The sequence below is a fragment of the Flavobacterium sp. genome (assembly GCF_965277525.1).
Taxonomy (GTDB): domain Bacteria; phylum Bacteroidota; class Bacteroidia; order Flavobacteriales; family Flavobacteriaceae; genus Flavobacterium.
This window is the reverse complement of sequence record NZ_CBDIDC010000009.1, coordinates 173,015-634,387: the sequence shown is the minus strand read 5'-3', so window position 1 is coordinate 634,387 and position 461,373 is coordinate 173,015. Positions and strand designations below refer to the sequence as shown.

The window sequence follows — 461,373 nt, the reverse complement described above, 5'->3', positions numbered from 1 at the left end:
AGCGTAGTCGAAGGATTACAGAAGTAGCTCGACAAAGATTTTCTCTTTTGGTTGCGGAATTTCTAGTGTGATCTTTCCTTCGTCAAGATGGCAAGATTGTACTGAAACTGCATTTGTGAACGAATCTTGCGGTTCTTCTCCAGAAGTTATAAAATCTAAAATGCACATTTTCACTCACTAAATTTTACTACTAACCAATTAACCTTAAACCAAAAAAACGTATGAAATTTTTTATAGATACTGCTAATCTGGAAGACATTAAAGAAGCTCAGGCTTTGGGAGTTCTGGATGGCGTTACAACAAACCCGTCTTTGATGGCCAAAGAAGGCATTAGAGGAAAAGACAATATTTTGAAACATTACCTGGATATTTGCAATATTGTAGATGGCGATGTTTCGGCAGAAGTGATTTCGATCGATTTTGACGGAATGATTAGAGAAGGCCACGAACTGGCCGCTTTGCATCCGCAGATCGTGGTAAAATTACCTATGATTGCAGATGGTGTAAAAGCCTGTAAATATTTCTCGTCTAAGGGAATCAGAACCAATATTACTTTGGTATTTTCGGCAGGACAAGCTTTGTTGGCTGCAAAAGCAGGAGCCACTTATGTTTCTCCTTTCTTAGGAAGATTAGATGATATCTCAACAGACGGAATGCATCTCATTGCGGAGATTAGGGAAATTTATGACAATTATGATTATCAGACCCAAATACTTTCAGCTTCTGTCAGGCATACCATGCATATTGTCAACTGTGCAAAAGTAGGATCTGATGTGATGACAGGACCACTTTCTGCGATTAAAGGATTGCTAAAACATCCGTTAACAGATATTGGTTTGAATCAATTTACAGAAGACGCAAAAAAGATGAAATTATAGGTTTTTACTGCAAGATAAAATGGATATTTTAGTTACAATTTATGTAACAAATTACAAAGTCCTTCCAATTCGTTTTGGGAGGATTTTTTTGCTTTATAAACAACCGATTGTCTCTTTTGCTCTTTTTTAAATAGTTGGCTGTTTTATAGCTAAAATTTTGTTTTTGAAGAGACTAAAAGGAATTAATCTTCATTTTATTTGCTATTTTACTTAAATTTTAGGCTTGTTTTTTGTAATTCAATTTTGACTAAAATTGGTCTCAATTGAAAAAATAAGCATTTTTTACTTTTTATGGTTTTTTTAAGATTTTGAATAAAATGATTTATTATCTCTAACGTTTTCGTAAGTCAGAATGGTTATTTTGTTATATATTTAATATTTTACAAATATAAATGATTAATGTGTTTTTTTTGGTTTGTATTTTTTAATAATTCGAAAAAATATTTAACGCAACCGATTGTGTGTTGTTGTTTTTTATATATATTTGTTTCAATAACGGCTTAGAAAGGGGGCTATTTCACAACGAAAAAATCCAGGTAATAAGTCCATAAAACAAAAACTAACTAAACCATACTATTAACTAATTAAACCAATTATTTATGACTAACTTTTTAATTACTAAAAGCAAATCGAAATACTTTAAAAATCTGGGTTTCCTGATCCTGATGTTCGTATTCTCTGCTACGGTAAATGCTCAAACAACGGTATCAGGAACAGTTTCGGATAGTGGCGGACCGATACCCGGAGTAAATATTATTGTGAAGGGGAGTAACATTAATACCGTTTCAAACTTTGACGGAACTTATACAATTAAGGCACCTGCTACAGGAATTTTGGTCTATAGTTTTATAGGATATAAAGCAAGAGAAATTGCTGTCGCCAATAAAACTAAAATTGATGTAACGCTCGAAGAAGACCTCAACAATCTAAAAGAAGTTGTGGTAGTAGGATACGGTACCATGAAAAGAGGTGATTTGACCGGTGCTGTTTCTTCTGTGTCCAGTGCCGCCGTAGCACAATCTGTAGCGACGACTATTGATCAGGTTTTGCAGGGACGTGCAGCAGGGGTCAATATCCAGCAAAATAATGGAGCACCAGGTTCAAGTTCTTCAGTTCGTATTCGTGGGATAAGCTCGATTACAGGATCGAATGAACCTATTTATGTAATTGATGGTGTTGTGATCGATGGTGCGACAGGATCTATGAATGCTAATCCGCTTGCGGGGATAAATCCGTCAGATATTCTTTCGATGGATGTTCTGAAAGATGCTTCGGCTACAGCGATTTACGGATCAAGAGCGGCAAATGGTGTTATTATGATTACGACCAAAACCGGAAAAAAAGGAGAACTAACCCTGAACTTTGACAGTTATGTAGGATGGCAGGAAATTCCAAAACAATTACAGGTTCTTAATCTTAGAGAGTACGGAACATTAAAAAATACCCGTGCCGATTTAGGAATTGTGCAGCGCGATAATTATTTTATTCGCCCGGATTTGTTAGGCGATGGTACAGATTGGCAAAATGAGCTCTTTACCACTGCCATGATGCAGAGTTATAATTTATCTGCTTCAGGAGGATCTGAGAATACTACTTATGCTTTGGGAATTGGATATTTAGATCAGGATGGTATTGCCATTGGATCGTCATTCAATCGTTTCAATCTTCGGGGCGTGATCGATTCTCAGGTAAAAAGCTTTTTGAAACTTGGTGTGAATATGGCTTTAAACAAAACAGAACAAGTCACAACATTTACAGATGGTTCATTGATCCTTACAGCACTTAAGCAAACTCCAAATGTTGCTGCCCGTAATGCGGATGGTACATTCGACGGACCGGATACAACAGAATTTGTGCAAAATAACCCGTTAGGTTTGGCTTTAATGCGGGACAATCATAATGAAAATTACGGAATAAGAGCGAATACCTATGCTGAAATCGGTTTTTCTAAAAGTTTAAAGTTTAAATCACAATACTCCATAGATTATGGTTTTGGTAACAACTACACGTTTAACCCATCGTATACTTTTGGGGCACTTGTAAATGACGTAAGAGAAGGGACGAGAACAAAATCGCTTAGTCAGAACTGGATTTGGAATAATCTTTTAACCTATAATAAAACTTTTGGTGTTCATACTTTAAACGTGATGTTGGGGCAGGAAATGCAGGAGCAAAATTGGGAAAATCTGTACGGATATCGTTCCGGATACATTACAAACGGAGCAACAGATTTAGATGCCGGAGATCCTACAACGGCAAGAAACTCAAACGGAAGCTGGACAAGAGCCCTTAGTTCTTATTTTGGAAGAGTATTTTATTCCTTTAACGATAAATATTTGCTAACGGGTACCATCAGAAGAGACGGTTCTTCTCAGTTTGCCAAAGACAATCGTTGGGATTGGTTTCCGTCAGCCGCTTTGGCCTGGAAAGTTTCTAATGAAAATTTCTTAAAAGAGAATAAAACGATCAATAACCTGAAACTAAGATTGGGTTGGGGTATTGTGGGGAATCAGAGTGTTCCTAATTATGCTTACACCTCGGTCTATGGTACTTCTGCAACCAATTGGGGAAGTGGTCAGATTGCGACCAATACGGCAAATCCGGATTTGGGATGGGAGAAAACAAAATCAAGTAACATAGGATTAGATCTGGGACTTTTCAATAACAGAGTTGAGCTTATTGCCGATGTTTATTATAAAAAAACAGACGGACTGTTACTAAGTTTAGCACTTCCTGCTTATGCGGGAACAACAGGACAGGGTTCTACTGCGCCTCCAACATTCAATATTGGAGCGCTTGAAAACAAGGGATTTGAATTCACTTTAAATACCTTAAACATGCAAAGAAATGATTTTAGCTGGAAATCCAGTTTTGTCTTTTCTATGAACAGAAGTAAAGTTCTGGCTTTGAATACAGAATCCGGAGTTTATAATATGACACTGCAACAAGGTTCTGATGTTACGGTGGTAACACGTACCGCAGTAGGACAGCCTATAGGTCAGTTTTATGGCTATAAAGTAATTGGACGTTTTGAGAAAGCTACTGATTTTTATTATAAGGATAAAGACGGAGTAGTAAAACCAACTGCCTTGCCGGAAGGAATGCAGATTGGCGAAAATGGGGTATGGATAGGAGATTATATGTTTGAAGATGTCAATAAAGACGGTGTGATTAACGAGAAAGATACTGGTTATATAGGGAATCCTGCACCGGATTTTACTTTCGGTATCGGAAATACATTTTCATTTCTTGGGTTTGATCTGAATATATTATTGACAGGATCTTATGGAAATGATGTCTTAAATTATCAAAGACGCTGGCTGGAAAATCCACGCGAAAACACCAATTTATTAAAATCGGCTTTAGGTTATGCACAACTGGATTTGATTGATCCAAACGGACCAAACGATTATCGCAACGTACAAATTGTGGGCGGAGATCCTTACATGCCAAGAATCGGAGCTTCATCTGCATCGTCAGCTTCTAACTTTCGTTTGAGTAATCGATTCGTAGAAGATGGCTCTTATGTAAGGGTAAAAAACATTTCGATAGGCTATAATTTACCAAAGAAATTATACTCAAAATATGGTATCTCTAATATCAAAGTATATTCTAATGCACAAAACGTGTTGACATTTACGAAGTACAAAGGTTATGATCCGGAAGTAGGGTCTATTAATCAAAATGTTCTTTTGACCGGTATTGATAACGGACGTTATCCATCGCCAATAATTACCACACTTGGATTAAATGTTAATTTCTAAAATACTACAAACGATGAAAACAAAAAATATAATTTATAAGATTCTTTTGATCGCATTGCCACTTGTTTGGACTGGTTGTAGTGATCTTTTAGATGTTGAACCCGAAGACCGAATTACCAAAGAGAATTTCTACAAATCCGAATCTGATTTTCAGGCAGCAACAGGTCCGTTATACAACAAAGTATGGTTTGATTTTAATGATAAATTTTACTATGGTTTAGGCGACGGACGCGCGGCAAACTTATATGCCCCTTTTTCTGATTATGTGTATCCGTTTACCGATTTAACGGAAACAGGATTAACAGGACCACTGGTTTCGGCCTGGGGATCTCTGTATAATGTGGTGCAACAATCCAATAATGTTATAATTGGTATTACAGGCAGCAGTGTTAATGAGAATCTTAAAAACAAATACATAGCCGAAGCACGTTTTATGAGAGGAACCGCATATTGGTATCTGGCTTCGTTATGGGGGGATGTAATTATTTCTACAGACCCGAGAGAATTGGTGAAAAATCCAATTGTAAATAAAAATCCCTTAAAAGATGTTTATGAATTTGCCATGCGCGATTTAGAGTATGCTGCAAAATATCTTCCGGAAACAGCAGGTCAGTCAGGACGTCTGACAAGATACAGTGCTTTCGGCATGTTGTCACGTGTTTATTTATCTTATTCAGGAATCAGTGATAACCCAAATAGCGGATCAAGAAACCAGGCCTATCTTGATCTGGCTAAAAAAGCGGCAGAAAAAGTAATCAGTTCCGGTCCGTATAGCTTGATGCCTAATTATGCTGATTTATTTATGATCGAAAATAACAACAACTCAGAGTCCATGTTTGCCTTGCAATGGGTTCCTAACGGAGATTTTGGTGTAAACAATACACAACAGGCTTATTTTGCATTTAGCTCAGATATTACCGGTGATGATGCAGCATGGGGCTATTGGACCAGAGCTTCCTACAATGTTTTGCAGGAATACGAATCTAAAGATTCCCGTCGTAAAGCTACCTGGATGGGAAATAAAGATCATTATGCTGAAATTAGTAAAGCAAATGGTGGTTATACCGTAGATCACACAAGTGATTTCCTTACGGTAAAAAAAGGAGTAGTAGGATCAACAAAAGATAATGCTAAAATTACCCGTATGAACTCCGCTTTAAATACCTATATGCTGCGTTTAGGCGAAGTATATCTGAATTATGCCGAAGCAGCTCTGGGAAATAATGCTTCAACAGCTGATGCCCTTGCCTTGTCAGGAGTAAACAAACTTCGTGTACGTGCCGGACTTGATCCCAAAGCAACACTTACTTATGCTGATATTATTCACGAAAGAAGAGTAGAGTTGTGTATGGAAGGTCAGTATTGGTATGATCTGGTGAGAAGATCCTATTACAAACAACAAGAAGTTGTAAATTATGTAACAGGTCAAAACAGAGGAACCATTACGCCAATTTTGTATGATTCAGCCACAAATGCCGTTTCTGTTGATGCTACAAAAAGTACCAGTTCACGTGCTATAGGTGTAATAGATGCTACCATTTTTGTTTTGCCTTATCCGGAATCTGAGTTGGTTCAAAATCCGTTATTAAGAGAAAATCCTGTGCCGTATCAGTTTACTGAAGAAAGAATAAAAGACCTGTTCTAGTAGAACGAAAAATAATAAATCTAAAGAAGATTAATATGAAATATATTTTAAATAAAAAGTATTGGGCGCCCATCGCATTTCTTGGAATGATGGTTTTTAGTATGCTGTTTACTGCTTGTGATAATACGGATTCTAATGGTAAAGCAATAACGATTAGCAGAGTATTTCTGGAAGATATCAATTCAACGGTACCCGATAGAGAAGTTACTTTTGCCAGATTAGGGCAGGTGATCCGTATCGAAGGTTCCGGTTTTACAGGATTAAAGAGGGTTTATATCAATGGATATTCCACGTATTTTAATGTTGTTTTTGTAAGTGACAATTCAATGGTGATCAATATTTCTGCCGATACGCCTACAATCGAAGCAGATTCTTCTGTTCGAAACACCATTCGATTTGTGAATGATAGTAATGAAACCACGTATTCATTTGAAATTCGCTCCTCAACACCTGTTATTGACCGTATTTCGAACACATTACCCAATCCGGGAGAAACCATAACAGTTTATGGAACAGGTTTAACCGAAGTAAGCAAAGTAACTTTTCCGGGAAATATTGATGTAACAACCGGAATTACTTCAGATCCCGATGGGGAGTTTTTCACCGTTAAAGTTCCTAACGGAATTTCAGACAACGGAGGTTCAATATTTGTTCAGAGTTCAAACGGAGGAGCTTATTCTCCGGCTTATTTTAATTTCAAAAAAGGTATTTTAATAAATTTCGACGGACAAGGGCAGCACGGATATTGGGGAACCAGTACAAGTATGATTCAGCCTGGAGATTTAGAATCGGTAGCATTGGGAACCGGAAATGTTTCTCAGGGAAAATATGTACCACATCGTCCGGCTCGTATTGCTTCTTTTGATGCTGCTAAAAACCGTTGCACAGAAGTTTGGACCGCAGGAACTGGCGTTGATAACTGGAGAACCCAACTAACACCTTACATTCCGGCAAGTACCCCTTTGGATAAAGTGGCACTGCAATTTGAGATTTATGTTCCGGAAGTTTGGAAAGATTCAGGTTTCTTAAAAATATGTTTGATTAACAATTTTAATGGTGGAGAATGGACAGGCGCCTGCTACAATTTTGTACCCTGGATCGTTGACGGAAAATCAGTGGCTTTTCAGAATACAGGCTGGACAACCGTTACCATTCCGTTAAACAAATTATATACATGGTCAAAAGAAGCTTTTACATTCGAAGCCGTTCTGGCCTACCGTGAAGCAGCCACCTATCAAAATTTTGGCATGTATTTCGAAAATTCGGATATCAAACTAAAAGATGTTACAGGAAACGCCAGCGAAGTCGAATTTCCTTCAAAAGCCACGTCCGTAAAAGTATACACAGACAACTGGAGAATTGTTTCACTAAATACACCGGTTTATAATGATTTTCCTTAATTGATTAAAGCATCAGAATGCTGATTAATAAAGAAATCGTGTAATTTTAAAAATAGTAAAAATGAAATATAAATATATAATTCCTATCATCGCTTCGTCTTTAATGATTTTAGCATCATGCGACGACAACAAAATGGATTGGGGAAAAGACCCGGATCATGGCGCAGTAACAGGAGCAGAACTTCCGTTAGAATTAGTTGAAAAAATCAGCAGATATCAGCCCTTAAAAACCTATACTGATTTTGTTTTAGGAAACGGGATTGGTGCTGATTTGTACATGAGCGATGCCGCATACAGAAAAATTGTAAACGAAAACTTTGATGAGGTTACGCCCGGATATGCGATGAAACACGGCGCGATGGTCAATGCCAAAGGCGAAATAAATTTTGCAACTATTGATGCCTTTATTGCAGAAACAAAAAAAGCAGGACTAAAAGTTTTCGGACATACTTTAGTCTGGCATTCCAACCAAAACGCAAGTTACTTAAACGGACTTATTGCCCCAACTGTAATACCGGGTTCCAGCGGAACCAATATCCTTGATGTAGCGGGCTTAAAAAGCGGCACCTTTGCAAATTGGGCAAGGAATAATCCGGGAAAAGGAATATCAATTGTTGCAAATTCCGGTTTAGCAAGCAATTCGCAGGCAATTCAATTAGCTTCAAGTGTAGCTTCAGCGCAACCTTATAGTTTGCAACTAACCTCTCCTAATATTCCAATTGTAACAGGTCATAATTATGAAATTTCTTTTTATATCAAATCAGATGTAACCGGTAAAGGACGTATTTCTTTCAATGCATCTTTAGCCAATCAATACCCTTATAAAGATTGGTATAATACGGGAGGAAGTTATACAGAAGCTTTTGCAACAACATCCGCCTGGCAGCAAGTTAAAATTAAACTGGCACAGGGAGATTTTAAAGCAGGAAGTACAACTTTTCAGTATAATTTAGATTTAGGATATCTTCCAAATGTTACCTATTTAATAGATGTAAATACAATCGCCGTTGTAGATCTTGATGCTGTATCGGGTATTGTGAATTTAATTCCTAATGGAACTTTTAATTCAGGGATTACGGGATGGAGCCAGCAGAATGGCGCTGCAGGATCATTAAGTCTTGCAAGTGCTGCTAATTCATACGAAGGAAGTGGTGCCATGAAAGTAGTAAATGCAACCAGCACACCTACAGAGCAATATAAAACTCAAATTAACGGGCTTTTCAGTTCGGCTTTAGTTGCAGGGAAAAATTATACAATTTCATATATGATTCGTTCTGAAGCACCCGGTTCTGTAAGATGTTCTACTACACCACAAGCAGTAGCCAGTTATCAGGGAGATCAGGCAACATCGACAAGCTGGAAACTAATTGAATGGAAAATTACTGCAAAAGGCGGTGAAACAGGTTTTAATTTTGATTTAGGAGCTGCTTCAGGAACGTATTACATTGATAATGTAGTAGTGACTTCCGGAGAAATTTCCGGTGGTGGCGTAACAGCACCAATAAACATCGAAAAAACCGATGCCGAAAAAACAAAAATCATAGGAGATGCCATGAAAGACTGGATTTCTAAAATGATGACACATTATAAAACAAGCGTTTTTGCATGGGATGTGGTCAATGAACCAATGAAAGAAGACGGAACATTAAGAACCGGTAATGAAGGCGACACCGCGACAGATTATTTTTCGTGGGCAAAATATCTGGGGAAAGATTATGCCGTAACTGCATTTAAATTAGCCCGACAAAACGGAAACGCTACAGATAAGCTATTTATCAATGATTATAATCTGGAATCAAGATTAGACAAATGCGATGGCTTGATTAAATATGTAGAATACATCGAAAGCCAGGGCGTAACAGTTGACGGAATCGGAACTCAGATGCATATTGGGTTGACAACTGACAAAGACAAAATTGTTCAGATGTTTCAAAAATTAGCCGCTTCCGGAAAATTGATCAAAATCTCTGAGTTAGATGTAAGATTAGGAACAAATGCGCCAACTGTAGCACAACAAGCAGCTCAGGCAGAAATGTATCAATTTGTAATTGATATGTATAAAAAACACATTCCGGCACCACAACAATATGGTATAACGATTTGGGGTGTTTCAGATAGTGTAAAAGAACATGAATTCTGGCTTCCTGATGAATCCCCAAATCTTTGGGATGCCAACTATGTTCGTAAACATGCTTACAAAGGAACGGCTGATGGTCTTGCCGGAAAAGATGTAAGCAAAGACTTTTCAGGCGAACTGGTAAAACCGTAGTTTTTTTGATAAAAAAATCCATAGTAGGAATCTCAAGAGGGTTCGTACTATGGATTGTTTATTTTCTTAATTTTTGCCAATCAATCTAAATCTTTAGCTAATGCTGAAATTAAAACAATTGATTTTTAATATGAAACGAGTTAGAATGTTTGATTCAAATAGATTTTTTTTGCTGCTATTACTGGTCGTACAAATTGTCTTTTCGCAGGATAAAATACCCGGTCTTCAGAAAAAAGGCAACAAGACCCAATTGATCGTCAACGGAAAGCCTTTTATTATTCTTGGCGGCGAATTGGGAAATTCTTCGGCCACAAGCATGGAGAGTATGGAACCCATTTGGCAAAAAATGACGGATATGAATCTGAATACGGTTTTAACTCCCGTTTATTGGGAATTAATAGAAAAGGAGGAAGGCAGGTTTGATTTTTCTTTGGTAGATGATTTGATTCTCAGAGCCAGAAAAGAAAATCTTAAATTAGTCTTTTTATGGTTTGGATCCTGGAAAAACAGTATGTCAAGTCATGCTCCTGAATGGGTAAAATTGAATCAGAAGAAATACCCCAGAGTTAAAGATGACAAAGATAAAAGTCATGAAATTTTAACGCCTTTTAGCGATAATAATTTACAGGCAGATTTAAATGCTTTTCAGAAGCTAATGGCGCATATTAAAGAATTCGATCAAAAAGAGCAAACCGTCATTATGGTTCAGGTCGAAAATGAAATTGGTATGCTGCCAACGGCAAGAGATTATCATTCGTTGGCCAATGCAGCTTTCAAGAAAGAAGTTCCACAGGAATTATTAAAATACCTGCAGAATAATAAAGCAAAATTAGTTCCTGAATTCTTAGCAATATGGAATAAAAATGGTTTTAAAACATCCGGAAATTGGGAACAGGTTTTTGGGAAAGGGTTGCAAACCGATGAGATTTTTATGGCGTGGTATTTTGCCAAATTCACCAATAAAGTCGCCAAAGCCGGAAAAGACAGTTATGCCATCCCAATGTTTGTAAATGCAGCATTAAATGCACCGGAGAAAAAACCGGGAGAATATCCTAGTGCAGGGCCATTGCCGCATATAATGGATCTCTGGAAAGCAGCAGGAAACTCGATAGATTTTCTGGCACCGGATTTTTATAATCCATCATTTCAGCATTGGAATGATTTATTTACGCGTCAGAGCAATCCGTTATTTATACCCGAACATCGTTTTGATGCCAGCGCGCCTTTCAAAGGATTGTATGCCATTGGTCATTACGAAGCGCTTGGTTTTTCGCCTTTTTCTATTGAATCGGTTGCCGATGCAAAAAAAGAACCGCTTGGGAAAATATACGATTTGGTCAGACAATTAACGCCAGTTATTGAAGCCAATAAAGGGCAAGGCAAAATAGATGGCGTTTTACTGGATAAAGAAAATCAATCACAAATTGTCAGGTTAGGCAATTACGAATTTACATTCAAACACGATTATACCTTAAACTGGTCAGATGGTGCCAAAGAAGAAACCTGGCCAACATCAAGTGCAATTATTATTCAGACAGGAACTGATGAGTTTGATATTGGCGGCTCCGGAATTGTGGTTACATTTGAATCATTAAAAGACACTAATCTGAATGTCGGAATTTTAAAAACAGATCAGGGTAAATTCGAAAATGGAGTCTGGAGAACCATCCGGCATTTTAACGGAGACCAAACCCATCAGGGAAGACATATTAGAATATCTGTAGGGGATTACGAAATTCAAAAGCTGAAATTATATACCTACGAGTAATTATCCTAACAGGTTTTTAAAACCTGTTAGGTATTATCAATCCAAAAAATAGTTCGCCACGAATTTTCACGAATTATATTTTTAAATATCAAAATAGAAAATCTGCCGAATCTGCCGAATCTGCGAGATAATAAATAGCCACAGATTAAATGATTAAAAAAATCCGTGCAAATCCATTCGATCCGTATCATCAATGGGCAAAAAAAATAAAGAATATCAAATGAAAAAAATTATACTATTAATTGCGTTAATAGCAAGTATTGCCATAAATGCAAAGATAAAATTACCACGTTTAATAAGTGATGGTATGGTTTTGCAGCGTGATACCAAAGTCAAAATTTGGGGTTGGGCTTCTGCCAAAGAAAAAATAGAACTTGAGTTCAATCATAAAATTTATAAAGCTATTACAAGTGATGAAGGGAAATGGACGATTGTTCTTCCGTCTCAAAAAGCCGGAGGTCCCTACGAAATGACTTTGAAAGCCAGTAATACAATTACATTAAAAAACATTCTTTTTGGAGACGTATGGGTTTGTTCGGGACAATCGAATATGGAACTTCCGATGGATCGTTTGAAGGATAAGTACAAAGAGGTGATCGCTAAAGCTGAAAATTCAAATATCAGACAGTTTCTGGTTTCGGATCAATATTATTTTGCCAGTGAAAAAGAAGATTTTACAGCAGGTGAATGGATTTCGGCAAATCCGGTAAGTGTTTTACAGTTTTCAGGCGTAGCTTATTTTTTTGCCTTAGAAATTTATGAAAAATATAAAATTCCGATAGGTTTGATAAATTCCGCTTTGGGAGGATCTCCTGCAGAATCCTGGATCAGCGAAGAAAGCGTAAAGAAATTTCCCGATTATGATCAGGAGTTCTTAAAGTATAAAGATGGAACACTCGAAAAACAAATCGATGAAAACGATCAAAAAGTAAGCAATGACTGGTATCAATTAGCCAATACGACAGATCTTGGATTAAAGAACAACTGGAAAAATCCAGATCTGGATGACTCTAATTGGAAAACAATGAATGTTCCCGGATATTGGGCAGATAATGAACTCGGAAATCTAAACGGAGTAGTCTGGTTCAGAAAAGAGTTTACAATTCCGAAAGTAAAAGAAAACACGGCAAAACTTATTTTAGGGAGAATTATAGATGCCGATTCGGTTTTTGTAAACAATCATTTTGTTGGAACAACTTCATATCAATATCCGCCCAGAATTTATTCTTTTGATGTCAGTATTCTAAAAGAAGGTAAAAACGAAATTATCGTTCGGATTATTAATAATTCGGGCAAGGGAGGATTTGTTACAGACAAACCTTATGAACTGGTTTTAGGAAAGGATACGCTGGACCTAAAAGGATCGTGGAAGTATCAATTAGGAGCTAAAATGTTACCCTTGCCATCACAAACCTTTGTAAGATGGAAACCGGTTGGATTGTACAATGCGATGATTGCCCCTTTAAAAAACTATTCGATAAAAGGAGTATTGTGGTATCAGGGAGAATCCAGTACCAAAAAGCCATTAGAATATTCTGCTTTAATGAAAACTTTAATAGCAAATTGGCGAACACAATGGCAACAGCCTAAATTGCCCTTTTTGTTCGTACAGCTCACCAATTTTATGGAGCCAAAATCAGAACCCGTCGAAAGCAATTGGGCCGAATTAAGACAACAACAACTCAATACGCTAAAAATACCCAACACCGGAATGGTGGTTACAATTGACTTGGGCGAATGGAATGACATTCACCCTCTAAACAAATACGATGTTGGTAAAAGACTGGCATTGCAAGCCAGAAAAATGGTGTATGGCGAGAAGAATTTAGTTGCTTCAGGGCCACTTTTTAGATCGATGGAGAAAAAAGAAAATAAACTGATTTTAAATTTCACAGCTACAGGATCAGGTTTAATAGCCAAAGATTCTAAAACTTTAAAAGGATTTGCCATTGCCGGTAGTGATGGAAAGTTTGTATGGGCAAATGCGGTGATCGAAGGTGATAAAGTGATCGTTTGGAGCGATGCTATTATTGATCCTTCACAAGTGAGATATGCGTGGGCAGACAATCCCGTAGAGGCAAATTTATACAATAAAGAGAATTTACCGGCTTCGCCTTTTGAAGGCAATTTGGATGGGAGGGAATAGTTGAGGTTGATAGTTGTTAAAGTGAAAAAAGAAAATATGTAATGTGATAGGTTAGCATTTTATTTTGGCTTCTATTACTACAATTAGATGATGCGTTTTTTTTAAACACTTATCATGAATGAAGAAGTATAGGTTTTTAAATCAATTTGTTACTGGTTGCGTATGCTATTGCTTCTGCAATATTTGCCACGCCAAGTTTGGTGAATAGTTTTCTTTTATGAAATTTAATTGTATCAGCAGAGACAAACATGCTTTCTGCCATATTGGCGATTGTAAAGCCTCTAATGGAGTATTGTAATACTTCTTTTTCGCGACTTGTGAGTTCAATTTTTTTCAATGTTTTCCAGAAATTTCCTTCCAGGTCATAGCTGAATATTTTGTTTTCACCTTTTTTATAAATTTTAATGTTTCCGGATTGCAGTTCCGAGGAAAGTGAAATAATGCAAATTGACTTCCATATTTTACCGTCATTGGTTAAAAATACGGGAGTCAGTTTTTGGTTCACCAAAAAAGTTTTCCCGCTGGGATTCTTTAAGCGAAAGTCGTATGAAATAGTATGATGTATCCGCTCTTCCAGGGGTATATTTTGGTAGAAATCAAACCCTATGGTGTTAATCTTCAATAAGAGATCCAAATCGTCTTTTACTACATACTTAAAGTAAAAGGCATAGCCCAGCTCCTGTACTTCCTGCGGGGTGTGGTCGCATAGAAATAAGGGGTTTTCCGACACATATTCAAAGCCTTTTTTCTCATAATCTATGATATAGATACTACTGTAAGTAGTTCTTGCAAATGCCTTGACTAATTCTAAGTAATTCCCAAGTCGTAGGGCTTCATCTTCGGAAATTTTTTGTACCGTGTTGTTAGAGGAAAAAAAGTCGTTTTCAATTACCATATTACCATATTTTTAATACGGTGTGAATATAGGAAAAATTGGAGATATGATGTTAAAATATTTTTATTTCTATATGAATTTAACTTCAATTCGGGAAGAATGTTCATTTGTTTTTGATTTGGTGCTTTTTTTAACAATACGGCTCTTTTTTTACTACACTTAAGGGTAGTATTTTCTTAGTTTATTGATAACTAGTATTTTGTGTAATACGAAGCGTAAATTGTGGTGATAGTTTTGGTAAAAATAAACGACCATGATAAGCAAAATAAACCACCAGTCAATTAGTCAAAACGAGATCTTTCACATGTCAAAATTTGTAGTGACAGAAAATTTCAATCATCATTCAAATGAAGTCTTTCCAAAGCATTATCAAAAAGATATTGATGCTGTTTACAAAGAAGAGATGGGTTTTTTGGAGAATTCAAAAATTTTCGCTGTAAAGAACGATTTTGGCGATTTAGTAGGCACGATCAGAGTCCTTAAATGGGATTTTGTGAGCGTATTGCCTATTCAGAAAATGTTCGGGATCAACCCTTTTCTTTGTACAGGGGGCAGTGACATTCATGAAATCTGGCATATTGGTCGTTTTGCTATCAAGAAAGGAGTCCGTGATTTAAACATTCTTAAAAGACTGTTGGTTTCGGCCATTGCGCCAATCTGTACCCATAAGGATAATATTGCTTTTGCAGAGATAGATGCCAAACTGCTTCGCGTTTTGACATTAATGGGAATCAAGGCAAAAATTGTAGGTAAATCTATTGAATACCTGGGTTCAGAAACGATCCCTGTAAGCATGTCTTACCACGGACTTATAGATTTTTATAACGCGAATAAGGATTTGGTTTTACCTGAAGAAACTTTCGGGGTTTCGGCCAAAAGCTATCAACTACCCAATAGGGTAGTATTTAATACTGAGAAGCGTAACTACCCTTTGGTGTAGTTAGATATGAAATTTTGTATTGTAAGTTTACTCCAGTAAAAAAAAGATCAGTTGTTTGTTTATCCTTTTTTACAAAGTTCTCAAAAGCGGAATAGTTACCTTGAAAGTTTAAAAAACATAAAAGTATATTTTCGGAGAATTAAATCAAATTATCATTACCCAGGTTACCAGTTACCCAATTACCTTTTGAGGTAAAGCATATAAATCTATTTAGTTACCAAAACCATTTCTTAAATAAAATAACCATGTGACTGGTTACAGCGCAGCTATGGCGTGTCACGAAAAACTTTTAAAATTATGGATAGAAAACAAGGCTGGCATGTTCTTTACGTAAGATACCGCCATGAGAGTAAGGTTTATAAAGAGTTAACAGAAAAAAAACTGGAGGCTTTTCTACCCATGGCAACAAGCATTCGAAAATGGAGTGACCGCACCAAAAAAATCCAGGTTCCCTTATTTCCGAGTTACGTTTTTGTCAACATCAAATCCAATAAAGATTTTCATGATGTCCTGACAGTGGACAGCGGTTGTTCGTATTTGTCTTTTGGAAACGAATATGGCAAGGTTTCAGAAAAAGAAATCCATCAGATCAAGTTATTGGTTGAAGGAAAGGACATTAGTGATGTTCAGATCAATAAAGAGCTTCCCAGAATTGGAGATAAAGTTACCATCGCACATGGCGAATTATCGGGTCTGGAATGCGAAGTTTTCAGAATCGATAACCAGCACAGGATTAGCGTACGACTGAGTTCATTACGTCAGAATATATCGGCAATCGTTCCTTTGTCTTATTTATCCAACAGAACAGAAAGCACTTTTGCAAAGGCTTAGTTTTAGTTTTCTCAAAATAATTAGTTGTGTATAGTCGTAGAACGTTAAAATACTTTTTCTCTATATTGTATTAAATACGGCTTCACCATAAACGAGTTCTTCTTATGGATTCGACATACTATACCAACAAGGTTACCTTTTCAATATTTATCAAAATTAAAAAAAACAGACTTATGAAAAATAATGTCACAAGCGTACAGAAATACATCTGGCTTGATCAGATACTTGGGAGTGAATCACCAAAATATAACATTGGTGGCTATGCATTTATTAATGGGAGTATTGATGTAGAACGTTTTAAAGCAGCTTTTGATATTCTAATTAAAGAGAATGATATCCTTTCTTTTGTTTTTGAAGAAAAGAGTGGCTTCCCTGTATATACCATTCAGGAAGCAGACAGAGATCAGGCGTTGACTTATATAGAAGAATCTGATGAATTTAAAGCGATTCAAACAATCGAAAAAGATTTTATAATTCCTTTTGATATAGAAAATGATAAGCAGCTTTATAAAATCTGGCTTATTAAAGTAGCTCCTGAATCGTATATATGGTATTCTAAACTGCATCATATCATATCTGATGGTTTCTCGTTTCAGTTATTGTTTAATAAAGTGAAAAGGATTTATGAACATTTAGCAACAGACATTGTATATGATGATTTATGTATAGCAAAAAACACAATGTCTTATGAGGCTTTTATAGCTTTAGAAAATGCCTACAGGGTTTCTGATGATTTCTCTAATGATAAAAAGTTCTGGTTAGAGCGTTATGAAGATTTGCCTTCTTTAATATATACGGGTACTAATAAATCGACCAGTCATTGCAATATAGAAATAACACTTACTAAAGATGAAAATGAAGCATTGTGGAATTTTGCAAACACAGAAAGACTGGGTATTTTTCATTTATTGATAGGATGTTTTTCTATAGTATTATCAAAGTACTATAACAGAAAAGAAGTCAATTTAGGGATGCCTATTTTAAACCGCAAAAGTGCTGCTGAAAAACGAACTTTTGGACCGTTCCTGACGCTGTTGCCATTAAAGATTGTTTTAGAAACAACTTCATCTTTGAATGATTTTATAAAAGAGATTAAAAGCACACTTTTTACATGCTATAGACATCAACGTTTTCAGCAAGCCGATATATTACGAAACCTTCCTCATGCAACTTCAAAGCTTTATGATGTAAGATTGTCGTATGAACGCATGCAATATGAATCTGAATTTTCAGGAAATAAATCTACAATACATCCACTATCTAATGACAGTGAAGAAGATCCTATTTCTATACATGTTTTTGAGGATAATAAAGGACATATTAGTTTTAGATTTGATATCAACGAAAGATATGTTTCAAAATTTGAAGCTAATCAACTTATAACATCCTTTAGAAAAGTATTAACGCAATTAAAAGAGACTAAAGACACTCCAATAGCCGAGATTCAAATTGCAAGTAAAGAGCAATTAAAAGAAATACAGGCGATTTCAGAAGGGCTTATCTTAAATAGACCGAAAGAAACATTTTTAAACCTTTGGAATAATTCGCTGGTTAAACATACTTCAAAAACGGCAGTTTCTTATCAAGCCAAATTTTTGACTTACGAAACTCTGGAAACGCATGCAAACACAGTAGCTTCATACCTACAGAGTAAAGGGGTTAAAAAAGGGGATAAAGTAGGGGTAATGCTTTCGAGATCAGAAAAAAGCATTATTGGTATTCTTGCGGCATTAAAAACCGGAGCTATTTATGTGCCTATTGATGATACCTATCCGGATGAAAGAAAGCAATATATTATAAAAGATGCCGGGTTAGATTTTATTTTAACGGATTCTTTTTCTCATTCTGTTTTAGAAGAGAAAGAATTTAATATTGAGAATATTATAGAAGAAGGGACAACATCAGAAAAATACATTCCTGTTCTTCCGGAACCCGAAGATGAAGCTTATATTATTTATACTTCAGGTTCAACAGGAAATCCAAAAGGCGTTGTTATTAATCATAGCTCATTATATGATTATATCCTGACATTTAGGGAGTATTTTAATCTTACTGAAAAAGATGTTGTATTGCAACAAGCTTCTACTGCTTTTGATACTTCTATAGAAGAAATTTTTCCTATTCTATCGGCAGGCGGGAATTTAGTGATTGCTTCTGATACTAAAGATTTTAATGCGTTATTTCAAGATTGTGAACAATTTGGAGTGACTTTATTAAGTACCAACCCTTTTGTTTTGCAATATCTTAATGATAACCACAAAAGCTATCATTTGAATTTTAAAACACTGATTAGTGGAGGAGATGTTCTAAAGCCGCATCAAATAGATCAGCTTATCGATGCTTATAATGTTTATAATACCTATGGACCTACAGAAAGTACGGTTTGTGCAACGTATTACAAAGTTGGTAAGACCGATACGATACTTCCTATAGGAAAACCTATTACAAACAGAGGCGTATACCTTCTGGATGGAACTAAAATATTACCTAAGGGTGCCATAGGAGAAATTGGACTTTCCGGTAAAGGTTTGGCCGTTTCTTATTTGGATAAAAAAGAATTAACAGATAATGCTTTTATAAACATTAATGGAGAAAGGATTTACAAGACCGGGGATCTCGGAAAATGGGGTATCGATAATAATTTAATTTTTTATGGAAGAAAAGATAATCAGTTAAGTTATAAGGGATACCGTATTGAAGTAGGAGAAATAGAGCAGGCAATACAAAAGGTAAATGTATACATAGTAGATAGTTATGTCTGTATAAATGAAGTTGGCGGTATGCCTATCCTGATTGCTTACTTAGTTGCAAATGAATCATTTATTAATATAGCTTCATTGGTAATTGATTTAAAAGACCATTTACCGGAATTTATGATCCCTACGCATTTCGTAGTTATAGATGCTATTCCTTTGATTTCTAATGGTAAAATAGATATTAAGAGTTTACCGGAACCCAAAACCATCAATATAAAAGAAGTGGTTCAATTACCAACGACAGATGATGAAAAAGAGATTGCTGCTATCTGGCAGGAATTGTTAAGACTGGATCAGGTAGATGTTACGGTTAGTTTTTTTGAATTGGGAGGCCATTCGTTGCTGGCAAATCAATTTATTAGCAGTTTAAGGGATCAAAAAGGAATTGAATTGTCACTAAGAGATTTTTATAAATCTCCCACGATTAAAGAAATAAGTGAGTTAGTTCCGTATTTAAATAAAAAAGAGACTCAAAGTATTACAGCTCCTGAGCAGGAATTATATCCTTTGTCTTTTTCACAAGACAGACTTTGGTTCTTAAATCAGTTAGATAATACAGATACTTCCTATCATGTATCCCGTGCTATGAAACTGGATGGGCCTGTAGAGGTTTCGATGCTTGAGGAAACGTTCTCAAAGCTTATAGAGAAACATGAAATTTTGAGAACTGTTTTTGTTAATCGAAATGGAGAGCCGTACCAAAAAATACTTTCTCCATATTCCTATACTATTCCTGTTATCAATTATACTGACATAAAAGATAAAAACAAAGAAAAAGTAATTGTTGATTGTCTGGAAAAGATAGAAAGTCGTGCTTTTAAAATAGATGAAGGGCCACTTTTTAGAATAGAGTTATTACAGTTTTCAGACCAGGAAAGTATTCTTATCTTTTGCGAGCATCATTTAATTTTAGACGGATGGACTCAGGGAATTTTATTTAGAGATTTTGTTGATATCTACAACGAACTGAAAATAAATCCGGATTTTGAAGTAAAGAAACCGGAAGTTACATTTAAAGACTATGCTTACTGGGAAAAAAATACCTTTACAGATAGTGTCCTGAACGAGAAATTAGAGTATTGGGAAAATAAATTTGAAGGTTTTTCAAACGAATTATTAGTGCCTTTAGATCATGAAAGAACTGAAAATTCAAAGAAAAACGGAGGTACTATAGAGCATGTTTTTTCACTGGATTTTTCTGAAAGATTACGTCATTTTTCTGAAAAACAAGACGTCTCCTTGTTTATTACCATGCTTACAGCTTTTAAAATGGCATTGTATAAATTTAGTAATCAAACAGATATTAGTATAGGAACAGCAGTTGCAAACAGACGTTATAAAGAATTTCAGGAGGTTTTGGGTATGATTGTAAATACCATCGCATTGCGAACAACCTTTAGCAGCGATGATTCTTTAATAAATATTCTTAACTGGGTAAAAGAAACTTGTCTGGAGGCATACGCTTATGATGACACCCCTTTTGGTAAAGTAGTAGAAAGAATAAACCCGGAAAGAGGGTTACATCTGCATCCCTTATTTCAGTATATGTTTAGTTTTGTGAACGTTCCAATACAGAGTATGTCTTTATTGGATGCCGATATCGAAATTCTAAAAGGACATAATAAAGGATCACGATTTGATATCAGTGTCATTGTAAACACGGTATATGAACAGACTGATTTTTTAACAGATAATAAGCCGGACAGAAGAATTTCTGTTGAATGGGATTATAATGCAGATATCTTTAAATATGCGACAATGAAACGCATTTTAAATGTATATGTTAAGATTCTTGACGAAATGATCGAAAATCCTGCCCAGTCTTTAGCTACCTTAGATTGTATTCCTGAATCAGAAAAAGAAATTCTTTTGCATGATTTTAATGCTAAAAAAACAGACTGTCCTTTAGACAAAACAGCAGTTTCAATGTTTGAAGATCAGGTTGCAAAAACACCGGATGCTGTTGCCCTGATTTTTGAAAACAGATCTTTGACTTACAAAGAACTGGATGATATTTCGAACCAGCTGGCGCATTATTTATTAACCCAATTTGCTATTAAATTAGAGGATTTAATAACAGTAAAGTTAGATCGCAGTGAATGGATTTATATAGCATTATTAGCAGTTTTAAAAACCGGAGCAGCATATGTTCCTATAGATCCGGGCTACCCACAACAAAGAATCACTTATATAGAACAAGATACAAATTGTAAAGTCGTGGTCGATGAGCAATTATTATCTGACTTTATAGCGAATCAGGATCATTATGAGACTTCATTACCTGAAATTTCTCTAGCCTCAGATAATCTGATGTATGTAATTTATACTTCTGGTTCAACAGGAAAACCTAAAGGAGTAATGATTGAACATAACAGTCTGGTAAACTATATTGCCAATCAAACAAAAGTGTTTGAATTTGATGCTTCAGAGCGTGTATTGCAATTTTCGAACTCCGCTTTTGATGCCTCAATGGAACAAATCTTTTTGGCCTTGTTAAATGGAGCTTCACTTATAGGAGTATCAAAAGAACGTATTATTAATCCTGTTGATTTTATAGATGTGTTGCAGGAATACGCCATAACCCACCTGCATACTACCCCGGGTTATCTAGCTTATTTAAATGATCTTTCGTCTTGCAAAACATTAAAAAGAGTCATTGCCGGAGGAGAAATCTGCTCAAAAAAATTAGCGGAGCGTATGATTAAGTTTACCGATTTCTATAATAAATACGGACCTACAGAAGCCACTATTAGTGCTGCAATGTGTAAAATAAATAAAAGTCATTTAGAGCGAAATAGTATTCCTGTCGGAAAACCGCTGAAGGATTCGGAGATTTATATTTTATCAGATACTCTTGCACTAAAACCTATTGGGGTTTTTGGAGAATTATGTATTTCAGGAATTAGTTTGTCCAGAGGATATTTAAATAATGAAGATTTAACCTCAGAAAAGTTTGTTCCTCATCCTTTTAAAGAAGGAGCTAAACTATATAAAACAGGGGATTGGGGAAGATGGCTGCCTGACGGGACCATAGAACTTTTAGGGCGTAAAGATTATCAGGTAAAAGTAAGGGGATACCGTATAGAATTGGGAGAAATAGAACATACAATCGTATCTCAGGAAGGTATAATTCAATGTGTTGTTGATGTACAGGATATCGATGGTGAGCAGGTACTTGTTTCCTATTTTGTTGGAGAAAAACAAGTAGACAAACAAGAACTTCGTTCTATATTGAGCAATCATTTGCCGGATTATATGTTACCGGGCTACTATGTCCAGCTACCAGCTATTCCGCTAACCTCTCATGGTAAAATTGATAAGAAAGCATTGCCATCTGTGGGTATAGATGATATTATTCAACAGAAATATGTCGCGCCCGAAACCGTCTTAGAGAAAGAATTAGTAGCAATATGGGAAGAAATACTGGGAATTAAGAATATAGGGATAACAGACAATTTTTTTGAATTAGGAGGGCATAGTTTAAAAGTTACTTTAGTAGTAAATAAGATTAATCGCCAATTAGGATATCAGATAAGTGTAAAAGAGGTGTTTTTGAACCCTACAATTTTACAAATTATATCCAGACTGGAAGCATCAACGTTTGAAGCGATACCAAAAGTAGAAACTCAGGAAAATTATGTTTTAACATCTTCTCAGCATCGTTTATGGATATTAAGCCAGTTTGAAGGTGGTAAGGAAGCTTACAATATTCCTGCTTCATTTGAAATAGAAGGAACATTAGATGTTGAAAACTTAACAGGAGCATTTAAAACGGTAATTTCCAGACATGAAATCTTAAGAACATTTTTCAAAAGAAATGACGAAGGAGAAGTACGTCAGTTTATTGTTGAGGCTTCAGCTATTGATTTTAAAATGGATTATTTTGATTATAGTGAAGTTGAAGATCAGGATGGCGTTTTAGAAAGAAGAGTTGTGGAGAGCTATAAATATCAATTTGATTTAGAAGAAGCGCCTTTAGTACGTTTAAGTCTCATAAAATTGTCAGAAAGCAAACATGTCTTACTCTTTAATATGCATCATATTATTAGCGATGGCTGGTCTATGGGAATATTAAGCAAAGAACTTATCACAATTTACGACAGTCTCGTTCAGACTAAAAAAATCAATTTACCGGAACTGACAATGCAATATAAAGATTATGCCTCCTGGATGAGAAGTCAAAATCAGACTTCTAAATTGAAGGCATCAGAAGCATATTGGTTGAATGTATTTAAGGGGCATATACCTGTATTAGAATTACCTGCAGCTAAGATGCGACCAAAAATTAAGACGTATTCGGGAGATTCGGCTACGTATAATTTTTCGAAAGTGGCAAGTGCCAATTTGAAATTATTTTCAGAAAATCATGATGTCAGTCTTTTTATGGTTTTAATGGCCGGAATCAACGGATTACTTTCGCGATATGCCAATACCACAGATATTGTTTTAGGGACTCCTGTAGCAGGAAGAGAACATAGTGATTTAGAAAATCAAATAGGATTGTATTTAAATACACTGGCGATTCGTACCACTTTTGAACAAGAGGCTACTTTTGAAGAATTATTAGACATACAAAAAGAGACCTTATTGAATGCCTATTCTCATCAGGAATATCCTCTTGATAATCTTGTAGAAGAATTAGGTTTAGGCAGAGATACCAGTAGATCTGCTCTTTTTGATGTTTTGGTTGTATTGCAAAATCAACAAGATTTATTTGGATCAGATCGTTTTCAAATTGAAGGTTTGACTTTAAAACCCCATAAAGGATATCAAAGAAAAGTGAGCCAATTTGATTTAAGCTTTATTTTTTCACAGCACAAAGGGCAATTACAGTTACATATTGAATACAATACAGATATTTATGAGCTGGATTTTATAGAACGTTTGTTCTCCCATTTTGATAGCTTTTTAACCCAGGCGATCCAAAGACCGAATCAAAAAGTTTCCACCCTTAATTATTTAGGGTTTAGTGAAGCATCTCAATTATTGCATGATTTTAATAATACAACCGTTGATTATCCGGTTACTACAATGGTCGATTTGGTGGTTCACCAGGCAGGCAAAACTCCTGAAAGTATCGCTTTAATTTGTGACAATAAAAGTTTTACCTACAAAGAACTGGATGAATTATCCAACAGCCTGTCTCATTATTTGCTAAGCAATTATAATTTAGAAACTGAAGATTTAGTAGGTGTGAAATTAGATCGCAGCGAATGGCTTTTAATCTCCTTACTGGCTGTTTTAAAAGCAGGCTGTGCCTATGTTCCTATCGATCCTAATTATCCTGCACAACGTATTGCTTATATTGAGGAAGACAGTAAATGTAAAGTCACGATAGACGAAGCGTTTTTATCGGCTTTCAAAGCATCGGACCGTATTGCAACATCACTTCCGGAGGTATCCTTTAATGCAGATAATCTGGCGTATATTATTTATACTTCAGGATCTACGGGTAAACCCAAAGGGGTTATGATTACGCACAAAAATGCTTCTTTTATGCTGCACTGGTCGCAGAGAGAATTTAGTGATACTGATTTTGATCTTCTTTATGCAGGAACCTCCCATTGTTTCGATTTATCGGTATACGAACTTTTCTATCCTTTGAGTATAGGAAAACAGATTCGCTTATTACCCAACGGATTATCAATAGGGGATTATCTGGATCAGGATAAAAAAGTATTGATCAATACAGTGCCTTCTGTTATTCATAACCTTATCGATAAAGGCATTTCGTTTGCAAATGCCGTAGGGATAAATCTTGCCGGAGAAGCTTTTCCGGTGAGTATTGCCAATCATTTTAAAGATTCAGGCATTGCCCTTAGAAATTTATACGGACCATCTGAGGATACCACTTACAGCAGTTATTATCGTGTTGAAGGATCTTATGAGAGTTCGGTTCCTATTGGTAAAGCGATAGACAACACTCAGTTTTACATCCTGTCCGATGCTTTGGCCCTGCAGCCCGTTGGAATAATTGGCGAGATCTGTATTTCCGGTGACGGACTGTCCAGAGGATATTTATACCAACCGGAATTAACGGCAGAAAAATTTATAGAAAATCCTTTCTCAGAAAGCGGCAAGCTTTATAAAACGGGGGACTTAGGCAAATGGTTGCCTGATGGCACCATAGCCTGCCTGGGCAGAAAAGACAGTCAGGTCAAAATTCGTGGATATCGCATAGAACTGGGTGAGATAGAACAGGTATTAGAATCCCAGGAAGGAATTGATCAATGCGTAGTGCTGGCAAAAGAGATAAATGGCGAGCAGGTTATTGTGGCTTATCTGGTTAATGCTTCTGAAATAGACAAACACCAGTTAAGATTATCTCTGGGACGCGAACTGCCGGAGTATATGTTACCGGGTTTTTATGTCTTTATGGATGAATTTCCCCTGACACCCAATGGTAAGATCGATAAGAAAGCATTGCCTGCGGTAAGCACAGAAGATGTTATCCAGCTTGAATACATAGCGCCAGGCAATGAAATCGAAGAACAACTGGTTACCATTTGGCAGGACATATTAGGATTAGAAAGAGTAGGTATTACGGATAACTTTTTTGAGTTGGGCGGAAATAGCTTAAAAGCCACCGTTTTAATCAACAGAATAAACAGGGCTTTTGATACGAGATTCACCATTCAGGATTTATATGAAAGCCAGGAAATTATTGGAGTTTCGAAAAAACTAAAATTTATTGTTTTTCAAAATCAATTAGCCATAAAGACAGCTAACGATCTTGATGAAATAATGATATAAAAAATGCCTTTAATAGAACTTATTGTTATCCATAAAATAATAATAGCGGTAGAATTCTTAAAAATATAGATGAGTTTAAAATTTACGTTTAAAAAATAATATTGTGATAGAAAATTTAATACATACACTACAGTCACTAGAAATTGGACTTACGATAGAGAATGGAAACCTGAAAATTAATGCTCCTAAAGGTGCTTTGACTCCTGAAATTATTGATGATATTAAAGCTCATAAAAAGGAACTGATCAGCTTACTTTCTTCTTCTGAATCTATTCCTAAAGCAGAAGTAAAAGACGCTTATGCCCTTACTTCGTCTCAACACCGATTATGGACACTGAGTCAGTTTGAAAAAGGAAATTCGGCTTATAACATTTTTGACGCCTTTGAATTTAAAGGAACGCTGGATTTTGACAAATTAACCGAAGCTTTTAAAATTATAATAGCACGGCATGAGAGTTTACGCACTGTTTTTAAAGAAAATGCACAAGGAGAATTAGGTCAGTATATCGTTCCTGTTGCCCAATATAGGGGAGCTTTACAAATAATAGAGTTAAGTGATGCGACAAATCAGATGTTGAGTGATCATGCTGATACGATCCAAAAACATGCTTTTGATTTAGAAAAAGGGCCCTTGTTTATAGGAGATATTGTAAAAGTGTCTGCTGATCGCAATATCCTGATGCTAAATATGCACCATATTATTGGCGATGGCTGGTCTATGGGAGTTTTGAGCAAAGAATTTATGGCTATTTATAATAGATTGTCTACAGGTGATGAAGTAATATTACCGGATTTACCTATTCAGTATAAAGATTACTCTGAATGGCAAAACAGCGAATCCAGACAGTCTGTACTGGAAAAAGCCAGAACATTTTGGCTGAATACCTTTTCAGGCGATTTGCCTGTTTTAGAATTACCCTCTGATAAAATAAGGCCAAAGCTTAAAACCTATAACGGTTCAGGTTTAGACTATTCATTTTCTAAAACCACTACGGCCCAGCTGAATACTTATGCCCAACAAAACGGTGTGACGCTTTTTATGGTTTTAATGGCCGGAATCAACGGATTACTTTCGCGATATGCCAATACTACAGACATTGTTTTAGGAACTCCTGTAGCAGGAAGAGAGCATAGCGATTTAGAGAATCAGGTAGGATTGTATTTAAATACACTGGCGATTCGTACGACCTTTGAGCAGGAAACGACTTTTGAAGAATTATTGGCCATACAAAAAGAAACCTTATTGAATGCCTATTCTCATCAGGAATATCCTTTTGACAGTTTGGTGGAAGAATTGGAAATAAAAAGAGATTTAAGCAGATCGGTTTTATTTGATGCTTTGGTTGTTCTTCAAAATCAGGAAGAATTATTAGTTTCCGGAGGTTTAAAATTAAATGGTGTTGAAGTGTCTCCCTACAAAAATCTGGAAAAATCATTCAGTAAGTTTGACATAAGCTTTATTTTTTCAGAGAAAAAAGGGGAATTGTCCTTGTACATAGAATACAATACAGATATCTATGAACTGGATTTTATAGAACGTTTGTTCTCCCATTTTGATAGCTTTTTAACCCAGGCCATTCAAAGACCGAATCAAAAAGTTGCCACCCTTAATTATTTAGGGTTTAGTGAAGCATCTCAATTATTACGTGATTTTAATAATACAACCGTTGATTATCCGGTTACTACAATGGTCGATTTGGTGGTTCACCAGGCAGGCAAAACTCCTGAAAGTATCGCTTTAATTTGTGACAATAAAAGTTTTACCTACAAAGAACTGGATGAATTATCCAACAGCCTGTCTCATTATTTGCTAAGCAATTATAATTTAGAAACTGAAGATTTAGTAGGTGTGAAATTAGATCGCAGCGAATGGCTTTTAATCTCCTTACTGGCTGTTTTAAAAGCAGGCTGTGCCTATGTTCCTATCGATCCTAATTATCCTGCACAACGTATTGCTTATATTGAGGAAGACAGTAAATGTAAAGTCACGATAGACGAAGCGTTTTTATCGGCTTTCAAAGCATCGGACCGTATTGCAACATCACTTCCGGAGGTATCCTTTAATGCAGATAATCTGGCGTATATTATTTATACTTCAGGATCTACGGGTAAACCCAAAGGGGTTATGATTACGCACAAAAATGCTTCTTTTATGCTGCACTGGTCGCAGAGAGAATTTAGTGATACTGATTTTGATCTTCTTTATGCAGGAACCTCCCATTGTTTCGATTTATCGGTATACGAACTTTTCTATCCTTTGAGTATAGGAAAACAGATTCGCTTATTACCCAACGGATTATCAATAGGGGATTATCTGGATCAGGATAAAAAAGTATTGATCAATACAGTGCCTTCTGTTATTCATAACCTTATCGATAAAGGCATTTCGTTTGCAAATGCCGTAGGGATAAATCTTGCCGGAGAAGCTTTTCCGGTGAGTATTGCCAATCATTTTAAAGATTCAGGCATTGCCCTTAGAAATTTATACGGACCATCTGAGGATACCACTTACAGCAGTTATTATCGTGTTGAAGGATCTTATGAGAGTTCGGTTCCTATTGGTAAAGCGATAGACAACACTCAGTTTTACATCCTGTCCGATGCTTTGGCCCTGCAGCCCGTTGGAATAATTGGCGAGATCTGTATTTCCGGTGACGGACTGTCCAGAGGATATTTATACCAACCGGAATTAACGGCAGAAAAATTTATAGAAAATCCTTTCTCAGAAAGCGGCAAGCTTTATAAAACGGGGGACTTAGGCAAATGGTTGCCTGATGGCACCATAGCCTGCCTGGGCAGAAAAGACAGTCAGGTCAAAATTCGTGGATATCGCATAGAACTGGGTGAGATAGAACAGGTATTAGAATCCCAGGAAGGAATTGATCAATGCGTAGTGCTGGCAAAAGAGATAAATGGCGAGCAGGTTATTGTGGCTTATCTGGTTAATGCTTCTGAAATAGACAAACACCAGTTAAGATTATCTCTGGGACGCGAACTGCCGGAGTATATGTTACCGGGTTTTTATGTCTTTATGGATGAATTTCCCCTGACACCCAATGGTAAGATCGATAAGAAAGCATTGCCTGCGGTAAGCACAGAAGATGTTATCCAGCTTGAATACATAGCGCCAGGCAATGAAATCGAAGAACAACTGGTTACCATTTGGCAGGACATATTAGGATTAGAAAGAGTAGGTATTACGGATAACTTTTTTGAGTTGGGCGGAAATAGCTTAAAAGCCACCGTTTTAATCAACAGAATAAACAGGGCTTTTGATACGAGATTCACCATTAAAGATTTATACGAAACCCAGGAAATTATTGGAGTTTCGAAAAAACTAAAATTTATTGTTTTTCAAAATCAATTAGCGGTAGATACAGTTGATGGTCTTGATGAGATCATGATATAGTTTTTTTATTTTTTACGCATAAAATTCATTTTTTTAAGCATGGCTATACAATAGTCGTGCTTTTAGCATTTATAAGACCTATTCATTTCAGACCTATTCTTATTGTTATCCAATTGAATAATAATGATGTTGTGATCCTATAAAATCCCCATACGTTTCAAATTCACTTAAAAAATAATATTGTGATAGAAAATTTAATACATACGCTACAGTCCTTAAAAATCAGACTTACGATAGAGAATGGAAACCTGAAAATTAATGCTCCTAAAGGTGCTTTGACTCCTGAAATTATTGATGATATTAAAGCTCATAAAAAGGAACTGATCAGCTTACTTTCTTCTTCTGAATCTATTCCTAAAGCAGAAGTAAAAGACGCTTATGCCCTTACTTCGTCTCAACACCGATTATGGACACTGAGTCAGTTTGAAAAAGGAAATTCGGCTTATAACATTTTTGACGCCTTTGAATTTAAAGGAGTGCTGGATTTTGACAAATTAACCGAAGCTTTTAAAATTATAATAGGACGGCATGAGAGTTTACGTACTGTTTTTAAAGAAAATGCACAAGGAAAATTAGGACAGTATATCGTTCCTGTTGATTGCTATACAGGATCTTTGCAAACGATAGATTTAACGAATGCTCCACGCGAGGCAGTACTACATCACGCTAACACAATTCAAAAACATGCTTTTGATTTAGAAAAAGGCCCCTTGTTTATAGGCGATATTGTAAAAGTGTCTGCTGATCGCAATATCCTGATGCTAAATATGCACCATATTATTGGTGATGGCTGGTCTATGGGAATATTGAGCAAAGAATTTGTAACTATTTATAATAGATTATCAACGGGAAGTAACCTGACATTACCGGATTTACCTATTCAGTATAAAGATTACTCTGAATGGCAAAACAGCGAATCGAGACAGTCTGTACTGGAAAAAGCCAGGACATTCTGGCTGAATATCTTTTCAGGCGATTTGCCTGTTTTAGAATTACCCTCTGATAAAATAAGGCCAAAGCTTAAAACCTATAATGGTTCTGGATTAAGTTATTCATTTTCTAAAACCACTACGGCTCAGCTGAATACTTATGCCCAACAAAATGGTGTGACACTTTTTATGGTGTTAATGGCCGGAATCAATGGATTGCTTTCGCGATATGCCAATACTACAGACATTGTTTTGGGAACTCCTGTAGCAGGAAGAGAGCATAGCGATTTAGAGAATCAGGTAGGATTGTATTTAAATACACTGGCGATTCGTACGACTTTTGAGCAGGAAACGACTTTTGAAGAATTATTGGCCATACAAAAAGAAACCTTATTGAATGCCTATTCTCATCAGGAATATCCTTTTGACAGCTTGGTGGAAGAGCTGGAGATAAAAAGAGATGTAAGCAGATCGGTTTTATTTGATGCTTTAGTGGTATTTCAAAATCAGGAAGAATTATTACTATCCAATGATCTGACATTAAATGAGATTGAAATTTCGCATTATAAGCACTCGCAGGATTCCTCCAGTAAGTTTGATTTAACGTTTGCTTTTTCAGAAAATAAAGGTCAGTTATTCTTGTACATAGAATACAATACAGATATTTATGAGCTGGATTTTATAGAACGTTTGTTCTCCCATTTTGATAGCTTTTTAACCCAGGCGATCCAAAGACCGAATCAAAAAGTTGCCACCCTTAATTATTTAGGGTTTAGTGAAGCATCTCAATTATTACGTGATTTTAATAATACAACCGTTGATTATCCGGTTACTACAATGGTCGATTTGGTGGTTCACCAGGCAGGCAAAACTCCTGAAAGTATCGCTTTAATTTGTGACAATAAAAGTTTTACCTACAAAGAACTGGATGAATTATCCAACAGCCTGTCTCATTATTTGCTAAGCAATTATAATTTAGAAACAGAAGATTTAGTAGGTGTGAAATTAGATCGCAGCGAATGGCTTTTAATCTCCTTACTGGCTGTTTTAAAAGCAGGCTGTGCCTATGTTCCTATCGATCCTAATTATCCTGCACAACGTATTGCCTATATTGAGGAAGACAGTAAATGTAAAGTCACGATAGACGAAGCGTTTTTATCGGCTTTCAAAGCATCAGACCGTATTGCAACATCACTTCCGGAGGTATCCTTTAATGCAGATAATCTGGCGTATATTATTTATACTTCAGGATCTACGGGTAAACCAAAAGGGGTTATGATTACGCACAAAAATGCTTCTTTTATGCTGCACTGGTCGCAGAGAGAATTTAGTGATACTGATTTTGATCTTCTTTATGCAGGAACCTCCCATTGTTTCGATTTATCGGTATACGAACTTTTCTATCCTTTGAGTATAGGAAAACAGATTCGCTTATTACCCAACGGATTATCAATAGGGGATTATCTGGATCAGGATAAAAAAGTATTGATCAATACAGTGCCTTCTGTTATTCATAACCTTATCGATAAAGGCATTTCGTTTGCAAATGCCGTAGGGATAAATCTTGCCGGAGAAGCTTTTCCGGTGAGTATTGCCAATCATTTTAAAGATTCAGGCATTGCCCTTAGAAATTTATACGGACCATCTGAGGATACCACTTACAGCAGTTATTATCGTGTTGAAGGATCTTATGAGAGTTCGGTTCCTATTGGTAAAGCGATAGACAACACTCAGTTTTACATCCTGTCCGATGCTTTGGCCCTGCAGCCCGTTGGAATAATTGGCGAGATCTGTATTTCCGGTGACGGACTGTCCAGAGGATATTTATACCAACCGGAATTAACGGCAGAAAAATTTATAGAAAATCCTTTCTCAGAAAGCGGCAAGCTTTATAAAACGGGGGACTTAGGCAAATGGTTGCCTGATGGCACCATAGCCTGCCTGGGCAGAAAAGACAGTCAGGTCAAAATTAGGGGATATCGCATAGAACTGGGTGAGATAGAACAGGTATTAGAATCCCAGGAAGGAATCGAACAATGTGTAGTGGTAACTGCCATGGTTCAGGGCGAGCAGGTTATTGTTAGTTATCTTGTAAGTACTGGGGCCGTAGACAGAAATCAACTTCGATTATCTCTGGGACGCGAATTACCGGAGTATATGTTACCTGGTTATTATGTGTCTTTAGAAGCACTGCCGCTTACGCCCAATGGTAAGATCGATAAGAAAGCATTGCCTGCGGTAAGCACAGAAGATAGTATCCAACTGGAATACCTAGCTCCTGCTAATGAAATCGAAGAACAACTGGTTACGATCTGGCAGGACATATTAGGATCGAAAAAAACAGGGGTTACAGATAACTTCTTTGCGCTTGGAGGACACAGTTTAAAAGCAATTCAGGTAATTTCTAAGATACAGAAAGAATTCAATATCAAAATTGACCTTAAAGAATTATATTATGAACCAACCATTAAGAATTTGGCACGCTACATAGAATCCGTACAAATTCTAAATAATCAACACATAATTTCTTCTGTTGTTGGCGAAGAATTGGTTTTTTAAAATTATAGAACAGTCTTAGAAAAGTTATAATCACGATATAAGAATTACTAAATTAAACAGCTGCGAGAGTGTTCTTGTAGCTGTTTTTTTGTTTTTATATAGTATTGGTTTCAGACTGACAGATTTTAATTTTATTAATTAGAAGTTTAAAGTTTTGATTATTAATGTTTTAATCTAAATAGGGATTCTTTTGTCTTAAAAGATTGTTAATCGTTTCTAAAAATCAATTTTTTTCATTTAGTTTAGGTCTGCAGGCAATAATTTTTTCAAATGTCATTAAAGTAGTGTTATTGGGGAGAGAACGAGGAAAAACTACCCTTTTGGGTAAAGAAATACAAGTTGTTTATATTTAATTTTGACTTAAAAAACTACTTATGGAAGATCGTTATACAAGAAATAGACTTTATCTCACTGAAGAAGAGCAAGAGATAATAAAAAACTTTCCAATTTTGTTGGCGGGAAGTGGGATCGGCAGTGTGATTGCTGAATGCGCACTACGTTTTGGCTTTGAAAAGATTACAATTGTAGATGGTGATCAGGTAGAGCGGTCTAATTTGAACAGACAGAATTATACTGAAGATGATGTCGATTCGAACAAGGTAGATGCTTTGGCCAGACGATTGAAATCGATTAATAAAAACGCGGAAATCAATTGTCTCGATTTTTTCTTAACTGTTGAAAATGTAGGGGATCATATTAAAGGTCATAAAGCAGCAGTCAATGCACTTGATTTTTCATCTCCGGTACCGCTGATATTTGATACAGCTTGCCAAAAACTAGACATTCCAATTCTGCATCCGTACAATATAGGATGGGGAAGCTTGGTTACTGTAATTGCCAAGGATGGTCTTCTGCTAAACGCAATAGTAAATCCTGACGAACAATTTAATGAAGTAACTATGGTGGAGTACGCATCAAGTTATATGCGATTTTGGGGAAATCCGCAAAAATGGATCGATAGTATTGTTGAAAAATATAAAAATGAGAAGGAATCTTTACCTCCTCCGCAGTTGTCTATAGCGTCATGGTCAGTAGCTGCCGTATGTACGCATTTGCTTTATAACATTGCTACCGGGAAGAAGTTTAAAAAATTCCCTGAATTTTATTTGTCCACCATTATTGACGAAGAAGTATAGGTCTTTAAATTAATTTGTTACTGGTTGCGTATGCTATTGCTTCTGCAATATTTGCCACGCCAAGTTTGGTGAATAGTTTTCTTTTATGAAATTTAATTGTATCAGCAGAGACAAACATGCTTTCTGCCATATTGGCGATTGTAAAGCCTCTAATGGAGTATTGTAATACTTCTTTTTCGCGACTTGTGAGTTCAATTTTTTTCAATGTTTTCCAGAAATTTCCTTCCAGGTCATAGCTGAATATTTTGTTTTCACCTTTTTTATAAATTTTAATGTTTCCGGATTGCAGTTCCGAGGAAAGTGAAATAATGCAAATTGACTTCCATATTTTACCGTCATTGGTTAAAAATACGGGAGTCAGTTTTTGGTTCACCAAAAAAGTTTTCCCGCTGGGATTCTTTAAGCGAAAGTCGTATGAAATAGTATGATGTATCCGCTCTTCCAGGGGTATATTTTGGTAGAAATCAAACCCTATGGTGTTAATCTTCAATAAGAGATCCAAATCGTCTTTTACTACATACTTAAAGTAAAAGGCATAGCCCAGCTCCTGTACTTCCTGCGGGGTGTGGTCGCATAGAAATAAGGGGTTTTCCGACACATATTCAAAGCCTTTTTTCTCATAATCTATGATATAGATACTACTGTAAGTAGTTCTTGCAAATGCCTTGACTAATTCTAAGTAATTCCCAAGTCGTAGGGCTTCATCTTCGGAAATTTTTTGTACCGTGTTGTTAGAGGAAAAAAAGTCGTTTTCAATTACCATATTACCATATTTTTAATACGGTGTGAATATAGGAAAAATTGGAGATATGATGTTAAAATATTTTTATTTCTATATGAATTTAACTTCAATTCGGGAAGAATGTTCATTTGTTTTTGATTTGCTGCTTTTTTTAACAATACGGCTCTTTTTTTACTACACTTAAGGGTAGTATTTGCTTAGTTTATTGATAACTAGTATTTTGTGTAATACGAAGCGTAAATTGTGGTGATAGTTTGGGTAAAAATAAACGACCATGATAAGCAAAATAAACCACCAGTCAATTAGTCAAAACGAGATCTTTCACATGTCAAAATTTGTAGTGACAGAAAATTTCAATCATCATTCAAATGAAGTCTTTCCAAAGCATTATCAAAAAGATATTGATGCTGTTTACAAAGAAGAGATGGGTTTTTTGGAGAATTCAAAAATTTTCGCTGTAAAGAACGATTTTGGCGATTTAGTAGGCACGATCAGAGTCCTTAAATGGGATTTTGTGAGCGTATTGCCTATCCAGAAGATGTTCGGGATCAACCCTTTTCTTTGTACAGGGGGCAGTGACATTCATGAAATCTGGCATATTGGTCGTTTTGCTATCAAGAAAGGAGTCCGTGATTTAAACATTCTTAAAAGACTGTTGGTTTCGGCTATTGCGCCAATCTGTACCCATAAGGATAATATTGCTTTTGCAGAGATAGATGCCAAACTGCTTCGCGTTTTGACATTAATGGGAATCAAGGCAAAAATTGTAGGTAAATCTATTGAATACCTGGGTTCAGAAACGATCCCTGTAAGCATGTCTTACCACGGACTTATAGATTTTTATAACGCAAATAAGGATTTGGTTTTACCTGAAGAAACTTTCGGGGTTTCGGCCAAAAGCTATCAACTACCCAATAGGGTAGTATTTAATACTGAGAAGCGTAACTACCCTTTGGTGTAGTTAGATATGAAATTTTGTATTGTAAGTTTACTCCAGTAAAAAAAAGATCAGTTGTTTGTTTATCCTTTTTTACAAAGTTCTCAAAAGCGGAATAGTTACCTTGAAAGTTTAAAAAACATAAAAGTATATTTTCGGAGAATTAAATCAAATTATCATTACCCAGGTTACCAGTTACCCAATTACCTTTTGAGGTAAAGCATATAAATCTATTTAGTTACCAAAACCATTTCTTAAATAAAATAACCATGTGACTGGTTACAGCGCAGCTATGGCGTGTCACGAAAAACTTTTAAAATTATGGATAGAAAACAAGGCTGGCATGTTCTTTACGTAAGATACCGCCATGAGAGTAAGGTTTATAAAGAGTTAACAGAAAAAAAACTGGAGGCTTTTCTACCCATGGCAACAAGCATTCGAAAATGGAGTGACCGCACCAAAAAAATCCAGGTTCCCTTATTTCCGAGTTACGTTTTTGTCAACATCAAATCCAATAAAGATTTTCATGATGTCCTGACAGTGGACAGCGGTTGTTCGTATTTGTCTTTTGGAAACGAATATGGCAAGGTTTCAGAAAAAGAAATCCATCAGATCAAGTTATTGGTTGAAGGAAAGGACATTAGTGATGTTCAGATCAATAAAGAGCTTCCCAAAATTGGAGATAAAGTTACCATCGCACATGGCGAATTATCGGGTCTGGAATGCGAAGTTTTCAGAATCGATAACCAGCACAGGATTAGCGTACGACTGAGTTCATTACGTCAGAATATATCGGCAATCGTTCCTTTGTCTTATTTATCCAACAGAACAGAAAGCACTTTTGCAAAGGCTTAATTTTAGTTTTTTCTCAAAATAATTAGTTGTGTATAGTCGCAGAACGTTAAAACATCGTTTTTTGGATTTCTGATTTTTGTTGAGTGATTTTAAAGCAATTTAAATCTATAGTTACGGTTTTTTACACTAAAAAATACCTACAGAATATCTCTTACTAAGAGCATTCATTTCAATTCAAAATCTAATAAAAAAATATTACAGCCCCACATAAATACACTGTTTTTAGAACAATGTGCTTAGGTCATACCTGTATTGCACCATTTTAATCATATAGTTATTAATTCAAATTTAAAGCATTTAAGTAAACATTTTAAGATGAAAGATATCAAATCAATAATTACTGGTTTATCCAATAAAGAAGTACAAATTTTCCTGGATGACTCACAAGAGAATTTGAGAGTAACAGGAAATACAGCGGCTCTTACAGCGGAAGATAAAATCGATATTTCAACCAATAAAGAGCGACTTATTGCCTTACTTAAAAACAGCAAAAATAGTATGGAATCGACCTTTGAGGGGATTTCGCCTGTTCCGGTATCTGAAAGTTATGAGTTATCTGCAGGACAACGTCGTCTTTGGACCCTAAGCCAATTTGACGGAGGTTCAGTTGTATACAATATGCCCATGAGTACAACGCTAAAGGGAAGTTATGATATGGAGTACTTTCAAAAAGCAATTGCAGCCACTGTAAACCGTCACGAGATATTACGCACTACATTTAAAATGGACGAAAACGGTGAGGTAAGACAATATGTGCAACCGGCAGCTGATTTAAATTTAAAACTATCCTATATTGATTTCAGAAATGATATTGATAAAGAAGCGAGTGTTGCCCGTTATATCGCCGAAGATTCTTTTGTACCATTTGATTTGGAAACGGGACCTTTATTCCGTGTGAGTTTATTACAAATAGAAGATGCGACTTATGTTTTCTATTATAATATGCATCATATTATAAGCGATGGATGGTCGATGAATGTATTATCAAAAGATGTATTTACATTTTATGAGTCATTTGTAAATGGTAAAGTTCCTTCACTTGCGCCCCTTAATATTCAATATAAAGATTATGCAAATTGGCAGGCCTTACAAATAAATACAACTGCATCTACTAAAGACAAAGCTTATTGGCTGGAGAATCTTGGAGGAGAATTACCTATATTAGATCTTCCGTCAGAGAAACGCCGACCTTCTGTAAAAACACATAGAGGACGCAACTTGAGAACTTATATTTCGGGAGAAATAACGGAGATGCTTCAACGTTTTACAAAAGAAAATAACAGCAGTACTTTTATTAGTTTACTAACCACTATCAACATTCTTTTTCATAAATATACTTCGGACACAGATATTATTATAGGAAGTCCGGTGGCAGGTCGTAATCATGCAGATCTGGAAGATCAGATTGGTTTTTACGTAAATACACTTGCATTACGCAATACAGTAAATGCGGAGGAGAATTTTATATCAATCTATCAGCGAATCAAAGAACAGACACTTGAATCGTTTAATCATCAAATGTATCCTTTTGATAGTTTGGCAGAAAACTTAAATATCAAAAGAGATGCAGGCAGAAGCACTGTATTTGATGTTTTATTAGTACTTCAAAATACAGCTGTTATTAATGAGTCTCCTGAAATATCTTTATCCATAAAGGATGCAATTCTTGATTTAGGAGAAACAGTTTCAAAAGTAGATATAGAACTTAATTTCCAGGAAGTTGGAGGACAACTGATTTTTGATGTTATTTATAATACAGAAGTGTATGAATACCACATGATCGAAGGATTAATGAGGCATTATAAACGAATTTTAGAAGGTGTATTATCTCAGCCGGAAACTCCTATTGGTCAATTAACTTATATCAGTAAAGAAGAAGAAAAAGAATTACTGGAGGACTTTAACGCTACGGCAACCAATTATCCTACAGATATAACAATTGTAGATTTGATTGAAACACAAGTAGCCCATAATCCGGAAGGAATTGCTTTAGCTTATGAGGGAGAAGAGATGACCTTTGCGGCATTAAATGCAAAAGCAAATCAGGTTGCACATTATTTGCGCAGTATCAATATTACAACAGAGTCTATTGTTGGCCTTTGTATGGAACGTTCTTTTGAGATGGTCATTGGAATGTTGGGAATTATGAAATCCGGCGGAGCTTACGTTCCTATTGATCCGCATTATCCAACTGAAAGAATCGATTATATTATTGAGGATACAAAGGCAAAAGTTGTACTTGTAAATGCCAATAGTTTGAATATGATTGATTTACCGGAAACGATTACCGTACTTAATCTTGACAAACATGATTTAGTATTGGGAGACCAGTCAGCAGCTAATCTTGATGTCGCAATACCGGTTTCAAATGCAGCGTATGTAATTTATACCTCCGGATCTACAGGAAATCCTAAAGGAGTTGTTAATGAGCAAAGAGGTTTGGTTAACCGTTTATTATGGGCTAAAGAATATTATAACTTAACCAATAATGATGTATTGATACAAAAAACTACTTTTTGTTTTGATGTATCGGTATGGGAGTTTTTTCTGCCTATGTTATCGGGCTGTAAATTAGTAATTCCAAAACCGGAAGGACATAAGGATAGTGATTATTTAAGATCGTTAATTGCGACACATAAAGTTACAATGATTCACTTTGTACCTTCTATGTTAAGTGCTTTCTTATTGGATATAGATGTTGCTAAATGTACCAGTTTAAAAAATGTAGTATGTAGCGGAGAAGCTTTAAAAATAAATCAGGTAGAAGATTTTCAAAGCGTATTGCCGAATGTTATATTAAGTAATTTATATGGACCTACAGAAGCTTCTATTGATGTTACGAGCTGGATAGTTCCTTTTAAAGCACTAGATTTAAAACGTGTTACGATAGGGGTACCGGTAGCCAATACTCAGATTTACATTTTGGATAACGAAATGAATATTCAGCCTAAAGGTGTTACGGGAGAATTATATATAGGAGGGATTCAGGTTGCGAGAGGATACATCAATCTTCCTGAAATCAATGCGTATCGATTTGTAAATAACCCATTTGGAGAAGGAAAATTATACAGAACCGGTGATAATGCAAAATGGCTTCAGGATGGAAATATAGAATACCTGGGCAGAGAAGACAGTCAGGTAAAAATTAGAGGTTACAGAATTGAATTAGGCGAAATGGACACCGTTATCAATAGTTGTCCATCGATACATCAGGGGGTTGTCATAGCCAGAGAAGATGCTTACGGAGTAAATGAATTAATTGCGTACATCGTTCTTAAAGAAGATAAAACAAAAGACGATGTGATTGCCTACTTAAAAGAACATATTCCTAATTATATGATTCCCGGAATTATGGTAGAGCTGGATGAAATGCCATTAACATCTAATGGTAAAGTAAATAGAAAGGCATTACCGGATCCTGTTTTCAGTAGAGCACATGAATATGTTGCTCCGGGTACAGCATTAGAGGAAACATTGGTTGCGATCTGGCAGGATTTATTGAATGCAGAGCAAGTTGGGGTTACGGATAATTTCTTTGAACTGGGAGGACATTCTCTATTAGCAGTTCGATTAATATCAGCCATCAAGAAAGCACTAAATGTTGGTGTTACTATTACCAATGTATTCAGTAATCCTACGATTTCAGCTTTAGCTTCATTTATAGAAGTGCAGGATGATACTGTAGCACTTCCTTTGATTATTAAACAAGAACTACCTGAAGCTATTCCGTTATCTTATGCTCAGGAACGTTTGTGGTTTATAGACAAGTTAAAAGGAAGTGAGCATTACCATATGCCTACCGTATTAAACCTGAAAGGAGATCTTAATACAGCATATCTTTCACGCGCTTTAAAAACCATTGTCGAGCGTCATGAGGCTTTGCGAACAGTATATATTGAAAAAGACGGTATTGCGTATCAGGAATTGCAATCTTCTGATCGTTGGGAGCTTAGTATTTTGAATTCTGTTGAGGATCGTAAAACATTCATATCCGAAGAAGTGAGCAGGGCTTTTGATCTTTCTAAAGATTATATGCTTCGTGCAACGGTGATCAGGATATCAGATCAGGAACATATTTTAGTATTGGTGCGTCATCATATCGCCACAGATGGATGGTCTGAATCACTTATTGTCAATGAATTTAAAACATTATATGCTTCGTATCAATCAGGAACAGAAGCCGTATTACCAGTTCTTAGTTTTCAATATACAGACTACTCGGTTTGGCAGCGTTCTCAGGTCACAGGAGATTACTTGTCAGAGAAGTTAGATTACTGGCAAAATAAATTAGCAGGTGTTGCACCTTCTGCACTTCCTACGGATTATGTAAGACCTGCAGTTCAGAGCAGCCGCGGAGATTATGTTAATTTTAGATTAGACAGCGATCGTAGTAATGCTTTACGAGCTTATGCCAAAGAAGAAGGCGTGACCTTGTTTATGTTATTGTTGAGTGTTTACAAAGTATTGTTATACCGCTACAGTGGTCAATCCGATATTTGTGTTGGAACTACCGTTTCCAATCGTCCGCAGCAGGAATTAGAATCCATGATTGGTTTCTTTGTCAATACACTGGCACTGCGAAGCGACTTGTCCGGTAATCCATCTTTTAATGAAGTTTTAAAATCAGTTAAGCAAACCACTCTGGAAGCTTATGATCACATCGCTGTTCCGTTTGAAAAAGTAGTGGACCGCGTAGAGAATACACGAGACAAAAGCAGAAGTTCGTTGTTTCAGGTATTGTTTGTTTTAAACAACAATCCGGATGCTAAAATTGCGGAGTTCAGCGATATTACCATTGAATCAGTGTCAATGGATTATGATATTTCGAAGTTTGACCTTACTATTTTTGCAGAAGACAGCCCTGAAGGCATTCAGTTTTCATTCAACTATTGCAGTGATTTGTTCCGTTCATCAACAATATCATCCCTGAGATCACATTATGAGAATCTGCTAAATACTATTTTAGCTGACAGTACTTTATCAATAGGCAATCTGGCAATGTTAAGCCAGGAAGAAGAGCATGCCTTAATCACAGATTATAATACACTTGGCTATACACTATCTGGCGAAGGAACGGTCTTGTCTCTTTTTGAGGAACAGGTAACAAAAAATCCGGATGCCGTTGCATTTGTTTATAATGACAGCCGTATGACCTACAAAGAGCTGGATGAAGCTTCAACGCGATTGGCCTATTATTACCAACAGACTTACGACCTGAAGCAAAACGATCTGATGGGTATCATGATGGATACCTCAAACTGGTCATTCCTTGGTATTCTTTCGATTTTAAAATCAGGAGCAGGTTATGTTCCAATAGATGCTTCTTTGCCAAAAGAACGTCAGCAATATATGCTGGAAGAAGCAAAAGTAAAATGCCTTCTTATAGCCTCGGAGAGTTTATTTGATGTTATTGAGTTTTCGGTTCCGGTGTTTTCTATTGATATTCAGTTTGCAGATATTGCGGCATTGCCAGAAGATGTTACTTTTTCATCATTGGCCACAGAAGATACCACAGCTTATGTAATATATACTTCGGGAACAACAGGACATCCAAAAGGAGTTCAGGTGAGCCACAAGAATCTGGTAGATTATTATCAGGGATTAGAGGCTAAGATTTCAATTAGTGCAAACAAAAGTTTCGGATTAATGTCTTCACTTTCTGCTGATTTAGGCAATACGGTATTGTACGGTTCTTTATTGAGTGGTGGATGTTTGCATTTATTCAACAAAGAAACTTTAATGGATGGGGTTAAATTACAATCTTATTTCAACACACACCAGATTGATTGTATCAAAATTGTACCAAGCCACTGGCAGGCATTACGCATCGATACAGAATTGTTATTGCCAACACGTACCTTAATATTTGGAGGAGATGTGTTGCAGGTATCGTATATAAAAGAAATAGCGTCACAAAATCCAAACGTAGCTATCGTGAACCATTATGGTCCTACTGAGAGTACAATCGGAAAGTTATTGCATAAAGTAGATCCTGATTTTGATTATGTTACCATTCCGGTTGGGAAATTATTCTCAGAGAGTGAAGCCTATATTGTAAGCAGCGATATGTCGTTATGCCCAATTGGAGTTTCAGGAGAATTATTATTGGGAGGATCAGGAATTTCAAAAGGCTATTTGAATCGTGAAGATTTAACGAAAGAGAAGTTTATCGCCAATCCATTTTCAGAAGGAAAGAGTTTGGTTTTATACAAAACCGGAGATTTAGTACGCAGGAATTCACTGGGAGAAATAGAATTTTTAGGACGCGTTGACGATCAGGTTAAAATACGCGGTTATCGTGTAGAATTAAAAGAAATCAGTCGCGTGATACAAGGGTACTCCGGTATTGTACAAAGCGAAGTTTTGTTTAAGGAAGACAGTACGGGCGTGAAACGTTTAGTGAGTTATCTGGTTGCAGAAGAGGGTTATTCAGAGTCTGAGTTAAAATCTTACCTTTCAGGACTTGTTCCGGATTATATGGTTCCACAGGCGTATGTTGTACTGGATCAGATGCCGTTAACCTCAAACGGAAAAATAGACAGAAAAGCATTGCCGGATCCTGAAGTTAATAATGAGCGTGAATATGTAGCCGCTACTACAAAAACAGAAGAAACATTGGTTGCGATCTGGCAGGATTTATTAAATATAGAACAAATTGGAGTTACGGATGATTTCTTTGAACTGGGAGGACATTCTCTATTAGCAGTTCGTTTATTGTCGGCTATTAAGAGTACAATGAATGTAGCTGTTACGATTACAGACATATTCGATCATACTAATATTTCAGCATTAGCTTCTTTTATAGAAATACAAGATGCTGGTTCAGTACTTCCTTTGGTAAGCAAACAAGATTTACCAAATGACATTCCGTTATCTTATGCCCAGGAGCGTCTGTGGTTTATAGACAAGTTAAAAGGGAGTGAGCATTATCATGTACCTACATTGTTAAACCTGAAAGGAGATCTTAATACAGCATATCTTTCACGCGCTTTAAAAACAATTATAGAGCGTCATGAAGCGCTTCGTACTATATATGTAGAAAAAGACGGTATTGCGTATCAGGAATTGCAATGTTCTGATCGTTGGGAGCTTAGTATTTTGAATTCTGTTGAGGATCATGAAGCATTGATAGCCAAAGAAGTCAACAAAGCCTTTGACCTTTCAAAAGATTATATGCTTCGTGCTACAGTAATCAAAGTATCAGACAATGAGCATATTCTATTATTGGTGCGTCATCATATCGCCACAGATGGATGGTCTTCATCAATTATTGTCAATGAATTTAAAACATTATATGCTTCGTATCAATCAGGAACAGAAGCCGTATTACCAGTTCTTAGTTTTCAATATACAGACTACTCGGTTTGGCAGCGTTCTCAGGTCACAGGAGATTATTTGTCAGAGAAGTTAGATTACTGGCAAAATAAATTAGCAGGTGTTGCACCTTCTGCACTTCCTACGGATTATGTAAGACCTTCAGTTCAGAGCAGCCGCGGAGATCATGTTAATTTTAGATTAGACAGCGATCGTAGTAATGCTTTACGAGCTTATGCCAAAGAAGAAGGCGTGACCTTGTTTATGTTATTGTTGAGTGTTTACAAAGTATTGTTATACCGCTACAGTGGTCAATCCGATATTTGTGTTGGAACTACCGTTTCCAATCGTCCGCAGCAGGAATTAGAATCCATGATTGGTTTCTTTGTCAATACACTGGCACTGCGAAGCGACTTGTCCGGTAATCCATCTTTTAGTGAAGTTTTAAAATCAGTTAAGCAAACCACTCTGGAAGCTTATGATCACATCGCTGTTCCGTTTGAAAAAGTAGTGGACCGCGTAGAGAATACACGAGACAAAAGCAGAAGTTCGTTGTTTCAGGTATTGTTTGTTTTAAACAACAATCCGGATGCTAAAATTGCGGAGTTCAGCGATATTACCATTGAATCAGTGTCAATGGATTATGATATTTCGAAGTTTGACCTTACTATTTTTGCAGAAGACAGCCCTGAAGGCATTCAGTTTTCATTCAACTATTGCAGTGATTTGTTCCGTTCATCAACAATATCATCCCTGAGATCACATTATGAGAATCTTCTGGATACTATTTTAGCCGACAGTACTTTATCAATAGGCAATCTGGCAATGTTAAGCCAGGAAGAAGAGCATGCCTTAATCACAGATTATAATACACTTGGCTATACACTATCTGGCGAAGGAACGGTCTTGTCTCTTTTTGAGGAACAGGTAACAAAAAATCCGGATGCCGTTGCATTTGTTTATAATGACAGCCGTATGACCTACAAAGAGCTGGATGAAGCTTCAACGCGATTGGCCTATTATTACCAACAGACTTACGACCTGAAGCAAAATGATCTGATGGGTATCATGATGGATACCTCAAACTGGTCATTCCTTGGTATTCTTTCGATTTTAAAATCAGGAGCAGGTTATGTTCCAATAGATGCTTCTTTGCCAAAAGAACGTCAGCAATATATGCTGGAAGAAGCAAAAGTAAAATGCCTTCTTATAGCTTCGGAGAGTTTATTTGATGTTATTGAGTTTTCGGTTCCGGTGTTTTCTATTGATATTCAGTTTGCAGATATTGCGGCATTGCCAGAGGATGTTACTTTTTCATCATTGGCCACAGAAGATACCACAGCTTATGTAATATATACTTCGGGAACAACAGGACATCCAAAAGGAGTTCAGGTGAGCCACAAGAATCTGGTAGATTATTATCAGGGATTAGAGGCTAAGATTTCAATTAGTGCAAACAAAAGTTTCGGATTAATGTCTTCACTTTCTGCTGATTTAGGCAATACGGTATTGTACGGTTCTTTATTGAGTGGTGGATGTTTGCATTTATTCAACAAAGAAACTTTAATGGATGGGGTTAAATTACAATCTTATTTCAACACACACCAGATTGATTGTATCAAAATTGTACCAAGCCACTGGCAGGCATTACGCATCGATACAGAATTGTTATTGCCAACACGTACCTTAATATTTGGAGGAGATGTGTTGCCGGTATCGTATATAAAAGAAATAGCGTCACAAAATCCAAACGTAGCTATCGTGAACCATTATGGTCCTACTGAGAGTACAATCGGAAAGTTATTGCATAAAGTAGATCCTGATTTTGATTATGTTACCATTCCGGTTGGGAAATTATTCTCAGAGAGTGAAGCCTATATTGTAAGCAGCGATATGTCGTTATGCCCAATTGGAGTTTCAGGAGAATTATTATTGGGAGGATCAGGAATTTCAAAAGGCTATTTGAATCGTGAAGATTTAACGAAAGAGAAGTTTATCGCCAATCCATTTTCAGAAGGAAAGAGTTTGGTTTTATACAAAACCGGAGATTTAGTACGCAGGAATTCACTGGGAGAAATAGAATTTTTAGGACGCGTTGACGATCAGGTTAAAATACGCGGTTATCGTGTAGAATTAAAAGAAATCAGTCGCGTGATACAAGGGTACTCCGGTATTGTACAAAGCGAAGTTTTGTTTAAGGAAGACAGTACGGGCGTGAAACGTTTAGTGAGTTATCTGGTTGCAGAAGAGGGTTATTCAGAGTCTGAGTTAAAATCTTACCTTTCAGGACTTGTTCCGGATTATATGGTTCCACAGGCGTATGTTGTACTGGATCAGATGCCGTTAACCTCAAATGGAAAAATAGACAGAAAAGCATTGCCGGATCCTGAAGTTAATAATGAGCGTGAATATGTAGCCGCTACTACAAAAGTAGAAGAAGCTTTGGTTACAATTTGGGAAAATTTACTAAATGTAGGGCATATTGGGGTTACTGATAATTTCTTTGAGCTTGGTGGTGATTCTATTATAGTAATTCAGGTAGTAAGCAGAGCAAAGAAAAAAGGCTATCAAATCCAGGTGCAAGACTTATTTGATTATCAAACGATAGCTGAATTGGCTGTGGCCGTTGAAAAAAACAGCGAAAAATTAAATACTGCAGAACAAGGACTTTTAGAAGGTGAAGTGTCATTGTCTCCAATTCAACATTGGTTTTTTGAGCGAGAAGATGAATCACTATCACATTTTAATCAGGCAGTACTTTTAAGTATAGATAAAAAGGTCGCCAAAGAACAATTGGAAAAAACAGTAAACTTAATTGCAAAACGTCACGATTCGCTTAGGTTTAGATACACAAAAGAGATCGTACAGCAACAGGTAGAATGGAAACAATTTTATGGAGAATCTGCCAATTTGTACAGAACAGAAACGATAACAGAAGAAAAAAATACCGCAGCAGCTATTACGGCCATTTGTGTAAAATACCAAGAATCTTTTGATATAGAAAAAGGGGATTTAGCACGATTTATTCTTATCGAAACGCCGGATTCTGAAGAATATAACAGACTCTTTATGGTCTCACATCACCTGGCAGTAGATGGTGTTTCATGGAGGTTTATCATCGATGATTTAGAAACTTTATTAACAGATGAAAACGTAGATGAAACGTTGTACTTAGGAAATAAAAACAATTCGTTCAGAGATTGGATCAATAAGTTGAAAAACTTTGCAGAGACAGAAGAAATAGAATCTCAATTAGACTATTGGCAACAAATTAATTTTGAATATGTGCCACTTCCAACAGATTTTTCGGCAAACCAACCAACAAGGGAAACTAAAAGAACTCAGGAAGGAATTCTAAACCAGGAGTATACCAAATATTTATTAAAAGAAGCAAATACGGCGTATAGTACAGAGATTAATGATTTGATGTTGAGTGCGTTACAAATGACCTTTGAAGATGTTTTCGATACACAACAATTAGCATTAGGTTTTGAAGGTCACGGAAGAGAAAATATAGTTACAGACATAGATCTTGCCGGTACTACAGGATGGTTTACCAATAAATATCCTGTGATTTTATCAAGAGATGGCGCAAAGACTGAAGGCGACATCATTAAATTTGTAAAAGAAGCATTACGTAAAATTCCGACTAAAGGAATGGGATATGGTTGTTTACGTTATCTACATTCCTCTAAAGAAATACGCAATTCATTAAAAGATTGCGGATGGGATGTGGTTTTTAACTATTTAGGGCAAATTGATAATGTATTGAACAAAAATACATTCTTTTCATCGGCACCGGAAAATTCTGGAGCTCATATAAGTGCTGCTTCATTATTAGAAGAAAAATTTATTGTAAAAGCAATTATTATCAACAATGAACTTAGAATTTCCTGGGATTATTCAGAAGAACGCTATCGTCCTGAAACAGTCAAAAAGCTGGCTAATAAATTCATAGAAAATTTAACTCAGCTTATAGAACATTGTATCAATAAAGAAGTAAGGGAAGTAACCCCTTCGGATTTTGGATTGAGTGATGCATTAGATTTCAAGGAATTTGATGCCTTATTTGAATCAGCAGTTCAGGAAGATGCTCAGGACGAGAGCATGTTCAGGTTCTAAGAACTGCAAATTTTACCTCAGCAATATATTATTTACTTAATACAAAACATATGAAATTACCTGTATCCTATCACCAGCAAAGGATGTGGTTTATAGATCATTTTGAAAGAGACTATCTCTATGAAGGAGGACCTGTTTATCACAATATACCATTGAGTTTAACCATAGAAAAAGAAATAAGTACCCAAGAGATCTACCGTGCTTTTACACAATTAATAAACCGTCATGATATCCTGAGAACTAAAATAATAAGAGAAGGTGATCAAATATTTCAATTGCTCACAACTCCCGAAGACACTATAATTAGCACACTTCTTAAAGAGATACCTGAGCTTAAGGAAAATCAGGAAGAATTGCGGAAAGTATCTTTTGATTTTGAAAATGAATTATTGGTAAAAGCCTTTTTTGAGCGTCTGGAAAATCATACAAGAATACTCTTTATATTCCATCATGCCATTGTAGATCGCTACAGTCTTACGATTCTTAAGGACGATTTTTTAAGTTTTATAGACAGTCCGGAAGATCAATTAGGATTTACCATGCAGTACAAAGAATTTTCAGAGTGGGAACAGAATGTTGATCCTTACGAAACAGAAACTTTGGTTGCTTATTGGAGAAAAAAATTGACCAACATACAAGTATTGTATCTTCCTACTGATTCAGAAAGAATACCGATTCATGTTTATAACGCAGGAACAAGTGCTTTTTCTTTTAGCAAAGACAGTATTCAATCTTTGGCCGCTATTAATGGTACGACATCACAAATAGTCACATTGGCTACTTATAAAATGGTTTTGGCAAAATTTTCAGGACTCTCTGATATCGTGATAGGAACACTTATGAATATGCGAAATCATCTTACGGAATCAACTGTTGGAGCGATAGAAAACTTAGTTGTATTACAGAGTCTTCTTAAAGAAAACACTACACTTTCTGATGCTTGCACGGTTGTCGCTAAAACATGGGAAACAGCACATGACAATAAGGAAATTCCTTTTGATAAACTGGTTGTAGAAATCAATCCTAAAAAGGATATGAGCAGAACCGCATTATTTGATGTGTTATATCTATATGATACTTATAATGCTGTTGCAGAAGAACAAGAGGAACCTTTAGAATATAAAAATCAAGGATTAGGAAAATACGATCTTAATCTTTTGGTCCAGGAGAAAGAGACCACATTTGATTTTATACTCACCTATAATACCCTCTATTTTAAACCTGAGACTATCACATCTTTTTTAGAAAGTATAGAAGATATTCTAAAAACACCTACAGAACATGAAGATACATTAATAGGTATTGCCGTATTCTGATTACAATTATAGAACGCAAAGTATTATTACATAACATTAAGGAGTGATTACGCTACTACTAGAAAAGATATTTTAAAATCATGGAAAAATTCATAAAAAATTTAAAAGGCCTTGGATTTCAACTTAAAATTAATGGACAGGATTTAATCTTATTAGGAAAAGAAGGAAAACTTACACCTGCTGATATTAAGACCATTACAGATCGTCCTGATATTACTTCTTTTATCAAAGAAAATAAGGCAGATATTATTACCTATTTAAAGAAAGAAGATTTTAAACTTGACAGAAAAAATATTTCTTCCATGTACGGGTTAAGCCCCGTGCAGGAAGGTATCCTTTTTCATAGCACTTATTTATATAACACTGAATCAAAGGAAAACACAACCTATCATACACAGTTTGACGTTAGTTTTTCATCAAACCTAGATATAACCCTGTTTAAAAAAGCGTGGGAATATGTAATTAATAACCATACAATACTTAGAACCGGATTTATATATGATAAAATAAATATTCCTATTCAATTTGTAAATAAAGAAGTAGCAGTTCCGTTGCGATTCCTTGATTTGACAAACCATACAGATCAGGAAAAAGAAGCAACCTTTAAAACACTTAAAGACCAGGATCGATTTGAAGATTTTAGTTTTACAAACCCGCCATTAATGCGTATCACGATTGCTAAGTTTGGTGAGGAAGCATTTAAAATGATCTGGACAAAACACCACGTATTATGGGATGGCTGGTCCGGACAAGTAATTATTCAGGAAGTTATAAAAGCCTATACCAATTTAATGCATGGAGCTCCTCTTGAGGCACAGCGAGAAGATAAGTACGAAGATTTTATCAATTATATCAAATCAATAGATGCCTTTGAAGAAAAAGCATTTTGGCAATCTTATATGCAGGATTTTACGGAGCCTTCATTATTGCCTTTTTGTAAAGCAGCGCATGAGCGTAATAAAGGAAAAGGAAAATACGAACGTATTACCATTGATTTTGACGAGCCATTGACTCAAAAAATAAATGATTTTTCGAAATCACAACATGTTACACCCAATACATTAACACAAGCAGTATGGGCTGTTTTATTATCAAAGTATACTGGTCTTAAAGATATTGTATATGGTGTTACGGTTTCCGGACGTCCGGCTGATTTAAATTATGACAGTAAAGTGGGGTTATATATCAACACCATTCCTTTAAGAGCTAAAATTGACAAGAATCAAACCATAACAGATTTTTTAGCAATGCTGCAAAAAACAGCTGTAGCAGCAAGAAATTTCCAACATACATCCCTGAGTAAAATCCAACAGTGGAATGAAATTAAAGGAGATTGTTTTGATTCTTTACTATCTTTTACAAACTATCCGTCTAAAAGTGGCGACAGTAAGCAAAAGCCTGTTTTAGAAATAGAAAGCGTGAATGTAAAAGAGAATAACAACTATTTGCTTTCAATTCAGCCAATGCTAAAGGATAAACTTATTATCGATTTTACCTTTAACAGTTCTATCATGGATGCGGCATTTGTGCAAATGATTACAGAACATTTCAGAACAGCAATATGTCAAATAGTAGACGAGAAATTTACAAAAATAGGAGATTTCAATATGCTTGGAGCAGAAGAAATACTTATGCTTACAAAGACATACAACGCTTCAGAAGTGGGTTATCCATCAGATAAAAATATGGTTGAAATTTTTGAAGAAAAAGTAATAGCAAACCCAAATGCTATTGCATTATCTATTGATGGAGAAGAGATGACCTATCAAGTATTGAATGAAAATGCAAATCAGTTATCAAGATATCTAAAAGAACAGGGCGTTGGACCGGAAAAAATGGTAGCAATGTGCATCAACCGTTCTTTTGAAATGATTATCGGAATACTTGGAATCTTAAAAGCAGGAGGAGCTTACGTTCCTATTGATCCTGAATATCCGGCGGACCGTATTAATTTTATTCTTAATGATATCGATTCAAATATTATACTCACAAGTACAAAAAGCAGTAAAGCTATACAACTGGAAGATCATACTCAGCAAGTAAATTTAGATCAGGCAGATACCTTCTTTTCTGGCTATGCTACAACAAACCTGGCCTTAGATTTACCATTATCAAATCTTGCTTATGTAATTTATACTTCGGGAACAACAGGAGTTCCTAAAGGCGTAATGATCGAGCATGGCAATGTAGTAAGGCTTTTCTTTACGGACCAGCCATTGTTTGATTTTAGTGAAAAAGATGTATGGTGTTTATTCCATTCTTATTCCTTTGATTTTTCGGTCTGGGAAATATTTGGAGCATTATTATATGGAGGCAAACTGGTGATTGTTCCGGAACTCGTAGCTAAAGACACTAAAGCCTTTGCCGATTTATTATCAGAACAAAAAGTAACAGTTTTGAATCAGACACCCTCTGCATTTAATGCTTTACAAGAACAGGTTACCGATAAAAGTCAGCAACTGGATGTGCGCTATGTGATATTTGGAGGAGAAGCACTTACTCCGGGAGTCCTTAAACCGTGGGCAGCTCAATATCCGGATTGTGCCCTTATTAATATGTACGGCATAACAGAAACAACGGTACACGTAACGTTTAAAAAAATTGGTGCCCGCGAAATCAGTCTTAATGTAAGTGATATAGGAAGACCTATACCAACGATGAGTTGTTACATACTCGATGAAAACTTTGATTTAGTCCCTATGGGAGTTACCGGCGAGTTATACGTTTCTGGTGCAGGAGTTTCAAGAGGTTATTTAAATCGTCCGGAACTTTCAAAAGAACGTTTTATGACCAATCCGTTTAATCCTGAAGAACGTTTATATAAAACCGGAGATGTCGCAAAACGACTTTCTAGCGGAGATATTGAGTATTTAGGAAGAAATGATAAACAAATCAAAATTAGAGGATTTAGAATAGAACTTGGAGAAGTAGAAGCAGCATTAAACATTTGTCCATATGCAAATCAAGCCGCTGTTATTGTTCACGAGGATCAATTTTACTCTAAAGAATTAGTTGCATATGTAGTTCTTAAAGAGGAGTATACATTAGACAATTTCAAAGAATATCTTTCAGAAAGCCTGCCTAATTATATGGTACCTACGATATGTATTGCTCTTGATGAAATGCCACTGACATCTAACGGAAAAGTAAACAAAAAAGCCTTGCCAAAAGTAGCAACACAGGGAACAGATGCAAACGGATATGTAGCTCCACGCAATAGTAATGAAGAAAAACTGGTAACGATCTGGAAAGAAATTTTAGATAGGGAACGCATAGGAGTTCGGGACAATTTCTTTGAGTTTGGCGGACACAGTCTTAAGCTTACAAGACTCATTACCCGATATCATAAAGAGTACGGAATCAAATTAGAATTGAGAGATTTATTTATTAATAAAACAATTGAAGAGCATTGTACTTTATTATTTGACGAAGCTACTGAGATTACCATTGAAAAAATAGAACCGGTAGCACAACAGGCTAATTATCCACTTTCAAGCGGTCAGTATCGCATGTGGATTTTGAGCCAGTCCGAAGAAAGTAATATTTCATACAATATGCCTGCGAATCTTGTTTTAGAAGGATATGATATTTTACTTTTAAAGAAAGCCATTAATGCCGTTATAGAACGTCATGAAACTTTGCGAACCGTATTTAAAGAAGATCAAAATGCTGAAGTAAGACAATGGATACGTACCGCTCCGGAAATTGATTTTAAAATTCAGGAATTAGATTTTAGAGCAGAGAAAAACATTGAAAGTACAGTAGCAGCTTATATGGCAAAAGATGCATTACAGCCATTTCGCCTTGATGAAGGACCGTTGTTAAGAATTGCATTATTGCAAATTTCAGATAGTGATTATGTCTTTTATTATAATATGCATCACATTATTGGTGATGGAGTTTCAAAAAACATTTTAAAACGAGATGTTTTAACTTTCTACAATGCATATAAAAACAATAGAACAGCTTCACTTCCGGCTTTAGATATTCAATATAAAGATTTTGCAGCATGGCAAAAACAACAATTGGAAAATAATGCTTTTGATCATCATAAACAATATTGGTTAAAAACACTATCTGGGGACAGAGCCTTACTAGACTTACCAAGTCAAAAACCGAGACCAAAAGTAAAAACAAGTAATGGAGAGACATTAAGAACCTTAATTTCAGATACTGATACAAAAAAATTGGAAGCATACTGTAAAGCAAATAACGCAACCTTATTTACAGGGGTGTTGACTGTCTGGAATATTTTATTTCATAGATATACAAATCAAAAAGATATTTTAATAGGAACGCCAATTGCCGGAAGAGATCATGTAGATCTGGAAAACCAAATTGGACTTTACTTTAATAATATGGTGGTGCGTAATCAAATGAATTCTGAAGAGAATCTTGATCAGGCATTTAAAAAAGTAAGAGATGTAATGTTTGAAAACACAAAACATCAAATGTATCCTTTTGATAATCTACTGGATGATCTAAAGATAAAAGGCGATACCAGCCGTAATCCTCTTTATGATGTGATGCTTTCCTACCATAATACCGGAGAAAACAACATGAAATTACAGTTTACGCCAGAAGAAATTGAAGAAATTGTGGTTCAGGACGAAAGAGGAGCAAAACTGGATATGCTTATTAATTTTAAAGAAATAGGTAACTATTTATACTTTGATATTAATTACAATAAAGATGTATATAATCAAAGCTGCATTAAAGGTTTGATGAATAATTTTAAAAATTTACTGGCACAGTTACTAGATAATACTCACGAGAAAATAGGTGATGTTGATTTCCAAAAAGAAACCAAACAAAACTTACGAAATCTGAATGTCAATAAATTTAAACTGGTCAAAAAATAAAACCTTGTATATCGTACACTTTTCAAATCGTACACTGCTCAAAGCACATCTTGCAATTAAAATATTTCTAACAGTAACAGTATAAAAACTGTATTTAAAAAATAAGATCATGATTAATAGCATACAAAAATTAAAGAATATCAAAGCTCAAAAAGTAACCGATGCCGCAAGTGTAGAATACGCTGTACTGCCTGGTGAAGCCGAATTTCCTCTGGTAATTAAACCTGCAACAGTAGGAATGCAATTGAATGACTGGGTGGCTCAAAACAGACAGGTTTTTGAAGAGAAAGTGAATAAATATGGCGCCATACTTTTTAGAGGATTTCATATCAATACTGTTGAAAAATTCGAAAACTTTAGCAGATTATACGCAGATACACCTCTTGAATATAACTTGAGATCATCACCTCGATATGCCGTTGGAAAAAATGTTTACCACACTACTACATATCCTAAAGAATACCATATTGAGATGCATAGCGAAAGTTCCTATGCTCCGGTTCACCCAAGTAATATTGTTTTTTGCTGCATAGATCCGGCAGACCAACAAGGAGAAACTCCAATAGCCGATAATAAAATTGTATTGCAATCTTTAAGCGAAAAAACAAGAAATAAGTTTTTTGAAAAAGGAGTACGATATGTTAGAAACCTCAACGAAGCATACGGTTTGTCCTGGAAAGAAGTTTTTCAGACAGAAAACAAAAAAGAGGTAGAAGCAACTTGCGACGAACAGGGAATTTCGTATGAGTGGAAAAGCGATACCAACTTAGTCCTAACATGGAATAAAAAAGCGATATGGGAACATCCGGTTACAGGAGAGCAAATATGGTTCAATCATGCCTATTTCTTTAATAAATATGCACTTGAAGCATCCTTTTTTGACCTTGTAAAAACAGAAGATGAACTTCCTAATAATACCTTTTTTGGAGATGGAACTGAGATTTCTAAAGAAGAAATAGAAGAAATAAGAGCAGCCTATCAAAAAGCAACAGTTGTATTTCCCTGGGAAAAAGGAGATGTATTATTCCTGGACAATATGCTGATGTCCCACGGAAGAAATCCTTATGAAGGCACGAGACAGATCATAGCATCATTGTTTTAATAAACAACACGATACAACCAAAAACAGAAAACTGTTCCTGCTATTTTAGAACAGTTAAAACTTAATTAATCAGATACTAATGTAATGGAAAAAGAAGCAATAAATAACCTTGAAGGATATCAACTTTCTATAAATCAAATGAACTTATGGAGTGTAGCCAAAAATAACATGCAGGATTATTATAATCAGGTGGTTATTGATTTAGGAAGTAGAGTGACTATAGAAAAGTTACAACGTGGATTAGCACATGTTGTAAGTAAAAATGAAACCTTATTATTTAAAATAAGTTTGACTCCAAATGCTGTCTTCCCCGTGCAAATAGTATCTGAAGCAAAAAAAATAGAAATAGTAGAACGTACTGTTCAAACGCTGGATGAAGTTACTGTTGCAGAAAGTGCTCAGGAATGTTTAGGATATAGCTATGAAGCGTTAAAAGATCAACCTGTACGTTTTTGCCTGCTTAAAGATTTAAACGGAAATCAAGTCTTGGTAGCACGTTTGTTTTCATTTTGGGCAGATAGTTACAGTGCTGTTTTTTTATCTAATGAACTTTCAAAAGCGATTCAGGACGAAACTATATATCAACAAGAAGAAAGAGAAGTTGTAGAGTATCAGGATTTTTCGGCCTGGCAACAGCAGTTGTTCAGCGATCCGGAAGAAGAAGGCGTTAATTTCTGGAAAAATTATACAATAGATTTAACTAAAGATATTGTACCCTTTAAAAATAAAACAAACGCTGTATTTGCACCTCAAAGAAAGTCCGTTTGTGTTATTGAAAACGATGAATACAACAATTTAAAAGCGAAATCTGTTCAGCAGGATTGTTCAGTTGAGCATTTACTTTTATCTCAGTATGCAAGTTATTTGTCCAGATTTGATGAGGATTCATTTACGCTTGGATATCTACCCTATAAAAGATATTATAATGAATTAGAAAATACCTTTGGTTTAGTAGCAAAAACGCTTCCTGTTGATCTTAAAGATCTATCACTATTGTCTGAAAAAGAGATTGGGGCATTTTTTAAGAAATCACTAGAAGAAATCGGAATGTGGTCAGATTATTTTTATGTGAACAGAATTCACGATAATGAAGCAACCGATGCAACAATTTTTAAATACGTTTATGAGTTTTTAGAGGTAAATAAAAAAGCTTTATCAAGTGATTTAAAAATACGGGATTTATACAGTGTTACAGATGTTTTTGAACTCAAACTAAGTGCATTTGATTATGGAGACAAACTGGTATTAGATTTATATTATGATACCGCTTGCTACTCTGATGAAGTTATCACTTTAATAACAGCACAACTTAATGCTGCATTTACAAATCAAAATGATGTTGTAGCTGGACAGGCGATTATAGATGCTTCAAATAACACAGAACAAAAGTATGAACCTTTTAATTCCGTTATTACAATTTTTGAGCAACAAGTATTATTACAGGCAAATAATACAGCTTTATTTTATAATGATTTATCAATCTCATATAAAGAATTAGACGAAAAATCAAATCAGTTTGCTCAATATTTAATTCAGCAATATGGTATTCAAAAAGGAGATGCTGTTGCTGTTTTACTAGACCGCACACCAGATTTTATAATTAGTGTTTTGGGGATTCTTAAAGCAGGAGCATACTACATCCCTATGGATACAGCTTATCCTAAAGATCGTATAAAATTCATTCTGGAAGATGCTGCCTGTACTATTTTGATAAGTACGGCAACTATTACATCAGCTGAAGCTTTTTCTAATGTAACAGTTCTTAATCCCGCTAAGGAGAACATTTTTGAATTGGATATAACTACACCATTATTCAATGAAGTATATCCGGAAGATATTGCGTATTGTATCTACACTTCAGGATCTACAGGAAACCCAAAAGGATGCCTGATCAGCCATGCGAATCTTTTAAACTACATACAATGGTCAAATGCATACTATTTTACGGATGCTGAAACAGGAAATTGGGGATTGATTACTTCTGTTTCGTTTGATTTGACTATCACATCGCTATTTACAAGTTTAACAAGAGGTAAAAAATTATGGATAGGATCTGATGCAAAAGCAATCAATGATTTACTTACAGAAAGTTTTACAAATCCGGAGATTGATACCTTAAAATTGACACCCTCGCACCTTTCGTTATTGAAGGAATTAAATATCCAAAAAACAAACGTAAAAATAATTATAGTTGGAGGCGAGCAGCTGACTCAAAGTCAATTGCAAAATGTGTGGAATATCGATAGCAGTATCCGTATATTTAATGAATATGGACCAACGGAAACAACTGTTGGATGTATCGTAAAAGAAATGACTGCCAGACAATCTCAGGTATGTATCGGCAAACCTATTGCAAATACCGTTATATCTATTGTAGATGCTGAAGGAAATCCTTGCGATGTTGGAAGATACGGAGAAATTATTATTGCCGGTGCCGGAGTTGCCAAAGGATATTTGAATCGTCCCGAACTTAATAACGAACGATTTATTACTACAAAAAATGGCCCATCTTACAGAACCGGAGATATTGCCAGATGGATGGACAATGGAGAAATAATCTACAAACAGAGAAAAGACGATCAGGTAAAAATAAGAGGTTATAGAATAGAGCTAAGTGAAATAGAACAACAACTCATACTTCATAATAACATTAACCAGGCTGTTGCTTTGGTTGATAATAGAAATGACGATAAAAAAGAGCTTGTTGCTTATGTTGTTTATTCTCAAAAAGAAGATATAAAAGAGATTAAGAGATATCTGGGGCAAAAATTGCCGGAATACATGATACCTTCTGTTATTATTGAGGTAGATACTATTCCACTGACAGTAAATGGTAAAGTCGATAAAAAATATTTACTGAGATTAAATACAGGAGCATTGGCACGTGCTGCATATATCGCTCCTGTAGATGAGTTTGAAAAGCAAATTACAACAATTTGGGAAGAAATACTTCAGGTAGATAACGTAGGAACACAAGATGATTTTTTAGAATTAGGAGGTCATAGTCTTAAAGCAATACAACTCATTAATCAATATCATAAAGTTTTTAATGTAAAACCGGGATTAAAAGAAATCTTTGCGAATACTACCATAAAGGCACATGCAGATTTGATTAAAAATGCAGAAGTTACAACACATACTTCAATACAAAAAATTCCGGATGCAGAAGATTATTCAGTTTCAGCCGGACAACGCAGATTATGGGTTTTAAGCGAAATTACTGGAAATACTGCCCTATACAATATGCCTTCCCGACTAACCTTAAAAGGCACGTATGATGTAGCGTATTTTTCAAAAGCAATAGAAGCTGTTATAGACAGACATGAAGCTTTAAGAACCACTTTTAAAGTAAATAAGGAGGGGGAAGTAAGACAGGTTGTAAAAACAACAGAAGAACTGGACTTCACTGTAAACTATATCGATTACAGATTTGATCTGCATCAGGACAAAAATGTAGAGGCATACCTAAAAGAAGATGCATATGCACCATTTGATCTGAAAAATGGACCATTAGTAAGAGCCAGCATATTACAGCTTTCAGATGATGAATATGTATTTTATTACAATATACACCATATTATTTGTGATGGTTGGTCAATAGATGTTCTTGCAAAAGATGTATTTGCTTTATATGAGTATTATTTAGAAGGTAAACTAAGTGAATTATCAACATTAAAGATTCAATATAGAGATTACGCTGCATGGCAACAAAATGAACTACAGCAAGAACAAAATAACGGACATAAAAAGTATTGGCTAAAAAGCTTAGCAGGAGAACTTCCTACTTTAGATTTACCGTATCAAAAAGCAAGACCACCCATTAAAACTTATGCTGGTAATAGTCTTAAAACCTATATCTCATCTGATCTTACTAACCGTCTTAGAAAATATGGACAAAATCAAGGAGGAAGTTTATTTATAGGATTATTAGCTGTCTGGAATGTTTTATTTCATAAATACACGGCGGAGAAGGATCTAATAATAGGAACACCTGTTGCTGGTAGAGATCATGCTGATTTAAACGATCAGATTGGATTTTATCTCAACATGCTCCCGTTAAGAAATACGATAGACGCAGAAGAAAGTTTTAAATCTTTTTATAATACCGTAAAAGAGAAGACAATCCAGTCCTACGAACATCAAATGTATCCTTTTGATTCTTTGGTAGACGATCTTGATATACGAAACGATACTAGCAAAAGCGTCATATTTGATGTTATGCTGGTGCTGCAAAACATAAGAGATGTTGTCGAAAATACGAATCTTGATCCTGGCGCTTTTACTGCCATAGAAGATAACGGGTATAAAGTTGCAAAGTTCGATATGGATATTGCTTTTCAGGAACAGGGAGATTATCTGTCGTTTAATATTACTTACAATACGGATATATATGCCAAAGAATCTGTAAGTCGTATCATAAAACACTACAAGCAATTGTTGGAAATAATTTTAGAAAATCCAGATAAAAAAATAAAAGATATAGAGTATGTCCCTAAGGAAGAAATAGACGAAATTATTTTCGATTTTAATGACAGTGCAAGGTCATATCCTACCGATAAAACAGTAATTGATTTATTTATTTCTCAAGTATTGAAAACTCCTGAAAATAAAGCGTTATCCTTTAAAGATCAAAACTATACCTATCAGGAACTGGATACTCTTTCGAGTCAATTTGCTAATTGCCTGAAAGAAGATTTCAAGGTGTCTAAAGGAGATTTTGTAGGCGTACAATTAGAAAGAGATGCTGCAGTAATTATAGCTGTTTTAGGAATTATGAAAGCTGGCGCTGTATATATTCCAATAGATACCGCTTTTCCGGAATCTCGTAAATCCTATATTTATGAAGACACCAAAATTAAATTACTCATTACAGATCAATCTACTGTAACTGTTCAGGACAATTACAATGGAGTTGTATTTGATATTGTGAATGATTTTAAAGCGGCAAATTATAGAGAAGCATTAGAAGATGTAAAGCTAACGCCAAATGATTTAGCTTATATCATCTATACTTCTGGTTCGACAGGAAATCCAAAAGGGGTTAAAATTGGACATCAATCGTTGATGAATTTTCTGTACAGCATACAACAAAAACCAGGAGTTAGCGCAAATGATGTATTATTTTCGGTTACAACTTATTCTTTTGATATTTCGATTTTAGAGTTTTTTGTACCGCTATTATCAGGAGCTACTTTATATATGGCAAGTAAAGATGTTTTATCAGATCCTAATTTAATTATTAAAAAAATAGAAGAGATACAACCTACGATCATTCAGGCTACTCCCAGTTTTTATCAAATGTTGTTCAACGCCGATTGGAAGGGCAATAAAGGATTAAAAGTACTGTGTGGAGGTGATTTATTAACTGAATCATTAGCAGAAAAATTAATCAATAATAATTTAGAGGTTTGGAATATGTATGGACCAACAGAAACTACTATTTGGTCCAGTGTAAAAAAAATAGAACATCCGGGAGAATCATCCAACATAGGAAAGCCAATAAATAATACACAATTTTATATTCTGGATGATTTGTTAAGACCTAAACCAATAGGTATACCTGGAGCTCTTTATATTTCGGGGGATGGATTGTCAAAAGGATATTTGAACAGATCAGAACTTACAGCACAAAAATTTATAGAACATCCTTATAAAAAAGGAGAACTTCTTTATGAAACGGGTGACTTCGGAAAATGGCTCCCTGATGGGAATATTGAATTTCTGGGCAGGCAAGATGACCAGGTAAAAATTTCCGGATATCGAATAGAACTTGGGGAAGTAGGGCATGCTTTGATGTCACATCATCAAATTAAGGAAGCAATTGTAGTTGCAGATACAGATGAGTTTAATAGTAAAAGCTTAAAAGCTTATATCGTAACTACAGAAACATTATCGCTGGAGCAGCTAAGAACATTCCTTAAGAATAGAATACCGTATTACAGTATTCCTTCAGAGTTTATTGCTTTAAAACAATTACCGCTTACCATAAACGGAAAAATTGACAAAAAAAGGTTAAAAAATGTATCAGGAATTAAGATCACCAGTGAAAAGGAATACGTAGCACCAGAAACTCAAAAAGAAAAAGTAATCATACAGATTATAGCAACCGAGTTAAGGATAGAAGCAAGTACAATAAGTATACTCGATAATTTCTTTGATATGGGAGCAAACTCAATAAAGATTTTTAAAATATTGAATGAAATCAATAAAGAATTAGGCATAGATGTCAGGATAGTTTCCCTATTCGAAAACCCGAACGTTGAGGAGTTTGTTCAATATCTAAACACAGTTGAATCTCCAGAGGAAAATAATATAGAAGAACCGGAAGATATCTCTGAGGCATTAGATGAATTTATAAATTTAATTTAATAAATATAAATATTACGATGGAAAATAATAATAGAAAAAAAGATATTGCTATTGTTGGAATTTCAGGTAGGTATCCTAAATCAGCTACTATTAATGAATTCTGGGAACATTTAAAAAATGGTGAGGAATTAGTCCATTTTTATAACGATGATGAATTAAGGGCAGTAGGTGTAAGCGAAGAAAATCTTGCAAATCCAAATATAATAAAAGCACAAGCCTTTCTGGAAGATCCTAATAGTTTTGATTATTCTTTTTTTGGATATACAAAACAAGAAGCCATGTCTATGGATCCTCAAATTCGCATGATGCACGAACAGGTTTGGCTTGGTCTGGAAGATGCCGGATATAACCCAAAAAAATATAAAGACAAAATTGGGCTTTACTTATCAGCGTCAGATAATATGAATTGGAGAGCCTATACCATGATTTCAAATAATGAAAATATAAATTCATTTTTTCTAAATCAAATTTCTAATGAAAATTTTATAAGTACACTCATCTCTTATAACCTAAACCTGAGAGGTCCCAGTTATTATGTAGATACCGCTTGTTCAAGTTCATTAGTAGCTGTTCATCAGGCTTGTCGTTCCTTATTGATGAGAGAATGTTCGATAGCAGTTGCAGGCGGTGTACGAATATATTCGAAACCATACAAAGGACATTTATATCAGGAAGGAATGACCAATTCGAAAGATGGTCATTGCAGAGCTTTTGACAAAGATTCATCAGGAATTGTATCCGGAGAAGGAGCGGGAGTAGTGGTTTTAAAAAGATTTGAAGATGCTATAAAAGATAATGATCAAATTTATGCAGTAATTCGATCTTCGGTTGTCAATAATGACGGAAACAGAAAAGTAGGTTATACAGCACCAAGCATAAACGGGCAATACGAGTGTATCAAACAAGCACATCAAATTGCAGATGTAACACCGGAGTCTATCACGTATATAGAAGCGCATGGTACAGGAACAAAATTAGGAGATCCTATAGAAGTAGAAGCACTTAATAAATCTTTTGGGTACAATACAAATCATCATTGTGCTATTGGTTCTGTAAAAACAAATATAGGACATCTTGATGTAGCTGCCGGGATTACAGGATTTATCAAGACTACATTAGCATTAAAAAATAAAATGCTTCCACCATCCCTGCATTTTAAAAACCCAAATCCGGAAATCAATTTTAAATCCGGTCCCTTTAAAGTGCAAACAGAATTGTCAAATTGGATTTCGGTTAATAACCAACCTTTAAGAGCAGGTGTAAGCAGTTTTGGAATTGGTGGAAATAATGCTCACGTGATCTTAGAAGAAGCTCCGATAAAAAACAAAGCGACAGAAGATAATACCTATAAACTATTGCGTTTTTCTGCACAATCTACAGGATCATTAAATGCTTATCAGGAAAAACTAGTTTCATTTCTTGAAAAAAACGAAAATGATAGTTTCCAGGACATGGCATATTCACTTCAAGTTGGAAGAAATCAATTTAAATACAATAGATTTTTAGTAAGCAATTCTAAACAAAAAGCGCTGGAAATTTTAAAGAATCCTTTAAGCACCGTTCTTTACTCAGGAAAATTGGATCAGAAACGAAAAATCGTCTTTATGTGCACTGGTTCGGGAGCGCAATATTTTAACATGGGAAGAGACCTTTATGAAAATCAGCCATATTTTAAACAACTTATGGATAAAGGATTCTCGATCATTAAAGAATTGACTGGGGTTGATGTTTCAAAAATCTTGTATAAAGAAAATACAGATAAGGAAAAAGGTTTTGACATCAATAAAAATGAGTTTACACAACCAATTGTATTTGTTTTTGAATATGCTTTAGCGAAATTAATGATGCATTGGGGTATTCATCCCGATAAATTGATCGGGCATAGTACAGGAGAATATGTTGCCGCATGTTTAAGTGACGTTTTTTCGTTTGAAACAGGAGTAAAGTTAGTTGCCAAACGTGCTTTATTAATGAATAAGTCCCGCAAAGGAAGCATGTTGAGCGTATCACTTTCTGAAGAAAAGATAAAAGCATATTTAAATGATAACGTCGCTTTAGCTGTAGTTAATTCTCCGGAGTCTTGCGTGTTATCAGGAACAGAAGAGGCGATAGATTCGCTTATGGAAATATTTGAAACAGAAGAGATTTTACACTCAAAATTAAAAATTTCATTAGGTGGACATTCTTTTTTAATGGATTCAGTTTTGGAAGAATTCAGACAAGAATTAGAAAATGTTGAATTCTCAGCACTAAAAATTCCTTTTGTATCTAACCTGACCGGACAATTAATAACTGCTGACGAAGCAAAATCATCACAATACTGGATAGATCATTTACGCCATACAGTACGATTTTCTGATGGTTTAACGACCCTATTAAAAGAACCCAACAGCATTTTTATAGAGGTAGGTCCCGGAAATACATTAACGACTTTGTTTCAGCAACAAAATCACGATCCGGCAGCTAATAATACAGCTATAAACCTGATCAGACATCCAAAACAGGAAATTAATGATCAGGAATATCTTCTGATAAAAATGGGAGAATTATGGATTAATGGTCTGGATATCGATTGGGAATCGTATTATGGAACGCAAAAAATGCATCGTGTTTCTATGCCGGGCTATGTATTTAATAAAACAAAACTTCCTGTAAAAGTAAATCCTTTTGACCTCCTGAATTTTTCAGGAGCAGAAAAGCACAGCAAAATCCCCCTTTTTGCTTTAGAGCACTTTGATGATAATGAAGCATTTCATGAAGATCTGGATAAAAACCTAGTATCCTTTGCTAATTATGTGGCGCCAACAAATGAAACGGAAGAAAAACTGGTTGAAATGTGGAAAACCTTTTTTAGTAAAGATGAGGTCGGAATTTTAGATGATTTTTTTGCTTTGGGAGGCAATTCCTTAAAAGGAGTTACAATGCTTAAGCTGATTGAGAAAATATTTGATACAGACATAAAAATTAAAGATTTCTATCAAAAGTCTACGATAAAGGAACTGGCTTCTGAGATTGATATGAGATTAAAATTTGTTGTAAATCTGGAAGAAGAAAGTAGTTATAAATCAGTAATGACGATCTAGAATGATCGTCTTCTTTTTCTTTATCTGCTGAAAACGACTAAAAATGACAACACAATTTATTAATTATAGACAAACTATTACATAAACAAAAAACGAAATACAATGATCAATTTATTAAATGAAATATACGAGAATAATATTACGATAACACTAGATGGTACAGATCTTAAACTTGGTTTTAAAGATGAGGTAATAGATGAGGCACTTATTACAAGAATAAAAGAAAATAAGCAGGAAATTGTTTCCTACCTTACTAAGTATACTTCTTCAAACAGGTATAATAATATACCTAAAGTTGAGACGCAAAAGAGTTATCAAGTGTCCTCAAGTCAACTTAGAATGTTATCCTCAATATTTATAGAATCAGATGAGAAAGGATTCAATTACGCAGTGCCTAATTCTATTCGTATAAAACAAGATATTAATGTTGCAAATTTTAAACGTGCTGTATATAGCACCATAGAGAGACATGAGTCACTGCGTACTGTATTTAAAATCAATGATGAAGGGCAAATAAGACAATATATTGTAGAAAAAGAAGATTTAGATTTTACAATAGATTTTTTTGACCTTAGGACTTTAGATAAAAGAGAAGAAGAGGTAAAGGCTATTACCAGAGATGATGTAGAAAAACCGTTTGATATGGGCAAAGGGCCATTAATTAGGGTAAGTTTATTTCAGTTAAAAGATAGTGAATTTATTTTTTACAGTAATATACATCACGTAATAAGCGATTCCTGGTCTCTCGATATATTATTCAAAGACATTTTTGCATTTTACTCTTCTTTTGAATCGGGTATTCCGGTCGAACTTCCAGAACTAAATATTCAATATAAAGATTATGCAGCCTGGCAAAATGAACAACTTTCTAAGGGACTTTTTAAAAGCGAGGAAACTTATTTTAAAGATACATTTTCAGGAGAATTACCGGTACTTAATTTCACAAATAATAAGAAGAGACCCGCTATCAGAACGTTTAATGGATTTGCACTTAAATCCTATCTTTCTAAAGAGACTACTGCGCTCTTTAAGAAGTTTTGTTCTGATAAAAAAGGAAGTGTTTTTATGGGATTATTAGCGGTTTGGAATGTACTTCTTTATAAGTATACCAACAGTACTGATATTATTATTGGTACCCCAATTGGTGGGCGTGATCACGCAGATTTAAAAGAGCAAATAGGATGTTATATCAACTCATTGCCATTACGAAATCAACTCAATCCTGAAGAAACATTCAATACATTTTTTGATACTGTTAAAGAAAATACATTATCTGCCTTAGATTGTCAGTTTTACCCTTTTGATCATTTATTAAAATTGATCAATTATAATAAGGACATGTCAAGATCTCCTTTGTTTGATGTTATGCTCTTATTGCAAAATGCATTATACGAATATAATGTAGATGAAACTCAAATACAAGATATAAAACTATTGGGAGAAACCTCAGCATTAGCAGATTTAGATATCAACTTTATGGAAGAAGGAGATCATTTATGCTGTCATTTAGTATACAATACAGACGTTTTTGAGTCCGAGTATGTCATATCCTTATTAACACATTTCAAACAATTACTGGAGAAAGTAATTTTGCAGCCTAATACTCCTATTCAGGAAATTGATTATTTGTCTGTAAAGGAGAAAGAAGAGTTAGTACTGGATTTTAATAATATAACATTCCCATATTCTCCAGAAGAAACATTGTTATCCTTGTTTGAAAAACAAGTAAAGCAAAATCCGGATAAAATTGGTCTTTTTGCTGGTAATAAAGAATTTACCTATGTAGCGTTAGATGAGGCTTCAAGTAATTTGGCTCGTTATATAAATAAACAATATCAAATTAAAAAAGGCAAACTTATAGGGATACAATTAGAACGTAATGAGTGGAATATTATATCCATACTTGCGATTTTAAAATTGGGATGCGCTTATGTTCCTATTGCTGCGGAAATGCCTAATCAGGTAAAGGAACATATTATTGCTGATACTCAGTTAGAGTTGCTGATTACCACAACATCATATATGTTTGATCTTGATTTTTATACCGGAGCACTAATGGCAGTAGATATTGTTTTTGATGCCATTGACTGTGATCCAATAACAATTGCTGTAACACCTGCTGATTTAGCTTATGTTATTTATACCTCAGGATCAACAGGGCTTCCTAAAGGAGTTATGATAGAACATAGTCAGATTGTAAATACAATCCTTACTCAAATTGATTACTTTAAATTAGATAAAAACAGCAGAGGCTTACAATTTGCTCCTTTTTCTTTTGATGTCTCTGTATGGGAGACCTTTTTGATTCTTTTGTCAGGAGGAACTCTCTACATGGCAAGTGAAGAACAACGAAAGGATGCAAATACACTGACCACTTTTATAAAAAACAACAAAATCAACATTGCTGCATTGACTCCTTCCTATATAGCTTTGGTAGATATGGAAGATTTAAAAACAGTAGAAATATTAATTACTGGCGGAGAAGTACCGGACTATGAAATTATAAAACCATACTTTAAATATGGTACTTATTATAATACATACGGACCAACTGAGGCTAGTGTCTGCTGTACTATTTTTAAGATGCCGGAAGACAATACGCTTGCGTATAGTAATATACCTATTGGAAAACCAATATCAAATGCCAAAATTTATATTCTGGATAAACATCACAATCTGGTTCCAAGAGGTGTCGTAGGAGAAATATGTATAGGTGGCACAGGAGTTGCCAGAGGATATCTGAACAGAGAAGAATTAACAAATCAAAAGTTTATTAAAAACCCATTTAAAGCAGATGGGAGATTATACAAAACAGGAGATTTAGGAAAATGGACTACGGAGGGTAATATTATTTATGAAGGACGTAATGATGAACAAGTAAAGATAAGAGGGCATCGTATAGAATTAAGCGCCATTGAACATCAATTATTGTCTAATGAAAAAATAGACGAAGCCGTAGTGACCGCACAAAATGATGAGCGGGGAAATAAAGAACTTGTTGCCTACATTGTAACAACAACTCCGGTCAGTATAGAAGAACTAAGATCTTTTTTATCAAAAATTATTCCAGATTATATGATCCCGACAAGCTTTGTCTTTTTAGATAAAATACCTTTAAACATTAATGGTAAAGTAGATAAAAAAGCACTCGTAAAAACAGTTGGTATAGAATTGTATAGTGAAGTAGAATATGTAGCACCAATTACAACCGAAGAAAAAATTCTTGTTGAGTTTTGCGAGCGGGTTCTGGATAAAAAGAACATCGGTATAAAAGACAATTTCTTTAGTTTGGGAGGAGAATCTATAAAAGCAATAATGTTAATTTCGAGATTAAAACAAAAAGGATTGGCACTAAAAGTAGATCATATTCTTAGAAATCCAATATTAGAAGATCTTGCTAAATTGATTACCGTAAATACGAGAAATATTGATCAGTCAGAAGTTACGGGTGAAATTCTACTGACACCCATTCAACATTATTTCTTTACTAATTCGGCTATAAAAGAAAAACAGCACTACAATCAGTCCGTCCTTCTAAAAGCAAAGGAAGGGATTAATTCTGTAAATCTAATTAAGGCACTGACACAGGTTATCAATCATCATGATGCCCTGCGTACTCAGTTTGAAAAAGAAGATGGAATCTGGAAACAGCGTAATCTTAGCAATGCTGCTTTTAATTTTGATATTGAATTATATGATTTAAGAGAAGAGGATGATGCGCTTTCTGCTATGAAAACGATAGGTGAAGAGATTCAGTCCAGTTTTAATTTGGAAAAAGGAAGACTTATAAAAGCTGTTGTTTTTAAATTAAAGGACGGTGACAGACTGGGTTTATTTGTGCATCATCTTATCGTTGACGGAGTATCATGGCGCATATTTTTACAGGATTTGTCTGAAACATACACGCACAATCAAAGAGGAGAACAATATCAGTTACCACTAAAAACAGATTCTTATCAATATTGGGCTAAAGGGCTGCATCAATATGCCTCCAGTTTAGAATTAGGAAAGGAGAAATTGTTTTGGGAACAAGTTTGTTCATCAGTTGTCGAGCCACTTCCAATAGATTTTAATAATAATGATAAGGTACATTATCACGATCAGAAAGTGACCCTTTTGCTGGATAAAGAATATACTAACAAATTGCAAACTCAGATTTCGAAACAGTATAACATTGAGATTAATGAGGCTTTGCTTACTGGTTTAGGTCTTGCATTAGAGGAAGTTCTCGAGGTAAAAAGATCTGTTCTTACAATGGAAGGTCATGGCAGAGAGGAAATCTTACCTGCGATGGATGTAAGTAGGACTATTGGCTGGTTTACTTCTACTTTTCCTTTTGTTTTAGAAGTATCATCATCAGATAATGTAGAGAACATTCTTAGAATTAAAAAAGATTTGAATAAAATCCCTCAAAAAGGAATTGGATATGGAATTCTTAATTTTTTAGATGAAAAATCAAACCTGGAAAAAGAGACCTGTATTGAGTTTAACTATTTAGGAGATTTCGGTAGTAAAGTAGGGTCAAATGAAACCTCTCCTTTTGATTTTTCAACAGAATCTATCGGTTCTTCTTTTAGTAAGGAAAATGGCAGTGAAGCCAAAATAAGTATAAATGGAATGATTTCATCAGAACAATTAATGATGACCATTTCATATTCTTCTAAGGTTTTTAAGGAAGAAACAATTAGAGATCTTGTAAAAGCCTACCAAAGAAAACTGGAGCAAACGATTGATGACCTCATCAAATCAGAAAAAGAACTGAAAAAAACAACGATAGCTGAGGCACAAAATAGTACTCAAAAACAATTGCAGGTACAAAATGATTGGCTAGACATATCAGAGAATCAGAAAAGGATTCTGCAATTTCCACAATCACATGGAAGGTTTGGACCAATTGTTATTTCAGATTTTTCCAAAGACACATTTGAGGGTAAGTTCAGAGAATTTTTAGGACTTTTTCCTTTTCTAAATGTGAAATTCAAAAAAGATACTGATACTGTTATTTTCCAGAAATATCTATCCAATCAAGAGGTGAATTTAGAGATAAGGATTGTTGAGAACTACAATGAAACCAAAAGAGAGAAAATAGCGGAAGAACTAAATGACTTTTTTACAAGTCCGTATGACCTATTTGAAAATAATAATATGATCAGGTTATTTTTAATAGCCGATACTACAGATAAAGCTTATCTTTTTGTAGGCATCCACCATTCTGTCACAGATATGTACACAAATTTGATTGTACAGCAAAACCTGCTAAATTTTTATAACAATAAACCGATAGAAAATAATTACAAATCGAACTATGAATTTATAGCATGGCAGAAACAATTTCTAAAATCAGAAATTGCTACGGAACAACGTGAATACTGGAAGGAGTATTTGAAGGGTTTTAGTATTACAAAGCAAAATCCGGTTGAGTACAATTTTATTGAATGTGTGACACAAAAGATTGCTATTAAAGGAGAAGATTTCAAAAAACTGAAACAAAAAGCAGATAAATTAAACCTGCCAATGACAGGGATATTTATTGCCGCGCATCAGAAGTTGTTAAAGGAAGTAAAGAAAAATAATAAGTATTTACAATTAACAATTGTCAATGGGCGGGAAGAAATTTCTAAAGAAATTGAAATTAATAAGATTCTGGGAGTACTTAATAATTTTTTGCCCTTGGGAGTTTTAGATACTTCAGCGTATCAATCTCATAAAGATTTTGTTCTCGCTGCATATACTGATTATATTCAGTCCCGTCTTTATCAGACCATTCCTTACGAGATAATTAGAAAAGATTATAAAGAAATGACAGCAATTGATATAGAAGGAGCAATAGGAGGGACATTTAATTATCAGGTTCCGACCCATAATAAGACAATAGAAGATTCCATTTCTGGAAAAGTAATCGTCACGTCTTATAGTAAGAATAGTTTCAATACAGGTTTAGACCTTACATGTTTAGTTTATGAAAATGGAATTCTATTAGATTTGACTTATCCTGTAAGCTATCAGGAAACTCCACAGAAACCGTTTGATTTGGATTTTTTCATTAAATTTTGTTTGTACCCTCTCTTAGATTAAGTCATTTGACAACAGCTCAATTTAATTAATAAGATTATCCTTTATACTAAGAGAGATTTAGAGGACCTATGTTTTTCAATAAAATATTTGCGCTCTTCAAGTCTAGGGGATATTTTATCCAAATTCACAATAAAATCATCAAAACTTAAATAAACAATTAATTAGTAAAATAACAATATCATGGAAATACAAAATAATGATTTAGTATACATTAAAAGAAATTTAGCTATAGAACCTTTAGTAGACAACTGGTATGCATGGCCTCACTTGATATCTCCTGCTACAGCTGCAATGAATATTAAAGATCGACATTTGAAAATTATGTCGTCTTATGTTCAAAATCCTATGATTCATGCTGCAGCTGTAAAAACACCTAAAATGTTAGGAGGACCTTTTATCGATTATGATGGTAAAAGAGTAGATGAAATTCAAGGACTTATTGATAATACTAAAGAGCAATGTGCTGATCTTTTAAAGTTACGAGAAGATGTATTTGCCCTTAACGATATGCTTAAAAAAGAAGCCAAAGGATATGCACTTATAGAATTATACAACAAAATACCGGAGAGCTTACAAGGTCTTGTAGAATTAGTATATGATATTAACAACAATCCTTCGTTTCGCTTTTTTGAGTCGTTATTATATGAGACAGAGTTTTACAAAGAGTCGCTTCAAAGTTTCAATTTATTTTTAGTACACGATGATGATTCAAGGTCATTTGTGCTAAGTACACCAAAATTGCCGGGAGAGGATATTCTACGAGTAAACTTACCCTTGAAAAGTGAAAAGATTGATCAGTTATTTGAAATGGAAGATCATCCCAAAACATTTAAAGAAATCGCAGAAATATTTGAAATTGAGCCCGAAGATATTCCACTATTTAAATCTTTTTTTACAACAGAAAAATCTAAAAAATATAAGCGATATACCGGAGATGGAGTGCTAACAAGATATTTTGGACATGCCTGTATCCTTACTGAAACCAAAAACACAACAATACTTGCAGATCCTTTAGTAAGTTATGGTTATGAGTCTGATATATCTCGATATTCATACGATGACTTACCGGAATCTATTGATTATGTATTAGTAACACATAATCATCAGGATCACATTCTTTTTGAGACCTTGTTAAGATTAAGACGTAAGATCAAAAACATTATTGTTCCTAAAAGCAATGGAGGTTTCCTTCAGGATCCCAACCTGAAACTAATGTTTGAGAGAATAGGATTTAAAAATATTATCGAACTGGGAGAGATGGAGACTCTTCATTTTGATGATTGTTCAATTACCGGACTACCATTTGTTGGCGAGCATTGTGATCTGGATGTAAGAAGTAAATTATGTCATCACGTAGCATATCAGGATGGATTAAAAGTGCTGTTTGCCGCAGATTCTTGTAATGTGTCACCAAAATTATACGAGCGTATTCATAAGGTAATGGGAGACATCAATATCATTTTCTTAGGAATGGAATGTGAAGGAGCACCGTTATCCTGGTTATATGGGCCATTAATGCCAGAAACTTTAGCCAGAGATAAAGATGAATCCAGAAGATTAGCAGGATGTAATTTTGAACAGGCTAAAGCACTTGTAGATGTTTTTAAGCCTAGCGAAGTATTTGTATACGCTATGGGTATGGAGCCTTGGCTTAAATATATAAGTTCTATAAAATATACAGACGAGTCTATTCCTATTGTCGAGTCAAATAAATTATTAGACTATTGTTTAGCAAATGATATATCGCCGGAAAGACTTTTTGGAGAAAAAATTATCGAATATAAAAATGAACTTGTCATTGGATAAGGGGAAATAATTCAGGCATTATTATAAAAGTTTAATGTCAAAAAAAAGTTAATAATTAATCAAGATATCATGTTAAAATATATATCCCTATATGCATTAGTATTACTATGTATGTCATCCCTATCCGCCCAGTCCCTGACTCAAATATCCGGAACACTTTCTGCTGAGGATCCAAACGAAAAATTAGGATATGCTTCTGTAGTCCTAAAGCAGGAGTCATTGGTTGTAGAAACTGTCATCACCAATGATAAGGGAGACTTTAACATTGAAGGTATTAAAGCAGGCAAGTATACAGTTGAATTTCAATTTATAGGATTTCAATCCTCTATTATCCCATTAATAGTAGAGGGTACCAAACCTAAAATTAATCTTGGAATCGTTCACTTAAAATCCGATGTAACCTCTCTTAACGAAGTTGTTGTGACTTCAGAAACATCTCAGGTATCCTTAAAACTAGATAAAAAAGTTTTTGATGTAGGAAAGGATTTAATTGCAAAAGGAGGATCTGCAACGCAAGTACTGGATAATGTTCCGTCTGTGAGAGTTGATCCTAGTGGTGCAGTAAGTCTAAGAGGCAATGGTAATGTTCTTATTCTTATTAATGGAAGAAAATCAGGACTAACATCCATCCAGGGATTAGAACAAATTCCTGCTGAATCGATAAAATCAGTAGAAGTGATTACAAACCCTTCTTCACGTTATGATGCTGCAGGATCCGCCGGAATTATAAATATCATTCTTAAAAAGAACACAAAAGAAGATCTGAACGGTAGTATGACACTCGTGGGTGGAGTTCCTTTTGATAGTAGGGTACTAGGAAGCATTAACTATAAAAAAGGAAAATTTAATTTGTTTTCTAATTTTGGGATTCGTTATACTGATTATGTAGGACTTAATACAAGAGATCAGGTAACTACATCAAATGGAAATGATCTTTTTTTAGATCAGAGAGAAGATCAGAAAAGACATGACGATGGACGACTAGTATATGTAGGATTGGATTATTTTATAAACGATAATAACTCAATTACAACAGCATTTTACAGAAACGGTACAAAAGATCTAGATAAGAATACTTTAAATTATAAATTTTCCGGAGAAGGTATTCAGAATTCACATATTCAAACCATAGGCGACTCAGAAGAGAACAGAAGTTATAATCAATTAGAGTTTAATTATACCAAAACGTTTAAAAAACCGGAAAGAAAATTTACAGTGGATTTTCAATATGATTTTTGGGATAGTACAAAAGATTTTAATATCCAGAGAAGAACAATTGTTCCTGATACACCAGATTTGTCTATAATAAATACAAGATCACACAGATCAAGTGATGATATTGCATTACAATCGGATTATGTTACTCCATTAAGTAAAACAGCCAATTTTGAAGCAGGAGTTAAAGCAGAACATAGGGTAGTTTCTACAGACATTGCTGCAAATGAAGAAAATCAAGGAGTAGTACAACCAATAGAGGGTTTCAACAATGGGCTGGATTATAAAGAAGAAATTCTGGCAGCCTACGCTCAATACGGAAATAAGATAAAGAAATTCAGTTATTTGCTGGGGTTAAGAACAGAATACACCAATATTGAGATTAAAAATCAAAATACAGGAAATGTTTTAAGAGACAGCACTTATACAAGATTATTTCCAACGGTTAATTTAAGTTATCTTTTAACAGAAAAAACTACTGCTCAGTTAAATTATAGTCAGCGAATCAACAGGCCTAACTTAGACCAGCTAAATCCTTTTCCGGAACTTCAGGATTTTAACTCCCGTATTTTTGGAAATATTAACCTGTTACCTTCTCTTACAGATGGTGTCGAATTTAGTGTTTTAAGTAAATTGAAAGGAATCGTAATTAATCCCTCGATATATTACTCAAAAACGAGAAATAATTTCCAATATTTTACGACTCAAAATGATGCTGGTATTTTTGAAACCATTTTAGTAAATCTTGATAACGAAAAACGATTTGGTGTAGAAGTCTCGGCTCAGTATGCTCCGGTAAAGTGGTTATCGCTTAGTGCAGAGCTTAATGCTTATAGCTTTAGTCAGGAAGGAAGCGTAGGAACAACTAATCTGGATTACTCGAATGAGACCTGGACCGGAACATTATTAACTCAGATTAAGTTTCCTCAAAGTTTTACGTTTCAGAGTAAATTCGAATATCAGGCACCATTGAGTGATGCTCAGACAAAAACCAAATCATATTATTATTTGAGTATGGCTTTAGGAAAATCATTATTTAAAAATAACGGAGCAATAACGTTGAGTGTAAATAATGTATTTAATACCCGAAAAATAAGGGAGACAACTGTTGGTAATGATTTTGTAGTAAACCAGATGACCAACTTTAATGCAGCGCGATGGAACCTTAATTTTAACTATAAATTCAATAAAGGAAAAAATAGAAAGGAACATCAAAGTAATAGACAATAACACATTTATATGCTATATCAAAAAACAACAAGCTATGTATTCAAATCAAAAAACACAGATATTTTTATTGCATTTTGCAGGAGGAAGTTGTTACTCTTTTGATTTTCTAAAAAATTATATTCAGAATAGTTTTGAATATCATGCCTTAGAACTTCCAGGAAGAGGAAAAAGAAATCTCGAAAGACATCTTTTTAAAAAGACAGATGCTGTTCTTGACTATGTTTCTCAAATTAAAAAATTAAGAATTAATAACCGACCCTATATTATCTTTGGTCATAGTATGGGAGCCACGTTGGGATTATCGGTGGCAAAAAAAATGGAAGAACATTCAGATCCGCCAAGCCTCTTAATTGTTTCCGGTAATCCAGGGCCGGGTGCCTCCTATAATGACAAAGTAAGACATACCTTAAGTGATTTTGAGTTTAAAAAAGAATTGAGGTCTTTAGGCGGCGTTCCCGAAGAAGTTCTTGAAGATGAAGACCTTTATAATTATTTCAGTCCCATTATGAGAGCTGATTTTGAAATCTTAGAAAAAAACAAACTTTCAGAAGTAGGCCTTGTAATAAATACTCCAATTTTTGCCTTAATGGGAGATCAGGAAGAAACTGTTAGAGAGATTGAAAACTGGCAACTTTATACCAACGGAAAATTTGATCATCAGATACTGCCCGGAAATCATTTTTTTATTTATAGTCAGGTAAAAACATTGGCGAAAATTATTAATGAATACGCTGTTTGTTCATTAGTCAACATCTAACATAAGATACGTACGATAAAACAGGTTTGTAATTCTATTCTTTTTTAGAACACGAATTTGTCTTGTTATGCTTTCGCAAAAGTGCGATGATCCCACCGAAAATTAAATCAAATAAATAGAAACCTGCGTTGTGGGGCGGGGATCTATTTCTAATTTTTTAAACAATAGACATGGAAAATAATATCTCAGAAGCTAGCGATTCTAAACTGATACCTTTAAGACCCTTAATAGGATATTCCCTGCTGGCTATAATTTCAGGATTGTCAGGGTTTGCATTTATAACAATTATTAATAAGATTATAAGCAATTCTATTACTGCTACCGAAACAGTATCAATGCAAAAATATCTGTACCTGTTCATAGGTACTATTATTGTCTTTTTTGTTTCACGCAGATGGCTGGCAGAAGGGATCATTCGATTGTCTCAAAAAATATACTGGGACATTAGAAAAGACGTAATAAAACTTATTCTTAAGGCACCTTACAGAAAGCTTCAGGAATATAAAGAGGAAGTATATGCAACATTAACTTCAGATGTAAATCATATTGCAAATGCTTCCTTAATGATCATTACCTTTTTCTCATCCATTATTTTAATAGTGGCTTGTTTGGTCTATATGGCTTTTTTATCCTTAAAGTTATTTGGGATAAGTCTTTCTGTCATAACATTAGGAGTGCTCATATATGCAGTCAGGTCAAAGACCAGTAATAGACAAATAAAAGAAGTAAGAGAGTTAGAAAAAACATTTATAGGAATTTTCAATAGTATTCTCAGCGGAGCAAAAGAAATTAATATCAACGCCGATAAAGGAACTCAGATATATGATCAGAAAGTAATGAAAATTGCTGAGACCGGAGAATCGAAATATGTAACGTCACTTTTAAAATATCTCAACAGTGAAATTATAAGCCAGTTATTATTCTATGGTCTGATTACATTTATTTTAGTGTTTTCGGGATCAGTGTTTCAAACTCCAACATCCATTAAAGTAAGTTTTATTTTTGTTTTACTCTATGTAATGGGGCCTATTGTAAGTGTAATGACGATCATTCCGGTGATGACCAGAGCTTTAGTATCACTTAAAAAAATGGAAAAACTTAAAAAGGAGCTTACTGAACTTGAAAAACTTAAAGAGGTTGATAATAAAGAGCAATACAGAAATTTTTCAGATTTAAAAATACGCAACTATGCATTTTCTTTTGGCGAAAATCAATTCTCAGTCGGACCAATTAATTTTGACATTAAGAGAAATGAGATTGTTTTTGTATATGGAGGTAATGGAGAAGGTAAAACAACATTTATTAACACCGTTTTAAATCTCTATGATCTTGATAACGGAGAAGCCTACATAGATGGAGAATTAGTTCCTCTAAAAGAATTAGAGAATATAAAAAACCTTTTTGCTCCTGTTTTTAGTGATTTTTATTTGTTTGATGAGTTCTACGGAATAACAAACGTTGATTATGACAAAATAAATAAATACTTGAAATTGTTTGAGTTAGATGGTAAAGTGCATATAAAAGACGGTTATTTTTCGACAACTCACTTGTCTACAGGACAGCGCAAACGAATCGCCTTAATCAATACGCTATTAGAAGATAGACCTATTATTGTACTTGATGAATGGGCGGCAGATCAGGACCCGCATTTTAGACATAAATTTTATACAGAAATTATTGCCACACTGGTGCGGGATGAAGATAAAACAATCATTGCAATCACCCATGATGACAGATATTACCACACAGCAGATACTTTACTCAAAATGGAGTACGGCAAATTAGAAAAAGCTAACATCTCAGAACTTACCACAATCTTTTAGAAAGCAGTTTATAACAACATAATGGTTTCTTTTATTGGCATTACACAATTTTCTTTTTACTCCCGGGTAAAAGGAGAGGACTTTATGTGCTTTGTAGAAGAGTGACTACTTAAGGTACTCAATCCCTTATCACTGCAAATTTTAATTATTTAAAAATACAACCTCAATAAAATGAAAAGAAATAAAACAATTAAAATAGTACTTTTTGTTCTATTATCCATAGCCTGGATATTTATTACTACTTTTAAAATAGGACCATTTGGCTCTCTGGGTAAATTAACAACTTACAAAACAGGCTTGCTATCTGTACCATTACAAAGTGATGGAACAAAAGAGATCCATAATAATCGAAGATTAGAAATATATGTAGATGATATTGGAATTCCTCATATTTATAGTGCTACAAAAAATGCTGCAGCCTACGGATTAGGATATATGCACGCGAAAGACAGATATTTTCAAATGGAGATGATATCAAGAATTGTACAGGGAAAATTATCAGAGTTTTTGTGGGCTGGAACCCTAAAGTCTGATAAGTTCTGGAAACCTTATGAGTTTGAGCAAAAATCAGTAGAGCTTTTGAAAACATGTAAGAAGGAAAATCCGGATTTTTATGCCTATTTACAAGCCTATTCAGACGGAGTAAATGCCTACTTAGAAAATAATGAAAACACAGATCCTTTATATAAAGCTTTGGGAACCAAACCAAGAAAATGGAAAACAGAGTATTCTTTTCTATTTACCTGGTATATGAGTTATACACTGACCTATTTTGATCATCATGTAGAGCAGCAGGAAATTTTTCAAAAACTAACACAACAGACCAGGGATTATTTTTATCCCTTACATCCAGCCGGGATAAATACGATCTTACCCTTCAATTTAGTACCCGCAACTTTAAATGTACCCAATTTAGAAGTACATAAAACGGCCATAACCTCTTTAGAAACTCCGGACAAAGAGCAATCGTTATTTGATTTAGGAGCTAAATTAATGAAAAGTAATAAATTCTATCAGGGTATAGGAAGTAACAACTGGGTTGTAAATAATACAAAAACACAAAGCCGAAAAAATATTTTAGCAAATGATCCTCATTTGTATTTGACACTTCCGGAAGCTTTTTATGAAGCCCATATTGTAACAGATGCGTTTAAAGTATATGGCTTTACAATACCAGGTGTTCCTGTAATTGTAAGTGGTCATAATGATAAAATTTCCTGGGGAATTACAAATGGAGAATGGGATCTGGTCGATAGATATAAACTTCAGGTTAAAAATGATAGTTTATACCTATATGAAGGAAAATGGATCCCTTTTACAGTTAAAAATTATACCATCAAAATAAAAGGAAAATCCGATTATATAGAAAAATACAAGAGCACCGTACAAGGTAAAGTCATAAAGGAAGAAAATGGCGAATATTATGCACAACATTGGTATGCAGCAGCTAAAAGTAACTCAGTAAAAGCAATGTATGAGGTGATGCAAAGTAAAAATTGGGATGGATTTTCAACAGCCCTGAAAGGTTATAGTTATCCTCCGCAAAACTTTGCATACAGTGATGTAGATGATAATATTGGAATTGTATGTGCAGGCGAATTGCCTAAAAGAAGTGCTGACTATGTTGGTCAGTTGCTAGACGGTACAAAAAAGTATGTTCCAACGAAGCCTTTAGCTGCTTTTTGGTCTGCTTTTAATCCGGATAGAGGATTCTTGTTTTCGGCAAACCAACAGCCTATTCAAAATAAAGTTTACTTCGGGGCGCACGGTTTAAAAGATGATTACAGAGCAAGACGCATTTATTCTTTACTAGACGAAAAGAAAAACTGGACAGTTGAAGATATTAAAAAAATGCAAAGTGATGTTGTTGATATTTCACTAAAAGATTTTAAAACACTAATGAATAATTATACAGTAAAAGAGAAGTATAATGACATTGTTAACGAATTAAAGAATTGGGATGGAAATATGAGTAGTCAGGGAAATCAAGGATTGGTTTATGAAGCATTAAGGAATGTTTCAATAAAAGAAGCAAAGCAATTTGCAAAAAACAAACTGCAGGTGAAACAAGAACCGTCGCTACAGTACTTTATAAAGTATTTAAATGATAAGAAATTTAACATTTCAGACACTGACAACAAACAAAAAATAGTAGATGCCATTTTTGACAAAACACTGGATACATTAACAAAAAGTTATGGAAATCAATGGAAAAATGAGCAATATAAAACCATCTCTAAATTTGATATAAATAATATACTGTTTATACCCGGATTAGGAGAAAAGGTCAATAATGTGGGCGGAAACATAAATACAATTAATATCAATACGCAAACATTTCATCCGGTTTTTCGTGCTGTATATGAAGTAAAGGATGGCAATATACAAGCGCATACAATTCTGGCAGGAGGTCAAAGTGGTATAATAAACTCAAAACATTACAAAGATCAGATTGAACCCTGGAGAAAAGGCAAATACAAAAAAGTGCAATTTGTAACAGATCCGAATAAACTAGAAAAAATTAAAAACGTTATAAAATTTAAATAATGAAAAATATACTTAATTACCTGCCATATATAGTTGTATTAATTGCTCAGTTTTTAATAAATAACTATACTATTATATTGATATTTACAATTTTAGCAGGCTTCATTGCTGCTTTTAAAATTGAACACAAAAATGTTTTTTGGAAATGTTTTATAATGGGAATAATAGTATTTACCACTGTATTCCTTATATACGAATCACGTGTGGATTATCTAAAAGGGCTTTTCGTTAACATGGGCTTGTCCAGTGGTTTTATATACGTATTTTTCCCGCTGTTTAATGCTTTAAATACAGCCATTCTCTTCTTTTTTGGTTATAAAATCGGGGCACTTATGTATGGTAGAAAGAGTCTTGTTAGAAATTAACTGATATTTAGTTTTTGGAAAAATTGGTATTCCCTGAAAAAAGAATAGTCATCTAAAAAGTTCAGGTATAAAATAAAAATAGACTGCAAAATGATAGTGTGGTTCTCGTTACTTAAAACGAGAATCACAACATCAGACAGCTGTTTTATTTATTCTAACAATTAATCCTATAAGGGCACGAGTTTTCAGGTCCGACAGCTTTACTTAGGGAGGTGAAGTGACCTCTTACTTTTTTTTAAATATCGATAACATAAATATTAAAAATATGAAAGATAATAAGCCAAAATGTAACTGTGCTAAAAGTGGAGTAATGTGTGCACTTAAATTAAGTTTAATGAAAAAAGGCGAAACTTTATCTGATGCTACCACAAAAAATAAGGCAATTTGCCCTTTGAAAGCGGCATTATTTAATAGCGTTTCTTAAAAATAGAGACCCTCTAAAAGTGTAAATAAATCATTCCTGACCTCTTTAAGAGGTTTATAAAAAACGAAATTTATTTATATAAGATCCGTAGATATTCCATAAGAATATAAAACAGTAAAAAATTGTTGTTATTGTTATCAATGATTAATAGTGGCATCATAAATAATACTGAGAGCACTATTCAGCACTAATTAATGTAGTGTTGAAATCAAAAAAATAAATATAGGTAAAGTTTAATGAAAAATATATAGTGAAAAACGTCATTGTAATTTTTTTATACACATTAATAGGATTATGCAAAATTCGATACAGTACTTAGCCTTTAATGATTTTAAATCTATTCCGATAATCGATTTAAAAGAAGATGAATATTACTTATTTCAATATTCCGGTGATGGTAATCCAGATCAGGATATATTGAAATATTATCTGGAATTTCTGCCTCCAAAAATGAAGCAGGAAGTGCTTAAATACAGGAAGTTGGATGACAAATATAATTGTTTGTTTGGGAAATTAATGATATGTATGGGATCCTACATGTTGGGATACAATTCATTTGACTTTGAGAAAATTATTAAGGATAATTATGGGAAGCCATATATGTCAGAAAGTAACTTTAATTTTAATATTTCCCACAGTGGTAATACTGTTGTATGTGTTTTTAGCAAACAAGAAATAGGTATAGACATCGAAGAGATTAATGAAATAGATTATTCTCTGTTTGATAATGTTTTTTCTTCCCGAGAACTTGCCGAGATTAATAATGAAGGGCTGGATAAGTTTTATGAATTGTGGACTAAGAAAGAATCCGTTATCAAAGCGATAGGAAAAGGAATGTCAATACCACTTACAGAAATCGAAATAGATAGAGGTTATACAACTTATGAAGATGATATCTGGTACATAAAAAGTTTTAAAATTGATAATAAATATTGTTCCATTACCACAAAGTGTGATGTTATAAAAGCCCGGGAAAAGCATATTCTATTTTAGAAGTTGCAAAAAAGATTTATTCCAACCTCCTTTTACAGCAGATAATTTAAAAGAAAATATAAGAGGATCTTCAAAAAGAGGAGATCCTTAATTAAAAGAATGAAAAACAAGTAAAAATAAAAAGCTAACAAATTTAATTATGGAAAAATTAATACTTGAACTTACAAATGAAATAGTTTTAAAAGATCTCTACGAAATAAACGAATGTCCACCATTAGGTCATACCCCCGCTTTAATGCATGCATATGTCATACGACCAGAAAATCATGGGACACCTGATCAGGCATTTCAGCAAGAAATTATTGCTACTCCTAAGTTGGGATTTAATGAAGTGTTAGTCAAAGTCATGGCTGCAGGAGTAAATTACAATGGTCTTTGGGCTGGATTAGGGGAGCCGGCTTCTCCTACCGCATTTCATGGTAAAGATTTTCACATAGCAGGAAGTGATGCATCTGGTATAATCTGGGAAATAGGAGAGGGATTAAAAAATAATCCGGAATTTAAATTTAAAATTGGGGATGAAGTTATTATTCACTGTGGTCAAACATGCGGAATATGTCAAGAGTGCAATGGTGGTAATCCTATGCTTTGTGAATCACAAAAAATATGGGGATATGAAACTCCGTATGGTTCTTTTGCCCAGTACACAAAAGTTCGCGCGCAACAATTACTTCAAAAACCTAAACACTTAACCTGGGGTGAGGCTGGAGGATATATGTTGACCTATGCTACTGTCTGGAGAATGCTTTATGGATTTGCTCCAAATGATTTGAAGCCTGGTACCAATGTATTGGTCTGGGGGGGAAGTGGTGGTTTGGGAGCCACTGCGATTCAATTAATTAAATTAGCAGGTGGAAATGCCGTTGCTGTTACTTCAAGTGATGAGAGGGGAGAAAAGTGTTTAGAACTTGGTGCAATCGGTTATATTAATAGACAAAAGTTTAATTGTTGGGGCGTTTTGCCAGATATTAATAAAAAAGAAGAATACAAAGAATATTTAAGAGAGGTTAGGAAATTTGGAAGTGCAATTTGGGATATATTAGGTAAAAAAGTTAATCCTGATATTGTTATCGACCATATTGGATCCCAAACTTTTCCCGTTAGTACATACGTCGTAAAGTCGGGTGGTATGGTTGTTTTCTGCGGTGCTACATCAGGATTCAATATGTCATTCGATGCCTCCTTTGTCTGGATGCGACAAAAAAGAATTCAGGGATCTCATTTTTCATCACTATTTGAATTACATCAGGCAAATAAACTTATTCTGGAAAAAAAGTTTCATCCCGTTATATCCCGCGAATTTACCTGGAATGAATTGCCATTAGCACATGAAAAAATGCTTGATAATACTATTGAATATGGAAATGTAGTTATTAATCTAACGTAACAACAAAAATTATACTGGAGATGCAATTGATTCGTAAACACAATTGTAACTGTTTTTCAAGCAGGGTTCGATACCATTCCAAATGAAAAAGCCTTTAAACATCAGTGTTTAAAGGCTTTTAATTTTTAAAAGTCACTTTTTGGACTTTATGTGGCGGAGGAAGAGGGATTCGAACCCCCGGACCTGTTACAGTCAACAGTTTTCAAGACTGCCGCATTCGACCGCTCTGCCATTCCTCCAATAAGACGCAATAATTTTCTCATTGCGGGTGCAAAGATAAAATGTTTTTTCAATTCAAGAAATTTTTTTGATAGTTTTATAAAGGAAATAATTTTTATCCGTGTCTATAATTTTAATTTAGGAGTTAACTTCATATGAAACAGATGTTTTTGATTTTATAAATTGCTCGTGCAAAAAATGGGATTAGAAATTATGCCATTTATATTTGGCAAAATCTATGGAATAATCATATGGATCTTTATTATTTTTTTGTACATCTTTTAAATTACTAATACAATTGTGTCCGCACTGCGGACACAATTGTAAGTGTTTGTAAATATGATGATTAAACTAGTGATTTTTATGTGATCATTATGGTTAAAGAATAAATGCCTGCCACAGATGGGATTATTGAGAATTTGAATTAGATGGTTAAATCAACAAAATTGTTACTACAATAAGATCTGAATTAAAATTGGAAGTAACGATTTGACAAATTAATGATAAAATGACTGCGTCCGATCTGCCATTCGAACCTCAATAGAAGAGTTTGATTTAAAGAATAAATGCAATGTGAGAGTTATATGCCGTGATTCTGCTGCAATAATTTAGATTGCTGAAATTTCCATAAAATGCCCCTCAACTTTAAGTGTCACTTTTGGTGGCAGCACCAGTTTAAATCATTCTGTAAATTGGTGGGATACCTTTTAAATTACTTAAATTCTTATTATTTGATTCTGACAGTATGACAGAATCGAATTTCAAACACATTATTTATTAATTTGTATAAAATTAACTCAAAGAATAAAACAAGAATGATTTTATGTTTTTTTTTGCTTGTAAAAATGATATGATTCATTTTTACAGGTTGCTTGCAATTGAAATTCAATAAATGAATTGCTAAAGCAAAATATTTACAACTCTATAAACAGCAAAAAGCCACTTCGTAATGAAGTGGCTTTTTGTTTGCTTTGGATTGTGGGTACGAAGTCAGAGACATTCGCACAGCCTTTCCATTAGAACTCTTCGGAGAGCGGGTAATCTAAAATCTTATATCACTAACTTTGAAACACTACCCAAAAAAAGAGACAACCAACAGGTCGTCTCTCTATTATTCAAAATTTACAAATTTATATTCTTTTTCATTTAGTTACATTGATATTTTGCAAAAATATCTAATCTGAAACACTGCCTACATTAACTATCTGATACATTAACAACTATAATTCATATGAAGTTAAGAGAAACAGTTTTTTCTTTTTGACATCCCAAATAAATAATTTTGCTCTACCTATATTGTCATACAAAAATGCATAATAATTTCCTTCTTGCTTTAAAATGGTGATTAAATTATTTTCATCAAAACAAATGTTTTTCTCATCAATCATTTCAGAATGAATAAAAGAATAAACACTATCCATTTTATTAACGACAGGGGTTTTCTCCCATTCAGGGATATTATATTTAGGGTATTTATCACTTTTAAGAAAATTAGATTTATTAACAATATTTTTTTTTACCATATTAGGATTAACATCTATCATTGAATAAACTTCAAAACTTCTCCCTTCATCAAAAAATGACGGAGTTTTAGAACATTCTCTACTTATATGAATATCTTTCGTGTTAAATAAAAACTCGAAAAAATCATCTGTAAAATAATTACATGAAGATAGTAGAGAAAGGCAAATTATTATATATACAAAATTTCTTTTCATTTTAATTTATCTTACTGGATTAAGTTATCTTACTGGGACAGACACAGGAATGGTTGGATTAGTTCCATATGGTATAAAACCAAATCCTGTACCTTCTCCAACAACTTGTCTTGCTACTTTTGTTGTTAAATCTCTCCAAAATCTACCATCATCATTAAAATCATAAGTGTCAAAAAAACCATTATTATCTCTAAAAAAACCTACTTCTCCTGTGTTTTGATTTCTAAGTCTCATTGTTAAAGTCCCATGTACTCGACCTGTTCTTGTATCTGTTCTTGTACTTGTGAAAAAATTATATTGTAGTCGACGATTGTCTTCAGTAAAAGATGCGGTAGTCAAAGGAGTCAAATCTAATTGAGCTACGTCAATATATAAGGGTTCTCCAGTTCCATTGTTCCACCATTGTCTAGCTTCCCAATCTTGGACTACACCATCATAATCAGGTCGATTTGGTAAATCAGTATAATGGTTATAAAATTTAATATAATCTGCATAATCGCTAATAGCCTTTAAATATTCGTTACCTCCTTTTGGAGTCAAATCTTTTTTCATTGCATCTCTATGATTCATATTTTGAGTAAAGTATTTATTTTCCATAACAATTGCTTTGCCCTGCAATCCTTGGTCATCTGTTCCAAGAAAGTCGCCATTAGTATTGTAAATTGGAGACATAGCTTCCATACCATCTGGGTCAATAAAACAAACAGGATTATTAAGAGCATAAGTATATGGAGAAAACCGCCTTGATTTTTCAGCCAATGGGTCAATATTCATCCAACGCCCAAGTGCAGGATCATAATTTCTAGCATGATAGTCATACATGTTGAGTCCTAACTCGTCTTGCAGTTCCTTTCCATTGTACTTATACTTATAATCAACACCACTTATAGCTGTATTATATCCTTTTTGCATTAATCCAAACGCATAATAATTATTTTCCTGAACAATTTCACTGTTATTTACAATTCCATTATTATCCTTATCCTGATAACTTAATCGAACATTTCCTAAATGATCTTTATATTGATAAATATAATTAAAAGAACTTCCGTTTGGTTCAATATATCCTTCAGGCTGGCCAATGAATTTTAAAGTTAAAAGACCATCTCCTTCAAATTGTTGTAGATACTGATAATTCCCTGCATAAGTTGTCTCCGTTTGGTCACTTGATTTTATTACGATCTTTTTTTGTTTGGTTCCAGTTGCATCATAAATATATCTAATTAAATCATTATTTGGAAATTTAATTTCAAAAGGCAAATTTAAATGGTTATACGTGATACTGTTGATTCCTTTATTTTTATCTGAAATCATATTACCATTATCGTCATAACTATATTCTACAGGATCATTGCTTCCGTTATTGAATCCTTCTGTACTGCCAGAGGTATCTTCAACTTTAGTAAGTTTATTTCCTGTATCGTATGTGTAAGCAAGGATATCCATCGTTCCGAATGCACTAGCTGTTGCGTTTGTATTTCCCAGCCTAGTAATACTCATAATATTACCATTTTTATCATAACTTAAACTTTCGTTATATCTTCCTTGATTTATTGTAGAATTATCTATTGCCTGAGTCAAACGGCTTAAATTGTCATAAGTATAAGTGTAATTTTTTAGGCTATTATCAGTATTCGCTGTTTTCCAAAAAGTCTGACTAATGTTACCATTAAACAACTTGTTTTGCCCTGTACTTGTAGCGTTGTAATTAATTTGAAAAGCAAACAATTTATTACCCAGATTATTTACGTCGTTTATGTTTTTTAACCAGCCACGAATATTATACTTGTAATCAATATTTTGTAAACGTGATTGTGCTGTTTTTGCGCCAATACCTTTAGTAGTCAATTGCCCCATATTGTCGTAAGTATTGCTGGCAATAGTTTCTTGGGCCTGATTGTTAATAGTTTGTTTCTGGTTTAGTAAACGACCTGTATGATCGTACAAATAAAGATCAACTATTGTTATGACATCATTATTTCCCTTTTTGTGGGTTGATGTAGTTTCTAATACTTTTCCTCCAAAATCAACTTTGGTTTTTGCGGAGTCAGTTGTATTTAAGTAGTTGTTTTTACTGTAGGTGTAAATACTTCTTCCTTTTGTGTCATAATAATTGACAGTAGTTGTCCAATTTGTAGTACCTAATATACGTATTTTAGAACAAGTACTTAAGCCTTTTGCATTTGTAATTGGAGTTATCCCATATGAAGCAACAGCTGTCCCTCCATCTAGATCAATATTATTGTAATCGTCGTAATAGTTTAAAGTAAACAAATCAATATCAACATTTGGGAATGCAGTATTAGGATAGTTAATGCTTGTACCTTTAATACTTAAACTTGAAGCTTGTTTATTTTCGAATAAAGTTGTGCTTTTATTCGCCTCTGTCTGAACTAACGCTCTTGTCGTTTGTAAAGTATTTACATATTCCCCTGTATAAATAGGCCTGCTAAACGCATCATATTTGGTAAATAACCATTTATTTAATCCTCTCAAGTTAGCGTCTTGGGTTAAAATAGGCCTGTCTAATTTATCATAAACAATGTATTCCCATTCTTTACCTGGAAGTTTTTTCTCGACTAATCTGTTTTTAGTATCATATCGGTATTGATATCCTAATTCTTTTAAGGTTAAATCATTGGTTGAGCCCTCTGCTTTGGGAGGTAAAACATAAGTTAAATTTCCGTATGTGTCATAAACATAATAGGTGTCGTGTTTAACTTCGGTTTGAGCACCATAATCAGCATACGTACGCTTTAAGATAACCTGTCCTTCTTTGTTTTTAAATTCTTCGGTTGTATTGTTTTTACCACGAACCCAATTTTCATCTTTAGTTATGGCCTTATACAATTGATTTTCTGAGTAATTCGTTGTTGAGGTAACAGTAGGAATATAAACTCCGTCAGAATTCAATTGTGTTGTAACAACGTATAATTTTACTTCATCAGCAGCCGTTACAGTATTGGTTAGATAATCTAGTTTTATTTCATGACCAGAACCTATTGCCCAATCTTTTCCTGGCGCAGCCTGCAATAAAACCCTGCCAAGTGGTGAATTGTCGAATTTTTTCTGCGAGTAAGGGTTTGGGGCTGTAGTATTAATATCATCAGGATAATTTGTTTTGTAATAATCAATTATTCCATTGAGAGCCGTAGATTCATTTCTATATGATCCAATTGCAATGTTGCTATCCGGATAAGGGAGATATTCTTTCTCTTGTCGGCCAATATTGTCATAGACCGTATGAGAAATAACGTCGGTTTTATCAGGAGAAGCTTTTATAGCTATACTTTGAATAGGTCTGCCTAAACCGTCATGATAGATTACACTTTCTAAAACATCAGCGTTATTAGCAATTTCATCAATAGATTTTAAAGCTGTTTGATATTTACGGGTAAAAACAAAATTCCCGTTACTAAGAAAAACCGGTGAATATTCATCAGGGTTTATTTTTGCCAAAAACTTACTGCCGGATTTTATAATAGTATTTGGTCGAAGAGTAATACTTTTAGTCGCAGTAAGGGTTTCAGGTTCAGGCCCAGTTACCGTATATGGAGCATTTATAGCCCCTTTAACGATAGTTGCCGGGGTTTGAGCCTGAATAAATATGGTGAATAATAACAAAATAACTTGTATACTATATTGTTTAGTTTTTATGATCATAATTTTATGATTAAGTTTTTAAATCGTATAAATTACAGGCCTACCATATCAAGAAATTCTGCTTGATAATCTAGATTGTCATCATTTGATAATCCTTGCTGTAAAGTGATGTTTTCACTTTCAAAATACAAAGCAGGAGCGGCAGGATCAAATCTTTTTGTGGCTGTACAAATTAGTTTAGCTCTTTTTCCGTTTAATGCTGGAGGTACAAAAAAGAGCTCTTTAGATTCTAAAGTCCTAATTAACGGAACATGCTGTCCGGTATCTGCCAGTTTTAAAAACCATTGAAAATCATACTCTGAACTATTTTCTACTCGTTGTTTTATAGCGTTTAGATCAAATCTATACCCACCTCTTGTTGTGTAAAAATTGGTGTAAGAATTCATTACGTAAGGAAACCTAATAAATGCTTCAAATGCATGTGGGTTTGGGAAAGGTTCTTCCCCGTGCATACCAGAAGTTGGTCTTGGAAAATTAAATAAAGGATGTAAACTTGGTGTTGAGATCTCTGGCCATGTAAAAGTTATTCCTAAAAATGCAGGAACCGGAATATCATAAAGTTTAAACTTCTCAACACTAATTTTGAAATCAGGATCAACAATTACTCCATTATCAATAGTCCATGGTGTGTCTTGCCAGAATTTAGGATCTGAGTCTGTTGAAGCGGTGCTGTCGTCAATACCATAACCTGAAGATTTGTCGCATACATTACCAGAGTAATGATTAACGGAGCTTAATTTATACTGAGCAATGACATTGTCATAGTCATCTAATCCGCTTTGAAATTTTATTAAATTACTTTTTATAATATAAGTAGCAGGAGGAATAGGTGGTTCTTCATGGTCACGATATCCAAAAGTCAATTTTGCCAAACAAACTATTCTACCAGATGTTCCGTCAAGACATTTTGGTATAAAAAACACATTAGAGTATTCCTGAACTTTTGGAATTTCTATTTTTTTTCCATCAATCTCCATCCACCAGGTAAGTTCAATATTTCTGCTTATACCAGCAAAGAATTTAGGATTATCCAGTCCTAAAAGGTCAAAAGTATTTCCAGATCTTTGTGCATAGTAATTACAAGTGTATTCTTCTAATGGATATGTAAGATTTAATAGTGTATATTCCATAGGTAATGGAGTATAACCTGGATTATAATGTACTCCTATTTGAGAAGGATTAGGGAAATATAATTGATTATGAAGGCTTAAAATATTTCGGCCTTTATATGGAGCTCCATCTGGCAGCTTATCTTCCCAGTTTACGCCTCTGCCGCAAGCTATAGGTATTTTGTAAGATTTAAAATCCCCAATTTTTACTTGTAGGTCTAAATCGGTTACCGTATTTTGATCTTCTGGTGATGGAATTATCATTTGATTTTGACAGTCACTAAGCATACCATTATAACCATAACAATATTCTTCAATAATGTTTAGATCCTGATCTTTGATTTTTTTAAGGCGATTTAAGTCATCATATTCATATGAAATTGAAGTACCTCTTGGATCTACTACTGATGAAATTCCAACCAAGGGTTTGTATACATAAGAAGTAACCATAGCATTGCTAAGATTCGATCGTATTTTTTGAATCTCAATTTTCAATAAATCATCACTATAGTTTTGTAAATACTCAAGCGTTTCTGAGTTGCTTTTACCTAAGGCAGCCATAACCTCAGCATAAGAAGCATTTTCTATTTTTGCAATGGGTTTTGTATAATTATATCCCCAAAGATAAACGGTATGGGTGTCATCTTTCTTTGATGATTCTATCGAATTACCAAATTTATCGTAGTCATGAAATTGAATTTTTTCATCAAATTGATTTGAACCTTTACTAGTTTGTACAGCCCTTGGAAGAATCAAAGTTTTACCGCTTTTAACAAAAGAATCGTATAATACTTCCTGTGTACTTAGAATTTCTTGACTATTACCTATTTTGCGTGATGTTGTTATCATTGTAGGTTCAGCAATTCGATTTTCACTTTTTAAACTTTGCATTAATGCAGTTAAAGTATAAAAATGAGGATAAGCTATTTCCTTTACTATTGAAGTTGTGCTTCCAGACTCATTGACAGTATTTTCTACTGATATAGGTAATGAATATTTTGGATCATAAGTTGTTGAAGTACTATTTACAACTTTGTTTAGTTCGTATTTTGTTGTTGTTTTTGTTTCGCTGGGTAAATTTCTGCTAGAATATACAGAAGGATAAAATGCAAACTCAGGTTCTATTGGCTCAACGTCTGAAACTTCACCAGGAAAAATATCACGCCTTGAAATTCCAACTTTCTCATTAATTTCGCCAAAGTTATACTTATATTCATAACTGTTTTGGGTTTCTTCTACCAAGTTGTTTGCCTTGTCATATTTTCTAAGATATTTTAATTTTCCAATCAATATCTCTGTATTATTACTAGTAGGAAGCCTCCAGCCATTATTAAAACCAAATTCAATTTTATTTCTATCATAATCTGCAAAGGTAAATTTTGGGAGTTCTATAGGATAATCTTCTCTTGTTGAAAATATTTTTTCAACATAACCATTGTCAGCATTTTCTTTGACCAAAACTCTTGCATATCCTACATTTGATCCTTCTATAACATCAAAATCTGATCTGGAATTTGTAAAAGTATGAAGTGTAAGACCTGATTCTAACCAATAAGTTGTTAAACCTAAATAAGTAGCAGCCAGCGACTCGCTGCCAGCATGAGCGATACCAAGTGTTGGTAAATTATTCAAAATTCCAGATGAATTATTATCAATATTTAGATAATTATATTTATGTACTTGTACGGTACCTTTGTTATCGATTAGTTTATGAATTGAAACTCTTAATCCGCCAGACTTAACATTTTGGTTATTTGTAGAATAAAAATCATTCAAATCATATTCGAACTCTTCTGTACCGCCAGTTGGATATTTTACTTTATTTAAAACCCCGGCTTTTGTGTAAGCTAAAGACGGCTGTAATGATCTGCCTGCCGTAATGAAGCTTCCATCATAAATAGGAAATGGAGAAACGGAGAACTCTTTTTTGTTAGGTTTATAGTATAATTTAGGAGGAGGGATAAGACACATACCACAAGTTACAGCACTAACATTATTGTATTCACTTGGAACCGGGCCATTAGCATAACCAAGATAATCTCTAAAATCAGATCCTCGTTCAGGTAATTTAATGTCATCATTATAATAAAATCGGTGAGGAGGGATTATCGCATCATTTTTTCCTATTTCTTGTACTGCTAAAAGACGTAATCTTTTACAAGTAGGATCACTGCAATTATTATTAGAAGTCATATAATCGTACTCTAATTTTATTGTCTTTATTATATTGTTATTAATATCCTTAACAACAACTTTAGACAAAGCGAAGTCACCTGGAAGATCGCTTCTAGGTTCTTCATACTTAAATTCTACCGTTCCCTCAGCATATAGTATTTTACTGATTCTATTTAAATTAGGATATCTAATTTCTGTAGAGGTTTGGTTTTGCATCGTTTGATTTCCCTGACGATCATTTAGTTCAAAACTAGCTGTTTTACGATATTCTGGATAACTTATAGCATAATTTTGGTATTCAAAAGAAACTTCATTTCCTTTAAAATCCTTTATTTTGCTTAGTTTATAAGCCATTATTTCTTGTGAGGTAAGATCTCTGCTTGACTCGGTGGTTATGTATGGAGAACGAATTTCTCTGTTAACATATTGGTTTACATCTAACTGGTCAAAAATATATTGAGTTCCGGTTATGTTTGTAATTTCCACTTTAGTAACACCAAATAGTCGTCTAGGAACTCCTCCGTCAAAAAAACGTAAGTCTCCTTCAAATTTAGCATTATCTCTAAATTCCGAAAAGAAGGAATTACAGAGGTTTTCCCTATTGATGTTGCAATTTTATTTCCTTGATAAGCAATTTCCATTACTGATCCGTCTCTTCTATGAGTAAAAGACGTATTTAGACCTGGAGCATTTACATAAAACTGATCAGGGGCAAGGTCTTTTCTTGAATAAGCAAAAGACATTTCTGCTACTTCATAAACTTTATCTATGCTGGTATTCTTATCGTAGTAGTTGTTTAAAGAAAGACGTCCATTTTGCAATAGCCATCCCACTTCTTTTAATTTCATACCCAATATATCACTGGTTCCTATTTGGGAGAATTTTAGTCTATGACTATTTGGGTTGTATGGTAAAGCACCTTCGATAGTAATTTTAAAGTCTTCCATCCCTTTTATCACTTTCGTTACCATTCCTCCTGCATTTAAAGACCAGTTCTGACCAACATTAGATGCCGTTTCATCTATCTTAATACCAGTTGCTGAATAATTTAACTCTATAGGAATACTAATTTGTCCTATTTGAATTTGATAAATAGGAACATTAATACTTGCAGTACCGGTGTATTCTGAAACGTTTGAAAAGTTAACCTTTCTAAAAGCAGCTGCGTTTGGTGTACCAATTTTTGGAGTAAATATTTCATTGTAAAGCAGGTCGCTCATTTTATTAGACTGAGCGCCTGGACCTCCATCAATAGGTCCCGATTCAATAGGTCCCGATCCGGGGCCTCCTTCAATGGGTCCCTGTTCTACAGGATTACTTCCTGGAGATCCTGTTTGGGCTTTGGTAATAAATGAAAAAAGTAAAAGAATAAATAAGCAATAGTAATTTTTTTTCATAAAAATTAGGTTATAGTTTATTTGGTTAATAGAAGTTTTAAATATATAATAATTTTCTTTTATTTTTATTATAAAGCAAAAGATTACATAATGATAATATTTTTAATTTTTAACGGTTTTTAGTAAAAATAATGATTATCCAATCGCGCTGCTCAACTGGAACATTGGCAAATACATTGCTACTAATAAAACGGCAACTAATACTCCAACAAAAAGAATAATAAACGGTTCCAATACCGTTGTCATCACTTTAGATTGCTGCACAACTTCCTGATTATATTGTTCGCTTAATTGTTTAAAAACATACTCTGTTTGATTGGTTTCTTCGGCAACTTTTACAAGGGAAATAATTCGGTTATCAAAGAGAGGAGTATTTTTTAAACTTGCGCTTAAGCTGTTTCCTTTTAAAATACTGTTTTCGACCTGTTCGAGGGCTTCCTGAAGAGGTACAAAATGAATCATCTTTTTTACCATTTGAATACTGTTTAACAACGGAACTTTGGCAGTAGTCAGCAACGTTACAGCCTGAGTAAATTGTGCCAGATAAACTTTTGTCATGAATGCGCCTAATACAGGAACTTTTACTAAAAAATAATGCAGTGCTTTTTTGTATTTATGGTTGTTCTTAAAAAACTGAGTCGAAAAAATGAAGATGATTATTCCCAGTAAAAAATAAAGCCCGTAAGTTTTAGTCCACACAGAAAGTTTTACAATTAACTGGGTCAAAAACGGAAGCTCCATATTGTTTTGTTTGAAGATATCCTGAAACATAGGCACTACATAACTCAACATAAAAACTACGACTAAAACAGCTGTACTTAATACAATAGAAGGGTAGGTTAGTGCAGCAATTATAATTCTTTTTTGTTCGTTTTTGCGTTCAAAAAAATGACCAAGTTCCTGACATACTTGTGCTGTTGTTCCTGTTTCTTCACCAATTTGAATAGAATAATACTCATATTCAGTAAACGATTTTGATTTTCGCAATGCTTCAGAAAAAGGCATTCCGTTTACAACATTATTTAGTATCGTCTGAATTAGATCTTTATCGGCACTTTTCTTTAATGATTCAATAATCAATGATAATCCTTCCTTAAAGCTAACACCTGCTTTTAATAATACGGCAAGTTCCAGATAAAAAGCCTGTTTCTTTTTATTATTAAAGCTGTCGCCAAAAAGCGTGATTTCTTTTTTTAACAAACTTTCAATACTGCTTGGGTTTGCAGATTGAATCGTTTTTTTATTTGGGGTGTTTTCTATTTTAAAGGCCATTTTCCTGATTCATAAAAAAGGTTAAATCATTTTTTTTTGAAACAAAAATTTGATAATCCGGTAATTCTGTTTCTGCAAATATTGACAGCGCATCTATTTGTCCGCTGCTAATTTCTTTTCCTCTAAAAAAAGCTTTTTTAGGAATAATTTTTAATTTAATAGTATCGCGATTTCGCATGCTGAACTTTTCCTGAAAAGAATAAGTTACAGTGTCGATTTCTGAAGTCATTATTAATAACTGTTTAGAACTATCATATATGGTAATATGCGGTTCATTAAAGTCCTGCCACAGCTTTTGTTCGAAAAGGGCTAAAGTGCTTGTTTTTTCAAAATTATTCTGAATGGTATGAATTTGTTTTTGAACAATTCGTAAAACACTAAATGCCATACCAACCACAATGGCTGTTATAATCATAACCACTATTAATTCTGAAAGTGTAAATGATTTTAATTTTCCTGCAGCCATATCATTTGTTGTTTTTTAATTTCTTTTTTAGAAATGTTATTTACTGCCGAAATTGAAATTGTTTTTTTTGTAGAAATGGTTTCTAATTCAATACTAATATCCCAATTCTTAAAATTTTCCTGATAAGGTAATTTTATGGCATTGTTTTGAATTTCATATTCCAGTTCGTTTATTCTGGTTTCTACATTGTGTGTGTTTTTCGAAAAAGTATTTAAGACTAAATTGTTTAATATTAAACTAGCAATTACGAAAATAATGACCACCAAAACTGTAGCCACAATGGCTTCGACTAATGTCGCCGATTTTACTTTTTTTAGTATAACCATTTCAAAACAGTTTTAGGTTCTTGTTCTAAAATTATGCCTCCATAAATTGCAGGTACAGTCTCATTTTCGATAGTGGCATTATAGACGTGATTCATGAAAATCGAACCCGCCTGATTCGCAACAAATTGTTTCGTATAAACGGATCCGGAAACGGTGCCTTTTATTTCAAAATTTCCATTGCAATATACCTGACCTTTTATTTTTGAATCTTTTTCTAATATGATTTGGGTTTTAAAATCGGGTTTTTCTTTTGTCTGGAAATACGTTACACAGCCTTTTAAAGAACTTCCTTCGCCTATAAAAATTTGATTTTCTAATAAGCTGTTATAATTGGAGTTATTATCAGAATCGTTTTTATTGTCCTGAAATAAAAGCAATGCCGATGGATAGCTTAAATTGCATTTTTTTCCTAAGGTGATTTTTTTTGAAGCAATTGCCTGGAAGTTTCCCATAGTTTCGTCTTCAATTTCTATACTTGGGGCAATTAAAATTATATCATTCAATAAAGCAGTTTTCCTTACCCTAATAGCTGTTTCTGATTTAATTATAATGTTTCCTGAAATTATTCTATTTTCTAATGTTATGGCATTTTCAGAATAAAAACCTTTTGTTTTTTCTTTAAAGAATTTAGAATCCTAATTCCAGAGTTTAAGTTGATGTAGTCTTCCTGACGGTTAATTTTATATTCTTTTATATAAAAATTTATCGCATCCAGAAAAGTTTTTCCCAATTTTGGAAGCTCTTCAGTGCTTTTTTCAATACGGCCATAAATTAATTGCGAACCATAATAACTGTTTCCTGCAATATAACCTGAATTGACACCTTGTTTTGGTAAATAAGCCATACCCGTAATTTTAGTATTGCCAACAACGGTAAGGGCATTATGCGTTTCCTGTAGAAATAGAGTAGGGGTTTTATCTGCAAGGAGAAGAGATCCAATTATAGCAGTTTTGGTAAATTTCTTTTTACGAAATTGTGTCACTGTAATTCCTTTTTGAAATACTCCCCATTGCGATAAATGAGTTTTTATAATTTGATTTTCTTTTTTAACAAAATCAATTTGAGCAGTATCAGTATTTAATTCCTTTTGTTCTAAAAGTGACTGAATACCAATATCGGCGATTTGTATGTTTTCGATAGCACCTTTCGATTGCTCTTTCATGTAAATAAAAGTATACGCATACAAAACCAAGCCAGCTAAAAGCAAAGCAATTAATACAGCTATAAAAACTGTAAATTGTAAAGCGCCAGATTTTATTTTAAGTTTTAATCTCAATCCTGAAGCATTATAAGATTAAGATTTCCTTTGTATTTTACGTAAATAGATTCCTTATCACCGCTTTTAAGAAAAATTTCATTTTCAGTTTCCCCAATTTTCATGTAATAATTTTTATTATCTATGATAAGCATGAAAAGGGTGTTTTTACCTTTTGAATCTGCAATTAAACCTTTATAGACAATATTAGGCCAAACTAATTCTGGTTTTTTGACAACTTTTTTAATGCTCTTATTTGTTTTAACATGAGAAACAGTTTCTGGATTATACATTTTTCCTAAAAAAGGATCTCTATAATTTACATTAATAGCAAATGATTCTCTTTTATTAATCTTAAGAGGTTTAATAGTAAATTCAGGATTATCGGCAGGAGTTATTTCATCAGATTTTGTAAATGAAAATACTTGGAACAAGACAGCGCCCCAGACAAATAAAACGAGGGGCAAAAGGATATATATGTTTTTTTTGTTTTTCATTAATTTATTTTTGATTCAATTCTTTCTCGATTTTTGCTACTCGCAAAGCTAAAGCTTTTAATGTTTCAATTTCTTTTGACTGCTCTTCAATTTTTTTATTTTGTTGAATAGAGTATAATGTCAATTCTTCAATTTTTTGAAGCAGTTTAGCATTCATTTCTCCAAGATTAATTCCGTTTTTTAAAACCTCATCTTCACTTGGAATATTTTGTAAATGACCTTTTTCAGCAATATGTTTTTCAACTTCTTCAAGAGTGGGTAAATTATATTCTTTTTTGAAAACAAAATCAGACCAATTAGTCATGTCAACTTTTACTTCTTGAGAATGTATGGTTCCTTTGACATCGAGTTTGTTTAATGGATTTGTAACGCCAATTCCAACATTGCCACCAAATGGATTTATATTTAGAGAATTGGCGGATAAAGTAGTGCTATTAAAAGATTGTATAAATGGCATATCAGAATTCAAATATCCAAAGCCCATGCTAATTGCGGGATTAGCTGTATTAATACATTGTGTTAGGGTACTATTTATATTGGTCAATGATGTTGTTATTCCGCCACCAGTAACTTCAAATTTGGAATTTGAAACGATAGAATTTCCTATTAGTAAATTTCCATTGATACTTTGATTTCCATTAAAAGTATTACTTCCTCTAGTCGCCAGTTCTATCCACTCAGGATTTTTTGGATCAAGACTTCCTGCAATTTTTCTAAAAAATAAACGATCATTCATCGCATACGATGAAGAGAGTTGCAGCTGATGATTATTTGCATCATTAGAGTGTCTAATTACAAATAAATGCTGCCATGAGTAGACTTGAGTGTCAGGATTCAGACCGTTTGGTAATGATCCTTGATAAGCTCCTGATTTTAAAGGTGCCGAAAAATCGGTTATTTCCAAAGCGTATCCATTACCAATTTGTTGAGCAGAAGAAATGAATCCAAATAGGAGTAGAGATATTGTTACTGCTTTTATTCTCATATTTATTTCGTTTTGGATGATATTAGAGCTTTAAGATTTTTTATTTCTTCGTTTTGTTTCTCATTCTCTTTTTTCATTTCAATCATATAAAGCGTCATTTCCTCAATTTTCTGCAAAAGTTTAATATTCATTTCAGATAAATTGATTCCGTCTTTTTGCATTTTTTTAGCCGATGCAATTTCGGGTAAATGTTTATTTTCCTTAATAAATTTATCTACAGATTCTAAAGATGGTAGATTATAATCATTTTCAAAAACGAAATCAGCACCAGCATCTACAGTAACTTTTACTTCGCGTGAAGCAATATTTCCTGCAACTGTTAGCATTGAAGATGGATTTGCTGTACCAATACCAACTCTGGCAGCATCTAAAACGAGAGGTTGATCTCCTGAACCTGTTTTTAAGAAAACGGGATATTGATTATTAACAAATGTTGCAAAATTAGCTGTATTGCTAATCTCTAATGATCTTGCATCTCCACTTCCAATTCTGGCCGGAAAAAAATTAGAAACACCATAAACAGTTAAGGGAACGTTTGGCTGATAAGTTCCAATACCAACATTTCCATTATTAGATATATGAAAATAAGGTGTAGATTGATTCTCTGACCAATTGTAAATTGAAAAACTAGATTCAGTTATCATATTTGCCCCGGAACTTATGGCCCAGGTTTTTCCTGCTGGATTTTTCAGAAATATTTTTGTAGTGTTTGCATTTACACTTTCACTACCAATAGTTAATGCACCATTGGCATGTAATCTGGTTTCTGGATTGCTTAAGCCAATACCAAAATTTCCGGAGTATACAAATGAATTTCCTCCGTCTTTAAAATAAACATCATTTCCAATTCTTGTTCCTCCTTTAAAGTCACTTTCAAAGTTTAGGGATAAAACATTCTGATCTGCATGTACAAAAGCCCTTCCTCCTGAACCTCTTTCTGGATACTTAAAAATAACATCGGCTGCACCGTTGTAATAAAAAATATTATTTCCGCTTGGTGAGAGAATTTGTGAAAATGCATTCAATGTTATGATGAATAAAATGCAGACTAATTTTTTCATTGTTTATTTTTGGTTTTTCTTTAGTAATTCGATTTCTTTTTTCATTTCGATCATATAAAGCGTCATCTCTTCAATTTTCTGCAAGAGTTTGATATTCATTTCAGATAAATTAATCCCGTCTTTTTGCATTTCTTTTGCCGAAGCTATTTCAGGTAAATGTTTGTTTTCTTTAATGAATTTATCTACAGATTCTAAAGAAGGTAAATTATAATTGTTTTCAAAAACAAAATCAGCACCAGTATCAACTGATACTTTTACCTCACGTGAAGCAATGTTTCCTGCAACGGTGAGCATTGAAGTTGGATTTGTTGTACCAATGCCTACATTACCATTTTTTATGTAATGATTTCCTGTTCCGCTTATTTTTAAATCATAATTTAAATCACTTGGTTCTCCAAAGTCAGCAATATTAACCCCAGTAGGATTTTGATCTATTTTGATCTGATTTACATCTGTAATAATATCTACTTTTTGTTGTAAATAGCTAATTTTAACCCTATATCTTGCATAATATCTTACGTCTAGATAAATAGGTAGTCGCTTGTTAATATAATCGCCGGTGCTTGAAGATAAGTTTGTAGGTGTACCTAATTTAATTACTCCGGAATGAACCAAACCATGTGAATCAGTTAATTTTAATAAAGTTGAAGATACATCACTATTTTGTGCGTATCCATTTTCAATAATATACTTCTCATATCCGGTCCCGTAGTATTCTTGAAAAAGTTCTATAATAATAATACCTCCCGTTTGCCAGTGAAAATAGTTATAACCAACTGATGCTATTTCATATCTTTTTGCCTGAGTTGCATCAGCAGAGAATACACCTGTTACAGTTGATTTTAAACCATTTTGTTCTGAATTTATTTGTGAAAAAATATTAAAAGTCACAAAAAAAATAACCAATATAATTAGATTTTTAGCCATGATTTGTTAGTAAGTTGTTTTTATTCTTTTACTTTTTTTAATAATTGTATTTCTTTATTTTGTAACTGAATCTGATCGTTTTGTGTTTTGAGTTGTTTGTTTTGATCGATCAAATACAAAGTCAATTCTTCTATTTTCTGAAGTAATTTAGCATTCATTTCCCCTAAATTAATTCCATTTTTTAAGACTTCTTCTTCACTAGGAATATATTCTAGATGTCCTTTTTCATTAATATGTTTCTCTACTTGTTCAAGTGTAGGTAAATCATATTCTTTCTTAAATACAAAATCTGACCAGCCATTTAGATCTACTTTAACCTCTTTTGAATGAATTGTTCCGTTGACTGCAAGTCTAGCGTCAGGAGATTTTGTTCCTATACCTACATTGCCACCTGCAGGTGCTATTAGTATATTTTGTTGATCAGTTCCGGGTCTAACGCTTTGTATATATCCTGCAGAATATTGATCATCATAACCAAAATACATAAATTGATTGACAGTAGCACTTTTTAATTTTAGAGTTCCTACTTCGTAGCCTAACTGAGAAGATCCAATTATTTCAAGTTTACTATTTGGATTATCTGTACCAATTCCTAAATTCCCTGCGATACTTTGATTTCCTGTAAAATAATTAGATCCTCGGGTGGCTAATTCATTCCATGAATTCCAAGTATTTTTATCTCCATTTTTAGTTCTATAGGATATATGATTACCTCCATTTGGGCCATAATCTGAACTTATCTGACAATCGTAATTATTGTATTGAAAACCACCAAAACTTATTAAAGCCCCATTCCAGGGAGTTCCAGATGTTGCATACGAAAAAGTATATCCGCCTTTAAATGCATCTGCAGAACCTGCTGTAGATATTTCAGAAGTAGGGGTTAAGCTTTGCGCTAATAAACTGGTTCCGTTAACTAATAACAATAAACCGATAGATAATACTGTCTTTTTTCTCATTTTCTATTCTTATTTTTTCTCTGATTTTTCTAATCGTTGTTCCAAATCATTAATTTTTTTATTCTGATTAATCATGTAGAGTGTCAATTCTTCAATTTTCTGTAATAATTTAGCATTCATTTCTCCTAAATTAATTCCGTTTTTCAGGACTTCTTCTTCACTTGGAATATTCTCTAAATGACCTTTTTTATTGATATGTTTTTCAACTTCCTCTAGTGTTGGTAAATTGTATTCTTTTTTTAAGACAAAATCTGACCAGCCAATCATATCAACCTTTACTTCTTTGGAGTGTATTGTTCCGTTTACGTCTAGTTTAAAATTCGGAACCATCTTTCCAATACCTACATTTCCATTATCGGAAATGGTAAATCGATTATCGCACATTCCGCCTGGCTGACAGCCTAATTTATCATAAATCCAAAATTGTAAGCTATTTCCATAAACACCAGTCATATTATAAATTGCCCATCTTTGTCCTAAAGCATTCTCGTCTTTAGAATAATTGTATAAATTTAATTCTGAACCATTAATTTGCTGGGAAAATGAGGTTATTGTGGTAAAAAGTAAAATAATTATTGATATCGATTTTGCTTTCATTTTTATGAATTATTTAGAAGATAGCTTTTGTTCAAAAGATAGTATTCTTTCGTTTTGTTGTTCTATTTTTTTATTTTGTTGAATTAAATAAAGGGTCAATTCTTCAATTTTCTGAAGCAGCTTAGCATTCATCTCGCCTAAATTAATTCCGTTTTTCAGGACTTCTTCTTCGTTAGGGATATTTTCTAAATGCCCTTTTTCAGTGATATGCTTTGCAACTTCTTCAAGTGTTGGTAAATTGTATTCTTTTTTTAAGACAAAATCAGCCCAGCCTGTCATATCTACTTTTACTTCCTGAGAATGAATTGTACCTTTTACATCTAACTTATTTTTTGGATTTGTTATTCCTATGCCTACGTTTCCAGTTATACCTGCAATAGAAAAATAAGGTTTTAAAGTAACACCTGAAGTGTTTTTTGCAGAAATAGTAAATAATCCCGGAACAGTAATTTCTTCAGGAAAAACTAAATTTAAATTATTAGAAGTAAAATTATCCATATAAAATCCACATTTAGTTCCTGATAATTCAGATGTTGAATCATCATTATAAATAAGAAATTTAGCACCACTTGTTCCATATCCAGAACCTAAATCTAATCTTGAGTTTGGATTTGTTGTTCCGATTCCAAAATTTCCTGAATAAATATATGAGTTTCCATTGTCTTTAAAGAATACATCATTGCCAATCCTGGTACCACCCTTAAAATCGCTTTCAAAGTTTAACGATAAAATATTGTTATCTGCATGTACAAAGGCTCTTCCGCCAGATCCTCTTTCTGGAAATCGAAAAATAATATCTGCCAAGCCGTTATAAGTAAATATATTAACTCCATTTGGAGAGTTAATTTGTGAGAAAGCACTAAACGATATAATTAGAAATATTAAAGAGGTAAGTTTTTTCATTTTCTTGTTTTTTTTAATGATTCGATTTCCTTTTTCATTTCAATCATATACAAGGTCATTTCCTCTATTTTCTGCAAAAGTTTGATATTCATTTCAGATAAATTGATTCCGTCTTGTTTCATTTCTTTGGCAGAAGCAATTTCGGGTAGATGTTTATTTTCTTTGATGAATTGATCTACATATTCTAATGAAGGTAGGTTGTAATCGTTTTCGAAAACAAAATCAGCTCCGGCATCAACTGTTACTTTTACTTCTCTGGAAGTTATGTTTCCTGCGACAGTAAGTTTGGAAGTTGGTGTTAAAGTACCAATACCTAAATTGCCAGTATCAGATAATATCATATTTGCTTTCCAATTGTCTTCAGAAGTGTTTCTAGTCGCAAATACAATAGATGAAGATGGATTTGTTGCGGTTGAATTTGCTCCAGTAACAACACCTAGATACGCTAGGCCCTTATTTGCAGATGTAACATTTGGCATCGCCCAAGTAATACTTCCAACAGATGAGTTTGAAAGTGTGGAACCTGTTGATATAACGAAATGGGATTGAGAATTTATAATAGTATTCGAATTACTAATTTCAACTACTTTATTATTTCCTCCATGTTGATAAAATGAAGGAGTGGTAGTGCCAAGGCCTAAATTGCCACTTATATTTTGATCACCAACAAAATTATTCTTTCCGCGTGTTGCAATTTCATTCCAAGTAGGATCAATTGAAGTTAATGTGTAGTTTGCTGCTTTCCTGAAAAATAACCTATCATTAGAACTAAAACTTGAGGCAATTTGTAATTCATGATTATTTACTTCATTAGAATGTCTCATAACAAGTAAATGTTGCCAACCGTTATAGGTCAAATCAGGAATTGTACCTACGGGATTAATGGCTTCATATACCCCTGATTTTAATGGAGTTGTTAAATCTGTAATGCCAATTGCTTTTCCATCACCTATTTGTTGAGAAAACGCATTTATGGAAATAAAAAAAATAGTTAATAATCTAGTTATTCTTATTCTCATGTTCAAGTTCGTTTGTATAAAATTTATTTTTTAAAGCTTTTATTTCTTCATTTTGTTTTTCATTCTCCTTTTTCACTTCAATCATATACAGTGTCATTTCTTCCATTTTTTTTAATAGCGCCATGTTCATTTCGGCCAGCATTAAGCCATTTTTTTCTATTTCTTTTGCCGATGGAATTTCTGGAAGATGTTTGTTTTCTTTAATATAACTTTCAACTTCTTGCAAAGTTTTAAGTTTATAATCATTTTCGAAAACATAATCAGGAACTAACGGCCCAGCCATATCAACACGAACTTCCTGAGTATGAATTTTGCCTTTTACAGTAAGTTTTTCATCTGGAGATAATGTTCCAATGCCAACATTCGAAGCGAAATAAGCATTTCGACCTTGATAAACACCTGTTGTTGTAGCATATTCATCGATTGTAGTTTTAAAATTATGAACAGGACCATTTACTTCATTAAATGGTAATGAATTTTGTACACCGTCATAAACAGTTGGAAAAACGGAATAATTAGATTGGTAATTATAACTTGTACCACCACCACGCAGCCATATTATTACACATACGCAAGTTCCATTTGCTGTGGCATCTCGCCACCCACTAATAAAACTACTCATTAAACCGTTTGATGGTTTTATATCAGCATCTACAAAGGATGAACCATGTCCGTAGTTCGAAACGTGGTACTGAAAAGAGGCGATTAAACTTCCTCTCCAATCTGAATCAGTATGAACACTGCTTCTTCCTAATTTTAAAGTTGTTGCTACATTCGATCCCCACCCACCATCATAAAATGTAACAGGATAAAATTTATCAAGATCTCCGCCAACACTAAAACTTCCTGATGTTTGCCCAAAACTTTGCTTTGAAAAAATGATTAATAAGCTGATAAGTAATATTTTCTTCATGGTCTATTATTTTTTGAAATTTTTAAATTCTTGTTCAAGTAGTTTTTGATTGTTTTTAAGAATCTCATTTTCCTTTTTCATTTCAATCATATATAGTGTCATTTCTTCCATTTTTTTTAATAGCGCCATGTTCATTTCGGCCAGCATTAAGCCGTTTTTCTCTATTTCTTTTGCCGATGGAATTTCTGGAAGATGTTTGTTTTCTTTAATATAACTTTCAACTTCTTGCAAAGTTTTAAGTTTATAATCATTTTCAAAAACGTAATCAGGTACTAACGGTCCAGTCATATCAACCCGTACTTCCTGAGTATGGATTTTTCCTTTTACGGTAAGTTTTTCATCTGGAACTGTTGTGCCAATACCTAAGTTTCCATTTTGGATGTAGTGATTTCCGTTTCCACTAATATTTAAGTTAAGACCTAAAGCAGTTGAAGCCGAAAAATCAGGGATATTTGTTGAATTTGGAGTTTGACTTATTTTAATCTGATTTGAATCAGTTACATTCTCAACCTTTTCTTGTAAATAGGTAAACTTGATTTTGTAGTTAGCATAATATCTTACGTCTAAAAATATTGGTAATTGTTTATTAATTGCTCCTCCAAGCGTTGTTGTTAAATCAGTAGGTGTGCCAATTTCAATTTTTCCCGAATGATATATACCATGTGATTCAACCAGTTTAAGTATTGGAGATCCAGAATTAACACCTTGAAGAAATCCATTTTCAATAATGTATTTTTCATATCCTGTTCCATAAGATATTTGAAAAAGTTCTATAATAACTAGTCCTCCAACTTGCCAATGAACTGAATTGTATCCAATAGATGCTATTTCGTATCTCTTAGCTTGTGTCTCATTTGCTATTAAACCCGTAATAACTGTAGTTTTTAACCCGTTTTGATTTATATCATTTTGAGATACCATAAATGAGGTGGTAAACAAAGAGATTAATATCAGTAAGAACTTTTTCTTCATCGTGGTATTATGTTTTATTAAAATTAAATGGAGTTATTTGGATTGATTTTTAAGAAGCTGAATTTCGTTATCCTGATTCTTAATTTGTTCTTTTAATGTTTTTAACTCTTTATTTTGTTCAATCATATATAGTGTCATTTCTTCCATCTTTTTTAATAGCGCCATGTTCATTTCGGCCAGCATTAAGCCGTTTTTCTCTATTTCTTTTGCCGATGGAATTTCTGGAAGATGTTTGTTTTCTTTAATATAACTTTCAACTTCTGGTAAAGTTTTAAGTTTATAATCATTTTCAAAAACGTAATCAGGAACTAACGGTCCAGCCATATCAACTCTTACTTCTTGTGTATGAATTTTTCCTTTTACAGTAAGTTTTTCGTCTGGAGATAATGTTCCAATACCTACATTAGAAGCGAAATAAGCATTTCGACCTTGATAAGTTCCTGTTGTTGTAGCATATTCATCTATCGTAGTTTTATAGTTGTGTGCAGGGCCATTTACTTCATTGTAGGGAAGTGCATTTTGAATACCATCATATACTACTGGGTTTACGGCATAGTTGGATTGACAATAATATGTAGTTGATCCACCACGAAGCCAAATGATAATTCTGCGTTCACTATTAGAGATAGATGCATCTTTCCAAGCAGCAATAAAGTTAGTATGTGAACCGTAAACTGAATTTGAAGGGGTTATTTTGGCAGTAATAAATTCGGAGTTATTTCCCCATTCAGTAACATGATATTCGAAAGTTGCCATAAGTGAGCCTCTCCAAGAAGAATCAGTATGGACATAACTTCTGCCTAAAATTAAATTTGTAGGGACATTATATGCCCATCCTCCATCATAAAAAGTAACGGGATAAAATTTATTAATGTCTCCTCCAACACTAAAACTGCTTGTTACCTGAGCATGATTTATTGTTGAAATAAAAATCAAAGAGAATAAAAAATATAGTTTTTTCATGAAGTTATTTTTTTAGTTTTAATTCTGAGATATCTTTTTTCATTTCTTCATTCTCCTTTTTTATCTCAATCATATAGAGTGTCATTTCCTCCATCTTTTTTAATAGCGCCATGTTCATTTCTGCCAGCATTAAGCCATTTTTCTCTATTTCTTTAGCCGATGGAATTTCTGGCAGATGTTTGTTTTCTTTTATAAATTCTTCAACTTCTGGTAAAGTTTTAAGTTTATAATCATTTTCAAAAACATAATCAGGAACTAACGCTCCAGTCATATCAACTCGTACTTCTTGTGTATGGATTTTTCCTTTTACTGTTAGTTTTTCGTCTGGAATCGCGGTACCAATTCCCACGTTTCCATTTTGTATGGCTTTTATGGCAAGAGTTGCACCATCTGCTACAAAAACATTTCCAACATATAAATCCCAATCAGAAGTCATTGGTACGAATTTAGAAACGGTTGTGTCGTTTCCAGTAGTATTTAAAGCAGTAAAAGTACCATTTGTATTTAAAGAAGTTACCTTGATATAAACAGTAATAGGAGTATTTATTCCTAAAGTATTTATTGCTCTTATTCTAAATCGGGGATTTGCATATTGTGTGTTACAATCAATAGTAAAATTAACCCCAGATCCTACATAAGGATTATTGTTTACTCTTCCGGCTTCTCTCCATAAAGCGGGGTTAGAATGAGATATTGAGGCAACATGAGTTGCTGCCGAAGCAACATTTCCTCTTGTATAATTTATCGAGATTTGATAATAACCACTGGCTCCTGCCGAAGCCGGATTTACACTTAAAAATTCGATATAATCGCCAACAATATATCCTGCAGGGAAAGTAACACTGCTTTCATATTCTGTTGCATATACTAAACTATTTGATTTAGCAGAAAGTTGAATAAAAAATAAAACGGTAAACAGTAAAAGTAATTTTCTTTTCATTTTAAGGATTATTTAGTTAGGATTGTTTCGATTTTCTTTTCTAGATTTTCAATTTTTTTATTTTGTTCAATCATGTACAACGTCATTTCTTCCATCTTTTTTAATAGCGCCATGTTCATTTCGGCCAGCATTAATCCATTTTTCTCTATTTCTTTAGCCGATGGAATTTCTGGCAGATGTTTGTTTTCTTTTATAAATTCTTCAACTTCTGGTAAAGTTTTAAGTTTATAATCATTTTCAAAAACATAATCAGGAACTAACGCTCCAGTCATATCAACACGCACTTCCTGCGTATGGATTTTTCCTTTTACGGTAAGTTTTTCGTCTGGATTCATTGTTCCGATACCAACATTATTTCCCATTACCAAAAAGTTATTTACCAAATGGGTTTCGTTCATATCGGGAACATAATTTTGAATTTCCGAAAGAATGTTTGTATTTACAGGTTGTCCACTAACTTCATATCGAACAGATTTCATGTTTTCGCCTGTAGATGTTGTCCATCCTGCAAATTTGAATCCCCGGTCGTGATAGGCTGCAGCATAAGGGACATCAACAGCAAGATATCTCTTGCCATTATAAATACAAGTTTTTAGTGCCCAATTACCATTATTATCTGCAGATCTTAGTGTGGCCGAAGTTGAACTATATGCTGATAGAGAATTTATTTCTACAATATTTATTCTGTTATAAGAAGCCGAAGTACCTCGATAAGCAGTTAGTGTTCCAACAGCGTTGTTCATGCCTATTAAACTTCCATTGTACATTTCGTGAAGTAAAATTAAGTTTCGAGTATAATCATTGTTTTCATTATAGGCGATATCTATAATTTTATAGTCACCGGCAACTGTACTGACTTGTGCATTTATAAAAAAAGGAAAAAGTAATAACAGAAAATGAAATAGTTTGTTCTTTTTATACATTGGTTTAGTTTTTTAGTTTCTTTTCAAGAGCCAATATTTTATCGTTTTGTTTTTCATTTTCCTTTTTCATATCGATAATATATAGCGTTAGCTCTTCCACTTTTTGTAAAAGTTTGATATTCATTTCAGATAAATTAATACCGTTTTTTTGCATTTCTTTTGCAGAAGCAATTTCCGGTAAATGTTTATTTTCTTTAATGAATTTATCTACAGATTCTAAGGACGGAAGATCATAGTTGTTTTCAAAAACAAAATCGGCTCCGGCATCAACTGTTACTTTTACTTCACGCGATTCAATATTTCCAGCAACGGTAAGTTTTGAGCTTGCATTTGGTGTACCAATGCCTACATTTCCATTTACACCTATTGATAATTTTGTTGTATAGACTAATTTTTGTTCTGAGTCAACAGGGTCAGCGGTTTGAATAAGTAAGCCATTCGTACCAGTATCAGTACCGGCATACAATCTTACTCCAAATGAGTTAGTTAGGTTTGTATGAGTTATCATTTCTAATCCTGTTCTTCCGTTTCCGTACTGACCTAATCTTATTTCTTCAAAATTGTAGGCACCAGGAATACTTAATTTATAATTATAGTTATTATTATAATTACCTATCTGAAAAACATATTGAGGATTCTCTGTTCCAATGCCTATATTACCATTAGGTAAAAATGTCATGTATCTTGTAGTTAGATCTTTACCTATAAAATTACTTGAAATATTTGCAATTCCATTCGTAACAAAACCAGTTGAGCCAAATGTAAAAAAAGACTGACTGCCAGATTCGTTAGTAATAAAATAGGCACGCCCCCAACCTCCAGTATACCCAGGGAAATTTGCTTTTAGCTGAACACCATATGCAGGATAACTAGTGCCAAGACTAACATTATCAAAAGTTGTGTTTTGTGCTGTTGCAGCAAAATTCATGCAAAGAAAAACGGTTACTAATGAAATTATTTTTTTCATAAAAATTTTAATTTTTGGGTTGGGTAAATAGATAAAAGAGACTTCTCAAAGGATTCTAATTTATAGTAAAATTAAAAACAGTACTTCTCGCACTTTGGTTTCCGGCATCATCAAATGACTTTACAAACCAGTAATAAGTTCCTGCAGTCATAGTTTTATTATACGGACTTGTGCCTCGATCTTTAAAGTTTAAATTTGTCAAGGCACTTTCTGTATAGACATATATACTGTCTCTTTCGGCACTTCCGGGAACAGCAGTTCTGCTCCATTGAAAATTTATGCTTTTGTTAGTGGTAGTACTTGCGTTTAATGGACTAGATAGAGTAGGGGTATTTGGAACTTTAGTATCTACTGTAATTGATCTCGAAGTATAAAGCGTTTGTTCAGTACCATTACTTGCTCGTACTTTCCAAGTGTATTTTCCTTCATCAAAAGTAAAATTAAGAAACTGTTGTTTCAGAAGTCTGATCTTTTACTAAAGTGTTGTTTTCATCTAAAACCTGAATCTGATAATTTGTTGCTCCAATTATAGCATCCCAGGATAATTTTTGTGACGCCGTTTTAGTAATTAAATTATTACTTGGAGTTAATAATACAACAGTATTGTTTTGGAAATCATCATTATTTAAAATTTCAAAACTTCTTTTAGTATATACGGTTTCATAGGCACTATTAATTGCTCTTATTCTCCATTCGTATTTTCCAATATTTAGTTGCTGCGTATAAGAGTTTTTTGAAACTACGGTGTCAAGGACTATCTGCTGTGCCGCTTCAAAACTTGGAATTGCAATTTGAAGCTGATATTTATCTGCATCTTCAACAGTTTCCCAAGAAAATGTTACTCCCGATGTTGATAGAATAGCATTGTTTGCCGGAGCAGTTAATGATACTTCCTTTTTGGTTATATCGTCGACCATTAGTATTTCTTCACAAGAAAAAAAAAGAAAGAAGAAAGAAAAGGGAAAAAATACTTAAGTGAAATTTTATTCATGATTTTTTAGAATAGTCTTAATTTATAATTTTAAAAACAAAATGCCGAGGCCATTACATATCAAACAAATCTTTATTGCTTTTTTTCTCGTTTGCTTTACTTTTTGTTATTCCGGTACAGCTGTTTTGTTCGTTTATTATATCGGCAATATTCCAAGTGCCTTTAATTGATTTTACCCAGCAAAAAGAGCTTACCTGATACGCCACAATTGTTTCTGGGTTTATATCAATATTGTCTGTTTTTTTTCCACTTTTAAACAAAGCAATTGTATATTTTTTGTATTGATTATTGGTTAAATAATAAGCATCGGCTTGTCGTATTTTAGCGATTTCTTCATTAGATAAACTTACAGCAAGACTTGAGATTATTTTTAACCCCTGAGTGTCTGTTAATAGTTTTAAAAGAGACGCATTATAATCGGCGTTTATTTCCTGAACAAGACCTGCGACATCCAAAATTTTAATCGTTACCAATTCTGGTTTAATTGGAAGACTGTCTATAAAAGCAACCTTAGTTTGGTTTTGATTGTATTTGGCTTTCGATTTATAAATCTTATTTAGTTTTTTATTATAAGGCACAACCCCAATTTCTACTCTAATATTATTTTCAAGTTTAGGAAGTCCCTTTGTTTCAAATGTATTTAAGTTGTATGATAGTTTCGATGTCCCGATACTCCCCAATTCTACTACTGAAGAAGAGAATTTGTAGTTGTCATTTTTTATTTTGGTTGTCTGGCATGCACTGCAGATTAAGACTATCAAGACAACAATTTTTTTTAACATAATGCGCTGTTTTATAAATGAAAGATGTGAATTTTAATAACAATTAAAAATGAATTTTGACAGATTATTTCTATTATCATTAATTTAACAAATCTAATAAAATGGATGTAATATATTGTTAAAAAAAATCTTTTATTTCAACAGAAAAACAATCTATTGTCAAGTAATATCTTACATTTGATTTCTATTTTTAAAACCTAATTATGAAAAAAACAATACTCTGTTTTGCATTTTTATTATGTCAGATTATAAATGGTCAAACGTTTTCAACTAATTTAACTCCAGTGGGCTGGGAGCATAATACTCTATTTAATGCTACTACACGTTATACAGTAACACAACAAGGACCAGCAGTTCATCTTCCAGCGTTATTTGACGGCGGGATGAGTCCTTTCTACATTTCAGGTATTACTCCTAGCAATCCATCTGTTATTTTAATTGAAGGTTTATCAGCACTGCATACTCAAGCAGGAGCGTGGGTTGGATGGACAACGCGATATCTTCCGGCGACTCGGTTTAAGATAGAAGGTTATGATGAATACAATTCTGCCAACACATGGAGAATTATAGCAGATTATTCAACTGTTGATTATGGAGGTTTTAATTTTTCGGTTAGAATTCCGGTTGTCGGAGGGTATACTAAACTGAAATTTACATTTTACAGCGGTCAAGATTATAATGGTGGAAATGGAACCGTTGGGATTTCTGAATTGTTTTTTATACATCCAGAAGCAACTTATCCTTATGCAGGCTTACTAGCGACTGCTCAAGGTAACTGGCAGAATAATGGATCTGATTTAGTATTTAATACCGGAAATGTAGGTATGGGAATAGCAAAACCAAATAACAAATTAGATGTAAACGGAACAATCCATGCGAGAGAAGTAAAAGTTGATGTGGAAAAATGGTCTGATTTTGTTTTCAAAAAAGAATATAGTTTACCCACACTTCAAGAAGTCGAAAAGCACATTACTGAAAAAGGACATTTAGAAAATATCCCAAGTGAAGAAGAAGTTCTAAAAAATGGAATTTCTTTAGGAGAAATGAACTCAAAACTATTACAGAAAATTGAGGAACTTACACTTTATATTATTCATCAGAATAAAGAAATCGAGGTTTTAAAAAATCAAGAAAAAAGTAATGCTGCGATTTGTATTAAAGTTGAGGAATTGCAAAATGAGATTCAAAAATTAAAAACAAAATAAAAATGCATAAGACTAGAAAAAATATTTTAGGTACAATTCTTATTACATTGTTTTTAAATTTTTCATTGTATTCACAAACAGGTAATAATTTTGATTTTACGCTCACAACTCCAATGTTTCCAAACGGGACTGCAAATCAGGCAGTAAATATTCAATTTCCGAATATTCCTATCTGGGGATGGATAGAAGTGACAGTTACCTCTTTTTATAATTCGCAATTCAGCCCAGGAAAACTTACAAAGAGATATCAAATTGGCCATAATCCCAACGGTGGATATTTTAATCAGAAAACAGAAGTTGCTGATCAGTAATAAATGTTCAGGCAACGTATCAATATACTCCTGTAGTTAAGCCAATTTTTCAATTAAAATAAGTATGAAAAAAAAAATAAACCCTTTTAGAATTTTGCCATTATTTATCGTCATTTGCGGAGTTGCTGTTTTTCTTGTATATAATAATCAATTGAATAAAAAATTTATATCGTTAGAAGTAAACAGTATAATTATAAAGCGAAATAATTGGCAATTAAGAACGACCGAGTTTTATTTACAAAATGGGTTGAGGATTGATTCTACATTTAAGGATAATTTTGATCTGAAAGTAGGAGATTCTATTTCAAAAAAATCAAATGCTCGATCTTTTATTGTTTACAGGAAGGAAAATGGAAAGTATAAATTTTACAAAAAGAATGACATAGAATAAATATATTTAAATATTGTTTAAATTTAAACAAAGCCCTTAAAATAATAGTTTTTGAGGGCTTTGCTGTTTTTACTTTTTTAGCTGATCAATAAAACCGTAATGTTCTACTAATTTCTGGCCATTGGGCATTTCATTGAAGACCCAATAAAAAACATATTTTTTATCATTTTCAATTTTTAAAGCTGTTTTATTATCTAAATTTATAGTGGATAGATAGTATACCATTGGGAAATAACCTTCGGGTGTCATTTGAGGAAAAATTCTAAAAATTTTTGGTTTAGTATCTATATCTTCAATAGTAACAGGAAAGGTGAACTTTGAGTTGGCTTCATTTATAGTTTTATTGTAAAAGTCATTTATTTCCTTTTCTTTTTTGTATTTGAAAACTTCATTAGCAGGTTTTAAGCATTGCTTAGACAAACTTATGTAATTTACTGCATCTATTAAATATGATTTATTGTAGCTTTCTTTCGCTAAATTATAATGATCAGGTGCTGTTTTATTTAGTAAACTATATTGTCCAAAATTTAACATATTTATTTTCCATTGATCATCATAATTGCCATATTATGACAGTAATCAACAGTTTGTTCTCAAGCCCATTTGGAAGCAATAAAGAAATATACGTTTCTTTATTTAAAGCTAGATAACTAATTGAATAATCCTTATTTTTAGAATCAGATGTTAAAATATTATTTGCACCAGTAGTTGAATTTTGGACATTATACTGATCAAGAATTTTGTAGCTATTACTTTTAAAAGAACTACTAACGTTATAAATCAATTTGTCTATATCACTACCAGCTGTTTCAAGCAATTTATCAGACATTAATGCTTTGACTCCAGCAATATCATTATTCATTATTGCATTAAATAATTTATCATTTAAAAGTTTGATTTCTTCTCTTTTTTCTTTTTCAATATTTTCATTTTCCCAAGTTTCAGATGTTCCCATGTTACAGCTTTGTAAAATCAAAACGAATAATATAATTAAGAAGTTTTTAGGTGTCATATAATTTTTTATTTAATAATTTCAGTAAAACATTGTTTCAAATTTACCATAGTATATCTTAAATAAAAAGCGGTATTTATTTTGTAGTGAATTTAGAGTCTCTATAATTATCAAATAGTTTTTGCATAATGCGTAAAAATACTTGAAATGTGATAAAGAAATAGTGAAACTTTTTAGTGTACATAATAAAAAACTTTTCTAAAAATAAAACTTTTGGTAATTTGTTAATTATCCGTTTGTTTTTTAAGAATAATTATTTAAAACTTTTGATTGCAATATTTGAGTGATTTTCTTAATATTTTTAAACTTTTCTTAACAAATTAATTCTCATGTTTACCCTCTTTGTTTTCTCGATAAAAAAGATATATTTGTAAAAATTAATTTATATTTTGTTTTGAAGAAAAATCTATTTAAAAAACTGCCGTCTTTCAATCTTCAGGAAATGTTGATTGTTCTTGCAATCATCGGAATATTGCTTTTAATTGCTTTGCCAAACCTAATGCCGTTAATTACAAAAGCCAAAAGTGTAGAGGCTCAGGTACAGCTAAAGGCGATTTATAATGCTGAAAAACAGTACTATTTTATGTACTCTAAATACAGCCCTAATTTTACCGAAATAGATTTTGAAGCACCGAAAACGACAAAAGAAAACGGAAGCGCCAACTATGTGTATGAAATTGTACATTCAAGCAATAATGAGTTTAAAGTAAAGGCAACAGCCATTACTGATTTTAATGGAAATGGTGTTTTTAATGTTTGGGAAATAGATCAGAATGGCGTTCCAAAACAAATTACAAATGATTAATGTGGTATTTAAAATTAATATTAGTAATTGTATTTGCTTTTGTATTGTACCAAGACTTTAAAAGTCGTTTGGTTTACTGGTTTTTATACCCAATTATAGGCGTTTTAGCATTTGCAATTCAATTACAAAATCTTCCGGTTTCAATTGCCCTGACTAACTTAGGATTTAATTTATTATTTGTAGTTTTAATTTTATTGGTTAGCAAACTTTATATTAAATTCAGAAATTTAGATTTTAAAAACACAATTGGAATAGGAGATATTCTATTTTTTCTTTTTATAGCCGGCACTTTTTCTATCGTTTCCTTTCTTGTTTTATTTGTTTTTTCTCTTGTATTTTCTTTGATTTTGCATATAGTTTTAAATAATAAAAAAGAGCAGGCAACAGTTCCTTTAGCGGGTTATATGTCACTTTTTTTTGGTGTTGTTTATGCAGTTTCGTTTTGCTTTAACAACGCTTTTTTATATGCTTATTAGATGGAGAATTTTGATATTCCAATAGAATTTCAGCAGCTTGTAAAATCAGAACAAGCTTATTATTACAGGATAATTCCGGTTGGAAAAGATCAGAACACTGTAATCTTAAAAACGGACGCGTCTGATGTTGTAAGTCTGCAGAATGAATTAAGTATTTTACTTAGTTTTCAGGTTCAGTTAGAAACCGATTCTACAGAAAATATAAACCGTTTTTTAAGTACCAATTATAGAAAAACTTCTAATAATGTTTCGGAGATCCATTACACTTCTGATTTTTTGGAAAAGATTGTTTTGAATGCCAAAGAAATAGGAAGCAGTGATATTCATTTTGAACCGTATGAGAAAAATGCAAGAGTTCGTTTTCGTTTAGACGGTAAGTTAAAAGAACAGTTTCATATTTCGGTAGAAGAATATCCTATTATCGTAAATAAAATTAAGATTCGTGCACAGCTTGATATTTCTGAAAAAAGATTACCTCAAGATGGACGTATTACGATGGTGACAGATTATCAGGATTTTGATGTTCGTGTTTCTGTTTTGCCCACTTTACATGGCGAAAAAGTCGTGCTGCGTATTTTAAGTAAAGATACCAGCCATATCGATATAAACTCTCTTGGTTTTACTGATAAAGAACTAGCAGCATATCTAGAAAACATAAAGCGTCCAAATGGAATTGTACTTATTTCTGGGCCAACCGGTTCTGGAAAAACGACCACTTTGTATGCCACTTTAAAAAGGCTAAACGTTCCTAACACCAATATTTTAACTGTAGAAGATCCAATAGAATATACGCTTGAGGGAATCAATCAGGTGCAGTTAAAAGAAAATATCGGACTTGATTTTGCAGCTACTCTAAGGACTTTTTTACGACAAGATCCCGATATTATAATGGTAGGGGAGATACGTGATGTTAATACCGCCAATATGGCAATTCGTGCTGCCTTAACGGGGCATCTTGTTTTGTCTACAATACATACAAATTCGGCTTGGGCAACAGTTTCAAGATTAATTGATATGGGCATACCATCATTCTTAATTGCAAGTACGCTGAACATTAGTGTTGCACAAAGACTGGTTCGTAAGCTTTGTAATTCTTGCAAAACAGAAGAAACAATTAATCCGGAAATTTTTCCAAGTGGTTTTGAGATTCCAAATGACTTAACTTCGCATCATACGGCTGTAGGATGTGAGCACTGTTATCATACTGGTTATTCTGGAAGAAAAGCCATTTATGAGATCCTGCCTATAGGTTCAGAATTATCTAATTTAATAAAAAAACAATCAATTAGATATTAATGATTACTTAGAAGAGAAAGACATTTTTACATTAAAACGTAACGCATTGTTATTAATAAAAGAAGGAATTACTTCGGTTGACGAAGTTTTTTTCATTACTATTGTAAAATAAATAAAATCCTACAACTGATATAATTTCATGAGAAAAATAATTACGCTGTTTTTTATACTAATTTTTCAATTTTCATTTTCGCAAGAAAATCGGATTCAACAGCTAAAAAATAATATTGAGTCCATTTCTGCCGATGCTCCTGGATTAAATGAAAAAGTAAATGTTAATATAAAAGAAGCTTCTCTTTCAAGCTTTTTATTGGCTGTTTCGCAAATTCATAAATTAAATTTTAGCGTTGCCGGAAACTTAAGCCAAATAAATATTGTAAATAATTTTTCGGATGTAAACGGTAGGCGATCTGCTTATATTTTTATGTAAAGAATATAATCTTACCATTGATTTTACAGGAAATATTCTGGCTATTAAATCGTATGTAAAACCAACAGAAATTCCTGCTTTAAAAGCTATTGATGTATCATACGATCTGGCAAATAATTTACTTTCACTGAATTTGAAAGATGATAAATTGTATGATGTTTTCAGAAAAATTATGGACGAAAGCGGTAAGAATCTTGTTTTTGCACCTGGTCTGGAAAATCAATTACTTACTGCTTACATCAAAAGCATGCCATTTGATGCTGCATTGAATAAATTAGCATTCGCTAATAATTTAAGTGTAACCAAATCACGAGATAACTTCTACATTTTTGATAAAGTAGAAGGGAATTTTGTCAGCGAAGGAACATCAGATCCAAATGCCATACGTCAGAATAAACCTCAACGAGCACGCAAATCTAATTTTTTCTTTACGGTTGTTGATGCCGATAAAAAACTGCTAAACGTTGATTTTGAGAATACTCCAATTTCAAGCATTGTTTATGATATAGGCAATGAACTTGATATAGATATGTTTATATCCAGTCCGTTAGAAAGTGCCGGAAACGGAACAGTTAAAGCAAAAAACATCACTTTTGATGAACTTTTAGCAAAACTATTTGAAACTAAATCTGATGGTGGTGCTTCACAAGGAAATAATTCGCAGCAGTTTAGTAATAACAATTCGGGAGCACCAATGGCAGCTTCTGGCGGAGGCGGCTATACATTTAAAAGAAGCGGCTCTGTTTATTATTTTGGAACAAAAGATCAATTAGTGGTACGAAATATTAAATCGATTCCGTTAATGCATCGTTCTATCGAACTTTTAAGTGATCCTTCAAAAGAGGGCAGAAGCGCAGGTAGATTAAATAATACAAATAGCTATTCTAATTATAGTTCATTTGATAACAATAGTAATAGATCCAACTCTAATTCTAATTCAAACTACTCTAATCAAAACAGTAATTTTAATAGTGGAGGAGGCAGCAATAATTATTCGTCTTCGAGCGGAAGCAGCAGTAGTAATCCATCAGAATCTATTCTGACTATTATTCCTGATGAAATAAAGAAAGATCTAGATATAAAAATTGATAAAGAACTCAATAGCTTTTTAGTAAATGGACCAGCGGCAAATATTGAAAGATTTGAGTCTTTTATACACTATATAGACAAAGCTGTTCCGGTAATTTTAATTGAAGTGATGCTGTTAGAGGTTAACCGCAGTGCTACTGTAGAAACGGGTATTCAAGCCGGAATTGGTGATAAACCTGTAACTACAAAAGGAACTGTTTTTCCTAATGCCGACATTAATTTGGGAGCTTCGACAATCAATAAAATTATAGATGGTTTCAGCGGATTTGGTTCTTTAAATATTGGGCAGGTTGTTCCTAATTTTTATTTGAGTTTAAAAGCTATGGAAACAAACGGAAATTTAAAAGTACGTTCTTCCCCTAGGTTATCAACTTTAAACGGACATAAAGCGTATTTGTCTATTGGAGAAACGACGTATTATGTTGTAACCAATCAAAATTATTATGGATCGCAAATTCCGCAAGCTTCAGAAGTAAAAAATTACCAGCCTATCGATGCTGAATTATCGGTAACTATTATGCCTTTGGTTTCTGGTAACGGACAAATTACTATGGATATTAAAGTGATTCAGTCTAGTTTTAATGGACAAAAAGTAGATAAAGATGCGCCTCCGGGAATTAATTCAAGGGAGTTTACTTCAATTATTAGAGTTAAAGATCAGGACTTAATCGTTCTGGGCGGATTGGAAGAATCTGTAAAAAATGATTCAGGAACGGGTGTACCATTGTTATCCAGAATTCCAATTATTAAATGGATTTTTAGTTCGAGAAAAAGAGAAGATTCAAAGAAAAAGTTGAGTGTGTTAATTAAACCTACAGTTATTTACTAATGGCCATATTATCCTTAAATACCTTTTTGCTTGGAAAACAATACATTGGTGTTGAGCACTTCACTATAAATAACGAAGATAAAGTTGCCTTACTTTTAGTTGAAAAGAAAAAAGAAGGATTAGTAATTACCAAAAAAGACAGGGTTAGTTATAACGGAAAAATAGCTGAAAAGTGGGATACTAAACTGCCTTTCTTTTTAGTAATAAATTCCAATCAGGTAATACAAAAAGAAGTTTTAGGTGTTGAACCATCTGATGAAAAATTGCTTCATAAATCTTTCCCTAATACTAATTGGGATGATTTTTATTATGAAATTTGGAGGTTAAAAACAAAATCTGTAATTGCAATAGCGAGAAAATCGTATATAAGCACTTTGCTTGAAGATTACGAAAATCAAAAAATATCGATTGCCGGAATCAGCCTTGGTGTGTGCTCCATAGCTGATATTATTGCTTATACAGATGAAAGTGAACTTTATACAAACCATCAGAGCATTTCAAAAGAAGAAACACAAATAATTTCAGCAAGTGTTTTAGAATCGGCAATAACCTATACCATAAACGATCTTCAGATTGAGAACAGACAATTGCTGTCTTTTTCCGGAATTTTAAGATTAATATTAAATAATACACTCAATACAGGTTCTATAATTTCTTATAGTGACCAATTGTACAATGATTACAATCAGAAAACATTCTTTAATAAAGGAATTAAAATAATGGTTGGGATTGTTTTAGGAATCTTACTTCTTAATTTCGTTTTCTTTACACACTATTATAAACTAGCTCAGGAATCATCTGAAATTTTGTTGGTTAATAAATCTTCAATTGAAGATGTTAGTAAAATAAAACAAAGAATTATTGTAAAAGAAGAAAAAGTTAAAGGTATAGATGGAAGAATGACTTCGAGAAGTTCCTTAATTATTAATGAAATTACAAATAAAGTTCCCTCTTCTATTTTGCTGACTGAACTTACTTTTAATCCTCTGGAAAAGAAAATCAAAGCCGAAGAACAAATACTTACAAAGGATAAAGTAATCGCAATTTCAGGAACTACAATTGCTAATGCTTCTTTTACTAAATGGGTAGAAGATATTGAAAAGCTAAATTGGGTTGATAAAGTTTTAATTACACATTTTGGAAAAGATGAAAATAATGAAACAACGTTTTCTATAAACTTAACTCTGAAGTAAAATGAACTTGAATAAAAAAAACAAACTCCTTGTAATTGGTTTTTTTGTAGTGCTCTACGTTTGTTATTCTTTTGCGATATCAAATACCATAAATTATTATAAGGAATACCAGAATAAACAACAGGAGATAGCCGAGGATAGTGATATGCCAAAACTTGTGGCGCAGCTGGTTCAAAAAGAAAAACAACTGGACCAGATTTTATCTACTTATGATGTAATTATATCAGACTCATTTCAGAATGATTTATTAAAGCAATTAACTTCTTACAGCGATAGTTATCATTTAAAAATTGTTGATTTTAAAGAACCTCATATCATCTCTCAAAAAGGATTTACCACAACCAGTTATACCTTTTCTTTAGAAGGATCATTTAACGGATGCCTGGCCCTGCTTAATAAAGTAGAAAACAATCCGATGCTGGGGAATATTAAGCACTTAAATTTTGTAAAAAAGAGAAATTATAAAACCAATACAGACCAATTGTTTGTAGAGGTTATCATGCAAAAAAATAAAGGAGTTTAGGCAAAACTCATTATTAAAAACAAAACATAAACAAATTATGAAAAAGACTTTTTTATTATTTGTGGCATTTGCCACACAGGTTATTTATGCCCAAGAAGCTTCTAAGATAGGATCATTAGATATTATTAATGACGGTGTTCATAATACTTTATTTAACAGCGGTGGTGTTGCGAGGATGGATATGGGATTTGATGGAAAAGGATATATAAAATTTGGTGCTCACACAGGTGGAGGACGAAGAGGGGATATTCTTTATATGCGAGGCAGCGATGGCAATGTTGGTATTGGAACAGATAATCCTGCTAGCAAATTGACCGTTACGGGTTCTATAGCTATAGATGGAGGATTAGGTAATACCTATTCTCGACCATTAATTTCACATGGTACATTATTGAATGGAGAAATTAGAGGGTACAGTAATGCAACAGATTTAGCAGATGATGGATTTCTAAGAATTTCTGCTGGAGCAGGTACAAATTCATCTACAAAATCTTTTATTGATTTATCGGGGTATTCAACAGTTCCAGATATGGATCGAAATATTTTGTTTGGAACTTCTGGTGGTGAACGAATGAGAATTAATAATGTGGGCAATGTTGGAATTGGAACATCAAATCCGCAGCAAAAATTTGTAGTTTCTAATAATGGCGGCGAAGGATTTGAAGTTTATTTGGATCCCGCCCTTACTGTTGTGGGACTACAGTCTTATAATAGAGCTTTAAATTCTCATTCAAAAATGCAATTAGATGCGAGTCAATTTTCGTTTATGTATGGTAATGTTGGAATTGGAACATTAAATCCGCAGCAAAAATTTGCAGTTTCCAATAATGGTGCCGAAGGATTTGAAGTTTATTTGGACCCCGCTACTAGTATTGTAGGATTGCAGTCTTACAATAGAATTTCAAATACTTATTCAAAGTTGCAATTAGATGCGAGTCAATTTTCGTTTATGTACGGTAATGTTGGTATTGGTACATTAAGTCCAAATAATAAATTAGACGTAAACGGAACTATCCATTCTAGAGAAGTAAAAGTCGATATAAATTTTCCGGCACCGGATTATGTTTTTGCAAATGACTATAAGTTAAGAACACTTCAAGAAGTGGAAAATTATGTAAAAGAAAACAGTCATTTACCAGAAATCCCTTCAGCAAAAGAATTAGAACAAAACGGAATTCATTTAGCCGAAATGAATATGGCTCTTTTAAAGAAAATTGAAGAATTGACTTTGTACATGATTGAAATGAAAAAGGAGAATGAAGCTGTAAAAAAAGAAAACCAAAAATTTCAAGAAATATTCGAACGACTAAATAAAATTGAAAATCAATTAAAATAAAATCTCTAATACTATGAAGAATAAACTGATTTTTATTGGTGCTGTTATTTTTTCACTATCAATTAAAGCGCAAATATATACACCAAATAGCGGAAATGTAGGTATAGGAATAGAAAATCCACAAACTAAATTAGATGTAGCAGGTACAGGGCGTTTTAAAGTTCCGGATGATGAATCGGGTGTAGGAGGGCTTACTATCGAAACAAATAATGGAACTAATTTAAAAATGGGAGGAAATACAACTTACAGCTGGATACAATCTCACATGTCACTGCCTTTATATATTAATGAACTTGGTAATAATACAATTATTAATAAAAGATATGGTAATGTAGGTATTGGAACTATAAATCCATTAGCAAAATTAGAAGTTAGTAACGGAAATATTCTCGTTCGTAATTCGGCTAATGTTGACAATGAATCTTCTATAATGATTGCACAGTCAATTAATGTTGGCAGTATAGATACTTTTGGCACTTCAATACGTACGATTACTCAAAGTGCAGGCAATAACACTTATGGAATGCAGTTTTTTACGAATGAATCTTATATGACAAACCAGACAGAAAAGATGAGAATTTTGGGAAATGGAAATGTTGGCATAGGAGAAATAAACCCACAAAACAAACTAGATGTAAAAGGAACTATTCATTCTCAGGAAGTAAAAGTAGATATGACAGGTTGGTCAGATTTTGTATTTAAAAAAGAATATAATTTACCAACACTTCAAGAAGTTGAAAAACACATTAATGAAAAAGGGCATTTAGAAAATATCCCAAATGAAGATGAAGTTTTAAAAAACGGAATTAATTTGGGAGAAATGAATGCCAAGCTTTTGCAGAAAATTGAAGAATTAACTTTGTATGTAATTGAGCAAAATAAACGTTTAGATAAAGTTGAAAAAGAAAATGCAGATTTGAAAAGTCAGATAAATTCATCTAAAAAATAATACAATATGAAGTTGAAAATTTTGCTATTAGTTTTATGTGTCCAAACTAGTTTTTCTCAAAATCTGTTACAGCCAACAGGAAATGTGGGAATAGGGACAAATGCACCATCATATAAATTAAATGTATTTGGTTCTCATAGTGATGCTAGAATTCTATTGCATTCTATTGGAGGAGGCGATGATGCACGCCAAGCCGATTTAATGCTTTGGGCTAGTGAACCCCAAGTAAGTTATTCAGGGGTTGGAATAGGAAATAATGTAACAGTATCAAGTGACAGAGGATTACATTTATTAAATACTATAAGAGGAGGGTCTTACATGAGATTATTAGACAATTCGATTTCGATAGGAATAGTTTCATCTACTGGAGCAATAAAAGAAACAATAAATGTAAATACAGAGGGAAATATTGGTTTTGGAACAAATTCCCCAGTAAGTAAATTATCTATTGCAGGCTCTTTAACACTAGATGGCGGACTTAGTAATACTTTGCCAAGACCATTAATTACAGCAGGTACTTTAGCAAATGGAGAAATAAGAGGTTATGGCGGCGGAGGAAATTTTTATGATGACGGATTTTTAAGATTATCTGCCGGTGGAGGAACAAATGTAGATGTAAAGTCATACATTGATTTATCTGGATACTCGACAATTCCAGATATGAATAGAAATATTGTTTTTGGGACGTCAGGAACAGAACGTATGAGAATTGATGTTAACGGAAATATAGCAATAGGTTCAAAATCGCCAGATGCAAAGCTTACTGTAAATGGAACAATCCATTCAAGCGAGGTAAAAGTCAATTTAAATTTTCCTGCACCAGATTATGTTTTTGGAGATGATTATAAATTGAGAAGCTTGCAGGAAGTTGAAAATTATATAAAAGAAAATAGCCATTTACCTGAAATTCCATCAGCAAAAGAATTTGAGAGAAATGGAATCAATGTTTCTGAAATGAATATGGCACTTTTAAAGAAAGTTGAAGAATTAACTCTTTATTCTATTGAGCAGCAAAAAAATACCGAAAAGCTCAATTTATATATTGACAAGCAGCAAAAAAAATATGATGAACTGACATTGCAATTAAAAAAGCAGAATGAACGTTTAGAAAAGCTCGAAAAAATGAATAATAATTAAGAAAATAAAATGAAAAAAGTATTTAGATTAAGTTCCCTGTTCTTGTTTTTATGTTTTCAAAAAAGTATTTCGCAAGGATTTATTACAGCACCAGATAATAGTGTAAACGCAATTAACGCCTCTTCTACTGTAATTCCTAAAACAGAACCTAGTACAGCAATGTGGACAGCAACAAATGCATACTGGGCTACGCCTCTTATTTATAGAACAAGAAGATTTCCTGATGATGGAACAGGAGTTTTTCCTTTTAATAATTATGGAGAGTTAATGATTCAAGGAACATCTCACGGAAGCATGTATAACAAAGGAATTAGTTTTTTAACATGGGATGGATCTGGTCAGGAACCACAAATTAGAATGAGAGTTTCGCCAGAAGGTAATATTGGTATTGGAACTTTGTCGCCAGATGCAAAATTAACGGTTAATGGTAAAATCCGTTCGCGTGAAGTAAAAGTCGATTTAAACTTTCCAGCACCAGATTATGTTTTTGCAAATGATTATAAATTGAGAAGCCTGCAGGAAGTTGAAAATTATATAAAAGAAAACAGCCATTTACCTGAAATTCCGTCAGCAAAAGAATTTGAGAAAAACGGAATTAATGTTTCTGAAATGAATATGGCGCTTCTAAAAAAAGTTGAGGAATTAACTTTATATATGATCGAAATGCAAAAAGATATATTTGTTTTGAAACAAGAAAATAAAGAATTGAAATCACAGATTAAAAGTAAGTAACCTCTAAATAATACTTAAAAACCTATGAAAAAAAAATATTTTATTTTGATATTGTTTTTTACAATCATCAGCAGCGCACAGAATTATAATAATATAGTAAACTATTCAATTAATGGTACTCCGGTTAATGGTGTTAAAATTAAAACCAATCTGCCTTTTGCAGCAGCAAGTCAAATGCCTACTATAACAATAACAGGGTTTAATTATCAGACCGCAGAGACGATAAACCTAACGATTGTTTATTATATATATTATAACGGACCAGATTCAGGAAATGCATCAAGTTATTATTTTCATACACCAAAAATGTCTTCATCAGGAAGTTATACCCCACCGGTTTACTTATCTAATGAAAATGGTAAAGTAGTTATTTTTATTAATGATAAAGTTTATTTTCAAAGATTTACAGTAAGTGCTTATGCGCAGGGTATGGCAGAAACGAGCAGTTGGTTTCAAGGATGGACAGCTGTTGATGAGCCTATGACAGGAACTAAAACAGTAGAGATTCCGTATCAAAATAGATTTAAAGGCAATGTTTATCTTTCCGGAGGAAGTATTTGGAATTCAGAAGGAAATGTAGGGATAGGAACTGAAAACCCTGATGCAAAATTAGCAGTAAATGGTACAATACATTCAAAAGAAGTAAAGGTAGATTTAACCGTTCCTGCTCCTGATTATGTTTTTGCAAGTGATTATAAATTAAAAGATCTAAAAGAAGTTGAAAAGTATATAAAAGAAAACAAACATCTTCCAGAAATTCCATCAGCAAAAGAATTTGAGAAAAACGGAATCAATGTTTCTGAAATTAATATGGCGCTTCTAAAAAAAGTTGAGGAGTTAACTCTTTATTCTATTGAACAGCAAAAAAATACTGAGGTGTTAATGAAGATTATCGAGCAGCAGAATAGGAGGTTAGAGGTTCTGGAAAGTTGTAAATTAAAATAGAAAATTTTGCAAATGTTTATTAGAATCTGAAAAAAAGAAAATGGGCTATTTAAATTAATATTTATAAACAACAAAAGAGACTAACGGACTCTTTTGTTGTTTATAAATGCCATAAACAGCTTAAAATAACCGAAGTAATAGAAAATCCATCATTGTTGTCTTAAATAAAAAACTCAAAAGATTAGAATTTTTCAAAATGGACAAATATTAATTTTAGGTTATTTTTTTAGTTTTTTCAACAATTAAACTTTTAAATTGTCTTGTAATAAAAATTTTCTAATATTTCGAAGTTAGTACTATAAAAGGAATTATAATAAAGTTCATTTTCTAAATCTTCTCCTTCTTTAATATAAATTATTTTACCTTTTTCAATTTCTATTATACTTTTCAACGGTATACTTTGATTATCAAAATATATAAATTCATCATCAAAAAACACATTTTTGAATTTTAAAAATGGGCGATAAAATTTTATGTAAAAAGATATTTCTATACCTATGCAAATTATAATAGCAGGAATTGCTAAAATTATAATACTATAAGTGAGAAAAAATAGAATTCCAACACCAAATATAATGGTTACATAAATAAAAATATTGCCTAGCTCAGAGGTTAAATTAAGTTTTGTTTTCATATTTTTTTTGGGATAGTGCCATGATGCATTTTGCTATGACAGTAAAATTCAACTTCAATTATTCCGCCTCCACCTGCAGATACTCCATGTTGTGTATAAAAGCCATCATTTGCAGGATCATCGGAATTAAAATCATATCCAGCTTGGAGTAATGAAGTATATCCTCCTTGAACATGTCCTGAAAAATCTTGTGCACCAAGCCCTTGGTTTTTTGGACCAGCGACTGTGAGTCCAAATTCACCACTTAACCCCATTCCTGCAACCTTAAAATTTAAAAAATCCATACTACTTTCATTGGAATTTGCAATGTTATACCAGCCTTTATATGCGTCCCATTCTATAACTTTAACAGAAAAAAGTTTTACATCAAGAGCAAAAGTTTCACTTAAGTTAAATCCAGCTTGCGCGCCAACAGTAACTTTAAATCCAACAGCATCTTCGAATCTTAAATCATCCACATTCCTAAAACTTCTAAAAACAACTTCTCCATCTTTAGCATATGATACTGTATGAAATCCCTTAGAATCTGTAGGCGTTTCTGAAAATTTAGATGTAAAATCAGTAATGCCTTCAGATCTTAATTTTTCTGCTCCTGCACTACTAATCCAACCTGGACCGAAAACCCAGTTTTTTAATTCTTGCCAAAATCCTCCATTAGAATCAATACCAGATATTGGATTGTTACCCATTCCTAAATAAGGAGAAGCATATTGCCCATAAGGATCAGTAGACAGCCATCTCCCAATTCTTCCATCCCAAAGACGTAATTGAAAAGCTTCCATCTGCGTGTCCTGATCAAGCTCTTGCCCTTGGAAAGCATATCGATAGTTGTCAAATGAATTACGCCCATATAATGTCTCCCCAAACGGATAATAATCTGCGTAAGATTTTGTAATTGTATTTTCACCTTGCCTTTGAACTACAGCCCTAACATTCCCTAAATGATCTGTAATTTCATAGTTTGTAGTATTTGTTCTATTAGTAACGCCCAATCTTTTTAAACCATAGACAGGTAATTCGATCTGACTTATGCTTCCACCAGATGGTAAGAAATATACAGCCATTGCATTTCCAGAAAAATCTAAAGCATAATAAGTAGTACCAGGTGTGGTAGTGTAACTTTCTTTTCTTACACGATGCCCTCTTTCGTTATAAAAGAACTTTACTAGAGAGACATTGTTTTTCCTTACTTCAGTTACAAGGCCTTGTGTATTGTAAATGTAGTTTAATTTTTCGGAAATATTATCAGTCAATTGTCCTATGTCATCATATCTGTAATTTTGCGAATCTGTCTGATTTTGAATGTCATTTAAGTTAGGCACTACAATACCACTGTCAGAGATACTGTTTAATTGATTTTTTCCATTATAATTATAAACTAAATTGTCTATAATCTGTCCTGTTTCATTGGTTCTTATAAGAGATTTTATATTTCCGTTTGCGTCATAGGTTAACCCTCCTTCTGCTAAATTTGTAGTAGGTGCTATAATAGCTGTACTTGAATTTGCATTTCCAAACGTAGCTCCTGTTAACCAATTGTTACGATTGTAATTGTATAAATATCCTTTTTGATTAGCTGTGCTTCCAGAATAATCACCACTTATTGCTTTATTCGCCCAACGAGCGGCTTTTATATTTCCGTTATAATCTGCTCCTGCAGTTGGTGAAGATGTTATGTTTTTACCGGAACGTAAATAGTCTCCATTATAGTAATCTAATGTTACTCCAAATATATCAGGTGTTACTGATGCATTCGGAGAACCGGCAAGTCCGTCAGTTCCTGGATCTTTAGCATTTTCTAAACTAGGATGATTAATACTTTTTAATTGTCCTCCAAGAGTATACACATAGTCTAATCCCTGAATTCCTTGGCCAATATTAACTCTTTTTAATTCTCCTGTTTTGTAATAACTATAATCTGCATTAGTGACAAAATTATAAGGATTGTTTGTAGTTGAGGTTTCAACTTTTGTTAATACATTATTAATGTTATAAGAGTATTTGTGCGTAAATGACTCATTTCTATTATCTTTTTGAAATAATACCTTTTCCACATTTCCTTTATAATCATATTCATAATGAAGAGTTTTTACACCGATACCTTCATTGTATTGGATAACCCATTCTACTCTTCCATATAAATCGTAGCTATACCAAGTAATTGCATTCAAAATATTACCGCTATCTGATTTGTAGGTAACCGCTACATTACCAGATAAGTTTTTCTGCAAATTGGAATACGTTGGTGCTAAAGTAGCAAGATTTAAAGCTGTAGAAATTGTTAAGGAGTAAGCTGTTGGTAAAAGAGCAGCATCAGTAACTGTATTTTCTGTAAAATCATATATAGAAAAAATTCTTTCCTTAACATTAAGACCTGTAATAATTGTAGTATTATCAACATTATTGACTGCAGTTGCCCATATTGTTGGATTTCCTATAATAACACCACTTTCGATAGGCCTGCCTAAACCGTCATAATTTGTATATGAAACTTCATTATTTTTGCTTTGAAGCGCACTTTGTGAAAAGCGTATTTGTCCATCTTTGCGGTAAGCAAATTTACTTTTTCCCTGATCTGGATTTGATGTTTCAATTAATTGGCCTAATGTATTATATGAATAGTTAGTTGCAAAATTTGGAGAAGTCATGTGTGTAGGACTTGCTACTATTGTTGTATTATTCGTATATCCATTTGGTTGTACAAATTTTATTAATTGCCCTGTTTTGTTATATATATTTACCGCATATTCATAGTAGTTTACATTATAAGTTATTCCTAGGGAACCAGCATCATACGTTGGCGTTCCAGAAGAAATATAGATTTTTGGGTCTGACACAGGAGGTATTTTTGCTTCTATTCTGTATGTATTTCCACCAGTTATATTTGAAGTGATTAACCCTGTTTTTAAATTATATACATTATATAAATTTGGATTTCCTATTAAACTGCCTAATGCAATGCCTTTTGGAATGTGCACATCTACAAATCCCTGAGTCCCTATAAGTGAAACAACTGGATATGATACCCCTCCTTCTGAACCTGATCTTGCAGAAGCCAGTAATTTGCCTTCGCTATCAGTAAAAGTTACATTTTCGTTACCATTAGCATCAACACTTATAGATTTGTAAAACTTAGTAATTACTTCTTCTCTCCCGCTAGAAATTTCTCCATCATAATAATCAGAGCCATACACATAGTACATTTCCTGTGCAGCAGGAATGGTGTAAGAATACCCAGTTTTCCATTCTCCATTTATTTTATTACCACCCACTACATTAATAACATTACCGGGGTTTAATACGTCGTAATTTGTTTGAGCAAAGGGATGGGTTGCTGTAGCCTGATAAGGTTCGTCAGTATTATTGTCACTATAATAATTTGCTAAGCTTGCATTTGCTGAAATATCTGGTAGATTAGCAGGTGTAATTATAAAACTGCTTCCTGCTGTCGCAGTTACTTTAAAAGTATTTCCTAAATTTATACTTGGAGCAGTTAAAGTTACATTCAATCCTGAACCTACAGTACCAGTAGCTGTTATAGATTGCGTTGCTTTATACGAACCACTTGCCGCAATATTACTTAAAGGAAGATCTGCAGGATATGAGCCTGCAGCAATTTCTGTACTACTTTTAAAGAAGCTAGTTTTCTCAAAAGTGTTGAGAGGTGAGGGTGCAGCAAATGATATTTTATCTTGTCTTCCAAAATTATCATAAGTAGTTTCTGTTCCCCATATTTTATTGGTTACATAATCTTTAGTTAGAGTGACATCTCCTTTTCCTAAATCGTCAAAATAAGACCTTCCTTCACTTATTACATTTCCTTTGCTATCATAAGAAACTCCATGAATCCAATTATTGGAATTGTCATTTGGAATTAAAAATTCAGAACCTTCATTTAAATCTTTTACAAAATTTAATGAAGCACTTGTTGTACCTGGAGTAGCAAGTCCTGTATTATAAAAAACTAAATAATTGGATTCTATTTTAGCTCTATAGTTTGTGTCGTTGGATCCTTGTTTAATTATTCCTAACTCTAAATTCTGTATCGGTACACCCGTATTTAAGTAGATAATTTGACCTGTCTTAAAGCTGCATTTGCTAGGCCAGGCTCCACTCATATTAAGAGTTACAATTCCACCTTTTATTGTTATAGTTCCGTTACTGTAACCTTCGTTTCCTGCACAAGTAAAGGTACTTGGTAATACTGCAGTATAATTAACTCCTGCAGCATAATTGGAACGACTTATAGCTATATTTGTATTTACTCCTGTTAAAACATTTGCAGTTGAATAGATTATAAGACTGTTATTTTCAATTTTTGCATTGTAGGCATTTGGAAAACCATTTGCATTTGTTGTAACTGGACCTAACTCTAAATCAGGTAAAGCGGGAGAAATAGTGAGTACTTTTATTACTCCAGTTTTTAGTGGCTGCTGTACCCAGCCACCACTAAAATTAACCGTTAAAACATTATTGTTTACAGAAATTGCACCTCCTCCTCCGCCACTGCCTGTAAATAAATCTGCTGGAGATATAGCGATACTATAGTTTGGATAATTGCCATATGCAGCTAAATCGTAATTAGTATATTTAGACGTTTCGTTAATACCTGAATTAGCAAAAACAAGTATTGGAAATAAAATTATATAGTATATATATTTTTTCATTGTTTTTTCTTTTAGTTAAACTCTAATACTTCGATTTCTAATAAATAATTAAAATATTATTAAAAGTACTTGTTATTATAAGTGTTTGATTTTACTAGTTTGAAACCTCCAGTAACTCCATTTGGGATATCATCAATAACTTCTGAATATGTTCTGATTAATCTTCCTCCTTTATCATATTCAAATCGTGTAGCCAGACCATTGTTTCCAATAATATGTGTTAATTCATCCCATTCATTGTAAACATAGCCTGTTATAGTAGAAGATATTGGGCGAATCATCAAATCATCAACATAAATAGTCGAGCTGTCAGAAGAAACTATATATATAGAATTCTGTCCATCAATAACATCAACATATCCTGATTTTGAGACCCAGTTTCCAGCTGTGTACGATTCTTTAAAATCAATTAAAGTTCCATTACTATTTATTTTAGCTTTAGAGGCATTTGTTTTTTCTACCCATACAGATACTCTATATTTTCCAGCTTTATGTTGTCCGCCTTTCATTATTACACCAAATTGAGAGTTTGATGTAGCTGCCACAGAAAATTTTCCTGTATGAGAGTAAGTAGAACTTCTAATAGCATTTACAAAACTTACTTCTGGTTCAAGATAAGTTGAGAAATTGGTTAGAGGTGTATTTTCTGCACTAGTATAAAACATTTCATTATATCCTGCATTACCGGTGGCTATAGTTTTAGTATCGTTATCACCCATTTTAATTGAAGAATAATTGTTATTTATGTCTTTCATTTCTAAAGCAGAAGAATAACGATTATAAGATGTAATTTCTGAAATTTGTTTCCATTGCGAAGGCTGTGACACATTAACCCCTACTGCTGGTGGTAGATTCCAGTTAAAACTATCGTCATTTGTACTTGAATAGTTTAAAAAGATTCCATTGTTATCTTTTGTTCCATTCCAAGTGTATGCCTTGTGCTTTCTCCATACTTTTTCATTTGCTGTATTTGGCGTTATAACTGCCCCGCTAACATCTCTATAGGACCATAAATTACTCCAGGTTGTAATTCCTACTCCAGTTTCTTTCCAAACCCCATTTTCTTGTATAGAAGAAGAATTCACTGCAATTTGCGAAAGCATATGTTTATTGCTTATGTTGTCTACTTTTGATCCCATTTCCGGATATTTTACGTACGCAGGTATAACTCTCTTCCTAAAAGATTGTCCGTCACTAGATTTATAGACTTGTTCTTTTGAAATTCCTGATATCAAATCATAATCATTATACAAAGTAGTATATGTATGACCATTTTTTTGTTCAGTAGATGACTTTACGATGCTTGGATATTTTATTCTTGTTGAAGAGTTTATAATCCATTTATCTTTGATAGTAGCATTAGTATAATCTATAGTTTTATAATTTTGATATGATTCTTTAGTAACTCCAATATTGTTGATATTATCCGTAATATTATAAAAAGTATTTGTTTTTTTACTAAGTTGATGATTGTTCTTATTTAAAGTCTGTACTTCTATAAGTTGTCCTATAGAAGCAAGGTTATCTCTTACCACTAAACTACTAACGCTTACATCTTTATTGCTTGAGTTGATAAAATTGGGTGTTTTAGTTTCAATTATTTCATAAAAATCATCAAATTTTACTTTGTTTGGATCTTTGCTCTTCATTATATTAAACCTATAGCGAATTTTACCTTCCAAAGGTATCCCTTCCTTGTGATTACTTATCGTAACAAATTCATGCATTACTCTTGGTGCTGGTAGCTCATTACTATATGGTATTTCTTTTGCTATGTTTTGTGAGTATGGTATGTAACTTACATAACCAATGCCATCTTCATCTAGACCATATTTATAATCGGTTATGAAATTATTAATACCGTCTGAGATTTTTAAACTTGCTACACGTGGACTAGAACCAGTATATATAGAATTACTATTTAGAGCAACTTTAACTGTACAAAATTCACCACTTTGATAAGGACCATCTGACGCTTGATAATTTCTATGAACCTGTGAAATACTCCCATTAAGAGTTACTTCATACGTTCCAATTCCTAGATTTTCGGGTAAATTTGTTATTGTGCCTGTACCCACATAATTCTTGGTATGATATATTTTTAAAGGCATGGGCTCAATGAGTTTGTATGAATAGTTTATGTTTACACTTTGCCCAAGCTGAATAGGATAGTTTTCATTACCACCTATAGTTAAGGTGATTTTATTATTTGATAAATTTCCAAATGGAGAACCGAAAGGAATAGTACATTTGTACTTTAAAGGATTTTTATTATTGAACTCTAAATTAGAAGACATTATGCTCTTAAATTTTGAATTTTCATAATTAATCTCTACAGTACCGCCTTGTGGAGTAACTATTTTGTTTAATGAAAACGCCTCTGACTTGTCTGCTAAATATCCCCAGCCATCTCTGTTATTGATATCGAATGGACCGATACCAGTATTATACTCAAATTTGTAAGGTGGAAGTGTAGAAGCTCCCGATTTTCCTTTAAAGTTAACACTTTTAAGTGTTAAACGACTATCACCAGGTACTAGGCTATAATCGTAATTTAAATCAATTATTTTTATAGCCTTGTCAATTAAACCTTGCCAATTATCACCAATATCAATTACGTTGTCATACATATTATACCTAGCAACTCTGAAACTGTAAGCATCTTTTTTTACATATTTCATTTCAACACTTAAATTAGAGTCAGCCCCATACTTTTTGTCAACGGTGTCATCTTGGTTTTTAACAAGAATAATTTTGTCTAGACGTAGTTGTTTTTGTGCAGGTACACTAAATTTGAATTCATAAGGATTGTTAGGATAATCAAAACTATTTAAGTAATCAATTTTAGTAACACCAGAATAGCTAAATTCTTCAGATGATGCATCTGTGCGTTCACTTTTTATAAAGAGTGCGGTATGGGTTCTTGTTTTAATTTTATCTAAGTAATAAAGTTGTTTCCTTCCTTTTATCCAAGTCTTTATATTAGGATTATTGTCATCAATAATATAATCATTTTTATAAGGTGCTTTCCACATAAATGCTTCCGTCCAGTTTCCATATTCAAAACTTGTCCAGTATCCTAAATCTCCCTCACCAGCTATTCCATCACCATTATCAACGTAGTCAGGTCCTGTTACTGCAGTAAGTAGCCAATGCGTAGCAAAAGGAGTAGATTGAGTTTTTTCCATATATGCTTTGGTTTCTATTTTACCATCCGCACCAAATGTTCGTGTTACAATTTCATAATTGTAAACTGGTAAGGAATAATGATAAGTTTTGCCATCTACGGTTGTTATTTTGAAAGCCCCGATACCGTCCTTAGGCAGTAAATCCTCTCGATCGTAACCAGTGAATTGTCCAGTCTCTAAAAAACCAGCTTTGATTAAATTTGCTTTATTTGTGGCAATTTCGTTATTAGTGTAATATTCAACGTAAGTAGAAGTATGTCGTCTGTTTTTTGGTAATCCATCACCACCATTATAATGTTGAAACATGTTAGAGTTTGTACTATTATTATTTAGTAAAACAGGATCGACATTTGCTTCTGAATAGGAACTAATTTCATTATCTAAATAAAATACAGGTTTGCTGCGAAATTTAGAGTAGTATGGTAGATTAGCATAATTATCTATATCGCACGTATATTTTACATTAAAGCCATTTGTATTTTCTCTTTGAGAAACTCCAAAAAGAGCTCCATTTTCAAAAATTGGTGCTGACATATTTCCAGATATTCCTTGTGCTTGTACATTAAAATTATCGTAAGAGGGAAATACAGCATTATTATTTTCGATATTACTTTCATTAGTGAAATTTGTGGTGTTAAAATTTACTTCATAATAATCCATTGCATTTAAAACGGGATATTTTTTATAGTAAATACTAGGATATTCATTAAAGCTAGGCTCACGAACAAAATATAAAGGTCCACTTATATCATTTTGAACTACTTTTCCTAGTTTGTACGTGAGTTTTTGTTTTCCAAATGAAAGACTAAATATCCCTATTGGTGTAGGTATAAAAAAACCATGGTTAGAGTTTTTTGAATTAAAAACAAAATCTCCAGCATTTGCAGAATAACTAAATTTACTAGATGATGCACCAATTCCTCCAATACTTATTGAAGAGTGTGTTCCTTGATTATTAGTTGTTGACAGAGAGAAATTTGTTGAATTATTTCCATAGAGACTCATTGAATAACTACCGCTAGTGCTATACCCTACATTGAATCCTTCACCATTATTATTAAATCCCGCACTTACCCCCACGGTTCCATCAGTATCTGCGTTTACCCCAACTGAAAGACCTCCTGAATATTGAACACCAACACCTATTGAAGAATTTGATGTCCCAATTTTAGCATTAACACCAATAGAGTTTCCCCCACCTAAGTCAAAACCAATACCTCCACTTACATATCCGCCAAGGGCTTGGTTACTTCCCCAGTTAAACCCAACTCCAACTGAAGCTCCTCCATTTGAGTACCCAACTGATAAATATGAGGTTGTGATAACTCCTCCATCATCATAGAAGTATTCTGTTACGGTATTTCCTTTATAATCATCAGGATATCCATTTACATTTCGGTCTATCGCTCCAGGATTTACATTCCAGCCTAAACCTGTCCAAGAAGCTTCTTGGTCTAAGGCAATACCAGCGTGGTATGCCATGGCTAAGGGATATCCTCCTTCCGGACTAGGTACATTTAATAAAGGCAATACATAGCTATATTGTCCTGTAATTAAGTTTACCATATCAGTTGCGTCAACAGGTTCAAAACTTGAAGCTTCAGGAGATTTTGGTCCATTATTTGAAGCAAACAAATTATTAGGTAATAATGTTGGAAAAAATATCAACAAGAAAAAAGTGGCAATAATACGATGGCTCTTATGGTATTTGGTCATTGGTTTATAATTTTAAAAAACTAGTTGAGGTTCGTTTATTAAGGCTTTTGTATTTATTTTGAATTTAACATCTCCAGTTTCAAGACCTAAATCTTCAATTACAAAATTTAGATAGTCTTGTTTTAGATATTTTTCATCACGAGGATAAACTATCATAATAGAAGTTGAGTTACTCATGCCGTACATTCTGGGATAAATAAAGTCGGCAAGGGCAAGGGTATCTTTTGCGGGAGTATAAACATGTAGTTTTTCCTCCATTCCAAAAGCTAAATCATTGACCATCTGGCCAAATTTTGCTTTGTCTTGCGCAACCCCATTTAATAACTCCTGATTGTTTTTTGACATTGAAAGGTTGAAATACAGATACTTATTATATTGTTTTCTTAATTTCTCTATCTCAGATGGACTATTTTTTTCTGTTAATTCCTGTTTTACTAATAAATCAGTTGGTCTATATTGTAAAATATAATCAACACCAGATACCGTTTTTTTGTAATGGTAGCCGTTATCTTCGTCCTGTATATAAGCATTCATTTCCTCTTGTGTATCAAATGATTTGTTACAAGAGGAAATAAATAATAGTAAAATAAATGGTAAAAGTTTATTTCTTATCATATTCAGCATTAAGGCCTTTTAAAACTTTTTCGGTTAGGTCAGTAGATTCATCTGCGTACATGATGTTTCCGCCGCCACTTGCGCCAAATATGATTTTGTAGTTATGATCTTTTCCGTATTCTTTGATATAATCGTTAATATCGTTAATTACCGTTTGTGTTACTTTTTTGTCTTCTTCCTGAATTTTTTTCTGAATAGCTTCTTGGTAACCGTTAATTTGCTGCTGTTTATTAGATAACAGTTCCTGCTTTAATTTTAGTTCTTTAGGAGATAAAGAAGCTCTTTCTTTTTCGTAGTTTTTTAATTCATTTTGCCAGTTACTGATTAAAGAATCTACATTGGCTTTCATTAAAGAGGCTTTTTTGTCAAATTCTGCTTTTGCAACTTTTGTTTTACTATATCCAGTGATTAATTTGTTAACATCAACATATACTAACTCTGAACTTGATTTTGCAAAATAGATTGCAGCAATACTTAAAACAACTGCTAAACAAGCAGCATACAAGGGGATTTTCTTCATTTTGTTTATTAGGATAATTTTAGCAATATTAATCAATTTATTGCTAATTTTATCAGATATATATTATTATTTTAACATTTTTAACTATTTGATTTTTAGTCATTTTTGTGCTTTATTGATTAGTTTAATAATATATTGCTAAATTAAAACTGTTTAAATCGTGTCTAAAAATCATACAAATATGTTTTTTTTATTTTAAATTTCTTTACGGGAAACCACATTATGACATTTTTTTCTTAAAAAAATAAATAATATGATTTAAGTACCTTTTCTTTAATAAAAAAAGAGCAAAACTTTAAGGTTTTACTCTTTTCAAAATAGAGTTAAATTTTGTTGATTTTTACGTCGAAAAAGTCAGTCCTTTTGCTTTAAAATTGCTAAACAAAACTTGTTTCGCCGTACTTATAGTTGGAAAAAACGGTCAAATTGACCATAAATTTTCAGCCTAAAGTGAGCATCAGTTTCGGAGCAAACTGACCACCCTTTTTCAATTCAAACTGACCACCTGTTTTCGGTGTAAATTGACCACCAAAAAACTATTTTTTTTCATGTTGTTTAACCATGGATCTGTATAAAACTACAGACTATGGCAAATAATACAATAGACATGAATAAAATTAGAAAAGTAATTAAATTACATTGTGGCGGTAAAAGCAAGTTGTTTATAAGCAAGTATTTGTCTCTTTCCAGAAATACGGTAAAGAAATATATCTCTTTATTTGAAGTACTTGGATTAAGTCTTGAATCGATTAATCAAAAAACAGATGTAGAATTAGACGCACTTTTTTCCCAACGCACAGAAGAGATTACCACTCCAAGGATACAAAGGTCTATGAGTTTTTTCCGCAAATCGAACGGGAATTAAAGAAAACAGGCGTAACCATGTATGGCATGTGGGAGCGCTATATCTTTTTAAATGTTGATGGATTTATAATCTCTCAATTTAGATTCCACTACTTCAAATGGAGTAATAAGGTCAATCCTGTGATGCATATGATTCATAAGGCTGGAGATAAAATGTATGTGGATTATGCCGGAAAAACACTCTCAATTGTTGACAAATCAACATCTGAAATCAAGGAAGTACAGTTTTTTGTAGCCATTCTTGGAGCAAGCCAATATGCTTATGCAAAGGATTTTATGAGTCAGTAAAAAGAAGGTTTTGTTGCTTGCATTTAAAGTTAGCAGCGGAGTAGCTCTTTTAAAAAGAAGTTCAACAAATCCGATAATATCCGATAAGTGTATAATACCAGCTGCCTATTTGTCATTATCAGTAGACATAGATTTTATTGATAGTATTAAAAGTGTAACAAATTCTCTATTCAGATGAAAAGATTAATTTTATTTTTAATAGCGCTTATCATTTCTTCGTGTACTAAGGATACCGACATTAATGAAGTTTTTTCAGACTTTTCAGTGAGTATAGATCAAGTTTCTGCCGATGGACAGTCAACAGTAAATGTGATAGCAATACTATCTTCAAATGCTGATTATGATAGAAGAAATGTGATATTTAAAACTACTTCGGGGAGTTTTCTGCCTTCTTTAACGGAAACAGCAACTGTGAAAGCCGAATATGATAATGGTAAATTAACAGCAAAAGCCACTTTAAAAGTTTCAACTAAACCTGGAAATGTCATAGTTTCTGTGAAACCTGAATTCGACAGCTCTGTGGGGGAATTTATATTAGAAAAAACTATTATTGCTGTACAATCAAATGTTGCTTCAATTCATTTGGAACCTTCTTCTTATGGTATTGGATCAAATTATTTAACAGATGTTAAGGTTGTAGGTACCCTTAAAAATAGTTCTGGAAAATCTGTATCAAGCGGACAAAAAGTTGTTTTTGAAGATTTTCTTTCAGATGGAACTCCTGCTAATGGAAAATTTAGAGAAATGCGGTCTATAACAGCTTCATATTCAAAAGTTTCCTGCTATTGTTCTATAGGTACATTTCAGATCGGAATTCCTATTACAATAAAATGTATGAATCCAATAATCCAATTAACATATTTGATTCAGTAATACTAACAATTAATCAATAAAGAATATTATGGCAAGATTAAAAAAAAGTCAGGTAAAAAAGATTGATGAAGTTCTTGTAAAAAAGGATTTAATCAAAATGATTGCAGATCATCTTACAGCTAATAATATTGATGACATAGAAATAGATTTCATAAAGTTTAGACCAAAGAATACGTCTCAAGAAGAGATTTCGGGAATAAATTTATGTGGACCTGGAAAAGTTCCAATACTTTCATGTTCATTAAGCGGGAAATGCGAATACGTTTGCATGGATGTTTAATTAAAAATCCTTTGTTAAAAGGCTCTATGACTGATCGCCTGATAATTTCATTGTGGATGAAATAGAAATTCCTTCACGCGATGGAGTTTTGCTGCCAGTATCCATAATATACAAAAAAGGGCTTAAGAAAAATAAAATGAATAATGTTCTAATTGAAGCATACGGGCTTATGGAGAATCAATGAATCCAATTTTTAGTCTATTTTTTTAGGGTTAAACTAGACTTCAGGTATGCCTATACCAATGGGAATTTCAAGATGACTAAATTATTCATAAAGACTTTGGTTAGTCTGGAAGCTTCGCTGGAGAAACATTCTATATATGGAGCTTCAGACTCCGCAACATAAAGATAACTCGTTGAATTCCGTAAAAAAAAGGAAATATACAATCGATAATGTTTGTGATAAACGCAGAGCGCAGGATTCGAACCTAAGACTTGAAACCTGCATATTCAAAAAGTAATATAAAAGTTGAATATGCAATGCGCGGATTAGATAAACCTTTAGGGGTGCGACATATCAATTAGAACAACTTGTGAAAGAAAATATAGACAAATTAATTGAAAGCACTGAAAAAATAATAGGCAATTATACAATTAGGTCCAAACTGCGGATACAATAGTGAAAACCAATTGTGCCGTCACTGTCGGCACAATTAGAAAGTTAATACCGAATCAACTTTGAGAAAATAAAGTTCAAGCATTATACCGCTAGTTAACAGGAAAATTGTCGTGACACTGTAACGACAATTGAGATCCATATTTTCAAACTCAGATAAAATCGTTAAAGATTGCTGAAGCTAATACAGTTTAGAACCTAAGCTTAGAAGAACTTAATTTTACTGATTTTATCGTTCCCTAAGATTGTGGTAATTTCAAATGTTTTTTATAGCAGTGAAGCTATGAATGAAGCAAATGGAATGATATCGTCTCCGGCACTTGCACTTTCTAGAGATGCCATATATTCGGCTCTTCTTTCGAGCGGGATAACGGTCCATGGATAGCCACCCGATGCCATCATGGAGTTCATTAGGAATCTGCCAATCCTTCCATTTCCGTCACTGTAAGGGTGTATAAAGACAAAAAAGAAATGTCCCAGCACAACTCGTACTCCTGCATTTTCTTCAGTTGCTAACAGATCAAAAAATGCTGGCATAAGATCTCTTACGGCTTCCATTGCAGGAGGAACATGTTTTGAGCCGCGTATGTAAATCGGCTGATTTCTGTAGCCGGCCAGATCAGATGGTTTTATAATACCAGCTGTTGCGCTTGGTGCGAACATTTCTCTGTACCAAGTGGCATGATCATTATCTGCGGCAGTTCCCGGATTTGTACCACCCAGTATTGCTTCAATTGTTTTTTGAACCATTTGAAAAGCCTGCCAGTAGCCTCTGGCCGCCATTGCATCACGGGTCTGTCTGTCTTGTTCATTGATATCGGGCTGCCATGTGCCGCTGCGTACCCTTTCAATCAGTTCTGTATTAACTCGGTATCCTTCTATGGATAATGAGTTGTAGGCGTCATTGATGTAATTATCTTCAACTTGTTTTAGATACGCGGCTTGATTGGTTGGAAGACCTGGTGCGGGAGGGAAGATTTTTATGATTTCTTCTCGCATTTCGTTCCACATCAGTTCCATTCGGTTTACATGGGGTGAAATCTGGCGCTGTGAAAATATAATCTGGCTTTTGTGCGTAAAAGGGTCTAGTTCACGTACGTTATAATCTGCCGCTTTCATTCCATTTAGAATATCATTGGCAATTTTCGGACGATCAATGTTTCTGAATGCTCCGGCAATTCGTCCCGCAACTACACTCTTCCCGCCGTCGAGAAGCAATGCCAGTATTTCTGTGCCGTCTCGGAATGTCGAAAGAAGTGTTCTGGCATCAGTTGGATTCTGCTGGTAAATCAGCGATTTCCTTGAGATAAGCATTCATTTTCTGATTGGAAATTTTCGGGATGAGACCTTTTTGCTGATTTTTGTATTTTGAAATAATTTTCTCAACAGTAGGTAGCATCGGAACATTGGCTCTAATGGCAGTTTTGGCTCTGCTGGTCATAATCCATAAATTTCCAGTAGAATCTTCTGATAAGTTTCTTTCAGTGAGTTCCAAGGCATCGACAGGCGCATATCCTGTGTAGCAGCTGAAAAGAAATATGTCCTTAACTTTTTCCAGACGAGGTGTTGAAAATATTTTATTCTCGATTGTGTTCAGCTCCTGCTGGGTTAGAAAAACAGCATCTTTTACGCTTAGTCTGCCGTCATAAATATTGAATGGGTCTTTTATGATCAAATCCATTTTAATGGCATAATTGCAGGCAGTTTTATACATTTTTATATACTTTACCACCGAATTGTTTTTGATGCCTGTCTGTTCTTTAAAACTGCTTTCGTATTTAAGGAACTGCTCCAGTTTAAAAACAAATGAGCTTGATAGTTCAGATGCCGGCATATCTTCCTTTTTATAGTTGCTACTGATGAAATTTAAAAGCAGCTCTTTTGCTCTTTTATACTTCTGTAGAGAAGCCGGTGCGCGCTCTCCTGAGTTAACTCTTTTGGTGAAAAATAAGTTGTAAGTGTCCATAATCTCAATTATGGTTGGGCCTTCAGGCTGGTCGATTTTTACTTTTCCTGTGAGTTCAGCTTTTAATAATTGAAGATTAACCTCAGGATCAATTCTGAAGAGTTCAGTAAATTTTTTGGCTGCATTAAGTTGGAAAAGATCAAGTAGATTTTTGATTACTATTTCCTTTTCAATTTTAAGCGGATTTCTAAGGTTATTTGTGCTGGCCCATCTTTCTTTTGAAATGGCTTGTCCGGTTGACATTGAAATTTGTTTGTCATTGTAGTTCAAACGGGCATAAATTGGAGATTCGCCGTTCTTGTTTACTCTGTCGGATTTCTGGTAAAAAATTACTTTTAACATGTTATCTAGTTTTAAAATTAATAATCAAATTGAATTAATAATTTTAAGAGAGCCCATTGACAGCAGGGAATTCCCGGGGAATTCTTTTGTTTTAGTTACCCTTTTTTGAGAAAAAAAAATCAAAAAAAGACAGGGTAACTAATAGGGTAACCATTCTTTGATAAAACATGTGCTTTTTGAAAAGTGTGTAAAAACGAAAAAGCCTTTAAACACTAGTGTTTAAAGGCTTTTGACTTTTAAAGTTTCTTCTGAAACTTCATCTGGCGGAGAAAGAGGGATTCGAACCTAAGCTCCGCATACCCCTTTTATACTGCATTTCTAATATTTTTTTTCTGTCGCGCCACGATTATGCCACGAACTTTAAAACGTGCTTATTTTAGTTGTAACAACTTGTTTTTGAATGAGTTATAATTGATTGTTTGTTAAAACGTAAAAATACATTTTTTTTATTTGTAATGTTGTACAAACCCACATAAATATTTCAAATTATATCAAAACAATTTATTTTTTATGTAGATATTTTATAAATCTCTTTAGGTCGAATTAAGTCTGATCTATGTAGCCTTTATTTGTAAGATGTATTGATCACCTTCTTTAAAAGCGTTACTCTGTTCCAGAACGGTGTTGATTTCCTCTGTACCGATACCGGAAATAGAAGCGCTGAAAAGTTGAGCACGCTGTAGCATTCTAATATAAGTGTCAGGCTCGGATCTTCTGGTAAGTTGGCGTAGACCTCCAAGGTAGTCCTCCCTGAAAACAGTCGGTATTATAATTTTTGACTGTCCTGCATTAACAAGTTCTGCATTCATCATTATTCTGGCAATTCTTCCATTGCCATCTAAAAAAGGATGTATTTCACTAATCATAAACATCATGTATGCAGCCTTGGCAAATGGATGCGAGATTGCACGATAAAAATTGAAACCCTCATGCAGTGTACCTAGAACCTGGCTAAAATCTACAAAGGCTGTGTCTCCAGCAAAATTGTTTTTTTCTTTAAAGTTTCCAGGATTTTTATCTGGTCTGGCACTCATAAGTATTTTGTGACGATACTTAAGCATATCAATAAGTTGTTCAGCATCTGTAGGAACAATCGACATTTCTGTTTTACTGCTCACAATTTGAAACGTGCCTAGGACATCATGCGAATCCTCATTCCTTGTGGGAAGTGGAGTTTGTGTTGTAATTATCTTGCGGGCATCTTCTACATCAAATCTAGTTCCTTCTATGAAATTAGAAAAATACGCTTCGTAAAAAGCAAAATTTCTAAACTGGTCAGAATTTATATTTTTGTCTGTGATATCAGCAAAGGTTCTTTGTTGCAATTCGATAAATAGTTTTTCAAAAAGTTGAATTCTTGAAGGGTCATATGGATTTCCAAATGCCCTGGCTTGTGCAACAGGAGAAGTAAGAACACTGGATGTATGAGTAGTAAGGAGTGCGCTTATTATAATGTTTAATCTAGAATATTCTTTCTGAAGGCTCAATTTTTCACTTATCGTTCTGGCTTTATCTCTCAGTTCGTTGAGCCCTATTTCACCTTGTATCCTGATAATTTTTTCAAGTTTTTCTTCTAATTCTTTTTTTTCCAATGTTTTCAATTGTCCTGCTGATTTTCGAGAATCTTGAAAGTTCTCTAAAAAAGCTCTTTCTCTTTGAGATACAAATAAGCCGTTACTCATTTCGTTATCCCCTGGAATTGGTGCATATCCTTTTGTAATATTTAAAGTTACACCTGGAAGTGAAACCTTACGGTCGTAGCTATAAGTTAAAAAAACTTCTCCATTTTGTGTCGGAGCAAATTCTAAAGCGGAGCGGTGGCTTAATAAAATGCCTGGATAAAGGTGACCCAAAATTTTATATAGATTTCTTCTGATTATCTCTGAAGCATCAGAATCAAAATTAGGCGTATAAATTTTTGCAGCAATTTTGCGAAGTTTTCCATCTCTTTTTAATTTTGAAATGGATCTGCTTATTTCAGGATCACTTGATGAAAAAATTATTTCCTGTAGATGGAGTGGTGTTGTTTTATCCATATCACAAATATTTCCAGCTAAAGTACAATTATTTTTGTCTTAACACAAATTTTTAAATATAAGAGGGTGTTAAATTACAAATTTTTAAGATTAGTGGGTTGTGTTTACAAATTTTTAAAGCTAACGACTAAAAAAATAGTGATTAACACAAATTTTTGCATTTATAAAATCACAGTTTTACAAATATTTACAATTATCACATGAACATACATATCAAATTTGGTCTATGCTATTCTTCTAAATTATAGCAACTCTAAGTCTTGTAACTTTCGTCCAAAATTATCATCCGCTGCAAGTTTAAGAAAATCTTCTTGAAGGCCTAAGACGCGAAGCACATTAAAATAACCACCCATAGCTACACCTGAATTTCCCCGTTCTATAAGGTACAAAGTAGATCTTGCAATATCTGCACGTTCAGCTAATTGAGTAGTAGTAAGTTTACGTCTTTTTCTCGCTAGTTTAATATTTTCTCCCATTTGTTCCATCACTTCCTTATATTTAGGATAAATGATTTGTTTCTTCCTGTTCATCATTCAATATAGTACTAATGTTATTAACATTGATTGTTATTTCATACAAAATCGGTTTATTTGTTTGAAATAACAATCATTTATAATTTTTTTATATTGTTTCTATTCTCTTATCCATTATCATCATTATCTCTTCTTTTTCTTGATCCTTATCTGTTTCATTTGTTTCTGCTATCGTGCTGTTTTACGTTAAATGTACTGTAAAAACTTAAACTTTAAGAAAATAAAGGAGTAGAGTGTGACAAATGATACAGATAAAATTCCACAAAATGCGACCAAGACAATTGTCGTGACAATGGCACGACAATTTGCAAATCGGTAAATTGCTCCGCAAACTGCATCATACGTCGTAAATTTCTTAATTCGAAATTATTACCATATCGTTCTTTCAATTGTGTCGACACTGTCGGCACAATTTGTTTTGCGTAATCTGCACGTTTGTTCTGTAGGATATTCTGATTGCATCCGCAGTGTGCGTTATTAAAAACTATTATTGAAATTAACCTTATTCTTAATGTTTTGTGTCAGTTCGCTGATCCTGTCACTAGGTTCTTTATAAGCTTTAAGTATTTGGATATGATGTTGACGCAAAAAACAAGATATATCACTTTAATGGCTTTAGTTTGGCGAGAATATAGCTGTTTTGGCGCGAATTTGGCGTGAATATAATTATTTTGGCGTGAGTTTTTGTAATCTCAAGTTTTCAAACCATTTCAAGATTTCTAAAATTTATGTGAAAAATAAACCAATTTTGTGTCGCTCTCACTCCGATTCGAACAATAATTCTGGGAGGTGCTGGCTTTAATAGCTTTTAATTTACATTTTCGGCTGTGCCACGATTCTGCCACAAAACTTAGAGTGGTGAATATCTTTAAAACGGCCTTAGCTGTTTATGTTTTGACTTTAAAAAAAAACAGGTGTTTTTACTTAGTTTAAATTCTCAAAAAATCCATACGTTTGATTTGTACTAAAATTTCTATTAATGCATTGGTTTTTAGGAGATAAAAAAAACATGCCAATACACTAAATTTGAGATTTTTATGAATACATAACGCTGAAATCTGGCGGTTTTATTTCTGTCGCATATTAGATTTGACAGTGTGGTTTGATAGATTTTGACCTATTTTTTAATTTACTCAGTAAGGAATTATTTTAACTTCTATAAATGAAAAAATACATTACAACCCAATTATTACTATTAATTTGTTTGATTATGAATAGCGGTTTTATCTATTCTCAGACTAAAGACCCTGTTGTCGTAACAGTTGATCTTGAAGCAGGTACAATAGGCAAAGTGCCATTTGATCAGCCGTACAAATTAAGCAGTTTTCAAGACTGCCGCATTCGACCGCTCTGCCATTCCTCCAGTAAGACGTAATCATTTTCTCATTGCGGGTGCAAAGATAAAATGTTTTTTCAATGTTTTATAAAGGAAATAATTTTTATCCGCGTCTATAACTTTAATTTAGGGTGTTAACTCCTTATGAAACAGAGGTTGTGAGTTTTTAATTTGCTCGTGAAAAAAATGCCATAATAAATTATGTCATTTATATTTGACAAAATCTATGGAATAATAATATCGATCTTTATTTTTTTGTGTGTGCATATTTTTATTTGACTAGTTCAATTGTGTCCGCAGTGCGGACGCAATTGAAAATATTTGTAAATATGACGATTAACTCTGAAAAGTGTTATCCACGCATTAATGTTAAAAATCATGGAACTGCTGTACACAGGATTATTTAGGATGGGGATTTAGACGTTTAAATCATCAAAATCGCCGCTATCATACGATCTGGCTTAAAATTAGTGAGACCATACGTAAGGGTAATTATTTTTACTATCATATCTTAACATAATTAATTGCATGAAATGCCAATTAGTAGTATTAATATTAAGAACTTTAAATCTATCAAAGATTCAGGGTATAATTCATATAAGACCTATCAATATTCTTATAGGTCTTAATGGAGTTGGAAAATCGAATTTTATTAGCTTTTTTAAATTACTTATTAATATATGTAAACAAAGACTGCGAAACTTTGTGGATTATTAAAAATTCAATAGTAAGTGAGAATGGCTTATAAATGACAGATGAATTTTCATCTTTAGTGAATTTTTATAATTATATATGTGACTTAATTAGTTACAAATTCGTCGGCGTCATTGAAAAAAGGTGAATACTATTTATTTGTACTAGGAAATCACCTATCTTATTGTGCTGGAGCAACCTTAAAGTTTGCTTTGAAAATAACTTAACCTTTACTTCCCATCTTTCCATAATAAATATTTTCATATTCTATGAAATATTGTGCAATTGATTAATTACTATAGTGTTAGTTTCAAAAGTAATACTTCATAATTTTTTTAATTACAAAGTAAATACGTACATTTATTGTTTAATCGAAAAATCTTAAAAAAAAGCCTAAAATTTCAAAACTGCAATATGAAAGATTTCGTTTATATCTATTTACGGAATAATTATAATTACTATTAATAACACTTTAAAGAATTAAATTATGAAAAACGAAGTTAAAATTCATGAAGTTGACCGCTCATTGAATAACAGAAGGAGCTTCTTAAAGCTCAGTGGCTTGGCATTGGCAAGCGCGGGTCTGGTAATCGCTGGTTGCAGCAACAATGACGATGATAACGAGCCAGAAGACACATCGCTTCCAGGAGTTCGAAATGGTGTGTTTGATTTAGGCTCCGGAGATTTTGGTGTATTAACATATGCTTACGCCTTAGAGCAACTAGAAGCTGACTTTTATACTAAAGTTGTAAATTCATCAGCATTCAACAGCACTTTTAACGATATTGAGCGTCAGGTACTAACTGATTTATATCATCACGAAGTAATTCACAGGGACTTTTTTAAAGCTGCTTTAACAGGAGCACTTCCTAATCCGAGCACACAATTGCTTCCTACATTAGCTTTTAACTATGGAGCTTTGAATTTCAATAGCCGTACCGATGTTCTTGCAACAGCAAAAGCACTTGAAGACACGGGAGTTGCTGCTTATAACGGAGCTGGAAAATTAATCAAAAGTGCTGATTATTTACTATTAGCCGGAAAAATTGTTTCGGTAGAAGCGAGACATGCGTCAGCTATTAGAAGTTTAATCAATCCTAACTCTAAGGATTTTGCAGGTGATGACGTTGTAAACGCAACAACAGGATTGGATGTTGCTAAAGATCCTTCTAAAATCCTGCCAATTGCAGGTGGATTTATCACTACAAAATTTACTGCCAAATATTTACCTTAATCTTAACTAGCTAAAACTTAGAAATTATGAATATTTTAAAATTTATAGAAACATTTACTGATGATAGCTTAATGAGAAGCACCAGCTCTCGAAGAGATAGTTTTAATCAGTTTGGAAACATAGGAAAAACACTGGCATATGCATCAATCCCATTCGGATTATCTGCAATGGCAAATAAAGCATTCGCAAAAGATATTACTGCCACACCGGCAACTCCAATTGGAGCTTTGCAATTTGCTCTTACATTAGAATACCTTGAAAACGAATTTTATGCCATGGCATTGGATTCAGGTGTAATTCCTGCATCAGAAAATGGCGGGCGTGATTTAAAAGTTTTTCAACAGATAGCATTACATGAGTCAGATCATGTTAAATTTTTAATTGCAGGACTCGGCGGACCAGCAAGTGCTAATTTTGTTGCAAAACCTACTTTTGATTTTACTGTTGGAGGTGCATTTGATCCGTTTCATGATTATCCAACCTTTTTAGCCCTGGCTCAAGCCTTTGAAGATACGGGGGTAAGAGCTTACAAAGGTCAGGCAGCAAATTTAATTACGACACCGGATTTATTAACTGCTGCATTACAAATACATTCTGTAGAAGCACGCCATGCCTCTGAAGTGAGAAGACTACGAGGATTAAAAGGATGGATTTCGAACAGCGAAAGAGGCGCAGGAATGCCTCAAGCAACACAAGCCAGTTACGATGGTGAAGGAGTTACTGTACAGGCAGGATTTAATACTTCCACTGCATTTGGAGCCGCTGCAGGATCAGAAGCTTACGATGAGCCACTTACGACACAACAAGTCGTTGACATTGCAAATTTATTTATTGTTTAACAAAACAATTCTAAATATTGAACCACCTTCGCGTTATTGTGAAGGTGGTTTTTTTATTATATAAAAGTAAACACACAATTTCTGATTATAACGGAATTGGATTTTAATATAAAATACAGTCATTAGATATTCAATATTTTTCACAGACTTCACAAGTAAAAGTGATTATCGACAAAAAGTATTTCTTGTACTTTGCAAAAAAGCAAAAGAATAATGATGAAATCTTGGTTAAAAAAGAAACTTGTAAAGGAAGCATTATTCACAATATTCTTTAGAAAAATGGTTTACATTCCATCAGATCAAATTGGATTTCATTGCTAGAGAAAACTAATTTATAATATTTATAAAAAAAGCCCTGAAATTTCAGGGCTTTTTTATCAGTTGATTGAATTTTTGCGGAATTACATTTTTGGAAGAAGCACTGTATCCACAACATGAATAACGCCATTTGATTGATTTACATCTGCAATTGTAACTTTAGCTTTATTGCCGCTTTCATCGCTGATATATAAATCTTTTCCATCCATCCAAGCAGTTAAAGTTCCGCCGCTAACTGTTTTTAAAGTTGCTTTTCCTTTACCTGCTTTTATTGCTTTTGAAATATCTGAAGCATTCATTTTCCCAGCCACTACATGATAGGTCAAGATAGTTTGTAATGTTTTAATATTCTCAGGTTTCAATAATGTTTCAACAGTTCCAGCTGGTAGTTTACTAAATGCTTCATTTGTCGGTGCAAAGACAGTAAAAGGTCCTTTACCTTGTAAAGTCTCAACCAGTCCTGCTGCTTTCACAGCTGCTACAAGGGTTGTATGATCCTTTGAGTTTACTGCATTTTCAATGATATTTTTATTAGGATACATAGCTGCTCCGCCAACCATTACGGTTTTTTGTGCAAATGATGTAAATCCAAATCCTAATGCCAAGATTGCTACTGCTAAAAATTTTCTAGTTTTAATGATTAAATATTTTTAAGTTATAAGCTCATTTACGCTTTAATATTCCTTTTGGTTTTGACAAATTCAATAAATAAACTGAAGTATGGATGAAAAAAAATAAAAAATACTGTCTATGTGTAATTTAAAGGAATATTTTTTGAAAAATATTTTTATAATTTGACACGGTAAAGATTTAGATATACTTTTTTCTCAATGCTTTAATCAAAAACAGAATTAGTTCTAACAAATAAGATTTAATACTTTTTGTTTTCAATAAATGCTTTCAATCGTGCCTGAAAATACACATATTCGATTTCTAAATGAAGACTTAAGCAATATTGTATTTGAAGTAATATGATATTCAGAATTCATTTCAAAATTAGATGTTTATTTGTGTTAGAAGCAAGTCGAAAAATAAAAATGGCGAATATAATCGTTAAGGTTTTTTTTTATTTTTAGATTAATAAATCTTTTTAAATGTTTAAAGAATCGCCTGTTTTAGTTGTTCCAAATGAAATGGGAAAATTGTAAATTTACTTTAAAAAAAACTGGACTAAAATAATGCTACAGGACTTTACACTTAGAGTAATTCAAAATATAGAAAATATGTTGTATAAAAATATTCTTTTAATTGATGATGACATAGATGATGCGGAACTTTTTCTGGAAGTTATCAATTCACTCAAAAAAGAAATCGTTTTTAGTTACGCTACTAATCCTCTCAAAGCACTTGCCGAATTAAAGATTTCAGAAAATTTACCGGATTTACTGTTTCTTGATATTAATATGCCTTGTTTAAATGGACTTGACTTCCTTAATGAATTACGAAATGATACAAGACTTAGATATATAGAGGTTATTCTGATTTCTTCCGCTCCTGAAGACATCATTAGGAAAAATCTATCAGCAAAAAAGTATGAAATAGAAAGATACATGAGTAAATCCAATAATTATAATGATTTCGTTGCTCAAATCATAACCATTTTATAGTCCGTTTACGCCTGAACGTAATATTTATAATTACCAGGCGATCAAATTAAAATGCAGCACGAATCATTTATGAACTAGAAAAAATGATATTTCTGATAATACTCTTATTCTTGATATTTGGGGAGATAATGGTTCAAGTTCACAAGGATAAAATGTAAGTTAATTACTGCTAAAAAAAATAAAATTCAGATAAAAAAAACAATATTTCTTATATGATTAATTTCTTGGTTTGAATGCTTTGGCTCCCCAAGATCAATTAAGACAAAACATTAGTATTTAATATGATTTTTCATGTCATATCATGCATAGATTGTATGGAATTTTAAAGGGCAATAAATAATATTACTATATCAGCAAGAGCTGCTTTTTTTGGAGGTCCAACTAATTTCACATTAATTAACCAAATTTTGAAAAATCGCTGTTTTGGTAATTTAATAAAGCATATATGAACAAATTTAAGTAATGCTTTGCAATAGATCAGGTAAGGGTCGATTCCTTGTCAGCCAAGCGCAGGGCAAAGGATTAGTATCCAATCTCTCTCAATTAAGGCAAGTGGCAATAATTGTAAATCAGATACAGGCAAATTATCAAATAAAGTTGATTTTAAAGAGAGTTGATTTTCTAAAAGAAATATACAATGTAAATACCTAAATAACATATCAAACAAGATTGTTTTATCACGTACAGAATTCTAAACGGATTAAGATTTAAAAAACTTTTAGTCAGCCCAAAGAACGTTAGTGATATTGATGTTATGCATCTTTAGGTAAGAAAAGTAGTTTTAAATGTTATACTTTTAATCTAACTTTATTAATTGTAAATTATGGATCAAGATATTATATTAGATAAGTTAAGAAAAGCGAAGCAAGAACTTATTTTTAATCACGAAGAATTGGAAAGATGTGCTAAAGATTTAAAAATTGCTAATGTAAATTTGAACATTAGAGAAACAGAAAAAGAGTTCAATATGGAAGAGTTTAACATTGGTTTAGAGCAGATGATGTTTACAATTTCTCACAAGGTTAGAAAATCGGTTGCCAATATTCTAGGTCTTTCAAAATTGTTGTGTGAAGATGTAAATCTTGGAAATAATGAGCTGAGAGAAATTTTACTTTTGATTATTCAATCTGCCGAATCACTAAATGCTTCGACAGAAGAATTATCGAAGTTTATTTGCTTAAAGAGGCGAACTGATCTATGAATGAGAGTAGTTGAATCACAAAAAAAGTCTTTTAAAAAAACGCTCAAATTAAAAACTCTTTTATTAAGAGCTTATAGGGCTTGAACCTGCGATTTAATTGTATCATAGAATATTTTCCAGGTGTAATTCTAAGTAATTTACACCTGGAAGCAAATTATTTTCAAATTGTTTACATTTACAAAATAATGACATCTCTTATGTACGAAGAATTAAAATATTGGTATTTGCGTGATCATAAATTGTTTAGAACTTTGACTTTTTCTCAAATCAAACAACTTTGTATAATCACAGGTTTTAGAAAAGCCTCAAAAGGTGAAATTATTTATTTTTCTTCTTCAGATGTTCCCCGGATTTTTTTACTTAAAAAAGGAAATATCAAGATTGTTGCCCTTGATGATAATGGCAATGAAATTATAAAAGACATTATTCAAAAAGGAGATTTATTTGGAGAACTAACTTTAGAAACAGATAATAAAAACGAAGAATATGCAAAAGTTCTTTCAGACGATGTTGTAATTTGCAGTTTTTTGCTGTCTGATTTTGAAGATTTATTGCTTCGTAATCCAACTTTAGCACTTTCATATACCAAGTTTGTGGGGTTAAAAATGAAGCGTATTAAAAATAATTATGCCAATTTAATTTCTAAAGACGCTAAGACAAGACTCTATCAGTTCCTCAAAAACTGGGCAGAACAAGAAGGAGTTACAAGCGGAAATGCAGTTGTAATGGAAAATTATTTAACCCAAAATGATATTGCCCAAATTATTTGTACCTCGAGACAGACGGCAACGCAATTGCTGAATGAAATGGAAACCAATAATCTTTTAAACTACAACAGAAAAGAAATTGTCATTACCGATATTACCAAATTATAATTATTTTGGGCTAAGTGTAACTTAGCTGACATTTCGCTTTCTCATAGTTCAATAATTTTACATCGTCAAAAAGATGTAAAATATTAAACTATGAAAAAATTACTTTTTATTTTTTTAGCAGCCCTCACCTGGGGTGCTAATGCGCAGAACATGATTGCTAAATCTGCGACTGATATTGCTCCTCTATTGATAGGAGAAAAGATTCCAAACCTTACTTTAAAATCATCTGAAAATACAGATGTAAATATTTCAGACTTACTTAAAAAGAAAAAATCTGTCCTTATTTTTTATCGCGGAGGCTGGTGTCCATATTGTAATCTGCACTTGCAGGCATTGGCTGAAGCTGAAAAGCAAATTCTGGATTTAGGATATCAAATTATTGCTGTCAGTCCTGATTCCGCTGAAAATTTGAAAATTACAGCAGAAAAAGATAAAGTAAAATACACCTTACTTTCTGACTCAAAAGCAGACTTAATAAAAGCCATGGGGATTGCTTTTGAGGCTCCTGAAAACTACAAAAGTGTAATTAGCGTATATTCTAATGGAATCAATACTAGTTTTTTACCAGTTCCTTCTGTTTTTGTTGTGAACTCTAAGAACGATATACTTTTTGAATATATCTCGCCAGATTTCAAGCAGCGCATAACGAGCGAATTACTTGTTTCAGTATTAAAAAACTTAAAATAAAATAAGATGAAAAAGCTAGTATTACTTGTATTGATTTTGGTTTCAGCAACTTCATTTGCACAAAATGATGCCAAGCGAGTTAGTCAGTATAATTTAGAAAATAAACTTGCTATTCAGGGTTATGATCCAGTGGGATATTTTAATCAGGGAAAAGCAATAAAAGGGAAAAAAGAGATCTCAACTTCTTACCAGGGTGTGACGTATAATTTTTGGTCAAGTGAAAATAAAAATGCATTTATAAAAAATCCTGCAAAATATGAACCTCAATATGGAGGATGGTGCGCTTATGCGATGGGAAGCGCTGGTGAAAAAGTCGAAATAAACCCCGAAACGTTTAAAATTACTGATGGCAAACTTTTTCTGTTTTACAATGCCTTTTTCAACAACACCTTAAAAAGCTGGAATAAAGACGAGGTAAATTTAAAAACACAGGCAGATGACAACTGGAAAAAAATCTATAAATAACACGGTCATGAAAAGGGAAATTTTAATATGGATTCTCAGAATTGCCGCCTCGGTAATTTTATTGCAAACCTTATATTTCAAGTTCAGCGGAGCAGAAGAAAGCATCTATATTTTCACTGCCCTAGGAGTAGAACCTTACGGAAGAATTGGTTCAGCAATAGCCGAATTGATAGTGGTAATTTTAATCCTGATTCCAAAAACCACCTGGATTGGTGCTTTGGGTGGAATTGGGGTAATGACCGGAGCTATTTTATCACATGTATTTGTTTTGGGACTCGTGGTAAAAGATGACGGCGGATTACTTTTTAGTCTGGCTATTATTACCTTATTATGCTGCCTGGGTTTGCTTTATTTCAACAAAAACAAATTGTCTAATCTTCTAAATTAAAAGATCATGTTACTAGAATCAATACGCCAGAGTTTAGATGAGTTAATTTATCTATTAGATCAATTGTCAGATCAGGATTATTCAAAATCTTGCCGGGCTTTAAGTAATGCCACAATTGGCGAACATACAAGACATATTCTGGAGATGTTTCAATGTCTGGAACAAAGTTATGATTCGGGAATTTTAAATTATGACAACCGCCAGAGAAATAAGCAAATTCAAACCGAAACAGAATTTGCTAAAAAATGCATTATTCAAATTAAAAAAGAATTGAAAAGCGAGAACAAAACAATCTATCTCGAACAGTTTATTGATGGTCTTAGCATGAGGATTCAAAGCAATTATTATAGAGAATTGCTCTATAATTTAGAGCATTGTGTGCATCATCAGGCGCTCATAAAAGTGGCCGTTTTGCAATTCGAAAATATTATCATTGATGAAAATTTTGGTGTAGCGCGCTCGACCATAGCATACAGAAAACAATGTGTACAGTAAGTTTTGTAAATAATAACGGAGTTGTAATGATCACTTCAAACAGGGATGAAAAAGTAATTCGTCCCAGTGCTATTGTGCCCAGGAATTATAAGCATAAGGGAAAAAATATGATGTACCCAAAAGATTCAAAAGCGGGAGGAACCTGGTTTGTCATGGATGAAAACGGAACAGTTCTGGTTTTGCTAAATGGCGGAATCGCAAAACACAATCCGATACTGCCTTATCGAAAAAGCCGCGGATTAATTGCATTGGATATTATCGCTAATGAATCTCCAAAGGATTTTTGGAAACAAATTGATCTGGATAACATCGAGGCTTTTACTTTGGTTTTGTATCAGGAAAAAACATTGTATGAACTAATTTGGGATGGTTTTAAAAAAAGAACAACAAGATTGGATGAATCACAAAACCATATTTGGTCGTCGGTTACTTTATACCCAGACGAAATAAGAAAAAAGAGATCAGATTGGTTCTTTGATTTTTTGAAAGATAAAAATGAAATAACATCTTTAGATATTCTTGATTTTCATAGAAATACACACAGCGATGATACTCAAAATGGTTTAATTATTAATAGAGAAAACACGATGAAAACCTTGAGTGTAACGCAAAGCGTGATTGAGCAAAATAAAGGTCAAATGAAATATTATGATTTAATCAAAACAGAAGATTTTTCAACCTCTTTTATTCGAATTTAAAAACATGCAGATATGAAACTATTTTTTCATAAAATAACCAATTGGGAGTATTGGCCATTTCAGGTTTTGTATTTTCCTATCTATTTTCTTTGGGTGTATTATGCCATCAAAGCAAGATCGATCTTTTTCTTTAATGCCTGTAATCCAAAAATTAAAAACGGAGGGTTTATTATGGAAAGTAAAAAGCAGATTTATGATTTACTCCCTGAAAAATATTATCCGAAAACCATTTTAATTAAGGAGAATATGGATTTAAAGAAGATAGTAGATAAGGCAGTTGAAAAGCAAATCTATTTCCCGTTAATTGCAAAACCCGATATTGGATTGCGTGGTTCGGGCGTGAAAAAAATTAAAACAATATCGGAACTGAAGGACTATGCTCAAAAAGCGAATTTTGACTTTTTACTGCAGGACTTAATTCCGTTCAAAAATGAAGTAGGTATTTTTTATGTCCGACATCCACATCATAAAAACGGAAAAATTACCGGAATTGTTTCTAAAGAATTTCTAATTGTCATAGGAGACGGAAAATCAACAATTGAAGATTTGATCAAGAAAACGCCAAGATTTCAATTGCAATTTGATGTTTTAAAAGAAGAATATCAGGATCAACTGCACCGAATTCTGCAGAAAGGTGAATCTTTAAATTTAGTTCCTTTTGGAAATCATGCCCGAGGCGCCAAATTTCTGGATGGAAGCTCTTGGATTACTCCAAAATTAACTAATATGATTAACGACATAGCTATTCAAATTCCTGAATTCTATTTCGGGCGTTTTGATATAATGTACAACACCTTCGAAGAATTAGAACAAGGAGAAAACTTCCAAATTGTAGAACTAAATGGAGCGGCGAGTGAGCCCACACATATTTATGATCCCAAACATTCGGTTTGGTTTGCCTGGAAAGAACTGGCAAGGCATATTTCTTACATGTATGAAATTAGTGTTGAAAACCACAAAATGGGCGTTCCATACTTAGATTATAAAGTTGGCATGCGCGAATACAGATTACATCTGGCACAAAACAATAAAATCATGAATTTCTAGAAATGAAAAAAGTAAAAAATATCTCAGTTGGATTTCTGGTAAGTTTTCTCGGATCAGTTCCGATAGGATATTTAAACTTAGTTGGACTGGAAATCTATGCAAAATCAGGACTTCATAATTTGGTTTTCTTTTTGTTTGGAGTCATATTTGTAGAAACCTTTGTGATTTATTTTACGTTGCTTTTCGCCAAAGAACTTATAAAAAATAGAAAGCTCATGAAGATCATAGATCTGTTTTCAGTTGGGTTTATGCTTACTCTCGCTTTTGTTTTTTATTTGAATTTCAATGAGCCAACAAAGTCTAATTACTATTTAGGCAAATATTTGATCTATTCTCCTTTTATAATTGGCGTAATTTTAAATGGATTTAATTTTTTACAATTGCCTTTTTGGACCAGCTGGAATCTACATTTGCTTAATGGAAAATATATTACCATTGAAAGGAAGTTAAAATATTATTATATCGCAGGAACTTTAATAGGTGTTTTTTTAGGAATGTTGAGTGTAATAATAATACTGCAGTCTGTTTTACAACAACCAAATCAATTTTCAAAGGGTATATTACCTGTTTTTATTCCCCTTTTTTTTATTGCTTTAGCAGGTATTCAATTGTTTAAAATATATAAGAAATATTTCAGGGTAAATTATTATATAAATTAAACAGTAATGAACCTTATATTATAGCTACTGAAATAAGTGAATTACTATCTAGATAAAAATTGTTTAAATTACACAAGAAATATTTTAATGCAACCCTTCTACAAGATGTAGTCGATTGGTTTTTCTGTTTTTTTATTTTTATTAATTGGAGAGATAATTATATTAAGTTAAATTTGTATTTATGGCAAAATTAATAAATCTTAAAATATTCTCTAATTTCTTCCATTCATCTTCTGCGGGAGGTATTATATTACTAATTTGTGTGATGATATCGCTTTTTATCGCGAATTCTGGTTGGTCAGAAGGTTTTAAAGAAATGCTTAATTTTGAATTAGGGTTTAATATTTCTTCTTTACATTTAAAATATCCCATTTTACTATGGATCAATGATGGGCTTATGGCTGTCTTCTTTCTTCTTGTAGGATTGGAAATAAAAAGGGAAATAATTGAAGGAGAACTTTCTTCATTTGCTCAGGCATCTCTGCCTGTTCTTGCCGCAGTAGGAGGTGTAGTGGTTCCGGCCTTAATTTATTTCTTTTTTAATAATGGTGATCTGCATACTGCCAAAGGCTGGGGAATCCCAATGGCTACAGATATTGCTTTTGCACTTGGAATTTTATCCCTTTTAGGAAGTAAAGTGCCATCAGGGCTTAAAATATTTCTGGCAGCGCTGGCTATTGTCGACGATCTAATAGCGATTTTAGTAATAGCGATATTTTATTCCTCAGAACTAAATTTTCTTTATTTGGGATATGCAGGAGCATTGTTTGTCTTCTTGATAATCCTTAATCAAATGGGTGTCAAAAACCTACTTTTTTACCTGATTCCGGGAGTAGTTATCTGGTATTTTATTCATCACTCAGGCATTCATGCCACTATAGCCGGAGTACTTGTGGCGATGACAATACCTACCAATGAAGAAGATACAGATTCTCCTCTTGAAAAATTAGAACATGCCCTGACAAGTCCTGTTAATTTTATTATCATGCCCATTTTTGCCCTTGTCAATACTAATATCACTTTCGAATCAGGAATGATAGATGGGCTTACAAGTAATCTCGGACTTGGTATTATTCTTGGATTGTTTTTAGGCAAACCCATTGGAATTTTCATAATGTCATGGCTATCGGTAAGACTAAAAATTGCAGCACTTCCGGAATCTACAACATGGATGCATGTGTTAGGTCTTGGCCTATTGGGTGGAATCGGATTTACGATGTCTATCTTTATTGCATTATTGTCCTTTGGTGATTTACTGCATCAAAATGAGGCTAAGTTCGCCATATTAATTGCCTCCACAATTGCGGGTATTTCCGGATTTTGTATTTTGAGTTTGTACAACAAAAAGCAAAAAAAGTTTCTTCAGGACAATTAATGTTTCTTGAAAAGTTCTACATCCTTTACTGATAGACGTTCGTTAAGCCACATCTTTAGTTTTTCACTCTCAGCTGTGTTAAGGGTTTTAGTGCCATCATATATAACTGCAGTTATGGTTGTAGTGCTGTCTTTTTGATTAACAAGTGTGCTTTTATTGATAGAAAGTGAACTAATAACAGGAAATAAAATTGTGGTTTCTTTTAAAATCTGGCGGTTATCAAATTTGTTTTTGGTCAGTTCCTTTTCCAGCTGCATAATCTTAACGTCCTTGACATTCATTTCATTTTCACTGCTTTTAATCTGGTTCAGGATATCTCCTTTTAGCGCATTGAAACGGTCGGTACTGTCCTGACGAATCTGTAATTGGGTGCCAGCAAGGTATTTATTATGATTTAATTTACGGGTCAATTCTTTTATTTCTAATGCAGAAAAACGTCTGGAGAGAAAAGCCAGTTCGAGTTTTTTGTTTTTAGAAGTAAAATCGGTTTTTTTGTATACTATAGTATATCCTTTATCAGTGAATTCACTTTCAATGAAAAGGTTTACATTCTTTTTAAACTGCTGTTCCCTGTAGAGTGAGTAAGCAAGATAACTGCTGGGCAGCAGCATAACTGTTATTAAAAAAGCAATAGTATATTTTACCCGTTTTTGATGTTTTTCATCTACTTGTTTAACTGCTGGATAATTAAGATACTTAATAATTAAAAATGTAGCGATTCCTATAAATACACAGTTGATGCAATACAGATAAAATGCACCTAAGAAAAAAGTCCACTGCGCAGTAGCCAGCCCGTAACCGGCGGTACATAATGGCGGCATAAGCGCCGTTGCGATGGCAACCCCGGGAATGGGATTTCCTTTTTCTGATCTTGTAACGGCAATAACCCCTACAACACCTCCAAAAAAGGCGATAAGAATATCATATATATTTGGGGAAGTTCTGGCAAGTAATTCAGACTGCACATCTTTAAAGGGACTAAGATAAAAATACAAGGTAGACACCACGAGGCTTACTAACGTTGCAATTAGTAAATTTTTGAGTGATCTTTTAAGCAGTGAAAAATCATAAATACCCAATGCGAATCCGGCTCCCACTATTGGTCCCATAAGAGGAGATATAAGCATTGCTCCAATAATCACAGCTGTGGAGTTTACATTTAATCCAACCGAGGCGACAATAATGGCGCAGGCTAAAATCCAAAGGTTTGCTCCTTTGAAAGTTATGTTTTTCTTTACGGCCTCTAAAGTTTTCGCCCTGTCATCTTCACCTTCTCGAAGGTTGAGTAAATCTGTAATTTTTCTCATAATCTAAAAATTAGTAGCTATATAATACCTTGTTTTCGGCATGTATGGCTAAGATAAGACTAATTTTAGTAATTACTTAAGTGAAATCAGGTAAATGAAAATTTAAAGTTGATTTGAAATTATACTTAATAGCAGAGAACGATTTTATTCAAAAATCATGGATTTAAGCCTGTTTCGGTAAGATTCCAACATATCTGACTTGGTGATAAAACCGTAATACTTACCGTTTTTAAGTACCGGCAGGAAAACCTTATTGCTTTTTTCAAATTTATTCATAACGGTTTCCATGCTGTCAAAAAGATGTACTGTCTTGATGGGCTGGACCATTATATCTTTTACAAGGATATTTTCTGTTTTGAGATTATCGAAGATGACTTCGTGGATATCGTTAAAATAAACCAGGCCCTAAAGGTCATTTTCATCACTTACAACACCAAAAATAACCTGAGCCGAGTGTGCTAAAAGTTCAGCAACATTTTCAAGATTTTGATCCGTTTGTACAGTAAGGTAATCTTTTTTAACAAGATCCTCGATTTCCAGTGTGCATAAAATATTAGTATCCTTATTGCTGGTAAAAACATTTCCCTTTTTTGCCAGATTCTTTACATCAAGGGAATGTTTTTCAAAACGCTTTTAAACTGAAATAGACCAATTTTTGACCTTTTGAGAACAACATCTAATTTTTTTTTTTCTCGGAGAAATTAGAAACTTTTACTTTTAGCGGGAACAGGATTCGAACCTTCTAGTCTAGGTCTGCTATTCGAATCTTATTCGATAAGGGTTTGATTTTTAGTAATTAAGAAACATGTGAAGAGTTATGCGCCACGATTCTGTCATAAAATTTTGCTTGTTTTATTATAAATATTGAAAATGCGCATAAAAGACAAAACCCTGCTAATCCTTAGATTTGCAGGGTTTTCCGTGAATTTTGGCCTTTTTTGTAAACTTTGAAAAGTCTCTTTTTAAGCTCTCAGCGGAGGAAGAGGGATTCGAACAAAACCGTCACATCCCGCTTTTATACTGCATTTCTAATATTTTTTCTGTATTGCGCCACGAATTTGCGATGGAAATTTTCGTTATTTTTATAAATAATGAAAGTTTCTAGCAGGTTTAAATCCGTTTAAATTGACTTTATAATTCTTACTTAATTGAAAGATAAAAGTACGCTTTTCTTGACATACATTTGCAAATATTTTTTGAACCCTTTTAAGTGATTTTACAAACAATAGAAGAAAAATTAGTCTTAACTTTCTACAACAGAAAAGTTATCCATTCCATTTGTGGTACGACTTTAAAAACCGTACATACCACCCGAAACAGAAATTTGCTCTCCTGTAATCCAGGCAGCATCATCTGAAGCCAAAAATACTGCAGCTTTCGCAATATCTGCTGGCTGTCCTCTACGGCCAAGCGGTGTTTTTTCGATAAACATCTTTTCATATTCGCTGCCGGCGGTAACGCCCGCGCTGGCTGCACCTTCGGTTTCCGTAGCACCCGGCAAAATAGAATTGATACGAACGTTTTTAACACCCAATTCCTTAGATAAAGCAATTGTGAAGGCATCGAGTGCGGCCTTAGTTGAAGAGTACAACGAGGCATTTTGCAGTGGATATTTACTTGCACCAGAACTGATATTGATGATGTTCCCGCCCTTATCTCCAAAAAGTTTCAGAGCTGCCTGTATAGTCAGAATTGGACCCAGCACATTAACGTTAAAACTTTGGTGGAAGTCTTCTGCCGAAATGAGTTCAATCGGGGCATATCCCTGATATACAGCATTATTTACTAAAATATCGAGCGTGCCGAAAGCTTTCTCGATTTCTTTAAACAACCTGTTCACATCGGCTTCTTTCGATACATCTGCCTGTACTGCAATGGCTATCCCGCCGTTATTGATGATTTCTTTTACTACTTTGTCGGCTCCTTCTTTGCTTGAAGCGTAATTTATAACAACCTTTGCACCTGCTGCTGCAAAGTGTTTAGCGATAGCTGCACCTATTCCTTTGGAAGCACCGGTAACTACTGCCACCTTGTTTTCTAATTTACTCATGATTTATCTATTAATTATATTTTAAGTCCTTCAACTTTTTTCCGTTCTAAAGACTGTACAAAGATGTAGTATCATTGCGACCTATAGATTGACATAAATCATTAAATGGACATGATAAATGTCACCTCGAAGTGATGACTTAAATCAAAAAATATAGGAACTAATATAAAAAATAGCTTTTTACGATAGAAGAGAAGATCAAAGATTCAGATTGTAAGAAAGAACACAATGACATAAATTCAATTTTTGAATACTTTTCTTTATCAGGAAAATATAAGTTGGTTTATGTCCAAAACTAGTCTAAACAATAGAAGTAATCGATAAATTATGATTAAAAGTCAGAAATTGGTCAGCCGGTTGTTTTTATATCAAGGGAAAAGAAAATCCCACACGGTTCATTTACCAATCCCATTTGTAATGATAGCGAAGCCTGGAATAGGTAAAGGATCATTTTGATGCATTTTTTTTTATACGGCTCAAAGTTTCAGAAGATAAACCTAGATAAGAAGCAATCATGTTTTGCGGGAACCGCTGTAAAAAATGTGGATAATTCTTGACCAATTCCTCATAGCGCTCTTCAGCTGAGTAATTAATAGACTGCATTCTTTTTTGGGCTGAAATTGTGTTGTTTTGACTGATCACATTTGACATCGCTGAAAAGGCTGTGATATGCTTAAGAAAATCCTCAATTTCGATATTGGTTGATTGCAAAATCTCCAGTTCCTCCAGCGCTTCAATATTAAAGCGACTAGGAGTTAGCAGATAAAAGCTTTCAAAATCTGTTAGCCACCAATTTTCCACAGACAATTTCAATATTTGTTCATTTCCTTTTTTATCCACTGTGAAGGTCTTAGCAGATCCTTTTACTATAAACCCTATATATTTGCATACATCTCCTTCCTGTAAAAAGTATTGACGTTTTCGAAGTTTTCTAGGTTTGAAATGTTCTGTCAACAAATGCTTATCATCTTCTGATAACAGTTTGCCTGATATTTCTTGAATGTAATCGAAAAAAACTTCAAAATTGGACATTATAAAAGTATATTAATGGATTTGCAATTTACTGAATTTAAAAACAAATCTCAATTATACAAATATAATATATTAAAGGATTGAACTATGGATAAATTTGCTATTACAAAACCACTTATCGTTTTGAAAAGACATGTAGTTTGTTAATAAAATAGCCTGCTAAAACCATTGTTTTAGCAGGCTATTTGCTTTGTTGCAGTGTTCTTCTGTCTTTTACAGTTTGATGAACATTTACTTCAAAAGCTATGGTGATTTTGATTAAAAAAGATTGGTAAAACGTCCTGATTTATTTACGTATATTCTCTTATCCTCACAAATTAAAAGCCTTTGTTTATATTACTATAGATTATAATTTTGTAAAATTACTCAACTATTTACTTAGCTAAATAAGTCATTCCGCCATCAACAAGTAGTTCAGCACCAAGCATAAACGAAGAATCATCAGAAGCCAAGAATACCGCTGTTTTACCAATATCAGATGGTTGCCCAATTCTGCCTATCGGCATTTCACTTGCAAAGTGTGTTTTTATGGCTTCAATTTGTTCTAAGGGAACAAATTTTTCAAATGCCGGAGTATCTGTTGTACCTGGTGTTATCACATTTGTTCTGATTTTTCTGCTTAAAAGGTCGTTTGAGAATGCTTTTGCAAAAAAGATTACAGCAGCTTTTGCAGCACCATAAAGTGTGAAATTTGGATACGCTCGGTGTGCTGCATTGGAACCTATAAGAATAATAGAACCTCCATCATTCATATAGGGCAGTGCTTTATGAACTGTAAAGTACACACTTTTCAGGTTTAAATCCATTGTCTTGTCATATTCCGCTTCTCCAAGATCTGCTACAGTTCCTACAGCTCCACCGCCTGCATTGGCTACAATTACGTCTATTTTACCAAATTTTTCAGATGCTTCCTTAAAGACTCTTTCCAAATCGGCAAGGTTTGTTACATCAGCATTTATAGCTATGAAATTCTCTCCAAGTTGCGCCACTGAACTATCTAAAGTTTGTTGATTTCTTCCAACAATCACTCCTTTAGCACCTTCATTTTTAAATTCTTGTGCAATACCAAATCCAATACCACTATTACCACCAGTAATTACTGCTACTTTGTTTATTAATTTACTCATTATTTTATTATTTTTAAATTTGTTTCACAAAGATACTATCAATAGTTTATGTTTGTAACTGTTATAGTGTATTCTGGTTACTATTAGGTAACTACTAATTTAAAAATATGAGAGACGAAAATTTTTGTAATTCAAATTGCCCATTTACAAGAGCCATTGGCACTATTGGTAATAAATGGAAACCGATAATTATTAATGTAATTGGAACCCGTACTATTCGTTTTGGTCAATTAGACGCCATAGTACCGCACATTTCAAGGAAAGTATTAACTGAACAGTTAAAAGAGTTGGAAGAAGATGGTTTAGTAGAAAGGTTCGCCTATAAGGAATTACCGCCACGAGTAGAATATAGGTTATCTGAAAAAGGTTTAGCATTTCTACCTATATTAGAAGAGATTAAAAAATGGCAAGGTAAGTTTGAGACCCTTTCAACTTAATTTGTAATAAGTTTTAGAAAAACCGCCTTAGTTTGTTGTGGCAGAAAAGGTATCCAATCCAAATCTACTGCGCCACGATTCTGCCACAAATTTCAAATCATCTATTTTTAAAGGTTTATAACCTATTTTTTGCGTTTTAACTTGTTTAAAATTAATGCTATAATTTTTAATTGTTTAAAAATCAAAAATACAGTTTTATATTAAATATCATAAAAAAAATAACTCTTTTAAATCGTATTAAACTGATTTAAAGAAAAATACAAATTAAATTTTTGTAGCAAAAAAGTTGTCCCCTATACTGCTTTTTAATTCTTAATAAAGAAATTTGTCTGATATGCTGTTAATTAAGTTTTTTTTCTTTTTACACATCCTAAGTGAAAACAATCACTTAAGCTTTTTTGGCAAAATAGAGGGCAACTCCAGTAGCAATTCTATTAATAAAATGGAAGAGAATATATTAAACACCTTGATCCGAATAGAATCTTTATTTTAAATCCTTCCTCCACAAATTAAATTTGAAATATTACTATTAGTAAACTTTTCCATATTTGATTTTATATTCTCTATTAATATTTCTACGAAAATATTAATGGATTAGTTTGTGCGTACTCTCTCTTAACAATTTACTTACCTAAGATTAATAGCGTGTTAAGAATTTCTTAAAACGCAAAAGTTTACTAATGGTAAAAATTTAGTCATTTTTGTACCGATTAATTTACTAATACTAATAATTTATTGCAGGGTTGAAAATAAGTATTTAGAAAGCGGCGAGGGTAGAATTCATAAATGCGCTTTTAAAATCTATTTTGATAAAATAACTTTCATCTTGATCAGGTAAGTGTTTTATCCCTTGTTTCGCATTTTTTGTAAAAATTAAATTAAGGATGATACCCCACTTAAAAAAAGAAAATGAATTTAAAAACAGAAAAAAATGAGTTTAAAAAAGTTTGGAAAAGGGCTATTGTTGTTTTTCGTATTTGGATGTAATACACTGTTTGCTCAAACCCTATACAAGGGACGCGTAACAGATGAGTTAAAACAACCAGTACTACAAGCAAATGTACAGATTGTTGGTTCTAATACCCGCGTTACTACTGACATAGATGGAAAATTTTCCATAAATGCAAAAAGTGGTCAATCACTTTTAATTACATTTTTGGGATATAAGCCTCAAAAAGTTTTACTGGATAATCAGTCTGAATTAAATATAAGTATATCTCCTGAAGAGGAGGTATTATCTGAAGTAGTAGTAACTGCTCTTGGGGTTAAAAAAGAAGTAAAAAAGCTAGGGTATTCTCAATCACAAATTAAAGGAGAGGATCTTACTTTAGGTCGTGATGCCAACCCTATAAACTCGCTTGCCGGAAAAGTTGCGGGTTTGCAAATTGGTGCAAGCTCTGAGTTTTATGGCGCGCCAACAGTGGTGTTGCGTGGTAGTAAAGATGTTTTGTATGTAGTGGATGGTCAACCAGTCAACTCAGATTCGTATAATTTTAATGCAGATGATGTTGACACCTATACGGTACTTAAAGGTCCAAATGCAGCCGCATTGTATGGTTCAAGAGGAATTAACGGTGCGATTATAATTACCACAAAAAAAGGTACAAAAACCAGTGGTGGCTGGCAGATAGATTATAACAGTACAACCGAATTGGATAAAGGATTTATTGTATTACCGGAAAGTCAAACGGAATATGGGCGAGGTAGTAATTATCAATATACCTATGGGAATGTGTTGTATGACAATAAACAACGCTTGCCAGAATGGGGACCACGTTTTAATAGTGGTTTTGAAACACAACAATATGATAGTCCTTATGATCCGGCAACAGGTATTAGACAAAAAACACCTTGGCTGAATCGTGGAGCCGATAATTTTGACAAGTTTGTACAGAACGGTTACGTAAGTACCAACAGCATTGGGCTTTCGGCAAGTGGCGATAAGTTTAATCTTCGTGCTTCGTACGGGCATACCTACCAGAGAGGTATTTTTCCTAACACAAAATTAGATATAGATAACTTTAAAATAAATTGGGGGTACAATGTCAACGAAAAATTACGAGTTGAGGCAGATTTGAATTTAAATTTACAATATTCTCCAAATGTACCAGATGTACAATATAGTCCTAACAGTTATGTCTATATGTTTAAGGTTTATGGTTCTGCTGATTATGATATTAATGATTTAAAGGATTACTATAAAGGACCGCAAGGTGTTCCTGGACTAACTCAATACGCGCCAGAATACGGAAGGCTGAACAACGCCTGGTTTATGGCAAATGAATGGTTGAAAGGAAGAGAGAAAACAGATGTTTATGGTTCTTTGAAAGCTATTTATAAATTCAATAACGATTTTGATTTGTCACTAAGACAATCGATAAACACCTACAATCAGCTTAATACAGAAGATGTTCCGGCTTCGGCCAACTTAAATTTGTATTTGCCATGGTATAGTTTTGGCTGGTACGGAGATTACAGACGAGATCAAAGAAATTTAATGGAAAATAACACCGATTTAATTCTGAATTACAAACATAAATTTGGGAATTGGGATATTAGTACTTTAGTTGGAGCAAACCAGCGTTCTTTTACTTATGATTCTAGTTGGGAAACAACTCAGGGTTTATCTCTTCCGGGAGTTTATAATATGAATAATTCGGCAGCTAAACCGTATAGTTATAATTTTGGTTCTAAGATGCAGGTTTATAGTGGTTTTTATTCGTTCGATATTGGGTATAAAAATTATTTTAATATTAATACCACTGGCCGTGTAGATAATCTATCAACTTTACCAAAAGGTAAAAACACCTATTTTTATCCTTCCGTAGCAATAAGTTCTGCGATTTCAGATTATGTTAAATTGCCAGAAGCTATTTCATTCCTAAAAATACGCGCTTCGTATGCCGATGTAAAAGGAGGTTTAACAGCGACGACAATTGGTACTTCTTACAATGCTCTAAATTCTACCGCATTAGGTACAGGTTGGAACAGCAAGCCTGTATTTGGATTACTAGGTTACGGAACAGAAAATTATACGCCCTATAACGGACCAACTTATGTAAACGAATCGCCAGTTGCTTCGGGCACTTTTTATAATGGAACACCGTCAATCACGTTATCAAATACTATTGCTAACGAAAATATAAAACCTTTTAACGTAGAGTCAATTGAGACAGGATTTGATGTGAAATTTTTCTCTAACAGATTAGGTTTAAATGCAACTTTTTTTACAACAACTAACGGTCCTAACATTTTTCAATTGCCAGTTTCAACAGCAACCACATCAAACAATCAATTGATTAATGGAGTTACTACTCTTAAAAGAGGTGTAGAGCTGGAATTAATGGGATCAGTGCTGAGAAATCCAGCAGGTTTAAATTGGGATGTAAATTTAAATTATTCTTCTTATAGAGAAACGCTTAAAGAAATTTATGGAGATCAGCAGTATTTACAGCAAAACGGCCACAACTTTGTAGTTGGAGACAGGCTTGACGCTATTTATGGAACCAAATTCGTAAGAGACGGTAGCGGAAATATTGTAAACGGAACTGGTGGATTGCCTTTACAATCTCCAGGAGGTATTGCAAATAATGGTTTCTTGGGACATGCAAATCCAGACTTTTCTTTTGGTATAACCAATACTTTTAAATATAAAGGTTATAGTTTAAGCTTTCAGTTTGATGGACGTATAGGAGGAAAAATGTATGACTTCGTTTATTATCACGCAATGAATGGTGGTACAGACTTAGAAACTGCCAGAGGAGCTTTTGGTGATGCTCGTTTAGCGGAATGGAACAGTACTGCTAATGGAACAAAAGCGGCAACACCTTCTTATATTGGTCCCGGAGTTAAAATTACATCTGGTACACCTCGCTTTAGTAATGGACAAATTGACAATTTAAGTGATTTAACTTTTGCTCAGAATGATTTACCGGTATCGGTACAAAGTTATATCTCAAGTGGTATTGGTGCTAATGCAGATGAATATTATATGATAAGCCGCTCTTATGCAAAACTTAGAGAAGTTTCTCTTGGATACAGTTTGCCTTCAAAATTATTGGCTAATTCGTTTATCAAAAAAGCAACGTTTTCTTTAGTAGGCCGAAACCTATTGTATTTTGCAGCACGCAAAGATATTGATTTAGATCAATATGCATCAGGTTACAATGCTTCTGACAGAGCTTTGGTTGGAGGTAGCGCCGGAAGTGATCTTTCCAGCCCAACTGTTCGCCGTTATGGTTTCAATATTAATTTAACTTTTTAATCTTTATTTCCATGAAATTAAGAAATGTAATTTATAGCTTAGTAAGCATCAGTTGTTTAGGTTTTTTCTCTTGCCAGGAAGGTGATTTGATTGATAATCCTAACGTAGCAAATGCAGATGCAATTATTCCAAGAACCTTGCTGTTGAATCATTTAACAGCTACAATGATCCGTACTGATGAGCAGCCTTGGGCTTTGTCTGCTGGTGGCGCACAGTACAACATATCAAATTATCAATATTATAGATTCAACAATAACTACAATTATGGGAATACCAGCGATAGTTATGATATTTTAAAATATGCCTTAAGTTTAGAAACGCAAGAAGTGAAACAGTCCGGTAATAATACCAATGTTTACTTTGCATTATCTCAATTTTATAAAGCGTATTCAGGTATTTGGTTATCGCAAAGAGTAGGAGATATTCCATTTTCGAAAGCAGGAGATCCAAAAAACTTAACACCGGCTTATGATAGTCAGCATGATGTTTATAAGAGTGCATTAGTGATGCTTGATAACGCTAATACGCTGATGAAAAACCTAATTGCCGCTACACCAGCATTGGCAACTCAAAAAGTAGATACTGCTGGCGATATTTTCAATTTTACCTATTTACAGTGGCAAAAACTGATTAATACTTATACGTTGCGTATTTTAATCAGCTTAAGCAAAAGAGCGCAAGATAATGCCGATTTACAAATAGCTCAAAAATTTGCCAATATCATTAATAACCCAACGCAATATCCTATAATGGAAGGAAATAGCGATAATATGGTATATGTGTATAATGCCGTAAACCGTTATCCTATATATTCATTGCAATTAAATGCTTATAATAATTTCTCAAATCCGGGTGCTCCGTATTTAAATATAGGATCACAAACACAAGATCCCAGAATTCTTGTAACGTCTACACCGGCTCCTGCCCAGGTAGCGGGAGGAAAAGCTGTAAGTGATTTTTCTGCTTTCGTAGGTTCTGATCCTAATTTATCACAGGCAAGTTTGCTTACTAATTCAGACGGAGGAATGTATTCGTTTGCAAATTATAATCGTTATTATGTTTCTCAAACAGGAGCAAGCGCAGAGCCTTTTATCTTTATAGGGTATCCGGAAATGTGTTTTAATATTGCTGAAGCTGTTAACAGAGGATGGGTAACAGGTCAAAATGCTAAAGATTGGTATCTGAAAGGAATTAATGCATCGCTGGCAACTTATGGTTTAAGCGAAGGACAGACCGTTACTATCAATTTTCCTATTAGTTCTTCTAGTGTAAAAGTTAATCCTAAAGGTCTTAAACAAGGAGATGTTTGGGGAACTGCTATAGTTAATATCGCTCAATTCTTAACCAATGTTACTTATGCAGGCGACAATGCAACAGGTTTAAATCAAATCTTAACGGAAAAATACATGGCAATGTTTAACAATTCAGGATGGGAAGCTTTCTATAATTACCGTCGTACGGGAGTTCCGGCATTGCTAAGCGGAGGTGCAGGAATTGGTACTGCAAATGGGGTTTTACCACGCAGATGGATGTATATGGCAACCGAATCTGCCTATAATACACAAAACTATCAGCAAGCTGTACAAAGCCAATTTGGAGGAACAGATGATCCTTTAAAAGATGCCTGGTTGACGAAATAAAAAATTTTAAATTCCAAATTTCCAATAAAAAAAGCCAGAATTTTAGATTCTGGCTTTTTCTTGTATTATTAATATCGTAAGATATTTGAATTTTATATTTACTGTTTAATTCCAACTCTATAATGTTCTCCTGATTTGGCAGATTCAAAAGCTTCAGGAAGTTCTTCTAATAAGAACTCTTTTCCAACGAGTTCTTCAAAAGGATATTTAGAATGATTTTTGGCGATAAAATCAACAGCATAACCAAGATCGTTTGGAGTGTAATTGTGAAGGCCTTTTATAGTGATCAGATTTCGAACAATCATCTCGGCATTTATTTTTGTAACAGGTTGATTAAAGACAGCTCCTATCCAGACTGCTGTTCCGCCAATAGTAAGAATTTCAACTCCTAATTCCATTACAGCAGGTATTCCGGTTGTATCGATAATGACATCAATTTTTTCTTTTGGATAAAGTTTTCTAATTTCATCGAGAGACAAATTAGCATCAACTAACTTATTAGCGCCAAATTTTTTAGCATACACCAGGCGTTCCGGATTAATATCCATGGCAAATACATTTTTGGCACCACTTTCTCTGGCCATTGCACAGGCCGAAAGTCCTAACATACCACTTCCGGTAATCATGACATTTTTGTTTTCAAGATAACCAGCTACACGCACAGCTCCTGCAATTGTAGCATGTGTACAATTTATTGGTGCTGCCTGTTTATAAGTTAAAAAATCAGGTAATTTGAAAATTGCTGTTCCTTTTTTTAGTACACAATGTGTGGCAAATCCGCCATTTAATCCGTCATTAGGTTTAAATTGATGATGTCCATATTTATAGAGACCTTCAGATTTTTGAGGAATTCCTTTTTTAGCCATTTCACTCTCTTTGTCAAAAGCATATACACACCAGGTTACCAGGTCGCCAATGTTTAACAGGAGACCATTAAAATCGCTGTTTATTTTTTTTCCTTTGTCTATAATTTCACCTATAATTTCATGTCCTAAAATACAAGGACAAGGAGTCGATCTCTTTCCTGTAAAAGTATGAATATCGCTGGTGCAAATAGTAGTATAAAGGATGCGAACCAATACTTCGTTACTATCTATTTCGTTTAAAATTACTTCCTGATTTTCGAATGGTTGCCCTACTTCAGAAAAAACCATTGCCGTTGCTTGAATTGTCATTATTATTTAATTTGTTTACTATTTGTAATTATTTGTTTAAAATAAATACTTAGGATAAAAATGTACCAACTATTTATTTACTTTTTCTTTTAAACCACGCTGTTTTCTTGCTTTAGTTAAATCGATAACTCGTAAAGTGCTGTTTTGTATGGGTTTTATGATGATTTTCAAATGTACTGTCTTTTTTGTTTTTACAAAAAAATATTTACTATTAGTAAACTTTAATAACTATTATTTTACATTTAGATAATAATTATGTTTGATTAGAGGATTACTTTTGCTGAAACTTAATATTATTAGCATGTTTCAAGAAAGTAAAAAATTTACAAATAGTAAAAAAATATCTACCTTTGCAATTGTGATTTCAGTATTTATATGTTATACTGGAATGTATGCGGTACGCAAATCATTTTTGGCAGGTCAATATCTTACGCTTGCTTTCGGCTATGGGTTAGATGCTAAAACAGTATTGGTTATAAGTCAGGTTTTGGGCTATATGGTTTCAAAATTTATAGGCATAAAAATTATTTCCGAAATGCCGAAGTCTAAAAGAGCAAAATGGCTAATTTCCTTTATTTCTTTTGGTTTGTTAATGCTGGGGTTGTTTGCTATTGTTCCGGGAAAATGGAAAATACTGGCATTGTTTTTAAATGGCCTGCCCTTAGGAATGGTGTTTGGAATTGTCTTTTCTTATATCGAAGGAAGAAAAAACACAGAAATGTTAGCCGCAGCATTAAGTGCCACATTTATATTTTCAACCGGACTGGTAAAAACGGTGGGATTGCTGCTTATGAGAGATTTTAATGCAGATGAATATACGATGCCATTTTATACAGGATTATTGTTTTTTCCATTATTCCTTTTGTCCGTATGGATTCTTAATAAAAATCAGGATCCGGATGAAAACGACGTCAAAGCAAGGTCTGAACGAGTACCTATGTACAGCAAGGAACGCAGAGATTTTATAAGGGATAATGGAGTTGGGTATTTTGCTTTGGTTGGTATTTATGTTCTTCTGACTGTGGTTAGGGATTTTAGGGATAATTTTATGGTTGAATTTTGGGCGGAGAAAGGATATTCAGGTTCTCCACAAATTGTAACCCTTACAGAAATTCCGGTAGCTGTAATTGTTTTGGCAATAGCGGCAGCTGGTGTTCTCATAAAAAATAATAAAAAGGCATTTAGTGTAGGGATGTATCTTACAGCTGGCGGAGCAGTTGTAATTATGCTTTTTACCTTTTTATTTAAAGATGGACTTATATCTCCTGTAATCTGGATGATTACCACAGGAATAGGGGTTTATTTACCTTATATACTATTTCATTGTCTTGTTTTTGAAAGATTAGTTGCAGTTATGAAATTTAAGGGCAATGTTGGTTTCTTGTTTTATATCGCCGATGCCATGGGGTATTTGGGCAGTGTAGTTGTGCTTTTACTTAAAGAAGTAATAGGTTTTAAACAGACGTGGAGTCATTTTTTTATATGGCTTAATCTGGAATCGGCGGCATTATTATTATTACTTGCAATAGGTTCTTTATGGTATTTTAACAAGCGGGTTCATGAAAAAAACAAGAAACAAATAGTTGCATTTCCCTAAATATAAAAATAAATTGAATGGATAAAAAATATGATTTGATAGTTATTGGCGGAGGTGTCTTAGGGACATTTCATGCCTACCATGCCTTATTAAAAGGAATGTCGGTTGCCATTTTGGAAAAAAACAGCAAACCGGAAGGAGCGACTGTTAGAAATTTTGGTCAGGTTGTGCCATCCGGAATGGACAGAAAATGGCAGGATTTCGGAAAAGAAAGTTTAAAAATCTATAAAAATATTCAGTCTCAGTTTGATATAAGTATTCGCCAAAACGGAACGGTTTATCTGGCTTCAAACGAAGAAGAAATGCAATTGATAGAAGAATTGCATCAGATTAATATTTCAAATGATTACGAATCTAATTTGATGACGAAAGAACAATGTCTGTCAAAATATGCTGGTTTACGTGCTGATTATTGTACAGGCGGATTGTTTTTTCCGCAGGAAGTAACCGTTGAACCTTCTATGATGATTCATAAGCTGCATCAGTATATGACTGCAAATATGGGACTTGATTTATTTATGAATACAACCGTTGTTGATACAGAAGACACATTTAGTGAAGTGATTACAACAACTTCGTTAGGAAAAGAATTCAAAGCTTCAAAAATAATTATCTGCAACGGAAGTGATTTTAAAATTTTATATCCTGAGATTTATAATAACAGTGATTTGATTGTTTCAAAACTTCAGATGCTGCAAACCAAATCTCAGAATAATTACAAATTAGACGGTTCGATTTTGACAGGATTGACCATTAGAAGATACGAATCATTTGAAGAATGCAAATCATATCAATCAATTAAAGCCAAAGAGAATCCGGATAGTTTTGAGAAGAAGTATGGTATTCATATCTTATTTAAACAAGCCATCGACGGATCAGTAATTTTGGGTGATTCGCATGAATATGCCAACGCAAAAGATGTTGATTCGCTAGGATTTGATTTGAATATGGATATTGACAATTTTATGATTGAGGAGGCGAAAAAAATTATTGATCTGCCCACTTACGAAATCCAAAGCAGATGGTTTGGAATGTATTCGCAATGCAAAACCAAAGATATTTTTGAGCATACAGTTGATGAAAACATTCATATTATAACAGGAATAGGAGGTAAGGGAATGACAGGTAGTGCAGGATTTGCAAAACATAATATTGATAAAATTTTTAATGTTTAAAGATTTTGTATTTCATGTTTTGCTACTTCCGATAGCTATCGGGATAAAGGATTAAAAAGATTTTAAAAATCTAGGTTAAAAAAAAATATCATTCTAAATATAAATACTCTCAAATATGCGAATTGCATGTTTATAAAATAAATACACACAAAATGAAAATTAATGAAATTGAAATGGTCGTTTTTGATATGGCCGGAACAACAATAAATGAACAAAATATAGTTTACAAATCTTTACACAAATCCATTAATAAATTCGGAATAAATGTTTCTCTTGAATTAGTGCTTTCTCTGGGAGCAGGAAAAGAAAAATATCAGGCTATAAAAGATATTTTGAAACACATCAATATTACAGATTCCAATAAATCCCAGGAGATATTCGAATATTTCAAAGAAACATTAGATAACGAATATCTTACGGCAAAAGTTTCACCAATTGAAGGTGTTGAAAATGTACTTCAGAACCTTAAAAAAGACGGTATAAAAGTAGTTTTAAATACAGGTTACAGCAGTCATGTTGCCAATACTTTATTAGAAAAATTGGATTGGAAAAAAGACAATCAATTTGACGCTTTAATCACAGCAGACGATGTAGAACTGGGACGCCCATTTCCGGATATGATACACAAAGCCATGCAATTATTTTCAATAGAAGATGCTTCAAAAGTATTGAAAGCAGGAGATTCAGCAATTGATATCGAAGAAGGAAAAAATGCCAAATGCGGGATTACAGTTGGAGTTCTTTCCGGAGCTCAAACCAGAGCACAACTTGAAGAAGCAAAACCGGATTATATACTAGATTCACTTGCGTCGTTATATAGCATCGAAAAATAGTGCCACAGATTAAAGGATTAAAAAGATTAAAAACATTTAATTGAACCATTAAGAGATTAAGAAAAATTAAGTCTTGCTTCTTAATATAAACTTAATTTTTTAATGGTAAAAAAAACTAATTAGTTAAAATAAAATCCCTGCAGGAAATAGTTTTAAAACAAGTAAATAAATAGTAATCAACAAAACAATTCAATTCAATGAAAAAGATTTTTAGATTAAGTTATGTTACAATTCTTGCGAGTGTACTTTTAATCACTTCATGTACCAATGAACCAACGCTTGCGAGCGATGAGAATTCAGCGAATGCAAAAACTATTTCAAAAACCGGTAAATCGGTCCTAAGCAGCGGAACTAAAAAACTGCTTATTATAGGTATCGACGGCTGCCGCGGCGATGCTTTGATGGGAGCTAATACACCAAATGTTCACGGATTACTTCCTAATTCGGTTTACAGTTTTGATGCGCTAACCGAAGCTCCAACCTGGAGTGGAAACGGTTGGTCGACAATGCTGAGCGGAGTTACCCATTTAAAACATGGCGTAACAGACAATTCATTTTCAAGTCCAAATTTTGGAACTTACCCAAGCTTCCTAAAACGTCTTGAATCCTACAATGCAGCTTTAACAACAATGGCTATCGTACATTGGGCACCAATCAATACCTATATTGTAGACGGTATTGATGTGGAGAAAACTTTAACAACAGATTTAGCGGTTAAAAATGAAGTGGTTGCTGCCTTAACAAACGATAATCCTGATGCTTTATTCCTGCATTTTGATGATGTAGATCATGCAGGTCACAGCTACGGATTTTCGCTAAACGTACCGCAATATAAATCTTCAATAGAAACTACAGACGGTTATATTGGCGAGATTTTGACAGCACTAAAAAGCAGGCCTAATTATGTCAATGAAGACTGGCTGGTTATCGTTGCACCCGATCACGGCGGAATCGTTACAGGTTCTACAGGATCGCACGGAGGATCATCTTATGATGAGCGAAATATTTTTACGATCTTCAATAATAAAAATTTCACTGCGACTAAAATCGAAAAACCGGTTGATCCTACAACTTCGATTACAGGTAAATTTGCCAATTTTAATTCGAATAGTATTTATGCTTCGACAACTAATGCACTTTACAATTTTGGAAGTTCAAGTTTTACGGTTGAATGCAGGGTAAAAACTTCAGGTTATTCAAGCGATCCGTCTTTAGTTTCTAATAAAAACTGGGCAAGTGGTAAAAATCGCGGATTTGTGATTTGTGCTAATACAGGAGGAACATGGAAAGTTAATATTGGTGATACTCAAAATCGGGTAGATATTTCAGGAGGTGCCATCAATGATGGGAAATGGCATCATTTAGCATTGGTAGTTGATCGTACTGCTAAATTGGTAAAAACATATCAGGACGGTGCTTTTGTGGGACAAGCTGCGATTGTCAGCACATTTGGAAGTTTAACTTCCGGATTACCTTTTGCAGTAGGACAGGACGGAACTTTGACTTATGGCGCAAACGTAAACGGAAATATTGCTGAAGTCCGTGTTTGGAATAAAGCTTTGTCAGAAGCTTCGATTCTTAATTATACCTGTTCATCTGTTACTGCTTCTCATCCTGATTATGCTAATCTTATAGGATATTGGAAGGGCGATAACGGTTCAGGAAATTCTTTTACGGATTCGAGTACAAAACAAGTTGCTCTGACCTTTACGAATACACCAGCCTGGACAACAAGTACAGCGACGTTAAAATGCGGGACTGCTAGCGGAGTGGTGCCAAAAATGGTAGATATTGCCTATTCATCACTGCAATGGTTTGGTGTGCCAATCAATTCAGGATGGTTATTGGATGGACGTTCCTGGCTTCCTGCAGGAAATTAAACCATTTTAGAATTTGTGTTTATTGTTTTTTTTTGAAGGTTATCTCCATTTTGGAGGTAACCTTTTTTATTATGGATATCGGTTAATTTTTTTAGTTATTACTTTCAGAATAAAAATAAAGTACCAGCATGATACAGTTTTCCTGAGTTCTGTTTTCAGGTACATGAGGAAGTCTTCCGTTGAAACATAGTGAATCACCTTCGTTTACAACTACTTCAACATCATCAATAATATACGTTACGCTTCCTTTTATAATATATTTGAATTCCCAGGCATCAGTAATAACCTTTTCACGCTTACTATCCGGTTCAACTTCAAGAATTACAGCTTCAAAACCAATAGAATTAATACTTTTACTGAAGATATGATAGTAATTAAAACCCTTTGTTTCTGACCGGTCTTCTTTTTCTATCTTTTGATAATCTTCCTTTTTTATGTGAATAAATTTGGCATTTTTGATGTTTTTCACTCCCTCAAAAAAAAAAGTAACATCAGTATCCAAAGAGTGAATAAGTTCTATTAAAACAGGAAGAGATGGGATCGTTCTGCCATTTTCAATTCTTGAAATCAGTCCATTGCTTACTCCGGCTCTATTGGCTACTTCATGTATCGTTAAGGCACTTTTCTTTCTGATTTCTTTTAACCTTTTTCCAATACCAATTAAATAATCTTCCATAATATTACATTCACTTTAAAAGGTAAATATAATACAATTAGACTTAATGCTTTTTAATATAATGTGCGCAATCTTTAGAGAATAGCTTTTTATGCTATTATTTGATGTTGCAATAGTATTGAGCAGATTATAATATGTTACCATTAAATTAAATTATAGTTAACTGCCTGTCTGTATTTATATTTTAAAATAATTAATCCTGAAATTTACAATTGTATTGATACAAAGTATAAACAAATTTCTCTTATAATACTACCTCATTAAACGTGCAAAACTATCTTATCCCTTCAGAATTATCATGGCTTTCTTTTAATAACTGTATTTTAGATGAAGCAGAAGCCGCCAATAATTCACTTTATGAACGAATTAAATTTTTAGCCATTCACTCTTCTAACCTGGATGAATTTTTTAGGGTTAAAATCAGAAAACTACTGATTAAAAATTCAAAAAAAAATAAAGATTTACTGGATAAAATTTTAGCTGAAGTAAATCTTCAGCAAAACAGATTTGGTACAATTTGGAAGAATTCAATAGTACCTGAATTAGCGGCTAATAATATTGTTTATTATGAAAATCAAGAGCTTTTAGAAGAGCATCTGCAGCAGATCGAATATTATTTTAAAAGTATTATTCTCTCTTATATACAGGTCATTCATATTTCAATAAACCATCCTAAAACTTATTTCTTAAATAATCGCAGTTTATACTTTTTAGTAAAAATAAAAGATACTATGGGGAATTATAACTATGCTTATCTGAATATTCCTTCGGATAAACTGGATCGATATAAACAATTGCAAAGTCAGGGAGATACACATTACATTATTTCGATTGATACTATAATAAAGAATTGTTTATCGCTTATATTTCCATCCGGAAAAGTTATTTCTTGTAATGCTATAAAATTAAACCGGGATGAAAATTATCTGATAGAAGATGAAAACTCAGGAGATTTGATAGCAAAAATTGAAGCAAAAATAGAAGAACGCAAACGAGGTTCATCAACAAGGTTTTTGTATGATTCTAATATGGATTCTGAAACAATTTCGGTATGTAAAAAAACTTTCCGACTTAAAAAAGAGGAAATGATAAAAGGAGGAAGCCATCATAATTTTTATGATTTATTCAGGTTTCCAAATCCTGTTAAACCAACTCTTCAGGGAGCAGATTATCCTGGTCTCAAACATTTGCCTTTTGAAAGCAGCAAGTCGGTTTTTGAAATTATTGACAAACAAAATCAATTGTTGCACTTTCCGTATCAATCCTATTATTATGTACTTCAGTTTTTTAATCAGGCGGCAATTAGCAGAAACGTCCTGGAGATAAAAATTACTTTATACAGGATTTCATCGCAGTCCTTAATTGCAAATGCTTTGATAAGTGCGGCTAAAAATGGCAAAAAAGTAACTGTTTTTGTAGAAGTCAAAGCACGTTTTGATGAATACAATAATTTATTCTGGTCGCGCGAAATGAAAAATGCCGGAATAAAGATTATTCAAAGCATGCCCAATTTAAAAGTTCATGCTAAAGTTGCTACGGTGACCATGAAAGACAAATACGGAAATAAAAAATATTATAATTATTTGTCAACTGGAAATTTTAATGAAAGCACGGCAAATATTTATTCAGATTTTGGTTTTTTCACTTCAGAAAAAAAATATACAGACGATCTGAAAAAAGTCTTTACATTTTTAAAAACCAAGAAAAAGACAAGCGCACCAAAACATATTCTGGCGGCAGGCTTTAACATGAAAGAAAAGTTACTGGGATTAATAGATACTGAAATAGAAAATAAAAAAGCAGGCAGGGAAGCGGCTGTATTTTTAAAAGTAAACGGAGTTGATGAAAAAGATATTATCGACAAGCTTATTAAAGCAAGCAGGGCAGGTGTTGAAGTGACATTGATAGTGCGCGGAATCTGTACTTTATTGCCGGGAATTAAAGGTGTGAGCGAGAATATAAAAATCTACAGGATTGTAGATATGTTCCTGGAACATTCCAGAATTTACAAATTTGCAAATAATGGGCAGGAAAAAATCTATTTATCATCAGCCGATATGTTAAGCCGAAATTTAAACAGAAGAATAGAAGTTGCTTTTCCGCTGTATGATGAAAAACACATTGCCGATATCAATACCATTATCCAGTTACAACTGGAAGACAATACAAAAAGAAGAACCATAAACAGTGAAGGAAGGAATGAATTGGAAATTGTAAATATTGATTTACCAAGACGTGCACAAACCGAAATTTATGATTGGCTTGCAGTGTAATAAGGAATAATTTTAAGTGAAGCTATTATCTTTATGGAAAAAGCCTGACTACAAAGTCAGGCTTTATTATAAAAATGTATTTTAATGCTGGAAGTAATGCGTATTTTATTTAGTGTATTTTTTTCTTAGAATATTTATTTCCTTCGGTCCAATTCCCATTTCCTGCTGTAAAAAGTTTTCTACACTTCCGTATTGTGTTTTGATACCTGCAAAAAACAAGCGGATAAGTTCTGGTTTTAATGCCATTTCATTTTCTATCTGCGCTTCAGTTAAACCGCTCATTTTTGCAAGCGGTGCCATCATTCCTTTATTCATTTTTTTAAGATATACATTTGATGCCACATAATCTTCTTCGATCGTTTTCTCTGGAACATTTAAAGTATATAAGAATAATGCTGTTGCCATACCGGTACGATCACGTCCGCCGGTGCAATGATACATTATCGCTTCTTTTTTATCTGTAGTCAATAATTTTACAAATAAGGGACGAAATCTGTCACCAGTATATTTTACAGCATCTGAACCATAAAATTTTTCAAGAAAACCTCCTTCTTTCAAAAGCTTAACCATTTGTGCCGGATTAGGAATACTATCACTTCCTGCAGGACTTAAAGTATAATCAGTATTTTGCGGCAAACGGTCCGGAGCAGCTTTCGATTCAGCCACACCTCTAAAATCAACAACAGTATGAATTTTCTTTTTATCTAAAAGTGCTATATCTTCATTGGTCAATTTATCAATTCCGGCGCTTCTGTATACTTTTCCCCATACAACCTCTTTTCCATCTGTAGTCTTATATCCGCCTACATCTCTAAAGTTTAATGCGCCTTTTACAGGAACTAATCTTTTAATACTGTCTGTTAGCTGAGCGTTTGCCAATGTTTGTACCAAAATGGCAGCTATAATTATTGTTTTTTTCATTTTTATATTTGATTAATTTATTTGTTTTAAAATATGTCATAACGTATTCCTGCCTGACCTCGGCTTCCGTACCATTCCTGTGAAGTAATACGGCGTTTATCATTCCCCATAAACATTTTTACAGGAGAATCGCTCAGGTTATTTAACTCTACAAATACTTTAAGTTTTTTGTTAATATTTACCGTTGCAGAAGCATCAATGGTAAAGTTAGAATCTGTCCAGATGTAATAATCAGGACCTAATTGCTGATTAATCGTTTCTACTGATTTTCCGCGGTAATTACCTGCAAGGCGAACCATTACACCGTTTCGTTCATAAAAAAGGATAGCGTTAAATAAGTTTTTAGATTGGTTTGGCAAACTTGTTTTATCATTATAAACACTAGTTCCGTTAACGCGCGGTACTTCTGTATTGGAGTCGATAAACGTGTAGTTGAATTCTACTCCAAATCCGCTCCAGAAACCGTTAAGGAAATCAAATCTTTTATTGATTCCGGCTTCAAACCCAAATAAAGAGGCTTTATTTAAATTTTTTGCCTGCGTAACCAAGTAATCACTGCCATCAATATTCTGCATGCTTACATCTGTAAAAACGACATCGGTAATGTTTTTGTAAAAAGCACCGCCGGATATAATTCCAACATTGTCAAAATAATATTCTCCCATAAGATCATAATTATTACTGAAAGTAGGCTTTAAATCAGGATTTCCCTGTGTAATTGTCTGAGGTGATGAGGTTGTATTTGTTGAACTTCCAGGGGTCATGTCTCCAAAATTCGGACGAACAAATGTGCGTGTATAAGCAGCACGAAGATTTGATTTGTCGCTTAATTTGTATTTTAAATGCAGCATAGGAAGAAACGAATTATAATTGTTTTCTACCACAGATGGACTCAGCGTTATTACGGCAGGAGTTCCTTGTGTAGTTGCTTTAGTACCGTTTAAAGTCATAGAAGTATACTCGTTGCGCAAACCTCCAACTATTTTTAAGTTATCTGTAGCATCAATTTCGGCCATTGCATAACCTGCAATTACATTTTCATCACCTGTATAAAAAGAAGTCGCATTTGTTTTGGATGTAAAATCCATAAATCCGTTAGCAGTTTGAAAAGACTGTCCGTACATATTAAACAACTGATCTTTAGTCAATGGGTTTACAATAAACGAGCTGAAATCTCCATTCATGTTTTCGAAAAACTTACTTCCACTTGGAAAACTAGTAGTCTGCAATCCTGAAAGCGGAACTAAAGCCGGTGAATTTGGAATTCCGACAGCGGCTCCCGGCAGATAAACAAAATTAGACCCGTAAGTATTTGTTCTGTCTTTATGACGGTATTTGGCACCAAACTTCAGGTTTACTTTAGAACTCGCTTCTACCTTTAAATTAATTTGTCCAATCTGATCTCTCTCACTATTATCAAGTTGCGCAATTACCAATTGATTTAATAATAGTTTTGAAGGATCCATTACTTCGTTTGGATTTGCAAGGCCTGTTTCAAAATGATCAACAGTACCACCAACTCCGTTAGGAGAATCAAATCCCCAGTAACGTTTTCCATCACTGGAAAGATCATTAAAACCGCCTGTTATTTTTTGACGGAAAGTAGCAATAGGAAGTCCTTTGTTGCCGGAAGTTGGAGGAGTATCCAAGTAATATTCTGATTTATGATTGCTGTAACTCCAGTCCAGTTTAAATTTTTCATTCATTTGATGTTCACCACCCACTTCAAAACCATTTAGTGCCGTTTGATAATGAGAATATCTGTAATTGTATTGAAAACGGGAATTGGTATAATCAATATAAGATTCATAAACAGGACGGATATCATCAAATTTATTAGCCATTCCTCTAAAGAATATCTTATCAGAAGAAGTAAGTTTGTATTCAGCACCTACATTTAAACCTTTAGTTTCGCGCTCTCCCATATAACGTTTAAAAAGCACAGTATTAAGCGATTTTTTTTGCTCCGCAACAGTTGCACCGGTATTATAAGTGGCAGCAAATTCATCAGATCCCCATTGTCTGCTCCAGATCGCTCCGGAAACAATTACGCCAAGCTTGTTATTGAAGAATCGGTCGCCATAAGTTACAGACGCATTATAAGTACCGTTTTCGCTAAAGGTGTTGTAGCCTCCTGCAGCACTTATATTCAGCACACGTTTAGTTGGCGCTGTGCGGGTAATAAAATTAATTGATCCGCCAATTGCATCTCCCTCCATATCTGGTGTGATAGCTTTTGCTACCTGAACATACTGAATCATTTCAGAAGGAACAGCATCCAGAACAGAAGAACGATTCCCCATAACATTTGAACTAGGCAGGCGATTTCCGTTAAATAGGGTAGAAGTCCATGCAAAAGGAGTTCCTCTGACAGTTGCCTGATCGGCCTCGCCATGATAGCGGGCAACTGCTACACCCTGCATACGCTGTACAGCTTCTGCGGCATTACGGTCCGGTAATTTTCCAATTGCATCGGCGGCCATAACATCCATAATAGCAAGAGAATTTTTCTTGATGCTGTACGCTTTTGCCTGAGAAGGAGCCATAGTACCTTTGACTACAATTTCCTTAAGTGCTGCCGAACCATCCGGTGACATCTGGATTAAACCAAGGTCATTTATCCCTTTTACAAGAGTTACGGTTATAGATTTTGTTTCAAAGCCTATATAGCTAATCTCGATAACAGCTTCTCCTTCTGTTGGTGCAGTTAATGTAAAGGCACCTTGTAAATCTGAAATGGCTGAATTATTAAATGTTTTTCCGGCAATATTGGCTGTAGGCAATGTACCTGCATCGCTGGTAACAACTCCTTTTATAGTCTGCCCATAATTAGATATGATAGAGCAAAGTGTAAAGATGGCAGTGAAAAGTGTTTTTTTAAATATCTTTTCCTGCTTAAACAAAGATTTTAAAATAATTTTTGGTGTCATGTTTTGTAGTTTTTGTGCAAAGATTGCTTCGATTTAAACTACAAAACGACTTTGTCGAACTAGAACTACTTTTAGAAAGTGTCAAACTTTTGATTTATTATTAAGTTGTTGGTTTTTAAATAATTAAGTTTTGTTATTAAATTGTTATCAATCAATTTTTTTGCATTTACCAAACATTAAATTAACAGCCTGATACTACTTTAGCACAAAGATTTTACGATGAAATACATTATTGCCATTGGAATATTTCAGGCGCTCCTGGCAGCAGTTTTACTACTGAGAAGCAGGTACCGAAAAAATGCAGATGATTTGCTGATTTCCTTAGTTGTGTGTATAGGACTGCATCTCTCTATTAAGTTTTTCATTTTTACTTTTGTCCAGGATCAGCAGGTACTCAATATGCTCAATACTTTTATCGGCTTTTGTTATATACCTTTATTGTATTTGTATACTTTAAAGACCATTCGCCCTGAATTTGTAAGTGCTTCAAAATGGTACGTTTTTATTCCCTTTGTAATTGGGGCCATAGGTTATTTCTCCACCGTTTGTGTTTTATCGGTTACATCGCCAAATGCCTATTTAGTTCTGTATTGGTATAATACTATTAGTCTTTATACACTGCTTCCACTGGATATCATATTTTCATTGGGCATTATTTATTTAGCAATTCATAAGCTGCCAAGAAACAGTCAGGAGAAAAAACTCATTGTGCAGCTTGCGTCTCTTTTTTTAAGTATCGGAATATTGAGTGTTTTATTTATAATTTTTAGTCCTTCCATTTTTTCTCTAAGTTATGTAAGCCGATCTGTTATTTATACACTTCTTGTTGTAATTACCATTAGAATAATTACCTATAAGCACGGAGTGATTGCGGAGCCAGTTGCAACTAATTTAAATGATGAAATCTTATTATCGACATCAAGTTATAATGAGGCTGCCGAAATAATATCAGATGTTAATCGTTCCTTGCCCCATAATGTTGTTGAAAATATTTTAATGATCGAAAAAGAAACATTGAAGCCTCAAAGGCGAAAAGAAATTTTAAGCCAGAGTGAAATGTTTAAGATATTACTAAAGCTTGAAAAAGCGATGGACGAAGAGAAGTATTATAGGAACAGTGAATTAACACTAGATGAGCTTGCAAAACTTACTAGTATTAATAAATATCATATAAGTGAAACATTAAATCATTTCGTAAATAAACCATTCTACACTTTTATAAATGAGTACAGGGTCGGATATGTAAAAGAGCAATTGAAGAGTTTGTCTGAAAAAAGCAGCAATATTAATATTCTTGACCTTGCTTATGAATCTGGTTTTAATTCAAAATCCTCATTTAACAGGTATTTTAAAGAGATTACAAGTTATACACCAAGGGATTATATAAATTTAATTGCTGCAGAATTAGTGGTGTAACAGTATTCCAAAGCTTTTTATTTTTTTTATTATTTAGAAGTCTGATTCTATTTGAAACAGACTCATTGACAAGATTTTTTATTTCAATATAGGGAATATTTTGCATTGAGGTGACTGAAATTTTACTCTATTTATTTTTTAAAAAAGAAATAAACTCCAGTGTAGCTTCTTAAACTAATGATAATCTATTATAGTAAATGGATTGTTAATATTAATAAAAGGTAATGTTGAAATTGCCATAACTTATGCTTGCATATTAAATTGTTTTTTTGATATAAAAATTTTTTTATGGAAAAGAACAATAATTTAGGCAGAAGAAGGTTTCTTAGAAATTCTTTATTGGCTGCCGGAGGAGTTTTCATCGCTCCGCTTATTGAAAGCTGCAGTGATGATGATAAAACCGATAACAGCGGTGCGCCCGATGGAATGAAAAATGAAGGGTTTGAGACAGGAGTAGCCAGTTTTGACCCGACTGAAACAGGAGTGATTATCTGGACAAGATATTCGGCAGGTTCAGATGCTGAAATTACCTGGGAGTTAAGTAAGGATGCCGCATTTTCTGAAGTAACAAGAAAAGGGCAGGCCGCAGCATCTTCTACAAATGATTTTACAATAGCGGTAGATGTTCAGAACATCACTTCAAATACAAAATATTATTATAGATTTTATAATGCCAAAACCAAACAGGTAACTGTTACCGGAGAAACACGCACGCTGCCGTCTAAAACAGATAGTGTAAATGATGTAAAAATGGCTGTTGTTTCCTGTTCTAATTTTCCGGCAGGACTTTTTAATGTGTATGGAGCAATTGCTTCTTCGGATGCCGATGTAGTTGTTCATCTTGGAGATTATATTTACGAATATGCGCCGGGACAATACGGAACAAATCCTTTTACCAACGCACTGGGCAGAGAACATAAACCAGCCAGAGAGATTCTAAACCTCAGCGATTACAGAGAAAGATACAGACAATACAGAGGAGATAAAAATCTTCAGCTTCTTCATCAGAAAAAACCTTTTATATGCGTTTGGGATGACCATGAGTTTGCTAACGACACCTATAAATCCGGTGCAGAAAATCATCAGCCGTCCGAAGGAGATTTTCAGATGCGAAAAATGGCTGCTTTTCAGGCTTACAGCGAATATATTCCGCTTAAAACAGGAAAAGATCTTAGAATTTACAGAAGTTTTAATTTTGGTAATATTCTTTCGCTTTATATGATGGATACCAGAGTTATAGCCAGAGATAAGCAGATGAGCTATGCTGATTATATTGATAATGTCGGAAATTTTGACCAGACAAAATTTAGAACAGATTTGTTAAGCACCAGCAGAAAATTAATTGGAAACGAACAAATGACATGGTTGGGATCACAAATAAGTGCAGATACCGCTAAATGGAAAGTATTGGGCCAGCAGATCCTGATGACAAAAATGCTGATTCCTGCAGAGCTGTTGTTGCTTTTGAACCAGGTTTTGGCAGAAGTAGATCATTTTGGAAGTGCACAGCAGGCAACCATGCAGGCTCTTATTGGTGCAATCTCTCAACTTGTTGTTATTAAAATGAGACATCAACAAAATGATCCTTCTTTAACGGCTCAGGAAATTGCGAGAGTTACGACAACTTTGCCTTATAATCTGGATGCCTGGGATGGTTATTTTGCAGAAAGGGAACAATTGTATGCGATACTTTCCGGAAAAAATGTTGTGGTACTGGCCGGAGATACTCATAATGCCTGGATGGGTAAACTTACCGATATGCAGGGTAAGTTTATAGGTACTGAAATAGCCTGCAGTTCTGTTTCATCGCCAGGACTGGAAGGGTATCTTGGCATTACCTCAGACCCTGCAAAAGCGATAGAATTAGCACAGGCATTTACAGTGCTAATAGATGATTTAGAATATGCAAATTTGTATAAACGAGGATATACCTATCTTAAATTTACATCATCCGGTTCTGAAGCGGAATGGCGATTTGTAGAAAGTGTAACGGCTGAAACTATCAATACGGTTACAGAAAAAAAATACACTATAGCCTAGTTGATCAGGCAGGGACTGAAATTTTTTCGGTAATGCCCAACCACTAAATAAATGGAAACTATACATTAAATCGGGACAGGAGTAATCCTGTTCCGATTTTTTATATCAGATGATCTGTCCTGAACACCTTTAATAGCAGTGAAATTATTGAAAGAATATTACATAAAAAAAGGAAACAGAAAATAAATGCTGTTTCCTTTTTTTATTAGTTTTTTTGTGAAACCGGGATCTATTTACCGCTTGAAGCCGTAATTTTACCTAACTGCAGTCTGTAATCCGGTCTTTTTGCATTGTAGATGTCAACAAAAGTTTCTTTGTTATCCGTGTGGGAATACACATTAAAAAAGATACTGTTACCGTACCAGTTTTCTAAATCTGTATTGTCAGTCTTGTTTTCTGTAAAGATATTGCCGCTGCATTGATTAAAGAACATCTCTTCAAATTTGATTTTTTTCAGGTTAACCTCATTGATCTCAGTTTTACTGTCAATAAGAACTGCGGGATTAAAACCGGAAACTACGCTCCTTTTTAATTCCAAAGAGGCATTTTCAGCAACATACACAGCTTCTTTAACCAAACCTGCCTGAATGTCTGCTGTAATATTTTCACTGTCGTTTAGCATTGTCATATTTGAAGCACTAACCAATGTGGGTTTTTTGGTGAAGTCTGTTTCGTTTTTCTTTTCGTATGTTCTTACTTCCAGACATCTGGATCCGTCTTTGTTGCTTGATAAATAAGAGGATCTCACAGCTAATGAATTATACAATCGGCATTGGATTCCCTGCGTAAATTTAAAATCATCATTAATAGATTTGTAGGATACTAATTGAGATGTGTTTACATCACCTCCGTAGAAAGCAAATGAATCACCGCCGGAGTAACTTACCATGATATTCTCCAAAGTGGTTTTGTTTCCCACTCCTGCAATGGTCAATCCATTAAAAGCATCCATTCCTTTCACCTTTTTACCGGCAAATTCAATTCGTACATATTTTAATACTCCTGAATTTGAAGCGGGGTTGTTCCCGCCATATACAGTAAGTGCCGGATCAAGATCCATGCTGTAAGAACCGGCATTGCCAAATTTATTGATTGGGGCATCGCCAAGAATCACTACGCCTCCCCAGTCACCTGATTTTTTCATGCTTTGGTTTGAGGTAAATACAATAGGGTCTGTTTCCATTCCTACTGCCATAATTTGGGCGCCTTTTGTGATAACAAGGGTGCCTTTTGAAGCAAAATCTCCAATAATTATTGTACCAGGCTCAATTGTGAGCACTGCATTATTGGTTACATATACATTTCCCTGAAGTATGTATACATTTCTTTTGAGCAGTTTTGTATTTTCAGAAATATTTCCGGCTAAAATTTGATTTGCATCTTTGGAGTCGGCCTTTTGAGGCTTGAATTCTGTCCAGTTATCCAGCCAGTTGCTGTATCCTATAATTCCTTTTTCCTGCTGAGCGCTTGCGCCGGCTGCTGTGAGCAGCACGCAGATCATTAGCGTAATTTTTTTCATAGTTTGGGGCTATTAGGTATTATTCTTTAGACATCTGCAAAACAAATTATAGTTAATAACAACAGTTTTTTGTAATCTCCGATAATCAATCTCCAACTTATAGCAGTTTAAAATGATAGGGCAAATTGCTGCGGTGCCTGTTACAAATATAGATAAACAAGTTGCAGCCTGCACAGGGATTTACCCATATTTAACATGTGAAAGAGAAAATTTAACAGTGCAGCTAATATTACTTTCAACTTATAATGAGTGTGAGTCTTGAAGGCTGTGAAACATTTAGGAGCACATTCTTATGATTATCAGAGAATTTAAATGTAGAATCAGTCCGTAAAAAAGATATTGTGGTAAAATTCTTTTTATAAATTGTAAGTTTTTATTTGCTTTTTCGTGTAAAATAAATTTTATTCATGAGAAAAGCTGTTTATGGCCGCTTCAACGCGGTGTTTTAAAAGCTTAACATTGGAAAATATATTTTAATATTACATTTGTTTACAATTTGGTAACAATAAGATAATCTTTTAGTTAAATGTTTGTCGAATTTGTGCAAGCAGGATAATTTTTGAATTAAAATATAAATACAAATGAGCAAAAAAAGTCCCGAGGAAGGATTTAATGATCTGAAAGACAATAACAATAGTAATCAGGCAGTGAATACCCCTGAAACTACTGCTACTGAACTCTCTTCAGCAGAAATTAAAGAAACAGAAGTTCAAGATATTGTCACTGAAGATTTAAAAATCAATACCGAAGAACCATTAAAAGAAATTTCTGAAGAAAAAGGAAAATCAGAAAAGAATAAACTTAAAATAAAGAAGATGAAGGAAAAAGAAAAAGAGAAGAAATCAGGAAAGAAAAAAGAAAAAGCCAAAAAGAACAAGAAAGATAAAAAGGCAAAATTAAAAGCAAAGGCAAAAAAGAAAGACAGGGCCCAAAAAGCTAAAAATAAAGCCAAGGCAAAGAAAGTTGCCAAAAAGAAAGCGAAAAAATCTAAGTCAAAAAAAGGTAAGAAATAAGACTTAGCCCTTGCGGGAGCAGGGGCTTTTTATTGATATGCCAAATCTGTTTTAGATGAAACTGATTATCTATTAATTCTTTGTTATTAAAATCAAGTAAAAACTCCTGGGTTTTTATCTAATCGTAAATAAAAAGACACTATCGGCTTCATGGTTCCTGCACGAGCCATGAACTCAAGTGGTATGTTAAGTTTGTAACAGCGGTGATTATCGGATTCGATATTTACCTATTTTTGTTTTGAAATGTATAATTGTAAACTACAACAACCAAATTAAAATGGAAATCTTAAGTTTTTTAAAGCCTAAAAAAAAGAAACGCTTTGTTTCTGAAAATGATTTTACAGCCAATAAGGAGAAACAATTCCGTCTTTCAATTGAATCACTTGTGAAACTTCGCGATGCCAGTGTTGAAGAGGAAGATGAATTAAAAATTGATTATTTCTTTTACACGGATACTTTGGAGAAATCCCAAAAAATGGAAGAAGAAATCCAAAAACTGGGTTACATCGTCAATCACGGTACTGCTTCCCATGATAAAAGCCTTTTCGTAATATCAGGCAGAACCACAGAAATGAAAATGATGCATGAAACCTTAAAGGAGTGGATCGCAGATATGTGTGAGATGGGATACAAGTACGACTGCAGCTTTGACAGTTGGAAAATTGTGAAAGGATCGGAATAAAGCACGAAGCTTTTTAAAGACATTCCACTGTAAAAGGCTGTCGCTTTATTTTTTTACCATTGCACAGATCTTTATACAATGTAATTTATAGAAATAGGTAATGAAAACAATCCAATTCAGAACAGATGATCTTACCCAGTATACAGTTAACATTTCTCAAATTACCTGTATCTTTCCCTACGACGAATCACAGGGAACCTGGGTGTGCCTAAGCTGCGGCACCAGGCTTAAAACAATGCTTACCCTTGATGTTATACTGGAGATGATAAGGCAGGCGAATGAAAAATAAGCCTTTTCTTTTCACACCAGGCAGTATGGATACAACTAATACTAATATTTTTAGAAGAGGATATTAATTCTTTTTCGAATCTTGATTATTCACGATATTACATCAATCCTCGTAACAAAAGCTTTGATCAGGTAGGATTTCACCCAACATCGGTAGCGCGGTTCAGTTGATAGGATGTTATAATTCCGGCACTTTTTTAAATATTTACTAAATAAATTATTAATTATGAAATATGTTAAATTACTGCTGTGCATTGTTTTGTCTCTTTGTTTACAAGGCTGCCCTGGCGAGCCAGATGAAGCTACTGATGGCAGTTTTACTATTAAAAACACTTCAAATGAAATTATGTACGTCTATTATGTTACTTCAACTTCTGAAATATTGCCTAATTATTTTGCAGTTCAGCCAAGTTTAATTATCAATATTGCAGGTTCATGGAATGAAACCTTTGGAGATAGTTATTTCGAGAAAAATAAGAAGTTATGGGTTTTAATATTCAAAAAATCTACAGTGGAAAATCATACATGGCAGGAAATAAAAGATCAGGGAATTTATGACAAACGATATGAATTAACATTTGATAAATTAAAATCCATGAATTATGAAATCATATATGATGGTAATTAAATTTTCTTTTAATTAAGGGCAAAAGCAATTATTTGAAGTATTTTTTCATGAATTGTAAATGCTTCTACTTATATTTCAATTGTTTTTCAAGTGCATTCTAACTTATCTAGATATCTAATATTAAAAATTTATTTCTGGGGCTGAAATTCACTTTTGGTTGAATAATGTATCTTTTAGCCTCAAATAATATTATCCCGAATCCTTTTTTAAGCGCAATGAAAATAGGACTTCACAAACGCCTCGAAAAACAACAGCCATTGTTATACTTTTATATTTAGCATTCAGCTGCAGTTTCGAACCTAAATTCGGTAGGCCTTGATTTTGATCGATTTATTGTTATCAAAAACACCATGCGACACGATTATGCCACAAAATTTGTTCAGGTGAAATATTTTTAAAAACTGCCTTAATTTTTTGTGGCAAAAAAGGTATCCACTCCAAGATTTGCTTCCTATATATAGGAGCTGTCTTTGATTGGCTTTATGAATTTGGCTTGGATGTCCTGTTGGGATTAAACTGTTATAGATCAATAGTTATTTACAGCAAGGTTCAGAATCAATTTGCTAACTTATGTGGGTATTTCTGATACAGATCGAAAATTGTTTGCAGAAGCCAATAACCTCTATGAAAGATTGATCTTATATGTTTTTTCAATTTGAGAAGAAGCGTGTGTTGGTGAAAGCTGTCCAATTTGAAATACTTTTTCAATAAAGTCAATACTTTCATCCACGCAAGTATTTTCATTTTTCAAGTGGCTTGCAAAGTGGTTTGTTATTTTTTGAATAATCCTGGCGCTGATTAAATCAACCTGAGCGACATCAAAATTGCTTGTTTTCTTTCTCTGAATAGCCAATTCGCTTGCCACAATATCATTAAGTTTAGCTTTTAACGCATGGATAGTTGGCGCATATTTTCGAGTATTCATCCATGTATTGAATTCTAATTTCATATCCTCAATAATAGCTTCTGCGGCTGGAATATGTTGCTTTCTTCTCTCAAGCGTATCATCTGTAACCTGAGACAAATAATCTAGATGTATTAAAGTTATTCCTGGAATTTGCGCTACATCTGGATTTACATTTCGTGGAATGGATAAGTCCAAAATCAGTAATGGTTTCTTTCTGTTAAGTAGTGCTTTGTCTATAGTTGGATTTTGTGCACCTGTTGCGACTATGAGCACATCTGTCTGTTTTATTTCTTCTTGTAAGTTTAGAAAATCCTTTACAATAACGTTTAGTTTACCAGCTAATTCGATGGCCTTGTTCTTTGTTCTGTTTATAAGGGTGATATGGGTATTCTTTGTATGTTTTACTAAATTTTCACACGTATTTCTGCCAATTTTCCCTGTTCCGAATAGTAAGATATTTTTATTTCTAATATCTTCTACATTTCTGATAATATATTGAACAGCTGCAAATGAAACAGATGTGGCACCGGATGAAATTTCAGTATCTGTTTTGACTTTTTTGCTAGCCTGTATAACCGCGTTTATTAAACGATCCAGGAATGTATTGATTAAGTCCTTGCGTTTGCTATTATTAAAAGCGATTTTAATTTGACTAATGATTTCAAAATCACCTAAAATCTGACTATCTAAACCCGTTCCCACACGAAACATATGGTTAACAGCTTCCTGATTCTTGTATATATAAGCGACTTGTTGAAATTCTTCTACCGAGCCCTTGCTGTTTTGGCAAAGTAATTTGATTAATTCATATGGATGATTGGCAAAACCATATATTTCGGTTCTATTACAAGTAGAAGTGACAATTAATGATTCGATCCCTTCTGCCTTTGCCTGCAGCAAAAGATCAGATTGTGCTTTAGTATCCAAACTAAACTTCCCTCTAATTGCTGCATCTGCTTTTTTATAACTTAAGCCTAAAGCATAAAAGGTGGTATTTTTGGACATGTTATATTTTTCCATATTATGCTCTTCTTAAAGTTCAAAAAAATATTAGTAGGTTATTGTAAAACACGATGAAACTTCCTTTAATCCTAAAGAATAATGGATTCAGACATAATTGCATTATAAGTTGCCGGCAGGATTTAAATATAAAACGCTACCTGAAAAACAGGTAGCGTTTAAGAGAAATTATTTTTGAACTATTGGAGTTCTAAGTGATTCTAAGACCGCAACAATATCTGTATAAAGCTCTGTATTTGAAGCCACACCATTTGCATTTGCAGCTGCTCCTACATATCCTTCAAATTTTGTATAATCCGCAGTACTTGATTTTGTCCCCATGCGAGGATTTTTCGCAGGATCGTGCGCAGCTACCATATTCAAACCAGAATAGGTATTTACGGCATTTGTACCACCAGTGTTAAACGAAAAGAAATCAGTCAGATTGTCTGATAGTTTAGCAATATTTGTAGACTGGGTAGTTCCTGTTTCGGCTAATACCGGGGCAAAATGCGCTTGTAGATTCCCCGCTGCATTCGACTGAACGTCGGCAACAATTAATCCTATAGTTGAATTTACCACCTTGCGGAAACTCAAACGCCCCTGCTCGATCATTTGGCCAGCGTTATCTGGATCTGAAACCATTTTAGTTCCGCCTAATCTTTCGTAAATAGATGCCTTTACAGGAGGAGTTACCGGGGCGTCATCATCATTACTACTGCACGAAGCCAGGGTTGCAGAAGCTGCGAGTAATACACTAAGTGTAATTTTGGAATAAATTTTCATAATAAAAATATTAAAGGTTAATTAAAAAAACGGTTTAGTTTTTGAGACAATCTGTAGCTCAAACTATTTTGATTCACGGGGCAAACTTCTTTGCCAGCCAAATTTTCTGGTAAAATATAACGCTGAGCATCATAATGTCCTATGGCTATCAACTGGTCAAATACTTTTTTAGAATTAGTGATCTTGTTGTTATGGAAGTAAACAACCACATTTCTTTTTACGATTATAGAATCAGAGGTTAATCCCTTGATAGATCTCAAATCTGAACATATTTGTTTGGCTTGCACCGAATCTATATTTGTTTTAAAATCAATTCGGCTTACCTGCAGATTTGGGCTTTCATAAACAGCAGGCTTAGCGGTAATAATGTGGAATAGAAAAATGGCAACAAATAGTACCAAAATGATCAATCCCGTCCAAAGGCCTTTTTTAATAAATTTGTTAATTTTCATAAAGCTGATTTTTAAAATGATTTTAGGTTTTCTAGATCATATACGAACCCTTTTTTGGCTTGGTTTTATTTAAATCGACAAAATAGTAGTTTAGATTTATTGTAAATAACAACACGCTGAATTACAGGGTTTTTTAGAAAACTCTTGCCAAATTAAACCCAAAGAAAATATCTCCCTTAGTCCAGTCTCCCGTAGTTCTTCCAAGATATCCGGCTTCATCAATGGCTTGAGAACTGGTAAAATGCATTTGAAAAACGTGTCCGCCGGTTTCCAGGTCAAAACCAATGGATAATGGATTTTTATAAATAGAATTTGACGCCCTGTTTAAGTGTGCCGCATAATCCATATTCAATGACCAGCGTTTTGCAAACTTATATCTACCGCCAAAGCCAATGGCATATTGTGAATTGCTCTGTTCGGGGTCGAGCACAAAATTTTCATGGAAAAATGATGGAACTATTTCTAAAGATAATTTTTCAGAGAATTTTCTGGAAATTAAAAGCTGGGCTACATAGGTGAGCCTATTTTTAAATTCAAGTTTAGGATATAGACTTTCCTTTAGCGTGTTGTTGATAGACAAACTATTAAACCCTGCAATAGTCACCGGAAATCCATCTTTTATTTGCGGCAATAACATATATTTTGTTGCAAAGTCATAAGCAAATTCACTTCTGGCGGCACTTATATTAATCCCCGGGGTCAATCCGTATATGAATTTTATTTGTGTGTTGGCGTTATCCAGTCCATAGAATCCCTCAAAGCCGTCTTTTATAGAACCAAACCGGTGTGCTACAACAAAATACAAATCTCCTTTTGCCGCCAGTTTGGTCGATTCGAGATTGACAATCTTCAGGGCTTTAAATGCAGATGTCACCTTTTCTTTTGTGATTGGCGCATCAACTCCGGATAATAGGTCGTCTTGCGAATAGGTTAGTAATGGAAATAAAAACAATAATAGAATGAGCTTTTTCATGTGGTTAATTTTAATTGTTATTTGTTTTGGTGTACAAGGGAGGATTGATCTATTTTAAATTCTTGTAAGAGCTCATCATATCCTAAAAATCGTCCTTTAATTTTTAGTATTCTGCCAATTGCAATGTCTTTGGGCAAACTGTCTTTGAAGGTTGCAAATATCTTTTCGCCAATAACGATTCCCTTACTGGCGGGTTCAACAGCTGTTACAATTGCAGTTACTTCAATTGTTTTGTCCTGGTATTTGGCATTAGCAAGGCTGTCATTGAAAGTAAATTCTTTTTCGAGTCCTTTAACCGTTACAGTATAATCTGCAGTTTCTGATTCGATATTCCTATGAGCTTTGTAACTGTAGAGGTAAATTGAGATCCCGGTTATCAGGAAGAGGGGAATAATAATAAGTATTTTTTTTCTCATGGCTGGTTTTTAGTATTTGGATTATCTACGTTAAAAAATACCTATTGGATTTAAATGATCAAATATGACTGTTATTAAATCTGTATGATCCATTTCACCGTATATGATTTCAAAATGCTTTAAATATTAAAATCATTTAGCCTTTCTAAAACTAAAAACCAATCCCATGAATTTAAAAACTCGTTTGCTTATTCCATCATTTGCTTTACTACTAGTAAGTTGTACAGATGATAATCCCAGTACTTTAATTGACACTCCACCAATTACCGGCGTTGCCACATACAATCAGAATGTGAAATCCATCATTGATAATAATTGTGTTGTCTGTCATGCAGCTGTTCCCAAAAATGGGGCACCTATGTCCCTGGTTACTTATGACCAGGTTAAAAATGCGGTCTTAAATCGCGGGCTGCTCAACCGGATTTCTTTAGAAAATGGAAATAGTTCATTAATGCCACAGGGAGGGCCAAGATTGCCTCAAACCACAATTGATGTTATTAAAAAATGGGAACAAGATGGATTATTAGAGCAATAATCCATAGTAAAAAACATGAAAAAAATCATAATAATGCCAATGATATTGGCCTCGTTCCTTGTTTTTTCGCAGGAAAAAATCTTAACTAAATCATCAACAATCACTTTTGAAGCCTCTGTCCCGTCTTTTCAGCCGGTTTTAGGAACCAATACCAATGTAACTTTTGTTTTAAATCCGGCAACAGGTGAAATTGCATCCTTAGCCCTTATAAAAGGATTTCAGTTTGAAATGCCTTTGATGGAAGAACATTTCAATGAAAATTACATGGAGACCGATAAATATCCGAAAGCTATTTTTAGGGGAAAAATAGAAAAATTTGATGCCAATAATTTAACTGAAGATTATAAAGATTACCTAATAAAAGGAAACTTAGAACTTCATGGGAAATCAAGAGATATAAATGCGAGCGCAAAGATCACCAGGACAGGTTCCAGAATTACCATCATTTCAGATTTTGCTGTTAATGCCAGTGATTTTGGCATTCCAATTCCATCGCTTATCAAGTATAAACTTGATGATAGAGTAAAGGTTCAAATTATTGCTGTTTTAAAATAAGCAAAAAATTGATTTTTAAACTAACATAATATAAAAGAAAACCATGAAAAAAATTATACTCTTTGCAATGCTTTATGTTTGCGCTATTGGTCTCGCGCAAGAAAAAATGATCAGTAAAGCAAGTAAAATAACTTTTGAAGCATCTGTTGCTTCTTTTGAAGAGGTTAAAGCTACAAATAACAATGTAACCTTTGTATTGAATACTACAACAGGAGAAATTGCAAGTTTAGCATTGATGAAAGGATTTCAATTTAAAGTTGCGTTAATGGAAGAGCATTTCAATGAAAATTATATGGAGAGCGATCAATACCCTAAAGCTATATTTAAAGGGAAAATAGAAGATTTTGATTTAAACAGTCTTACCAATTCTGCTAAGGATTTTACTATAAAAGGGAAGTTAGAGCTTCATGGAAAATCAAAGGATATAATAGCCAAAGCAAGGATAATGATGTCCGGATCTGGAATTAGTATTGTATCTAATTTTGCCGTAAATGCCAGTGATTTTAACATCGTCATACCAACTCTCGTGAAAAGCAAAGTTTCTAATAAAATTAATATTCTAGTTGTTGCGGTTTTGAAATGACAGATCAAAAAAGTAAGATTTATAACTTTAAGAGAAGTATACTAAACCATTAAAAAGATTTAATTTTGAAAAACCAATTATTCGCTATTTCAAAAATGGAGGAAGAAATAAAAGTTGAAAACGACTTTGCACTTATCCGTTTTCAGAATGACGGTCCAGAACCTTTTTTTACACACCGTCAACTAACCACTGATTTCATACAGTTTCATTTCGTACTTAAAGGTAACGCCAAATTTTCATTTAATAATGGTAATTATGATTTAGCACTACAAGAAGAAAAATCCTTTCTTTTATACAATCCACAAAAGGAGCTACCATTTCATTTAGAGCTTTCACCAAATTCGTGGATGATTTCTGTTATTATTTCAATTAGGAAATTTCATGCATTGTTTTCTGTTGAAGCAGATTATATTACTTTTTTAAGTCCTGATAACAAGTATAAAAATTATTATAATGAAGGTTGTATAAGTCCTTCAATGGCAGTTGTTTTAAGCCAGTTGTTCCATTATAACCTTCATCCATCCATAAAAAATCTTTATTGTAAAGGTAAAGGATACGAATTACTTAGTTTATCTTTTAACAGGAGCGAAGATCCAAATGCGCATCATTGTCCGTTTTTAATTGATGAAGGTAATGTATTGAAAATAAAAAAAGCCAAAGAAATTATCATCGCCAATATGGCTGAACCGCCTGGTTTACAAGAATTAGCCGATGAAATTGGTCTGAATCTGAAAAAACTAAAAATGGGTTTCAAACAAATTTATGGCGATACGGTTTACGGTTTTCTTTTTGACTATAAAATGGATTTCGCCAGAAAATTGCTTGACAGCGGTTCTTACAATGTAAACGAAGTGGGGTTGAAAATAGGTTACAGTACAGGAAGCCATTTCATTGCAGGATTCAAGAAAAAGTTTGCAACAACTCCAAAAAAATATCTGATGTCGATTAATACGAATGTTTAAGTTTTGTTGGCTATGAGCCTGGTGATAATGAACGGGCGAAGCAATCCACGAATTTTAATCTACTCAATCTGCAAAATCTGCGCGACAATTTTAACATCTATTCTATAGAACAAAGCAAAAAGTAAATGAAAGGCGTATTATTAGTAAACTTAGGATCTCCGGAAAGTCCAACTACAAAAGATGTAAAACCATATTTAGACGAGTTTTTAATGGACAAACACGTGATCGATGTTCCGTATTTGTTGCGAGCTTTTTTAGTTCGTGGCATTATCCTGAGAAAAAGACCGGAAGAATCTGCACATGCTTATACTAAAATTTGGTGGGAAGAAGGTTCTCCGTTAGTGGTGCTATCTGAAAGAATGCAGAAAAAAGTACAGTCTTTAGTAAATGTTCCGGTTTCGCTAGCAATGCGCTACGGAAGTATGACAATTGAAAAAGGGCTACAGGAATTGCATGATAAAGGAGTCACAGAAGTATTACTTTTCCCTTTGTATCCGCAATATGCAATGGCTTCAACATTGACAATTTTGGTTAAAGCAGAAGAAATTCGTAAAAAGAAATTTCCACAAATGACTTTTACCGATGTTCCTGCGTTTTATAACAAACCGGATTACATCAAGAATCTGGCTGATTCTATCCAGAAACATCTAGTTGGATCCGACTACGATCATCTGTTATTCTCTTATCACGGAATTCCGGAGCGTCACATTCGCAAAACCGATGTAACCAAATCACATTGTAAAATTGACGGCTCTTGCTGTAACACACCTTCACCGGCACACGATTTCTGCTATCGTCATCAATGTTATGAAACCACAAAACAAGTGGTGAAATTATTAGGACTTCCAGCTGATAAATACAGTTTAACTTTTCAATCGCGTTTAGCGGGAGACAAATGGTTAGAACCTTATACCGATGTTGAAGTTGATAAAATGCCAGCAAAAGGGATCAAGAAATTGGCAGTTGTAACTCCAGCTTTCGTTTCAGATTGTTTAGAAACGCTGGAAGAAATCGCAATGCGAGCCAAAGAAGATTTTGAAGCAAAAGGAGGAGAGAATTTCTTAGCGATTCCGTGTTTGAATGATGATGATGAATGGTGTCAGACCGTGAGTAATTGGATTAATGACTGGGCTAGATAAATCTAAATTAAGAGAATAGAACATTACATTTACTATTTCTAGCTAGATTATCTAATCTTTTGGTTAAATCCCCTAACTTTTGCACCTGATCTGCATAATGTCTGAAAAAGGAAATAAAATAAGCTAATACACTATTTAATAAGTTTTTAAATAAAAAACAGGCGCCAATTGACTGCAATTGGCGCCGTTTGGCTGTGGTGACCAGGAACAGGACAAATTTCTATAAAATTTATGGACGATTTGAAGAGATTGGCTTACTACTGGTAGTGGCTTTCTTTCATTGGCTTTATGAATTTGGTTTGGGTGTCCTGTTGGGGTTATTATAGCAGATTCCCCCTTAATTGATTTCATGATTTGATATTGATAAAGCATAATGGCGACTTGTAACCTTCTAATGTTAAATCGATATACAATTACTTTTTAGGCAAGCCCCATTTCTCAACCAATTCAGCATTAAGTCCACCAGCTTTAGCGTTTGGCTTGCCTTTCCCCGTTGTAATTAAACTCTTCAAACTTCCTTGTATATAGCTCGTCCACGCATCCTGACAAACACTATAACATTCGTGCTCAGGAACGAGTCCTTCGTGTGTAAACTGCATTTTGGTCTTTCCATTTTCATTGGAAATATCAAAAATCAATTTAGTGCCAATCCATTCTCTTTTGTCCTTTACAAAATTGAACTCATTATCCAAAACCTCATATACCAGTTTTTTATTTGGAACAATTTCTATCAGTTTTATTTTACTCAAATGCACATCTTGGTAATGATAGAAAAATGTTTCGTTAAGTTTGTCAGTATTACCTTCAATTTCTTCCGACCACCATGCCCGGAAATTTTTTATGGCATTAAACACTGTTACTGGATTTTGTTCCACCAAAATAGTTGACGTATAGTCTTTACTTTCTTTCATGTTGTTTTTTGTTTTAGTATTTATTGAATTCTCATGCTCTGGTTTAATGCTTGTGGTGTTATTGAAACTTACAATCACAGGAGCGACAATTACGGCTAATAGTATTCTTTTCATATGAGATCTTTTTAAATGACTTTATCTGTACTTAGTAATGGTAATAGCTTATTCTGCAAATACTCTGTCCATGCCGGGGTACAAGAATTGTAACATTCAACTTCAGGAGTCAGACCTTCGTGTGTAAATGTGAGTTTCGTCTTGTCTGCTTGTGTTGAAATTTCAAAAATTACTTTTGTTCCTGTCCACTCGTCTGTTTTTTCTAAAAAACTTAATTTGCTATCGGTAATTAGCCAAACCACTTTTTGGTTAGGTATGATCTCCACTATTTTTTGTTTGCTGTAATGGGCACCATTACCGGCATGAAAAGTGAATTCATCGTTAAGTTTTTCTGTCATGCCTGTAAAGGTTTCGTCATGATACCCTGTCCACCATTTACGTACCTTAAGAATAACTTCGAATACTTTCTGTGGTGTCTGACTCATAGTTAATGTTTGGGTGAAATTGGAAATTGCTTTCATACTTTTTGCTATTAAAGATTTTACATAGCAAAGATGATATCTAAAATTTACTTTTTAGGGGTGTAAAATAGACTTCCTTAGAGGTTGATTTGGACAATGTGTTTGTTTATCTTTGTCAAAAATTCCCAATGAAACATATTTCTATCTTGGTACCTGACGGTGAAAACAATTTGAGCAGCATTGTCGGTGCTTACAAAATTTTGTCAAGAGCCAATGCGTATTGGAAAGAAAAAAACAAAAAGGAACTTTACAAAATTGAGCTTGTAGGGCTTTCTGAAAAGGTTGACTTCCATGATGGTTTGTTTAGCGTAAAACCACATACTCATATTATAGGGGTAACAAAAACGGATCTTATTATTATTCCGTCATTGAACCACAACTATCAAAAGGCCATAACAGGAAATGAACCATTGATAAAGTGGATTGTAAGCCAATATAAAAACGGCTCAGAAGTAGCAGGTATCTGCACAGGTGTTTTTTTACTGGCCTCATCAGGTTTACTAGAAGGAAAGACCTGCTCTACGCACTGGGCGTTTGCAGAGCAATTTAAAACGATGTTTCCAAAAGTGAATTTGCAGACTGACAGATTGATTACTGACCAGAGCGGAATCTATACCAATGGGGGAGCCTATTCCTTTTTAAACCTTATTATCTATCTGATAGAAAAACACTTTGACAGACAAACGGCTATTTTTTGTTCCAAAATATTTCAAATTGAATTAGACCGTCAAAGCCAGTCGGCTTTTATCATTTTTTCAGGACAAAAAGCACATAGTGATGATGTAATGAAAAAGGCACAGAACTATATAGAAAATAATCTTAAAGAAAAAATATCCATTGAAGCTCTAGCTTCCAAATTTGCTATTGGAAGAAGAAACTTTGACAGGCGTTTTATAAAGGCTACTGGAAATACACCTGTTGAATACGCACAAAGGGTAAAAATTGAAGCGGCAAAGAAATCCTTCGAAACTAGCCGAAAAAACATTAACGAAGTAATGTATGAGGTTGGTTACTCGGATCTTAAAGCATTTCGCGAAGTATTTAGGAAAGTATCAGGAATGTCACCATTGGAATACCGAAACAAATACAACAAAGAAGCTTTGAGCTAGCACAATAATAAAAGCCTTCCAGAAAATATGAAGAGCTTAATGAGTAAAGCAGCAATGAATTATTTTTTTGGTTACGCAATAAAAAACTACACAGTCCGATGAGATAGTGCTTTAGGTCATGGTTTTATATCAAAAAGACATCAGCTCCCTATATTTAAAGTTTTGAGTAGGCAAAAAAATCTTAAGCAGTATCTCATATATAATATGCTATTACTATTGTTCAGGATAGTAATTATAGAAAAAGCCCTGAAATTTCAGGGCTTTTTCTATAATTGTATTTTATTCTCGGAAAATTACATTTTCGGAAGCAGTACTGTATCCACTACATGTATAACACCATTGGATTGATTTACATCTGAAATAGTAACTTTGGCCTTATTGCCGCTCTCGTCACTGATGTACAAATCTTTTCCATCCATCCAGGCAGTTAAAGTTCCGCCGCTCACTGTTTTTAAAGTTGCTTTTCCTTTACCGGCTTTTATTGCTTTTGCAATATCAGAACTATTCATTTTACCGGACACTACATGATAGGTCAATATAGTTTGCAATGTTTTAATATTCTCAGGTTTCAATAATGTTTCAACAGTTCCGGCCGGTAATTTACTAAAAGCTTCATTTGTCGGTGCAAAAACAGTAAATGGACCTTTACCTTGCAGGGTTTCAACTAATCCTGCTGCTTTTACTGCTGCTACCAATGTGGTATGATCCTTTGAGTTTACCGCATTTTCTATAATATTTTTATTAGGATACATAGCCGCTCCACCAACCATTACTGTTTTTTGTGCAAATGATGTAAATCCAAATCCTAATGCCAGGATTGCTGCTGCTAAAAATTTTCCAGTTTTCATAATTACTTTTTTTAAGTTATAAAGTCATTTACGCTTTAATATTCTTTTTGGTTTTAAAATAAGCCAAGAAATAAACTAAAATAAAATCGAATTAACTAAAAGGTATTATGGATTAGGATTTTAAGGGAATATTTTTTTGATAACTTACCTTTGTTAAAATAATTTGCGATGTTATCTTCACAATCAAAGCAGCCTGAAAAGATGAAACGGAGAGGCGAAAATTTCTTATTCTAGTTTTGATATGTTTAGGTAAGAAAAGTAGTTTTAAATGTTATACTTTTAATCTAACTTTAATAATCGTAAATTCTGTATCAGGCTACTATATACTTATAGGGTTTGAATATGCGATTTAAACATGGAAGCGAATTATTTTTCAAATTGTTTACATTTACCAAATAATGTATCTCTTATGTACGAAGAATTAAAATATTGGTAAAGATTTTAAATAACTGTTTTATAGTGTTTTAAATTTTGTCTTAAAACAAGGTGCACCGATTCTGCACCTAAATGCAATTATGTCTATTTCAATATTTTATTCATAAAATGTTTTACTAATACAGTTTCGAACCTAAACTCGCTAGACCTATTTTTTGCTAAATTTGTGGTTTTAAAAAGCACGATGTACTTCGATTATGTCACAAAATTCAAAGTAGTAATTTTTTTATGATTTAAACTTGCTTTTACATTTATCTAAATCTAGGATCTTTACAATTTTGACTGTCTTTAAAAACTGAAGGAACTATTTCTTTCCCCCATATTTTTTTTCCTGCTTTCTGAGGATGTAAAATGAAATATTCATTCCTGCTGGTAAAATATTGAGAGATGGCCTCCTTACATTCCTCAAGGCTTTCATAGTTACTATTATGAATTACGGATTTTGCCAATCCACTGAACACCGACTCAATTACATTTAAGAACTGAGCTGAGGCTGGTAATGGCGCTAATGTAATAATTGGAGTTTGATGCTCTTTTCTGTAAGCTTCATGATTGATAGAATCTAAAAAATTATTGAGTTCTTTTGAGGAGTGCCATGATGCAGCATCCCAGGAAAGATATAGTTTCTCTTCTGTGTTATATTGCGACAACAGCAGTTTAATCAATTTTATAATTTCTATTGTATTCTTTTTTGTGGAATAAAAATGAGTAATTTGATTTGAAGATAATTCTAATGCAGCTGTACAAATTGTGAAACCCTTACTTTTTTGTATTTGAGGAAATGTTTTTATTACTCCTTTTTGAACTAGTGATCTGCCTCCTTTTATTTTAACTGCAAAGGGACCAAACTCATCTATAGAAAAAAACTTTTCTCTTGTTCCGAGATTTTTTAGAATATTGGTAATTTCATTCATTTTTTTTCTGAATTGTGGATCTGGACTGGTAAGCACTTCTTTTGCTTTTCGGTAAGTATAACCCTCAGATTTAAGATATTGTGATATAGTGGAAGTAGAAATATATGTGCTATATATTTTTCTATACGTTTCTGCAAGATCGGTCAAGAACCAAGAAGTACGATTTATACCATGCAGTTTAGGAGGCTCATGAATTAGCTTAATAATATTTGTTTTTTTCTCTTCTCTAAGCTGTAATATATTAGGGTTGGTTTTATGATTTTTCTTTTCAAACCCTGAAATGCCGTATTTTTTATAGCTATTTATCCAGTCCCTGACTGTATTTCCGGACCTTTCAATTTTTTCAGCAATTTCTGCAGTCGGTCTGCTTTTATAAGATTCTGTAATTACTACAGATAGTTCCCATCGATGGCGGTCAAGTGAATTTCGCCAGCTTCTAAAGGTTTTTAAGTCTTCTTCCGGTATAAAATTCACGTCCCATGCTTTATGAATAATGTGCTTATGTGTTTTGAGCCAATTGTTAAAAATAGTAATAAATTGGGAACGCTTATAACCAACTGTATATACAGTAAGATATCTATGCCATGCTATTATTGCGCTTGAAAGACACTCAGGTTCTTGCTGTGCCAACTCAAAAAGAAAATTTTGCAAATCAATTGTCTTTTCAATGATATGTTTCCTTGATTTAAGAGTTGGAAGACTCTTTTTGGTATAAAGTAGATCGTTACTGTTAGAATGAAAAAGTGAGGTGTAAAATCTTGCATAACGTTTAACAGTGTTCCTTGAAATATTAAGATTAGAGGCACACTGGCTAATATTTAATTTTTCGGACTCTACCAAAAGAGCAATCTTGAGCTGTTTGGCTTTTGAGATAGTATGGCGGGACATGATTAAAAGTATAAAATTTGACGTCAAGTATGATTGAAATTACAGAGTAAAGATGTAATTATAGATAATATATGGTGTCGTCAGGGGCACCTATATAAGTACTGTTAAATTAATGCTGGAATTATTATTAAAGATAAGGGAGATTTAATAATGTTAGTGATTGTAATGCTAAAAATTATTTAAATTGTTTTAACCACTCTAAAAGATTCGAACCTAAACTCGTAAGGCCTTTATTTTACTGGGTTTCTATTTTTATGAATAGAATTGCGCCATGATTCCGCCACAAAACTTAGGCTGGTGAAGTATTTCGAAAAAACCGCCATACTTTTTTGTGGCAAAAAGTTATCCACTCCAAAATTCATGTGCTACGATTCTTCCACTAAACACAATGTATATCGTTTAGAAACTGCCTTAGCTTTTTGTGGCAAATTTGAAGGCAACTCTATTCCATTTTTTGTGTCTTCTAAGATTGATGTAAAAACAGGTACTTATACTTGGTTTTCTTATTTTTTTTAAAGCTAATTTGCTGATTAAAAACACTAATTTACGGAAAACCGTAAAAATAGTTCAAGATGGTTTGATATGTTTGACAAACAAACTTTCTTATTCTTAAAATGGATATCTGCCGCTCCCATTAGGTATTGAATGGATTGATTATTTGCTTTTCCATGATAAAAATAAAGTATTATTGGCAGTAATGGATAGGATTCATTTAAAACCCAGGGTCAGACAATCAGGCCGCTCCGTGATAATCCAAGAATCAGAAAAGCGAGCCAGATTCGTGAGGCATTTAATGTAGAAATTGTGAAAGTTTCGATCAAGAATAAACCTGACCGTGAAAAAAGAACATACGAACGAGACAAAATTATTTACGCTGTTTTCATGAATTTAAAAATTGGCTGGCCGATAAAAACAGGACTTAAACAAAAAACAGCCAATCGTTAACGGTCGTTCTGGCCGTCATTAAAGGATTGGTAGCTTTATAGTTCTGAGGTTTTAAAGATTGTGACTTTTTTTTATGTCCGCCTTAAAAGCAATAGGTCGTGGATTTAAAGATGAAACGCTAAATTAAAATTTGTTATAACAGCTAATTTATTGCTATTGAAAAATACAGAGAAAACTAACTTTGATTTTATTAAAATTCTTAATGAAGAAAAAACGTATAAATTGCTATTTCCTGATAGGGAGATCGGGCTTGCCATTGTTTTAATTTATGAAAAAATTGTTGAAGGGGATTTTGTGGATGAAAAATTTACAGAAAAAGATCTGCACGAAGCTTTTGAAAGGATATATAAGACAAAAGAACGTTATCCAAAAGAGGTCTATTCCAGTCACATAATGGACCTGCAGGAGTATTTTTTAGATTACAGCCAGGAATCCCAAAAGTATTTTTTTAAGGATTATGCCTATAAATTTTGCAGGCATGCAAAAGAAACCCTCAAAGGAGCTTTTAATCCGACGCGGATCCAGGAAATCTGCAGCCATCTTTCCAATACACTTGAAAAAAGCAATGATATTGGCGAACTAATTTTTTGGCTAAAAGTAATTTTTAAAAAGTTTGAGCCTGATCTGCGAGAGCAGATTGATTTCTTAGACAGACAGATAACAGAATCTATAGAAGTGCTTAAGAAAGAAACTGATTTCAGCAACCAGGGATTCATCGAGATCCTTATAGCTACTGACCTGAGCATGAACAATGCCCAGAACCACGTAAAAGAACTGCGCTCGGCCTATTCTGAAACAAAAACGATAAGAGGCCTGCTGGAGAACAAGCAAAACACAGACAATGAAATCAATGAGCTGATTTCCGAAGTGTATTCATTTGTGAAATACATCAATGAAAGGCTGAATTCAATTGATAGGAAATTAGACAGAATCCAGCCCAAGATAAGACAGTTATTTTCAACATTAAGCAAACCACTGCTGAGTTCAAAAATTGAGAAGTTTATTTATCTGCTATTATATAAAAGCACTGTAGAATCCAACAATAGAAATAAACCCGTAGTGTTTCCTAGCAATATAACTGTGCCTAAGATTCATATTGAAACACCTAACTTTACCATAATTGACAAAGACCGCGAATTATTTCCATCCAAACCAAAGGAAAGAAAAATATATATTGAGAACCATAAGGAAATAGGGAAAAACGTTAAGAAAGCCGAGGATAAAATAAAGGAAATAGATACTATTAGGAATTGGGAAAAATACATTTTATCTGAAATAAAATTAAAAGGGAGCATCAGATTGTCAGAAGTTTTTTTTAAAATTATTCAAGAAAATAAAAGCAGCCAGATAGCTGTGAGCGTAACATTTAATATAATTAAATATGTTTACGGCAATAAAGAAAAATTTAAGCTGCAGATTGATAAAGAATTGGAAATCCATCCTGAATTTAAAAATATAACGTTATGGAAAATGAAAGTAATAAAATTAGCCTGAGCAGTTTTCTCTACAGTGATAATTCAGAGGAGTTGTTTGCATCAATTGATTATTTATTGAAAGATGGGATGCACATTCAAAAGCAGGGAAAACAAATAAATCAGTTCAATTTTATTTCACAGAATCAAGAAAGCCTAAAAATGTATTACAATACTTTTTTTAAGGTTGACTTGGTTGAAGCAGGCCAGGATAATGCAATTTATTATTATTTAGATTTTATTAACAATAATAGAGGACACATTTCTGAGAAGCACAGGCATATGCTCAAAAGCGAGTATGTAATTATTGGGTTTCTGATTTATAAAATTGTTTTTATTGACAGAGAAATTGATCTGGAATCTGTTCAAAAATTAAAAGAAAAAATCCGTATTGAATCTGAAGACTATAAACAGGGAATTTATGCTTTAATAGCCAAATCAAAAAACACAACTCCCGGAAATTACAATGATGACCTTATTGATAGGACCATTCAGTCTGCTCTTGAAGAATTTAAGAAAATTGGGTGGATAAACCTGGAAAAAGATGAGTTTCATATACTGCCGGCTTTTGACCGATTGCTGAAAGTATATGAGGACTATATTATAAACATAGATGAAACACTAAACGAACTGAAATGAAAAAATATCCTATAATTAAAAGGCTGTCCGCATTAGGGATAGTTCACCATCAGGGATTTGACTATGATTTCAACTCATTTAGGACCGATTTTGTCGGTGAGGGCGGAGCTGGAAAGAGTATGATTTCGGATATGCTGCAATTGATCTGTGTAGGTGCTATCGCATTTCATTCCCCAACAAAAAGCACCGGCCTTAGACAACCCAGTACAATGGTTTTAAGAACCGATGGCAAGGGGACCGATATGGGCTATGCTTTTATAAATGTCGAGGTTGATAAGAATAAATTTATTGTCATCGGTATTTATTTGGAAAGCTCCGGCATGTCTAATATGTTTATTATCCAGAAAGGCAGTAATTTTGATGACGACACTATACTAGTTGCTTTCGATAAAACTTTAGGATATTCTGATTTTCTTAAAGATGACCAAATACTGCCTATTGAGAATTTGAAAGAACATATGATAAATACCTTGGAACTGACCTGCGAGTCGTGGTATAAGACTTCTAATTATCATAAAATTCTTTTTAAAAATGAAATACTTCCCATTGATCTGTCAATCAGTAGTAAAACTCTAGAAAATTATGCCAAAATTATCCAGGCATTTTCCAGAGAATCTCTGGATATGAATAAAAGCGTAAAATTGCAGAACTTTTTATTTGGAGAGGAAAAAGAAAAAGAATTACTGAAAAAATTCAATGATACAGTAATAGCACTGAACGGAGATTCCAAAGAATTTGAAAAAAATCTAAGCGAAATCGAACTGCTCACAGATAAACAAAAAGCGTTGAGTGAACTGCTGAAACTGAAAAATGAAAAAGATAAAAAACAGCAGATTTTTCTCCTGGCATCTTTTAATTTTTATTCAAAAGAAATTGCCGATGCAGAAAAACAGATCAGTGAGAAGATCAATCTCTATGATGAGAGTTCAGAAAGACTTATTGAATTAAAAAATATTGTAGAGCATAAAATAATCAGGACAAAAGAAAAAATAGACATTATAGAACCAAAGTGGGCGGCTGCATTTAAAGAAAAAAACAAGTGGGAGGAAAGTGCCAGTAAAGTAAAAGTATTGAGCGACTGGCTCAAAGATTTTAATTGCTCTAAAGAAGATCTACAGGCGCGCTACAGCAAATACCATCAAAATAAGCATCATATAACCCAGGTGAAGGAGCTGACCGAAAAGCTGAAATCTAAAAATATTTTAAGCTTTTTTATTACTGAAAGGCTTGCTGGTAAAAATATACTGGTGCAGATCAGTTCAAAAACCGGCCTTTATAGAAATGAACTCGAAATCAAAAACAAATTAAAGGCTTTAAATAATATTGAAGATGAAAAATCTTTAGCACATTGGGCTTTAAACCACACTGCAAAATTAGATTTATTTCAAGAAAGCGTAGTTCATAAATACCAAAATGAGGATATTCGGGTCCAAGAACCAGATAATCCCGCTTTGCGTTTTATCCCCAAACCAGATCAATTACTGGAGAATATTAAAATAGCAAAAAAAGACGACAAAGGTTTTTGGATTAGCTTAGAAGGGCTGATGGAATATATACCAATTGCTGAATCGCCCATTTTTGACAGGCAGGATAAAGAAGGGATTAAGGAATATTTTCAGAAACAAACCTCTACAATAAAAGAAGATATTATAGCTTTAGAGGGAAAACTATCAAGTATTGAACTTATTGGAGAAGTTTTGGAAGAACTGGAAAATCCCGATGATTACCTACTGGCATTTAATTTAGACCTGGGGCTGGAATATCAGCTTGAAGACCACCAGATGTACAATTTGGAAAGGGCAGTTTTTAATGACTATTTGGATGAATTTTCAAGAGAGAAACAAATTAATGAAGAGCTTGCAAATGCAGTAATAAACTTTAATAAACTAGAGCAGGAGAAAAGAAAATGGGTTAATCTAAATCTCAACCTGGAGCAGGAATTGAAAACTTTTAAAATACCGGTCATAATTGAGAATATAGAGTTTTATAAAAATAAATATAATGTCAAGCCCACCTATAGTGCAGATCTTGAATATTTAAATCAATCGATAGAACAGGCACCTGATTATTTTTTTAAACTCAAGCAAGAATGCAGCACTCAATTCATCAATAACAATCAGTCTGATTTCTTAAAGGAGATAGACCTGAGAATTTCAAATTTTGGGTATAAGAAGAATGAGCTTTATATCCAAAATCCTGATCTGTTTGCAAATGAAACTGCTTTGGATACTTCCGATGATATTGCTATTGAAGAATTAGAAAAAAAATATACAGCTTCTAATATAGCATATATTTCCAGGTATAATACTGTGGTATATACTTTCGTTAAAGACAAACAGAACCACTATGAAGGGACAGATGATTTTAGTTCTTTATGCAGAGAAATTCTGCCTCAGGAAATATTTGACCAAAGGGATCTGCTGGAAGAGGATATAGTGGAGAATATATCTAATTACCTGCGAAATATAAATATTAAAAATAGAAAGCTAAACAGCCGAAAGCTCCAAAAATTAAGTGAAATCATAGATGATGTTTCCAATGAGGTAAGCAGCCAATTGATGGATGTAAGAATTATAAGCAACTTTTTAAATTCGGAAGAAAAAAAAATAAGCGGTGGGCATAAAGTCAGTCTGGATGTATTATACGATGATGCGCTTAAAAAAGAGTGGATGAATAATTTCACGGAGCAAATCAATAAAGATATACAGTACGGTATTGATGAGTCCTTATTTGAAACCCTTAAAACATTTTCTGCAGAATTTGAAAATTTCCCGGCATTGGAAGATAAATTAAGAGAAGCATTTTATCGAACTGGCGGTTCAAGGACAGTTAAACTTGAAATTAAGGATTTATTAAATCCGAAATCCTATTATGGATTGAAGTTTTCAATTAAATCAGCGCAAGGCAACAAGACCGACGGCAGTACCAGCCAGACGTATTCAGCAATAGCACTTTTATGCATGGCAAAATTATCGTTGCTGGACAAAGGGGCAAAATCTAAAAATCAAGAAGGGATCCGATATATGGCAATTGATGAGGCAGAAGGACTTGGAAGTAATTTTGATATGCTTTACGAGATCGCAATAGCAAATCATTACCAGATTTTATCATTATCGATAAATCCTAATAAAATTGATGCGGAGAATCAAAACATATATCTGCTCCATAATAGTTTGGAAGATGAAAATGTAAACTATACTCCGGTTCCAATTTTTGGACTGTTAAACAGCTGATTATGAAAAAAATGGAATGGAAATACCTAAAGGGACTGCATCAGCTTTATATTTCAAAACAAACACGATTAAAAATTGTTAACTGCGACTATGTTAATCAAGTAATTTTAAAGCAGAAGAAACTGATAAAATATAGAGTCGGGAATCACAATATTATCGAAGCATCACCAAGATTCAAGGAGTATTACGAGCAGCAATTTTTAGAAACCTATAAATATTATAATAATTTCTTTGAAAAATCAGGCATTGAAAACGATGCGAAAAAATCTTTTGACGAACAGGATTTAAAGGCACTCATGTTTGTTTTCTATAATAAGGAAGAATTAAAAAGGAATGTGACTACAGAGAAAAAGTTATCTGCTTTAATTTATAAAAATCAAAATTCTAAATATCTATCAAATAAACTCAGTGTAAGGAATGCTGTTCTGAAAATATTGGAATTGTCTGAATTTCCGGAAAAGGACCCTAAAAATAATCAGTGGCGATTTGTTGTTGACTGCAATGAACCAAAAATCATTGTGCTTTGCGAAAATATTGACTGTCTTAAGGTTCCTCTGGAATATAAAAACCGCAATATTGAATTATGGTATGTTGGGGGTAATAATACTAAACCGCTGGAAGATATTTCCCAGGACAAATTAAAACTTCCAATATATTATTTTTGCGATTGGGATTATAACGGATTACTGATATATTCAACTGTTAAAAAGATATTCAGGTCCAAAGGTACTGAGGTTAAAATTATACAGCCCCTTTCACTTGAGGCTGCAATTAATGTTGATGTAAAACATCATAAAAGCAAATGGAAGGGTAATGATTTTTCAAATTTAAACAGAGATGATTTTTCATCGCATGAAATTGAATTTATTAATGAATTAATTACCCAAGATAAATGGATTGAAGAAGAATCTTTAGATTTAATCCATATACTGACTGATAATAATTATTTATAAAGCTGAATATGAGCCTGCCATATGACCAAAATCTGCCAGTGAACAAATTGGCATCGGTATTTGCCAATACTTCGGCCTCCTATAAATTTTACTGGTTCCTGGCTATTCTTGAACTAGTAGAACAAGGTCATACATATATTCCTAAGCGCATGCTTTTTGCGAGAATGATCAGCAACTCATGGTATACCGTAAATTACTTTCATGTTTCATTTGGAAAACAGGATCTAATCCAGGAATCTGTTAGAGCAACTTTAAGAATAGAAGGCCTCAGGGTAAATGAAAATAAAAATGTAATCAATACCGTTTTAGAAAAGACTCCCAGCACTGAAACAATCAAAATATTAAATCATTTTGATAAAAATGTACCCCACTGGTTTATTTCGTCTTGGTTTTCTGGCAATCGCAATAACATTTATTCCCTTTCTCAGAATTTTGAGCACGGATGCATCTACCGTTTAGAAAAAGATGCTATAGAGATAAATCCCCTCTGGATATCCTATCTGAAATCAAATTCAAAAATACTTAGAGACTTCTGTTATTGGAATTTGTCACTTTTTCTTCAAAAAAGAAACCCTAATGTTCCAGATATTTCAAATAAAATAAGCAGGGGTTTATCCAGAAACTCTTTAATGAAGCAAACCAATGAATATTGGAAGCTGGTCTTTGCTGAATTGGGAGCTGTAAACTGTATTTTTACAAATAAAAGATTGATTTTTGAAGAGAAGAAATTTGCTTTAGACCATTTCGTTCCTCATGCGTTTGTTTCTCATGACTTAATTTGGAACTTAATCCCAATTGATAAAACTTTTAATTATTCCAAAGGTGACAAACTTCCCTTGATCGAAAAACATTTTGATGATTTTTTTAATCTCCAAAAGCTAGCTTATGAAATAGTAAAAAGCCATAATGCAAAGAATAAATATTTGGAAGATTATCTTACCATTTTTCCTGATTTGCAACAGGATAAAGGGCTTGATTATCTGCGGTACAGGCAGACTGTTCAGCCTCTTTTGACGATTGCCAATAATAACGGTTTTTCATATCTAAAGGATTAATGGAAATAAAGAACTTCTTGTTTATTAAATGATTATATGAAATTTTGTACCATACTGACTGTCTTTAGAATATGCTGCGAGTTTGCTTATTCTTAAATACTGAAAATGAGTATAAAATAAAAAACCTGAAATCATTTAATTTTCAAGGTCTACTACTTTTTTTAGCGCTTTTTATAAACTTTGTTAGCCTATATTTTTAAGCCTTTCAACGTAGGGGAGATATAAAGTTTCGAACCCAAACCCTCACAGAATATTATTTTGTTGGTTTTTTGGTTTTGTAAAGTATCTTTTGATACCATTCTGCTATAAAACTTTAAGCACTGGCTTTATTAAAATTAAATTAAATTTGTTTTATAGAAAGTATTCAATTATCTAATTATTATATTACAAAGATTATAGTATTACTGCAATATTGTTATTGATTTTTTTGACTAGTAGGTATCGACATGAGCACTAAATGCCTTGAATTTTTTTTAAGTATGAGATTATTTCAAACAATCTCTCTTGACCAATACTTTTTAGAACTTCATATTCTTTTTTATGACAATACCTATATTTTCGATCACTTCCACAAAAACATTTTGAGGTACGTAATGGCTTACTGTTTCTATAAATATGTATAAGTGTAGAATAGACTTTTGTTAAATCATTAATGTGTAAAATATCATATAGAGATTCTAAGATCCCCATTGATCCATGGGATCTTTCATTAAGGAAATAACCTTCTTTCTCTCTAAAACTTTGGTTGTGTAAATAAGGAAGAACTTGTTTCTGAATGAAACTTGTAAGCGTAATTCCTTTTGCACAGTAAATGTACTCTTCAATTGGTGTGCAGATACAAAAATGACCATCTACATAAATATGCCAGTCAATATTGTGTGGTAATCGTTGATTTGTTTCATACACTAAAGGAAAACTATTTGGGTAGTCGTTCGGATATTCTATTCTTATAGAATATTTATCATACATAACATTGTTTTCATCAACGAGAACGAGATTCCCAATAAGGTATGGAAGAGAATCTTCCCGAATACATAATTGTAAATCGGGAAAACTACTCGTCGCTTCAAGAGCTTCTTCAGCGAATCTATTATATAACTTGTTCATAATAAAATGGATATGAGGTTATTGCGCCATTAGCCGCTGCTGTATTGCGAGAGATATCTTCTTTATCCTCACCAATAGGGAATCTATCACCTAAATTTTTACGCCATAGTTTACTGGCTTCTTTTTGATTAGTATTACGGATTGCAGAGTCTGCATCCGCTATAAATTTGTCCAGTGCTTCTAAAAACTTTTCTTTATTTGCATAATTTTCTAGCAAATTATCATTTGGTACAGCTGGAACAGTACATTTGAAATCTTTACTAAGCTCTTTTTTGATTTCCTTAAGAATATCACGTGTTGTGATATCATCACGCTCATTTAAAACAATTAATTCTTTAGCATTAGTAGCTAAGATAGTCAGAGCTAAACCACTAGGCATTTTAAAACTTTGATTGTCAGCCCATCCTTTGAGATATTTGATGTTTCGTAATAATCGGCCCTCTTTATCCTTTTTGGAAACAAACCAAGTTACTACTGCCTTAGGATCGCTATCCTCAAAACCTATCCCATTGACTGCTATCTGATATTCTTTTCCATCCTCTTTACAATAGACTGGATGGTCTATTTCATAATCATTTGAAAAAATTGTACGGACGCATTTTTTACGATTCTCCGGAGCAACATTAGTGTAGCCATCTACCGCTTCTTTAACCCAATCTTTAAGGGTTGAGGCTGTTACATCTGGCGCTCGAAAGAAATATATACCATCATCTAAGTCACAAATGTCTTCTGCTGTGCGGATGCCATTTTTCATTTTATAAGATCCTTGTATATAGAAATATGGTACATACTCGGGATGATTTGCTTTAAACCATTCCCTAATTCTTTTTCGAAGACCTTCTTTCGAATTTTTCATTTTCTCGTTCTTTTTCGAACCTATGGATATATTATCATGATAATCCTGAAATAAATTGTTACAGCTTGCCATATTGTTATTGTTTTAAAAAAGTTAAAATTTCTGTTAATCTGTTTTTTGCTAATTCCTCCCCAATGGACTTCATTCTATCTATATGTTTACTTTTGGATGAGTTTAATTCTATGTTGTCACCTTTCATGTCATGTTGGATACGTAAATGACTAAATGTGTTGCCTATTTTGCTCAGAGCACGTTGTAAAAAGAGAAGATATTGTTCAGTGATCTGCGCTTGTGTGTCTAATACCAAATCGACTAACTTGGGGTTCGGAAATAACCAGTCAAATACGTTCTTTGGACGCCACGACCGTTTTATTATTTGTTTTCCTTGACCGGTGCCTAATGATAAGATCGCGATGTCTCCAATAGAAATATTAAGTTTATCAGTTGCTTCAAAGACACCAATTAATGCGGGATTATTAGCAAATATTCCACCGTCGATCATATTGATATTAGTTCCTTCTCCAAATTCGTTCTTAAATGAAAAAGTGTGGGGTGGAAAATACACTGGCGCAGAGGCACTAGACATCGCTACGTGATATGCAGGGAGCTTATAATCTCTTCTGTAATCTGGATGATGTTTAGTTTTTAAAACATTTATTGCTCCCTCATTTCCATTAAATGCAGGTATGCATACCTTATTTTTAAGATCATTCATTAGTGGGTCTCTCCCTCCATTAGCCTCTGCATAGACTTCTCTAAGCTTTTTTAGCAATTGTTTATTACTATAGATCGCATTAAAGAATGCTCTACTTTTACGAGGTAGAAAACGAAAGACAAATCTTGGAAAGATAATTTTGGCATTATCTTCATAGAATTTAGCCAATTCTTTTGCTGGAATCTCTAAGGCAAGGCCTATTGCAAGGATTGCTCCTGTAGACGTACCACAAATAAGATCGAAATGCTCGTGTAGTTTTTTCTCCGGTTCTTCCTTCTGTAATTCTGATTCTAACTCAGATAGAACTTTGGCTGGGATAAGTCCCCTTATCCCGCCTCCATCTATAGAAAGGATCTTAAATTTTTTTCTCACTTCTTTATCCATCATATATTATTTAAACGGTTCACCGCATACTGCTGCCCAATTACTCCAAATTGTTGAAACACATCTTTCCAAAGGAATTCCTAATTCTCTAGCTATTACTTGTGCTTCATCTCTTGCAGTATCTGCTGTCTTATTAGAGTGGTAAAGGGTAGTGTTTGGAAAGTAAATTATTTTACAATTCGTAGTTCCTGGGATGCTATCTCTATATCCCTTTGATATCATCTGATCTTTGAATTCCTGATGTTTTGAAGGAATGTCGTAGGTTATTATTATTGCCATATTCTAAAATTTTTACTGTTTATAAATGGGGTTATCTAAAAAGATAACTCCGAGAACTTATTTGGATTTTTTTACTGCTTCCTTTACAGTTGTTTTAGGATGCTTATCAGCGTAAATTTTAGTTACGTACTTGCCTGTCCCTGCATTTCTATATGTTGCCATTTTCTTTGTCATTTTTTATACACCTCCTTTCTAATTTAATTACTCCCATAAAGCTAATTTCATGCCATGTGAAATTTTAGCGATTTTAGCTTGTTTTTGTTAATAATTATGTCAATATTTGATTTTTAATTATCAAAAAATGATATGAAAACATTAATTTCATGGGTTGCCACCATGCATGATTTTACCAGAAACCCGTCGAAAAACCAGATTAATGGAATCAATGAAAATGGTCCTACCTTTAATTTTCACAAAGATTTCTTTGACCATGACAGACATATTATTTTATCGTCGGAGAAAGGAGACAATCCTGATCCATATGTGGAAAAACTAAGGACTGTTTTAAGCGTAAAATATCCTGGTCGAACTATTGACACTCGATATTTGGACGTTACAGATGTAATTGATATCCCTCAAATAAAAACCAAAGTAGAAAGCTTATTACTTAGGGAATGCAAAGAGGATGACATTAATATATTTTATTCTCCCGGCACCTCTGCAATGCAAATATCATGGTACTTGATTCATGCGTCAGGTTTGTTAAACACTAGATTATTTCAAGTTCGTCCCCAAAATCATTCTAAAACAGGGAAAGCTGAATTGTTACAAATGCAGATTTTAAAATCCACTATTCCTAGTGGAAGTGTGATAAAAGAAGAGAGTGTCGTAAAACACAAGGAAGAATATTTAATTACAGATACATTAAAACCAATTTACGACAGAGCTGAAATGATTGCTAAAGCAGATCAGGTAACAACTTTAATTTATGGAGAAAGCGGCACGGGGAAAGAACATTTAGCGAATTTTATACATCAAAACTCAGTAAGAAAGGACAAGTCGTTTATCGCCATAAATTGTTCTGCATTTACCGATGAGTTACTTGAATCAAGATTATTTGGTCATACGAAAGGATCTTTTACAGGTGCAGTTTCAGACCGTAGCGGGTTACTCGAAGAAGCTCAAGGCGGAACTATCTTCTTAGATGAGATAGGCGATATTTCCCCTTATATGCAACAATTACTATTGCGTGTTATCCAAGAAAAAAAAATTCTTAAAATAGGAGACACAAAGGAAAAAAAAATTAATGTTAGAATAATTGCCGCTACAAATAAGGATCTCCCTATTCTATGTGGAGAAGGAACATTTCGCTGGGATTTATTCTATCGGCTTGCAGTGACAGAGCTAACTTTACCACCTTTGCGAGATAGAGGCATGATTGAAAAAAAAGAATTAATTGATTTTTTTATAGAATCTAAAAGGAAGCTATTTAAAAGATCTAAAAAATTGCGCTTAGGAAAAGATATAGAGCAATTTATATTAAACTACCCATTTCCCGGAAATGTTCGTGAAGTAGAAAACTTAATTGAAAATCTTTATGTTTTTAATAATGATGTTGTTTTACAGGATACCCTACCAGCAAGACTGCTAAATCCTACCGATGAATTTAAGTTAGATTTGAAAACGGCAGAAAAATTACATATCATAAAGGTTCTTAAAATAGCAAAAAACAAACAGCAAGCATCAAAGTTATTAGGCTGTGTAATAAATACGTTAGAGAAGAAAATAAAGGATTATGAAATAAAAATTGATGATTTTTAGATTTAGGAAGTATCCCATAAAGTGTGTAAGAAAAAAAGTATTAGAGTTTGCGTAAACCTTAGTGCTTTTTTTAAATATTTTTACTGGATTTAATTTAAATAGTTTATTAATTAAAGTTTCAAATATGTCATCTCACATGATTTACATTTTCTTTTGGTTTGATCTAGGTCAGCAACGTTAAAGCGGCCTTCGATTTTTTCAAATATGTCCAATCCTCTGCCTAATGTTATTTTCCAACCATTGTTTACAGCTATAAAGCGATCATGGTGATTTTCCATTCTGTAAGTTAAATTTATACCAAGATCAGTTACACTTTCTTGGAGTTCTTCAAAATAGCCTATGGAATCACTTAAATGGGTTTCATCATTCCATGAAACAATTTCAAGATTGACTTCGTCTTCTAATGCTTTATTATTTCCTAACATCATGCAGAATTCTAATAAATTTTTAAACTGATAAGGCATCCTTATATAAGGATCTTGAATAGTAATATTTTGCGCCCCTTTTAAATAATCTCCAAATAATTTTTTATAAGAAATTCCGGTTTGATTGTCTTTCAAAATGGTTTGATGTGGTTTTAAATCTAATGTCGATTTGGTAGTTGAACTGATATCTGTTTCCTCTGAATCAGAATCCTCTTTGACCTGAACAGCAGCTTTGTAATTTAAGTTTTCTAAAGTTTCAGGAAACACCTCTTTTCCCGTAGTTCGTATTGTGTATTTAAACTCTACTGGTTCTGATTTGAAAGTTTCGTCAATAATATACAATTGATCTTTTACTCTTTTCCTTCCTTCAATACAAAAGTCTAGTATTTCAAGTAATTCTTCATCAGTTATTACTTGATTTGGATATAGTAATTTAACCATTCCGGAAACTGATTTTCTAATAGCTGTTTTATCTCTGGTTGTTAAAGAACCGTCTAACGTAATTTTATCATCGAGTACAGAAGAGAAATCAAACTTTCTTAATTCTCTTAATAATTCTGCTAAATAATCCACAATAAAGCCATATTCCCTGGAAAATACAGATGATTTTAAAATACGAACTTCCCAGCCAGGAATATACATGTGCATCCTATCTAAAAAAGCTCCCTTTATATATCCGTCAGGGATGGATTCAAATAGATGAGAATTCTTTAGCATGTATGGTACATTGTGTTTTGTATTACCAACAAAAGCCATCGATGCTGTAGCTTGATAAGTTTCTTTTCCTCTATTAAAACTTTGATTTGCCATGTAGTTTTGCATGATCTTGACTAAATCACTATCAGTACGTTTACCTCCCTTTTCTTGTTCAAATTCATCCAAAGCAACAACATCCCAATATCCAACTAATCCAATTTTGTCACCGTTGTTACTTACAAAAAGTCTCGCTTTAGAAACATCCCCACCAGAAACTAAAACACCATGTGGAGATAGTTCAGAAAATATGTGCGATTTACCTGTTCCTTTTGGACCTAGTTCTATAAAATTATAGTTGTTTTCTACATGTGGAATTAAGCGAGATAATTGGATGAATTTATCACGTTTGTTAAACGATTCCGGATTTAAACCTATACTGTGCATTAATAAATCTAGCCATTCCTCCGAAGTGAATTCTTTACGTAAATCGATATATTCGTTTAAATTTACATTTGAAACTTGAATAGGTTTTAAATCAGCGATGATCCATCTCATGTTTATATCATCTTCATGAGAGTAAGCTAGAGTAACGATAGACCAAACGCCACCACCACTTAATAATTTAGGATTATCAATTACCATTTTGTCTGGTATAGGTACTTTACGTAATCCTAAATTAGCAAAGTCAGCTTCATACATATTAGCTGATTTATCATTTAAAGTAACATTAATCTTATCAATTATCTTATAACTACCTGAATTTCGAATTTTTGCTTTTACTATTTCCGCATCAGAACGGTGTACGTAATTGTCCCTAATCACATTTCTAACTTTTTCGATTCCAGTTTGAATGATCTCTTCGTCATCAATGGCACAATTTTGTCCTAATAAAAATTCTAATACATATACAGGTACTGGATTGTTACCCTTTACCAATGCTGTTAGGTCTTTGCGGACTACTTTTCCTTCGAAATGTTTTATTATTTTGTCTTTTAATTCCATAGCTATTCTATTTAGAAGTCCATTCCCATTAAGGTACTAATTGTAATCAAGTCGTTTAATACTATTGGATTGAGTTTGTTTTTGTCTTTAGTATCGAACGCTTTCAAATAGCAAAATGCTGCTTTAGAACCGATTGTGTTCAATGTTAAAATGATTTCGAATACTCTTTCTTTTGGGTTGTTTGAGGTAGCATTACAGTTTAATTCTATTTCATTGGAAAGCAATTCTCCTTTATCATTGTATAGACCTATGGTAACCTCAAGACTTTTTAATTCATTAGATACCGGTTCGTTTTGTAGTACCGAAATTCTAATATTTCCTGTTATAATTTTATTGACGTTATCTATTCTTCTAAAAGAAACTGTTTCCGTAGTTTCCTTTTTTTGTTTGTAATATTTAATTACCGGTGTTATTAATTCTTGAATACTGGCACCGCCATGCACAAACTGAACTCCAATATTTCCTTGTCTACGGTATCTGTTAATAGCTCTTGGAAGGGCAATTTTTAAATTTGTATCAATGTTTGTTGTGTTTTTCATATCCAACACATATCCATCAGGTTTGCCTTCAAAAGTATCACTAATTACAAAACGTGAATTGTCTTTGCTGTATCCTTTTACTTTTGGCAACTTTTCTCTGTCATTTTCTTTTAATTCATTGTGGTTGAATAAAAATCCGTGATCTGCAGTAACTAAAACATGAGAAATATTCCAACCGTATATTTTTTGGATCAGTCTTTTTATTTGTTCAACTACTTTTGAAGTTTCTTCAAATGTTTCGTGTTCTGTTCTTTTTTTATCACCTATGGCATCCATCCAATCGTGGTAGATGTAGACTAACTTGTTTTTGATAAAAAACTTTCTACCGGTATCTCTATCAAATTTTATAATTTCTGCATAATCTATAGTAACACTATCTGGAACGGCTTCCTGTAAAATGGCTTGTCGACACTGGCTGTTTGTTGGATTACCGTTGATTTTATATACTAAATCCTGTTCTCCTTTTTCGACGGTAATTCCTTTATTAGGAAGTAAGTTTGACATTCCTAAATTTGTATAGGAAGGAATTGAAGCTAAACAGGGTTGAATAGTTAAGTTGTTTTTACTATCTGCCAATAAATCATTGTACAATTCGTAACCCAATTCGTAACGGAATGCATCCGAGATAATTACCGCCATTTTATAATCAACATCAGCTAAATTATCTTGGTAGAAATTGAATTGTTTGTTGCAATCAATTTGATGGAAGTTAAATTTATTTTCCTCCAATACTTTTTGCCATTCGCTATTAAAATCTATTAGAAATCTATCATATTTATTGTTAAGTGTTTCAAAAATGGGCAATACTATTTTTTCGTACTCTTCTAAATGGTCTCTTATTTTGTCAAAAGCTATCACCGCTTTGCGGTAATTAAAATCTACTTTATGTAACTCTGTCGTGTATTCTTTTATGTAATCCTCTGCTTTATTAAAGCGGAACGATTTATAGCTTTCAAGAATACCATACATTGAAGCTGCAAAGTATAGGAACTCTATTTGATCTTTGATAAATTCTGAAATTGTTTCCTCATTCCTCCAGCGAATACATTCCTCTTTTGTTTTCAGTGCTTGAGAAATCACTTCACTGTATAATGTTTTTATTACGGTGTCCATCATTTCTTCAGAATAATAACCATATTCTGTTTCAGTGCCATACCATTTTAATATTGCAATAGTATTTATTTTGCTACCTAGTGTATTAAATAGTTGCTCAATTGCTTTGTTAGTAATTTGATTATTCTGCCATGCTTCAAAAAATTTCAGTAATTTATAATTGTCGGCTGTGCGTTTTATTTTTAAGGAATTGTAAGTGTCCGAAGCTATAACTTTGGTAGCATTTCCTACTAACACATTGTATTTTATTTTTGTTATCCAGTTGCTTGCTGCTTCTATGGACAGCATTTCTTCTTTAGTGTCCAATAAGCCATTGAACCAGTTAATTAACACACTATCTAATTCTAATTCTTTAAGGTTTCCATTTATTTTATTGAATTTGTTTTCGTCTAAAGCTAATGTCAACCATTTGTTCATGCAGTTGAATTTGTCTTCTACTACGTTAAATTCCAATGAAATGGAGATTAGCCCCTTTTTTAAACTATCGTCGCTAAAATTCTCTGGATCTAGTATTCGCGCTAACTTTTTTTTATTAGCTTTTATTTTTAGAAGTTTTAAATATTTGTTTATCAGATTTATGTTTATTCTTGTTTCGTGTAATTTATACTCCGCAAGAAATTCCGAAACCTCGTCTAGTTTTAATTCAATGTTGGCAGACAATAAATCTAGTAAAGGATATTTTTTTACTTTTTCACCTTCAGGTTTTGCAAAAGGATGGTAGAGGAATACCTTTGTGTTACTCCATTCCATTTCCAATTTATATTTTAGATCAAAATAATTCTGATTTACTTCAATTACTTTTATTCCTTCTTTTTCAATCGCTGTCAATTCCTCTCTCTTCGATCCATCAGCATCGAAGTAGAATAGTTTATTTTTGTCACTTTTTGCAAGTGTCTGAATTACTTTGTCTGCAAACATTGGTGTTGGTTATAAAATTAGATGTGATTTACTAATTTGTTGTATAAAGTATTTTTTTACTTTGGCTTCTTCTGCAAATGTTGCCCATTTTAGCACTATATCATTAATCTGCTGGATAATTTGGTTCGCTTTTTTAATGTTCATCGATTTTGCTAAAATTAATAAATCATCTTTAGTGATGTCTTTTCTTTTTCCATAAATACTAAATTGTGCTGACTTACCCAAGTACTTTCTGGGCGGTAGTAAATACTATAATAATCGACAAAAATAGCGATTAATGTTTAGTATTTACCAATATTAAATCACCTTATGAAACTATGAAATCTAAATCTTCGTTTTCATCACTATCTTCATCTGGAATTTCAACAGGAATGTACGTTTCACAAAATGTATTGAACTTATCTTCCGAGTTTTTGTCCCAAAAAATAAGACGTTCTGGATTTAATAAACCTAAAACCTTTTTATATACATCTTGTGTTTGTTCTGTTATTACAATAATTAAAATTCCTGATGTTCTAGTTACAATTGTATAGGCAAATTCAAATGCTTCTCCCTCAAATTCTAAAGGAATGTAGGTGGCCCAAATAACACATTCTTTTTCTAAACCTTTAAGACTTAAAATGGAGTCTGAATCAATATTTATATTTTTTGCTATTAACGCATTTTTGAGCATATGGTCTCTTTCTAAAATACAATTGTTTTGTAAATCAAAAATCTTGTACTCATTAAATACGTGCTCCAATTTGGTAACTAATTCTTCTGTTGAATTGGTATAAACTACAATAGGTCGGGCACCAGGAGGAGAACCTTTATATGGAACGATATTTGAAGTTCCTTCTGTATTGCTGAAACGCTTATTTATTGCATGAGACAAATTACTAATACACTCACTAATTCTAACGGGTAAACGATAGGAACCTTCTAATTTAAAATTTCTACGAGTTGCCATATTTTTATCTCTAGGAATGCGCGCCGCTAATCCTAAATGAACCGCTTGGGCTAAATCACCACCAATTGTGAATTTATTTGGATCGTTAATTAAAGAATAGAATATTTTAAAATCTGCTGCGGTACAATCTTGAAATTCATCTACTAAAATGTAGTCGTATTTAAAACCAATTTTATTGTTATTTAGTTTAGACAATAAATATTGACGGCGAATGGTAAAACTTTCTACCCCTTCGTTGTGCATGCGTAGTGCATACTTTTTTAAACACTGAAATACTATTTTTCTACGGTCACTATCCTTTTGAAGTGAGGGATTATTTCCTCTTCCAACTCTAGAAACTTTGAGATAAGTTTCTTCACTTCCTGTTATACCTACCTGTAAACCATAAATTACTCGATGGTATTCTTCAAAGATAAAATCGGAATTTAATATGTTATCATATTGGCTTCCTGTAATATTATTTTCTCTTTTTACTTCTTGTATTATTTCGTTAATAATTTTATGATGTAAAGGCATACTCACCATTCCTCTGTAGGTTACACTACCAATCAATTTTGGAAGCATATCGAAATGTAACAGTCTAATATTTGCTATTTTAGAGTCTGTAAAATAGATTCTACATGATTTTTGAGGATTTCCTTGACTATCAGCATCATAAACTACCCTGATTTTGTTTTCATCTAAAACATCTACTAACCACTCAGACAGTTTTTTAATTAATGATTTATTGAAAGTGGTTACTAATATTTGAAGTTTATTATCGTATTGGTGTTTTTCTACAATATTTTTCACTTTTTCGGTAATCACTATACTTTTTCCACAACCAGCAGGACCAACAATAGTAACTGGTCTATCACTGTTTTCAGCTGCTTTTTTTTGATTGTCATTTAGTTTTACATCACGTCGAATGGTAATTGGAGGATTGAAAACATCTAAATGCTCAATGGGTTTTCCTTGTTCGAACATTGCTAATTGTGGCCGTTCAAAAATAATAGCCGCATTGCTAATGTCATACCAAGAAGTTGCCCTATTTAACTCTGTTATATTGAGAATTTTTCCCAACTGAGTTCGAATATTATTACTGACAGTTAATGGTTTATTAAACAGCAGTTGTGTTGATTGAATGAGGTGGCTGGTGTATTTTAATTTTAAAAAATCTTGTTTTAATAGTGGGAAATATTTTGTTGCTTTTTTTTCAGAGGTTAATAATAATACAGCGGAAGGCTTGTATATTTCTACCAGTTTTAAAAAGTCTTTGCTTATAGCTTCTTGATTATCGGAATCGTCAAATAAATAACTCGCAGCTAATATACTGTTTGTTGTAGTAACGTTATTATTGTTGTTCCAGGAATTTACCTCATATTCAATTTTGAAATTGGCATCAATTTCAGGATAAAAAAGTTTGAACTCCTTCCAAAGATAGTCTCTGCTGTATTGCAACATGAACGGACTAGAATCAATATTTATAATTGTAATTATTGGTGGTTTTTTACCTAATTTTTTAAGACCTGCATAGATTAACCCTAAACTCCATTGAATAGCTCCTGCACCTGCTCCTAAATCAAAAATAATTAATTCTTGCTCTTGGTACTGAATAATTTTGTCGAGAAAAAAGGAAAGGAATGTGTTTACTCTCCTAGGATGGTACCAGAGGGTATAAGCAAATGCCGTATTGGGACGATCATAACATAAGTCTTTACCATTTCTTAAATTATAGCTTTCAATATGACATTGTTTAAGATCGTATTGAAAATTTGGTTTTGTTTTATTATCATTATAGTATTTAACGGAAGCATTAGCAACCACTTTATCCAGTATATCTTGTTGGAATAATAGCCATGCTTTTAGTTGTTCCTTCATAAAAACTATTTTGTTTAGATACTATATTGGTGCAAAACCATTTTTACCTTCACCCAACCAAGGTAATTGATTCTTAAATTCTTCTACAACTTCATTATATTTATTGTCTGTCCATTGCATTTTTTTTATTTGTTCCAGCGCATCTGCTCCAGTACCTGCAATAAATTTTCCTTTATCTTGATGGAATGGCTGTACAATAAATTTTTTCACTCCTGTTGCCAATAATTCTTTCGTGAATTCTTTTGCATTTTCCACAGGCAATAATGGTGTCATTGTTATACATGTATGCACACCAACATCTGTAATTTCTTGAATTGCTTTTAGACGTACCTTATTCGAAGGACAATGAGGTTCAAAAGCTTTACGAACTGCCTCACTATCAGTAGTAACCGTCATGTTAACTTGTATCACTTCAAATTGTTTAAATAAATCGATGTCTCTTGTTGCTAATGGACTTCGGGTTTGAATTACCAATCTAACTTTATGGTATTCTATTAATTCTTTCAAAATGCTTCGGGTGAGTTCTAAATCCTTTTCTATTGGTTGGTATGGATCAGTAACACTACTCATATATATAGTTTTATCTATGAGCGGTTTTTTTCTTTTCTTCATTAGTAATTGAAGAGCGTTTTCTTTCACACGCAACCAATTACCCCAATTGTCTTTGTCATCTGTAGAACGTGAAAAAAAAGCAGCGTAGCAGTAATTGCATCCAAAAGAACAGCCAGAATATGGGTTTAAAGTATAGTCATAAGCCCCCATAAAACCTTTAGCTTCCGTTAAAATTCCAGATGCTTGCACATATTCAATACTCGTATTACCTAATTTGGTTTTACGGATATTATTGTTTTCTTCTTCTAAACTACTGAATAAATCCATATTATTTTTAACTATAGTTTTAAAACGCATTATTTAATTTTGGCAAAACTCCATTTTGAGTGTAAAAATTATACAATAATACGGATTCCAAATAGGACGGTGGTGTTTGATTAGTGGTATATAAAATATGAAATGTCAATGTATTCACATTGTTGTTTTGCATATAATTAGATAAATAATCATTAGTTAGAATATCACGTCCATTAACCCTGCCTCTTGAAGCAACTAGCCTATTTATTAAAGAATGAGATCCCATTTGTCCATTAGTTTTAACCTTACCAGCCATACCAATATATACAATTTCATTGGTTTGAGTATTTTCCCAAACATAAACTCCATAAGAATTTTCATGAATCTGATCTCGCACTAATTGATTATATAGGTTCCTTCCTTGTGGTTGCAAAAACAAATTATAAGACACCTCGAAAACGCGATTGTTTTCAATATATTGATTAGCAATATGCATTATCTCAATTATTGTCATTTCTTATGAACTAATTAAGTGATTTTGTCTCATTAGAGTAAGTACTTCTGCCAATAGTTTATTCGCAATGGTGAAATTTGTGATTTGACCCTCTAAATTCACAATTTGCTTATTTCCATGAAATAGATTGTTTCGGAATCTTAAAAGTATTAGTAATAAAGCTTCAAGTATTTCTTTTGGCGTTACTACTTGTCTTTCAAGAACGGCTAATACTTTACCTCTGGCAAGTATGTCAGATCTTTTATCTCTGAATTGTAAACCATCAATATTAATTTGATTATTGGGAATGGTATATCTATCAATAAAATATTCTAAATAAGGATTCACTAATTCAAGAGTGATTGCAGTCCTGCCATTTAATTTTTCAACAAAGTTTTCAATTTTGGTGACATTTGCAAAATTGGCACAAGCAAAATTTTCAAACATATTCCAAAACAAAGCAAAATTTCTTATTCTATCAAGACCTTCGTTTTGTTGCAAATCAATTCCATTATCGAAAAATTGATTAATCCATTCTAACTCATTAAAATCTTCCATATTTTAATTATTAAAAATTATCCAATACAAATTCTATATTTTTTCTTTTTTAACATTCAAAACAACATGAATTTGATTTACTAAAAGTATTTTTCTCTTTTGATAAAAGTCTTCAAAATTTGAAATACTTAACTCAGTATCATTCGGTATATAATTATCTAAACTAAATTTAGGTATATCGGCAACATTTTTCTTGCCATTCCCATCAGAACCGTGCAACCATTCTTTGAATTGTTTTGCGTTTTTAGATTCGTTTTGTCTTCCTTCCATTAGTTGAAGATTTGGCATGGTGTCTTTAATTTGTTGCCAAGACCACCATTTATCTTGCGGTATTAAAGCATCTTTTAATTTCGCGTCTGAAAATCTTGAATCTGGATGGATGTGGTCTTGATGAAAGTATATCTCATTATATCTCAAGTTTGGATATAATAATGATAGTACAAAAAATGCGTTTGCACCTTTCTTATATTGCATAAATTCTTCGATATCCTCAGAAGTAATTTTTAATGATTTACTTGCTGGTAATTTTAACTCCATAAATTCATCAATAGGAAAATTAACGTTTTTTAATGTGAACGTTTTGCTTCCTTCTGTCCTCAAAGCATTTCTGAAACTTGCAATTACTTGATCTCCTTGACCTCCATAAATATTTTTTAATGATGCGTGTAATAAATATTTTCGTAATCCTTGTTTGTTAAGTTCCGTATTATTGCCACCTTTCATATAATGATATGCAATTATTATTATTGCATTTTGAGAAGTTAGAACACTACCATTAAAACCATAAGAAGCTATTAAATCGACTGTTTTAGTAAGTGCTGATTTAATATTATCCCAATTGTCTTTAATAAGTTGAACATTCTCTGATTTGAAGGAATTAACTTTAAATAGAACAGGCAAATCAGATAATACCAAACAGCAACGCATTAGGAAATCATTATTGAACCAAAATCCATCTCCTTTAGCATTTAGTTCTCTTAAAAACGCTTCTATTTCATCTCTACCATCTTCCCAAGTTGCCACAATAGTTGAGAACAATAAATCTGTTTTAGATAAAATAGTTCCGCCACTATTTACACGAATGAAAATTTGAAGAATGTCATCTAGGTCATCTTTAGTTACCTTAAAATAATTTATTAAAGGTTCTACGGTTCTTTTGTGTAAATCTCTCAATGCTTTTTTGACAAATTTCTTCTGTTCATTGAAAGCTTTTATTTGATTTTCATCTGTTAGTATTTCCAGTATTTTGTCAAATTCATTATCAATATCCGCATCCTCATTCCATCTGAGAACAGTTCCAATTTTAAACCAGCAACAATATTCTGTTTTATGTTCTTCATTTTTACGCTCTACTTGTTTGGCATCTTCTTGGGTCAAAAATCTAAACTCAAAAAATTGTTCTCTTTCGATATCTATAATTTTACCATCACTACTTTCTTTTTCCTGATAGGGTAGTGAAAGTAGGTTTAGGTATAAAAACGTTTCAGGATAGGCATAATCTTGTAAAGATTTGTGATATCTCAATCTTTCGCGGTGTGAACCTTGTAATCCTAAATAAAGAGAACTTAATCTTTGCTGCCCATCTAAAACACCAATAATTTCCTGATGAAGGAAATTACTATTTTTTCTAACATTGTTTGGAGTTCTTTCATCATAATTTTTCAAAAAATTATAAAAAACATACTCATAAGCTTTTGTTGCTTTCAATTCCCAAAAAAGAAATGAACCTATTGGATAGTTACGCATTAGCGAATCGAATAAATGTTCAATTTTCCATCTTGGCCAGACAAATTTTCTTTGTATTGCCGGAAGATAAGCTTTCTCAAACTCTATATCATGAACTACTTCTTTTATACTTTTACTATGATAACTCATTATTTTTTTGTCTTTTAAATTTTCGCCACAGCACTTTCAAACTTCTCATAGTTCACACTCACACCATCATCCAAATCAAAGACGATTTCTTGTAATGCCAATGTTTTTAAAATTTCGTTGTAATCTCTGCATTCCAGTTCCCAAGAGCGAAGTTTTTCTAGGCGTTTGAGTTCGTTTTTGCTTAAGTTGCTTTCATTTTCAATCAGTTTGTCTCTTTCTTGCTTAATCCATTCTTGGTGTGGATGCAAATAGTTGCGTTGTATTTTGCTGACCGTATATTTATCCATTCGGTGCATGTACACCAGTACTTTGAAAGCTGCAGTGTTAGGTTTGCTTGGGTTAGAACTGAATAACCAATAAATAGGTTTCTTTTTGTAACGGCTGGTGTGGTCCTTCCAGAATTGTTCGTTAAGGTATTTGTCTAAATCTACACCCAAACATTCGTTAATGAAGTTAAGATTCTCTGTTAAGGTTGCTTCGCCCCAAAGATCATGAATTAGGTTTTTAATGCGTACCAAAGCGTCATCTGGAAAAGCACATTCGCTACCCATAATTGGAATTATGGCATCTTCATCAATAGTTAATGGTGAATTATTAATTGTTGATGAGTTTTCTCCTTGTGAGGGAATAACATAATTCTGCAGTTCTTTTTCTGTAGGATTGGGATGCGCGACGTGTAAACCAGGTTGATCTAAACGGTAACGTCCCATAAAAATGCCTATGCAATAACTGATGAACTGATTAATAACCTGATCTTTTTTTATAGGAAGTACGACTGCATTTTTACCTTGAGATCGAAATGTGGTTTCTAATTGTTCTAGTCCTTTGCCATTTAGTTCTTCTTGCAAAATAGTAATGTCTTTTAATGCTACTTCTGGAGTTAACTCTTCTTGTAAACCATAAACAGCTATAAAAATACGATTGAGTTCTTCCTCATTTTCATGCAATTTAAAGAAATCTTCGGTCACGTTTCCCTGCCATTTTTGAACCGCCTCTTTTATCGAAGTACTTTTATTTAACAATGGAGATTGCTCAAAGTTCCATTCCGTATCTAATTTATTATTGTCTTTTATTGAAATTTTAATATTTTCAATTGTCAATTCTTTTATTTTATTTAATAAAAGTTTTTCTGTTGGTAAAATTACTGGGACTACTCCAATAACCCCATTGCTAAAATTAGATGTAGGATTTATTGCTTGTAAAAGTTCATTCACAACACATGAATTCATTAATGCTCCAACTATTTCATAGTATTCATCTTCAACAAATAATGAACTTGATCCAGCATCGAAAATTGCTGGATAATTAAATCTTAATCCAAATGATTTTGATCCCATTAAAGTCCAACTTAAAGATTTTTTAAAATAATAATTACTATTTCTTATAACTGACCCTTTATACTTTTTAACTTTTTCTCCATCATTTTGCCAATTTATTAGCATGTCTACATTTCCATACCATTTTCTGTAACCGCCACCTTTATAATACAATGACCATTTCTTGCTTTTATCATATGGAAATCCTATTTTATTTTTATCTAACTCGTGGATGTATCTTAAAAACATATCATTTTTCCCTGTTGACATACCTTGTCTAGGACTATACATTTCCTTGATTAATTGAGATGTTGTAAATATTTCTTGAATTTTACTACTAATCCAATATGAAATTGGAGTTCCATTAACTAATTTAAAATCTTTTTGCTCAATTCTATTAAATATAAATTTATGTTGTAAAAAATCTTTTTCTCTATCTTCAGATTTTGTTTTTAATAATCTATAAAATATTCCTTTTAAAGATTTTACAGGTTTTTCATTTTTAATTATGAATGTGGTAGATTGCACCACCTCACCACTAATTTCTTCAAATGTTCCGGCTCCTAAATGAAGCATATTTATGATGCCGTAATTACTTACAATATCTTCGCGCAGTTTCTCATAAGAAGATAAAAACATCCATGAATGTTGGTTAATCATACCCATTAGTCCTTTTTGTAGGTTCATGGAAAGGCAAACTTCCATAAATACGGCAAACAAGTCGGATTTTGATAATTGATAGTTATCATTCACATAATTTTTCAACTCCGCATTCATGCTTTTTTGCCCCATATAAGGAGGGTTTGCCACTACAGCAGTGTATTTTTTGGTCATCACCAGCAAGACTTCGAGAAACGGCTTTAGGTTATTCCATAAATCCTGTTGCAGGATGTCTAAAGTACCAGTTAGAGCTTGGGTGTTCCAGTCGTGTAACCGTGTGGTTATAAATGTATGGGCTTTTTGCGAAAGTTCTATTTTTAAGGCAGCACCAATATTTTTTCCTTGGTTTAATAGTGCTAAAGCTTCTTTGAGCTCAATTACATAAGTGGCACCTTGCGGTGTTAAGAAACTTTGTAATTCCTGGAGTTGGAAATGATGGATTTCCGGAAAGCTATAAATGTGTGGTAATAGTAATGGATTGTTATCTGAAGCTTTTAGCACTTCAGGGTAAAATTCTGCAGCTTTTAATAAAACAGCAAAACGTGCCAATTGCATGGCACGATCGTCGATGTCTAAACCAAAAAGGTTATTTTGTAAAATGCTTATTACGGCATTCTTGGCCGTGTATCCTTGTTCTCGGTACATTTTAAACAAGAGCTCAAAACCAGTTACCAAGATGTGTCCGCTACCTGATGCAGGATCGATGAGGGTTAGGTCTTCGAGATTGTGAATTGTGAGTTGTGAGTTGTGAATTGTTTCCTCGGCTTCATTCACTACAAGATATTTCATCTCTGGTTTAAGAGATGAGGCTTTGTCAAAGTCGAGATAAATTTTACCTACGGTGTTTTCGACCATGTATTTTACAATCCACTTGGGTGTAAAGATTTGGGTTGCTGCCGGAATGTCTTCGGGCCTGGCTTTTTTGTTGGCTTTGAAACCTTTGAAAACTTCGTCTTTTTTGTCGGATATGTAGAATTGGTATAACCAACCTATGAGTTCTACTTCTTTGTATTCAGTAGTCGTGATTACGTCACTGTTTAGCAAATCGATAATGCCATTGCGTTGCAAAAGGTTGTTGGGTAATAGGATTTCGGTATAATCATCAATACGGCCAAAAACATCATGCAAAAGTATGTTGTTATTGCACAAACGAGTCAGGAGTAAACCAAGTGCTTGTTCTTCCTGATCGTCAACCAAATACTGTTGCAACAGGTCGATGTATTTTTGTTGCTTTAGTTGGTGTTGGCCACGTTTGGCATTTTGAACTATTTGTGGTGTTTTAAGTTCGGTAGTATAGGTTAATGTTGGTTGAATATATCCTCTTTTTTCTAAAATATTTATTGCCATCAAGCGATTGAACCAGGTATAAGCAGCTTCTTCAATGGTGTCTTGGACTGCTTGATTGTTGGTGAGTTTGGTTTTTAGTTTTTGCCATTTTGGAGGAACGCTTTCATCATTGAAAACGTTTCCGCGAAATAGGTATCCACCAGTTGTAGTTTCTACTGTTTCTGTATTGTTTCCGTTGGCGTCAAAACCCCAATATAAAAGGCGTTGTTTAACGCCGTCCATTAAAATTAACCTTGCCTGCTTGGCGAAAGATTTTATGTTGTTGGTATTCAAAGTTTAAATTTTTAATAGTTAGAAAAAAACACGCCGTCCTTTGGACACCCAACTAATTGAGGGCAATTTAATTCAGGAATATTTTTTGATTTTTGGCTAGCTTGAACATTAGTTTTTCTCTTAATTTAGTAATGTATTCTTCCAATTGTTCGGCTGTTTCAATTGTGGTGGGCGGCATTTCGTTGGCTACATTGATAGTGACACTTTGCTGGTATTCTTTGCCTGATTTTTTGGCTTCGGCTTTGGCTTTAAAATCTTCAAGAATTTTAATGTTCTCGGTTCTAAAATCATTAATTTTTACATTATAGACTTCTAGTTGATTGTAATTTTTCTCTTTTTCAATTCTGTTAATAAAAATTGGATCAGTTGTCAGATTGGCTTCCGTTATGCCTAATTTATTTTTATGTTCTTCAATTTCCTTAAATACTTGTTCGTATAGCTGCACAGTTTCTGAACGTAAGTCTTTAATCTTATTTTGCAGTGCATCATGAATTTCTTTGTATGCCTTTTTCATTTGGGGCAATCTGTCCCAAGGTTCTTTGTCGTTCTGTACGTATTCTGTAACTTGTTTTGCTGTAACTTGTTCTGTATCATCTAGTGCAGTAAAATTGCTTTTATTGTCGCTGATGAATTCTTTTATTTGTAGATACGATTTTAAGTTATGCTCAATAAACTCTACTACATACATGTATTGATCCCGGTCGGTTTTTAAAGCAGTTTTGTTTTGCTTTACTAATTCCAAAACTTGTTCCTGGTCACGGGCTTCATATAATTCTGTTAATCCTTTGTGGAATTTTTTTAGATGTGTTCCAAATGTATATACCTCATATTCATCTTTTAATTTGTTAACTTCTAAAAGTTTGGCTGCTACTTTGAGTTTTAACTGATCGATTGCTTCTTTTAAATCAGAAGAGTTTGCAATTACATTGTCTGCAAATATTTCGTGGTTTATGGAATGAATGAACTCGTTAATTTCGTCTTGCGAATGTGCTTTTTGGTTTAAAATTAGAATAGAATCGCGTTCCCGATTGTTTAGTCCTTTATCTACAAATTGTGTAAAATCGATACTGTCATTTTTCCACTCGAAACGTTTTACTCCTTTTTGACCAATTTTTAAAAGAATGTCTAATGTTGCAATATCTTTCCAACCGTAAGGTGCTTTTTCGAAGTTCTTCACTACATCGCCTACATTAGGATTTTCACCCATGAGTTTCATTTTATTTACTACTTCTTCCTCGGCAGGATCTAAACCAGTATTGGCTTTGATCTGTTTGGATTTGGCATTATTGATTAAATCTGCATTGGATTTGGCATAAGCATTACTCAAAGGATGTTTTTTATAGGTTTCCTCTAAATGTTTTATGATAATATCCTCTAAACGACTTGTTGTATTGGCACCGCTTAATTGTTCCGATGCTATAATTTGTTGGTTGGAAACTATACTCGTGTTCAAAAACTTTTGCTCGAAACGTAATTTTATTTCGTTTAATAGAATTAAATTATTAATCCTAAAATTGTTTAGCGTTTCAACACGGGTACCAGTAGCATTAGCCGAATTATTAACTATAAATTTTTGAGTACGGACGTACTCCTGTACCTTATTTTTTAAGTCTTTATCTACGTTGAACCACTCACTAATTGCAATGATCAAGTCTTGAGCTGGACTGCTGTATGCCAGTTGCTGAATATCACTAATATCAAAAACAGAGAATTTGATTTTAAAATCTCCATTTCTGATGATTTCTTTATCATCAATACTTATAGCCGCTTTAAAATTTCTGTTTCCGAAAAAGTTGATGTCTGGTTTTGGTTTCAGTACTTTCTCAATAATGTCTTTGTAGAAATAATCTAGTCTGTCTTCGCTACTAATTGAGGTTGTTTTGATTAATTGTGCTACATCAATTTCATCATCTTTAAGAAAGCGGTATTTTCCTTCACTTACTTGTATGATGTTCTTTTCTACTAATAATTCTAAAATTGCAGTGACTTGTTTTTGAACTTCTAGTTTTGGTGTATCTACCGCATTCATTAACAGTAATGCCAAATTTTCTACTGTAGCTGGAAAGTTAACCCTGTGGCTTTCTCCTAAATTAGAAATCATAAAAAGTGTATTGACTACTCTTCTCGCAAATTCCGTTTCTTTAACTTCATTAATATTATACGCTCTATCGAGTATGCTACGAGCGATGAATGTCAGATTTTTATCGAACTGATCATTAAAGAACAAATCGAAAGGAACAAAATAACCTACTTGTTCATCTTTGCATTTTTCAGCAGTGTAGTGTGTAATTCCTAGAATAGAACGCTCCGTATTTTTTACTCCCTGACCTACATAACCCACATTACTGAAGCTTTCAAACACATCAGAAATTAATCGGAATTGGTACGGAACGAAAGGATAAGTTAGGGTGAAATCATTTATGTTATGGAAATTTTCATACAGGTCATGATTGAACACAAACTGATTGTCTATAGCACCTTTATTTTTTTTATAGTATTCAGAAAGTATTCCAATGCCATCGGCTTTTTTCTCTAAAACCCTTTTTTTGGTGATGTAGGTTGCGTCTTGACTTTCAAGAGAAATTATGGTTTCAAAACGACCTAGAATTTTACCAAAGTCACCCGTTTTGGTATCTGTGGTATCAATCAAATTGGATAAATCCTGCTGGGCTGTACATACCACCCAGATTTTAGTTCCAATTTTAGTTCCAATTTCTTCAACAATAGTTTGAAGATTGAGCAAAAGGGCTGTATTAGAACCAATGTATTGTGAAACTTCATCTAATAAAAATATCAGTCGGTAGTTTTCAGGCTTGTTTTTTAGAAAATCTTGAAATTCTTCAATTAAAAATTCAATTGTATAGTCTTGGTCTTTATCTTTTATAGCATTTTTTAAAGAATCTACATCGAATTCTGAATTACAAGTACATGCAATTTGTAGTACTTTGTTTAATGACGATTTTACAAATCGCTGAATATTAATGCCCGTCCAATCTTCATCAAATTCTTTCTTTATTTTTTGTTTAAATTCCTCGAAGCTTCCTTTGTTGTTTAATAACTTTTCTAAATAAAGAGCCAAAGCTATATTAGAACTATTGAATCCTCTAAATGAATTCAATTGATTTAATAGTACTCTTGTAATACGATCTTTGGCATCCTTATTCCCAGAAACCGCGTCAATATTAAACATGATTTCTTCGATTTCAAAAGCATCCAATTTTTTTTGAAGCAAAGCCAAAAGATTAGGATTTGGTTCTTCTAAAGCTCCAATATCTTTAACGGCTTCTTTGAAATTTACAAAAGCCTTTTCTCTGTATTTTTTATTCAGGCAATAGAATAAGTATTTGATAAAATGTGATTTTCCGCTACCATAATATCCGCTTATCCAAACACCTGTTTTTCCTTCTTTTTTGTTAGCTATAACATCTAAAAATTTATAAACGTTTTTAGTAATGCCTGGTGTGAATACATATTCTTCAATCTCCTGATCGGTGAAATATTCTTCCATTTCACTAACAACTACGGCAGGATTAATTGGTCGGGTAATTTCTTTATCGTAAAGTTCTTTAATTGCTGTCATATTACTATTCTGTTGCTATATATTTATTCAAGTGGTTGGCTCTGTAAAGGTTATCGTCGTTCAGTAATCCAAACATATTGTAATTATTGTTCTCGTAATTGCCTGGATAAAAAATAATTACTTTGAATTCTTTAATTAGTTGTTCCGTATTTTTTAAAAAATCAGAGACTCTTAAATAGGGGTAAGCTGTACCAAATCCATGTAAAATGAGATACACTTTTTTGTCGTTTTTTACTGCAAAATGTGCTTTCACTTTATTCTCAAAATTTTTATAAAAATTCCCGTCATTAATTTCTTCCAAAATCCAATCTAAAGCATCCTCTGGATCTTCTTTTTCTTTTTCTGTAATTAGATCGAAAAGTGTTCTGCCAGAGAATTCTTCACTTTTTAAAAAGCTAATCATTTCCTCATACATATTTATAACTAAACATTCTAAATAATTGTTTGGGCGTTTTAACTTTTCAATTAAAAAGGCTATCTCTTTCCGCATTTCATATTCCGCTTCTGGATTATAAGTATAAATATATGCAGGAAAGAATAAATTTCCAGTTCTAGGCTCTTGAAAGCCACGGTCTGACATCAGGTTATATAATTTATTGCTGTCTAATATCACTATATTTCTTGTTTTTCAATGTCATTTAACAATAATACGTCCATGTACCAATGGTCGCCAACTTTATTACATTCACTAATAATTGAATTACTTATTTGAATTTTTTGAATTTTATTTTTATTTACCATTCCTAAATCCACAAGCATTTTTATAACCACCTGTCCGCATTTGGAAATCGATTTTTCTGTGATTTTTTCTAATTCAGGATGAAAGTCCATTTTCCGGTATAGGAAGTTTTTAAAATCCGAAACCTCAAGTTCAAAATCTAGGTTTTGCCATTTGTTTAAAATAATTTCCAACATGAAATGCTTAATTATAGGATAGCATTTGCAAATGCCATAGAACAATATTAAATTTTTGCTGTTTATATCTGAAACTGCAAATCGATTTATTAAATTCTCATTATTTAAAGCAAGTAGTCTTTTTTCGATTTCATTCTTCAATCTTTTTTTTGAACTTTCAGCATTTACATGAATTACATTAAAGTCAATTGTTTCTTTTCCTTCGAGGAAATCATCAATATTATTAATAGCAGATATAAACGCTTCTGTTTCTCTTGTAAGAAGAGCTCCAGCAGTAAATGCGATACTATATTTAATTTTTACGTCTACCATTTAGTTTATTACACTATTATTTTCAACCAAAAGTTCTTTTGCTTCTATTTCTAAAAGCGATGCTATTTTGTACAATTGTTCAATACTTGGTTGCCTTCTGTTCTGAACGTAAGAGTTAACCATATTATAGCTTTTGCCTAAATTTTCAGCTAACCAAGTCTGCGTCAGTCCTTTTTTCTCTAATTCCAATTTAATTCTATTCATTTGAAAAGGTTTAAGGTTTAAAAGTAAAATTTTATATTGTATATAACAAAATATGAGATAGTATTTTGGTGTAAACTTTATGTTTTGTCACTTGAATTAGTTTTTTACTTCTTCATTCTTGAACCAATTTTATAAAGGTTTTTTTTCATGATGTTTTGGATAACTTGATGATGTGGTGAATTATTATTTTTCATCCCATGAGATTGGACTAACTCCATTTTCGAAAGAGAAATTTCTACAGTTTCGATAGGTCTATTATCTATTCTGGCAGATAATATAAGGGAATCCTTTTTCTTGTAATATTCATTAGTAAAAATGCAATGATGTAGAGTGTCGCCTTCTTCCATAAATTCCTGCACATTTTTCAATACTTTAATTGTCAGGTTTTTCTCTTTAAAGCAAAGTCCGAAAAAATGCTTTTTTTCTTCTGCGTAAACTTTCTGGGCTTTTAGGATTTCAGAGCGCATTTTCAAAAGATATTTTTTTCGCTGTAATTGCCTTTTTTTAGCCACAAATTTATCATGAGCCTCATTAAGATTTTCAGGGCAAACAAAAGCGGAACTGCTGAGGTCTTTTTTAAACCAACAGAGCAGGGTTATGTAATCTTCCCATATTTTGAAATCCTCAATTTTATAAGAGTATTTGAGGCAGGTTTTAACCGCCTGCCAATTTTCTTTAATATGCTGTTCGTGAGACATGAGATAATAGGATAGGAGTGAAGCCTGTGAAGATTTCAAAAGAGTTTCCGCAATAGAATCTTTTAAAAGAGAAGTAAAAAGTATTTGCGGAGCGATATTGTAAAAACCACTTTTAAAACCGTTTCTTTTCAAAACAGGAAGCACTTTTAAATTGGGATATATCTTATAAGGGTTAATGCGGTACTTTGGCGAGTTTTGAAAGTCTTTTGGTCGTATTTCAAGAGCAGAATAGTATTGCCATGCATCGTATGCACCTGAAAAAACGTTTGTACTAAGCGACATGGTTCTCACTTCTCCTTTTAGATTTATCCAGTGTTGCATTACTTCTTTGTGAAAATAGGAAGGCGAAAAATTCTTTTTCATGTGCTTGTGCGAGCAGATGATACGCACCACCTGATAACCTTGGCATATATCCAAAACGGCAGAGTATTCAACTTCCTTGAAATGAACCTGATTGCATGCCTGCATTTTTAGCCTTCCCTCACAGACAGTGCATTTTATAAATTTCTCGCACGATGCATTTTGCTTATTTGGTTTCCAAGAATGGGCACATTCAAGGCAATGGAATTTTCCACGAGAGAGAACTCCCCATTTTAGGAAAATACTTTTTTCTGCCCAAGATTGCATCTTTTCTGAAATAGGTTTAAGTGTTGAGCTTAAACCTACTATCTCTTTCTCTGTAATGGTTTTCGGTGTCATAGGTCAAAAAGCGTTAAGGTTTTCTGCGCAGGTTTTGCCTCTAGTTTTACTATAGTTTTCTTCTCCGTAATTGGAGACCCCATTGGAGCGGACGTGAACAAATCAGCCACTACAGGCGGATTTATAACTACTTTACAGCTAATGGGAAGAGGGGAAAGGATAGTATCATCGGTATAATATTTAACAGCCATGTCAAATATTTCCTGATTGTCAAAGGCGCAAAGGCCTGTTTTTTTAACCTCGCCGAAAATGTAATTGATACAGCTTTCAATATTTTTGGATGCTTTGTTGAGGTTGGGCGCAAAGACTAAATCCATTTGCGCCATGTCGTTTAGATAATTTTCTATAGCAGTTTTAAATTGTTCAGAAGCTTTCATGATGGAAGATTTAAGATTGATAAGGATTTTATTCAAAACGGTTTCGGTAGATGTCAAAACAGTATTCTTCGAAACAAAGCCAACACATAAAAGTGTAGTGCGGACTTTCATAGCGGTTTGCAATTGGTTCCCCAAGTGTGTCTTCCAATTCCTTTCTTATATCTTCGAGGTCGTCAAGATGATTGACGTAAAATTCTTTGCAGTCAGAGTGATAAATAAATTTTCCTATCATACCGCTTATACAGCCACCTCGCTGTAAATCTTCCAAGAATGATTTAAGCTGTTCTTTCTTCGTGCCATCATAGCCATCCATGTTGGCTAAGATTATTTTGTCAAATTCTGCGCTTACTGCGTACTCTCTGTAACTTGATTTTCTTAAGGCTTTCATAACTATTGATTTTTTGGCGTTGATATTTAAAATTGCGCTTAGCATTTAAAATGGGAGGTCATCGGGTTCATCCTTTTGGTTTTGCTGTGCTTTAGGTGTTGAAGCTGTTTCAGGTGTTTGTGCTTTTTTGGCAAAAGCCAAAATTTTAAGATTGTTTGTTTGAAAGGTCAGACTGCCTAAAGCCTTACCGTCAGAGCTCGAGTAGACATTTAGACCGATTCGACCAAAAAGCTGAACAAGAGCGCCTTTTTTTAGGTAGTCTGCTAATTTGCTGTTCAACCAATAGGAACAATCGATATAGGTTACAATTTCTTTGTACTCGCTACTGCCTTTTGGCTTGTAGCTGTCATTTATGGCGATAGAGAAATTAACAACCTGTTTGTCATTTGAAATTTTATGCACTGTGGCATCTTTTACAATTCGTCCTGTGATTTCCATGATTCGAATATTTTTAGTGAATACTTGTTTTAAGTTTTCTTCTCCCGTATTTCGCCAAATGAATTTTTTCAAAAGAAAAAACGGGAAAAAAGAAAGCACAAGTAAAGTGTCCGGATAAGGAAGCCGGAGTGCTATAAGTCCCGAAGGGCGGCGCTAGCCGTTATGCGCATGCAGGAGACGGCGGGCACTATCTTGGCTGCCTTTTAGTCCGTTTCGAATGAAAATGAATTTTACAGCCCATTATCCGCATCAATTAAGAAGCGAAATGTGCTGCCATGTATCTGCAGATTGTTAAAATAGAGGTATTAGATTTCTTAAAGGGTAAAAACAAGTATTTGTACCTGTAGAGAGGTAAACCGTTTTTTATATTTTTACTTCACTGTAAGCAGCTGATCTGCAGATAGTGCAGCAGTGATAATTCTTCGGCTCAAGCATTCAGAGTTTATACGTCGTTGCCCTGTAATTGAAGGGTTTGAAAAAGTTTTTTTTGTTTAGTGTATTTATTGTTTAAAACGGTTTAATCTTAAAACTAATAATTATGTATTACCTAATTAAATCAACAGGCGGACAAAAATCCTGTATTGACAAGAATCCTTCTAATATTTATACTTCAAATATGAATATTGACTGCAGACGCAGCTATTCGTTTCCGTCTAATATAGTTTTAGTCAAAAATATTTCTATACGTTGTTTACAAAGTACAAATGGCAGTGCAGGCCAGGTATATTGTGATTATGTGACGGCTAAGAAAGAAAACATTGTTTAAAAGGATTATTGATATGCGACATTATTACATTTGTTTACTTCTGGTGATGACTGGATGCACAACAGTCAAAAGGTATAAAAACATCGAAAATTCTGTGATTGATAGTTCCGACCGCGTGGACATATCTGTTTTTGGAATGAAAATAGAACCTGCAGCAGGGGTTGATAACAGCAAAACTTTGTGGGATCTCTCCGGAGAGGGGCAGGCAGAACTAATTAAAAATTTAGCATCCAGGAACCCGGAGAGTGATAAGTTAATAACACTGCTGAGCACAAAATATTTAAAAGCAGGTGAGAAATCGTCCTTTGATTTTACTTCGAAAAATATTCAAATGATTTTTAGTATTAAAAAAAATCGTGACTTTCTAAAAATTAAAGGTGATAATGCGCCATATACTTCGGCTGATCGAATAGAATATATACAGTTCAGCCTTTTGATTCCAGATTCAATTCCATTAAAATTTGTTAAGTGGAATAAATTTGTAACCGAATACGGCAGTGCCGACGTGGCTGAGATGACTCTGAATCAATCTTTGGAAGCCACTGCAGGCACGGGTCTTTCAACAGGAACAACAAGCGAGAAAACCGAAGGGTCTTCTAAAACTACCGTATCGGGAGGCGCAACACCTTATGTGAGCGCTAAGGGGACGATTACCAAAAATGAAGCTCAGAAAATTAAATACAGATATGTTGCCTTAAATGGAAAAATGCAGGAGAAACGCATTGACATAGAGCAGGAGGGTATGCGTGAAATTGATCTTACCGGAAATATTGCAGCTGACCTAACAATGAAGTTTGAAGAGATGCCTCAAGCTCTTTTTAAAATATCGAACTATAAAACAGCGGCAGGAAATTATAATACTGCTGATAAGCTAAAAGCTGATCTTTACTCGGTTATGGTTCCTGATATGCAGATCTACCCTGATTTGATTTCGGCTAAACTAAAATATTCGTATGCTTACAGGCATGTGAAAAAGGGTGCTAAAACTTTTTATGAATGGGATGATACGGTAGAATATTTTAACGGTACTAATATCGAAAAGGATATCGTCATTTTTAATAGAAAGGATTTTATACCTGCTTTTTATAATATTTCAAAAAAAGGGGAAGATCAGATCCCTTCTAATGATAGAACACGTCTTATCCTGCAAAGTACAATTGTGGCGGGTGATCTTTACGAACTTGTTTTTGAATCTTATGATTCAGCGCAGGTTTTCAAAAACTGGCTGCTGAAATTTATTCCGACAAGAAATGGAGATCCTATCAAGATAGGAGATAATTTTCAGCTTCTTTTGAGAAAGAAAGATTCTCCGGATGTAAAAGTGACCCAAAGAATGTTTGCTGGATATGGTGATGATCTTCAAGCCCTGCCCTTTTACAGATAGATCTGAGTTTAGATGGAAGCAGATTAGAAATAAAAAAATGTGGCTTAAAGATAAGACCGCAATTCATTGAATAATATATTAAAATATCTACATGGCAGAAGATAATCAATTTATTGAAAAGCTGATTTTTAACCAGATGGAAAGCGGACCGCGCTTTACGCAGGATTCCCCGGTTTATCCTGATGTCTGGCTGGACTACTATGAACATAGGAATGACAAGAATTACAGGGCAGATCTGATATTGATTCCGCACAAGAAATCTTCTGTGGCTGAATTGTTTACCGAATTGAGCGAATATCTTTTAAAACGCACTTTAAGGGATGAAAAGGCTGGTTATCAGATGGCCAGCAACGGAGACAGCATTGTCGTGAGATTAACATTCTTTGAAATGATTGCCATTGCACTTCCTCTGACTAACTGGTGGCAGAACTATCTGTGGGATGAAAACGGAAATCCTACCAATCATTATCTATGGCTGGACCAGATGATTTCCGAGATATTATATTATTCTCCAAAAGATTTTTCAAAAGAAATATGGAGCTATCAAGCCTACAGAAAATGGCTTTTTGTGATTAGGGAGAAGCCGAATAGAAAAATTACATTATGGTCTATAAACAGAAACCGGACAGCCACTCTTTCGATTGAATCATCAGTTCCGGCCACTAAAGCAGATTCAGGAAGACGTCTTTTTGACATCGACGGATCGGGTATTTCCTGGGCTGTTATCGATTCAGGCATTGATGCCAGGCATACCGCATTCAGAAAAATAAACAAAAGTACCTCTGAGCCTTTTGCAGTAGCGATGGGATCTTCTGCCGAGAGAAATCCTAATAATACAAGAATCGCAGCCACCTATGATTTTACAAAATTTAGAGAGGTTATAAGTGATGCTTACATTAAATCCTATACTTCAAATAAAAACCAAGCAGATGAGAATTCCAATGATTCCAGTGCTGTAAGAAATGAATCACAGGCAGAGCTTTCTGATGACAGAACTCTCAGTGATGAAGAATTCGAGACCTATATAATGGAGATCGGACGTAATTTAAAATTTGGAAGAATGCTTGACTGGTCAGTGATAGCACCCATTTTGAGGATTCCGCATAATCTGCAGGATTACAGGCCTCCGGGAAATCCTCACGGAACGCATGTTGCCGGCATTCTGGCGGCTAATCAGCCGGAAAATGGACTAATAGGCATGTGTCCGGGAATTCAGCTCTATGATATACGCGTTATGGATAGTTCAGGAATTTCAGAAGAATTTAATATTCTGGCTGCAATCCAATTTGTCAGATGGCTGAATAATCAGAAAGAGAATTTATCCATTCACGGGGTTAACATGAGCTTTTCGATGAAACACGATGTTGCAAGTTATGCCTGCGGCCAGACCCCTGTCTGTGTTGCCTGCGACCGCCTAGTTGCCGAAGGCACTGTTGTAGTGGCAGCGGCCGGAAATCTCGGACAGACGATGTACCAATCTAAAGAAGGCAGTTTGAGCATGGGATTTAGAATGGTAAATATAACAGATCCCGGAAATGCACAGCGGGTTATTACAGTAGGTGCTACTCACCGAAACCAGCCTCATGCTTACGGCGTTTCTTATTTTTCCAGTAAAGGCCCAACTGGTGACGGCAGGATAAAGCCCGATTTAGTGGCTCCCGGTGAGAAAATCATGTCTACCATGCCTAATGATGGAATGGATAGAATGGATGGAACTTCCATGGCGGCTCCTCATGTTTCCGGAGCGGCGGCACTTATATTGTCAAAACACCGTGAGCTGATCGGAAAACCAGATAAGATTAAAGAAATTTTATGCAGCACTGCTACGGATCTTGGAAGGGAGAAATATTTTCAAGGCTGTGGCATGCTCGATGTTTTAAGGGCTGTTCAAGCGGTTTAAATAAAAAATTAATTTAAAATAAAAATGCTATGATTTTAAGTTTAGAAATTCTGCAGGCATATAAGGGCGACTGTCTTCTGCTGCATTACGGCTCGCCTGATAGTCCTCAAATTATTGTAATTGATGCAGGGCCGTCGGGAATCTACAAGAAGTATTTAAAACCCAGGCTGCTTAATATCAAAGACCAGCTTTATCCGGATGAGTCACTTCCGATTTCAATGGTTATGGTAAGCCATGCTGATGATGATCATGTTAATGGTATTGTCAGGCTTACAAATGATCTGGTTCAAGAGCAGTCAGAGGCTAGAGAACTAAGTTTTAAAATTGATAAATTCTGGTTCAACAGCTTTGATGACATAATCGGAAATATTGAAATTCCTGTGATAACTGATATAAGCACAGATGCTGAAACTGCGTCAATGCAGATTGCCGCTAATCCTATTTTGGATCAAGCCGATGAACACATCTCGGCAGTTATTGCCTCTACGGGCCAGGGCAGAACCATAAGGGATAATGCAGGTCTTTTAGATCTTTCAATAAACAGTCCCTTTACAGTCCTTCCAGGCAGTTCGGCAAGGCTAGTACGCGGCGATTCAGCAAATTCAAAAGTAAATCTTGGAGCAGACGTTTCAATACACGTTATACATCCCAATGAACAGCGTTTAATAGAGCTGCAGAAAAAGTGGGATGAAGACCTTGCAAAGGCAAAGGAAAAAGGGGATGATTCCATTATTTTGGCTTCCATGGCAAGCAGTGATAAATCGCCATTTAATCTTTCCAGTATTGTTGGTTTGATTGAATATCAAGATAAAAAAATACTGCTTACCGGTGATGGCAGAGGTGATGATATCTATGAAGGCCTGAAAAATAATAATCTTTTGGATGAAGAAGGCAAACTCCATGTTGATATATTAAAAATACCTCATCATGGCAGTGATGCAAATATTACAGAGGAATTTCTGCAGAAAATTACTGCTAAACATTATGTAATATCTGCAGACGGCAAACATCATAATCCTGACCAGAAAGTATTAGATATGTTCGAAAGAAGCGTAAAGTCAGGCACACTGCATTTAACCAATCATGAAGGAGAAGAAAATTTGAAAGAAAAACTAGATTCATTTATTGACAGGCTTGATCAGACTGGCAGTAATTTGATAGTGAGTTTTCTAGATGCCCAGACAGATTCAAGAACTATTAATTTGCTTGAAGATCTGCCGTATTAAAAAGTTTTTTATTTATTTTTTTATGACCAGATAAGTCAGTGCAGGATCACTGAGCAGACGCTCCATTTCGGCATGCATAATATCCTGCACATCTTGTTTAATCTGCATGTAATTTCGCTGCACCATGATACTGTCAATTCTTCGGATTATGGGAATGTCCTGATAATTATCCTGTTCCTTTTTAAGCGCATCATTATCGTTTATAATCTCGGAGTGAAAGGTTTTCAGCTCGATTTTACAATCAGGATTATCGGCTACAATACCTACAAATTCCCCTGAACTTAAAGAAGAAATTTTGGAAGCGGGTACGGCAGATTCCAACTGTTTGGAACGGCTGATCGAAGTGTCTGCACTGTTAATAGACAAGCTTTCGCGGTCCTGCATAATTTTTCCAAATCGTTCGGAAAGCTGTTTGGCTGTATCACCGGTGACCTGACCGCTTATGATGTTTCCTGTAATATTTAAGATCACATCCGCCTGTTCCCGTCCATAATCTTTTCTAAGCTGACTGAAGTCCTGTATTCCTAAACAGGTCGCTACTTTATTGCTTCTTGCCGTAGCAATTAAGCTGTCCATATTGTTAAGATAAATTGTAGGAAATTCATCAAATATCAGGCTGCTTTTGAGTTTTCCTTTTTGATTGACCTGCTTGATTAAACGGCTTACATAAAGTGATAAAACTGCGCCGTAAGTTTGTATTTTCTGGGGGTTATTTCCCATGCATACAATCTTAGGTTTAAGCGGGTTATTAATGTCCAAAGTAAAGTCATTCCCTGAAAGTACATAGTACAGCTGCGGGGAAGAAAGCCTTGCCATGGAAATTTTGGCAGAGGCAATTTGTCCCTCAAGCTGCTCACTAACATCCTTAAGGTAAGCGCTGATAAATGGATTGATAAGCACTTCAATTTCTTTTTCTGTTCTCAGCAGTGTAAAGAGACTGTCGTAATCCAGCTGCATGAGTTCAATAACGTGCGGAAGAGTGCAGAATTCCCCATCATTATATTTTCGTAAATACCATATAATAGCTGTGAGAAAATTGATAGGTGATTCCACAAAAAAGTCACCCTGTTTTTTAATCCATTCCCGGTTTAGTCCCAGTAGAATAGTTCTTGCTGATTCCGCTGCATCAGTAATGTCCGTCATCGATTCAGGATACAGAGGGTTGCATCTGTGGGTGCGGCTCAGATCATCGAAATTAATCATGTAAAATTTGGGTTCAACAGCATAAAGATGTCGGTATTTCAGCCAGGTATTATAAGCAATGATGGTTAGATCAGCGAATTTAAAATCGTAAACGAACATACTGAATCCTTTTTGAATATGCTGGGTAATTACATGGCGAATTACAAAATAAGATTTCCCCGAACCTGGTGTTCCCGGAACCAGAAGCGATCGAAAAGGATTGATAATATTAATCCAGCTGTTTCGGACTTTATCTTTTAAATAATAACAAGCCGGAAGGTTAACAGAGTATTCGTTTTCTATAAGCCGTTCTTCCTGTGGGAAAGTTTCATTTTCTTTGTTGAAAATATCTTTATGATTTAATTTTCGACTGATAATTCTTGACAGAAGCGTACCTCCGGAAAGCATCATAAGATATCCTATTGAAGTAGATATAATATAACCTGCAATTTTAAAAACTGGACTAAGAACTGTCAGCAAAAACAGGTAACTTATAAAATACAAAATCAGTCCTGCCAGGATGTAATTTAATGCCGTTTTTAACTGCAGTTTTTCATCTTTTCTTCCTTTTACACCGAGTAATGAAATGAGTAGTAGACCCAAGGCAAAAAACTTTGTTTTATGAAAATTACTGAAAAGCTCTGTATTGTAAATGTTGTGTAAAATCTTATCGCTAAATGGGCTGACTAGTTCCCAATGTTTAAAAACCGAATAACCGTAATAATAGAAGTGAATAGCCAAAAGCGTTATGCTTATGAGCCTGGTCATATCTAAAATTTTTCTAAGTGCCTGATCATTTTCTCCTGTCTGCATCGCCATGGCTTTAGTGTTAAATTAATTGTCGGACTGCCCTTTTCTTTTTCTTTTTTTTCGTCTGCTTTTTAAGCTGGCGGGAATATATTCGGACGTATATTTAGGCTGTAAAATGCTGTCGATTATCTTTTGTAATTCTTTCTCAGAAATAAAAGCAGGATTTTTAATTCCTTCTTCCTTCTGCATTTTGTTTTCATATTTATTTCCGTCAGGTTTAACCCTTACATTACCGCATCTTTCCAGCATTGCTTTTGCTGCATATTGAACGCCCAATGCACTGCCATTAAAAATGCATTTTGTAGTATGGTCTACATATGTAATTCCATGGACTTGACCTTGAGGGTTTTGCCTGTAAATTACAGCCATACCTTCTTTGAGTAATTTTTTTTCCAGCTCCTCTAGGTTTATATTGCTGTTTTTTAAAAATGCCATGTCAATGCTATTTCTGACTCTTTTCATGTCACGAACCCGTGATTTTTTATTAGCTTCAAATTTTTGTTCAAGAGCCTTCATGGTAGGCTTGAAATGAAAGCTGCTTGCTTTTATTGGAACTCCGATTGGTTTTTTGTCTGCATCAATAATCTGGTATAATAATCCTTTGTGAAGAAACATTTTAGAATCCTCTTTTCCCTGTAATACTGAAACATTGTACAGGTTCAATACTGCATTTAATTCTCCAATAGTTGTAAATTTATAATGTGGTATTACGGCATTTAAAATACCGGCGATTGCTTTTTTTGAATCTGAGACACCATACTCGATTTTATGAATATTCAATGGTTTTAAATCTATTGTGGTTATCTTTTTTTTACTTTCCGCACGTACCAAATTGAATTGTGTTTCAATTTCCTTTCGTGCTGTTTCAGACTGATTTTTTCCAATATTCTGCATGTCTATTCTGCTGCCGTCTGCTTTTACTTTTATGGAGACAATATGGATGTGCGGATGTCCGGCATCATGATGCTGGTAAACTAAATAAGGCTGGCGCCCAAAACCAATTTTATCCATATAAGTACCTGCAATTTCCATGAGTTTTTCTTTTGATAATTCTTTTTCTGACAGATCAAAATTTAGCGATATATGCACACTGTTTCGGATAACATTTTCATTGAGTTCAAGCTGTTTTAAAAACAGATTTAATTTAAAACTCAAACTCATGTCCTCTGCGTCCATTGGATAATTTCCTTCTCCGATGCACTTTGCTGCACCCATGGAAACTTTGTTCTCATTGTAGTTGAAAATGGCTCTGATTGAGCGCCCTGTATTTATGACTGCAACCATTTTTTACTGAGATTTTCTATGTGTTTTTTTATTTTATTTACAGAATTAAACAGTATTTTTTTCTCTAATTCATAAACCGTAATCCAGTGTTTAAATTCTGAAATCTGTACAAGGGTATGAAGCTTTTTAACTGCCTGATTGAAATTGTTTCCAATGGCATTTAAATCTTTTCGAAGGATTATAAGCTCACTCATTAATTCATCAAGTGATTCGTTTCGGTATTTCAAAACCACAGGTTTATGTAACAGATTTTTTCTGGCATAATCGCTTAGTTTTCTACAGGTTGATTTACCAAACTGTTTCTTCAGCATTTCATATTCGGTGCTAGTCAGTCTTAGATGCAGCCATTTAGTTCTGTTTTTGTTCTCTTCTTCCATCATTCATCTTTTTCATTTCACAAACTATTTTCCTTTTGGTTTCACCGCCAACGAGTTCCGAGTAAAGGGGCGGCAAGATATCGGTTGTGATACAACCGGACATCTTGCAGATTGCAGGAACGTGGCAATCTTTTAGAGTCTGAGAGTGTACTTCAGACTTTTTCAAAAAACTTATACGAATTTAGGTAGTCGAAATGAATATAACCTGTCACAGGTAAATTATGCTTATGATGCTTTGATCCGTCATTAATACCTTTAGGCTTCGAATTATTAATTTAAAAATGCTGAAATTATGAGTGCAAAGAATTATGCAGCCATGGTATTTGATACTGTATTGAGTATCCCAGGCATGAGTGAACCGGTGAAGATTGATCTGAAAATTTCACGCAAAAATGTACTGCTGTTATCCCACTTTATTGAAAGGGGATTGCTGCTGGAAAAAGATGAAGGGAGTCTTATGGGAAGCATTGCAGAGGAGGAACTTATCGAACTGAAAAATGTCTCGCAGGAATGTCTTCAGAAGGCTGGACTTGTGGAACTTAATCAGAAGCTTTTGAGCTTTATTGAAGATAGTAAGTAATAGACAAAAGAAAACTGAAAACATGAAGATGCTTTATGGATTTAAATCTGTAAAGCATTCTTTTTTCTAAGATTCTAAAATGAAAATTGGCATGCTTTTGATGTTTTTTGGTTTATTTTTAATGTCTTATATGTTAAATTACTGATTTAAATTTGTTTAATGTTTTTTTGGATTAAAAAAATTACAATGCATATGGAAATCTCTAGATTTAACAACAGTATAGTTTCAATTGTAAGCTTTTTGTTTATCCTGCTTTTTGTCTATGCAGCTGTAAATAAAATAGTAGAGTTTGAGACCTTTAGGGTACAACTTGCACAGTCTCCCCTTCTCAGCGCTTTTGCGGGATGGATTTCTATTTTAGTGCCTTTAATAGAGTTCATTATCTCGTTAATGCTTCTTTTTCCAAAATCACGTTTTGCAGGCCTGTATGCAGCTCTATGCCTGATGACAATGTTTACTGGTTATATTTTTATAGTACTTCATTTTAGTTCTTTTGTACCATGTTCATGCGGAGGTATCCTAGAGAAGATGTCGTGGAATGTTCATCTTGTTTTTAATTTCTTTTTTATAATGCTCGCCTTAATTGGTCTGGGGTGTTACGATGATTTTCAAACCAATATGCAATCAAGTATTACAATGCAAATAAAGTTAAGAAGGGCTGGACTCATAATGTTTTTCAGCATTGCTGCTGTAATTGTTTTGTTCTTAAGCTCAGAAGAGATCATTCATAAAAGTAATCCTTTTATCCGTCGCTACATTAGAAAGACTGTGAAAATGGTTTATAGTAAGGATTTAAAATTTAACTCATATTATTTTGCAGGTGTAAGTGAAAGTAAAATTTATCTGGGGAATTTAACGGATCCTTTTGGGATTTTAAGTATAGATACCCTTAAAAATCAGAGTGAAGAGCATAGAATTAAATTTATTGACCACGGTGAACCTTTCCGTAAGATTTTTGTTAAGGTGAAAGCGCCAAATTTTTATTTAATAGATGGTACAGTTCCAAGCGTTTACAAAGGAAGTATTGTAGATTGGAAAGTTACTGGTGAACTAAAAAATATTCCACGTTTCACAACAGCTGAACCTATTGACAGTATAAGTTTGGCATTTCGAAATAATACAGGACCCAATTCAGGACATCAGCTTGGTATATATAGTGTAAATTCTGAACCAACTACTAAATATTTTCCGGCACTTCTACAGAAGCAGATTGACGGTATTTTCGATACTGACGGGATGCTGCTTTATAATGATGACCACCATGAAATAGTATACATATATTATTATCGCAATGAGTTTATAATTTCTGATAAGACAGGGAAATATAAAAGAGCAAATACAATTGATACAATCAGCCACGCGAAGATAAAAGTTTCTGATTTAAAAGACCATACCGAACGCCGTTTAAGTGCCCCGCCTTTTTTTGTAAATGCGCTGTCAGCTACCAAGCAGAACTTGTTGTTTATACATTCAAAAGTTCCAGGCCGTTATGAAGACGAAAAGATTTGGAAAACAGCATCAATAGTCGATGTATATGATATTGACAAAGGGATTTACCTGATGAGTTTTCCTCTTTTTACTGAAAATAGTCAAAAGATAAAAGATATACGTGCAACAAATACACATCTATATATTCTCAGCGGTAACAACCTTGATGTTTATGCCTTTAAAGGGATTTTGAGAGAACATCTGAAAGATAAATAGTAAATTTTAATATACCGGCGCTGGTGGCAGGAAAGAGATCAACACCTGCTAAAAAAAGTAGATCAATATTTAATTTAATATTAACTATTATGAAAAAGACATTTTTAAAATCAACAATGCCTTTTACTGCCGCGGTAGTATTGGGAATTTCAGGTGCGTTCTTCACCACCTCAATGCAAAGTGCTTCTAAATTAGCACCTCGTGACGGCTATATCAATAGTCTGTCAGGAGTCTGTGATGTGCAGGTTCAATGTTCTGACAATAGCAATAATCCAATCTGCAAGGCAAATGGACAGACTGCTTTTGGTAAAGCTAACAACTGTGCTGAAACACTTTACATGCCATAATTAATTTAAACAATCTTTAAAAACAATGCAGTTCTAAATGAACTGCATTGTATGTTTATTATCCCCGATTTTCAATCCATTCGGCAGTCTTTTCACCTTTCAAAAAGTGATTGAACCACTGTAGTATTCTAATAGAAAGATCTTTTTGATTTGAAGGATCAGAGAAAGAGTGTTCTTCCTCTGGATAGAGGAGCATGATATTGTTTTTCTGGAGACGATGCATTGCAAGATAAAGTTCAATACTCTGGTGCCAGTCAACCTGCTGGTCATTTTTTCCACTCCATAAGAGCAGCGGTTTATTAATATTCTCTGCATTGGTCAGCGGAGAATTATTTAAATAAGTAAGTGGCATTTGAAAAGCAGACACACCTAGTCTAAACTGTCCAACTTTAAACTTTATCATATGTGGTTTTCCTGTACGCCAGTTTATCGCATGGTAAAAGCTGTTCAGATCTATCGGGGCAGCACCAGCAACGGCAGCTGCAAACATATCACTCTTCCCCGAAATGTATGCTGTTTCATAACCTCCAAAAGAATGTCCCATAAGTCCGTCTTACTTGATTTTTATGATTATCGGAATCATAGGATATTTTACGGTTCCATCGGTAGCCAACTATATAGTCCACGCTGCCGGAGGAGGTGCCTTAGGTCAGAAAGTTACCGGACTCTTTAGTAATTCAACCAGTTCAGTAGTTTCCAAAACATCAACGGGAGCCGGTATGGTGATGGATTCAATGGGAAATGCAGCAGGGCGGATGTCTCAAAGCATGTCATCATCGACAGGAAGTGCTCCTTATTTTGAGGAGAAAGGAAACTATATGAGCGACAGGCTTAAAGGGAATTCAAAATAATCAAAAAAAATCTGCTCATGTTTACCAAAATGAAAAATATTGATACCGCTTTTAAATATGTCAGAGGCTTTACGATGCTGGTTATTGTGGGATGTATTATGATATGCTGTTATACACTTTATAAAAGTTTTGAGTCGGTAACCCAGATGCAGGATAAGGTTTATATACTGGCAAATGGCAAAGCGCTTGAAGCTTACGCGTCGGAGAGAAAAGATAATGTACCGGTGGAAGCAAGAGATCATGTAAAGACATTTCACAAGTTTTTCTTTACCCTTGATCCTGATGATAAAGTTATTAAAACCAACGTTACAAAAGCGCTTTATCTGGCTGATGACAGTGCAAAACGTATTTATGATGACCTGAAAGAAAACGGATTTTACTCCGGAATTATCTCGGGCAATATCAGTCAGACCATTCAAATTGACAGTATCGCGATTGATACGCGTGATTATCCGTACCGCTTTAAATGTTTTGCAAAACAGAACATTATAAGAACAACCAGCATTCTGAAAAGAAACCTTGTAACAGAAGGGTCTCTTCGCAATGTCTCAAGAAGCGATAATAATCCCCACGGTTTTTTAATTGAACGCTTCAATACCATCGAAAACAAAGATCTAACATTTGATAATAGAAAATAGACGTTGATGAAATCACTATTCCAAAAACAGAAAACGCCTTTTGTGTATCACAGGTATTATCGTTCTGCACAGACAAAATGGGCTCAGAAAATGGATGTACTAATCAATGGTCTTTCCAGAAGAAAGCTTATCTGCCTTCTGATTTCATTTACCATTCTAACAGGAAGTTACTTTATCTATAACATTTATACAGCATTTTCAGAAAGTGATTTTCCAACCGCTCAAAAGACAGCTGCCATTTCAAAAATTAGAACTATCAATTTTAAAAAGTAAAATTATGGAACATAAAACAATATCACCCAAAGAATCCAAAAAGCGAAAAATGCTTCTGGTTCTGCCCCTTATAACACTTCCTTTCGTCACTATTCTGTTTTACACTTTGGGAGGAGGAAAAATGGAAGCGATGGGAGGAAAAGATGAAATTAAAAAGGGATTTAATTTTAATCTGCCTCTTCCAAAATTTAAAGAAGATTCAGCACTTGATAAAATGAGTTATTATGATCAGGCAGCAGTAGATTCTATTAAACTTCAGGAACAGATCAAAAAGGATCCTAATTATTCCAATCAAAAAATAGTACAAGAATCTATAGGAGAGTTTTCAGATACGGATTTTGAAGTTCAACGATTTCAAAAAGACAAAACAGGTTTTAATTCGTCATCATTTCAAAACAGGAACGAACAGAAAGTTTACCAAAAACTGCAGGCCCTTCAAAAAGCAATCAGCCAGCGAGCTGTAACTGAAAATTACGATCAGGACATGAGAGAGTTTGAAAACTACGGCTCATCAAAAGGAGTTTCCGATGAGATAAAGAACTTAGAGCATATGATGAGCAAGATGGGAGAATCACAGGAACCTGACCCGGAACTCAAACAGCTTGGAGGAATGCTTGAGAACATACTGGATATTCAACATCCATCGCGTGTGCAGGAAAGACTAAAAGAGTCTTCAGATAATAAAAAAGGAAAAATCTTTACGGTTAACCGTAAAAAAGAAGAAGATAATACAACATTGCTTCAGAAGGATAATTCTATCTCAAGTTCTTTAAAGAGTAATTCCTTTTATACAGCTGATGAGAGTCTGGAGCACGAGGAGAAACAGCAAAATTCAATAGGGGCAGTGATCCATGAAACTCAGACCATCGTCAACGGGTCTGTGGTCAAGCTTAGACTAAGCAGTGATATATCTCTGCAAGGCACTATGATTCCCAAAAACACATTTTTATACGGAATAGCATCTTTAAAAGGGGAGAGGCTGGAAGTTAAAATCAACAACATTCAGTTTCGAAATTCAATTTTTCCGGTGGAATTAACGGTGTATGATATCGACGGTATTGACGGGATTTATATTCCAGGTGCGATCAACAGGGATGTTGCCAAGGCTTCTGCTGACCGTTCTATTCAGACCTTAGGGCTGACCGGAGTTACGGATTCCTGGGGAGCGCAGGCAGCAGGAATGGGAATAGAAGCGGCAAAGAGCCTGATGAGTAAAAAAGTGAAACTGATTAAAGTAGTTGTTAAAGCCGGGTATCAGGTACTGCTGTATGATGAGAAACAAAAGAATTTGAATAATTAAAAAACTAAAAAAGATGAAAATTAGAAATTGGACTTTTATGTTATGCTGTTTGTTGACAATGCTGTCAGGCTATGCGCAGTTTATTAATGAAAAAATTGGTTTGAATCAGGAAGAGTATAAAAATCTTCAGATAGGATATTCGAAAACTACCAGTATCATTTTTCCATATGCTATTAAAAGTATTGACAAGGGAAGTCCGGATGTTTTAATGCAGAAAGCCAAAGGAGTTGAGAATATTTTACTGGTCAAAGCGGCAAAGGAGAATTTCAATCAGACTAACCTCACTGTAGTGACAGCTGACAATAGGCTGTATGTATTTGTTCTGAACTATGATGAATCCTGTCCTGATTTAAATATTAAAGCCGATAATACAGCTGTTGTAAGTGGGAATATTTTGTTTTCAATGGAGAACGATAATCAAAAGAAAATTGAGCACTATGCCAGCCTTGCTTTGTCTAAAAAGAAAAAATTAGAAGGACTAAAACGTTCAAGATTTGAAATGAAACTGAATGTTACCGGAATATTTATTCATCAGGACGTTTTGTACTTCAGATTTGTGCTGGGTAATAATTCAAAAATTAATTATGAGATAGACCAGCTGAGGTTTTTTATAAGGGACCGCAAGAAATCAAAGCGAACAGCCTCTCAGGAAATAGAGGTAATACCTCTGTATTCAACTTCTGCCTCTTCTGTAATTCCGGACAAATCTGAAGTGAATATAGTTTATGCGGTATCCAAATTTACGATCCCCGAAAAGAAATACCTCACTATACAGCTTATTGAAAAAAATGGGGGCAGGCATATAGAAATAGATGTTAAGAATAAAGATCTGATAAATCTGGATATTCTAAACGGCTTATAAATGAGTAATAACTAAAAAAAATAATTGTCATGAATCAGAAAAATTTAGAGTTCTTAAAAGACCAGCTGAAATATACCGGCTTTGGAGAAACGTTCGACCAGGACTTGAAGGAGAAAATGCTTAAAGGAGAAACAGAATTTATGCTTATGAAGGAAGGTGTCTATGGAACAGATTCCATGACTGCAAAGCTGAATTTCAAAAAATCAGATCAAAGCGATTTGTATTTTTTTAATTCCTATCATGTAAACCTTAAAAAAGAAGATTCCAAACAAGGATTGGAACAGACTTTTTATATTAATAACAACAGCAGTAATATTACCCTTAAAGAAGCTTATAATTTAATGGAAGGCCGCTCGGTGAATAAGGACCTAAAAACCAGAGAAGGAGAAGTTTATAATGCTTGGCTGAAAATAGACTTCAAAAATTCTGATGATAAATCCAATTTTAAGCTAGAGCAATATCATCAAAATTACGGATACGATCTGGAAGCAAGTCTTGAGAAACATTCAATTAAAGAACTCAATACTCCAAAGTACAAAGAAGATCTTTTAAACTCGCTAAAAAAAGGAAACCTGCAGTCTGTAACTTTTGTTGTAGCGGGCGTGGAAAGCAAGATGTACGTAGAGGCAAACCCGCAATTTAAAACTTTGAATGTCTACGACGGCGATAAACAACGAATTAATCATCGCGAAAGCAAGGAGGAAAAAAAGGCTGAGTCAAAGCAGAAAGATCACAGCCAGAATAATAACGATGATGAGCTCTCTCAGAAGGAAAAGAACAGTAACTCCCGTTCAAAAAAAGCGGGTAGATCGGTTTAAGGCTCTGCAGTAATAAGGATAGGCTATGTCTTCTGAAAACAATAGAGTAGAAAACGAGATAAAATTGTGGATGTCAAAGGAAGAAAAATTAAAATTTTTATTTCAAAACAGCCCACCGATAGAACGCTCTTTTGGCATAGAGAAACTGAAATTTTTTAAGATGCTGCTTTTTAAATATAAAAAGACGAAAGCGGTAGACGAAAAAATAACTTTGAGATTTCTTAAGCATGAATATAATAAATTGAGGCGTCAGGTCTATCCTAATATCATTGACCGGCTTTTAAATGAAGCGATTAGTGCTGTTGTTTTTGAAAGGATAGATAAACGTGATTATGTTAGAGATCTGGAATTAAACAAGAAGACTTTAGAGGAACAGCTTATAAAAAGCGGTTTTCATGAGGCTTATAGCAAAGTATTGGAGCATATGCAGGAACAGCAGTTAAATTTTTCTGTTCCCGTTTCTTATCATATCTCAGAAAATGAAAGACTTGAACATTCACTGCAATTTGTAAAAGATGCACAAGGGGCTTACCAGTTTGATGGATTCAGATCTATTCTAGATACAGATTCGTCGCCATCTAGCCGCAGTACGCACTACTTTAAGAATGAAAAATCTGAGAGTTTTAACGCTGCAGAGGCATACGAAATGCTTGCAGGAAGAGCAGTTCTTAAGAGCGGAACCTGGAAACAGTTTAACTTCTACGATAAAGACCTTAATGACAATTATCGAATGCATGAATTTCCCGAAGCGTATGGATATAATCTCAGCAATGCTTTAAGATTAATTCCTCTTAAAAATGATGACTATGAGAAATTCGAATCTTTGGCCGATTCTTTGAAAAAGGGCAGGAGGGAAGAAGCAGTGCTTCTGATTCAAGGGAGAGAAATGAAAGTTTTTTTGGAAGCAAATCCACGCTTTAAGACCTTGACTTTTTATAACGACAGGATGCAGAAAGTTAGTTTGACAGAAATTAAAAACGGCTGTAAAATTAGTCCGCTGCAAAAACCGCAGCAGAACATTGAGACTCAGACCGCAAAAAAGTCGCATCACATGTGATGTTTATATATCTTATATAGTTATGGAAAATCTTAAACTTTTATCCGGATTTTTTCAGGCAATTGACAGCGACTTCAGAATAAGCACAACTCACATTGCAATTTTTGCCGCCCTGCTTGAATTTCGCGCAAACAGAGATTTTATAAACCCAATACAAGCATACAGCATAGAAATTCAAAAGATTGCTAAAATAATGTCACCTAAGACATATCATAAGTGCATGCGTGAATTGCATGAATACGGATACCTTTTTTATGTTCCAACGAAAAATAAAAATAGAAGGAGCAGCATTTATTTCATTTAGAATCATAAATAAAGATGTTATGGAAGAAATTGTTACAAAGGAAGATCTACGGCAGTTTGGTCTTCTATTACTAGATAAGATACATACTATATTTAAAGAAAGGAATTCTCAGCAAAAAGAATCGTCAGATCCAGAATGGTTAAAAAGTAAGGCTGTCAGGAAACTGCTTGATATTTCAGCAGGTTCGGTTCAAAATCTTCGAATGACACAGAAAATCCGATTTAAAAAGGTTCTTGGCTCGTACTACTATAATAAAGAAGATTTGCTAAAACTTTTCAAAGATGAGTCAAATTAATAATGTGACCGAACACCAAGTCATAGATTGCTTATGTATTTATATGGAAGATCCGCAGCTCAACGTATGGCATTTGGCTATTTTAAATGCAATTTTAAGTTTAGGCTACAGGCAGGGGGAGAGGCAGAGAATTAAAGTCAGCCGTCGTAAGATCATGTTATTGTCACATATCAATACGCTGCCCACTTATCATAAATATTTCAAACAGCTTCAGGATTTGGGCTATATTAAGTATATGCCTTCTTATCATCCTGGTTATAGAAGCGAAGTTGAATTATATCAAAAGAGGTTATCTCACAATTGAGATAACCTCTTTCTTTTTATATCAAATTATATTAGAGATTATATTCTAAGAGGATGGTATCTTATATTTCTCTTTAATTAATTCTAATTCATTCTCCAGTCTAATCAGTGCTGTTAGATCTTCCTGTGACATTTCAGTTTTTTCAGGGTGTAGCCTTTTATTCAGCAATGTCATTTCCCGGCCTATAGTAGCCTGCTCTGTAATAGCGTAAGATTCTGTCTGTTTGACTGATGAATGTCCGAGCATTTCCTTTACTACATTAATGGGGACGTTATTATTCAATGTTACAGTACTTCCAAAAGTTCTGCGTGCCATATGCGTATTGAGCGTGAATGGAAAACCGCATAATGCAGCAATCTCCTTTAGGTATTCATTCATTTTCTGATTCGAAGAAACCGGCAGTACAGTTCCGCGTTTAATACAAACCGGATGATCTTTGTATTTTTCAAGAATTTCGATCGCCTTTGGAAGAAGCGGGATTCTTGCCGTAGAATTTGTTTTCTGCCTTTCAGATAAAATCCACTGATTTCCGTCAACGCCATCTTTTATGTCAGCTTTCTGGAGCTGAAATGCATCAATATAAGCAAGTCCTGTGTAACACTGGAAAACAAAAATATCGCGCACGGTATTAAGCCGGTCAGTCGAAAATTCGCGTCTTTCCAGTTCAGCCAATTCTTTTGCAGATATAGGCTTCTTTACAATTTTAATTTTCTTTCCTTTAAAATTCTTAAAGGGATCTTTAATAATGATTTCTTTATCGATGGCTCGTATTACAATTTTCTTGAAGTTGGAAATGTATTTAAGTGTGGTATTATTTGCGCATTTCCTTACGGTACGGAGATAGAACTCAAAGTCTTTTATGAATTCAAAATTTAAATCAGCAAATTCAAAATCACCAGTATTGTATTTGAATTTAATGAAAGCCGTTACGTGATTTTTAGTGATATTGAATCTCTCTAGTGTCGCTTCTGTATATCCGTTGCCAATCAAGGCTTTCATTTCATCATTGTGTTTTTGAAATTCTTCCAGCACCTTGGCTCTGGGAGTTATTCTTCCCATGACATGGTCCATAATCTTTTGGGAAGTTATGGGTTTTCCGGTGTACATAATTTCGGCTTTGATTTCATGGATTTTCGCCGTGAGTGAATCCAGAAAAAAGTTCAGCGACTTCGCATCTTCTTTTGTGCCTGTTGCTCTCTCGGTTTTCTTGTTCCAGCGCTCAGTGTACCACTGGCGTCTGGTGGATGCTTCTTTCGGGATTCCGTCAACGGTTATCCTGAAATAGACACTTCTAATGTTACTCTCATTGTGGCGGGGTGCTTTCAAAAAGAAAATCAACCCAAAGCTGTTCTCTAGCATAATTCAACTTATTAGATTAGTAAATGTAGAATTATAACCTCATTTAAACAAGATGTAAACGTGCTTAACCCCTTTGATATCGGGACTTAAGATGAAATTTTGTGGCGCAACTTTGAAATTTGAAAATGCGCCACGAATGCGCCACAAAGTTTTTGTTCGATTTTATAAATATTGAAAAGCGGTATAAAAGAAAAAACCCTGCAAATCGTTGGATTTGCAGGGTTTACCGCTCTTTTTGGCCATTTTTGAAAACTTTGAAAATCTAATTTTTCCTTTGTTTTCGGGCCTTCGCGGAGAAAGAGGGATTCGAACCCCCGGACCTGTTACAGTCAACAGTTTTCAAGACTGCCGCATTCGACCGCTCTGCCATTTCTCCAGTATGTTGCGATCATTTGCTGATTGCGAGTGCAAATATAGTGCGCTTTTCTGATTATAAAAACTTTTTCAGTGATTTTTTTGAGTTAATTTTCAAGTATCTAATTATCAGTATTTCCGACAAAGAGATTTTGAGAAAAATTATTACAACTGGTCTAGAATTGGGGTTGGTTTTTTGTTTTCATCAACTGCAACAAACGAAAAGGTTCCTGAAACTACCGTTTCACGAAGTTCAGAATACATTTGTTCCATGAAAATATCTACGTGAATTTTACAACTTGTTCTTCCAACGCTATCAACTTTTGCTACTAATTCAATTAAAGTTCCGGCTGGAATCGCTTTTTTAAAGTCAATTTGACCTGTAGATATCGTGACTACTTTTTTACGGCTAAAACGGGTCGCACAAATAAAGGCAACTTCATCCATGAGATGTAATGCCGTTCCTCCAAATAAAGTATCGTAATGATTGGTGGTACTAGGGAAAACCGCTTTAAAAATACGTGTTTCTGATTTTATAATTCTTTCTTCTAAAGTTCCCATATTTTAGTAGCTTACGTATTCTGTTATTTCAAGTCCGTATCCAATCATACCCACACGTTTTGTCTGTTCTGTATTTGATACCAATCTAATTTTAGAAATATCAATATCGTGTAAAATTTGAGCTCCAATTCCGTAATCTTTACTATCAATGATTACTTTTGGTGCTTTCATTGTTCCTTCTGCTTGTAGCGCTTTAAGTTCTGCAATTCTATTGAGTAAGTTAATCGCAGTCATATCCTGATTAATGAATAGAACAGCGCCTTTGCCGTTTTCATTAATGACCTTAAACATATCGTCTAATTGTTGCTCAGCATTGTTGGTCAAAGTACCCAGTAAATCATTATTTACCTGCGAAGAATTGATTCTTGTTAAGATTGGTTCTCCAAGATTCCATGTTCCTTTTGTTAAAGCAATATGAATTTGTTTGTTGGTTGTTTGTTCGTAAGCTCTGAGTCTAAAAGTTCCAAAACGAGTCTCAATATCAAAATCTTCTTTTTTGACAATCAGACTATCATGTTGCATTCTGTAAGCCACTAAATCTTCAATAGAAACTAATTTTAAATTAAATTTCTTAGCCACTTTTACCAATTCAGGTAAACGGGACATAGTTCCGTCTTCGTTTAGAATTTCACAAATAACGCCCGCTGATTTAAAACCAGCTAATCTTGCAAAATCAATAGCAGCTTCTGTGTGCCCGGTTCTTCTTAAAACGCCACCTTGTTTAGCTACCAAAGGAAAAATGTGCCCTGGTCTTGCTAATTCGTGTGGTTTTATATTTGGATCTGTTAAGGCTAAAACGGTCTTAGATCTGTCAGCAGCAGAAATTCCCGTCGTAACTCCATGTCCTTTTAAATCCACAGAAACCGTAAAAGCAGTTTCCATATGATCGGTATTATTGGTAACCATTGGTCTTAAATCCAATTCTTTGCAACGACTTTCTGTTAGTGGGGCACAAATTAAACCGCGTCCGTGAGTAGCCATAAAATTGATCATTTCAGGAGTTACTTTTTCGGCTGCAGCCAAAAAATCACCTTCATTCTCACGATCTTCATCATCGACTACAATGATGACTTTACCCTGACGAATATCTTCTATAGCTTCTTCAATGGTATTCAGTTGTATTTTTGTTGTTGACATAATTATTTTTGATTTTGAGCAGGGAAAAACCGCTCCGAAATTTTTTGAAATAGTTGTGAAATTGGAGTTGTAATAGCATCAAAGTTGATTAATCCGTTGTCGTTTGTTGCACGATACGTTAATAATACAGCCAATGGAAGCAATACAAAAGAGGACATCCATGACCCCATAAAAGGAGACATTCCGCCTTCCTGAGAAAGTCTTTTTCCAAAAGTATTGATAAAGTGGAAAGTAATAAAGATTAAAACAGCAAAGACAATTGGCAAACCAAGTCCTCCTTTTCGGATAATAGCACCCAATGGAGCTCCAATAAAGAACATTAAAAAGCAGGCAAAAGCAATTACAAACTTCTCGTATAAAGCAGTTAAATGTTTATTGATTTCTCGTTGTTTGTCTTTTAGATCTTTTTGAGTGGTTTCAATCGAATAAATAGTACTGGTAACATTACTGCTAGCCATTTTCAGAACATCTGATTTCTGTTTGTTTGTATATAAAGATAGAATATTGTTAGGTAACTGCTTTTTCTTTTTATCAGTCTTTATCGGAATTGGAGATTTTCTAATTCCAACACGCTGATTGATATTCTCTGAAAAAGAAATAACCTCATTTTCCAGATTTTTGTTCAATGAGTCTAAAGTGTACCGTAATTCATTAACATTCAGCATCGCGTTAGTGCTGCCTATGTTTTCTTTATCTTCATCAACTTTGTTTAATTCAGATAAATCAATGTTGATAATCTGTTTTTTAAACGCCGCTTTTATAAAAGGTAATTTCGCCCGATCTTCATATTTTTTTGGAGTAACGTCCTGATAGTAATAACCATCATTTAATACTAGTTTTAAAATACTGGACTTTTCACTACTCATTAATTTACCATTCTTAGCCTTAATAACAGTTTTGTTTTCGCCAACGTTATTTGGTTTTTCATGAATAGTAACTCCGGTCAGAATATTTCCGTTCTCACCGGACTTTTTGTTTACTTTGATGTTATAAAAGCCAACATCATTAAACTGACCTTCAGCAATTGCCATTGCAGGTTTGGCTTGGGCAATATTTTTTCGAAAATTGATGAATTTATATTCCGCATACGGAATCACATTGTTGGCAAACCAAAAGGCAACGATACTTAAAACAAAGATAAAAACGATCAAAACACGCATTGCTCTTTGAAGGGATATCCCTGAAGATTTCATGGCTGCGAATTCATAATTCTCGGCTAAGTTTCCAAATGTCATAATCGATGCAAGTAAAACCGACAATGGTAAAACCAACGGAATTATTCGGGGCATTGAGAATAAGAGGAATTTTACAATCAAAATCAAATCCAGATCTTTACCTGCAAGTTCAGAGATAAAGAGCCAGACAGTTTGAAGTATAAATATAAAAAAAAGGATTACAAATACCGTAGCAAATGTAATCAGGAATGTCTTTAGTAAATATTTGTCTAAAATTTTCAACCTTGTAATTAGTCTAATTTATTGATGTAGTATTTTGGATATTTGCTCGCTACAAATGTAAATTGATTTTTTGATAAAGGCTGATTGGTTTTAAAAGAATTAACGGTTAAAGTGGTTTTTGTTCCGTTTTTACCTGTTTCAATTAAATTGTAGATGTGTTTTGTTTGAATGTCAATACCTAAAAGGATTTCTTTTCTTTGGTCTTTTGCATTTGTAGGCGCTAATTTGATGTATTGAATTTTTCTTCCTTTTACGTTTTGTACAATATCCATATTGTATTTGTAACCGGAGTTAAAAAAAGTAAGCATTTTTGATGGTGTTATGGCAGCATCATCTTTTTCGTTGACTTTAGAAACAGTAACTTCTTCGTCTTCAGGGACAATCGTATATGTTTTTTGACCATCAAAGATTTTAGTAACGCCCATAAAATTCAATACATATTGATTGCCTTTCATCGTTACGTTTCCTTTACTGTCCTGATTGATGTTTTCTTTGGTGTTGTTCAGGGAATATTTAAAATCAATAACAATATTATCGTAGCTTTTTATCTTGGCAGTCACTTCGTTCAATAAATCTTTGGCTTTTTTATCCTGAGCCTGAATAGAAGTGAAGCTCAATAGCAATATAACGGCCATTTGAAAGCACTTTTTAGTCATCTTAGTAATAGAATTGTTTTGGATTTCCTGAATTTTTGTTTTCATGATGGGATTAATTTTGTTCATTATTAAAAAATTGATCAAGAGCACTTAAATCAGATATGTTCACACTTCTTGCTTTACTGCCTTCAAATGGTCCAACAATTCCAGCTGCTTCCAGCTGATCGATCAAACGACCGGCCCTGTTGTACCCTAATTTTAATTTTCTTTGCAATAATGAAGCAGAACCTTGTTGTGCATTGACAATAATCTCAGCAGCTTCTCTAAATAAAGTATCTCTTTCGGAAATATCCATATCAAGATTAATGCCAGTTTCTTCCCCAACAAACTCCGGAAGCAAATAAGCTGTGGCATATGCTTTTTGCGAACCAATAAAATCCGTAATTTTTTCGACCTCAGGAGTATCAATGAAAGCACATTGTACACGTACCACATCATTTCCGTTGGTATATAATAAATCTCCACGTCCAATTAACTGATCAGCTCCCTGAGTATCCAGAATAGTTCTGGAGTCAATTTTAGAGGTTACCCTAAAAGCAATTCTAGCAGGGAAATTCGCTTTAATTAAACCTGTAATAACATTAACAGAAGGTCTTTGTGTGGCAATAATAAGGTGAATACCAATAGCACGCGCCAATTGAGCCAGACGCGCAATCGGGATTTCGACTTCTTTACCGGCAGTCATAATCAAATCGGCGAACTCATCGACAACCAATATTATATAAGGTAAAAATCGGTGGCCGGCCTCAGGATTTAATTTTCGGGCTTTAAATTTATCGTTGTATTCTTTGATATTACGAACCATCGCATCTTTTAATAACGAATAACGATTATCCATTTCAACACAAAGTGAGTTCAAGGTATTGACTACTTTTGCATTGTCAGTAATAATTGCATCATCAGTATCGGGAAGTTTGGCTAAATAATGTCTTTCAATTTTATTAAATAATGTTAACTCCACTTTTTTAGGGTCAACCAAAACAAATTTAACTTCGGCTGGATGTTTTTTGTATAGAAGTGATGTTAAAACAGCATTTAATCCAACAGATTTTCCTTGTCCGGTAGCTCCTGCCATCAATAAGTGGGGCATTTTGGCTAAATCGACAACAAATGTTTCGTTCGAAATTGTTTTTCCTAAAGCAATTGGTAATTCCATTTCAGCTTCCTGAAATTTCGCTGATCCAATAACGCTTTTCATAGAAACCATGGTTGGATTCTTGTTTGGCACCTCGATACCAATTGTTCCTTTTCCTGGAATTGGTGCAATAATACGAATTCCTAATGCCGAAAGTGATAAGGCAATATCATCTTCTAAACTTTTAATTTTAGAGATTCTGATTCCGGCTTCCGGAACAATTTCGTATAAAGTTACCGATGGACCAACGGTTGCTTTGATCTGGGCAATTTCAATTTTGTAGTTGCGAAGTGTATCTACAATTTTGTTTTTATTTTCTTCTAATTCTTCCTGATTGATCGTAATTCCGCCCGTCGAATATTCTTTTAATAAATCGATGGTTGGGAATTTATAATTTGATAAATCTAAAGTTGGGTCAAATAATCCAAAATCAGCAACTAAACGAGAAGCCAGATTTTCTTCAATAATATCTTCTTCCTCGGCTTTTTCGATAACAAATTCTTCTGTGTGTACCACAGGAGCGACTGTTGTCGGTTTTATTTCCATTTGAAGTGGTTTTGCAACCGGATTCAAATCGATTTCAGAAGAATGATTTATAGTAGGTTTTAAGGCTTCTTTGTTGATCTCGAATTGTGTAACATCAGATTTTAAATGAATATTGTCTAATTCGGGATCCTCTTCAATAGCAAATTCTTCGAGATTATAAGCACTTTCTGCCTGTTGAGGCTTTAGAGAACCTAATTCTGATTTTAATTCCCTTTTTGTAGAATCAAAATAGGACTGAATTTTCTCCGGAGATAATTTAATTTTAAAGATCAAATAGATGATTAAACCGAAAAGCAACGTCAATAAAGTGCCTGTTTTTCCGATATAATCCTGAAGGAATAAATTCAGTTCATAACCAATTGTTCCGCCCAATTCAGGTGCTGAAGTGGCGAAAAATCCGAACAAAACGGAGATGATGATAATGGCAAATAAATCCCAGAACCAGATGCCTTTTAGTTTTTTTAGAGACAATTCTAAAGCTAAGAACATTCCGGTAAGAAAAAATAGGCGTACCAGTACAAAAGAAGCAATTCCAAAACCTCTGTATACAAGTAGGTCAGCAAGATAAGCGCCGAATTTTCCGAGCCAGTTTTGCACTATTTCAGAACGATAGCCAAGCTGGCTTACTGCACTTTGGTCCGTCTGCCATTGTCCGTTGACATAAAAAGAAATAAATGCGACTAATAATGAGATAGAAAACAGTACCAAAAGACATCCCAAAACAAAACGTTGCTGTTTGTTGGGCCTCCAAGATTTTAGTGTCTCAGTTTTTGGTTCGTTTTTTTTGTCTACTGTTTCTTTTTTTGTTGTTTTTGCCATTCTTGCGTTTCCTGTTGCCTATATGAATTTTGGGATATAAATGATCAAGCCTATTGCTATTGCTGTCATTGCGGCAAAAAATACCGCCCCTGCAGCAATATCTTTAATAAAACCGATTCTTTCATGATAATTAGGATGAATAAAATCGGCAATTTTTTCAACTGCCGTATTTAGTCCTTCAACACTTAAAACTAAACCAATGGCTAAGGTTTGACATAGCCATTCGGTTTGTGAAATATGAAAATAGAATCCGGCAATGGTCATTAAAATTCCCAATGAGAATTGAACCATAATGCTGTGTTCTGTTCGAATAAGTTTTACAGCTCCGTTAAAAGCATACGTCATGCTTTTTAATCGGCCTGTAACAAAAGTATTATCTTTTTGAAATTCCATTTATAGGTATTATAGTGCTGCTAAAGCTGCTTCGTAATTTGGTTCGTTTGCAATTTCAGCAACTTGTTCCGTATGAGTGATTTTTCCATTTTCATCAACAACAATAATAGCTCTTGAGTGTAAACCTGCTAAAGGCCCGTCAACAATTTCTAAACCATTTGTTTTACCAAAAGTTCCTGCCTGAAAATCAGATAAGTTTACTACATTTTCTAATCCTTCAGCTCCACAAAAACGTTTTTGAGCAAATGGTAAATCTCTTGAAATGCATAAAACAGTTGTGTTTTCTAAACCACTTGCGCTTTCGTTGAATTTTCTAACAGAAGTTGCACAAGTTCCTGTGTCAACACTTGGAAAAATATTTAAAACTAATTTTTTTCCTGCGAAGTTACTTAATGAAGCAACTGACAAATCGTTTTGTACTAATTTGAAATCAGCTAGTTGTGATCCAACTGTTGGTAATTCGCCTGAAGTATGAATAGGATTTCCTCCCAATGTTATTGAAGCCATGATTTTTAATTTTTTATGAGGTTCAAAAGTAAGGATTAATATTTGAATCTAAAAGTATTTGTTGTCGTTGTGAACAGAATTAGGCGAGTTTTAAGATTAGCAGAAATTCCGGTTGATGGCACGCAGATTTTAAGGATTTAAACGGATTTGTTAGGATTAAATTGCGGGGAGTTTATTGTTCTTATTTTGTCTGTCTGAATGGAGCCGAAGACCTTTTGTACCTTGAAGCCTTCGACTTCGCCTCAGGGTGACAGTTGTTTCTTGTGTGATCCTTCCTTGCGTCTGGATGACAAGATTACTGTTATGTTACTAAGATGCCCGCGAGAGGGATAGGAGCAGGCTACCGAAGTAGCGCGGATAGCCCGACAACATTTGAGAAAGTGGGCGAATGTAGATAAAGTATTTTGGCCCACTTTTTTAAATGGTGTCTCGCCCGGATGGTTTTAATTTTTAGACTTTGATTGAGGAGTTTCTTGTGATCCTTCGACTTCGTTCAGGATGAAAAGATTATGCTGAAAAGTGGAAATAAAAAAAACGCTCTCTTGGAATGAAAGCGTTTTTCAGGTCATGTTTTCTTTAATTTGTAGTGCTCGATTATTTATCGATAGAGCCTAAAACACGTTTCATGAACGCATTTAAAGCTTCTTTTTTATCAGTACCCTGAACTACCATTTTGTGTACTTCAAGTGCGCCATACATATTGGATATTAATTCGCCAATTACATCTAATTCTTCATCTTTTAGAGAAGGAATTTCAGTCATTGCTTCGAGAACTTCAATCGTTTCAATGATATAATCCTGATCGTTTCTTCGATAAATTGGGTCAGTTGCTTTATTACGGGTAATTTCATTTTCTATATTTTTAGATTGTTAGACTACTTAGACCTTTTAGACCTTTTCAAATTTTCAGAAATCTAAGTAGTCTAAAAATCTAAGCAAGTCTCATAATCTAATTAAGCAATAGCGTTTACCAGGTCGATTAAAACTTCTTGTTTGTTGGTTTGAGTTTCTCCAACTAATTTTCCGTTTACGAAAGTGGCGAATGTTGGCAAGTTGCTTACATTGGCTAATTTTCTTGATTCCGGAGCATTTTCAGCATCAACCAAAACAAAAGTGATAGCTTCATTTTCTGTGGCTAATTTTTTGAATTTTGGTTTCATAATACGGCAATTTCCACACCATGAAGCTGAATATTGTACTACTACTTTTTCGTTTTTAGCAACTAAATCTGCTAACGTATCTTCGTTTAAGTCGATTAACATTTGTTTATTTTTTAGGGTTCAAAGTGGCAAAGGCTCAAAGGGACAAAGTTTTTGAAACTTTGTTTGTCTTCGTTGCTGTTCTACTCTGTTAAATTTTGAATGATTTAAAGTGGCAAAGGTTCAGGGGGTGTTAAGTTTAGAACTTAGTAAATCGCAGCAAAAAACCTTTGCTACTTGTACCTCTGAACCTTTGTACCTTTATAAAAAATTAGTTTGCGCTTAAGTATTCAGCAGTACTGATTCTGTCAGCGCTCATTGCTTCTTTACCAGCTTCCCAGTTTGCAGGACAAACTTCTCCTTTTTCCTGGATGTGAGTATACGCATCAACCATACGTAAGTATTCGTTTACGTTACGGCCTAATGGCATATCGTTTACACTTTCGTGGAAGATTTTACCAGTTTCGTCAATAAGGTAAGTAGCTCTGAAAGTTACATTTGAACCTTCGATGATAACTGAATCAGTTTCTTCGCTGTATTCTGTAGATTCGATATCAAGGATACCTAAAATATTAGCTAAGTTACGGTTTGTATCTGCTAAGATTGGGTACGTTACACCTTCGATTCCACCATTGTTTTTTGGAGTATTTAACCAGGCAAAGTGTACTTCGTTTGTGTCGCATGAAGCTCCGATAACGATAGTATTTCTTTTTTCAAATTCTGGTAATGCAGCTTGAAAGGCGTGTAATTCAGTTGGGCATACAAAAGTAAAATCTTTTGGGTACCAGAACAATAATACTTTTTTGTTGTTGTTTACTGCTTCTTCAAAGATGTTGATTTTTAAATTATCACCCATTTCTGAGATAGCATCTACTGCAATACTTGGGAATTTTTTTCCTACTAAAGACATATTTTTCGTTTTACGTTAAAAATTTATTTCTGGTGCAAAAGTAGGTCATAACTAAGTGCACTTGCAATAAGAAGTGATTATAAATATTTATATATTGATAGTATTTGGCTATTGTTCGGGTTTTTGTTTTTATAACTTATTGTAAGTCAATATTTACAGGTAGTTTTCCGCTACAAGTTGCGTTTTCAAGAAATTGAATTCCTGCATTTTTTTGAAACTCATTAAAGTCCTGGTACACCTGAATTAATCCCGAAGCCTTTTTAAGATTAGGGATAATAGGCAATGCGTAAGGATTTCCGAAAACGTAAAGGATACATTTTTTAGTTTGCAATAAGTTTGAAACTAATGCTAAAACTTCATCATCAATTTCAAAATTATTCATAGGTTTTGCCTTTGGAACAAACAATGCAATAATAATAGTTTCGAATTTTTCTAATTCTGCTGCAATAGATTTTATATCAGAAGTTTCTAAGTTTTCGAACGCAAATTCAGGAGATTCTAATGTTGAATTTAAAGTATGGAAGAAAGTATTATCGATATTCTTGTATAAACTTAATTTCGCTAATTGATTGTTTTTCTGTGCTTCAAAAGCTAATGCTGTATTCTGGTTGTTGATAATCTTTGTGATTGAATTCTGAGCAATTTCAAAATTTAGTGCTGAAGCTTTTTCGAAGTTCAATTCACCTGAAGTAAAAGTGTCATCAGAAAGTATTCCCACTTTTTCTTTAGCGTTCATGATTCTGTTGTAGCTTTCTTCAATACGTTCCGGAGAAGCATTTTTAAGGATGGCCTGAATACCTTCTGGAACATTTTCGGCAAAGCATAAAATATCATTTCCGGCGTTGAAAGCTTCCCATTCCAGTTCTCCTTTGATGTCGTAAAGTTTAGAAACGCTGTGCATGTTAAGGGCATCAGAAATTACCAAACCATCATAACCCAGTTGCTGGCGTAAAAGTATTTCGATAATAGGTTTTGATAGAGTAGCCGAGGTATTTTTTCCGTCATTTAAACTCGGAACAGCCAAATGTCCGATCATAATTGAGTCGACATTGTTTTCGATTCCTTTAATGAAAGGATATAATTCGTTTTCTAATAATTCTTCTAAAGTTTCATTTAAAACAGGTAATCCTAAATGCGAATCGACATTGGTGTTTCCGTGTCCGGGAAAGTGTTTCAGGCAACCCAAAATGCCAACTTCTGACATTCCTTTAAGGTATTCTACAGAAAAATCAGCAACTTTTTGTTTGTCTTCACCAAAAGAGCGATACCCAATAACCGGATTATTCGGGTTGTTATTGATATCTGCCAATGGTGATAAATTATAATGAATTCCGGCTGCTTTCAGGTCTAAACCAATTTGTTTTCCGACTTCATAGACCAATTTTGATTTATTCTCCGGTAAAGCGCCAAGAGTAATTGCATAAGGATATTGAGGCGTTTTTTCGATGCGCATGGCTAAACCCCATTCGGCGTCAATACTTATTAAAAGTGGAGTAGGCGCTGCTTTTTGGTAACGAACAATGAGATCTTTTATTTTTTGATAACTATCGTCATTGAAAACAATTTTCTTTTTGCTTTCGAAATTGGTTGCTGCGCTGGCACGACTGTGAAAAAAAGTCAATCCGCCAATATTATGTTCTTTTATTAAACGTTCAGTTTCCTGAATATTTTCCTCGCTATCGTTTATGAATACTGCGGGAAAAAAGAATTGTCCCACTTTTTGTATTAAGGTCTGGTTTTTCATGTTTTGTTATTATAAAGCTTTTTTCATGCAAACACTATTATCCATACTTTCATAGGGAGGATAATTAGGGATTACAGAATAGCCTAGTTTTTGGTATAAATTAATAGCTTCGGGTTGATTTTTTCCTGTTTCCAGAATGGTGTATTTATAATTTACTTCAGCAGCCCAATGCTCTAAGTCGGCTAAAATAGAAGATGCAATTCCTCTTTTGCGATAATCAGGATGTACAAACATGCGCTTGATTTCAACCGTATCACTTTCTTTTTCCCTAAAAGCACCGCAACCCACTGCAATATCATTTTCATAAAAAACGATAACATGTTTTATTGTATCGGTTTTATTAAATTGATTATAAAAGCTATGGTCTTCTCCGTCTCTGATTTTTAAATCCTGATCTAATAAAACAACCAGATTTTTAAAATCGATATCGTCAGAATTCGTTCTTTTTAAGGTAATCATGATAAAATAGGCTAAAAGTTATTCTTATTTAAGCTTGCTCTTCTTTTGTTTGGCAAGCTGAGTTTTGGTGTGTAAGGCTTTTTCGAGTCGGTTTTTGAAACGGAAAAGCTTAGGCAGGCCTTCCAGACGGTCTTCCAGAGTAATTTCTTCGTACACGATAATAGCTTTTTCTAATACCCGAATCTCATTGTCGAGATCTAGTTGGTTTTTGTAGAGGGTTGCCAATCGATCGTAAGGATGATTTCCTTTAAAACCTTCGGTAATATTTTCTTCGTATAACGCAATTGCTTTCTCAATCACTCCTGCTTTTTCAAATTCAATTGCTTTCAGGTTTCGTTCAACCTGGATGTTTTCATTGATTTCCATGGGCGTTATATGTATAGCTGTTATGCTGTTTTTTTACCGAAATCTTTTGGGAAAGTTATAAATCGGGATAAAATGATTCCGGGAATTGTAGCCAGAAATACCCAAATAAAGAAATTTCCGTAGCCTAAATATTTTTGAATGAAACCGCTTAGCATACCAGGTAACATCATTCCCAAGGCCATAAAACCGGTTGCAAGAGCATAATGTGCTGTTTTTGATTCTCCTTCTGCTACATGAATTAAATACATCATAAATGCTGCAAAACCAAAACCGTAACCAAATTGTTCAATTATGACAACTGCGTAGATATAATAAACTGAAGCAGGATGAAAATGTGCCAATAATATGAAGCCAATAATAGGCAAATGCATTGTCAGAATCATAGGCAACATCCATTTGGTAAGGCCTTGTTTAGAAATAGCTATTCCGCCTAAAATCCCCCCAATAGTTAAAGCTGCAACGCCAAATGTTCCATAAATGATTCCGACATCCTGAGTATCTAATCCCATTCCTCCCACACTTATGGGATCAATTAAAAAAGGACTTAACATTTTAATTAATTGCGATTCCCCTAATCTAAACAATAATATAAAAGCCAATATTAAACCAATTTGTTTTTTCTTGAAAAAGCTGATAAAGATGGTTATGAAGCTTTTCTCGTTAACGTCTTTTGGTTTTTCTCCCGCATTTATTTCTGTTCTTGGAGTCGAAAAATAATTATAGACTGTAATAAAAGTCATTAGCAAACCAACAAAAATCATAGTATAAGACCATGCCTTAGTGTTGTCTCCGTATTTATGTTCGAGATAGCCTGCCAAAAGCACGATTAATCCGTTTCCGGCCAACATCGAAAGTCTGTAAAAGGTACTTCTGATTCCTATAAAAAAAGATTGTTTGTCTTCTGGTAATACTAACAAATAAAATCCGTCACTGGCAATATCATTTGAGGCTGATGCAAAAGCAGCAACCCAAAAAATCGCCAATGTCATCATGAAAAAACCGCTGGCAGGGATGGTGAATCCAACCAATAAAAAGGCAATTGAAATAATCAGCTGCATCGATAAAAACCATTTTCTTTTGGTTCCTACAATTTCGATAAGCGGACTCCAAAGCGGTTTTATAACCCAGGGCAAATACAATAAACTGGTGTAGACGCCAATATCTTCATTTGAAATTCCCAGATTTTTATACATAATTACCGAAACTGAGATAATTACGGCATAAGGTAAGCCAGATGCAAAATTGAGAAGCGGAATCCAGAACCAGGGTTTGTTATCTGTTTTCATTAGGTTGAGCAGGGGAATAGATTTTAAATGTCTTTTTTAAGTCAATAGCAGTTGGTGTACTTTCGTTTGCAAAATAATCAATAAAGGTTACAGCGCAAGCTTTGTACTGATTCATTTTTTCAGCTGGAATAGAAAACTGAATCGTTCCGTTGGTTTCACAAACGGTAATTTTATCAATTATTTTTGAAGGATCGTTAATGTCTACTTTCGATGTGCTTTCGCCTCCGTAAATTACCATGTAACGTACCTTTGTATTCAACGGAGCCTTGATATTGAAAGCGTAATGTACACTGTCTTTTTGATATTCATTTACGACCGGAATATCAATGACGATGTGTTTTAAATTAGGTACCGGAGCAGGAAGCGCAGGATATTTGTATTGGTTTTCTTCTAAAATACGTACAAGATCAAAGTTTTTGTTCATGAACCATTTTGAACTGAAATAAGCACTTCCGCCTACTTTTTTGAAACTTCTGGCAAAATCAATCTGAGTTGGGATTTCATTTACAAAGTTCCAGCTTTTATCGCTGTCACCTCTGATTTTGTAAGAAGCATGACCTATATAAAGTGCTGTATTATTAGAGTTTTCAGACCACCATTTTACTAGTTTAGAATAAGAAGCCCTCGGGTTGTTCATACTCCAATACAATTGAGGCAGGATATAATCGATCCATTTTTGGTCCATCCATAAAACCGGATCTGCGTATAAATCATCGTAGTTAGAAGTTGATTGTGTTTCAGAACCTTTAGGATCTACTGATTTGTTTCGCCAAACTCCAAACGGACTAATTCCGAATTGAACCCAGGGTTTGCTGGCTTTGATTGTAGTTGAAATCGTGTGTACAAAATTGCTCACATTCGCACGACGCCAATCAGCAAGGCTTAATCCTGCGCCATATTTTCTAAAGGATGCCGTATCATTAAATACTTTCCCCGGAACAGTGTAAGGATAAAAATAATCATCAAAATGAATCGCGTCGATATCGTATTTATCAACAACTTCTTTTACGACTTTGGTTAGATGTTCCTGAACCTCAGGCAATGCAGGGTCGTAATATATTTTTCCGGCATATTCTATCATCCATTCCGGATGTTTGAATACGTCGTTATTGGGACTTAATTGTTGCTTGTTTAAGTCGAAAGTAGCGCGATACGGATTTAGCCACGCATGAAACTCAAAACCTCTTTTGTGTGCTTCTTCAATCATCCAGGCCAATGTATCATAATACGGATTTGGAGCCTGACCTTCTTTACCTGTTAAGAAACGCGACCAGGGTGCCAGTTCTGACGGATAAAAAGCATCTCCAACACTTCTGATCTGAACAATTACGGCGTTATAATTTAGCTTTTTATACGCATCTAAAATTTCTAAATAATCTGCTTTTTCTTTTTCAACACCGTCACTAGCTGTTTTTGGCCAGTCGATATTGACCACAGTCGCAATCCATACGCCTCTGAATTCGTTTTTAGGGTATAGTATTTTTTCTTGTGAATTGGCGCCCCAATTAAAGAACAATAAAAATAGTATAGAGAATATGAAGTGCTGATTTTTATGCATTTTAATCTTTTTTAACAGAAACCAAAAATAGTTTTTTTAGCGGACTATTTGAAATTATAATTTTGATCTGATATTTTTATCGTTTACACCTTAAAAATCATGCCTTTTTTATAAAAATACCTAAGATTAAACTCCAAAGTAGAATCTATAGTATAAAGTATGCTACAAATACTGGTATTTGATTTTCGAAAATAGAGCTAATCAAAAAAGAATAGGCGTACTTATAAATGTACAATGATTTAATCAGGCAGTGAAATTTTGCCCATAGTAACAGACGGTATTCCTTTTTGAGTACCAAAATTAAATCCGTCTCCAGCGACTGTTTCATTGGCCAAAATGGCAAACAAAACGGCTTCTTTGGCATCTCCGGAAATGCCGAGATCATCACTTCTGTAAAAACTACAAGGCAATAATTCTTTTAGCCATTTTACTAATAACGGATTATGTGTGCCTCCTCCAGACATATAAATTTTGAAATCTTCAAGTTGATAGGAAGAACTTTTTACAGAATATTGAATGGCTTCAGCAATTGTTTCAGCACTAAATCGGGTTAAAGTAGCTAATAAATCAGGAGCTGAAATATTGTTGATATTGCTTTTTGAGAGCGCTGCTTTTACATATTCAGCTCCAAAAAGTTCCGGTCCAATTGTTTTTGGGAACTTTTGAGAGAAAAAAGCATTGTCTTTCAGATTGTCTAATAAAACTTCATTCACCGTTCCTTGTTGGGCTATTTCAGCGTCTTTGTCATAGCTTTTTTCAGGATAATATTGTTTTACAAAAAGATCAATTAAAGTATTTCCGGTTCCTGTATCCGTTACAAAAGTTTCTTTTGGATTTAAAGAAGCGGGTAAAAAGGTAAAATTGGCAATACCTCCCATGTTAAGCATAATACGGTTTTCTCCTTTCTTTCCAAATAAAAAATAATCGCCATAAACAGCTAAAGGAGCACCTTCGCCACCAGCTGCAATATGTTTTTGTCTAAAATCTGACAAAGTGATGATTCCGGTTTTTACGGCAATATGATCCCCATCTCCGATTTGTAAAGTAGCGTTTGGAAATTTTTCCTGTTGGTGCAAAAACTTAGGGGCATGCAAAACAGTTTGTCCGTGCGAAGCGATCAGATCGACTTCTTGTGAGGATATATTCCATTTTTGAAGACAATTGTTGATCATGTCAGCATGCAAAAGACCAATCCATTCGTTGAGTACAACCAAGTGTTGAAAATCGATATTTTTCTTAGCAAAAACTTTACGGATTTCTATTTTGATCTCTTCGGAATAATCAACCGTTTCAAATTGACTTACCTTGACTTTGGTGTTTTCGCCGGAACCTGAAATTTCGCATAAAGCAATATCGAGTCCGTCAAGAGAGGTTCCTGACATTAACCCAATGATTTTTCGGGTTTCTTTTTGGGCAATTTTATAAAGTGCTTTAATATTTTTATTCATGAAAATTGAATTTTATGAAAACAGTTTCAATTGAAATGCTAAAATCAGATTAATTTGGATACAAACTACTTAAAAGGATATTTTTTCTTCAGAAGTGCTGCTGGTAAAATAAAGTCCAATATAAGTAAAAAGTCCGTTTAGTATTATCAGTTCATTATCAAATGTATATCCAAAAAGTGAAGCTGAATGTTCGCTAATAAAATAAGTCAAAATAGGCGCCACGATACACAGTACGGGAACTAATTTGTCATTTACACGTCTTGATTTTTGCAATAATCCAAAAGCGTATAATCCTAATAATGGTCCGTAAGTGTAAGAAGCCGCTTTGAAAATCAGGGCTACTACAGAACTGTCGTTGAAAGAATTTAAAACAATAATCACGAGAAACAACAATATAGAAAACCCGAAATGAACCAAATGTCTTCTTTTTACATTATTCGTATTAGAGGCGTTCTCCGTTTTGTCCATTCCCATAAAGTCTACACAAAATGAAGTTGTCAGAGCGGTTAGAGCGGAATCTGTTGTTGCAAAAGTGGCGGCTATAATTCCTAAAAGAAAAATAAAAGCGGGAACAAGTGATAAATGATTGAGCGCAATTTCAGGAAAAAGTAAGTCGGTTCTTGGTTTATTAGTTACGAAGTCAAGCGGTACCGAAATTCCGTTTTTATTTGCATAGATGTACAATAAAGCGCCTAAACTTAAAAAAATAATATTGATCAGTACAAATACGCCTGTAAAAGTAAACATGTTTTTTTGTGCTTCTCCAATGTTTTTACAGCTCAGGTTTTTTTGCATTAAATCCTGGTCAAGGCCCACCATGGCAATAGTAACAAAAATTCCCCCCAGAATTTGTTTTACAAAATGATATTTACTGTTCATGAAATCATCAAAGAAAAATACTTGCGAATAATTACTTTTTCTAATGGTCGAAATAGATTCTATGACACTCAAATTAAGGCTGTCGCAAACAAAATAAATCGTGATAAAAACAGAAGTAACCAAAAAGAAAGTTTGTAAAGTATCTGTAATGATAATCGTTTTTAAACCACTTTTATAAGTGTATAAAAAAATAAGGGTTAAGGCCAGGAATACCGTCATTGGAAATGGGATTCCATAATAATCAAAAACATAACGCTGCAAAACAATAATCACCAGATACAATCTAAAAGCCGAACTTACGGTTCTGCTTACCAGGAAAATCGAAGCCGCAGTTTTGTAACTGTTCACACCCATTCTTTGTTCGATATAGCTGTAAATAGAAGTCAGGTTCATGCGGTAATAGAGTGGAAGCAATACTTTGGCAATGATGATAAAACCGATAGCGTTTCCTAATACAAACTGAAAATATTTAAATTGTTCTCCGTTTGGCGATCCCACTTCACCCGGAACCGAAATAAATGTAACTCCGGATAATGCAGTACCAATCATACCAAAAGCGACTAAGTACCATTTCGAGTTTTTATTGGCTTTAAAAAACGAATCGTTGTCTTGTCCTTTTTTGCTGATCACATGCGAAATCAATAGCAAAAGACCAAAATAGACGACTATAAAAATTAATATTGTGCTTGAAGACATTTTGGTTTTGAGTTAGTTGTGGAAATTATTTTTTAGCATTATGATCTAACAAAACAGCTCGTACACTTTTGTGTTTTTGAAGAAGTTCTGCTGCTAAATCAGACTCGATGCTGAGTTCTTCCATGATCATTTTAATGGCTCTTTTAACTAATTTTTCGTTAGATAATTGCATGTCTACCATTTTGTTGCCTTTGATTTTTCCCAATTTAATCATAACCGAGGTAGAAATCATATTTAAGGTCAATTTTTGAGCAGTTCCGGCTTTCATACGGGTACTTCCGGTTAAAAATTCCGGTCCAACAACAACTTCTATCGGGTGATCTGCAACCTGAGCGATAAGACCATCGCTGATACAGGAAATACTTCCGGTTTTAATATTGTTTTCTTTTGCTTTTTCAAGTCCGCCTAATACATAAGGAGTGTTGCCAGACGCTGCAATTCCAATAATAAAATCCAAACTCGAAATTTGATATTGAGCCAAATCTTTCCAGGCTTGTTCTTTATCATCTTCGGCATTTTCAACTGCTTTTCTAATAGCAGTATCTCCTCCTGCAATAATACCAATAATCATGTCATGTGGCACTCCAAAAGTAGGGGGACATTCAGAAGCATCCAGAATTCCAATCCGACCTGAAGTTCCGGCTCCAATGTAAAACAATCTTCCGCCAAGCTGCATTTTTTTTACGATCGCTTTTACCAGTTTTTCAATTTTGGGAATTTGCTGTTCGATAATGTGCGGTACCTTTTTATCTTCGGTATTGATGTTGTTGAGAAGTTCTTTGACAGTCATTTGGTCTAAATCTTTGTATAAAGATTCTTGCTCAGTTTCAGGATTTTTATTTTTCATAACAAATAAATTGTGGTTATAGTATAAAAAATCGAGGCATCACAGGATGCCTCGATTTTAGGAGGTCTTATATTGCGGGATCAGCAGGGGTATTAGAGTTATTGTTTCTTTCAGAATCCGGATAAGGATACCAGTTGCGGTTTCTTTCGGCTCCGGTTGTTCCGGCAGCAGGACGTTCAAATCGTCTGCTGTCTTCGAATTTTAGACCTGACATGTACATTTCGATGCAACGGTTTCTGTAAATTTCAGTCAAAACAGCAGCTTTGGTAACTACTCCGGTATATGGCGCAAGATTTGCTCCAATCCCGTAAGCATCTGCTGCTGCAGTTTTAGTCAAAACTTTATTTAGTTCAATAACAGCTTGGGGCAAATTATCTTTTCTGGCATATGATTCCGCTACAATTAGCGTCATTTCACCAGGTAAATAAACAGGGATTGGTTTTAAATTAGAATCAAAAAAACCAGTTGCAGTTGTAGGATTTGAACCTGGTTTAATATAAAAATTCAATCTTCCGTCAGCACTTGCAGGGGCTAAAGCTGTTGGTAATCCCAATGTCAAATCGACTGGTTGAAATACATTGTTGGTCGTAATAGAAACGTAAGCGATTGGATTAGGACTAATTTGATCAAATGCAAATACAGATTTTACTGTAAGATCAACTTTTCCTGCATATGCGATAGCATTGTCATAATCCCCAATCATTAAATATGTTCTGGCTAAAAGGGCATAAACAGTATTTTTATAGTTAATAGTAGTTACTAAACCTGAAACTCCGGTTGCCTTATCCAGAAAAGGTTCTGTTGCTTTTAATATTTTAATCGCTTCGTTTAAGACATCAGTTCTGGTATCAAAAGTGGCATTTTTAGCCGTTTTTAAAGGAACGCTCTGAAAATATTGAACAAGAGTGGTGAGCGCCATTGCCTTAAAAATAGTAGCATGAACGAGAACGCTTGCTTTTTCAGTTTCTGCCGTCAAAACATCAATATGATCAATTACTTTTTGCGATTCGGATTTGATGACCAAACATTGTGACCATAGATTATTTACAACAGCATTTTTTGTAGAAAGTACGTCACCGCCCACAGAAAGTTCTCCCTCGTCAACATTTCCGGCGTTTATAAGTCGGAGTTCTTTTGTTGTAAATCCGTTACCGGTAATCGTATTGTAAACCGGACTTGTTCTGTCAACACTCCAAAGTTGCTGCAATCCGTTTGCGGCACCAATGATTCCTTCTCTGGAACCAAAAACTAATTCCTGAGAGGGTTTGGTTGGGTCTAAATAATCTTCGTTGCAGCTGATTAAAAGGGATGCAAAAGCTATTATAGGGATGAATATTTTTTTCATGATATTTTTATTTGATTAAAATTGAACTTTAACGGCCAATGAATATGAACTAGGAATTGGCACTGTTCCAAAATTGTATTTCGCAACTGAAGATTGCCCGCCTGAGTTGGTTTCCGGATCGAAACTGGTAAATTTGTCCCATGAAACCAGGTTTCTACCACTTGCAGTAATGCTTAAATCATTAAAGAAATTGTTTAATTTTCCAAAAGAATAATTCAAAGAAACTTCTCTTAATTTCAGGTAACTTCCGTCAACTACTCTAAATTCTTCTACATTATAAACAGACCAGATATACCCACGTGGTAATTCTCCGTTAAGTTCTTTTTGAACTAATGTTCCTGATCCAACACCTTGTCTGGTTCTGTAATCAGCATCAAAAACATCTACGCCCTGAACACCATCAAATAATACAGATAAACTGAACTTTTTGTAATTTAAATTAGCTCCAAACGAAATGATATAATCCGGATTTGGGTTTCCAATTTGCTTGTTTAAAATGGTTCCTGTCGGTTGTCCGTTAGCATCTCTTTGTGGAGCTCCGGTATTTACATTTCCTTTTTCCGTTTGAGGATATCCATTAGGAGTCAATAATAGACTTCCGTCCGGATTTCTGGCGAAGTAAGTACCGTAGTAAATTCCTACTGGTTTATCCATCTCTACAAAAACAGGAGCTCCGGCTAAATTGCTGTCTAATTTAAAACGTTGCTGCGGTAATCCGGTAACTTTATTTCTATTGCTGCTATAGTTTACAAAAACGTCAAGATGTAAGTTTTCTTTTTGGATAAGAGCATATTTAAGATTCAATTCGAATCCTTTATTGTTCATTTGTCCAATGTTTTTAATCGTGTTTGTAGCTCCTTCAGAAGCTGCTAACTGAACCGGTAATAATAAGTCATCAATATCTGCATTATAATAACTAAAAGATAAGTTTAAACGATCTTTCAAGAACCCAAAATCACCTCCAACTTCGTAAGTAACACTTTGTTCCGGTCTTAAATCTAAATTACCTTGTTTGAATCCTTCGATAGTAAAAGTACTATTTCCTAAAAGAGTTCCGGTAGAATAGTTAGTAAAACGAGCATAAGGTTTAATAGCCGTTAAACTACCTGATTTACCCCAGGAACCTCTAAATCGAACTGAACTCACTACATCATGAATGTTTTGCATGAATGTTTCATCAGAAAGTACATAACTCACACTTGCTTTTGGATAAAATTGTGACCTGTTATCACTTGAAAAGATAGTCGATGCATCTTGTCTTCCGGCAACAGTCAGGTATAATTTATCTTTATAGCCAATAGTTTCCTGAAGATAATAGCCCCATAAATTGTATTTTGACTGGCTGGAACTTGGTGAGCCTGGAATTAAAGTATTAAAAGCATTTATAGTTTCAATAAATGGTTTTAAGTTACGTCCTTCAATGGCTGCAAAATTATCACGGTAAGTCTGTACATTATAACCTGCATAAGTCGTTGCTTTCCAGTTTGAGTTGATATTATATAGGTATCTTAAATTCAAATCGTTGTTGAATTGTACGACTCTGTTAGTAGCTTCAGAAACATAACCATCATTATAATAAGCAGGATTTACCGTGTAGGTGTATCTTGGAATAAATACATTACCTCTTTGGTTGTAATTGTCTAAACCAAAAATCAAATCGGCATTGAAGTTTTTAAACGGAACATAGTTCAATTGTAAATCTGAAATAATACGATCTGTATTTTGCTGTATTTTAAAATCATCTATAATAGAAAGCGGATTAATCCTGTTAGGATCAACGCCTAATAAATGACCGTTGGCATCTCTTTGCTTAATATCGTAGATGTTATTGGTGATGTTTATAGAGTTTATTGGACTCCAGAAAACGTTTCCATCCGGTTTTTCGTTTGATGCTGAATTGATATAATTCAATCCTACGGTAGCAGATAATTTTGAATTGAAATCATGTTTCAATCTTACTTTTGCACCGGCTCTTTTAAAATCAGTATTTTTTATAATTCCTTCGTTTACTAAATAACCCAGCGAAGCAAAATATTTGGTTTTTTCATCTCCACCCTGTAGCGAAAAATAAGTATCCGTTCCAACACCAGTAGTAAAAATGTCATCCTGATAATCATATCGCTGAACGTTAGTTGTTCTGGTTTCAAGATCTCTTCCTAATACATTAACCGTTGTTGCGCTTGCAGGATTGCCCTGAATAGGAAACAAAGCCGGTGAAGTGCTTACGAATTGTTTGTCAGACATATTCATGTCTAATTTTTTTCGAATTTGGTTTGAAGTTACACTAGTAGAAAATGTATATTTAGTTTCACCGGCAACTCCTTTTTTAGTGGTAATCAAAACAACACCATTTGCAGCTCTTGAACCATAAATTGCTGCAGCGGCTCCTCCGTTTAATACTTCAACACTTTGTATGTCGTTAGGATTAATATCTGATGATCTGTTCTGACCAATCTGCATATTAGAATTTCCGGAAGTTACATTCAGGTTGGTAACGTTTGTGGTAGCATTATTCAAAACAACCCCATCAATAACATATAAAGGGTCCGAAGATCCTAATATAGAAGAAGTTCCTCTAAGTTTAATGCTGAAACCTCCTGCTGGATCACCTGAGTTCTGAGAAACCTGAGCACCGGCAATTTTACCCTGCAAAGCTGTAGAAAGTCCGCCTGGTTGTGCCTTTACCAAGTCTTCACCTTTTAAACTTGTAACGGCGTTTCCTAATTCTTTACGAGTAGCACGCACAGTAGATCCTAATACAACAACTTCAGAAAGCGTGTTTGTTTCTTCGGCCATTTTAAGGTTTACTACAGCAGAGTTGGCAGAAACTTTCACTTTCTTAGAAGCGAATCCAATAAAGCTAAAAACAAGTGTCTCGTTTTCTTTTGCTGCAATGCTAAACTTTCCGTCAAAATCAGTTACGGTACTTTTTGATGTTCCTTCAATAAGAACAGATACTCCTGGTAGAGAAAGTCCGTCAGATTCACTTGTAATTGTACCGGTTATGGTTTTTGTTTGAGCAAAAATGGGTTGCGCAAACAAAATAATTCCAAATAAAATAAATAATAGTTTTTTCATTTTATAATTTTTGTTTAGTTAGAGATTGGAAATATAGAAACATTTTTTAATAAATGCAATTTTGTGCAATATTTTTATTTAAAATGTTTAATAATGCAAAATAATGCATAATAAATATCTCACTTTTATTTTTTTTGGGAGTATAAATCTGGTTTTTAAATTAGTTTTACCGGAACATGCATAATAACGCAATATATTTTTATATTTGTTAAAAAAAAGAAAATGTTGAAAAAAGAAAGGCATCAGTTTATCATGGATAAATTTAAAGAAGCCGAAAAAATAAATACCATTGATCTGGCTTTGGAATTGGAAATCTCAGAAGATACAATCCGCAGGGATTTTAATGAATTGCACAATAAAGGATTGATTAATAAGGTATACGGAGGGGCATTCCTGGTCAAGGATAAGTCTAATAATATATTTGATATTACTATTATTAATGAAGACAAGAAAATAATAGTGGGTCAAAAAGCTTTATCGTTCTTAAGTGAAGGACAAGTTATTATTATGACCGGAGGTACAACCAATTTATCTTTTTGTAAACTTATTCCAATTGATTTTTCTGCGACCATTTATACCTATAGCTTGCCTATTGCCATGCAATTGTCACAGCATCCTAATATAGAATTGATTTTTATTGGAGGTAAACTGCAGAAAAATGCGATGGTAACGGTAGGTATAGATGTGGTTCAGGTGTTGTCTAAAATCAAGGCAGATGTTTGCTTTATAGGAGTAAGTAGTTTAGATGTAAATCAGGGAATTACGGAGAAAGGCTATGAAGTTTCTGTAGTCAAAAAAGAAATGATTAATGCCTCTGATAAGGTTATTGTTTTGGCTACTTCGGACAAGATTAATGGCAAGATGCCTCATAAAGTTTGTGGTCTTGACAAGATCGATGCCATAGTTACAGAATTGAATCCTAAAAGCTCTAAAATCAAAAATTTTGTAGACGCCGGAGCTCGTATTTTTTAATTAAAAATGCGTTATTATGCGTTATTTGAAATTTTATGATTAAAAAATGCATTTGTTTGCGTTTTTTTATCGTTTTCTACTATATTTGTGATCTAACTTTATAAAAAGAATATCATGAATGTTAGTACTTCTACTTCTTACCATAAACCAGGTAAATTTGAAAATTCGAGATTTGAAAAAATACATAATGTAATTTTTGAAAGTTCAAATACAGGTTCAATAGCCGTTGCTAATGAAATAGCTTCTCTGATCAGAGCCAAACAAAAAAATGGCGAACCCTTTATTTTAGGGCTTGCAACAGGGTCTTCACCGATAAAAGTATACGAAGAATTAATCCGATTGCATAAAGAAGAAAACTTAAGTTTTAAAAATGTAGTAACTTTTAATCTGGATGAATATTATCAAATGAACCCGGATAATTACCAGAGTTATTATTATTTCATGCAGGAATATCTTTTTAAGCATATTGATATTTTGCCGGAAAATGTCAACATCCCGCAAGGAAATTTAACCTTAGAAGAAAGTGCGGTTTTCTGCAATGAGTATGAAGAGAAAATAAAACGTTATGGTGGTATCGATTTTCAGTTATTAGGAATTGGCAGAACAGGGCATATTGGGTTTAACGAACCTGGTTCTCATTTTAATTCCAGTACAAGAATGGTGACCCTGGATTTTGTAACCAGAAGAGATGCTGCGCCAACTTTTTTGTCTATTGATAATGTGCCTAAAAAAGCCATTACAATGGGAATTTCGACCATTTTTGAGGCTAAAAGAATTGTTTTACTGGCTTGGGGACAAAATAAATCTGAGATTGTTCGCGAAACTGTCGAAGGTGAAATTACATCTAAAAAGCCGGCAACTTATCTGCAATTGCATAATGCAACGACAATTGTTTTAGATACAGAGGCTTCTTCTTTATTAACCCGAATTAATACACCATGGTTAGTAGACAATTGCGAATGGGATGAAAACCTGACCCATAAAGCAATATTTTGGCTTTGTCAGGAAACATCAAAAACAATTTTAGAACTTTCTGAAAAAGATTATCACGAACACGGAATGGGAAGTTTGATCGAAAATGATGAAACGGCCTATGACCTGAACATTCGTGTTTTTAATAAACTACAGCATACCATTACAGGATGGCCAGGTGGAAAACCAAATTCTGAGTTCGAAAAACGACCGGAACGTTCTACGCCTGAAAAGAAAAGAGTGTTGATTTTTAGTCCGCATCCTGATGATGACGTGATTTCTATGGGCGGAACTTTTGACCGATTGGTTTCACAAGGTCATGAAGTGCATATTGCCTATCAGACCTCAGGAAATATAGCAGTTTCGAATGATGAAGCTTTAAAATTTGCCGAAATGGGATTAGAGATTAATCCTGAAAGTGACTATTATAAAACGATCATCGATTTTATTAAAGCGGGGAATAATAATGTCTCCGATATTCCGGAACTTAGAAAGTTAAAAGGATTGATCAGACAAAAAGAATCTTTAGGAGCAACACGTTATTTTAATGTTCCGGATAAAAATATTCATTTTCTTAATTTACCGTTTTACGAAACAGGAACCATAAAAAAGAATGCATTATCTGATCCTGATATTGCTATTATGATGCATTGCATCGATGAGATACAACCACATCAGATCTACGCTGCCGGAGATTTGGCAGATCCTCACGGAACACATAAAGTCTGTTTAGATGCTTTGTTTTTGTCTTTAGAAAAAATGAGAGATCTTCCTTATATGAATGATTGTTGGGTTTGGTTGTACCGCGGGGCATGGCACGAATGGGATATTCATGAAATCGAAATGGCAGTACCTATGAGTCCGAGTCAGGTTATCAGAAAAAGAACAGCCATATTTTATCATCAATCCCAAAAAGACGGAGTCATGTTTCAGGGTGATGATTCAAGAGAGTTTTGGGTGCGTGTTGAAGATCGAAATAAAACAACAGCAACACGATTTCGTGATTTAGGTTTGACGCAATATGCCGCTATGGAAGCATTTAAACGTTATATTTTTTAATCCGTTGGTGTAATTTTAAATATAGAAACATAGATTTTGGTTTAAATAAAAACCACTCCCATAGCTATCGCGACAAAGGATTAAACAGATTAAAAGCAAAATCTGCAAAATCTGCGTAAAAAAAATCCAGTTCATCAATTTAATTTGAGAATCAAAACAAAATCTACTTTTTTATCGTTGAACATTTACGAATCGAATGCAATGTTTTTTTAAGAGAGTAGTATCCAATAAGTATCGGAATTACAGTATTTTTGTAGTGTCAATAAAAAGAGCAATTAAATCAGTTTTAGGCCATAAATTCAGTTATAATGTCAATAATTAAAGAGTTACAACAGTTATCAGAATCATTAGAAGGAACACTTTTATACGATGATCTTCATAAAACGCTTTATTCTACCGATGCTTCGGTGTACCGAATAAAACCAAAAGCGGTTGCTGTGCCTAAAACCATAGAAGATATTAGTAAAGTAATCCGTTTTGCTGCACAACATCATATTTCGATTACACCAAGAACTGCCGGAACTTCATTGGCCGGACAAACGGTTGGCGATGGAATAGTGGTCGATGTTTCGAAGAACTTTACCAAAATTCTGAATTTCGACCCGATTAAGAAAACAGTTACGGTTCAGCCCGGTGTAATTCGTGATGAACTGAATTTATTTCTGAAACCGCACAATGTATTTTTCGGTCCTAATACATCAACGACAAACCGCTGTATGATTGGCGGAATGGTAGGGAATAATTCTTCCGGAACCACTTCGATTCGATATGGTGTGACACGCGATAAAATTGTAGAAATCAAAGGTCTTTTAAGTGATGGTTCTCCAGTTGTTTTTAACGAAGTGACTTCGGCTGAATTTATGGAAAAAACGAAAGGCGATACTTTAGAAAATAAAATATACAAAAGTATTTACGATGAACTTTCGGTAAAAGCAACGCAGGATGAAATTATAAAAGAGTTTCCAAAACCGGAAATTCACAGAAGAAATACAGGTTATGCTGTTGATATTCTATTAAAATCCGATTTGTTTGGAGGGACGGAACCAACAATTAATCTTGGGAAATTACTATGCGGAAGCGAAGGGACTTTAGCTTTTACAACCGAAATTACTTTAAAAGTGGACGATTTACCGCCAGCCAATAATATTATGGTCGTGGCGCACTATCATAGCATTCAGGAATCGCTGGAATCTGTTGTGGTGGCGATGAAACATCATTTGTATACAGCAGAAATGATCGACGACACGATTTTAGATTGTACGAAAACAAGCCGTGAACATATTAAAAACAGGTTCTTTTTAGTGGGAGAACCTAAAGCGATTATGATGTTTGAAGTCGCTTCGCACGATCCGGAAGATGCAGAAAATCAGGCGAATGCTTTAGTGGCGGATTTGGAAAAAAACAACTTTGGTTACGCACTCGTAAAAATTTACGGATCGGATATCGAAAAAGTAAACGAACTTAGAAAAGCCGGTCTTGGGCTTTTAGGAAGTATTGTAGGCGATGATAAAGCAGCTGATTCTATTGAAGATACTGCCGTTGAACTGAGCGATTTACCTGCTTATATCGAGGAGTTTTCGGCAATGATGTTACGCCACGGACAAGGGGCGATATATTATGCACATGCCGGTGCGGGAGAACTGCATTTACGTCCGGTTTTGAATTTAAAGAAAACCTCAGATCTAAAACTTTTTAGAACCATTGCGACCGATGTGGCAATTTTAGTAAAGAAATACAGAGGTTCGTTAAGTGGTGAACATGGTGACGGAATTGTGCGCGGTGAGTTTATTCCGTTTATGATTGGTGAAACCAATTATGAATTGCTGAAAAGAATCAAATTGGCGTTTGACCCCAATTCGGTTTTGAATATCGGAAAAATTGTCAATGCCCTAAAGATGGATGAAAACCATCGTGTGGTTTCAGGCAGGGTAGAACCGGATATAAAAACGTTTCAGGATTTCTCAGACAGTTTAGGGATTTTGCGTGCTGCCGAAAAATGCAACGGATCAGGAGATTGCAGAAAATTACCATCTGCAGGAGGCGCGATGTGCCCGAGTTATCGTGCAACCAAAAACGAAAAAGAAACCACACGTGCAAGAGCGAATGCGTTGCGTGAATATTTGACCTATTCTGAGAAAGAAAATAAATTCGACCAAAAAGAATTATACGAAGTTTTTGAGCTGTGTGTGAGCTGTAAAGCCTGCGCAAGCGAATGTCCGAGTAATGTGGATGTTGCAACCCTAAAAGCAGAATTTTTATACCAATACCAAAAAGCAAACGGATTCTCGACCCGAAACAAGATTTTTGCTCACAATGCAAAACTGAATAAAATGGGAAGTTTGTTTCCGTCGATTACGAATTTCATTTCGAATCAATCCCTCGTGAAGAAAAGCATGGGAATTGCACCAGAGAGAGAAGTACCTTTATTAGCAAAAAAGACCTTTAAAAAGTGGTATGAAAGTCAGAAAAAACAAAAACAGGATTTCCCGAACGGACAAGTGTATTTGTTTAATGATGAATTCACGAATTATTACGATGTCAATATCGGAATCGATGCTTTTGAATTATTGACCAAATTAGGTTACGAAGTTTTGGTTGTTAATCATGAAGAAAGCGGAAGAACTTATTTGTCGAAAGGATTTTTAGAAGAAGCCAAGAAAATAGCCAATACCAACGTGAACATTTTTAAGGATTTAATTTCTGCGAAAGCCCCTTTAATCGGGATCGAACCATCTGCAATTTTGACTTTTAGGGACGAATATTTACGTTTGGCCGATGATAAAGAAAGTGCTCAGAAAGTAGCGCAAAGCGCCTTTACGATAGAGGAATTTTTCAAGAAAGAAATCGTTGACGGAAAAATCAGACCGGATTCTTTCTCAGAAGAAAAGAAAGAAATCAAAATTCACGGGCATTGCCATCAGAAATCATTGAGTTCTGTTGAAGCGACTTTCGCAATGTTGAATTTGCCAGCCAATAATGTTGTTACCATTTACAATTCAGGTTGTTGTGGAATGGCAGGGTCATTTGGTTATGAAAAAGAACATTATCAGGTCAGCATGCAAATGGGAGAGGATACTTTATTCCCAAAAGTGCGTGCTACTGCCGAAAACGTAAAAATAGCCGCCGCAGGAACCAGCTGCCGCCATCAAATTTTTGACGGAACGAGTAGAGAAGCGCAACATCCGGTGAGTATTTTGAGAAACTGTTTGCGTTGAGAGATGGCAGGCGGATGACACGGATTCACTTCATGAAAACGCAGATAAGGACAGATTTTTTTGTTTTGTCTTAAGTTTAGCCACTCCCGATGGCTATCGGGAGTGGCTAAAAAATAATTCGGGAAAATTAGTGCAATTCGTGGCAAAGAAAGAAAAACCCGCGCTAACCCTTAAAATCCGTGGGCAAAAAAAACTTTGTGACTTAACGTCTTTGCTGCAAAAATAATTTGCGGATAAAACAAAATGGTTTTATATATTTGAAATCAGGATAATTTTTGCATTATTTGCAAAATAAAACCTCAAACTTCGATTTAAATTAATTTAAAAGCAAAACCATATATGGCATTATCAGGTTTATTCCGAAAAAAAACGGTACAAGATATTCTGAAGCAAGTTGCAAAAAACGAAGCAGATGGTCATAATGCACTAGGAAAGCATTTAACCACCAGAGATTTAACTGCTTTTGGGATTGCTGCTATTGTAGGGGCAGGTATTTTCAGTACCATCGGAAAAGCCAGTGCAGATGGAGGTCCGGCTGTTATATTTTTGTTTTTATTCACGGCTTTAGCCTGTAGTTTTGCTGCTTTTGCTTATGCCGAATTTGCTTCGATGGTTCCGGTTTCAGGAAGTGCTTACACGTACTCATACGTAGCTTTTGGAGAGATAATTGCCTGGATAATTGGTTGGGCATTAATCATGGAATATGCTGTTGGGAATATAACTGTAGCAATATCGTGGAGTGATTATTTTACGGGACTGCTCCAGAGTGGCAGAATTCATCTCCCGCAATGGATACAGATGGATTATCTAACCGCTTCAAACGGATTTAAAGATGCTACGGCTTTAATGCAGGGCGGAAAATCGTATGATAATTTGGGCAGAGGTTTACAGGAAGCTTACACGGCCTGGACAACAGCACCAACAATTGGTTCATTCCACTTCGTTGCCGATTTACCGGCATTGTTTATCATTATCCTGATTACGGCTCTGGTATACAGAGGAATGAAAGAATCTCGTAATGCGAGTAATTTAATGGTTGTTGTAAAACTTTGTGTAGTGCTGCTAGTAATTGCAGTTGGTGTGTTTTACGTAGATACAGCCAATTGGGATCCGTTTGCACCAAATGGAGTTAGCGGGGTTTTAAAAGGAGTTTCAGCTGTTTTCTTTGCTTATATTGGTTTCGATGCGATCTCCACAACTGCTGAAGAATGTAAAAATCCGCAACGTGATTTACCACGCGGAATGATGTGGGCGATTATTATTTGCACGATTTTATATATTGCGATTGCCTTGGTTTTAACCGGAATGGTAAATTATAACGAATTAAATGTTGGAGATCCTCTGGCATTTGTTTTCGATAAATTAAACCTAAAATGGATGTCCGGAATTATAGCCGTAAGTGCTGTAGTAGCGATGGCAAGCGTTTTATTGGTTTTCCAGATGGGACAGCCTCGTATCTGGATGAGTATGAGCCGCGATGGTTTATTGCCAAAGAAATTTTCTACCGTTCATCCAAAATTCAAAACACCTTCATTTGCAACAATCGTAACCGGTTTTGTAGTGGCAGTTCCGGCTTTGTTTCTGAACCTGACCATGGTAACGGATTTATGTAGTATCGGAACTTTATTTGCCTTTGTATTGGTTTGCGCCGGAGTTTTGGTTTTACAGGATAAAACGGATATTCCCAGAGGAAAATTTAAAACGCCTTATGTAAATTCAAAATTTATTTTGCCTGTTTTAATGATTGCAGGGCTTTATTATGCTTTTAATTTTAATAATAAAGCAACAATGGCTTTTATCAATAATCAAGCACAAACAAACGATGCAACGACAATTATCACGTCTTTAGATAAAGAACAATCAGCTAAAGTTTTCAATTATTTAAAAAGTATTGATGTACATGATAAAACTGCCAAAACAGCAGATTTAGAGCATTTATTAAGTCAGTACCAGGACGACGAGGCAAAATATACTGAGGTGGTAAAAGGATTACCAATCAGTGATTCATTAAAATACGAATCAGGTTTCAGTTTATTCAAACACAAGATTCCAATGTGGATTTTCTTATTCGTTTTAGTTGGATTAGCCGTTTGGGCTTTTAGAAAAAATCTTTCTTTAATTCCGCTTTTAGGATTAATTTGCTGTTTGTACATGATGGCCGAATTAAGCGTCTGGAACTGGATTTATTTCACCATCTGGTTACTAATCGGATTGTTTATTTACTTTAGCTATAGTAGAAAAAACAGTAAACTTAATTTCCCTGCAGAAGTTAGATAATTATAAAATATAAATGGAAATGCCGTTCTGAGATTACTCTTGGAACGGCATTTTTATTGGCTTTCTCGTTCCTCAAAATGACAGATAAATACAAATTACCAATGTATTAATAAAAATTGCCACGAATTCACGAATTAATTATTTTAAAAATTCGTGAATTCGTGGCGAAAAAAAACTTTTAATCCTGTAATCTTTGGCTAAATAACCCCAAGTTCCACCATACAAGCCTTCATCATTTCATAAGTACGCTCAATATCATTATCCAGTCCAATCGAAAAACGAATCAAACCATCCGTTAATCCCATCTCGTGTTGTTCCTCTAACGGAATTTCACTCGAAGTCGAAGTTCCCGGGGCACTAAACAACGTTTTATAAAACCCTAAACTTACCGCCAGATAACCCAGATTTCTGGCTTGCATCAATTCCATTAATTCATTCGCTTTAGCCAAAGTTCCAACGTCGATTGTGAGCATTCCGCCAAAACCGTATTCAGGATTGATCATCGTTTTGTAGAGTTCGTGACTCGGGTGACTTTTCAGTCCCGGATAAACCGTTTTAAGTCCGTCTTTTTCAAATTTATCCGCCAGAACGTGCGCATTATGGCTGTGTTGTTTGATACGAATATGAAGCGTACGAAGATTTTTCATCACAGAAGCAGAACGCAAACTATCCATCGTTGGTCCCAAAAGCATACTGGCCCCGGAGTTTACATTTTTCAAAGAGTTAATAAATTCCTTCGAGGCACAAGTTACACCACCAACCGTATCGCTGCTTCCGTTAATGTATTTTGTTAAACTGTGAATCACGATATCCGCACCCAATTTTGCAGGCGAGACAGACAATGGCGAAAATGTATTATCGACTACCAGTTTCAGATTATGTTTTTTAGCAATTTTAGCTAAACCGGCAATATCAGCCACTTCCAATAACGGATTACTCACCGTTTCACAATACAAAACTTTCGTATTTGGCGTAATGGCAGCTTCCACAACATCCAGTTTTGTAATATTTACAAAGCTCGTTTCAATGCCAAAACGAGGTGTGAAATTCTTCAAAAAGGCATAAGTTCCTCCATAAATCGTTCGGCTTGAAACAATGTGGTCGCCCGCACCGCACAATTGCAATAGTGTAGGCGTAATTGCGCCCATTCCTGAAGCCGAAACATTGGCTGTTTCTGTTCCTTCCATCGCTGCTAAAGCCTGATCCAGGTATAAATTGCTTGGAGATGAGTGACGTGAATACAAATAACAGCCTTCCATATTCCCTTCAAAAGTGTCGAACATGGTTTTAGCCGAAAGAAACGTATAAGTCGAAGAATCAGAAATCGAAGGATTTACACCGCCAAATTCACCAAAGTACTGCAAATCCTGAATTTTGTCTGCTGGGTTAAAGTTTTTCATAATAGTTTGTGAGTTGATATTTTATTTTTTTGAGTTTGTTTAGGAGCTATTTCCTGCTGTCCGCTATATCTTTTATGGCGAACCCCGCCATAAAGCGATGCCGCTTCCATCAGGGCTAGGATACTCGTTTTCAAAAGAAATCCTATTCAAAATAACGTTTATTAAGAAAATTAATCAACTGTAAAACTTATAATTAGATTTTAAAACTATATAAGTAATTTAATAAGGATTATTTATCTAAATTTGATATAGAAATTCCAAATCAATAGATTTTCTTTCATAGCAACAACAAACCATCAACCATCAACAATAAACAGGAACCATGACTTTAGACGCCACTGATAAAAAACTCTTAATCTTACTACAAACCGACAGTAAAAAGACAACCAAAGAATTGTCCTTAAAACTCAATCTTTCGGTAACCGCAGTTTACGAACGCATCAAAAAGTTAGAGCGCGAAGGAATTATCAAAAACTACGTAGCATTGGTTGATAAAACGAAAATTGAAAGAGGTTTTGTCGTTTTCTGTCATTTAAAACTTATTCAACATACCAAAGAATTTCTAACAAAATTCGAAAGTGAAGTCACCAAACTCAACGAAGTCCTGGAATGCCATCACGTAAGCGGCGATTACGATTATATCCTGAAAGTTTTAGTAAAAGACATGGAAGAATACAGAGAATTTCTGGTAACTAAACTCACCTCATTGCAACACATAGGAAGTACACAAAGTATGTTTATGATTAGTGAAGTGAAGAATTCGACGGTGATTTTTTAAGTTGCTAAGGTTCTGAGCTGCTGAGTTGCTAAGGTTTTAGATTCAGAGGCTTTTTAGCTTCAGGTTTCAGGTTTCAAGTTTCAAGTTTCAGGTTGCTTGACTTTACTTGGCAAAAGCCTGAAGAAAACTTTGCGAATCTTTACGTAACCCTTTGCGAACTTTGCGGTAAAATGCCCAATCTAAAAAAAACTGTCTGGGTAAAATACAAAATCCATAAAAAAAACTTTGTGCCTTAATGCCTTCATGGCAGAAAACTTCAGCCCAAAATTTCACACAAAAAACATTGAAATTTAAACTTTAAACAAAACTTTATTCCTTAATTTTGTATCGCTAAAAATAAAATAGACAAACTATGAGTTCATTTGACGTAGTCATTATAGGTTCAGGTCCTGGAGGATATGTATCAGCAATTCGTTGCGCACAATTAGGTTTCAAAACTGCCATTGTAGAAAAGTATAACTCTTTAGGCGGAACTTGCCTTAACGTAGGTTGTATCCCTTCAAAAGCATTATTATCTTCTTCTCATCATTACGCTGAAATTGCACATTTTGCAGATCACGGAATCGAAGTTTCCGGAGATGTAAAAATCAATTTAGAGAAAATGATCGCGCGCAAACAAGCAGTTGTAGATCAAACCGTAGGTGGAATCAACTACTTAATGGATAAAAATAAAATTACCGTTTTCAATGGTTTAGGTTCTTTTGTAGACGCAACGCACATTGCAATTGCAAAAGCGGATGGAACTTCTGAAACTATCGAAACAAAATATGCTGTAATCGCTACAGGTTCAAAACCGTCTTCTTTACCATTCATCAAAATTGACAAAGAAAGAATCATTACTTCTACAGAAGCTTTGGCTTTAAAAGAAGTGCCAAAACATTTAGTGATTATTGGTGGTGGTGTTATCGGAATCGAGCTTGGACAAGTTTACCTGCGTTTAGGAGCCCAGGTTTCTGTAGTGGAATTCATGGACAGGATCATTCCCGGAATGGATAGTTCATTGTCTAAAGAATTGACGAAAGTATTAAAAAAACAAGGAATGAAATTCTACGTTTCTCATAAAGTAAAATCAGTAGAAAGAAACGGCGATGCTGTGGTTGTTCAGGCTGAAAATGCAAAGGGAGAAACAATCACGCTAGAAGGAGATTATTCATTAGTTTCTGTGGGTCGTCGTCCTTACACAGACGGATTAAACGCGGACAAAGCAGGAGTTAAAATTTCAGACAGAGGACAAGTAGAAGTAAACGATCATTTACAAACTAATGTTCCTAATATTTATGCGATTGGTGATGTTGTTCGTGGAGCAATGTTGGCACACAAGGCAGAAGAAGAAGGAACTATGGTGGCTGAAATCTTAGCAGGTCAAAAACCGCACATCGATTATAACTTAATTCCTGGTGTAGTGTACACTTGGCCGGAAGTTGCTGCTGTTGGACAAACGGAAGAGCAGGTAAAAGCTTCTGGAACGGAATATAAAGTGGGAAGTTTTCCTTTTAAAGCTTTAGGTCGTGCAAGAGCAAGTGGAGATTTAGACGGATTCGTAAAAATCATTGCTGATGCTAAAACAGATGAGGTTTTAGGAGTTCACATGATTGGAGCCCGTACTGCTGATTTAATTGCTGAGGCAGTTACAGCTATGGAATTCAAAGCTTCTGCTGAAGATATTTCCAGAATGAGCCATGCGCATCCAACTTTCGCGGAAGCGGTAAAAGAAGCAGCATTAGCCGCCACGGATAATAGAGCATTACACGTATAATTTACGTTAATCATAATTTTAAATAAAACCGCCATAATTCATGTTCTGGCGGTTTTATTATTTATGTATAGTCTCTACAGGACATTTTTTACGAATTATTCTTTTATTGCTACCAACATTTAACTCATCACGGAGTTGACTAGTACTAATTTGATCTCCTCAGAGAGATTATGTATTGGTAACGAAACAGGATTCGTCACCTTCTTTGTCCCATAGTGACTACATGTTTTTAAAACTAAATTTTATAAAATATGCTAATAGTAGAAAAATATAAAATCAAAGAAAAATTTTGTAAAATAATTACCTAAATGTGATATTATCTTTAGAAGTCTAAAATATAACATCATGAAAAATAAATATATAGCTCCTGTTTTGTTAGGAGCAGGAATAGCGATTGCGCTTTATTCCTGTGGTTCAACTATCCCCAAAAAAGCAGTCGCAGTTACTAATTTTGACAAATCGAAATATTTAGGAAAATGGTACGAAATTGCCAGGCTGGATTTTAAATACGAAAAAGGCCTGAACAATGTTACAGCTAATTATTCTTTAAATGATAACGGAACTATCAAAGTGGATAACAAAGGATATGATTTCAAAAAGGACAAATGGAAGGAAAGTATAGGTAAGGCCAAATTGGTCAAAGAAGAAAATATCGGAATGCTGAAAGTTTCCTTTTTTGGACCTTTCTACGCCGGGTATAATGTGATTGCAGTAGATGAAAACTACAAATATGCACTTGTTGCCGGAGAAAATTTAAAATACTTGTGGATACTTTCCAGAGAAACTACAATTCCTGAAAATATCAAAACCGATTATTTGAAAAAGGCTAAGGAAATAGGATACAATACATCAGATTTAGTATGGGATAAACATGATAAGGCAAATTAATAAAGATTATTAACGTTGAGTCTTTGTTAAATAAGAAACCCGATGCTCAAAAAGTATCGGGTTTCTGTATTTTAAAGTGAAATATGTTATCTGGTGAAAACACTTTTATAATTATCCCAATATCTGTAAATCAAAAATAAATTCGCCAAAAATAATAGTGCTGCAATTGGCAAACCTTCAGGAGCCAGAAAATAATTGATAAACAGGATATTTACCGTAATAGGTAAGATCAGAATATTGGCCAATGTTACATAACGACCGGTTACAAATGCAATTCCGCAAAGCAATTCGATTGATTTTGCTAAAGGCATTATATAAGTTGAGGCCATTAAACCAACATTAAAAGCTTTAAAATTGCCTGTTGTTTCCGGTTCAGGTGCCAGATGGAAAAAGTAACTGATAGAAGCAAAAAGCAACAAAAGACCAATTAAAACACGGACAATAATAGTAGCAATTTTCATAACATTTAGGGTTTTAAATAGGTTAAAAAAGTATAATTTATTGATGGAAAATGATATAATCAGAATTCTCTAATAAAGTAGAAATCAATTTTTTAAAGATCTTCTATTGAGAATTTTACAATCTTTATAATCCTATTTTGGGATTAATGTAATACTATATCAAATATAACGAATTTTTTCTTATGAAATTGCTAATTTATTAACACTTTATGGTTTTTTTGCGTATTTTTTATAAAGCAAAAATCCTCCTGAACCAATCAAAATAAAAGGCCAAAGATTGATTAGGAATACGAAAACAGCTTCCAGGATATACCAGCCACTTTTAAGCGAATCAAGAATCTGAAGGCCTAAGTTAGGTTTGTAAGCATTACTGTTTTTTTCACTAGCCATTATTTCTTGTTTAATGGTTTCGTTTTGGTAAAGTTGCAAAGTTATGGTACTAAAATTAACCTGGTCCTGCAATGATAAATTATCAATTGTACGATTATCATTTGCTTCCCTCTGATTGGCCAAAGTATTTTCGGCTTCCATCACATCATTTATTTTTTTGCCTTTAGAATCAATTGCTTTTTCGACTCTTTTTTCAGTAGTATTGCTTCTTTTTTGCGAAAGCTGATTGGCTAACATTTTCAATGAAACATCATCTGCTTTGATTACTCTAAAATCAAGAAAGTCAATTTGTTTGGCGATGGTTTTAATTACGGTGTCGAGCTGTGTATTGGGAACGCGAATGGTAATGTTATTTTCTACGGTATATTTAGTAGTTTCAAGCGTGCTGTCCTGACTGACTTTAGTTTTTATCTGATCATGAATGTTGCTTTGTAGATTGGTATAAGTAACAAAACCTCCAAATTTTTGAGTGGCATTTTCAATTGCATAAGTAGACTTGACGACGTTTTTAACCTTGAATTTAATATCAGCAGTTCGAATAAATTTCTGCTTACTGTTTTTATCGACTACTGCTGCCGATGATGATACAGCAGTGCTATCTGCTGAGACTTTCATATCTGCCAATCCTTCGCCCGAAGAATAATCAGCTTTTTTACAAGAAAATAGTAATGCGATGATTACCAGGGTTAAGGCGCCTATTTTTGCAATTGTTTTCATAAAGTTTTTAAAATTTGATTGATAAATAAAGGTTTGACTCTCATTAATAATGTTTTTGTGTTAAAAAAGCACTTTAATTATAAGTGTTAAATCGATATACTAAAAAGTATGCCAATAATTTTTGAGTATTATTTTATCGAAGGATTTTTTTTGTCGTAATTTTGAAATCTAAAATTTATTTATTTTTGAGAGTTTCCATTCATAAACATATTGCAAATCCAGAGCACTTTAAACAACAACTTTTAAGCTGGTCGCAACAATTTCGCGAAGTAGTTTTTTTAGACAGCAATTCATATCCACAAGAATATTCGAGTTTTGATTGTGTGTTGGCTGCGGATGCCTTTACATCTTTAAAGACTGATTTTCACAACGCTTTCGACGATTTAAAACAATATCAGCAAACGACTAAAGACTGGCTTTTTGGTTATCTTTCGTATGATTTAAAAAATGATGTAGAGGAACTAAGTTCTTCAAATTTTGACGGTCTGGATTTTCCGGATTTGTTTTTCTTTCAACCCAAAAAAATAATGGTGTTGAAAGGAAATCAACTTGAAATTAAATATTTATTCCTTTGTGATGATGAAGTCGAAGATGATTTTGAGGAGATTGTTCAGACTCAAAATGATTCCTTTGTCACACTGAGTGGAGTCGAAGTACAGCAAAGAATTTCAAAAGAATCTTATGTAGAAAAAGTAAGTAAAATGCTCGCACATATTCATAAAGGTGATATGTATGAAGCTAATTTTTGTATGGAATTTTTTGCAGAAAATGCGATTATAAATCCTTTAGAAAAATTTCAGAAACTGAATGCGATTTCACAAGCGCCGTTTTCGGTTTTCTTTAAAAATCATAAACAATATTTGCTTTCGGCATCACCGGAACGATACTTGAAAAGAGTAGGAGAAACTTTGATTTCGCAACCCATAAAAGGAACTTCAAAACGGTTTTCAGACCCAATAGAAGACGAAAAATCAAAACAATTTCTGGAATCAGATTCAAAAGAAAGAGCCGAAAACATTATGATTACCGATTTAGTTCGGAATGATTTATCGCATACCGCGCAAAAAGGTTCAGTTGAGGTTGTAGAACTTTGCAAAATATATTCGTTTTTGCAGGTCCACCAGATGATTTCTACCATAACGTCAAAATTAGATCCACAATATTCGGCAATTGATGTTTTGAGAACCACTTTCCCAATGGGAAGTATGACGGGCGCACCAAAGATTTCGGTTATGAAAATCATCGAAAATCTGGAAGAAACCAAACGTGGTTTATATAGCGGATCTATTGGTTATTTCACGCCGGAAGGCGATTTTGATTTCAATGTCGTAATCAGAAGTATTTTGTACAATCAGGAAAATCAATACGTTTCTTTTTCCGTAGGAAGTGCCATTACCGCAAAATCAATTCCTGAAAATGAATACGAAGAATGTTTATTGAAGGCGAAAGCCATGCATGAGGTTTTGGCTTAGAAGGTTGCCAAGAACGAATTATTTTTTCACGCAGATTCTGCTGATTTATTTTTTGCCAATCCAGATAGCTATCGGGATAAAAAGATTCGCACAGATTTTTCTAATCATTTTAATCCTTTAATCTGTGGCTAATTTTTTTTGGCTGATTAGATAATCAAAAAAATAATTCGTGAATTCGTGGCAAAAAAAACATCACGGTTAACAATTCATTTAAAAATAGATCGAATTTAATTTTTTACATTTATCCAATGTTTTCAAAATTTCAAAATCACATCACTTCAAGATTTCCATTTCTGGAAGATAAAAAAATATTTCTGGCCGTTAGCGGAGGTTTGGATAGTATGGTCTTATTGCATTTATTTCAGCAATTACCGTATGAAATTGCCGTTTTACACTGTAATTTTCAGCTTCGCGGATTAGAAAGTTTTGGCGATCAAAATTTTATTCAGAACTATTGTGATCAGAATGAGATCCCTGTTTTTAGTACTCAATTTGATACTGAAGCTTTTGCAAAAGATTATAAATTATCTACTCAGGTTGCGGCCCGCGAGTTGCGTTATAGTTGGTTTTATGAGCTTTTAGAGACTCAAAATTTCGATTATATCCTAACTGCGCATCATGCTGATGATAATCTGGAAACGTTCATAATCAATTTAACCCGCGGAACAGGGTTAGAAGGGTTAATTGGAATTCCGGAACAAAACGAACGAATTATTCGTCCGCTTTTACCTTTCTCCAGAGAAGAAATTTTGGATTATGCTCAGGAAAATAAGATCGAATGGCGGGAAGACAGCAGTAATGCGTCTAATAAATATCTTCGCAATAAGATTCGCCATGATTTAGTTCCGATATTGAAAGAAATCAATCCAAATTTTTTGAATGCTTTTCAGAAAACGCAATCGTATTTGCAGGAATCGCAGGTAATGGTCGAAGATGCTTCGATTATGATTTACCAGCAAGTAGCCAAGGAAGAAGGAGATGATATTCATTTCGATTTAAAGCAACTCAAAAAATTACCCAATTATAAATCGTATTTGTACCAATGGCTAAATGAATTTGGCTTTTTGGCATGGAATGATATTTATGATTTGGTGGACGGGCAATCGGGAAAGCAAGTGCTTTCTACTGAATTTCGCTTATTAAAAAACAGGAATACTTTGATTTTAAGTCCCATTTCTGAAATGTCAGAAAAGGAAGAATTTGAAATTGCTGCAAACGATACAGAAGTTAATTTTCCCTTAAAATTGAAGCTTTGTAACGTAAGTCACATAGCAGTAGATTCAAATAAAGCTATATTTGTCGACGCTGAAAAAATCCAGTTTCCTCTAATTTTACGTAAATGGAAAGAGGGTGATGTTTTTCATCCCTTTGGCATGCAGGGACAATCTAAAAAAGTGAGTAAACTTTTTAAAGATGAAAAATTATCCCTGATTGAAAAAGAAAAGATATGGATTTTGTGTTCTGATAATCAGATTGTATGGATTATCGGAATCAGACAGGACGAGCGTTTTAGAATTGATAATACCACAAATAGAATACTTAAAATAGAACTACAATCATGAACCTTAATCAACACCATCAAACGATAATGTCGAAAAATAGCTGGAATAAAGCCCTTGTGTTTTTCCTGTTTTTCTTGTTTGCTTTTGCAAAAGGAAATGCCCAAATTTTGGAGCCGGTAAAATGGACTTCTAAAATTGAAAAGAAATCAGGTAATAATGCTGTTTTAATTTTTGACGGAACGATTGAAAAAGACTGGCATATGTATTCGCAATTTACACCGGATGGCGGACCACTTGCGCTGGAAATTGCTTTTAAAAATCAAAAAGGAAATTATAATTTAGTTGGAAAAGCTAAAGAAGGAAAAACAAGAACCGCTTTTAATGATGTTTTTGGTGTCAATGAAACTTTCTTTGAAGGAAAGGCACATATTGAACAGGAAATCACGATTATCAATCCAAATTTAAAAACGGTTGATGTTGAATTTGATTTTCAGGTTTGTAAAGAAGTTTGTATCAATTCGAATAAAAAATTCTCAATTGCTATTCCATCAACATTTAAGATGGATGCTGTTGCCAGTGTAGCAGAGGTAAAGAAAGATGAAACTAAAGTAGAAGGTTTGGCTGTTGATACAGTTAAAACTCCGGTAGTAAATACTGCAGATTCAAAAACGTCAAAAGTAGAAGTTGCAGCAACTCCAGGAAAAGAAGATATGCCTGGTCCGGCTCCGGCAAGAAGTCTATGGTCGATCTTTTTTATCGCTTTTATTTCAGGATTTGCAGCTTTGTTAACGCCTTGCGTTTTCCCGATGATTCCAATGACGGTAAGTTTCTTTACCAAACAAAGTAAAAGCAGAGCTAAAGGTATTCGTAATGCTATTTTTTACGGACTTTCGATTATCGCTATTTACGTTATTTTAGGATTAGTTGTAACTAAAATATTTGGGGCAGATGCATTAAATGCGTTGTCTACAGATGTTTGGTTTAATCTTATATTCTTTATTATATTGATTATTTTCGCTACTTCGTTTTTGGGAGCTTTCGAAATTATGTTGCCAAATTCATGGGGAAATAAAGTAGATCAGCAAGCAGACAGAGGCGGAATAATCGGAATATTGTTTATGGCTTTGGCTTTGGCAATTGTATCATTCTCTTGTACAGGACCAATCGTGGGGACTTTATTGGTTGATGCAGCTTCAAACGGAGGAATTGCTCCGGTGGTAGGGATGTTAGGGTTTTCTTTAGCATTAGCTTTACCATTTATGTTGTTCGCTATGTTCCCGGGATGGTTGAATTCATTACCAAAATCCGGTGGCTGGCTGAATACTGTAAAAGTGGTTTTAGGATTTTTAGAACTGGCTTTAGCATTTAAATTTTTATCAAATGCTGATTTAGTTTTGCAATTGCATTTCTTAGAAAGAGAAGTATTTATCGCCATCTGGATCGCCATCTTTGCAGCGTTGACCTTATATTTATTTGGTAAAATTTCATTGCCACACGATAGTCCGTTACAGCATATTTCTGTAGGCAGATTGTATTTAGGATTAGTAACACTTGTGTTTACCGTATATTTAATCCCCGGACTTTGGGGAGCGCCATTGAAATTGATCAGTGCTTTTCCGCCACCACCGCAATATAGCGAAAGCCCTTTTGGAGTAGGAGGTTCAGCTAATTCAGGTTTAAGCGGCGAAGCTATAAAAGGTTTGCCTGACGGTGCAGAACTGGGACCTCATGGTATTATGGTTTTTCACGATTATGAAGATGGATTAGCATACGCGAAATCAATCAATAAACCCATTATGCTTGACTTTACAGGTTATGCTTGTGTGAATTGCAGAAAAATGGAAAATAATGTTTGGTCCGAGCCGATGATTTTACCCATCTTAAAAAATGATGTCGTTTTGATTTCTCTGTATGTAGATGATAAACGTGAGTTGCCAAAAGAACAACAATTTGTAACTAAATCCGGAGATAAAATCATTACCGTTGGTGATAAATGGACTGATTTTATGATCTCAAAATACAAAACGAATACTCAGCCTTTGTATGTCATAACAGATTTAGAAGGAAAGAATTTAAACAGTTCAAAACCTACTATTAGCTATGTTAATGCAGAAGAATATTTGCACTGGCTGAAAGAAGGAATTGGGAATTTTAAGTAGTTTCTTTTATAGAATATAGAAGAAAGAGAATAGAAGAAAGAGAATAGAAGAAAGAGAATAGAAGAAAGAGAATAGAAGAAAGAGAATAGAAGAAAGAGAATAGAAGAAAGAGCATAGAAGAAAGGGTAAAGAAGAAAGAGTAAAGAAGAAAGAGTAAAGAAGAAAGAGTAAAGAAGAAAGAGTAAAGAAGAAAGAGTAAAGAAGAAAGAGTAAAGAGAATAGAAGAAAGAGAATTGAGAGTATTAAATCAAAAATCTAAAAATTTACAATAGCAAGGTTGAAATTAATTCAAAGTAAAAAGCACTTTAGGTAATACACTTAAAGTGCTTTTTTATTTGGTTACCCCACAATCTAATTCAGAAAAAATCTTTCGTCTATAATCTTTGCTCTGTACTCTTTGCTCTTTCTTCTATGCTCTTTATTCTTTTTTCTTTTTTCTTTCTTCTATATTCTTTCTTCTATTCTCTTTCTTCTACAATCTAAAATAATTAGTTCAAAGCAAAAAATCCCTTTAAGATTAAACTTAAAGGGATTTTGTATTGAGGCAAAAGGGGGAAAATAATTCTTATAAAAATTCTCCGTGTTGAGAAATATCTAAACCTAATTCTTCTTTTTCTTCAGTAACTCTTAGAGGTGTAATTTTATTGACAACAAAGAATAAAATATAAGAACCTACAAAAGCGAAGATAGAAACAATAACTAAAGCAGTTAATTGGTTGATGAACAAAGTTGGAGTTCCGAAAATCAAACCTTGATTATCTCCAACAGCCGGGTTGATTGCTTTAGAAGCAAAAACACCTGTTAACAACATTCCTACCATACCACCAACACCGTGGCAGGCAAAAACATCCAATGCATCATCAATTTTTCCTTTAGGGAATTTACTCACTACAAGGTTACTTACAATTGCAGCAAAAGCCCCTATGAAGATAGCGTGAGGAATACTAACGAAACCTGCGGCAGGCGTAATAGCAACAAGACCTACCACAGCTCCGATACATGCACCAAGTGCAGATAATTTGTGTCCAATGATTTTATCAAGGAAAACCCAGGCCATAGCAGCAGCAGCAGCAGCAACAGTTGTCGTTCCTAAAGCCTGAACAGCTAATCCGTTAGATCCAAGTGCAGAACCTGCGTTAAAACCAAACCAGCCAAACCATAATAAACCTGTACCTAATAATACGTAAGTAATTCTGGCAGGATTCACTTTTTGAATTTTTCTTTTCCCAAGAAACATCGCTCCGGCTAATGCAGCCCAACCAGCACTCATATGTACTACGGTTCCTCCGGCGAAGTCTAATACTCCCATTTTAAAGAAAACTCCATCAGGATGCCACGTCATGTGTGCTAACGGAGCATATATAATTAAGATAAATAAAACCATAAATAATAAATAAGCCCAGAAACGTACTCGTTCTGCAAATGCACCGGTGATTAACGCAGGTGTAATGATGGCAAATTTGGCCTGAAATAACGCGAATAACATAAACGGAATCGTGGGTGCAAGGCTCCATGCAGTATTAGTGCCAACGCCCTGAAAGAATAAATTTGGAAGAGGATTTCCAATGATTCCTCCAATAGTAGGGCCAAAAGCCAATCCGAATGCAACAACCACCCATAAAATGGTTACAATTACCATGGCCATAAAACTTTGCAGCATGGTACTGATAACATTTTTCTTACCTACCATTCCTCCGTAGAAAAATCCCAATCCAGGAGTCATAAGCAAAACAAATGCAGTTGCTACGATCATCCAGGCTGTATCTCCTGTATCAAACTTAACAGCTTCTGCCGGAATTGGGTTATCTGTTAAGATAAAGTTCGATATAAAGGTTAGTACCAAAATAGTGATAAGAATCACACTTAAAATAATTTTTCGCATAGTTATTTAGTTTTAAATTTTTTATAAAAGTATAAAATCAATCGACACCCCTATAAAAAATAGAGTATGATGTTTAATTTTTGTTAATTTTTAAATTTAACCCCCGGTATTTTGCGTGTATTTGTTAAAATCAACTTAAAATTTACAATTTATCAATCTAAAATTTGAAAAATAGTGCCTCTGATACCTCAGTTAACAAAAAAGAGCCATAATAATCCTGATTTTAAGAGTTATTTGGCATGAATTATTAAGAGAATAATCGAAATGGTTTTAATAGTAAATAAAAAAGGCATCAGATGAATTTTTCAAATGATGCCTTTTTTAGAAAAGAATTTATTTATTTCTGGTTGAACTTTGCTTTGAATTTATCGTTCAGTTTGGTTTGGAAAGTTTCTAAATTTATTGTTCTTCCCTGAATAAAAGCTGATGTTAGCTTATTGGTTCTCATGTCAAGCGCATCACCCTGAGAAATAAACAAAGTGGCATCTTTACCGGTTTCTAATGTACCGCAAGTAGCATCAATACCCAATAATTTTGCTGTATTTGATGTGATAAGCTGCAAAGCTTTTTCTTTATCTAAACCAAAAGCAGCACAAGTTCCCGCTAAGAACGGTAGGTTTCTTACACTCATACGCTCATGATCTCCACTGTTTTCAAGACCAACAACAATACCTTTATCCGTAAGTAGTTTTGCCATTTTATAAGGAAGATTTACATCTTCATCATCACTGGTTGGCATATCGTGAACACGTCTTAGTAAAACACCCACATTGTATTTTTGCAATACATCAGCAGATTTATAGGCTTCAAATCCTCCCACAATTACGATCTTTTTGATTTGGTTATCAACTGCTAATTGTATGGCATCTACAATTTGTTTTTCTTCATCTGCGTGTACATAAAGCGTTTGGGTTCCGTCAAAAAGACCTTTTGTAGCTTCAAGGACAATGTTTCTGTCTTTAGGAGCGGTTTGATTATAGGCTTTTGCATTTATTAAAAAAGCCGCTATTTCCTCTACTTGTTTTGGATAATCCTTATTGGCTTCAATTATTCCGGGTTCGAACCAGGATCCTGATCTTTTAAAGTTAGATGGAAAATTAAGATGAATTCCGTCGTTCTCTTTTATGATAGCATCTTCCCAGCTCCAGGCATCCAGTTGTACTACTGAAGATGTTCCTGAAATTCGGCCTCCACGAGGTGTTATCTGAGCAATTAAAACACCATTTGGACGAACTGTTTCTACAACTTTCGATTCAGAGTTGTAAGCAATAATACTTCTTACGTTCGGATTAAAACTTCCTATTTCTTCCTGATCGTCAGATGATTTTACAGCATCGATTTCTACCAGACCTAATGTCGCATTAGGAACAATAAATCCCGGATAAACGTGTTTTCCGCTACCGTCGATAGTGGTATCATAAGCATTAGCTGCAAGTCTTATTGTGGTGGCATCAGCTACGAGAGTAATTTTGCCGTCTTTAAAACCAATGGCGCTATTCTGAATCACTGTTCCGTTTCCTAAATGGGCGGTAGCATTTAAAATTAAAACTGATTTGGTTTGTTTTGGTGCCGGTATTTGTTGCGCTTTTATTTGTACCGAAGCACAAACTGCGAGCAACATTATATATATGTTTTTATGTATCATGTTATCTGTTTTTATCTTTACGAATTTTCTAAAACCGTTATTATTGTTCCAAAGTATCACAGTGGTATTCTGTTTTCTCTTTTCTGGTAGGTTGCTGCGTGCTCATTCCTTTGTTTTTTTCCTGCAACATTTGTCCAATTAGTATGCTTCTTTCTTTAGTGATAGACGATTGCTTTTCGGCATCTTTTTCAATATCAAAATAAACCACACCTTCAATAATTGTTTTTTCGGCTTTAGCATAGATAGACAATGGATTATCGCTCCAAAGTACAACGTCAGCATCTTTACCCACTTTAAGGCTTCCTACTTTGTCATCAATGTGTAATAGTTTAGCCGGATTCAGTGTTACAAATTTCCAGGCATCCTCCTCAGAAATATTTCCGTATTTCACTGCTTTTGCTGCTTCCTGATTCAATCTTCTTGACATTTCTGCGTCATCAGAATTATAAGCAACAACCAGTCCTTCGTTATGCATGATAGGTCCGTTGAACGGAATTGCATCATTTACTTCAAATTTATACGCCCACCAATCAGAGAAAGTCGAAGCTCCAACTCCGTGTTCTTTCATTTTATCCGCAACCTTGTAACCTTCAAGAATGTGCGTGAAAGTGTTGACTCTAAAATTGAATTTTTCAGTAACATTCATCAGCATCAAAATCTCCGATTCTACATAAGAGTGACACGTGATAAAACGTTCTTTATTGATAATTTCGGCTATAGTTTGTAATTCCAGATCTACTCTTGGTGCTTTTCCTTTTTTAGAATCTGAGTTGAATTTCTTCCAGTTTTCATCATATTCTTTTGCACGTTGAAAATAATCGGTAAAAACCTGCTCAACTCCCATTCTGGTTTGCGGAAAACGAGTAGGATTGTCAATTCCCCAGTTGGCTTGTTTTACATTTTCTCCCAAAGCAAATTTGATAAATTTAGGTTGGTTTTTGTATAACATTTCATCAGGTGCAGCACCCCATTTCCATTTTACGATAGCAGAACGACCACCAATAGGGTTGGCAGATCCGTGTAATAATTGAGATATGGTTACACCTCCTGCAAGATCCCTGTAGATATTGATGTCTTCGGAATTTACAACATCCTGAATCGTAACTTCGGCAGTAGAGTTGTGCCCCATTTCGTTTACACCTTTAGAGATGGCGATATGCGAGTGCTCATCGATAATTCCGCTGGTAATGTGTTTTCCTTTTGCATCAATAACTGTAGCAGCTGCATCTGAAAGGTTTTTGCCTACAGCAGCAATTTTTCCGTTTTTAATTAAAACATCAGTTTCAGTCAAGACACCTTCTTTTTCGTTTGTCCAAACCGTAGCATTTTTAAACAATAAAGTTTGAGCAGTTAGTTTTTTAGCATCACCAAAAGCAACGTTAGGATAGGTTGTCGGGATAATCGGGTTTGGTTTTTCTACTTTAGAAGAATCTTTAACCGCAACAAAAGTACTTGTTTTTAAAGCTGTCCAAACCAATTCATCTCCGTTTGATAATACCGCTTTTCCGGATAGACTTTCCGGTTTTTCGATAAATCCTGTTAAACGGGTATAATTAGATTTGATAGTATCAGCAGGTTTAATCAAGAGTGAAATCCAATTTTTAGAAACTGAAAAAGTAGTTTTTAATTTTTTGGCGTCAGCAGTAGTAATTTCAGATTTTGGAGCATCAACAGTTCCGTCAATTTTCCATTTATAAGTATCTTTTCCAACGGTTAAATCGTAATTTCCGCGAATATCTTTTGCATTAATATCATTCACTACATATTTAGTTCCCTGAACCCAGTTTTCATATAAAACCGTTTTTTCGTCAAAGATTTCACCAGATGTAATAACAAAATTGGCATAAGAACCTGTTTTCAAACTTCCCACCTCATCGCTTTTTCCTAAAATAGCAGCTGGAATTGTCGTCAAAGCTTCCAGAGCTTTTGTTTTATCAAAACCATATTTAATGGCTTTTAATAAATTAGGTTTAAAATCTTCCGTCTTTTTTAATTTGTCCGTTGTCAGGGCAAAAACAATTCCGTTGTCTGAAAGCACTTTTAGGTTGGCAGGTGCTTGATTCCAGAAACGCATATCCGTCAACTCAATCTGGTTGGATAAATACGGATTTGAAACATCATAAGCTTCCGGAAAACTTATAGGGATGATATATTTTGCGTTTGTATTTTTGATTTCTTCGATTCTTTCAAACTCATTTCCGCTTCCTTTCAGAATGTAATTTAAACCAAATTCTTTGGCAATTTTAGCAGCTCTTAAACTATTTAGTTTGTCTTCGGTAGCAAAAATCTGAACCAATTTCTCGTTGTTTGCCAAAGCTTCCAGCGACAAATCTTTCGTTTCAGAATTTCCTTTTTTGTACCAATCCAAATCCAGATACATCTGACGCAATAGCGCCATCATACCCATCAATGAGCTTGGATATGCCTGATTGGTTAAGGCACTTTTTGTAAATGCAAAGTGATTGGTCACTTTATTGGCAATAATTTGTTTGCTGTTTTCGGTATTATTTAAGGCAACTAAAATTCCGGTTCCCTGTGCAATTCCGTCAGGAATATGAGTTCCTACAACGCCAAAACCTGCTTTAAGTAATTCTTCGGCTTTAGGTTGGTCGTATTTAAAGGTTTCGTAAGTGTTTACTTCCGGACGAACACTTTCGTTCCAGTAATACCCCACTCTTTTTGTATCGTATAGAGGGTTGCGATCACGTCCGCGAGGGAGATTGCTTTTTGGTTTCTCGACCCCAAAACTGGTATAAATATCAATAAACGAAGGATAAATTGTTTTTCCCTGAAGATCGATAGCAATGCTGTTTTTAGGAATGGTAACTGTATTTCCAACAGCAACAACTTTACCATCCTGAATTAGTAAAGTTCCTTTTTCGATTTTTTGGGTTGGAGTTACATAAATGGTGGCATTGGTAAAAACAGTGTAGTTCTTGTTTTTGTTGTGCACACTTTCATTAACAGGGAAATAGTCTTGAGCATACGTTTTTGTTAAAAATACACTCAAAAATAGTAGGAGTAGGGCTTTTTTCATAGTTTATTTGCAATTTTGTTGCTAAAAATATGAAATATATGTTATCTAAGATTGATTTTTTAAAATGTTTTTTCTTTATTTATATAAAATTTTAACTAACCCACTGATAAGTAGTACTTAGAGAATTATGAAAAATAATAATACAATAAAATGGGGAATTATTGGCTTAGGAAATATTGCAAGTCAATTTGCCAGAGATTTATGGCTTTTAGAAGATGCCGAGTTAAACGCTGTTGCTTCGAGAAATAAGTATGAAGCACTTGAATTTGGATTGAAGAATAACTGCAGAAAAACGTATGGTTCTTACGAGGAACTTTTTAAAGACGCTGAGGTTGATATTGTCTACATTGCAACCCCTCACAATTCGCATGCCGAATTATCGATCAAAGCATTAGAACACGGAAAACATGTTTTATGCGAAAAGCCAATGTCGCTATCCTATAAAGATTCAGTTCGGATGGTTGAAGCTTCAAGAAAACACAATAAGTTTTTTATGGAAGCATTCTGGACACGATTTATTCCGTCAGTTAAAGAGGTTTTAGAAAAAGTAAATCAGGGAATAATTGGTGATGTAAAATACGTTAAAGCCGATTTTGCTTTTTATGCAGATGAGAAACAGGGAGGCAGACTTTTTGATAAAAATCTTGGCGGAGGAGCTTTATTTGATATTGGAGTATATCCGTTGTTCCTGTCTTATCTATTATTAGGTATTCCGAAAGAAATTATGGCAAAATCTATTTGTAATAAAAACGGAATCGATTTGCAAACTTCCATGATTTTGCAATATGAAAATGCACAGTCAATTTTGCATGCTTCAATAGTTTCAGAATCTGATATGAAAGCAACAATAAGTGGAACAAAAGGACACATTCAGCTTAATTCTCCATGGGTTGCCGCCAATGGATATTCTGTTGTTAAAGAAAAAGAAACCCATTTTAGTTTACCAAATCTTGGAAAAGGTTATACATACGAAGCCACTGAATGTCATAAATGCATCAGAAACAATCAAATTGAAAGCCAGCTCTGGTCACATCAAAATAGTCTGGATTTGAGTAAAATGGTGGACGAAATCAAAACCCAGATTGGATTAGGGTTTTAGAAATCGATTGGTTTTACTCAATATTTTTTTCAATATAATTCGAATTTAATAAATACAAAGCCCCCATATATTTAATATTAAAAGAAACTAAATCGCCCACTTTATATTTTTGTGTTGAATTTGAAATATCAATTACCAACATATCAGAGCTGGCATCTACGATCGTGATTTCCTCATCGACAGCTTCTAAATACTGAGGTTGCATGTCCAGTAAGCCAATATCAAGAATCGCTCTTAAGGAAGTTCCGCTAAGATCTTCAGTATCCTGCATAGAGAAAGTATTTCCGGCTACATTTTCGCCGAGTTCTCCGGTTGGGATATCCGGTTTTTCGGTTATTTCGATGATTTCGGCAAAAAGTTTAAAGACATCATTGTGCATGCCTTTAATAGTTTCTCCTGTAAACAAATCTTTTCCAAAAAATAAGGCCTCACCAATTCTAAAATGATTCACTGCCATTGGTCGGGCATTCTTTAGAAGTAATGGGATAGCAACAGAAGTTCCGCCGGAAACCCACGGAATTATAATATTGAATTTAGTTTCTATAAGTTGTTTGTATAAACTCAATTGTATCAGTTTATCCTGAGTTGGCATAACTCCGCTCAGGCAGTTGAGATTGGTGCCAATGCCGCGGATCTCGATATTAGGCATGCTGATAATTGCGCCGTAAAATTCGATTAAATCTTCGCCCATAACACCTTCCCGCAAATCTCCCATTTCGATCATAATAATGATTTTATGGATCTTGTTTTGTTTTTTTGCTTCTTCTGAAAGTAATTGAATCGTATAAAATTCAGTATTAAAACTGACATCTGCATATTTTACAATATTTGCAATACTTCGTTTAGCAGGAGGTTTTATATAAACCGTTTGAATAGTAGGATCAAGGGATTTTATTTTTTTTAGATTACTGACTCGTGAGTCGTGAATTTCTTTGACTCCCAGTGAGATAATTTCTTTTAAGTAGAGTTTGTTGCCACATAAAAGTTTGGATACCACTCCCCATTGAATATTTTTTGATTCGAAAATCGAATTCAGGAAATTGTAGTTTGCTTTTAGTTTCTTTCGATATAATTTTATGAATGCCAAGGCTTTGTTTTTTTAATGAATTAATTCTGCTTATTTAATTAAGCGCATTTCGAGATACTTATTGGTGAATCCAAGTTTTTCGTACAATTTTTTAGCAGGATTATCCGGCTCTACGTGTAAGGCAATATTTCCCTCGACTACAGAAATGGCTTTTTCCATTAATTTTTTTCCGTAACCTTTTCCTCTTTCAGCATTGTCGACGGCAATGTAAACCAGAATATTTTCGGGAATATAATCTTTCATTCCGGTGTTGTTTAGAATCACGGCTCCAACAATTTTCTGATTGTCAAGACCAATAACAATATTGCCTCCTTTGTCAGGGTTCATGGTATAAGCAATAGATTTTAATATGTCTTCGATGGTATCGCCGTATTGTTCTAAATGGGTGTGCAAAAAAGCAGCTATGATTTTTGGGGTATAGGTCGCGTCGTCTCCAGAAATTGGATTAATTAATTTAAATTCCATTGTTTGAATTTTTAGATTATTTACGCTGATAGTAAATTTCAGCTATTAAAAAGATGCAAAGTCAATTGCAGTAAGATTTCTCGAATTAGAAATCGAATTATCGATAGAAATCGATGTTATTTTCGCAAGATAGGCATAAATACTGGTTTTATTGTAATGAAAACTGTGCTTTTTAGTTTTTGCAGCGCTAAAGTACTAGTAAGTCTATTTTATGAAATGAATTATTTGTACTATTTTAATTGTTAAATAAAATATTTTCATTAGATTTAAAAATATTTAATGAAAGGAATTTATGTTAGTAAAAGTTTACGGAAGTGCTGTTTTTGGAGTTGAAGCCACTACTATTACAGTAGAAGTTCATATGGATAAAGGGATTGGTTATCATCTGGTTGGATTACCTGATAATGCGATAAAAGAAAGTAGTTACCGAATTGCTGCTGCCCTTAAAAATAACGGATACAGTTTACCGGGCAAGAAAATAACAATCAATATGGCACCCGCTGATTTACGAAAAGAAGGTTCTGCCTACGATTTACCTCTGGCAATGGGAATTTTAGTTGCCTCTGATCAGATAAAAGCAAAAGAAATCGAGGACTATATTATTATGGGTGAGCTTTCTCTGGACGGAAGTTTACAACCCATCCGTGGTGCATTACCCATTGCTATCAAAGCCAAGGAAGAAGGCTATAAAGGTTTTTTTCTTCCCATTCAGAATGTCAAGGAAGCTGCTATAGTGGCGGGGTTAGATGTCTATGGAGTCGAAAATGTACAGGATGTCATTAACTTTTTTGCGGGAAAAGGAACTTTGGAGCCAACCGTTATTGATACAAGGGCTGAGTTTTATAAAAGTCTGGATTTTCCTGAATTTGATTTCTCTGATGTTCGTGGTCAGGAAAGTATCAAACGTTGTATGGAAATTGCGGCTGCAGGAGGACATAATATTATTTTAATAGGGCCACCCGGAGCAGGAAAAACAATGCTGGCCAAACGTGTTCCCAGTATTTTGCCACCAATGACGTTGCGTGAAGCATTAGAAACTACTAAAATTCACAGTGTTGCCGGAAAATTAAAAGAAGTAGGATTAATGAATCAGCGTCCATTTCGTAGTCCGCATCATACGATTTCTAATGTTGCACTTGTTGGCGGAGGAAGTTACCCGCAACCGGGCGAAATTTCGATGGCGCATAATGGCGTTTTGTTTTTAGACGAATTGCCGGAATTCAAACGCGATGTTTTAGAAGTGATGCGCCAGCCACTTGAAGATCGTGAGGTTACGATTTCGCGGGCTAAATTTACGGTCACTTACCCGTCTTCGTTTATGTTGGTAGCGAGCATGAACCCGAGTCCCAGTGGTTTTTTTAATGATCCGGGCATGCCAAATACCTCATCTCCACACGAAATGCAACGTTATCTCAGCAAAATTTCAGGACCTTTATTAGACAGAATTGACATTCATATTGAAGTTACGCCAGTCCCCTTTGAAAAATTAGCCGATGATCGAAAAGCCGAAAGCAGTGTAGAAATTCGTAAGAGAGTTACGGCAGCACGTGAAATTCAAACCAAACGATTTGAAGAAATCGAAAATATACATTACAATGCCCAAATGAGTAGTAAACTAATTAGGGAATATTGTGCGCTTGACGACCAGTCAAAAGAATTACTAAAAACAGCTATGGAACGATTAAATCTATCTGCGCGTGCCTACGACAGAATACTGAAAGTAGCCAGAACAATAGCCGATTTGGATGCGGCGCCACTTATAATTTCGCAACACATCGCTGAAGCCATTCAGTATAGAAGTTTGGATCGTGATGGGTGGTTAGGATGATGATTTCAGATTTTAAAAACTTGGAATTTAATTCTTAGAAGCAGAAAATCAATTTTCATAAAACCTCCGGTCCCGCTGTACACTATATCTTTTTCTGTCTAAAGGAGCCAGAAAAAGGATATCGTTGCCATCGGGGCTAAGCGAGAGGTTTAGAAATTTACAAATAAATGCTACTCTTGTCAGATCACAATTATATCAATTAAATGGGAAAGTTTATCTAGTGATTTTTAGCAATATTCCAAAAACTCATTTTTCTTCTGGTCTCAAAACCTAGTTTTTCGTACAAACCAATTGCTCCGATATTACTTTCGACTACATGTAAATAAGGAATTTTATGCTGCTCAAAAATTCGATTGACAACATGTGTAATCAATTGTTTGGCATAACCTTGTCCGGTGTGATCCGGATGTGTAATAATAGCACTTACTTCTGTAAAATCGTCCATTTTCATTCGCTCGCCTGTAATCGCAACTAATTGATTGTCTTTAAAAATTCCAAAATAATCTCCAAGCGATGAGGTTTTATTTTTGAAATATCCGGGCTGAACTAAATTGACTAATTGTACTAATTCGTCATTGTGTTTTTCGGTAATTTTTACGATTTCAGCAGTAACTGGTAATGCTATTTTATTATAAATAATCATCTGTAGACAAACTAATTCCTTTGTGATTTTTAAGGAATCAGTAATTTCAGGTTTTTCCCCAACAATAAAAAAACTTTCCGCTAAAGCAGCATATCGATCTGTAGCATTTAGAGTACTTTCAGGGTCTATAAAACCTCCAAACGGACAATAATCGGGATGGTAAAATTGAGTTCCGTTGTAGTCAACAGCAAATGCTGCATGAGTTTCTGACAATGAATTCCAAACCGGATTGTCTAATGTATGTTCGTCTGTATTTTTCATTTCTGTTTAATTGGATATCCATTTTTAAATTCTTTTTTATTCCTTGATTTGCGGATAAAAGAATTTAAAAGAATTTGAAGCTGCCGGGTGCAATATCGTAGCATGATTTTCCAAAGGGAAATAATCAAAATAAATTTTTATGTTTTTGCTTTTTGTTGCTTTAATTTTTTCAGCCATTAAATTTGCATCAACCTCCATCACTCTGGGAATTTCTGTAGGAGTAAGTCCTTCTTTACCCACTGCAATATAGATTTCGGTTGGCTGACTAAAGTTCTCCTGAAAAATGACACTGTCCTGATTCATGATTGAGCCATTATCCCACCAGATACTTGGACTAACGATGACATACTTATTAAAAAGGTTTGGTTTTTTTAATAAAATTTCCGTTTCTAATAACCCGCCTAATGATTGTCCTATAATAGTTTTAGATTCCGTTGTTTTGTATTTTTTGTCCATAAAAGGTTGTAATTCTTTTTCGATAAAAGCTATAAATTTATCCGAATACCCTGAAGTTGCAAATCGTTTTTTATCTTTTTCAATAGTTGTCGGGAACGTAAAATCTCTTCTTCTGTCTACAGTTGCGATTCCTACTACAATTGATTTTGGAACCTGATTGACCCATTCAAAACTATTAAATTGTACTAGTCCTGCGATATGAATAAAATCTTCATCAGCCGAGCCATCCAATAAATAGATTACAGGATATTTTGTTGCATCTCCCGCTTTATACCCTTCGGGAAGGTAAATGTTCAGGATTCTTTTTTCGCCCAATTCTTTCGATTGTATTTCATCAATCACACCTAAAATAAATGGTTTGCTGGTAACTAGTGATTGGGATTTGTTATTTTGACTAAAAATAATTGTTGAGGTAAAAAGTAAAAGGGTAAGGCTAATAATTTTGTTCATTGTTTTGTATTATTGACCATTTGGGTTTTGGTCTTATTTAGCGAAGCAAAGCGTTTTTCTGTAATACGAAAATACAAATTTAAATTGAAAAGAATCCCATTCGTCTTCTGCCGATTGGGATTCTGTATAGCAAATACGATTTTAGTTTGTCTTCTCTGCAAAAATCTTGTCTAAACCTTCCAATGCAATAGTAAAACCTTCTTTGAATCCCATTTCGATTATTTTTTCCAGATCAGAAAGATTTTTATGCTTAATAGCAATAGCTACAACTGTTGTATTTTCTTGTTCTGAAAAACTCACATTCCAGTCAGAACGTGGGAAATCTTTATTTAAATTTCCTTCGCTATCAGAAAAAGCGTCCAGGTATTTAAAATTTGATTTTGGGGTTATAGAAGTAAAATCGGCTAAAGCCCAATGTTCTTCACCTTTCGGACCAACCATAGCATAAAGTCTTTGCCCGCCTTCTTTAAAGTTCATTCTTTTTGTTTTAGATTTCCATGGGGCAGGAGCCCACCATTGGTCTAATATCTCAGCTTCTGTCCAGGCAGACCACACATGATCAGGAGAGGCGTTGAATTCACGTTTTACATTAACCGTACTTGTTTCTTTGTTTACGGTAAAGTTCATTAATAAGCTAGATTTCATTTCTTTAGATTTTAAATTTGTTATTATTTAAATAAACGAAAAACGGTTTATTCTTGTTTTTCAAAGATTTTATCCAAACCTTCCAGAGCACTTGTAAATCCTTCTTTGAATCCCATTTCGATAATCTTTTCTAAATCAGACAGACTATCACGTCTGATTGCAATGTCAACAATGACTGAATCGCCTTTGTCTGAGAAAGTCACATTCCAGTAAGAACTTCCAATATTTGGATCTGGATTTTCTGCAGCATCACAAAAAGTAGCAGAATATTTAAAGTTGGTTTTTGGAGATATGGACGTATAATCAAAAAAGCTCCATCGTTCCTGATTATCAGGTCCCACCATTGCATACAATCTTCGTCCGCCTTCTTTAAAACTCATACTTTTGGTCTTAGATTTAAATGGGGCAGGGGCCCACCATTGGTCTAATATCGCTCCTTCAGTCCAGGCAGACCACACATGATCAAGTGATGCGTTGAATTCGCGCTTTACATTAACCGTTTTGTTTTCTTTGTCTACGGTAAAATTCATTAAAAGATTAGATTTCATTTTCTTTAGATTTTAAATTCATTAATACCTGATCGAGTTGACTGAATCGGTTTTCCCAAATTTCCTTAAACTGTTCCAACCATTTGTCAACTTCTTTCATTTTGTCAATTTTAAGTTGATAATAGATTTCCCGACCTATTTTTTTTTCGTCTAATAAGTCGCATTCGTTGAGAATTTTAATATGTTTTGAAACGGCTTGTCTTGTGGTATTAAACTGCTCTGCAAGTGCATTTGGAGTTAAAGCATTCGTAGCCACTAATACTAAAATAGCCCGGCGGGTTGGGTCTGCAATAGCCTGAAATATATCTCGTTTCATTTTTGATTGATTTAAATGCGCAACTAATCAGTTGCAAATATACGTAACATTTTGATTTGTAGTATGGTTTTTTCTTTTTTTTTGATTTTGTTTAAAAAAAATAGAGACGTACAATTTTGTACGCCTCTATTAAAATAAGGTCAGGACCTATGTTTGCGATAGACTAATTATCCCAATTTTCTATTATGTTTTTATTCCACAGGTCTTCTGCAAACTTTTTGAAGACTTTTGGGGCTTTCTTAAAATTTTTGTCAAATTTATATTCGCCGCCCAAGGATTGCTTTTTGCCGTTGTCGTCAACACCAACCTGAACTTTATTTTCTCCTCTCATCGCATATTTTTGATTTCCTTCGTACATGATGATTTTCATGTCACAAGGGCTTACATCTCCATGACAAACCGTTTTATACATCAACCATATTTCGGCGGTACCATTTTTATCCAGATCTGTAATTTTGAAAGTGTTTTTTACAAAAGAAGCCACAATATCAACCGGACAATCACTTATGTAGTCATAAATTCTCCAGGTTTGTTTTGCTTCGTTACCTGAAATTATAAAATGGTACCCAAATAATTCAGCATCAGAACTATCATCAGATTCGTGTTTGAATTTTTTATTGATATGATATCCCGTTTCAGTCGTAATTACTATATTATCACCTGAGTTATCTTTCCATCGTACCGCATTTTTTATAAAACCTTCATATTTTATAGATTTGGGAAATTGTGTCGAATCAATTTTGTTTACTATCAGCGGTTGATTTTTGGCAGTAGTTAATCCTGTATTTTCGGATGTTTTTATCGTGTCTTTTTTTTCTTGTTTGCAGGCTAAAATGGTTATAGTAAGTAAGGATACAAGGGCAATATTCTTTGCGTAGGTTTTTTTTAGCATTTTCTTTAAATGGGATGAAACTTGAATAAATTATTAATTTATAAAGGGAGTAATTATGGCAAACCAAAGAATTTATTTGACTTCTGTTCCTTCAAACTTTATTCGGGGATCGTTTACGTTTACCAACTCGTCCAGTTCGTAAATATTTTTAAAACCGTATCCGTAAATATTAATATACGATGGAATATTCAATGCCAGCATAATGGGTTTTCTATTGGCCAGGATCTGCGTCTCGGGAGCACTTTTAGGGATAAACATTTTAGAAGCAAAATTTATCTGGTCACCATCAAAATTATTATTGCAATAAATCAATATTCTAGTCTTTGGATCCGGAATTAACTTAGTGAGATTTTCTTGTGTAAAGTCAGTAAAATCCAGATGTATGGCCCCTTTTAAATGTTTTCGGTTGTAACGAAAATCAGAGCGGGTATCTAAAATAATTGTATTACTCCCGTGACTCATTTTAAGAAAAGTATCGAGGCTCACCAAACGATTTTTTCGTTCTTTTTCTACTTCTAAGACAAGATTTTTAAAATCGTCATAATCTACTAGTGCTTTCGGATACTGTTGCTCTGTTTGGGTCGATTTGCTTTTAGTAGTTTGTGAATGAATGGTGTAGCTTGTAAAAAAAAGCATTACTAAATTTAGAAGGATTATCTTTTTCATTTGATATCAAATTTTTAGTTTAGTATTTATTTACATAATCACAATCTATCCCCTGAATTTATTCCTGACGATAATATCTTTAATTCTGGCTTTTAAATCTTCACCCGTGTCATAAACCATTTGATCGTTGTTAGGGAAAGGCACCGCACGTTTATTAAAATAGGACATATAATTGTCTTCGCAAGCAGTTCTGTCTCCTTTATAAGTCGAATAAATATTCTCAAAAACAAATTCGCTCGTTACCGGAAATGATTGCAACAGCGCATTTGTTCGCACATCAACATAATCTACTTTTGCTGTTACCTGACAAGATTTAAATTGTCTGAATTCATAAATATTCGCTCGAAGCAATCTATAATTGTCTACCTTGATTTCTTTACCTAAACTATCTTTTACAGGTCTTCCGCGACTGTCCAGAAGGGTTTTTACACCATCTTTCACCTGTCGTTCTTTTATAAATTCCTTTTCCTTGATTTGTTCCGGCGAAATGTTGATTTGTCTAAAATTGATCACCAGACTATAATCGTAGGTAATATTTTTTTGTCTGGAACTATGATAAACCGTCCATTTATCGTTTAATCCGTACGTTTTAAAATCTAATAAATCATCCTGAAGCATTTTTGGAATTACCATATTAGTTTCATTGGTGGCATACACGTCTACAAAATCAGTTCCTTTGAACTGGGCGTCGTCCATCATTTTTTTTGTATTCTTATAACCCGGATTAATACTTTCCAGATAGAAAAGGTCGTCATAAGCTTGTCTGAAATCCAGTTTAGTATTCGATTTCAAAAGAATAGTCGCTTTTTCATATAAGTATTTGGAAAGCGCATTTTTGCTGCTTACAATCTGATCTGAATAGTTATCAAACGCAAAAGTTGCATTTTTCCCCTGTTTTAATAATGGCAACGGCAATAACGGTCTTATTTTCTCCTGACGATTATTGAGTTGCAAATACGTATTATAAATACGTTCTGTATTAGCAGGATTACCATCTTTCATCATCAAATCAAGATCACGTAAATCCCTTTCCTTTGCTTTTGCAAAAGCTTCTTCCAGCAAATACACATAATCCTGTTTTCCTTTCGAATCTTTTTTGGTCCTTAACCCCTCGACAGCACGATCTATGGCACCATCATAATTACCATCGCTTAACAATGATTGAGTCGTTTTTACGCCACATGACGCAAGTGCTAAAAATAATACAGAAAGCAGTAACGCAAATTTTTTCATTCTAAAGGTGATTGATTTTAAAGGTGTAAATATATCTGTTTTTAGATAAATTCAGATACTGTAAATTTTAAATTTAAGGAGCAGGAATTTTAGTTTTCTAAAAGGGCCAATTGTCCCGGTTTCGCCTTTATTTCTGAGTTCTGATAGCTATTTGAATTAGAATAGAAGTTTGTTATTTTATATAAAGTTGAGTCGCAGAGACGCACAGCAGTACGTCTAACATTAAGCAATATATTACTTTATTGCGGCCAATACAAAACATTAAATTTGTGACCATCAGGATCAGAAAATCCAAAGAAATACCCTTCTCCATAATCTTGTGGTTCAGCGAAAACTTTGCCACCGGCTTTTTTAACCGCAATAAGCCATTGATCGACTTCATCCTTGTTTTCAGCTGAAAGTGAAAAAATAATTTCATTTCCAAGTTTTAAGTCGGCTACTTCATCATTGACAGCCCATTTAAATCTTTCTTTAATAAAAAAATGAATGATAAAATTATTGTCTCCAAAAAGAAAGCTCCTGAGTTCTTTATTTGTATTATGACCATTAGGTTTAAACCCTAAATCGCTGTAGAATTTTGTTGTTATGTCTAAATTTTCTACACCTAAATTTGCCCAAATTTTTGAAGTTTTCATAAAGATTTATTTAAAAAATTAGTATTTAATTCCGACCATTTTTATGTTTCTTTTGCTTTGGTGAAATTACGGATTAAAAAAGAACATTTCGAATGAAGTCGCGGATGTTCTTGGGCAAATTTTATTATTTGCCAATTATCACAATATAGATATTGAGAAGCCTATGGATGATAAATGGTTTTCGTACCTAAAGTAAATTTATTTTTATACTCTTATTGATTGTAAAGAAGTACAACGATACATCTGACCTAAAGAAAAAAATGCACAAAGATCAAAATAGATATTTGTGTATTTTTCCTTTTTTAGATTCTCGGGTCGAATACTATTATACCAATATTATCCGGACTATTTCTTTGTGATTTCTATCTTCACTTTTACATTCTTTCAGCAATCGCAAGAAATCCATTTGTACTTAAAAGAAGTACATTTTTACTTTTAGGATTTATAATAATATTGGCTTCATCTTCGTATAAAAACGAAATCCAGTATTTGCAAATTAACTGCCATGTCGCTTCTATACCGCAAGATTTGTTCCAAAAAAACAAAACAACGTCATCATTGTTCCAGTCTACTAATGGTTTTAGATTTTCTATAAACGCTTCTGTATTTGTATCATTCCAGTCTGCTTGCCAATTATACTTCTTTTTAATCTCATTTTTTATTTTCCAATCTTTCGGGTCATTTACAAGCATCAGGTGATTTTTAGTTTCTGAAACATATTGATTCCAAAGTTCAGAGCAATAATCATCTGTTAAAGTCTTTATTTTAGCTTTGTCATCATTAGTTAATGCCGGAGAACAATATTCATTTTCAAAATAATAGAATTTTTCCGGAACATCATATTTATTTATACTCTTTACCATTAAAAACTAATTTAGAGGTTTCATTTTTAATGGTATCCTTAGAGATACAATCATCTTTTGTGGGAGTGCTTACGGTTTTTACAATTTTAGTTTTGACTATAATATTGCTAAAATTATTCTTTTGTACTTTGTCCATATCAAAAGACGAATTAGTTTCTTCAAATTCGCCGGCGCAATTGGTATCCCATTCTCCATTAGAATGCGAAATTTTATAATTTTTCAGCACTTGCTTCAAAGAACCCTTGTCTATAATATATAAGGATAAATTGGTCTCACCAAACGGATTGGGCTTGCTGCTGCCATTATAATCTACTCTGATGCCAAAAGCTCTGGTAGTTTTATTAAGAAGGTACAATCCTGTATCAATCGAAATGCCGGTTAGCACTAAAGCATCAGATGTCCATGCATTGTGTTCGATAGATTTGCAGATTATTTTTTCCGTCGCATTATCGATTACCACGATATAAGCATCTAATACAAAATAGTAATGTCCTTCATCATCTTGTTCGTTGATATCATATTTAGGAATGACCAAAACACTTTTGTCCTTATCGTATGGTAATACTTTTTGAGTAAAGAGATCCAGGTTTACTTGGTTTTCTTTTAAGTTAAGCTGTTTTAAAACAGCATGAAGATGATCAACATTTTGTGAAAACGAAAGTTGAAAACAAAACAATAAAGCAAGAAAAGATTTTTTCATGACATTTTTATTTTTAAACTCATTAGTGTTTTTCAGAAAGGAGAGACCACCAGAAAGGAGGGAAGTAAAAAATAGAGCTATGATGCTTCTATTTTAATTCTTGTCTGCTTTTTACCTGATACACAATTTCCCAAAACAAAATCGATAAAATAGCATTTGTAAATATTGCGGTTTTTACCAGATAAGGATCATAATTTGCAAGCAGATGTAAATTTGCAAATTGTACGGCCAAAAATAAACTTAAAGCAGCAATAACGATAGAGCAAATTATGTTTAGTAAAGGTGTCCACTTGAGGGCGAAGAAAGTATACATCAGGTTCAGAACTGCAAAACCACAGCCTAAAGTGATATACGGATCTGTTTTTAATACTTCTCCTAACGAAAGTAAAGGTGAAGTTGCAGAAAGGTATAGAAAAAATAGGATCGAATAGATTAGAATTCTTATTTGTGGTTTCATTTTTATGTTTTTTTCTTTGGCGAAATTACGAATTAAAAATGAAGCTGTAATTAAGGTAGATTTAAAAAACGTTTTTTTGTTGGTAAGAAGTGAGTTGAATTCGTAGACAAATTCAGTTTCATTATAACTGTTAAAAAATCTGTATTAGAAATTTAAAATTGATTAGTTTTATATAATACTTTTTAAACAATCCTGATAAATTACTTCTCTCCATTTTTCAAAAAGGTCAATTAATGTGATAAACAATTCTTCGGACGGATTTTCAGGTTGAAGTCTTTTTAGCAAAGTTCCGATTCCAATATTATGTGATTTTCCGGAATGATTGATAGCATAATGTTGGCTATTCATATCTTCCATAAAGGTATCGGCATAATGTTTTTTTAAAGTTAAAGGATCTAGATTTATTATTTTCGAAATTATATTTTTAATCTCAGATGGTATTTCGCATTCAAATTGTTTTTCAAATTTTTCAAAATTTTTTTTGCGAAAACTTATCGCAATTTTGCACTCAAAAATTAAATCAATATAGATTCCTAAACTTAACAATCGTTCGCTCCAACCATCAGAATGATCATAAGAAAGAATATAATCTTCATTTAGTTTGAAATTTCCTGTAGAGTCTACTTTTCGTATATCAATCAATGCAAAATTCATTTTCTAAGATTTGGTTTTGTAGCAATTTGTTCCATTTGTTGTGTAGTATTTACTTATTTTAAAATCGCCTCTATTTTAGCTTCTGATTTTTCTTTAATAACACTGTCCGGACGAAAACTCCAGATTACGAGAAATTTTCCTTTTGCAAGATATTCTTCCGGATGTTCATCAGTTGGCTGACCGTCTTTTCCCCAAAGCAAACCTTGTAGAAATCTATCCCCTTTGAAGGTGTGTTCAAATTCAAAATACATGATAGATCCACGATCGGTTTTACTTTTAAAACTTTGAATTGCTTTACTTTTTAAAGTTCCAACAATGGTGCTGTAGGTTTCAATATCAGTATAAAAATTACAAGCGGCAGGAGTAACACAAATATTACCGTCGTTTGAAGTGTAGCCTTTTGGAATTTCTTTTGGTTTTAGTTTTAGATCAGCGATGGTTTGACTGAATATATTGGTAGTAAGTAACAGAAATAATACCGATAGGGAAATCGTAATTTTCATTGGTTTTTGGGGTTTGGTTTGTTGAGCTAAAATAGTTTTTTTATTTTTTTCTTACTTTAACTTCTTTCTCTTTTTCATCATAATACAAAAGGTCTTTATTTTTTTCAAACCAAGATCTCCACTTTTTTATCGTTTTATCTGGCGGGAATACGGGCATATCAAATGGCTTTTCCATTTTATAAGTAATGCCGGTTACATCTATTAAAAACTTTCGAGCCTCGTAAACTGTGTTTAAACTGATCGATTCATTTTCATTTTTAGATAATCTTTCAAATGATTCGAGGTTTTCCAGAAAGATTGCCTGAGCATTTTGTGCATTTACTTTGCCTGAAAAGGAAAGGAAAATCATAAATAAAACAAAGGTTAGTTTTTTCATAGGTTAGTTTTTAGTTATAAAAAAAGCACAAAATAAAAAGATATTTGTGCTTCTGTAAAATTTATATTTCGAAGGAATTATTTTCCTTTTAGTAATTTTTCTAAATATTCATTTTTTTCTTTTTCAACCTGAACCAAACGTTCATAAAGTTCAACAACTTTATCAAGAGGATTGAATGTGCAAGAATTATTAATTCCCTGAGCACCACTAATCGAACTATTGTCGTAAAAGTTGTTAAAGAAATTGAAAACTGCTTCTTCTGAAAAATTTTCTATTGCTTCCACAGTAACTCCAAGTGCTTCTGCAATTTTTTCAAGCTTTTCTTTGTCTACAAATTCGCTTGTTTCAATACTAGAAATAGTTTGCTGGCTTAATCCAATTGCGTAGGCAAGGGCATCCTGTTTCATACCTTTAAGTTCTCTGATTCGGCTTATATTTCTACCGATATGTTTTGGTTTTGATGTTGTGCTCATATTTCAAAGGTATTTAAATTTTTCTTATAAAATAGTGGTTGGTAAAAAACATGTTTTTTTGGTGAGGTACTGGTTTGGGTTATAGTAAATGTATTGTTTTTTTATGATGCAGTAACTTTTGTTATTTGAGTTGGATTTGCTAGCAACAAAGTATGTCATTTCGACGCAAGGAGAAATCCTCGCAAGAAACTCTATAAAGATTGGAAATGTTAAGAAGAGATTTACTTATGAAATCATATAAATAAATAATTCAAAAAATCGAGATTTGGATTAATTGTCTTTATCAATTCGATTTTCTTTTCTCTACGCCAGTCTTTTACTTCTTTTTCACGAGTAATTGCTTCTTGAATCCAGGTAAACTTTTCATAATAAAGTAAGTATATAGCGTGATACTTTGATGCGAAAGTTTTATTTCCATTTGTGTTATTTTCTTTATGTTGACTTAAACGGATTTTTAAATTATTTGTAACTCCAGTATAAAAAACAGTTTTATGTTTGTTTGTTATAATGTATATGTAATAAGTGTGGTAGCCTTCTTGTAATTGCATTTTTATTTTTTGGCTAAAGTTAAAATTAAATTTTAAGATTTTTCTTTCTTTTTTTTACTTTGAGATTTGATATACTTTGTGGAGTTTCTTGCGAAGATTTCTCCTTGCGTCGAAATGACAAAGTTTGGGGTTACTGTATGTTTGTTTTGATTTTGAAATGATAAACAGTATTGTTTCTTTGTGGAGTTTCTTGCGAAGATTTACTTCCTCTGTTTGCTACGGCTCGGGTCTCCTTCGTCGAAATTGACAAGATTGTGCAAAAAAATCCCGCCTCAATTAAGAAACGGGATTCAGTAGATATTCTCTTTTTTTTTATTTTAAACTGTTGCGGCAACTTCTTGTGGCAACGGAATTTGATTTTTAAGCAAATCTTCGAATGTTTCGTGTTGGCGGATTAAAATTCCTTTTCCGTCTTTCCATAAAACCTCTGCTGGTTTGTATCTCGAATTGTAGTTTGAAGCCATTGAGAAACAATATGCTCCGGCGTTTCTGAACGCTAAGATGTCACCTTCGGTAATTTCTGAAATTCTGCGGTTGTTGGCAAAAGTATCAGTCTCGCAAATGTATCCTACAACTGAGTAAAAACGCTCTTTTCCTTTTGGGTTTGAGATGTTTTCGATATAATGTTGTGAACCGTAAAACATAGGACGGATTAAGTGATTGAAACCACTGTCAACTCCGGCGAAAACTGTTGAAGTTGTTTGTTTTACTACGTTTACTTTTGCTAAGAAGAAACCTGCTTCGCTCACCAAGAATTTTCCTGGTTCGAAAATCAACGTTAAATCTCTACCGTATTCTGTACAGAAAGAATTGAATCTTTTTGATAATTTTTTACCTAATTCTTCGATGTCAGTTTCGATATCGTCTTTTTTGTAAGGTACTTTGAATCCGCTTCCGAAATCTAAGAATTCAAGATCTTTGAAGTGTTTTGCAGTATCAAACAAGATTTCGGCAGCATACAAGAATACTTCGATATCAAGGATATCAGATCCTGTGTGCATGTGAATTCCCACGATGCTCATTTTGGTATTCTCCACAATTCGTAATATATGCGGAATTTGGTGAACAGAGATTCCGAATTTACTATCGATATGTCCTACCGAAATATTAGCATTTCCTCCCGCCATTACGTGCGGATTGATACGAATACATACCGGAATTTGTGGATATTTTGTTCCGAATTGCTCCAGAATAGATAAGTTATCAATATTGATTTGTACACCCATTGCGGCCACTTCTTCGATTTCTTCAAGAGAAACTCCGTTTGGTGTAAAAAAGATTTTGTCAGGATCATAGCCAGCATGAAGTCCTAATAAAACTTCCTGAATTGATACAGTATCTAAACCAGACCCCATGTTCTTTAATAACTGAAGAATCGCAACGTTAGACAATGCCTTCATGGCGTAATTAACTCTCAAGTTTTCTACCTTAGAGAAAGCTTTAGTTAACCTATTGTACTGAGATTGGATTTTTTCGGCATCATAAACATATAATGGACTTCCAAATTGGTCTGCTAACTGCAGTAAATCTTTTGCTTGCATTTTTATAAACTATTTTGAGCAAAGTTATTACACTTTTGAGTAACGACAAATTTTTTGTAGAAAAATAACAAATTGTAACAAATTGTTTGTTTTTAAACAAAAAGTGCTTTATTTCAGATTTTTGTAAATCTTTTTAAGGTTCTAAGTTGCTGAGGTTCTAAGGTACTAAGATTTTTGCCACAAATTAAAAGATTAGTGCAGATTATTTATTTTTTTTGCCACGAATTTCACAAATTACACTAATTAAATGCTGCTGAGAATTGATTTTTTAACACAGATTAAAAAGATTAGCATATATTATTTTTTTTTTGCCAGGAATTTCATGAATTTTTAATTTTAGGCAAATGCTCAAAACATAACCCGTGGTTTCAACCACGGGAAACCTTACGGATGGATGAGCATAATTATATATTGTGTCCCCGCGGTTGAAACCGCTGGCTATATTTAAATATGGAGATCATTCAAATAAAAATTAGTGAAAATTAGTGTAATTCGTGGCAAAAAAAATCCATTTTAATCTGTGAAATCAGTGGCATAAAAAAAGCTCCTGAATTTTCAGGAGCTTTTATAGTAGTGTTGTTTATCGGAATTAGAGACTTTAAATCATTTTGATGTTCTTAAATTTAAGGTAGTAAGAAAACTTAGAGTCTTAGATACTTAGTAACTTAGAACCTCAAAAAAATTACAAACTTGGTAAGTCTCCGTTTCCTTTGGTTGGCAAGTTAGTAGAGCCCATTAAGAACAAATCTACTTCTCTTGCTGCTTCGCGACCTTCTGAAATAGCCCATACAATTAATGATTGTCCGCGACGCATATCACCAGCGGTGAAAATGTGCGGAACGTTTGTTTGATAATTAGTTGCTTTGTAATTGCTTCTAAAATCAACTTCAAGACCTAATTGCTGGCTTAACGTTTTTTCCGGACCTGTAAATCCTAAAGCCAATAAAGCTAAATCGCAAGGCCAGATTTTCTCAGAACCTTCTTTTTCGATTAATTCAGGACGTTGACCCGGAGTCATTTTCCATTGAACTTCAACAGTTTTTAATCCTGTTAATTCTCCTTTATCATTAGAAATAAATTCTTTCGTATTGATTAACCAGTTTCTGCTGCAACCTTCTTCGTGAGAAGATGAAGTTTTCAACTGCAACGGCCAGAAAGGCCAAGGTGTTGATTCGCTTCTTCCAACCGGAGGTTTTGGTAAAATCTCAAAATTAGTTACAGATTTTGCTCCATGACGATTTGAAGTTCCAACGCAGTCAGAACCTGTATCTCCACCACCAATAACGATTACATCTTTTCCGGTAGCTTTTACCTGATCCGGAATAGATTCTCCGTATAAAACTTTAGTTTGTTGTGTTAAGAAATCCATTGCCTGAACAACGCCTTTGCTTTCGATACCTTTAGTTGGTAAACTTCTTCTTTCAGTTGCTCCACCGCATAATACGATAGAATCAAATGCGTTTAGTTCATCTACACTAAAGTTAACACCTACGTTTACATTGGTTTTAAAAGTAATTCCTTCCGCTTCAAGAATTAAAACACGTCTGTCGATGATTCCTTTTTCTAATTTAAAATTAGGAATTCCGTAACGTAATAAACCTCCAATTGCATTGTCTCTTTCAAAAACAGTTACTGTGTGACCGGCTCTGTTCAATTGTTGAGCTGCTGCTAAGCCTGCAGGACCTGAACCAATAACGGCTACAGTTTTTCCAGTTCTGGTTTTTGGCGCTTGTGGTTTGATCCATCCTTCGGCAAAACCTCTTTCGATGATGTTTTTCTCGATGTTTTCGATGGCAACAGGCTCTTTGATGATGCCTAATACGCATGATTTCTCACACGGAGCAGGGCATAAGCGACCTGTAAATTCAGGAAAATTGTTGGTAGACTGCAAAATATTTAATGCACTCTGCCATTCTTCCTGATGCACCATGTCGTTGAAGTCAGGAATTAAATTTCCTAACGGACAAGCGCTGTGGCAAAAAGGAATACCACAATCCATACATCTTGAACCTTGTTCTTTTATTTTATCTTTTGCTAACGGAATAGTAAATTCGTTGTAGTTCGAAACACGCTCTTCTACTGCTAAATTACTTTCGTCGGCTCTGTTATATTCTTTAAATCCGCCTATTTTACCCATGACATTTTTATTAAATTTAGTTGTGAGATATGAGATGTGAGAAGTAAGTTGAAAAACTCAAACTTAGTACCTCTGCACCTTTGTAACTCAGAACCTTTTAATCAGCTATTAATTCTTCTATTTTTTTCTCTTCTGCAATTCGTTGTAATGCTTTTTTGTAATCGGTTGGCATTACTTTTACGAAATTGTTTTGTTCATTTTCCCAGTCTGCTAAAATTCTTTTTGCTAATGGACTGCTGGTGTACAAGGAATGATTTTTGATCAATCGTCTTAGTTTGATTACATCATCTTCTTCGATTGGGTCAAATGCAACCATTTCCATGTTACATACTGTAGAATCGAATTTTTGACGCGGATCATAAACATAAGCAACACCACCGCTCATACCTGCTGCGAAGTTTCTTCCTGTTTTTCCTAAAACAACCACTGTACCACCGGTCATGTACTCGCATCCGTGATCTCCAATTCCTTCAACAACGGCAGTTGCTCCAGAATTTCTTACACAAAAACGCTCACCGGCTATTCCATTAATATAAGCCTCTCCGGTAATAGCTCCGTAAAGGGCAACGTTCCCGATAATGATGTTTTCTTCAGGTTTGAAAGTCGCAGTAGGAGGTACTTTTACAATTAGTTTTCCTCCAGAAAGACCTTTTCCTAAATAATCATTACAGTTTCCGTGAATTTTAAACGACAATCCGTTTGTGGCAAATGCACCAAAACTTTGTCCGGCAGAACCTTCAAAATCAACTAAAATAGTGTCATCAGGTAAACCTTGTGCGCCATATATTTTTGAGATTTCATTACTCAAAATGGCACCTACAGAACGGTCTGTATTTTTAATTTTAAATGTAACTCTTGTTTTTTCTTTTCTATAAATAGAAGGAATCGCTTCTTTGATAATTTCGAAATCCAATACATTTTCAAGTTGGTGATCTTGCTCAGTTGTATTGTGAATTGGCTCTGTTTTCGCTTTTTCTGGTTTGTATAAAATTGATGATAAATCTAAACCATTTGCTTTGTAATGTTTGATCGCTTTGTTCACATTTAATTTTTGTGACTGACCCACCATTTCTTTTAAGGTTCTAAAACCTAATTGCGCCATGATTTCTCTTAACTCTTCAGCAATAAAATACATGAAGTTGATGACATGCTCCGGAGTTCCTTTGAAATTTTTTCTCAATTCAGGATCCTGAGTTGCAATACCAACCGGGCAAGTATTTAAGTGACAAGCTCTCATCATGATACATCCAGAAGCCACAAGCGGGGCAGTAGCAAAACCAAATTCTTCGGCTCCTAATAATGCAGCAATGGCTACGTCACGACCCGTTTTCAATTGTCCGTCACATTCCAGAACGACACGGCTTCTTAAATCATTCAAGATCAAAGTTTGTTGTGCTTCTGCTAATCCAAGTTCCCACGGAATACCTGTGTGTTGTAATGAAGTTAATGGTGCAGCACCAGTTCCTCCGTCATAACCTGAAATCAGGATCACGTCGGCTTTTGCTTTAGCAACACCGGCAGCAATGGTTCCAACTCCAACTTCAGAAACTAATTTTACGTTGACACGTGCTTCACGATTGGCATTTTTTAAGTCGAAAATCAACTGAGATAAATCCTCAATAGAGTAAATATCGTGGTGAGGCGGAGGCGAAATCAAACCTACATAAGGTGTAGAGTTTCTGGTTTCAGCAATCCAAGGCACTACTTTTTCTCCAGGTAACTGACCACCTTCTCCAGGTTTTGCACCTTGGGCCATTTTAATCTGGATTTCTTTAGCGTTTGTCAAATAGTTGATCGAAACACCAAAACGTCCAGAAGCCACTTGTTTGATTGCACTGTTTCTGGAATCTCCGTTAATTTCTTTCTGGAAACGTTTAGGGTCTTCTCCACCTTCTCCGGAATTACTTTTTCCGCCAATTCTGTTCATGGCAATTGCTAAATTCTCGTGTGCTTCTCTACTGATAGATCCGTAAGACATCGCACCCGTCTTGAATTTTTTTACAATTTCTGTCCAGGGCTCTACTTCATCAATAGAAATTGGATCTAAATTATTAAACTCGAATAAACCTCTAATAGTCATTAAGTTTGAGCTTTGCTCATTGACCATATCCGAGTATTCTTTATAACTTTCAGGGCTGTTTAAACGAACGGCCTGTTGTAATTTAGCAATAGTAGTAGGATTAAACATGTGTTTTTCTCCACCACGTCTCCATCTGTAAATTCCTCCAATTTCTAAAGGCAATAAGTTGGCGATTTTTGAATTTGGAAATGCTTTCTGGAAACGTTTCTTCACTTCTTTTTCTACTTCGATTAGACCAATTCCTTCGATTCTGGAAGGTGTGTAAGGGAAGTATTTATTAGTGAAAGTTTTATTTAAACCTAAAATTTCGAAAATTTGAGCAGCTCGGTACGAATGTAAAGTCGAGATACCAATTTTGTTCATAATTTTAAGAATACCTTTTGCAATTGCTTTGTTGTAATTTACAATCGCATAATCAGCTTTTACACCTGTAATGAATCCTTGATTTACCTGATTGTGAATGATTTCATTTACCATGTAAGGATTTATTGCGCTTGCACCGTACCCAAACAATAAAGCAAAATGATGTGGTTCGCGAGGCTCTGCAGATTCGATTATGATTCCGAATTTTGAACGTACCTGTAAAATGTTTAAAGAGTGGTGAATGTAAGAACAAGCCAATAACATTGGTATTGGAGCCAATTCTTCGCTAACACCTCTGTCTGATAAGATGATAATATTGCATCCTTCAGAAACAGCTTTAAAAGTTGCCTGAACACATTTTTCAAGCGCACGCTCTAAGCCGTTTACTCCTTTTTCTATTTTGTATAAAGTAGAAATAGTAGCCGATTTAAAATCTGCGTGATCAATGTTTCTGATTTTATCTAAATCCTCATTCGAAATAACCGGATTTTGGATTTTTAGTTTTTTACATTGTTTCGATTCAATTTCGAAAATATTAAAATCACCACCAATTGCCAAACTAATATCTGTAATGATTTCTTCACGAATACCATCCAAAGGCGGGTTGGTAACCTGAGCAAATAATTGTTTAAAATAGTTGTACAATAATTGTGGTTGATCTGATAAAACAGCCAATGGCGTATCGTTACCCATAGAACTAATGGCTTCAGCACCTTGAGCTCCCATTGGGTTAATAATTGTTTTTAAATCTTCGATTGTATAACCAAATAATTTTTGTCTTGTTAAAAAATCAAGTTTTTCAACAGGAGTAGGGTTATTGGTATAAGGTACCTGAGATAATTGTAACAAGTTGGCATCGATCCATTCCTGATAAGGACGTTTCGTTACAATTGCTTTTTTAATTTCATCATCTTCAATAATACGACCTTCGTTCATATCTACCAGGAACATTTTTCCTGGCTCTAAACGACCGTGTTGTACTACATCTTCCGGCTCTACATCAAGTACACCAATTTCTGATGACATGATTACAAAACCACTTTTTGTTAAAGTATAACGAGAAGGACGTAATCCGTTACGGTCTAATAAGGCACCAATAACGTTACCATCTGTAAACGGAATAGAAGCAGGACCATCCCAAGGCTCCATGATACAAGAGTTGAATTCGTAGAATGCTCTTTTTTCCGGAGACATCGTCTGGTGTTTTTCCCAGGCTTCAGGAACTACCATCATCATCGCTTCCGGCAATGAGCGGCCTGTCATTAATAAAAGTTCTACCACCATATCCATAGAAGCAGAATCTGATTTTCCTTCTAAGATAATTGGGAATAGTTTTTTGATATCATTTCCGAAAACTTTACTTTCCATCAATTCTTCACGAGCACGCATACGGCTAACGTTTCCGCGAAGTGTGTTGATCTCACCATTATGACACATGTATCTAAATGGCTGTGCTAATTCCCATGAAGGGAAAGTATTAGTAGAGAAACGTTGGTGCACTAACGCCAGACGAGTCACTAAATCGGGATCTTTTAAGTCAACATAATAACGGCTGATGTCTTCTGGCATCAATAGCCCTTTATATATTATGGTAGTGGTCGATAAACTAGAGAAATAAAACATATGACTTTCAGAGGTTTTAGATCCTCTTACGGCATGTTCAGCAATTTTTCTAGCTGCAAAAAGTTTCGCATTAAATTCTTGTTCAGTTAAATCCTGACCGTTTTTGCTAACAAAAACCTGTTTAACTGTTGGTTCTTTTTCTGCGGCAATCTGTCCTAAATTTTCAGCTTCAACAGGTACATCTCTCCAACCAAGGATCTTTAAGTTCTGATCCTTAATAGTCGATTCGAAAGCATTGATACAAAAAGAAACCTGGTTTTTGCTTTTTGGTAAAAAAACCATTCCTACTGCATACTCACGCGTTTCAGGGATTTCAAAATCACATACTTTTTTAAAGAAAGCGTGTGGGATATCGAATAAAATTCCAGCCCCGTCTCCAGTTCTTCCATCAGAACTAACGGCACCACGATGTTCCAATTTTATTAAGATGTCCAATGCTTTGTGAATAATATCATTTGATTTAATACCATTCAAATTACAAATAAATCCTGCACCACAATTGTCGTGTTCAAATTCAGGCAAATAAAGCCCTTGTTCTTTAACTTTCATTCTTGATATTTTTTCTACAAAAATAAAGATTTCGTTAAATATAATGTATTGAAATTATAATTTGACTTACATTTTTATTGTAATATTAGAAAAACGCTTCTTAATTGATAATAATATTATATTAACCATTGCGAATTGATAAAATGACAACACGCATTGAAATATATTAAGAAAAATCGCTGCAAGGCTAATGAATACGGTGATCTTTTTGTTAAATATCAAACGTTTTAGTGGTTTCCAGTTAATATTAACAAATTGTTTAGTTAACTATTTCTTGGCATTTAAAAAGAATAAACGTTTTACAAATATCGTACACATTTTTTAATTGAAAAAGATTTTACTATTAAGTTGAATTTTGCTACTTTTGTCGCACTTTTATTCTGAAATAAATTCAGAACCAGACAAATTCTATATTATGAACATACACGAATATCAAGGAAAAGAAATTTTAGCGAGTTACGGAGTACGCATTCAACGCGGAATTGTGGCTAACAATGCAGTTGAAGCTGTGGCTGCTGCAAAACAATTAACTGCCGAGACTGGTACAGGATGGCACGTAATAAAAGCACAAATTCACGCAGGTGGTCGTGGAAAAGGTGGTGGAGTTAAGTTAGCTAAAAACTTACAACAAGTTGAAGAGATTGCAGAACAAATCATCGGAATGCAATTGATTACACCTCAAACTTCTGCTGAAGGTAAAAAAGTAAACAAAATTTTAGTAGCGGAAGATGTTTACTATCCTGGTGAAAGTGAAACTTCTGAATTTTATGTTTCTGTTTTATTGAATAGAGCAACTGGTCGTAACATGATTATGTATTCTACTGAAGGTGGAATGGATATTGAAGAAGTTGCTGAGCACACTCCTCATTTAATTTTTACTGAAGAAGTTGATCCTTCTGTTGGATTACAAGGTTTCCAGGCAAGAAGAATTGCTTTTAACTTAGGTCTTTCAGGAAATGCTTTCAAAGAAATGGTGAAATTCATCGATTCATTATACAATGCTTACATTGGTTCTGATGCTTCTATGTTTGAAATTAACCCGGTTTTGAAAACTTCAGACAATAAAATTATGGCTGTAGATGCTAAAGTAAATATCGATGATAATGCTTTATACAGACAACCAAAATATGCTGAAATGAGAGATATCCGTGAAGAGAATCCAATCGAAGTTGAAGCTAAAGAAGTAGGTTTGAACTATGTAGATCTTGACGGTACTGTAGGATGTATGGTAAACGGAGCAGGTCTTGCAATGGCAACTATGGATTTAATTAAATATGCTGGTTTTGAGCCTGCTAACTTCTTAGACGTTGGTGGAACTGCTGATGCAAAACGTGTTGAAACTGCTTTTAGAATTATCTTAAAAGATCCTAACGTAAAAGCTATTTTGATTAACATTTTTGGAGGAATCGTTCGTTGTGACCGTGTTGCTCAAGGTGTTGTTGATGCTTACAAAAATATGGGTGATGCTATCAATGTGCCAATTATCGTTCGTTTGCAAGGAACAAATGCTGAAATTGCAAAAGAATTAATTGACAATTCAGGTATGCCGATTTTATCAGCTACTCAATTTCAAGAAGCTGCTGATCAAGTTAAAGCTGCGCTTTCTTAATCAAATAAGAAATCAATTATATAGAAAATCCCTCCGATCATCGGAGGTTTTTTTTTTGGAATTATTTTACTGCTGAAAGATTTAACGGCAACGCACGCTAAGTTTTTTTAGAATTGTGAATACAAATGCAAAGTTCGCAAGGCTGTACGGATAAAGTTTTGCGATTATTTGAGAACATAGCCTGTGGTTTCAACCCGGGCTATATTTTAAAACTGAATTTGTTATTATGACCTTTTTTAGAGCACAAAGTTCGCAAAGCTTTATATGAATAGCTTTGCGAACTTTAAGTTTCTTTTTTGCTAAGCTTCCGCCACGAATTCACGAATTTTTATTCTCAAAGATTATAAAAAAATAATTCGTGAATTCGTGGCTAAAAAAACTTTACGAACCTTGCGTAAATCCTTGCGAGCTTTGCGGTTAAATTTTCTACTATTTCAAAACAGTTGCTAATTCAACAATTTCATATTCAGGATTATGTTCTACAAATTCTCTAATCATGGCTGTGTGCCCTGCTCCCAATAAAACCATTATTTTGTCGTCTTTGCTTTCTGTCAGTTTCTGGATTAAAGCATACATATAAAGGTTTCGTCTGTACCATTCAGAAACTAAATAGGCACCCACAAAATTATCTGTTTTTCCGCCTTTAATCGCTGTTTCAAGATACCAGCCAATATTGTCTTCATTGGACGCTTTTGTGTTAATATCTAAAAGTAATTCGGTCAGGGAATATTTAGCAATTTTTTTATTTTGGTCGATTTCATAATTTTTCATTGTCTCTTCATTCATTTTAATCAAATCAAGCTGACCTGCTTCTTTCATTCCTTTTACCAGGCTGTCATAAGGAAAATCGGCGTTTTTATAATCAATTCCATATAGCTTTTTATGGCCTAATTTTTTCGCTGAACGTAATGCCAATTGTACAATTTCGTCTGCATCTTTATGGAGTAAACTATCCGTGTTTTTGTTGTAGAATTTGTCTAGTTTAGCTTGTTTTTCATAATTCCATTCAACAAAGATTTTATCAGGTCCAAACTTTTTAATCTTATTGGTAATATTTTCAAGTTCTTTTTGGCTTTTGTCTGACATTACATTAAACGTATTGACTTTGGCAACATCAAGACCGGGATTTTCAAAATGGAAAGTTCCAAGTAATAAAATTTGTTTCTTTTTTGATTGAGCTGAAACCGTATGGAATACAATTGTAAAAAGGAATAATAAAGCGATTTTTTTCATGATGATTTGTTTTAAATTCAGGACAAATGTAGAGCACCTTTTCAGTTGAATTTTTAGTTTTTGATGAACACTAAATTCTAAATCACAAACGGTCAAAATTGACTGCTGAAAAATTTCATGTACTGTTTTTGATGGTTCATCCCAGAAAAGAACCATTTTATATAAATATAGTATTCATGTAAAGGCATAGTTGTATTTTTGAAATAATAACAACAATATTATGAAGCTAAAAATTCCGTTCTATTCTCATGTTCTTCTTTTTTCAGGATTATTTCTGCTTCTTTATCTGTGGGATATAGGAGTGAATAATCGAGGGTTGGATTCTGTTTTCAGTAGTATGTATTTCGCATTTAATATTGGTTTTTTTCTGTCTGTTTTCATTGTTTATATTCTTAATTTCTATACATTTTGCGATTGGTTTTTAAATAAAAAGAAAGCTTTCTTATACTTATTGAGTGTTCCGGTTTCATTAATGATTTTTGCCGGAGTGCGTTATTTTTTGCAGGAAGTTGTTATTTTTCAAATTACGGGAATTCATAATTACGGGGAGGAGTCAAGAAAAATGGCATACTATATTCGCGACAATTTTTTCTTTGGATTGCCTTCTGTTATTTTGAGTGTTGTCAGTTATTTTTATTGGCAATTTCAAAACGCAAATAAACAAAATCAGCAATTAGTTTTAGAAAATAAAAAAGCGCAGCTCCAAATGCTAAAGTCACAAGTAAGCCCGCATTTTTTGTTTAATACGCTTAATTCTTTCTACAGTCAATTGATTTTGAAAGATGATAAAATGGCATCGGATATTTTAGTATTGTCAGATTTGTTGCGCTATGTGATTACAGAAACGGAAAAAGAGGAGGTATTGCTTTCTAAAGAAATTCAGTTTTTACAGAATTATATTCATTTGCAGCAAAAACGATTTGAAGATCAGCTTTATTTAGATTTTGAAATTGAAGGCAATTATTCGACTGAAAAAATCCTTTCCTCGGCATTAATTCATTTCATCGAGAATGTTTTTAAACATGCAAAACTCAATAATCCGGATGAAAAAGCAATGATTTCGATCCAAATAAAAGAAGGTTTTTTAGAACTGTCAACTTTTAATTATAATGTAGGAGGAGAGAATTATTCGTCGACAGGAATTGGTTTTGAAAACCTGACCAAACGATTAGAATATGCGTATAAAGATCAATTTGTACTTGAAAAAACAGCCGAAAATAATACCTTTAAAACCTATTTAAAAATACCACTAAAACCATAATTATGAGCTTTAAATGTATCATTGTTGATGATGAACCGCCTGCAACCCGCATTCTTGAGAATTATATCTCGAAAGTATCTTTTCTGGAAAAAGTGGGCGTTTTTAATGATTCACTAAAAGCATTGGAGTTTGTAAATACTCAAAGTGTTGAGGTTATCTTTCTGGATATTCAAATGCCGCAATTAACAGGTTTACAGATATCAAGGATTATTTCAAAGGATATAAAAATCATTTTTACAACAGCTTATCCGGATTTTGCATTAGAGGGTTTTGAACTCAATGCTATTGATTATTTATTGAAACCAATTGCTTTCGAACGTTTTTATCAAGCCGTTTCAAAACTGAATGTGGAATCTAAAACAGAAGTTATAACGAACAATTCATCTGATTTTATTTTTATTAAGACGGACGGAAAAAACAAATTTCAGAAGTTGTTTTTACAGGAGATTTTATACATAGAAAGTCTCCAGAATTACGTTTGTATTCATACGGTGAAGCAACAAATTATAACACATTCCTCTTTGAAAAATGTAATTGAGTCATTGCCTGAAAAGGATTTTATTCAGATTCATAAATCTTTTGTAGTGGCATTAAAGCAAATTGAATCTACAGATAGTTTTTCTGTTTTTATTAATGGCAAAGAACTGCCAATAGGGGCAACATATAAAGATGCTTTTTTTGACCGAATTGATCAGAATAAGATATAAGAGCTTGTTTTTTATTTAACCGCAAAGAACGCAAGAATTTAATTATAAGATTTTATATAACGCAAAGTTCGCAAAGCTTTATCAAATAAAACTTTGCGAACTTCGCGTAAACCTTAGCGTTCTTAGCGGTTAAAAACTCTATTTTTTATTTTTACCGTTTTTGTAAACCACTTTTTCTACAACCTGTACTTTAGGAGCCGTTTTCGTATTGTTTTTCTTGAAAGGTTTTTTAGCTGCCGGACCAGATTTAGAAGGTGCTTTATCGCCTCTTCCTTTTTCAGCATCTTTTGCGCTAGCTTTAAATTCAGGTCTTTCTTTGGTGTTATCTTTCTTAGGAATTTCAGCTTTATGTTTGGCTAAAACGTCATTAGGGTTTTTCGGGTTTTCTTTCGTTCCTCTTAAATGAATTACCAATCCGTTTAAGAAATTACGTAACACCTGATCTCCGCATTCCATATAATTTTCATGATCTTCGGCTCTAAAAAAAGCTCCCAATTCTGATTTTGTAATTCTAAAATCTACTAATTCTAAAATTTCAACTATTTGGTCGTCACGGAGCATCAAAGCCACGCGAAGTTTTTTTAGGATATCGTTGTTCGTCATCTTTTGTTTTTTAGTTTCAAGTTTTTTTCAAGTTTCAAGTTCCCGCAATCTTTGTCATTCCGACGAAGGAGGAATCTCCGCAATGTGAGCAAACAACGAAGATTTCTCTTTCATGTGAATGACAAACGATGCACTTATTTTCTACAAAGGTACGTTTTAAAACTAATTTGATTGCAATTTATTCAGTTGTGTCAGGTTTTTTTGCCACGAATTTCACGAATTTTCACTAATTGGATTACGTTTAAATTTTAATTCGTGAAATTCGTGGTTACTTTTGCTTTGCATTGAAGTTATTAATCGTTTAAGATATTTACTAATTTATCCAAATCTTGATGAAGATGATTGGCGGTAATTACTATTCGATTCAGATTGTTTGCATTTTTTTGATATTTAAAATTAGCGATGATAATTTTATTTTCTTTTAATATTTCGATCAGATTATCATCTTCTAAATAAATCAAAGGATAGGTTTTGTCAAATTTGATAGTATTCTTTTTAATTAAATTTTGATCAATATAATGGAGATTTTCCAGTAATTTTTGATGTTGAATTTTGTAAAGAGATGAAGCATCTGCTAATGTCTGTACAAAAGCAGGATTCATTCCCGCAGCAGAAACAAAAATATCTTGTTCTTTTATCTGGTTGATAAAAGAAGCATCACTGGCAATAACTCCACCATTTAAACCAAATGCTTTCCCTAAGGAAGAAACCATGATTTTTCTTTTGATGGGAAGATCAATTTCTGAATAAATCCCACAACCATTTTTGCCTAAAATTCCAAACGAATGCGATTCATCTATAAGAAGCGTAATTTCTTTATGATTTGGAATTGTTGTTAAGATAGATAAATCAATTGCCCGGGTTTGAAAAGACGGAACTCCATCAGCCAGAATTGTAATTCTTTCGGATCGAGAATTTAATAATCTCGGGTTTACTTTATCGTTTATAAAAACAGGTAAACTATTCGTTTTGATGGCAGGATGAATATCTGAAAAATGGAAAAATCCATCTGTGCTTTTATTCAATATATCAAGTACGAGTTTTCCGGCGAGCATTCCGGACGAAACCGTTACGGCACTTTCGGCTTTTATATGATTGGCTAAAAAAGCCTCGCCGTTTTCATATGCTGTTAGTTTGATATTCGCACTTCTGGAACTTCCATAAGCAGTTCCCCAATTGCGAATGTTTTTGATGACCAATTCCTGAAAGTCTATATTTGTGGGTAATCCTAAATAAGCTGTTCCTCCAAAGTACAAATAGTGTTTCTGGTCGATTTCAATACTTCTATCCGGAAATTGGTTGATATTCATTATCTTTAGATTAAAGTTACTCCCGTTCCGTTTAAATCAGAATAATGAATAACGCCATTTTTTATTGTTACACCGGTTGCAATATCTTCGGCTAAAAGTAAGGCTCCATCCATATCTACATAATCCAATTGAGGCAATAAATGAGCAATTGCTGAAATTCCAACAGTTGATTCGGTCATACAGCCTACCATTGTTTTTAAGCCTAATTTTTTAGCTTCTTCGATCATGCGTTTTCCGGGAGTTAGGCCACCGCATTTAACCAATTTTACATTTACACCATGAAAATGGTTGAAACATTTGGCTACATCTTCTTCTATAATACAACTTTCATCAGCAATTACCGGCAGTACCGAATGTTTAAAAACTTCCTTATGTGCTTCCCAATTATCAGCTTTCATAGGTTGTTCCAGAAATTCGACGCCGAGTTTTTTGAGCTCAATCGCATTGTTTATGGTTTCATCAACACCCCAGCCACAATTGGCATCAATTCTAAAAATGGCATCGGTATGTTTGCGGAGTTCTTTTACGATTGCAATATCTTCTTTTGTTCCGAGTTTGATCTTGTAAATGGGCCACGGAAGTTCCTGCATTTTCGAAACCATTTTGTCTATAGAAGCAATCCCAATGGTATAATCTGTAAGCGGATTATTTTCGATCGTATAATTCCACAGTTCGTAAAGTTTTTTGCCTTTTTTACGCGCATACAAATCATTATAAGCCAAATCTAAGGCACATAAAGCAAACATATCACCTTTTAAATAGGGATAAATTTTTGCCCAAAATGCGTCGGGAGTTTCATTTTCTGTAGTTTCAATGACAATTCTGATTTTTTCCAAATCCTGCATCATCATCGGAACCGTTGTTTTGTAATACGGATTCGAAGTAGCTTCTCCAAAACCCGAAAAACCATCACTCTTGAGTTCTACAATCAGTGAAGGCTGAAAATCAATAGATTCCCTTGAGATGGTAAAAGTATGTTTTAGTTTTAGATTGTATTCTCTTAAAATAAGTTCCATAATATATTCAATTGTAATGTGTTTTATTTAATAACCCAGCCAAAGAACCGCTTTTACAAAACCGTCTCGCCAGAGTTTTTCGTTATGTTCGCCGCCTTTCACAATTTTAGATTTGGTAAGATGCAGGCAATAACAGCGCTTAGTATCTAATAAACGTTCCATTTTGGTCATATCTTTTACCATCTCATCACTTTCTTTATCTCCGCATAAAAAGTAAATTTTAGTTTTGATTTTCGGTGCTTGTACTGTCCGATTATAAATGTCATTCGAAAACCAGAACGAAGGCGAAAAAACACCTGCTTTTCCAAATGTTTCCGGATATTTCAGAACTGCATAATAGGAAACCAATCCGCCAAGCGAACTTCCCATAATTAAGGTGTTTTTGGCATTTGGTTTCGTTCTGTAATTTGTATCGATATAAGGTTTTAATGTTTTTACAATAAAATCGAGGTAATTATCAGCGTTTCCTCCGCCGTATTTTTCATTTTTGTAGGGCGTTAATTCGTTTGTACGTTTGTCATTTCCGTGTTCGATTCCTACTACAATTACGGGTGCTTTCAAGCTGTCCAGTTTTTCGTCTACATTCCATTCTCCTGAATAAGCGGTTTTGGAATCAAATAGATTTTGAGCATCGTGCATATAAATAACGCTGTATTTTTTTGCTGAAGCCGAATAATCTTTAGGGAGATAAATCCAGATTTTTTTAGTCGTTTTTAATTGGGGTGCTTCAATAGTAAAAACAGACACATTTTTTGAGGTCGTACTTTCTTGTGCGTTCCCGATCGAGGTCATCCAGAACCATATAAAAAAGAAGAATCCTCTAATCATGAGTGCTGTTGCGTTTTAGATTTAAAAACAATATTTTAGCTAAAAATAATAAATTGATGAATACCGAAACAGAAAAGAGAAGTTTACTTTTAGAAATGATTGCTTTTTCTACCGTTGATGGGCAATTGCATCAAAGAGAGTATGATTTTTTGTGGCTGGTAGCTCAGGAATTAAGCATTGAATGGGCTGTTTTTCGTGATTTATTTCATCAGGAACATTCCATTCAGATTATAAAATCAGAGTTTCAAAGAATTCAGCAATTTTACAGACTGGCTCTGATCATGTACTGCGATGGTATTTTGCATGAAAAAGAAGCCAAAGCAATACAACAAATTGCAATTGAAATGGGGTTGAATCCAAATGCAACCAGACGTGTTTTAGATTTGATGAAGCAGGCACCAAATGCTATTGTTGATCCCAGAGTTTTATTGAAAGTTTTTCAGGAACAACACAATTAAGCCAGTTGTTCCTGTAGTTTTTTGATGTCATCACGCAATTTTGCCGCTTGTAAAAAGTCGAGTTCTTTTGCTGCTTTTTCCATTGATTTTCGTTTTTCGCGAATCATTTTTTCCAATTCTGTTTTTGATAAATAAGCCGTTTCCGGTTCAGCGGCAGTAGATAAAGTATGTCCTAATTCATATTCTACCAAAGGATTTTTGGTAAAAGCACTGTCAATCTTTTTATTTAAAGCCTGTGGTGTAATACCATGTTCTGTATTGTAGTTGATCTGTTTGGTTCTTCGATATTCTGTTTCGTCTATTGTTCGTTGCATACTTGCCGTAACTTTATCGGCATACAAAATTGCTTTTCCGTTCAGGTTTCTCGCTGCACGACCAATAGTTTGTGTTAAAGATCTGTGATTACGAAGAAAACCTTCTTTATCGGCATCCAAAATTGCAACCAGCGAAACCTCAGGTAAATCAAGACCTTCACGAAGTAAGTTTACTCCAATAAGAACATCAAAAATACCTTTTCGTAAATCCTGCATAATTTCGATACGTTCCAGTGTATCTACTTCAGAATGTATATAACGACAACGAATGTTTACTTTCGTTAAATATTTGGCTAATTCTTCGGCCATTCTTTTAGTCAAAGTAGTTACCAAAACTCTTTCGTCTAGTTCGCAGCGTACCTGAATTTCTTCGATAAGATCGTCAATTTGATTCAAACTCGGTCGTACTTCGATAACCGGATCTAATAATCCTGTTGGACGAATAATTTGTTCTACATAAACACCATCTGTTTTTTGTAATTCGTAATCTGCCGGTGTTGCAGATACATAAATTACCTGATTTTGTATGGCTTCAAATTCTTCAAATTTCAAAGGTCTGTTGTCCATTGCAGCAGGTAAACGAAAACCGTATTCCACCAGATTTTCTTTACGGCTTCTGTCGCCTCCGTACATGGCGTGCACCTGAGAAACGGTTACGTGACTTTCATCTACAACCATTAAGTAATCACTCGGGAAATAGTCTAACAAACAGAACGGTCTTGTTCCGGCCTGTCTTCCGTCAAGATATCTTGAATAATTTTCGATTCCGGAGCAATACCCTAATTCACGAATCATTTCTAAGTCAAAATTGGTACGTTCTTCCAAACGTTTTGCTTCTAAATGTTTTCCTATTTCTTTGAAATAATCGACTTGTTTCACCAAATCCTGCTGGATTTCCCAAATGGCACCTTGCAGTACATCCGGAGAAGTCACAAACATATTTGCGGGATAAATTGTCAATCTTTTAAATTTTTCGATCACTTGTGAGGTTTTTACATCAAATGATTCTATTTCCTCAATTTCATCTCCAAAAAAGTGAATTCTATAAGCATCATCGGCATAACTTGGATATACTTCGACCGTATCGCCTTTGATTCTGAATGTTCCCGGATTAAAATCGGCCTCAGTTCTGGCGTACAAACTCTGAACCAGACTATGAAGTAGTTTCGTTCTCGAAATAACCTGATCTCTGCTTATTTCTATTACATTTTTTTTAAATTCAACTGGATTCCCAATACCATACAAACACGAAACAGAAGCGACGACCAAAACGTCACGACGCCCGGAAAGCAGGGAAGAAGTAGTGCTCAAACGCATCTTTTCAAGCTCTTCATTGATAGATAAATCTTTTTCGATAAAAACCCCTGTTACAGGCATAAAAGCTTCGGGCTGGTAATAATCGTAGTAGGAAACGAAATATTCGACCGCATTGTTAGGGAAAAATTGTTTAAACTCAGAATATAATTGCGCTGCCAAAGTTTTGTTGTGTGCTAAAACTATAGTGGGTCTTTGAACTTCCTGAATAACATTGGCAACGGTAAATGTTTTTCCGGATCCGGTAACACCTAATAATGTCTGGTACTTTTCGCCATCGATGACACCTTGCGAAAGTTTTTCGATTGCTTGCGGCTGATCACCTTTTGGACTATACTCTGAGGATACTTGGAAATTCATTTTTGGATGATGAAAAGATTAGTTTTGTAAAGATACAAAGTTTGAATTCTATAAAAAAGGGTTGCCATGAATTACACGAATTGCGCGAATTTTTGAATAATACACATTATAATTTAAGGATCATATTAACGATGATGAATTTTTAAAATCAATCTCAAAATAATTTGTGAAAATTTGCGAAATTCGTGACAAAAAAGCTATTCTAAAAAATCGATCGTGGCGTCATTCACTACTTTTGGCTGATCGATGGTTAAAAAATGGCCTGCGTCTTTTACTATTTGAGTTTTGCTATTGACTAGATATTTTTGGGCTCTTTCTAAACTTTCTTTTGAATTAATGACATCATGATCGCCAATTAAAACTAAAACCGGATTGGTAATTGATTTTAAGTCATTATCTGAAAAAGGATGCATTTTGAACATACTTGAATTTGATTTCGCATATTTATTGGCCAAATAAAATTGGTTTTTATAAACAGGACTAATTTTTTCGGGATGTGCAGAAAATGTATTTAATGTTTTTCCGAATTTCTTTTCGCTTGGAAATAATTTAAGCATTAAAGCAGAAGTAGTTTTACCCACTTTATCAATGAATTTAAAAGTCTGTGCCGGACTTAATAAAACTATTTTATCAATTGAATTTTCTTTTTGAGTCGCTAGTAATGTGGCAATCCAACCACCGCGGGAAGCACCTACGATGTCAAATTTCTTTAATTTATAATGATCGAAAATTTCGTCGTATAAAATCACAATGTCTTCTGATGAAAGTGGTTTTGAAGTGAGAGTTGATTTTCCGGGTTCCATCATAAAATCGATGGCGTAAATGCGATGATTTTTAGCTAATGGTTTAATGTTGGGATACCACATTGTTGAGCTGGCATCCATTCCGTGTAGTAAAACTAAATCTTTTCCGTTTTTTGGCCCCGCCATGATAACGTGAGCTATTCCGTAAGTGGTTTTGATATTTTCTTCGGAATAAGGAATATCCCAAAGTTTTAAGGCTTTATCGTAAGAGTTAATATAAGCTTGTTTTTCGCTTTTGGTTTTGAAAATATAATCGTCAAATTTTGCTTTTTTGGTCGAAGCGCAACTTGTCATTAAAAGCAGTAATACTGCTAATCTGAAGTATAATTTAGGCATAGTAAATTTAATTTTGAGACTTAAAGTTACGATTATAGTAAATCAACTATGTATCAAAATTTTGTTTTAAAATATCATAATTTTAAGATTATGCTTTTTTTGATGATAAATAATATACTTGCACCAAAGCTAAAATAGCGTTTGGAATGATTACAGGTAAAAGCCATTGGTTAAGATCCCGATAATCATTTAAAAAAATACCATAGATTACAAAACAAATGCAGCCAAACATATTAATGAATCGAATTGCTCTAAGATTTTTCAATAAAAAACCTCCAACAATAAAAAATGATGCGAGATAACCAATATATTCTGCCATAATTTCATTAATTGATTTTGTAATAAATTTACTAAAAAAAAATAATAAAATAAGTATGTAAGATTGAAAAAAAGATTTTCTCAAAAGATTTTCGACAGGTTTTTATGAACTTATTTTTCCACTGTTCAATTTTATTCTTCATTTCAGTATGTGAATAAAATTCTCCATTTTGGATTTCTTTTTCAGATAATTCAAGGTTATTATTGTATTGATCTAATTCAATTTTAGAAAATGGAAATTCACCTTCGATTTTAGAAATTTAAGAGGCTAGAAAGTTTTTATGTTTATGAGTTTTCTTAACATTATAGTTTAGTCCGAGTTACAAAACAAAAACTAATATTTAATATTATTCAGCTTCAAACTTCCATGCCTTTTGCTGACTTTCACTCAAAAATGTCCAGGCAACAATACGGCTTGTTTTTTGGCCTTGAGCCATATCGATTGTTTTTATCGAGGAAGCGTTTACTTTATTAAGGGTTTTGTAAATGCTGGAAAGGTTTTCTCTTTTTGAAACTAATGTCGTAAACCACAAAGTTTGCATGGCAAATTTTGCACTTTCGTAAATCATTTGGGTTACAAAACCAATTTCGCCGCCATCGCACCATAATTCGGCGTTGTGGCCTCCAAAGTTTAAAACCGGATTTATTTTTTTTCTTTCTTTGGTTAAATTGGAAACTTTACGCACGGTGCTTTGATTCGCATCTTCGGCAGAAGAATGAAAAGGCGGATTACACATTGTGAATGTAAAACGATCTTCGGGCGTAATGATATTTTTGAAAATAAAACGGGATTCAGTTTGTTGTTGTAAACTGATTGCGTCTATCAATTTTGGATTGGCTTCGATAATTTTACTGCAGTTTTCTATTGCTTTTTCGTCGATGTCTGTTCCTACGAAACTCCAATCATAAATGGCATGTCCTAAAATAGGATAGATGCAGTTGGCACCAGTTCCTATGTCTAAGCCTAAAACTGAAGATCCTTGCGGAATAATTCCGTTGTTGGTTTCGGCTAATAAATCAGCTAAATAATGGATATAATCTGTTCTTCCCGGAATAGGCGGGCAAAGGTAATTTTTAGGAATATCCCAGTTTTGTATGTCGTAATAGGTTTGTAATAAGGCTTTGTTGAGCGCTTTTACAGCCAATGGATTACTGAAATCAATGGTTTCAATTCCGTGAATATTTATTGCAACGAATGGTTTTAATTCAGGGCAATTCGCAATAAGAAGTTCGAAATCATAACGGGAACGATGAAGATTTCGAGGATGTAAATTTTTTTTTTCGGAATTGTCTGTTTCTTTCATTTTGTAAATTTCCGTGCAAAGATAGTCATTCTTTTTGCGGGAAATGATAATTATGAAAACGATTGCCTTAGCCCTGATGGAAGCGGCATCCTTTTGTGCCGGCGTTCGGCACAAAAGATATAGCGGACAGCAGGAATAGCTTCCTAAAATTCCAGAACTAAAGAGCGTAAATTCCAAATTCTAGATGTGAATTAAACAAATAGAAACATAGAATTTTCTGTTGGTTTTAAACTATGTTTCTATGTGTTTAAAAAACGTCAGACTTAATCCATACATTCCATTAACAACAAATCACCGTCGGTATGGGTAATGCTGACCAAACCATCCTGAAGAACAGCATTGCTGCTGCCGGTTCGATAGCCAATTGTTAAGGTGTCGTCTTTTAGGGGATATAATAAATTGGTCGAATTAATTCCGTTTACAATGCCAATTGGAATCAATGAAATAGGCGTTTTTGCGGTATACCACTTCTCGAATTTAGTTGGTAACAAAAATATTTTTGAATGATCGTCGAGAATTACAATTTTAAGCAAATTGCGGTAACGAACGATATTCGTAAGGTTTGTAATAGTATGATCGGCGCGTTTTCCTGTGGCCCAAACTACGTTAACGGCAGGAATTTTTCGAGCGATTAAATAATCAAAAGCTTTCTCTAAATCGGTTTTGTCCTGATCCGGAGTATGTACAATTTCTATCGGATATTGAGACGTTTTGTATATTTCAGGATCAAAGCCGCGATCGAAATCCCCTAAAAGGACATCTACTTTTATGCCTAAATCAATCACTCTTTCTATAGCAGAATCGAGCACGATAACCAGTGGCGACCATTCGAGCAATTGTCCTAATAATTCAGGATTGCATGCTGCTCCGTTGGCAATAATTAAAGCGGGTTCCTGGTCGTCGCGTACGATGTGGTGTGAAGACATTTAGATTTTTGATTTGAAATGTGCTGCAAATGTACGAAAGGATACGATTTTAGTCCCGAAGTTTCGGGATAGATTTTAGATTTGAGTTTTTTTTACCATTAAGATATTAAGAAAGTTAAGTTTTGGGCTTAGTGAAACTTAATATCTTAATGGTTTATTTTTTTGCCACAGCTTAATAAGATTACAAATATTTTCTAATGGCTTGCTTTTAAGATATCAATACTAAGTTTCTTAATATCTTAAGGATTAAATATTTTTAAAAATCATTTTGCTTTAAAAGCGATAGCATCAACTTCGATTAACATTCCGTCTATGGCTAATTTAGGGACGGGGATTAAGGTACTGGCAGGGAATGGTTTGTCTTTCCATACTTTTCGGATTTCTTCGTTCCATATTTTTAGTTTTTCGGGTGAATGGTCTACAATCAGAATGGTTATTTTCATAATGTTTTCCGGTTTTAGCTTGTAGCTGTCCAGAACGGTTACGACATTTTTTAAGGCAACCTGAGTTTGTTCTCTGAAGTCGTTGCTTAAAGTATGTTCTTTTCCTAACCCGCCACTTTGCCCTGAAATGTAAACCAAATCACCAGGAGCAGAAACAGATGATGCATGGCTAAAACCATAAGGAGCTGGATCGAAGAGTGGCTCAGGATTCTTAAACGTTTGCGCTTTTGCAGTCAAGGCGAAAAGTGAAAATAATGTAAAAAGTAAATGCTTCATGTTTTCGAAATATTGAATTAATAAAGTGCAAAGTTTGCTTAATTCTAATTTCTAAACCTTTACATATGTTGAGAGTTGCGAGAAAGTATTCAGTATCGGTTTACAGTCTCAATTTATTGTAAACTGAGATTGCAACTGAATAATACGACTACGACAGTAACCTTCTATGGTAATTAATTTGTCCTAAATGATAGGCTAAATGCGTGGAGAGATGCACTAAAAAAAATCCTGTTGTCATTTCCTTTTCGAAAACGATTTGGGGATATGTGGCTTCTAAATCGTCTTTAGTTAAACGATCAAGCGCATTATTTACGACCAGAATTGTGTCATTGATTTTGTTTATTAATTCTGCTTTTGGAACATCTTTCAAAGAAAATTCTAAAGGACGATCCCGGACATAACCGGTTTTTCCTATTTCGGCCCCAATATACGTGTTGATGTTTCCTATTAGGTGAAGGCAAAGATTTCCTGCTGAATTAGAGATATTTTTATCAATTGTCCAAATCTGATTTTCGTTTTGATAGGATTCGATTTCAACTTTTAATTTGTTGAGGTCACGGTTGAAAAGGGATTTTAGTGTTTCGATTAGCATAATGTTTTTTTTTGCGACAGATTTTAAGGATTAACCTGAATTTTTTAATTGAAAAAAATATAATTTATAATGAGAATCAAAAATTATAAGCAAATCCAAATTTAGTCAAATGTGGGGTAATTGTTTTTATAATCACAAGTTAGTCTTTTAATGAGTGGAATCACTGGCTAAAAAAATTAAGTTTTTTGTATTATCGGAATCCAGATTTCTTCTTCAGAATCCGGATCTTCTTTTTTGTATTGATCGCCCATTACAGCAAAATGTGGTCTTTCGTCTACCGTATATCCGGAATTGGGTAACCATTCGACAAAAATAGAATGGTAGGTTTTGTGTCCTTCGCTTTGGGGGCCTTTATGAACAAACACAGCATATAAACCGGTTGGAATTATTAAAGTTTCCATATCTGACGGAACTTCATCAAAATCAGCAACTTCAACTGCAGCCCATTTTTGAAAGCTGTTGTTCGGGTCAAAATTATTAAAATGTCCATCAGGAAAAACTTCAAGCGAATATAAATTAGAGTCAATAGAATTCTTGATCTCTTTTCGTTTTGGCATGAAGGAACTCCATAATTGAAACGTTTTATTTTCGATAAACGACATTACGATGTGTTTACCAATTAGTTTTTTTTCTGATAATATTTCAATTTTCGCTTCCATTGTACTGATTATTGAATGGTGTATTTTTTATAATCTGTTTCGCTAAGTGAAAAATAACCTAACGGGTAATTGGCTTTATCGGTTGCATTGATGATGTTTCCTTTTACTGTAGCCGGTGGCGACTGAAAAGGGCCTCCAACATTGCTTCCGGCAATACTCACTAAGATACTCATATAATTATAATATTGTTTTGAAATTCCGTAATGCGTGATTTCGACTTCATTTCCGGTTTTTAAATCGTCATCGTCTGATTTACTAAAATATTCGTTGCCTTGAAAAAATTTGTCTTCGGCAACATAATATGTTGAGGTAACTTTATTAGAGTACACATATTTATACAAATAAAAATTATCAACATCAGCAGGATCGTTATAAAAAGCTCTGACTTCTATTTCATCTCCTGTAAAACCTCCTTCATTATTTTGTTCGATGCGTGTTATGGGGGCTACTGGTTTCATTACTTCAGTTGCAGTATAGGTATTTCCGCTACTTATTACAGTCAAAGTATACGTCTCATTGATTATTGGGTTGAAATTATTGCAGGCATAACGTCCTGTTTTACTAATTTCAGTAAAATTGTATTGCTCGTTTTTGCTGTTTCTGATAAAAACCGTTGCTCCGGAAACGGTTGGAATCACATTTTGAAAATAACCGGTAGTGGTAGTTAATTTTATAATTTGTTGTTTTCCCGTTGTTCCTTTTTGCCAGTTTATAGCTGCTTCAATTACTAATTTTGGCGGTGCGGTATCGAGATTGACATCTACAACTTCTTCACAACTCGTGAAGAAAATCGATAGGATAAGTACGATTAAGAAGGTTGCTTTTTTCATGATATATCTTTTTTTCTTTGTACAGAAAATAGTTTTTAAAATTTAAAATTATAGCTAACAGCCGGAACGATTCCAAAAATAGAGGTTTGTACTGCTTCATTCACTCCTGTATCCACATTCTGACGGAAATTGATAGAAGCAGCGTTATGACGATTGTACAAATTATAAATGCTAAAAACCCATTCGCCTTTCAGTTTTCTGTCTTTGTTTTTTCTGGGTGTTAAAGTTGCCGAAACATCGAGATGATGATACGCAGGAAGACGGTTTTCGTTTCTTGATCCATAACTCGGAACCGTGATTCCTAAATACTCGTATTGACCATTTGGATATGTAACAGGCTGACCTGATTGTAAGGCAAAGTTAGCACCAAAAGACCATTTTTCATTTAAATTATAAGCTGACGTCACTGCTAAATTATGTGTTTTGTCATAAGCTGAGCTGTACCACTGTCCGTTGTTGATTCCTGTTTCTTCAGGTGTTCTTCCCGGCGTTTGTTGTTGTGATTTTGATAAAGTATAAGAGATCCATCCGTTCAGCTTGCCTTCATTTTTCTTCAGCATAAATTCGATACCATAAGAACGCATTCTTCCGTTTAGGATGACTTGTTCAATAGCGTCATTGGCTATCAAGTCAGCACCATCAATATAATCCAGTCTGTTCTGAATTTTTTTGTAATAGGTTTCGACTTCTACAGAATACGCGCCATTATTGATGTTTCTAAAATAACCCAATGCAACCTGATCTGCAATTTGTGGTTTGATATAATTATCACTTGGCATCCAGACATCCAACGGAGTAGGCGATGAGGTATTTGAAATCAATTGCAGGTATTGTGCCATTCGGTTGTAACTTGCTTTGATCGATTGATCATCATTTAATTGATACGAAGCAGAAAGACGTGGCTCTAAATTGTTATAACTCTGAATCTCTTTGTTTTTGCCAAAATATTTGGTTGATGTTGGTGTACCTTTTTCATAAATCTGCATATCAGTATTAAAGATAACAGGTTCATTATTATCGTAATAATTGATTGTCGAAGCTCCTAAACGATAAAACAGACTATAACGCAATCCGTAAGAAACAGTAAATTTTTTCGAAATCTGATTTTCTGCTTCAATATAAACAGAAGGTTCGAAGGCATATTTTTTGTCTAATTGGTCCGGATTAATTCCTGATGCTTCATTACTTGGCTTAATCGTTCCGGGATTAAACTCGTAGTAAATTCCGTTTAGACCATAATTCAATTTGAATTTGTCTGAAACATAATTTTTGAAATCATATTTAATGTTGTAATTCTTGATTCCCGAATCCCATTTGAAACCTACGAAATCCAAATCAAGACCATAATAGTAATCACTGTAAATCAACGATAAATTCGCAAATAATTTATCAGAATAAAGATGATTCCAACGCAAATTTAAAGTTGAATTTCCGTAAATATTCGTAAAACTTTTATTTAGGCTAAATACATCACGACCAAAATAACCGGATAAATACAAGCTGTTATTATCGTTTAATTTATAACTTAATTTTGTGTTTAAATCATAAAAGTAGGCGGAGTTGTCTTTTTCCTTTTCTGACAGTTTTAGGAATAAATGTGCATAAGAAGCTCTCCCTCCAATTAAAAAGGAACCTTTGTCTTTTACAATAGGTCCTTCTGCAAGAAGTCGGCTTGAAATTAATCCGATTCCTCCATTTACATGAAATTCCTTGCTGTTTCCGTCTTTTTGATAAATGTCCAAAACAGATGATGCTCTTCCGCCATAGCGAGCGGGAATACCACCTTTATATAATTTTAAATCTTTTATAGCGTCCGGATTAAAAACAGAGAAAAATCCAAATACGTGAGAAGAGTTAAATATTGTGGCTTCATCTAATAAAATTAAATTCTGATCAGCTCCGCCACCACGAACATTGAATCCTGACGCACCTTCACCGGCATTGGTAACACCCGGAAGCAATAAAATTGATTTTAGAACATCAACTTCTCCCATAACCACAGGCATTTTTTTGATGGTGGCAATAGAAAGCTTATTGGCACTCATTTCGGGTGATTTGATGTTGATTTTCCCTCTATTGTCAGTAATTATAACTTCTTGGAGTTCTTCTCCACTTTCATGAATTCCAAAATTATTTTTAGTATTTTGATTTAAAACAATTTTTTTTTGAATGGTTTGATACCCTACATAGCTAATTTCGATCTCGTATTCGCCTTTAGGAACAGTAAGTGAATAAAAACCGTATTCGTTAGTTGTAGTTCCTATTTTTAAAGCAGGAATATAAATGTTTACCCCAATTAAGGTTTCATTGTTTTTAAAGTCGGTTATAGTACCACTTAAAGTAAATTTTTCCTGAGAAAATGAAGATAAAGTCGTTAAAAGGAGGATAAGAAGAAGGCCAATTTTTTTTGTAATCATTGTCTTGTATTTGAAGCACATAGTTAATAATTCTTACTAAATATTGATGTGTAACGTTTGTTAAACATTAGTTAAGAATATTTTCTCTTTTTATTGGTTTCGAACTCTTTAAAAATAGTTTTTAATCATATAAATGAAACTATTCGCAAGTTTTTTAATTCAATTCTAAAAAAAAAGACAACCGTTAAAAGTTGTCTTTTTGATATTTATGCTGGATGTACTGCTTGTTGTACATCTCTTTTGTATTTTATTATTTAATTTCAGCAATAATTGCATTAAATGTTGCACTAGGACGCATTGCTTTACTTACTAATTCAGGAGTTGGCTGGTAGTAACCACCAAGAGTTTGAGGTTTTCCTTGTGCACCAATTAATTCAGCATCGATTTTAGCTTCGTTAGCTTCAAACTGAGCAGCAATTGGAGTAAAGATCGCTTTTAATTCAGCATCTTTATTTTGAGCGGCTAAAGCTTGTGCCCAATAAAAAGCAAGGTAGAAATGAGAACCACGATTGTCAATCTGACCTACTTTACGAGCTGGAGATTTATCGTTAGCCAAGAATTTGTCGTTAGCTTCGTCTAGAGTTTCAGATAAAATGATTGCTTTAGAGTTGTCTAGAGTTTGTCCTAAATGCTCTAAAGAAGCACCAAGAGCTAAAAATTCTCCTAATGAATCCCAACGTAAATATCCTTCTTCAGTAAATTGCTCAACGTGTTTAGGAGCAGATCCTCCTGCACCAGTTTCGAACAATCCGCCACCATTCATTAACGGAACGATAGATAACATTTTAGCTGAAGTTCCTAATTCTAAAATTGGGAATAAATCTGTTAAATAATCACGTAAAACGTTTCCTGTTACCGAGATAGTATCTAAACCTTTGATGATTCTGTCTAAAGTAAATTCAGTAGCAGCAATAGGGTTTAAAATACGAATATCAAGATTTGTTGTATTGTGGTCTTTTAAATATTTTTGAACTTTTGCGATCAATTCTCTGTCATGCGCTCTGTTTTCGTCTAACCAGAAAACAGCAGGAGTATCAGATAAACGCGCTCTGTTTACAGCAAGTTTAACCCAGTCCTGAATTGGAGCGTCTTTAGCCTGACACATTCTGAAAATGTCATTCGCTTCAACGTTTTGCTCCATTAAAACAGTTCCTTTATTGTCTACAACACGAACAACTCCGTCAGCTTTCATTTGGAAAGTTTTATCATGAGATCCGTATTCTTCTGCTTTTTGAGCCATCAAACCTACGTTAGGAACGCTTCCCATTGTTTTAGGATCAAAAGCACCGTGTTTTTTACAGAAATCGATCGTTGCAGTATAAATTCCTGAATAAGCGCGATCCGGAATAACAGCAAGAGTGTCTTGTTGTTTGCCATCTTTATTGTACATCTGTCCAGAAGTACGGATCATTGCCGGCATAGAAGCATCAACAATAACGTCAGACGGAACGTGTAAGTTTGTAATTCCTTTGTCAGAATTTACCATTGCAAGAGCTGGTCCGTTTTCGATCGCTTTCGTAATGTCAGCTTCAACTTCAGCCTGCTCAGGTCTTCCTGCAATTTTTGCGTAGATATCACCTAAACCGTTTCTTGTATCAATATTTAATTCAGCAAATAAAGTTGCATATTTTTTGAAAAGATCAGCAAAATATACTTCAACGATAGCGCCAAAGATAATTGGATCTGAAACTTTCATCATTGTAGCTTTTAAGTGCACAGAAAGTAAAACACCTTCTTTTTTTGCATCGGCAATAGCATCAGCAACAAAGTTTTTTAATGCTTTTAAATGCATTACAGAACTGTCAATTATTTCACCAGCTTTAAGAGGAGTACTTGCTTTAAGAACAGTAGTTGTACCGTCTTTGGCAACAAATTCGATTTTTACATCATTAGCTTCTGCAACTGTAAGCGACTTTTCACTTCCGTAGAAATCACCGTTTGGCATTGAAGCCACTTTAGTTTTTGAGTCAGCAGACCAGGCACCCATTGAGTGTGGATTTGCTTTTGCAAAGTTCTTAACCGCTCTTGGCGCTCTACGATCAGAGTTTCCTTCACGTAAAACAGGATTTACTGCAGAACCTAAAACTTTAGCATATTTTGCTTTAGCATCTTTTTCGGCATCATTTTGAGGATCTTCCGGATAATTAGGAATTTTGTACCCGTGAGATTGTAATTCAGCAATAGCTGCTTTTAATTGCGGCACAGATGCTGAAATGTTTGGTAATTTGATGATGTTAGCTTCAGGTTGTGTCGCCAATTGACCTAATTCAGCCAAAGCATCTCCGGTTTTTTGATCATCAGTTAAAAACTCAGGAAAATTCGATAAAATTCTACCTGCTAAAGAGATGTCTCTAGTTTCAATAGCAATACCAGCTGTGGCAGTAAATGCTTGTACAATAGGTAAAAAAGAATAAGTCGCTAATAATGGCGCCTCATCAGTTAAGGTGTAATAGATTTTTGAATTCATTATTTTTTTTTTTTTTTTTATAATCGTATCGCCAGGATGCAGCGATGTAAAGGTATAGTCGGCTCAGAATGAGCGGAGCAAATATAATAAAAACAGTCCGAAAACGGTATAGTTTTCCCGAGAAATACCGAAATTATCAGATTGTTATTTCGGACTCATTTAATTGTCAAATCGATGATTTTGGTATTAAAAAATTACAGTTTTGATGAATCAGAAGTAAAAGTATAAGATTTCTAAAACGATAAATCCTATAAGTGATATAAGTTTATTTTAATTTTCGCTATTGCAACTTTAAATAGAAAATTTAAGCATAAAAACACTCTGAAATAGTGTTTTGAGATACCAGTTATGTGCACAAAATAATTTGAAGTTATAGTTTTTTTGTATGAAAAATTGTAGTTTTGTTTGAAATAAATTATAAGGCAAACAGGTTGTACGATACATTACTAATATGTTTTTTACGTATTGTTTCTTATTAAACTTAATCATTATCTTTGAATTATGAGCACACTTACAAAACCAAATCATATAGGGCGAAAAATAAGCCGTATTCGCGAACTTCGTGATATGAAGCAGGAAGCTTTGGCACAAGCTTTAGGGACAAATCAGCAGGCGGTTTCTATTTTAGAAAACAGTGAAACGATAGATGATGAAAAACTTGCCGAAGTTGCAAAAGCGCTTGGTGTAACTGTTGAAGCAATTAAAAGCTTTTCAGAAGACAATATGATTAATTATTTTAATAGTTTCCATGATAACAGTTTTACAAATGGAGCATTCAATGCAAATCATTGTACTTTCAATCCATTAGATAAATTAATTGAAACTTTTCATGAAAAAGAAAAGCTTTACGAACGTTTACTACAAGCTGAAAAAGACAAAATCGAATATTTAGAAAAACTATTAAAAAAATAGAATACCAATTTTTCATTAAATACAAACCGATGCTTTATGAGTGTCGGTTTTTTTATTTTGGGCGTGCCCCTCCGGGTCGGGCTATCCGTTTCAAGTCCTCGCACTTCCTTCGTCAGGCTGTGGGCTTTCCACTTCTATCCCTCACGCAAACCATAAAACAAGAACTTTTTGTTTATTAAGCGCAATTATCTCCACAATTTTGTCATTTCGACAAAGGAGAAATGACAAGATTAAGCTGATAGAATCCGTTTTAATCTGTGTTTTCGCAAAGCGAATCCGCATCATCCATGTTCAAATATTGTCGCCAATCTTTGTCGAGCTACTTGCAAAGATTTCTCCTTTGTCGAAATGACAAACTAAACAAAAATATTGTTATGAAAATGATTGTCCTAGCCCCGATAGAAGTGGAAATCCTTTTGTGTAATGAAATGGAGCAAAAGATTACTTCACTTAATTTTTATTTTATTTCGGAGTTCAGTGAACTTCGTTTGAAACGAATAGCGGGATTAGCTCCTGAGAAATTTAAAAATCAAGCACAAAAAAACTCGTTTCAAATAAATGAAACGAGCTTTTTTATAACAAAGAGATAAATGATTATCTTCTTTTATCTTTAATCTTAGCTTTTTTACCAGTAAGTTCTCTGAAGTAGAAAATTCTAGCTCTACGTACAGCTCCTTTTTTGTTGATTTCAACTTTTTGTAAAGCTGGTAAGTTTACTGGGAAGATACGCTCAACTCCAACAGCTCCAGACATTTTACGAATAGTAAAAGTTTCTGTGTTACCAGAACCTCTTCTTTGAATAACAACTCCTTTAAAAAACTGAGTTCTTGTTTTTTCACCCTCTTTAATTTCGTAGTAAACTGTGATAGTATCTCCAGCTCCAAAAACAGGGAAATCTTTTTTCTCAACTAATTCGTTTTGAACGAATTTCATTAAATCTGCCATGATATCTTGTAATTATGGTTTTTTATATAGAGCAACATTCACGGATCTCGCCAGAGGTTAGTCTAATTCGGGTGCAAAGATAAAAAAAAAGTTTAAAGTTTAAAGTTTTTCTTGTTTAAAGTTTTGAAGCTTTTTAATTAATATTATAATATAAAATTTAAGGCTAATTTTTTAGTTTTCAGTTAGATAAAGTGAGAGGTTGTTGGTTTGAAATTTGAAATAGGTTACGCAAGAAACCTGAAACAAAAATAACCTGAAACCTGAAACTACTCTTGACCTTCCAGTAAATCAGGTCGTCTGTTCTTCGTGTGTTCGTAAGCCATATCCTCGCGCCATTTGTCGATTTTGGCAAAATGTCCGCTGGTTAAAACCTCAGGGACTTTCCATCCTTTATAATCTGCGGGTCTTGTATATATAGGTCCGGAAAGTAAATTATCCTGAAAACTATCTGTCAATGCCGATGTTTCATCACTCAAAACACCAGGAATAAGTCGAATTAAAGCATCAGATAAAACCAAAGCGCCTAATTCTCCGCCGGATAAAACATAATCGCCAATAGAAATTTCTTTGGTAATAAAATGATCACGAACACGCTGATCTACACCTTTATAATGTCCGCATAGAATGATAATGTTTTCGTACATCGACATGGTATTGGCCATTTTTTGGTTTAATGTTTCTCCGTCAGGCGACATATAAATGATTTCGTCGTATGCACGTTCGCTTTTCAAATGTGTAATACAAGCATCAATTGGTTGAACCGTCATGACCATTCCGGCGCCTCCTCCAAAAGGATAATCGTCGACACTTTTCTGTTTGTTCGTAGTATAATCCCGTAAATTATGAAAATGTACTTCGACCAAACCTTTGTCTATGGCACGTTTCATAATCGAAGCCTCAAACGGGCTTCTTAATAGTTCAGGCAAAATCGTTATAATGTCAATTCGCATTTTTTTTCTTCAATAGTTCTAAGCACCAAAGATACAAAGTTAATTTTTGGGAATTTTAAAGATTTCGAAAATGGAAATCTAAAATTTTTAACCCATAAATTAAATATCATAAGTAGAATAAGATTTGACATAACAATTTCTTAAACAAATAAATATGTAGGAATTATGTAATGTAAAAATGTTTATGTGTAAATTTATGAGACGCTTTTTCTGCTAATATTATATTGTTAATCAATCAATTAAAAAAAATATTATGATAAAGAAAATACTTTTATTACTTATAGTTCTCATTTTACAAGCATGCTCCGGTACTAAGGGATCAAGCGATAAATTGATTGGTGAATCTAAAAAAAATCTCATAAAAATTTGGGGGCCGCCTATACGCACTTTGAATAATGCTGAGCAGGGAGAAATACTTATTTATGGAGAGCAAGTTTACGCAAACGCCAAAAATGAGGAAGGATCCAGAATGGCCGGTCCAAATCATTGGAACTATACCTATATATATGCAAATAAGGATGGAAAAATTTATTCTTATAAAACAGAGAAACAGCAACACACGCCTCAGGAAATTGCTGTAAAATAATTACGTGCAACTATGTTTATCTTCTGAAATTGCAATTTTTTATTACATTTATATCTGTTAATATCTGATTTGTAGTAATTTAAATTGAAAATTATAAGAAAAATAATGATACTTGTTGTCGCTTTTCTAATTATTTCCTGTAATAATCAGAACCAGCCAAAACCTATGGAAACCACAAAAAATGAAAAATTAGTCAAAGTATATTTTGAGTATTTCAATAGTCATAATTGGAAAAAGATGTCGGAAATGTATATTGAAACAGCCGATTTTAAAGATCCTTCTTTTGGAAAAGGAATTGTAAAACAAACACGCAAACAAACTGAGGATAAATATGCAGAACTCAATAAAATATTTCCGGATTTGCATGATAAAATTGTACAGATTTACCCTTCCGGAGAAAATCATATCGTGGTAGAATTTGTTTCAACAGGAACGGCGCCGGATAATTCAAAATTAGAATTGCCTATTTGTACTGTTTTCACCATAGAAAACGGATTGATTACCAAAGATTTTACGTATTTCGATAATTTTGAAGCAGATACAACTAAGAAATAGAATTGGATATTTTTTCCGGTAAAAGGCCAAAAAATATTCGATAAGAAAAATAAAATAGAAAATAAGAATAGCTGTTTTTTGAATATATTTAACAAAAAAGTATATGAGAAAAATAGCTATTCTTATTTTTATAATATTTTGTTCCTGTAATAAAGAAAAGCCAAAAGAAACTTTAAATGATATCCCGAAAGAAATTCCTAAAGAAGCGTCTTATTTTAAGCAAATAAAATGTAATGATGTTAAGTTACCTGAACCTGTTTATGGCGATTGGATGCATTCTCGCAAAGAAAAAGGGCAAACTTTTGAGCAATACTTTATGTCTAAACATATAATTCCCACAAACGAGGTGAATATTATTTATATACGACCTATTGGAAATTTTAATGCTTTGCAAAAGAAACAAATTCAACTCCTTAATGAATATTTAGAAATTTACTTTCAGTTAAAAACCAAAACGTTAGAACCTATTTCTAATGATGTGGTTCCAAATTCTTATAGAAGGATGATCGCAGAAGGTCATGAACAGTTATTGGCTGGTTATCTTTTAACTGATGTATTGAAAGAAGAAAGACCTGTAAACAGTATTGCTTTAATGGGACTTTCGGAACTGGATTTATATCCTAAGCCAGAATGGAATTATGTTTTTGGTTTGGCTTCTTATCACGATAAAGTAGCCGTGAGTTCAATTTACAGATTACAGGATGGTAAATTAACTTCTGAAAATTTTAATCTGTGTTTGTCACGATTACTTAAAATAAGCTCTCATGAAATCGGACATATGTTTGGTCTGCATCATTGTACAAATGCAAATTGTGTTATGAATGGGACTAACAGCATGGATGAAACCGACAGACATTCAATAAGATTATGTTCTGTCTGCCAAAGAAAACTCAATTCATGTATAAAATATGATAACAAAAAGAGACTTTTAGATTTAGAAAAATACTTTAAAAAGAATGCTTTAATCGACGAATTTGAATTAATGAAAAAAGATATTCACGTTATTCGATGAGTGTAGTCCCTACGGGACATCTTTGCGTATGTAATACTTTTTTTCTACCGACATTTTGTTCCTAGCGGAACATTTTTTTGATTTATTTTTTAAGAGGAAAAGCCTAGAGTGTAGTCCCAACGGGACATCTTTGCGTATGTAATACTTTTTTCTACCGACATTTTGTTCCTATCGGAACATTTTTTAATTTTTAAGAGGAAAAGCCTAGAGTGTAGTCCCAACGGGACATTTTTTGCGTATGTAATACTTTTTTCTACCGACACGTTGTTCCTAGCGGAACATTTTTTGATTTATTTTTTAAGAGGAAAAGCTTAGACTGTAGTCCCTACGGGACATCTTTGCGTATGTAATACTTTTTTTCTACCGACATGTTGTTCCTCGCGGAACATTTTTTTGATTATTGGAAAGTTTAAAGTGTAATCCCTACGGGACAAATGTTATTCTCCGATATTATGTTTCTATCGACATGTAGTTCCTAACGGAACAGTTTCGGTTTGTTTGTATTTTTTTAATTATAATTATTGATTTAAATATTCCGTTAGGAATTACATGTCGGTAGAAAAACGATAATTACGAATGTTAAGATGTCCCGTAGGGACTACACAGATATATCCTCGGTCAATATGATATTTTTTAAAAATTTAAGAAAAATATTTTGTAGTTCCGTTAGGAATTACATGTCGGTAGCAAAAACAATAATTTCGAATGCAAAATTGTCCCATCGAGCTACATAAATTATGGACAATTACATATCGTCGACGCTAATATGATATGGATTTAAAATTCATAAAAAAATATTTTGTAAATATATTCTTATAATTAAAATTTTATATTTGCCTAATGAAACCTGTTATAAATGTTCCGCTAGGAACAACATGTCGGTAGAAAACAAATAGTTAACGAAAAAAATGTCCCGTAGGGACTACACATAAATGGCAAATACATACACGCAAATACATATTCATTTTGTTTTTGCAGTAAAATTTAGACAAGCTATAATACATAATGATTGGAAAGAACAACTTTATAAATATATGGCCGGAATCATCAAAAGTAACAATCACAAACTTTTAGCTATAAATGGTGTTTCAGATCACGTTCATATCTTAATAGGGATTCGACCTGCACAATCTATTTCTGATTTGATGAAAAACATTAAGCAGGATTCTTCAAAATGGATCAATACAAATAAATTTTCTAAAACCCGTTTCGAATGGCAAGAAGGGTATGGTGCATTTTCATATAGTAAATCTCAGCTCGCTTCAGTAATTAATTATATTGAGAATCAAGAACTACATCATAAAAAGAAAACTTTTAGAGAGGAATATATTAACTTCCTTGAAAAATTTGAAATAGATTATGAAGAAAAGTTTATTTTTAATGAATTAATTTAAAAATATTTTCACGCAATATAATGGTTTCTCAAAAAAATAAAATCCTTGCCATAACAGGCAGCACAAGGAAAAACTCAAGTAATTACAAGATTTTAAAATATATCTCAGAAAATATAAAAGCCGAATTTGAATTTGAAATTTTCGAAGATCTGGCTGATATTCCCCATTTTAATCCGGATTTAGATACTGAGAATCCACCAATAGCTGTTGAAGAATTCCGAAATAAAATTAATGAAGCAGATAGAATCATAATTTGTACTCCGGAGTATGTTTTTAGTATACCCGGAAGTTTGAAAAATGCTTTAGAATGGTGTGTTTCGACTACTATTTTTTCCGATAAGAAAACAGGTTTGATAACGGCTTCAGCTTCCGGAGAAATGGGACACGATCAATTGATAGTAATAATGGAAACGCTGGGAGCCAGATTACAACCCAATACAAAACTTTTGATTCAGGGGATTCGGGGAAAAATTGATGAGGATGGAAAAATTATAAATGAAGAAATGGAACTTACACTTCAAACTTTTATCTATAATTTCGAAAACCTGCCTTAGTCTTTTACAATTCAATAAAAAAATAAGTTTTGTTTTTCTATTTTTAAATTATAAAATGGTTACAAGAAGGAATTTTATCATCAATACAAGTCTGGCTGCAACAGCAGTTTTGGCTTTGCCATCATTAGCTTTTACTATGGATAAAAAAGAAATTGGTTTACAGTTGTATACATTGCGGGATGAACTTCTGAAAAATGTGAGGTTAACTCTTGAAAAAGTAGCCAATGCAGGATTTACAACTGTTGAAACGTACGGTTTTTCGATTAAGGATCAGTTCTGGGGACTTACGGCAACTGAATTAAAAAAGATATTAGATGCAAACGGACTTAAAACGGTTAGCGGACATTATAATTTAGGAAGCTTTTTGTACGACGGAAAGAAAGCAGAATTGATTGCTGCAATAGAAGCAGCAAAGGTTTTAAAAAGTGAATTCTTAACCATCCCATGGGTTGATGAACCTTTCAGGAAAAATATTCAGGATTACAAAAAGATTGCGGCCCGTTTGAATGAAGCGGCTAAAATAAGTGCTGCTTCTGGTTTAAAACTGGCGTATCACAATCACGATTTCGAATTTCAAAAACATGACGGAATTACGGGCTATGAAATTTTATTGAAAGAAACTGACAAAGATTTGGTTTCTTTTGAATTGGATTTATATTGGGTTGTTCGTTCAGGAAATGATCCTCTAAAATTATTTAAGGAAAATCCGGGACGTTTTAGAATGTGGCACGTTAAGGATATGGATAAAGTAAATCCGGCTTTGAATACTGAAATAGGTGCTGGTTCAATTGATTTTAAAAGTATTTTTAAGGAAGCGAAACAATGCGGAGTCAAACATTTTTTTGTAGAACAGGAGAATAATTATAATCCAGCTCCTTTTGAATCGATTCAAATAAGTTGTGATTTTATTTCTAAAAATCTGATTTAAAAATATAATCAGCTAAAAATATTATTTTTGTACCAATTCAATTAAACATAGATATGCAAAGTTTCGGAACAAGCAAAGAATTTATAAAAGGAGATGAAATAGAGTGGGAAGTAGTGGGCGAAGGAATCAAACGTAAAATTCTGGCCTATGATGATCGGGTGATGTTGGTCAACGTTCATTTTGAAAAAGGAGGAATTGGCGTTTTGCATGAACATTATCACACACAAGTAACATATGTTTCCAGCGGTAAATTTGATGTAACAATTAATGGCGTTACTCAAACCTTAAAAGAAGGCGATAGTTTTTACATTCCGCCTCATGCAATTCACGGAGTGGTTTGTTTAGAAAGCGGACTTCTAACGGATGTTTTTAGTCCGATTCGTGAAGATTTTATGTCATCATAAGATTTTAAAAATCAATCTAATTGTTATAAGAAAGGCTGTTTTAGGTCCCGATTTTATAAATTTTATACTTTTTTTTAAGTTCAGATAAAAATTAGATTGGTATTTTTGCAAAATGAATTTATCCAAAACGAATGTCTTATTTATGGCAGCTTGCACTGGACTTATAGTTGCAAATCTGTATTACTGCCAACCCTTAATTGTTTTAATTGCCAACGAATTTAAAATTCCTGAAGCCAATGCCGGGACAATAACCTATCTGACTCAGGCCGGTTATGCGATTGGATTGTTTTTTATGGTTCCGCTAGGCGATAAAATCGAACGAAAAAAGCAAATTTTAATGACCACTTTTGCCTCGGTAATTGCCTTAATTCTGGCGGCTACGGCTAAAAGTTTTTTTCTTTTGCAAATTGCTTCATTATTGATAGGAATCACATCTATTGTACCACAACTTATATTGCCTTTGGCCGCTTCATTAAGTGCGCCTGACCAAAGGGGAAAAGTAGTTGGGACCATCATGAGCGGATTACTTGTTGGTATTTTACTGTCAAGAACCTTAAGCGGATTTATTGGTCAGGTTTTAGGCTGGAGATCGATGTTTTATATCGCTGCCGGAATTTGTTTATTGATCTTTTTTGTAATTCAGAATAAATTCCCGGTAAATAAACCTCAGTTTCAGGGGAGTTACGGCGAATTAATTAAATCTCTTTTTACACTTATAAAGACACAACCTGTTTTAAGAGAAGCGACTATTATAAACGTATTTAGTTTTGCGCAATTTGGCGCTTTCTGGACTACAATGGTTTTATTGCTTTCAGGAGAACCTTTTCATTTCAATAGTGCCACAATCGGTTTGTTCGGAATTGTAGGTGCATCAGGAGCTTTGGCAGCGCCTTTAGTGGGGAGATTAGGAGATAAAGGAGGTTCAAGAGTAGCCGTGGGTTATGGCTGTCTGTTAATTTTAATAAGCTTCCTGGTTTTTTATTTTTCAGTAGAAAGTGTGATCGGAATTGCTATTGGAATTGTATTTATTGATATAGGAATTCAGGGTGTTCATATTTCAAATCAAACCAGGGTATATTCATTGCTTCCCGAAGCCAGAAACAGGTTAAATACGGTATTTATGTCGTTTAGCTTTTTAGGAACAGCAGCGGGATCAGCTTACGGATTGTTTCTGTGGAAATTAGGAGGATGGCATGCCGTAAGTATTGGATGTGTTGGGCTTTCAGTATTATCATTAATAGTATACGGGCTTACTTATAAAGTAAAGTCTAAAAAATAAAATTTAGGATGAAAAAAATAATCTTACTGATTTCGATCTTTTTTTTACTAATTCCAGCGGCTAATTCTCAATCGAAAAAGAAGAATTTACGAAATGAAATCGTAGTTTCTGAATTTGATACAATATTGGACAGCCTAAATGTTAAAGGGGCAATATTAATTTTTGATTCCGATAAAAAAACATATTATTCCAATAATTTTAATTGGGCTAAGGCAGGGCATTTGCCGGCATCAACATTTAAGGTTCCAAATTCAATTATTGCGTTGGAAACAGGTGTAGTAAAAAATGAAACCGATATTCTGAAATGGAATGGTGAAAAGAGAGCAAGGAAAAATTGGGAACAGGATTTAACCTTTAAACAAGCATTTCAACTTTCCTGTCTGCCTTGTTATCAGGAAATAGCAAGAAAAATAGGTGTTGACAGGATGAATTTTTATTTGAAAAAGCTAAATTATAATACTATGGTTTTTGATTCTTCGACTATAGATAATTTCTGGATTCAGGGTAAGTCTCATATTTCTCAGTTCCAGCAAATTGCTTTTCTGGAAAAATTGCAATCTTCAAAATTACCTATTTCCAAAAAAACAGAAAGTATAATCAAGGAGATAATGGAAATTGAAAAGACAGATGACTATGTCTTAAGAGGAAAAACAGGCTGGAGTATTACCAATGAAGTCAATAACGGATGGCTAGTGGGGTATATTGAAAAGAATAAATCTATTTATTTTTTTGCAACAAACCTTGAACCTAAAACAGAAATGGTGGATTTTGGTTCTACAAGAATTAATGCTACAAAAGAAGCATTTAAAAAGCTTAAAGTAATAAAACAGGAAGACTAGAGTTTATAAAAATCAAGATTTAAATCAAAGTCTAAAAAACAGAAAGCATAAATTGATATAAAATTAATTTGTAAATTTGCAATTAAATAAAAAATAACAACAATGGAAAACGGAATATACGCTAAATTCAATACTAGTAAAGGTGCGATTTTAGTAAAACTAACACACGATTTAACACCTGGAACCGTAGGGAATTTTGTAGCTCTTGCAGAAGGAAATATGGAGAATAAAGTAAAACCTCAAGGGCAAAAATTCTATGACGGATTAACTTTTCACAGAGTAATTCCTGATTTTATGATTCAGGGTGGTTGCCCAAAAGGAACTGGAACTGGAGATCCGGGTTACAAATTTGATGATGAATTTCACCCAAGTTTAAAACACGATCGTCCGGGAGTATTAGCAATGGCTAATTCAGGACCTGCAAGTAACGGTTCACAATTTTACATTACTCACGTTCCAACTTCTTGGTTAGACGGAAAACATACTGTTTTTGGTCATGTAATCGAAGGACAGGATATTGTTGATGCTGTTGCTCAGGGTGATGCATTAGAAAGTGTTGAAATCATTAGAGTTGGAGAAGAGGCAGAGAAATTTAATGCTATCGAAGCTTTTGTAGGTTTAAAAGGTGCCCGTCTAAAAAGAGATGCAGCTTTAAAAGCAGAATCTGAAGCAAAAATGGAGCAATTAGCTGCTGGTTTTGATAAAACAGATAGCGGTTTACGTTACAAAATGATTCAAAAAGGAGATGGTAAAAAAGCGGAAGCTGGTAAAACAGTTGCGGTTCATTACGAAGGATCTTTAGAAAACGGAAAAGTTTTTGATTCTTCTTATCCACGCAAAAAGCCAATCGAATTTAGATTAGGTCAGGGTCAGGTTATCGAAGGATGGGACGAAGGTATTGCTTTATTACAAGTGGGTGACAAAGCTCGTTTTGTAATCCCGTCTGATTTAGCTTATGGTGCTGCAGGTGCAGGAGGAGTTATTCCACCAAACGCAACTTTAGTATTTGATGTTGAATTAATGGAAGTAAAATAAGAAAATTAAAGACAATTTAGTATTGTTTTAAATTAGAATCCCATAGGCTAAGGCGTATGGGATTTTTTTATATTTACTTTCAAAATAAAGGAAAACAATGAAATCAAAAATCTTAACCCTAACTGCTGCAGTGTTGCTTTTAGTTTCGTGTGGTACTAAAAAAACAGCGTCTACTCCGGCAACTCCTGTAGTGACAGAAACTGTAAAAACTACAACATTAACGTCTGAATTGGCCGAGGGTAAAAATTTGTACGAGAACAGTTGTGCAAGATGTCATAAACTATATGATGCCAAGAAATTTACTCAGGAAGAGTGGAAACCAATTTTGATAAGGATGCAGAAAAAAGCGAAGTTAGATGATACGCAAATGGCTTCAATATCGAATTATATAACTTCTCAATTGTAAGAAGTTGTTGTAGTAGATTCATAAAACTATTCAGTAAAAATTGTATTGGATAGTTTTTTTTTTATTTAAAACAGAACATAAAAAAACACCTTCACGAATGAGGTGTTTCAAAAATTTAAGAATGGTCTTCAGCGGTATTGCTAACAGCAACTATTTTTAAAGTTTTTATTCCGGCCGGTAATTCCCAATCGACTTCGTCATTTTCCTTAAAGCCGATAATAGCAACGCTTAAAGGTGCCAGAATAGATATTTTTCCTTCTTTTACATCTGAAAATGAAGGCAGAACAATCTGAATTTTCATTTGTTTTTTCGCTTTTACATCTTCAATCGTAACGTGTGAATTGATTCTTACTACAGAATGGTCTAATTCGCTCTCTTTGCTAATTGTCGCACGGTCTAATTCTTGCGAAAGCTGATTGGCTTCTTTAGCATTAGTCGAATTTTTACTTTTCAGGATCAATTCTCTTAAGAAATGATAATCTGTTTTACAGAAAGTGGGTATTGGTTTCATAACTGTGTTTTATTTTTTATTGTTACTAATTCTTTTGAACGTCAGTGTTTTGTGTGATTTCTTTACAGGCCGATAAATACATAATTATTATTTCAAATTGCCTGTTTGCAAATTGAAATTTAGAATAATATATGTTTTGGAAATTTTTGATTGAAAAAACCAGAAAATTATTTGAGAGAGAATTTACTCTTTCAAATAAAATAAAGGATTTAAATCCGGGTAAAAATCCTCCGCCTGAAAGAAGAAATTGAAATAGACGGAGGCCTAATGAATAAAGGCCTTACTATGTGAAATAAATACAGCAGTGCGTGGTCTCCTCGTTAGAGAAAACAACAACATAAAAACTGTAATTAGATTTATAGCGCTCACTATGAGTATAATTAATTTGATCTGCAAAGATAGGTAAACTTTTTTAAATGGCTCAATTGTTTATTTCCATTTAATATTACACCCGATACCGGGCTTTTGAGGTTCTTTTAAACTTCTGTTATAAATTAGGGCGTCAATCGCACTACGAAGATCACTCCCGCTTAACGGAATTCCGTTTCCGGGTCTTGAATCATCTAATTGCCCATGATAAAATAAGCGATCCAGATTATCGAATAAATAGAAATCAGGTGTGCAGGCCGCATCATAAGCTTTAGCAACTTCCTGGTTTTCGTCGAATAAATAGGGAAAATCTATTTTATTTTCAAACGCAAATTCAGTCATCAGTTCAGGAGAATCTTGCGGATATTTTTCGATATCATTACTGGAAATAGCAATAATACCAATTCCCTGAACGCGGTAATCGTTCGCGATCATTACAATTTCGTTGATAACATGAAGTACAAACGGACAATGATTACAAATAAAAATAACCAGCGTTCCTTTTGATCCTTTCAATTCTTCAAACGAATAATCGTTATTAGAATTGGTATCTTTTAATTTGAAGTTTGGAGCAATTGTGCCAAGAGGAATATTATTTGAAGGAGTTTGTGCCATTTTTACAGAAATAAGTTCTTCAAAAATAGCTTTAAAATCCTGTAAAAAAAAGAGTACAATCATAAAAAAATATCCAAAGAAGCTTTTACTTATAAGTATTTGAAGTTCTTTGGATATTTATATGGAATTTATGAATTCAGAAAATTCAATAAATCATTATTTAATTTGTCTTTATCCGTATAGAATAACCCGTGTGGTGCACCTTCGTAAACGATATAAGTGTTTTCACGAATGGCTTCTGCAGCTTTTTTTGAGGTAAGGTCGATAGGAACTATTTTATCATCATCACCATGAATAATTAGTGTTGGTACTTTTATAAAGTCAAGTTCTTCTCTAAAATCAGTATATGAAAAAGATTCTGCACATTTTAAAGTGGCATGCGGAGAAGCAAATGAGCATAACATTCTGTAATATTCCATTAAAGGTGTACTCAAAGGTTTGTTGATGATATTTACACCAAAAAAGGTTTTTCCAAAATTATCTACAAATCCTATTCTGTCTTCCTTGATGGCATTAGCTGTTGTTTCGCTTTTTTCCTTTGGATGTCCGTCCGGATTGTCATTGGTTTTTAATAAAAATGGAACAACAGAAGAAATTAAAGCTGCTTTCGTAACTCCTTTTCCGCCATAACGACTAAAATAGCGAACTACTTCACCACCACCCATTGAGAAGCCAACAAGAGTTGCATTTTCTAATTGAAGCTGCTCAATAATCTCTTTTAAATCATCAGTCAGTGTGTCGTAATCATATCCGTCATAAGGTTGTGATGATTTTCCAAATCCTCTGCGATCATAAGCAATTACTCTATAGTTGTTCTGCACAAGAAAATCGATTTGATATTCCCACATTTCATTAGAAAGTGGCCATCCATGAATTAAGATTACAGGTTCTCCTTTTCCATAATCTTTTACATATAGCTTTACATTCTTAGCAGTTTGAATATATTTATCTGTATTTTGTTCCTGAATGTCAAAATCAAAATCTCTTAGCGTCTGGTCTGTATTGAGGATAGTGTTTTCCATTTCTATATTTTTTAGTATTAGTTTGATAAGTTGTTTCGTAAAATTAACAGTAGTACTAAAAAAAACGGTTATAGAATTAGTGGTAATAATTACAAAATTAATAGGTTTGTATTTCAGCAAATTGAAAAATAAAATGGATTTAACCTGGAATGAATTTGAAAGGACAGATATGCGTGTCGGTACTATTATAGAAGTGAATGATTTTCCTGAAGCAAGAAAGCCGGCATATCAGCTTACGATCGATTTTGGAACTGAAATAGGGGTTCGAAAATCATCGGCACAAATTACCAAACGGTATCAAAAAGAAGATTTAGTAAACAGGCAAATTGTCGCTGTTGTCAATTTCCCGAGAAAACAAATAGGGAAATTTATGAGCGAATGTCTGGTTCTTGGTGCAGTGGGCGAGGAGGGAGATGTTATTTTATTGGCTCCGGATTTTAAAATAGATAATGGACTTAGGATTGGGTAGATTAGTTTTTAGTCTCGGTCTCAGTTTTCAGTTTGTTGTAGATAAATTTAAACGCAAAGTTCGCAAGGTTTTTTATTGTAAAGCATTAATAGAAAACACAAAGTTCGCAAAGCTTTGTGTTATCAACTTTGCGAACCTTGCGTAAATCTTTGCGAACTTTGCGGTTAAATTTTTGCCACGAATTTCACGAATTTACACGAAATTAATTTCACGCTCAGACTGAAAACTGCGACTGTGACTGAAAATTAAAACTAAGACACTTTCTCAATTAACTGCTGTAATATCAATTGTCCTTCTTTCCAATATTTTAAGTCAGAATCAGAGTTAATATGTCCTTGTTTACCTACGTTTACAAAATCACTTCCCCATTCTTGAGCAAAGTATTGTTTTCTTTCAAATGAAGCATACGGGTCATTTTCACTTGCGACTACAATCGAAGGAAAAGGTAATTTATAAATAGGCATTGGCGAAAAATTACGAACAGATTCAGGAGTATGCTGAGGTGAATCTACATCGGCAGGAGCTACTAATAGAGCGCCTACGATGTTTTTGTTGGTATTTGATGCAGCCCAGTGTAAAACTAAAGAAACGGCTAAGCTATGGGCAACCAAAATCGTTGGTTCATTGAGCTTAGTAATTTCTTCCTTTAGCCTTTCGAGCCATTCTTCGCGAATAGGCTCGTCCCAATTGTCCTGAACTAAACGTATAGAATTTTCAAATTTTTTATGCCAAAAGGTTTGCCAGTGTTTTTCGCCAGAATCTCCAAGTCCTGGTAGTATTAATATTTGTGTGTCCATTGCCGTGGATTTTATTTAGATTATTTTTTATTTTCCTTTATAATTCGGTTTACTTCATTTACAAGCAATGGAAATCCAGGTTCTGTCATGCCGTGTCCGTAACCGTCTAATTCGTAAAGTTTAGTTTGCTTGTGCCCTGCCAGTTTCATCATGCGCGCCATATAGGCATTCTCTTCGTATCGTCCTAACATTTCTAACTCACGATCTCCGGTAATTAGTAAAAGTGGCGGAGCATCAGCGCGAACATAGAAAAGCGGGGCGAAAGCATCGATAGTTGGTGTCGTGTCCGGAATTCCGTTTTCTTTTCTTATTTCAAAATGAGTGATGCATTGACCGCTAAACGGAATTAGCCCTGCAATTTTATTAGCATCGATTCCTTCATTTTGTAACCATTTTTTATCCAGGCCAATCATTGAAGCTAAATAACCTCCTGCCGAATGTCCGGAAACAAAAATTAATGAAGTATCTCCACCATAACCTGTAATATTGTTAAATGTCCAGGCAACTGCAGCAGCGGCATCTTCAATAGCTTTTGCGGCCTTTACGTTTGGTGATAATCTGTAATTTACGCCAATAACGGCAAAACCTTTATTTTTTAGAGCTTCCGGAATTTCTTTGTTTCCTCCGGTTAATCCTCCTCCGTGAAACCAAACTATTGTAGCGAAGCCTTTTGTGTTTTTAGGATAGTAAATATCAAGAACACATCTTTCATTTATATAACTATCCGCTTTATTCGTTGTTGAGTTGTAGTATTGAATGTTTGATTTGGTTTCATACTCTATTTTTTGGGCAAAAGAAGCTGCATAAATAAAAAACAAACTAAGTAGTAGAATTAATTTTTTCATTTTATAAAGTATTAAATGCCAATGATAGTTTATAAAGAGCTGAAAACTGAACAGTCTAAAATCTAAAAATCTATTTTTTAAATATATAAAAAAAGTCCAAAATGCAGGACATATTGGACTTGTACTTTTTTAAAAGTTATTTTGGATTAAATATCGTCAAAATCAATATCAGTAAAACTAGATCTCTGTCCTTCAGGTTTATCAGAACTGAACTCTTTTTTAAAATCTTTTTGGTGTCTTTCAGAAATTACTTCTTCGCCTTTGTGGTTCAAGACATACGAAGTCATTTCTTCTAGTATTTCGGCAAAAGCACTAAAATCTTCCTTGTACAAGTAAATTTTGTGTTTTTTAAAATGAAAAGAACCATCTTCTTCAGTAAATTTTTTACTTTCAGTAATAGTGATATAATAATCGTCAGCCTTAGTAGCTCTCACATCAAAGAAATAAGTTCTTCTTCCTGCTCGTAATACTTTAGAAAAAATCTCTTCTTTTTCTAACATGTCATTTTCTCTCATAATACGTTCTATCATTTTTGGAATTAATAGTACTCAAAAATCATAAAAAATTATCTATTACGCAACATTTAAAGTAATTCTTTTTCTGAAAGTTGTTTTAAATATAAAGACGCATAATAGCCGTCCTGATTTATTAATTGATTATGAGAGCCTTGTTGGATGATTTTCCCATCTTCTAAAATGATTATTTTGTCGGCATTTTTTGCTGATGAAACCCGATGACTGACTATAATAGTAGTTTTATCTTTACAAATTTCGAATAAATTATTCAAAATTGTCTCTTCTGTTTCGGTATCGACTGCCGATAGGCAATCGTCAAAAAGTAGAATTGCAGGTTTTTTGATAATAGCACGTGCAATAGATACACGTTGCTTTTGTCCGCCCGAAAGAGTGATTCCTCTTTCTCCTAAAATCGTATCGTATTGTTTGTTGAAAGCGATAATATTGTCATGTACGACAGCATTTTTAGCAGCTTCGATTACTTCTTCATCTGTAGCGTTTTGATTACCAAATTTGATGTTGTTTTTGATAGTGTCCGAAAATAAAAAGGCATCCTGAGGTACAATTCCGATATTGTTTCGCAAATCGTTTAAGTTTAAAGAGCTTATTTCATTCTGATCAATTGTGATTCTTCCTGAAGTGACATCATATAAACGGGAAATTAAAGAAAGAATAGTCGATTTTCCGGAACCGGTTTTTCCTAAGATAGCCAGTGTTTCTCCTTTTTTGACTGTAAACGTTACATTTTTTAAAGCCTTAATATTGGTGTCTTTATAGGTATAGCTTACATTTTCGAAAGCAATTGAGCCTTGAATTTCTGATGTGTTCTCGTTGTTGTTTCTGATTTCAGGTTCGATTTTAAGAAATTCATTCAAACGTTTCTGAGAAGCTTCTGCTTCCTGAACCATCGATGAAACCCATCCTAACGAAGCAACTGGCCAGGTTAGCATGTTTACATATAAAATAAACTCAGCGATTGTTCCAATATTAGCAATCGTTCCGTTGATATACATAACGCCTCCAAAATAAATGACAACCAAATTGCTGATTCCGATTAAGGCGATCATCAGGGGACCAAATAATGACTGAACTTTGGCCAGATCCAAACTCTTTTTTTTGCTTTCATCTGCAAGGGCCACCATATTATTTTGATGCTGATTTTCTAATGAATAGGCTTTTATAACTCTGATTCCGGAAAATATTTCCTGAGAAAAACTGGAGACTTTCGATAAATATTGCTGAAAAGTGGTGCTTCGTTTATTGATTTCAGAACTCAGTTTAAAAATACAATAGGAAAGAATCGGTAATGGCAATATAGTGTATAAGGTCAGTAACGGCGAAACATTGTACATATATATAATGACAATGGCAAAACGTATAAAGGTGTTGATAGTATACATAACTGCCGGGCCCACGTACATACGAACTTTTGAAACGTCTTCACTAATACGGTTCATTAAGTCTCCGGTACGATTTTGTTTATAGAAGTTCTGTGAAAGGTTTTCGTATTGTTTGAATACCTCATTTTTTAAATCAAACTCTATATGACGAGACATTACAATTAAAGTTTGTCGCATTAAGAAAGTCAGGAAACCTGCAACAATTGTAGTAGCTATGATTAGCAGTACGTTATGGATTAATCCGTCTCTGTAAATGCCAATAACTGCTTGTGACGCCTGATCAGCTTTTGGCAGTTTATCAAACCTTTCAATAGCGTTTAAGGACTTACTAATAAGCTGCGGAGTAAATAAAGAGAATATTTGTGCGATTATGGTGATTAAAATTCCTAAAGAGAAACTATATTTATATTTGATGAAATATTTGTTTAAATAGCTTAATTCTTTCATTTTTTTAAGAGATTCAATGACGAAAAGTTTTGATTTTGTAAATTTTCGTGAATTAAAATTAACGGAAAGTGTAATTTAATCAAAACAAAACGATTGTTATATTGTTATTTTAAAGATAAAAAATTAGCACATGTATATTTTTTATATAAATTTGAGAAGTCTTTTTAACAAATTCATAATTTTAACTAATAAATACTAGCGCTATGGATGCAACTTTCGCAACTGGAAAGGAACTTCAAAAAATGGATCCTGTTTTTGGTCAACTATCTTTTGATGATCACGAACAAATTGTTTTTTGCAATGACAAAGATACAGGTTTAAAAGCAATTATTGGTATTCATAATTCAGTTATGGGTCCAGCTTTAGGAGGAACCAGAATGTGGAACTACAATACTGAATGGGAAGCATTAAATGATGTTTTGCGTCTTTCAAGAGGTATGACCTATAAATCAGCCATTACCGGATTGAATATCGGTGGAGGTAAAGCAGTAATTATTGGTGATGCCAAAACGCAAAAGACACCTGAATTAATGCGCAAGTTTGGTGAATTTGTTCATTCTTTAGGCGGAAGATATATCACTGCTGAAGATGTTGGGATGGAAACTAAAGACATGGACACTGTTAGAGATGTAACGCCTTATGTTACTGGTATTTCTGAAGAGAGAGGTGGTTCTGGAAATCCTTCTCCAATAACAGCTTATGGTGTTTATTTAGGAATGAAGGCGGCGGCTAAAAGCCAGTTTGGTTCTGATGTTTTAGACGGTAAAAAAGTGTTGGTTCAGGGTATTGGTCACGTTGGTGAAGCTTTAGTAGAATATTTGACTAAAGAAGGTGCAATTGTAACTATTGCTGATATCAACGAAGAAAAATTATACGAAGTAGCTCAAAAATACAACGCAACAATATTTACGGGAGAAGATTTATACGCTGCTGATGTTGATATTTATGCACCATGTGCAATGGGAGCAACAATTAATAATGATACTGTAAACAAAATCAAAGCTAAGGTTATTGCTGGTGCTGCCAACAATCAATTAGCAGATGAAAATATTCACGGAGCAAGATTACAGGAAAGAGGTATTTTGTATGCGCCTGATTTCCTGATTAATGCTGGTGGAATTATCAATGTATATGCTGAATTAGAGCATTATGGTAAAGCAGAAATCATGACAAAAACAGAAAATATCTATAATACTACTTTAGAAATTATTGATTACGCTGTAAAAAACGGAATGACAACTCATAAAGCGGCTCTTACAATTGCTCAAAATCGTATCGATTTGAGAAAAATTGAAAACGCTAAAAAATAATTTTTTTTACTTTACAGTCTCAGTTTACAGTCCCCGTTTCGCAAAAAGTGAAAACTGAGACTGAAAACTGAGACTTTTTTATGTTTTAATTTTAATATCAACTGTGAAATTCATACTTTTGCAGACTAATTTTTAAATGTTCTTACAAGGTGGTAAACAGAAGACACATACGCGTTAAAGTAATGCAATCCATTTATGCAATGCATCAAAGCGGTTCTGATAATATGGAAAAAGAAGAGAAGTTTCTTTTTTACAGCATTGATAATATTCAGGATTTATATCTTATAATGCTTTCTTCATTGATTGAAATTTGCAAAAAAGAGTCCATTTTTTTACATCTATCAAGCAAAAAACATCTTGCAACTGCTGCAGAACGTAATCCGAATGAAAAATTCATCAACAACAAAATTTTTCAGCTTCTTGCCGAAAGTAATTCGCTTAGCATTGCTTTAGAAAATCGTAAAATCAACAACTGGTCATTAAATGATGATTATATCATTTTGCTTTTGAATGATATTAAAGCAAGTGATTTGTATGCGAAATACATGAGTACTACAGTAAATACTTTTGAAGAAGACAGACAATTTGTGATTGATTTATTTGCTGATGTGATTGTTCCTAACGAGAAATTATATGAGTATTTAGAAGATGATAAGTTAACCTGGGTGGATGATATTCCTGTTGTCAATACGCACATTGTTAAACAATTGAAAGCAATAAAAACGCAAGATCCTGACGATTTTAGAGTGCCAAAATTGTATAAAGATGTTGAAGACAAAGATTTTGCTAAAGACTTGTTTAGAAGAACAGTTTTAAACGAAACTATTTTTGCAAAAGAATACGATGATAAAACGCCAAATTGGGACAGTGACAGGATTGCTGAAATTGATACTATTATTTTGAAAATGGCTATTTGTGAGTTTTTAAAATTCCCTTCAATTCCAGTAAAAGTAACTCTTAATGAATATTTAGAAATTGCTAAAGAGTATTCAACACCAAAAAGTAGTATTTTTATCAACGGAATTTTAGATAATTTGGTTAAAGAGCTTACGGCGAATAAAAAGATGCTTAAAGTAGGTAGAGGGTTGATGTAAAATTGACTTAATAACAATGTTGTTACTCTGAGCGAATTCGAAGAGCCAAAAAAATAATTAATAAAAAACAAATAAATTTAAATTATGGGACAATTAACTCAATTTGCGCCATTTCTATTAATGTTCGTGGTAATCTATTTCTTCATGATCAGACCACAACAAAAAAGAGCGAAAAATGAAAAAGAATTTGAAAGCAGCCTAAAAGTAGGTGATAAAATAATTACTAAAAGTGGTTTTCACGGTAAAATTGTTGAGCTTGCTGAAACAAGTGCAGTAATCGAAACAATGTCTGGAAAACTAAAAATTGAGCGTTCTGCTATTTCTATGGAAATGAGCGCTGCTTTGGCTAAAAAAGCGTAAGTTTTTAAATTACAATAAAATATAAATCCCAAATTCCAATTTTATGATTGGAGTTTGGGATTTTTTTTGGTTGATAATTAAAGGCATTGTATGTCCTTTCGATGAACGAAGCAATCTCACTTGTTAAATCTGATATTTTTTGTTTCGTGGTATTGTGTACCCCCTGCGAGACAATTTTCATGACGTTATATTTTTTTCTACCAACATTTAACCTCTACGAGGTAGACTCTTTCAGGAGTTGAATATTGCCAGAAATGAATTGAGATTTTTTTTAAAACATTTAATTTATGCAATGTATACTCCGTTAGGAGTTATATCTAGGTAGAAAAATAATCTACACCCAATGCAAAATGTCCCGTAGGGACTATACATTATTCTAATTTAAAACAATGCGTGATTCAGGAAATGAGATTGCTTCGTTCCTCGCAAGGAGAATGTTTAAAAAAAACCTTTGTCAAAGTTTTAAAACTTTGACAAAGGTCTCTATGAACAATTGGAATTTACAATTTTTCCCCCTCTTTAAAATTTGGATTTTTTTCCCTGTTATCTTTTTCTTTTAGGTTTCTCAGCAACATCAAAAATGCCTGGAATAGCTGTTAATTCGGCAATTTTTACAATAACGTCAGTAGCTTTTTGTATGCTTTCTGCTGGAACATATTCGTATTTTCCATGAAAATTATGGCCTCCTGCGAAAATATTCGGGCAAGGTAATCCCATAAATGATAATTGTGAGCCGTCAGTTCCACCGCGAATTGGTTTTATGATTGGTTTGATATCCAATTCTCTCATTGCTTTTTCGGCAATATCTACAATATGTTTTACAGGAAGTACTTTTTCTTTCATATTATAATACTGGTCTTTTACTTCAGCAGTTACAATATCTTCACCAAATTGTTTGGCGAATTTTTTATTGATTTTTTTAGCAATCTTACCAATTAAATCTTTTCTTTTTTCGAATTTAAGCTTGTTATGATCACGAATAATCAATTCTAAGACTGTTTCTTCGATGCTTCCGGTTAAATGATGCACGTGGAAAAAACCTTCATAACCTTTCGTTTCCTGTGGTGTTTCTCCTTTTGGAAGTTCGTTGATAAAATCGTTGGCAATCAACATCGAATTGATCATTTTTCCTTTGGCATATCCCGGGTGAACACTTTTTCCTTTGAAAGTGATTTTAGCTCCGGCTGCATTAAAATTTTCATATTCTAATTCGCCAATCTGGCTTCCGTCCATAGTATAAGCCCATTGAGCACCAAATTTCTCTACATCAAAATGATGTGCGCCACGACCAATTTCTTCGTCTGGTGTAAAACCAATTCTGATTTTTCCGTGTTTGATTTCAGGATGCTGAATTAAATATTCCATTGCTGAAACAATTTCTGTAATTCCGGCTTTATCATCTGCGCCTAACAAAGTTGTTCCGTCAGTTGTGATGATGGTTTGTCCTTTATATTGTAGTAAATCTTTAAAATAGTTGGGAGATAAAACAATGTTTTTCTCAGCATTTAAGACGATATCTTTTCCGTCGTAATTGGCTATAATTTGCGGTTTTACGTTAGCTCCGCTAAAATCCGGAGAGGTATCAAAATGCGAAACGAAACCAATTACAGGAACTTCGTGAGCTACATTACTTGGTAAAGTTGCCATGATATAGGCTTTGTCGTCTATAGTAACATCTTCCAGACCAATTGTTTTTAGTTCTTCGACTAATTTATTGGCAAGATTCCATTGTTTCTCCGTGCTTGGAGTGGTTTGTGAATTTGGATCTGACTCTGTATCAATAGTTACGTAACTGATAAAACGATCTATTATATGTTGCATTTGTTTAATTTTTAGCAAATATAAGCAAATAATCAGGCGTTGTGAAGCTGTAAATTATGAAAAATATAAAAATAGAGTAAAAAATCAGTCAAGAATTCATGAATTTTTACTTATATAAATAGTTTGTGCATGCAAAAAAATCCAGTTGTACAAATTTTTAATCGTATAACTGGATTTTTATATTTTAGTTAATTTGTGCGAATTCGTGAAATTCGTTCCGATTTTTTTTTTATTGCACGCATCTAAAACCAATGTGATTTGCAGGTGATTTATAGTCGCCTTTTCCTCTGGTGCCTACCATGTAACGTGTGCAATATTGGTCTGTGCATAAAAATGAGCCTCCGCGTTGTACTTTTTTAGGTAAATTTGGTTCTCCGGGATCATAAGAGGATTCAGGTCCTTGAGGGTTTCTAGCGACTTTGCCTTTTTCGCTTATCACAGAATAGTAATCAGCAGTATACCAATCGTTGGTCCATTCCCAGACATTTCCTCCAATGTCGTAAAGTCCGTAAGGGTTTGGTTCGAATTGTGCAGTTGGTGCAATACCAATATAACCATCTTCGCCAGTATCCCCTTTTTCGACAGGAAAGTGACCTTGGTAGATATTAGCCTGAAATTTTCCTTTGGGTTTTAATGTGTTTCCCCACGCATATAGCTGACCTGATTTTCCGCCTCTTGCCGCAAATTCCCATTCGGCTTCAGTTGGTAATCGTTTTCCGGCCCATTTTGCGTAAGCAACTGCATCATCATAAGAAACCTGAACAACAGGGTATTTTTCTCGCCCTTGTATAGAACTGCCGGCTCCTTCAGGATGCCTCCAGTCTGCTCCCTGAACATAAGTCCACCATTGCATGTAGTTGTTTAAATTAACATGGGCAGGAGTAGGAGTAAAAACAGCTGATCCGGCAACTAAATTTTCTAGAGGAGCATCCGGATACTCTTCGTGTGTTGGTTTTATTTCAGCTAACGTTTTATAGCCTGTGGCTTTTACGAAAGCTTCAAATTGCTCATTAGTCACTTCAGTCTGATCCATATAAAAACCGTCAACATATACCTGATGTATGGGGGCTGCATCTTTTGTAACTCCTTTTATACTGCATAAGCTTTCATCTTCGACATTGCTTCCCATAGAAAACTCTCCACCCGGAATCCAGACCATTCCTTTTGGGGTTTTATTGGCAGCGGGTCTGTTTTTATTTTCAATCGTAGGTTTGAATAACGATAACCCGGCTGTGTTTGCAGTCTCGGCACAATCCATTGCAGCTAATTTTTGTTCAGGTACAATAAGCTTAGTGTAGCCGTAAGCAATTGAAATAATCGATATTGTAAGTATGGCGAAAATCCAATAAGTCTTATTTTTCATTCTAATTATTTTTAATCTTGATGTTTGTAAATAAATTACTATAAAATTATTAAAAATAATCTTATAATGATTAGCGGATAAAGTTAAAAAAATATCTCAATTAAGTTCTATTTATTCTATAAAGTTAATCTGTTAATTATCTTTTTCAACAAGAACAACTTCATATTTGTCTTTTCCGTCAATTTGAACGGGTTGGTAATAAGTTTCGCCAAATTTCACATATTTTACATCACCAATAGTAACTTCTTCGCCACCTCCAGGTAGATTGTCCACTACAGTTCCGGCAGTTGGGGGTACTACTTTATAAGAACCACCGTCTTTTTCATAATAAGTACCACCGTAATAGTAATTATTGACTGTTCCGGTATTGACTGTTTCTGCTCCACTCGGGATATTGTTTATAGTTGCGCCAACCGGTGCAGGTACAGCGGTATAACCACCGTTTGTTGATGAATACCAGACGCCCTGGTCGTAATGGTATTGCGCGTTTTCTACACTAACTATAATTGCAGTAGTGGCCAATGCAGCCACAAAAAATCCCCACGGATGCCAGACTGGTCCCCAATAATATGGTCTGTAAGGACGCGGGTAATAGGGATGGTAGCAATTGTATCTGTAGCCGCCGTATCTGTAAGGAGGGCGCACATAAGGTCTTGGGTTTGGTCTTACATAAGTGTTACGATTGTTACGTACATGTACACTATTGTTGACGTTAATATTTACATTGTTTCGGTTTCTGTTGACCGTGTTGCCACTGATATTAGTGTTTCTGTTTCCTGTTCTGTTTCTGTTATTGGTAACATTATTGCCATTTGTAGAAGGCCTGTTAACTTTATTAGCTGATCTGTTGATTCCAGATCCGTTAGATGCGGGTCTGGGTGTGTTGGCCTGTCTTTTGACTCCGGAACCATTAGCCCCCGGTCTTGACTGAGTAGCAGCCCTTTCGTGGGCACCACCACCTCCTCTGTGTCCGCCGCCGCCATGACGTTGTGCTATACTATCAATTGAAATCAAAAAAAATGATCCCATTAAGCCTGTAAGGGCTATTTTTCTAATAATTTTTTTTATACTTTTCATTTTCAGTGTTTTAAGTCTATTAAAATTAAGTAAAAAAATAAGAATAATACAAAAAAAACCGAAATCATTTTAGAGTAGATTTATCCGGTTAAAATGCAATTTTGTTTGCATTTTTTTGACCTTGCTTTTTGTTTTTTAGAAATGCCTAATCCAGGTTGGGGATCACAACAGTTAAGGATTGACGGATTATTGTATTGTAATAGTTTTGTTGACTAAGAAAAGAGTTGAAGGGTATGTAAAAAAAGTGGATTTTAAAAATGAAAAGTTCTCATATCAAAATTTTTATTTAAAAATGTAATAGTAGTGCACCTAATGGATAGTTTGAAAAAAGGCTTTTTTATTCTTTATAACTATTTGTTTAAAAGGCTTGTAAGATGAATTCTAAGTGTTTGTTCTGATCGTTTGCTTTTCTGTATAAATAAAAAACAGCATTTTTTACTTAAATTTCGGTTCTGTAAAATAAAGAATAAAAACAGTTTGATATAAAATCATAGTCATTTTCAAGTATTATAATTAAATTTGCAATCGAAAAAACACACACAACACTCTTATGTATAAATTGATTATTCGCCCGATACTTTTTTGGTTTGATCCGGAAGAGGTACATTATTTTACTTTTTCATTTGTTAAATTCATTTCAAAAATACCTGGAGTTTCATCAATTATAAAATCGTTATATGAGGTAAAAGACACTCGTTTAGAACGTGAGGTTTTCGGAATTAAATTCAAAAATCCGGTTGGTCTTGCGGCAGGATTTGATAAAGATGCCAAACTTTATAAGGAACTATCTGATTTTGGTTTTGGATTCATAGAAATAGGAACCGTTACACCAGTGGGTCAGGAAGGAAATCCTAAAAAACGTTTGTTTAGATTAAAGGAAGATCAGGCTATTATTAATCGAATGGGGTTTAATAATGGAGGAGTTCTTGAAGCCGTAGAACGTTTGAAAAAGAATTCAGGAGTTTTAATAGGAGGGAATATCGGGAAAAATAAAGTTACTCCAAACGAAAATGCAGTAGACGATTATATCATTTGTTTTGATGCCTTGTTTGATCATGTTGATTATTTTGTAGTAAATGTAAGTTCTCCAAATACACCAAATTTAAGAGCTTTGCAGGATAAAGAACCTTTAACAGCTTTGTTACAGACATTGCAAAACAGAAATGTTGCAAAACAAAAAACAAGCACTCAAAAAATAAAACCAATTCTTTTAAAAATTGCTCCGGATCTTACAGACGAGCAATTGTTAGATATTATTGATATTGTAAAAACAACTCAGATTGCAGGTGTAATTGCTACAAACACGACTATTTCAAGAGAAGGTTTACAATCTGAAAACCAAACTGAAATGGGAGGGTTATCAGGAAAACCATTAACAAAACGTTCGACTGAAGTGATTCGTTTTCTTTCTGAAAAAAGCAATAAAGCATTTCCGATTATTGGAGTAGGCGGAATACACTCTGCAGATGATGCTATCGAAAAATTAAATGCAGGAGCAAGTCTGGTACAATTGTATACAGGATTTATCTACGAAGGTCCGGCTCTGGTAAAAGCAATTAATAAGAAAATTTTAGAGCAATTGTAGAAGTAGCGCCTGCACAATTAATGCTGTAACGATAGCAGTTCCAAAACTGATTAAAGTACCAATTAAAACATATTCTGTCAGTTTTCTGTCTTTGGCTTCTTTTAAATCTCCAAATCTGAAAATGGATTTAGCGGCTAATAAAAATCCGATTGCTTCAAAATGCCCTGTTAAAATAAAACAAAATACAAACAGACGTTCTAGTATTCCAATATAATTTCCTGCAGTAGCCAGTGAATTATCGTTATGGCTGTTTTGACTTTCAGGGTTCCAGATGGAAATAATGGTCTTAATAAAAATAGAAGTTGGTTTGGTAATGAATAAAGTTCCCGTTATTAAAATCCAAAACTGATTGTTAAACCAAAGTAAGTTGATGTTTTCTCCTTTGTAGAGGTATACAACTGCAATTAAAACTAAAATGTGAGCAATTTGGTCCGCAACAAACCAGGTACGTTTTGTTTTTGTCTTCTGAAAATTTAGTTTGATTAGATCGATAATGCCATGCGTTACGGCAATCAAAATGGCATAAGGTATAAACTGGAATTCCCCGACCAAAATTGCGGCAAGTACTCCGTGTAAAAGAATATGAAGATATAAATAAATACTTTTATGTTTCCTGGTCTCTTTATCAGCTACCCATGACTTGGGTTGCCATATAAAATCGCCTAATAAATGTGCTAAAAGTAGTTTTATAAATAAAATCATGGCGTTTTAAGTTGTTTTATTTGTGTTCTAAAATAACGATCTAAATGCAGTACTAAATCAAACTGTGCCCGTTTTTGTCTTCGGCTTACTGCAGCCTGATTAATGCCTAATTTTTGCCCTAACTCTTCTTGTGACAAAGCAGGATTTTCTATTGCAATGGCTACAAATTGGGCGGGCTGAGCAAGCCAATTATCCATAAAGGTTAAAGCCAGTTGAATCATCAGATTCATTTTTTCGTCAAGAACCATATCTCCGGTTCGAATAGCTAAAGTTAGCTTTTGTTTTTTTAAAGTTTCAAAAAGCTCTCCCGAACGTATAAATGCAGAACCGTTACTCTCTGATATTTTCTCAGCATGATGTGTTTTGTCACCAAAACCAATACTCATTCGGGCGTCTAATTTTAGAGCTTTTAAATGGGCTTTTATCAAAATAGCTGACAATAGTGCTTCTTCGGGATTTTTAATCTCGATCTGAAACTCGTCACCCCTGTAGATTTCCCATTGAACTGGCGTATCTCCAAAAGGAGATAAGATTTTTTTTAAATCTTCTACCCAGTGTTTTGATGTTTGCTGTCTGGAGCCAATGATATCACCTGTAATTACGCTTGTCATGATTCAAATATAATTAAAAATAAATTAACTTTAATATTACGAATATATGTAATATTGTATATTATTACGTTTTTGTGTAATATTACATGGTATTACTAGATTATGTAATGTTTTAATTAATAAAAATTATAACTTTTATTTCTTTAAAAAAGAAACTAACTTAGCCTTCACAAAAGAATAAGCTTTGAATAAAGAAATCAAGATTATCGAATGTCCGCGTGATGCTATGCAAGGTATCAAAACCTTTATACCGACTAAAAACAAGGTTTCTTATATTCAGGCTTTGCTTAGAGTCGGCTTTGATACCATTGATTTTGGGAGTTTTGTGTCTCCAAAAGCGATTCCGCAAATGCAGGATACAGCTGAGGTTTTGGCACAGCTCGATCTATCGCAAACGACCAGTAAATTATTGGCTATAATTGCTAATACGCAAGGTGCGCAACTAGCATCAGAATATGATCCCATTCAATATTTAGGGTTTCCTTTTTCTATATCTGAAAATTTTCAGATGCGTAATACGCATAAAACCATTGCTGAATCTTTAGTAACACTCGAAGAAATTCTTGAAATCGCCGATCAGAAAAACAAAGAAGTCGTAACCTATCTTTCAATGGGTTTCGGTAATCCGTACGGAGATCCGTGGAATGTTGAAATCGTTGGCGAATGGACTGAAAAACTAGCCGGAATGGGAGTAAAAATTTTATCACTTTCAGATACTGTTGGTAGTTCGACACCGGAAGTGATTACGTATCTTTTTTCAAATTTAATTCCAAAATATCCTGAAATAGAGTTTGGGGCACATTTGCACACCACACCCAATAGTTGGTTCGAGAAAATAGATGCCGCTTATAAAGCAGGTTGCGTTCGTTTTGATGGAGCCATTCAGGGTTTTGGAGGATGTCCAATGGCAACAGATAAACTGACAGGAAACATGCCTACAGAAAAATTGATTTCATATTTTACGGCCAATAAAAAAACAACGGGGCTGAACTCTTTAAGCTTTGAAAGTGCTTATAATGAAGCATCCAAATTGTTTAGTACATTTCATTAAAAAATTATTATATTTAAGTAAAGCAAATAATAAGTAATAACAAATTAGCGTTGTTTGTTATTAGATATAAATCAAGCCATGAAATCAAACTTTATAAAGAGAATTTCAAAGATATTACTTTTGTCATCCCTATTTTTTTCATGCTCAAGCGATCTGGATTTTGATCAGACTAAGGATTTAAAATTAGAACCGGTTTTTGTGGCTAATCTGGCTTATTTTAATGTTCCTGCAACTCAACTTGCAAATAGTGGAGATGGACAGGTGCTCTTTGATGTACAGGAATTTGATGCTTTCAAAGATAAATTTTTCAGGGACAATCTGGTAAAAGCAGAACTCAATTTCGAAATAGAAAACACTATTGTAAGGGCTTTTACAGTAGATTTAGTGCTTATGGATACTAATAACCAAATACTTGAAACGGACTCATATCCAATTCCGGCCTATTCCGGCACTTCAAATATCATAAAATATCCAACCGAAGTCTTTGAGAATCAAAGATTAGATCTCCTGAAAAAAACGGTTAAAATAGCCTTTTACGTCAGGATGGCGCCTGGACCACCATTAGACCAAACCAGTACAGGTAGTTTAAGATTACGCTCAAGTGCAACCGTTTATATGGTAATCGAATGAGAAAAGTATATCTGATTGTAATTCTGGTTTTTCAACTTTACTCTTTTGCCCAAAACAAAGAAGTATTGTACAATTTTACCGCTATTCCGCAATCGTCGCTCGTAAATCCCGGAGCTGATGTTTCGTATAAATTCTATTTTGGAGTTCCGGTTTTGTCGGGAGTTTCAGCCAATTTAGGTTCCAGTAGTTTTTCGGCTTATGATTTATTCGCCAATAACGGAGTCAATTTTAATGATAAGCTTCGCAATGTTATCAATAATTCTTCGAGCAAAGATAAAACCCAGGTCAATCAACAGCTCGAATTATTTTCAGGTGGTTTTAGAGTGGGCGGAAAAGAAAGTCAGTCTTATATTTCGTTTGGAGTCTATCAGGAATTTGATTTTTTGATGTATGTCCCAAAAGACCTGGCGATTTTAGCGCTGGACGGAAACCGGGATCATATTGGTCAATCATTCAATCTGGCCGATTTAAATGTTAGGGCAGAAGTACTTTCAGTTTTTCATGTAGGATTTCATAAAAAAGTAAATGAAAAACTTGTTTTGGGAGGTCGTGCCAAATTGTATTCAAGTGGTGCAAATGCTACCTCTACTAAAAATTCAGGATTTATCTATACAGGCCAAAATGCGGGGACACCAAATATTTATAATCAGGTTATAGCCTCAAATTTAGAACTTAAAACTTCTGGTATTGCCACTTTTACTAAAGACGAATACGATGGAAGTATTCCAAAAGATATTGTACACAATACGTTCTTTAACGGAAGTTTAGGTCTGGGAATTGATGCCGGACTTACGTATTATTTCAAGGATAATCTTCAATTCACGGCCAGTATTGTCGATCTTGGTTTTATAAAACACACCAAAGATCTCGAAACCCTCACTTACAAAGGAATTTATCAGTACGATGGTGTAAATCCAAGTTTTGATCCTTCAAATGAGCCTAAAAATATCTTTGATGAATTTGAAAAAGCCATACCACGTGACACACTTTATAATAAATACACTACTTGGCGACCTACTAAATTTTATTCCTCAATTCAATATTCCTGGGGCGAATCACGTTCAGATGATGCTTGTAATTGTAGAGGAAAAATCAATAGAAAATATGTAAATGCAGTGGGAGGACAATTGTTTATGATGTCAATGCCAGTCGAACCTTTTGTAGCCTTAACCGCTTTTTATAAACGGAGTATTTTTGAGAAATTAGATGTCAAAGCCACTTACACATTCGATTCTTATTCTAATAAAAATATCGGTTTAGGGCTTTCAGGAACGCTTGGAAAACTCAATATGTATTTTCTCGTCGACAATCTTCTGGAGTTCAAAGACATTTCAAAGGCCAATAGTATGGCATTTCAATTTGGTTTCAATTTTGTTTTTCAGGATTCAGAGGATTAATTTTTAAATAAATTCCAATAGTTGAAATTTCAAATTCCAACTGTTGCGGTCGGATGGTATTGGAATTTGGAATTTTTTAATTGGAATTTAACTTCAGGTTATTTGTAAGTACTTTCGTGTAAAGTTAAATTTATGAATAAGTTAGCATTCAAGTTTCCAATTTATTCACTATATTTGCACGCAATTCAACTAGAAATTGCAACATGATAGCACACAACTCCAAGATTATCGGCGAAGGTTTAACTTACGACGATGTATTATTAGTACCTAACTACTCGAATGTGCTTCCTCGCGAAGTGAGTATCAAATCAAAATTTTCACGAAATATAACGTTAAACGTTCCAATAGTATCAGCTGCTATGGATACCGTTACTGAAAGTTCTATGGCAATCGCTATGGCGCAGGAAGGCGGAATTGGTGTTTTGCATAAAAACATGACTATTGAACAACAAGCTGCGAAAGTCAGAAGAGTAAAACGTGCTGAGTCCGGAATGATTATCGATCCGGTAACCTTACCAACTAATTCTACAATTGCGGATGCAAAAAATGCCATGAAAGAATTCGGAATTGGCGGAATCCCAATCGTTGACGAAAACAGAATACTTAAAGGAATCGTTACCAACCGTGATTTACGTTTCGAAAAAAACGGAGCAAGACCAATCGCTGAGGTAATGACCAGTACCAACTTAGTTACTGTTGCCGAAGGCACTTCATTAGAACAAGCCGAAGTAGTTTTACAAGGACATAAAATCGAAAAATTACCAGTAGTAAATGCTAACTACGAATTGGTAGGTTTAATTACTTTCAGAGATATTACAAAACTGACTCAAAAACCAATCGCTAACAAAGATGTTTTTGGTCGTTTAAGAGTAGCTGCTGCCATTGGTGTTACAGGCGATGCAGTTCAAAGAGCAGAAGCATTAGTTGCTGCAGGAGTAGATGCTATCATTATTGATACCGCTCACGGACATACTGAAGGTGTAGTCAATACATTGAAAGAAATAAAATCAAAATTCCCAAATATTGATGTAATTGTAGGTAACATTGCAACTCCGGAAGCAGCTAAATATTTAGTGGCAAATGGTGCAGACGGTGTAAAAGTAGGGATTGGACCTGGTTCTATCTGTACAACCCGTATCGTTGCAGGTGTTGGTTTTCCTCAATTCTCAGCGGTTCTTGAAGTAGCTGCTGCTATCAAAGGTACCGGAGTTCCTGTTATTGCTGATGGTGGAATTCGTTATACAGGAGATATCCCTAAAGCGATCGCTGCGGGTGCTGATTGTGTAATGTTAGGATCTTTATTGGCAGGGACAAAAGAATCCCCAGGTGAAACTATCATCTTCGAAGGAAGAAAATTCAAGTCTTACCGCGGAATGGGTTCTGTTGAAGCTATGCAAACGGGGTCTAAAGACCGTTACTTTCAGGATGTTGAAGATGACGTTAAAAAATTAGTTCCGGAAGGAATCGTTGGGCGTGTTCCTTACAAAGGAGAGTTAAACGAAAGTATGCTTCAGTTCGTTGGAGGTCTTCGTGCCGGAATGGGATACTGCGGTTCAAAAGATATTCCGACTTTACAGGAAACAGGACGTTTTGTGAGAATCACATCAAGCGGAATCACAGAAAGTCATCCACACAACGTAACGATTACAAAAGAAGCTCCAAATTATTCAAGATAATTTTTAGTTTTTCTACATAAAAAAAGGCATAAGAGTTTGATTCTTATGCCTTTTTTATTTTTAGGAGCTAATCAGTAGTTTTCATAATCTGCAAAATCACAATTCCCAACAAAAATGTACTTATATCACTTATATGGTGAAAAAATAAAATCACTTAAACCCCACCACGACTATTTAGAATTTTTTCTGTCGTTACATCAGAATGTAGTAATTTCTCCATTTGATAGGTTGTACGTTGTGCTTCCAGTGCATATCCAAACATCTTTTGTTCATAATCTTCAATTGCATCTTCAAGCGTTTTAAATTTTCCATTAATCAGATTCTCCGTCAATTGATATGCATCCATTAGTCCCATGTTAACGCCTTCGCCGGCAAAAGGAGGCATTAAGTGAGCTGCATCTCCTATCAGTGTAATGTTTGAATGCTTTTTCCAGGGTTCTTCAAGAGAAAACAAACGCAATGGTAATCCTGAAAAATCTGTGGAAGCAGCAAAGAATTTTTTATAATCTTCATTCCAGTTTTCGAAGGTTTTGTTTAGAAAAGCGATAACAGCAGCATTGTCTTTAAAATCAATATTGTTATTTAAAACCCAGTTTTCATCAGCATTAAAAGAAACGCCAAAATGAATAGATCCGTCACGTAAAGTATGGGTGTAAAACATTTTTTTCTCTCCCATTGCCATTACATTCCCACTACCATATTTAGATTTAAATTCAGGATAATCACGATCCGGATGTTCAATTTCTCCCTGAATCATATAAGTTCCGGAAAGTTGAGGTTCTTTATCTGTAACAAATTTTCTGGCGTTTGATCTGCCACCATTGGCAACAATTACAAAATCAGCAATTGTTTTAGTACCATTTTTGAATTCTAAATGGTATTGTTCTCCAATTTTTTCTATATCAGTCAATTGACTGTCCCATGCAACTGTATTTTCCTGAAGATTTTTTAACATGATTTTTCTCAAATCATTGCGGTCAATTTCAGGTCTCTGATAACCATTTTCCTCAGTTGGCATTTCGTCCGAAGTAATGTTTCCGTGCATATCGGCCATTTTTTCACCGGTTGGTCTTGCGTACTGATAAAAAGCATCCATAAGATCCGCTTTTTGTATTGCTTTTTGTCCTGAATCAGCATGTATGTCAAGTGTTCCTCCAGAAGTTCTTGCCTGGGCATTTAAATCTCTTTCGTAAACGGTTACATCAGCACCATTAATTTGTAAAATTCTTGCTGTTGTTAAGCCAACGGGTCCGCCACCGATAATGACGATTTTTTTGTTTTTTATAAGTGAAGTGCTCATTTCATTTCTATTTAATTGATATTGTTGTGATTGAATTGTATTTAATATTTAAATTGATATTGTAATTGAATTTTGCAATTGTTATTGTCATTGATTTTGGTTTAAGGAGTCAGCGCTTTTATGACCAAATTAAAGGCTTCATCACTAATTTTCCGGGTAAAGAGAAAAGGTTTTCCTGACATTGATTTCCCTTCTCTGTGAAGTTCTAAAAGAGAATAAAGCGAACCATAAGCGATACTCCAAAAAACTTCGAAGGTGATAGGAAGAAGTTCTTTCTTTTCAATAGCTCTGGTAATGAATTTTGTCATTTCTTCTTTAAAGTCAGTTGTGATTTCAGATAAAATGGCATCGCCATAAGTTGAATGTTTTAAAAGTTCGATGCAATCCGTTTCAAGGGGAAAATTTAGTGTATATCCGGATCTGTTTTCCCATTGTTGGCGTAGGCCGTCTATAAATGACATTTCTGCAGAAAATCCGGTTAACATTTCTTTAAAGAATTTTTTGCCAATTTCAATTCCAATTTTCCTGATAAGATCTTCTTTATCTGAATAATAAATATAAAGCGTTGCTACAGAAACTCCACATTCTTTGGCCAGCCGGTTCATTCCAAAGCCTTCTACGCCTTGTGAAACCAGCATTTCAATAGCTTTCTGCTTTACAATTTCTTCTTTATTATTATCTCTAGTTCTCATTATTCCAATTAATTAGAGTACAAAGATATTAATAATAAATGAACGTTCGCTTATTTATTTAAAAAAAAGGTTCAAAGGTATAAAGGTACAAAGGGGCAGAGGGGGCAGGTTTAGGTAGACTTACTGCTGTGCGTCTATTTGAGGTTTTAATTGAATAGTCACCAGCTTAGCTGAAGGATGAAAGTAGGGGGATAGAGAAATAGGCTTTAGCCGAATTTAAATAAAATTGTGAAAAAAACTTTGCGCCTTAGTGCCTTCGTGGCATAAAAAACATAAAGCATAAAAAATTGCTACTACAATTCGTCAAAATTATAATAGCAACTTTTCCTTGGATAACAGTATTTTTATGGAGTTACAGTCGTTTCGGCTTCTCTCAGTTTTTGATTTTCTAAAATCTTTTGTATAAAAGGTTTCGCTTGATTTTCAATTTCTGTTTCGGAGATATCCAATGCTTTTGGGTCTTTTACCAATTCGAACCATGGTTTTGGTCCGTCAAAATTATAGTTTCCAAAAACCACTACCGGAGTTCCTTTTACTTTTACATTTTCTTTGTCTTTTAATACCCATTCATCAGCAAATTTATAAAGATATTTTGCATCATTTTCTTGTAATCTTAAACAAGAATGTGAGGCTGGATAACCAGGCAATGCGTATTCATGAAAACCAACACCTAATTTATTTTCAATATTAAAATTCCACTTTAAATCCCATTCGTCATTAAAAGTACTGGTGGTTTTTTCAGCTTTCCAATTGGTAAAGAATAAGCCGGTTGGAGTAGGATCTTTTTTTCTGCCCATATTGGTTGGACCTGTATGTACTAATTCACCATTTTCGTAAGCGGCAAATGCCTGAGTAGGATAAGAGAATAGGATAACTTTAGATACTTCTTCTAAAGCTTTGACGTGTAAAGGGAACGGAAGATAAAAAACAATATCTCCACTAAAGTCTTCAGGAACGACAATTGAATCCAATTTTGCAAAGTTTGCTTTATCAGTTCTGTTTATAGCATAAGCAATACGAAGTTTAGTACTGTCAGATTCATTTGCCTTTAGCCATTCTTTTGTTTTTTCAAAATGATAAGAAACAGATTTCGGCTTTGTATGTTCAATAGTTTTTTTAGGTTTTGCTTTAGCTGTAGTTTCAGTTGATTCACTCTTTTTACAGGAACCTAATAAAACTAATATTAGTAATAGGGCGATATTGGATGTGTAATATAACTTTTTCATAAACTGGTTTTTTTAGTATTGTAAAGTTATTTTAATCATAACGAAAAGTACTTACACAATTTTTTGAATTGTTTACTGTATTTTCATTTGTACGATAGCATTCATTTGAAAAAGTTCATCCAGCAAAGCTTTAAATAATTGTAATAAAGAGTTTAAAACTTCTATTTCTAAAATTTCTCCACCGATATAATAAGACAATTCGAATTCATTTTCAGGAAGTTTTTTCTCCCAAATTCCTTTTTGATTTAAGATTTGAATGTTTACATCTTTTTGAGATTCGATTAAATTTCTTAATTCTTTATTTCTTAATAATGTTTTTATTTTGAATTCATTATTGCTTTTAATGGTAAAGGCTTTATCAAATTCCGCATAACCAATTTCTACATCTTGAGCGCCAAAGAGTTTTTCGATTTTTCGGACAAATCCTTCACGATAAATTTCAAACTTAAAATTGTCTTTTAAAGTAATCGGTACAACAACACGAGTCATTTGAGTACTGTCTTTTCCGGACCATAAAGTAAAATTATCAAAAACAATTTTCCAATTTTTGTATTCAATTTCGTTAGAGTCGGAGCGCCAGGAATACCCTTCTTTAAATATTCCGTTTGTTTCTTTTGAAAATTCTTGCCAGATATTCATTTTATTTTAAACCTAAATATAGACAAAAAACTAAATCAAATTTTTAATCTTTGCATGCTGCAATAATAAAATAGTTTTTGCATCTGTAATTTCACCAGATTCAATCATGGCGTATGCTTCGTCAAAAGTATATTCCAGCACTTCAATATTTTCCTGTTCGGCATCTAATCCTCCTCCGTCATTTACCTTCATGGTTTCATCGTATTCTCCAACAAATAAGTACAAAATCTCTGTTACAGAACCTGGCGACATATAAGTTTCGATTACTTTTTGAACTTTTTTTAAGCGATAACCTGTTTCTTCTTCTATTTCGCGAATGACAGCCTGTTCTGCATTATCCTGATCCAGAAGTCCTGCGCAAACTTCAATCATCATTCCTGTTTTATTTCCGTTAAGATAAGTTGGTAAACGAAACTGTCTTGTAAGTATTACGGTTTTTTTGGATGAATTATACAATAAAATAGCAGCTCCGTTACCTCGGTCATATACTTCACGAATATGCGATTCTACTTTGCCATCTTTCTTTTGATAGTCAAAAGTTACTTTATTTAATATGTACCAATTGTCTGATAGTAATTTAGTGTCGGTAATTTTAATTTCTGGATTTTTCATAATGGAAATCTTTGGTATAAAAAAAAAACGCTCTGATTATCAGAGCGTTTAGATGTATTATTTTGTTATTGTTTGTTTTCTGTCTGGTCCAACAGATACAATCTTAATTGGTACTCCAACTTCTTCTTCAATAAACTCAATATATTCTTTTAGCTCGATTGGCAATTGATCGTAAGTGGTCAATCCTGTTAGGTCAGCTTTCCATCCTTTAAATTCTTTATAAACAGGAGTTACGTTTTCCGGCTCGATGTTATAAGGAAAGTGAGAGATGTTTTGTCCTTTATAGTTGTATTCTGTACAAACTTTCAGTGTTTCGAATCCTGAAAGAACGTCGCCTTTCATCATCATTAATTGTGTAACTCCGTTAACCTGAACAGCATACTTTAAAGCTACAAGGTCTAACCATCCACAACGTCTTTGTCTTCCTGTAACAGATCCAAATTCGTTACCTACTTTTGCCATTGTTGCACCAACTTCGTCAAAAAGTTCAGTAGGGAAAGGTCCGCTACCCACACGAGTAACATAAGCTTTAAAGATTCCGTAAACTTCTTTGATTTTGTTAGGAGCAATTCCTAAACCGGTACAAGCTCCTGCAGCAGTAGTATTTGATGAAGTTACGAAAGGATAAGTTCCAAAATCAACATCTAATAAAGATCCCTGAGCTCCTTCGCATAAAATAGATTTACCTGCTTTTTGAGCCTGGTAGATATATTCTTCACTGTCAATAAAATCTAATTTTTTTAGTTCTTCAATAGCTTCAAAAAACTCTTTTTCAAGTTCAGCTAAGTTGTATTGAATTGCAACGTCATAAAAAGCAATCATTGCTTCGTGTTTGTCAGCCAATGCTCTGTAACGTTCTTTGAAATCTTCTAATTCGATATCTCCAACACGCAGTCCGTTTCTACCGGTTTTGTCCATATAAGTTGGTCCGATTCCTTTAAGAGTAGAACCAATTTTTGCCTTTCCTTTAGAAGCTTCAGATGCTGCATCTAATAAACGGTGTGTTGGTAAAATTAAATGTGCTTTTCTTGAAATGATTAATTTGTTTTTGATGTCAAGGTTGAATTTTGCTAAACCTTCGATTTCTTTTTGAAAAACTACAGGATCTATTACAACACCATTACCAATGATGTTTATTGAATTTTTATGAAAAATTCCAGAAGGAATGGTTCTTAATACATGTTTGATTCCGTCAAATTCTAATGTATGCCCTGCATTTGGTCCTCCTTGAAAACGTGCAATAATATCATAATTAGAGGTAAGAACGTCAACAATTTTCCCTTTACCTTCATCTCCCCATTGTAATCCTAGTAATAAATCTACGGTCATTCTGTTTTAATTTGCGTTGAGGCAATTTGAGTTGCCCTACTGATTAATGTAGTTAATTTTCTTTTTTTATTTTTTTTTAAATAATGCGTTTCCGGATTATTGTTTTTGTTTTTTGTTTCCGTAGAAATACAATGAATGATTCGTAATTTCGATATCAAATATTTCTTCGATTGTTTTTTTGATGGTTTGAATTCTTGGATCGCAAAATTCGATTACCTCACCAGAATCAGTCATGATAATGTGATCATGCTGTTTATCAAAATATGATTTTTCGTAGTAAGCCTGATTTTGCCCAAATTGATGTTTTCTAACCAAAGCGCAGTCTAACAATAACTCGATCGTGTTGTATAATGTAGCTCTACTCACGCGATAGTTTTTGTTTTTCATTTTGATATATAAGTTTTCTATGTCAAAATGTTCTTCGCTATCGTAAATTTCCTGAAGTATAGCATAACGCTCAGGAGTTTTGCGATGCCCTTTTTGCTCAAGATACATTGTAAAAACATTTTTTACAATTTCTTGATTCTTAGTGTTGTCAGTTGAAATGAGTGTCATATCCGGCAAAGATAATTTTTTATTTTTAATGAATAAAAGTTTCGGGTTTAAAGTTTAACGTTAAGGTCTGTATTTGATTCGTAACAATGCATCAAATACAGGCTTTTACAACATTAAATTTTAGAAAGTTCTAATAAACTTAATTAACATAATTATTTGTATTTATGATAAAAATAACAATTCTTTATTTAGTTTTAGACATGTACATATACCAATTCCATTCCCAGTTCTTCCCTTTGTCATCAGACATAGCCTGACTCCAAACAGGATTGTTTTCATCACGGGCATCCCAACGAAATACTTGTAATACATTTTTACCGTCAAAAATATCTTTAGAAAAAAAATGTCCAATTTTATTTTCAAAAGAACCAACTACAGGTTTGTCTAAAGTTCCTGTATTTGAATCTGCCCAATAAATACTCCACAATCTTGTAGCAGGATTAAATAATCTTACTGTCATGCCTTCAAAAGGTTCACCATCAAAGGTCGCCAGAAAATTATCGATATTACCTATTCCGTTTAAGATCTTGTACATTTCCTGAGTCGACGAAAATTCGATCCATTCGGTACAATTTGCAAATCTCCGTTTCAGTTTTTTGTTCAGAATAACAAATTTTCCCTGAAAAAAATCAAAATCATCTTTTGAAGAAGATTTAGAAGCCAAGATTATAAGTTCTCCGTTCTCATTAAAATGTACTGATGGAATCTCTAAAACCTCATTTTTCATATTTAGAATGCTAATTTAAATTCCATCTTTTATGTGGAAAGTGTTGATGATGATTTTAGGTTCTGTATTCTCTCGTCACTTTATCAACACCATCAATTTTTTTAATAGCATTAATCATTTTCTTCAAAATGGTGTTATTCTGAACAATAACGGCAATCTGACCGTGAAAAATACCGGCATCTGTACTTAGCGAAATACTCTGAATATTCACGCTCATGTTGTTTGAAATTACCCTTGTCAACTGATTGGTCAATCCTAAAACATCCATTCCTGTAATATTGATAATGGCTTTGAACTCTTCCTGAGACGAATCGATCCATTTGGCACTCATAATACGGTACGCATAATTCGATTGCATTCCGATCGCGTTTGGACAATCTTTTTTGTGAACTTTGATTCCCTCGTTTATCGTTACAAAACCAAAAACATCATCTCCCGGAATTGGATTACAACAGGGTGAAAGTTTGTAATCGAGTTTATCGTGTTCAGTGCCAAAAACCAACATATCATAATTACTGCTCATCACAGGTTTATGAATGTCTTCTGCGGCGGTTGTTTCTTTATTTCTTTTAATTTTATTTTTGAAGAAATTGATGAAACTGTTGCTTTTTTGTGCAGCGTAATCTTTTAATTGTTGGTTTTCGATCGCTCCAATACCAACTCTGTAAAATAAATCTAAACTGGTTTTAAGTTTAAAGAAATTAACCAGTTCGTTGATCACCTGTTCGTTAATGGTTATTTTTAAATGCTTCAGTTTTCGGGTGAGTAATTCTTTTCCTTCTTCGGCAATTTTTTTAGTGTTCTCGTTAAGAACGTTTTTGATTTTATTTTTGGCTCTTGAAGTCGTTACGTATTCTAACCAGTTTATCGTTGGTTTTTGATTGGCAGAAGTAATGACTTCGACCTGATCACCACTTTTAAGTTCATGATTTAAGGGAACTAAACGTCCGTTTACACGAGTTCCTCTGGTCTTGATTCCAATTTCGGAGTGAATACTAAAGGCGAAATCAAGTGAAGTGGCTCCTTTTGGCAGCGATTTGATTTCTCCTTTTGGCGTAAAGACGAAGATTTCTTTTGAATATAAATTCATTTTAAAATCTTCTACAAAATCAACTGCATTGGTTTCCTGATTTTCCAGTGCCTCGCGAAGCAAATTCAACCAGACATCGAGACCACTTTCTTCTGTTGCACCGTTTTTGTATTTGTAATGTGCTGCGTACCCTTTTTCTGCAATTTCATCCATACGCTCGCTTCGAACCTGCACTTCTACCCAGCGGCCTTTTGGTCCCATAACGGTAATGTGCAACGCTTCGTAACCGGTTGATTTTGGAGAAGAAATCCAGTCACGCAAACGACTTGGACTTGGTCTATAGTGATCAGTTACGATCGAATAGATTTTCCAGGCCACAAATTTTTCGTCGTGAGGATCTGATTTGTAGACAATTCTTAAGGCAAACTTGTCATAAACTTCGTCAAAACTCACATTTTGAGCACGCATTTTTCGACGAATCGAATAAATAGATTTCGGACGGCCTTTGATTACATAATCGATACCTTCATTATCTAAAGATTTCTTTAAGACATCCGAAATATCTTTGATGTAAGCATCCTGCTCTTCTTTTGTTTCTCTTATTCTGCTGACAATGTCATTGTAAACTGCAGGTTCTGTATATTTTAATCCTAAGTCTTCCAGCTTAGTTTTAATGTTATAAAGTCCCAAACGATGGGCGAGGGGAGCATAGATGTAAAGTGTTTCTGAGGCGATTTTAGTTTGTTTGTATTCCGCCATCGAATCCATAGTTTGCATATTGTGCAAACGATCCGCCAGTTTGATCAAAATTACACGAACATCATCGTTCAGTGTCAGGATCATTTTCCTAAAATTTTCTGCCTGCATCGAAGCGTTCAGATCTTTTTGAACCAGCGAAATTTTCGTCAAACCTTCGACTAATTGAGCCACTTTTGGGTTGAATAATCGCTCAATATCTTCGACTGTCATAGGAGTATCTTCTACAACATCGTGCAATAAAGCCGCAGCAATAGAGGTCGCTCCCAAACCAATTTCAGAAGCCACAATTTTTGCAACTGCAATAGGATGAAAGATATACGCTTCACCAGATTTACGTCTTTGTTCTTTATGTGCATCTACAGCAACATCAAATGCTTTCCGGATTAATTTTTTATCAGTAGGACTTAAGGTCTGATAACTGATTCGTAGTAATTCTTTGTATTCCTGCGCAATCGCTTTGTTTTCTTTTTCAATATCTATTTCTATCATAACGGCATGGTTCAAGTACTAAAAATAGGAATAAATTTAAACATACGCAAGGGAATGGATTGTTGATTTTATATTTTAGATTTCTGATTTTAAAGGGTAGATTCTTGAATTTCCTAAGTTTTATTAAATGTTGGTGTAGTCCCTAACGGAACAAAAAAGCAGAGAAAGAATAGTATGTTTTACCGATATGTAATCCCTAACGGGATATTTTTTATGGAAATTGATATTGATAGTAAATAAACATTGTTTGTACAGATAATGCTCTGCTAGGAGTTACATATCGGTAGCAAAAACAACCCCAGAGAAAATGTCCCATACGGACTACATAAACTATTGTCTACAGCTATCTTTGCCAAAGTTTTAAACTTTGACAAAGATTAACAAGTTCTATGTTTAGCCCCAGTTTCCAACTTGAAACTTGAAATCTGAAATCAATAATTATTCTTTCGAAAAATCCAGATCCTGAAAATCATAACTAAAATCAGTCAATTCAGAAATTGGAAGCATTTTTAGATTAATAACTTTTCCACTTTCATCGTATTTGAAAAGTAAATGTGCATCGGCGTGGAAAAAAGCGTTATTCCACTTTACAACATAGTTTCCGTCTTTATAGAAAAAAACTTCACCAACAAGTTGAGGAGAACGTTTTGAAGCAAAATATACTTTTCCTTTTTTCTCTGTTATGGTGATTTCTCCAAACCAATTGTCTTTGTAAATTCCTGTAATTTTAGAAAAATCAGTTTTTAATTTATCTTTTTTGTTTTTGGTGACTGTTGCCCAAACTTCATCCGTAACTTTATCGGCTGATGCTTCACTGGCTTTCATTCGGTTGCTGTAAACGGTTACATAATCATCAGATTTAATGCCTAAATAGCTGTCTTTTATAGTGTTTGTTATAGCGCTAAATGCTGCTCCGGATTGTTGATTCGTTAAAACAATAATTCCTAAACCTAATTCAGGAATCAAGGTTGTTTGCGTTACATTTCCTTCCAGGCCACCGGTATGCGAAACTTGCTTGTATCCTTTGACATCACTTAAAAACCAGCCTAAACCATAACCTGAAAAATGAGTATTGTAAGGAGCTCTTGTTTTTACCGGGATAATGGTTTGCAATTGCCACATTTCGTCGTGTTCTTTTTCTGAAAACAACTGCTTGTTGTCGCCATATTTGCCGTTATTGATTTGCAAAATAGCCCATTTGCTCAAGTCATTTACGCTTGAGTAAATTCCCGCTGCACCATCAAAAAGCTGATTTTCATAGCGTTTGATGGTTTTTAGTTTGCCATCAAGAGGAACGTGCGGTGTAATGATGTTTGTAGTATCTTTTAAACGTTTTACAGAAGCCACACTATTATTCATTTCCAGAGGTTTCATAATACGTTCTTCAACAAAATCTGCCCAGGTTTTTCCGCTTACCACGTGTACAATTTCGCCTGCAATAATGTACATTAGATTATCATAATCGTATTTGGTTCTGAAACTAGAAACAGGTTTTAAATATCTTAAATTGTGAATAATATCCTGTGCTTTAAAGTCGCTTCCGTCAGGCCAGATCATCAAATCTCCTGCACCAAGACCGAGTCCGCTTCTGTGTGTTAATAAATCGCGAATTGTAAATTCTTTGGTTACATAATCATCAGACATTTTAAAATCCGGAAGATATTGTGTGACTTTATCGTCCCATTTTATTTTGCCTTCATCCACCAGCATGGCAAGAGCAGCTGTCGTAAAGGCTTTACTGTTTGAGGCAATTCCGAAAAGTGTATTGGCATCTACTTTTTGTTGTGTTACCACTGATTTTACACCATATCCTTTTGCAAGCACTACTTTTCCGTCTTTTACAATCGCCACTGCAATTCCGGGAACGTCAAAAGCTTTTATGGTACGGTTTACCAATTCATCAACTTCCTGATTGGTTATTTGTGCTGAAACAGAAAAACTAAATAATACTGCTAAAAGAGATAATTTGTAATTCATAAGGTAAGATTTTTTAGTTGAATCCTCGTTGGCGTTTGGCTTCGAAAATTAAAATAGCTGCCGCAACAGACACATTCATGCTGTCGATTTCGCCCTGCATCGGAATTATAATATTCTGAGTTGCAGCATCGCGCCAATCCTGTGTTAATCCTGTCGCTTCTGTGCCCACAACCAAAGCGGTCGGAGTCGTAAAGTCTTGTGTATGATAAGAGGTTGAATTTTGTAATGTGGCGCAATAAAAATTAATCTTTTTTTCTTTCAGGAAAGCAATGATTTCTGCTGTTGTTCCTGTTGCAATTTGGTTGGTAAACAAACATCCTACACTCGAACGAACAATATTTGGGTTGTATAAATCGCTTTTTGGGTTTGCAATCAAAACGGCGTCTAAATTTGCAGCATCTGCAGTACGTAAAAGTGCGCCAATATTTCCTGGTTTCTCAGGAGCTTCGGCTACAATAATCAAAGGATTGTCAGATAGTTTTAAATCTGATAAAAGCATCGATTTTGTTTTGGCTATAGCCAGAATACCTTCGGTCGTATCGCGATAGGCTAGTTTTTGATAGACTTCTTTATTGATTTCGATTAATGAAACTGGCGTATTTAACAATTTATTGATCTGATTTTCAGTAACCAATTCCGGTAAAAATAAAACAGTTTCTATTTCGTAACCGCCTTTTATGGCTAATGAAATTTCGCGTAAGCCTTCAATCAAAAATGTTCCGGTTTGTTTTCGGGCTTTTGCCTTTTCCTGAAGTAAAACAAGTGATTTTATAAACGGATTTTGTATTGAAGTAATTTGTTTCATTCTGAAAGGTACTGAGTTTCTAAGGTGCTAAGATACTTAGTTTTTTCTTAAAAGTTGCAAAGGTTCAGAGGGACAAAGGTTCAAAGGTTTTTTATTGCAAGATTTTCAAAAACGTGGAGCTATTTGAGATACAAAATGAAAAAAATGTTTGCCACGAATTTACTTCGCTTGTTCACTATCGCTCAGGTCAAGAATTTTTATGCCACAGATTAAAATGATTAGATAGATTTTTAATCCTTTTAATCCTTTAATCTGTGGCTAAATTTTTATGATGAAGATTGCAACAAGAATTTGTCGCAAAAAAACTATTTCTTGAACACTTCTGAAATTTCTTCTGCAACAGGATGTGAGGTTGTAAAAGTATATCCCATAATTTTGGCAATAGTTTGAGCGATTTGTTTTTGATACAATTGTGATTCCGTTTTGATTTCACCTTTTGGTGCAATTTCTGGTCCCATTGCGGCGAACCAAATTTGTGATGCACCCGGAACATCGGCACCGTGATCTGTCCATTGTGCTTTTGTTTTATCTCCGCGACCGTGGTCAACAGTGATTAGTAAAGTTGTTTTGTTTTTGTATTGAGGATCATTTTGCACAAAATCCCAAATTTCTTTGATCCATTTGTCAACCTGGTTTGCAGCATCAAGATATGATCTGTAATGTCCTGAATGTGCCCATTCATCGGTTTCTCCGTAAGCAATATAAAGTACTTTTGGTTTTCGGGTTTTAAGTTCGTCTAAAGCTTCATAATGTGTAAAAACATCAAGGCATTCATCTTCATGAAAGGGTTTAAATGAATTATTACGCATTTCGTTTAATAGTTTCTGAGTGGTTGTTGGTTTATTTCCTCCCACATTATCAAAGGCAGAAATTACCGGGAAATTACTTCTTTGCTCATTCAAAATTCGGTCAAAAGCATCCCATGCTCCAAAAGCATTTACTTTGCCTTTTAGTTTTGGTTGTTGGTTTAGGAATTCCAAAACATTGACATTTGGATTTGCTTTATAACTATTAGAATTAACAGCAACATCAACGTTTCCGGTCATAATCTCGCTATATCCGGGATAACTGAACCAATACGGATTCGAAACATCGACTTTATTTCCAAGATCGCGATTGCCGTAAATCTGACCTTTAGAAACCATCTCTGACCATAAAAAAGGCATGATTTTTTTTCGGGATTCCTGAAAATCTGCACTGGCATATTTTTTATAAATGTAAGTACTATCACCCTGATTGAATTTTTTGTCGTTGGCAATTGCCGGATCTATTCCTTTAAAAATTTCCTGCCATCTAAAACCATCTGTGGTGATAATGATAATGTTTTCTGTTTTTTGTGCATGAGACAAAAAGCTGGTGAAAACGAATAAGATTAGGATTAGTTTTTTCATTTTTTTAGAGTTAAAAAGGTTTAATAAGGAACAAAGTGATAAAGGTTTAAATATTTTTTGAATATTCTAAATTTGAAGTAAGAAATTGATGTTTTAATAATGTTAAGAAGACCAATCTTTAGTCATTAAAAAAATCCAATTATTTGTTTTCAATTTTACATTTCACTTCTCACAACCAACATTTTACATTTCTACAAAATCCCTCTCGCCTTAATCTCTAAATATTTATTGATCGCATCTAAAGTCAGATTTTCAGGTTGCGTTAAAACCGAATGAATTCCGTATTTTTTAAGTTCGTTTGCGATCAAGCGTTTTTCGAACATGAATTTTTCGGCGATTACTTTATCATAAACTTCCTGAATGGTATCTGTTTTTTTGTTGATGATCGCATTCAATTCTGTATTGCTAAAGAAAACCACTACTAATAGATGGTTTTTTGCAATTCCTTTTAAATAAGGTAATTGGCGATTTAGGCCATCCATGGTTTCAAAGTTGGTATACAAAATAATCAAACTTCTCTGATTGATATTTTTTTTGATATCAACATACAAACGGCTGTAATCACTTTCGAAAAAATCAGTTTTGATGTTGTATAAGGTTTCCAGAATCTTTTGCATTTGCGAGGCTCTTTTCTCTGCGTAGACTCTGTTTTCTACTTTTTTTGAGAAAGCAAAAATTCCGGCTTTATCTTGTTTTTTCAGAATAACATTTGCTAAAACCAAAGTCGAATTAATCGCATAATCCAGCAAACTCAATCCGTCAAAAGGCATTTGCATTACACGGCCTTTATCAATTGCCAAATAAACCGATTGTGATTTTTCGTCCTGAAACTGGTTGACCATCAGGGCATTTTTCTTTGCGGTAGCTTTCCAGTTTAGCGTTCTGAGATCATCGCCCTGAACATATTCTTTAATTTGCTCGAATTCCATGGTATGGCCAATTCGGCGGATTTTCTTGATTCCGTATTGGTGTAAATTATTCGAAAAAGCTAATAAATCATATTTCCTCAACTGAATGTAAGAAGGATATGTTGGCACCCTTTTATCCTTATCGAAAGTAAATCTTCTCGATATTAATTGTAAGGGAGAAGAAACGTAGATGTTTAGGAATCCAAAATAATATTCTCCACGTTCTGTGGGACGCAAATCATAACCAATTTCTTTTTGTTCAGAAGCTTTGATGGTTTTTGAAAGTTTGAAATCACGCACTTGAAATTGAAACGGAATTTCATCTATGATTTTAATCGAAATTTTAAATGTATAATGATTTTTTATGCGGATAGTTACAGGGTTTAAATCTCCGTTTGACAGTTTCTCAGGTGTTATTCTTTCTGCTTCTATTCCTATTTTTGCAAAATATAAAATTAAAATATCAAGTCCCAGAAAAGTAGTTAAAACCAAAACAACAAACCAAACGGCATTGTATAAATTCGGAAAAATAAAAGCGCAAACAAACAGTCCAATAATGCCTAAAAGCACATAGAAGAAGAAGTTATTGAGGTAAAGGCTTTTTATGAATTTCAATTTAAAAAATATTTAAAGTTTAATTTTTTAATTCCTATATTTTAGTCAGGCTATCGTAATCAAAGCCTTCTAAACAGGCTATTTTCCAGATACCATTTTCTTTAATTGCTTTTACATTGTATTTAGATTTATCTTTCCATTCCGTCCACGTCCAATTTAAGTTTGCTTTGTTATTCTCGATTTTTACAATGCTTATCTTCATCGTTTTCCAATATTCTTCGGGGCTGTCCTGGCAATCACACCACATATTGGTATCATTGCCGTATGGAGGCAAATCTCCAACAAGGTATTCTATTTTTTTAGTTTTAAGATTGTCTCCAATTTTTAATCCAATCTTATTGTAATTGTCAAGAAATTCTTTTGCAAAAAAGTTTGTTTTTTTTAGTTCTTCTACTCTTTTGTTGTGTGCTTTTAGGTTTAAGCCAATGTATTTGTCTCCTTTTTTATTTTTCACAACATCAAAATCGATCTTTAAGCTTTTAGTTTCGATCCATTCGTAAGTCTTTCTAAGTAATGTTTCAAGTTGTTGCTTGTCACTTGCAATATAAATTAATGAATTTGTATTTTTTAAAGTCTTATTATTCATTGGTTTAAAGCTAACCAACGAAATATAAATTAAGGGTAAAAGGAATAATTTAGAAAATTTCATTTAAAAAGATTTAATATCCAAGTGTAACAACTGAGAACTGTAACTGAAAAACTATCGTGGAATCTCTACGGTTTCAATAATCTGTTTTACAATTTCGGAGCTTGTAATTCCTTCCATTTCACGTTCAGGAGCTACAATGACACGATGTTGCAAAACCGGAATTGCGGCTTCTTTAATATCTTCCGGAGTAACAAAATCACGACCACGAATGGCAGCGAACCCTTTTGCCGCATTCAAAATAGCGATTGAAGCACGAGGCGAAGCCCCTAAATATAAAAAGGCATTTTCTCTTGTGTTTACTACAATTCGGGCAATGTACTCTAATAAATTCTGCTCTACTCTAATTTGTTTGACCAACGCCTGGTATCCCTTTATTTCTGCAGCAGAAAGGATGGTTTTTATAGCTTCTAATTTTCCGTGATCCTGTAATAAATGTTCTCTTTGGATAATTAGAATTTCTTCATTTAGTTTAGGGTAATCAATCGTGATTTTGAATAAAAAACGGTCTAATTGCGCCTCAGGCAAACGATATGTTCCTTCTTGCTCAATTGGGTTTTGTGTAGCAATAACCAAAAAGGGCGTTTCAAGCTGATAAGCGGCACCGTCAATCGTAATCTGACGTTCTTCCATAACTTCAAAAAGGGCAGCTTGCGTTTTGGCAGGCGCACGGTTTATCTCGTCAATTAAAATTAGATTGGAGAAAACAGGACCTTTTTTAAATTCAAATTCGGAATTTTTCAGATTAAAAATTGAGGTTCCTAAAATATCCGAAGGCATTAAATCCGGTGTAAACTGAATTCGGCTAAAGCCTATGTTCAATGTTTTAGATAATAACTTGGCCGTAATTGTTTTAGCCACTCCGGGAACACCTTCAAGCAAAACATGACCGTTTGATAAAATAGCGACCAAAAGCTGATCGATCATTTTGTGTTGTCCCACAATAACCGTTTCAAGTTCTTTTTTGATACTATTTACGTGGTCTAAAAGTGGGGTTAAATTTATTCTGGTCTCAAAATTCACATTTTCGTTTGTGATTTCGTTTTCGGTAGTATTGATGTCGTCCATGTTTGGTATGTTTTCTTTTTGAATTGTTTTTTTTAACAGATTAGAATGATTAAAATGATTTTTTATTAAAAGGTATTAAATTTTCTAATCTGTGTAATCATTCTAATCTTTGGCTAATATTTTAATGTAAAATCTTTTCGATAGCGTCATTAATTCGGATTAAATCTTCTTCAAGACTTCCGTGATAGCTATTTCGGTGTTCGTTAATCAAAAATACAAGTTCTTGTATATCCGTTATACTTTTTCCTGTTTTATAATGCAATTTTTTGATAAAATCGTCGTCTAATTTTGTGGTGTCAATTAAATACTCCGTTCGGATTTTTTCTAAAAAATAGATGATTTTTTTATCGATGATATTGGTATGATCCCCTTCCTGATAATACAAATTCCCGATTGTTTTCGTGAAATCAACCGTTAAATTGGGTAAAGGTTTTAAAATCGGAACAATGCGTTGTTTTCGTTTGGCATTAAAAATTATAAAAATCAGCATTCCAATTAAAAAGATATACCAGGCCCATTTTAATGCAGGCTGACTTAAGATATAGCGTAATGGTGAATCAGAAATGCTCTCGCCGTTTTGTCCTTTTGTGTACCAAAAAATAGCACCTTCCGGCAAATAGGACAGCACATTTTCAGCATATTGATAATGGTCTGCTTTTAGTAAATTGAAGTTTGTAAAAGCAACGGGCTGAGTATGTAAGTAAAAATGCCCTCTTCTATATGGAACTTTTATATAATTAATATGCTTTTGATTTTTTGTGCCCTGATATCCTAAAACTGTAGTGTTTAAGGTGTCAATTTTAGAAAAATAATCTTCTACCTGTTGTTGAAAATTGTATTTTTTGGTTTTCACACTTTTGTTAGTTGTCCAGACTGAAGTAGTACCGTTATATTGAAAATCAGATTTGACTTCGACCTTTAAACTGTCTAATAAATATTGAGGAAATGTTCTCATGCTTAAAAAAGCATTGTTTCCGTGTGATACAAAATAAAAGATTTCTTTAATAGACTGTTCGTCAATTGTATTTGCTTCAGATATAGTAATGAAATTGCCTTTTATTGTATAATTTTTTAGCAGAGGATTTTCATCATATTTTGAATCTAAAAATTCATAAGGGGTAAGGGTTGAGATTCGTTCTACTTTATGATTTTTAAAAAAGCCATTAATTTCTTTATCAAAAACAAATAATCCGTACGGAATTTTGTCATTGACAGAATAGGTAGGCCGCCAATCGATAGGTTTGGGGTTGTTGTGATCTGATAGTAAGATTAAGGCTAAAATAAAAACCAGAACAGCAATGTAAATTTTGATGTTTTTATTCATTACTAAAGGTTTTTATAGCATTCTTAAATCGGTTTTCTGCTTTTATAAATGCGGCTTGATCAATTTCAAATTCACCATACCAGATATAATTGTATAAATAGGATAAATACGTAAATTCTTCTCTGTAAACAGGCCTTTGTAGTTCGTACAGATAATCAGAATTCGTTTTTTCGATGTCCCATTCGATATAATGATTTTGTGCCATAACTTTCAACAGCCATAAATAATAGTAGCGAATTACTATTCTTTTTTCTCCGGATTGAAGACTTTCTTTGATCAGTTTTTCAAAGTCCAGAAGATGAATATTTTTCTCTATATCAGAATAATGGATGTTTCTTTTGTTGGCATTTTTTCCAAAAATCCATTGTCCTTCTTTATTGATAAGGGCTTTTGCAATGAGATAAATGACAAAAATAATAATTAAGATTGCCAGCGTTTTCAATAAAAGAGCAACAAAATTCAGAGCAGTTTGGGAACTTTCAAAATGAAAAAGATTTCTGAAAATACTTGCCAGCCATATTAAAAAACGTTGCCATAGTGATTTTTCAGGGGCTTTACGCTCATAAACAAAATCAGGATCGGTATATTTTTTTTTAAAATTTTTAGAAAAAGTTTTGGCTTCTACAGTACTGGAGTCAATCTGAATATCTTTCTCGGTATATTTTACGGTAGTTGCTTTTGGAGGTTCGGCTGTAGCCAAAGAATCCTGGGCATTTAGGATACCAGAGAAAAAAAGAAAAGATAAAAGGATTAAAATTCTATTCATTATTGGTTTCGGTTAATTCGATTTGGCGGATAATTGTTGTACTTTTTTGTGAACGAGAAAAGGATAAACCAAATAATAAAATGAAATTATTCCTAAGGTAAGTAAGATGATAAAACTACTTAACCAGTTGGGCATATCTACAGAATATCTTGTTATGAAACCTTCGAGAAACCCTGCGCTAATAGTAAAAGGAAATGTGCTTAGAAATATTTTGAAACTGTTTTTAAAGCCGATCTTGAAAGAATTTACTCGCGAAAAAGTTTTAGGAAACAGGATAGAAGCGCCTAAGATAAATCCGGCAGCACTTTCAATTACAATTGCAAAAATTTCCATAGCACCATGAATCCAGATACCGCGAACACTTTTCCAGAAAACGCCCTGCTCATAAAAAAAGTATTGAAAAGATCCCAACATCAAGGAGTTTTGTAAAAAGATATAAAAAGTGCCAAGGCCACCAAATATACCATAAATGTAACATCTCGCGCCTACATACAGATTGTTGATCGTAATGCCAATAAAACTTCCCCAGTTACTTCCGGAGCCGTAAACAGCCATTGGATTTCCTTTTTTTATATTCTCTAAGGTCATGTTTACATAACCATCGCCTAAAATCAATCGAACAAAATTGGTGTCATATCTTGCAGAAACAACACCCATTGCTACTGTGGCAAAAAATAAAATAAACGCATACAATAAATACCTTTTGTATTCGTATACAAGCAAAGGAACTTCTGTAGTAAAAAATTCGAGTACTTTATTTTTTTCAGCTCTTTTGGTTTTGTAAATCTTTTGATAAATCTGCGAAGCAAGATGGTTTAAGTACACAACTGTCTTACTTTTTGGGTAATACGTTTGGGCATAGGACAAGTCATTCATCATTTGAATGTACAAATTCGCTAACTCATCAGGATTTTTTTTAGCTTTACCAAAAATAGCTAGCTCAAATTCAAGCCATTTTTCTTTATTTTGTTTTATGAAGGCAACTTCTCTCATTGTAGGCTAAAATATAAAATATGTCAGAATTATCTATAAATACAACACAAAATGTAAAAATAAATTTTATTGCTGCATCAGCAGGTGAACGAATAGGATCTTATTTTATCGATTTATCAATTAAACTTGCTTATGTAATCGTGATTTCCCTGATATTTTTTTATGGGTTAAATTTCGGTAATTTATTTGACAGATTAGATAGCTGGTCCAAAGGAGCTATCATTTTGATCCTTTATTTTCCGTTTTTTATTTATACACTCACACTGGAAAGCATTTTTGAGGGACAAACTATCGGAAAAAAATTAGTCAGGATAAAAGTCGTAAAAATAGACGGTTATCAGGCCGGATTTGGAGATTATTTGATGCGTTGGTTTTTTAGATTAGTAGATATTACGCTTTTTTACGGAATAGTAGCGATCGTTAGTGTGGTTTCAAGTAAAAAAGCACAACGATTGGGTGATATGGTTGCCGGAACTGCTGTTATAACTTTAAAAAACAAAATCAATATTAGTCACACGATTCTGGAAGAAATAGGAGATGCGTATGTTCCTACGTATCCTTTGGTCATTAAATTATCGGATAATGATATGCGAATTATTAAGGAAACTTTTCAAAATGCGCTTGCAAAACGCGATCATGAAGTAATTTTTAAACTGGTATCTAAAATTGAAACGGTTACTGGAATCAAAAATCAATCCGGTAACGAAAACGATTTTTTAAGGGTGATTCTGAAAGATTACAATTTTTACACACAGAATATGTAGTTAATTTGTTTTTTTATGAGTTTTTGTTTCGAATTTCGTAAATTTGAGTATGCATTTGTTTTATGAATTTAAGATGCATTTTTTTAAAGGCGAATCCGAAAAGCCCAAGAGTAGGAAAATTTAATTTAAATACCATGAACTTTACAAAAGTTGTTACCGTCGTATTAATGTTGTTTGTTTCTGTTTTTACTTTCGCTCAAGGCGGGAAAAAACTCGATAAAATAATTAAGAGAGATTATCAGATTATTGAATGTACGATTGCTAAAATATCTGATAAAGAGGTTGAATATTCTTTACCTGGAGAAACATTGTTAATCTCACTTGATGTAGCTCAAATTGCCAAAATTGATTTTGCTAGTGGCCGTTCTCAAACTTTTGATGTATCTGCAAATGCTTCAACTTCAAATGCTGTTGCTTTAGATAACTCCGGTCCCATTAGTGTTGCAGCAATGAAACCCAACACGATTGCTGTATTGCCTGTTCCGTATGTAAATTCCGGTAGTATGGAAAGTTCTGAAGAAATGGCAAAGTTTGCACAAAGTGATCTTTATAACAAGTTGTTAGATAAATCTGCCAACCTTTTTCCTTTAACAGTTCAGGATTTAAGAGTAACGAACAGTTTGTTGCATAAAGCAGGAATTGATTATAAAAACGTTGATGAAACCCCTATCGAAGATCTTCAAAAAATTCTGGGAGTTGATAATATTATTGCTGCAAAGGTTTCGTATACTATTTCAGAAGGATCTACAGCATCAACCTATAACAGCGGAAACGCTAAAGTTAGTGACAATAATAAAAAAGTAAAAACGAGCGATATTTCTACAACAAGCGCAAGCACACAAACGTATTACAATTACATGGTTTATTTTGACATGTATAAAAACGGAACTAAAATTTATTCTCAAAGCCGTAAACCTTTCCTGAATATAAAAGACAGCTGGATAGATTCTATTTCGTATTTGCTGAAGAGAAGTCCGATTTATGTAAAAAGATAATATAAAAACTGTTGATGAATGGAAAAATTTAAATCTAAAATTGATCTTTGGTTTATACTATTTCTTGTTTTAATTTTTGGAGCAATGTTGGTAAGATTGGTATATGACCAATTATGGATGGGTTTTGCCTTTATACTATTGACAGTAGTTTTTATTGTCTATATGTTTTCGAATACTCTTTATACAATCGAAAATGAAAAATTATTCATAAAATGCGGATTGTTTTTTAATGTATGCATTGAAATTCAGAAAATCAAGAGAGTTTCTGAAAGCTATAACATTATTAGCTCTCCTGCACTTTCTTTTGACAGACTTGAAATCTTATACAACAAGTTTGATACGATACTAATTTCGCCCAAAGATAAAATGAGATTTATTGAAGCTATTCAAAAAAGAAATCCTGAAGTGGAGATTAAAATTAAAGAAAAAAGTTACAAATAAATTAAAAATTTTTAACTTTTTTATTTTTGTGCCTCTTCACCGTTGTACCTTTGACCCTAAAAAAACAAAATGTTTCATTTATTAGATCTTATCGGTACAATGGCGTTTGCTATGTCTGGCGCATTAACGGCCATGCATAAAAAGCTGGATCCGTTTGGTGTTTTTATTATCGCTTTTGTTACTGCAGTTGGCGGAGGAACACTTCGTGATGTATTAATAGGCAGAACTCCGGTGGGCTGGATGCAGGATTTGCAATATGTTTACGTCATTATTTTAGGTTTTGGATTGGCAATTCTTTTCAGGAAAAAGTTTGATAAATTAAGAACTTCCTTGTTTTTGTTTGATACCATTGGGTTAGGGGTTTTTACTTTAATTGGTCTTGAAAGAGGAATAATGACTGGTTTACATCCTGTAATTTGTATTGCTTTAGGAACTATGACGGCTTGTTTTGGAGGCGTTACGCGTGATATTTTGTGTACTGAGATCCCAACGATATTTAGAAGAGAAATTTATGCCACGATTTGTATTTTTGGCGGAATTGTGTTTTTTGCTCTTAAAAAACTGAATCTAAATGATGATATTTTATATCTGGTAACTTCTGTTGTTATTATCACTGTTCGATTATTGGCCGTAAAATTCAAATGGTATTTACCTGCATTTGACCACAAATAAAATATTTAAACGATATTAGCCAAAGATTAGAGGTATTAAAAAAGTTTTTAGTTATAAATTGACTTAATCGCTACCCGTCTATTAAAAGCTGTGGAAGAAAAATGACAAATCTTACCGTAAAAAAATACCTTAAAAGTGATTATAACATTTGGAATGACTTTATTGGTCGGGCCAAAAACGCAACATTTTTATTTCATCGCGATTTTATGGAATACCATGCAGATCGTTTTGATGATTTTTCGCTTTTAGTTTTCGAAGATCAAAAGCTCGTAAGTGTGTTACCCGCTAATAAAGTTAGCGAAACGATACATTCGCATCAGGGCCTTACTTACGGAGGATTGGTGTATAGGGAACAAATTAAATTGGCTGCAGTTATAGAAATTTTTCAGGCAGTTTTGTCTTTTCTTAATAAGAATAATTTTCAAAAATTATATTTTAAAACACTCCCTTCTGTTTATCATCTAAAACCTTCAGAAGAAGTTTTGTACGTTTTGTTTTTGGCGGAAGCGAAATTAATACGTCGTGATTCGCTTTCGGTAATCGATTTATCACAGGAGAACAGTACTTCAAAAATCAGAAAAAGGGGTTTTCAGAAAGCGATCTCCAATCAGTTAATAATTAAGGAAGAAGATCATTTTGAATCGTTTTGGAATGAAGTTCTGATTCCGAATTTAGAGGTAAAACACAATGCAAAACCTGTTCATTCTGTAGATGAGATGGATTCTTTAAAAACGCATTTTCCTGAAAATATTCATCAGTTTAATATTTATTTAGAAGATAAAATCATAGCAGGAACTACTGTTTTTGAAACAGAAACGGTGGCCCATTGTCAATATATTTCAAAAAACGAAAATCAGGAAAATCTGGGAAGTTTAGATTATCTATTTCATTATTTGATTCAGGAAAGATTTGCGAAAAAGCGATTTTTTGATTTTGGAATTTCAAATGAAAATCAGGGAAGAAATCTAAATGCCGGATTATCGTATTGGAAAGAGAGTTTTGGAGCGAGTACTGTGGTGCATGATTTTTACGAGGTCGAAACTTCAAATTATAATAAGTTAAATGGTATTTTTGTTTAAATTAAAAAAGTAAAATGATACCATTTCTGGATCTTAAAAAAATAAATGCACCTTATGAAACTGCTTTTCAGAAAAAATTGAAAACAGTTTTGCATAACGGCTGGTATATTTTAGGAAATGAACTGGAAACATTTGAAAAGACTTTTGCTGACTATTGCAATGCTTCATATTGCATTGGGACAGGGAATGGTTTTGATGCTTTGGTTTTAATTTTTAAAGGATATATAGCGTTGGGGAAACTCCAAAAAGGAGATGAAGTTATCGTTCCGGCAAATACTTACATCGCAAGTATTTTAGCAATTTTGCAAGCAGATTTAATTCCGGTTTTGGTCGAGCCAAAATTAGAAACATACACTATAAATCCTGATTTAATCCAAGAGAAAATCACCCCAAAAACAAAAGCAATTTTAGTCGTTCATTTATACGGTCAATTGGCTGAAATGAACAAAATCAATCAAATAGCTGTTAAGAATAATTTAATAACCATTGAGGATGCCGCACAATCTCACGGTGCGATCCATAAGCAAGACTCTAAAAATAGTACTCTGGAATCACCAAATATCACTCTGAGCGAAGTCGAAGACTCTTTTGGAGCCGCTGCTTACAGCTTTTATCCGGGAAAAAATTTAGGCGCTTTAGGAGATGGCGGAGCGATCACCACAAACGATGCTGAATTGGCAAAAGTGCTTTATTCGCTTCGGAATTATGGATCAGAGAAAAAATATTATAATGAATATATCGGTGTAAATTCACGATTAGATGAAATTCAGGCAGCATTTTTAAATTTAAAATTACCCAATTTAAATGCTGATAACAATAAACGCCGTGCGATTGGAAAACGTTATTTAGCTGAAATTAAAAACGACAAAATAGTACTTCCGGTTTGGGATTTTTCTAACAATCATGTCTTTCATTTATTTGTTATCCGAAGCTCAAACAGAGCAGATTTACAGGCTTATTTAGCTCAAAATAATATTCAGACCGTTATTCATTATCCTTTTCCGCCACACAAGCAAAAAGCATTTCCGGACTGGAATAATTTGTCTTTTCCCATTACGGAGAAAATTCATAATGAAGTTTTGAGTTTGCCTATAAGTCCTGTTTTAGAGGATGAAGAGGTTAGTTTTATTATCGAAATAATTAATAAATATTAGCTTGGGCTTCGTTAAGAAATATACTCAGAACAACCTGTTTAGAATCACTTCTTTCAATAGTCTGAGTGTACTGTTGAAAATAGGAATTGGGTTAATTACCTCAAAACTTTTAGCAGTTTTTGTTGGGCCGGCTGGAATGGCTTTAGTTGGAAATCTTCGTAATTTTTTGACTTCGCTGGAAAGTATTTCGACACTGGGTTTTCAGAGCGGAATTGTAAAATACGTTGCTGAAAATGAAAAGAATAAAGTTGAAATTCAAAAGATAATTGCTACAGTTTGTATTGCACTATTAGTCGTTGTGATTGTTTTAAGCGGACTTCTTTTTTTTCTTGCCTCATTCTGGAATAGTAGAATCTTTGGGGATAATTTTGAATTTTCATTGGTGTTTAAAATATTAGCTTTGGCTTTGCCTTGGTATGCTATTTCTATTTTTTTACTTGCTGTAATTAACGGTTTAGGAAAATTCAAAAATGTAATCTGGATTAACTGTATTGGTAATACGATCGGTTTATTGGTGTCGGTACTATTAATTTTAAATTTTAAGACTGTAGGAGCATTATTAGCCGTTGTTATTTCGCCGGCATTATTGTTTTTCGTAACGTTTTATTTCATCAATAAAGAAATTTCTTTTTTTGATACGATCCGATTTCGTTTATTCGATTTCAGGATAATAAAAAATTTATCGTCTTATTCTTTGATGGCTTTGGTTTCGGCTGTTTTTGGACCTTTTGTTTTACTGGCAATTCGGAATCACGTCATAGAAACTTTAGGAATAGATCAGGCAGGATATTGGGAAACAATGACTAGAATCTCCTCTTATTATTTACTATTTGTTTCGACTCTTTTAAGTGTTTATTTTTTACCAAAATTGTCAAACTCAAAAACAAATCAAGAAACTAAAACCATATTTTGGAGTTACTATAAAAACATTTTACCCGTTTTTATTATTGGAGTTATGCTGATTTATTTTTTACGTTTTTTTATCATAAGACTGCTTTTTACAGCCGACTTTCTGCCTGTCGAAAGCTTGTTTTTCTGGCAATTATTGGGTGACGTTTTTAAGGTTTGTTCTTTGATTTTAGGGTTTCAATTTTTGGCTAAAAAATTGACAGGTACTTTTATAATTTCAGAGTTAGCATCACTTGTCGTTTTATATTTTTCAAGCCTTTATTTTATAAGGATTTTTGGGATCGAGGGAGTTGTTATAGCGCAGGCCTTTGATAATTTTCTTTATTTGTTTGTGCTTTGTATTTATTTTAAAAAGAATTTGGTTTAGTTTGCATACTTATACATTTGGGATTTAATGATTACAAAAAAAAAATATTTCGCTTCATTAACCGGTATACGGGCAATTGCTGCTTATATGGTTTATTTGAATCATTTCTTTTTATTTCATCCTGTTTTTAGCAAAACTACTTTTACTATTTTTAATGAATTGCATATTGGCGTTACTATTTTTTTTGTTTTAAGTGGTTTTTTAATTTGTTACCGCTACTTTGATTATGAACATATTAGTTTTAAAGCGTTCATGAAGAAAAGATTCGCAAGGATTTATCCCATGTATTTTATTTTAACGACAATTACATTCATTTGTTTTGCGATTTATAAAGCACAATACAGCATGACTTATTTAAAAATATACCTCTTGAATATCACTTTTCTAAGAGGTTTTTTTCAGGATTATATTTACTCAGGAGTGGGGCAGGGATGGTCTCTTACTGTCGAAGAAATGTTCTATTTCCTGGCACCTGTTTTTTTTATTTTGATAAAAAGGAAGAAGTTTTTTCTTTTTATTATACCTGTCGTTTTTATTGGATTGGGAATGGTTCTGGTTTATCTTTTTGGTGAAATAAATAATCTGGGTTTTAAAACTTTTGGGTTGATGAAAACAAATTTATTCATGCTCAATCTTACTTTTTTTGGCAGAATAACCGAATTTTTTATTGGTATTGGATTAGCATTATTCGTTAAAAAATATCAGGATAATTTTAGAACAAAATTCGTTACTGCAATAGGAATAACTGTCATAATAATTTGTGTGTATTTATTAATGATTTTAAAAGTTGGAAACGGAGATGGAAAAGATTGTTATACTGGAGTCGTAATTAATAATTTGATGTTGCCATTGTTTGGTATAGCTCCTTTGTTCTGGGGACTGATTACCGAAAAAACTAGCTTAGCAAAGATTCTAAGTACTCCTCTCTTTGTATTATTAGGTAAAAGTTCGTATACTTTTTATCTTATTCATGTAGGTGTTTTTGTAACGCTAGTCAATAAAATATCTGCCAATTTTGTATTTGAATTTATTGTTTTAAATCTGGTATCGATTTTTTTATATTTATATGTAGAAACACCTTTAAATGATAGGTTTAGAGAGCGCTAGCATTTCTAAGTCTCCTTTGCCACTGCCGTAAACGTAAATTTTGTCAAATTCATCAAGATTTATGATCTCTTTTATTCTATTTGTTTTTTCGGGTCCGAAACAATTTCTGGTTGAAAAATTTCCAGTCAGAAGGTTATTTTTAATTTCGATTTTTGTTCCTATTACGGTGACTCCAAATTGATGGCTCCAAGGCTGAATCCATTCCGGTATTGAAGCGGTTACAATATAAACCATGTCATTATTTTTGATATGACTTAAGAATTTGGCATAGATATCTTTCGCAAGATTCTGTTCGATTTTTTTTAAAGAAAAGTTATGACATAAAATATTAAAATCGACATACTTATAGCCCTTGAAAAAATGACTTATAAATTTAGTCTTCGCTTTTTCATTTGAATATAATCCCAGTTTTAATGCAATCAAATAAGGAGATAGTAGTACTAAACCCAAATATAAAGCAATGTTTCCTTTCGAGAATTTAGTAAATTCAAGTAGACTGTCTTTTTTATAAAGTGTTCCGTCAAAATCAAAAAAGGCTATTGTTTTCATCTGTTAAAGTACAATAGGTAACTCATTAAAATAATCCAGCATAAGATCATTATTTGAATGAATCGGTCTTTTATAACAATTAGAGTGGGAGAGTAAGTAGAATTATCTACTAATGCCAGTTTTAAATAACGAAAAATACCATTTATCACAAAAATTATAGATATATATAATAATGGAGAATTGTAATGTTTTTGCACTTCAGGAGAGATACAATAAAATATATAGCATACAATTATCATAGAGCTTAAAATGCCTAGTATAGTATCAATAAACACTAAATTATACCCTTCGATATTTTTTCTGACTTTCAAACCATTTTGTGCCAAGGCAACATCAGTTCTTCTTTTTGCAATTCCTAAGAAAAGAGCTAAAAGATAAGTTATTAATAATATCCAGATCGAAAGGACTATTGCTGTAATAGCAGTTCCGGCCAAAAGTCTTAATATAAATCCAATTGCGATGATATTTATGTCCAGGATGGCAATGTGTTTCAACCATTTTGAATATAAAAAGTTGAGTAAAATATAAGAAGCAATTATAAAAAATAAACGTGTTGATAGGAGGAACGAAAATATGAGAGATAGTGTAATCAATGACGCCATTATATAAATAGCACGTTGTGGCTTTATTTTTCCTGAGGCGATTGGTCTTTTAGATTTTTCAGGATGAGCTTTATCCTCCTTTATGTCAAACAAGTCATTAAGAATATATATTCCGCTTGACGCGATGCAAAAGCATAAGAAAGTAAGAAAGACTTTGAGCAGTAGGTCAAAATAAAGAAACTCTCTTCCGAAAAAAAGAGGAGCAAAGACAAATAAGTTTTTTAAATATTGATCAAATCGAATTAGATTCAGATAATTTTTCATTTATATTTCAATGAATTATAAACAACAAAGTGTTTGGTTTGATCTATACGATTAAAATTCTTAACAATAAAAAGAGTAATCTTACTGTACGTAAATACTTCTCCCATTAAATTTTCGCCATCAATGTAAGTTCGCTCTACAAAAATATAATTTTTCTTGTCAGATGCAAGTTTTATAAATACATCTTCTTTATTTAGGACTTCGGTAGATATGATCCAGTCTGCAGGCAATTTGCTTTGTGTATTAAAGATGTAGTTCGCCATTGGAGTATTTGGAGCGACAATAAAATTCGATCCATATTTCCGTATTAGTTGCTTTAATTCTAAATGATGCTCAAACGTATCTTTGTCTGTTTTAATATATTTTAATTTAGGTGAAACCGAATCTAATCTATAGGTTAATTCAGTTATCGAACTTTCTCTATACGGAGTTTTGTTTGAAATAAACGAAACCATACAAACCGAAATGGCAATTAATAAAAAATAATATTTTGAGTTTAAAATTGATTTTAAATCTTCATAATACAAAACCACAAAGCTCATGATCATTCCTGTCGAAAAAAGAATTGTAAAATGATATCCAAGACTAATCGAAGTTGACCACGCAATGGCCAAAGAAACTATTATGGGGGCAAAAAAGGCTACTGTTTCTTTTTTTGCAATGTAATGATATAGTAAAGCTACTAAGCAGCAATTGAAAAATATAACTGACGCATACCGTTGATCATCAAAAAAATGATATAAAAGACTTGCTGTAAAAAATGAAAATGTCAGCCACTTTAAGTAATAAGCTAATTTAAGAAGTGGTGATTTTCTTGTTGTGATATAATGGTTCAGTAAAGGAAATAGTAAAACAGCCAGTAATACCCATTTGCTTCTAAAACATTTGATATAATAAATAAAGCCGGTTTTAATCAAATCAGAGAATTTGGTTTGATTGGTTATTTGTTCCAAGAAGTTAGCCATGGTTGTTATACTGGTAATCCAATATAAAAAAGAAGCAAATAATAGTGCTAAACAGAGCACAAAAAGTATTGCTTTTTTGAGGTTATAATGAATGAAAACCCAAATCGTAAAGAGTACAGGGATTAAATAAAAAGATTGCTTGGTTAATGCTGATAATAAAGAGAAAAGAGCAACAAAAAACAACCTTAAATTGGTGTTTTCCGTATTTTTTGACATGAACCAAAAAGCAATCGAAGCAAATAATAAACCATCTGTTGTTGGCCACGGAAAAGGACCGAAATTATGCATCGATACTATGAAACAAATTATTATTAATCCCCATTTATTAATCCCTATTTTTTTTAAATTGTAAATAGCATCAAAGCCTGAAACGATAAAATAGACCTGCAAAGAAAAGAGCAAATAAGAAATAATCCTGATAAAGAAAAACTGACCTTCCTGAGGAAGTATTTTCATAAATAGAGCATGAAAATATAAGGTTACGGGTGGTCCTTTGTATATGAAATCCTGATAAACATTCTGGCCGTTTATAATTCTCCAGGAAAAACTGGGAATGTAGCCAGTGTCCCAGTTTTCAAGTCCAAACTGGCTTAAAATCAGGCAATAAAAGGATAGTATTATAAAAAATAAATTTCGGTAAGAAAGTAATTTCATTTTGAAATGCTTGTTTTTTTTAAGAGAATCGCAATTTAAGTTCTAGTGGAATATATTTTAATAATAGTATAAAATCATGCGTTCTGAAGCTTTTATCCATCTCAAAATGAAGTCGTTTTAATAATGCTTTGTTTTCTTTTCTGGTTTTGTTTAGCCGCATTGCCTTTTTGATGACAAGATAAGTAGAGTGATTGATTTTTCGGGTTCTGGAATTTAATTTTTTATAAAACTGAGATCCCAGTGAATTTTCAAGCTCTCTTTTCTGGACTAAAATAGTATCTATAAACTCAAATTGATAGAGCCTTGATGCGCGAATCCAGAAGTCTAAATCTTCATATGCTAAATCCTCGTCAAAACCCTTTAGTCGCTCTAAAACTGTTTTTTTTATCATTGCTGATACGGAGCAGATTTTGCTGTTCTGACTTAACATTGCTAAATAAATATCTCCTGCAGCAGGCTTTTCAATTACTTCTTTATTAGAATTTATAGCGTAATAATAACCAGTATGGAAATTGTTTTCTGATATTAATTCTACGTTTCCGTATACAATACCAACATTATTAAATTTAGAATTCAAAAATGTGTTTATTTGTTTTTCTATGCAATCCTCTAATAAAATATCATCGGCGGCTAAGTCTATTATATAATCTCCTGTAGCAAATTGCAATGCTTTATTAAAGGTTTTGGTATTTCCTGAATTAAGTGTATTAGAAAGGAAAGTATGGCTGGGATGATCTTCTAGCCAGTTTTGAATTACTTTTTCAGAATCATCGGTACTGGCGTCATCAGTAATAATAAGTTGTATGTTTTTATAGCTTTGATTTAGCACGGAATTTAAAGATTGTACTACATACTTTTGATGATTGTAACACATACAAATTACACTAACTAAAGGACTATTTTGCATAAAATTATTAGAAATGAAGTTAAATTTGTCAATTTAGAAAAATCAAAAATAGACAATATATTAGGCGATCGATTTAAAAGTTCTTTTTTTTTTTCGATGAAATTATAGATTATAAAACAATAGTAAAACAAAACCATTTTTTATATTTGTTTGCTATGCAGGAACAATCTGAAACTATTTATAAAGAAGTTGATATTGAAATTTTGATTTCTACTATGAATAAGGATTCTTTGGATTTCCTGATTCCGATATTTCCTTTTGCTCATTTTTCCAATTTTCCAATTTTAATTGTTAATCAAAGTCAAAACGAAACCATTTTAGCATCTGGTTATTCTAATATCAGAATTATAAATTCGTTTGAAAAAGGTTTGTCAAAAAGCAGAAATTTAGCGCTTGAATATGCTGTTGGAAAAATACTGGTGATTGCAGATGATGATGTAGTTTATCAGCAGGGCTTTCTTTCAAAAATTATTGCTTCGCATAATGCATATAAAGATGCTGCAGCAATAACATTTTCTGCACTTCAGGCAGAAGGCACTTTTTTGAAAAAATATCCATCACGTTCTAAAACTAAAATGAACTCATTTGATATTCTTAATACAAGCTCGATTGAAATTACATTAAAGAAAAAAATAATAGACACTTTAGGAGTTTCATTTGATGAGAACTTTGGTTTAGGCAGCACATTTGAAATGGGAGAAGAAGCAATCCTTTTATTTGATCTGAAAAAGAAAAATGAACAACTTGTTTTTATTCCTGAAATAATTATAAGTCATGATTTTAGCACGACTTCCCAAAAAAAGAGTATTTTCGAAAATTATTATATTCAGGGAGCATTATTTGCCAGAATTTTTAACCGGAATTATCAATTTTGGATTTTTATCAAGTTATTTTTTGATTTGAAACAAGGAAAAATAAAAATAAGATCTTTGTATAAAATTTTTAAGAATGCACAAAAAGGGTATTTAAATTATAAGCGGGTAAAATGAATTTAGAGAATAGAATAGCATTAATAACACTTCCCAAAATTGAAGACCGAAGAGGAAATATCTCTGTAATAGAAAATGATACGATCCCTTTTGAGATTAAAAGAGTATATTATCTCTATGATGTTCCAAGCGGAGCTGAAAGAGGAGGACATGCACATAAAAATTTACAGCAGTTTTTAGTAGCTTTAAGTGGTAGTTTTGATGTGGTTTTGAATGATGGAACAGAGAAACAAATTATTACTTTAAACAAACCTTATGAGGGGTTGCTGATTAATCCCGGGATCTGGAGAGAGCTTCAGAATTTTTCTTCCGGTTCAGTTTGTCTGGTAGTTGCGTCAGAGATTTATATTGAGGAAGATTATATTAGGGACTTTGATGAGTTTATAGATTATTCTAGTTGTAAATTGAAAGATTAATTCCCATTTTTTTAAGAGTGTTGTTTAATTTTAAAAAAAAATGCAAGCAAAAAGAAGGTAGCTTCAATAAAAAACGAATCTTTAAACCCAGATTTTGTTGATCTACATCTTTTATATATAATGAACTTTTATCTTTAAATCCAAATACATAATAACGAAAACCATATTCTATTCGGTACAAGTCCAGAAATTTTTTGAGAGAAGGATTTTCTCTTTCGGCGATTTTAAATTGCTCAAAATCCATTAAGTCCATTGAACCAATATTTTTCTTAGCAAGACTATCTGGAATGTCATTATTATAAATAGCTGTAACTATATTGGTAATCGCAACTGGATATTCGATTCCAATTTTAGTCCACAATTCCAGATCCTGGCCATTCGTGATGCCGGGAGTAAATCCACCCATATTTTCCAGTACATCCTTTGGTATCGCCAAACAGGAAGTCCACGTAATTCTAAATGGTTTATTTGATGCAAAAAAATTAGGTACAATTCCGTAAAAAGTCTGATCTATTCCTTCGTAATTAGGGATTTGAGAATGATTTTTAGTGATTTTAATTTTATAACGGGAACAGTAAATTCCGCAATCCGGAAAATTACGGTACAGATTCGCTAATTCTTCTAAATGATTCGGAAACCAATAATCGTCAGCATCCAGAAAAGCAATAAGTTTGCCCGTCGATTTCTCTATTCCCAGATTTCTCGCGACAGAGACACCCTGATTTTTTTGATGGAAGATTTGAATTTTTTTATCATTAAATTGTTGTACTAAAACTTCACCTTCGTCAGTAGATTCATCATTAATGACAAGAATTTCGTAATCAGTAAAAGTTTGATTGAGAACACTTTTTATTGTGTTTTCAATATGGTCAGCTTTATTGTATAGCGGAATAACAACAGAAAAAAATACCATATCGCTTATTTTTTTAAGTTGCAATAATAACCCAATTTATATAGGTCAAATAAAAACAAAGAAGGATTTTGAGAAAGTAAATTTCGTTCCATTTTTGCTTGATTTTTTCTGAAAAGAAAGGCTGAAAAACGAGTTGTTTTTAGTTTTTCCAGAAAATCAAAAGATTTAATTATTTTGCTTTCTTCAGAAGCGATTTTATTTGAATCATAAAGAAATATAAGATTTTCTAAAGCTGTTTTGGTTTTGTTTAAAAATAAAAGGGATGTTTCTAAATTCAAATGATATGTGGGATTTTCTATGCGGGAAATTTCAAAGTGATTTGATTTTAAAACGGCAAAAAAACACAAATCTTCGTAACCGTATTTTGTAATAATTTCATCAAAAGGATATTGAAGAAAAACGTCTTTTTGGATTAATAAATTTGAGGTTAGAATTGATTTGGTTTCTCTTTTCTGTCCATAGATCCATCGTAAATACTGTTCTTTCTGAGGTTTTTTATTTTCATAAAGAATTCCTCCAAAAAAGATTTTTTCTGCTGATTCAGAAATAATAGTCACATACTTTTTTATAAAATCATTTTGAGCAGGAAAAGTATCGCAATCTAAAATTAGTAACCAATCATATTTTGATTTCCTGGCTAATGAATTGATATTTTTTCCTCTGCCTAAATTGCTTTCATTTACAAAAAAAGTAACATTAGGTAGTAAGTTGATTTTATGATTTATAATGTTTTTTGAAGAATTTGAGGCATCATCCTGGCAAAGAATTTCAAAAGTAATCCCAATAAAACGACATTGCTTTACAAGTTCGTTTACAAGTAATAAAACATTATAATTATAAACCGGAATAAGAATAGAAAGCATTATACGTTTTTTAGGATATATTTGTAAAGGAAATGTTTTTTATAACATAATTTTTATATTCTTGTAATTGATTCCAAATTTCTAAAAAATAAAGTATATACCAAAAGTCAAAATGAATTTAAGAACTATTTATTATGCAATTTCTCCAAGATCAAGATTCCTGGTTAGAAAAATGTATTATTTTCCGGTTGATTTTTTAAATTTTAGAAATAAGGCTAAAAATAAACTTGTTCCAAATAAAGGTGATATTTTTATTGGCGGTGGTGATTTTACTGAACAAGGCAAACATCTTTTTTCTCTTTTAAAAGAATACGCTTTTATAAAACCAGAAGATGCCGTGTTGGATATAGGTTGTGGTATTGGGAGAGTAGCGATACCATTAACGCAATATTTAACTAAATCGGGAAGCTATGAAGGCTTTGATGTTGTTAAAAAAGGAATTAGTTGGTGTGAGGAGCACATTGCAAAAGGTTTTCTAAATTTTAGATTTCAGTACATACCATTAAATAATGATTTGTATCATTTAACTGATGAAAGGGCTGAAAATTTCAAGTTTCCTTATCCGGATAACTCTTTTGATACTGTCTTTTTATTTTCAGTTTTCACGCACATGCAACCTCTTGAAGTGCAAAATTATTTAAATGAAATTTTTCGGGTTTTAAAACCAAATGGAAAATGTCTTTCTACTTTTTTTCTATATGACGACCAGCTTGAAGTTGAAATTTCGAAGAAAAGCAGGTCATTTTCTTTTCCTTTCAATAAAGGAAATTACAGGCTAATGAATGAAAAAGTTCCATCGGCTAATATTGCATTTAACGAATTTTATATTAACCAGATGATCGAAGCAAGCAATCTGAAAGTAGAAAATAAAATATACGGAAGTTGGGCCAATAAAGGAACAGCTGATCTGTATGATTATCAGGATATTTTAGTTTTTGTAAAAAAGTAAATTACACGCTACGTTGCACAACCTCAAAAATTCGTTCGTCTTCACATTTTAATGTTTTAGACGGAAATTTCAATAGCAAAGCATAATCGTGAGTGACCATGATAATCGTTTTACCGTTCGCGTTGATTTTTTTCAATACCTCAAGAACTTCAGAACTTGTTTGCGGGTCAAGGTTTCCGGTGGGCTCATCGGCTAAGATAAATTCAGGATCGTTTAGTAGTGCTCGTGCAATGGCGACACGTTGTTGCTCTCCGCCTGAAAGCTGATGCGGCATTTTGTTGATATATTCTTTCATACCCACTTTGTCCAGAACTTCATCAATTTTGCGCTCCATTCCTTCTTTGTCAACCCATCCTGTCGCTTTTAGAACGAAAAGCATATTGTCTTTTACGGAACGGTCCGGAAGTAATTTGAAATCCTGAAATACAATTCCAATTTTACGTCTCAAATACGGAATATCATTTTCTTTTAAAGTTGCTAAATCAAATTCAACTATATGACCTTCACCTTCAGTTAAGGGCAAATCACCGTACAAAGTTTTCATGAAACTACTTTTCCCGGAACCTGTTTTTCCAATTATATAGATAAATTCACCATGTTGAACATCTAAATTAATATGAGATAAAATTTTTCTTCCTTCTTGATATATAGTTACTTCTTTAAGAGACAGTACGGTTTGTGACATAATAAATTGATTTGATTGGTAAAAGTAGTAAGATAACGGTTGGATTCAAAATAAATTTGAATCATTTCTGAAGAAAATACCGAAATGAATTTTTAATCATAGAAGTGATATAAGTTCATTTTAGATTAGGAACGCTAATTTTTTTATTCGTAACAACTTATATGATTTACTATCGAAAACAACTTGGTAAAGCTCCTAACTTATAATTACTTATATGACTTATATGATTTAAACTTAATTTCTAAATAAGCATTGTTAAATTTTTGTTCATAATAAAAGCAAGAAACGTTTCGTTATAAACGGTATAAAATGATACATTTGAATACTAAATATAATTAAAATGCGTAAACTTTCCTGGTTCTTTTTATTACCAATTATCCTTATTTCGACCATAGTTTCGGCACAAAAATCAGCTATTTACACTTACGATTTAAAGGATTTTGACAAAGCACTGGCTTTATATAATGACAAACAATATGCTTCGGCACAACTTATTTTCGAATATGTAAAAAACAATGCCACGACTGAAGAAGTTCAGTCAGATTGTGCTTATTATATCGCCAATTGTGCTATTAGAACTAATAAAGCAAATGCGGATGCCTTGATGGAAAAGTTTGTTACCAACTATCCAACCAGTACAAAACAAAATCAGGCCTATATCGAAGTAGCGCAATACTTTTTTGAACAGGGCAATTACCCAAAAGCATTGCAATGGTTCGATAAAGTAGACGAAAGTTACATGAGCAAATCCGATTCGGATAAATTTAATTTCCAAAAAGGATACAGTTATTTCAATGCCAAAAAGAAAAAAGAAGCAACAACTTATTTTAATAAAGTGGTAAATTCTCCTGAATTTGGTTCTCAGGCCAAATACTATCTCGGATTTATGGCGTATGAAGGCGATGATTATAAAGAAGCGACTAAATATTTTGATGAAGTTTCAGGCGAAGAAAAATACAAAGAAAAGCTCTCGTATTATCAGGCTGACATGAACTTTAAATTAGGAAATTTTCAAAAAGCAATCGATTTGGGACAAAAAGCAATGGCTAAGTCAAATGCACTTGAAAAATCAGAACTAAATAAAATTATCGGAGAAAGTTATTTTAATCTAAAACAATACGACAAAGCAATTCCGTTTTTAGAGCAATATGCAGGTAAAAAAGGTAAATGGAGCAATACTGATTTCTATCAGTTAGGCTATGCTTATTACGAGCAAAAAGAATATGAAAAAGCAATTTCTCAGTTCAATAAAATTATTGAAGGAAAAGATTTCGTCGCTCAAAATGCGTATTATCATTTAGGTTTAAGTTATTTAAACACAGGTAAAAAGCAAGAAGCGCTAAACGCTTTTAAAAATGCTTCTGAAATGGATTTTAATGCTCAAATTCAGGAAGATGCTGCTTTAAATTATGCTAAAGTGAGTTATGATATCGGAAATGCATATCAGACTGTACCAGGCATTTTACTTGATTTCCTAAAAAAATATCCAAACAATTCAAGCAGATCTGAAGTAGAGAAATTATTGGTAGATTCTTATATTTCGACTAAAAATTACAAAGAAGCTTTGAGTTTGTTAGAGAAAAACAGGTCAGCTGAAAATAAAGCAGTGTATCAAAAAGTACTTTTTTACAGAGGTATAGAATTGTATAACGAATCGAATTATCAGGAGGCGGGAAAAATGTTTAAAAGTGCCATCAGCGAACAAAAAACTCCTGAGTTTACAGCGCGAGCAACTTTCTGGAAAGCAGAGACAGAATATGTTACCGCTGATTTTCAGAACGCGTTACTGACTTACAAGCAGTTTGCCGGATTGGCTGCAGCCAAAGCAACTGATGAGTACAAAAACATCAATTATAATATTGGATATACCTATTTTAAACTGAAAGAATACGATCAGGCAGGGAATTCTTTTCAGGCTCAAATTGACAATTCTAAGGAAGATAAAGTTCGTTTAAACGATTCGTATTTGCGTTTGGGAGACTGCCGTTTTGTGACTTCAAAATATACAGCAGCAAATGAAGCTTACGCAAAAGCAATTGAAGCAAAAGGCGTTGATGCTGATTATGCACAGTTTCAAAAAGCGATGTCGTATGGTTTTATGTCTAAAAACGATAAGAAAATTGACGAACTGAATAATTTCCTTCAGATGTATAAAAAATCAGAATATCGCGATGATGCTTTATATGAATTGGGAAATACATACGCAGCAGAGAAAAAGAACGATCAGGCGATTAAAACCTATGATCAGCTAATTGCGGAATATAAAAATGGAGCCTTTACTTCAAAATCAATTTTAAAGCAAGGTTTGATTTATTACAATTCAGATCGTGATCAGCTAGCATTGGTTAAGTTCAAAAAAGTAGCCGCTGAATTTCCTAAAACTCCGGAAGCTTTAGAAGCCGTTTCTACTGCCAGGCTGATTTATGTAGATTCAGGAAAAGTAGATGAATATGCAACCTGGGTTCGTACATTAGACTTTGTTGCCGTTACAGATGCAGAATTGGATAACGATACTTATGATGCCGCTTTTAAACAATACAGCCAAAATAACAGCAAACAAGCCATTACTAATTTTGCAGGTTATATCAATAAATTTTCGACAGGACTTCATTCTTTAGAAGCTAATTTTTATTTGGCACAGTTGTATTATGCAGAAGGTTCAGAAACCAAATCGGTTGCTAATTATCAATATGTAATTGATCAGCCAAGAAACGAGTTCACAGAACAATCTTTAATGAAATTAGCACAGATTTTCCTGAAAGCAAAAGATTGTGATAAATCGATTCCGGTTTTAATACGATTAGAAAATGAATCAGATTCTTCTCAAAACAAAAGTTTTGCACAAGCTAATTTGATGAAATGTTATTACGACAAAAAAGATTATGATAACTCGGTTACATACGCAGATAAAGTGTTGCAAAATGTAAAAGCAGATGCAAACGTAAAAGCAGATGCGCAAATTATTGTAGCGCGCGCAGCAATGCAAACGGGTGATGAAGACAAAGCAAAAACGGCTTACGCTAAATTATCAGCAACATCAAAAGGAGAGCTGGCAGCAGAAGCGTTGTATTATGATGCTTATTTTAAAACAAAAGAAGGCAAGTTTGATGCTTCGAACGTTTCGGTTCAAAAGCTGGCCAAAAACTATTCGGCTTATAAATATTACGGAGCGAAGAGTTTAGTTTTAATGGCGAAAAACTTCTACGGATTAAAAGACAGCTACCAGGCAACTTATATTTTAGATAATGTCATCAATAATTTTACGGATTATCCGGATGTTGTTGAAGAAGCTAAAAAAGAGTTGACAGCTATAAAAGCAGAAGAGTCTAAAACAAATTCGTCGATTAATAAGTAAGATTTAAGAAGAAGCAAGAAAATAGAGGCAAGAGAAAAGATAATAGAGAAGGGAGCAAAGCGAGAAGTCTTTCTTCTATAATCTTGTCTCTTTCTTCTCAAAAAAATAAAGAAAAAAAATGAGTTTACCTTTTTATATAGTTGATGTTTTTGCCGATAAAAAATATGCAGGGAATCAATTGGCCGTTTTTTTGGATGCAGAAAAATTAAGTTCAGCAGAAATGCAGCAAATTGCACGAGAAATTAATTTCGCCGAAAGTACTTTTATAACCAGACTTGATAAAGAAAATAATAAGGCCGAGATAAAAATATTTACACCATCTCAGGAGATGCAATTTGCGGGACATCCGATAATTGGAACTTCATGGGTTTTGATGAATAAAATATTTGATAGTTCGCCGGAGAATATAAAATTAAATGTTCCAATTGGACCCATTGCTATTCATCAGTCTGAAGGTTTGATTTGGCTAAAAGCGGCTCAGCCGAAATTTTGGGATATTTTTTCCAAAGAAGACATTACAGTATTTAGTAATCTGAAAAATCATGATTTTGAGAATCAGTTTCCAATTCAGGAAGTAACGACCGGAAGTGCATTTGTAATGGTTGGGTTAAGTAGTAAAAGAGCCTTGGAAAATTTAGTCTTAGACAAAGATAAAACAAATGATTGGCTGGTAAAAAATTGCAAAACAGCTCATAGGGCTTTATACTTTTATTATTTAGAAGGTTCAAAATTGTTTAGCAGAATGTTATGTATCGAACACAATCAATTGGTAGAAGATGCAGCTACAGGAAGCGCGAGTACTTGTTTGCAGGCTTTTTTATTAAAATATCATAAACCTGAGTTTGAATTGATTAATTATCAGGGAGATTATATAGGTCGTCCGTCTCAGATTTATTTTAAAGGGAAATTATCCGAGAACGATTTTGATATTCAAATAGGAGGAAAAGCTCAATTCGTTGCAAAAGGAGAATGGGAAGCCTGATCATTAGAGAATAGAAGAAAGAATAAAGAGAATAGAAGAAAGAATAAAGAGAATAGAAGAAAGAATAAAGAATAAAGAGAATAGAATAAAGAATAAAGAGAATAGAAGAAAGAATAAAGAGAATAGAATAAAGAATAAAGAGAATAGAAGAAAGAGAATAGAATAAAAAAATATAGAGAAAATATAGAAATAGAAGAGAAATCTTTCTTCTTTACTCTTTTCTCTTTAAAAGAAGAAATATGAAAATTAATTGCCAGAATAAAATCATCATTTTACTAGTATTGTTTGTTGTCCAGCTTTCGTTTGCTCAAAAGAAAAAAGAGGAAACTATAGGGACAGAAACTGTAAACGTGGTAAAACCTTATTCGCCAACGATTTCAGATGCTTTTAAAATAAAAGAAACTCCTTCGCTTGACGATACCGGAAATCAGCCTAAGGAAACGATAAAATACAGTATCCTGTCAGTGCCTGTAGCTTCTACATTTACACCTTCAAAAGGAAAAGCAGAAGGTGTGGAGAAATCTAAAAGAGAAAAATTGTTTAATAATTATGCTACTTTAGGAGTTGGAAATTATGGAACATTAAATGCTGAATTGTTCGTCAATCAGGATTTAGGAAATAATGATTATGTAGCGGGAATGTTTCGTCACCATTCGTCTCAAGGAGGAATTAAAGGTGTAGATCTTAATGATGAATTTTATGATACAGCATTAAATGTGGGTTACGGTGTAAACAATCGTGACATGTCGTGGAATGTTGATTTAGGATATCAAAATCAATTATACAACTGGTATGGTTTGCCGGCTGAATTTGGTTCGACTTTAGCAGGACAAACCCGTGATGATTTAATACGAGGAATCAACCCAAATCATTCTTATAATACCATTTCGTTAGGTGGAAATGTCGAATTTAATGAAGGGATTTTCAGTAAGATCTCCACGAAGTTTACCCATTTTTCAGATAGTTTTTCTTCTTCAGAAAATCGTTTTTATTTAAAACCTTCTTTCAAAGTTGAAGTAATGGATCAATCAATTAACACGAATATTATCGTAGATCACGTAAGCGGATCTTTCGAACATAATTATGCGAGAGATAACACAAGTCCTTTAAAATACAGTCTAACTAATTTTGGGATTGAACCAAGTTTTGTGATACTTGAAAACGACTGGACATTAGAGTTAGGGGCGGGATTGTTTTATGGCTTGGATTCTGAAAACAGTGGAAACAAGTTTTATATTTATCCAAAAGTAAACGCTTCGTATAAATTGGTAGGCGATCTAATGATTTTCTACACAGGAGTAAACGGCGGTTTAGAACAAAATTCATATGCTGATTTTGTAAACGATAATCCGTTTTTATCACCAACTTTAAATATGAAACCTACCAATAATCAGTATACTGTTTTTGCAGGTTTAAAAGGTAAATTGGCAAACAATATCAATTACAACCTTACGGGATCTTATTTGAATGAAAAAGACAAAGCCTTATATAAAGGCAATGATTATACAGAAGATTTTTCGAATCAGAATTATGCTTTCGGAAACTCATTTGGGGTGGTTTATGATGACGTGAGAACCTTCCGTTTTTATGGAGAATTAAAAGCCGATTTTTCAAGAAATGTATCTTTTGGAATCAACGGAACTTTTAATAGTTACAAATATGATGGTATAGAAGCTTGGAATCTGCCATCGATGAAAATAAGTTCTAATCTTGATGTAAACATTACAAAGCAATGGTATGCAGGCTTGAATGTTTTCTTTGTGGGAGAGCGTAAAGACATGCAATCGAATCTTGATTTAGGAACTGATCCCGTTATTACAACTCTTAAAAGCTATTTTGATGCCAATGCACATTTAGGGTACAAATACAACGAACGTTTGACTTGTTTCTTAAAACTGAATAATATAGGAAATCAGGCTTATGAAAAATGGCTGAATTATCCGGTACAAGGATTTCAGGTGTTAGTAGGAGCAAATTACAAATTCGATTTTTAAGGTTTTCTAACCGCAAACATCGCAAAGAATTTTATCTTACAATACGTTGAGAAAACAAAGTTCGCAAAGCTGATTGAATATCTGGTTTTGCGAACTTTGTTTTTATAATTAGTGAAAATTTGTGTAATTCGTGGCGAAAAAAATTGCGACCTTTGCGTAAAACCCAGCGCTCTTTGCGGTTAAACTACAATATGGAATTCAAACAAAAAATACATTCTCATTACCTGCAAATGGTTCAGGACCGAATAGATGTTTTCAGAGATATGATTTCGGCTTTGACCGAAGATTCTAAAAACGATGCAAAAGGTTCTGCCGGCGACAAACACGAAACAGCTTTATCGATGATGCATATCGAGCAGGAAAAGCTTACCAATAAACTAAAAGAAGCGATAACCCAAAAAGCGATTTTAGATAAAATTGACGCCTCAAAAACTACCGAAAATATTATTTCAGGAAGTTTGGTAAAAGCGAACGGAATTTATTTGTATGTGAGTGTAGCACTTCCAAAAATTGCAATTGACGGTATCAATGTTATTGCACTATCTCCGCAATCTCCACTTGGTTCTCATTTGATGGGGAACAAAGTTGGTTTTACTTTTGAGATTAATAAAACGCATTACACTATTGAGAGTGTTTTGTAAACTTTGATTTTTTGTGTAGTCCCTACGGGACAATTTTATCATGTGATCATTCTTTTTTCTACCAATATTTAACTCCTAAAGGAGTATATCTCGTAGAGATTAAATATCGGTAAAAAAAATAAACGGGGAATCGAATTGTCCCGTAGGGACTACACAAGATTATGAATAAAGAAACTCAACACAATCTTGTCATCCCGAGGGAAGAGGACACGAGCGATAGCGAACTGGCGAAGCAATCTCCGTAAGTAGCCCGACAAAAAATGGAGTAACTATGCAGAATTTCTCGCGGAGATCCCTCGTTCCTTGGGATGACAAACAAGTTGATGAGATTTACGTGAGGAATGATAAGATTGACGAAAACAATAATTACCCAACCACTTTTCTTCTTCTCTTTAGGAATCTTTCAATGATTCTTAAAAATCGTAAAATTTAATTCAAAGATTTATTTAAAACCTTACATTTTATACTCTGTTTAGGTTCGAAATTGAAATCTTCAAGTTTAACCCTTTTTTTAATGCTAAAATTTTACATTTTATATGTAAAAATGATTTTTGTGTTTTAAATTATAACTTAAATAAGGTTTTGTGTTTTTCAATTATAACCAATACCGCATCTTTGCCTTATCAAAATAAAATTTAAAAATAAAAATATATAGTTATGTGTGGAATCGTATGTGCCTTTGATCTAAAACAAAAAGCCGAAACATTAAGACCTCAAGTATTAGAAATGTCTAAAATCATTCGCCACCGTGGACCGGACTGGAGCGGAATTTACAGCAATGATAAAGCAATTCTTTCTCACGAGCGTTTGGCAATTGTAGATCCGGCTTCAGGAAAACAACCTTTATTTACAGAAGATAAAAAATTGGTTTTGGCTGCAAACGGTGAAATTTATAACCACAGAGAATTGCGTAAACAATTTGAAGGAAAATATAACTTTCAGACTGAAAGTGATTGCGAAGTCATCCTGGCACTTTACAAAGAAAAAGGACCCCACTTTGTAGATGAAATGAACGGAATCTTCGGATTTGCTATTTATGATGTAGAGAAAGATGAGTATTTTATCGCTCGTGATCATATGGGTATTATTCCACTTTACATTGGCTGGGATCAGCACGGAACTTTTTATGTAGCTTCTGAATTGAAAGCTTTAGAAGGATATTGCACAAAAATCGAGTTATTTCCTCCTGGACATTATATGACAAGTAAAGACGGTGAATTTGTACAATGGTACAAGAGAGACTGGACAGATTATGATGCGGTAAAAGACAACGAAACTAGTATTCCTGCAATAAAAGAAGCTCTTGAAGCAGCGGTTCACAGACAATTAATGAGTGATGTTCCTTACGGAGTTTTACTTTCAGGAGGTTTAGATTCGTCTATTACTTCGGCTGTAGCCAAAAAATTTGCACAAAAACGTATTGAATCAGATGATACAACAGATGCGTGGTACCCGCAATTGCATTCTTTCTCAGTAGGATTAGATGGTTCTCCGGATTTAGCGGCAGCTCAAATTGTGGCTAAGCATATCGGAACGATTCACCACGAGATTAAATTTACAATTCAGGAAGGTTTAGATGCTGTTCGTGACGTAATTTACAACTTAGAGACTTATGATGTAACCACCGTTAGAGCTTCGACTCCTATGTGGTTAATGGCGAGAGTTATTAAATCAATGGGAATCAAAATGGTATTGTCAGGTGAAGGTGCAGATGAATTGTTTGGAGGATATTTATACTTTCATAAAGCACCAAATGCAAGAGAATTTCACGAAGAAAACGTTCGTAAATTAGGTAAACTTCATATGTACGATTGCTTACGTGCGAACAAGAGTTTGGCAGCATGGGGAATTGAAGGTCGTGTTCCTTTCTTAGACAAAGAATTTATGGATGTTGCTATGCGCATCAATCCACAAGATAAAATGATCAACGAAGAACATCCAATGGAAAAGTGGGTAGTTCGTAAAGCGTTTGAAGATATGTTGCCGGAAAGCGTGGCATGGAGACAAAAAGAGCAATTTTCTGATGGAGTAGGATACAGCTGGATTGATACTTTAAAAGAAGTAGTAGCCAAAGAAGTTTCAGACGAACAATTGGCAAATGCGAGATTTAAATTCCCGTTGCAGACACCAACTTCTAAAGAAGAATACTACTATCGTTCTATTTTTACAGAACATTTTCCTAGTGATGCAGCTGCTTTGTGTGTGCCTCAGGAAGCAAGTGTAGCTTGTAGTACGAAAATTGCGTTGGAGTGGGATGAGGCTTTCAAAAATATGAACGATCCTTCAGGAAGAGCTGTAGCAAGTGTTCATGATGATGCCTACGCAAAAGCATAAACAAGAATTTTTAGAATTAGTATATATTAATTTCGAAAGACGTTCTCAGTACTGAGAGCGTTTTTCTTGTCTAATAGTGTTAAATTATATTGTTTCAGTTACTTAAAAATATTTTTAGATAATTGTTTTACTTTCTTTTTTATATTTGGCATTCGCTGTAGTAAAGTTAATTTATTAAGATTGTAGTAGCATTATTACAGAAAAACCAAAAATAATATTTAGTTTAGCTGAATTTTGTAAATTGTAGTATGTCATTAGTTGATTCATTTAATGGAGACTAAAGAATAAAATAAATAAAAAATATAGAATAGTATGTCTGGATTATTAGCTGTTATAGGTAAAGGAAAAGACCCGCAACTCGTAAAAGAGCTTTCTACAAGAATGTCGCATCGTGGTCCCGATGAAAGTGACTTGCATATTATGGAAAATGGCAGTATTATTTGCCATGAAAGTTTGTCGATTATTGATTTGAAATCAGGTAAACAGCCTATTCAGGGAACTGATAAGGCCTGGATGGTACATGATGGAGAAATTTATAACTATCAGGAATTAAAAGATACCGTTTTAAAAGATCATGTCTTTAGAACAAAATCAGATTCAGAAGTGATTGTTCATTTGTACGAAGAATTTGGATATAAATTTTGTAACATGCTCGATGGAGATTTTGCTTTTGTGATTGTTGACGGAGATAATTATATTGCCGCCAGAGATGCAGTTGGAGTAAAACCTTTGTACTATGGATTAGACGAAAGAGGAAGAATTTATTTCTCTTCAGAAATGAAATCAATTGCAGATCAATGTAAATCATTTTCAACTTTTCCTCCGGGACATTACTATACGGGTAAAACAGGTTTTGTAAAATATTATAATCCGGAATACGAAGATCATTTAAATGCCAATAAAGCATTAGATCTGGATTTAGTTCGTGAAGCACTAATTGATGCTGTCCGCAAACGTTTAATGAGTGAAGTTCCTGTAGGGGTATTGCTTTCAGGAGGTCTGGATTCATCATTAATAGCTTCAATTACCGCCCGATTATTTAAAGAAAAAGGAGAAAAACTACATTCGTTTTCTATTGGGTTAGATAGCAATTCACCTGATAACGTAGCGGCAAGAAAAGCGGCTGAATTTTTAGGAACAGAACATCATGAGATACATTTTACAGTAGAAGAAGGTGTGGCCATTTTAGAAAAGATAATTTATCACATCGAAACTTACGATATTATTTCAGTAAGAGCAGGGGTTCCAATGTATTTATTGTCAAAGGCAATTGCTGATCAGGGAATCAAAGTAATTCTTTCCGGTGAAGGTGCTGATGAGGTTTTTGGAGGTCATTTGTATTTTAGAAATGCACCGTCAGCAGAAGAATTTCAGGATGAAACAATCGAAAGAGTACAGAAACTGTTTACTGCTGATTTATTGCGTGCGGATAAAACAACAATGGCCCACGGATTAGAAGCCAGAATTCCGTTTTTAGACAAAGAATTTTTAGATGTTGCTATCCGAATTAAAACAGAAGAAAAGCAGCCAAAAACATACGATGGTATTGAAAAATACATTTTGCGAAAAGCATTTGAGACACCTGAAAATCCTTATTTGCCAACAGAAATTTTGTGGAGACAGAAAGAACAGTTTTCTGATGGAGTGGGGTACAACTGGATCGATGAACTAATTGAGTATTGTGCGACACAAGTTTCAGATGAACAATTGGCCGGAGCAAGTGCGGAATTCCCTTATAATTCGCCAACTACAAAAGAAGCGTATTTGTATAGAGCTATCTTTCATAAATTTTATCCACAAGTGAGTGCTGCACAAACCGTTCGGAAATGGATTCCAAAATGGCAGGAAAATCAAGATCCAAGCGGAAGAGCAAATGCTGCCCACAAAAAAGCAGGAATTGAAATTTCAAAAGCTGGAGTGGTAGCTTAATTTTAAAAAAAATACTTAAAATCCGAAACAACATTTCTTATGTTGTTTCGGATTTTTTTTATGATCCTATCCTTGCGATTTGGAATTCTAAAATTTGAATTTTAATATTAAATCTGATATTCAGAAAAATACTATATTTGGTTACCAGGAATAAATAAACTTTAAATATAATTTATGAGAAACTTATTATTAAGCGGTATTTTATACTGTGCGCTTGTTTCATTAAGTCCAGTTTATGCGCAAAAAAAGATTGAAACGCCCAAATACATTAAAAATGTTGAAGGTGTAAAAGAATATTCATTGAATAATGGATTGAAATTACTCTTGATTCCAGATGCTTCTCAAAGTAATATGGTAGTAAATATCGTTTATAATGTGGGTTCCAGGAACGAAGGTTATGGTGAAAAAGGGATGGCGCATTTGTTAGAGCACATGCTTTTTAAGAGTACTAAAAATTTAGGGGATATCAAAAAGATGCTTTCTGATAAAGGTGGAAATGCCAATGGGACCACCTGGCTGGACCGAACAAATTATTATGAAGTCTTTCCTTCTAATGATGAAAATCTAAAATGGAGTATCGAAATGGAGGCCGATAGAATGATTAATTCGACTATTTTACAAACAGATCTTGATAAGGAATTCTCTGTGGTAAGAAATGAATTCGAAATAGGTGAAAACAATCCGGATGGAGTTTTGCAGGAAAGAATCCTTTCTGCGGCTTATTTATGGCATAACTACGGAAAAAGTACTATTGGGAGTAAAGAAGATATTGAGCGTGTAAAAGCGAATAAACTAAGAGCTTTTTATGAAAAATATTACCAACCGGATAATTCAACTTTAATAATTGCAGGAAAGTTTGATGAGAAAAAAGCACTGCAATATGTAGGACAGTATTTTGGTGCAATTCCCAAACCTAAAAGAGTTTTAGATAAAACCTATACGATAGAACCGGCTCAGGATGGAGAGAAGTACGTAGAACTTAACAGAGCAGGAGATAGCAAAAATATCGGGGCTTTATATCATACTGCGGCGTATGTCGATAAAGATTATCCTGCAATTGATGCTTTAGGCGAAATTTTAACGGCTGATCCATCAGGTTACTTGTACAAATCGTTGGTTGAAACACAAAAAGTATCCAGTATTTATTTTTGGCAGCCTACTACCCGAGATGCTAGTTATATGTATTTTGGAGTAGCGGTTCCTAACGATAAAGACATAAAAGCAACAAAAGACATCGTGCGATCTGAATTGGATAAAATAGGATCGACGAAATATACCGATGAAGATGTAAGCAGGGCTAAAGCTAAAATTATCAAACAGATTGAGAGTGTAAAAAATAATACCATTTCGTATGCAATAAACCTTACTGAAATGATTGGGGCAGGAGATTATAGATTAGGATTTTTGTATAGAGATGCTATCGAAAACCTGACGAAAGAGGACGTACAAAGAGTTGCAGAGAAATATTTTAGAAGTAATAATAGAACCGTAGGAATATTTATTCCGTCTAAAGAGGAACAAAGAGTAAAACCTGCAGAATATACAGATGAGCAATTGTTAGCTTTTACCAAAGATTACAAAGGGAAAGCATTAGAAAAAGAAGCTGCTGCGTTTGAAGCTTCGATTAAAAATTTGAAACAAAATTTTGTGGAAGGAAAACTGACCAATGGTGCAAAATACGGCTTAATTAAAAAAGAAATAAAAGGCGGAAAAGTTCAGGCTAGTTTTAAATTTCCGGTGAGTAATGAAAAGGATTTAAAAGGAAAAACAGATACCGGAACTATTTTGGCACAATTATTAAAAACGGGAACTAAGACAAAGACCAAAGAACAAATAAGTGATCGGTTAGATCAGTTAAAGTCAAGTTTGTATTTTGGTTACTCTGGGCAAACGTTATCGATTAATATCAATACATATAAAGAAAGTTTCATTGAAGTAATGGAGATCTTGAGAGATTTACTGTTTAATTCGACTTTTCCTCAAAACGAATTAACCAAAACAATTAGTGAGTATAATACGTATCTGGAAGCCAGTTTAAATGATCCTCAGTCGATTGCCTTTATAGAAGTTTCAAGGCTGACGTCTAAATATCCTAAAGAGAGTATTTTTTATACCTCTACAGTTCAGGAGCAAATAGAGGCTTATAAAAAGATCAGGCAATCAGAAATTGTTGATTTTTATGCCACTATTTTAGGAGGGGATAATGGAGTTGGAAGTATTGTAGGAGATTTGGACGCTAAATCGACAGCGGAAATTTTAGAAAATACTTTTGGTAAATGGAATTCTAAATCGAAATACGAACTTGCTCAGCCAACGTTTTTCGAAACTCAAAAACTAGATAAAGATTTTAATACTCCGGATAAAGAAAATGCTGTTGCAATTGGAAAAATAAGTTTTAAAATGAATTTGAAAAATCCTGATTATCCAGCATTTGTTATGGCGAATGAAATATTGGGAAGTGGTGGTTTTTTAAGTGCCAGAATTCCCATGCGATTAAGAGAAAAAGAAGGAATTAGCTATGGAGCAGGATCTTTTATAGATGTGCCGGTTACGAATGATGTAGCATATTGGCTGTATTATGCTTTTTTAAATCCAACGAAAAGAAATGCCGTTGAAATGGCAACTAAAGAAGAAATTGCAAAAGCATTAAAAGATGGGTTTACAGCAGAGGAATTAAAATCGAATTTGTTAAGCTGGCTTAATGAAAGAAAAACCAGATTAGGAAGTGATGCTACTCTGATGAGTTTAACAAATACGTATTTGCAATACGGAATTCCGCTTGATGATTATGATACTCTGGAAAACAAAGTAAAAGCCTTAAAAGTAGAAGAGGTAAATGCTGTTCTAAGAAAGTATTTGAGCCTGGATAAAATGACATCAGTTTACGCTGGAGATTTTACTAAGAAGCTATAAAACTTAAAATTCTAATTTGGATGTAAATTTTAAAATCCGAAATAACATAAAATGTTATTTCGGATTTTGTTTTTATATCACTTAGGGGTTAGAATTTGGATTTTAAAATTTAAACTTTTTCCATGGTTTGGGATTTATTTTTTGTTTTGGAATTTGGAATTTAAAAAAAATGGGATTTATTTTCGATTTGGAATTTATTTTTTGGTTTTTCAAATAATTGTGTTAATAACTTAAGTGCTTTAAATGGTATTTTAACGGATATATAATTTGCGTTTTTATATATTTGCGTGTTAGACAATAATTACATTTTTTAGAATAAATTATATGAGCGAAGAAATCAAGAAGAACAATTATTCAGCAGATAGTATTCAGGCATTAGAAGGAATGGAGCACGTAAGAATGCGTCCGTCGATGTATATTGGAGATGTAGGTGTTCGAGGACTGCATCATTTGGTTTATGAAGTTGTAGATAACTCTATTGATGAGGCGATGGGAGGACATTGTGATACTATTGGTGTTGCAATTAACGAAGACGGTTCAGTAACAGTTGAAGATAACGGTCGTGGTATTCCAGTTGATTTACATAAAAAAGAAGGTGTTTCTGCACTTGAAGTAGTAATGACCAAGATTGGTGCCGGGGGTAAATTCGATAAAGATTCTTATAAAGTTTCCGGAGGATTGCACGGTGTTGGGGTTTCAGTCGTAAATGCACTTTCCGTGCATATGAAATCTACTGTTTTTAGAGACGGTAAAATCTATGAACAAGAATACGAAAGAGGTAAAGCTATATATCCGGTTAAACAAATTGGAGAAACGGATAAAAGAGGTACACGTCAGACTTTTTACCCGGATGATACCATTTTTACGCAAACAATAGAGTTCTCTTATGATACTTTATCAGCTCGTATGCGTGAACTTTCTTTCCTGAATAAAGGAATTACAATCACATTTACAGACAAAAGAGAAGTAGATGATAAAGGCGAATTTAAAGTTGAGGTTTTTCATTCTGATGAAGGTCTTAAAGAATACATTCGTTATTTAGACGGTAACCGTGAGCCAATTATTTCTCACGTAATCAGCATGGATAACGAAAAAGGTGAAATTCCTGTTGAAGTTGCCCTGATTTACAATACAAGTTATACAGAGAATATTTTTTCTTACGTAAATAATATCAATACGCACGAAGGAGGAACGCATTTGCAAGGTTTTAGAAGTGGTTTAACAAGAACCCTTAAAAAATATGCTGATGCATCCGGAATGTTGGATAAATTGAAATTCGAAATTGCGGGAGATGACTTCCGTGAAGGATTAACAGCTATTATTTCGGTAAAAGTTGCTGAGCCTCAATTCGAAGGTCAGACCAAAACAAAGTTAGGAAACAGAGAGGTAGTTTCTCCGGTTTCTCAGGCTGTTGGAGAAATGTTAGAGAATTATTTGGAAGAAAATCCAAATGATGCCCGTATCATTATTCAGAAAGTAATTTTGGCTGCACAAGCCCGTCATGCTGCTAAAAAAGCACGTGAAATGGTACAGCGTAAAACCGTTATGGGTGGCGGTGGATTACCAGGGAAATTATCAGATTGTTCAGAGCAGGATCCTGCAAAATGTGAGGTTTACCTAGTCGAGGGAGATTCGGCTGGTGGAACAGCAAAACAAGGTCGTGATCGTGCATTTCAGGCCATTTTGCCATTACGTGGTAAGATTTTGAATGTCGAGAAAGCGATGCACCATAAAGTATTCGAAAACGAAGAGATTCGTAATATCTTTACCGCTTTAGGAGTTACTGTTGGTACTACAGAAGATAGTAAAGCCTTAAACCTTGAAAAACTAAGATATCATAAAGTAATCATCATGTGTGATGCCGATGTCGATGGTAGTCACATTTCTACTTTAATATTAACATTCTTCTTCCGTTTCATGAAAGAATTGATCGAAGAAGGTCACGTTTATATTGCAGCTCCTCCGTTATATTTGGTTAAAAAAGGAAATAAAAAAGAATATGCATGGAATGATGTTCAACGCGATCAGGCCAACGAAAGAATGGGAGGAAGTGCTGCTATTCAACGTTATAAAGGTCTTGGGGAGATGAATGCTGAACAATTATGGGAGACAACAATGGATCCTAATTTCAGAACTTTGCGTCAGGTAACTATTGATAGTTTGGCTGAAGCTGACAGAGTCTTCTCTATGTTAATGGGAGACGAAGTACCACCACGTAGAGAATTTATCGAGAAAAATGCTGTGTATGCAAATATCGATGCATAATAAATAAACTTAATCATCAATTCGTTTAATTGTTTAAATTTACTTAGACGATTAAACGAATTGTCGATTTACAAAATAAATTAATTAATAACCGATAAAGTATAAAATATGAAAGTTACCATTGTAGGAGCAGGAAATGTTGGAGCTACATGTGCAGATGTTATTTCTTATAGAGGAATTGCTAGCGAAGTAGTGTTGTTGGATATTAAAGAAGGTTTTGCCGAAGGGAAAGCGTTGGATATTATGCAATGTGCCACAAATACAGGGTTTAATACCAAAGTATCTGGCGTAACCAACGATTATTCTAAAACTGCCGGAAGTGATGTAGTAGTTATTACATCAGGAATTCCAAGAAAACCAGGAATGACTCGTGAAGAATTGATTGGTATAAATGCAGGAATTGTAAAAACAGTTGCTGAAAATGTATTGAAATTTTCTCCAAATACTATAATAGTTGTAGTTTCGAATCCAATGGATACGATGACTTATTTAGCACTGAAAGCTACCGGAATACCAAAAAACAGAATTATTGGTATGGGTGGAGCGTTAGATAGTTCTCGTTTCAGAACGTATCTTTCTTTGGCTTTAGATAAGCCTGCAAATGATATCTCAGCAATGGTTATTGGTGGTCATGGTGATACTACGATGATTCCTTTGACACGTTTGGCATCTTATAACGGAATTCCGGTAACCCAATTTCTATCAGAAGAAGTATTGCAAAAAGTAGCTGCTGATACAATGGTAGGTGGTGCTACTCTTACGGGTCTTTTAGGAACATCAGCCTGGTATGCGCCAGGAGCTTCTGTTGCCTATTTGGTAGATAGTATTTTGAATGATCAAAAGAAAATGATTGCGTGTTCTGTCTTTGTGGAAGGAGAATACGGTCAAAATGATATCTGTATAGGTGTACCTTGTATAATTGGTAAAAATGGAGTAGAAGAAATTTTAGACATCAAATTGAATGACCACGAAAAAGCGTTGTTTGCTAAAAGTGCAGATGCGGTTAGAGGGATGAATGATGCGCTAAAATCGATTTTAGTATAACGATTTTCGAAAAAAAAGGAGAAGACTGCACTTTTGCAGTCTTTTTTTTAAGATTAATTAATAAATAAATTGGTTAATCTTTTCGTTAATTATATATTTGCTCGGTTTAAAAAAAATGTGGTAATTCGTGATCTCGATTTTTTAGTTTTAAAAACTCATGTCAGGGCTTATTTTATGGGACTTTAAAACAAAATAAACAATAAAACATAATTAATTTTTAGTAATAATGCAGAATAAAGGACTTATTAAATTTTTCGCAATTCTATTTGCATTGGTAAGTATTTACCAACTTTCGTTCACTTTCGTGGCAAATAATGTCAAAAGTGAGGCTAAAGCTTTTGCAGGAGATAATCCTGATAAAGAGCTAAAATATTTAGACTCTATTGGTAAAGAAAAAGTGTTTAACCTTGGTTTTTCGGATTTTACTTACAATGAAGTAAAAAACAAACAACTAAACAAAGGTCTTGACTTAGAAGGAGGAATCAACGTGATTCTTCAAATTTCTATCAAAGATGTTTTGAAAGGTTTAGCTAACAATTCTAAAAATCCGGTATTTAATAAATCATTAGCTGATGCATCTGCAAATTTAGAAGGAAATAAAACGTATTTAAATAAGTTTTTTGAAGCTTTTGAAGCGAATTCAAACGGAAAAGTGAGATTAGCTTCGCCTGATATTTTTGCAAACAGAAGTTTACAGGGAGATGGTGGGATCGATTTTCAAATGTCTGATTCACAAGTTCAAAAAGTAATTAAAAGAAAAGTTGATGAGTCTGTTGAAAGTGCTTACAAAGTATTAAGAGAGCGTATCGACAAATTTGGTGTTACACAACCAAACATCCAAAAATTAGGAGAAACAGGAAGAATCTTAGTAGAGCTTCCGGGTGCTAAGGATGTTGACAGGATTAAAAAATTATTAGGTGGAAAAGCTCAATTAGAGTTTTGGGAAACTTATAAAGTAGAAGAAATTGGAAATTTTTTAGTAGCTGCTAACGAAGCTTTAAAAAAGACTGAAGTTAAAAAATCAGAAACTAAAACTGTTGCTAAAGATTCATTGAATGCTTTATTAACTGATACTAAAGATTCAGTTGATACTAAAAAAGGAAACAATCCATTATTTGACAAAATGTTAGGTCAGGGTGGTGGACCGGTTTTAGGTTATTTTGCTTCAAAAGATACTGCTGCTGTAAACGGTTATTTTAAAAGACCGGAAATTAGAATTTTATTAGGAGCTGATCAACACAATGCAAAATTTGTATGGAGTAAGCCAACGACAATAAAAGATGCTAAAGGAAAAAGCCTTGAGGCTGTTGAATTATATGCTTTAAAAGGAAACAGAGACAATGTTCCTGCTATGAGTGGTGGTGTTGTTACTGATGCAAAAGATACTTTTGACCAATTAGGAAAACCAGCTGTTTCTATGCAAATGAACAGTCAGGGTGCTAAGGTTTGGGAAGAATTAACAGGTAGAGCTTTTTCTCAAAAAAGTTATATTGCTATTGTATTAGATGATATCGTTTATTCTGCTCCGGGTGTAACTAGCGGACCAATTGCAGGAGGAAGATCTGAAATTACAGGTTCTTTTGATGTAGCTGAAACTAAGGATTTAGCAAACGTATTAAATGCAGGTAAATTACCGGCTTCTGCTGATATCGTTCAATCAACTGTTGTGGGGCCATCTTTAGGTCAGGCTGCAATTGATGCGGGTACAATTTCATCAGTATTAGGATTTTTATTAGTGTGTTTATGGATGGTGTTCTATTATGGTAAAGCAGGTTGGTATGCTAACCTTGCCTTATTATTGAACTTACTTTTCTTATTCGGAATTATGGCAAGTTTTGGTTTTGTATTAACATTGCCAGGTATTGCAGGTATCGTACTTACATTAGGTACGGCGGTAGATGCGAACATTATTATATTTGAAAGAGCAAAAGAGGAGTTACGTGAAGGTAAATCATTATCTGAAGCAGTTTCTGAATCTTACGGATGGCATGGAGCAATGCGTTCTATTATTGATGCGAACGTAACACACGTTTTAACTGGAGCTATCTTGTTTATTTTTGGAACAGGACCAATTAAAGGTTTTGCTTTGACATTACTTATTGGTATTGTAACTTCAATGTTTACATCCATCTTTATTGCCAGAATTTTTATCGACAGAAATATTGCCGGAAAAGCGGATTTAACGTTCTCCACAAATATTACTAAAAACTGGTTTACTAATTTCCACTTTGACTTTATTAAAGTTAAAAAATTCACTTATATCTTCTCTTCAATTGTAGTTGTGGTAAGTTTAACTTCTATCTTCTTTATTAATGGATTAGATGAAGGTGTTGATTTTGTTGGAGGAAGAACTTTTCAGGTTAAATTTGAAAAACCGGTAGATGCTACTGTAGTTTCAGATGAATTATCTGCAGCTTTTGGAACTCCTGTTGAAGCTAAAATTTTAGGTGATGATGATCAATTAAAAATCACTACAAAATATAAGATTAAAGAAGATGGTGTTGCTATCGACGAAGAAGTGAATCAGAAATTATACAATGCATTGCAGAAGTATTATCCAAACACTACTTATGATAAATTTATCAATTCTTTTGATGGTAAAAAAGTAGGTGTATTGCAAGCTTCTAAAGTTGGGGCTTCTATCTCTGAGGATATCAAAACCAACTCATACTGGGCAGTTCTTGGTGCAATGGCAGCTATTTTCTTATACTTAATGGTTTCGTTCCGTAAATGGCAATATTCATTAGGTGCGATTGCAGCGGTAGCGCATGACGTTATCTTTGTATTAGGTATCTACTCTTTATGTTATAAATTCATGCCTTTCCACATGGAGATGGATCAGCACTTTATCGCTGCAATTCTTACCGTTATCGGATATTCTATGAATGATACCGTAATTGTATTTGACAGGGTTAGAGAGTTTATTATCGGAAACCGTAAAGGTACTTTTGAAGATATCGTAAATGCTTCTATTAACACTACTTTATCAAGAACATTGAATACTTCATTAATGATGATCATTGTATTATTAACGATGTTTATCTTTGGAGGAGAATCTATCAGAGGATTTATCTTTGCTATGTTAGTAGGTATTGTGGTAGGAACGTATTCTTCATTGTTTATCGCAACACCAGTATTGGTTGATACGATTTCTAAAGATGAGAAACATACAATCGAAGACAAGCACAATCAGGCATAAGTCACTTGTGTTTTTATATATAAAAAGATCCAACTTTAGTTGGGTCTTTTTTTTTTGTGCCCTATTTATGAAGATAAAAAAGTTAAAAATTACGATTAGTTTTATTATTGTTTTTAAGTTTAATTAGAGTTTCAGTATAGGATAAAAAGAGAATTTCGCTATTCGTTTTAATTGCGGTTTTGGAAGTGAATTTAAAATAACACTGCATTTTTATAAAATTTAGTTATATTCTCAATTGAAAGAAATGAAACATTTTCAATATTAAATTCTAGCTCAGTTAAAGATTAATTTTGTGGCAAAAATTAACCTAATTCTTATTTTGTAAAGCTGAAATACCTGATTATGTTGTCAGAAGAAAAAAAGATATGAGAAGTTGAAAGATGTTCGTGAATATGTTTTGAATCTCTGTTTCTAGTAAGAAAACAATTGGCAAAGTATTTTGAAGTTTATTCTTTAGGAAGTATTGGATCAATGATAACACATGTTGAAACGGAACGAATGACTAAAGGTTTTGCTTTTGCAGATTTTCCAGTATTTGAAATCTAGTCTACAGAAGTCGCGTGTTGCTTGATATTCTACAGACGTTTAGTATACTTCTAATGTAGTGCTTAATAGTGAAGATACCGGTTATAATGTTGAAATTATTGAATTCTACAGGTCTATGTGTTTATAAATATAAAAGGCCCAATATCGCAAGATATTGGGCCTTTTATATTTGATTTGATTTGTTTTTTTAAGATTCTGCTAAAGGATTTCTTTGTGCTCTGATGATAAAGAAAAGTCCGATAATGATAAAAGGGATACTCAGCCATTGTCCTGTTGAGAAAATACCTAATTCGTTCTCAAAACCACCTTGACTTTCTTTTACAAACTCTACAATAAAACGAACTACAAATAAAAGAACTAAAAATAATCCAAATAATAAACCGGATTTAAGTCTTGCATTTGTTTTCCAGTACAAGAAATAGAGAATGGCAAAAACAAAAATATAAGCAATACCTTCATATAATTGTGTTGGGTGTTTTACAGGAACCTGAGCTAATAAATGAGCAAATTTAGGATCTGTTGCAATTGCTGTATAAGCCGCTTTTGGATCCGCAATACCTGTTGCGTTTACAGCTTCGGATTTGCTGAATTGATCGTGTAAAAAACGAATTCCAAATGCAGAATCAGTTTCTTTTCCAATGATTTCAGAATTAAAAAAGTTTCCTAAACGAACAAATATAGCACCACTGGCTACCGGAATTACTACTCGGTCTAAAATCCATAATAACGGACGTTTTAAGATTTTCTTGCTGTAATAATACATCGCAATGATAATGGCGATTGCTGCACCATGACTCGCTAATCCCTGAAAACCTGTAAATTCAAATTTTGGCTCAAATCTAAAAGGTAAAAAGATTTCTAGTAAGTGATTTCTAAAATATTCCCAGTCATAAAATAATACATGTCCTAAACGGGCACCTATTAAAGTAGCTAAAACAGTCCAGACAAATAAAGAATCTAATTTGTCAATTGATTCATTTTCGCGCTCGAAAATCTTTTTCATTAGGAACCAGCCTAAGCCAAAAGCGATTACGAACATTAAACTGTAATAACGAATCATAAAAAATCCTAAATCGATTCCCTCTGAAGGATTCCAAATGATATTTAAGGAGTGTGCCATATATTAAATTGTTTTTTTAGTATTGTAAAAATAAATATTAAAAGTAGAGAACCTCTTTATATAAAGTTAATGTTTATGTGAGCATTTCTTTTCCGGAACAGGATCGTAGCCAGTTCTTCCCCAGGGATGACAACTCAAAATTCGTTTCATTCCAAGATACCCTCCATGAAATAATCCATGAGTTTGCAAGGCCTGAATCATATAGGTCGAACAAGTAGGTTCGAACCTGCAACTCGCCGGTGTAAAGGGGGAAATTGCCGTTTGATAAAAGCGAACTAATAAAACAAATGGAGTCGTTACTTTCATGATTTATTAGAAAATAAATAGATTATATTGAAAAGCTTGTACCTTCTTTTCCGTCTTTCAACTGAATGCCTAAGGCAATCAACTGATCGCGAATCTGATCAGAAAGGGAAAAGTTTTTATCAGCTCTGGCTTGATTTCTCATTCCGATAAGCATGTTGACAACGCCTTCTAATTTGTCATTATTTGCATCGGCAGCTTTCTCGTCGCTTAAGCCTAAAACATCAAAAACAAAAGCATTAACTGCACTTGTGAATGCGTTTAGATCTTCAGCAGAAATAGTTTCTTTGCCTTCTTTTAATAAATTGATATAACGAACAGCTTCAAATAATTGTGCGATTAAAATAGGAGTATTGAAATCGTCATTCATAGCGTCGTAAGACAATTGTTTCCAGGAAGCAATATCAATTGAGCTTGTTGCGCTTGCAGAAATACCTGGCAGAGCATCAACAGCTTCCATTAATCTTTTGTATCCTTTTTCTGCAGCTACAATGGCATCATCAGAAAAATCTAAAATACTTCTGTAGTGTGCCTGTAGCATAAAGAAACGAGTTACAGATGCTGAAAAAGCTTTACTTAAAATGTTATTATCTCCGCTTAAAATTTCGCCTGGTAAAATGTTATTTCCAGTCGATTTTGCCATTTTCTTTCCATTTAAAGTGAGCATATTGGTGTGCATCCAGTAATTTACAGGAGATTGACCAGTGCAGGCTTCGTTTTGAGCGATCTCACATTCGTGATGTGGAAATTTTAAATCCATTCCACCTCCGTGAATATCAAAATGATTTCCAAGATATTTGGTACTCATTGCTGTACACTCTAAGTGCCAGCCAGGGAAACCATCACTCCACGGTGAAGGCCATCTCATGATGTGTTCCGGTTCAGCTTTTTTCCAAAGTGCAAAATCCTGAGGATTTCTTTTGTCAGACTGACCATCAAGATCGCGGGTGTTGGCAAGCATATCTTCGATATTTCGGCCACTTAGAATCCCGTAATTATTGGTTTCGTTATATTTTACCACATCAAAATAGACCGATCCGTTGGCTTCATAGCCAATTCCGGTAGCGATAATTTTTTTAATGATTTCGATTTGTTCAATTATATGCCCGGTAGCAGTTGGCTCGATACTTGGTGGTAAAAAATTAAAAGATTTCAGGATATCATGAAAATCTACTGTGTAGCGCTGCACAACCTCCATAGGTTCTAATTGCTCTAAACGTGCTTTTTTGGCAATTTTATCTTCACCTTCATCCACATCATCTACAATATGTCCAACATCTGTAATGTTTCGAACATAGCGAACTTTATAATCAAGGTGTAAAAAGTACCTGAATATCACGTCAAAGGACATAAAAGTTCTCACATTTCCTAAGTGTACATTGCTATAAACCGTAGGTCCGCAAACATACATTCCAACATTTCCTTCATGGATTGGCTTGAAATTTTCTTTTTCACCCGAAAGTGAATTGTATATTTTTAGATGTTGACTAGTGTATAGTGGCATATTCGTTTTTACTGTTTAATCGTTTATTTGTTTAACCGTTTATTTGTAATTGCTAAACCGTATAATCGTTATTAAATGACTATTTTTTATTCTTTAGAAAGATAGTATTTTTTTAAGCTATTTATCTGATTGCAGATTCTTTCAATCTTCTCTCTGGATTCTGTGTAATCAATATCAGATATGAAATTTAAATCTTTTGAAATAATTAAATGATTTAAAGTTTCCATTGCTGACGAGTATGAAATTGACAAAAAATGAGCTTTATCCTTATTCGTATTTCTCGAAGTTCCTTCTGCAATATTGGTAGCAATTGAAGAGGAGCTCCTTTTTATCTGAGAAGTTATTCCGAACAATTCATTTGATGGAAATTTACTAGTTAATTTATAAATATCCAAAATAAACATTCTGGAGTTTTGCCAGACTTCTAACTTTTCAAATGAAAAAACATACATTCTTTTTTTATTTAATTGTTGATTTGTTTAATCGTTTAGTCGAAAATTAAAATTTAGTGATGAAGCGATTAAACAAATTAACGATTTACCGATTAAATTAAAATTGTGTATCTAATTTAATATAGTCTAAAAACTCTCTTTTTGTTTGAGGATCTTTGAATTTTCCACCAAATTCAGATGTTACAGTACTGCTTTCGATATCTTTAATTCCTCTTGAATTTACACAAAGGTGTTTGGCATCAATAACGCAGGCAACATCTTCTGTACCTAAAGCTTTTTGTAATTCCTGTACAATTTGCATGGTTAAACGTTCCTGAACCTGAGGTCTTTTTGCATAATATTCTACAATTCGGTTCATTTTTGATAAACCAATAACTCTTCCACTGGAAATATAAGCTACATGAGCTCTTCCTATGATAGGTAATAAATGGTGTTCGCAGGTAGAATAAACGGTAATGTTTTTCTCGACTAACATTTCACCGTACTTGTAATTATTGTCAAAAGTTGAAGCTTTTGGCTTTTTTGTAGGGTTAAGACCTCCAAAAATTTCTTTTACAAACATTTTAGCTACTCTGTTAGGAGTGCCTTTTATGCTGTCGTCCGTTAAATCCATTCCTAAAGTCTGTAGGATGTTTTCAACATCTTTTTTTATTTTTTCTATTTTTTCTTCATCACTTAAGTCAAATGCATCCTGTCTTACAGGATTTTGTGCGTTGCTGCTAAAATGATTGTCTCCTATTTCGTCTAAAAAATCTTCGTTATTTATCATTAAAAACTACTATTAGTATGGGTATATCTTTTTAAGGCGGTAAAGATAATTAATAAAAAGCAAACCTTTTCTATCGTTTTTACTATTTAATTGATGCTTTCGGATATAATTTAAATTAAAACCAAATTGCTGCTTTTTGTAAAATACAAAAGACAATAACATAGTCTGTTATTGTCTCTTGAAGTTATTTGCTTTTTGTTATTATTTTTGGTTGTAAACTAAAAGTGCTTCTTTTAAAATGTTTACAGCAGTAACTAAATCTTTTTTATTGAGTACATAAGCAATTCTGACTTGATTTAGTCCCATTCCAGGAGTCGAATAAAATCCGGCAGCGGGGGCAACCATGACAGTTTCACCGTTAAGGTCATAACTTTCTAAAAGCCATTGTGCAAAATCATCGGCACTGTCAATGGGCAATTGTGCGATACAATAAAATGCACCTTTTGGTTTCTTAACAATTACGCCTTCAATTTTATTTAATTCGGTAATTAAAGTATCACGTCGGCCTTTATATTCTGAGATTACTTCATCGAAATAGCTCTGTGGTGTATCTATTGCAGCTTCACAAGCAATTTGCTCTATTGTAGGGGGGCTTAAACGTGCCTGGGCAAATTTCATTACGGTTGCCAGAACATCTTTGTTTTTCGTAACCAGACAACCAATCCTCGCGCCACACATGCTATAACGTTTTGAAACCGAATCGACCATGATCACGTTCTGTTGTACGTCTTCAAGATTCATTACAGAATAGTGAACATCATCTCCGTCGTATAAAAACTCACGATATACTTCGTCAGCAATCAAATACAAATCATGCTTTTTGATTAGACCTGCTAATTGCTTAATTTCAGCTTCTGAATATAAATAACCTGTTGGATTACCAGGGTTACAGATTAAAATAGCTTTAGTTTTTGGCGTAATCAATTTTTCCACCGTATCAATACTTGGTAAAGCAAATGCAGTTTCGATTGTCGAAATTACAGGAACTACAGTTGCACTTGTAGATGATGCAAATGCGTGATAATTAGCATAAAAAGGTTCAGGAATAATAATTTCATCTCCCGGATCTGTAATTGTGGCTAATGCAAACAACAAGGCTTCAGAACCACCAGTACTAATAATGATGTCTTCTGAGTTAACATTTACGTTTTGACGTTGGTAAAATTGAGCTAATTTTTTTCTATAACTTTCATATCCCGCAGACGGGCTATATTCTATAATAGTTAAATCAATATTTTTTACCGCCTCGATGGCCACTTCGGGTGTCTTGATATCCGGTTGACCAATGTTTAAATGATACACTTTTTTCCCTTTTTGTTTTGCAGCATCTGCAAAAGGAGCAAGTTTGCGTATCGGTGATTCGGGCATGTTTCTGCCTTTGTGTGAAATTGTTGGCATGAGTTTTATTATTGAAGTGCAAATTTGCATTTTTTTTTCGAATTTAACGTAAACATTACGGGTACTTATTAAAATGTAACAATTATCAATATTTTTAGTAATTTTATCATAAAAAATTATCAATGAAAAAATATTTCATGTTGTTTTTTGGGCTTTTAACATCTTTTTCACTTTTAGCTCAAAGTGATTTTTTGATCGAAAAGCACAGTAGGAAGGCTACCATTCCTTTTAAATTGATTAATAACCTTGTTTTTATTCCGATAAAAGTAAATGGTATAGAATTAAATTTTTTACTGGATTCCGGAGTCGAAGAAACTATTTTGTTTAGTATGGAAGAAAAACAAGAAGTTAGTTTTAAAAATATTGAGAAGATAAAATTACGCGGATTAGGAAGCGAGGAGGAAATAGAAGGTTTGAAATCGACAAATAATACTCTGGAAACACATGGTTTGAAATCCAGCAATCATTTGCTCTATATTATTTTAGATCAGAATTTTAATTTATCCTCACACATAGGTATTCCTGTAAATGGTATTATTGGTTATAAATTTTTTAAAAATAACATTGTAGAAATCAATTATCAGAAAAAGAAAATAATTGTTTATTTGAACAATGAAGAAACCCGCAAAAAACTGAATAAAAAGTTTAAAGTGGTTCCTATAACCATAGAAAGATCCAAGCCTTATATTTATGCTAAAGCTGTTGTAGATAGTGTAGCGATACCTGCAAAATTACTAATCGATATTGGCAATAGCGATGCTTTCTGGATTTTTGAAAATGATAAAATAAAATTGCCTAAAAAGAACTTTCCTGACTTTTTAGGAAAAGGTTTTAGTGGTGATATTGAAGGACATCGTGCTAAAATTGATAATTTTTTAATAGACGAGTTTAATTTTAAAAAACCAATTGTTTCCTTTCCTGACTCGAGTTCTATCCGAAATGTAAAAATGGTTCCGGATCGTATTGGTTCTGTTGGTGGAGAAGTTTTAAAACGATTTACATTAGTCCTGGATTATGCCGATAAGAAATTATACCTTAAAAAAAATAACAAATTTTCGGAACTGTTCACTTATAATAAAAGCGGAATCACCGTTCAGCACAACGGTCTGCAATGGGTACAGGAAACTGTTCATTTAGAAACGGTTAAAGTAGCCACATCCATTGAGGAAACAGGGTATAATGATAAAAAAGATGGTGATTTTAAATATAAGTTTTCACTAAAACCGATATATGAAATTGTAAATATTCGTAAAAATTCAGCTGCCGAGAAATGCGGATTACAAAAAGGAGATATTATTGTGAGTATCAATAATAATATTCCTTATAAATATACGCTCCAGCAAATCAATGCACTTTTAAAATCGGAAGAAGACATTTGGATTACTCTTGAAGTCGAAAGAAATAGTCTTATTTTAAAGTTTAGATTTAAGCTTGAAGATGAACTATAAAAGATGGATTTGTAATTAAATAAAATTTGAAACAAAATGGGTTATTAGTGATGGTTATTTTTGTATTTGTTTAAATTTTGTGAAAATTTAACTATTAAATTGAGTTTTTTGTTCAATGAATGTTATTATTTTATTATGTTTATAAAAAAATAACGTTCATGGTTGAAAACTACACTAATTTCTTACGATTTGTATTGTTTTTTGTTTTTTTATCGGTTTTGCCTTCACAAATGTATGCACAATGTGCAGGGAATGATGCACAAAAAGTAATTTGTGATATTCAGAATTCAGCTCATCAAAACCTTTCTTTATTTTCATTATTAGGAGGTTCTCCAACTCCGGGAGGAAAATGGACAGACGATAATAATTTTAGAGGTCTGGATTCCATTACCGGGAATTTGAATGCACAACTTATTAGAGAAGGTGGTGTTTACCATTATACCTATACTGCTCCGGATGTTGCCGGATGTGCAAACAATACAGCGACAATAACACTTACTATTGGCGCTTATGTAGGAGTTGGATCTAAAGCCACCGTATGTAGTAGAGAGGGAAGTTTTAATCTTTTTACGGCATTTGATAGTACCGTTATGGGGCCGCATGAAAACGGAACCTGGCGAGATGCTGCAGGCAGGATTTTGGGATCACCTTCAATTGATATTAGATATATTACAACCCAAACAGAAACACGTCAATTTACGTATGAGGTGCCACTCGTACCCGATTGCCCTTCTACACCACTAATTACAACTGTATATGTCACCATCGTAAGAACACCTGAAGAGGGAGTACCACAAGAATTAATATTATGCGGAACTACAGGTTTAGACAGTTATACCAATTATGATATGTTTGAATCACTTCTTGGTGAAGATAAAGACGGTGTTTGGAAAGGTCCTGATATTACTTCACGATCAGATCATAATATTAATCTTAAGCAATTGTTTGATAAGTATGGAGCGGGCGACTTGAATTTTACTTACACCGTTTTTGCGGTTCCTAACCAAAACGTTTGTACAGACCGAACTGCGTTTGTAACCATTACACTCGAAAAAAGAATTGATTTTACAGGTACACAAATTGTTGTGCTTAAAGATATTTGCGAAAGTGAGATGGCTACTGCTACTTATTCTGCAAAAATTACAGAAGGTCCTAATGGTATTCCTGACGGAGAATATAAAATTACTTATAATGTCGCAGGTCCAACGGGAGGATCAGAAACTGTAACGGTCAATTTCCTAAACGGAGTAGTTAATTTTCCAATTAAATCTGCATATTTTCAAAGTGTTGGTAAGTTTACTGTCAACGTTACAAGTATTATTCCAACGGCCGGCCCAAAAAAGTGTGTCACTATATTTAGTCCTTTTTCTTATGATTTAAATATTTCTCCGTTGCCGCGTTTAGATAATGCCGTGATAACTGCCAGCCCAGTTTGTCAGAACGAGATTGCAACAATTCAAATTTCGAATGCAACTCTTTTAGCCAATGGCAAGTATAGTATCGTTTACAAAATCAATGGCGATAATGCAGCGACAGCGCAAACGGCCACTATAATAGCTGTTGGAGGGAAAGCCAGTTTTGAAATCCCCGGAAACCTGAACGTAAAAAGCGGATTATCGGTAATTACAATTACTAATATCACCAATATTACAAATCCAACCCCGCAATGTAGTAATACAGCAAATGTTACAGGAAACCTGACAATTAATCCTTTACCTGTTGTTACAAATGTAAAAGTAGTGGTCAATGATGATTGTTTAAACGGAGTTTTTACTGTTAGTGTTTCAGGTTTAGGAACTTTAGTAAAAGTGAAACTTTCTTATGTGCTTTTAGATGGTAATACTTCCACAGAGCAAATTGTCGATTTAACGGTTTTAAACGGAAATGCCAGTTTTGTAATTCCGACAAGTTTACTTGTAAATACAGGTTTAACTGTAATTTCGGCTACTTATTTAACGAATGATATTACGGGTTGTGGCAGTATTTTGGTCAATATATTAGATAGTTTTTTAGTCAATCCAATTCCATTGGCACCAGTTGTAGTTGATCCTCCTGATTTTTGCAAAGTAGACAGAGCAACAATTGCCAATTTAACACCGCGTGGTCCTCAATATAAATGGTATAATTCTGCTGCGTTAACCACGCCACTTGCAGATACCTATATTTTAAAAACTGAAGACCTATATGTTACCGAAACTTCTGCGTCAAATTGTACATCGCCAGCCAGTATGATTTCAATAGTAGTAAAAGATACTCCCGCGCCAACTTTAAATCCGGACGGACAAAATTTCTGCGGTTTAAAAAATCCAGCAATTTCAGATCTTTCAAAAGCAACAAATGTGCCTTCAACAGTTGCCTGGTATGATGCTCAAAATAATGGTAATTTATTAGCTTCGACTACTTTGCTTATCGATAAAGCAACTTATTATGGGTATGATCTTTCAAGTGTGACCGATTGTATTTCGGATAGTGTTCTGGAAGTCACCGTTTCATTAATCGATTGTGATCCTGAGCAATATGCGTTTTTTATTCCGGACGGATTTTCCCCAAACGGAGACAATGTAAATGATACTTTCAGAATTCCTGATATTGAATTTTTATACCCGGATTATACGCTCGAAATTTTCAATAGATACGGAAATGTAATGTTTAAAGGAAATGCAAACAAACCAAATTGGGACGGAAGAAATTCTGAATCAGCTGGTTTTGGTGACGGAGTTGCACCAAACGGAGTCTATTTTTATATTATTAATTTTAATAAGGATAATAGAAAAGCACAACAAGGCCGACTTTATTTAAACCGATAATTTCTTTTTTATATTATTTAATATAATGCTCAAATGAAAAAAATAATACTTTTTATATCCTTTCTCTTTTATATAACATCAGTTTCGGCGCAACAAGATCCGGAATACACACATTATATGTACAATATGAGTGTTGTAAACCCGGCCTATGCAACAGGAGTTCCTGCGATGTTAAATCTCGGGGGATTGTACAGAACACAATGGGTTGGAGCGGTTGGAGCACCCAAAACATTTACTTTTTTCGGGCATACCGCTGTGACAGATAAGGTCGAAGTAGGAATTTCGTTAGTGTCTGATGATATAGGTGATGGCGCTAAAAAAGAAAATAACTTCTATGCTGATTTTGCTTATGTCTTAAATCTGGGAGGGAAAAATAAACTTTCGTTAGGGTTAAAGGCAGGTTTTACGTCATTACAAACCAATTTTAACGGATTCAAATTTAGTGACCCCGAAACAGATTTGGCTTTCGCCGATAATATAAATGTAACCAGACCCAATATAGGAGTCGGTGCCTATTATTTTAGAGATAATTTTTATGTAGGGCTGTCAGCCCCCAATTTATTAAGTTCTAAACACATCGAAGAAAAGTCCGGAATTAATGCGTACGGATCAGAAGCTATTCATACTTTTTTGACCGCAGGATATGTTTTTCAGATCAATGATATGGTCAAACTTAAACCGGCATTTATGTCAAAGTTTGTAACAGGAGCGCCAATTTCTGTAGATCTTACGGCCAATGTTTTATACAACAACAAATTTGAGTTGGGTGCTGCTTACAGAATAAATGATGCAGTAAGTGCTTTAATGAATATCAATGTTACACCATCGCTTAGGGTAGGATATGCTTATGATCATACACTTTCGAATATGGGGCAGTTTAATTCGGGTACGCACGAAATTATGCTGCTTTTTAATTTGGATTTGCTGGGAAAAGGATATGATAAATCACCAAGATTCTTCTAAAATGAAAAATATGAAAAAACTACTCGTTATTATATTCGTATTTTCAATACAGTTTATACATGCTCAGGATCTTGAATTGGCAAGGGCCAAACGATTTTTTGACAAAACGTATTACAGCGAAGCAATTGTTTTATATGAAAAATTAGCGGAGAAAAAACCTTCGGAGGAAGTCATAAAGAACCTTGCCGACTCTTATTTTTATACCAATGATTTGATCAAAGCCCAACGTTATTACAGGTTTTTAATTCAAAATTATAAAAATGATTTAGATCGAAATTATTATTTCAGATATGCTCAGACTTTAAAAGCAAGCAATAGTTATGAGGATGCAAACGAAGCCTTAAAAAAATATTATGCAAAATCTGTCAATATTGATGCTGTTGCCAATTTTGAAAAAGAGATTAAAACATTAGAAAATGTCACAGCAATCGGAAAACGATTTGATATTAAAAACTTAGCGATAAACACGCCAAACTCTGAATTTGGAGCGGTAAAATACAATAATGATCTGGTTTTTGCAGGAGTAAAATTAAAACCGGGATTGTTTGATAAAAAATTCAAATGGGATAATGAAACCTATTTGAATTTGGTCGAAATTCCATTAAAAAATATTAATTCGGCTGACTCCACAGTGCATTATTTTGCTAAAGAATTAAAAACGGGAATGCATGAAGCGAATGCTGTTTTTACTAAAGATGGCAAAACGATTTATTTTACCCGTAATAATTCTAAAAAAGACAGTAAAAAAACCAACGATCAGAAAATTTCGAACCTTCAAATTTTTAAAGCTGAATTGGTTGACGGAAAATGGACTAATGTAAGCGCACTTCCGTTTAATAGTCCTAATTATTCGGTTGAACATCCTGCTTTAAGTGCGGATGAAAAAGTATTGTATTTTGCGTCAGATATGCCGGGAACATTAGGTTCGTTTGATATATTTTCGGTGAATATCAATAAAGGAGCTTTTGACACGCCAAAAAATTTAGGTCCGGCTATTAATACCGATAAAAGAGAACAATTCCCTTTTGCTTCAGCAGATCATAAACTTTACTTTTCTTCTGATGGGCATTTAGGATACGGATCATTGGATGTTTTTGTTTCAGAAATTAACGGAAACGAATATTCTAAACCTGTAAATATTGGTTTGCCTTTAAATTCGAATTTAGACGATTTCTCTTTTTATCTGGATTCAGATACAAAGGAAGGTTTTTTTGCATCGAATAGAGAAGGAGGTAAAGGAAGCGACGATATTTATTGGTTCAAAGAAATTAAAGAATTAATTGTAGAAGATTGCAAACAATTTATTGCAGGAACAATTACAGATATTGATACCAAACTGGCTTTAGAAAATGCAATTGTAATAGTGCAGGATTCAGATAAAAAGATTTTGAATACGATTATTACAGGTGCAGATGGAAAATTTAGTTTTACAGTAGCTTGCGAAAATTCTTTTACGGTTTTAGCTTCTAAAGAAAAGTATACAAGTGAATCTAAAATAGTATCGTCCGGAAAAACCAGAAATGCAAGTAATGATGCTTCGATGGCATTAAAATCGCTGGAAGTTATTAAACAAGAAGAACAGGAAATTGCCGAAACCAAAAAGAAAGAAGAAGAACTTGATAAAGCACGCAAAAAAGAAAAAGAAGCTCTAGCAGTTATTGCATTAAAAGAAGCGCAGAAAAAAGCAAAAGCCGATCAGATTGTAGCAGAAGAAATTAAGAAAAAAGAAAAAGCAGCAGAAATTACCGAAAATGAAAACAAGAAAAAGGAAAAAATAAATCAAATTATTGCTCTGGAAAAAGATGTGGTAAGAGACAAAGACAGATTGATTATTAAAACAGATCCTATTTATTTTGACTATAATATGTGGTACATCCGTAAAGAATCTAAAGTTGTTTTG

At 33.8% G+C, this 461,373-nt stretch carries 363 protein-coding genes, 2 tRNA genes and 2 pseudogenes (1 of these 367 running past the window's edge); 168 read left to right on the top strand and 199 right to left on the bottom strand.

The window, feature by feature from the left end; genetic code table 11:
• The first annotated feature begins 221 nt into the window (after nt 1-221).
• The 7 genes from fsa to ACQY44_RS19670 all read left to right on the top strand — a co-directional run bounded on the left by fsa (nt 222) and on the right by ACQY44_RS19670 (nt 13,870).
• Nucleotides 222-878 (top strand): fructose-6-phosphate aldolase, encoded by a 657-nt coding sequence (gene fsa, locus ACQY44_RS19700; protein WP_428232001.1) that lies wholly within the window; start codon nt 222-224, stop codon nt 876-878.
• Between the two features lie 599 nt (nt 879-1,477).
• A complete protein-coding gene (locus ACQY44_RS19695; RefSeq protein WP_428232000.1) occupies nt 1,478-4,642 on the top strand; it encodes a SusC/RagA family TonB-linked outer membrane protein in 3,165 nt (1,054 codons plus the stop codon).
• 13 nt (nt 4,643-4,655) lie between these two features.
• Nucleotides 4,656-6,287, top strand: coding sequence for a RagB/SusD family nutrient uptake outer membrane protein (locus ACQY44_RS19690; protein WP_428231999.1), 1,632 nt, complete (start codon nt 4,656-4,658; stop codon nt 6,285-6,287).
• A 35-nt stretch (nt 6,288-6,322) separates the two neighbouring features.
• Nucleotides 6,323-7,687 (top strand): glycan-binding surface protein, encoded by a 1,365-nt coding sequence (locus ACQY44_RS19685; RefSeq protein ID WP_428231998.1) that lies wholly within the window; start codon nt 6,323-6,325, stop codon nt 7,685-7,687.
• Nucleotides 7,688-7,748: 61 nt separating this feature from the next.
• Nucleotides 7,749-9,956, top strand: a complete 2,208-nt coding sequence (locus tag ACQY44_RS19680) for an endo-1,4-beta-xylanase (RefSeq protein WP_428231997.1) — start codon at nt 7,749-7,751, stop codon at nt 9,954-9,956.
• A 100-nt stretch (nt 9,957-10,056) separates the two neighbouring features.
• A complete protein-coding gene (locus ACQY44_RS19675; RefSeq protein WP_428231996.1) occupies nt 10,057-11,724 on the top strand; it encodes a DUF5597 domain-containing protein in 1,668 nt (555 codons plus the stop codon).
• A 220-nt stretch (nt 11,725-11,944) separates the two neighbouring features.
• Nucleotides 11,945-13,870 (top strand): sialate O-acetylesterase, encoded by a 1,926-nt coding sequence (locus ACQY44_RS19670; protein WP_428231995.1) that lies wholly within the window; start codon nt 11,945-11,947, stop codon nt 13,868-13,870.
• Between the two features lie 136 nt (nt 13,871-14,006).
• On the opposite strand, the gene ACQY44_RS19665 is transcribed toward ACQY44_RS19670, so the two are convergent.
• Nucleotides 14,007-14,765 carry a response regulator transcription factor gene (locus ACQY44_RS19665; protein ID WP_428231989.1) on the bottom strand — a complete coding sequence of 253 codons (759 nt, stop codon included), beginning with the start codon at nt 14,763-14,765 and terminating at the stop codon, nt 14,007-14,009.
• 253 nt (nt 14,766-15,018) lie between these two features.
• On the opposite strand from ACQY44_RS19665, the gene ACQY44_RS19660 reads away from it, so the two are divergent.
• From ACQY44_RS19660 to ACQY44_RS19635, 6 genes are all read left to right on the top strand, one after another.
• Complete coding sequence (locus tag ACQY44_RS19660) at nt 15,019-15,705, top strand: hypothetical protein (protein ID WP_428231988.1); 687 nt, start codon at nt 15,019-15,021, stop codon at nt 15,703-15,705.
• A 297-nt stretch (nt 15,706-16,002) separates the two neighbouring features.
• Nucleotides 16,003-16,536, top strand: a complete 534-nt coding sequence (locus ACQY44_RS19655) for a UpxY family transcription antiterminator (RefSeq protein ID WP_428231994.1) — start codon at nt 16,003-16,005, stop codon at nt 16,534-16,536.
• Between the two features lie 173 nt (nt 16,537-16,709).
• Complete coding sequence (locus ACQY44_RS19650; RefSeq protein WP_428231993.1) at nt 16,710-26,045, top strand: amino acid adenylation domain-containing protein; 9,336 nt, start codon at nt 16,710-16,712, stop codon at nt 26,043-26,045.
• Between the two features lie 103 nt (nt 26,046-26,148).
• Nucleotides 26,149-29,454: an amino acid adenylation domain-containing protein gene (locus tag ACQY44_RS19645; RefSeq protein WP_428231992.1), complete on the top strand. Its 3,306-nt coding sequence runs from the start codon at nt 26,149-26,151 to the stop codon at nt 29,452-29,454.
• A 182-nt stretch (nt 29,455-29,636) separates the two neighbouring features.
• Nucleotides 29,637-32,942, top strand: coding sequence for an amino acid adenylation domain-containing protein (locus ACQY44_RS19640; protein ID WP_428231991.1), 3,306 nt, complete (start codon nt 29,637-29,639; stop codon nt 32,940-32,942).
• 374 nt (nt 32,943-33,316) lie between these two features.
• On the top strand, nt 33,317-34,078 hold the full coding sequence (locus tag ACQY44_RS19635) for a ThiF family adenylyltransferase (RefSeq protein WP_428231990.1): 762 nt from the start codon (nt 33,317-33,319) through the stop codon (nt 34,076-34,078).
• A 4-nt stretch (nt 34,079-34,082) separates the two neighbouring features.
• Here ACQY44_RS19635 and ACQY44_RS19630 read toward each other — a convergent pair whose 3' ends face one another.
• A complete protein-coding gene (locus ACQY44_RS19630; protein WP_428231989.1) occupies nt 34,083-34,841 on the bottom strand; it encodes a response regulator transcription factor in 759 nt (252 codons plus the stop codon).
• A gap of 253 nt (nt 34,842-35,094) precedes the next feature.
• On the opposite strand from ACQY44_RS19630, the gene ACQY44_RS19625 reads away from it, so the two are divergent.
• The 18 genes from ACQY44_RS19625 (at nt 35,095) to ccrA (ending at nt 83,402) form a co-directional block, all read left to right on the top strand.
• The gene (locus tag ACQY44_RS19625; RefSeq protein WP_428231988.1) at nt 35,095-35,781 is read left to right on the top strand and encodes a hypothetical protein; all 687 of its coding nucleotides are present in this window, start codon (nt 35,095-35,097) and stop codon (nt 35,779-35,781) included.
• Between the two features lie 297 nt (nt 35,782-36,078).
• Nucleotides 36,079-36,612 carry a UpxY family transcription antiterminator gene (locus tag ACQY44_RS19620; protein WP_428231987.1) on the top strand — a complete coding sequence of 178 codons (534 nt, stop codon included), beginning with the start codon at nt 36,079-36,081 and terminating at the stop codon, nt 36,610-36,612.
• 315 nt (nt 36,613-36,927) lie between these two features.
• Nucleotides 36,928-48,048, top strand: a complete 11,121-nt coding sequence (locus tag ACQY44_RS19615; RefSeq protein WP_428231986.1) for an amino acid adenylation domain-containing protein — start codon at nt 36,928-36,930, stop codon at nt 48,046-48,048.
• A gap of 50 nt (nt 48,049-48,098) precedes the next feature.
• A complete protein-coding gene (locus tag ACQY44_RS19610; RefSeq protein ID WP_428231985.1) occupies nt 48,099-49,364 on the top strand; it encodes a condensation domain-containing protein in 1,266 nt (421 codons plus the stop codon).
• An 80-nt stretch (nt 49,365-49,444) separates the two neighbouring features.
• Complete coding sequence (locus ACQY44_RS19605; protein WP_428231984.1) at nt 49,445-54,226, top strand: amino acid adenylation domain-containing protein; 4,782 nt, start codon at nt 49,445-49,447, stop codon at nt 54,224-54,226.
• Nucleotides 54,227-54,335: 109 nt separating this feature from the next.
• Entirely contained in the window at nt 54,336-55,328 is a 993-nt protein-coding gene (locus ACQY44_RS19600) for a TauD/TfdA family dioxygenase (RefSeq protein ID WP_428231983.1), read from the top strand.
• A gap of 84 nt (nt 55,329-55,412) precedes the next feature.
• Nucleotides 55,413-61,697, top strand: coding sequence for an amino acid adenylation domain-containing protein (locus tag ACQY44_RS19595; protein ID WP_428231982.1), 6,285 nt, complete (start codon nt 55,413-55,415; stop codon nt 61,695-61,697).
• A gap of 17 nt (nt 61,698-61,714) precedes the next feature.
• Nucleotides 61,715-64,780, top strand: coding sequence for a beta-ketoacyl synthase N-terminal-like domain-containing protein (locus ACQY44_RS19590; RefSeq protein ID WP_428231981.1), 3,066 nt, complete (start codon nt 61,715-61,717; stop codon nt 64,778-64,780).
• A gap of 102 nt (nt 64,781-64,882) precedes the next feature.
• Complete coding sequence (locus ACQY44_RS19585; protein WP_428231980.1) at nt 64,883-70,855, top strand: amino acid adenylation domain-containing protein; 5,973 nt, start codon at nt 64,883-64,885, stop codon at nt 70,853-70,855.
• 180 nt (nt 70,856-71,035) lie between these two features.
• Nucleotides 71,036-72,661, top strand: a complete 1,626-nt coding sequence (locus ACQY44_RS19580) for an MBL fold metallo-hydrolase (RefSeq protein WP_428231979.1) — start codon at nt 71,036-71,038, stop codon at nt 72,659-72,661.
• A gap of 111 nt (nt 72,662-72,772) precedes the next feature.
• Nucleotides 72,773-75,106, top strand: a complete 2,334-nt coding sequence (locus tag ACQY44_RS19575; RefSeq protein ID WP_428231978.1) for a TonB-dependent receptor domain-containing protein — start codon at nt 72,773-72,775, stop codon at nt 75,104-75,106.
• 34 nt (nt 75,107-75,140) lie between these two features.
• A complete protein-coding gene (locus ACQY44_RS19570; RefSeq protein WP_428231977.1) occupies nt 75,141-75,863 on the top strand; it encodes a thioesterase II family protein in 723 nt (240 codons plus the stop codon).
• Between the two features lie 170 nt (nt 75,864-76,033).
• Nucleotides 76,034-77,686: a cyclic peptide export ABC transporter gene (locus ACQY44_RS19565; RefSeq protein WP_428231976.1), complete on the top strand. Its 1,653-nt coding sequence runs from the start codon at nt 76,034-76,036 to the stop codon at nt 77,684-77,686.
• Between the two features lie 171 nt (nt 77,687-77,857).
• Nucleotides 77,858-80,233, top strand: coding sequence for a penicillin acylase family protein (locus ACQY44_RS19560; RefSeq protein ID WP_428231975.1), 2,376 nt, complete (start codon nt 77,858-77,860; stop codon nt 80,231-80,233).
• A complete protein-coding gene (locus tag ACQY44_RS19555; protein ID WP_428231974.1) occupies nt 80,233-80,598 on the top strand; it encodes a hypothetical protein in 366 nt (121 codons plus the stop codon). Before ACQY44_RS19560 ends, ACQY44_RS19555 begins: the two co-directional genes overlap by 1 nt.
• A gap of 265 nt (nt 80,599-80,863) precedes the next feature.
• Nucleotides 80,864-81,022, top strand: coding sequence for a hypothetical protein (locus ACQY44_RS19550; protein WP_428231973.1), 159 nt, complete (start codon nt 80,864-80,866; stop codon nt 81,020-81,022).
• 294 nt (nt 81,023-81,316) lie between these two features.
• The gene (locus ACQY44_RS19545) at nt 81,317-82,015 is read left to right on the top strand and encodes a 4'-phosphopantetheinyl transferase family protein (protein WP_428231972.1); all 699 of its coding nucleotides are present in this window, start codon (nt 81,317-81,319) and stop codon (nt 82,013-82,015) included.
• Nucleotides 82,016-82,154: 139 nt separating this feature from the next.
• On the top strand, nt 82,155-83,402 hold the full coding sequence (ccrA, locus tag ACQY44_RS19540) for a crotonyl-CoA carboxylase/reductase (protein ID WP_428231971.1): 1,248 nt from the start codon (nt 82,155-82,157) through the stop codon (nt 83,400-83,402).
• Nucleotides 83,403-83,553: 151 nt separating this feature from the next.
• Here the strand turns inward: ccrA and ACQY44_RS19535 are convergent.
• The 27 genes from ACQY44_RS19535 to ACQY44_RS19405 form a co-directional block, all read right to left on the bottom strand.
• Nucleotides 83,554-83,641: transfer RNA gene (locus ACQY44_RS19535), tRNA-Ser, on the bottom strand.
• 1,200 nt (nt 83,642-84,841) lie between these two features.
• A complete protein-coding gene (locus ACQY44_RS19530; protein ID WP_428231970.1) occupies nt 84,842-85,339 on the bottom strand; it encodes a hypothetical protein in 498 nt (165 codons plus the stop codon).
• Between the two features lie 24 nt (nt 85,340-85,363).
• Entirely contained in the window at nt 85,364-89,002 is a 3,639-nt protein-coding gene (locus tag ACQY44_RS19525; protein WP_428231969.1) for a DUF6443 domain-containing protein, read from the bottom strand.
• 32 nt (nt 89,003-89,034) lie between these two features.
• On the bottom strand, nt 89,035-92,772 hold the full coding sequence (locus ACQY44_RS19520; protein ID WP_428231968.1) for a hypothetical protein: 3,738 nt from the start codon (nt 92,770-92,772) through the stop codon (nt 89,035-89,037).
• On the bottom strand, nt 92,754-93,683 hold the full coding sequence (locus tag ACQY44_RS19515; RefSeq protein WP_428231967.1) for a hypothetical protein: 930 nt from the start codon (nt 93,681-93,683) through the stop codon (nt 92,754-92,756). The genes ACQY44_RS19520 and ACQY44_RS19515 overlap by 19 nt, the downstream gene beginning before the upstream one ends.
• 135 nt (nt 93,684-93,818) lie before the next feature.
• On the bottom strand, nt 93,819-94,955 hold the full coding sequence (locus tag ACQY44_RS19510) for a type II secretion system F family protein (protein ID WP_428231966.1): 1,137 nt from the start codon (nt 94,953-94,955) through the stop codon (nt 93,819-93,821).
• Complete coding sequence (locus ACQY44_RS19505) at nt 94,945-95,421, bottom strand: PulJ/GspJ family protein (protein ID WP_428231965.1); 477 nt, start codon at nt 95,419-95,421, stop codon at nt 94,945-94,947. Before ACQY44_RS19505 ends, ACQY44_RS19510 begins: the two co-directional genes overlap by 11 nt.
• Nucleotides 95,403-95,747: a hypothetical protein gene (locus ACQY44_RS19500; protein WP_428231964.1), complete on the bottom strand. Its 345-nt coding sequence runs from the start codon at nt 95,745-95,747 to the stop codon at nt 95,403-95,405. Before ACQY44_RS19500 ends, ACQY44_RS19505 begins: the two co-directional genes overlap by 19 nt.
• Nucleotides 95,735-96,250 carry a hypothetical protein gene (locus ACQY44_RS19495; protein ID WP_428231963.1) on the bottom strand — a complete coding sequence of 172 codons (516 nt, stop codon included), beginning with the start codon at nt 96,248-96,250 and terminating at the stop codon, nt 95,735-95,737. The genes ACQY44_RS19500 and ACQY44_RS19495 overlap by 13 nt, the downstream gene beginning before the upstream one ends.
• Before the next feature lie 77 nt (nt 96,251-96,327).
• The gene (locus tag ACQY44_RS19490; RefSeq protein WP_428231962.1) at nt 96,328-97,023 is read right to left on the bottom strand and encodes a hypothetical protein; all 696 of its coding nucleotides are present in this window, start codon (nt 97,021-97,023) and stop codon (nt 96,328-96,330) included.
• Nucleotides 97,020-97,499: a hypothetical protein gene (locus tag ACQY44_RS19485; RefSeq protein ID WP_428231961.1), complete on the bottom strand. Its 480-nt coding sequence runs from the start codon at nt 97,497-97,499 to the stop codon at nt 97,020-97,022. The genes ACQY44_RS19490 and ACQY44_RS19485 overlap by 4 nt, the downstream gene beginning before the upstream one ends.
• A gap of 4 nt (nt 97,500-97,503) precedes the next feature.
• Complete coding sequence (locus tag ACQY44_RS19480) at nt 97,504-98,484, bottom strand: hypothetical protein (protein ID WP_428231960.1); 981 nt, start codon at nt 98,482-98,484, stop codon at nt 97,504-97,506.
• 2 nt (nt 98,485-98,486) lie between these two features.
• Nucleotides 98,487-99,545 carry a hypothetical protein gene (locus tag ACQY44_RS19475; protein ID WP_428231959.1) on the bottom strand — a complete coding sequence of 353 codons (1,059 nt, stop codon included), beginning with the start codon at nt 99,543-99,545 and terminating at the stop codon, nt 98,487-98,489.
• Between the two features lie 3 nt (nt 99,546-99,548).
• Complete coding sequence (locus tag ACQY44_RS19470; RefSeq protein WP_428231958.1) at nt 99,549-100,472, bottom strand: hypothetical protein; 924 nt, start codon at nt 100,470-100,472, stop codon at nt 99,549-99,551.
• A 20-nt stretch (nt 100,473-100,492) separates the two neighbouring features.
• On the bottom strand, nt 100,493-101,431 hold the full coding sequence (locus ACQY44_RS19465) for a hypothetical protein (RefSeq protein WP_428231957.1): 939 nt from the start codon (nt 101,429-101,431) through the stop codon (nt 100,493-100,495).
• A 9-nt stretch (nt 101,432-101,440) separates the two neighbouring features.
• Nucleotides 101,441-102,028, bottom strand: coding sequence for a hypothetical protein (locus ACQY44_RS19460; protein ID WP_428231956.1), 588 nt, complete (start codon nt 102,026-102,028; stop codon nt 101,441-101,443).
• A 9-nt stretch (nt 102,029-102,037) separates the two neighbouring features.
• Entirely contained in the window at nt 102,038-102,931 is an 894-nt protein-coding gene (locus tag ACQY44_RS19455) for a hypothetical protein (RefSeq protein ID WP_428231955.1), read from the bottom strand.
• Complete coding sequence (locus ACQY44_RS19450) at nt 102,928-103,950, bottom strand: hypothetical protein (protein ID WP_428231954.1); 1,023 nt, start codon at nt 103,948-103,950, stop codon at nt 102,928-102,930. The genes ACQY44_RS19455 and ACQY44_RS19450 overlap by 4 nt, the downstream gene beginning before the upstream one ends.
• Nucleotides 103,931-104,863 (bottom strand): hypothetical protein, encoded by a 933-nt coding sequence (locus tag ACQY44_RS19445; RefSeq protein WP_428231953.1) that lies wholly within the window; start codon nt 104,861-104,863, stop codon nt 103,931-103,933. The genes ACQY44_RS19450 and ACQY44_RS19445 overlap by 20 nt, the downstream gene beginning before the upstream one ends.
• 6 nt (nt 104,864-104,869) lie before the next feature.
• Nucleotides 104,870-105,835 (bottom strand): hypothetical protein, encoded by a 966-nt coding sequence (locus ACQY44_RS19440; RefSeq protein WP_428231952.1) that lies wholly within the window; start codon nt 105,833-105,835, stop codon nt 104,870-104,872.
• 33 nt (nt 105,836-105,868) lie between these two features.
• Nucleotides 105,869-106,798 (bottom strand): hypothetical protein, encoded by a 930-nt coding sequence (locus ACQY44_RS19435; RefSeq protein ID WP_428231951.1) that lies wholly within the window; start codon nt 106,796-106,798, stop codon nt 105,869-105,871.
• 4 nt (nt 106,799-106,802) lie between these two features.
• Nucleotides 106,803-107,738 (bottom strand): hypothetical protein, encoded by a 936-nt coding sequence (locus tag ACQY44_RS19430; RefSeq protein WP_428231950.1) that lies wholly within the window; start codon nt 107,736-107,738, stop codon nt 106,803-106,805.
• A gap of 8 nt (nt 107,739-107,746) precedes the next feature.
• Complete coding sequence (locus tag ACQY44_RS19425) at nt 107,747-108,661, bottom strand: hypothetical protein (RefSeq protein ID WP_428231949.1); 915 nt, start codon at nt 108,659-108,661, stop codon at nt 107,747-107,749.
• 4 nt (nt 108,662-108,665) lie between these two features.
• On the bottom strand, nt 108,666-109,628 hold the full coding sequence (locus ACQY44_RS19420) for a hypothetical protein (protein WP_428231948.1): 963 nt from the start codon (nt 109,626-109,628) through the stop codon (nt 108,666-108,668).
• Between the two features lie 55 nt (nt 109,629-109,683).
• A complete protein-coding gene (locus ACQY44_RS19415; RefSeq protein ID WP_428231947.1) occupies nt 109,684-109,830 on the bottom strand; it encodes a hypothetical protein in 147 nt (48 codons plus the stop codon).
• Between the two features lie 238 nt (nt 109,831-110,068).
• A complete protein-coding gene (locus tag ACQY44_RS19410) occupies nt 110,069-110,545 on the bottom strand; it encodes a hypothetical protein (RefSeq protein WP_428231946.1) in 477 nt (158 codons plus the stop codon).
• A gap of 127 nt (nt 110,546-110,672) precedes the next feature.
• Complete coding sequence (locus tag ACQY44_RS19405) at nt 110,673-111,401, bottom strand: hypothetical protein (protein WP_428231945.1); 729 nt, start codon at nt 111,399-111,401, stop codon at nt 110,673-110,675.
• Between the two features lie 203 nt (nt 111,402-111,604).
• On the opposite strand from ACQY44_RS19405, the gene ACQY44_RS19400 reads away from it, so the two are divergent.
• The 3 genes from ACQY44_RS19400 to ACQY44_RS19390 all read left to right on the top strand — a co-directional run bounded on the left by ACQY44_RS19400 (nt 111,605) and on the right by ACQY44_RS19390 (nt 113,308).
• The gene (locus tag ACQY44_RS19400) at nt 111,605-112,606 is read left to right on the top strand and encodes a hypothetical protein (protein ID WP_428231944.1); all 1,002 of its coding nucleotides are present in this window, start codon (nt 111,605-111,607) and stop codon (nt 112,604-112,606) included.
• 2 nt (nt 112,607-112,608) lie between these two features.
• Nucleotides 112,609-112,917, top strand: a complete 309-nt coding sequence (locus ACQY44_RS19395; RefSeq protein ID WP_428231943.1) for a hypothetical protein — start codon at nt 112,609-112,611, stop codon at nt 112,915-112,917.
• A gap of 64 nt (nt 112,918-112,981) precedes the next feature.
• Nucleotides 112,982-113,308 carry a hypothetical protein gene (locus tag ACQY44_RS19390; protein WP_428231942.1) on the top strand — a complete coding sequence of 109 codons (327 nt, stop codon included), beginning with the start codon at nt 112,982-112,984 and terminating at the stop codon, nt 113,306-113,308.
• A 69-nt stretch (nt 113,309-113,377) separates the two neighbouring features.
• Here ACQY44_RS19390 and ACQY44_RS19385 read toward each other — a convergent pair whose 3' ends face one another.
• Together ACQY44_RS19385 and ACQY44_RS19380 are read right to left on the bottom strand one after the other, a co-directional pair.
• Nucleotides 113,378-113,842 carry a hypothetical protein gene (locus ACQY44_RS19385; RefSeq protein ID WP_428231941.1) on the bottom strand — a complete coding sequence of 155 codons (465 nt, stop codon included), beginning with the start codon at nt 113,840-113,842 and terminating at the stop codon, nt 113,378-113,380.
• A 19-nt stretch (nt 113,843-113,861) separates the two neighbouring features.
• Nucleotides 113,862-114,320, bottom strand: coding sequence for a hypothetical protein (locus ACQY44_RS19380; RefSeq protein WP_428231940.1), 459 nt, complete (start codon nt 114,318-114,320; stop codon nt 113,862-113,864).
• Nucleotides 114,321-114,714: 394 nt separating this feature from the next.
• On the opposite strand from ACQY44_RS19380, the gene ACQY44_RS19375 reads away from it, so the two are divergent.
• The 12 genes and pseudogenes from ACQY44_RS19375 to ACQY44_RS19320 all read left to right on the top strand — a co-directional run bounded on the left by ACQY44_RS19375 (nt 114,715) and on the right by ACQY44_RS19320 (nt 126,060).
• Nucleotides 114,715-115,125, top strand: coding sequence for a prepilin-type N-terminal cleavage/methylation domain-containing protein (locus ACQY44_RS19375; protein ID WP_428231939.1), 411 nt, complete (start codon nt 114,715-114,717; stop codon nt 115,123-115,125).
• Nucleotides 115,125-115,601: a hypothetical protein gene (locus ACQY44_RS19370; RefSeq protein ID WP_428231938.1), complete on the top strand. Its 477-nt coding sequence runs from the start codon at nt 115,125-115,127 to the stop codon at nt 115,599-115,601. Before ACQY44_RS19375 ends, ACQY44_RS19370 begins: the two co-directional genes overlap by 1 nt.
• Nucleotides 115,602-117,009, top strand: a pseudogene (locus tag ACQY44_RS19365) (GspE/PulE family protein).
• A gap of 27 nt (nt 117,010-117,036) precedes the next feature.
• Complete coding sequence (locus ACQY44_RS19360; protein WP_428231937.1) at nt 117,037-117,327, top strand: hypothetical protein; 291 nt, start codon at nt 117,037-117,039, stop codon at nt 117,325-117,327.
• A gap of 133 nt (nt 117,328-117,460) precedes the next feature.
• Nucleotides 117,461-119,245 carry a type II secretion system protein GspD gene (locus ACQY44_RS19355; RefSeq protein WP_428231936.1) on the top strand — a complete coding sequence of 595 codons (1,785 nt, stop codon included), beginning with the start codon at nt 117,461-117,463 and terminating at the stop codon, nt 119,243-119,245.
• Entirely contained in the window at nt 119,245-120,438 is a 1,194-nt protein-coding gene (locus tag ACQY44_RS19350; RefSeq protein ID WP_428231935.1) for a hypothetical protein, read from the top strand. Before ACQY44_RS19355 ends, ACQY44_RS19350 begins: the two co-directional genes overlap by 1 nt.
• Nucleotide 120,439: 1 nt before the next feature.
• Nucleotides 120,440-120,961 carry a hypothetical protein gene (locus tag ACQY44_RS19345; RefSeq protein ID WP_428231934.1) on the top strand — a complete coding sequence of 174 codons (522 nt, stop codon included), beginning with the start codon at nt 120,440-120,442 and terminating at the stop codon, nt 120,959-120,961.
• A 37-nt stretch (nt 120,962-120,998) separates the two neighbouring features.
• A complete protein-coding gene (locus ACQY44_RS19340; protein ID WP_428231933.1) occupies nt 120,999-122,297 on the top strand; it encodes a hypothetical protein in 1,299 nt (432 codons plus the stop codon).
• A 13-nt stretch (nt 122,298-122,310) separates the two neighbouring features.
• Nucleotides 122,311-123,246: a hypothetical protein gene (locus tag ACQY44_RS19335; RefSeq protein ID WP_428231932.1), complete on the top strand. Its 936-nt coding sequence runs from the start codon at nt 122,311-122,313 to the stop codon at nt 123,244-123,246.
• 6 nt (nt 123,247-123,252) lie between these two features.
• On the top strand, nt 123,253-124,383 hold the full coding sequence (locus tag ACQY44_RS19330; RefSeq protein ID WP_428231931.1) for a hypothetical protein: 1,131 nt from the start codon (nt 123,253-123,255) through the stop codon (nt 124,381-124,383).
• 9 nt (nt 124,384-124,392) lie between these two features.
• Entirely contained in the window at nt 124,393-125,115 is a 723-nt protein-coding gene (locus tag ACQY44_RS19325; RefSeq protein ID WP_428231930.1) for a hypothetical protein, read from the top strand.
• A gap of 24 nt (nt 125,116-125,139) precedes the next feature.
• Nucleotides 125,140-126,060, top strand: coding sequence for a hypothetical protein (locus tag ACQY44_RS19320; protein ID WP_428231929.1), 921 nt, complete (start codon nt 125,140-125,142; stop codon nt 126,058-126,060).
• 250 nt (nt 126,061-126,310) lie between these two features.
• On the opposite strand, the gene ACQY44_RS19315 is transcribed toward ACQY44_RS19320, so the two are convergent.
• Genes ACQY44_RS19315 through ACQY44_RS19295 form a run of 5 tightly spaced genes read right to left on the bottom strand, consistent with a single transcriptional unit; the run spans nt 126,311 to nt 137,400 of the window.
• The gene (locus ACQY44_RS19315; protein ID WP_428231928.1) at nt 126,311-126,694 is read right to left on the bottom strand and encodes a hypothetical protein; all 384 of its coding nucleotides are present in this window, start codon (nt 126,692-126,694) and stop codon (nt 126,311-126,313) included.
• Nucleotides 126,691-131,361, bottom strand: coding sequence for an RHS repeat domain-containing protein (locus ACQY44_RS19310; protein WP_428231927.1), 4,671 nt, complete (start codon nt 131,359-131,361; stop codon nt 126,691-126,693). Before ACQY44_RS19310 ends, ACQY44_RS19315 begins: the two co-directional genes overlap by 4 nt.
• Before the next feature lie 59 nt (nt 131,362-131,420).
• Nucleotides 131,421-136,265, bottom strand: coding sequence for a hypothetical protein (locus ACQY44_RS19305; protein ID WP_428231926.1), 4,845 nt, complete (start codon nt 136,263-136,265; stop codon nt 131,421-131,423).
• Between the two features lie 12 nt (nt 136,266-136,277).
• Nucleotides 136,278-136,880, bottom strand: coding sequence for a hypothetical protein (locus ACQY44_RS19300; protein WP_428231925.1), 603 nt, complete (start codon nt 136,878-136,880; stop codon nt 136,278-136,280).
• Complete coding sequence (locus tag ACQY44_RS19295) at nt 136,867-137,400, bottom strand: OmpH family outer membrane protein (RefSeq protein ID WP_428231924.1); 534 nt, start codon at nt 137,398-137,400, stop codon at nt 136,867-136,869. Before ACQY44_RS19295 ends, ACQY44_RS19300 begins: the two co-directional genes overlap by 14 nt.
• Nucleotides 137,401-137,986: 586 nt before the next feature.
• Here ACQY44_RS19295 and ACQY44_RS19290 point away from each other — a divergent pair.
• The 4 genes from ACQY44_RS19290 to ACQY44_RS19275 all read left to right on the top strand — a co-directional run bounded on the left by ACQY44_RS19290 (nt 137,987) and on the right by ACQY44_RS19275 (nt 139,705).
• Nucleotides 137,987-138,265 carry a hypothetical protein gene (locus ACQY44_RS19290; protein WP_428231923.1) on the top strand — a complete coding sequence of 93 codons (279 nt, stop codon included), beginning with the start codon at nt 137,987-137,989 and terminating at the stop codon, nt 138,263-138,265.
• A 17-nt stretch (nt 138,266-138,282) separates the two neighbouring features.
• Nucleotides 138,283-138,552, top strand: a complete 270-nt coding sequence (locus ACQY44_RS19285; RefSeq protein ID WP_428231922.1) for a hypothetical protein — start codon at nt 138,283-138,285, stop codon at nt 138,550-138,552.
• Between the two features lie 174 nt (nt 138,553-138,726).
• Nucleotides 138,727-139,425, top strand: coding sequence for a hypothetical protein (locus ACQY44_RS19280; protein WP_428231921.1), 699 nt, complete (start codon nt 138,727-138,729; stop codon nt 139,423-139,425).
• Nucleotides 139,426-139,453: 28 nt separating this feature from the next.
• Complete coding sequence (locus ACQY44_RS19275; protein WP_428231920.1) at nt 139,454-139,705, top strand: hypothetical protein; 252 nt, start codon at nt 139,454-139,456, stop codon at nt 139,703-139,705.
• Nucleotides 139,706-140,588: 883 nt separating this feature from the next.
• On the opposite strand, the gene ACQY44_RS19270 is transcribed toward ACQY44_RS19275, so the two are convergent.
• The 5 genes from ACQY44_RS19270 to ACQY44_RS19250 all read right to left on the bottom strand — a co-directional run bounded on the left by ACQY44_RS19270 (nt 140,589) and on the right by ACQY44_RS19250 (nt 145,647).
• The gene (locus ACQY44_RS19270) at nt 140,589-141,635 is read right to left on the bottom strand and encodes a Fic family protein (protein ID WP_428231919.1); all 1,047 of its coding nucleotides are present in this window, start codon (nt 141,633-141,635) and stop codon (nt 140,589-140,591) included.
• Complete coding sequence (locus ACQY44_RS19265; protein ID WP_428231918.1) at nt 141,589-142,629, bottom strand: phage integrase SAM-like domain-containing protein; 1,041 nt, start codon at nt 142,627-142,629, stop codon at nt 141,589-141,591. Before ACQY44_RS19265 ends, ACQY44_RS19270 begins: the two co-directional genes overlap by 47 nt.
• A 554-nt stretch (nt 142,630-143,183) precedes the next feature.
• A complete protein-coding gene (locus tag ACQY44_RS19260) occupies nt 143,184-144,665 on the bottom strand; it encodes a Fic family protein (protein WP_428231917.1) in 1,482 nt (493 codons plus the stop codon).
• A 242-nt stretch (nt 144,666-144,907) separates the two neighbouring features.
• Nucleotides 144,908-145,198, bottom strand: a complete 291-nt coding sequence (locus tag ACQY44_RS19255) for a helix-turn-helix domain-containing protein (protein ID WP_428231916.1) — start codon at nt 145,196-145,198, stop codon at nt 144,908-144,910.
• A gap of 212 nt (nt 145,199-145,410) precedes the next feature.
• Nucleotides 145,411-145,647, bottom strand: coding sequence for a DUF1016 N-terminal domain-containing protein (locus tag ACQY44_RS19250; protein ID WP_428232149.1), 237 nt, complete (start codon nt 145,645-145,647; stop codon nt 145,411-145,413).
• 2,067 nt (nt 145,648-147,714) lie between these two features.
• On the opposite strand from ACQY44_RS19250, the gene ACQY44_RS19245 reads away from it, so the two are divergent.
• Complete coding sequence (locus ACQY44_RS19245) at nt 147,715-148,461, top strand: ferritin-like domain-containing protein (protein WP_428230162.1); 747 nt, start codon at nt 147,715-147,717, stop codon at nt 148,459-148,461.
• A gap of 26 nt (nt 148,462-148,487) precedes the next feature.
• Entirely contained in the window at nt 148,488-149,300 is an 813-nt protein-coding gene (locus ACQY44_RS19240) for a ferritin-like domain-containing protein (protein WP_428231915.1), read from the top strand.
• Nucleotides 149,301-149,701: 401 nt separating this feature from the next.
• Here ACQY44_RS19240 and ACQY44_RS19235 read toward each other — a convergent pair whose 3' ends face one another.
• Nucleotides 149,702-150,256 carry a fasciclin domain-containing protein gene (locus ACQY44_RS19235; RefSeq protein WP_428232148.1) on the bottom strand — a complete coding sequence of 185 codons (555 nt, stop codon included), beginning with the start codon at nt 150,254-150,256 and terminating at the stop codon, nt 149,702-149,704.
• 540 nt (nt 150,257-150,796) lie between these two features.
• Here ACQY44_RS19235 and ACQY44_RS19230 point away from each other — a divergent pair.
• The 11 genes from ACQY44_RS19230 to nhaA all read left to right on the top strand — a co-directional run bounded on the left by ACQY44_RS19230 (nt 150,797) and on the right by nhaA (nt 159,115).
• The gene (locus ACQY44_RS19230) at nt 150,797-151,225 is read left to right on the top strand and encodes a response regulator (RefSeq protein ID WP_428231914.1); all 429 of its coding nucleotides are present in this window, start codon (nt 150,797-150,799) and stop codon (nt 151,223-151,225) included.
• Nucleotides 151,226-152,048: 823 nt separating this feature from the next.
• Nucleotides 152,049-152,426, top strand: a complete 378-nt coding sequence (locus ACQY44_RS19225) for a hypothetical protein (RefSeq protein WP_428231913.1) — start codon at nt 152,049-152,051, stop codon at nt 152,424-152,426.
• Between the two features lie 197 nt (nt 152,427-152,623).
• On the top strand, nt 152,624-153,301 hold the full coding sequence (locus tag ACQY44_RS19220; protein WP_428231912.1) for a Crp/Fnr family transcriptional regulator: 678 nt from the start codon (nt 152,624-152,626) through the stop codon (nt 153,299-153,301).
• 90 nt (nt 153,302-153,391) lie between these two features.
• A complete protein-coding gene (locus ACQY44_RS19215; protein WP_428231911.1) occupies nt 153,392-153,988 on the top strand; it encodes a peroxiredoxin-like family protein in 597 nt (198 codons plus the stop codon).
• Between the two features lie 6 nt (nt 153,989-153,994).
• Nucleotides 153,995-154,453 carry a YHS domain-containing (seleno)protein gene (locus ACQY44_RS19210; protein ID WP_428231910.1) on the top strand — a complete coding sequence of 153 codons (459 nt, stop codon included), beginning with the start codon at nt 153,995-153,997 and terminating at the stop codon, nt 154,451-154,453.
• A gap of 7 nt (nt 154,454-154,460) precedes the next feature.
• Nucleotides 154,461-154,841 carry a DoxX family protein gene (locus ACQY44_RS19205; protein ID WP_428231909.1) on the top strand — a complete coding sequence of 127 codons (381 nt, stop codon included), beginning with the start codon at nt 154,461-154,463 and terminating at the stop codon, nt 154,839-154,841.
• 6 nt (nt 154,842-154,847) lie between these two features.
• Nucleotides 154,848-155,336, top strand: coding sequence for a DinB family protein (locus ACQY44_RS19200; protein WP_428231908.1), 489 nt, complete (start codon nt 154,848-154,850; stop codon nt 155,334-155,336).
• Nucleotides 155,324-156,034, top strand: coding sequence for an NRDE family protein (locus ACQY44_RS19195; protein WP_428231907.1), 711 nt, complete (start codon nt 155,324-155,326; stop codon nt 156,032-156,034). Before ACQY44_RS19200 ends, ACQY44_RS19195 begins: the two co-directional genes overlap by 13 nt.
• 12 nt (nt 156,035-156,046) lie before the next feature.
• Nucleotides 156,047-157,081: a D-alanine--D-alanine ligase gene (locus ACQY44_RS19190; RefSeq protein ID WP_428231906.1), complete on the top strand. Its 1,035-nt coding sequence runs from the start codon at nt 156,047-156,049 to the stop codon at nt 157,079-157,081.
• 2 nt (nt 157,082-157,083) lie between these two features.
• A complete protein-coding gene (locus tag ACQY44_RS19185) occupies nt 157,084-157,740 on the top strand; it encodes a hypothetical protein (protein WP_428231905.1) in 657 nt (218 codons plus the stop codon).
• 181 nt (nt 157,741-157,921) lie between these two features.
• A complete protein-coding gene (gene nhaA / locus ACQY44_RS19180; protein ID WP_428231904.1) occupies nt 157,922-159,115 on the top strand; it encodes a Na+/H+ antiporter NhaA in 1,194 nt (397 codons plus the stop codon).
• On the opposite strand, the gene ACQY44_RS19175 is transcribed toward nhaA, so the two are convergent.
• The 5 genes from ACQY44_RS19175 to ACQY44_RS19155 all read right to left on the bottom strand — a co-directional run bounded on the left by ACQY44_RS19175 (nt 159,112) and on the right by ACQY44_RS19155 (nt 164,631).
• Nucleotides 159,112-160,422, bottom strand: coding sequence for a TIGR00341 family protein (locus tag ACQY44_RS19175; protein WP_428231903.1), 1,311 nt, complete (start codon nt 160,420-160,422; stop codon nt 159,112-159,114). The genes nhaA and ACQY44_RS19175 overlap by 4 nt on opposite strands.
• A gap of 144 nt (nt 160,423-160,566) precedes the next feature.
• Nucleotides 160,567-160,749, bottom strand: coding sequence for a CBS domain-containing protein (locus ACQY44_RS19170; RefSeq protein WP_428231902.1), 183 nt, complete (start codon nt 160,747-160,749; stop codon nt 160,567-160,569).
• Nucleotides 160,750-161,713: 964 nt separating this feature from the next.
• Nucleotides 161,714-162,472 carry an SDR family NAD(P)-dependent oxidoreductase gene (locus ACQY44_RS19165; protein ID WP_428231901.1) on the bottom strand — a complete coding sequence of 253 codons (759 nt, stop codon included), beginning with the start codon at nt 162,470-162,472 and terminating at the stop codon, nt 161,714-161,716.
• Between the two features lie 447 nt (nt 162,473-162,919).
• The gene (locus ACQY44_RS19160) at nt 162,920-163,504 is read right to left on the bottom strand and encodes a Crp/Fnr family transcriptional regulator (RefSeq protein ID WP_428231900.1); all 585 of its coding nucleotides are present in this window, start codon (nt 163,502-163,504) and stop codon (nt 162,920-162,922) included.
• A gap of 374 nt (nt 163,505-163,878) precedes the next feature.
• On the bottom strand, nt 163,879-164,631 hold the full coding sequence (locus ACQY44_RS19155; RefSeq protein WP_428231899.1) for an SDR family NAD(P)-dependent oxidoreductase: 753 nt from the start codon (nt 164,629-164,631) through the stop codon (nt 163,879-163,881).
• Between the two features lie 107 nt (nt 164,632-164,738).
• On the opposite strand from ACQY44_RS19155, the gene ACQY44_RS19150 reads away from it, so the two are divergent.
• The 3 genes from ACQY44_RS19150 (at nt 164,739) to ACQY44_RS19140 (ending at nt 170,972) form a co-directional block, all read left to right on the top strand.
• Nucleotides 164,739-165,068: a winged helix-turn-helix transcriptional regulator gene (locus ACQY44_RS19150; RefSeq protein WP_428231898.1), complete on the top strand. Its 330-nt coding sequence runs from the start codon at nt 164,739-164,741 to the stop codon at nt 165,066-165,068.
• 931 nt (nt 165,069-165,999) lie between these two features.
• Nucleotides 166,000-169,332: a SusC/RagA family TonB-linked outer membrane protein gene (locus ACQY44_RS19145; protein WP_428231897.1), complete on the top strand. Its 3,333-nt coding sequence runs from the start codon at nt 166,000-166,002 to the stop codon at nt 169,330-169,332.
• 11 nt (nt 169,333-169,343) lie between these two features.
• Complete coding sequence (locus tag ACQY44_RS19140; RefSeq protein ID WP_428231896.1) at nt 169,344-170,972, top strand: SusD/RagB family nutrient-binding outer membrane lipoprotein; 1,629 nt, start codon at nt 169,344-169,346, stop codon at nt 170,970-170,972.
• Nucleotides 170,973-171,070: 98 nt separating this feature from the next.
• Here the strand turns inward: ACQY44_RS19140 and ACQY44_RS19135 are convergent, their stop codons facing one another.
• Nucleotides 171,071-172,147, bottom strand: coding sequence for a zinc-binding dehydrogenase (locus ACQY44_RS19135; protein WP_428231895.1), 1,077 nt, complete (start codon nt 172,145-172,147; stop codon nt 171,071-171,073).
• Between the two features lie 301 nt (nt 172,148-172,448).
• Between ACQY44_RS19135 and ACQY44_RS19130 the strand changes: the two genes are divergently transcribed.
• The 4 genes from ACQY44_RS19130 to ACQY44_RS19115 all read left to right on the top strand — a co-directional run bounded on the left by ACQY44_RS19130 (nt 172,449) and on the right by ACQY44_RS19115 (nt 177,632).
• Entirely contained in the window at nt 172,449-173,744 is a 1,296-nt protein-coding gene (locus ACQY44_RS19130; protein ID WP_428231894.1) for a DUF5690 family protein, read from the top strand.
• 17 nt (nt 173,745-173,761) lie between these two features.
• Nucleotides 173,762-174,919, top strand: coding sequence for a TIGR03364 family FAD-dependent oxidoreductase (locus tag ACQY44_RS19125; protein ID WP_428231893.1), 1,158 nt, complete (start codon nt 173,762-173,764; stop codon nt 174,917-174,919).
• 152 nt (nt 174,920-175,071) lie between these two features.
• Nucleotides 175,072-175,752, top strand: a complete 681-nt coding sequence (locus ACQY44_RS19120) for a phosphonatase-like hydrolase (RefSeq protein WP_428231892.1) — start codon at nt 175,072-175,074, stop codon at nt 175,750-175,752.
• 197 nt (nt 175,753-175,949) lie between these two features.
• Nucleotides 175,950-177,632: a DUF4983 domain-containing protein gene (locus tag ACQY44_RS19115; protein ID WP_428231891.1), complete on the top strand. Its 1,683-nt coding sequence runs from the start codon at nt 175,950-175,952 to the stop codon at nt 177,630-177,632.
• Nucleotides 177,633-177,723: 91 nt separating this feature from the next.
• Here ACQY44_RS19115 and ACQY44_RS19110 read toward each other — a convergent pair whose 3' ends face one another.
• On the bottom strand, nt 177,724-178,308 hold the full coding sequence (locus ACQY44_RS19110) for a helix-turn-helix domain-containing protein (RefSeq protein ID WP_428231890.1): 585 nt from the start codon (nt 178,306-178,308) through the stop codon (nt 177,724-177,726).
• A gap of 266 nt (nt 178,309-178,574) precedes the next feature.
• On the opposite strand from ACQY44_RS19110, the gene ppk1 reads away from it, so the two are divergent.
• On the top strand, nt 178,575-180,581 hold the full coding sequence (ppk1, locus tag ACQY44_RS19105) for a polyphosphate kinase 1 (RefSeq protein ID WP_428231889.1): 2,007 nt from the start codon (nt 178,575-178,577) through the stop codon (nt 180,579-180,581).
• Between the two features lie 105 nt (nt 180,582-180,686).
• On the opposite strand, the gene ACQY44_RS19100 is transcribed toward ppk1, so the two are convergent.
• Nucleotides 180,687-181,502, bottom strand: coding sequence for a tyrosine-protein phosphatase (locus ACQY44_RS19100; RefSeq protein ID WP_428231888.1), 816 nt, complete (start codon nt 181,500-181,502; stop codon nt 180,687-180,689).
• 26 nt (nt 181,503-181,528) lie between these two features.
• Complete coding sequence (locus ACQY44_RS19095) at nt 181,529-184,432, bottom strand: TonB-dependent receptor (RefSeq protein WP_428231887.1); 2,904 nt, start codon at nt 184,430-184,432, stop codon at nt 181,529-181,531.
• Between the two features lie 219 nt (nt 184,433-184,651).
• Between ACQY44_RS19095 and ACQY44_RS19090 the strand changes: the two genes are divergently transcribed.
• Both ACQY44_RS19090 and ACQY44_RS19085 read left to right on the top strand, forming a co-directional pair.
• On the top strand, nt 184,652-185,848 hold the full coding sequence (locus ACQY44_RS19090; protein ID WP_428231886.1) for a helix-turn-helix domain-containing protein: 1,197 nt from the start codon (nt 184,652-184,654) through the stop codon (nt 185,846-185,848).
• Nucleotides 185,849-186,136: 288 nt separating this feature from the next.
• On the top strand, nt 186,137-187,888 hold the full coding sequence (locus ACQY44_RS19085) for an alkaline phosphatase D family protein (RefSeq protein ID WP_428231885.1): 1,752 nt from the start codon (nt 186,137-186,139) through the stop codon (nt 187,886-187,888).
• 229 nt (nt 187,889-188,117) lie between these two features.
• On the opposite strand, the gene ACQY44_RS19080 is transcribed toward ACQY44_RS19085, so the two are convergent.
• The gene (locus ACQY44_RS19080) at nt 188,118-189,407 is read right to left on the bottom strand and encodes a hypothetical protein (protein WP_428231884.1); all 1,290 of its coding nucleotides are present in this window, start codon (nt 189,405-189,407) and stop codon (nt 188,118-188,120) included.
• Nucleotides 189,408-190,054: 647 nt separating this feature from the next.
• On the opposite strand from ACQY44_RS19080, the gene ACQY44_RS19075 reads away from it, so the two are divergent.
• The 3 genes from ACQY44_RS19075 (at nt 190,055) to ACQY44_RS19065 (ending at nt 192,018) form a co-directional block, all read left to right on the top strand.
• On the top strand, nt 190,055-190,420 hold the full coding sequence (locus ACQY44_RS19075) for a hypothetical protein (protein ID WP_428231883.1): 366 nt from the start codon (nt 190,055-190,057) through the stop codon (nt 190,418-190,420).
• Between the two features lie 277 nt (nt 190,421-190,697).
• On the top strand, nt 190,698-191,102 hold the full coding sequence (locus tag ACQY44_RS19070) for a ribonuclease E inhibitor RraB (protein WP_428231882.1): 405 nt from the start codon (nt 190,698-190,700) through the stop codon (nt 191,100-191,102).
• Nucleotides 191,103-191,616: 514 nt separating this feature from the next.
• Nucleotides 191,617-192,018 (top strand): hypothetical protein, encoded by a 402-nt coding sequence (locus tag ACQY44_RS19065; protein ID WP_428231881.1) that lies wholly within the window; start codon nt 191,617-191,619, stop codon nt 192,016-192,018.
• Between the two features lie 622 nt (nt 192,019-192,640).
• On the opposite strand, the gene hemA is transcribed toward ACQY44_RS19065, so the two are convergent.
• The 5 genes from hemA to ACQY44_RS19040 all read right to left on the bottom strand — a co-directional run bounded on the left by hemA (nt 192,641) and on the right by ACQY44_RS19040 (nt 196,551).
• Entirely contained in the window at nt 192,641-193,945 is a 1,305-nt protein-coding gene (gene hemA, locus ACQY44_RS19060) for a glutamyl-tRNA reductase (RefSeq protein WP_428231880.1), read from the bottom strand.
• Nucleotides 193,946-194,113: 168 nt separating this feature from the next.
• On the bottom strand, nt 194,114-194,710 hold the full coding sequence (locus tag ACQY44_RS19055) for a hypothetical protein (protein ID WP_035688600.1): 597 nt from the start codon (nt 194,708-194,710) through the stop codon (nt 194,114-194,116).
• A 17-nt stretch (nt 194,711-194,727) separates the two neighbouring features.
• Nucleotides 194,728-195,162 carry a hypothetical protein gene (locus ACQY44_RS19050; RefSeq protein WP_428231879.1) on the bottom strand — a complete coding sequence of 145 codons (435 nt, stop codon included), beginning with the start codon at nt 195,160-195,162 and terminating at the stop codon, nt 194,728-194,730.
• A 133-nt stretch (nt 195,163-195,295) separates the two neighbouring features.
• A complete protein-coding gene (locus ACQY44_RS19045) occupies nt 195,296-196,135 on the bottom strand; it encodes a DUF5777 family beta-barrel protein (protein ID WP_428231878.1) in 840 nt (279 codons plus the stop codon).
• Between the two features lie 17 nt (nt 196,136-196,152).
• Nucleotides 196,153-196,551: an OB-fold protein gene (locus ACQY44_RS19040; RefSeq protein WP_428231877.1), complete on the bottom strand. Its 399-nt coding sequence runs from the start codon at nt 196,549-196,551 to the stop codon at nt 196,153-196,155.
• 166 nt (nt 196,552-196,717) lie between these two features.
• On the opposite strand from ACQY44_RS19040, the gene ACQY44_RS19035 reads away from it, so the two are divergent.
• The 5 genes from ACQY44_RS19035 (at nt 196,718) to hemH (ending at nt 200,325) form a co-directional block, all read left to right on the top strand.
• Nucleotides 196,718-197,086 (top strand): hypothetical protein, encoded by a 369-nt coding sequence (locus ACQY44_RS19035; protein ID WP_035688608.1) that lies wholly within the window; start codon nt 196,718-196,720, stop codon nt 197,084-197,086.
• 15 nt (nt 197,087-197,101) lie between these two features.
• Nucleotides 197,102-197,641 carry a YceI family protein gene (locus ACQY44_RS19030; RefSeq protein WP_219071036.1) on the top strand — a complete coding sequence of 180 codons (540 nt, stop codon included), beginning with the start codon at nt 197,102-197,104 and terminating at the stop codon, nt 197,639-197,641.
• Nucleotides 197,642-197,684: 43 nt separating this feature from the next.
• On the top strand, nt 197,685-198,224 hold the full coding sequence (locus tag ACQY44_RS19025; protein WP_428231876.1) for a YceI family protein: 540 nt from the start codon (nt 197,685-197,687) through the stop codon (nt 198,222-198,224).
• Nucleotides 198,225-198,319: 95 nt separating this feature from the next.
• Nucleotides 198,320-199,186: a helix-turn-helix transcriptional regulator gene (locus ACQY44_RS19020; protein WP_056251080.1), complete on the top strand. Its 867-nt coding sequence runs from the start codon at nt 198,320-198,322 to the stop codon at nt 199,184-199,186.
• A 125-nt stretch (nt 199,187-199,311) separates the two neighbouring features.
• Entirely contained in the window at nt 199,312-200,325 is a 1,014-nt protein-coding gene (gene hemH / locus ACQY44_RS19015; RefSeq protein WP_428231875.1) for a ferrochelatase, read from the top strand.
• Between the two features lie 135 nt (nt 200,326-200,460).
• Here hemH and ACQY44_RS19010 read toward each other — a convergent pair whose 3' ends face one another.
• The 3 genes from ACQY44_RS19010 to ACQY44_RS19000 all read right to left on the bottom strand — a co-directional run bounded on the left by ACQY44_RS19010 (nt 200,461) and on the right by ACQY44_RS19000 (nt 201,811).
• Nucleotides 200,461-200,676 (bottom strand): hypothetical protein, encoded by a 216-nt coding sequence (locus ACQY44_RS19010; RefSeq protein WP_428231874.1) that lies wholly within the window; start codon nt 200,674-200,676, stop codon nt 200,461-200,463.
• Between the two features lie 62 nt (nt 200,677-200,738).
• Nucleotides 200,739-201,350, bottom strand: coding sequence for an SRPBCC family protein (locus ACQY44_RS19005; protein WP_428231873.1), 612 nt, complete (start codon nt 201,348-201,350; stop codon nt 200,739-200,741).
• 11 nt (nt 201,351-201,361) lie between these two features.
• Nucleotides 201,362-201,811: an SRPBCC family protein gene (locus tag ACQY44_RS19000; protein ID WP_428231872.1), complete on the bottom strand. Its 450-nt coding sequence runs from the start codon at nt 201,809-201,811 to the stop codon at nt 201,362-201,364.
• 128 nt (nt 201,812-201,939) lie between these two features.
• Here ACQY44_RS19000 and ACQY44_RS18995 point away from each other — a divergent pair, with 128 nt between their 5' ends.
• Nucleotides 201,940-202,920, top strand: coding sequence for a GlxA family transcriptional regulator (locus ACQY44_RS18995; RefSeq protein ID WP_428231871.1), 981 nt, complete (start codon nt 201,940-201,942; stop codon nt 202,918-202,920).
• A 293-nt stretch (nt 202,921-203,213) separates the two neighbouring features.
• Here ACQY44_RS18995 and ACQY44_RS18990 read toward each other — a convergent pair whose 3' ends face one another.
• Both ACQY44_RS18990 and ACQY44_RS18985 read right to left on the bottom strand, forming a co-directional pair.
• Entirely contained in the window at nt 203,214-203,768 is a 555-nt protein-coding gene (locus ACQY44_RS18990) for a fasciclin domain-containing protein (RefSeq protein WP_035688618.1), read from the bottom strand.
• Nucleotides 203,769-204,454: 686 nt separating this feature from the next.
• Nucleotides 204,455-206,005, bottom strand: a complete 1,551-nt coding sequence (locus ACQY44_RS18985; protein ID WP_428231870.1) for an IS630 family transposase — start codon at nt 206,003-206,005, stop codon at nt 204,455-204,457.
• A 1,101-nt stretch (nt 206,006-207,106) separates the two neighbouring features.
• Between ACQY44_RS18985 and ACQY44_RS18980 the strand changes: the two genes are divergently transcribed.
• From ACQY44_RS18980 to ACQY44_RS18960, 5 genes are read left to right on the top strand one after another with little or no spacing between them, the layout of a single operon-like run.
• Nucleotides 207,107-208,444, top strand: coding sequence for a hypothetical protein (locus ACQY44_RS18980; RefSeq protein WP_428231869.1), 1,338 nt, complete (start codon nt 207,107-207,109; stop codon nt 208,442-208,444).
• Entirely contained in the window at nt 208,414-209,061 is a 648-nt protein-coding gene (locus tag ACQY44_RS18975) for a condensin complex protein MksE (RefSeq protein ID WP_428231868.1), read from the top strand. The genes ACQY44_RS18980 and ACQY44_RS18975 overlap by 31 nt, the downstream gene beginning before the upstream one ends.
• Nucleotides 209,058-212,294: a DNA repair protein Rad50 gene (locus ACQY44_RS18970; RefSeq protein WP_428231867.1), complete on the top strand. Its 3,237-nt coding sequence runs from the start codon at nt 209,058-209,060 to the stop codon at nt 212,292-212,294. Before ACQY44_RS18975 ends, ACQY44_RS18970 begins: the two co-directional genes overlap by 4 nt.
• A 2-nt stretch (nt 212,295-212,296) precedes the next feature.
• Nucleotides 212,297-213,247, top strand: a complete 951-nt coding sequence (locus ACQY44_RS18965; protein ID WP_428231866.1) for a hypothetical protein — start codon at nt 212,297-212,299, stop codon at nt 213,245-213,247.
• Between the two features lie 8 nt (nt 213,248-213,255).
• Entirely contained in the window at nt 213,256-214,302 is a 1,047-nt protein-coding gene (locus tag ACQY44_RS18960) for an HNH endonuclease domain-containing protein (protein WP_428231865.1), read from the top strand.
• Nucleotides 214,303-214,755: 453 nt separating this feature from the next.
• Here ACQY44_RS18960 and ACQY44_RS18955 read toward each other — a convergent pair whose 3' ends face one another.
• Genes ACQY44_RS18955 through ACQY44_RS18940 form a run of 4 tightly spaced genes read right to left on the bottom strand, consistent with a single transcriptional unit; the run spans nt 214,756 to nt 217,643 of the window.
• A complete protein-coding gene (locus tag ACQY44_RS18955) occupies nt 214,756-215,409 on the bottom strand; it encodes a hypothetical protein (RefSeq protein WP_428231864.1) in 654 nt (217 codons plus the stop codon).
• The gene (locus ACQY44_RS18950; protein WP_428231863.1) at nt 215,393-216,337 is read right to left on the bottom strand and encodes a cyclic GMP-AMP synthase DncV-like nucleotidyltransferase; all 945 of its coding nucleotides are present in this window, start codon (nt 216,335-216,337) and stop codon (nt 215,393-215,395) included. Before ACQY44_RS18950 ends, ACQY44_RS18955 begins: the two co-directional genes overlap by 17 nt.
• A 4-nt stretch (nt 216,338-216,341) precedes the next feature.
• Complete coding sequence (locus tag ACQY44_RS18945) at nt 216,342-217,367, bottom strand: CBASS cGAMP-activated phospholipase (protein ID WP_428231862.1); 1,026 nt, start codon at nt 217,365-217,367, stop codon at nt 216,342-216,344.
• 3 nt (nt 217,368-217,370) lie between these two features.
• Nucleotides 217,371-217,643 (bottom strand): hypothetical protein, encoded by a 273-nt coding sequence (locus ACQY44_RS18940; protein ID WP_428231861.1) that lies wholly within the window; start codon nt 217,641-217,643, stop codon nt 217,371-217,373.
• A 306-nt stretch (nt 217,644-217,949) separates the two neighbouring features.
• On the opposite strand from ACQY44_RS18940, the gene ACQY44_RS18935 reads away from it, so the two are divergent.
• Nucleotides 217,950-219,404: a sigma 54-interacting transcriptional regulator gene (locus ACQY44_RS18935; RefSeq protein WP_428231860.1), complete on the top strand. Its 1,455-nt coding sequence runs from the start codon at nt 217,950-217,952 to the stop codon at nt 219,402-219,404.
• A gap of 110 nt (nt 219,405-219,514) precedes the next feature.
• Here the strand turns inward: ACQY44_RS18935 and brxL are convergent, their stop codons facing one another.
• The 17 genes from brxL to ACQY44_RS18850 form a co-directional block, all read right to left on the bottom strand.
• Nucleotides 219,515-221,527 (bottom strand): BREX system Lon protease-like protein BrxL, encoded by a 2,013-nt coding sequence (gene brxL, locus ACQY44_RS18930; RefSeq protein WP_428231859.1) that lies wholly within the window; start codon nt 221,525-221,527, stop codon nt 219,515-219,517.
• Nucleotides 221,528-221,538: 11 nt separating this feature from the next.
• Nucleotides 221,539-224,097 carry a BREX-1 system phosphatase PglZ type A gene (pglZ, locus tag ACQY44_RS18925; RefSeq protein ID WP_428231858.1) on the bottom strand — a complete coding sequence of 853 codons (2,559 nt, stop codon included), beginning with the start codon at nt 224,095-224,097 and terminating at the stop codon, nt 221,539-221,541.
• A gap of 9 nt (nt 224,098-224,106) precedes the next feature.
• Complete coding sequence (locus ACQY44_RS18920; protein WP_428231857.1) at nt 224,107-224,322, bottom strand: hypothetical protein; 216 nt, start codon at nt 224,320-224,322, stop codon at nt 224,107-224,109.
• Nucleotides 224,323-224,404: 82 nt separating this feature from the next.
• Nucleotides 224,405-226,906 carry a UvrD-helicase domain-containing protein gene (locus ACQY44_RS18915; RefSeq protein WP_428231856.1) on the bottom strand — a complete coding sequence of 834 codons (2,502 nt, stop codon included), beginning with the start codon at nt 226,904-226,906 and terminating at the stop codon, nt 224,405-224,407.
• A 21-nt stretch (nt 226,907-226,927) separates the two neighbouring features.
• On the bottom strand, nt 226,928-227,815 hold the full coding sequence (locus ACQY44_RS18910; RefSeq protein ID WP_428231855.1) for an SPL family radical SAM protein: 888 nt from the start codon (nt 227,813-227,815) through the stop codon (nt 226,928-226,930).
• Nucleotides 227,805-228,269: a hypothetical protein gene (locus ACQY44_RS18905; RefSeq protein ID WP_428231854.1), complete on the bottom strand. Its 465-nt coding sequence runs from the start codon at nt 228,267-228,269 to the stop codon at nt 227,805-227,807. The genes ACQY44_RS18910 and ACQY44_RS18905 overlap by 11 nt, the downstream gene beginning before the upstream one ends.
• Nucleotides 228,270-228,272: 3 nt before the next feature.
• Complete coding sequence (locus tag ACQY44_RS18900) at nt 228,273-228,806, bottom strand: hypothetical protein (protein ID WP_428231853.1); 534 nt, start codon at nt 228,804-228,806, stop codon at nt 228,273-228,275.
• Between the two features lie 33 nt (nt 228,807-228,839).
• Nucleotides 228,840-230,681 carry a DUF262 domain-containing protein gene (locus tag ACQY44_RS18895; protein ID WP_428231852.1) on the bottom strand — a complete coding sequence of 614 codons (1,842 nt, stop codon included), beginning with the start codon at nt 230,679-230,681 and terminating at the stop codon, nt 228,840-228,842.
• A 14-nt stretch (nt 230,682-230,695) separates the two neighbouring features.
• The gene (pglX, locus tag ACQY44_RS18890; protein WP_428231851.1) at nt 230,696-234,277 is read right to left on the bottom strand and encodes a BREX-1 system adenine-specific DNA-methyltransferase PglX; all 3,582 of its coding nucleotides are present in this window, start codon (nt 234,275-234,277) and stop codon (nt 230,696-230,698) included.
• A 67-nt stretch (nt 234,278-234,344) separates the two neighbouring features.
• Nucleotides 234,345-237,857, bottom strand: a complete 3,513-nt coding sequence (gene brxC, locus ACQY44_RS18885) for a BREX system P-loop protein BrxC (RefSeq protein WP_428231850.1) — start codon at nt 237,855-237,857, stop codon at nt 234,345-234,347.
• A 4-nt stretch (nt 237,858-237,861) separates the two neighbouring features.
• Nucleotides 237,862-238,437 (bottom strand): BREX protein BrxB domain-containing protein, encoded by a 576-nt coding sequence (locus ACQY44_RS18880; RefSeq protein ID WP_428231849.1) that lies wholly within the window; start codon nt 238,435-238,437, stop codon nt 237,862-237,864.
• A gap of 32 nt (nt 238,438-238,469) precedes the next feature.
• Nucleotides 238,470-239,084 (bottom strand): BrxA family protein, encoded by a 615-nt coding sequence (locus tag ACQY44_RS18875; RefSeq protein WP_428231848.1) that lies wholly within the window; start codon nt 239,082-239,084, stop codon nt 238,470-238,472.
• Entirely contained in the window at nt 239,085-239,288 is a 204-nt protein-coding gene (locus ACQY44_RS18870; protein WP_428231847.1) for a helix-turn-helix domain-containing protein, read from the bottom strand. It abuts the gene before it with no gap.
• A 104-nt stretch (nt 239,289-239,392) separates the two neighbouring features.
• The gene (locus ACQY44_RS18865; protein ID WP_428231846.1) at nt 239,393-240,685 is read right to left on the bottom strand and encodes a PcfJ domain-containing protein; all 1,293 of its coding nucleotides are present in this window, start codon (nt 240,683-240,685) and stop codon (nt 239,393-239,395) included.
• Nucleotides 240,682-241,062, bottom strand: a complete 381-nt coding sequence (locus ACQY44_RS18860; protein WP_428231845.1) for a PcfK-like family protein — start codon at nt 241,060-241,062, stop codon at nt 240,682-240,684. Before ACQY44_RS18860 ends, ACQY44_RS18865 begins: the two co-directional genes overlap by 4 nt.
• 28 nt (nt 241,063-241,090) lie before the next feature.
• Nucleotides 241,091-241,450, bottom strand: a complete 360-nt coding sequence (locus ACQY44_RS18855; protein WP_428231844.1) for a DUF7222 domain-containing protein — start codon at nt 241,448-241,450, stop codon at nt 241,091-241,093.
• A 45-nt stretch (nt 241,451-241,495) separates the two neighbouring features.
• The gene (locus ACQY44_RS18850; RefSeq protein WP_428231843.1) at nt 241,496-241,888 is read right to left on the bottom strand and encodes a single-stranded DNA-binding protein; all 393 of its coding nucleotides are present in this window, start codon (nt 241,886-241,888) and stop codon (nt 241,496-241,498) included.
• 538 nt (nt 241,889-242,426) lie between these two features.
• Here ACQY44_RS18850 and ACQY44_RS18845 point away from each other — a divergent pair.
• From ACQY44_RS18845 to ACQY44_RS18830, 4 genes are all read left to right on the top strand, one after another.
• Nucleotides 242,427-242,654, top strand: a complete 228-nt coding sequence (locus tag ACQY44_RS18845) for a hypothetical protein (protein ID WP_428231842.1) — start codon at nt 242,427-242,429, stop codon at nt 242,652-242,654.
• A 136-nt stretch (nt 242,655-242,790) separates the two neighbouring features.
• The gene (locus ACQY44_RS18840; protein ID WP_428231841.1) at nt 242,791-244,038 is read left to right on the top strand and encodes a hypothetical protein; all 1,248 of its coding nucleotides are present in this window, start codon (nt 242,791-242,793) and stop codon (nt 244,036-244,038) included.
• A gap of 91 nt (nt 244,039-244,129) precedes the next feature.
• Nucleotides 244,130-245,938: a S8 family peptidase gene (locus ACQY44_RS18835; protein WP_428231840.1), complete on the top strand. Its 1,809-nt coding sequence runs from the start codon at nt 244,130-244,132 to the stop codon at nt 245,936-245,938.
• Between the two features lie 29 nt (nt 245,939-245,967).
• Complete coding sequence (locus tag ACQY44_RS18830) at nt 245,968-247,164, top strand: hypothetical protein (protein ID WP_428231839.1); 1,197 nt, start codon at nt 245,968-245,970, stop codon at nt 247,162-247,164.
• Nucleotides 247,165-247,176: 12 nt separating this feature from the next.
• On the opposite strand, the gene mobC is transcribed toward ACQY44_RS18830, so the two are convergent.
• From mobC to ACQY44_RS18815, 3 genes are read right to left on the bottom strand one after another with little or no spacing between them, the layout of a single operon-like run.
• Nucleotides 247,177-249,159 (bottom strand): conjugal transfer protein MobC, encoded by a 1,983-nt coding sequence (gene mobC, locus ACQY44_RS18825; RefSeq protein ID WP_428232147.1) that lies wholly within the window; start codon nt 249,157-249,159, stop codon nt 247,177-247,179.
• Nucleotides 249,160-249,180: 21 nt separating this feature from the next.
• Nucleotides 249,181-250,440: a relaxase/mobilization nuclease domain-containing protein gene (locus tag ACQY44_RS18820; RefSeq protein WP_428231838.1), complete on the bottom strand. Its 1,260-nt coding sequence runs from the start codon at nt 250,438-250,440 to the stop codon at nt 249,181-249,183.
• On the bottom strand, nt 250,425-250,817 hold the full coding sequence (locus tag ACQY44_RS18815; RefSeq protein ID WP_428231837.1) for a plasmid mobilization protein: 393 nt from the start codon (nt 250,815-250,817) through the stop codon (nt 250,425-250,427). The genes ACQY44_RS18820 and ACQY44_RS18815 overlap by 16 nt, the downstream gene beginning before the upstream one ends.
• 292 nt (nt 250,818-251,109) lie before the next feature.
• On the opposite strand from ACQY44_RS18815, the gene ACQY44_RS18810 reads away from it, so the two are divergent.
• The 3 genes from ACQY44_RS18810 (at nt 251,110) to ACQY44_RS18800 (ending at nt 253,448) form a co-directional block, all read left to right on the top strand.
• Entirely contained in the window at nt 251,110-251,397 is a 288-nt protein-coding gene (locus ACQY44_RS18810; protein ID WP_428231836.1) for a hypothetical protein, read from the top strand.
• 186 nt (nt 251,398-251,583) lie between these two features.
• A complete protein-coding gene (locus ACQY44_RS18805; protein ID WP_428231835.1) occupies nt 251,584-253,101 on the top strand; it encodes a DoxX family protein in 1,518 nt (505 codons plus the stop codon).
• Nucleotides 253,102-253,217: 116 nt separating this feature from the next.
• Nucleotides 253,218-253,448 carry a hypothetical protein gene (locus tag ACQY44_RS18800; protein WP_428231834.1) on the top strand — a complete coding sequence of 77 codons (231 nt, stop codon included), beginning with the start codon at nt 253,218-253,220 and terminating at the stop codon, nt 253,446-253,448.
• 58 nt (nt 253,449-253,506) lie between these two features.
• Here the strand turns inward: ACQY44_RS18800 and ACQY44_RS18795 are convergent, their stop codons facing one another.
• On the bottom strand, nt 253,507-253,992 hold the full coding sequence (locus ACQY44_RS18795; RefSeq protein ID WP_428231833.1) for an alpha/beta hydrolase family protein: 486 nt from the start codon (nt 253,990-253,992) through the stop codon (nt 253,507-253,509).
• Between the two features lie 22 nt (nt 253,993-254,014).
• Here ACQY44_RS18795 and ACQY44_RS18790 point away from each other — a divergent pair, with 22 nt between their 5' ends.
• Genes ACQY44_RS18790 through ACQY44_RS18745 form a run of 10 tightly spaced genes read left to right on the top strand, consistent with a single transcriptional unit; the run spans nt 254,015 to nt 260,150 of the window.
• Entirely contained in the window at nt 254,015-254,299 is a 285-nt protein-coding gene (locus ACQY44_RS18790; protein ID WP_428231832.1) for a hypothetical protein, read from the top strand.
• Between the two features lie 17 nt (nt 254,300-254,316).
• Nucleotides 254,317-254,937, top strand: a complete 621-nt coding sequence (gene traK, locus ACQY44_RS18785; protein WP_428231831.1) for a conjugative transposon protein TraK — start codon at nt 254,317-254,319, stop codon at nt 254,935-254,937.
• A 6-nt stretch (nt 254,938-254,943) separates the two neighbouring features.
• A complete protein-coding gene (locus ACQY44_RS18780; protein ID WP_428231830.1) occupies nt 254,944-255,210 on the top strand; it encodes a hypothetical protein in 267 nt (88 codons plus the stop codon).
• Nucleotides 255,211-255,214: 4 nt separating this feature from the next.
• Nucleotides 255,215-256,510, top strand: coding sequence for a conjugative transposon protein TraM (traM, locus tag ACQY44_RS18775; RefSeq protein WP_428231829.1), 1,296 nt, complete (start codon nt 255,215-255,217; stop codon nt 256,508-256,510).
• A 13-nt stretch (nt 256,511-256,523) separates the two neighbouring features.
• Complete coding sequence (gene traN / locus ACQY44_RS18770; protein ID WP_428231828.1) at nt 256,524-257,372, top strand: conjugative transposon protein TraN; 849 nt, start codon at nt 256,524-256,526, stop codon at nt 257,370-257,372.
• Between the two features lie 29 nt (nt 257,373-257,401).
• A complete protein-coding gene (locus ACQY44_RS18765; RefSeq protein ID WP_428231827.1) occupies nt 257,402-258,190 on the top strand; it encodes a hypothetical protein in 789 nt (262 codons plus the stop codon).
• A 25-nt stretch (nt 258,191-258,215) separates the two neighbouring features.
• Nucleotides 258,216-259,247: a hypothetical protein gene (locus ACQY44_RS18760; protein WP_428231826.1), complete on the top strand. Its 1,032-nt coding sequence runs from the start codon at nt 258,216-258,218 to the stop codon at nt 259,245-259,247.
• Between the two features lie 22 nt (nt 259,248-259,269).
• On the top strand, nt 259,270-259,551 hold the full coding sequence (locus tag ACQY44_RS18755) for a hypothetical protein (protein WP_428231825.1): 282 nt from the start codon (nt 259,270-259,272) through the stop codon (nt 259,549-259,551).
• Nucleotides 259,552-259,570: 19 nt separating this feature from the next.
• The gene (locus ACQY44_RS18750) at nt 259,571-259,846 is read left to right on the top strand and encodes a helix-turn-helix domain-containing protein (protein WP_428231824.1); all 276 of its coding nucleotides are present in this window, start codon (nt 259,571-259,573) and stop codon (nt 259,844-259,846) included.
• The gene (locus ACQY44_RS18745) at nt 259,833-260,150 is read left to right on the top strand and encodes a hypothetical protein (protein WP_428231823.1); all 318 of its coding nucleotides are present in this window, start codon (nt 259,833-259,835) and stop codon (nt 260,148-260,150) included. The genes ACQY44_RS18750 and ACQY44_RS18745 overlap by 14 nt, the downstream gene beginning before the upstream one ends.
• Before the next feature lie 45 nt (nt 260,151-260,195).
• On the opposite strand, the gene ACQY44_RS18740 is transcribed toward ACQY44_RS18745, so the two are convergent.
• From ACQY44_RS18740 to ACQY44_RS18635, 22 genes and pseudogenes are all read right to left on the bottom strand, one after another.
• Nucleotides 260,196-261,509, bottom strand: a complete 1,314-nt coding sequence (locus ACQY44_RS18740; protein ID WP_428231822.1) for a site-specific integrase — start codon at nt 261,507-261,509, stop codon at nt 260,196-260,198.
• 291 nt (nt 261,510-261,800) lie between these two features.
• Nucleotides 261,801-261,885, bottom strand: a tRNA-Ser gene (locus ACQY44_RS18735).
• A gap of 143 nt (nt 261,886-262,028) precedes the next feature.
• Nucleotides 262,029-262,424, bottom strand: a complete 396-nt coding sequence (locus tag ACQY44_RS18730; protein WP_428231821.1) for an acyl-CoA thioesterase — start codon at nt 262,422-262,424, stop codon at nt 262,029-262,031.
• A 3-nt stretch (nt 262,425-262,427) separates the two neighbouring features.
• Nucleotides 262,428-263,561: a 3,4-dihydroxy-2-butanone-4-phosphate synthase gene (ribB, locus tag ACQY44_RS18725; protein ID WP_428231820.1), complete on the bottom strand. Its 1,134-nt coding sequence runs from the start codon at nt 263,559-263,561 to the stop codon at nt 262,428-262,430.
• 2 nt (nt 263,562-263,563) lie between these two features.
• Complete coding sequence (locus tag ACQY44_RS18720) at nt 263,564-265,018, bottom strand: LptF/LptG family permease (protein ID WP_428231819.1); 1,455 nt, start codon at nt 265,016-265,018, stop codon at nt 263,564-263,566.
• 8 nt (nt 265,019-265,026) lie between these two features.
• Nucleotides 265,027-265,719 carry a LolA family protein gene (locus ACQY44_RS18715; RefSeq protein ID WP_428231818.1) on the bottom strand — a complete coding sequence of 231 codons (693 nt, stop codon included), beginning with the start codon at nt 265,717-265,719 and terminating at the stop codon, nt 265,027-265,029.
• A gap of 7 nt (nt 265,720-265,726) precedes the next feature.
• The gene (locus ACQY44_RS18710) at nt 265,727-268,174 is read right to left on the bottom strand and encodes a DNA translocase FtsK (protein WP_428231817.1); all 2,448 of its coding nucleotides are present in this window, start codon (nt 268,172-268,174) and stop codon (nt 265,727-265,729) included.
• A gap of 18 nt (nt 268,175-268,192) precedes the next feature.
• Entirely contained in the window at nt 268,193-268,567 is a 375-nt protein-coding gene (locus ACQY44_RS18705) for a diacylglycerol kinase (protein WP_072964539.1), read from the bottom strand.
• 9 nt (nt 268,568-268,576) lie between these two features.
• Nucleotides 268,577-269,074 carry a thiol peroxidase gene (tpx, locus tag ACQY44_RS18700; RefSeq protein ID WP_428231816.1) on the bottom strand — a complete coding sequence of 166 codons (498 nt, stop codon included), beginning with the start codon at nt 269,072-269,074 and terminating at the stop codon, nt 268,577-268,579.
• Nucleotides 269,075-269,668: 594 nt separating this feature from the next.
• Nucleotides 269,669-269,925: pseudogene (locus ACQY44_RS18695) on the bottom strand (DUF6952 family protein).
• Nucleotides 269,926-270,027: 102 nt separating this feature from the next.
• Nucleotides 270,028-270,336, bottom strand: coding sequence for a thioredoxin family protein (locus tag ACQY44_RS18690; RefSeq protein ID WP_072964537.1), 309 nt, complete (start codon nt 270,334-270,336; stop codon nt 270,028-270,030).
• Nucleotides 270,337-270,544: 208 nt separating this feature from the next.
• On the bottom strand, nt 270,545-271,183 hold the full coding sequence (locus ACQY44_RS18685) for a peroxiredoxin (protein ID WP_428231815.1): 639 nt from the start codon (nt 271,181-271,183) through the stop codon (nt 270,545-270,547).
• Between the two features lie 136 nt (nt 271,184-271,319).
• The gene (locus tag ACQY44_RS18680; RefSeq protein ID WP_428231814.1) at nt 271,320-272,927 is read right to left on the bottom strand and encodes a glycoside hydrolase family 3 protein; all 1,608 of its coding nucleotides are present in this window, start codon (nt 272,925-272,927) and stop codon (nt 271,320-271,322) included.
• 9 nt (nt 272,928-272,936) lie between these two features.
• Nucleotides 272,937-273,386 carry a GNAT family N-acetyltransferase gene (locus ACQY44_RS18675; RefSeq protein ID WP_428231813.1) on the bottom strand — a complete coding sequence of 150 codons (450 nt, stop codon included), beginning with the start codon at nt 273,384-273,386 and terminating at the stop codon, nt 272,937-272,939.
• Nucleotides 273,387-273,410: 24 nt separating this feature from the next.
• Nucleotides 273,411-273,752: a hypothetical protein gene (locus tag ACQY44_RS18670; protein WP_428231812.1), complete on the bottom strand. Its 342-nt coding sequence runs from the start codon at nt 273,750-273,752 to the stop codon at nt 273,411-273,413.
• A 20-nt stretch (nt 273,753-273,772) separates the two neighbouring features.
• A complete protein-coding gene (locus tag ACQY44_RS18665; protein WP_428231811.1) occupies nt 273,773-275,038 on the bottom strand; it encodes an MFS transporter in 1,266 nt (421 codons plus the stop codon).
• Nucleotides 275,025-276,596: a glycoside hydrolase family 10 protein gene (locus ACQY44_RS18660; protein ID WP_428231810.1), complete on the bottom strand. Its 1,572-nt coding sequence runs from the start codon at nt 276,594-276,596 to the stop codon at nt 275,025-275,027. The genes ACQY44_RS18665 and ACQY44_RS18660 overlap by 14 nt, the downstream gene beginning before the upstream one ends.
• A 239-nt stretch (nt 276,597-276,835) precedes the next feature.
• Entirely contained in the window at nt 276,836-278,044 is a 1,209-nt protein-coding gene (locus ACQY44_RS18655) for an anhydro-N-acetylmuramic acid kinase (RefSeq protein WP_428231809.1), read from the bottom strand.
• Nucleotides 278,045-278,113: 69 nt separating this feature from the next.
• The gene (locus ACQY44_RS18650; protein ID WP_428231808.1) at nt 278,114-279,619 is read right to left on the bottom strand and encodes a sodium:solute symporter; all 1,506 of its coding nucleotides are present in this window, start codon (nt 279,617-279,619) and stop codon (nt 278,114-278,116) included.
• 25 nt (nt 279,620-279,644) lie between these two features.
• Nucleotides 279,645-280,466, bottom strand: a complete 822-nt coding sequence (gene murQ, locus ACQY44_RS18645) for an N-acetylmuramic acid 6-phosphate etherase (RefSeq protein WP_428231807.1) — start codon at nt 280,464-280,466, stop codon at nt 279,645-279,647.
• Nucleotides 280,467-280,533: 67 nt separating this feature from the next.
• Nucleotides 280,534-281,811, bottom strand: coding sequence for a RagB/SusD family nutrient uptake outer membrane protein (locus ACQY44_RS18640; RefSeq protein ID WP_428231806.1), 1,278 nt, complete (start codon nt 281,809-281,811; stop codon nt 280,534-280,536).
• Between the two features lie 15 nt (nt 281,812-281,826).
• Nucleotides 281,827-284,889 carry a SusC/RagA family TonB-linked outer membrane protein gene (locus ACQY44_RS18635; RefSeq protein WP_428231805.1) on the bottom strand — a complete coding sequence of 1,021 codons (3,063 nt, stop codon included), beginning with the start codon at nt 284,887-284,889 and terminating at the stop codon, nt 281,827-281,829.
• Between the two features lie 222 nt (nt 284,890-285,111).
• Between ACQY44_RS18635 and ACQY44_RS18630 the strand changes: the two genes are divergently transcribed.
• The 4 genes from ACQY44_RS18630 (at nt 285,112) to ACQY44_RS18615 (ending at nt 293,384) form a co-directional block, all read left to right on the top strand.
• Nucleotides 285,112-285,861, top strand: coding sequence for a DeoR/GlpR family DNA-binding transcription regulator (locus ACQY44_RS18630; protein ID WP_428231804.1), 750 nt, complete (start codon nt 285,112-285,114; stop codon nt 285,859-285,861).
• 114 nt (nt 285,862-285,975) lie between these two features.
• Entirely contained in the window at nt 285,976-287,892 is a 1,917-nt protein-coding gene (gene nagB, locus ACQY44_RS18625; RefSeq protein ID WP_428231803.1) for a glucosamine-6-phosphate deaminase, read from the top strand.
• A gap of 308 nt (nt 287,893-288,200) precedes the next feature.
• Nucleotides 288,201-291,107, top strand: a complete 2,907-nt coding sequence (locus tag ACQY44_RS18620; RefSeq protein WP_428231802.1) for an FAD-binding and (Fe-S)-binding domain-containing protein — start codon at nt 288,201-288,203, stop codon at nt 291,105-291,107.
• Nucleotides 291,108-291,446: 339 nt separating this feature from the next.
• Nucleotides 291,447-293,384, top strand: coding sequence for an amino acid permease (locus tag ACQY44_RS18615; protein WP_428231801.1), 1,938 nt, complete (start codon nt 291,447-291,449; stop codon nt 293,382-293,384).
• 197 nt (nt 293,385-293,581) lie between these two features.
• On the opposite strand, the gene ACQY44_RS18610 is transcribed toward ACQY44_RS18615, so the two are convergent.
• The gene (locus ACQY44_RS18610) at nt 293,582-294,784 is read right to left on the bottom strand and encodes an aminotransferase class I/II-fold pyridoxal phosphate-dependent enzyme (protein ID WP_428231800.1); all 1,203 of its coding nucleotides are present in this window, start codon (nt 294,782-294,784) and stop codon (nt 293,582-293,584) included.
• Nucleotides 294,785-295,106: 322 nt separating this feature from the next.
• On the opposite strand from ACQY44_RS18610, the gene ACQY44_RS18605 reads away from it, so the two are divergent.
• From ACQY44_RS18605 to ACQY44_RS18595, 3 genes are all read left to right on the top strand, one after another.
• Complete coding sequence (locus tag ACQY44_RS18605; RefSeq protein WP_428231799.1) at nt 295,107-295,562, top strand: Lrp/AsnC family transcriptional regulator; 456 nt, start codon at nt 295,107-295,109, stop codon at nt 295,560-295,562.
• A gap of 352 nt (nt 295,563-295,914) precedes the next feature.
• Complete coding sequence (gene lpdA, locus ACQY44_RS18600; protein WP_428231798.1) at nt 295,915-297,318, top strand: dihydrolipoyl dehydrogenase; 1,404 nt, start codon at nt 295,915-295,917, stop codon at nt 297,316-297,318.
• Nucleotides 297,319-297,663: 345 nt separating this feature from the next.
• The gene (locus tag ACQY44_RS18595) at nt 297,664-298,206 is read left to right on the top strand and encodes a lipocalin family protein (RefSeq protein ID WP_428231797.1); all 543 of its coding nucleotides are present in this window, start codon (nt 297,664-297,666) and stop codon (nt 298,204-298,206) included.
• 86 nt (nt 298,207-298,292) lie between these two features.
• On the opposite strand, the gene ACQY44_RS18590 is transcribed toward ACQY44_RS18595, so the two are convergent.
• Nucleotides 298,293-298,667 (bottom strand): DoxX family membrane protein, encoded by a 375-nt coding sequence (locus ACQY44_RS18590; protein WP_428231796.1) that lies wholly within the window; start codon nt 298,665-298,667, stop codon nt 298,293-298,295.
• Nucleotides 298,668-298,874: 207 nt separating this feature from the next.
• Nucleotides 298,875-299,774: a DUF4349 domain-containing protein gene (locus tag ACQY44_RS18585; RefSeq protein WP_428231795.1), complete on the bottom strand. Its 900-nt coding sequence runs from the start codon at nt 299,772-299,774 to the stop codon at nt 298,875-298,877.
• Between the two features lie 185 nt (nt 299,775-299,959).
• Between ACQY44_RS18585 and ACQY44_RS18580 the strand changes: the two genes are divergently transcribed.
• The 3 genes from ACQY44_RS18580 (at nt 299,960) to ACQY44_RS18570 (ending at nt 304,907) form a co-directional block, all read left to right on the top strand.
• Nucleotides 299,960-301,246: an anthranilate synthase component I family protein gene (locus tag ACQY44_RS18580; protein WP_428231794.1), complete on the top strand. Its 1,287-nt coding sequence runs from the start codon at nt 299,960-299,962 to the stop codon at nt 301,244-301,246.
• Between the two features lie 248 nt (nt 301,247-301,494).
• The gene (gene tilS, locus ACQY44_RS18575; protein WP_428231793.1) at nt 301,495-302,808 is read left to right on the top strand and encodes a tRNA lysidine(34) synthetase TilS; all 1,314 of its coding nucleotides are present in this window, start codon (nt 301,495-301,497) and stop codon (nt 302,806-302,808) included.
• Nucleotides 302,805-304,907, top strand: coding sequence for a cytochrome c biogenesis protein CcdA (locus tag ACQY44_RS18570; protein ID WP_428231792.1), 2,103 nt, complete (start codon nt 302,805-302,807; stop codon nt 304,905-304,907). The genes tilS and ACQY44_RS18570 overlap by 4 nt, the downstream gene beginning before the upstream one ends.
• 565 nt (nt 304,908-305,472) lie before the next feature.
• On the opposite strand, the gene ACQY44_RS18565 is transcribed toward ACQY44_RS18570, so the two are convergent.
• The 3 genes from ACQY44_RS18565 to ACQY44_RS18555 form a co-directional block, all read right to left on the bottom strand.
• Nucleotides 305,473-306,789 (bottom strand): ammonium transporter, encoded by a 1,317-nt coding sequence (locus ACQY44_RS18565; RefSeq protein WP_428231791.1) that lies wholly within the window; start codon nt 306,787-306,789, stop codon nt 305,473-305,475.
• Between the two features lie 337 nt (nt 306,790-307,126).
• Nucleotides 307,127-308,434, bottom strand: a complete 1,308-nt coding sequence (locus ACQY44_RS18560; protein WP_428231790.1) for an amidohydrolase family protein — start codon at nt 308,432-308,434, stop codon at nt 307,127-307,129.
• Nucleotides 308,435-308,474: 40 nt separating this feature from the next.
• On the bottom strand, nt 308,475-311,471 hold the full coding sequence (locus tag ACQY44_RS18555; protein WP_428231789.1) for an amidohydrolase family protein: 2,997 nt from the start codon (nt 311,469-311,471) through the stop codon (nt 308,475-308,477).
• 127 nt (nt 311,472-311,598) lie between these two features.
• Here ACQY44_RS18555 and ACQY44_RS18550 point away from each other — a divergent pair, with 127 nt between their 5' ends.
• A complete protein-coding gene (locus ACQY44_RS18550) occupies nt 311,599-312,570 on the top strand; it encodes a Gfo/Idh/MocA family protein (protein ID WP_428231788.1) in 972 nt (323 codons plus the stop codon).
• A 13-nt stretch (nt 312,571-312,583) separates the two neighbouring features.
• On the opposite strand, the gene ACQY44_RS18545 is transcribed toward ACQY44_RS18550, so the two are convergent.
• A complete protein-coding gene (locus ACQY44_RS18545) occupies nt 312,584-313,657 on the bottom strand; it encodes an alanine/ornithine racemase family PLP-dependent enzyme (protein ID WP_428231787.1) in 1,074 nt (357 codons plus the stop codon).
• Nucleotides 313,658-313,687: 30 nt separating this feature from the next.
• Nucleotides 313,688-314,122, bottom strand: coding sequence for a GNAT family N-acetyltransferase (locus tag ACQY44_RS18540; RefSeq protein WP_428231786.1), 435 nt, complete (start codon nt 314,120-314,122; stop codon nt 313,688-313,690).
• A gap of 292 nt (nt 314,123-314,414) precedes the next feature.
• Here ACQY44_RS18540 and ACQY44_RS18535 point away from each other — a divergent pair, with 292 nt between their 5' ends.
• Nucleotides 314,415-315,950 carry a YifB family Mg chelatase-like AAA ATPase gene (locus ACQY44_RS18535; protein WP_428231785.1) on the top strand — a complete coding sequence of 512 codons (1,536 nt, stop codon included), beginning with the start codon at nt 314,415-314,417 and terminating at the stop codon, nt 315,948-315,950.
• A gap of 217 nt (nt 315,951-316,167) precedes the next feature.
• Here ACQY44_RS18535 and ACQY44_RS18530 read toward each other — a convergent pair whose 3' ends face one another.
• The 20 genes from ACQY44_RS18530 to gltB form a co-directional block, all read right to left on the bottom strand.
• Nucleotides 316,168-316,854, bottom strand: coding sequence for a GNAT family N-acetyltransferase (locus tag ACQY44_RS18530; protein ID WP_428231784.1), 687 nt, complete (start codon nt 316,852-316,854; stop codon nt 316,168-316,170).
• Nucleotides 316,855-316,890: 36 nt separating this feature from the next.
• Nucleotides 316,891-317,760 (bottom strand): alpha/beta hydrolase, encoded by an 870-nt coding sequence (locus ACQY44_RS18525; RefSeq protein WP_428231783.1) that lies wholly within the window; start codon nt 317,758-317,760, stop codon nt 316,891-316,893.
• A 141-nt stretch (nt 317,761-317,901) separates the two neighbouring features.
• A complete protein-coding gene (locus ACQY44_RS18520; protein ID WP_428231782.1) occupies nt 317,902-318,405 on the bottom strand; it encodes an SRPBCC family protein in 504 nt (167 codons plus the stop codon).
• 47 nt (nt 318,406-318,452) lie between these two features.
• Nucleotides 318,453-318,953 carry an SRPBCC family protein gene (locus tag ACQY44_RS18515; protein ID WP_428231781.1) on the bottom strand — a complete coding sequence of 167 codons (501 nt, stop codon included), beginning with the start codon at nt 318,951-318,953 and terminating at the stop codon, nt 318,453-318,455.
• Nucleotides 318,943-319,269: an ArsR/SmtB family transcription factor gene (locus ACQY44_RS18510; protein ID WP_428231780.1), complete on the bottom strand. Its 327-nt coding sequence runs from the start codon at nt 319,267-319,269 to the stop codon at nt 318,943-318,945. The genes ACQY44_RS18515 and ACQY44_RS18510 overlap by 11 nt, the downstream gene beginning before the upstream one ends.
• A gap of 163 nt (nt 319,270-319,432) precedes the next feature.
• Nucleotides 319,433-320,161 carry a M949_RS01915 family surface polysaccharide biosynthesis protein gene (locus ACQY44_RS18505; protein WP_428231779.1) on the bottom strand — a complete coding sequence of 243 codons (729 nt, stop codon included), beginning with the start codon at nt 320,159-320,161 and terminating at the stop codon, nt 319,433-319,435.
• A 72-nt stretch (nt 320,162-320,233) separates the two neighbouring features.
• Nucleotides 320,234-320,827 carry a rhodanese-like domain-containing protein gene (locus ACQY44_RS18500; protein ID WP_428231778.1) on the bottom strand — a complete coding sequence of 198 codons (594 nt, stop codon included), beginning with the start codon at nt 320,825-320,827 and terminating at the stop codon, nt 320,234-320,236.
• 45 nt (nt 320,828-320,872) lie between these two features.
• Nucleotides 320,873-322,060, bottom strand: coding sequence for a hypothetical protein (locus ACQY44_RS18495; protein ID WP_428231777.1), 1,188 nt, complete (start codon nt 322,058-322,060; stop codon nt 320,873-320,875).
• Nucleotides 322,061-322,299: 239 nt separating this feature from the next.
• The gene (locus ACQY44_RS18490; RefSeq protein ID WP_428231776.1) at nt 322,300-322,695 is read right to left on the bottom strand and encodes a VOC family protein; all 396 of its coding nucleotides are present in this window, start codon (nt 322,693-322,695) and stop codon (nt 322,300-322,302) included.
• Between the two features lie 374 nt (nt 322,696-323,069).
• On the bottom strand, nt 323,070-323,558 hold the full coding sequence (locus ACQY44_RS18485) for a DUF2947 family protein (RefSeq protein WP_428231775.1): 489 nt from the start codon (nt 323,556-323,558) through the stop codon (nt 323,070-323,072).
• The gene (locus ACQY44_RS18480; RefSeq protein WP_428231774.1) at nt 323,539-324,258 is read right to left on the bottom strand and encodes a hypothetical protein; all 720 of its coding nucleotides are present in this window, start codon (nt 324,256-324,258) and stop codon (nt 323,539-323,541) included. Before ACQY44_RS18480 ends, ACQY44_RS18485 begins: the two co-directional genes overlap by 20 nt.
• 88 nt (nt 324,259-324,346) lie before the next feature.
• A complete protein-coding gene (locus ACQY44_RS18475; protein WP_428231773.1) occupies nt 324,347-324,715 on the bottom strand; it encodes a hypothetical protein in 369 nt (122 codons plus the stop codon).
• 168 nt (nt 324,716-324,883) lie between these two features.
• Entirely contained in the window at nt 324,884-325,369 is a 486-nt protein-coding gene (locus tag ACQY44_RS18470) for a hypothetical protein (protein ID WP_428231772.1), read from the bottom strand.
• Nucleotides 325,370-325,422: 53 nt separating this feature from the next.
• Nucleotides 325,423-325,872 carry a hypothetical protein gene (locus ACQY44_RS18465; protein WP_428231771.1) on the bottom strand — a complete coding sequence of 150 codons (450 nt, stop codon included), beginning with the start codon at nt 325,870-325,872 and terminating at the stop codon, nt 325,423-325,425.
• A gap of 40 nt (nt 325,873-325,912) precedes the next feature.
• On the bottom strand, nt 325,913-326,248 hold the full coding sequence (locus ACQY44_RS18460) for a hypothetical protein (protein ID WP_428231770.1): 336 nt from the start codon (nt 326,246-326,248) through the stop codon (nt 325,913-325,915).
• A 77-nt stretch (nt 326,249-326,325) separates the two neighbouring features.
• Nucleotides 326,326-326,721 (bottom strand): helix-turn-helix domain-containing protein, encoded by a 396-nt coding sequence (locus ACQY44_RS18455; RefSeq protein WP_428231769.1) that lies wholly within the window; start codon nt 326,719-326,721, stop codon nt 326,326-326,328.
• A gap of 233 nt (nt 326,722-326,954) precedes the next feature.
• Nucleotides 326,955-327,269, bottom strand: coding sequence for a GIY-YIG nuclease family protein (locus tag ACQY44_RS18450; protein ID WP_428231768.1), 315 nt, complete (start codon nt 327,267-327,269; stop codon nt 326,955-326,957).
• A gap of 317 nt (nt 327,270-327,586) precedes the next feature.
• The gene (lysA, locus tag ACQY44_RS18445) at nt 327,587-328,810 is read right to left on the bottom strand and encodes a diaminopimelate decarboxylase (protein WP_428231767.1); all 1,224 of its coding nucleotides are present in this window, start codon (nt 328,808-328,810) and stop codon (nt 327,587-327,589) included.
• Between the two features lie 682 nt (nt 328,811-329,492).
• On the bottom strand, nt 329,493-330,947 hold the full coding sequence (locus tag ACQY44_RS18440) for a glutamate synthase subunit beta (RefSeq protein WP_428231766.1): 1,455 nt from the start codon (nt 330,945-330,947) through the stop codon (nt 329,493-329,495).
• A gap of 97 nt (nt 330,948-331,044) precedes the next feature.
• The gene (gene gltB / locus ACQY44_RS18435; protein ID WP_428231765.1) at nt 331,045-335,562 is read right to left on the bottom strand and encodes a glutamate synthase large subunit; all 4,518 of its coding nucleotides are present in this window, start codon (nt 335,560-335,562) and stop codon (nt 331,045-331,047) included.
• Between the two features lie 415 nt (nt 335,563-335,977).
• Between gltB and sucC the strand changes: the two genes are divergently transcribed.
• Complete coding sequence (gene sucC / locus ACQY44_RS18430; protein ID WP_089479007.1) at nt 335,978-337,171, top strand: ADP-forming succinate--CoA ligase subunit beta; 1,194 nt, start codon at nt 335,978-335,980, stop codon at nt 337,169-337,171.
• A gap of 429 nt (nt 337,172-337,600) precedes the next feature.
• Here sucC and ACQY44_RS18425 read toward each other — a convergent pair whose 3' ends face one another.
• Complete coding sequence (locus ACQY44_RS18425; RefSeq protein ID WP_428231764.1) at nt 337,601-338,404, bottom strand: DUF5694 domain-containing protein; 804 nt, start codon at nt 338,402-338,404, stop codon at nt 337,601-337,603.
• Between the two features lie 220 nt (nt 338,405-338,624).
• Here ACQY44_RS18425 and ACQY44_RS18420 point away from each other — a divergent pair, with 220 nt between their 5' ends.
• Nucleotides 338,625-339,665 carry a sensor histidine kinase gene (locus tag ACQY44_RS18420; protein ID WP_428231763.1) on the top strand — a complete coding sequence of 347 codons (1,041 nt, stop codon included), beginning with the start codon at nt 338,625-338,627 and terminating at the stop codon, nt 339,663-339,665.
• A gap of 2 nt (nt 339,666-339,667) precedes the next feature.
• Nucleotides 339,668-340,372: a LytR/AlgR family response regulator transcription factor gene (locus ACQY44_RS18415; RefSeq protein ID WP_428231762.1), complete on the top strand. Its 705-nt coding sequence runs from the start codon at nt 339,668-339,670 to the stop codon at nt 340,370-340,372.
• Between the two features lie 138 nt (nt 340,373-340,510).
• On the opposite strand, the gene ACQY44_RS18410 is transcribed toward ACQY44_RS18415, so the two are convergent.
• The 4 genes from ACQY44_RS18410 to ACQY44_RS18395 all read right to left on the bottom strand — a co-directional run bounded on the left by ACQY44_RS18410 (nt 340,511) and on the right by ACQY44_RS18395 (nt 344,129).
• A complete protein-coding gene (locus ACQY44_RS18410) occupies nt 340,511-340,975 on the bottom strand; it encodes a DUF1456 family protein (protein ID WP_428231761.1) in 465 nt (154 codons plus the stop codon).
• 293 nt (nt 340,976-341,268) lie between these two features.
• Complete coding sequence (locus ACQY44_RS18405) at nt 341,269-342,285, bottom strand: aminotransferase class I/II-fold pyridoxal phosphate-dependent enzyme (RefSeq protein ID WP_428231760.1); 1,017 nt, start codon at nt 342,283-342,285, stop codon at nt 341,269-341,271.
• A gap of 5 nt (nt 342,286-342,290) precedes the next feature.
• Nucleotides 342,291-343,301: a dipeptide epimerase gene (locus tag ACQY44_RS18400; protein ID WP_428231759.1), complete on the bottom strand. Its 1,011-nt coding sequence runs from the start codon at nt 343,299-343,301 to the stop codon at nt 342,291-342,293.
• Between the two features lie 27 nt (nt 343,302-343,328).
• Nucleotides 343,329-344,129, bottom strand: a complete 801-nt coding sequence (locus ACQY44_RS18395) for an alpha/beta hydrolase (protein WP_428231758.1) — start codon at nt 344,127-344,129, stop codon at nt 343,329-343,331.
• 56 nt (nt 344,130-344,185) lie between these two features.
• Between ACQY44_RS18395 and ACQY44_RS18390 the strand changes: the two genes are divergently transcribed.
• Entirely contained in the window at nt 344,186-344,587 is a 402-nt protein-coding gene (locus tag ACQY44_RS18390; protein ID WP_428231757.1) for an excinuclease ABC subunit B, read from the top strand.
• Here the strand turns inward: ACQY44_RS18390 and uvrB are convergent.
• From uvrB to ACQY44_RS18335, 11 genes are all read right to left on the bottom strand, one after another.
• Nucleotides 344,584-346,575, bottom strand: coding sequence for an excinuclease ABC subunit UvrB (uvrB, locus tag ACQY44_RS18385; RefSeq protein WP_428231756.1), 1,992 nt, complete (start codon nt 346,573-346,575; stop codon nt 344,584-344,586). The genes ACQY44_RS18390 and uvrB overlap by 4 nt on opposite strands.
• 197 nt (nt 346,576-346,772) lie before the next feature.
• The gene (locus ACQY44_RS18380; RefSeq protein ID WP_428231755.1) at nt 346,773-347,714 is read right to left on the bottom strand and encodes an alpha/beta fold hydrolase; all 942 of its coding nucleotides are present in this window, start codon (nt 347,712-347,714) and stop codon (nt 346,773-346,775) included.
• Between the two features lie 88 nt (nt 347,715-347,802).
• On the bottom strand, nt 347,803-348,033 hold the full coding sequence (locus tag ACQY44_RS18375) for a uroporphyrinogen decarboxylase (RefSeq protein ID WP_428231754.1): 231 nt from the start codon (nt 348,031-348,033) through the stop codon (nt 347,803-347,805).
• 346 nt (nt 348,034-348,379) lie between these two features.
• Nucleotides 348,380-349,336 (bottom strand): 23S rRNA (adenine(1618)-N(6))-methyltransferase RlmF, encoded by a 957-nt coding sequence (gene rlmF, locus ACQY44_RS18370; protein ID WP_428231753.1) that lies wholly within the window; start codon nt 349,334-349,336, stop codon nt 348,380-348,382.
• Nucleotides 349,337-349,599: 263 nt separating this feature from the next.
• Nucleotides 349,600-350,262: a thiamine diphosphokinase gene (locus ACQY44_RS18365; protein WP_428231752.1), complete on the bottom strand. Its 663-nt coding sequence runs from the start codon at nt 350,260-350,262 to the stop codon at nt 349,600-349,602.
• A 263-nt stretch (nt 350,263-350,525) separates the two neighbouring features.
• Entirely contained in the window at nt 350,526-350,981 is a 456-nt protein-coding gene (locus tag ACQY44_RS18360) for a RidA family protein (RefSeq protein ID WP_428231751.1), read from the bottom strand.
• A 148-nt stretch (nt 350,982-351,129) separates the two neighbouring features.
• Complete coding sequence (locus ACQY44_RS18355) at nt 351,130-351,573, bottom strand: DinB family protein (RefSeq protein WP_428231750.1); 444 nt, start codon at nt 351,571-351,573, stop codon at nt 351,130-351,132.
• A 176-nt stretch (nt 351,574-351,749) separates the two neighbouring features.
• Nucleotides 351,750-352,232 (bottom strand): GyrI-like domain-containing protein, encoded by a 483-nt coding sequence (locus ACQY44_RS18350; protein ID WP_428231749.1) that lies wholly within the window; start codon nt 352,230-352,232, stop codon nt 351,750-351,752.
• A gap of 8 nt (nt 352,233-352,240) precedes the next feature.
• The gene (locus ACQY44_RS18345) at nt 352,241-353,062 is read right to left on the bottom strand and encodes a DUF4249 domain-containing protein (protein WP_428231748.1); all 822 of its coding nucleotides are present in this window, start codon (nt 353,060-353,062) and stop codon (nt 352,241-352,243) included.
• 35 nt (nt 353,063-353,097) lie between these two features.
• A complete protein-coding gene (locus tag ACQY44_RS18340) occupies nt 353,098-355,479 on the bottom strand; it encodes a TonB-dependent receptor (RefSeq protein WP_428231747.1) in 2,382 nt (793 codons plus the stop codon).
• A gap of 250 nt (nt 355,480-355,729) precedes the next feature.
• A complete protein-coding gene (locus ACQY44_RS18335) occupies nt 355,730-357,946 on the bottom strand; it encodes an NADP-dependent isocitrate dehydrogenase (RefSeq protein ID WP_428231746.1) in 2,217 nt (738 codons plus the stop codon).
• A gap of 501 nt (nt 357,947-358,447) precedes the next feature.
• Between ACQY44_RS18335 and ACQY44_RS18330 the strand changes: the two genes are divergently transcribed.
• Together ACQY44_RS18330 and ACQY44_RS18325 are read left to right on the top strand one after the other, a co-directional pair.
• Nucleotides 358,448-358,858 (top strand): helix-turn-helix domain-containing protein, encoded by a 411-nt coding sequence (locus tag ACQY44_RS18330; RefSeq protein WP_428231745.1) that lies wholly within the window; start codon nt 358,448-358,450, stop codon nt 358,856-358,858.
• Nucleotides 358,859-359,232: 374 nt separating this feature from the next.
• Nucleotides 359,233-359,448: a hypothetical protein gene (locus ACQY44_RS18325; protein WP_428231744.1), complete on the top strand. Its 216-nt coding sequence runs from the start codon at nt 359,233-359,235 to the stop codon at nt 359,446-359,448.
• Nucleotides 359,449-359,452: 4 nt separating this feature from the next.
• Here ACQY44_RS18325 and rplS read toward each other — a convergent pair whose 3' ends face one another.
• Complete coding sequence (gene rplS / locus ACQY44_RS18320) at nt 359,453-359,803, bottom strand: 50S ribosomal protein L19 (protein WP_428231743.1); 351 nt, start codon at nt 359,801-359,803, stop codon at nt 359,453-359,455.
• Between the two features lie 266 nt (nt 359,804-360,069).
• A complete protein-coding gene (gene trmD / locus ACQY44_RS18315) occupies nt 360,070-360,753 on the bottom strand; it encodes a tRNA (guanosine(37)-N1)-methyltransferase TrmD (protein ID WP_428231742.1) in 684 nt (227 codons plus the stop codon).
• Between the two features lie 253 nt (nt 360,754-361,006).
• On the opposite strand from trmD, the gene ACQY44_RS18310 reads away from it, so the two are divergent.
• From ACQY44_RS18310 to ACQY44_RS18260, 11 genes are all read left to right on the top strand, one after another.
• Nucleotides 361,007-361,339, top strand: coding sequence for a hypothetical protein (locus ACQY44_RS18310; RefSeq protein WP_428231741.1), 333 nt, complete (start codon nt 361,007-361,009; stop codon nt 361,337-361,339).
• A 165-nt stretch (nt 361,340-361,504) separates the two neighbouring features.
• Nucleotides 361,505-361,894 carry a nuclear transport factor 2 family protein gene (locus ACQY44_RS18305; protein ID WP_428231740.1) on the top strand — a complete coding sequence of 130 codons (390 nt, stop codon included), beginning with the start codon at nt 361,505-361,507 and terminating at the stop codon, nt 361,892-361,894.
• A 103-nt stretch (nt 361,895-361,997) separates the two neighbouring features.
• A complete protein-coding gene (locus ACQY44_RS18300; protein WP_428231739.1) occupies nt 361,998-362,906 on the top strand; it encodes an archaemetzincin family Zn-dependent metalloprotease in 909 nt (302 codons plus the stop codon).
• Nucleotides 362,907-363,838: 932 nt separating this feature from the next.
• Complete coding sequence (gene tnpA / locus ACQY44_RS18295; protein ID WP_428231738.1) at nt 363,839-364,300, top strand: IS200/IS605 family transposase; 462 nt, start codon at nt 363,839-363,841, stop codon at nt 364,298-364,300.
• A gap of 20 nt (nt 364,301-364,320) precedes the next feature.
• Nucleotides 364,321-364,854 carry an NADPH-dependent FMN reductase gene (locus ACQY44_RS18290; RefSeq protein WP_428231737.1) on the top strand — a complete coding sequence of 178 codons (534 nt, stop codon included), beginning with the start codon at nt 364,321-364,323 and terminating at the stop codon, nt 364,852-364,854.
• A gap of 55 nt (nt 364,855-364,909) precedes the next feature.
• The gene (locus ACQY44_RS18285) at nt 364,910-365,782 is read left to right on the top strand and encodes a sugar phosphate isomerase/epimerase family protein (protein WP_428231736.1); all 873 of its coding nucleotides are present in this window, start codon (nt 364,910-364,912) and stop codon (nt 365,780-365,782) included.
• A gap of 53 nt (nt 365,783-365,835) precedes the next feature.
• Nucleotides 365,836-366,186, top strand: coding sequence for a cupin domain-containing protein (locus ACQY44_RS18280; RefSeq protein WP_428231735.1), 351 nt, complete (start codon nt 365,836-365,838; stop codon nt 366,184-366,186).
• 142 nt (nt 366,187-366,328) lie between these two features.
• Nucleotides 366,329-367,465 carry an MFS transporter gene (locus ACQY44_RS18275; RefSeq protein WP_428231734.1) on the top strand — a complete coding sequence of 379 codons (1,137 nt, stop codon included), beginning with the start codon at nt 366,329-366,331 and terminating at the stop codon, nt 367,463-367,465.
• A gap of 8 nt (nt 367,466-367,473) precedes the next feature.
• Complete coding sequence (gene blaOXA, locus ACQY44_RS18270) at nt 367,474-368,304, top strand: class D beta-lactamase (protein ID WP_428231733.1); 831 nt, start codon at nt 367,474-367,476, stop codon at nt 368,302-368,304.
• Between the two features lie 102 nt (nt 368,305-368,406).
• On the top strand, nt 368,407-369,339 hold the full coding sequence (locus tag ACQY44_RS18265; RefSeq protein WP_428231732.1) for a peptidylprolyl isomerase: 933 nt from the start codon (nt 368,407-368,409) through the stop codon (nt 369,337-369,339).
• 97 nt (nt 369,340-369,436) lie between these two features.
• Nucleotides 369,437-369,745: a c-type cytochrome gene (locus ACQY44_RS18260; RefSeq protein ID WP_428231731.1), complete on the top strand. Its 309-nt coding sequence runs from the start codon at nt 369,437-369,439 to the stop codon at nt 369,743-369,745.
• A 115-nt stretch (nt 369,746-369,860) separates the two neighbouring features.
• Here ACQY44_RS18260 and ACQY44_RS18255 read toward each other — a convergent pair whose 3' ends face one another.
• From ACQY44_RS18255 to ACQY44_RS18245, 3 genes are all read right to left on the bottom strand, one after another.
• Entirely contained in the window at nt 369,861-370,256 is a 396-nt protein-coding gene (locus ACQY44_RS18255) for a GreA/GreB family elongation factor (RefSeq protein ID WP_428231730.1), read from the bottom strand.
• Nucleotides 370,257-370,685: 429 nt separating this feature from the next.
• Nucleotides 370,686-371,240 (bottom strand): thioredoxin family protein, encoded by a 555-nt coding sequence (locus ACQY44_RS18250; RefSeq protein WP_428232146.1) that lies wholly within the window; start codon nt 371,238-371,240, stop codon nt 370,686-370,688.
• Between the two features lie 128 nt (nt 371,241-371,368).
• A complete protein-coding gene (locus tag ACQY44_RS18245) occupies nt 371,369-372,262 on the bottom strand; it encodes an alpha/beta fold hydrolase (protein WP_428231729.1) in 894 nt (297 codons plus the stop codon).
• Between the two features lie 133 nt (nt 372,263-372,395).
• On the opposite strand from ACQY44_RS18245, the gene ACQY44_RS18240 reads away from it, so the two are divergent.
• Nucleotides 372,396-372,731: a tRNA-binding protein gene (locus ACQY44_RS18240; RefSeq protein ID WP_428231728.1), complete on the top strand. Its 336-nt coding sequence runs from the start codon at nt 372,396-372,398 to the stop codon at nt 372,729-372,731.
• A 251-nt stretch (nt 372,732-372,982) separates the two neighbouring features.
• Here the strand turns inward: ACQY44_RS18240 and ACQY44_RS18235 are convergent, their stop codons facing one another.
• The 4 genes from ACQY44_RS18235 to ACQY44_RS18220 all read right to left on the bottom strand — a co-directional run bounded on the left by ACQY44_RS18235 (nt 372,983) and on the right by ACQY44_RS18220 (nt 376,735).
• Entirely contained in the window at nt 372,983-373,528 is a 546-nt protein-coding gene (locus ACQY44_RS18235; RefSeq protein WP_428231727.1) for an RBBP9/YdeN family alpha/beta hydrolase, read from the bottom strand.
• A 20-nt stretch (nt 373,529-373,548) separates the two neighbouring features.
• Complete coding sequence (locus ACQY44_RS18230; protein ID WP_428231726.1) at nt 373,549-374,373, bottom strand: alpha/beta hydrolase; 825 nt, start codon at nt 374,371-374,373, stop codon at nt 373,549-373,551.
• 146 nt (nt 374,374-374,519) lie between these two features.
• A complete protein-coding gene (locus tag ACQY44_RS18225) occupies nt 374,520-374,888 on the bottom strand; it encodes a PUR family DNA/RNA-binding protein (protein WP_428232145.1) in 369 nt (122 codons plus the stop codon).
• 68 nt (nt 374,889-374,956) lie between these two features.
• Nucleotides 374,957-376,735: an ABC transporter ATP-binding protein gene (locus ACQY44_RS18220; protein WP_428231725.1), complete on the bottom strand. Its 1,779-nt coding sequence runs from the start codon at nt 376,733-376,735 to the stop codon at nt 374,957-374,959.
• Between the two features lie 203 nt (nt 376,736-376,938).
• On the opposite strand from ACQY44_RS18220, the gene ACQY44_RS18215 reads away from it, so the two are divergent.
• The 3 genes from ACQY44_RS18215 (at nt 376,939) to yajC (ending at nt 379,499) form a co-directional block, all read left to right on the top strand.
• Nucleotides 376,939-378,045 carry a Glu/Leu/Phe/Val family dehydrogenase gene (locus ACQY44_RS18215; protein WP_428231724.1) on the top strand — a complete coding sequence of 369 codons (1,107 nt, stop codon included), beginning with the start codon at nt 376,939-376,941 and terminating at the stop codon, nt 378,043-378,045.
• Nucleotides 378,046-378,227: 182 nt separating this feature from the next.
• Entirely contained in the window at nt 378,228-379,139 is a 912-nt protein-coding gene (gene nusB / locus ACQY44_RS18210) for a transcription antitermination factor NusB (protein WP_428231723.1), read from the top strand.
• 84 nt (nt 379,140-379,223) lie between these two features.
• Nucleotides 379,224-379,499, top strand: a complete 276-nt coding sequence (gene yajC, locus ACQY44_RS18205) for a preprotein translocase subunit YajC (protein WP_428231722.1) — start codon at nt 379,224-379,226, stop codon at nt 379,497-379,499.
• Nucleotides 379,500-379,503: 4 nt separating this feature from the next.
• Here the strand turns inward: yajC and ACQY44_RS18200 are convergent, their stop codons facing one another.
• The 4 genes from ACQY44_RS18200 to ACQY44_RS18185 all read right to left on the bottom strand — a co-directional run bounded on the left by ACQY44_RS18200 (nt 379,504) and on the right by ACQY44_RS18185 (nt 383,760).
• Nucleotides 379,504-379,680 (bottom strand): hypothetical protein, encoded by a 177-nt coding sequence (locus tag ACQY44_RS18200; protein ID WP_428231721.1) that lies wholly within the window; start codon nt 379,678-379,680, stop codon nt 379,504-379,506.
• A gap of 362 nt (nt 379,681-380,042) precedes the next feature.
• Complete coding sequence (gene pepT / locus ACQY44_RS18195; protein WP_428231720.1) at nt 380,043-381,320, bottom strand: peptidase T; 1,278 nt, start codon at nt 381,318-381,320, stop codon at nt 380,043-380,045.
• A 229-nt stretch (nt 381,321-381,549) separates the two neighbouring features.
• The gene (locus tag ACQY44_RS18190) at nt 381,550-382,683 is read right to left on the bottom strand and encodes a formylglycine-generating enzyme family protein (protein WP_428231719.1); all 1,134 of its coding nucleotides are present in this window, start codon (nt 382,681-382,683) and stop codon (nt 381,550-381,552) included.
• Between the two features lie 132 nt (nt 382,684-382,815).
• On the bottom strand, nt 382,816-383,760 hold the full coding sequence (locus ACQY44_RS18185) for a DUF6515 family protein (protein ID WP_428231718.1): 945 nt from the start codon (nt 383,758-383,760) through the stop codon (nt 382,816-382,818).
• 550 nt (nt 383,761-384,310) lie between these two features.
• On the opposite strand from ACQY44_RS18185, the gene ACQY44_RS18180 reads away from it, so the two are divergent.
• Nucleotides 384,311-385,345, top strand: a complete 1,035-nt coding sequence (locus tag ACQY44_RS18180) for a quinone-dependent dihydroorotate dehydrogenase (RefSeq protein WP_428231717.1) — start codon at nt 384,311-384,313, stop codon at nt 385,343-385,345.
• On the opposite strand, the gene ACQY44_RS18175 is transcribed toward ACQY44_RS18180, so the two are convergent.
• Together ACQY44_RS18175 and ACQY44_RS18170 are read right to left on the bottom strand one after the other, a co-directional pair.
• Nucleotides 385,331-386,047, bottom strand: a complete 717-nt coding sequence (locus ACQY44_RS18175) for a DUF3307 domain-containing protein (RefSeq protein ID WP_428231716.1) — start codon at nt 386,045-386,047, stop codon at nt 385,331-385,333. The genes ACQY44_RS18180 and ACQY44_RS18175 overlap by 15 nt on opposite strands.
• Nucleotides 386,044-386,658 (bottom strand): hypothetical protein, encoded by a 615-nt coding sequence (locus ACQY44_RS18170; RefSeq protein ID WP_428231715.1) that lies wholly within the window; start codon nt 386,656-386,658, stop codon nt 386,044-386,046. The genes ACQY44_RS18175 and ACQY44_RS18170 overlap by 4 nt, the downstream gene beginning before the upstream one ends.
• Nucleotides 386,659-386,842: 184 nt before the next feature.
• Here ACQY44_RS18170 and ACQY44_RS18165 point away from each other — a divergent pair, with 184 nt between their 5' ends.
• The 4 genes from ACQY44_RS18165 to guaB all read left to right on the top strand — a co-directional run bounded on the left by ACQY44_RS18165 (nt 386,843) and on the right by guaB (nt 391,412).
• On the top strand, nt 386,843-387,709 hold the full coding sequence (locus tag ACQY44_RS18165; protein WP_428231714.1) for a hydroxymethylglutaryl-CoA lyase: 867 nt from the start codon (nt 386,843-386,845) through the stop codon (nt 387,707-387,709).
• A gap of 120 nt (nt 387,710-387,829) precedes the next feature.
• The gene (locus tag ACQY44_RS18160; RefSeq protein WP_428231713.1) at nt 387,830-388,339 is read left to right on the top strand and encodes a hypothetical protein; all 510 of its coding nucleotides are present in this window, start codon (nt 387,830-387,832) and stop codon (nt 388,337-388,339) included.
• Nucleotides 388,336-389,736, top strand: coding sequence for a DUF5723 family protein (locus tag ACQY44_RS18155; RefSeq protein ID WP_428231712.1), 1,401 nt, complete (start codon nt 388,336-388,338; stop codon nt 389,734-389,736). Before ACQY44_RS18160 ends, ACQY44_RS18155 begins: the two co-directional genes overlap by 4 nt.
• Before the next feature lie 203 nt (nt 389,737-389,939).
• The gene (gene guaB / locus ACQY44_RS18150; protein WP_428231711.1) at nt 389,940-391,412 is read left to right on the top strand and encodes an IMP dehydrogenase; all 1,473 of its coding nucleotides are present in this window, start codon (nt 389,940-389,942) and stop codon (nt 391,410-391,412) included.
• 154 nt (nt 391,413-391,566) lie between these two features.
• Here guaB and ACQY44_RS18145 read toward each other — a convergent pair whose 3' ends face one another.
• The 18 genes from ACQY44_RS18145 to ACQY44_RS18060 form a co-directional block, all read right to left on the bottom strand.
• Nucleotides 391,567-392,712, bottom strand: a complete 1,146-nt coding sequence (locus tag ACQY44_RS18145; protein ID WP_428231710.1) for an FAD-dependent oxidoreductase — start codon at nt 392,710-392,712, stop codon at nt 391,567-391,569.
• Between the two features lie 101 nt (nt 392,713-392,813).
• Nucleotides 392,814-393,404: a TetR/AcrR family transcriptional regulator gene (locus ACQY44_RS18140; protein WP_428231709.1), complete on the bottom strand. Its 591-nt coding sequence runs from the start codon at nt 393,402-393,404 to the stop codon at nt 392,814-392,816.
• A 344-nt stretch (nt 393,405-393,748) separates the two neighbouring features.
• Entirely contained in the window at nt 393,749-394,630 is an 882-nt protein-coding gene (locus tag ACQY44_RS18135) for a L,D-transpeptidase (protein WP_428231708.1), read from the bottom strand.
• 72 nt (nt 394,631-394,702) lie between these two features.
• Nucleotides 394,703-395,269, bottom strand: coding sequence for a hypothetical protein (locus ACQY44_RS18130; protein ID WP_428231707.1), 567 nt, complete (start codon nt 395,267-395,269; stop codon nt 394,703-394,705).
• 30 nt (nt 395,270-395,299) lie between these two features.
• Nucleotides 395,300-395,881 carry an NUDIX domain-containing protein gene (locus ACQY44_RS18125; protein ID WP_428231706.1) on the bottom strand — a complete coding sequence of 194 codons (582 nt, stop codon included), beginning with the start codon at nt 395,879-395,881 and terminating at the stop codon, nt 395,300-395,302.
• Nucleotides 395,882-395,938: 57 nt separating this feature from the next.
• Nucleotides 395,939-397,210, bottom strand: coding sequence for an adenylosuccinate synthase (locus tag ACQY44_RS18120; RefSeq protein ID WP_428231705.1), 1,272 nt, complete (start codon nt 397,208-397,210; stop codon nt 395,939-395,941).
• 96 nt (nt 397,211-397,306) lie between these two features.
• Nucleotides 397,307-397,765 carry a Fur family transcriptional regulator gene (locus tag ACQY44_RS18115; protein ID WP_026981862.1) on the bottom strand — a complete coding sequence of 153 codons (459 nt, stop codon included), beginning with the start codon at nt 397,763-397,765 and terminating at the stop codon, nt 397,307-397,309.
• Nucleotides 397,766-397,949: 184 nt separating this feature from the next.
• On the bottom strand, nt 397,950-398,492 hold the full coding sequence (locus tag ACQY44_RS18110) for a hypothetical protein (RefSeq protein ID WP_428231704.1): 543 nt from the start codon (nt 398,490-398,492) through the stop codon (nt 397,950-397,952).
• 55 nt (nt 398,493-398,547) lie between these two features.
• The gene (locus ACQY44_RS18105; RefSeq protein WP_428231703.1) at nt 398,548-400,770 is read right to left on the bottom strand and encodes a RelA/SpoT family protein; all 2,223 of its coding nucleotides are present in this window, start codon (nt 400,768-400,770) and stop codon (nt 398,548-398,550) included.
• Between the two features lie 438 nt (nt 400,771-401,208).
• Nucleotides 401,209-402,747 carry a serine hydrolase gene (locus ACQY44_RS18100; protein ID WP_428231702.1) on the bottom strand — a complete coding sequence of 513 codons (1,539 nt, stop codon included), beginning with the start codon at nt 402,745-402,747 and terminating at the stop codon, nt 401,209-401,211.
• A 13-nt stretch (nt 402,748-402,760) separates the two neighbouring features.
• Complete coding sequence (locus tag ACQY44_RS18095) at nt 402,761-403,552, bottom strand: TrmH family RNA methyltransferase (protein WP_428231701.1); 792 nt, start codon at nt 403,550-403,552, stop codon at nt 402,761-402,763.
• 305 nt (nt 403,553-403,857) lie between these two features.
• Nucleotides 403,858-404,943 (bottom strand): phosphoglyceromutase, encoded by a 1,086-nt coding sequence (locus tag ACQY44_RS18090; RefSeq protein WP_428231700.1) that lies wholly within the window; start codon nt 404,941-404,943, stop codon nt 403,858-403,860.
• 191 nt (nt 404,944-405,134) lie between these two features.
• Nucleotides 405,135-406,466 carry a DUF58 domain-containing protein gene (locus tag ACQY44_RS18085; RefSeq protein ID WP_428231699.1) on the bottom strand — a complete coding sequence of 444 codons (1,332 nt, stop codon included), beginning with the start codon at nt 406,464-406,466 and terminating at the stop codon, nt 405,135-405,137.
• A gap of 34 nt (nt 406,467-406,500) precedes the next feature.
• On the bottom strand, nt 406,501-407,052 hold the full coding sequence (locus ACQY44_RS18080; RefSeq protein WP_428231698.1) for a hypothetical protein: 552 nt from the start codon (nt 407,050-407,052) through the stop codon (nt 406,501-406,503).
• 114 nt (nt 407,053-407,166) lie between these two features.
• Entirely contained in the window at nt 407,167-408,180 is a 1,014-nt protein-coding gene (locus tag ACQY44_RS18075; protein ID WP_428231697.1) for an AAA family ATPase, read from the bottom strand.
• Nucleotides 408,181-408,301: 121 nt separating this feature from the next.
• Entirely contained in the window at nt 408,302-409,504 is a 1,203-nt protein-coding gene (locus ACQY44_RS18070) for a DUF4350 domain-containing protein (RefSeq protein ID WP_428231696.1), read from the bottom strand.
• Entirely contained in the window at nt 409,497-410,270 is a 774-nt protein-coding gene (locus ACQY44_RS18065) for a DUF4129 domain-containing protein (RefSeq protein ID WP_428231695.1), read from the bottom strand. The genes ACQY44_RS18070 and ACQY44_RS18065 overlap by 8 nt, the downstream gene beginning before the upstream one ends.
• A gap of 12 nt (nt 410,271-410,282) precedes the next feature.
• Entirely contained in the window at nt 410,283-411,263 is a 981-nt protein-coding gene (locus tag ACQY44_RS18060) for a stage II sporulation protein M (RefSeq protein ID WP_428231694.1), read from the bottom strand.
• 20 nt (nt 411,264-411,283) lie between these two features.
• On the opposite strand from ACQY44_RS18060, the gene ACQY44_RS18055 reads away from it, so the two are divergent.
• The 8 genes from ACQY44_RS18055 to ACQY44_RS18020 all read left to right on the top strand — a co-directional run bounded on the left by ACQY44_RS18055 (nt 411,284) and on the right by ACQY44_RS18020 (nt 418,751).
• Complete coding sequence (locus ACQY44_RS18055) at nt 411,284-412,027, top strand: RDD family protein (RefSeq protein ID WP_428231693.1); 744 nt, start codon at nt 411,284-411,286, stop codon at nt 412,025-412,027.
• 134 nt (nt 412,028-412,161) lie between these two features.
• On the top strand, nt 412,162-413,022 hold the full coding sequence (locus tag ACQY44_RS18050; RefSeq protein WP_428231692.1) for a hypothetical protein: 861 nt from the start codon (nt 412,162-412,164) through the stop codon (nt 413,020-413,022).
• Between the two features lie 18 nt (nt 413,023-413,040).
• Nucleotides 413,041-413,463 (top strand): PH domain-containing protein, encoded by a 423-nt coding sequence (locus ACQY44_RS18045; protein WP_428231691.1) that lies wholly within the window; start codon nt 413,041-413,043, stop codon nt 413,461-413,463.
• Between the two features lie 69 nt (nt 413,464-413,532).
• Entirely contained in the window at nt 413,533-414,135 is a 603-nt protein-coding gene (locus ACQY44_RS18040) for a trimeric intracellular cation channel family protein (protein ID WP_428231690.1), read from the top strand.
• A 101-nt stretch (nt 414,136-414,236) separates the two neighbouring features.
• Nucleotides 414,237-415,214 (top strand): GNAT family N-acetyltransferase, encoded by a 978-nt coding sequence (locus ACQY44_RS18035; protein ID WP_428231689.1) that lies wholly within the window; start codon nt 414,237-414,239, stop codon nt 415,212-415,214.
• 14 nt (nt 415,215-415,228) lie between these two features.
• Nucleotides 415,229-416,368, top strand: coding sequence for a DegT/DnrJ/EryC1/StrS family aminotransferase (locus ACQY44_RS18030; RefSeq protein WP_428231688.1), 1,140 nt, complete (start codon nt 415,229-415,231; stop codon nt 416,366-416,368).
• 1 nt (nt 416,369) lies between these two features.
• Nucleotides 416,370-417,644 (top strand): O-antigen translocase, encoded by a 1,275-nt coding sequence (locus ACQY44_RS18025; protein WP_428231687.1) that lies wholly within the window; start codon nt 416,370-416,372, stop codon nt 417,642-417,644.
• 27 nt (nt 417,645-417,671) lie between these two features.
• A complete protein-coding gene (locus tag ACQY44_RS18020) occupies nt 417,672-418,751 on the top strand; it encodes an acyltransferase family protein (protein ID WP_428231686.1) in 1,080 nt (359 codons plus the stop codon).
• Here ACQY44_RS18020 and ACQY44_RS18015 read toward each other — a convergent pair.
• The 4 genes from ACQY44_RS18015 to ACQY44_RS18000 are packed head-to-tail and all read right to left on the bottom strand — an operon-like array spanning nt 418,725 to nt 422,692.
• A complete protein-coding gene (locus ACQY44_RS18015; RefSeq protein ID WP_428231685.1) occupies nt 418,725-419,300 on the bottom strand; it encodes an HAD family hydrolase in 576 nt (191 codons plus the stop codon). The genes ACQY44_RS18020 and ACQY44_RS18015 overlap by 27 nt on opposite strands.
• Nucleotides 419,297-420,166 carry a decaprenyl-phosphate phosphoribosyltransferase gene (locus ACQY44_RS18010; protein ID WP_428231684.1) on the bottom strand — a complete coding sequence of 290 codons (870 nt, stop codon included), beginning with the start codon at nt 420,164-420,166 and terminating at the stop codon, nt 419,297-419,299. The genes ACQY44_RS18015 and ACQY44_RS18010 overlap by 4 nt, the downstream gene beginning before the upstream one ends.
• Entirely contained in the window at nt 420,163-421,785 is a 1,623-nt protein-coding gene (locus tag ACQY44_RS18005) for a hypothetical protein (protein ID WP_428231683.1), read from the bottom strand. Before ACQY44_RS18005 ends, ACQY44_RS18010 begins: the two co-directional genes overlap by 4 nt.
• A 19-nt stretch (nt 421,786-421,804) precedes the next feature.
• Entirely contained in the window at nt 421,805-422,692 is an 888-nt protein-coding gene (locus tag ACQY44_RS18000) for a glycosyltransferase (RefSeq protein ID WP_428231682.1), read from the bottom strand.
• A 155-nt stretch (nt 422,693-422,847) separates the two neighbouring features.
• Between ACQY44_RS18000 and ACQY44_RS17995 the strand changes: the two genes are divergently transcribed.
• Nucleotides 422,848-423,681 (top strand): glycosyltransferase family 2 protein, encoded by an 834-nt coding sequence (locus ACQY44_RS17995; RefSeq protein ID WP_428231681.1) that lies wholly within the window; start codon nt 422,848-422,850, stop codon nt 423,679-423,681.
• On the top strand, nt 423,678-424,097 hold the full coding sequence (locus tag ACQY44_RS17990; RefSeq protein WP_428231680.1) for a sugar 3,4-ketoisomerase: 420 nt from the start codon (nt 423,678-423,680) through the stop codon (nt 424,095-424,097). The genes ACQY44_RS17995 and ACQY44_RS17990 overlap by 4 nt, the downstream gene beginning before the upstream one ends.
• Here ACQY44_RS17990 and ACQY44_RS17985 read toward each other — a convergent pair.
• Both ACQY44_RS17985 and ACQY44_RS17980 read right to left on the bottom strand, forming a co-directional pair.
• Nucleotides 424,075-425,010, bottom strand: coding sequence for a glycosyltransferase family 2 protein (locus ACQY44_RS17985; RefSeq protein ID WP_428231679.1), 936 nt, complete (start codon nt 425,008-425,010; stop codon nt 424,075-424,077). The two genes, ACQY44_RS17990 and ACQY44_RS17985, sit on opposite strands and share 23 nt — an antisense overlap.
• 5 nt (nt 425,011-425,015) lie before the next feature.
• Nucleotides 425,016-425,873, bottom strand: a complete 858-nt coding sequence (locus tag ACQY44_RS17980) for a glycosyltransferase family 2 protein (protein ID WP_428231678.1) — start codon at nt 425,871-425,873, stop codon at nt 425,016-425,018.
• 112 nt (nt 425,874-425,985) lie between these two features.
• Between ACQY44_RS17980 and ACQY44_RS17975 the strand changes: the two genes are divergently transcribed.
• The gene (locus tag ACQY44_RS17975) at nt 425,986-426,822 is read left to right on the top strand and encodes a class I SAM-dependent methyltransferase (RefSeq protein WP_428231677.1); all 837 of its coding nucleotides are present in this window, start codon (nt 425,986-425,988) and stop codon (nt 426,820-426,822) included.
• Nucleotide 426,823: 1 nt separating this feature from the next.
• Here the strand turns inward: ACQY44_RS17975 and ACQY44_RS17970 are convergent, their stop codons facing one another.
• Nucleotides 426,824-427,507 (bottom strand): cell division ATP-binding protein FtsE, encoded by a 684-nt coding sequence (locus tag ACQY44_RS17970; protein WP_428231676.1) that lies wholly within the window; start codon nt 427,505-427,507, stop codon nt 426,824-426,826.
• A 340-nt stretch (nt 427,508-427,847) separates the two neighbouring features.
• Here ACQY44_RS17970 and ACQY44_RS17965 point away from each other — a divergent pair, with 340 nt between their 5' ends.
• From ACQY44_RS17965 to secDF, 10 genes are all read left to right on the top strand, one after another.
• Nucleotides 427,848-430,862 (top strand): tetratricopeptide repeat protein, encoded by a 3,015-nt coding sequence (locus tag ACQY44_RS17965; protein WP_428231675.1) that lies wholly within the window; start codon nt 427,848-427,850, stop codon nt 430,860-430,862.
• Between the two features lie 118 nt (nt 430,863-430,980).
• Nucleotides 430,981-431,844 carry a PhzF family phenazine biosynthesis protein gene (locus tag ACQY44_RS17960; RefSeq protein ID WP_428231674.1) on the top strand — a complete coding sequence of 288 codons (864 nt, stop codon included), beginning with the start codon at nt 430,981-430,983 and terminating at the stop codon, nt 431,842-431,844.
• A 239-nt stretch (nt 431,845-432,083) separates the two neighbouring features.
• Nucleotides 432,084-433,838: a TonB-dependent receptor gene (locus ACQY44_RS17955; RefSeq protein ID WP_428231673.1), complete on the top strand. Its 1,755-nt coding sequence runs from the start codon at nt 432,084-432,086 to the stop codon at nt 433,836-433,838.
• A 191-nt stretch (nt 433,839-434,029) separates the two neighbouring features.
• Complete coding sequence (locus ACQY44_RS17950) at nt 434,030-434,479, top strand: GreA/GreB family elongation factor (RefSeq protein ID WP_230036431.1); 450 nt, start codon at nt 434,030-434,032, stop codon at nt 434,477-434,479.
• A gap of 657 nt (nt 434,480-435,136) precedes the next feature.
• Nucleotides 435,137-436,813, top strand: coding sequence for an asparagine synthase B (asnB, locus tag ACQY44_RS17945; RefSeq protein ID WP_428231672.1), 1,677 nt, complete (start codon nt 435,137-435,139; stop codon nt 436,811-436,813).
• Between the two features lie 312 nt (nt 436,814-437,125).
• Nucleotides 437,126-438,742 (top strand): asparagine synthase B, encoded by a 1,617-nt coding sequence (gene asnB / locus ACQY44_RS17940; RefSeq protein ID WP_428231671.1) that lies wholly within the window; start codon nt 437,126-437,128, stop codon nt 438,740-438,742.
• Nucleotides 438,743-438,916: 174 nt separating this feature from the next.
• Entirely contained in the window at nt 438,917-441,655 is a 2,739-nt protein-coding gene (locus ACQY44_RS17935; RefSeq protein ID WP_428231670.1) for a M16 family metallopeptidase, read from the top strand.
• 324 nt (nt 441,656-441,979) lie between these two features.
• Nucleotides 441,980-443,920, top strand: coding sequence for a DNA topoisomerase (ATP-hydrolyzing) subunit B (gene gyrB, locus ACQY44_RS17930; protein ID WP_428231669.1), 1,941 nt, complete (start codon nt 441,980-441,982; stop codon nt 443,918-443,920).
• Between the two features lie 108 nt (nt 443,921-444,028).
• Nucleotides 444,029-444,964: a malate dehydrogenase gene (mdh, locus tag ACQY44_RS17925; protein ID WP_428231668.1), complete on the top strand. Its 936-nt coding sequence runs from the start codon at nt 444,029-444,031 to the stop codon at nt 444,962-444,964.
• Nucleotides 444,965-445,190: 226 nt separating this feature from the next.
• Nucleotides 445,191-448,163, top strand: a complete 2,973-nt coding sequence (gene secDF, locus ACQY44_RS17920; protein ID WP_428231667.1) for a protein translocase subunit SecDF — start codon at nt 445,191-445,193, stop codon at nt 448,161-448,163.
• 733 nt (nt 448,164-448,896) lie between these two features.
• On the opposite strand, the gene lgt is transcribed toward secDF, so the two are convergent.
• The 6 genes from lgt to ACQY44_RS17890 form a co-directional block, all read right to left on the bottom strand.
• On the bottom strand, nt 448,897-449,829 hold the full coding sequence (gene lgt, locus ACQY44_RS17915; RefSeq protein ID WP_428231666.1) for a prolipoprotein diacylglyceryl transferase: 933 nt from the start codon (nt 449,827-449,829) through the stop codon (nt 448,897-448,899).
• 66 nt (nt 449,830-449,895) lie between these two features.
• The gene (gene yidD / locus ACQY44_RS17910) at nt 449,896-450,135 is read right to left on the bottom strand and encodes a membrane protein insertion efficiency factor YidD (RefSeq protein ID WP_428231665.1); all 240 of its coding nucleotides are present in this window, start codon (nt 450,133-450,135) and stop codon (nt 449,896-449,898) included.
• A 22-nt stretch (nt 450,136-450,157) separates the two neighbouring features.
• Nucleotides 450,158-451,636 carry a cysteine--tRNA ligase gene (gene cysS, locus ACQY44_RS17905; RefSeq protein ID WP_428231664.1) on the bottom strand — a complete coding sequence of 493 codons (1,479 nt, stop codon included), beginning with the start codon at nt 451,634-451,636 and terminating at the stop codon, nt 450,158-450,160.
• An 86-nt stretch (nt 451,637-451,722) separates the two neighbouring features.
• The gene (locus ACQY44_RS17900) at nt 451,723-452,088 is read right to left on the bottom strand and encodes a four helix bundle protein (RefSeq protein ID WP_428231663.1); all 366 of its coding nucleotides are present in this window, start codon (nt 452,086-452,088) and stop codon (nt 451,723-451,725) included.
• A 97-nt stretch (nt 452,089-452,185) separates the two neighbouring features.
• Nucleotides 452,186-452,857: a GTP cyclohydrolase I FolE gene (gene folE, locus ACQY44_RS17895; protein WP_428231662.1), complete on the bottom strand. Its 672-nt coding sequence runs from the start codon at nt 452,855-452,857 to the stop codon at nt 452,186-452,188.
• A 201-nt stretch (nt 452,858-453,058) separates the two neighbouring features.
• Complete coding sequence (locus ACQY44_RS17890) at nt 453,059-454,255, bottom strand: pyridoxal phosphate-dependent aminotransferase (protein ID WP_428231661.1); 1,197 nt, start codon at nt 454,253-454,255, stop codon at nt 453,059-453,061.
• A 122-nt stretch (nt 454,256-454,377) separates the two neighbouring features.
• Between ACQY44_RS17890 and ACQY44_RS17885 the strand changes: the two genes are divergently transcribed.
• The 4 genes from ACQY44_RS17885 to ACQY44_RS17870 all read left to right on the top strand — a co-directional run.
• Nucleotides 454,378-455,703 (top strand): PDZ domain-containing protein, encoded by a 1,326-nt coding sequence (locus ACQY44_RS17885; protein ID WP_428231660.1) that lies wholly within the window; start codon nt 454,378-454,380, stop codon nt 455,701-455,703.
• A gap of 158 nt (nt 455,704-455,861) precedes the next feature.
• Complete coding sequence (locus ACQY44_RS17880) at nt 455,862-458,510, top strand: gliding motility-associated C-terminal domain-containing protein (protein WP_428231659.1); 2,649 nt, start codon at nt 455,862-455,864, stop codon at nt 458,508-458,510.
• Between the two features lie 33 nt (nt 458,511-458,543).
• Nucleotides 458,544-459,473: a PorP/SprF family type IX secretion system membrane protein gene (locus ACQY44_RS17875; protein WP_428231658.1), complete on the top strand. Its 930-nt coding sequence runs from the start codon at nt 458,544-458,546 to the stop codon at nt 459,471-459,473.
• A gap of 10 nt (nt 459,474-459,483) precedes the next feature.
• Nucleotides 459,484-461,373, top strand: partial view of an OmpA family protein gene (locus ACQY44_RS17870; protein ID WP_428231657.1) — the 5' portion only. The gene runs 282 nt beyond the window's last position; only the first 1,890 of its 2,172 coding nucleotides appear in the window; the start codon lies at nt 459,484-459,486; its stop codon lies beyond the right edge, outside the window.

Bases quoted from the DNA above. Each gene is read 5' to 3' on its own strand.
- ACQY44_RS19270 (WP_428231919.1), bottom strand. From the start codon at position 141,635: ATGCTTATCTCAAGGAAATCGCTGATTTACCAGCAGAATCCAACTGAT.
- ACQY44_RS18310 (WP_428231741.1), top strand. From the start codon at position 361,007: ATGATAAAGAAAATACTTTTATTACTTATAGTTCTCATTTTACAAGCA.
- ACQY44_RS18255 (WP_428231730.1), bottom strand. From the start codon at position 370,256: ATGAAACCAATACCCACTTTCTGTAAAACAGATTATCATTTCTTAAGA.
- trmD (WP_428231742.1), bottom strand. From the start codon at position 360,753: ATGCGAATTGACATTATAACGATTTTGCCTGAACTATTAAGAAGCCCG.
- ACQY44_RS18375 (WP_428231754.1), bottom strand. From the start codon at position 348,033: ATGGCAGAATATATTGGTTATCTCGCATCATTTTTTATTGTTGGAGGT.
- ACQY44_RS18935 (WP_428231860.1), top strand. From the start codon at position 217,950: ATGAAAACATTAATTTCATGGGTTGCCACCATGCATGATTTTACCAGA.
- ACQY44_RS19215 (WP_428231911.1), top strand. From the start codon at position 153,392: ATGAAAAAATTACTTTTTATTTTTTTAGCAGCCCTCACCTGGGGTGCT.
- ACQY44_RS19330 (WP_428231931.1), top strand. From the start codon at position 123,253: ATGAAGTTGAAAATTTTGCTATTAGTTTTATGTGTCCAAACTAGTTTT.
- ACQY44_RS19450 (WP_428231954.1), bottom strand. From the start codon at position 103,950: ATGAGAATAAGAATAACTAGATTATTAACTATTTTTTTTATTTCCATA.
- ACQY44_RS18670 (WP_428231812.1), bottom strand. From the start codon at position 273,752: ATGGAAATCAATGAAAACATCCAGGTTGAACGAAACCTGAAAGCAATT.
- ACQY44_RS19145 (WP_428231897.1), top strand. From the start codon at position 166,000: ATGAGTTTAAAAAAGTTTGGAAAAGGGCTATTGTTGTTTTTCGTATTT.
- ACQY44_RS19575 (WP_428231978.1), top strand. From the start codon at position 72,773: ATGTCATCCCTATCCGCCCAGTCCCTGACTCAAATATCCGGAACACTT.
- traM (WP_428231829.1), top strand. From the start codon at position 255,215: ATGGAACATAAAACAATATCACCCAAAGAATCCAAAAAGCGAAAAATG.
- ACQY44_RS18400 (WP_428231759.1), bottom strand. From the start codon at position 343,301: ATGGAACTTATTTTAAGAGAATACAATCTAAAACTAAAACATACTTTT.
- ACQY44_RS18730 (WP_428231821.1), bottom strand. From the start codon at position 262,424: ATGGGAACTTTAGAAGAAAGAATTATAAAATCAGAAACACGTATTTTT.
- ACQY44_RS18450 (WP_428231768.1), bottom strand. From the start codon at position 327,269: ATGCAATTACAAGAAGGCTACCACACTTATTACATATACATTATAACA.
- mobC (WP_428232147.1), bottom strand. From the start codon at position 249,159: ATGCAGACAGGAGAAAATGATCAGGCACTTAGAAAAATTTTAGATATG.
- ACQY44_RS18665 (WP_428231811.1), bottom strand. From the start codon at position 275,038: ATGAAAACAGATAACAAACCCTGGTTCTGGATTCCGCTTCTCAATTTT.
- ACQY44_RS19305 (WP_428231926.1), bottom strand. From the start codon at position 136,265: ATGACCAAATACCATAAGAGCCATCGTATTATTGCCACTTTTTTCTTG.
- ACQY44_RS19065 (WP_428231881.1), top strand. From the start codon at position 191,617: ATGAAATATGTTAAATTACTGCTGTGCATTGTTTTGTCTCTTTGTTTA.
- ACQY44_RS19225 (WP_428231913.1), top strand. From the start codon at position 152,049: ATGGATCAAGATATTATATTAGATAAGTTAAGAAAAGCGAAGCAAGAA.
- ACQY44_RS17980 (WP_428231678.1), bottom strand. From the start codon at position 425,873: ATGCTTTCTATTCTTATTCCGGTTTATAATTATAATGTTTTATTACTT.
- ACQY44_RS18765 (WP_428231827.1), top strand. From the start codon at position 257,402: ATGAATCAGAAAAATTTAGAGTTCTTAAAAGACCAGCTGAAATATACC.
- ACQY44_RS18910 (WP_428231855.1), bottom strand. From the start codon at position 227,815: ATGCGTTTTAAAACTATAGTTAAAAATAATATGGATTTATTCAGTAGT.
- ACQY44_RS18265 (WP_428231732.1), top strand. From the start codon at position 368,407: ATGGAAAACGGAATATACGCTAAATTCAATACTAGTAAAGGTGCGATT.
- ACQY44_RS19500 (WP_428231964.1), bottom strand. From the start codon at position 95,747: ATGGTTATACTAAAAAAAGTAAAATCGGCGACATTAGTCGAAGCCATT.
- ACQY44_RS18240 (WP_428231728.1), top strand. From the start codon at position 372,396: ATGGATTTAACCTGGAATGAATTTGAAAGGACAGATATGCGTGTCGGT.
- ACQY44_RS19665 (WP_428231989.1), bottom strand. From the start codon at position 14,765: ATGGTAATTGAAAACGACTTTTTTTCCTCTAACAACACGGTACAAAAA.
- ACQY44_RS19335 (WP_428231932.1), top strand. From the start codon at position 122,311: ATGAAGAATAAACTGATTTTTATTGGTGCTGTTATTTTTTCACTATCA.
- ACQY44_RS19260 (WP_428231917.1), bottom strand. From the start codon at position 144,665: ATGGATAAAACAACACCACTCCATCTACAGGAAATAATTTTTTCATCA.
- ACQY44_RS19165 (WP_428231901.1), bottom strand. From the start codon at position 162,472: ATGAGTAAATTAGAAAACAAGGTGGCAGTAGTTACCGGTGCTTCCAAA.
- ACQY44_RS18840 (WP_428231841.1), top strand. From the start codon at position 242,791: ATGAAAATAGAACCTGCAGCAGGGGTTGATAACAGCAAAACTTTGTGG.
- ACQY44_RS18745 (WP_428231823.1), top strand. From the start codon at position 259,833: ATGAGTCAAATTAATAATGTGACCGAACACCAAGTCATAGATTGCTTA.
- ACQY44_RS18365 (WP_428231752.1), bottom strand. From the start codon at position 350,262: ATGTCTTCACACCACATCGTACGCGACGACCAGGAACCCGCTTTAATT.
- ACQY44_RS18090 (WP_428231700.1), bottom strand. From the start codon at position 404,943: ATGAAAAAACTAATCCTAATCTTATTCGTTTTCACCAGCTTTTTGTCT.
- ACQY44_RS19590 (WP_428231981.1), top strand. From the start codon at position 61,715: ATGGAAAATAATAATAGAAAAAAAGATATTGCTATTGTTGGAATTTCA.
- ACQY44_RS17900 (WP_428231663.1), bottom strand. From the start codon at position 452,088: ATGTATGTTTTTTCATTTGAAAAGTTAGAAGTCTGGCAAAACTCCAGA.
- ACQY44_RS17880 (WP_428231659.1), top strand. From the start codon at position 455,862: ATGGTTGAAAACTACACTAATTTCTTACGATTTGTATTGTTTTTTGTT.
- ACQY44_RS18795 (WP_428231833.1), bottom strand. From the start codon at position 253,992: ATGGGACATTCTTTTGGAGGTTATGAAACAGCATACATTTCGGGGAAG.
- ACQY44_RS17960 (WP_428231674.1), top strand. From the start codon at position 430,981: ATGAGTTTACCTTTTTATATAGTTGATGTTTTTGCCGATAAAAAATAT.
- ACQY44_RS18280 (WP_428231735.1), top strand. From the start codon at position 365,836: ATGCAAAGTTTCGGAACAAGCAAAGAATTTATAAAAGGAGATGAAATA.
- ACQY44_RS18180 (WP_428231717.1), top strand. From the start codon at position 384,311: ATGTATAAATTGATTATTCGCCCGATACTTTTTTGGTTTGATCCGGAA.
- ACQY44_RS19255 (WP_428231916.1), bottom strand. From the start codon at position 145,198: ATGATGAACAGGAAGAAACAAATCATTTATCCTAAATATAAGGAAGTG.
- ACQY44_RS18380 (WP_428231755.1), bottom strand. From the start codon at position 347,714: ATGCCTAAATTATACTTCAGATTAGCAGTATTACTGCTTTTAATGACA.
- ACQY44_RS18080 (WP_428231698.1), bottom strand. From the start codon at position 407,052: ATGAATAATAAGACTTTAAAAAATACAAATTCATTAATTTATATTGCA.
- ACQY44_RS18305 (WP_428231740.1), top strand. From the start codon at position 361,505: ATGGAAACCACAAAAAATGAAAAATTAGTCAAAGTATATTTTGAGTAT.
- ACQY44_RS18260 (WP_428231731.1), top strand. From the start codon at position 369,437: ATGAAATCAAAAATCTTAACCCTAACTGCTGCAGTGTTGCTTTTAGTT.
- ACQY44_RS18540 (WP_428231786.1), bottom strand. From the start codon at position 314,122: ATGGAATTTAAATTAATTAATCCAATTTCTGGAGACGACGCGACCTAT.
- ACQY44_RS17950 (WP_230036431.1), top strand. From the start codon at position 434,030: ATGGAATTCAAACAAAAAATACATTCTCATTACCTGCAAATGGTTCAG.
- ACQY44_RS19435 (WP_428231951.1), bottom strand. From the start codon at position 106,798: ATGAAAAAACTATATTTTTTATTCTCTTTGATTTTTATTTCAACAATA.
- ACQY44_RS19295 (WP_428231924.1), bottom strand. From the start codon at position 137,400: ATGAAGAAAATCCCCTTGTATGCTGCTTGTTTAGCAGTTGTTTTAAGT.
- ACQY44_RS18040 (WP_428231690.1), top strand. From the start codon at position 413,533: ATGTTTCATTTATTAGATCTTATCGGTACAATGGCGTTTGCTATGTCT.
- ACQY44_RS19085 (WP_428231885.1), top strand. From the start codon at position 186,137: ATGGAAAAGAACAATAATTTAGGCAGAAGAAGGTTTCTTAGAAATTCT.
- ACQY44_RS19625 (WP_428231988.1), top strand. From the start codon at position 35,095: ATGATAAGCAAAATAAACCACCAGTCAATTAGTCAAAACGAGATCTTT.
- ACQY44_RS18960 (WP_428231865.1), top strand. From the start codon at position 213,256: ATGAGCCTGCCATATGACCAAAATCTGCCAGTGAACAAATTGGCATCG.
- brxC (WP_428231850.1), bottom strand. From the start codon at position 237,857: ATGACAGCAATTAAAGAACTTTACGATAAAGAAATTACCCGACCAATT.
- ACQY44_RS18605 (WP_428231799.1), top strand. From the start codon at position 295,107: ATGACTTTAGACGCCACTGATAAAAAACTCTTAATCTTACTACAAACC.
- ACQY44_RS18235 (WP_428231727.1), bottom strand. From the start codon at position 373,528: ATGGACACACAAATATTAATACTACCAGGACTTGGAGATTCTGGCGAA.
- ACQY44_RS19695 (WP_428232000.1), top strand. From the start codon at position 1,478: ATGACTAACTTTTTAATTACTAAAAGCAAATCGAAATACTTTAAAAAT.
- ACQY44_RS18035 (WP_428231689.1), top strand. From the start codon at position 414,237: ATGACAAATCTTACCGTAAAAAAATACCTTAAAAGTGATTATAACATT.
- ACQY44_RS18200 (WP_428231721.1), bottom strand. From the start codon at position 379,680: ATGAAAATTGTCTCGCAGGGGGTACACAATACCACGAAACAAAAAATA.
- ACQY44_RS18045 (WP_428231691.1), top strand. From the start codon at position 413,041: ATGGAAAAATTTAAATCTAAAATTGATCTTTGGTTTATACTATTTCTT.
- ACQY44_RS19460 (WP_428231956.1), bottom strand. From the start codon at position 102,028: ATGAAAGCAAAATCGATATCAATAATTATTTTACTTTTTACCACAATA.
- ACQY44_RS19615 (WP_428231986.1), top strand. From the start codon at position 36,928: ATGAAAGATATCAAATCAATAATTACTGGTTTATCCAATAAAGAAGTA.
- ACQY44_RS18480 (WP_428231774.1), bottom strand. From the start codon at position 324,258: ATGAAAAAATCTTTTCTTGCTTTATTGTTTTGTTTTCAACTTTCGTTT.
- ACQY44_RS18660 (WP_428231810.1), bottom strand. From the start codon at position 276,596: ATGCATAAAAATCAGCACTTCATATTCTCTATACTATTTTTATTGTTC.
- ACQY44_RS19310 (WP_428231927.1), bottom strand. From the start codon at position 131,361: ATGAAAAAATATATATACTATATAATTTTATTTCCAATACTTGTTTTT.
- asnB (WP_428231672.1), top strand. From the start codon at position 435,137: ATGTGTGGAATCGTATGTGCCTTTGATCTAAAACAAAAAGCCGAAACA.
- ACQY44_RS18420 (WP_428231763.1), top strand. From the start codon at position 338,625: ATGAAGCTAAAAATTCCGTTCTATTCTCATGTTCTTCTTTTTTCAGGA.
- ACQY44_RS19190 (WP_428231906.1), top strand. From the start codon at position 156,047: ATGAAACTATTTTTTCATAAAATAACCAATTGGGAGTATTGGCCATTT.
- ACQY44_RS18675 (WP_428231813.1), bottom strand. From the start codon at position 273,386: ATGATTACCTTAAAAAGAACGAATTCTGACGATATCGATTTTAAAAAT.
- ACQY44_RS19605 (WP_428231984.1), top strand. From the start codon at position 49,445: ATGGAAAAATTCATAAAAAATTTAAAAGGCCTTGGATTTCAACTTAAA.
- ACQY44_RS19685 (WP_428231998.1), top strand. From the start codon at position 6,323: ATGAAATATATTTTAAATAAAAAGTATTGGGCGCCCATCGCATTTCTT.
- ACQY44_RS18125 (WP_428231706.1), bottom strand. From the start codon at position 395,881: ATGAAAAATCCAGAAATTAAAATTACCGACACTAAATTACTATCAGAC.
- nusB (WP_428231723.1), top strand. From the start codon at position 378,228: ATGCAATCCATTTATGCAATGCATCAAAGCGGTTCTGATAATATGGAA.
- ACQY44_RS18945 (WP_428231862.1), bottom strand. From the start codon at position 217,367: ATGATGGATAAAGAAGTGAGAAAAAAATTTAAGATCCTTTCTATAGAT.
- tpx (WP_428231816.1), bottom strand. From the start codon at position 269,074: ATGGCTTCAATAACATTGGGAGGAAATCCTATTCATACTTCAGGCGAA.
- ACQY44_RS19620 (WP_428231987.1), top strand. From the start codon at position 36,079: ATGGATAGAAAACAAGGCTGGCATGTTCTTTACGTAAGATACCGCCAT.
- rlmF (WP_428231753.1), bottom strand. From the start codon at position 349,336: ATGAAAGAAACAGACAATTCCGAAAAAAAAAATTTACATCCTCGAAAT.
- ACQY44_RS19070 (WP_428231882.1), top strand. From the start codon at position 190,698: ATGGAAATCTTAAGTTTTTTAAAGCCTAAAAAAAAGAAACGCTTTGTT.
- ACQY44_RS19120 (WP_428231892.1), top strand. From the start codon at position 175,072: ATGAAAATTAATGAAATTGAAATGGTCGTTTTTGATATGGCCGGAACA.
- ACQY44_RS19465 (WP_428231957.1), bottom strand. From the start codon at position 101,431: ATGAGAAAAAAGACAGTATTATCTATCGGTTTATTGTTATTAGTTAAC.
- ACQY44_RS19320 (WP_428231929.1), top strand. From the start codon at position 125,140: ATGAAAAAAAAATATTTTATTTTGATATTGTTTTTTACAATCATCAGC.
- yajC (WP_428231722.1), top strand. From the start codon at position 379,224: ATGGGACAATTAACTCAATTTGCGCCATTTCTATTAATGTTCGTGGTA.
- ACQY44_RS18820 (WP_428231838.1), bottom strand. From the start codon at position 250,440: ATGGTTGCAGTCATAAATACAGGGCGCTCAATCAGAGCCATTTTCAAC.
- ACQY44_RS17970 (WP_428231676.1), bottom strand. From the start codon at position 427,507: ATGTCACAAACCGTACTGTCTCTTAAAGAAGTAACTATATATCAAGAA.
- ACQY44_RS19660 (WP_428231988.1), top strand. From the start codon at position 15,019: ATGATAAGCAAAATAAACCACCAGTCAATTAGTCAAAACGAGATCTTT.
- ACQY44_RS18525 (WP_428231783.1), bottom strand. From the start codon at position 317,760: ATGAACAAAATTATTAGCCTTACCCTTTTACTTTTTACCTCAACAATT.
- ACQY44_RS18170 (WP_428231715.1), bottom strand. From the start codon at position 386,658: ATGACAAGCGTAATTACAGGTGATATCATTGGCTCCAGACAGCAAACA.
- ACQY44_RS19155 (WP_428231899.1), bottom strand. From the start codon at position 164,631: ATGAGTAAATTAATAAACAAAGTAGCAGTAATTACTGGTGGTAATAGT.
- ACQY44_RS19635 (WP_428231990.1), top strand. From the start codon at position 33,317: ATGGAAGATCGTTATACAAGAAATAGACTTTATCTCACTGAAGAAGAG.
- ACQY44_RS19480 (WP_428231960.1), bottom strand. From the start codon at position 98,484: ATGAGAATAAAAGCAGTAACAATATCTCTACTCCTATTTGGATTCATT.
- rplS (WP_428231743.1), bottom strand. From the start codon at position 359,803: ATGGCAGATTTAATGAAATTCGTTCAAAACGAATTAGTTGAGAAAAAA.
- ACQY44_RS18050 (WP_428231692.1), top strand. From the start codon at position 412,162: ATGAACTTTACAAAAGTTGTTACCGTCGTATTAATGTTGTTTGTTTCT.
- ACQY44_RS18495 (WP_428231777.1), bottom strand. From the start codon at position 322,060: ATGAAAAAATTTGCGTTACTGCTTTCTGTATTATTTTTAGCACTTGCG.
- brxL (WP_428231859.1), bottom strand. From the start codon at position 221,527: ATGGAATTAAAAGACAAAATAATAAAACATTTCGAAGGAAAAGTAGTC.
- murQ (WP_428231807.1), bottom strand. From the start codon at position 280,466: ATGAAAAATAAAAATCCTGAAACTGAGCAAGAATCTTTATACAAAGAT.
- ACQY44_RS17975 (WP_428231677.1), top strand. From the start codon at position 425,986: ATGAATTTAAGAACTATTTATTATGCAATTTCTCCAAGATCAAGATTC.
- ACQY44_RS18190 (WP_428231719.1), bottom strand. From the start codon at position 382,683: ATGAAAAATAAGACTTATTGGATTTTCGCCATACTTACAATATCGATT.
- ACQY44_RS19585 (WP_428231980.1), top strand. From the start codon at position 64,883: ATGATCAATTTATTAAATGAAATATACGAGAATAATATTACGATAACA.
- ACQY44_RS18230 (WP_428231726.1), bottom strand. From the start codon at position 374,373: ATGAAAAAATTAATTCTACTACTTAGTTTGTTTTTTATTTATGCAGCT.
- ACQY44_RS19000 (WP_428231872.1), bottom strand. From the start codon at position 201,811: ATGAAAGCAATTTCCAATTTCACCCAAACATTAACTATGAGTCAGACA.
- ACQY44_RS18425 (WP_428231764.1), bottom strand. From the start codon at position 338,404: ATGAAAAAAATCGCTTTATTATTCCTTTTTACAATTGTATTCCATACG.
- ACQY44_RS18340 (WP_428231747.1), bottom strand. From the start codon at position 355,479: ATGATTACAAAAAAAATTGGCCTTCTTCTTATCCTCCTTTTAACGACT.
- ACQY44_RS18360 (WP_428231751.1), bottom strand. From the start codon at position 350,981: ATGAAGCATTTACTTTTTACATTATTTTCACTTTTCGCCTTGACTGCA.
- ACQY44_RS19505 (WP_428231965.1), bottom strand. From the start codon at position 95,421: ATGGCTGCAGGAAAATTAAAATCATTTACACTTTCAGAATTAATAGTG.
- ACQY44_RS19600 (WP_428231983.1), top strand. From the start codon at position 54,336: ATGATTAATAGCATACAAAAATTAAAGAATATCAAAGCTCAAAAAGTA.
- ACQY44_RS18395 (WP_428231758.1), bottom strand. From the start codon at position 344,129: ATGATTAGAGGATTCTTCTTTTTTATATGGTTCTGGATGACCTCGATC.
- ACQY44_RS18895 (WP_428231852.1), bottom strand. From the start codon at position 230,681: ATGAGTTATCATAGTAAAAGTATAAAAGAAGTAGTTCATGATATAGAG.
- ACQY44_RS18415 (WP_428231762.1), top strand. From the start codon at position 339,668: ATGAGCTTTAAATGTATCATTGTTGATGATGAACCGCCTGCAACCCGC.
- ACQY44_RS19675 (WP_428231996.1), top strand. From the start codon at position 10,057: ATGCTGAAATTAAAACAATTGATTTTTAATATGAAACGAGTTAGAATG.
- ACQY44_RS19555 (WP_428231974.1), top strand. From the start codon at position 80,233: ATGAAAAATATACTTAATTACCTGCCATATATAGTTGTATTAATTGCT.
- ACQY44_RS18405 (WP_428231760.1), bottom strand. From the start codon at position 342,285: ATGAATATCAACCAATTTCCGGATAGAAGTATTGAAATCGACCAGAAA.
- ACQY44_RS19280 (WP_428231921.1), top strand. From the start codon at position 138,727: ATGAAAAGATTAATTTTATTTTTAATAGCGCTTATCATTTCTTCGTGT.
- ACQY44_RS18135 (WP_428231708.1), bottom strand. From the start codon at position 394,630: ATGAAAAAGTTATATTACACATCCAATATCGCCCTATTACTAATATTA.
- ACQY44_RS18915 (WP_428231856.1), bottom strand. From the start codon at position 226,906: ATGAAGGAACAACTAAAAGCATGGCTATTATTCCAACAAGATATACTG.
- ACQY44_RS17955 (WP_428231673.1), top strand. From the start codon at position 432,084: ATGAAAATTAATTGCCAGAATAAAATCATCATTTTACTAGTATTGTTT.
- ACQY44_RS19445 (WP_428231953.1), bottom strand. From the start codon at position 104,863: ATGAAGAAAATATTACTTATCAGCTTATTAATCATTTTTTCAAAGCAA.
- ACQY44_RS19275 (WP_428231920.1), top strand. From the start codon at position 139,454: ATGGCAAGATTAAAAAAAAGTCAGGTAAAAAAGATTGATGAAGTTCTT.
- ACQY44_RS18810 (WP_428231836.1), top strand. From the start codon at position 251,110: ATGAGTGCAAAGAATTATGCAGCCATGGTATTTGATACTGTATTGAGT.
- ACQY44_RS18285 (WP_428231736.1), top strand. From the start codon at position 364,910: ATGGTTACAAGAAGGAATTTTATCATCAATACAAGTCTGGCTGCAACA.
- ACQY44_RS18740 (WP_428231822.1), bottom strand. From the start codon at position 261,509: ATGCTAGAGAACAGCTTTGGGTTGATTTTCTTTTTGAAAGCACCCCGC.
- ACQY44_RS18145 (WP_428231710.1), bottom strand. From the start codon at position 392,712: ATGAGCACTTCACTTATAAAAAACAAAAAAATCGTCATTATCGGTGGC.
- ACQY44_RS18560 (WP_428231790.1), bottom strand. From the start codon at position 308,434: ATGATACATAAAAACATATATATAATGTTGCTCGCAGTTTGTGCTTCG.
- ACQY44_RS19380 (WP_428231940.1), bottom strand. From the start codon at position 114,320: ATGACACCTAAAAACTTCTTAATTATATTATTCGTTTTGATTTTACAA.
- ACQY44_RS19185 (WP_428231905.1), top strand. From the start codon at position 157,084: ATGAAAAAAGTAAAAAATATCTCAGTTGGATTTCTGGTAAGTTTTCTC.
- ACQY44_RS18955 (WP_428231864.1), bottom strand. From the start codon at position 215,409: ATGAACAAGTTATATAATAGATTCGCTGAAGAAGCTCTTGAAGCGACG.
- ACQY44_RS18515 (WP_428231781.1), bottom strand. From the start codon at position 318,953: ATGAAATCTAATCTTTTAATGAATTTTACCGTAGACAAAGAAAACAAA.
- ACQY44_RS18620 (WP_428231802.1), top strand. From the start codon at position 288,201: ATGTCAATAATTAAAGAGTTACAACAGTTATCAGAATCATTAGAAGGA.
- ACQY44_RS18510 (WP_428231780.1), bottom strand. From the start codon at position 319,269: ATGAAACGAGATATATTTCAGGCTATTGCAGACCCAACCCGCCGGGCT.
- ACQY44_RS18245 (WP_428231729.1), bottom strand. From the start codon at position 372,262: ATGGAAAACACTATCCTCAATACAGACCAGACGCTAAGAGATTTTGAT.
- ACQY44_RS19570 (WP_428231977.1), top strand. From the start codon at position 75,141: ATGTATTCAAATCAAAAAACACAGATATTTTTATTGCATTTTGCAGGA.
- ACQY44_RS18485 (WP_428231775.1), bottom strand. From the start codon at position 323,558: ATGGTAAAGAGTATAAATAAATATGATGTTCCGGAAAAATTCTATTAT.
- ACQY44_RS18905 (WP_428231854.1), bottom strand. From the start codon at position 228,269: ATGACAATAATTGAGATAATGCATATTGCTAATCAATATATTGAAAAC.
- ACQY44_RS19475 (WP_428231959.1), bottom strand. From the start codon at position 99,545: ATGAAAAAATTAGTCTGCATTTTATTCATCATAACATTGAATGCATTT.
- ACQY44_RS18500 (WP_428231778.1), bottom strand. From the start codon at position 320,827: ATGAAAAAGATAATCCTTCTAAATTTAGTAATGCTTTTTTTTACAAGC.
- ACQY44_RS19245 (WP_428230162.1), top strand. From the start codon at position 147,715: ATGAAAAACGAAGTTAAAATTCATGAAGTTGACCGCTCATTGAATAAC.
- ACQY44_RS18105 (WP_428231703.1), bottom strand. From the start codon at position 400,770: ATGATAGAAATAGATATTGAAAAAGAAAACAAAGCGATTGCGCAGGAA.
- ACQY44_RS19425 (WP_428231949.1), bottom strand. From the start codon at position 108,661: ATGTATAAAAAGAACAAACTATTTCATTTTCTGTTATTACTTTTTCCT.
- ACQY44_RS18590 (WP_428231796.1), bottom strand. From the start codon at position 298,667: ATGAAAATTGCTACTATTATTGTCCGTGTTTTAATTGGTCTTTTGTTG.
- ACQY44_RS18290 (WP_428231737.1), top strand. From the start codon at position 364,321: ATGGTTTCTCAAAAAAATAAAATCCTTGCCATAACAGGCAGCACAAGG.
- traN (WP_428231828.1), top strand. From the start codon at position 256,524: ATGAAAATTAGAAATTGGACTTTTATGTTATGCTGTTTGTTGACAATG.
- ACQY44_RS18585 (WP_428231795.1), bottom strand. From the start codon at position 299,774: ATGAAAACAATTGCAAAAATAGGCGCCTTAACCCTGGTAATCATCGCA.
- lpdA (WP_428231798.1), top strand. From the start codon at position 295,915: ATGAGTTCATTTGACGTAGTCATTATAGGTTCAGGTCCTGGAGGATAT.
- ACQY44_RS18020 (WP_428231686.1), top strand. From the start codon at position 417,672: ATGATTACAAAAAAAAAATATTTCGCTTCATTAACCGGTATACGGGCA.
- ACQY44_RS18225 (WP_428232145.1), bottom strand. From the start codon at position 374,888: ATGAGAGAAAATGACATGTTAGAAAAAGAAGAGATTTTTTCTAAAGTA.
- ACQY44_RS18030 (WP_428231688.1), top strand. From the start codon at position 415,229: ATGATACCATTTCTGGATCTTAAAAAAATAAATGCACCTTATGAAACT.
- ACQY44_RS18940 (WP_428231861.1), bottom strand. From the start codon at position 217,643: ATGGCAATAATAATAACCTACGACATTCCTTCAAAACATCAGGAATTC.
- ACQY44_RS18755 (WP_428231825.1), top strand. From the start codon at position 259,270: ATGGAAAATCTTAAACTTTTATCCGGATTTTTTCAGGCAATTGACAGC.
- traK (WP_428231831.1), top strand. From the start codon at position 254,317: ATGTTTACCAAAATGAAAAATATTGATACCGCTTTTAAATATGTCAGA.
- ACQY44_RS18350 (WP_428231749.1), bottom strand. From the start codon at position 352,232: ATGGAAGCGAAAATTGAAATATTATCAGAAAAAAAACTAATTGGTAAA.
- ACQY44_RS19055 (WP_035688600.1), bottom strand. From the start codon at position 194,710: ATGAAAATTTATTCCAAAATTACACTTAGTGTATTACTCGCAGCTTCT.
- ACQY44_RS19205 (WP_428231909.1), top strand. From the start codon at position 154,461: ATGAAAAGGGAAATTTTAATATGGATTCTCAGAATTGCCGCCTCGGTA.
- ACQY44_RS18805 (WP_428231835.1), top strand. From the start codon at position 251,584: ATGCATATGGAAATCTCTAGATTTAACAACAGTATAGTTTCAATTGTA.
- ACQY44_RS18655 (WP_428231809.1), bottom strand. From the start codon at position 278,044: ATGAATAAAAATATTAAAGCACTTTATAAAATTGCCCAAAAAGAAACC.
- ACQY44_RS18440 (WP_428231766.1), bottom strand. From the start codon at position 330,947: ATGGGTAAAATAGGCGGATTTAAAGAATATAACAGAGCCGACGAAAGT.
- ACQY44_RS18535 (WP_428231785.1), top strand. From the start codon at position 314,415: ATGTTAGTAAAAGTTTACGGAAGTGCTGTTTTTGGAGTTGAAGCCACT.
- ACQY44_RS19510 (WP_428231966.1), bottom strand. From the start codon at position 94,955: ATGGCCTTTAAAATAGAAAACACCCCAAATAAAAAAACGATTCAATCT.
- ACQY44_RS18855 (WP_428231844.1), bottom strand. From the start codon at position 241,450: ATGAAAGCCTTAAGAAAATCAAGTTACAGAGAGTACGCAGTAAGCGCA.
- ACQY44_RS18300 (WP_428231739.1), top strand. From the start codon at position 361,998: ATGAGAAAAATAGCTATTCTTATTTTTATAATATTTTGTTCCTGTAAT.
- ACQY44_RS18175 (WP_428231716.1), bottom strand. From the start codon at position 386,047: ATGATTTTATTTATAAAACTACTTTTAGCACATTTATTAGGCGATTTT.
- ACQY44_RS18635 (WP_428231805.1), bottom strand. From the start codon at position 284,889: ATGAAAAAACTATTATTTATTTTATTTGGAATTATTTTGTTTGCGCAA.
- ACQY44_RS18390 (WP_428231757.1), top strand. From the start codon at position 344,186: ATGAATACCGAAACAGAAAAGAGAAGTTTACTTTTAGAAATGATTGCT.
- ACQY44_RS18790 (WP_428231832.1), top strand. From the start codon at position 254,015: ATGATTATCGGAATCATAGGATATTTTACGGTTCCATCGGTAGCCAAC.
- ACQY44_RS18185 (WP_428231718.1), bottom strand. From the start codon at position 383,760: ATGAAAAGTATAAAAAAAATTATTAGAAAAATAGCCCTTACAGGCTTA.
- hemH (WP_428231875.1), top strand. From the start codon at position 199,312: ATGAAAGGCGTATTATTAGTAAACTTAGGATCTCCGGAAAGTCCAACT.
- ACQY44_RS19030 (WP_219071036.1), top strand. From the start codon at position 197,102: ATGAAAAAAATCATAATAATGCCAATGATATTGGCCTCGTTCCTTGTT.
- ACQY44_RS19005 (WP_428231873.1), bottom strand. From the start codon at position 201,350: ATGAAAAGAATACTATTAGCCGTAATTGTCGCTCCTGTGATTGTAAGT.
- ACQY44_RS19315 (WP_428231928.1), bottom strand. From the start codon at position 126,694: ATGAAAACAAAACTTAATTTAACCTCTGAGCTAGGCAATATTTTTATT.
- ACQY44_RS18505 (WP_428231779.1), bottom strand. From the start codon at position 320,161: ATGCTAAAAAAAACCTACGCAAAGAATATTGCCCTTGTATCCTTACTT.
- ACQY44_RS18520 (WP_428231782.1), bottom strand. From the start codon at position 318,405: ATGAAATCTAGCTTATTAATGAACTTTACCGTAAACAAAGAAACAAGT.
- ACQY44_RS18970 (WP_428231867.1), top strand. From the start codon at position 209,058: ATGAAAAAATATCCTATAATTAAAAGGCTGTCCGCATTAGGGATAGTT.
- ACQY44_RS19420 (WP_428231948.1), bottom strand. From the start codon at position 109,628: ATGAAAAAAATAATTTCATTAGTAACCGTTTTTCTTTGCATGAATTTT.
- ACQY44_RS17990 (WP_428231680.1), top strand. From the start codon at position 423,678: ATGAATTTAGAGAATAGAATAGCATTAATAACACTTCCCAAAATTGAA.
- ACQY44_RS19265 (WP_428231918.1), bottom strand. From the start codon at position 142,629: ATGTTAAAAGTAATTTTTTACCAGAAATCCGACAGAGTAAACAAGAAC.
- ACQY44_RS19390 (WP_428231942.1), top strand. From the start codon at position 112,982: ATGAAAAAAAAAATAAACCCTTTTAGAATTTTGCCATTATTTATCGTC.
- ACQY44_RS18565 (WP_428231791.1), bottom strand. From the start codon at position 306,789: ATGCGAAAAATTATTTTAAGTGTGATTCTTATCACTATTTTGGTACTA.
- ACQY44_RS18140 (WP_428231709.1), bottom strand. From the start codon at position 393,404: ATGAGAACTAGAGATAATAATAAAGAAGAAATTGTAAAGCAGAAAGCT.
- blaOXA (WP_428231733.1), top strand. From the start codon at position 367,474: ATGAAAAAAATAATCTTACTGATTTCGATCTTTTTTTTACTAATTCCA.
- ACQY44_RS19580 (WP_428231979.1), top strand. From the start codon at position 71,036: ATGGAAATACAAAATAATGATTTAGTATACATTAAAAGAAATTTAGCT.
- ACQY44_RS18345 (WP_428231748.1), bottom strand. From the start codon at position 353,062: ATGAAAAAAGCAACCTTCTTAATCGTACTTATCCTATCGATTTTCTTC.
- ACQY44_RS18640 (WP_428231806.1), bottom strand. From the start codon at position 281,811: ATGAAAAAAATATTCATCCCTATAATAGCTTTTGCATCCCTTTTAATC.
- ACQY44_RS18355 (WP_428231750.1), bottom strand. From the start codon at position 351,573: ATGCTAATCGAAACACTAAAATCCCTTTTCAACCGTGACCTCAACAAA.
- ACQY44_RS19115 (WP_428231891.1), top strand. From the start codon at position 175,950: ATGAAAAAGATTTTTAGATTAAGTTATGTTACAATTCTTGCGAGTGTA.
- ACQY44_RS19560 (WP_428231975.1), top strand. From the start codon at position 77,858: ATGAAAAGAAATAAAACAATTAAAATAGTACTTTTTGTTCTATTATCC.
- ACQY44_RS18850 (WP_428231843.1), bottom strand. From the start codon at position 241,888: ATGGAAATCACAGGACGAATTGTAAAAGATGCCACAGTGCATAAAATT.
- ACQY44_RS19370 (WP_428231938.1), top strand. From the start codon at position 115,125: ATGTGGTATTTAAAATTAATATTAGTAATTGTATTTGCTTTTGTATTG.
- ACQY44_RS18830 (WP_428231839.1), top strand. From the start codon at position 245,968: ATGATTTTAAGTTTAGAAATTCTGCAGGCATATAAGGGCGACTGTCTT.
- ACQY44_RS17965 (WP_428231675.1), top strand. From the start codon at position 427,848: ATGCGTAAACTTTCCTGGTTCTTTTTATTACCAATTATCCTTATTTCG.
- ACQY44_RS19395 (WP_428231943.1), top strand. From the start codon at position 112,609: ATGCATAAGACTAGAAAAAATATTTTAGGTACAATTCTTATTACATTG.
- ACQY44_RS19230 (WP_428231914.1), top strand. From the start codon at position 150,797: ATGCTACAGGACTTTACACTTAGAGTAATTCAAAATATAGAAAATATG.
- ACQY44_RS19220 (WP_428231912.1), top strand. From the start codon at position 152,624: ATGTACGAAGAATTAAAATATTGGTATTTGCGTGATCATAAATTGTTT.
- ribB (WP_428231820.1), bottom strand. From the start codon at position 263,561: ATGTCAACAACAAAAATACAACTGAATACCATTGAAGAAGCTATAGAA.
- ACQY44_RS18215 (WP_428231724.1), top strand. From the start codon at position 376,939: ATGGATGCAACTTTCGCAACTGGAAAGGAACTTCAAAAAATGGATCCT.
- ACQY44_RS18455 (WP_428231769.1), bottom strand. From the start codon at position 326,721: ATGAGCACAACATCAAAACCAAAACATATCGGTAGAAATATAAGCCGA.
- ACQY44_RS18650 (WP_428231808.1), bottom strand. From the start codon at position 279,619: ATGTCTTCAAGCACAATATTAATTTTTATAGTCGTCTATTTTGGTCTT.
- ACQY44_RS18550 (WP_428231788.1), top strand. From the start codon at position 311,599: ATGAAAAATAATAATACAATAAAATGGGGAATTATTGGCTTAGGAAAT.
- ACQY44_RS18155 (WP_428231712.1), top strand. From the start codon at position 388,336: ATGAGAAAAGTATATCTGATTGTAATTCTGGTTTTTCAACTTTACTCT.
- ACQY44_RS18835 (WP_428231840.1), top strand. From the start codon at position 244,130: ATGGCAGAAGATAATCAATTTATTGAAAAGCTGATTTTTAACCAGATG.
- uvrB (WP_428231756.1), bottom strand. From the start codon at position 346,575: ATGAATTTCCAAGTATCCTCAGAGTATAGTCCAAAAGGTGATCAGCCG.
- ACQY44_RS18475 (WP_428231773.1), bottom strand. From the start codon at position 324,715: ATGAAACCACAAATAAGAATTCTAATCTATTCGATCCTATTTTTTCTA.
- ACQY44_RS18015 (WP_428231685.1), bottom strand. From the start codon at position 419,300: ATGAAAACAATAGCCTTTTTTGATTTTGACGGAACACTTTATAAAAAA.
- ACQY44_RS19020 (WP_056251080.1), top strand. From the start codon at position 198,320: ATGGAGGAAGAAATAAAAGTTGAAAACGACTTTGCACTTATCCGTTTT.
- ACQY44_RS18750 (WP_428231824.1), top strand. From the start codon at position 259,571: ATGGAAGAAATTGTTACAAAGGAAGATCTACGGCAGTTTGGTCTTCTA.
- ccrA (WP_428231971.1), top strand. From the start codon at position 82,155: ATGGAAAAATTAATACTTGAACTTACAAATGAAATAGTTTTAAAAGAT.
- ACQY44_RS18115 (WP_026981862.1), bottom strand. From the start codon at position 397,765: ATGACACTCATTTCAACTGACAACACTAAGAATCAAGAAATTGTAAAA.
- ACQY44_RS19440 (WP_428231952.1), bottom strand. From the start codon at position 105,835: ATGAAGAAAAAGTTCTTACTGATATTAATCTCTTTGTTTACCACCTCA.
- folE (WP_428231662.1), bottom strand. From the start codon at position 452,857: ATGATAAATAACGAAGATTTTTTAGACGAAATAGGAGACAATCATTTT.
- ACQY44_RS19035 (WP_035688608.1), top strand. From the start codon at position 196,718: ATGAATTTAAAAACTCGTTTGCTTATTCCATCATTTGCTTTACTACTA.
- ACQY44_RS18330 (WP_428231745.1), top strand. From the start codon at position 358,448: ATGAGCACACTTACAAAACCAAATCATATAGGGCGAAAAATAAGCCGT.
- ACQY44_RS18880 (WP_428231849.1), bottom strand. From the start codon at position 238,437: ATGTCAGACCGTGGCTTTCAAGAGCCTAGAACTGGAAATTTATTCTTT.
- ACQY44_RS19595 (WP_428231982.1), top strand. From the start codon at position 55,413: ATGGAAAAAGAAGCAATAAATAACCTTGAAGGATATCAACTTTCTATA.
- hemA (WP_428231880.1), bottom strand. From the start codon at position 193,945: ATGGAAAAATATAACATGTCCAAAAATACCACCTTTTATGCTTTAGGC.
- ACQY44_RS19485 (WP_428231961.1), bottom strand. From the start codon at position 97,499: ATGAAAAACAAAAAAAACATATATATCCTTTTGCCCCTCGTTTTATTT.
- ACQY44_RS19530 (WP_428231970.1), bottom strand. From the start codon at position 85,339: ATGAAAAGAAATTTTGTATATATAATAATTTGCCTTTCTCTACTATCT.
- ACQY44_RS18990 (WP_035688618.1), bottom strand. From the start codon at position 203,768: ATGAAAACTGGAAAATTTTTAGCAGCAGCAATCCTGGCATTAGGATTT.
- ACQY44_RS19125 (WP_428231893.1), top strand. From the start codon at position 173,762: ATGGATAAAAAATATGATTTGATAGTTATTGGCGGAGGTGTCTTAGGG.
- lgt (WP_428231666.1), bottom strand. From the start codon at position 449,829: ATGGCACACTCCTTAAATATCATTTGGAATCCTTCAGAGGGAATCGAT.
- ACQY44_RS19385 (WP_428231941.1), bottom strand. From the start codon at position 113,842: ATGTTAAATTTTGGACAATATAGTTTACTAAATAAAACAGCACCTGAT.
- ACQY44_RS19470 (WP_428231958.1), bottom strand. From the start codon at position 100,472: ATGGCTAAAAATCTAATTATATTGGTTATTTTTTTTGTGACTTTTAAT.
- gltB (WP_428231765.1), bottom strand. From the start codon at position 335,562: ATGAAAGTTAAAGAACAAGGGCTTTATTTGCCTGAATTTGAACACGAC.
- ACQY44_RS19525 (WP_428231969.1), bottom strand. From the start codon at position 89,002: ATGATCATAAAAACTAAACAATATAGTATACAAGTTATTTTGTTATTA.
- ACQY44_RS18335 (WP_428231746.1), bottom strand. From the start codon at position 357,946: ATGAATTCAAAAATCTATTACACCTTAACTGATGAGGCGCCATTATTA.
- ACQY44_RS18900 (WP_428231853.1), bottom strand. From the start codon at position 228,806: ATGGAAGATTTTAATGAGTTAGAATGGATTAATCAATTTTTCGATAAT.
- ACQY44_RS19160 (WP_428231900.1), bottom strand. From the start codon at position 163,504: ATGTCCAATTTTGAAGTTTTTTTCGATTACATTCAAGAAATATCAGGC.
- ACQY44_RS19090 (WP_428231886.1), top strand. From the start codon at position 184,652: ATGAAATACATTATTGCCATTGGAATATTTCAGGCGCTCCTGGCAGCA.
- ACQY44_RS18570 (WP_428231792.1), top strand. From the start codon at position 302,805: ATGAACCTTAATCAACACCATCAAACGATAATGTCGAAAAATAGCTGG.
- ACQY44_RS18985 (WP_428231870.1), bottom strand. From the start codon at position 206,005: ATGTCCCGCCATACTATCTCAAAAGCCAAACAGCTCAAGATTGCTCTT.
- pglZ (WP_428231858.1), bottom strand. From the start codon at position 224,097: ATGTTTGCAGACAAAGTAATTCAGACACTTGCAAAAAGTGACAAAAAT.
- ACQY44_RS19110 (WP_428231890.1), bottom strand. From the start codon at position 178,308: ATGGAAGATTATTTAATTGGTATTGGAAAAAGGTTAAAAGAAATCAGA.
- ACQY44_RS18010 (WP_428231684.1), bottom strand. From the start codon at position 420,166: ATGAAAAATTATCTGAATCTAATTCGATTTGATCAATATTTAAAAAAC.
- ACQY44_RS18690 (WP_072964537.1), bottom strand. From the start codon at position 270,336: ATGTTAATCGACTTAAACGAAGATACGTTAGCAGATTTAGTTGCTAAA.
- ACQY44_RS18465 (WP_428231771.1), bottom strand. From the start codon at position 325,872: ATGAAAATTACGATTTCCCTATCGGTATTATTTCTGTTACTTACTACC.
- ACQY44_RS18065 (WP_428231695.1), bottom strand. From the start codon at position 410,270: ATGAATAGAATTTTAATCCTTTTATCTTTTCTTTTTTTCTCTGGTATC.
- ACQY44_RS19290 (WP_428231923.1), top strand. From the start codon at position 137,987: ATGGCAAATAATACAATAGACATGAATAAAATTAGAAAAGTAATTAAA.
- ACQY44_RS18760 (WP_428231826.1), top strand. From the start codon at position 258,216: ATGTCTTCTGAAAACAATAGAGTAGAAAACGAGATAAAATTGTGGATG.
- ACQY44_RS18615 (WP_428231801.1), top strand. From the start codon at position 291,447: ATGGCATTATCAGGTTTATTCCGAAAAAAAACGGTACAAGATATTCTG.
- ACQY44_RS18975 (WP_428231868.1), top strand. From the start codon at position 208,414: ATGGAAAATGAAAGTAATAAAATTAGCCTGAGCAGTTTTCTCTACAGT.
- ACQY44_RS18630 (WP_428231804.1), top strand. From the start codon at position 285,112: ATGTTGAAAAAAGAAAGGCATCAGTTTATCATGGATAAATTTAAAGAA.
- nagB (WP_428231803.1), top strand. From the start codon at position 285,976: ATGAATGTTAGTACTTCTACTTCTTACCATAAACCAGGTAAATTTGAA.
- ACQY44_RS18555 (WP_428231789.1), bottom strand. From the start codon at position 311,471: ATGAAAAAAGCCCTACTCCTACTATTTTTGAGTGTATTTTTAACAAAA.
- fsa (WP_428232001.1), top strand. From the start codon at position 222: ATGAAATTTTTTATAGATACTGCTAATCTGGAAGACATTAAAGAAGCT.
- tnpA (WP_428231738.1), top strand. From the start codon at position 363,839: ATGGCAAATACATACACGCAAATACATATTCATTTTGTTTTTGCAGTA.
- ACQY44_RS19360 (WP_428231937.1), top strand. From the start codon at position 117,037: ATGAGAAAAATAATTACGCTGTTTTTTATACTAATTTTTCAATTTTCA.
- secDF (WP_428231667.1), top strand. From the start codon at position 445,191: ATGCAGAATAAAGGACTTATTAAATTTTTCGCAATTCTATTTGCATTG.
- ACQY44_RS17935 (WP_428231670.1), top strand. From the start codon at position 438,917: ATGAGAAACTTATTATTAAGCGGTATTTTATACTGTGCGCTTGTTTCA.
- lysA (WP_428231767.1), bottom strand. From the start codon at position 328,810: ATGCAAGCAAAAGATTTACTGCAGTTAGCAGACCAATTTGGAAGTCCA.
- ACQY44_RS19200 (WP_428231908.1), top strand. From the start codon at position 154,848: ATGTTACTAGAATCAATACGCCAGAGTTTAGATGAGTTAATTTATCTA.
- ACQY44_RS19135 (WP_428231895.1), bottom strand. From the start codon at position 172,147: ATGACAATTCAAGCAACGGCAATGGTTTTTTCTGAAGTAGGGCAACCA.
- ACQY44_RS18325 (WP_428231744.1), top strand. From the start codon at position 359,233: ATGAAAATGATTGTCCTAGCCCCGATAGAAGTGGAAATCCTTTTGTGT.
- ACQY44_RS19040 (WP_428231877.1), bottom strand. From the start codon at position 196,551: ATGAGAAAAAAAATACTTATTATTATTCCCCTCTTCCTGATAACCGGG.
- tilS (WP_428231793.1), top strand. From the start codon at position 301,495: ATGTTTTCAAAATTTCAAAATCACATCACTTCAAGATTTCCATTTCTG.
- ACQY44_RS19175 (WP_428231903.1), bottom strand. From the start codon at position 160,422: ATGAGAAAAATTACAGATTTACTCAACCTTCGAGAAGGTGAAGATGAC.
- ACQY44_RS18610 (WP_428231800.1), bottom strand. From the start codon at position 294,784: ATGAAAAACTTTAACCCAGCAGACAAAATTCAGGATTTGCAGTACTTT.
- ACQY44_RS19300 (WP_428231925.1), bottom strand. From the start codon at position 136,880: ATGATAAGAAATAAACTTTTACCATTTATTTTACTATTATTTATTTCC.
- ACQY44_RS18275 (WP_428231734.1), top strand. From the start codon at position 366,329: ATGGCAGCTTGCACTGGACTTATAGTTGCAAATCTGTATTACTGCCAA.
- ACQY44_RS18000 (WP_428231682.1), bottom strand. From the start codon at position 422,692: ATGCAAAATAGTCCTTTAGTTAGTGTAATTTGTATGTGTTACAATCAT.
- ACQY44_RS19340 (WP_428231933.1), top strand. From the start codon at position 120,999: ATGAAAAAGACTTTTTTATTATTTGTGGCATTTGCCACACAGGTTATT.
- ACQY44_RS18995 (WP_428231871.1), top strand. From the start codon at position 201,940: ATGAAACATATTTCTATCTTGGTACCTGACGGTGAAAACAATTTGAGC.
- ACQY44_RS19650 (WP_428231993.1), top strand. From the start codon at position 16,710: ATGAAAAATAATGTCACAAGCGTACAGAAATACATCTGGCTTGATCAG.
- ACQY44_RS19080 (WP_428231884.1), bottom strand. From the start codon at position 189,407: ATGAAAAAAATTACGCTAATGATCTGCGTGCTGCTCACAGCAGCCGGC.
- ACQY44_RS18120 (WP_428231705.1), bottom strand. From the start codon at position 397,210: ATGACCGTAGATTTATTACTAGGATTACAATGGGGAGATGAAGGTAAA.
- ACQY44_RS19550 (WP_428231973.1), top strand. From the start codon at position 80,864: ATGAAAGATAATAAGCCAAAATGTAACTGTGCTAAAAGTGGAGTAATG.
- ACQY44_RS18460 (WP_428231770.1), bottom strand. From the start codon at position 326,248: ATGAAAAAACTAACCTTTGTTTTATTTATGATTTTCCTTTCCTTTTCA.
- ACQY44_RS19350 (WP_428231935.1), top strand. From the start codon at position 119,245: ATGGCCATATTATCCTTAAATACCTTTTTGCTTGGAAAACAATACATT.
- ACQY44_RS19515 (WP_428231967.1), bottom strand. From the start codon at position 93,683: ATGAAAAAAAATTACTATTGCTTATTTATTCTTTTACTTTTTTCATTT.
- nhaA (WP_428231904.1), top strand. From the start codon at position 157,922: ATGGCAAAATTAATAAATCTTAAAATATTCTCTAATTTCTTCCATTCA.
- ACQY44_RS19050 (WP_428231879.1), bottom strand. From the start codon at position 195,162: ATGAAAATTAACAAATTTATTAAAAAAGGCCTTTGGACGGGATTGATC.
- ACQY44_RS18705 (WP_072964539.1), bottom strand. From the start codon at position 268,567: ATGGAATTTCAAAAAGATAATACTTTTGTTACAGGCCGATTAAAAAGC.
- sucC (WP_089479007.1), top strand. From the start codon at position 335,978: ATGAACATACACGAATATCAAGGAAAAGAAATTTTAGCGAGTTACGGA.
- ACQY44_RS18110 (WP_428231704.1), bottom strand. From the start codon at position 398,492: ATGAAAAATGAGGTTTTAGAGATTCCATCAGTACATTTTAATGAGAAC.
- ACQY44_RS19130 (WP_428231894.1), top strand. From the start codon at position 172,449: ATGTTTCAAGAAAGTAAAAAATTTACAAATAGTAAAAAAATATCTACC.
- ACQY44_RS19285 (WP_428231922.1), top strand. From the start codon at position 138,283: ATGTATGGCATGTGGGAGCGCTATATCTTTTTAAATGTTGATGGATTT.
- ACQY44_RS18095 (WP_428231701.1), bottom strand. From the start codon at position 403,552: ATGAAACAAATTACTTCAATACAAAATCCGTTTATAAAATCACTTGTT.
- cysS (WP_428231664.1), bottom strand. From the start codon at position 451,636: ATGCCACTATACACTAGTCAACATCTAAAAATATACAATTCACTTTCG.
- ACQY44_RS18965 (WP_428231866.1), top strand. From the start codon at position 212,297: ATGAAAAAAATGGAATGGAAATACCTAAAGGGACTGCATCAGCTTTAT.
- ACQY44_RS18220 (WP_428231725.1), bottom strand. From the start codon at position 376,735: ATGAAAGAATTAAGCTATTTAAACAAATATTTCATCAAATATAAATAT.
- ACQY44_RS18530 (WP_428231784.1), bottom strand. From the start codon at position 316,854: ATGAAAAATACAGACGAACATACATTAGACAATCCGGTTTGGAATTCA.
- ACQY44_RS17985 (WP_428231679.1), bottom strand. From the start codon at position 425,010: ATGGTATTTTTTTCTGTTGTTATTCCGCTATACAATAAAGCTGACCAT.
- asnB (WP_428231671.1), top strand. From the start codon at position 437,126: ATGTCTGGATTATTAGCTGTTATAGGTAAAGGAAAAGACCCGCAACTC.
- ACQY44_RS19325 (WP_428231930.1), top strand. From the start codon at position 124,393: ATGAAAAAAGTATTTAGATTAAGTTCCCTGTTCTTGTTTTTATGTTTT.
- ACQY44_RS19045 (WP_428231878.1), bottom strand. From the start codon at position 196,135: ATGAAAAAGCTCATTCTATTATTGTTTTTATTTCCATTACTAACCTAT.
- ACQY44_RS18100 (WP_428231702.1), bottom strand. From the start codon at position 402,747: ATGAATTACAAATTATCTCTTTTAGCAGTATTATTTAGTTTTTCTGTT.
- ACQY44_RS17885 (WP_428231660.1), top strand. From the start codon at position 454,378: ATGAAAAAATATTTCATGTTGTTTTTTGGGCTTTTAACATCTTTTTCA.
- ACQY44_RS19210 (WP_428231910.1), top strand. From the start codon at position 153,995: ATGAAAAAGCTAGTATTACTTGTATTGATTTTGGTTTCAGCAACTTCA.
- ACQY44_RS18075 (WP_428231697.1), bottom strand. From the start codon at position 408,180: ATGGACGACATCAATACTACCGAAAACGAAATCACAAACGAAAATGTG.
- ACQY44_RS19240 (WP_428231915.1), top strand. From the start codon at position 148,488: ATGAATATTTTAAAATTTATAGAAACATTTACTGATGATAGCTTAATG.
- pepT (WP_428231720.1), bottom strand. From the start codon at position 381,320: ATGCAACATATAATAGATCGTTTTATCAGTTACGTAACTATTGATACA.
- ACQY44_RS18860 (WP_428231845.1), bottom strand. From the start codon at position 241,062: ATGAAAGCTTCTGAACAATTTAAAACTGCTATAGAAAATTATCTAAAC.
- ACQY44_RS17890 (WP_428231661.1), bottom strand. From the start codon at position 454,255: ATGCCAACAATTTCACACAAAGGCAGAAACATGCCCGAATCACCGATA.
- ACQY44_RS19610 (WP_428231985.1), top strand. From the start codon at position 48,099: ATGAAATTACCTGTATCCTATCACCAGCAAAGGATGTGGTTTATAGAT.
- ACQY44_RS18680 (WP_428231814.1), bottom strand. From the start codon at position 272,927: ATGAAAAACCAGACCTTAATACAAAAAGTGGGACAATTCTTTTTTCCC.
- ACQY44_RS18250 (WP_428232146.1), bottom strand. From the start codon at position 371,240: ATGGCACAAACTCCTTCAAATAATATTCCTCTTGGCACAATTGCTCCA.
- ACQY44_RS19195 (WP_428231907.1), top strand. From the start codon at position 155,324: ATGTGTACAGTAAGTTTTGTAAATAATAACGGAGTTGTAATGATCACT.
- ACQY44_RS18780 (WP_428231830.1), top strand. From the start codon at position 254,944: ATGAAATCACTATTCCAAAAACAGAAAACGCCTTTTGTGTATCACAGG.
- ACQY44_RS18865 (WP_428231846.1), bottom strand. From the start codon at position 240,685: ATGACACCGAAAACCATTACAGAGAAAGAGATAGTAGGTTTAAGCTCA.
- mdh (WP_428231668.1), top strand. From the start codon at position 444,029: ATGAAAGTTACCATTGTAGGAGCAGGAAATGTTGGAGCTACATGTGCA.
- ACQY44_RS19690 (WP_428231999.1), top strand. From the start codon at position 4,656: ATGAAAACAAAAAATATAATTTATAAGATTCTTTTGATCGCATTGCCA.
- ACQY44_RS18060 (WP_428231694.1), bottom strand. From the start codon at position 411,263: ATGAGAGAAGTTGCCTTCATAAAACAAAATAAAGAAAAATGGCTTGAA.
- ACQY44_RS17995 (WP_428231681.1), top strand. From the start codon at position 422,848: ATGCAGGAACAATCTGAAACTATTTATAAAGAAGTTGATATTGAAATT.
- ACQY44_RS19170 (WP_428231902.1), bottom strand. From the start codon at position 160,749: ATGGTCCAGCCCATCAAGACAGTACATCTTTTTGACAGCATGGAAACC.
- ACQY44_RS18685 (WP_428231815.1), bottom strand. From the start codon at position 271,183: ATGTCTTTAGTAGGAAAAAAATTCCCAAGTATTGCAGTAGATGCTATC.
- ACQY44_RS19545 (WP_428231972.1), top strand. From the start codon at position 81,317: ATGCAAAATTCGATACAGTACTTAGCCTTTAATGATTTTAAATCTATT.
- ACQY44_RS18470 (WP_428231772.1), bottom strand. From the start codon at position 325,369: ATGAATTTTGCATTGATTGATATACGAAAAGTAGACTCTACAGGAAAT.
- ACQY44_RS19100 (WP_428231888.1), bottom strand. From the start codon at position 181,502: ATGAAAAAAACAATAATTATAGCTGCCATTTTGGTACAAACATTGGCA.
- ACQY44_RS18005 (WP_428231683.1), bottom strand. From the start codon at position 421,785: ATGAAATTACTTTCTTACCGAAATTTATTTTTTATAATACTATCCTTT.
- ACQY44_RS18490 (WP_428231776.1), bottom strand. From the start codon at position 322,695: ATGAAAACTTCAAAAATTTGGGCAAATTTAGGTGTAGAAAATTTAGAC.
- ACQY44_RS18870 (WP_428231847.1), bottom strand. From the start codon at position 239,288: ATGAATAGAATTAAATTGGAATTAGAGAAAAAAGGACTGACGCAGACT.
- ACQY44_RS19410 (WP_428231946.1), bottom strand. From the start codon at position 110,545: ATGGTCGACGATATAACCAAAAAGGAAGTATCATTAACTGCTCCGGCA.
- ACQY44_RS17875 (WP_428231658.1), top strand. From the start codon at position 458,544: ATGAAAAAAATAATACTTTTTATATCCTTTCTCTTTTATATAACATCA.
- ACQY44_RS18410 (WP_428231761.1), bottom strand. From the start codon at position 340,975: ATGACGAACAACGATATCCTAAAAAAACTTCGCGTGGCTTTGATGCTC.
- yidD (WP_428231665.1), bottom strand. From the start codon at position 450,135: ATGAAAGTAACGACTCCATTTGTTTTATTAGTTCGCTTTTATCAAACG.
- ACQY44_RS19095 (WP_428231887.1), bottom strand. From the start codon at position 184,432: ATGACACCAAAAATTATTTTAAAATCTTTGTTTAAGCAGGAAAAGATA.
- ACQY44_RS18950 (WP_428231863.1), bottom strand. From the start codon at position 216,337: ATGGCAAGCTGTAACAATTTATTTCAGGATTATCATGATAATATATCC.
- ACQY44_RS18875 (WP_428231848.1), bottom strand. From the start codon at position 239,084: ATGGTAGACGTAAAAATTAAATATAGTATCGCATTTACTGCTGGAGCT.
- ACQY44_RS19565 (WP_428231976.1), top strand. From the start codon at position 76,034: ATGGAAAATAATATCTCAGAAGCTAGCGATTCTAAACTGATACCTTTA.
- ACQY44_RS18710 (WP_428231817.1), bottom strand. From the start codon at position 268,174: ATGGCAAAAACAACAAAAAAAGAAACAGTAGACAAAAAAAACGAACCA.
- ACQY44_RS19455 (WP_428231955.1), bottom strand. From the start codon at position 102,931: ATGAAAAAACTTACCTCTTTAATATTTCTAATTATATCGTTTAGTGCT.
- ACQY44_RS19140 (WP_428231896.1), top strand. From the start codon at position 169,344: ATGAAATTAAGAAATGTAATTTATAGCTTAGTAAGCATCAGTTGTTTA.
- ACQY44_RS19025 (WP_428231876.1), top strand. From the start codon at position 197,685: ATGAAAAAAATTATACTCTTTGCAATGCTTTATGTTTGCGCTATTGGT.
- ACQY44_RS19655 (WP_428231994.1), top strand. From the start codon at position 16,003: ATGGATAGAAAACAAGGCTGGCATGTTCTTTACGTAAGATACCGCCAT.
- ACQY44_RS19010 (WP_428231874.1), bottom strand. From the start codon at position 200,676: ATGAAATCAATTAAGGGGGAATCTGCTATAATAACCCCAACAGGACAC.
- ACQY44_RS19150 (WP_428231898.1), top strand. From the start codon at position 164,739: ATGAGAGACGAAAATTTTTGTAATTCAAATTGCCCATTTACAAGAGCC.
- ACQY44_RS19680 (WP_428231997.1), top strand. From the start codon at position 7,749: ATGAAATATAAATATATAATTCCTATCATCGCTTCGTCTTTAATGATT.
- ACQY44_RS18055 (WP_428231693.1), top strand. From the start codon at position 411,284: ATGTCAGAATTATCTATAAATACAACACAAAATGTAAAAATAAATTTT.
- ACQY44_RS18845 (WP_428231842.1), top strand. From the start codon at position 242,427: ATGTATTACCTAATTAAATCAACAGGCGGACAAAAATCCTGTATTGAC.
- ACQY44_RS18130 (WP_428231707.1), bottom strand. From the start codon at position 395,269: ATGAATATCTGGCAAGAATTTTCAAAAGAAACAAACGGAATATTTAAA.
- ACQY44_RS18070 (WP_428231696.1), bottom strand. From the start codon at position 409,504: ATGAATAAAAACATCAAAATTTACATTGCTGTTCTGGTTTTTATTTTA.
- ACQY44_RS18715 (WP_428231818.1), bottom strand. From the start codon at position 265,719: ATGAAAACAAAAATTCAGGAAATCCAAAACAATTCTATTACTAAGATG.
- ACQY44_RS19400 (WP_428231944.1), top strand. From the start codon at position 111,605: ATGAAAAAAACAATACTCTGTTTTGCATTTTTATTATGTCAGATTATA.
- guaB (WP_428231711.1), top strand. From the start codon at position 389,940: ATGATAGCACACAACTCCAAGATTATCGGCGAAGGTTTAACTTACGAC.
- ACQY44_RS18815 (WP_428231837.1), bottom strand. From the start codon at position 250,817: ATGGAAGAAGAGAACAAAAACAGAACTAAATGGCTGCATCTAAGACTG.
- ACQY44_RS19405 (WP_428231945.1), bottom strand. From the start codon at position 111,401: ATGTTAAAAAAAATTGTTGTCTTGATAGTCTTAATCTGCAGTGCATGC.
- ACQY44_RS18595 (WP_428231797.1), top strand. From the start codon at position 297,664: ATGAAAAATAAATATATAGCTCCTGTTTTGTTAGGAGCAGGAATAGCG.
- ACQY44_RS19670 (WP_428231995.1), top strand. From the start codon at position 11,945: ATGAAAAAAATTATACTATTAATTGCGTTAATAGCAAGTATTGCCATA.
- gyrB (WP_428231669.1), top strand. From the start codon at position 441,980: ATGAGCGAAGAAATCAAGAAGAACAATTATTCAGCAGATAGTATTCAG.
- ACQY44_RS19430 (WP_428231950.1), bottom strand. From the start codon at position 107,738: ATGAAAAGAAAATTACTTTTACTGTTTACCGTTTTATTTTTTATTCAA.
- ACQY44_RS19630 (WP_428231989.1), bottom strand. From the start codon at position 34,841: ATGGTAATTGAAAACGACTTTTTTTCCTCTAACAACACGGTACAAAAA.
- ACQY44_RS19345 (WP_428231934.1), top strand. From the start codon at position 120,440: ATGAACTTGAATAAAAAAAACAAACTCCTTGTAATTGGTTTTTTTGTA.
- ACQY44_RS18800 (WP_428231834.1), top strand. From the start codon at position 253,218: ATGCCTTTTACTGCCGCGGTAGTATTGGGAATTTCAGGTGCGTTCTTC.